The sequence below is a fragment of the Pigmentiphaga sp. YJ18 genome (assembly GCF_038066655.1).
GTDB lineage: Bacteria > Pseudomonadota > Gammaproteobacteria > Burkholderiales > Burkholderiaceae_B > Pigmentiphaga.
In genome coordinates, this window is sequence record NZ_JBBUKU010000001.1 from 1870508 (window position 1) to 2324500 (window position 453993).

At 67.2% G+C, this 453993-nt stretch carries 398 protein-coding genes, 6 tRNA genes, 1 other RNA gene, 3 pseudogenes and 1 riboswitch (2 of these 409 only partly in view); of the genes and pseudogenes, 207 read left to right on the top strand and 201 right to left on the bottom strand.

Annotation, left to right across the window (positions count from 1 at the left end):
• Together WKR98_RS09180 and WKR98_RS09185 are read left to right on the top strand one after the other, a co-directional pair.
• Positions 1-641, top strand: the 3' portion of a protein-coding gene (locus WKR98_RS09180) for a glycosyltransferase (protein ID WP_341432696.1). 409 nt of this gene lie to the left of the window's left edge; 641 of the gene's 1050 nt are visible here — the last part of the coding sequence; its start codon lies off the left edge, out of view; its stop codon occupies positions 639-641.
• A gap of 55 nt (positions 642-696) precedes the next feature.
• On the top strand, positions 697-1026 hold the full coding sequence (locus tag WKR98_RS09185; RefSeq protein ID WP_124687817.1) for a hypothetical protein: 330 nt from the start codon (positions 697-699) through the stop codon (positions 1024-1026).
• 16 nt (positions 1027-1042) lie between these two features.
• Here WKR98_RS09185 and WKR98_RS09190 read toward each other — a convergent pair whose 3' ends face one another.
• The 14 genes from WKR98_RS09190 to WKR98_RS09255 all read right to left on the bottom strand — a co-directional run bounded on the left by WKR98_RS09190 (position 1043) and on the right by WKR98_RS09255 (position 16897).
• The gene (locus tag WKR98_RS09190) at positions 1043-2152 is read right to left on the bottom strand and encodes a sensor histidine kinase (protein WP_341432697.1); all 1110 of its coding nucleotides are present in this window, start codon (positions 2150-2152) and stop codon (positions 1043-1045) included.
• 82 nt (positions 2153-2234) lie between these two features.
• A complete protein-coding gene (locus WKR98_RS09195) occupies positions 2235-3251 on the bottom strand; it encodes a UDP-glucuronic acid decarboxylase family protein (RefSeq protein WP_341432698.1) in 1017 nt (338 codons plus the stop codon).
• Complete coding sequence (locus WKR98_RS09200) at positions 3248-4249, bottom strand: glycosyltransferase family 4 protein (RefSeq protein WP_341432699.1); 1002 nt, start codon at positions 4247-4249, stop codon at positions 3248-3250. The genes WKR98_RS09195 and WKR98_RS09200 overlap by 4 nt, the downstream gene beginning before the upstream one ends.
• Complete coding sequence (locus WKR98_RS09205; RefSeq protein WP_124687821.1) at positions 4242-5327, bottom strand: glycosyltransferase family 9 protein; 1086 nt, start codon at positions 5325-5327, stop codon at positions 4242-4244. The genes WKR98_RS09200 and WKR98_RS09205 overlap by 8 nt, the downstream gene beginning before the upstream one ends.
• A complete protein-coding gene (locus WKR98_RS09210) occupies positions 5324-6313 on the bottom strand; it encodes a glycosyltransferase family 2 protein (RefSeq protein ID WP_341432700.1) in 990 nt (329 codons plus the stop codon). The genes WKR98_RS09205 and WKR98_RS09210 overlap by 4 nt, the downstream gene beginning before the upstream one ends.
• Positions 6310-8049: a carbamoyltransferase family protein gene (locus WKR98_RS09215; RefSeq protein WP_341432701.1), complete on the bottom strand. Its 1740-nt coding sequence runs from the start codon at positions 8047-8049 to the stop codon at positions 6310-6312. Before WKR98_RS09215 ends, WKR98_RS09210 begins: the two co-directional genes overlap by 4 nt.
• Positions 8050-8071: 22 nt before the next feature.
• On the bottom strand, positions 8072-9199 hold the full coding sequence (locus WKR98_RS09220; RefSeq protein ID WP_341432702.1) for a glycosyltransferase family 9 protein: 1128 nt from the start codon (positions 9197-9199) through the stop codon (positions 8072-8074).
• Positions 9196-9777, bottom strand: a complete 582-nt coding sequence (locus tag WKR98_RS09225; protein ID WP_124687825.1) for a D-glycero-alpha-D-manno-heptose-1,7-bisphosphate 7-phosphatase — start codon at positions 9775-9777, stop codon at positions 9196-9198. Before WKR98_RS09225 ends, WKR98_RS09220 begins: the two co-directional genes overlap by 4 nt.
• Positions 9768-10499 carry an SDR family oxidoreductase gene (locus WKR98_RS09230; protein ID WP_341432703.1) on the bottom strand — a complete coding sequence of 244 codons (732 nt, stop codon included), beginning with the start codon at positions 10497-10499 and terminating at the stop codon, positions 9768-9770. The genes WKR98_RS09225 and WKR98_RS09230 overlap by 10 nt, the downstream gene beginning before the upstream one ends.
• Before the next feature lie 16 nt (positions 10500-10515).
• The gene (locus tag WKR98_RS09235; protein WP_341433836.1) at positions 10516-11808 is read right to left on the bottom strand and encodes a glycosyltransferase; all 1293 of its coding nucleotides are present in this window, start codon (positions 11806-11808) and stop codon (positions 10516-10518) included.
• Positions 11809-11955: 147 nt separating this feature from the next.
• The gene (locus tag WKR98_RS09240; RefSeq protein ID WP_341432704.1) at positions 11956-12474 is read right to left on the bottom strand and encodes a hypothetical protein; all 519 of its coding nucleotides are present in this window, start codon (positions 12472-12474) and stop codon (positions 11956-11958) included.
• A 36-nt stretch (positions 12475-12510) separates the two neighbouring features.
• Positions 12511-15225, bottom strand: coding sequence for an ATP-binding cassette domain-containing protein (locus WKR98_RS09245; RefSeq protein WP_341432705.1), 2715 nt, complete (start codon positions 15223-15225; stop codon positions 12511-12513).
• Positions 15226-15306: 81 nt separating this feature from the next.
• Positions 15307-16236: a glycosyltransferase family 2 protein gene (locus WKR98_RS09250; protein WP_341432706.1), complete on the bottom strand. Its 930-nt coding sequence runs from the start codon at positions 16234-16236 to the stop codon at positions 15307-15309.
• A complete protein-coding gene (locus WKR98_RS09255) occupies positions 16223-16897 on the bottom strand; it encodes a PIG-L deacetylase family protein (protein ID WP_341432707.1) in 675 nt (224 codons plus the stop codon). The genes WKR98_RS09250 and WKR98_RS09255 overlap by 14 nt, the downstream gene beginning before the upstream one ends.
• A 109-nt stretch (positions 16898-17006) precedes the next feature.
• Between WKR98_RS09255 and WKR98_RS09260 the strand changes: the two genes are divergently transcribed.
• Complete coding sequence (locus WKR98_RS09260; RefSeq protein ID WP_124687830.1) at positions 17007-18374, top strand: UDP-glucose dehydrogenase family protein; 1368 nt, start codon at positions 17007-17009, stop codon at positions 18372-18374.
• On the opposite strand, the gene WKR98_RS09265 is transcribed toward WKR98_RS09260, so the two are convergent.
• Positions 18371-19249, bottom strand: coding sequence for a manganese catalase family protein (locus WKR98_RS09265; protein WP_341432708.1), 879 nt, complete (start codon positions 19247-19249; stop codon positions 18371-18373). The two genes, WKR98_RS09260 and WKR98_RS09265, sit on opposite strands and share 4 nt — an antisense overlap.
• A 215-nt stretch (positions 19250-19464) precedes the next feature.
• On the opposite strand from WKR98_RS09265, the gene WKR98_RS09270 reads away from it, so the two are divergent.
• The 6 genes from WKR98_RS09270 (at position 19465) to WKR98_RS09295 (ending at position 27388) form a co-directional block, all read left to right on the top strand.
• Complete coding sequence (locus WKR98_RS09270; RefSeq protein WP_341432709.1) at positions 19465-21498, top strand: methyl-accepting chemotaxis protein; 2034 nt, start codon at positions 19465-19467, stop codon at positions 21496-21498.
• 213 nt (positions 21499-21711) lie between these two features.
• On the top strand, positions 21712-22989 hold the full coding sequence (locus tag WKR98_RS09275; protein WP_124687833.1) for a putative Na+/H+ antiporter: 1278 nt from the start codon (positions 21712-21714) through the stop codon (positions 22987-22989).
• A 185-nt stretch (positions 22990-23174) separates the two neighbouring features.
• Entirely contained in the window at positions 23175-23522 is a 348-nt protein-coding gene (locus WKR98_RS09280; RefSeq protein WP_124687834.1) for an FmdB family zinc ribbon protein, read from the top strand.
• Positions 23523-23559: 37 nt separating this feature from the next.
• A complete protein-coding gene (locus WKR98_RS09285; protein WP_124687835.1) occupies positions 23560-24159 on the top strand; it encodes a DUF502 domain-containing protein in 600 nt (199 codons plus the stop codon).
• A gap of 74 nt (positions 24160-24233) precedes the next feature.
• Positions 24234-26033 (top strand): aspartate--tRNA ligase, encoded by a 1800-nt coding sequence (gene aspS / locus WKR98_RS09290; RefSeq protein ID WP_124687836.1) that lies wholly within the window; start codon positions 24234-24236, stop codon positions 26031-26033.
• Between the two features lie 191 nt (positions 26034-26224).
• On the top strand, positions 26225-27388 hold the full coding sequence (locus tag WKR98_RS09295) for a PDDEXK nuclease domain-containing protein (protein ID WP_124687837.1): 1164 nt from the start codon (positions 26225-26227) through the stop codon (positions 27386-27388).
• A gap of 34 nt (positions 27389-27422) precedes the next feature.
• Here WKR98_RS09295 and WKR98_RS09300 read toward each other — a convergent pair whose 3' ends face one another.
• A complete protein-coding gene (locus WKR98_RS09300) occupies positions 27423-28046 on the bottom strand; it encodes a helix-turn-helix transcriptional regulator (protein ID WP_124687838.1) in 624 nt (207 codons plus the stop codon).
• Between the two features lie 174 nt (positions 28047-28220).
• On the opposite strand from WKR98_RS09300, the gene WKR98_RS09305 reads away from it, so the two are divergent.
• The 4 genes from WKR98_RS09305 to WKR98_RS09320 are packed head-to-tail and all read left to right on the top strand — an operon-like array spanning position 28221 to position 35256.
• The gene (locus tag WKR98_RS09305; protein ID WP_124687839.1) at positions 28221-29327 is read left to right on the top strand and encodes an efflux RND transporter periplasmic adaptor subunit; all 1107 of its coding nucleotides are present in this window, start codon (positions 28221-28223) and stop codon (positions 29325-29327) included.
• A gap of 13 nt (positions 29328-29340) precedes the next feature.
• Positions 29341-32427 carry a MexW/MexI family multidrug efflux RND transporter permease subunit gene (locus tag WKR98_RS09310; protein WP_124687840.1) on the top strand — a complete coding sequence of 1029 codons (3087 nt, stop codon included), beginning with the start codon at positions 29341-29343 and terminating at the stop codon, positions 32425-32427.
• A gap of 10 nt (positions 32428-32437) precedes the next feature.
• Complete coding sequence (locus WKR98_RS09315) at positions 32438-33850, top strand: efflux transporter outer membrane subunit (RefSeq protein WP_341432710.1); 1413 nt, start codon at positions 32438-32440, stop codon at positions 33848-33850.
• Positions 33847-35256, top strand: coding sequence for an MFS transporter (locus tag WKR98_RS09320; RefSeq protein ID WP_341432711.1), 1410 nt, complete (start codon positions 33847-33849; stop codon positions 35254-35256). Before WKR98_RS09315 ends, WKR98_RS09320 begins: the two co-directional genes overlap by 4 nt.
• Before the next feature lie 10 nt (positions 35257-35266).
• Here the strand turns inward: WKR98_RS09320 and WKR98_RS09325 are convergent, their stop codons facing one another.
• On the bottom strand, positions 35267-35695 hold the full coding sequence (locus WKR98_RS09325) for a VOC family protein (protein WP_124687843.1): 429 nt from the start codon (positions 35693-35695) through the stop codon (positions 35267-35269).
• Between the two features lie 79 nt (positions 35696-35774).
• Entirely contained in the window at positions 35775-36656 is an 882-nt protein-coding gene (locus WKR98_RS09330) for a LysR family transcriptional regulator (RefSeq protein ID WP_341432712.1), read from the bottom strand.
• A gap of 126 nt (positions 36657-36782) precedes the next feature.
• On the opposite strand from WKR98_RS09330, the gene WKR98_RS09335 reads away from it, so the two are divergent.
• Together WKR98_RS09335 and WKR98_RS09340 are read left to right on the top strand one after the other, a co-directional pair.
• The gene (locus WKR98_RS09335; protein ID WP_124687844.1) at positions 36783-37205 is read left to right on the top strand and encodes a VOC family protein; all 423 of its coding nucleotides are present in this window, start codon (positions 36783-36785) and stop codon (positions 37203-37205) included.
• A 132-nt stretch (positions 37206-37337) separates the two neighbouring features.
• Positions 37338-37706, top strand: a complete 369-nt coding sequence (locus tag WKR98_RS09340; RefSeq protein ID WP_124687845.1) for a DUF423 domain-containing protein — start codon at positions 37338-37340, stop codon at positions 37704-37706.
• 139 nt (positions 37707-37845) lie between these two features.
• Here the strand turns inward: WKR98_RS09340 and WKR98_RS09345 are convergent, their stop codons facing one another.
• Positions 37846-38409 carry an NADPH-dependent FMN reductase gene (locus tag WKR98_RS09345; RefSeq protein ID WP_341432713.1) on the bottom strand — a complete coding sequence of 188 codons (564 nt, stop codon included), beginning with the start codon at positions 38407-38409 and terminating at the stop codon, positions 37846-37848.
• Between the two features lie 151 nt (positions 38410-38560).
• Between WKR98_RS09345 and WKR98_RS09350 the strand changes: the two genes are divergently transcribed.
• The gene (locus WKR98_RS09350; protein ID WP_124687847.1) at positions 38561-39433 is read left to right on the top strand and encodes an endonuclease/exonuclease/phosphatase family protein; all 873 of its coding nucleotides are present in this window, start codon (positions 38561-38563) and stop codon (positions 39431-39433) included.
• Here WKR98_RS09350 and WKR98_RS09355 read toward each other — a convergent pair.
• The gene (locus WKR98_RS09355) at positions 39425-40777 is read right to left on the bottom strand and encodes an MFS transporter (protein WP_341432714.1); all 1353 of its coding nucleotides are present in this window, start codon (positions 40775-40777) and stop codon (positions 39425-39427) included. The genes WKR98_RS09350 and WKR98_RS09355 overlap by 9 nt on opposite strands.
• Before the next feature lie 38 nt (positions 40778-40815).
• Positions 40816-41595, bottom strand: coding sequence for a M15 family metallopeptidase (locus WKR98_RS09360; protein ID WP_341432715.1), 780 nt, complete (start codon positions 41593-41595; stop codon positions 40816-40818).
• Positions 41596-41667: 72 nt separating this feature from the next.
• Positions 41668-41834, top strand: a riboswitch (yybP-ykoY riboswitch).
• A gap of 17 nt (positions 41835-41851) precedes the next feature.
• Here WKR98_RS09360 and WKR98_RS09365 point away from each other — a divergent pair.
• The 5 genes from WKR98_RS09365 to WKR98_RS09385 all read left to right on the top strand — a co-directional run bounded on the left by WKR98_RS09365 (position 41852) and on the right by WKR98_RS09385 (position 48833).
• Complete coding sequence (locus WKR98_RS09365; protein ID WP_124687850.1) at positions 41852-42412, top strand: TMEM165/GDT1 family protein; 561 nt, start codon at positions 41852-41854, stop codon at positions 42410-42412.
• Positions 42413-42470: 58 nt separating this feature from the next.
• Positions 42471-44465 carry a bifunctional metallophosphatase/5'-nucleotidase gene (locus WKR98_RS09370; RefSeq protein ID WP_445936078.1) on the top strand — a complete coding sequence of 665 codons (1995 nt, stop codon included), beginning with the start codon at positions 42471-42473 and terminating at the stop codon, positions 44463-44465.
• Positions 44466-44603: 138 nt separating this feature from the next.
• Positions 44604-47009 (top strand): 3-hydroxyacyl-CoA dehydrogenase/enoyl-CoA hydratase family protein, encoded by a 2406-nt coding sequence (locus WKR98_RS09375; protein ID WP_341432716.1) that lies wholly within the window; start codon positions 44604-44606, stop codon positions 47007-47009.
• A gap of 141 nt (positions 47010-47150) precedes the next feature.
• Entirely contained in the window at positions 47151-48350 is a 1200-nt protein-coding gene (locus WKR98_RS09380) for an acetyl-CoA C-acyltransferase (RefSeq protein WP_124687853.1), read from the top strand.
• A gap of 66 nt (positions 48351-48416) precedes the next feature.
• Positions 48417-48833: a putative signal transducing protein gene (locus WKR98_RS09385; RefSeq protein ID WP_124687854.1), complete on the top strand. Its 417-nt coding sequence runs from the start codon at positions 48417-48419 to the stop codon at positions 48831-48833.
• An 11-nt stretch (positions 48834-48844) separates the two neighbouring features.
• On the opposite strand, the gene WKR98_RS09390 is transcribed toward WKR98_RS09385, so the two are convergent.
• A complete protein-coding gene (locus WKR98_RS09390) occupies positions 48845-49336 on the bottom strand; it encodes a MarR family winged helix-turn-helix transcriptional regulator (RefSeq protein WP_161567694.1) in 492 nt (163 codons plus the stop codon).
• A 144-nt stretch (positions 49337-49480) separates the two neighbouring features.
• Between WKR98_RS09390 and WKR98_RS09395 the strand changes: the two genes are divergently transcribed.
• Genes WKR98_RS09395 through WKR98_RS09415 form a run of 5 tightly spaced genes read left to right on the top strand, consistent with a single transcriptional unit; the run spans position 49481 to position 53926 of the window.
• Complete coding sequence (locus tag WKR98_RS09395) at positions 49481-50911, top strand: sulfatase-like hydrolase/transferase (RefSeq protein WP_341432717.1); 1431 nt, start codon at positions 49481-49483, stop codon at positions 50909-50911.
• Positions 50912-50970: 59 nt separating this feature from the next.
• Positions 50971-51939 carry a Bug family tripartite tricarboxylate transporter substrate binding protein gene (locus WKR98_RS09400; protein ID WP_341432718.1) on the top strand — a complete coding sequence of 323 codons (969 nt, stop codon included), beginning with the start codon at positions 50971-50973 and terminating at the stop codon, positions 51937-51939.
• A 3-nt stretch (positions 51940-51942) separates the two neighbouring features.
• On the top strand, positions 51943-52317 hold the full coding sequence (locus WKR98_RS09405; protein WP_370282780.1) for a 4a-hydroxytetrahydrobiopterin dehydratase: 375 nt from the start codon (positions 51943-51945) through the stop codon (positions 52315-52317).
• Positions 52318-52326: 9 nt separating this feature from the next.
• On the top strand, positions 52327-53217 hold the full coding sequence (phhA, locus tag WKR98_RS09410; protein ID WP_124687859.1) for a phenylalanine 4-monooxygenase: 891 nt from the start codon (positions 52327-52329) through the stop codon (positions 53215-53217).
• Position 53218: 1 nt separating this feature from the next.
• Positions 53219-53926 carry an SDR family NAD(P)-dependent oxidoreductase gene (locus tag WKR98_RS09415; protein WP_341432719.1) on the top strand — a complete coding sequence of 236 codons (708 nt, stop codon included), beginning with the start codon at positions 53219-53221 and terminating at the stop codon, positions 53924-53926.
• 7 nt (positions 53927-53933) lie between these two features.
• Here WKR98_RS09415 and WKR98_RS09420 read toward each other — a convergent pair whose 3' ends face one another.
• From WKR98_RS09420 to WKR98_RS09430, 3 genes are all read right to left on the bottom strand, one after another.
• Positions 53934-54869 (bottom strand): TIGR03571 family LLM class oxidoreductase, encoded by a 936-nt coding sequence (locus tag WKR98_RS09420; protein ID WP_341432720.1) that lies wholly within the window; start codon positions 54867-54869, stop codon positions 53934-53936.
• 7 nt (positions 54870-54876) lie between these two features.
• Positions 54877-55566 (bottom strand): substrate-binding domain-containing protein, encoded by a 690-nt coding sequence (locus tag WKR98_RS09425; RefSeq protein ID WP_341432721.1) that lies wholly within the window; start codon positions 55564-55566, stop codon positions 54877-54879.
• A gap of 99 nt (positions 55567-55665) precedes the next feature.
• Complete coding sequence (locus WKR98_RS09430; RefSeq protein WP_124687863.1) at positions 55666-56019, bottom strand: VOC family protein; 354 nt, start codon at positions 56017-56019, stop codon at positions 55666-55668.
• Positions 56020-56186: 167 nt separating this feature from the next.
• Between WKR98_RS09430 and WKR98_RS09435 the strand changes: the two genes are divergently transcribed.
• Positions 56187-57431, top strand: a complete 1245-nt coding sequence (locus tag WKR98_RS09435; protein WP_341433840.1) for a DUF445 domain-containing protein — start codon at positions 56187-56189, stop codon at positions 57429-57431.
• Positions 57432-57453: 22 nt separating this feature from the next.
• On the opposite strand, the gene WKR98_RS09440 is transcribed toward WKR98_RS09435, so the two are convergent.
• From WKR98_RS09440 to WKR98_RS09460, 5 genes are all read right to left on the bottom strand, one after another.
• A complete protein-coding gene (locus tag WKR98_RS09440) occupies positions 57454-58998 on the bottom strand; it encodes an MFS transporter (protein ID WP_341432722.1) in 1545 nt (514 codons plus the stop codon).
• Between the two features lie 7 nt (positions 58999-59005).
• Complete coding sequence (locus WKR98_RS09445) at positions 59006-60286, bottom strand: RNA polymerase sigma factor (protein WP_341432723.1); 1281 nt, start codon at positions 60284-60286, stop codon at positions 59006-59008.
• A gap of 4 nt (positions 60287-60290) precedes the next feature.
• Positions 60291-60698, bottom strand: coding sequence for a VOC family protein (locus WKR98_RS09450; RefSeq protein ID WP_124687865.1), 408 nt, complete (start codon positions 60696-60698; stop codon positions 60291-60293).
• A gap of 36 nt (positions 60699-60734) precedes the next feature.
• The gene (locus WKR98_RS09455) at positions 60735-61148 is read right to left on the bottom strand and encodes a YciI family protein (protein WP_341432724.1); all 414 of its coding nucleotides are present in this window, start codon (positions 61146-61148) and stop codon (positions 60735-60737) included.
• A gap of 115 nt (positions 61149-61263) precedes the next feature.
• Positions 61264-61617 carry a YciI family protein gene (locus WKR98_RS09460; RefSeq protein WP_341432725.1) on the bottom strand — a complete coding sequence of 118 codons (354 nt, stop codon included), beginning with the start codon at positions 61615-61617 and terminating at the stop codon, positions 61264-61266.
• Between the two features lie 335 nt (positions 61618-61952).
• Between WKR98_RS09460 and WKR98_RS09465 the strand changes: the two genes are divergently transcribed.
• Complete coding sequence (locus tag WKR98_RS09465; protein ID WP_341432726.1) at positions 61953-62966, top strand: Bug family tripartite tricarboxylate transporter substrate binding protein; 1014 nt, start codon at positions 61953-61955, stop codon at positions 62964-62966.
• Positions 62967-62971: 5 nt separating this feature from the next.
• Positions 62972-64312 carry an amidohydrolase family protein gene (locus tag WKR98_RS09470; protein WP_341432727.1) on the top strand — a complete coding sequence of 447 codons (1341 nt, stop codon included), beginning with the start codon at positions 62972-62974 and terminating at the stop codon, positions 64310-64312.
• Between the two features lie 30 nt (positions 64313-64342).
• Here the strand turns inward: WKR98_RS09470 and WKR98_RS09475 are convergent, their stop codons facing one another.
• Both WKR98_RS09475 and WKR98_RS09480 read right to left on the bottom strand, forming a co-directional pair.
• Complete coding sequence (locus tag WKR98_RS09475; protein WP_124687870.1) at positions 64343-65251, bottom strand: LysR family transcriptional regulator; 909 nt, start codon at positions 65249-65251, stop codon at positions 64343-64345.
• Between the two features lie 80 nt (positions 65252-65331).
• Complete coding sequence (locus WKR98_RS09480) at positions 65332-65910, bottom strand: type 1 glutamine amidotransferase domain-containing protein (protein WP_341432728.1); 579 nt, start codon at positions 65908-65910, stop codon at positions 65332-65334.
• A gap of 177 nt (positions 65911-66087) precedes the next feature.
• Here WKR98_RS09480 and WKR98_RS09485 point away from each other — a divergent pair, with 177 nt between their 5' ends.
• Positions 66088-67527 carry an MFS transporter gene (locus WKR98_RS09485; protein ID WP_341432729.1) on the top strand — a complete coding sequence of 480 codons (1440 nt, stop codon included), beginning with the start codon at positions 66088-66090 and terminating at the stop codon, positions 67525-67527.
• Between the two features lie 27 nt (positions 67528-67554).
• On the opposite strand, the gene WKR98_RS09490 is transcribed toward WKR98_RS09485, so the two are convergent.
• Complete coding sequence (locus WKR98_RS09490; protein ID WP_341432730.1) at positions 67555-68160, bottom strand: CoxG family protein; 606 nt, start codon at positions 68158-68160, stop codon at positions 67555-67557.
• A gap of 138 nt (positions 68161-68298) precedes the next feature.
• On the bottom strand, positions 68299-68670 hold the full coding sequence (locus WKR98_RS09495) for an acyl-CoA thioesterase (RefSeq protein ID WP_124692212.1): 372 nt from the start codon (positions 68668-68670) through the stop codon (positions 68299-68301).
• Positions 68671-68846: 176 nt separating this feature from the next.
• On the opposite strand from WKR98_RS09495, the gene WKR98_RS09500 reads away from it, so the two are divergent.
• The 6 genes from WKR98_RS09500 to WKR98_RS09525 all read left to right on the top strand — a co-directional run bounded on the left by WKR98_RS09500 (position 68847) and on the right by WKR98_RS09525 (position 74800).
• On the top strand, positions 68847-69758 hold the full coding sequence (locus tag WKR98_RS09500) for a LysR family transcriptional regulator (RefSeq protein WP_124687874.1): 912 nt from the start codon (positions 68847-68849) through the stop codon (positions 69756-69758).
• 147 nt (positions 69759-69905) lie between these two features.
• On the top strand, positions 69906-71339 hold the full coding sequence (aspA, locus tag WKR98_RS09505) for an aspartate ammonia-lyase (protein ID WP_124687875.1): 1434 nt from the start codon (positions 69906-69908) through the stop codon (positions 71337-71339).
• A gap of 200 nt (positions 71340-71539) precedes the next feature.
• Positions 71540-72445 carry an amino acid ABC transporter substrate-binding protein gene (locus WKR98_RS09510; RefSeq protein ID WP_341432731.1) on the top strand — a complete coding sequence of 302 codons (906 nt, stop codon included), beginning with the start codon at positions 71540-71542 and terminating at the stop codon, positions 72443-72445.
• 131 nt (positions 72446-72576) lie between these two features.
• The gene (locus tag WKR98_RS09515) at positions 72577-73329 is read left to right on the top strand and encodes an amino acid ABC transporter permease (protein WP_124687877.1); all 753 of its coding nucleotides are present in this window, start codon (positions 72577-72579) and stop codon (positions 73327-73329) included.
• An 11-nt stretch (positions 73330-73340) separates the two neighbouring features.
• Complete coding sequence (locus tag WKR98_RS09520; RefSeq protein ID WP_341432732.1) at positions 73341-74033, top strand: amino acid ABC transporter permease; 693 nt, start codon at positions 73341-73343, stop codon at positions 74031-74033.
• 32 nt (positions 74034-74065) lie between these two features.
• Positions 74066-74800 (top strand): amino acid ABC transporter ATP-binding protein, encoded by a 735-nt coding sequence (locus tag WKR98_RS09525; protein WP_341432733.1) that lies wholly within the window; start codon positions 74066-74068, stop codon positions 74798-74800.
• A 38-nt stretch (positions 74801-74838) separates the two neighbouring features.
• Here WKR98_RS09525 and WKR98_RS09530 read toward each other — a convergent pair whose 3' ends face one another.
• Positions 74839-75759, bottom strand: a complete 921-nt coding sequence (locus WKR98_RS09530; RefSeq protein ID WP_124687880.1) for a LysR family transcriptional regulator — start codon at positions 75757-75759, stop codon at positions 74839-74841.
• Between the two features lie 141 nt (positions 75760-75900).
• Between WKR98_RS09530 and WKR98_RS09535 the strand changes: the two genes are divergently transcribed.
• Positions 75901-76968 (top strand): tartrate dehydrogenase, encoded by a 1068-nt coding sequence (locus WKR98_RS09535; RefSeq protein ID WP_341432734.1) that lies wholly within the window; start codon positions 75901-75903, stop codon positions 76966-76968.
• A gap of 8 nt (positions 76969-76976) precedes the next feature.
• Positions 76977-77876, top strand: coding sequence for an alpha/beta fold hydrolase (locus tag WKR98_RS09540; protein WP_341432735.1), 900 nt, complete (start codon positions 76977-76979; stop codon positions 77874-77876).
• Between the two features lie 3 nt (positions 77877-77879).
• On the opposite strand, the gene WKR98_RS09545 is transcribed toward WKR98_RS09540, so the two are convergent.
• The gene (locus WKR98_RS09545) at positions 77880-79139 is read right to left on the bottom strand and encodes a citrate synthase family protein (protein WP_341433842.1); all 1260 of its coding nucleotides are present in this window, start codon (positions 79137-79139) and stop codon (positions 77880-77882) included.
• 116 nt (positions 79140-79255) lie between these two features.
• Here WKR98_RS09545 and WKR98_RS09550 point away from each other — a divergent pair, with 116 nt between their 5' ends.
• Together WKR98_RS09550 and WKR98_RS09555 are read left to right on the top strand one after the other, a co-directional pair.
• Complete coding sequence (locus WKR98_RS09550) at positions 79256-79966, top strand: glutathione binding-like protein (RefSeq protein ID WP_341432736.1); 711 nt, start codon at positions 79256-79258, stop codon at positions 79964-79966.
• A gap of 144 nt (positions 79967-80110) precedes the next feature.
• Positions 80111-81394, top strand: a complete 1284-nt coding sequence (locus tag WKR98_RS09555; protein ID WP_124687884.1) for a glycerate kinase type-2 family protein — start codon at positions 80111-80113, stop codon at positions 81392-81394.
• Here WKR98_RS09555 and WKR98_RS09560 read toward each other — a convergent pair.
• A complete protein-coding gene (locus tag WKR98_RS09560; RefSeq protein ID WP_341432737.1) occupies positions 81360-82565 on the bottom strand; it encodes a M20 aminoacylase family protein in 1206 nt (401 codons plus the stop codon). The genes WKR98_RS09555 and WKR98_RS09560 overlap by 35 nt on opposite strands.
• A 172-nt stretch (positions 82566-82737) precedes the next feature.
• Between WKR98_RS09560 and WKR98_RS09565 the strand changes: the two genes are divergently transcribed.
• The 3 genes from WKR98_RS09565 (at position 82738) to WKR98_RS09575 (ending at position 87064) form a co-directional block, all read left to right on the top strand.
• Positions 82738-83901 (top strand): aminopeptidase, encoded by a 1164-nt coding sequence (locus tag WKR98_RS09565; RefSeq protein WP_341432738.1) that lies wholly within the window; start codon positions 82738-82740, stop codon positions 83899-83901.
• 43 nt (positions 83902-83944) lie between these two features.
• Positions 83945-85639, top strand: coding sequence for a long-chain-fatty-acid--CoA ligase (locus WKR98_RS09570; protein WP_341432739.1), 1695 nt, complete (start codon positions 83945-83947; stop codon positions 85637-85639).
• A 69-nt stretch (positions 85640-85708) separates the two neighbouring features.
• Positions 85709-87064, top strand: a complete 1356-nt coding sequence (locus WKR98_RS09575; RefSeq protein ID WP_238160286.1) for a phospholipase A — start codon at positions 85709-85711, stop codon at positions 87062-87064.
• 15 nt (positions 87065-87079) lie between these two features.
• On the opposite strand, the gene WKR98_RS09580 is transcribed toward WKR98_RS09575, so the two are convergent.
• Entirely contained in the window at positions 87080-87940 is an 861-nt protein-coding gene (locus WKR98_RS09580) for an inositol monophosphatase family protein (protein ID WP_124687888.1), read from the bottom strand.
• Positions 87941-88286: 346 nt separating this feature from the next.
• On the opposite strand from WKR98_RS09580, the gene mnmC reads away from it, so the two are divergent.
• Both mnmC and WKR98_RS09590 read left to right on the top strand, forming a co-directional pair.
• Positions 88287-90188: an FAD-dependent 5-carboxymethylaminomethyl-2-thiouridine(34) oxidoreductase MnmC gene (gene mnmC, locus WKR98_RS09585; protein ID WP_445936094.1), complete on the top strand. Its 1902-nt coding sequence runs from the start codon at positions 88287-88289 to the stop codon at positions 90186-90188.
• Positions 90189-90521: 333 nt separating this feature from the next.
• Positions 90522-92750 (top strand): glycoside hydrolase family 31 protein, encoded by a 2229-nt coding sequence (locus WKR98_RS09590; protein WP_124687890.1) that lies wholly within the window; start codon positions 90522-90524, stop codon positions 92748-92750.
• 255 nt (positions 92751-93005) lie between these two features.
• On the opposite strand, the gene WKR98_RS09595 is transcribed toward WKR98_RS09590, so the two are convergent.
• Complete coding sequence (locus WKR98_RS09595) at positions 93006-93824, bottom strand: copper resistance protein NlpE N-terminal domain-containing protein (RefSeq protein WP_341432741.1); 819 nt, start codon at positions 93822-93824, stop codon at positions 93006-93008.
• A gap of 66 nt (positions 93825-93890) precedes the next feature.
• On the opposite strand from WKR98_RS09595, the gene WKR98_RS09600 reads away from it, so the two are divergent.
• Together WKR98_RS09600 and coaE are read left to right on the top strand one after the other, a co-directional pair.
• Positions 93891-94871, top strand: a complete 981-nt coding sequence (locus WKR98_RS09600) for a prepilin peptidase (protein ID WP_445936079.1) — start codon at positions 93891-93893, stop codon at positions 94869-94871.
• Positions 94865-95509, top strand: coding sequence for a dephospho-CoA kinase (gene coaE, locus WKR98_RS09605; protein WP_124687892.1), 645 nt, complete (start codon positions 94865-94867; stop codon positions 95507-95509). Before WKR98_RS09600 ends, coaE begins: the two co-directional genes overlap by 7 nt.
• A gap of 15 nt (positions 95510-95524) precedes the next feature.
• Here coaE and WKR98_RS09610 read toward each other — a convergent pair whose 3' ends face one another.
• Positions 95525-96481 (bottom strand): Bug family tripartite tricarboxylate transporter substrate binding protein, encoded by a 957-nt coding sequence (locus WKR98_RS09610; protein WP_341432742.1) that lies wholly within the window; start codon positions 96479-96481, stop codon positions 95525-95527.
• A 125-nt stretch (positions 96482-96606) separates the two neighbouring features.
• Between WKR98_RS09610 and WKR98_RS09615 the strand changes: the two genes are divergently transcribed.
• The 3 genes from WKR98_RS09615 to WKR98_RS09625 all read left to right on the top strand — a co-directional run bounded on the left by WKR98_RS09615 (position 96607) and on the right by WKR98_RS09625 (position 98750).
• Positions 96607-97572: a LysR family transcriptional regulator gene (locus WKR98_RS09615; RefSeq protein ID WP_341432743.1), complete on the top strand. Its 966-nt coding sequence runs from the start codon at positions 96607-96609 to the stop codon at positions 97570-97572.
• A 168-nt stretch (positions 97573-97740) separates the two neighbouring features.
• Positions 97741-98496 (top strand): cell division protein ZapD, encoded by a 756-nt coding sequence (gene zapD / locus WKR98_RS09620; RefSeq protein ID WP_124687895.1) that lies wholly within the window; start codon positions 97741-97743, stop codon positions 98494-98496.
• Between the two features lie 38 nt (positions 98497-98534).
• Positions 98535-98750, top strand: coding sequence for a DNA gyrase inhibitor YacG (locus tag WKR98_RS09625; RefSeq protein ID WP_124687896.1), 216 nt, complete (start codon positions 98535-98537; stop codon positions 98748-98750).
• Between the two features lies 1 nt (position 98751).
• Here WKR98_RS09625 and WKR98_RS09630 read toward each other — a convergent pair whose 3' ends face one another.
• Complete coding sequence (locus tag WKR98_RS09630) at positions 98752-99660, bottom strand: LysR substrate-binding domain-containing protein (RefSeq protein WP_341432744.1); 909 nt, start codon at positions 99658-99660, stop codon at positions 98752-98754.
• Positions 99661-99779: 119 nt separating this feature from the next.
• Between WKR98_RS09630 and WKR98_RS09635 the strand changes: the two genes are divergently transcribed.
• Both WKR98_RS09635 and WKR98_RS09640 read left to right on the top strand, forming a co-directional pair.
• Positions 99780-100928 (top strand): FAD-dependent monooxygenase, encoded by a 1149-nt coding sequence (locus WKR98_RS09635; protein WP_341432745.1) that lies wholly within the window; start codon positions 99780-99782, stop codon positions 100926-100928.
• A gap of 64 nt (positions 100929-100992) precedes the next feature.
• The gene (locus WKR98_RS09640) at positions 100993-101955 is read left to right on the top strand and encodes a Bug family tripartite tricarboxylate transporter substrate binding protein (RefSeq protein WP_161567696.1); all 963 of its coding nucleotides are present in this window, start codon (positions 100993-100995) and stop codon (positions 101953-101955) included.
• Between the two features lie 49 nt (positions 101956-102004).
• Here WKR98_RS09640 and WKR98_RS09645 read toward each other — a convergent pair whose 3' ends face one another.
• The 8 genes from WKR98_RS09645 to thiD (WKR98_RS09680) form a co-directional block, all read right to left on the bottom strand.
• On the bottom strand, positions 102005-103114 hold the full coding sequence (locus tag WKR98_RS09645) for a thiamine phosphate synthase (RefSeq protein WP_341432746.1): 1110 nt from the start codon (positions 103112-103114) through the stop codon (positions 102005-102007).
• A 144-nt stretch (positions 103115-103258) separates the two neighbouring features.
• Positions 103259-104125: an ATP-binding protein gene (locus WKR98_RS09650; protein ID WP_445936095.1), complete on the bottom strand. Its 867-nt coding sequence runs from the start codon at positions 104123-104125 to the stop codon at positions 103259-103261.
• 132 nt (positions 104126-104257) lie between these two features.
• Positions 104258-105688: a type II toxin-antitoxin system HipA family toxin gene (locus WKR98_RS09655; protein ID WP_341432748.1), complete on the bottom strand. Its 1431-nt coding sequence runs from the start codon at positions 105686-105688 to the stop codon at positions 104258-104260.
• A gap of 9 nt (positions 105689-105697) precedes the next feature.
• On the bottom strand, positions 105698-106039 hold the full coding sequence (locus tag WKR98_RS09660) for a helix-turn-helix domain-containing protein (RefSeq protein ID WP_130357041.1): 342 nt from the start codon (positions 106037-106039) through the stop codon (positions 105698-105700).
• A gap of 265 nt (positions 106040-106304) precedes the next feature.
• Entirely contained in the window at positions 106305-107531 is a 1227-nt protein-coding gene (argJ, locus tag WKR98_RS09665) for a bifunctional glutamate N-acetyltransferase/amino-acid acetyltransferase ArgJ (RefSeq protein ID WP_341432749.1), read from the bottom strand.
• A gap of 55 nt (positions 107532-107586) precedes the next feature.
• Entirely contained in the window at positions 107587-108870 is a 1284-nt protein-coding gene (gene hemL, locus WKR98_RS09670) for a glutamate-1-semialdehyde 2,1-aminomutase (protein ID WP_341432750.1), read from the bottom strand.
• Positions 108871-108872: 2 nt separating this feature from the next.
• Complete coding sequence (thiE, locus tag WKR98_RS09675; RefSeq protein ID WP_341432751.1) at positions 108873-109556, bottom strand: thiamine phosphate synthase; 684 nt, start codon at positions 109554-109556, stop codon at positions 108873-108875.
• Entirely contained in the window at positions 109553-110443 is an 891-nt protein-coding gene (gene thiD / locus WKR98_RS09680) for a bifunctional hydroxymethylpyrimidine kinase/phosphomethylpyrimidine kinase (RefSeq protein WP_124687906.1), read from the bottom strand. The genes thiE and thiD (WKR98_RS09680) overlap by 4 nt, the downstream gene beginning before the upstream one ends.
• Positions 110444-110579: 136 nt before the next feature.
• Between thiD (WKR98_RS09680) and WKR98_RS09685 the strand changes: the two genes are divergently transcribed.
• The 9 genes from WKR98_RS09685 to WKR98_RS09725 all read left to right on the top strand — a co-directional run bounded on the left by WKR98_RS09685 (position 110580) and on the right by WKR98_RS09725 (position 115962).
• Positions 110580-110744: a rubredoxin gene (locus WKR98_RS09685; RefSeq protein ID WP_087780643.1), complete on the top strand. Its 165-nt coding sequence runs from the start codon at positions 110580-110582 to the stop codon at positions 110742-110744.
• Between the two features lie 29 nt (positions 110745-110773).
• Entirely contained in the window at positions 110774-111340 is a 567-nt protein-coding gene (locus WKR98_RS09690) for a YqgE/AlgH family protein (protein ID WP_124687907.1), read from the top strand.
• A complete protein-coding gene (ruvX, locus tag WKR98_RS09695; protein WP_124687908.1) occupies positions 111333-111743 on the top strand; it encodes a Holliday junction resolvase RuvX in 411 nt (136 codons plus the stop codon). The genes WKR98_RS09690 and ruvX overlap by 8 nt, the downstream gene beginning before the upstream one ends.
• 12 nt (positions 111744-111755) lie before the next feature.
• On the top strand, positions 111756-112295 hold the full coding sequence (gene pyrR / locus WKR98_RS09700; protein WP_341432752.1) for a bifunctional pyr operon transcriptional regulator/uracil phosphoribosyltransferase PyrR: 540 nt from the start codon (positions 111756-111758) through the stop codon (positions 112293-112295).
• Positions 112240-113235: an aspartate carbamoyltransferase catalytic subunit gene (locus WKR98_RS09705; RefSeq protein WP_124687910.1), complete on the top strand. Its 996-nt coding sequence runs from the start codon at positions 112240-112242 to the stop codon at positions 113233-113235. Before pyrR ends, WKR98_RS09705 begins: the two co-directional genes overlap by 56 nt.
• Before the next feature lie 4 nt (positions 113236-113239).
• Positions 113240-114532, top strand: a complete 1293-nt coding sequence (locus WKR98_RS09710) for a dihydroorotase (RefSeq protein WP_124687911.1) — start codon at positions 113240-113242, stop codon at positions 114530-114532.
• Positions 114533-114534: 2 nt separating this feature from the next.
• Complete coding sequence (locus WKR98_RS09715) at positions 114535-115305, top strand: lysophospholipid acyltransferase family protein (protein ID WP_341432753.1); 771 nt, start codon at positions 114535-114537, stop codon at positions 115303-115305.
• Positions 115306-115378: 73 nt separating this feature from the next.
• Positions 115379-115657: a YlcI/YnfO family protein gene (locus tag WKR98_RS09720; protein WP_124687912.1), complete on the top strand. Its 279-nt coding sequence runs from the start codon at positions 115379-115381 to the stop codon at positions 115655-115657.
• Positions 115654-115962, top strand: a complete 309-nt coding sequence (locus tag WKR98_RS09725) for a type II toxin-antitoxin system RelE/ParE family toxin (protein ID WP_124687913.1) — start codon at positions 115654-115656, stop codon at positions 115960-115962. Before WKR98_RS09720 ends, WKR98_RS09725 begins: the two co-directional genes overlap by 4 nt.
• On the opposite strand, the gene WKR98_RS09730 is transcribed toward WKR98_RS09725, so the two are convergent.
• From WKR98_RS09730 to WKR98_RS09745, 4 genes are all read right to left on the bottom strand, one after another.
• Positions 115956-116930 (bottom strand): LysR family transcriptional regulator, encoded by a 975-nt coding sequence (locus tag WKR98_RS09730; RefSeq protein WP_124687914.1) that lies wholly within the window; start codon positions 116928-116930, stop codon positions 115956-115958. The genes WKR98_RS09725 and WKR98_RS09730 overlap by 7 nt on opposite strands.
• Positions 116931-117023: 93 nt before the next feature.
• Positions 117024-118304: a c-type cytochrome gene (locus WKR98_RS09735; RefSeq protein ID WP_341432754.1), complete on the bottom strand. Its 1281-nt coding sequence runs from the start codon at positions 118302-118304 to the stop codon at positions 117024-117026.
• Between the two features lies 1 nt (position 118305).
• Positions 118306-118854 carry a (2Fe-2S)-binding protein gene (locus tag WKR98_RS09740; RefSeq protein ID WP_341432755.1) on the bottom strand — a complete coding sequence of 183 codons (549 nt, stop codon included), beginning with the start codon at positions 118852-118854 and terminating at the stop codon, positions 118306-118308.
• Entirely contained in the window at positions 118851-121637 is a 2787-nt protein-coding gene (locus tag WKR98_RS09745) for a xanthine dehydrogenase family protein molybdopterin-binding subunit (protein ID WP_341433846.1), read from the bottom strand. Before WKR98_RS09745 ends, WKR98_RS09740 begins: the two co-directional genes overlap by 4 nt.
• 293 nt (positions 121638-121930) lie before the next feature.
• Between WKR98_RS09745 and WKR98_RS09750 the strand changes: the two genes are divergently transcribed.
• The 10 genes from WKR98_RS09750 to WKR98_RS09795 all read left to right on the top strand — a co-directional run bounded on the left by WKR98_RS09750 (position 121931) and on the right by WKR98_RS09795 (position 133510).
• Positions 121931-124111 (top strand): indolepyruvate ferredoxin oxidoreductase subunit alpha, encoded by a 2181-nt coding sequence (locus WKR98_RS09750; protein WP_341432756.1) that lies wholly within the window; start codon positions 121931-121933, stop codon positions 124109-124111.
• On the top strand, positions 124108-125679 hold the full coding sequence (locus WKR98_RS09755; RefSeq protein ID WP_341432757.1) for an indolepyruvate oxidoreductase subunit beta family protein: 1572 nt from the start codon (positions 124108-124110) through the stop codon (positions 125677-125679). The genes WKR98_RS09750 and WKR98_RS09755 overlap by 4 nt, the downstream gene beginning before the upstream one ends.
• Positions 125680-125737: 58 nt before the next feature.
• Positions 125738-126730, top strand: coding sequence for a TRAP transporter substrate-binding protein DctP (gene dctP, locus WKR98_RS09760; protein ID WP_341432758.1), 993 nt, complete (start codon positions 125738-125740; stop codon positions 126728-126730).
• A complete protein-coding gene (locus WKR98_RS09765) occupies positions 126727-127257 on the top strand; it encodes a TRAP transporter small permease (RefSeq protein WP_341432759.1) in 531 nt (176 codons plus the stop codon). The genes dctP (WKR98_RS09760) and WKR98_RS09765 overlap by 4 nt, the downstream gene beginning before the upstream one ends.
• Positions 127254-128570, top strand: a complete 1317-nt coding sequence (locus WKR98_RS09770) for a TRAP transporter large permease (RefSeq protein WP_124687920.1) — start codon at positions 127254-127256, stop codon at positions 128568-128570. Before WKR98_RS09765 ends, WKR98_RS09770 begins: the two co-directional genes overlap by 4 nt.
• A 163-nt stretch (positions 128571-128733) precedes the next feature.
• The gene (locus WKR98_RS09775; RefSeq protein ID WP_124687921.1) at positions 128734-129987 is read left to right on the top strand and encodes an aromatic ring-hydroxylating oxygenase subunit alpha; all 1254 of its coding nucleotides are present in this window, start codon (positions 128734-128736) and stop codon (positions 129985-129987) included.
• 13 nt (positions 129988-130000) lie between these two features.
• Complete coding sequence (locus WKR98_RS09780) at positions 130001-130507, top strand: aromatic-ring-hydroxylating dioxygenase subunit beta (RefSeq protein WP_124687922.1); 507 nt, start codon at positions 130001-130003, stop codon at positions 130505-130507.
• A 31-nt stretch (positions 130508-130538) separates the two neighbouring features.
• Positions 130539-131513: a Bug family tripartite tricarboxylate transporter substrate binding protein gene (locus tag WKR98_RS09785; RefSeq protein ID WP_124687923.1), complete on the top strand. Its 975-nt coding sequence runs from the start codon at positions 130539-130541 to the stop codon at positions 131511-131513.
• 3 nt (positions 131514-131516) lie between these two features.
• On the top strand, positions 131517-132719 hold the full coding sequence (locus WKR98_RS09790; RefSeq protein ID WP_124687924.1) for a rhodanese-like domain-containing protein: 1203 nt from the start codon (positions 131517-131519) through the stop codon (positions 132717-132719).
• Positions 132719-133510 (top strand): alpha/beta fold hydrolase, encoded by a 792-nt coding sequence (locus WKR98_RS09795; RefSeq protein WP_124687925.1) that lies wholly within the window; start codon positions 132719-132721, stop codon positions 133508-133510. The genes WKR98_RS09790 and WKR98_RS09795 overlap by 1 nt, the downstream gene beginning before the upstream one ends.
• A gap of 7 nt (positions 133511-133517) precedes the next feature.
• On the opposite strand, the gene WKR98_RS09800 is transcribed toward WKR98_RS09795, so the two are convergent.
• Entirely contained in the window at positions 133518-134420 is a 903-nt protein-coding gene (locus tag WKR98_RS09800) for a LysR family transcriptional regulator (protein WP_124687926.1), read from the bottom strand.
• 93 nt (positions 134421-134513) lie between these two features.
• Between WKR98_RS09800 and WKR98_RS09805 the strand changes: the two genes are divergently transcribed.
• From WKR98_RS09805 to WKR98_RS09815, 3 genes are all read left to right on the top strand, one after another.
• Entirely contained in the window at positions 134514-136664 is a 2151-nt protein-coding gene (locus WKR98_RS09805) for a CHAT domain-containing protein (protein WP_238160290.1), read from the top strand.
• Between the two features lie 3 nt (positions 136665-136667).
• Positions 136668-138308 carry a ShlB/FhaC/HecB family hemolysin secretion/activation protein gene (locus tag WKR98_RS09810; RefSeq protein WP_341432760.1) on the top strand — a complete coding sequence of 547 codons (1641 nt, stop codon included), beginning with the start codon at positions 136668-136670 and terminating at the stop codon, positions 138306-138308.
• Positions 138309-138376: 68 nt separating this feature from the next.
• The gene (locus WKR98_RS09815; protein WP_341432761.1) at positions 138377-145564 is read left to right on the top strand and encodes a two-partner secretion domain-containing protein; all 7188 of its coding nucleotides are present in this window, start codon (positions 138377-138379) and stop codon (positions 145562-145564) included.
• 12 nt (positions 145565-145576) lie between these two features.
• On the opposite strand, the gene WKR98_RS09820 is transcribed toward WKR98_RS09815, so the two are convergent.
• Both WKR98_RS09820 and WKR98_RS09825 read right to left on the bottom strand, forming a co-directional pair.
• Positions 145577-147472 (bottom strand): hybrid sensor histidine kinase/response regulator, encoded by a 1896-nt coding sequence (locus WKR98_RS09820; protein ID WP_124687928.1) that lies wholly within the window; start codon positions 147470-147472, stop codon positions 145577-145579.
• Between the two features lie 7 nt (positions 147473-147479).
• On the bottom strand, positions 147480-148598 hold the full coding sequence (locus WKR98_RS09825) for an ABC transporter substrate-binding protein (RefSeq protein ID WP_238160291.1): 1119 nt from the start codon (positions 148596-148598) through the stop codon (positions 147480-147482).
• Positions 148599-148804: 206 nt separating this feature from the next.
• On the opposite strand from WKR98_RS09825, the gene WKR98_RS09830 reads away from it, so the two are divergent.
• Positions 148805-149413, top strand: coding sequence for an OmpA family protein (locus tag WKR98_RS09830; protein WP_161567698.1), 609 nt, complete (start codon positions 148805-148807; stop codon positions 149411-149413).
• Between the two features lie 38 nt (positions 149414-149451).
• Complete coding sequence (locus tag WKR98_RS09835) at positions 149452-149841, top strand: DUF4280 domain-containing protein (protein ID WP_124687930.1); 390 nt, start codon at positions 149452-149454, stop codon at positions 149839-149841.
• A 24-nt stretch (positions 149842-149865) separates the two neighbouring features.
• Here the strand turns inward: WKR98_RS09835 and WKR98_RS09840 are convergent, their stop codons facing one another.
• The 8 genes from WKR98_RS09840 to phnD all read right to left on the bottom strand — a co-directional run bounded on the left by WKR98_RS09840 (position 149866) and on the right by phnD (position 163705).
• Positions 149866-152079 carry a hypothetical protein gene (locus WKR98_RS09840; protein WP_341432762.1) on the bottom strand — a complete coding sequence of 738 codons (2214 nt, stop codon included), beginning with the start codon at positions 152077-152079 and terminating at the stop codon, positions 149866-149868.
• Positions 152080-152128: 49 nt separating this feature from the next.
• Positions 152129-152752: a PGRP and LysM peptidoglycan-binding domain-containing protein gene (locus WKR98_RS09845; RefSeq protein WP_341432763.1), complete on the bottom strand. Its 624-nt coding sequence runs from the start codon at positions 152750-152752 to the stop codon at positions 152129-152131.
• Positions 152753-152755: 3 nt separating this feature from the next.
• Complete coding sequence (gene tssI / locus WKR98_RS09850) at positions 152756-155026, bottom strand: type VI secretion system tip protein TssI/VgrG (RefSeq protein WP_341432764.1); 2271 nt, start codon at positions 155024-155026, stop codon at positions 152756-152758.
• Between the two features lie 5 nt (positions 155027-155031).
• Positions 155032-157683: a type VI secretion system ATPase TssH gene (gene tssH / locus WKR98_RS09855; protein ID WP_341432765.1), complete on the bottom strand. Its 2652-nt coding sequence runs from the start codon at positions 157681-157683 to the stop codon at positions 155032-155034.
• Positions 157674-158753, bottom strand: coding sequence for a type VI secretion system baseplate subunit TssG (tssG, locus tag WKR98_RS09860; RefSeq protein WP_341432766.1), 1080 nt, complete (start codon positions 158751-158753; stop codon positions 157674-157676). Before tssG ends, tssH begins: the two co-directional genes overlap by 10 nt.
• Positions 158754-158757: 4 nt before the next feature.
• Entirely contained in the window at positions 158758-160590 is a 1833-nt protein-coding gene (gene tssF / locus WKR98_RS09865) for a type VI secretion system baseplate subunit TssF (protein WP_124687936.1), read from the bottom strand.
• 110 nt (positions 160591-160700) lie between these two features.
• Entirely contained in the window at positions 160701-162566 is a 1866-nt protein-coding gene (gene mltA / locus WKR98_RS09870; RefSeq protein WP_341432767.1) for a murein transglycosylase A, read from the bottom strand.
• An 80-nt stretch (positions 162567-162646) separates the two neighbouring features.
• Positions 162647-163705, bottom strand: coding sequence for a phosphate/phosphite/phosphonate ABC transporter substrate-binding protein (phnD, locus tag WKR98_RS09875; RefSeq protein WP_341432768.1), 1059 nt, complete (start codon positions 163703-163705; stop codon positions 162647-162649).
• Positions 163706-163829: 124 nt separating this feature from the next.
• On the opposite strand from phnD, the gene WKR98_RS09880 reads away from it, so the two are divergent.
• Positions 163830-165719, top strand: a complete 1890-nt coding sequence (locus tag WKR98_RS09880) for an ATP-binding response regulator (protein ID WP_124687938.1) — start codon at positions 163830-163832, stop codon at positions 165717-165719.
• Here the strand turns inward: WKR98_RS09880 and tssE are convergent.
• Genes tssE through tssB form a run of 4 tightly spaced genes read right to left on the bottom strand, consistent with a single transcriptional unit; the run spans position 165704 to position 168731 of the window.
• Positions 165704-166135 carry a type VI secretion system baseplate subunit TssE gene (gene tssE / locus WKR98_RS09885; protein WP_087840934.1) on the bottom strand — a complete coding sequence of 144 codons (432 nt, stop codon included), beginning with the start codon at positions 166133-166135 and terminating at the stop codon, positions 165704-165706. The genes WKR98_RS09880 and tssE overlap by 16 nt on opposite strands.
• 46 nt (positions 166136-166181) lie before the next feature.
• On the bottom strand, positions 166182-166676 hold the full coding sequence (locus tag WKR98_RS09890; RefSeq protein WP_124687939.1) for an Hcp family type VI secretion system effector: 495 nt from the start codon (positions 166674-166676) through the stop codon (positions 166182-166184).
• 22 nt (positions 166677-166698) lie between these two features.
• Positions 166699-168186, bottom strand: a complete 1488-nt coding sequence (tssC, locus tag WKR98_RS09895; protein ID WP_124687940.1) for a type VI secretion system contractile sheath large subunit — start codon at positions 168184-168186, stop codon at positions 166699-166701.
• 26 nt (positions 168187-168212) lie between these two features.
• A complete protein-coding gene (gene tssB, locus WKR98_RS09900) occupies positions 168213-168731 on the bottom strand; it encodes a type VI secretion system contractile sheath small subunit (RefSeq protein ID WP_124687941.1) in 519 nt (172 codons plus the stop codon).
• Positions 168732-168979: 248 nt separating this feature from the next.
• Between tssB and WKR98_RS09905 the strand changes: the two genes are divergently transcribed.
• Both WKR98_RS09905 and WKR98_RS09910 read left to right on the top strand, forming a co-directional pair.
• Positions 168980-169339, top strand: a complete 360-nt coding sequence (locus tag WKR98_RS09905) for a type II toxin-antitoxin system RelE/ParE family toxin (RefSeq protein ID WP_341432769.1) — start codon at positions 168980-168982, stop codon at positions 169337-169339.
• 2 nt (positions 169340-169341) lie between these two features.
• The gene (locus WKR98_RS09910) at positions 169342-169674 is read left to right on the top strand and encodes a helix-turn-helix domain-containing protein (protein ID WP_124687943.1); all 333 of its coding nucleotides are present in this window, start codon (positions 169342-169344) and stop codon (positions 169672-169674) included.
• A 7-nt stretch (positions 169675-169681) separates the two neighbouring features.
• Here the strand turns inward: WKR98_RS09910 and tssA are convergent, their stop codons facing one another.
• The 5 genes from tssA to WKR98_RS09935 are packed head-to-tail and all read right to left on the bottom strand — an operon-like array spanning position 169682 to position 178174.
• Complete coding sequence (gene tssA, locus WKR98_RS09915) at positions 169682-170782, bottom strand: type VI secretion system protein TssA (protein ID WP_341432770.1); 1101 nt, start codon at positions 170780-170782, stop codon at positions 169682-169684.
• Positions 170783-170798: 16 nt separating this feature from the next.
• Positions 170799-174380, bottom strand: coding sequence for a type VI secretion protein IcmF/TssM N-terminal domain-containing protein (locus WKR98_RS09920; RefSeq protein ID WP_341432771.1), 3582 nt, complete (start codon positions 174378-174380; stop codon positions 170799-170801).
• Between the two features lie 4 nt (positions 174381-174384).
• Positions 174385-175722, bottom strand: coding sequence for a DotU family type IV/VI secretion system protein (locus WKR98_RS09925; protein ID WP_341432772.1), 1338 nt, complete (start codon positions 175720-175722; stop codon positions 174385-174387).
• A 27-nt stretch (positions 175723-175749) separates the two neighbouring features.
• A complete protein-coding gene (tssK, locus tag WKR98_RS09930; protein WP_341432773.1) occupies positions 175750-177171 on the bottom strand; it encodes a type VI secretion system baseplate subunit TssK in 1422 nt (473 codons plus the stop codon).
• 31 nt (positions 177172-177202) lie between these two features.
• Positions 177203-178174, bottom strand: a complete 972-nt coding sequence (locus WKR98_RS09935; RefSeq protein ID WP_341432774.1) for a TraB/GumN family protein — start codon at positions 178172-178174, stop codon at positions 177203-177205.
• 187 nt (positions 178175-178361) lie between these two features.
• Here WKR98_RS09935 and WKR98_RS09940 point away from each other — a divergent pair, with 187 nt between their 5' ends.
• The gene (locus tag WKR98_RS09940; RefSeq protein WP_341432775.1) at positions 178362-179027 is read left to right on the top strand and encodes a response regulator transcription factor; all 666 of its coding nucleotides are present in this window, start codon (positions 178362-178364) and stop codon (positions 179025-179027) included.
• Between the two features lie 3 nt (positions 179028-179030).
• Here WKR98_RS09940 and WKR98_RS09945 read toward each other — a convergent pair whose 3' ends face one another.
• The 3 genes from WKR98_RS09945 to WKR98_RS09955 form a co-directional block, all read right to left on the bottom strand.
• Positions 179031-180341, bottom strand: coding sequence for a HipA domain-containing protein (locus WKR98_RS09945; RefSeq protein ID WP_341432776.1), 1311 nt, complete (start codon positions 180339-180341; stop codon positions 179031-179033).
• Entirely contained in the window at positions 180338-180607 is a 270-nt protein-coding gene (locus WKR98_RS09950) for a helix-turn-helix domain-containing protein (RefSeq protein ID WP_445936096.1), read from the bottom strand. Before WKR98_RS09950 ends, WKR98_RS09945 begins: the two co-directional genes overlap by 4 nt.
• Positions 180608-180734: 127 nt before the next feature.
• Positions 180735-181424, bottom strand: coding sequence for a nitroreductase (locus tag WKR98_RS09955; protein ID WP_124687951.1), 690 nt, complete (start codon positions 181422-181424; stop codon positions 180735-180737).
• Positions 181425-181545: 121 nt separating this feature from the next.
• Here WKR98_RS09955 and WKR98_RS09960 point away from each other — a divergent pair, with 121 nt between their 5' ends.
• On the top strand, positions 181546-182520 hold the full coding sequence (locus WKR98_RS09960) for an Rpn family recombination-promoting nuclease/putative transposase (RefSeq protein WP_124687952.1): 975 nt from the start codon (positions 181546-181548) through the stop codon (positions 182518-182520).
• Positions 182521-182551: 31 nt separating this feature from the next.
• On the opposite strand, the gene rfbB is transcribed toward WKR98_RS09960, so the two are convergent.
• The 6 genes from rfbB to galU all read right to left on the bottom strand — a co-directional run bounded on the left by rfbB (position 182552) and on the right by galU (position 187931).
• Complete coding sequence (gene rfbB / locus WKR98_RS09965) at positions 182552-183556, bottom strand: dTDP-glucose 4,6-dehydratase (protein WP_124687953.1); 1005 nt, start codon at positions 183554-183556, stop codon at positions 182552-182554.
• Positions 183553-184434, bottom strand: coding sequence for a dTDP-4-dehydrorhamnose reductase (gene rfbD, locus WKR98_RS09970; protein WP_124687954.1), 882 nt, complete (start codon positions 184432-184434; stop codon positions 183553-183555). The genes rfbB and rfbD overlap by 4 nt, the downstream gene beginning before the upstream one ends.
• Complete coding sequence (gene rfbC / locus WKR98_RS09975) at positions 184431-185000, bottom strand: dTDP-4-dehydrorhamnose 3,5-epimerase (RefSeq protein ID WP_124687955.1); 570 nt, start codon at positions 184998-185000, stop codon at positions 184431-184433. Before rfbC ends, rfbD begins: the two co-directional genes overlap by 4 nt.
• A 21-nt stretch (positions 185001-185021) precedes the next feature.
• A complete protein-coding gene (locus WKR98_RS09980; protein WP_341432778.1) occupies positions 185022-185843 on the bottom strand; it encodes a symmetrical bis(5'-nucleosyl)-tetraphosphatase in 822 nt (273 codons plus the stop codon).
• Positions 185840-187018, bottom strand: coding sequence for an LPS export ABC transporter permease LptG (gene lptG, locus WKR98_RS09985; RefSeq protein WP_341432779.1), 1179 nt, complete (start codon positions 187016-187018; stop codon positions 185840-185842). Before lptG ends, WKR98_RS09980 begins: the two co-directional genes overlap by 4 nt.
• 70 nt (positions 187019-187088) lie before the next feature.
• On the bottom strand, positions 187089-187931 hold the full coding sequence (gene galU, locus WKR98_RS09990) for a UTP--glucose-1-phosphate uridylyltransferase GalU (RefSeq protein WP_341432780.1): 843 nt from the start codon (positions 187929-187931) through the stop codon (positions 187089-187091).
• Between the two features lie 339 nt (positions 187932-188270).
• On the opposite strand from galU, the gene WKR98_RS09995 reads away from it, so the two are divergent.
• From WKR98_RS09995 to WKR98_RS29250, 9 genes are all read left to right on the top strand, one after another.
• Positions 188271-189809, top strand: a complete 1539-nt coding sequence (locus tag WKR98_RS09995; RefSeq protein ID WP_341432781.1) for a capsule assembly Wzi family protein — start codon at positions 188271-188273, stop codon at positions 189807-189809.
• Positions 189810-189888: 79 nt separating this feature from the next.
• A complete protein-coding gene (locus tag WKR98_RS10000) occupies positions 189889-190344 on the top strand; it encodes an arsenate reductase/protein-tyrosine-phosphatase family protein (protein ID WP_341432782.1) in 456 nt (151 codons plus the stop codon).
• Between the two features lie 54 nt (positions 190345-190398).
• Entirely contained in the window at positions 190399-191553 is a 1155-nt protein-coding gene (locus WKR98_RS10005; protein WP_341432783.1) for a polysaccharide biosynthesis/export family protein, read from the top strand.
• 13 nt (positions 191554-191566) lie between these two features.
• Positions 191567-193816, top strand: a complete 2250-nt coding sequence (locus WKR98_RS10010; protein WP_341432784.1) for a polysaccharide biosynthesis tyrosine autokinase — start codon at positions 191567-191569, stop codon at positions 193814-193816.
• 361 nt (positions 193817-194177) lie between these two features.
• Positions 194178-196169, top strand: a complete 1992-nt coding sequence (locus WKR98_RS10015) for an alginate lyase family protein (RefSeq protein ID WP_341432785.1) — start codon at positions 194178-194180, stop codon at positions 196167-196169.
• 12 nt (positions 196170-196181) lie between these two features.
• Positions 196182-198377 (top strand): bi-domain-containing oxidoreductase, encoded by a 2196-nt coding sequence (locus WKR98_RS10020; RefSeq protein ID WP_341432786.1) that lies wholly within the window; start codon positions 196182-196184, stop codon positions 198375-198377.
• 40 nt (positions 198378-198417) lie between these two features.
• The gene (locus WKR98_RS10025; RefSeq protein ID WP_341432787.1) at positions 198418-199680 is read left to right on the top strand and encodes a hypothetical protein; all 1263 of its coding nucleotides are present in this window, start codon (positions 198418-198420) and stop codon (positions 199678-199680) included.
• 64 nt (positions 199681-199744) lie between these two features.
• A complete protein-coding gene (locus WKR98_RS10030; protein WP_341432788.1) occupies positions 199745-201073 on the top strand; it encodes a hypothetical protein in 1329 nt (442 codons plus the stop codon).
• A 1088-nt stretch (positions 201074-202161) separates the two neighbouring features.
• Positions 202162-202257 (top strand): hypothetical protein, encoded by a 96-nt coding sequence (locus tag WKR98_RS29250; RefSeq protein WP_445936080.1) that lies wholly within the window; start codon positions 202162-202164, stop codon positions 202255-202257.
• 148 nt (positions 202258-202405) lie between these two features.
• On the opposite strand, the gene WKR98_RS10035 is transcribed toward WKR98_RS29250, so the two are convergent.
• The 14 genes from WKR98_RS10035 to WKR98_RS10100 form a co-directional block, all read right to left on the bottom strand.
• A complete protein-coding gene (locus tag WKR98_RS10035; protein ID WP_341432789.1) occupies positions 202406-203539 on the bottom strand; it encodes a glycosyltransferase in 1134 nt (377 codons plus the stop codon).
• 105 nt (positions 203540-203644) lie between these two features.
• Positions 203645-205411 carry a right-handed parallel beta-helix repeat-containing protein gene (locus tag WKR98_RS10040; protein ID WP_341432790.1) on the bottom strand — a complete coding sequence of 589 codons (1767 nt, stop codon included), beginning with the start codon at positions 205409-205411 and terminating at the stop codon, positions 203645-203647.
• 117 nt (positions 205412-205528) lie between these two features.
• Positions 205529-206593: an acyltransferase family protein gene (locus tag WKR98_RS10045; protein WP_341432791.1), complete on the bottom strand. Its 1065-nt coding sequence runs from the start codon at positions 206591-206593 to the stop codon at positions 205529-205531.
• A gap of 11 nt (positions 206594-206604) precedes the next feature.
• A complete protein-coding gene (locus WKR98_RS10050; protein ID WP_341432792.1) occupies positions 206605-208461 on the bottom strand; it encodes an alginate lyase family protein in 1857 nt (618 codons plus the stop codon).
• Positions 208458-210593 carry a bi-domain-containing oxidoreductase gene (locus WKR98_RS10055; RefSeq protein WP_341432793.1) on the bottom strand — a complete coding sequence of 712 codons (2136 nt, stop codon included), beginning with the start codon at positions 210591-210593 and terminating at the stop codon, positions 208458-208460. The genes WKR98_RS10050 and WKR98_RS10055 overlap by 4 nt, the downstream gene beginning before the upstream one ends.
• 102 nt (positions 210594-210695) lie before the next feature.
• Entirely contained in the window at positions 210696-211976 is a 1281-nt protein-coding gene (gene wecC, locus WKR98_RS10060; RefSeq protein WP_341432794.1) for a UDP-N-acetyl-D-mannosamine dehydrogenase, read from the bottom strand.
• A 24-nt stretch (positions 211977-212000) separates the two neighbouring features.
• Positions 212001-213131, bottom strand: a complete 1131-nt coding sequence (gene wecB, locus WKR98_RS10065) for a non-hydrolyzing UDP-N-acetylglucosamine 2-epimerase (RefSeq protein ID WP_341432795.1) — start codon at positions 213129-213131, stop codon at positions 212001-212003.
• Positions 213128-214381: a glycosyltransferase family 4 protein gene (locus WKR98_RS10070; protein WP_341432796.1), complete on the bottom strand. Its 1254-nt coding sequence runs from the start codon at positions 214379-214381 to the stop codon at positions 213128-213130. Before WKR98_RS10070 ends, wecB begins: the two co-directional genes overlap by 4 nt.
• Positions 214382-214399: 18 nt before the next feature.
• The gene (locus tag WKR98_RS10075) at positions 214400-215578 is read right to left on the bottom strand and encodes a DegT/DnrJ/EryC1/StrS family aminotransferase (RefSeq protein WP_341432797.1); all 1179 of its coding nucleotides are present in this window, start codon (positions 215576-215578) and stop codon (positions 214400-214402) included.
• Entirely contained in the window at positions 215572-216213 is a 642-nt protein-coding gene (locus WKR98_RS10080) for an acetyltransferase (RefSeq protein ID WP_341432798.1), read from the bottom strand. The genes WKR98_RS10075 and WKR98_RS10080 overlap by 7 nt, the downstream gene beginning before the upstream one ends.
• A complete protein-coding gene (locus WKR98_RS10085) occupies positions 216210-216806 on the bottom strand; it encodes a sugar transferase (RefSeq protein ID WP_341432799.1) in 597 nt (198 codons plus the stop codon). Before WKR98_RS10085 ends, WKR98_RS10080 begins: the two co-directional genes overlap by 4 nt.
• Positions 216807-216865: 59 nt before the next feature.
• Positions 216866-218857: a polysaccharide biosynthesis protein gene (locus WKR98_RS10090; protein WP_341432800.1), complete on the bottom strand. Its 1992-nt coding sequence runs from the start codon at positions 218855-218857 to the stop codon at positions 216866-216868.
• A gap of 460 nt (positions 218858-219317) precedes the next feature.
• Entirely contained in the window at positions 219318-220661 is a 1344-nt protein-coding gene (gene glmM, locus WKR98_RS10095; protein ID WP_341432801.1) for a phosphoglucosamine mutase, read from the bottom strand.
• A gap of 366 nt (positions 220662-221027) precedes the next feature.
• Positions 221028-222125, bottom strand: a complete 1098-nt coding sequence (locus WKR98_RS10100) for an MraY family glycosyltransferase (protein ID WP_124687981.1) — start codon at positions 222123-222125, stop codon at positions 221028-221030.
• Positions 222126-222480: 355 nt separating this feature from the next.
• Between WKR98_RS10100 and WKR98_RS10105 the strand changes: the two genes are divergently transcribed.
• The 4 genes from WKR98_RS10105 to WKR98_RS10120 are packed head-to-tail and all read left to right on the top strand — an operon-like array spanning position 222481 to position 226222.
• Positions 222481-223887 (top strand): phosphomannomutase/phosphoglucomutase, encoded by a 1407-nt coding sequence (locus tag WKR98_RS10105; protein ID WP_341432802.1) that lies wholly within the window; start codon positions 222481-222483, stop codon positions 223885-223887.
• A gap of 12 nt (positions 223888-223899) precedes the next feature.
• Complete coding sequence (pgi, locus tag WKR98_RS10110) at positions 223900-225495, top strand: glucose-6-phosphate isomerase (protein ID WP_341432803.1); 1596 nt, start codon at positions 223900-223902, stop codon at positions 225493-225495.
• A gap of 53 nt (positions 225496-225548) precedes the next feature.
• Positions 225549-225839, top strand: a complete 291-nt coding sequence (locus tag WKR98_RS10115; RefSeq protein WP_087840889.1) for a nucleotidyltransferase family protein — start codon at positions 225549-225551, stop codon at positions 225837-225839.
• A complete protein-coding gene (locus WKR98_RS10120; protein WP_124687983.1) occupies positions 225836-226222 on the top strand; it encodes a HepT-like ribonuclease domain-containing protein in 387 nt (128 codons plus the stop codon). The genes WKR98_RS10115 and WKR98_RS10120 overlap by 4 nt, the downstream gene beginning before the upstream one ends.
• Positions 226223-226272: 50 nt before the next feature.
• On the opposite strand, the pseudogene WKR98_RS10125 reads toward WKR98_RS10120, so the two are convergent.
• The 4 genes and pseudogenes from WKR98_RS10125 to WKR98_RS10140 all read right to left on the bottom strand — a co-directional run bounded on the left by WKR98_RS10125 (position 226273) and on the right by WKR98_RS10140 (position 229905).
• A pseudogene (locus WKR98_RS10125) lies at positions 226273-227132 on the bottom strand (fumarylacetoacetate hydrolase family protein).
• 31 nt (positions 227133-227163) lie between these two features.
• Positions 227164-228150: a Bug family tripartite tricarboxylate transporter substrate binding protein gene (locus WKR98_RS10130; RefSeq protein WP_341432804.1), complete on the bottom strand. Its 987-nt coding sequence runs from the start codon at positions 228148-228150 to the stop codon at positions 227164-227166.
• A gap of 38 nt (positions 228151-228188) precedes the next feature.
• Entirely contained in the window at positions 228189-229091 is a 903-nt protein-coding gene (locus WKR98_RS10135) for a TauD/TfdA dioxygenase family protein (RefSeq protein ID WP_341432805.1), read from the bottom strand.
• 130 nt (positions 229092-229221) lie between these two features.
• Positions 229222-229905 carry a GntR family transcriptional regulator gene (locus tag WKR98_RS10140; protein WP_124687987.1) on the bottom strand — a complete coding sequence of 228 codons (684 nt, stop codon included), beginning with the start codon at positions 229903-229905 and terminating at the stop codon, positions 229222-229224.
• Positions 229906-230137: 232 nt separating this feature from the next.
• Between WKR98_RS10140 and waaC the strand changes: the two genes are divergently transcribed.
• Together waaC and WKR98_RS10150 are read left to right on the top strand one after the other, a co-directional pair.
• A complete protein-coding gene (gene waaC / locus WKR98_RS10145) occupies positions 230138-231073 on the top strand; it encodes a lipopolysaccharide heptosyltransferase I (RefSeq protein WP_124692226.1) in 936 nt (311 codons plus the stop codon).
• An 11-nt stretch (positions 231074-231084) separates the two neighbouring features.
• A complete protein-coding gene (locus WKR98_RS10150; protein ID WP_370283019.1) occupies positions 231085-232392 on the top strand; it encodes a 3-deoxy-D-manno-octulosonic acid transferase in 1308 nt (435 codons plus the stop codon).
• A 4-nt stretch (positions 232393-232396) separates the two neighbouring features.
• Here the strand turns inward: WKR98_RS10150 and WKR98_RS10155 are convergent, their stop codons facing one another.
• Together WKR98_RS10155 and WKR98_RS10160 are read right to left on the bottom strand one after the other, a co-directional pair.
• On the bottom strand, positions 232397-233332 hold the full coding sequence (locus tag WKR98_RS10155; RefSeq protein ID WP_341432806.1) for a LysR substrate-binding domain-containing protein: 936 nt from the start codon (positions 233330-233332) through the stop codon (positions 232397-232399).
• Positions 233333-233449: 117 nt separating this feature from the next.
• Positions 233450-234406: a LysR family transcriptional regulator gene (locus WKR98_RS10160; RefSeq protein WP_341432807.1), complete on the bottom strand. Its 957-nt coding sequence runs from the start codon at positions 234404-234406 to the stop codon at positions 233450-233452.
• A gap of 115 nt (positions 234407-234521) precedes the next feature.
• On the opposite strand from WKR98_RS10160, the gene WKR98_RS10165 reads away from it, so the two are divergent.
• Genes WKR98_RS10165 through WKR98_RS10175 form a run of 3 tightly spaced genes read left to right on the top strand, consistent with a single transcriptional unit; the run spans position 234522 to position 236776 of the window.
• Positions 234522-235487: a Bug family tripartite tricarboxylate transporter substrate binding protein gene (locus tag WKR98_RS10165; protein ID WP_341432808.1), complete on the top strand. Its 966-nt coding sequence runs from the start codon at positions 234522-234524 to the stop codon at positions 235485-235487.
• 21 nt (positions 235488-235508) lie between these two features.
• On the top strand, positions 235509-236258 hold the full coding sequence (locus WKR98_RS10170; RefSeq protein ID WP_341432809.1) for an alpha/beta fold hydrolase: 750 nt from the start codon (positions 235509-235511) through the stop codon (positions 236256-236258).
• Complete coding sequence (locus WKR98_RS10175; protein ID WP_124687993.1) at positions 236255-236776, top strand: cupin domain-containing protein; 522 nt, start codon at positions 236255-236257, stop codon at positions 236774-236776. The genes WKR98_RS10170 and WKR98_RS10175 overlap by 4 nt, the downstream gene beginning before the upstream one ends.
• Here WKR98_RS10175 and WKR98_RS10180 read toward each other — a convergent pair.
• From WKR98_RS10180 to WKR98_RS10200, 5 genes are all read right to left on the bottom strand, one after another.
• A complete protein-coding gene (locus tag WKR98_RS10180; RefSeq protein ID WP_341432810.1) occupies positions 236757-237653 on the bottom strand; it encodes a phosphate ABC transporter substrate-binding protein in 897 nt (298 codons plus the stop codon). The two genes, WKR98_RS10175 and WKR98_RS10180, sit on opposite strands and share 20 nt — an antisense overlap.
• Before the next feature lie 4 nt (positions 237654-237657).
• Positions 237658-238512 (bottom strand): amidohydrolase family protein, encoded by an 855-nt coding sequence (locus tag WKR98_RS10185; RefSeq protein WP_341432812.1) that lies wholly within the window; start codon positions 238510-238512, stop codon positions 237658-237660.
• 38 nt (positions 238513-238550) lie between these two features.
• Positions 238551-239537, bottom strand: coding sequence for an ABC transporter substrate-binding protein (locus tag WKR98_RS10190; RefSeq protein WP_341432814.1), 987 nt, complete (start codon positions 239535-239537; stop codon positions 238551-238553).
• Between the two features lie 124 nt (positions 239538-239661).
• A complete protein-coding gene (locus tag WKR98_RS10195; RefSeq protein ID WP_341432815.1) occupies positions 239662-240348 on the bottom strand; it encodes a 4-carboxy-4-hydroxy-2-oxoadipate aldolase/oxaloacetate decarboxylase in 687 nt (228 codons plus the stop codon).
• A gap of 11 nt (positions 240349-240359) precedes the next feature.
• The gene (locus WKR98_RS10200) at positions 240360-241349 is read right to left on the bottom strand and encodes a Bug family tripartite tricarboxylate transporter substrate binding protein (RefSeq protein WP_341432817.1); all 990 of its coding nucleotides are present in this window, start codon (positions 241347-241349) and stop codon (positions 240360-240362) included.
• A gap of 231 nt (positions 241350-241580) precedes the next feature.
• Between WKR98_RS10200 and WKR98_RS10205 the strand changes: the two genes are divergently transcribed.
• From WKR98_RS10205 to WKR98_RS10215, 3 genes are read left to right on the top strand one after another with little or no spacing between them, the layout of a single operon-like run.
• Positions 241581-242561 (top strand): Bug family tripartite tricarboxylate transporter substrate binding protein, encoded by a 981-nt coding sequence (locus tag WKR98_RS10205; protein WP_124687999.1) that lies wholly within the window; start codon positions 241581-241583, stop codon positions 242559-242561.
• Positions 242562-242604: 43 nt separating this feature from the next.
• Positions 242605-243507 (top strand): amidohydrolase family protein, encoded by a 903-nt coding sequence (locus WKR98_RS10210; protein ID WP_341432819.1) that lies wholly within the window; start codon positions 242605-242607, stop codon positions 243505-243507.
• On the top strand, positions 243504-244511 hold the full coding sequence (locus WKR98_RS10215; protein ID WP_124688001.1) for an amidohydrolase family protein: 1008 nt from the start codon (positions 243504-243506) through the stop codon (positions 244509-244511). The genes WKR98_RS10210 and WKR98_RS10215 overlap by 4 nt, the downstream gene beginning before the upstream one ends.
• A gap of 22 nt (positions 244512-244533) precedes the next feature.
• Here the strand turns inward: WKR98_RS10215 and WKR98_RS10220 are convergent, their stop codons facing one another.
• The 3 genes from WKR98_RS10220 to WKR98_RS10230 are packed head-to-tail and all read right to left on the bottom strand — an operon-like array spanning position 244534 to position 246893.
• A complete protein-coding gene (locus WKR98_RS10220) occupies positions 244534-245847 on the bottom strand; it encodes a TolC family outer membrane protein (protein ID WP_341432821.1) in 1314 nt (437 codons plus the stop codon).
• A 16-nt stretch (positions 245848-245863) separates the two neighbouring features.
• Complete coding sequence (locus WKR98_RS10225; RefSeq protein ID WP_124688003.1) at positions 245864-246544, bottom strand: protein-L-isoaspartate O-methyltransferase family protein; 681 nt, start codon at positions 246542-246544, stop codon at positions 245864-245866.
• Between the two features lie 49 nt (positions 246545-246593).
• Positions 246594-246893: an antibiotic biosynthesis monooxygenase family protein gene (locus tag WKR98_RS10230; protein WP_087840875.1), complete on the bottom strand. Its 300-nt coding sequence runs from the start codon at positions 246891-246893 to the stop codon at positions 246594-246596.
• Between the two features lie 116 nt (positions 246894-247009).
• Between WKR98_RS10230 and thiD (WKR98_RS10235) the strand changes: the two genes are divergently transcribed.
• Positions 247010-247834, top strand: a complete 825-nt coding sequence (gene thiD, locus WKR98_RS10235; RefSeq protein WP_124688004.1) for a bifunctional hydroxymethylpyrimidine kinase/phosphomethylpyrimidine kinase — start codon at positions 247010-247012, stop codon at positions 247832-247834.
• Between the two features lie 9 nt (positions 247835-247843).
• Here thiD (WKR98_RS10235) and WKR98_RS10240 read toward each other — a convergent pair whose 3' ends face one another.
• Positions 247844-248791, bottom strand: coding sequence for a LysR family transcriptional regulator (locus tag WKR98_RS10240; protein ID WP_341432826.1), 948 nt, complete (start codon positions 248789-248791; stop codon positions 247844-247846).
• A 235-nt stretch (positions 248792-249026) separates the two neighbouring features.
• Between WKR98_RS10240 and WKR98_RS10245 the strand changes: the two genes are divergently transcribed.
• The 7 genes from WKR98_RS10245 to WKR98_RS10275 are packed head-to-tail and all read left to right on the top strand — an operon-like array spanning position 249027 to position 258022.
• Positions 249027-250019, top strand: a complete 993-nt coding sequence (locus WKR98_RS10245; RefSeq protein WP_341432828.1) for a tripartite tricarboxylate transporter substrate binding protein — start codon at positions 249027-249029, stop codon at positions 250017-250019.
• Positions 250016-251173: a mandelate racemase/muconate lactonizing enzyme family protein gene (locus WKR98_RS10250; protein WP_341432830.1), complete on the top strand. Its 1158-nt coding sequence runs from the start codon at positions 250016-250018 to the stop codon at positions 251171-251173. The genes WKR98_RS10245 and WKR98_RS10250 overlap by 4 nt, the downstream gene beginning before the upstream one ends.
• A gap of 38 nt (positions 251174-251211) precedes the next feature.
• Positions 251212-252195: a tripartite tricarboxylate transporter substrate binding protein gene (locus tag WKR98_RS10255; protein WP_341432832.1), complete on the top strand. Its 984-nt coding sequence runs from the start codon at positions 251212-251214 to the stop codon at positions 252193-252195.
• A gap of 33 nt (positions 252196-252228) precedes the next feature.
• Complete coding sequence (locus WKR98_RS10260) at positions 252229-253665, top strand: UbiD family decarboxylase (protein ID WP_341432834.1); 1437 nt, start codon at positions 252229-252231, stop codon at positions 253663-253665.
• A gap of 19 nt (positions 253666-253684) precedes the next feature.
• Positions 253685-254899, top strand: a complete 1215-nt coding sequence (locus WKR98_RS10265; RefSeq protein WP_341432836.1) for an alpha-hydroxy acid oxidase — start codon at positions 253685-253687, stop codon at positions 254897-254899.
• Positions 254872-256323 (top strand): aldehyde dehydrogenase family protein, encoded by a 1452-nt coding sequence (locus tag WKR98_RS10270; RefSeq protein WP_341432838.1) that lies wholly within the window; start codon positions 254872-254874, stop codon positions 256321-256323. The genes WKR98_RS10265 and WKR98_RS10270 overlap by 28 nt, the downstream gene beginning before the upstream one ends.
• A 31-nt stretch (positions 256324-256354) precedes the next feature.
• Positions 256355-258022, top strand: coding sequence for a thiamine pyrophosphate-binding protein (locus WKR98_RS10275; RefSeq protein WP_341432839.1), 1668 nt, complete (start codon positions 256355-256357; stop codon positions 258020-258022).
• Positions 258023-258040: 18 nt separating this feature from the next.
• Here WKR98_RS10275 and WKR98_RS10280 read toward each other — a convergent pair whose 3' ends face one another.
• From WKR98_RS10280 to WKR98_RS10290, 3 genes are all read right to left on the bottom strand, one after another.
• Positions 258041-258826, bottom strand: a complete 786-nt coding sequence (locus WKR98_RS10280; RefSeq protein WP_341432841.1) for a thiazole synthase — start codon at positions 258824-258826, stop codon at positions 258041-258043.
• 377 nt (positions 258827-259203) lie between these two features.
• Positions 259204-261117: a phosphomethylpyrimidine synthase ThiC gene (gene thiC / locus WKR98_RS10285; protein WP_341432842.1), complete on the bottom strand. Its 1914-nt coding sequence runs from the start codon at positions 261115-261117 to the stop codon at positions 259204-259206.
• 290 nt (positions 261118-261407) lie between these two features.
• Complete coding sequence (locus WKR98_RS10290) at positions 261408-262133, bottom strand: GntR family transcriptional regulator (protein WP_341432844.1); 726 nt, start codon at positions 262131-262133, stop codon at positions 261408-261410.
• A 146-nt stretch (positions 262134-262279) separates the two neighbouring features.
• Between WKR98_RS10290 and WKR98_RS10295 the strand changes: the two genes are divergently transcribed.
• The 4 genes from WKR98_RS10295 (at position 262280) to WKR98_RS10310 (ending at position 266032) form a co-directional block, all read left to right on the top strand.
• Positions 262280-263251: a Bug family tripartite tricarboxylate transporter substrate binding protein gene (locus tag WKR98_RS10295; RefSeq protein ID WP_124688015.1), complete on the top strand. Its 972-nt coding sequence runs from the start codon at positions 262280-262282 to the stop codon at positions 263249-263251.
• Positions 263252-263282: 31 nt separating this feature from the next.
• Positions 263283-264185, top strand: coding sequence for a polysaccharide deacetylase family protein (locus tag WKR98_RS10300; protein WP_161567704.1), 903 nt, complete (start codon positions 263283-263285; stop codon positions 264183-264185).
• A 12-nt stretch (positions 264186-264197) separates the two neighbouring features.
• Positions 264198-264977: an SDR family oxidoreductase gene (locus WKR98_RS10305; RefSeq protein WP_124688017.1), complete on the top strand. Its 780-nt coding sequence runs from the start codon at positions 264198-264200 to the stop codon at positions 264975-264977.
• Between the two features lie 113 nt (positions 264978-265090).
• Entirely contained in the window at positions 265091-266032 is a 942-nt protein-coding gene (locus WKR98_RS10310; RefSeq protein WP_341432848.1) for a hypothetical protein, read from the top strand.
• A gap of 6 nt (positions 266033-266038) precedes the next feature.
• On the opposite strand, the gene WKR98_RS10315 is transcribed toward WKR98_RS10310, so the two are convergent.
• From WKR98_RS10315 to WKR98_RS10350, 8 genes are all read right to left on the bottom strand, one after another.
• Complete coding sequence (locus WKR98_RS10315) at positions 266039-267133, bottom strand: helix-turn-helix transcriptional regulator (RefSeq protein ID WP_341432849.1); 1095 nt, start codon at positions 267131-267133, stop codon at positions 266039-266041.
• Positions 267134-267260: 127 nt separating this feature from the next.
• Positions 267261-268190: a LysR family transcriptional regulator gene (locus WKR98_RS10320; protein ID WP_341432851.1), complete on the bottom strand. Its 930-nt coding sequence runs from the start codon at positions 268188-268190 to the stop codon at positions 267261-267263.
• A gap of 86 nt (positions 268191-268276) precedes the next feature.
• The gene (locus WKR98_RS10325) at positions 268277-269242 is read right to left on the bottom strand and encodes a Bug family tripartite tricarboxylate transporter substrate binding protein (protein ID WP_341432852.1); all 966 of its coding nucleotides are present in this window, start codon (positions 269240-269242) and stop codon (positions 268277-268279) included.
• 1 nt (position 269243) lies between these two features.
• The gene (locus tag WKR98_RS10330) at positions 269244-269897 is read right to left on the bottom strand and encodes an isochorismatase family protein (protein WP_341432853.1); all 654 of its coding nucleotides are present in this window, start codon (positions 269895-269897) and stop codon (positions 269244-269246) included.
• A gap of 130 nt (positions 269898-270027) precedes the next feature.
• Positions 270028-272130, bottom strand: a complete 2103-nt coding sequence (locus tag WKR98_RS10335) for a TonB-dependent siderophore receptor (RefSeq protein WP_341432855.1) — start codon at positions 272128-272130, stop codon at positions 270028-270030.
• A 184-nt stretch (positions 272131-272314) separates the two neighbouring features.
• The gene (locus tag WKR98_RS10340; protein WP_124688024.1) at positions 272315-273139 is read right to left on the bottom strand and encodes an extracellular solute-binding protein; all 825 of its coding nucleotides are present in this window, start codon (positions 273137-273139) and stop codon (positions 272315-272317) included.
• Entirely contained in the window at positions 273136-273924 is a 789-nt protein-coding gene (locus WKR98_RS10345; protein ID WP_341432856.1) for an ABC transporter ATP-binding protein, read from the bottom strand. Before WKR98_RS10345 ends, WKR98_RS10340 begins: the two co-directional genes overlap by 4 nt.
• A complete protein-coding gene (locus WKR98_RS10350) occupies positions 273921-274664 on the bottom strand; it encodes an ABC transporter permease (RefSeq protein ID WP_124688025.1) in 744 nt (247 codons plus the stop codon). The genes WKR98_RS10345 and WKR98_RS10350 overlap by 4 nt, the downstream gene beginning before the upstream one ends.
• 210 nt (positions 274665-274874) lie before the next feature.
• Here WKR98_RS10350 and WKR98_RS10355 point away from each other — a divergent pair, with 210 nt between their 5' ends.
• Positions 274875-275984 (top strand): helix-turn-helix transcriptional regulator, encoded by a 1110-nt coding sequence (locus WKR98_RS10355; RefSeq protein ID WP_124688026.1) that lies wholly within the window; start codon positions 274875-274877, stop codon positions 275982-275984.
• A gap of 10 nt (positions 275985-275994) precedes the next feature.
• Here WKR98_RS10355 and WKR98_RS10360 read toward each other — a convergent pair whose 3' ends face one another.
• From WKR98_RS10360 to apbC, 12 genes are all read right to left on the bottom strand, one after another.
• Positions 275995-276876 (bottom strand): formate dehydrogenase accessory sulfurtransferase FdhD, encoded by an 882-nt coding sequence (locus WKR98_RS10360; protein WP_341432858.1) that lies wholly within the window; start codon positions 276874-276876, stop codon positions 275995-275997.
• A complete protein-coding gene (locus WKR98_RS10365; RefSeq protein WP_124688028.1) occupies positions 276873-277247 on the bottom strand; it encodes a hypothetical protein in 375 nt (124 codons plus the stop codon). Before WKR98_RS10365 ends, WKR98_RS10360 begins: the two co-directional genes overlap by 4 nt.
• Positions 277248-277276: 29 nt before the next feature.
• On the bottom strand, positions 277277-278443 hold the full coding sequence (locus tag WKR98_RS10370) for a formate dehydrogenase subunit gamma (RefSeq protein WP_124688029.1): 1167 nt from the start codon (positions 278441-278443) through the stop codon (positions 277277-277279).
• A 12-nt stretch (positions 278444-278455) separates the two neighbouring features.
• Positions 278456-278689 (bottom strand): hypothetical protein, encoded by a 234-nt coding sequence (locus tag WKR98_RS10375; RefSeq protein ID WP_124688030.1) that lies wholly within the window; start codon positions 278687-278689, stop codon positions 278456-278458.
• Positions 278689-279333 (bottom strand): formate dehydrogenase FDH3 subunit beta, encoded by a 645-nt coding sequence (fdh3B, locus tag WKR98_RS10380; RefSeq protein ID WP_124688031.1) that lies wholly within the window; start codon positions 279331-279333, stop codon positions 278689-278691. The genes WKR98_RS10375 and fdh3B overlap by 1 nt, the downstream gene beginning before the upstream one ends.
• A gap of 10 nt (positions 279334-279343) precedes the next feature.
• On the bottom strand, positions 279344-282316 hold the full coding sequence (locus WKR98_RS10385; RefSeq protein ID WP_341432864.1) for a formate dehydrogenase subunit alpha: 2973 nt from the start codon (positions 282314-282316) through the stop codon (positions 279344-279346).
• Positions 282317-282331: 15 nt separating this feature from the next.
• The gene (locus WKR98_RS10390; protein ID WP_341432866.1) at positions 282332-282538 is read right to left on the bottom strand and encodes a twin-arginine translocation signal domain-containing protein; all 207 of its coding nucleotides are present in this window, start codon (positions 282536-282538) and stop codon (positions 282332-282334) included.
• A gap of 119 nt (positions 282539-282657) precedes the next feature.
• Positions 282658-283287, bottom strand: a complete 630-nt coding sequence (locus WKR98_RS10395; protein ID WP_124688034.1) for a TorD/DmsD family molecular chaperone — start codon at positions 283285-283287, stop codon at positions 282658-282660.
• A complete protein-coding gene (locus WKR98_RS10400) occupies positions 283284-285377 on the bottom strand; it encodes a 4Fe-4S dicluster domain-containing protein (protein WP_341432868.1) in 2094 nt (697 codons plus the stop codon). The genes WKR98_RS10395 and WKR98_RS10400 overlap by 4 nt, the downstream gene beginning before the upstream one ends.
• A 20-nt stretch (positions 285378-285397) precedes the next feature.
• Entirely contained in the window at positions 285398-286048 is a 651-nt protein-coding gene (locus WKR98_RS10405) for a DUF3306 domain-containing protein (protein WP_124688036.1), read from the bottom strand.
• Complete coding sequence (locus WKR98_RS10410; RefSeq protein WP_124688037.1) at positions 286045-286602, bottom strand: DUF3305 domain-containing protein; 558 nt, start codon at positions 286600-286602, stop codon at positions 286045-286047. The genes WKR98_RS10405 and WKR98_RS10410 overlap by 4 nt, the downstream gene beginning before the upstream one ends.
• A gap of 11 nt (positions 286603-286613) precedes the next feature.
• Positions 286614-287702, bottom strand: coding sequence for an iron-sulfur cluster carrier protein ApbC (apbC, locus tag WKR98_RS10415; protein ID WP_124688038.1), 1089 nt, complete (start codon positions 287700-287702; stop codon positions 286614-286616).
• Between the two features lie 113 nt (positions 287703-287815).
• On the opposite strand from apbC, the gene mobA reads away from it, so the two are divergent.
• The 3 genes from mobA to mobB are packed head-to-tail and all read left to right on the top strand — an operon-like array spanning position 287816 to position 290230.
• Positions 287816-288403: a molybdenum cofactor guanylyltransferase MobA gene (gene mobA, locus WKR98_RS10420; RefSeq protein ID WP_341432872.1), complete on the top strand. Its 588-nt coding sequence runs from the start codon at positions 287816-287818 to the stop codon at positions 288401-288403.
• A 4-nt stretch (positions 288404-288407) separates the two neighbouring features.
• Complete coding sequence (gene moeA / locus WKR98_RS10425) at positions 288408-289700, top strand: molybdopterin molybdotransferase MoeA (protein ID WP_341432873.1); 1293 nt, start codon at positions 288408-288410, stop codon at positions 289698-289700.
• On the top strand, positions 289700-290230 hold the full coding sequence (gene mobB, locus WKR98_RS10430) for a molybdopterin-guanine dinucleotide biosynthesis protein B (protein ID WP_341432875.1): 531 nt from the start codon (positions 289700-289702) through the stop codon (positions 290228-290230). Before moeA ends, mobB begins: the two co-directional genes overlap by 1 nt.
• Before the next feature lie 106 nt (positions 290231-290336).
• Here the strand turns inward: mobB and WKR98_RS10435 are convergent, their stop codons facing one another.
• The 3 genes from WKR98_RS10435 to WKR98_RS10445 all read right to left on the bottom strand — a co-directional run bounded on the left by WKR98_RS10435 (position 290337) and on the right by WKR98_RS10445 (position 293450).
• Positions 290337-291239, bottom strand: a complete 903-nt coding sequence (locus WKR98_RS10435) for an NAD(P)-dependent oxidoreductase (protein WP_341432876.1) — start codon at positions 291237-291239, stop codon at positions 290337-290339.
• Positions 291240-291470: 231 nt separating this feature from the next.
• The gene (locus WKR98_RS10440) at positions 291471-292973 is read right to left on the bottom strand and encodes a tripartite tricarboxylate transporter permease (RefSeq protein WP_124688043.1); all 1503 of its coding nucleotides are present in this window, start codon (positions 292971-292973) and stop codon (positions 291471-291473) included.
• A 12-nt stretch (positions 292974-292985) separates the two neighbouring features.
• Positions 292986-293450, bottom strand: a complete 465-nt coding sequence (locus WKR98_RS10445) for a tripartite tricarboxylate transporter TctB family protein (RefSeq protein WP_124688044.1) — start codon at positions 293448-293450, stop codon at positions 292986-292988.
• 312 nt (positions 293451-293762) lie between these two features.
• Between WKR98_RS10445 and WKR98_RS10450 the strand changes: the two are divergent.
• Positions 293763-293918, top strand: a pseudogene (locus WKR98_RS10450) (response regulator transcription factor); the annotation flags it as partial.
• Between the two features lie 134 nt (positions 293919-294052).
• Here the strand turns inward: WKR98_RS10450 and WKR98_RS10455 are convergent.
• The 3 genes from WKR98_RS10455 to WKR98_RS10465 form a co-directional block, all read right to left on the bottom strand.
• Entirely contained in the window at positions 294053-295048 is a 996-nt protein-coding gene (locus tag WKR98_RS10455; RefSeq protein ID WP_341432878.1) for a Bug family tripartite tricarboxylate transporter substrate binding protein, read from the bottom strand.
• A 13-nt stretch (positions 295049-295061) separates the two neighbouring features.
• The gene (gene msrA / locus WKR98_RS10460) at positions 295062-295607 is read right to left on the bottom strand and encodes a peptide-methionine (S)-S-oxide reductase MsrA (protein ID WP_124688047.1); all 546 of its coding nucleotides are present in this window, start codon (positions 295605-295607) and stop codon (positions 295062-295064) included.
• A gap of 92 nt (positions 295608-295699) precedes the next feature.
• Complete coding sequence (locus WKR98_RS10465; RefSeq protein ID WP_124688048.1) at positions 295700-296626, bottom strand: LysR family transcriptional regulator; 927 nt, start codon at positions 296624-296626, stop codon at positions 295700-295702.
• A gap of 92 nt (positions 296627-296718) precedes the next feature.
• Here WKR98_RS10465 and WKR98_RS10470 point away from each other — a divergent pair, with 92 nt between their 5' ends.
• The 3 genes from WKR98_RS10470 to WKR98_RS10480 are packed head-to-tail and all read left to right on the top strand — an operon-like array spanning position 296719 to position 299184.
• The gene (locus tag WKR98_RS10470; RefSeq protein ID WP_124688049.1) at positions 296719-297588 is read left to right on the top strand and encodes an alpha/beta fold hydrolase; all 870 of its coding nucleotides are present in this window, start codon (positions 296719-296721) and stop codon (positions 297586-297588) included.
• A complete protein-coding gene (locus tag WKR98_RS10475; protein WP_341432881.1) occupies positions 297585-298178 on the top strand; it encodes a VOC family protein in 594 nt (197 codons plus the stop codon). The genes WKR98_RS10470 and WKR98_RS10475 overlap by 4 nt, the downstream gene beginning before the upstream one ends.
• Positions 298179-298206: 28 nt before the next feature.
• A complete protein-coding gene (locus WKR98_RS10480) occupies positions 298207-299184 on the top strand; it encodes a Bug family tripartite tricarboxylate transporter substrate binding protein (protein WP_341432882.1) in 978 nt (325 codons plus the stop codon).
• A gap of 21 nt (positions 299185-299205) precedes the next feature.
• Here the strand turns inward: WKR98_RS10480 and WKR98_RS10485 are convergent, their stop codons facing one another.
• Positions 299206-299532, bottom strand: a complete 327-nt coding sequence (locus tag WKR98_RS10485) for a c-type cytochrome (protein ID WP_124688052.1) — start codon at positions 299530-299532, stop codon at positions 299206-299208.
• A gap of 206 nt (positions 299533-299738) precedes the next feature.
• On the opposite strand from WKR98_RS10485, the gene lgt reads away from it, so the two are divergent.
• A complete protein-coding gene (gene lgt / locus WKR98_RS10490) occupies positions 299739-300521 on the top strand; it encodes a prolipoprotein diacylglyceryl transferase (protein WP_124688053.1) in 783 nt (260 codons plus the stop codon).
• A gap of 31 nt (positions 300522-300552) precedes the next feature.
• On the opposite strand, the gene WKR98_RS10495 is transcribed toward lgt, so the two are convergent.
• From WKR98_RS10495 to WKR98_RS10530, 8 genes are all read right to left on the bottom strand, one after another.
• A complete protein-coding gene (locus WKR98_RS10495; RefSeq protein ID WP_238160294.1) occupies positions 300553-301293 on the bottom strand; it encodes an SIMPL domain-containing protein in 741 nt (246 codons plus the stop codon).
• A gap of 69 nt (positions 301294-301362) precedes the next feature.
• Positions 301363-302184, bottom strand: coding sequence for a sulfite exporter TauE/SafE family protein (locus WKR98_RS10500; RefSeq protein WP_341432885.1), 822 nt, complete (start codon positions 302182-302184; stop codon positions 301363-301365).
• Between the two features lie 251 nt (positions 302185-302435).
• Positions 302436-302616: non-coding RNA, 6S RNA (gene ssrS, locus WKR98_RS10505), on the bottom strand.
• A gap of 52 nt (positions 302617-302668) precedes the next feature.
• On the bottom strand, positions 302669-302971 hold the full coding sequence (locus tag WKR98_RS10510; RefSeq protein ID WP_087837239.1) for a cell division protein ZapA: 303 nt from the start codon (positions 302969-302971) through the stop codon (positions 302669-302671).
• On the bottom strand, positions 302958-303260 hold the full coding sequence (locus tag WKR98_RS10515; RefSeq protein ID WP_124688055.1) for a hypothetical protein: 303 nt from the start codon (positions 303258-303260) through the stop codon (positions 302958-302960). The genes WKR98_RS10510 and WKR98_RS10515 overlap by 14 nt, the downstream gene beginning before the upstream one ends.
• A gap of 125 nt (positions 303261-303385) precedes the next feature.
• The gene (gene panC, locus WKR98_RS10520) at positions 303386-304228 is read right to left on the bottom strand and encodes a pantoate--beta-alanine ligase (protein ID WP_341432887.1); all 843 of its coding nucleotides are present in this window, start codon (positions 304226-304228) and stop codon (positions 303386-303388) included.
• Between the two features lie 67 nt (positions 304229-304295).
• A complete protein-coding gene (locus WKR98_RS10525) occupies positions 304296-305177 on the bottom strand; it encodes a segregation and condensation protein A (protein WP_124688057.1) in 882 nt (293 codons plus the stop codon).
• An 11-nt stretch (positions 305178-305188) separates the two neighbouring features.
• Positions 305189-305380, bottom strand: coding sequence for a DUF3460 family protein (locus tag WKR98_RS10530; RefSeq protein ID WP_124688058.1), 192 nt, complete (start codon positions 305378-305380; stop codon positions 305189-305191).
• Positions 305381-305658: 278 nt separating this feature from the next.
• On the opposite strand from WKR98_RS10530, the gene WKR98_RS10535 reads away from it, so the two are divergent.
• Positions 305659-305913: a DUF6356 family protein gene (locus tag WKR98_RS10535; protein ID WP_124688059.1), complete on the top strand. Its 255-nt coding sequence runs from the start codon at positions 305659-305661 to the stop codon at positions 305911-305913.
• Positions 305914-305941: 28 nt separating this feature from the next.
• Here the strand turns inward: WKR98_RS10535 and metG are convergent, their stop codons facing one another.
• On the bottom strand, positions 305942-308005 hold the full coding sequence (gene metG / locus WKR98_RS10540) for a methionine--tRNA ligase (RefSeq protein ID WP_341432891.1): 2064 nt from the start codon (positions 308003-308005) through the stop codon (positions 305942-305944).
• Positions 308006-308137: 132 nt separating this feature from the next.
• On the opposite strand from metG, the gene WKR98_RS10545 reads away from it, so the two are divergent.
• A complete protein-coding gene (locus tag WKR98_RS10545) occupies positions 308138-308470 on the top strand; it encodes a thioredoxin family protein (protein ID WP_341432893.1) in 333 nt (110 codons plus the stop codon).
• An 11-nt stretch (positions 308471-308481) separates the two neighbouring features.
• Here the strand turns inward: WKR98_RS10545 and WKR98_RS10550 are convergent, their stop codons facing one another.
• Complete coding sequence (locus WKR98_RS10550; protein ID WP_124688062.1) at positions 308482-309390, bottom strand: LysR family transcriptional regulator; 909 nt, start codon at positions 309388-309390, stop codon at positions 308482-308484.
• A 60-nt stretch (positions 309391-309450) separates the two neighbouring features.
• On the opposite strand from WKR98_RS10550, the gene WKR98_RS10555 reads away from it, so the two are divergent.
• The 3 genes from WKR98_RS10555 (at position 309451) to WKR98_RS10565 (ending at position 312896) form a co-directional block, all read left to right on the top strand.
• A complete protein-coding gene (locus WKR98_RS10555) occupies positions 309451-310530 on the top strand; it encodes a 4-oxalomesaconate tautomerase (RefSeq protein ID WP_341432895.1) in 1080 nt (359 codons plus the stop codon).
• Between the two features lie 92 nt (positions 310531-310622).
• A complete protein-coding gene (locus tag WKR98_RS10560; RefSeq protein WP_124688064.1) occupies positions 310623-311603 on the top strand; it encodes a Bug family tripartite tricarboxylate transporter substrate binding protein in 981 nt (326 codons plus the stop codon).
• Positions 311604-311861: 258 nt separating this feature from the next.
• Positions 311862-312896 (top strand): esterase, encoded by a 1035-nt coding sequence (locus WKR98_RS10565; RefSeq protein ID WP_341432897.1) that lies wholly within the window; start codon positions 311862-311864, stop codon positions 312894-312896.
• Positions 312897-312938: 42 nt separating this feature from the next.
• On the opposite strand, the gene WKR98_RS10570 is transcribed toward WKR98_RS10565, so the two are convergent.
• Both WKR98_RS10570 and WKR98_RS10575 read right to left on the bottom strand, forming a co-directional pair.
• Positions 312939-313250: a hypothetical protein gene (locus WKR98_RS10570; RefSeq protein WP_124688066.1), complete on the bottom strand. Its 312-nt coding sequence runs from the start codon at positions 313248-313250 to the stop codon at positions 312939-312941.
• 128 nt (positions 313251-313378) lie between these two features.
• Entirely contained in the window at positions 313379-314692 is a 1314-nt protein-coding gene (locus WKR98_RS10575) for a hemolysin family protein (protein ID WP_341432899.1), read from the bottom strand.
• Positions 314693-314968: 276 nt separating this feature from the next.
• Here WKR98_RS10575 and WKR98_RS10580 point away from each other — a divergent pair, with 276 nt between their 5' ends.
• Genes WKR98_RS10580 through WKR98_RS10590 form a run of 3 tightly spaced genes read left to right on the top strand, consistent with a single transcriptional unit; the run spans position 314969 to position 321032 of the window.
• On the top strand, positions 314969-315091 hold the full coding sequence (locus WKR98_RS10580) for a hypothetical protein (protein WP_255465721.1): 123 nt from the start codon (positions 314969-314971) through the stop codon (positions 315089-315091).
• The gene (locus WKR98_RS10585; protein ID WP_124692230.1) at positions 315091-316932 is read left to right on the top strand and encodes an autotransporter assembly complex protein TamA; all 1842 of its coding nucleotides are present in this window, start codon (positions 315091-315093) and stop codon (positions 316930-316932) included. Before WKR98_RS10580 ends, WKR98_RS10585 begins: the two co-directional genes overlap by 1 nt.
• A complete protein-coding gene (locus WKR98_RS10590) occupies positions 316929-321032 on the top strand; it encodes a translocation/assembly module TamB domain-containing protein (protein ID WP_341432902.1) in 4104 nt (1367 codons plus the stop codon). Before WKR98_RS10585 ends, WKR98_RS10590 begins: the two co-directional genes overlap by 4 nt.
• A 37-nt stretch (positions 321033-321069) precedes the next feature.
• Here WKR98_RS10590 and fahA read toward each other — a convergent pair whose 3' ends face one another.
• From fahA to WKR98_RS10605, 3 genes are read right to left on the bottom strand one after another with little or no spacing between them, the layout of a single operon-like run.
• Positions 321070-322338 (bottom strand): fumarylacetoacetase, encoded by a 1269-nt coding sequence (gene fahA, locus WKR98_RS10595; RefSeq protein ID WP_341432904.1) that lies wholly within the window; start codon positions 322336-322338, stop codon positions 321070-321072.
• A gap of 7 nt (positions 322339-322345) precedes the next feature.
• Entirely contained in the window at positions 322346-323299 is a 954-nt protein-coding gene (locus WKR98_RS10600; protein WP_124688070.1) for a Bug family tripartite tricarboxylate transporter substrate binding protein, read from the bottom strand.
• 24 nt (positions 323300-323323) lie between these two features.
• Entirely contained in the window at positions 323324-323893 is a 570-nt protein-coding gene (locus tag WKR98_RS10605; protein ID WP_341432906.1) for a cupin domain-containing protein, read from the bottom strand.
• A 153-nt stretch (positions 323894-324046) separates the two neighbouring features.
• Between WKR98_RS10605 and WKR98_RS10610 the strand changes: the two genes are divergently transcribed.
• Positions 324047-324715, top strand: coding sequence for a TetR/AcrR family transcriptional regulator (locus WKR98_RS10610; RefSeq protein WP_341432908.1), 669 nt, complete (start codon positions 324047-324049; stop codon positions 324713-324715).
• A gap of 9 nt (positions 324716-324724) precedes the next feature.
• Here the strand turns inward: WKR98_RS10610 and WKR98_RS10615 are convergent, their stop codons facing one another.
• Positions 324725-325633 carry a LysR family transcriptional regulator gene (locus WKR98_RS10615; RefSeq protein WP_124688073.1) on the bottom strand — a complete coding sequence of 303 codons (909 nt, stop codon included), beginning with the start codon at positions 325631-325633 and terminating at the stop codon, positions 324725-324727.
• Between the two features lie 348 nt (positions 325634-325981).
• Between WKR98_RS10615 and WKR98_RS10620 the strand changes: the two genes are divergently transcribed.
• The 5 genes from WKR98_RS10620 to WKR98_RS10640 all read left to right on the top strand — a co-directional run bounded on the left by WKR98_RS10620 (position 325982) and on the right by WKR98_RS10640 (position 332984).
• Positions 325982-327472 carry a chlorohydrolase family protein gene (locus WKR98_RS10620; RefSeq protein ID WP_341432911.1) on the top strand — a complete coding sequence of 497 codons (1491 nt, stop codon included), beginning with the start codon at positions 325982-325984 and terminating at the stop codon, positions 327470-327472.
• 39 nt (positions 327473-327511) lie between these two features.
• Positions 327512-328519, top strand: a complete 1008-nt coding sequence (locus tag WKR98_RS10625) for a Bug family tripartite tricarboxylate transporter substrate binding protein (protein ID WP_341432913.1) — start codon at positions 327512-327514, stop codon at positions 328517-328519.
• A gap of 98 nt (positions 328520-328617) precedes the next feature.
• A complete protein-coding gene (gene dcd, locus WKR98_RS10630) occupies positions 328618-329181 on the top strand; it encodes a dCTP deaminase (RefSeq protein WP_124688076.1) in 564 nt (187 codons plus the stop codon).
• Between the two features lie 324 nt (positions 329182-329505).
• Positions 329506-331767: an arginine/lysine/ornithine decarboxylase gene (locus WKR98_RS10635; RefSeq protein ID WP_341432915.1), complete on the top strand. Its 2262-nt coding sequence runs from the start codon at positions 329506-329508 to the stop codon at positions 331765-331767.
• Positions 331767-332984, top strand: coding sequence for an NAD(P)/FAD-dependent oxidoreductase (locus WKR98_RS10640; protein ID WP_341432917.1), 1218 nt, complete (start codon positions 331767-331769; stop codon positions 332982-332984). Before WKR98_RS10635 ends, WKR98_RS10640 begins: the two co-directional genes overlap by 1 nt.
• Here WKR98_RS10640 and WKR98_RS10645 read toward each other — a convergent pair whose 3' ends face one another.
• Genes WKR98_RS10645 through WKR98_RS10660 form a run of 4 tightly spaced genes read right to left on the bottom strand, consistent with a single transcriptional unit; the run spans position 332985 to position 336450 of the window.
• A complete protein-coding gene (locus WKR98_RS10645; RefSeq protein WP_341432919.1) occupies positions 332985-333539 on the bottom strand; it encodes a hypothetical protein in 555 nt (184 codons plus the stop codon).
• Complete coding sequence (locus WKR98_RS10650; protein ID WP_341432920.1) at positions 333536-334810, bottom strand: aconitase family protein; 1275 nt, start codon at positions 334808-334810, stop codon at positions 333536-333538. Before WKR98_RS10650 ends, WKR98_RS10645 begins: the two co-directional genes overlap by 4 nt.
• Positions 334811-334822: 12 nt before the next feature.
• Positions 334823-335455, bottom strand: coding sequence for an RraA family protein (locus WKR98_RS10655; protein WP_341432922.1), 633 nt, complete (start codon positions 335453-335455; stop codon positions 334823-334825).
• A 2-nt stretch (positions 335456-335457) separates the two neighbouring features.
• The gene (locus WKR98_RS10660) at positions 335458-336450 is read right to left on the bottom strand and encodes a Bug family tripartite tricarboxylate transporter substrate binding protein (protein WP_124688082.1); all 993 of its coding nucleotides are present in this window, start codon (positions 336448-336450) and stop codon (positions 335458-335460) included.
• A 185-nt stretch (positions 336451-336635) separates the two neighbouring features.
• Here WKR98_RS10660 and WKR98_RS10665 point away from each other — a divergent pair, with 185 nt between their 5' ends.
• Positions 336636-337556, top strand: coding sequence for a LysR family transcriptional regulator (locus WKR98_RS10665; protein WP_341432924.1), 921 nt, complete (start codon positions 336636-336638; stop codon positions 337554-337556).
• Here the strand turns inward: WKR98_RS10665 and WKR98_RS10670 are convergent.
• Positions 337553-338551, bottom strand: a complete 999-nt coding sequence (locus WKR98_RS10670; RefSeq protein ID WP_341432926.1) for a Bug family tripartite tricarboxylate transporter substrate binding protein — start codon at positions 338549-338551, stop codon at positions 337553-337555. The genes WKR98_RS10665 and WKR98_RS10670 overlap by 4 nt on opposite strands.
• 254 nt (positions 338552-338805) lie before the next feature.
• Between WKR98_RS10670 and WKR98_RS10675 the strand changes: the two genes are divergently transcribed.
• The 4 genes from WKR98_RS10675 (at position 338806) to gcvP (ending at position 344230) form a co-directional block, all read left to right on the top strand.
• Positions 338806-339657, top strand: a complete 852-nt coding sequence (locus WKR98_RS10675; protein WP_124688085.1) for an SAM-dependent methyltransferase — start codon at positions 338806-338808, stop codon at positions 339655-339657.
• Positions 339658-339701: 44 nt separating this feature from the next.
• Positions 339702-340808: a glycine cleavage system aminomethyltransferase GcvT gene (gene gcvT / locus WKR98_RS10680; protein ID WP_124688086.1), complete on the top strand. Its 1107-nt coding sequence runs from the start codon at positions 339702-339704 to the stop codon at positions 340806-340808.
• 72 nt (positions 340809-340880) lie between these two features.
• Positions 340881-341261, top strand: a complete 381-nt coding sequence (gene gcvH, locus WKR98_RS10685) for a glycine cleavage system protein GcvH (RefSeq protein WP_341432929.1) — start codon at positions 340881-340883, stop codon at positions 341259-341261.
• A gap of 104 nt (positions 341262-341365) precedes the next feature.
• Complete coding sequence (gcvP, locus tag WKR98_RS10690) at positions 341366-344230, top strand: aminomethyl-transferring glycine dehydrogenase (protein WP_341432930.1); 2865 nt, start codon at positions 341366-341368, stop codon at positions 344228-344230.
• 12 nt (positions 344231-344242) lie between these two features.
• On the opposite strand, the gene WKR98_RS10695 is transcribed toward gcvP, so the two are convergent.
• Positions 344243-345730, bottom strand: a complete 1488-nt coding sequence (locus tag WKR98_RS10695; RefSeq protein ID WP_341433851.1) for a DHA2 family efflux MFS transporter permease subunit — start codon at positions 345728-345730, stop codon at positions 344243-344245.
• 148 nt (positions 345731-345878) lie between these two features.
• On the opposite strand from WKR98_RS10695, the gene WKR98_RS10700 reads away from it, so the two are divergent.
• The 8 genes from WKR98_RS10700 to WKR98_RS10735 all read left to right on the top strand — a co-directional run bounded on the left by WKR98_RS10700 (position 345879) and on the right by WKR98_RS10735 (position 355990).
• A complete protein-coding gene (locus WKR98_RS10700; protein ID WP_124688089.1) occupies positions 345879-346322 on the top strand; it encodes a MarR family winged helix-turn-helix transcriptional regulator in 444 nt (147 codons plus the stop codon).
• Positions 346323-346397: 75 nt separating this feature from the next.
• Positions 346398-346883 (top strand): hypothetical protein, encoded by a 486-nt coding sequence (locus WKR98_RS10705; RefSeq protein WP_124688090.1) that lies wholly within the window; start codon positions 346398-346400, stop codon positions 346881-346883.
• A 93-nt stretch (positions 346884-346976) separates the two neighbouring features.
• A complete protein-coding gene (locus tag WKR98_RS10710) occupies positions 346977-348218 on the top strand; it encodes a TolC family protein (RefSeq protein WP_124688091.1) in 1242 nt (413 codons plus the stop codon).
• On the top strand, positions 348215-349408 hold the full coding sequence (locus tag WKR98_RS10715; protein WP_124688092.1) for an efflux RND transporter periplasmic adaptor subunit: 1194 nt from the start codon (positions 348215-348217) through the stop codon (positions 349406-349408). Before WKR98_RS10710 ends, WKR98_RS10715 begins: the two co-directional genes overlap by 4 nt.
• Before the next feature lie 5 nt (positions 349409-349413).
• Positions 349414-352515, top strand: coding sequence for an efflux RND transporter permease subunit (locus tag WKR98_RS10720; protein ID WP_341432934.1), 3102 nt, complete (start codon positions 349414-349416; stop codon positions 352513-352515).
• A gap of 21 nt (positions 352516-352536) precedes the next feature.
• Positions 352537-352860, top strand: a complete 324-nt coding sequence (locus WKR98_RS10725) for a P-II family nitrogen regulator (RefSeq protein ID WP_124688094.1) — start codon at positions 352537-352539, stop codon at positions 352858-352860.
• Between the two features lie 281 nt (positions 352861-353141).
• Entirely contained in the window at positions 353142-355631 is a 2490-nt protein-coding gene (locus WKR98_RS10730) for a penicillin acylase family protein (protein ID WP_341432935.1), read from the top strand.
• An 11-nt stretch (positions 355632-355642) separates the two neighbouring features.
• Positions 355643-355990, top strand: coding sequence for a hypothetical protein (locus WKR98_RS10735; protein WP_341432937.1), 348 nt, complete (start codon positions 355643-355645; stop codon positions 355988-355990).
• A 10-nt stretch (positions 355991-356000) separates the two neighbouring features.
• On the opposite strand, the gene WKR98_RS10740 is transcribed toward WKR98_RS10735, so the two are convergent.
• Positions 356001-356492: a dihydrofolate reductase gene (locus WKR98_RS10740; protein WP_341432939.1), complete on the bottom strand. Its 492-nt coding sequence runs from the start codon at positions 356490-356492 to the stop codon at positions 356001-356003.
• A 190-nt stretch (positions 356493-356682) separates the two neighbouring features.
• Here WKR98_RS10740 and WKR98_RS10745 point away from each other — a divergent pair, with 190 nt between their 5' ends.
• On the top strand, positions 356683-357351 hold the full coding sequence (locus WKR98_RS10745) for a dienelactone hydrolase family protein (RefSeq protein WP_124688098.1): 669 nt from the start codon (positions 356683-356685) through the stop codon (positions 357349-357351).
• A 44-nt stretch (positions 357352-357395) separates the two neighbouring features.
• Here the strand turns inward: WKR98_RS10745 and WKR98_RS10750 are convergent, their stop codons facing one another.
• Positions 357396-358337, bottom strand: coding sequence for a LysR family transcriptional regulator (locus WKR98_RS10750; protein WP_341432941.1), 942 nt, complete (start codon positions 358335-358337; stop codon positions 357396-357398).
• A gap of 235 nt (positions 358338-358572) precedes the next feature.
• Between WKR98_RS10750 and WKR98_RS10755 the strand changes: the two genes are divergently transcribed.
• Genes WKR98_RS10755 through WKR98_RS10795 form a run of 9 tightly spaced genes read left to right on the top strand, consistent with a single transcriptional unit; the run spans position 358573 to position 368468 of the window.
• A complete protein-coding gene (locus WKR98_RS10755; RefSeq protein ID WP_341432943.1) occupies positions 358573-359592 on the top strand; it encodes a Bug family tripartite tricarboxylate transporter substrate binding protein in 1020 nt (339 codons plus the stop codon).
• A 17-nt stretch (positions 359593-359609) separates the two neighbouring features.
• Complete coding sequence (locus WKR98_RS10760; protein WP_341432944.1) at positions 359610-360401, top strand: enoyl-CoA hydratase/isomerase family protein; 792 nt, start codon at positions 359610-359612, stop codon at positions 360399-360401.
• Positions 360402-360434: 33 nt separating this feature from the next.
• Positions 360435-362240 (top strand): acetate--CoA ligase family protein, encoded by a 1806-nt coding sequence (locus WKR98_RS10765; protein ID WP_341432946.1) that lies wholly within the window; start codon positions 360435-360437, stop codon positions 362238-362240.
• Positions 362241-362242: 2 nt separating this feature from the next.
• Entirely contained in the window at positions 362243-363388 is a 1146-nt protein-coding gene (locus WKR98_RS10770) for a thiolase family protein (protein WP_341432948.1), read from the top strand.
• The gene (locus WKR98_RS10775; RefSeq protein ID WP_341432950.1) at positions 363385-363783 is read left to right on the top strand and encodes a Zn-ribbon domain-containing OB-fold protein; all 399 of its coding nucleotides are present in this window, start codon (positions 363385-363387) and stop codon (positions 363781-363783) included. Before WKR98_RS10770 ends, WKR98_RS10775 begins: the two co-directional genes overlap by 4 nt.
• A 1-nt stretch (position 363784) precedes the next feature.
• Positions 363785-364933: an acyl-CoA dehydrogenase family protein gene (locus tag WKR98_RS10780; protein ID WP_341432951.1), complete on the top strand. Its 1149-nt coding sequence runs from the start codon at positions 363785-363787 to the stop codon at positions 364931-364933.
• Positions 364930-366585, top strand: coding sequence for a class I adenylate-forming enzyme family protein (locus WKR98_RS10785; protein ID WP_341432952.1), 1656 nt, complete (start codon positions 364930-364932; stop codon positions 366583-366585). The genes WKR98_RS10780 and WKR98_RS10785 overlap by 4 nt, the downstream gene beginning before the upstream one ends.
• Before the next feature lie 18 nt (positions 366586-366603).
• The gene (locus tag WKR98_RS10790) at positions 366604-367434 is read left to right on the top strand and encodes an aspartate/glutamate racemase family protein (protein WP_341432953.1); all 831 of its coding nucleotides are present in this window, start codon (positions 366604-366606) and stop codon (positions 367432-367434) included.
• A 35-nt stretch (positions 367435-367469) separates the two neighbouring features.
• Entirely contained in the window at positions 367470-368468 is a 999-nt protein-coding gene (locus WKR98_RS10795; protein WP_341432954.1) for a Bug family tripartite tricarboxylate transporter substrate binding protein, read from the top strand.
• A gap of 7 nt (positions 368469-368475) precedes the next feature.
• Here the strand turns inward: WKR98_RS10795 and WKR98_RS10800 are convergent, their stop codons facing one another.
• Positions 368476-369447, bottom strand: a complete 972-nt coding sequence (locus WKR98_RS10800; RefSeq protein ID WP_124688099.1) for a thymidylate synthase — start codon at positions 369445-369447, stop codon at positions 368476-368478.
• A 186-nt stretch (positions 369448-369633) separates the two neighbouring features.
• On the opposite strand from WKR98_RS10800, the gene yccS reads away from it, so the two are divergent.
• Positions 369634-371847: a YccS family putative transporter gene (gene yccS, locus WKR98_RS10805; RefSeq protein WP_124688100.1), complete on the top strand. Its 2214-nt coding sequence runs from the start codon at positions 369634-369636 to the stop codon at positions 371845-371847.
• Between the two features lie 30 nt (positions 371848-371877).
• Here the strand turns inward: yccS and ggt are convergent, their stop codons facing one another.
• On the bottom strand, positions 371878-373464 hold the full coding sequence (gene ggt, locus WKR98_RS10810) for a gamma-glutamyltransferase (RefSeq protein ID WP_341432958.1): 1587 nt from the start codon (positions 373462-373464) through the stop codon (positions 371878-371880).
• A gap of 141 nt (positions 373465-373605) precedes the next feature.
• Here ggt and WKR98_RS10815 point away from each other — a divergent pair, with 141 nt between their 5' ends.
• Both WKR98_RS10815 and ettA read left to right on the top strand, forming a co-directional pair.
• Positions 373606-374574: a Bug family tripartite tricarboxylate transporter substrate binding protein gene (locus tag WKR98_RS10815; protein ID WP_124688102.1), complete on the top strand. Its 969-nt coding sequence runs from the start codon at positions 373606-373608 to the stop codon at positions 374572-374574.
• Between the two features lie 112 nt (positions 374575-374686).
• Positions 374687-376360: an energy-dependent translational throttle protein EttA gene (ettA, locus tag WKR98_RS10820; RefSeq protein WP_124688103.1), complete on the top strand. Its 1674-nt coding sequence runs from the start codon at positions 374687-374689 to the stop codon at positions 376358-376360.
• 55 nt (positions 376361-376415) lie between these two features.
• Here ettA and WKR98_RS10825 read toward each other — a convergent pair whose 3' ends face one another.
• Entirely contained in the window at positions 376416-377390 is a 975-nt protein-coding gene (locus tag WKR98_RS10825) for a hypothetical protein (RefSeq protein ID WP_152037105.1), read from the bottom strand.
• Positions 377391-377533: 143 nt separating this feature from the next.
• Positions 377534-378544, bottom strand: a complete 1011-nt coding sequence (locus WKR98_RS10830) for a hypothetical protein (RefSeq protein WP_124688105.1) — start codon at positions 378542-378544, stop codon at positions 377534-377536.
• A gap of 226 nt (positions 378545-378770) precedes the next feature.
• On the opposite strand from WKR98_RS10830, the gene WKR98_RS10835 reads away from it, so the two are divergent.
• The 4 genes from WKR98_RS10835 to WKR98_RS10850 are packed head-to-tail and all read left to right on the top strand — an operon-like array spanning position 378771 to position 383034.
• Positions 378771-379643 carry a fumarylacetoacetate hydrolase family protein gene (locus WKR98_RS10835; protein ID WP_341432964.1) on the top strand — a complete coding sequence of 291 codons (873 nt, stop codon included), beginning with the start codon at positions 378771-378773 and terminating at the stop codon, positions 379641-379643.
• Between the two features lie 32 nt (positions 379644-379675).
• Positions 379676-380734, top strand: coding sequence for a gentisate 1,2-dioxygenase (gene gtdA / locus WKR98_RS10840; protein ID WP_124688107.1), 1059 nt, complete (start codon positions 379676-379678; stop codon positions 380732-380734).
• Positions 380735-380780: 46 nt separating this feature from the next.
• On the top strand, positions 380781-381986 hold the full coding sequence (locus WKR98_RS10845; RefSeq protein ID WP_124688108.1) for an FAD-dependent oxidoreductase: 1206 nt from the start codon (positions 380781-380783) through the stop codon (positions 381984-381986).
• Positions 381987-382035: 49 nt separating this feature from the next.
• A complete protein-coding gene (locus WKR98_RS10850; protein ID WP_124688109.1) occupies positions 382036-383034 on the top strand; it encodes a Bug family tripartite tricarboxylate transporter substrate binding protein in 999 nt (332 codons plus the stop codon).
• Between the two features lie 111 nt (positions 383035-383145).
• On the opposite strand, the gene WKR98_RS10855 is transcribed toward WKR98_RS10850, so the two are convergent.
• The gene (locus WKR98_RS10855; protein ID WP_124688110.1) at positions 383146-383373 is read right to left on the bottom strand and encodes a glycine zipper 2TM domain-containing protein; all 228 of its coding nucleotides are present in this window, start codon (positions 383371-383373) and stop codon (positions 383146-383148) included.
• A gap of 245 nt (positions 383374-383618) precedes the next feature.
• Between WKR98_RS10855 and WKR98_RS10860 the strand changes: the two genes are divergently transcribed.
• Entirely contained in the window at positions 383619-384419 is an 801-nt protein-coding gene (locus tag WKR98_RS10860; RefSeq protein WP_124692232.1) for a ferritin-like domain-containing protein, read from the top strand.
• Here WKR98_RS10860 and WKR98_RS10865 read toward each other — a convergent pair.
• Together WKR98_RS10865 and WKR98_RS10870 are read right to left on the bottom strand one after the other, a co-directional pair.
• Positions 384411-384737, bottom strand: coding sequence for a hypothetical protein (locus WKR98_RS10865; protein WP_124688111.1), 327 nt, complete (start codon positions 384735-384737; stop codon positions 384411-384413). The two genes, WKR98_RS10860 and WKR98_RS10865, sit on opposite strands and share 9 nt — an antisense overlap.
• A gap of 47 nt (positions 384738-384784) precedes the next feature.
• Positions 384785-385081, bottom strand: a complete 297-nt coding sequence (locus WKR98_RS10870) for a PepSY domain-containing protein (protein ID WP_124688112.1) — start codon at positions 385079-385081, stop codon at positions 384785-384787.
• Between the two features lie 119 nt (positions 385082-385200).
• Between WKR98_RS10870 and WKR98_RS10875 the strand changes: the two genes are divergently transcribed.
• The 4 genes from WKR98_RS10875 to WKR98_RS10890 all read left to right on the top strand — a co-directional run bounded on the left by WKR98_RS10875 (position 385201) and on the right by WKR98_RS10890 (position 388625).
• On the top strand, positions 385201-385530 hold the full coding sequence (locus WKR98_RS10875; RefSeq protein ID WP_124688113.1) for a PepSY domain-containing protein: 330 nt from the start codon (positions 385201-385203) through the stop codon (positions 385528-385530).
• A 2-nt stretch (positions 385531-385532) separates the two neighbouring features.
• Complete coding sequence (locus WKR98_RS10880; RefSeq protein WP_341432972.1) at positions 385533-386198, top strand: response regulator transcription factor; 666 nt, start codon at positions 385533-385535, stop codon at positions 386196-386198.
• Positions 386195-387562 carry a HAMP domain-containing sensor histidine kinase gene (locus tag WKR98_RS10885; protein WP_341432973.1) on the top strand — a complete coding sequence of 456 codons (1368 nt, stop codon included), beginning with the start codon at positions 386195-386197 and terminating at the stop codon, positions 387560-387562. Before WKR98_RS10880 ends, WKR98_RS10885 begins: the two co-directional genes overlap by 4 nt.
• Positions 387563-387731: 169 nt before the next feature.
• Positions 387732-388625 carry a hypothetical protein gene (locus WKR98_RS10890; protein ID WP_124688116.1) on the top strand — a complete coding sequence of 298 codons (894 nt, stop codon included), beginning with the start codon at positions 387732-387734 and terminating at the stop codon, positions 388623-388625.
• Positions 388626-388648: 23 nt separating this feature from the next.
• Here WKR98_RS10890 and WKR98_RS10895 read toward each other — a convergent pair whose 3' ends face one another.
• Positions 388649-389818, bottom strand: a complete 1170-nt coding sequence (locus WKR98_RS10895) for a mandelate racemase/muconate lactonizing enzyme family protein (protein ID WP_124688117.1) — start codon at positions 389816-389818, stop codon at positions 388649-388651.
• A 114-nt stretch (positions 389819-389932) separates the two neighbouring features.
• On the opposite strand from WKR98_RS10895, the gene WKR98_RS10900 reads away from it, so the two are divergent.
• On the top strand, positions 389933-390886 hold the full coding sequence (locus WKR98_RS10900) for a LysR family transcriptional regulator (RefSeq protein ID WP_124688118.1): 954 nt from the start codon (positions 389933-389935) through the stop codon (positions 390884-390886).
• Here the strand turns inward: WKR98_RS10900 and minE are convergent.
• The 6 genes from minE to WKR98_RS10930 form a co-directional block, all read right to left on the bottom strand.
• A complete protein-coding gene (gene minE, locus WKR98_RS10905; RefSeq protein WP_124688119.1) occupies positions 390858-391118 on the bottom strand; it encodes a cell division topological specificity factor MinE in 261 nt (86 codons plus the stop codon). The two genes, WKR98_RS10900 and minE, sit on opposite strands and share 29 nt — an antisense overlap.
• A 3-nt stretch (positions 391119-391121) precedes the next feature.
• Positions 391122-391937, bottom strand: coding sequence for a septum site-determining protein MinD (minD, locus tag WKR98_RS10910; RefSeq protein ID WP_341432976.1), 816 nt, complete (start codon positions 391935-391937; stop codon positions 391122-391124).
• A 20-nt stretch (positions 391938-391957) separates the two neighbouring features.
• On the bottom strand, positions 391958-392746 hold the full coding sequence (gene minC, locus WKR98_RS10915) for a septum site-determining protein MinC (protein WP_341432977.1): 789 nt from the start codon (positions 392744-392746) through the stop codon (positions 391958-391960).
• Between the two features lie 414 nt (positions 392747-393160).
• Positions 393161-394924, bottom strand: a complete 1764-nt coding sequence (locus tag WKR98_RS10920) for a glutamine--tRNA ligase/YqeY domain fusion protein (protein ID WP_341432978.1) — start codon at positions 394922-394924, stop codon at positions 393161-393163.
• A 132-nt stretch (positions 394925-395056) separates the two neighbouring features.
• Entirely contained in the window at positions 395057-396562 is a 1506-nt protein-coding gene (locus WKR98_RS10925) for an ATP-binding protein (RefSeq protein ID WP_238160295.1), read from the bottom strand.
• On the bottom strand, positions 396559-397302 hold the full coding sequence (locus WKR98_RS10930) for a response regulator (RefSeq protein WP_124688123.1): 744 nt from the start codon (positions 397300-397302) through the stop codon (positions 396559-396561). Before WKR98_RS10930 ends, WKR98_RS10925 begins: the two co-directional genes overlap by 4 nt.
• 152 nt (positions 397303-397454) lie before the next feature.
• Here WKR98_RS10930 and WKR98_RS10935 point away from each other — a divergent pair, with 152 nt between their 5' ends.
• The 4 genes from WKR98_RS10935 (at position 397455) to recQ (ending at position 401757) form a co-directional block, all read left to right on the top strand.
• Positions 397455-398033: a Spy/CpxP family protein refolding chaperone gene (locus WKR98_RS10935; RefSeq protein WP_161567707.1), complete on the top strand. Its 579-nt coding sequence runs from the start codon at positions 397455-397457 to the stop codon at positions 398031-398033.
• A 123-nt stretch (positions 398034-398156) separates the two neighbouring features.
• A complete protein-coding gene (locus WKR98_RS10940; protein WP_124688125.1) occupies positions 398157-398663 on the top strand; it encodes a gluconokinase in 507 nt (168 codons plus the stop codon).
• Between the two features lie 102 nt (positions 398664-398765).
• On the top strand, positions 398766-399950 hold the full coding sequence (gene metC, locus WKR98_RS10945; RefSeq protein ID WP_238160296.1) for a cystathionine beta-lyase: 1185 nt from the start codon (positions 398766-398768) through the stop codon (positions 399948-399950).
• Positions 399943-401757, top strand: coding sequence for a DNA helicase RecQ (gene recQ, locus WKR98_RS10950; protein ID WP_124688127.1), 1815 nt, complete (start codon positions 399943-399945; stop codon positions 401755-401757). Before metC ends, recQ begins: the two co-directional genes overlap by 8 nt.
• 341 nt (positions 401758-402098) lie before the next feature.
• Here the strand turns inward: recQ and WKR98_RS10955 are convergent, their stop codons facing one another.
• The 3 genes from WKR98_RS10955 to WKR98_RS10965 all read right to left on the bottom strand — a co-directional run bounded on the left by WKR98_RS10955 (position 402099) and on the right by WKR98_RS10965 (position 405118).
• A complete protein-coding gene (locus tag WKR98_RS10955) occupies positions 402099-402650 on the bottom strand; it encodes an SAM-dependent methyltransferase (RefSeq protein WP_341432984.1) in 552 nt (183 codons plus the stop codon).
• 29 nt (positions 402651-402679) lie between these two features.
• Positions 402680-404068, bottom strand: coding sequence for an APC family permease (locus WKR98_RS10960; RefSeq protein ID WP_341432985.1), 1389 nt, complete (start codon positions 404066-404068; stop codon positions 402680-402682).
• Between the two features lie 126 nt (positions 404069-404194).
• Positions 404195-405118 (bottom strand): helix-turn-helix domain-containing protein, encoded by a 924-nt coding sequence (locus WKR98_RS10965; protein WP_341432987.1) that lies wholly within the window; start codon positions 405116-405118, stop codon positions 404195-404197.
• A 122-nt stretch (positions 405119-405240) separates the two neighbouring features.
• Between WKR98_RS10965 and pobA the strand changes: the two genes are divergently transcribed.
• Positions 405241-406410: a 4-hydroxybenzoate 3-monooxygenase gene (pobA, locus tag WKR98_RS10970; RefSeq protein WP_124688131.1), complete on the top strand. Its 1170-nt coding sequence runs from the start codon at positions 405241-405243 to the stop codon at positions 406408-406410.
• Positions 406411-406529: 119 nt separating this feature from the next.
• Here pobA and WKR98_RS10975 read toward each other — a convergent pair whose 3' ends face one another.
• Positions 406530-407129, bottom strand: a complete 600-nt coding sequence (locus WKR98_RS10975) for a UbiX family flavin prenyltransferase (protein WP_124688132.1) — start codon at positions 407127-407129, stop codon at positions 406530-406532.
• 101 nt (positions 407130-407230) lie between these two features.
• Here WKR98_RS10975 and WKR98_RS10980 point away from each other — a divergent pair, with 101 nt between their 5' ends.
• The gene (locus WKR98_RS10980) at positions 407231-408559 is read left to right on the top strand and encodes a carbohydrate porin (RefSeq protein ID WP_341432990.1); all 1329 of its coding nucleotides are present in this window, start codon (positions 407231-407233) and stop codon (positions 408557-408559) included.
• Positions 408560-408578: 19 nt separating this feature from the next.
• Here the strand turns inward: WKR98_RS10980 and WKR98_RS10985 are convergent, their stop codons facing one another.
• Both WKR98_RS10985 and WKR98_RS10990 read right to left on the bottom strand, forming a co-directional pair.
• Positions 408579-409571 carry a Bug family tripartite tricarboxylate transporter substrate binding protein gene (locus WKR98_RS10985; RefSeq protein WP_124688133.1) on the bottom strand — a complete coding sequence of 331 codons (993 nt, stop codon included), beginning with the start codon at positions 409569-409571 and terminating at the stop codon, positions 408579-408581.
• A gap of 12 nt (positions 409572-409583) precedes the next feature.
• Positions 409584-411251 (bottom strand): amidohydrolase, encoded by a 1668-nt coding sequence (locus WKR98_RS10990; protein ID WP_341432991.1) that lies wholly within the window; start codon positions 411249-411251, stop codon positions 409584-409586.
• A gap of 120 nt (positions 411252-411371) precedes the next feature.
• Between WKR98_RS10990 and WKR98_RS10995 the strand changes: the two genes are divergently transcribed.
• The 10 genes from WKR98_RS10995 (at position 411372) to WKR98_RS11040 (ending at position 426947) form a co-directional block, all read left to right on the top strand.
• On the top strand, positions 411372-412286 hold the full coding sequence (locus tag WKR98_RS10995; protein WP_341432993.1) for a LysR family transcriptional regulator: 915 nt from the start codon (positions 411372-411374) through the stop codon (positions 412284-412286).
• A 297-nt stretch (positions 412287-412583) separates the two neighbouring features.
• Positions 412584-416513 carry a YadA-like family protein gene (locus tag WKR98_RS11000; RefSeq protein ID WP_341432994.1) on the top strand — a complete coding sequence of 1310 codons (3930 nt, stop codon included), beginning with the start codon at positions 412584-412586 and terminating at the stop codon, positions 416511-416513.
• Positions 416514-416518: 5 nt separating this feature from the next.
• Positions 416519-417466, top strand: coding sequence for an OmpA family protein (locus tag WKR98_RS11005; RefSeq protein ID WP_341432995.1), 948 nt, complete (start codon positions 416519-416521; stop codon positions 417464-417466).
• Positions 417467-417640: 174 nt separating this feature from the next.
• On the top strand, positions 417641-417982 hold the full coding sequence (locus tag WKR98_RS11010) for a TIGR01244 family sulfur transferase (RefSeq protein ID WP_124688138.1): 342 nt from the start codon (positions 417641-417643) through the stop codon (positions 417980-417982).
• A 12-nt stretch (positions 417983-417994) separates the two neighbouring features.
• On the top strand, positions 417995-421687 hold the full coding sequence (locus WKR98_RS11015; RefSeq protein ID WP_341432996.1) for a DUF748 domain-containing protein: 3693 nt from the start codon (positions 417995-417997) through the stop codon (positions 421685-421687).
• A 194-nt stretch (positions 421688-421881) separates the two neighbouring features.
• Positions 421882-422361: a MarR family winged helix-turn-helix transcriptional regulator gene (locus WKR98_RS11020; protein WP_341432998.1), complete on the top strand. Its 480-nt coding sequence runs from the start codon at positions 421882-421884 to the stop codon at positions 422359-422361.
• A gap of 150 nt (positions 422362-422511) precedes the next feature.
• The gene (locus tag WKR98_RS11025) at positions 422512-423567 is read left to right on the top strand and encodes an amidohydrolase family protein (RefSeq protein WP_238160299.1); all 1056 of its coding nucleotides are present in this window, start codon (positions 422512-422514) and stop codon (positions 423565-423567) included.
• A complete protein-coding gene (locus tag WKR98_RS11030) occupies positions 423560-424558 on the top strand; it encodes a Bug family tripartite tricarboxylate transporter substrate binding protein (protein ID WP_124688141.1) in 999 nt (332 codons plus the stop codon). The genes WKR98_RS11025 and WKR98_RS11030 overlap by 8 nt, the downstream gene beginning before the upstream one ends.
• Positions 424559-424601: 43 nt before the next feature.
• Complete coding sequence (locus WKR98_RS11035; protein WP_341433002.1) at positions 424602-425567, top strand: glutathione S-transferase family protein; 966 nt, start codon at positions 424602-424604, stop codon at positions 425565-425567.
• A gap of 177 nt (positions 425568-425744) precedes the next feature.
• The gene (locus WKR98_RS11040) at positions 425745-426947 is read left to right on the top strand and encodes an MFS transporter (protein WP_341433004.1); all 1203 of its coding nucleotides are present in this window, start codon (positions 425745-425747) and stop codon (positions 426945-426947) included.
• Here WKR98_RS11040 and WKR98_RS11045 read toward each other — a convergent pair.
• Positions 426944-429685, bottom strand: a complete 2742-nt coding sequence (locus WKR98_RS11045; protein ID WP_124688144.1) for a bifunctional acetate--CoA ligase family protein/GNAT family N-acetyltransferase — start codon at positions 429683-429685, stop codon at positions 426944-426946. The two genes, WKR98_RS11040 and WKR98_RS11045, sit on opposite strands and share 4 nt — an antisense overlap.
• A gap of 146 nt (positions 429686-429831) precedes the next feature.
• On the opposite strand from WKR98_RS11045, the gene gltX reads away from it, so the two are divergent.
• The 9 genes from gltX to WKR98_RS11090 all read left to right on the top strand — a co-directional run bounded on the left by gltX (position 429832) and on the right by WKR98_RS11090 (position 432739).
• Positions 429832-431259, top strand: coding sequence for a glutamate--tRNA ligase (gene gltX, locus WKR98_RS11050; protein ID WP_124688145.1), 1428 nt, complete (start codon positions 429832-429834; stop codon positions 431257-431259).
• Positions 431260-431291: 32 nt separating this feature from the next.
• A tRNA-Ala gene (locus tag WKR98_RS11055) sits at positions 431292-431367 on the top strand.
• Positions 431368-431403: 36 nt separating this feature from the next.
• Positions 431404-431479: transfer RNA gene (locus WKR98_RS11060), tRNA-Glu, on the top strand.
• Positions 431480-431516: 37 nt separating this feature from the next.
• A tRNA-Asp gene (locus WKR98_RS11065) sits at positions 431517-431593 on the top strand.
• A 124-nt stretch (positions 431594-431717) separates the two neighbouring features.
• Positions 431718-431972, top strand: a complete 255-nt coding sequence (locus tag WKR98_RS11070; protein WP_124688146.1) for a type II toxin-antitoxin system HicA family toxin — start codon at positions 431718-431720, stop codon at positions 431970-431972.
• Complete coding sequence (locus WKR98_RS11075) at positions 431969-432307, top strand: type II toxin-antitoxin system HicB family antitoxin (RefSeq protein ID WP_124688147.1); 339 nt, start codon at positions 431969-431971, stop codon at positions 432305-432307. Before WKR98_RS11070 ends, WKR98_RS11075 begins: the two co-directional genes overlap by 4 nt.
• A gap of 130 nt (positions 432308-432437) precedes the next feature.
• Positions 432438-432513: transfer RNA gene (locus tag WKR98_RS11080), tRNA-Ala, on the top strand.
• A gap of 36 nt (positions 432514-432549) precedes the next feature.
• Positions 432550-432625 (top strand) — tRNA-Glu (locus tag WKR98_RS11085).
• Between the two features lie 37 nt (positions 432626-432662).
• A tRNA-Asp gene (locus tag WKR98_RS11090) sits at positions 432663-432739 on the top strand.
• A 38-nt stretch (positions 432740-432777) separates the two neighbouring features.
• On the opposite strand, the gene WKR98_RS11095 is transcribed toward WKR98_RS11090, so the two are convergent.
• The 3 genes and pseudogenes from WKR98_RS11095 to WKR98_RS11100 form a co-directional block, all read right to left on the bottom strand.
• Positions 432778-433086, bottom strand: a complete 309-nt coding sequence (locus WKR98_RS11095; protein ID WP_238160301.1) for a hypothetical protein — start codon at positions 433084-433086, stop codon at positions 432778-432780.
• A gap of 28 nt (positions 433087-433114) precedes the next feature.
• Positions 433115-433420 (bottom strand): annotated as a pseudogene (locus WKR98_RS29255) (recombinase zinc beta ribbon domain-containing protein); the annotation flags it as partial.
• Positions 433330-433656 carry a hypothetical protein gene (locus WKR98_RS11100; protein WP_341433010.1) on the bottom strand — a complete coding sequence of 109 codons (327 nt, stop codon included), beginning with the start codon at positions 433654-433656 and terminating at the stop codon, positions 433330-433332. The pseudogene WKR98_RS29255 and the gene WKR98_RS11100, both read right to left, overlap by 91 nt.
• Before the next feature lie 300 nt (positions 433657-433956).
• Between WKR98_RS11100 and WKR98_RS11105 the strand changes: the two genes are divergently transcribed.
• From WKR98_RS11105 to WKR98_RS11125, 5 genes are all read left to right on the top strand, one after another.
• Positions 433957-434538: a YdeI/OmpD-associated family protein gene (locus WKR98_RS11105; RefSeq protein ID WP_192901796.1), complete on the top strand. Its 582-nt coding sequence runs from the start codon at positions 433957-433959 to the stop codon at positions 434536-434538.
• A gap of 320 nt (positions 434539-434858) precedes the next feature.
• The gene (locus tag WKR98_RS11110; protein WP_124688150.1) at positions 434859-435302 is read left to right on the top strand and encodes a hypothetical protein; all 444 of its coding nucleotides are present in this window, start codon (positions 434859-434861) and stop codon (positions 435300-435302) included.
• Between the two features lie 216 nt (positions 435303-435518).
• Positions 435519-436550: a serine hydrolase gene (locus WKR98_RS11115; RefSeq protein WP_341433012.1), complete on the top strand. Its 1032-nt coding sequence runs from the start codon at positions 435519-435521 to the stop codon at positions 436548-436550.
• A 15-nt stretch (positions 436551-436565) separates the two neighbouring features.
• Entirely contained in the window at positions 436566-437486 is a 921-nt protein-coding gene (locus WKR98_RS11120) for a LytTR family transcriptional regulator DNA-binding domain-containing protein (protein WP_341433014.1), read from the top strand.
• An 81-nt stretch (positions 437487-437567) separates the two neighbouring features.
• On the top strand, positions 437568-437723 hold the full coding sequence (locus WKR98_RS11125) for a DUF3309 family protein (protein ID WP_124688152.1): 156 nt from the start codon (positions 437568-437570) through the stop codon (positions 437721-437723).
• A gap of 22 nt (positions 437724-437745) precedes the next feature.
• Here the strand turns inward: WKR98_RS11125 and WKR98_RS11130 are convergent, their stop codons facing one another.
• Positions 437746-438201 carry an ion channel gene (locus WKR98_RS11130; RefSeq protein WP_341433017.1) on the bottom strand — a complete coding sequence of 152 codons (456 nt, stop codon included), beginning with the start codon at positions 438199-438201 and terminating at the stop codon, positions 437746-437748.
• 130 nt (positions 438202-438331) lie between these two features.
• On the opposite strand from WKR98_RS11130, the gene WKR98_RS11135 reads away from it, so the two are divergent.
• A complete protein-coding gene (locus WKR98_RS11135; RefSeq protein ID WP_341433019.1) occupies positions 438332-439150 on the top strand; it encodes an META and DUF4377 domain-containing protein in 819 nt (272 codons plus the stop codon).
• A gap of 15 nt (positions 439151-439165) precedes the next feature.
• Here WKR98_RS11135 and WKR98_RS11140 read toward each other — a convergent pair whose 3' ends face one another.
• Positions 439166-440419 carry an Hsp70 family protein gene (locus WKR98_RS11140; RefSeq protein WP_124688155.1) on the bottom strand — a complete coding sequence of 418 codons (1254 nt, stop codon included), beginning with the start codon at positions 440417-440419 and terminating at the stop codon, positions 439166-439168.
• Positions 440420-440628: 209 nt separating this feature from the next.
• On the opposite strand from WKR98_RS11140, the gene WKR98_RS11145 reads away from it, so the two are divergent.
• Positions 440629-441444, top strand: a complete 816-nt coding sequence (locus WKR98_RS11145) for a class I SAM-dependent methyltransferase (RefSeq protein WP_341433021.1) — start codon at positions 440629-440631, stop codon at positions 441442-441444.
• Here WKR98_RS11145 and WKR98_RS11150 read toward each other — a convergent pair.
• The 7 genes from WKR98_RS11150 to dctP (WKR98_RS11180) form a co-directional block, all read right to left on the bottom strand.
• Positions 441441-441635 (bottom strand): zinc ribbon domain-containing protein, encoded by a 195-nt coding sequence (locus WKR98_RS11150; RefSeq protein WP_161567713.1) that lies wholly within the window; start codon positions 441633-441635, stop codon positions 441441-441443. The two genes, WKR98_RS11145 and WKR98_RS11150, sit on opposite strands and share 4 nt — an antisense overlap.
• 340 nt (positions 441636-441975) lie before the next feature.
• On the bottom strand, positions 441976-442407 hold the full coding sequence (locus WKR98_RS11155) for an acyl-CoA thioesterase (protein ID WP_124688157.1): 432 nt from the start codon (positions 442405-442407) through the stop codon (positions 441976-441978).
• A gap of 63 nt (positions 442408-442470) precedes the next feature.
• Entirely contained in the window at positions 442471-443991 is a 1521-nt protein-coding gene (locus tag WKR98_RS11160) for an indolepyruvate oxidoreductase subunit beta family protein (RefSeq protein ID WP_124688158.1), read from the bottom strand.
• Positions 443981-446167 (bottom strand): thiamine pyrophosphate-dependent enzyme, encoded by a 2187-nt coding sequence (locus tag WKR98_RS11165; RefSeq protein ID WP_124688159.1) that lies wholly within the window; start codon positions 446165-446167, stop codon positions 443981-443983. Before WKR98_RS11165 ends, WKR98_RS11160 begins: the two co-directional genes overlap by 11 nt.
• 109 nt (positions 446168-446276) lie before the next feature.
• Positions 446277-447587, bottom strand: coding sequence for a TRAP transporter large permease (locus WKR98_RS11170; RefSeq protein WP_124688160.1), 1311 nt, complete (start codon positions 447585-447587; stop codon positions 446277-446279).
• 9 nt (positions 447588-447596) lie between these two features.
• Positions 447597-448112 (bottom strand): TRAP transporter small permease, encoded by a 516-nt coding sequence (locus WKR98_RS11175; RefSeq protein WP_238160306.1) that lies wholly within the window; start codon positions 448110-448112, stop codon positions 447597-447599.
• 6 nt (positions 448113-448118) lie between these two features.
• Positions 448119-449123 carry a TRAP transporter substrate-binding protein DctP gene (gene dctP, locus WKR98_RS11180; RefSeq protein ID WP_124688161.1) on the bottom strand — a complete coding sequence of 335 codons (1005 nt, stop codon included), beginning with the start codon at positions 449121-449123 and terminating at the stop codon, positions 448119-448121.
• Between the two features lie 244 nt (positions 449124-449367).
• On the opposite strand from dctP (WKR98_RS11180), the gene WKR98_RS11185 reads away from it, so the two are divergent.
• Positions 449368-450312 (top strand): LysR family transcriptional regulator, encoded by a 945-nt coding sequence (locus tag WKR98_RS11185; protein ID WP_124688162.1) that lies wholly within the window; start codon positions 449368-449370, stop codon positions 450310-450312.
• 22 nt (positions 450313-450334) lie between these two features.
• Here the strand turns inward: WKR98_RS11185 and WKR98_RS11190 are convergent, their stop codons facing one another.
• Positions 450335-451153, bottom strand: coding sequence for a ChbG/HpnK family deacetylase (locus WKR98_RS11190; protein ID WP_341433030.1), 819 nt, complete (start codon positions 451151-451153; stop codon positions 450335-450337).
• 24 nt (positions 451154-451177) lie between these two features.
• On the opposite strand from WKR98_RS11190, the gene WKR98_RS11195 reads away from it, so the two are divergent.
• Entirely contained in the window at positions 451178-451573 is a 396-nt protein-coding gene (locus WKR98_RS11195; protein ID WP_341433031.1) for a GtrA family protein, read from the top strand.
• Here the strand turns inward: WKR98_RS11195 and WKR98_RS11200 are convergent.
• The gene (locus WKR98_RS11200; RefSeq protein WP_341433033.1) at positions 451527-453077 is read right to left on the bottom strand and encodes an ArnT family glycosyltransferase; all 1551 of its coding nucleotides are present in this window, start codon (positions 453075-453077) and stop codon (positions 451527-451529) included. The genes WKR98_RS11195 and WKR98_RS11200 overlap by 47 nt on opposite strands.
• A 77-nt stretch (positions 453078-453154) precedes the next feature.
• Positions 453155-453993 carry the 3' portion of a glycosyltransferase family 2 protein gene (locus WKR98_RS11205; protein WP_341433035.1) on the bottom strand. Its footprint extends 214 nt past the window's final position, so 839 of the gene's 1053 nt are visible here — the last part of the coding sequence; the start codon falls outside the window, past its right edge — the gene reads right to left on this strand; its stop codon occupies positions 453155-453157.

The following is a 453993-nucleotide window of genomic DNA, read 5'->3' on the forward strand; positions in this document are numbered from 1 at the left end:
TGCACGGCAAGGTCGAGGTGGTGCCGGCGGGCATCGAGGACCTTCCCGCGCGCGATCCCGAGGCCGTGTGGCGCTGGCGGCAGCGCATCGGCCAGCGTTTCTTCGTGTTCCTGGGCGGTCTGCGCGACTACAAGGGCCTGCACTATCTGCTGGATGCGCTGCAGGGACGCGATTACCCGCTCGCGGTCGCCGGGGACGGGCCCGAGCGGTCCGCGCTCGAGGCGCACGCCAAGGCGGCCGGCCTGCGCAACGTCCGTTTCCTGGGCCCGCTGGGCGAAGACGACAAGCACGACCTGCTGGCCGCGGCATACGGCTTCGTCCTGCCTTCGTGCCGCCGTGACGAGGCCTTCGGCCTGCCCCTGGTCGAGGCATCGGTGCACGGGGTACCCATGATCTCGTGCGAGGTGGGAACCGGCACGAGCTACGTCAACCGGCACGAGGAAACCGGCCTGGTGGTTCCGCCTTGCGACGCCCTGGCACTGGGGGGCGCCCTGGACCGTTTCTGGCGGGATCCCGCGCAGGCGCGGGCCTGGGGGGACGCGGCCCGCCGGCGGTACCTGGCGCGTTTCACCGACGAAGCCATGGTCGCGCGCCATGCCGCGTGCTACGAAGCGATACTGGGAAAGGGGAAGGCCGCCTGAGGCGGAGGCGGGCACGCGTATTGCTGAGTGCCCGCCAGACACGAAGGAGGCCACCATGCCCATCGATCCCAGGCGCGACAAACCCGAGGCGTCCACGCCCTCGAATCTTCCCGAAGCCGCGGTGGACGAGACCGGCAACGAAGATCCCGGTGCCGAGCTGACCGAACTGCCCGAGCACGAAAAGCAGGAGCACGCCGGTATCCCGCCCGACGAACGGGGTGGGCAGTCCGGCGGAGCCAAGCGCGAGCGCACCGTGGGCAACCATCCGGTGGATCCCAACAGCATGCCGTCTCGCATCGGGCTGCCTGTCGGGGTCGACCGCGAAACCGCCGCCGATCCGGGCCGGCAGACGCCCGAGGCTCCGGAGACGGACAACCGGAGCTGATCGCCGCTGGCGCCGGTCAGTCGGGGGACGGATCGTCGGGCAGCCACAAGGTGAAAGTGGTGCCCGATTCGGAGGACGCGACAGTCAGCGTGCCCTGGTGGGCCACCGCGATCTGCCGGGCGATGTAAAGGCCCAGCCCCAGGCCCGTGCGGCGCCGCTCGATGCCGTGGCGCGGCCCCCGCATCAGCGGGTCGAAGATCTGGTGCCGCATGTGGGGCGGGATGGGAGCCTCGTGGTTGTGGACTTCGGCGATCACGCCGTCCTCGCCCCGCCGCACCCGCAGCGCGACCGGGCGGTCGGCATAGCCGTGCTGGACCGCGTTGCCCAGCAGGTTGGCCAGCAACTGGGCGAGGCGGTTGGCGTCCCAGCGGCCGGCCAGCCGTCCCTGGCATTCCAGCACGAAGGTCTGTTCCGGATGCACGGCCCGGATCTCGTCCAGGGCTCGCGCGCAGATGTCTTCCAGGTCGCTGCGCGAGAGCGCCAGCGGAAGCGGACTGCCCAGGCGGGTGCGGGTGAAATCCAGCAGGTCGTCGATCATGCGCTGCATGCGCGAGCCGCTATGGCCGATCCGCGTGGCGGCCTCGCGGCAGCGGTCGGGAAGCTCGTCGGCCAGCATGAGGGCCTGGGCCGACATGGCGATGGCGCCCAGCGGGGTCCTGAGGTCATGGGCCAGGATGCCGACGAACAGGTCGCGTGCCCGTTCCAGGCCGGCCGAGTACCGGGAAATCGATTCCCTCAGGGCCTGGTCCAGCGCCTGGTTGAAGCGGACCAGGTCGTCGCAGGCCTCGGCGCCCATCTCGCCGGTTTCCCGCACCCAGCGCTCCAGGATGTTGGCGCGCAGGGCGCAGAACTCGGACACCATCTCGGTCAGCGTGAAGCCGGCTCGCAGCCGGTTGCGGGCATGGACGTGGGCCTGGCGAATGGCGCCGGCCGGACGTTCCCCGGGGGCGGAACCGTCGGAACCGGCTCGCAGGTCCGCGGCCAGTTGGCGCAGCAGCGAGCGGGCCGAGGTCTGCAGGGCATGCTCGGACACGGCCGAGCGCCGCAGGTCCAGTTGCCGGGCGAAATTGCGCCAGTCGCTCAGTAGCAGGTCCAGGTTCGCGTCGATGAAGTCGGCCAGTCTCATAGCCCCTCCCGGCATATATGGCCACGCGTGGGATAGCGCTGCACGGCAGGGCGCCGGCATGCTTGCCGGCGAATTGTAGATCCTAGGGCGGGCTGGCGGCCGCATGAGCAAGGCTGGTTACAAGCTGGGCGGCGGGGGGCGGCCGTTGCGGGAAGAATCGTTGCCGGAAATCGTCCAGAGTGAGCCGCAATCCTTCTTCCAGCGGCGTGCCCGGTTCCCAGCCCAGCATGCGGCGGGCAAGACCGATGTCGGGGCAGCGCCGCACCGGATCGTCCTGGGGCAGCGGCCGCCGTTCGATGTCCGACGCCGAGCCGGCCAGGCTCCGGATGGTGCGGGCGATGTCGAGCACCGTGGTCTCGTGCGTGTTGCCCAGGTTCACCGGACCGTGGAAATCGTCGGGGCTGTTCATCAGGCGCATCAGGCCGTCGATCAGGTCGTCCACGTAGCAGAACGAGCGGGTCTGGCTGCCGTCGCCGTAGAGGGTCATGGGTTCGCCCGCCAGCGCCTGCATGATCAGATTGGATACCACCCGGCCGTCGTCGGGCCGCATACGGGGGCCGTAGGTATTGAAGATGCGGGCGATCTTGACCTGCAGTCCATACTGGCGCTGGTAATCGGCGAACAGCGTTTCCGCGCAGCGCTTGCCTTCGTCGTAGCAGGCCCGTATCCCGTTGGGATTGACGTGGCCCCAGTAGTCCTCGCGCTGCGGATGGCGGTTCGGATCGCCGTAGACCTCGCTGGTCGAGGCCTGCAGGATGCGCGCGTTCAGCCGCTTGGCCAGGCCCAGCATGTTGATGGAGCCATGCACGCAGGTCTTGGTGGTTTGCACGGGATCGTGCTGGTAGTGCACCGGCGAGGCGGGGCAGGCGAGGTTGTAGATCTCGTCGGCCTCGATGTAGAGCGGGAAGGTGATGTCGTGGCGCAGCAGCTCGAAGGAAGGATGCCCGATCAGGTGGGCGATGTTGGCCTTGGTGCCGGTATAGAAGTTGTCGACGCACAGGACCTCGTGTCCGGCTTCGATCAGCCGCGTGCACAGGTGCGATCCCAGGAAGCCGGCACCGCCTGTGACGACGATGCGGCGTGGCAGAAGCGGGCTCATGATGGCATCTCCTCGGGTTGGGCGGCCAGGTCCGCGGTCGTGCGCGTCGCTTGCGCGAAGACGTCCATCCAGTCGCGCACGAAGCGGTCGATGCCGAAACGCTGCAAGGCCCTCAGGCGCGCCTCCTGGCCCCAGGCGCGGGCCAGTTCGGGGTCGGCCAGCAGCTCGTGCATGACATCGGCCAGGCAGTCCAGGCGGGTGTCCACATAGCCGTTGGCGCCGTTCTCGATCACGGTGCTCATCTCGGTGGTGGCCAGGCCGATGACGGGCACGCCCGCCATCATGGCCTCGATTACCGCCAGCCCCAGGCTGGTGTAGCGGATGGGGTTGAAGAAGAAGCGGTAGCGGGCCACGAGCGCGGGCAGCTCCAGGTTGGGCACCTCTCCCTGGCCGCCCAGCGACTGCGCGTCCATGCCGGCCAGGTCCAGCGGCACGCGGGCGCGCAGCGCGTCGTAGACATCGGCCCCCAGGCGCCGGCCGCGCCGCTTCAGGTGATTCACCACGACGATGCCGCGCGGTGTCGTGCCCTGATACTCGATGTCGGGGGGCAGCCGCACGCCATGCTCGACCACGCGCGCGGGCGTGCAACCGCTGTCCCACATCAGGGCGTTGAACGGGGTGACGTGGACCAGGGTGCCGCGAGGCTCCTGGAACCAGTGCACCGTGTTGGTGGGATGCAGCTGCGGCGGATCGTGTTCCAGATAGATCTGCGGCAGCTGGCGCTGCGCGGCCGACAGCAACTGCCCGCGATCCTCCAGGTAGGCCTGCTTGGATTGGTACAGCACGCAGTCGAAGCGCATGTCGCGTACCTTGCTTGCGGACACTTCGTGGACGTTGCGGCCCCAGGGCAGACCGTGTCCCAGCGGCGCGTAGCCCGGCCCGCCGCCCGGGCGCGTGACGACATGGAACTCGTGCGGCACCTGGGTGAGGTAATAAAGATAGTTGCCGTGTACGTGCCAGGTCAGGATGCGCAATGGTCGCGCGAGGGTGTCAGGCATGGCTGGGCTCCTTGCAAAGCATGCGTTCGGCCTGGCGGATCACGTCCGAGGCCTTGATCCCGAGGGCGCACGGATGGCCGATCGGGCAATCGGGGTAGGCGCAGGGCCGGCAGGCAACGTCATGCCAGAGCACCACGTGCCGCGCGTGGTCGGCCGGCGCCCAGCGGTGCACGTCGCTGCCGCTGGCGATCACCACGCTGGGGGTGCGCATCGCCGCCGCGACATGGGAGACGCCGGTGTCGTTGCAGATCAGCAGGCGGCATCGTTCGAGCATGGCCGCCAGCGCGCCCAGGTCCGTGCGGCCCGCCAGGTCGCGCAGCGGGGTACCGGCCAGGCGTCCGACCCGGCGCGTCAGCGCGCGTTCTTCGCCGCTTCCGGTCAACGCCACGTCGAAGCCCGCCCGGGCGACCGCCGAGGCCACGGCCGCGTAGCGTTCGGCCGGCCAGCGGCGCGAGGACAGGCGGGCGCCGGGATGGACCAGCACCGTGCGGTCCGGCCGGAGTCCTTCCCGCTCGGCCAACCGGGCAGCCGCCTGCCTGTCCTCGTCTGTCAGCGGAAACTCCAGCGCGGCGTCCGGGCAGGGTACGTCCAGGAAGCGCATCAAGGCCAGGTAGCGTTCGACCTCGGGCAGGTGGTCAGGCCAGGGCATCCACCACGCGTCGCGTTCCAGGCCGTGCTCTCGCTCGGGCTGGAAGCCGGCGATGCGCGCCGCGCCCAGGCGTCGCACGATGTCGTTGGTCAGACGGCCGCTGCCGTGCATTTGCAGGGCGACGTCGAAGCGCTGCGCCCGGGCCCAGTCGAAGAAGGCGGGCAGCGCGTCCGCGCGGGCGGGCTGTTCCGGCAGCCCGTCCAGTCCGGGAAAGACGGCCAGTTCGTCGACATGGCGGGCGAAGCGTTGCTGGAATCCCCGCGCGCCCGCCAGGCCGACCAGGGTGATCCGGGCTCGGGGAAAGCGTGCGCGCAAGGCTCGCAGCGCCGGTACGGCGCATAGCATGTCGCCCAGTTGCAGGGCGCGGAACACGGCGATGCTGCCGGGTTCGGGTTGCCACAGGGGATGGGAGCCCGGTGTGCCGGTCATAGGAATCTCGCCTTGAAGTGCCATGCACCGCGCAGCCTCCAGAACAGCGAAAGCGGGGGGATCAGCACCGATGTGACCAGCATCTCGACCACGTGCGACGGCGCGAGCGAGGCGCCGCGCAGCCGGGCAAGGAAGAAGTGCAGGGTCAGGGCCGACCAGACCGCCAGTCCGCACCATGCCAGCCATGGAAGATCGGCCGCGGCGCCCGCCACGGTGGCCAGCGCGGCGGCGACGATGGCGAAGTAGTTCCAGGGAGGGCGGCGGCGTATGCGGGCCCGGTACAGCAGCGGATGCTTCTTGTAGAGCAAGGCGTCGAAAAACACCTTGCGCTGCTGGCCCACGCTGACGCCGGCGGGCGCCGGCCTGACCGGATGCAGCACGATGGCGTCCTCGGCCCGCGCGATCCGGCGCCCGTGCGCCAGCAGCGTGAACTGCAGGTCGGAGTCCTCGCGCCAGGCCAGCGTGAACCGCTCGTCGAAGCCACCCACGGCGACCAGCGCCCGCTTGCGCACCAGGCAGTTGGCGGTGGCGAATTCCGCGTGCTCCAGTCCACCGGTATCCCGCTCATGGTCGCGCGGCCGGTCCGGCAGCGGCACGCGTATCCGGCCGACGACGGCATCGACGCCGTCGGTCATCGCGTCCAGGCCGCGGCGCAGCCACGACGGCGTGGGAATCGTGTCGTCGTCGGTGAAGGCGACGATGGGCGCCCGCGCCTCTTCCCAGCCCCGGTTGCGTGCGCCGGAGGGGCCTTGCGTGCCTTCGGCGTCGAGGTAGCGCATGCTCAACCCGCGCGCGGCATGTTCCCGGGCCAGCGTTTCGACCACGCGGCGGGTCTCGCGATCCGGGCCGTCATCGACCACCAGGAGCTCGAAGCGCCGGGGATCGACGTCCTGCCAGGTCAGCGCCCGCAGGCAGCGCCGCAGCATGCGCGGCCGGCGGTAGGTCGGCACGACCACCGAAACCAGCAGGGCCGGAGGGGTGCTCATGCCGATTTCTCCAACAGGAAGGAGCCGATGGCGAGTGCGTCGAGCGGGGACGTCCAGAAACATTCGATCGCGTCGCGCGGCGTGCACACGACGGGTTCGCCCCGCGTGTTGAAGGAGGTGTTCACCAGTACGGGTACGCCCGTGCGGCGCTCGAACGCGGCGAGCAGGTCGTAGTACATCGGGTGCTGGTCGCGGCGCACCGTCTGCACCCGCGCGGTGCCATCGGTGTGGCGCACGGCCGGGATGCGATCGGCCTTGTCCGCCAGCACGTCGAAGACGAACAGCATGAACGGGGCGACGATGGGGCCGGGGCGCGACGTGGCGAACCAGTCCCGGGCGCGTTCTTCCATGACGACCGGCGCCACCGGGCGGAAGTCCTCGCGGTCCTTGATCTCGTTGAGCCGGGACTGCATGCCCGGATCGATGGGCGAGGCCAGGATGGACCGTGCGCCCAGGGCGCGCGGCCCGAATTCCATGCGGCCCTGGAACCATCCCACGATCCTGTCCTGCGCCAGCAGTTCCGCCGTGGCCTCGGCGATGTCCGCCGGCCTGCGGTAGGCCAGCTTCGAACGTTGCAGGAAGGCCTCGATCTCGTCGTCGCCGAATTCCGGGCCCAGGAAGGCATGCTCCATGCTCCAGCGGCGCTCGTGCCCCGCGCGCTGCTGGCTGTCCACCCAGAGCGCCGCGCCCAACGAGGTGCCGGAGTCTCCTGCGGCCGGCTGCACCCAGACCTCGCGAAAGGGACCGCGCTCGCGCAGGCGCGCATTCATGACGCAGTTCAGCGCGACGCCGCCGGCCATGCAAAGATTGGGCGAACCCGTTTCGCGATGCAGCCAGCGCGCCATGCGCTCCACCGTCTGCTCCAGGGCGAACTGCAAGGACCGGGCGAGATCGTAGTGATGCTCTTCCAGCGGGCCGCCGCGGTGCCGTGCCGGGCCGAAGCGCTGCACAAGCGATAGCGGCGACACGGTATAGCCGCCATCGTCGCCCACGCGCATGATTTCCTCGAAGAAGTCCGCGTGGCGTGGTTCGCCGAAGGACGCCAGAGCCATCACCTTGTATTCGTCGGAGGAGTGCAGGAAGCCCAGGTGACGGGTGACTTCCTCGTACAGCAGGCCCAGCGAATGGGGAAGATCGATTTGCTTGATGCGCCGGTAGGCGCCGCCGGAATAGTGTCCGTAGCTGGTGGTGGCGCGCTCGCCCCGGCCGTCCATGGTCAGGACCGCGGCATCGTCGAAGGGGGCGGCCAGGAACGCGCTGGCTTCGTGCGCCAGGTGATGCTCGACGAAATGCCAGCGCCGCTGGATGTCGCTGGACGTAGCGCCGCGGAAGCGCTCCTGGAGATGATGCGGAGCGCCATCGGCCAATTGGCGGGGGGCGTTGACCACATACGACAGGAACAGCGGGTCCCAGGGCGAGGTCGTCGCCGTGGGGCTGCCGCCGCGCGAGGGCTCCAGCGGCAGCGTGATGTGCCCATCCACGGCCTGTTCCTGCAACAGCAGGGACGGGTCGTACGAATAGGCGAAGTGGTCGACCTGCGGGAGGTCGATGCCGGCCTGCGCCAGACAGTAGTCGATGGCGTGGAAAGGCAGTTGCCAGGTCGTGAACGGTACTGGCCGCTTGCCGTGCTTGACGTGGGTGAAACGCTCTTCTTCCGCCGCTGCCAGCACCACGCCGTCGCGTACCAGCGTCGCGGAGCAGTCGTGGTAGACCGCGTTGATTCCCAGTGTGTACATGGGCGGGCTCCTTGAGGGGTGTTCAGGCGGCCTGCGTGGCGGCGCACGCGCGGCGCCGCCAGGCCAGCAGTTCGTGCGCGGCCTGGACCACGACGGCGGGGTCGACGCCCGCCAGGCAGGCGTGGTGGCCTTCCGGGCAGACGCTGCGATAGCAGTACTTGCAGGGCACGTCGCGGTTCAGCAGCCGGTGTTCGACGCCCCAGGGCGCGTGCTGGGGATTGGTCAGCGCATACAGGTCGGCCACCGGCGTGCCGACGGCCGCCGCCAGGTGCACCGGCCCGCTGTTGTTCGAGACCAGCACAGCCGCGTCGGCCAGCAGCGCACCCAGTTCCCCCAGGCTCAATTCACCGGCCATGTCGGTCGCGCACCGGCCCGCCAGGACGTCGACGTGTTCGGCCAGCGGCCGTTCTCCGGCGTCTCCGGTCAGTACGACCGGCGCGGTGGCGGACAGCTCGCGGACCACGCGGGCGAACAGTTCGGGCGGATAGCGCCGGGACGGCGCGCTGGCGCCCGGGTGGACCACGATGCAGGAGGCCAAGTCGGCGATGCCGCGGGCGGCGAGTTTTCCCCGCATCGCTTCACGGTCGGCCGGCCGCACGGTGAACTCCAGTCCCTCGGCCGGCGGCCGGGCGCCGATCGACGCCACCAGGTCGAGCTGGCGCCGGGTCTCGTGGCGCCCGCCATCCATGGGAACATCGTCCTTCGTCCAGTCCGATAGCAACTGGTACGGGTTCTCGCGGGCATGGGCAAGCACGCGCGGGATGCCGGCCAGCCTGCACATCAGGGCGGCGGGCAAAGCGCTCTGGCTGTACACGGTGAAGATCGCCGCCGCATCGAAGCCGCCGGCGCGCAACTGCTCGATCATGGCCAGGTCCGGGGCCGGATCGGCCGTCCGCAGGTTCTTCACCCACGGCGCGTCGTAGGCGATCGCCGCGTCCACGCTGGGCAGGTGCGGAGCCAGGCGCGCGCCGGCCGGCGAGCACAGCAGCGTGATGCGCCGGCCGGCCGCCGAGTGCTTCAGCGCGCGCAGCGCCGGCGTGGTCATCAGCACGTCGCCCAGGTTGTCCAGCCTGACGCAGAGTATGTTCGTGGCGCGGTCCCAGCCCGAGGTCACGGGCGCGTCGTCCGGCCGCTGCGCGAGGGCACTCATGCCACCTCCCTGGCGCGCAGCGCCACCGCCACGATGGTGGCCGCCTGTTCGAAGCCATCCACGATGTAGTCGGGCTCGCGGAACGGACCCCGTACCCATTCGGTTTCATGGCCGTTGTTCAGCAGCACGGTGCGGCAGCCCGCGCGGCGGCCGGCCTCCACGTCGTCCAGGATGTCGCCGATGAACCAGGACCGCTCCAGGTCCAGGCCGAGGTCGCGCGCGGCCTGGCGCAGCAGTCCGGGCTGGGGCTTGCGACAGGTGCAGGGCAGGGCATAGGGACGGCGCACGCCACGCGCCAGGTGGGGGCAGTAGTAGAACCCGTGCAGCCTGGCATGGGCGCCCTCGAACATGCGCGCGAGTTGCAGGTGCACGCCTATCAGCGCTTCTTCCTCGAACAGTCCGAGCGCGACGCCGGGCTGGTTCGTGACGACGACCATGGGCGCGTTCGTGCCTCCCAGGCGCCGCAGGCCCGTTTCCACGCCCCGGTCGAAGCGCATCCGCGCCGGATCGACGTTGTAGGCGTCGTTCACCAGCAGGGTGCCGTCCTTGTCCAGGAATACCGCCGGTTTCAGGGCCATGACGTTTCTCGCATCGGCAGCACCATCACTTCGGGGATGACGGTCTCGTCGGGTTGCAGCAGGACGAAGCGCACGGTGCGCGCCACGTTGCCCGGGTCCTGGAGCGTGCCGGCATCGATGTCGGGAAAGCGGTCCAGCAGGAAGGGCGTGCGCATGCCGCCGGCCACGACCGCCGAGACCTTGATGCCGTGGGGGCGAAGTTCGGCGTGCAGGGCGTGCGACAGGCCCAGGAGGCCCCACTTGGTGGCGTGGTAGACGGCGGCGTTGGGCCAGGCGCGCTTGGAAGCGGTCGAGGCGATGTTGACGATGTGCCCGTGTCCGCGCTCCTTCATGTGGGCGCACGCATGCCGGGATATCAGGAAGGGGCCGGTCAGGTTGGTGCGCAGGATGCGGTCCCAGTCGGCCAGCCCCAGTTCGTCGATGGGCACGGTCAGGTCGATGGCGGCATTGTTGACGACGGCGTCCAGATGCCCGAAGCGCGAGATGGCGCGGTCGATGGCGGCCCGCACGTCGCTCTCGTTGCCCACGTCGAAGCCGATCGCATCGGTGTGCGCGCCGATGCGCCGGGCCATCGCATGCGCCTTGCCTTCGTCGATGTCGCCGATCAGAACGTGGGCACCATCGGCCGCCAATTCCTGGCAGATGGCCGCGCCCAGTCCCTGTCCGCCGCCTGTCACCAGTACCGTCCTGCCTGCCATGCTCGTGGGTGTCCGGGATGTCATGCTTTTCTCCTTGCTGTCATTTGGCGGCCAATGCGGCTTCGGCCATCGGCTCGCGCCGTGCGCGGCGGGGCTGGGCCGGCGCCTGGGTCAGGCCGGCATAGGCGCGCAGCATGTCGCGGGCGACGAAGTTCCAGGTGAACATCTTCTGCGCGCGCCGCAGGCCGTTGCGCCCCAGCCGTCTGGCCGTCTGCTCGTGCCGGGCCAGGAAGGCCAGGCGTTCGGCCAGCGCCTCGGGGTCGCGCGGCGGGACGAGATAGCCGGTCTTGCCATCGATCACGGTGGACCGTATGCCGCCCACCGCCGAGCCCACCACCGGCCTCGCGCAGGCCATGGCCTCGACCGGCGTGATGCCGAAGGGCTCGTACCAGGGCGTGGTGACGAATACATCGCAGGCGCCGTAGAACAGCGGCAGGCGATCGCGGTCGCATCGCCCGCAGAAGGACACCGCGTCGCGCACGCCCTCCTCGTCCACGATGCCGCGCAGCCGTCCCAGCTCCGGCGTGGCCAGGTCGTCGGGACGCACCGCGTCGCCGCCCACCACGCGCAGGACGGCATCCACGCCATGGCGGCGACGCAGGATGGCGAGCGCGCGTATGGCGTTGTCCACGCCCTTGCGCGGCACCATGCGGCCCAGCTGCAGCAGCGTGAATTTCCCCGGCTCCCACCCCAGCGACGTGCGGGCGGCGGCCCGGTCCATGGGCGCGAGTTCATCGGCGTCGAAACCGCAGGGAATGATGTCTATCTTCGTGGGGTCGGCGGCATAGTGCTCGACCAGGTCCTCGAGATCCTGCGGACATTCGGCGATCAGCTTCTCGGCCCGGCGCACGAGCTCCAGTTCGATGGCGTAGCGCTCCGCGGGAAACCGGTCCGCGCTGCCCTGGTGCTTGCGCCGCACCCGGTCCAGCGCGTGGAAGGTCATGACCAGCGGCACGCCGAACTCGCGCGTGACCGGCAGGGCAGCCAGGCCCGACATGAAGAAGTTGGCGTGGACGACGTCGTAGATCGGCCAGTTGTTGCGGAAGTAGTGGAGCAGGAACTCGGAAAAGTGCCCCATGTACGGCAGCAGCGACTCCTTGGGAATCGGGCGCGCGGGGCCGGCGGGAACATGGATGACCCGTACGCCGGGCTGCCAGGCCAGCGTGCGGGGCAGCGAAGGGTCGTCCAGGCGGGTGAAGACGTCGACCCGGTTGCCCTGGGCGGCAAGCTCGCGCGCCAGATGCGCGACATAGATGTTCTGGCCGCCGCTGTCCACGCTGCCGGGGGGCGCCAGCGGAGATGCATGTTCACTGACGAGGGCGATGGTGCGCATGGTGGTGTCCCTTTCGTTGATCAGCACAACTACGGGGGCAGACATCGCATCTTCCGTTCCCGGCCCCGGGAAGCGGCTCCAGTCTCCATGGGCTTTCCGGCCACACCAGTAAGGTCTACACGAGCGTGAACTTCTTGCCGACGGTTCCTACAGAACCAGTCCGCGGGACTCCGTCAGCGCCCGACCCTTGACGATCGCCCTCAGGCAGGCGGCGACGGTCATCGCGAAGGCCTCGTCGTACCAGGGATTGGCGCCGCTGGACGCAACCACGTAGCCGTCCAGGCACGCGGTACCCCACAGCGTGGAGTCGTTCTCCCGCAGCAGTTGCGGGTAGGCGGTCTGTACCAGGTGGCTCTCGATGCCCGTGCGCCAGCTGATCCGTGCCTTGCCGCGCGCGAAGGCGGCGTAGTCGGCGTCCCACTGCTGCGGGTCGCCCACGGCGTGCTCGTAGAGAATGGCCTCTTCGAACTGGTCCCGCCCGGGGGAGCTGGCCGGATCCATGATGACGAGATACAGGAAGCCGCTCTCGCCGACGCGGGGGTCGCGCATCGCGGCCTCGATCATCGGCAGCGCCATGCGGACCGCCTGCGCGGCCGCTTGTCTGTCCGCGTAGAAACTGGGCGCGGACACCGTGGGGGCCGAGGCAAGAAAGGGGTTGCCGTTCATGGGAAGACTCCTTGGTGGTGGGAATGCGGACAGGATTCAGGCGGCCGGGCCCGGCCCGGGCCGCGCGTGGTCGCGCACCAGCGTGGCGACCGTGGCGGCCAGTTCGTCGGGGTCCACCGGCTTGGCCAGGTGCACCTGGAAACCCGCCAGCAGCGCGCGCATGCGGTCCATGGGCTGGGTGCGGCCGGTCAGTGCGACGGCCGGCATGAGATCGGGCAGCGAGACCGAACGCCGGGATTCCAGGCTCCGGATCTCCTGCAGAACCTGGTGGCCGTCCTCGTCGCCCAGCGACAGGTCGCACAGCAGCACGTCCGGCCATTGCTCCGACGGCGTGCGTTCCAGGTAGGACAGGGCGGCATGGCCGGAGGCCATGGGCAGTACCTTCGCTCTATAGGTTTCCAGCACTGCGCCGATCTGTTCCAGGACTTCGGCCTGGTCGTCCACCGCCATCACGCGGATGCCGTCCAGCGACACCGCGCCCGCCTTGCCAGGCGCGGCGGGTGCTTCTTCGGCCACCGCGCGCAACGGCAGGCTGAGCACCCGCGTCTCGCCCCGCCCGGTGCGCACCGCGTGGGTTACCAGCTTGCCGCCCTGGCCCTCGACCACCGCCCGGATGTGCATGGGATCGAAGACCGCCGAACCGTCCGGCGACAGCGGGGGCGGCGCGGCGCCGTACTCCAGCGCGACGATGGCCTCGTCGTCGCGTCCGTCGGTGATGGACAAACGCGCGTTGCCGTCGGCCGTGTCCAGCCGCAGTTCCATGCGGCCGCCGGGCGGACTGACGGCGATGGCGTTCATGCAAAGTTCGGATACGACTTGCTGCAAAGTGCTGGGGTCCCCGGTGACCCGATAGGGATGCGAGCCCATGAATGTATAGAGCTCGATGGCGCGTTCCTCGATCAACGGCCGCAGGCCGTCCAGCACGCTGGCCACCAGCGCCACCATGTTGACGGGCTGCCGGCTGAGCTGGCGGCTGGTGCGCTCCAGTTCGCTCTGCTTGAGTTGCAGGTTCCACATCTGGGCGTACATGCCCTGGCTGGCCAGCAGGGCTTCGTGCGTGCCGCGTTCGACGATGCGGCCCTGGTCCAGGACCAGGATCTCGTCGGCATCGACCACGGTGGACAGCCGGTGCGCGATGATCAGCGTGGTCCGGTCGCGCGACAGTTGCGCGAGTTCGGTCTGGATGGCGCGCTCGGCCATGGTGTCCAGCGCCGAGGTGGCCTCGTCGAAGATGAGGATGGGCGGGTTCTTCAGGATCGCGCGGGCGATGGCGATGCGCTGGCGCTCGCCGCCGGACAGTTTCACGCCGCGTTCGCCCACCATCGTGTCGTACTGCGCGGGCAGGGCGTTGATGAATTCGTGGATGCGCGCCGCCCGCGCCGCCTCGATGATCTCCGCCATCGAGGCGCCGGGCTGACCATAGGCGATGTTGTATGCCACCGTCTCGTTGAATAGCGCCGTGTCCTGCGGCACCATGCCGATGTGGGCGCGCAGGCTCTTCTGGTCGATGGCGGCCAGGTCCTGGCCGTCGAGGGTGATGCGGCCGGCGTCGGGTTCGTAGAAGCGGAACAGCAGGCGGGCCAGCGTCGACTTGCCCGAGCCGCTGCCGCCCACCACCGCCACCGTAGCGCCGGGTTCGATCCGGAAGTCCACGTTCCAGAGTATCTGCCGGCCGGGCTCGTAGCCGAAATCGACCGACTCGAACCGGACCTCGCCCCGCTTGAAGTCCAGCGGCGTCGACTGGCGAGTCTCGTCCGTCTCGGGCGGGGTGTCGAGCAGCGCGAACAGGCGTTCGGCGTTGATGACGGCATCCTTGGATTGGCGGAACACCATGCCCAGCGTATTGAGCGGCAGGCTGATCTGAATGATGTAGGCATTGACCAGGACCAGGCTGCCCACGGTCATGTGGTCCAGGACCACTTCGCGTCCGGCCAGCAGCATGACCGAGGCCACGCCCATCGCGATGATGGCGCTCTGGCCGACGTGCAGTACCGACAGCGCCTGCTGGTTGGCCACGCCCGCTTCGCGCCACCGTTCCAGCAGTTTGCGAAAGCGCACCAGCTCGTAGCGTTCGTTGGTGTAGAACTTGACCGTCTCGTAGTTGAGCAGCGTATCGACCAGGCGTCCGCTGGTGGCGGAGTCCGCGACGTTCATCTCGCGTTGCAGCGCGGCCCGGCGCTCGGTCAGGGCGAAGGTGAAGATGCTGTAGCCCAGCAGCGCCAGTACCACGATGACGGTGAACCAGATGTCATAGCCGATTGCCAGGACGACGGCCACCACGCCGATCTCGAACAGTGTGGGCACGACGGTGAACAAGGTGGTGCCGAGCAGGAAGGTGATGCCGGCCGATCCACGGTCCACGTCGCGCGCCAGCGCGCCCGTCTGGCGGGCGACGTGGAAACGCGGACCCAGGCGGTGCAGGTGCGCGAAGGTGCGTTCGTTGAAGCCGGCCACGACCTCGTGCAGCACCGGCGAGAACACCACGTCGCGCAATTCATTGAACAGGGTGCCCAGGAAGCGCAGCAGCGCGTAGGCCAGCAGCAGGAAGACGGGCAATACCAGGGGATGGGTGGGTTGGCTCAGTTCGTCCACGACGTTCTTGAGCACCATGGGAACCGCCACCATGACCAGCTTGGCCAGGATGAGCAGCGCCAGCGCCGTCAGCACGCGCCGCCGCGCCGCCCAGATGGGCGGACCCAGCGTGCGGGCGAGTTGCTGGCTGAGCGGCTTGGCGTGCGGGTCCTGGGCCATGGACGACGGACTCCCGTGGCGGCGCGGTCGCGCCGGAACGCGGCCCACAGCAATATGCATACCCGGGACGGCGCAGGGGCGCTAGCGTTCGCGCGAGGATGGCGCAGAGCGCCGGCCGGGCAGCGGCACGGGGCCTCCGCCCGCCTTCATGCCGCGCGCCAGTGCCCGCCGCATGGCCAGCACCCGGGGCGGCACGACGCGGCGTTGGCCGGGAATCCACGGCAGTCCGCCCAGGGCCGATCCGGCGACGGCAAGCCGGTCCAAGCCGCGCAGTTCGCGCAGGATGCGCAGGGTTTCCCGGCCGGCCTCGGCCACGGGCAGGCGCAGCCAAGCCGTCCAGATCTCGTTGCGGGCCAGCAAGCGCCGCCGCAGCGGCGTGTCGCGCCTGGGCGAGGGGTGGTGGCGGGTGACGATGCGCGGGCAATAGACCATGCGCCAGCCCGCCGCGGCGAAGTCCAGGGCCATCAGCGCTTCTTCGGCGCCGATGAAGAAGGCCGGATGGTAGCCCCCGGCTTCCACGAAGGCACAGGCCCGCATGACAGCGGCCCCGGCCAGGAAACCGAGCAGGGCCTTGCCCGGCAGCCCGCGCGAAGGCAGGGGGCTGCGCGCCATGCGTTCGCACGCGGGATCGGGCCGCCCTTCGGTGCCCACCTGCACCTGCGCGCACAGCACGGCGACGTCGGGATGACGGTCCAGGATGTCCGCGGCCAGGTCCAGCGAGTGCGGCTGCCAGCAGGTATCGTCGTCGCAGAATGCCACATAGGGCGTGCGGGTCCATCGCACGCCCAGATTGCGGCCGGCGGCGCCCAGGTTGTCGCCCGTCTCTATCACGTGCAGATCCGGAAAGGCTGCGCGCAGCGCGTCCACGGTTCCGTCGCAACTGCCGTTGTCCACCACGCACAGCCGAATCCGGTCCGGCAGCGCGCTCAGCCCGCCGACCGTGCGCAGCACTTCGTCGCGCCGGTCATGGGTCAGGACCACGACGGTGATGCGGGGTTCAGCCGATATCATGGCGCGCCAGCCTCCATAGACGTTCGGGCAGCTCCGTGTCCTCATGGCCGCCTTCGCCGAAAGCGCGCAACTGGCTCGCGTAGGCGCGCACCGCGCGCGCTTTCAAGCCGCTCGCCGGCGGCGCGATGAGGGGCGTCAGCCGCCAGCCCGAGCGCAGCAGCGAGGCCAGGCGCTCCTGCAACAGGCCGGGAAGGCGGCGGTACAGCGCGTCTTCATAGCACAGCCAGTCCAGGCCGGGATGCCGCGCGTGCAGGCGCAGGCACGCCTCGTGGACCACGTGATGGTCGGAGTGGAACAGGCCCATCGGCGCGGCCACGATGCCGCCGCGCTGGCGCCCCAGGCAGGGAGCGAGTTGCCCTTCGACGTCTTGCGGGAGGTAGTCGCCCCCGTATTGGGCATCGAGCAGATCCAGCCACATCGGCTCGGCGCCCAGCATCGCGAGCGCCTCGGCATCCTCGGCCCGGCGGGCACGCATGGCTTGCCCCGCATCCTGGAAACCGCATTGGCGGTCCCAGTCGGTCAGGCTGGTGTCCGTGGGCGTTCCGGCGAAAACGGTGACGACCGTGGCGCCGGGCGTGCGCTCGAGCAGCGCGCCGCAACTGAAGACGGCGTCGTCCAGATGCGGGGACACGATGGTCAGGGCACGCTTTGAATGGCTCATGGCGATTACCTTGCCACCGGCCCGCAGGAACAGGTGTAACGAGATTGAGATCCGTGACAGGGGAACGGATCTTGCTGGGGTGGAGGACCGACATTCACAGGAGCAGGCCATGAATCTCGCCGTCATCGGTGCCGGCTACGTAGGGCTCGTGACCGGCGCATGCCTGGCCGACGTGGGCAACCGGGTGCACTGCGTCGACCGCGACGCCGCCCGGCTGCGCCAGCTCCGAGGCGGGCACCTGCCCATCTACGAGCCCGGACTCGATGCGCTGGCCGCGCGCAATGCCGCCTCCGGCCGGCTGCTGTTCACCGACGACCTGCCGGGCGCCGTGGCCGATGCCGACGCGGTGTTCATCGCGGTGGGCACGCCTTCGCGCGAGGACGGGGCGGCGGACATCGGCCAGGTGCTGCAGGCCGCCGCGGACATCGCGCGCTCGGCCACGCGCGACCTGCTGGTGGTGGTCAAGTCCACCGTGCCGGTGGGTACCTGCGATCGCGTGCGCGAAGTCGTCGAGGCGGAACTGGCGCGCCGCGGCGCGCCGTGCGAACTGCGGATAGCCTCCAATCCGGAGTTCCTGAAGGAAGGGCACGCGGTCGAGGATTTCCAGCGCCCCGACCGTATCGTCATCGGCACGTCCGACGACGATGATTGTGCCTTGCTGCGCACCCTCTATGCGCCCTACAACCGCAACCACGACCGGCTCATCTGCATGGACATCCGGTCGGCCGAGTTCACCAAGTACGCCTCGAACGCGATGCTGGCCGCCCGGATCTCGCTGATGAACGAACTGGCCTGCCTGGCCGAGAAAGTGGACGCCGACATCGAGTCGGTGCGCCGGGGCACCGGCGCGGATCCGCGCATCGGCTATGACTTCCTGTATGCCGGGGCGGGCTACGGCGGATCCTGCCTGCCCAAGGACGTGCGTGCGCTGATACGGCTGGCCGACGAGTACGGCGCGGCGGCCGACATACTGGGCAGCGTGCAGGCGGTGAACCTGCGCCAGCGGGCCTTGCTGTACGAGAAGATCGAGCGCTTCTTCCGCGGCCGGCTGGCCGGCCGCCGCATCGCGGTATGGGGCCTGGCCTTCAAGCCGGCCACCGACGACATTCGCGAGGCACCGTCCATCGACCTGGTCGGGCGCCTGCTGCGCGGCGGCGCCACGGTGCGCGGCTACGACCCCGTCGCCGGCGCCAACGCGCTGCGGGCCCTGGGGCGAGATGGCTTTTCCATCGCGGACGACGCCCGGGCCGCGTGCCAGGGGGCCGACGCGCTGGTGGTGATGACCGAGTGGCGCGAATTCAAGTCGCCGGATTTCCGGGGCCTGGCCCAGGTCCTGCGCGCGCGGGCCGTGTTCGATGCCCGCAATCTGTACGACCCCGGCTATGTGCGCGCCTGCGGCCTGCACTATGAAGGCGTGGGACGGGCCGGCGGCCATCCGGCCCACCGGCCTTCGCCCGTTCCGGCCGCCGTGCGCTAACGTCCGGTTTCCGCTCCCAGCTCGGCCCCGGTGGTGGGGTCGACGTCGGGGTCGGAGGCCGTGCGCACGGCAAGGTCTTCCAGCGCGGTTTCTTCGTCCGGATCCAGTGTTACCTGGGGCTGGCCGTCACCCCCATCCACCGCGCACTGCTCCTCGCGCTCGGACACGTAGGTGAAATGGCCGTCGCCGTTCCACGAGCCGCGCATGTCGCCTTCGCCCTGCGACATATTGAAATACACGTTGGCGAAGTGCGGGTCGCCCGGCAGCTTGCCGGGAGGGAAGTTGGGCGTGATGGCGTACAGGGCTTTCTCGAAGGACTGCTGGTGCGAGATTTCCCGAGTCATCAGGAATTGCAGCGCGTTCTTCACGCCGGCGTCGTCGGTCAGGTTGATCAGCCGTTCGTAGATGATCTTGGCGCGCGCCTCGGCGGCGATGTTCGACCGCAGGTCCGCCGTCGGTTCGCCTATGGAGTCGATGTAGCCCGCATGCCAGGGGGCGCCGCCCGAATTGACCAGGGCCGGGCCGCCGCCATAGAGCACCTGGGTCAGGTGCGAGTCGTTGCCCGCGCCGGTGATGGACCGGTAGAGCTCGGCGGTTTCCTCGGCTGCTTCGGCCAGCTTGCCCTTGGCCCCCTTGTTGAGCATGGCGACGATGGTGCCGATCACCTCCAGGTGGCTCAGTTCCTCGGTGGCGATGTCCAGCAGCATGTCCTTGCGGCCGGGGTCGTCCTCGGCCAGCCCCTGGGTGAAATAGCGACACGCGGCCGCGAGTTCCCCTTGCGGGCCGCCGAACTGTTCCAGCATCAGGTTGGCCAGCCCCGGGTTGCATTCCGAGACGCGGACGGTGTATTGCAGGCGTTTGTTGTGCGCGAACATGAAGATCTCCTTGTGGAACGAGCGCTTCGTCCCGCAGGAATCGTTCCCATGCCGCCTACCGGGATATCCCGGGTGCGCCGGTCCGCCATACTCCAGCAAAAAATGCTCAATTCCCGGCCTCCCCTGCCGTAAACACGGAAACGCCCGCCACGCGAAGGGAACGTGTGCGCACGAAACGACCGGCACGAGCCGGCAACAACGGTTTGGGGTAAACAATGGCTGTGTCTCTCGGCTTGGGTCAGCGCTCGCTGGCCAAACAGGTACTGGTGCTGGCGCTTTCCGTCAGCGCCGTCGTCTCGCTGGTGACTGCCGTCGTCGTGGCCTGGCAGGGCCTGCAAGCGGGCAAGCACGCGGTCGAACGCGAGATGATGGACGCGCTCGGCTCGATCAACTCGAGCCTCGTGTCCTCGTTCGAATCGTCCCGGGGGCGGGTCGAGCGCCAGTTGCTGGTGTTCCAGCGCATGCTGGGCGAGCTGCCGTCGCCGGACGGCACGATGACCGAAACCGGCGTCGCCGGCGAGGTCGTGACGGTGCGCGCGGGCGAGAACGTGCTGAACGGCAATTCGGCGATCCTGCAGCGCATGCGCAGCTACACCGGCGCCGAGCCCGAACTGGTCGTGCGCCACAACAACCAGTGGATCCGAGCCGCGACGCTGCTGCGCGGGCCCGACGGCTCGCCCATGACCGGCCAGCCCATCCCGGCCGGCGATTTCGTCGCGACCACCATGGATTCGCACCAGCCCGCCACCAACATCGTCTACCGCAACAAGCGCTGGTACGCGCTGCACGTGCGGCCGCTCAAGGACGACGCCGGCAAGATCTTCGGCGGCATCACCCTGCAGGTCGACCTGTCGGACGACGTCGGCAGCGCCCTGGAATTCATCGAGAAGACCCAGGTGGCGGGCTACGGCACCATGTTCGCGATGACGCCCAGGATGAACGGCACCTCCGAATTCCTGGTCCATCCGCTCTACAAGGGCAAGACGGTCGAAGAGGCCGCCGAGGCCGACCGCTCCTTCTACTATCACATGGTCGACCAGGACCGCGGCTTCCAGGAAGCCAAGCGCTCCACCGACGACTCCTCCATGCTGGTCGCCTTCCAGACCGTGCCCAACTGGGGCTGGACGCTGGTGGCGACCGGACCCAAGGCCGATTTCATGGCGGCGCAGTACCGGCAGATCGGGCTGATGGTGGCGCTGCTGGTCGTGGGCGGCATCCTGACCGGCCTCCTGATCTACTACCAGATGTCCACCGCGCTGCGGCCGGTGCGCGACGTGGTCGACGGGATAGGGCGCCTGGGCGACGGCGACCTGACGCGCGACGTGCCGGCGGGGCCGCGCGGTTCGCGCAACGAGATCCACATCATGGCCGATCGCATCAACGCCACGCGCGCCCGCATCGCCCATCTGGCCCAGCAGATGAATTCCACCGGATCGCAGGTCGCCACGGCCACGACCCAGACGCTGCAGGCCCTGCACCAGATCGGCAAGGGCACCGAGGTGCAGTCCGAAGCGGCCAGCGGCGTTGCGGCCGCGGTCGAGCAACTGACCGTGTCCATTTCCCAGATCGCCGACAACACCCGCGAAGCCAACAGCTTCTCGCGCACGTCCAGCACGGCGGCCGAGGAAGGCGCGGTGGTCGTGACCCAGACGGTGTCCGAGATCGAGAAGATGGCCAGCCAGGTCGCCAGCTCGGCCGAGGTGGTGCAGGAACTGGAAGCGTCGTCGCGCCAGATCTCGGCGGTGGTCAAGACCATCCAGGAGATCGCCGAGCAGACCAACCTGCTGGCGCTGAACGCCGCCATCGAAGCGGCCCGCGCCGGCGAGGAAGGGCGCGGCTTCTCGGTGGTGGCGGACGAGGTCCGGGGCCTGGCCGAGCGCACCAAGACATCGACCTCGCAGATCGCCCAGGTCATCGCCGCGGTGCAGAAGCAGACCGCGCTGGCCGCCGACGCCATGCGCCAGGTCAATGCCGACATGCAGCGTTCCGCCGAAGGCGCGCGCCAGGCCGGCGACGTGCTGGTCCGCATCCGCGAAGCCGCCGGCCGCACCGCCGAGGTCATCGCCGACATCTCGAACGCCGCCATGGAGCAGAAATCGGCGTCCGAGCAGATCGCCAGCCGGGTCGAGCAGATCGCCCAGTATTCCGAGGAGTCGGCGGCGGCGGTGCAGCAGTCGGTCGCATCGGCCGAATCGCTGCAGAACCAGGCGCAGGTCCTGGACGAGACCATCCGCACGCTAAGGACTTGAAGCCCCCCCTACGCGCTGACGCGCGCCCCCCAGGGGGCGATGCGGGTGGACCGGCGGAGCCGGATCCACCGCATCCTGGGTCTCCTCTTGGGGCCCGGCCCCCTTGGGGGGGCTGCCGCGTAGCGGCTGGGGGTCCACCATTCTGGGCCCCCGAAGGGCGTAGGGGGTGGGCTACACTCCACGGCACCCTGTCAGTCCGGACGCCCGCACGTAATGACTCTTGCCTCCGTCAGCGCGATCGAGCTGATCGCCACCGTCCTGTTCGCGATCGCGATCATCCACACCTTTTCGGTGCCCGCCTTCGCCGCGCTGGCGCACAAGGGCGGGCGGCACGCCGGGCTTTGGCACATGTTGTCCGAGGTCGAGGCCGTGTTCGGGTTCTGGGCCTTCGTGCTGTTGGTGGCCATGGCCGGCCTGTCGGGCGCCACGTCCGCCGTCGAATACATGGACACGCGCAATTTCACCGAGCCGCTGTTCGTGTTCGCCATCATGGTCATCGCCGCCAGCCGGCCTATCCTGAACCTGGTGACGCAACTGGTGGGCGCCGTCGCCGCGCTGGTGCCGGGCAGCCGGTCGGTCGCGGTCTATTTCCTGACCCTGTCGGTGGTGCCGCTGCTGGGCTCGTTCATCACCGAGCCGGCGGCCATGACGCTGGCCGCGGTCATGCTGCGCGACACCAGCTTCCACCGCATCGAGAACACCCGTTTCAAGTACTTCACCCTGGGCGTGCTGTTCGTCAACGTCTCGATCGGCGGGGTCCTGACCTCGTACGCGGCGCCGCCGGTGCTGATGGTGGCATCCACCTTCGGCTGGGACAGCGCCTACATGCTGGCCCATTTCGGCTGGCGCGCGGCATGCGCGGTGGTCCTGAACGCGCTGATCGTGACGCTCTGCTTCCACCGCCTGGTCCGGGCCCAGGCGCCCGCCGCCTCCGGCGAAGCGGGGCAGGAGCGCCGGGTACCCGTGACCGTGACGGCCGTGCATCTGGCTTTCCTGGCCGCCGTCGTGCTGTTCGCGCATCATCCGGCGGTATTCGCCGGCCTGTTCCTGCTGTTCATCGGCTATACCGAGGCCTACCGGAAATACCAGCGTCCGCTGATGATCAAGGAGGGCCTGATGGTGGGTTTCTTCCTGGCCGGGCTGGTGGTGCTGGGCGGCCTGCAGAAATGGTGGTTGCAGGACCTGCTGGCCGACATGTCGCCGCTGGTGCTGTACTGGGGCGCGACCGCGCTGACCGCCGTCACCGACAACGCGGCGCTGACCTACCTGGGATCGCTGGTGGACGGCACTTCGGAAGCCTGGCGCACCATGCTGGTGGCGGGCGCCGTCACCGGAGGCGGCTTGACGGTCATCGCCAACGCGCCCAATCCGGCCGGTTTCGCGGTCCTGAAGGGTTCCTTCCCGGGCGGGACCATCACGCCGCTCGCGCTGCTGCTGGGCGCCGCGCTGCCCACGGCGGTCGCGGCGGTCTTCTTCCTGCTGCCGGTCTAGGGGCGGGAATGTCCCGCCGGCGCCGTTTTTCCACCTTGTCGCGCTAAATACCCAAAAAATCGCTAAAATTCAAGGCTTTGATCAATTTCCCGAAGTCCGGCCCGCCGGTCCAGATAGCTTTGGCCGCTCTTTGAGTGTTCCCCGCGGACGCGGGGATGAACCGGTATGCCTGAGGAGTCTTGGCGATGCCTATCTACGCCTACAAGTGCAGTGCCTGCGGACACCAGCAGGATGTGTTGCAGAAGCTGTCCGATGCCCCGTTGACCGACTGCCCCCAATGCGGGCAGGCCGCGTTTTCCAAACAGCTGACCGCGGCTGGCTTCCAGCTCAAGGGATCGGGCTGGTACGTAACCGATTTCCGCAACAACGGCGGCGGCAAGTCTGGCGGTTCGGCCGCCGCGTCGTCGACGTCGTCCACGGAAGGCAGCTCGTCCACGGAAAACAGTTCGTCCACGGCAAGTGCTTCGTCCGGCTCGGATTCCGCGGCCGCGTCGCCGGCCGCGCCCGCGCCGAGCACGCCCGCCTCGACCTGACCCGGGCGCGGCGCCGTCCGCTCCTACTGGAACCTTCGTGTTCAAACGCTACTTCGTCACCGGATTGCTGATCTGGGTCCCACTGGTCATCACCTTGTGGGTCCTGGGCCTGGTCGTGTCGACGCTCGAGGCCGTCGTGCCGTCGGTGCTCACGTCGGAGTCGCTGTTCGGCACCCACATACCGGGCTTCGGCCTGGCGGTGGTGATCCTGGTGGTGCTGCTGACGGGCATGGGCGCGGCCAACCTGCTGGGGCGCAAGCTGCTCGAGGTCTGGGAAGGCCTGCTGGGCCGCATCCCGCTGGTGCGTTCCATCTACAACTCGGTCAAGCAGGTCAGCGACACGGTGCTGGCGCCCAACGGCCAGGCCTTCCGCAAGGCGGTGCTGGTGCAGTACCCGCGCGAGGGCTCGTGGACGCTGGCCTTCCTGACCGGGACGCCCGGCGGCGAGGTGGCCGAACACCTGCCCGCCGATTGCGTGAGCGTTTACGTGCCGACGACGCCGAATCCGACGTCGGGCTTCTTTTTGATGGTGCCGCGCGCCGATATCGTCGAGCTCGGCATGTCTGTGGATGCGGCCTTGAAGTACATCGTATCGATGGGGGTGGTGGCGCCGGGTTCTCCGGCGCGGGGCAATTGACGTCCCCGAGGACGTCCGGCGCGCGTGCGCGGCCCGGCCCTGCATCGATACACACCAATTTAGACGGAGATTCCATGCGTACCTGCTATACCGGCCAGGTCTCGACCGAGCACCTGGGACAAACCGTGACCCTGTTTGGCTGGGTGCACCGTCGCCGCGACCATGGCGGCGTCATCTTCATCGACCTGCGCGACCGCGAAGGCCTGGCCCAGGTCGTTTGCGATCCCGATCGCGCCGACACCTTCCAGATCGCCGAGCGCCTGCGCAACGAATTCTGCGTGCGCGTGACCGGCCTGGTCCGCAAGCGTCCCGAAGGCACGACCAATCCCGCGCTGAAGTCGGGCGAGATCGAAGTGCTGGCGCACGACATCGAGATCCTGAACGCGTCGGTGACGCCGCCGTTCCAGCTCGACGACGAAAATCTGTCGGAAACCACCCGCCTGACGCACCGCGTGCTGGACCTGCGCCGCCCGCAGATGCAGCAGAACCTGATGCTGCGCTATCGCGTGGCGATCGAGTCGCGCAAGTACCTGGACGGCCTGGGTTTCATCGACATCGAGACGCCCATGCTCACCAAGAGCACGCCCGAGGGCGCGCGCGACTACCTCGTGCCCTCGCGCGTCAACCCGGGCCATTTCTTCGCGCTGCCGCAATCGCCCCAGCTGTTCAAGCAGCTGCTGATGGTGTCGGGCTTCGACCGCTACTACCAGATCGTCAAGTGCTTCCGCGACGAGGACCTGCGCGCCGACCGCCAGCCCGAATTCACCCAGATCGATTGCGAGACCTCATTCCTGAACGAACAGGAAATCCGCGACATCTTCGAGAACATGATCCGTCACGTGTTCAAGGAAGTGAAGGGCGTCGAACTGGCCAACCCGTTCCCGGTCATGCCCTGGAGCGAGGCCATGGGCCGCTTCGGTTCCGACAAGCCGGACCTGCGCGTCCAGCTCGAGTTCACCGACCTGACCGACGTCATGAAGGACGTCGACTTCAAGGTCTTCGCCAGCGCGGCCAACAGCGCCGGCGGCCGCGTCGTGGCGCTGCGCGTGCCGGGCGGCGCGGAACTGAGCCGCAGCGAGATCGATGCCTATACCCAGTTCGTCGGCATCTACGGTGCCCGCGGCCTGGCGTGGATCAAGGTCAACGAACTGGCCAAGGGCCGCGAAGGCCTGCAGTCGCCCATCGTCAAGAACATCCACGATGCCGCGCTGACCGAGCTGCTCAAGCGCAGCGGCGCCCAGGACGGCGACATCCTGTTCTTCGGCGCCGACAAGGCCCGCATTGTCAATGACTCGATCGGCGCGCTGCGCGTGAAGATCGGCCATAGCGAGTTCGGCCGCAAGCAGGGCCTGCTCGAAGGCGACTGGAAGCCGCTGTGGGTAGTCGACTTCCCGATGTTCGAATACGACGAGGAAGAGCAGCGCTACACCGCCGCCCACCATCCCTTCACCTCGCCCAAGGACGGCCACGAGGACCTGCTGGAGACCGATCCCGGCGCCTGCCTGGCCAAGGCCTACGACATGGTGCTGAACGGCTGGGAGATCGGCGGCGGCTCGGTCCGTATCCACCGCGAGGAAGTGCAGAGCAAGGTGTTCCGCGCGCTGAAGATCGACGCCGAGGAAGCCCAGGTCAAGTTCGGCTTCCTGCTGGACGCGCTGCAGTACGGCGCGCCTCCGCACGGCGGCATCGCCTTCGGCCTGGACCGCATCGTCACGATGATGGCCGGCGCCGAGTCCATCCGCGACGTGATCGCCTTCCCCAAGACCCAGCGCGCCCAGTGCCTGCTGACGGGCGCGCCGTCGATGGTCGACGAGAAGCAACTGCGCGAGCTGCACGTCCGCCTGCGCGCGGCCGAGACGAAGACGGCGCAGTAAACCGCCGGTTTCGTTACGCGGCCATCCGGGCCCCGCTTCGCAAGAGGCGGGGCTTTGTTTTTCTGTAAGCTCTTCTGTAAGAACGTGCGAGCTTGTCGTCAAGCAGGACAAGATGCTCACAGTCCATGCGGCCATGGTGACGCGCACGCGCTATCTTCGTACCCGGGCGCAGTGCCCCAGGGGGACGTCGGATGAGCGGGGTGGAGTTTTCTACCGGCGGGAGAAAGGGCGCCGCCTTGCCGGTCGGCTATGCCGGTATCCATGGCGGTATCGTGGGGTTGCTCGATGCTGCACGCCATGCGGCGGCGCGTAGTGTCAATGCGCTGATGACCGCGAGTTACTGGGAGATTGGTCGACGGATCGTCGAAGCTGAACAGAAGGGCAGGCGGCGAGCCGGTTACGGCGAGCAGTTGATCGCAAGGCTTTCCCATGACCTGACCGCCAGATTCGGACGTGGGTTCAGCGTAGACAACCTCGAAAACATGCGACGGTTTTTTCTTGCGTATCCTCCGTCCTGCATTTCCGAGACATTGTCTCGGAAATCTGGAAATGAATGCCCTGCAGGAAGGCCTCAGCCAGCCTTTCGGATGTTCGATCTCTCCGAGCTGGCGCAGACTTTCACGTTGCCGTGGTCCGCCTATGTTCGGTTGCTATCGGTCAGCGATGTTCATGCCCGCCGGTTCTACGAAATCGAAGCGTTGCGAGGAGGATGGAGCGTACGTCAACTTGATCGGCAGATAGGTAGCCAGTTCTATGAACGCACCGCGTTGTCCAAGGACAAGGGCACGATGCTCGCAAGGGCAATGAGACCGAAGCCGGGGGACATCGTCACCCCGGACGATGCCATCAAGGACCCCTACATGCTGGAGTTTCTGGATCTCAAGGACGAGTATTCGGAGTCTGATCTCGAGGGGGCCTTGATCCAGCGGTTGGAAGACTTCCTACTCGAACTTGGCGAAGGATTCACCTTCGTGGGTCGACAGCGCCGGCTACGCATCGATCAGACCTGGCATCGGGTGGACCTGCTGTTTTTTCATCGCAGGTTGCGTTGTATCGTCATCATCGATTTGAAGCTAGGCAGCCTGACCCACGCGGACGTGGGCCAGATGCACATGTACTGCAACTATGCTGCGGAGCATTGGACCCTGCCCGGCGAGGGACCGCCGGTTGGCCTGATCCTATGTGCTGACAAGGGACACGCTCTGGCACGGTACGCGCTGGACGGATTGCCGACCAAAGTCATGGCAGCGAATTACCGGACGGTGTTGCCGGATGCCGAAGTGCTGCAAAAAGAGTTGGAAGGCGCACGGCGCATGTTGGAGTCCCGCGGGGCAGCTCGTCCCAAGGCTCGATAACGAATGGCAAGAGTGGCGTAGTGGCGCGCCGCTCCTACACCTTGTGGATGCGGTACACGCAGCGGCCGCCTCCCGCCAGCAGGTGCTGCTCGCGCGCCACCTGCGTGTCCTGACCCGCGATCTCCTGGAACAACTGCAGTTCCGAGCGGCAGAAGCCCTGGCAAGCCTGTGCCGCTGCGCAGATCGGACAGTGGTCTTCCACCAGCAGCCAGTCGGCGCCGTCGCGCTCCACCCGCGCCATGTAGCCCTCGTTGGAGCGGACCTGCGCCAACTGGCGCAGGCGTTCCTCCAGGCCCTCGCCATCGCAGGCCGCCGCATAGGCGACGCGGGCCTCGGCCTCGCGCTTGGCGATCAGGCGGTCCAGGCCTTCCTCGCCGAACAACTGCCGGATCGAATCGATCAGCTGCGTCGTCAACTGGGCGTGCGTGTCGGGAAAACGACGATTGCCCGCCTCGGTCAGGACCCAGTCCTGGCGGGGCCGGCCGGCGCCCGCCGCGGGTTGCTGGCGGCCTTCGACCAGGCCCGCCGCCACCAGCTTCTGCACCTGCTGGCGCGCGGCCTCGGAGGTCAGCTCCAGCTTGCGGGCGAGGGTGGCGGTGGAGACCGGCCCATGGGTCTTGATGAAGAACAGGATGCGATCGGCGGTAGGGAATACCATTCAATTATCCAAGGTTTTTCTTGCTTAAATAAAAGACGGTCTCTAATATGCAAGAAATTTCTTTGATAATAGGCCCTGCCGGTCCCGTTGTCGAGGAACCCGGGGTTTCCGTTGGCCTTTCCCGGTCCTCCGACCGGAGCCGAACGGGCCCCATCCTCCTTCAAGGTCCGCATCATGCGCAAGAAAATCCTGGTGGGCACGGCGATACTGGCCGCCGTCGTCCTGGCCGGCGTGCGCGTCGCCGCATCGGGCGGCGACGACGCTCCCCCCGCCGCCTCCTATCCCGCGCCCAAGGTGGCGGTCGCCAGCGTGCAGCGCGCCCGGCTGCCCCAGGTCTACGTGGGCGTCGGCGAACTGGAGGCGGTACGCCAGGTGCTCCTGGCCACCGAGGTGGGCGGGCGCATCACGCGCATCGCGTTCGAGTCGGGCCAGCGCGTCAAGGCCGGGCAGGTACTGGTGCAATTGAATGACGCGCCCGAACAGGCCGAGGCGCGGCGCCTGGAGGCGCAGCTGCGCAATGCCGAACTCCAGCACACCCGCGTGGCCCGGCTGCTGGACGAGGATGCCGCCACGCGCGAACAGCTCGACAACGCCCGCGCCGCGCGGGACATGGCGCAGGGGGAACTACAGCGGGTCCAGGCCCTGATCGCGCAGAAAACGGTCCGCGCGCCTTTCGATGGCGTGCTCGGCCTGCGCCGCGTCCACGCCGGGCAGTACCTGAACGCCGCCGACCCCATCGCGTCGCTGGTCGATGCCGCGTCGCTGCGGGCCAATTTCTCGCTGGACGAACAGGCCGTTCCGCGGCTGCGCGCCGGCCAGCCCGTGGACGTGCGGGTGGACGCCTATCCGGGCAGGCGCTTTCGGGCCACGATCAACGCGATCGATCCCATGATCTCGCGTTCGCGCACCGTGCGGGTCCAGGCCAGCCTGGCCAATCCGGAAGGCGCGCTGAAAGCGGGCATGTACGCCAGCGTCAGGGTCGAGCGCCAGGACGGCCCGGCCTCGGTGCTGGCGGTGCCCGAGACCGCGGTCACGTATACCGCCTATGGCGATACGGTGTTCGTCGTGCAGGACGCGCCGGGCAAGGGGTTGGTGGCCAAGCGGGTGGCGGTCAAGGTCGGTACGCGCCACGAAGGCCTGGTGGAAATCGAAGAAGGCCTGCGCGAGAACGACCGTGTGGTCACCTCGGGCCAGCTCAAGCTGAACGACGGCATGCCGGTGGAGCTGAGCGCGGGCGATACGCTGCGCGACGCCGCGCCCACGCGCGTCTCCGGCATCTGACCCGGGTGCCGCCATGACATTCACCGACGTCTTCGTCCGCCGCCCGGTCCTGGCCCTGGTGGTCAGCGCGCTCATCCTGCTGCTGGGCCTGCTGTCCCTGAGCCGGCTGCCCATCCGCCAGTATCCGCTGCTGGAAAGTTCCACCGTCACCATCACGACCGAGTATCCCGGCGCCTCCGCCGAGCTGATGCAGGGCTTCGTCACGCAGCCCATCGCCCAGGCCGTGTCCTCGGTGGAAGGCATCGACTATCTGTCCTCGTCCTCGGTACAGGGCCGCAGCATCGTGACGGTGCGCATGGAGTTGAACCGCGACTCCACGCAGGCCCTGGCCGAGGTCATGGCCAAGGTCAATCAGGTGCGCTACCGGCTGCCCGAGCAGGCCTACGATCCGGTGATCGAACGATCCGCCGGCGAGTCCACCGACGTCGCCTATGTCGGCTTCGCCAGCGACACGCTGTCGATGCCGGCCCTGAGCGACTATGTGCGCCGGGTGGTGGAGCCGAAGTTCTCCGGCATCGAGGGCGTCGCCAAGGTCTCGGTCTACGGCGGCCAGCGGCTGGCGATGCGGCTGTGGCTGGATCCCGACCGGCTGGCCGGGCGGGGGCTGACCGCGGCCGACGTGGCCGAGGCCGTGCGGCGCAACAACTACCAGGCGGCGCCGGGCAAGGTGAAGGGCATGTACGTGATCGCCAACGTGCGTGTTGATACCGATCTCATCAGTGTCGAGGAATTCCGCGACATGGTGGTCCACAGCGACGCCAACGGGCTGGTGCGGCTGCGCGACGTCGGCACGGTGGAACTGGGCGCGGCCTCGACCGAGAGCAGCGCCACCATGGACGGCACGCCGGCGATCTTCGTGGGCCTGGCCTCGACGCCGTCCGGCAATCCGCTGGTGATCGTGGATGGCATACGCAAGCAGTTGGCCGAGATCGACAAGACCCTGCCGCCTGGCGTGCACGCCAGGCTGGCGTTCGAGACCTCGCGCTTCATCAAGGCCTCCATCGACGAGGTCGTGCACACGCTGATCGAGGCGCTGGTCATCGTGGTGGCCGTGATCTTCCTGTGCCTGGGTTCGCTGCGCACGGTGCTGGTGCCGATCGCCACCATCCCGCTGTCCATGCTGGGCGCGGCGGCGCTGATGCTGGCGTTCGGGTTCAGCGTGAACCTGCTGACGCTGCTTGCCATGGTGCTGGCCATCGGGCTGGTGGTGGACGATGCCATCGTGGTGGTCGAGAACGTTCACCGCCACATCGAGGAAGGGCGCTCGCCCGCCGCGGCCGCCTTGATCGGCGCGCGCGAGGTGGCGGGCCCGGTCATCGCCATGACCTTGACCCTGGCGGCCGTGTACGCGCCCATCGGCCTGATGGGCGGGTTGACCGGCGCCCTGTTCAAGGAATTCGCGTTCACCCTGGCGGGTTCGGTGGTGGTGTCCGGCGTGATCGCGTTGACGCTGTCTCCGGTGATGAGTTCCTTCCTGCTGCCCGCGCAGCAGAACGAGGGGCGCATGGCGCGGCTGGCCGAGCGTTTCTTCGGCGGCCTGACGCGCGGCTACGCCTCGCTGCTGCAACGTTCGCTGCGGCACCGCTGGGTGACGGGCACGCTGGCGCTGGCGGTCTGCGTGAGCCTGCCGGTGCTGTACTCGATGCCCCAGCGTGAGCTGGCGCCGGTGGAGGACCAGGCCAGCGTGCTGACCGCCGTCAAGTCGCCGCAGTACGCCAACCTCGACTACGTCGAGCACTTCTCGCGCAAGCTGGACGACGTCTACAAGAGCCTGCCCGAGACCACGGGGCGCTGGATCATCAACGGCAGCGACGGGCTGGCCTCCAGCATAGGCGGCATCGACCTGTCCGCGTGGGACGAGCGCGACCGCTCGGGCGCCGAAGTCCAGTCGGCCCTGCAGGCGGCCGTGAACGACGTCGAGGGCAGCAGCATCTTCGCGTTCCAGCTGCCCGCGCTGCCGGGATCCACCGGCGGGCTGCCGGTGCAGATGGTGCTGCGCAGCTCGCTGGACTATCGCACCCTGTTCGACGTCATGGAGGACATCAAGCAGCGTGCCCGGCAGAGCGGCCTGTTCGTGGTGGTGGACAGCGACCTCGACTACAACAATCCCGTCGTGCAGGTGAAGGTGGATCGAGCCAAGGCGAACAGCCTGGGCATAGGCATGCGCGACATCGGCGAATCGCTGGCGGTGCTGGTGGGCGAGAATTACATCAACCGTTTCGGCCTGGACGGCCGCTCGTACGACGTGATCCCGCAAAGCACGCGCGAGCGGCGGCTCACGCCCGAGGTGTTGGCGCTCCAGTACGTGCGCACCGCCGACGGCGACCTCGTGCCGCTGTCGTCGGTGGTCGCGGTGTCGGTGCAGGTCGAACCCAACAAGCTGACGCAGTTCGACCAGCAGAACTCGGCCACCTTCCAGGCCATTCCCGCGCCCGGCGTGACGCTGGGCGATGCGGTGGCGTTCCTGGAGTCGGTGGCGGCGAGCCTGCCTGCCGATTTCAGCCACGACTGGCAATCGGATGCCCGCCAGTACAAGCAGGAGGGCAATGCGCTGGCGCTGGCCTTCGTCGCCGCGCTGGTCGTCATCTACCTGGTGCTGGCGGCCCAGTACGAGAGCCTGGTCGATCCGCTGGTCATCCTGATCACCGTGCCGCTGTCCATCTGCGGCGCGCTGGTGCCGCTCGCGCTGGGCGGGGCCACACTGAACATCTATACGCAGATCGGGTTGGTGACGCTGATCGGCCTGATCAGCAAGCACGGCATCCTGATGGTGGAGTTCGCCAACGAATTGCGCGCCGCCGAAGGGCTCACGCCCATCGAGGCGGTGCTGCGCGCCGCGCAGATCCGCCTGCGGCCCATCCTGATGACCACGGCCGCCATGGTGTTCGGGCTGCTGCCGCTGCTGGGGGCCTCGGGCGCGGGCGCGCAGAGCCGCTTCGGCCTGGGCATCGTCATCGTCTGCGGCATGGTGGTGGGCACGCTGTTCACCCTGTTCGTGCTGCCCACCGTCTATTCGCTGCTGGCCCGCGACCACGCCACCGGCGCGGCGCGCCGGCGCGAACTGGCCGAGGCCGGTGCCGCCGCGCCGCAGGCGCACTGAGGAGCATCGCATGTACAAGCAACCTGTCATGCCCGCCATGCTGGCGATGGCGGCACTGATCGCCGGATGCGCCGTCGGGCCCCGCTACGAGGCGCCGCCGGTCGCCACGATCACCCTGGCCAGCCCCGAGCAGGCCCGGTTCGCCGCCGAATCCTCCACGGCGCCCTGGTGGTCGTTCTTTGACGATCCCGCGCTGGAGCGCCTGATCGGCGCCGCGCTGGAACACAACCACGATGTCCGCCAGGCCTACGCCAGCCTGCAGGGCGCGCGGGCGATGTACGACGAACGCGAGCTGGATCGCTATCCCGCCGTGACCGCGCAGGCCGCCGGGCGCCGCGGCGTCCAGCAGCAGGCCATGGCCACGGGGGACCCGGCGCGCAAGCCCTTCGAGAGTTTCCGCGCGGGGTTCGACGCACAGTGGGAGATCGACCTGTTCGGCCGCCTGGCCCATCTGGCCGCCTCGGCCCAGGCCCAGGCCGAGGCGGCGCGGGCCGACCTGGATCGCGTGCGGCTGGCCATCGCCGCCGACGTCGCCCGCTATCACTACGAGTACCGGGGCTTGCAGCGACGCCTGGACGTGGCGCGGGCCCAGGCCGAGAGCTGGCGCCAGACGGTGCGGCTGGTGGACGCCAGCGTCCGCGCCGGCAGCGGACTGCGGGAGGACCTGGAGAACGCGCGCGCGAACCTGGCCCGCAGCGAGGCGGCCATCGCGCCGCTGTGGGCGGCCAGCCAAGAGGCCCGCTATCGGCTGGATGTGCTGCTGGGCCGGCGGCCGGGCGAGACGGCCGTACCGGCCGATGCCGGCGGGCAGGCCCCGCTGGTGGGCCGCCTGCCGCTGGGTGACGTTGACGCGCTGATCCGCAACCGGCCCGACGTGGTGCGCGCCGAAAGGCTGCTTGCCGCCAGCACCGAAAACGAGGGCGCGGCCACCGCCGATCTCTATCCGCGCGTGAGCCTGGGCGGCTTCATCGGCTTCTTCGCGCTGCGCGGCGGCGACCTCGGCGGCGCCGCGCGGGCGTTCGAGGTCGCGCCCACCGTCGACTGGCCGGCGTTCCGGCTGGGCAGCGCCCGCGCGCGGCTGCGCGCCGCGCAGGCGCAGTCGATCGGCGCGCAGGCCCGCTACGAGCAGACGCTGCTGCTGGCGCAGGAAGAGGTCGAGGGGGCGTTGACGCGGCTGGCCCACCAGCAGGAGCGCCTGGCGGCGCTGGCGCGGTCCGCGGCGCACGCGCGCTCGGGACTGGAGATCGCCACGCGGCGCTACCGGGCCGGCGCGGGGCCATACCTGGCCGTGCTGGAGAACCAGCGCAGTTACTACCAGATCAGCCAGGAGGCCACCGAAGCGGAGACCGCTTCCTACGTGAACGCGGTGGCCTTGTACAAGGCCCTGGGCTGGGGCGTGGGCGCGGCCGGAGAAAAATCATGAGTGCATCGACCTTGCCCGACGCTTCCTGGGGCGAGCTGCTCCACGGCCGCAACGCGCTGCGGTCCATCGCGCTGGCGGGCGGCGTCGCGCTGCATGCCATCAACGTCTACGTCGTGACCACCATCCTGCCCAGCATGATCGCCGACATAGGCGGGCTGGAGTACTACGCCTGGAACACCTCGCTGTTCGTCGTCGCGTCCATCGTCGGATCGGCGCTGTCGGCCCGCCTGCTGGAACTGCTGGGGCCCCGCGGTGCCTACCTGCTGGCGCTGGCGGCCTTCGCGGTGGGATCGTCGTGGTGCGCGCTGGCCCCTTCCATGCCCAGCCTGCTGGCCGCGAGAACCGTGCAGGGCTTCGGTGGCGGCGTGCTGCTCGCGCTGAGCTACGCGCTGATCCGCCAGGTATTCGAGGCGCGGCTGTGGCCCCGGGCGATGGGGCTGGTGTCGGGCATGTGGGGCGTGGCGACGCTGTGCGGCCCCGCGGTGGGCGGGCTGTTCGCCGGGGAAGGGCATTGGCGCTGGGCCTTCTGGTCGCTGATTCCGGTGGCCGCCGTGCTGGCCGCCATCGTGTCCGTCCAACTGCCGGGCCGGACGCGGTCCACGGGCGATACCGGCATGCGTCCGCCTTACGCGACGATAGGCCTCCTGGTCGTGTCGGTGCTGGCCGTGTCCCTGGGCAGCCTGACGTCGAGCGCGCTATGGAACCTGGCCGGAGTCGCGGTGGGCTGCCTCCTGGCCGCAGGCATCGCGGCGATCGACCGGCGCGCCGCCGCGCGGCTGCTGCCGACGGGCGCGTACTCGTTGTCGGCCCGCCTGGGCGTGCTGTACGCGTTGATGAGCCTGCTGGTGGTCGGCATCACGACCGAGATCTTCGTACCGTATTTCCTGCAGGTCATCCACGGCATGACGCCGCTTGCCGCCGGCTACCTGACCGCCGTCATGGCCGGCGGCTGGACGCTGGGTTCGGTGGGCAGCGCCGGCCGGCATGGCGCCGCGGCCGACCGGATGGTGCGCGCGGGGCCGTGGATCAGCCTGGCGGCACTGGTGGCGCTGGCGGTCCTGACGCCGCGCGCCGGATGGCTGGAAAGCGTGCCGGGCCTGATGCTGTACTGCCTGGCGCTGGCGGGCGTGGGCCTGGGCATAGGCGTGGGATGGCCGCATCTGCTGACCAGGTTGTTCGTCGCGGCGCCGCCCGGCGAGGAAACCCTGGCGTCGGCATCGATCACGACGGTGCAGTTGTATGCGATGTCGCTGGCCTCGGCGCTGGCGGGCATGGTGGCGAACGCGGCCGGGCTGGCCGACCCGGGCGGCCTGGCCGGCGCCCAGGGCGCCGCGCTGTGGCTGTTCGGCGCCTTTGCCGTGGCGCCCGCGCTGGCGGTGTTCCTGTCGCGCCGCGTGGCGGGCTGAAACCGAAGGGCTACGGAGGATTCAGCTCCGAGTCCTGCCACGGGTCGTAGCTGCCGAAGTGCCAGACGTAGCCTTCGGGATCCGCGAGCGTATAGCCCTTGCCGCCGTAGTCCTCCTCCTGGATCGGGCGAACGATGCGGGCGCCGGCCTTGATGGCGGTGGCATAGTGCGCCTCGGGATCGGCGACGACGACGTAGGGCGTCTGGGTCTGCCGGCCGCCGATGTCGGCTGGCAGGGCGGTCAGCTGGCGCATGAGTTCGCTCGTCCCGGAGCCCAGCATGATCATGCCGTCTCCCAGGGTGAGTTGCGCGTGCGCGATCGTATTGCCATCGCCCGGCACCACCAGGTGCTGGGCGAAGCCGAAGGCCTGGCAGAGCCAGTCGATGGCGGCGGGGGCGTCGCGATAGACCAGGCAGGGCATGATGGAGGTGCGTGTCATGAACGGTCTCCTGGAGCGGGGAAACGGGGGGCGTACGAAAACCGTAGCATGGCGTCCGTGGGGCGAACAAGGCGCCGCGTCAGGCCCGCGTTTCCAGCTCGACCGCCTGTTCCCGCATGTTCTCGATCAGTGCTGCCAGCACGGCTTCGTTGGCGTCGCGTGGATGCGCGACCACGCCGATCTCGCGGAAGAAGGGCGGACCGGGCAGCTCGATGATGCGCACCCGCCGGTCGGCGGCCGCGTCCACCAGCGTGCCGGGGATGACGGCACAGCCCAGCCCCTCGCGGACCATGCGCAGGATGACGGCCGGTTCGTCCAGTTCCATGAACTCGTCCACGCCGCTCGAGAGGCGGCGCAGGAACTGGTCCACCAGATGCCCGCCATGCGACTTGCGGTTGTAGCGGATGAACGGCAGCGCCGCCGCCACCGCCTGCCAGTCGCCCCGGGTCCCGCGAGGGGCGATGCCGACGTAGCGCTCGCGCATCAGCGTCGTCCACTTCAGGTGGCGCGGCAGGTTCAGGTTGGGCTTGATCAGCACGGCCAGGTCCAGTGCCTGCTCGTCCACCTGCGCCAGGAGTTGCGAGGACATGCCCGGCACCACGTTGACGTGCACGGCGGGCAGGGTCTGCCGGAAGCGCCGCAGCGCACCGGGCAGCAGCCCGGTCTGCGCCGTGGAGATCGCGCCCACCATGATCGCCACTGGCGCCGGCTGCCGGCTGGCGCCGCGCATGGCCTGGTAGCGCTGCACGATGTGCTCGGCCTCGGGCAGCAGCTGGCGTCCGCGCTCGCTCAGGCGGACCGACTTGCCCGCCCGCTCGAACAGCAGGCAGCCCAGGTCTTCCTCCAAGCGCTTGATCTGGGTGCTGACGGCCGACTGGGTCAGCCCCAGGCGCGCACCGGCGGCCGAAAAGGACGAGTCGCGGGCGGCGGCCAAGAAGGTTTGCAGGTAGCGGATCACCATGGGGGCGGCGCGGAACTAATAGAAAAAATCGATATCAAGGCCGGGAAATTTTCGTTTCGTATGGGAAGTTTCGTTCAATACAATCATAGCCCGGGCCCGGATGGCGGGCCTGCACCGGAGTTCCTCATGGCTGGCATCCCCCTTTTCCACCTGGCTTTCCCCGTCGACGATCTGGCGCAGGCGCGGGCCTTCTATGGCGACCTGCTCGGCTGTCCCGAGGGCCGCAGTTCCGACGCCTGGGTCGACTTCAACTTCCATGGCCACCAGATCGTGGCCCATCTGTCGCCCGGTGAAGCGGGCACGCGCCATACCAGCGCGGTCGACGGCGACGACGTTCCCGTGCGCCACTTCGGCGCCATCCTGCCCATGGACGAATGGGAGGCCCTGGCCGAGAAGCTGCGCCAGGCCGGCACCCGGTTCGTGATCGAACCCCATGTCCGTTTCAAGGGCGAGGTGGGTGAACAGGCTACTATGTTCTTTTTGGATCCTTCGGGCAACGCGCTCGAATTCAAGGCATTTGGCGATCTCGGCCAGGTGTTCGCGAAGTAGCCGGCAGGCGGCGCGACCCAGGCCCGACCGGTTTTTCGTCGCCGGGCCGCCCCTGGATGAAAAACGCCCCCTTGGGGGGGCAGCGCCGCCGCGAAGCGGCAAGCGTGGGGGCATTTTTCAAGGAAGCGCTGCATGTTGTTATCTTCTCGAGTCTTGCTGGGGTGTGCCGCACCGATGGGCGCCGCCGGCGTCATGCTGGCCGCCATGGCCACGCACCTGGCGGGCGGTGGCATCCTGTCCACCGCCGCGCTGTTCCTGCTGCTCCATGCCGCCGCCATCACCGGCCTGGCCGCCGTGGTGCCCCACGTCCAGCGCGGCCGCACCGCCCTGATCGGCGCCGCAGCCCTCATCATCGCCGGCACGCTGCTGTTCTCTGTCGACCTGGCCCTGCGCCAGCTGGCCGGCATGAAACTGCTGGGCGGCACCGCCCCCTTCGGCGGCGGCGCCATGATCGTAGGCTGGCTGGGCGTAGCCGTCGCCGCCCTCATGCCCAACCGCTGACCCCCCTGTCGTTAGCAGGACGCCGCGGATCCGGCTTTGCCGGTCCGCCAGCGTCGCCCCCTCGAGGGGGCGCCCGAAGGGTGTACGGGGTGGGCTTCCCTTCCGGTCCGCCAGTGCCGCCTCCTCGAGGGGGCGCCCCTCAGCGCGTAGGGGCGGGAAACTTCTCCACCCAGGCCACGTAGCGATCCACGAAGCCCTGGATGAACTTGGCGCTGGCTTCGTTGGTGATCTTGCCCTCGGCGTCCACCAGCCCACCCGTGTACTGCACGAAGATGCTGGGCTGAGGCAGCACGGGCACATCCAGCGCCGACAGCACCATGCGCAGGTGTTCCTGAGCCAGCGCGGTGCCGACCTGGCCGGGCGAGGCGCCCATGATGCCGGCGGGCGTGCCCGGCCACGAACTCTTGCCCCAGGGGCGCGAGCCCCAGTCCAGCGCGTTCTTGAGCACGCCGGAGTACGACCGGTTGTATTCCGGCGTGAAGAACAGCAGGCCGTCCGCGGATTCCACCTGCTGCTTGAACGTGACGACGGACGCCGGCAGGGCGGTATCGAGATCCTGGTTGTACAGGGGCAGATCGCCGATGGCGATTTCCTCGGTCTGGAAGTGTGACGGCAACAGCTTCGTCACCGCTTTTGCCAGCTGGCGGTTGAACGATTCCTTGCGGAGACTGCCGATGATCACGCCGATCTTGTAGGTGCTCATGAAGATTCCCGGATCTGGATGCGAAAAAGGGGATGCCGGAGCGCGGTGGCCACGCATGGCGGCCGGCCGCTCCGGAACGGGGGAACTGCCGATTCATGATAGCGCAGCGAATCCACTAGAATGAATCCCTTGTCACCCCTTGATGCTCACGATGTCTGTCGTTCGTATCGTCAGCTACAACATTCACAAGGGCATGTCCGCCCTGGGCAAGCGCGAGTCCGTGCAGGAACTGCGCCTTGGCCTGCACGGGTTGCGCGCGGATCTGGCTTTTCTCCAGGAAGTCCAGGGCCGCAACGACAGGTCCGGTACCTTGCACGAGCAGCACGAGATGCTGGCCGCGGCGCTGCGGCTGGAGGCCGCCTACGGGCGCAACGCCGTCTACCGGCACACCGACCACGGCAATGCGCTGCTGTCACGCTTTCCCATCCTGTCGCACCAGAACCAGGACATCTCCGATCACCGCATGGAGCAGCGCGGCCTGCTGCACGCGCGCGTGGGCATAGGCGGACACGAGGTGCATTGCTTCGTGGTCCATCTCGGGCTGTTCGCGGGCAGCCGCTCGCGCCAAGTCGGGGCGCTGGTGTCGCGCATCGAAGAGGTCGTGCCGGCTTCGGCCCCCATCCTGATCGCGGGCGACTTCAACGACTGGACCAACGTGTTGTCGGACATCCTGGTCGAACGCCTGGGCCTGCACGAGGTATTCGCGACCGCGCCACGGGGCAATAACGTGGAGCTTCCGCGCCTGCGCGATTCGGTCCGCATGCTGGGCCGCGTGCTGCGGGGCGGAGAGGCCTCGCCCTGGCGGCTGCGGGCAGGGTTCCAGGGGCCGCCCAAGCTGGGCCTGGGCAACGAGTTGATGGCGCCGCGCCCGCCCCGCACCTTCCCCGCCATCTTTCCGTGGCTGAGGCTGGACCGGATCTACCAGCGAGGTTTTTCGGTCAGGCAGGCCAGCGTGCTGTACGGCCGGCCCTGGACGCGCCTGTCCGACCACGCGCCGCTGCTGGCTGAACTCGAACTACCCTGACAGCTGCGTGCCGGGCCGGGCCGCGCTGACCGCGGAGGCCGCGGCCAGGAACACGGCGGCCAGCACGAGGCCGGTGGTGGGGCCATGCGAGGACGCTGCGGTGAAGGCCAGCGCCACCAGCGCCGCGCCCAGGGCCATGCCGAACTGGCGCGCGGTGGCCTGCAGTCCGCCGGCGCCGCCGCTGCGATGGCGCGGCGCCGCGGTCAGCATGACGCGGTTGTTGGGCGTCTGGAACATGCCGAAGCCCGTGCCGCAGACCACCATGCAGGCCATGATCCAGCCGTTGGGCGTGCCGGCGGGCAGCAGCGAGATGATGACGAGTCCGCCGGCAACCAGGCCGGCGCCTATCGAGCACAGGATCGAGGGCGCGACGGATTCCGACAGGCGCCCGGCCAAGGGCGCCGCGATGGCCACCGCCAGCGGCCAGGGCACCATCATCATGCCCATTTCCAGCTGGCTGCGGCCCAGGGTCTGCTGGAAGTAGAAGGGTAGCGAGATGTAGGAGATGGTCTGGCCCGAGAACGCGCAGACCGAGGCGCAGACCGAGAACGCGAACGGGCGGATGCGCAGCAGGTCGAGTGGCAGCAGCGGCGTCGCCTGGGTCAGTTCGCGCCGGACCAGCGCCAGTCCGCTGATCGCGCCGCAGGCCAGCAGCGCGAGCGCCGTCTTGAAGTCGTGCAGCAGCCGGTCCACGCCCACCACGATCAGGCCGAAGGTCAGGCCGCTAAGCGTGGCGCTGAGCGCATCGAAAGGGCGCTTGGCGAGTTCGGTCTCGGGCAGCATGCGGCTGCCGATGGACAGGATGAACAGGCCGATGGGAAGGTTGACCGCGAACAGCCAGGGCCACGAGGCGACCGACAGGATCAGCGAACCTATCATCGGTCCGGCGGCGGACGAGGTCGCGACGACCAGCGCGTTATAGCCGATGGCCCGGCCGAACTGTTTCTGCGAATAGATGAAGCGCAGCAGCGCCGGCGTGACGCTCATGACGGCCGCCGCGCCCAGGCCCTGGAACACGCGGAAGGAAATGAGCATCGTGAACGACTGCGACATCGCGCAGCCCGCCGAGGCGATCGTGAAAGCCGTCAGGCCCATGCCGAACACCCGCCGGTAGCCCAGGATCTCGCCCAGCGACGAGAAGGGCAGCAGGGCGACGACGATCGCGAGCTGGTAGGTGTTGACGATCCAGACGGCCTGCGCCGGGGACACGCCCAGGTCCCGCGCGATGGACGGCAGCGCGACGTTGGTGATGGTGGTTTCCAGGACGGTCATCGCCATCGCCAGCATCGTGGCTGCCAGGGCCCAGTACTTGCGCGGCGGGGTGAGTCCGTCCAGGGGATGCATCTTCTTGTTGTGCGTGCGCCGTGCGCGCGGCGCGCGGGTCAGCGTACGGGGAAATTGAAATAGGTGTCCGGATACGGTTCTTCGTCCAGAGTGTAGTGCCACCACTCTTCGGGCAGGTTGCGAAAACCGTGCCTGGCCATGAGTTCCTTGAGGAACCGGCGATTGTGTCGGACAGCCTCGGGTAAATCAGGATTGTCTGTATGCGACTTTACATCAAAAAGGTCGAAGGGAGTTCCCATGTCGACCTCGCCGCCGGCCAGCAGCGGCCCGCGGATGGGCAGGGCCGGGGCGGTTTCAGGCTCCAGCGCCGCCAGCGTCAGGTCTACCGTGCTGCCCCGGCTGTGGCCGGACCGCTCGGCGATATAGCCCAGTTCGAGCAGCGCGGCCTTGTCCACGCCGGGGAAGTATTCGGCCTTGGTCTTCTGGTCGGCGGTGTCGCGCGTCCAGGCCACGAAATCGGTCACCGCGCGCTGGGGCCGGTAGCAATCGAAGATCTTGAGCGTCAGGCCCTGGGGCCGGACCTCGCGCTGCACGGCCAGCAGGCGCCGCGCGGCGGGCTCGGTCAGGATGCAGGTGGGGGCGTCGTAGCCCGCCGCCGGCCGGCCCATGAAATTGGCGCTGCCGTGATAGCGGATGTCCAGCCGCACGGTCTGGGCGACGTCGGTCAGGTGGACGAAGCCGACGGGAATGGGAAGCGGGTCTTCCTGGGCGTGGGCGACCGGCGAGAGCAGCGCCGCGGCGGCGAGACAGGCGCCGGTGGCCTGCGCCAGCGAGCCGGCCGGGCTCCGGCCGTCCTGGTCGGAGGAGCGGTTCTTCATTCGGGCATTCCATCTTGAAGCAGCGCATATTATGCGGCGTACGGCGCGCGGCGGGCCAGTTGCGCTATACTTGCGCCCGTCATTGGGGAGTAGCCTCCTTGCCTTCGGGTGCAAGGGCCTGCGTCAACACACTTGCCTACGGGCATGGCGCAGGCGGTCCAGGACTTGGCAAGACCTTTGATCGTGCAGCTTCCGGTGGGCCGGGGCTGTTGCACGATCATTCGGTCAACCGTCCGGCCCGGAGCGCGTATCAAACATGGAAGCCTTCCTCGTCTCGACCGGCATCGTGGCCCTGGCCGAGATCGGCGACAAGACCCAACTGCTCGCCCTGTTCCTGGCTGCCCGCTGGCGGCGGCCCTGGCCCATCATCCTGGGCATCTTCACCGCGACCATCGTCAATCACGCCCTGGCCGGCGCCGTCGGCGCATGGCTGACGCAGGTCATCGGCCCCGACGCGCTGCGCTGGATACTGGGCGTGTCCTTCATCGCCATGGCGGCCTGGATGCTCGTTCCCGACAAGCTCGATGAAGCCGAGACCGGCAAGCTCAGGCTGGGCGTGTTCGGCACCACGGTGGTGGCGTTCTTCCTGGCGGAAATGGGCGACAAGACGCAGGTCGCGACCGTTGCGCTGGTCGCGCAGTTCCAGGCCTACTACGCCGTGGTGGCCGGCACCACCCTGGGCATGTTGATCGCCAACGTGCCGGCCGTGCTGCTGGGCGACAAGCTGGCCCATCGGCTGCCCGTGCGATTGGTGCACGGCATCGCGGCGCTGATCTTCGCCTGTCTGGGGTTGGCGGCATTGCTCGGCCTGTTCTAGGCGCACCGTGGCCGCGAATGCGGCTACGATGGCGATCAACCGCCGAGGGATGGGTTTCATGCAAGCTCCACGACCGTTTCATGACAGATCGCCCATCCCCTGGCTCGGACTGGCAGCGCTGCTGCTGGCGGCGGGATGTGCGCCGATGGGCGGCAAGGCTCCCGCTCCCGCCGGTTCGGCGCCGCGGCCGTTGGCTCTGACCATCCTGCACATCAACGATCACCATTCGCACCTGGATGCCACGCGGGCCACCCTGCGGTTGAAGACGGCCGACGGGTCGCGCCAGGCCGTGGCGGTATCGGCCGGCGGTTTTCCCCGGGTCAAGGCGGCGATCGACGAACTGGCCGCGCGGTCGCCTCATGTGTTGAAGCTGCACGCGGGCGACGCCCTGACCGGCACGCCCTATTTCACCCGCGCAGGCGAGATGAGCGAACCCGATGCCGCCATGATGAACACGGTGTGCTTCGATGCGTTCGCGCTCGGCAATCACGAGTTCGACAAGGGCGACAGCAGCCTGAAGCGCTTCATCGACCTGCTGCACGCGGGCCACTGCAAGACGCCTGTGCTGAGCGCCAACGTCCGCTTCGCCGCCGCTTCGGCGCTGCATCCCTCGCGCGCGCCGGACGTGGTGTCGCCGTCCACGGTCATCGTGCGCGACAGCCAGCGGATAGGCATCGTCGGCCTGACGATCGCCGCCAAGACCCAGGCTTCTTCCCGGCCGGACAGGGGGACGGTGTTCGAGGACGAGGCGGTGGCAGCCCAGCGCGAGATCGATGCGCTGCGCGGGCAGGGCATCGACAAGATCATCCTGCTCAGTCACACGGGCTATGGCTACGACAAGCAGATCGTCGCCCGGCTCGATGGCGTGGACGTGCTGGTGGGCGGGGATTCGCATAGCCTGCTGGGCCCCGATTCGATGGCTGGCACGTACGCGATGGGCGCGACGCCCGCTGGCCCCTATCCCACGCGTACGACCGACAAGCTGGGCAAGCCGGTGTGCCTGGTCCAGGCCTGGGAGTATGGCCGGGTGGTGGGGGAGTTGAACGTGGAGTTCGATGCCCGCGGCGAGGTCAGCAGGTGCGAAGGCACGCCCCATGTCCTGATCGGCGACGATTTCACCATCGGCGGCGCGGCGGTGGGGGCGCCGGACCGGGAGGCGATCCTGGCCGACGTGCGGGCCAGCGGTTTCCTGGCGGTCGTGGCACCCGACTCCGCGGCGGCGCGGCGGCTCCAGCCGTTCAAGCTGCGGGTGGATGCGTTCGACAAGACCGTCGTCGCGCAGGCGCCCGATGAGCTCTGCTCGCGCCGCGTCCCGGGCGGCTCGCCCACGCGGACCGCCGGCTGGAACGACTACGGCCGCTCCAACGCGGCCTGCAACGCGCTGGGCGACGTGACCCGGCGCGGCGGCGACATCCAGCAACTGGTGGCGCAGGCCTTCCTGGAAATCGCGCAGCAGGCCTACGGTGGCGCCGACCTGACGCTGCAGAGCGGAGGCGGCGTGCGGGTGCCTTTGCACGGCGACATCACCGCGGGCCGCGCGATCGAGGTGGTGCCCTTCGGCAACCCGATGTATCGCCTGGAGGTGACCGCGACGGAAATCAGGAATCTGCTGGAGGACGGAATCGAGGCGACCTATGGCGGTACCGGCGCCACGGGGCCCTATCCCTACACCGGCGGGCTGCGCTGGGACGTGGATGCGACCCGGCCCAAGGGCAGCCGCATCGCCAACATCGAACTGCGCGACAGCGTCACGGGGGCCTGGGCGCCGCTGGATCTGGGCAATGCCACCCGCACCTACAAGCTGTTCGTGCTGAGCTTCAACGCCAGCGGCGGCGACGGCTATGGCACGCTGGCGGCGGTGCCGGCATCGCGGCGAATGGACGTGGGCGCGCTGGATGCCGACGTGTTCCTGGAGTACATCACGGCGCAGCCCAAGGGAGCGAATGGCCTGCCGCAGTTGCGCAAGCTGGAACCGGCTCTCTATAGCACCAAGTCCCATCGAGATGTGTGGACCCCCCCTGCGTCCCCCAGGGCTTATAGCCTCAGGAGGTAGACTATGGGGGTAGGCAGTTGCCGCGATGATGCGTGGTGGCTGCGCGCGTCCTTAGTTCCGAATCGTCCGTGCGCGGCCGCTGCCGTGCATGCCCTAGATGGGGCCGGCCGCTCCGGCCCGTTTATCGCCAGGAAGACCATGTCGAATTTCCTCGTTCGCAAAGTCGCAGTGCTGGGTGCCGGAGTCATGGGCGCCCAGATTGCCGCGCACTGCGTCAATGCCAAGGTGCCGGTGGTGTTGTTCGACCTGCCCGCCAAGGAAGGCCCCAAGAACGGCATCGTGCAGAAGGCCATCGACAATCTGCGCAAGCTCAGCCCCGCCCCGCTGGCCGTGCCGGAACTGGCATCGCTGATCGAGCCCGCCAACTACGAAGACGACCTGGCCAAGCTCAAGGAATGCGACCTCGTGATCGAGGCCATCGCCGAACGCATGGACTGGAAGCACGACCTGTATGCCAAGGTCGCCTCGGCGATCGGTCCGCAAGCCATCTTCGCCACCAATACCTCCGGGCTGTCGATCACCGAGCTGTCCAAGGGCATGGCTCCCGCGCTGCTGCCGCGTTTCTGCGGCGTGCATTTCTTCAATCCGCCCCGCTACATGCACCTGGTGGAGCTGATTCCCACCGCGCATACCCAGCCCGCCATCCTGGACCATCTCGAGGCCTTCCTGACCACGGTGCTGGGCAAGGGCGTGGTGCGGGCCAAGGACACCCCCAACTTCATCGGCAACCGCGTGGGCGTGTTCGGGCTGCTGTCCGCCATGATCGAGGCCGAACGCTTCGGGCTGACCTACGACGTGGTGGATGACCTGACCGGCGCCAAGCTGGGGCGCGCCAGATCGGGTACCTTCCGCACCGGAGACGTGGTCGGCCTTGACACGCTGGCGCATGTCATCAAGACCATGGAGGACTACCTGCCCGACGATCCGTTCGCCGCGCACTACGGCACGCCGCCGGTGCTGGCCGGGCTGATCAAGCAGGGCGCGCTGGGGCAGAAGACCGGCGCGGGGTTCTTCCGCAAGCAGGGCAAGGCTATCCTGCGGCTGGATCCGGCCAAGGGCGAGTATGTGCCGGCCGAGGGCAAGGCCGACGACGCGGTCGCGCGCATCCTGAAGAACAAGGACGCCGGGCAGCGCCTGCAGGCGCTGCGCGACAGCGAGCATCCGCAGGCACAGTTCCTGTGGGCCATCCTGCGCGACACCTTCCAGTACATCGCCGTGCACCTGGCCGACATCGCCGGTACCGCGCGCGACGTGGATTTCGCCATGCGCTGGGGCTTCGGCCATGGCGTCGGGCCGTTCGAGCTGTGGCAGCAGGCGGGCTGGCTGCAAGTCGCGCAGTGGGTGCAAGCCGACATCGCCGCCGGCAAGACGCTGTCCAGCGCGCCGCTGCCGGCCTGGGTGACCAGCGGCCCGGTGGCCGAGCGCGGCGGCGTGCACACCCCGGAAGGGTCGTGGAATCCGGTGGCGGGCAGGTTCGAGCCGCGTTCCGGCCTGCCGGTCTATGCGCGCCAGATCTTCCGCGCGCCGCTGGCGGGCGAGGGCATCGTGCCGCTGGCGACCGGCAAGACCGTTTTCGAGGACGAGGCCGTGCGCCTGTGGACGCTGGACCGCAGCGGCATGGACGACGTGCTGATCGCCTCGTTCAAGACCAAGATGCACACCATCAGCCCCGCCGTGACGCTGGGGCTGCTGCGCGCCGTCGACCTGGCCGAGGAAAGCTATCGCGGGCTGGTGGTCTGGAATCCGGGCGAGCCGTTCTCGGCTGGCGCCGACCTGCAGGCCATCGTGCCGTTGTTCATGAGCGGCGGCGTGCAGGCCGTTGCGCCCGAGGAAGAGCGCCTGCAGCAGCTGATGCTGCGGCTGCGCTACGCCCAGGTGCCCACGGTGGCCGCGCTGGCGGGCATGGCGCTGGGCGGCGGCTGCGAGCTGTCGGTGTATTGCGCGCGCCGCGTCGCGCATATCGAGACCTATCTGGGCCTGGTCGAGGTGGGCGTGGGCCTGATCCCGGGTGGTGGCGGCCTGACCTACCTGGCCCGGCGTGCGGCGCAGGAGCGGGCGCTGGCGCCGGACATGCCGCTGATGGCCTTCCTGAAGAAGTATGCCTTCCAGGCCGCCACGGCGCAGGTCTCCAAGTCCGCGGTCGAGGCCCGGCGCATGGGTTATCTGCTGGACGACGACCCCATCGTCTTCAACGTGCACGAGGTGCTGTACGCCGCCATCCGCGAAGCGCAGTCGCTGCACGACACGGGCTGGCGCGCGCCGTGGAAGGAACCCTTCGCGGCCGCCGGCAGCGAGGGCATCGCCATGCTGAGCGCGCAACTGGTGAACATGCGCGACGGCGGCTTCATCTCGGACTACGACTACCGCCTGGGCCATGCCATTGCCGAGATCCTGTGCGGCGGCGAGATCGAGGCCGGATCGCTGGTGGACGAGCAATGGATCATGGCGCTGGAGCGCCAGACGTTCATGTCGCTGCTGGGCGAACCCAAGACGCAGGAGCGCCTGATGGGCATGATGCAGACCGGCAAGCCTATAAGGAATTGACCCCCCCTACGCGCTGACGCGCGCCCCCCAGGGGGCGATGCGGGTGGACCGGCGGAGCCGGATCCACCGCATCCTGGGTGGGGCGGGGATGTGGAATAACGGGGCGCCATTGCGCTACCAATAGGATTGAAGGAGATGGGGATGTCACGTCAGGTTCAGGATGCGTATGTCGTTGCCGCGTCGCGGACGCCTATCGGGAAGGCGCCGCGGGGGGCGTTGCGGACGGTGCGGCCGGATGATTTGTTGATCCATGCGCTGCGCGCGGCGCTGGCGCAGGTGCCGGGGCTGGATCCGCGGCGCATCCAGGATGCGATCATCGGCTGCGCGATGCCCGAGGGCGCGCAGGGGATGAACGTGGCCAGGATTTCGACCCTGCTTGCCGGCCTGCCGCAAGTCGTGGGCGGCGTCACGGTCAACCGTTTCTGCGCATCGGGGCTGACCGCCGTGGCGATGGCCGCCGACCGGATCCGCGTGGGCGAGGCCGACGTGATGATCGCCGGCGGCACCGAGTCGATGAGCATGGTGCCGATGATGGGCGTCAATCCGTCGCTGAACCCGCGGGTGTTCGAGGGCGACGAGAACATCGGCATCGCCTACGGCATGGGCCTGACCGCCGAGAAGGTGGCCGCCCAGTGGAAGGTGTCGCGGGAAGACCAGGACGCGTTCGCGCTGGCCTCGCACCAGAAGGCCCTGGCCGCCCAGCAGGCGGGCGAGTTCAAGGACGAGATCGCGCCCATCGAGGTGGTGACGCGCTTTCCCGACCTGGAGGCGGAGAAGGTGGCGGTGCGCAAGCGCATGATGTCGCTGGACGAGGGACCGCGCGCCGACACCAGCGCCGAGGCGCTGGGCCGCCTGCGGCCGGTGTTCGCGGCCAAGGGCAGCGTGACCGCGGGCAACAGTTCCCAGACCTCGGACGGCGCGGGGGCGCTGGTGCTGGTGTCCGAGAAGGCGCTGAAGGAATTCAACCTGGTGCCGCTGGCACGTTTCGTGACCGCGACGGTGCGGGGCGTGCCGCCCGAGATCATGGGCATCGGTCCCAAGGAAGCGGTGCCCGCCGCGCTGCGGCAGGCCGGCCTGTCGCTGGCGGATCTCGACTGGATCGAGCTCAACGAGGCGTTCGCCGCGCAGTCGCTGGCGGTGATCCGGGACCTGGGCCTGGATCCGTCCAAGGTCAATCCCATGGGCGGCGCCATAGCCCTGGGCCACCCGTTGGGGGCGACTGGCGCGATCCGTGCCTCCACCGTGGTGCATGCGCTGCGGCGCAGGAACCTGAAGTACGGCATGGTCACGATGTGCGTGGGCACGGGCATGGGCGCCGCGGGGATCTTCGAGCGAGTCTAGCGCAGGACGAGGCGCGGCGTTTCCCTTCCCGGGGGCGGCGCCGCGTGGCGACGGGAGGGACGTGAAATGGCCGAGTTCGTCACCCTGGAAGTCCATACCAACCCTTGGGATGCCCACATCACGCGCGGGCTGCTGGAAAGCGAAGGGATCCCGGTGCTGCTGCAGAACGAGCACCAGGTATGGGCCAACTGGCCCTTTTCGCTGGCCCTGGGCGGCGTGCAGGTGCAGGTTCCCGCATCGTCGCTGTCGCGCGCGCAGGCCGTGCTGGCGCGCCGCAACAGCGGGGAATATCAGCAGGAAGTGTTCGATCAGCCCATCGCCGCGCGGTGCGAGGCCTGCGGCGGCGCGCGGTTCGCGCGCGACGTGAACTGGCCGCAGGTGGCGCTGGCGCTGGTGACGCTGTGCTGGAGCAGCGTCATCTTTCCGCCCCGCCGGGGACCCATGAAGTGCATGGATTGCGGGACGCCGGCCGGCGAGGCCTGAACCGCGCCCGCCTACTGGCCCTTCACGCGATCGGCGTTCTCCTGCATCCGGCGCAGAAGTCCCAGCAAGCGCTCCACGTCGTCCCCGTCGAATCCTTCCAGCATCCTGGCCTGCCTGTCCATGGCCTGGGCGATCAGCGCCTGGCTGGTCTGCCGGCCCCGCGGCGTCACGCTGAAAATGGTGCGGCGAGCATCGGCGGGGTCGGGGATCGAGCTGACCAGTCCCGCCTGCGCCAGCTTGGCCAGCGTGCGGCTGACCCAGGCCTTGTCGATGTGCATGACCTGGCACAGCGGCGTGACGCCCATGTCGCCGCGCGTGGCCAGTACCACCAGGCAGCGGTACTCGGGCAGGGTAAGGCCGGCCACTTCCTGCGCATCCCGTTCGGCCAGGCCGCCCAGGCTGGATGACAGGCGGAAGATGACGAAGCCCAGCAGCGAGGTCAATTCGAAATCGACCGGCGCGGGCCCGCGCCGGCGGGACGAGGATCGGGAGGGGGCGGTCATGGGCATGGGCCGGGATGAGAGTAGGACGGACAGGCGCCATGTTGACAGATGCGCGCGCCGGCCGCCAATTTGTTGTCAAAACATCATTGACAACACAACAAAAAGCGCGCATCGTCTCTCCCGCACCGTTCAACGATCCGCTTCATGGCTTCCAATCTCCTGATCATCCTGTCGGACGAACACAGCCCCGGCGTCATGGGCTGCGCCGGCCATGGCGAGGTGTCGACCCCGCACCTGGACGCGCTGGCCGCGTCCGGCACGCGCTTCGCCAACGCGGTGTGCGCCAGCCCCATCTGTGTGCCGACCCGCGCCGCGCTGGCTACCGGGCGGGCCGTGCACGAGGCGGGGTATTGGGACAACGTCGACGCCTACGACGGCGCGGTGCCCGGCTGGCACCACGTGCTGCGCCAGCGCGGGCACGAGGTGGTGTCCATCGGCAAGCTCCATTACCGCGGCGCGCCGGGCGACGACTACGGTTTTTCCGAGAGCCTGCTGCCCATGCACATCCATGGCGGCCGGGGCGAGGTCAAGATGCTGCTGCGCAATCCGCCCGCCTCGCTGGGCGATGGCGCGAACATGCTGGCCTCGGCGCGCGCGGGCGAGTCGGACTACAACCGCTACGACGATCGCATCTGCGAGACGGCGGTCGAGTGGCTGCGGCGCAAGGCGGCGTCGCCCGCCCCGGACAAGCCCTGGGTGCTGATGGTGTCGCTGGTCGCGCCGCATTTTCCGCTGACCGTGCCGGCGCCCTTCTTCGACCGCTACGCCGGGCAGCCGCTGCGCTTGCCCAAGGCCTACCGGTTCGGCATCGACGACGAGGCCCATCCCTTCATCCGGCAATATGCGCGCGAGACCGGCTACAACGTCCATTTCCGCGACGAGTCGGACGTCAGGCGGGCGCTGGCCGGCTACTACGGCCTGGTCAGCTTCCTGGACGCCAAGGTCGGCGCGCTGCTCCAGGCGCTGAAGGCCGGCGGGCTGGACGACCGCACCCGCGTCATGTACTTGAGCGACCACGGCGACAACGTGGGCGCCCGGGGGCTGTGGGGCAAGAGCACCATGTACGCCGAATCGGCGGGCATACCGATGATCCTGTCCGGGGCGGGCATCGCGGCCGGGCGCGTCGAGCATACGCCCGTGGGCCAGACCGACGTCTACGACACGGTGCTGGACGCGGTGGGCGTGCCGGCCGATGCCGGACGGATATCGCCATCGGCCCGTTCGCTGTTGCGGGACCTGCCCGCCGGCCGCGCGGTGCTGTCCGAATACCATACCGTCGGCTCGCGCGCCGGTGTCTTCATGCTGCGCGATGCTCATACCAAGTACGTCCATTACTGCGACCATCCGCCCCAGTTGTTCGACCTGGACGACGATCCGGGCGAACTGCGAGACATCGCCGCGCAATCGCCGGGACGGGTGCAAGCCTGGCGCGAGCGCCTGGCCGAATTCTGCGATCCCGACGAGGTCGACCGCCGCGCCAAGGCCCGGCAGGCCGAACTGATCCGGCGCCATGGCGGAGACGCGGCGATCCGGGCGGGAGCGGGCATAGGGGGGTACACGCCGGTTTCGGCGTGAAGTGAATGTTTTGTGGCGCCTGGCGCCGCGTGATCGACAGAACAGGCAGGAGACATGACATGAAGTATCCCAAAGTCCTACGCGGATTGTTCGCGGCCATGCTGGCCGTCGCGGCCGGCACGGCGCAGGCGCAGCCGGCCGGCGTGCGCGTGCTGGTGGGCTATCCCGCCGGCGGGGCGCCCGATGCCGTGGCGCGTGTGTTCGCCGAGCACCTGCGGCAGGTATCCGGTGTGTCGGTGGTGGTGGAGAATCGCGCCGGCGCGACCGGCAAGCTGGCCATCGACGCCGTGCAGGCGGCGCCCGCCGACGGCCAGACGCTGATGGTGATGCCGGCCAGTTCGCTGCTGCTGACGCCCATGGTGCTGAAGTCCGCCAACTACGATGCCGTCCGGGATTTCGCACCGGTGTCGGCGCTGGCCGAATATGGCTTCGGCGTGGCGCTGGGGCCCGCCGCGCAGGGCGCCACCCTGGCGGAATTCATGGCCTGGGCCAAGAGCCATGCCGACCAGGCCAACTATGCGACCCCCGGCCTGGGCACGCCGCAGCACTTCCTGGGCGCGGAACTGGCCAAGCAGGCCGGCACGCCGCTTACGCACGTGCCCTACCGCGGGGGCGCCAATGCCGTCACCGACGTGCTGGGTGGGCAGGTCGCGGCGCTGATCACGACCGAGCAACTGCTCGTGCCCTACCACGCCCAGGGCAAGCTGCGCCCGGTGCTGATCACTTCGCCGCAGCGCAATGCCAAGCTGCCCGGCGTGCCGACCGCGCGCGAAGCGGGCTTGCCGCAGCTCGAGGCGGTCGATTGGTTCGGCCTGTTCGTCAAGGCGGGAACGCCGGCCGATCGGTTGGCGGAGTGGCAGGCGCGGGCCGATGCGGTAATGGCCAGCCTGGCCTACCGCAAGGCGATCGCCGACCTGGGCTACGCCTTGCCGGCCCGGCCCACGGCCGGGCTCGGGCCCAGGTTGGAGCGCGAGCGGGGGCAGTGGAGCGACCGGATGCGGGTTTCCGGTTTCAAGGCAACGGAATAAGATTTGCTGGGGAGAGCAGGCCGCGCGGATAGCCGGGGCGCGGCTGGCGGTGCGATCTCCCGGCGCGAGGAGCAGGCCATGCAGAAGTTGAGTGCGCAGGACATCGAGCAGGCGATGGCGCGGTTGCCCGAATGGCAACTGGACACGCAGCGGGGCGCCATCCGGCGCCGGTTCCAGTTCGAGGATTTCAGCCAGGCTTTCGCGTTCATGACGCGCATCGCCCTGTACGCGGAAAAGAACGATCACCATCCCGAGTGGTCCAACGTCTACAACCGGGTGGACGTCACGCTGACCACCCATGACGCGAACGGCCTGACGCAGCGCGACATCGACCTGGCGCGCCATGCCGACGAAGCCGCGCGGGCCCACTCCAGGTAAGAGGCCAGGATGAAGCAGCCATCCACCGCGCCCAAGCACGGTCTGGCCGCCGGCGACGGGAGCCGGCCGGAACGGGCGGACTGGACCGTCGACCAGGGCTGGGAACATTACACCCAGGAAGAACACGCGGTCTGGAAATTCCTGTTCGAACGGCAGTCCAGGCTGGTGCCGGGCCGCGCCTGCCGCGAATTCGAGGCGGGCATGCGCGACCTGCCCATAGGCGCGGACCAGATTCCCGATTTCCGGCGCCTGAGCGAGGTGCTGTCCCGGCGCACCGGCTGGCAGGTCGTGGCCGTGCCCGGCCTGGTGCCCGACGACGTGTTCTTCGAGCATCTGGCCAACCGGCGCTTTCCCGCCGGGCAGTTCATCCGCCGCGCCGACCAGCTCGACTACCTGGAAGAGCCCGACGTCTTCCACGATGTCTTCGGTCACGTGCCCATGCTGATGAATCCCATCCTGGCGGATTTCGTGCAGGCCTACGGCGAAGGCGGGCTGCGGGCCCAGCGCATGGGCGTCCTGCCCAACCTGGCGCGGGTGTACTGGTACACCGTGGAGTTCGGCCTGGTGCAGCAGGCCGAGGGCCTGCGCATCTATGGCTCGGGCATCATCTCGTCGTACGCGGAAAGCCTGTTCGCGCTGGACGACCCCTCGCCCAACCGGGTCCGCTTCGAACTGGAGCGCGTGATGCGGACGCACTATCGCATCGACGATTTCCAGGAGACCTATTTCGTGCTGCACGACCTGGAAGAACTGCTGGAGCTCGCGCGGGTCGATTTCGCGCCCATCTACCAGCGCATCCGCCAGCAGTCCGAACTGGAGCCCGGCATCCTGCTGCCGGAAGACGACATCATGACCCGGGGCATCGGCACCTACCATGCCGCGCGGGCGCAAGGGAACTGAGATGGCATCGACACACACGGGCCGGCGTACGGTGATGGTTACCGGCGCGGCCGGAACGCTGGGCGGCGCTGTTGCCGCGGCCTTCGCCGCCGAAGGCGCCAACCTGGTGCTGCTGGACCGCCGCGAGGCGCGGCCGCTGGCGGGGCTGGATGCGGCTTCGTGCCTGGCCCTGGCGGTGGACCTGCTGGACGCCGGCCAGGTCGAGGACGCCGCGGGCCGCGCGCGCGACCGCTACGGCGCGATCGACGTGCTGTGCAACATCGCGGGCGGTTTCCGCATGGGCGAGGCCGTGCACGAGACCAGCGATGCCACCTGGGATTTCCTGCTGGACCTGAACGCCCGCAGCATCATCCATACCGCGCGCGCCGTCGTGCCCGGCATGGTGGAGCGGGGCGAAGGCCGGATCGTCAACGTCGCCGCCCATGCCGCCCAGCGCGGGGTGGCCGGCATGGGCGCTTATTGCGCCTCGAAAAGCGCGGTCATGCGGCTGACCGAATCGATGGCCGCGGAGCTGCGCGAACGGGGCGTGAACGTCAATGGCGTCATGCCCACCATCATCGACACGCCGGAGAACCGGCGCGACATGCCGGATGCCGATCCCGCGCGCTGGGTGGCGCCGGCCGACCTGGCCGAAGTGATCCGCTTCCTGGCCTCGCCGGCGGCGCGCGCCATCCATGGCGCGGTGGTGCCGGTGACGGGCCTGTCCTGAGCGCTGTTCAGGACAATTCGGCGTTCAGCGGGGCCAGTTCGGCGATGACGTCCGGCAGCGGCCGGGCACCCGCGGGCAGGTTCAGGCTGACGTGATGCGTGCCGGCCTCGCGCATGCGCGCGAGGATGCCGGCCAGCGCCCGCACGCCGGTGCGGTAGCCCAGTTCGATGGTTTCGGCGGGCGCATCGGGGCGGTCCAGCAGTTCCACGCGCATGGCGACGCCGAAGGCGCGGAACTGGCCGGGCGCGGCGCGCGCCACCGCCTGGCGCCACATGGCGTGGCGGCCGCGCTGGACCTCCGGCGGGCGGTGGTAGGTGGTCCAGCCCACCGCATGGCGGGCGATCCAGTCCAGGCTCTGGCCGGCCGAGCCGACGGCCAGCATGGGCACGGGGGTAGCGGGGTGTGGCCGCAGGCTGAAGGCCACGGGCGGGTCGTCCTGCAAATCGGGCACGACGCGCGGCGGAGTGTCCAGCGCGGCCGACAACTGTTCCCAGCGAGCCCGGAAATCCTCGCGCCGGGTGGCGGAGTCCCGGCCGAACGCCAGGTATTCGGGCGGGCGGTCGCCCGATCCCAGTCCCAGCACGAAGCGCCCCGGCGCCAGCGCGGCGACCGAGACGGCGCCCTTGGCGACGTGCAGCGGATGGCGCAGCGTCATCACGATGGCGCCGGTCACGAGGTGGATGCGCCGGGTTCGCCCCGCCAGGGCGCCCAGCCATGTCCAGGGATCGAGATGGCCGATGGCTTCGGGATAGCCCGGATGGTTCAGCGGCACGTCGCGCACCCAGAGCGCGGCGAAGTCCGCCGCCTCGGCCTGTGCCGCGAGTTCCAGCTGGCGGGGGAAATCGACTTCGCGCTGGCCGGCATGTTCGGCGGCGTCGACCCAGGGCAGGGCCAGGCCCAGCGTCAGCCGGTCGGCCCGGAACAGGGGCGCTGCCGCGCTCATGGCCGCCCTATAGGGGTTCCATGCCGTTCTTGCGCTTGATCCCCGCGGCCTCGGCGCTGGCCATGAAGGCCAGCAGCTTGCGTACGGTGTCCGGCTGGGCGGACGTGGCCGCCACGCCGGCGGAGAACGTGGTCATGATCTGCAGGCCGGGAGGCAGGGGCCCCACGATGTCGATGCCCGGCACGTTCATCATCTCGCTCAGTTGCTGGAAGCCGAGATCGACTTCGCCCTTGGCGATCAGGGTGCCCACCGGGACGCCCGGCTGGGACTGGACGGTGCGGTCCTTGATCTGGTCGGCGATGCCCCAGCGCTCGAACAGCTTGGACAGGTAGACGCCGCTGGGGCCGGTGGAGTAGCCGATCGTGCCTCCATCCAGCACGGCCTGCTTGACCGCGGCCTCGGAGCCGAGGTCCGGCCGCGGCGCGCCGGCGCGCACGGCCACGTAGACGCCCGACTCGACCAGGTCCACGCGGCTGCCCGCCACGATGTGCCCGGCTTCGGTCATCTGGTCGATGACGTTGGCGGCCAGCACGATGGCGTCGAAGGCCTCGCCGGACTGCACGCGCCGGGCGGCATCGACGCCGCCGACCGACTCCACCAGGACGTCCTGGGCCTGCGCCTGGGGGTACTGGGCGACGAGATCGGCAAGCAGCTGCTTGGTTGCCATCGAGGAAAGGATGTGGATCTGGGATGCCATGGTTTGCTTCCTGTGAGTCGGCGGCCGGCACGGCCCTGCCCGCAGATTAGAACATAGGGGCGTTGGGCGACGAGGCGCCGCTCTTGCGCGAAAGGCCACTCACGAGCGATGCATCAGGATGTTGACCAGGTTGCCGAACGGATCGCGCACGTAGAAGCGCCGCACGCCCCAGGCTTCGTCGCAAGGTCCGTAGACGATCTCGGCCCCGTGCGCGCGGGCGCGCGCCAGCACTTCGTCCACATCGTCGACCTCGATGGACAGGGCCGGCACGGGCGTGCCCGAACCTCCCTCGCTGGCCACGCTGACCTGCGGTGTCTGGCTGCCGCCGGACGCGAAGGTCATGAGCCAGCCGTGGTCCATGACCACGTCCAGGCCCAGCAGCCTGCCGTAGAACTCCCGCGCGAGGGCAGGGTCGGGGGTGGTGAGGTTGGCGACGATGCGGCGAACGGTCATGGCGGTCGAGCTCCGGAAGCGAATCGTGACCGGAGATTTTATCGCCCGCGATGCCCGCGGCTGGAAGCGCGCGCCGCCCGTGGGTAAAGTGGAGGCTTGTCCATGCAAGCCTCGCCGTCTTGAATTCCGCTCCATCCGCCGATCCCCGCCTGGTCCGCCTGCGCCGCATGAAGCTGGGCGCGCTGGGGCTGCTTGCCGCGTCGCTGGCGGGCTTCGGGCTTAGCCATGCCATGGGCGGACAAGGCGCCTGGGCCTGGGTGCGGGCCTTCTGCGAGGCCGCCACGGTCGGCGCGCTGGCCGACTGGTTCGCCGTGGTGGCGCTGTTCAAGCGGCCCATGGGCCTGCCGATTCCCCATACCGCCATCGTTCCCGCCAACCAGGCGCGCCTGGGGGACAATCTGGCCGTGTTCGTGCGCGACCATTTCCTGGCGCCGGATGCCCTGCTGGCAAGACTCCAGGTGTTCGATCCCGCGGGCAGGCTGGGCGCATGGCTGAGCGAGCCGGCCCAGGCGCGCATGGCGGCGGGCATGGCGCGCACCTGGCTGTCCCAGGCGCTGGACCTGCTGGACGAGCGGGCCGTGCGCGAGGCCATCCAGTCCTTCGTCGTCGCGCGCCTGCGCGCCTGGGATGCGGGGGCGACGGCGGGCGAAGTGCTGGGATTGCTGACGCGCGACGGCCGCCACCATCAACTGCTGGACGAGGCCCTGCGGCGCCTGGGAGGCTACCTGGACGACGAGACCGTCAAGGAGCGAGTGTCGCACCTGATGGTGAAATACGCCCGCAAGGAATGGCCCAAGATTGTCGGGACCGTGAATCTGGTGAAGCCGGTCGACCGCATCGCGGACAATCTGGCGGATCGATTGGCCCGCGCGCTGCTGGACGAGCTGCACGAAGTCTTGTCGCGGCCGGAGCATCCGTTGCGCCAGGATTACGAGGCCTGGGTGGCGGACTACGTGGCGCGCCTGCGCGACGATGCGCAACTGCGCGAACAGATCGACGGCATCAAGGCAAGGCTGATCGATCATCCGTCGGTGCAGGAGTACGTGCAGGGCCTGTGGGTCGAGATCCACGCCGCCCTGCGCCGCAACCTGGACAGTCAGGACTCGCCGCTGGCCCGGCACCTGGAGCGGAGCCTGTCGGGGCTGGGGCGCCAGCTGGCCGCCAATCCGGCCTTGCGCGAGGCGATCAACGAGCACGTCATGACCGGCGCGCGCAGCCTGGCGGGCCGCCTGCGCGAGGGCGTCACCGAGCACATCGCGCAGACCGTCAAGGGGTGGGACGAAGGGCGGCTGGTGCAGGCGCTGGAGCTGAGCGTGGGGCCCGACCTGCAATACATCCGCTACAACGGCACGCTGGTGGGCGGACTGATCGGGATCGCGCTGCACGCGCTGGTGCTCGCTTTCGGCGGCTGAGCGGCGGGCGGACCCGGCCGCGCTACGCCGCGTCGTCGCGCAGCGCCTCGGCGCGGGCGGATCCGCCGCGCAGGATGCAGGCCGCGGCCAGGGCCGCGCACAGGGTCAGCACCGCGCCGACGGCGGCCGACAACTGCAGCGCATCGACGAACGCCGCGCGCGCCACCGCCAGCATGACGTCGGCTTGCGGCGTGGGCAGGGCAGGCGCCACCGCCACCGCCGCGCCCAGCGTCGACGAGGCGGTCTCGGCCACCTGCGCGGGGATGCCGTCCGGCATGCCCGCGGACAGGCCGGCGCGGTAGATCATCGTGCCCAGGCTGCCGAATATCGCGATGCCGAGCGAGCCGCTGAATTCGGCGCTGGTTTCGGAAATGGCGGAAGCCGAACCGGCCCGCTGCGGGGGCGCCGAGGTGATGATCATTTCGTTGCCGATGGTGAACACCGGCGCCATGCCCAGGCTCATCACGATCAGGCCCGCCATGATGGCCTCGAGTCCGTAGGGGCGGTCGGCCAGCAGCACCATCAGGAAGCCGGCGGTGGCCGCGAGCAGGCCGCCCACGAAGATGGACAGCGGCGGCACGCGCCGGGCCAGGCGCGGGGCGAGCAGCGAGCCCGCGACGAAGCCCAGCGCCCACGGCACGGTGACCAGGCCCGCCCGCAGCGGATCCAGGCCCAGCACCAGTTGCAGGTATTGCGTGATGAAGATGTAGACGCCGAACATGGCGAGGCAGGACAGCGCATAGGCGGCGATGGCCGCGCTGAAGGCCGGCCGCATGAACAGGTCCAGGTCCAGCAGCGGATAGGGCAGGCGCCGCTGCCGCCGCACGAAGGCCACGCCCACCGCGAACCCCGCCACGATGATGGCGCCGGCGGTCCATGACGCCCCGTGCTGGGCGATCTGCTTGAGGCCGTAGATCATGGCCAGCACGGCGAACAGGGACTGCGCCACGCTGGGCGGGTCGATGCGGCCCGCGTCCGGATCGCGGTATTCCGGCAGCAGCACCGGGCCGAGCGCCAGCAGGAGCAGCATCACCGGCACCGCGACCAGGAAGACCGATCCCCACCAGAAGAACTGCAGCAGCACCCCGCCCACCAGCGGCCCGATGGCGCTGCCGAGCGAGAAGCTGGCGATCCAGACGCCGATCGCGAACTGGCGCTCGTGCTCATCGTGGAACATGTTGCGGATCAGGGACATGGTCGATGGCGCCAGGGTGGCGCCCGCGATGCCCAGCAGGGCCCGCATGGCGATCAGCATGCCCGCGCTGTCGGAGAAGGCCGCGATGGTCGAAGCGACGCCAAACGCCGCGGCACCGATCAGCAGCAGCTTGCGCCGCCCGATGCGGTCGCCCAGGGTGCCCATGGTGATGAGCAGGCCCGCGACCAGGAATCCGTAGATGTCGATGATCCACAAGAGCTGCGAACTGGACGGGTTCAACTGCGCGCTGATGGCGGGCAGGGCCAGGTTGAGCACGGTCAGGTCCATCGCGTAGACCATGCAGGGCAGCGCGATGACGGCCAGTCCTATCCATTCCTTGCGAGTGGCTTTAAGAGACGGGGGGGATGTCATGGAAAAATCAGTGGGAGGGGAGGACTTGGGCAGCGCGTGCCAATAGAAGTTCCTGTTCGCGCAGGTTGCGGGTCATGGCGGCGGCGCGCAGGAATTCCTCGCGCGCCTCGGCGTGGCGTCCGAGCTTGTGCAGCAGGTCGCCGCGCACGCTGGGCAGCCAGTGATAGTTGTGCAGGGCCGGTTCCGAACGCAGCGCGTCCGCCAGCGCCAGCCCGGCGGCCGGACCGAACGCCATGCCGACCGCCACGGCGCGGTTCAGCTCGACCACGGGCGAGGGAGCGACCTGCGCCAGGGCATCGTACAAGGCCACGATGCGTTCCCAGTCGGTCTCGTCCGGCGTGCGGGCCCGGGCGTGGCAGGCGGCCAGCGCGGCCTGCAGCGCATAGGGGCCGTGGGCCCCGTCCAGGGCCTCGGCCCGGGCCAGGGCGGCCAGGCCGCGCCGTATCAGCAGCGGATCCCAGCGCGCGCGGTCCTGTTCCATCAGCAGCACGGGACGCCCGTCGGCGTCGGTGCGGGCCGGCAGGCGCGAGGCCTGGATCTCCAGCAGTGCGCACAGGCCATGGGCCTCGCCCTCGTCCGGCGCCAGCTCCGCCAGCACGCGCGCCAGCCGCAGCGCCTCGCCGCACAGGGCCGGCCGCATCCAGTCGTCGCCGGCCGTGGCCGAATAGCCTTCGTTGAAGATGAGGTAGATCACTTCCAGCACCGATTCGAGCCGGGCCTCGCGCTCTTGCGTGCGAGGCACCTCGAACGGCACCTTGGCCGCCGACAGCGAACGCTTGGCGCGCACGATGCGCTGGGCGATGGTGGCCTCGGGCACCAGGAAGGCGCGCGCGATCTCGCCGGCCGTCAGGCCGCCCAGCAGGCGCAGCGTCAGCGCGACGCGGGCGTCGGTGGACAGGACGGGATGGCAGGCGGTGAAGATCAGGCGCAGCAGGTCGTCGCCCACTTCGTCGTCGCGTGCCGCCTCGACCAGGGCTGCCGGGTCCGGCGCATGGCCGGCGCCCAGCACTTCGGTCTCGTGGCCGTACTCCTCGTGCTTGCGCGCATGCAGGGCGGCCTGGCGCAGGCGGTCCAGCGCCCGGTTCTTCGCGGTGGTCATCAGCCAGGCTCCGGGGTTGTCCGGCACGCCACCTTCGGGCCATCGTTCCAGCGCGGCCACCAGCGCGTCCTGCGCCAGTTCCTCGGCCAGGCCGACGTCGCGCACCAGCCGCGCGACGCCCGCGATGATGCGGGCCGATTCGATCCGCCAGACGGCTTCGATGGCACGGTGGGTGGCGGCCTGGGTCACAGGCTCAGCCCTGCTCGACCGTGGCCGGGTCCATGTAGAAGACCTCCCATGCATGGCCGTCCGGGTCGTCGAAGCCATGGCTGTACATGAAGCCGTGGTCCTGCGGAGGCCGCGGCGCCGTGCCGCCGGCGGCCAGGGCCTTGCGCACCATGTCGTCGACGGCTTCCCGGCTGTCGCAGGTCAGGGCCACCAGGACTTCGGTGCTTTGCCGGGCATCGCTGATCGGCTTGCTGGCGAAACCGCGGAAAAAATCCGTGGTGAGCAGCATGGCGTAGATGTTTTCGCCGATGACCATGCAGGCGGCCTTTTCGTTGGTGAACTGGGCGTTGAAGGTGAAGCCGAGCTGGCCGAAGAAGGCCTGGGTGCGCGGCAGGTCGGCGACGGGCAGGTTGACGAAGATCTGCTTGTGCATGACGGATTCCTTGGAAAGAGTTGGACGCGCGGTGGGTTATCGGCTGGCCGTTTCCAGCTTGCGGAAGCGGTCTACCGCTTCGCTCGGGCCGAGGTCATCCAGCTCGAAAAGCTCGCGCACCTCGATCTCGCCATCGGCCTCGGAGCCCATGGGCGACGGAAAGCGCCGGGCCCATTCCATGGCCTCCTCGCGCGAGCGCACCTGGATCAGCGTGTAGCCGGCGATCAGTTCCTTGGTCTCGGCGAACGGGCCGTCGATGACCGAGCCCTTGCCGGCGCGGTAGCGCACGCGCCAGCCCCGGGACGACGGCTTCAGGCCGTTGGCGTCCAGCAGCACGCCGGCCCGGGCCAGTTCCTCGTGGTAGGCGGTCATCGCGGCAAGCAGGGGTTCCTCGGGCATGACGCCGGCCTCGGTGTCGGCGGTGGCGCGGACGATGATCATGAATCGCATGGCGGTTTCTCCGGTGGTGGCAAGCCCGCACGTGGGCTTCTGTCCCTACGACGATCGGGACGGGCCGGAATCGACATGGCGGAGCCGGCCTAGGGAAACTACCTAACCGGGTGGCTCAGCGGTAGCAGGGCGCCACTTCCCGCACCTCGACCGTGCACCATTGCGCCGCCGGGCAGGTTTGCGCGATGGCCACGGCTTCCTCGCGCGTGGCGCAGTCCAGCAGGAAGAAGCCGCCTATCATTTCCTTGGCTTCGGCGAAGGGCCCGTCCACCAGGCGGGCGCGACCGTCCCGTTTCTGCACTCGCACGGCGCTTTCCTGCGAGGCCAGCGATTCGGAGGCCAGCAACAGGCCCCGCGTCTTCAGGTCGGCGCCGAAGGCGACCATGCGGTCGTAGAGGTCGCGGCCGGCCTCCTCGCTGCGCTCGGCGCGCTGGCCGGTGGGTTCGACGATGAGCAGCATGTAGGCCATGGGGACTCGCAAGAGAGGGCCGCGGGGCGCGGCCGGCGAAGGCGGAGCGCCCGATTCTTGCAGATTTTGAGTCTTTTTTCATCGCCGGGCCGCCCCAAGATGAAAAAGCGCCCCCTTGGGGGGCAGCGCAGCCCGCGAAGCGGGCAAGCGTGGGGGCATTTTTCATGACAGCGTGTAAGTGCGAGGACGGCTGCGATTCAGATGGGTAACTGATAGGACTACAACTTTTTCTCGTTTGCCTGTCCCGCCGGCCGCGGGTGAAATGCTTGCCATGTCGCCGCGGGGCATCGGAAGGCGGGCCTGCTTCCCGGGCCGTCCGGCGGGAAGGAGACGTGATGAGGCAAGGAAGTGCAGCGGTGGCCACGGGCCGCCGCCGGTGGCTGGCGGCATGCGTCGCGGCCGTGGGCGTCGCGGCCGCCGTGCCGGCGATGGGACAGCAGCCGGCCTGGCCGGCGCGGCCGGTGCGCATCGTGGTGCCCTATGCGCCCGGCGGCGGCGTGGACGTGATCGCCCGGGCCCTGGCCGAGCGCCTGGGGCAGAAATGGGGCCGTCCGGTCATCGTCGAGAACAAGCTGGGCGCGGCCTCCATCATCGGCGCCGACGCCGTCGCCAAGGCGGCGCCCGACGGCCATACCCTCTTGGTGACGAGCGAATCGACCATCACCAGCAATCCCTTCCTGTATGACAAGCTGCCCTACGACGCCGTGCGCGACCTGACGCCGATCTCGCAACTGGTCAGCCTGCCGCAGATGGTGCTGGCGCATCCCTCGGTGCAAGCCGGTTCGCTCGACGACCTGGTGGCGCTGGCCAAGGCCAGGCCCAACGAGCTGAACTACGCCTCGATGGGCTCGGGCAGCCTGCCCCACCTGCTGTTCGAGGGGCTGCGCCACAAGACGGGCATACAGATCACGCAGATACCCTACAAAGGCATCATGCCGGCCGTGACGGCGCTGATCGGCGGCGAGGTGCAGCTGGCCATGGTGGGCGCGGCCATCGCCGAGCCCCATATCCGCGCCGGCAAGATGAAGCCGCTGGCCATCGCGCGGGCCAGCCGGCTGTCGTCCGAGCCGAACGTGCCCACCCTGGCGGAAGCCGGCTATGCCGACATCGATCCGCGCGAATCCTGGTTCGGCCTTTTCGCCACCGGCGGCACGCCCGATGCCGTGATCCAGCGCATCCATGCCGACGTGAAGGCGATCGCCGCCGACCCGGAATTCCAGCAGCGCTTCGTGGCCGCGCGCGGCTTCGATCCGGTGTTCTCGTCGCCGGCGGCGTTCACCGCCGCGCTGCGCGACGAGATGCGTCACAAGGAAGGCCTGATCCGCCTGACCGGAGCCAAGGCCGACTAATGGGCATGCAGTCAGCAAGATGGCGCGAGGCGGCCGGACACGTGGCCGGCCTGCCCGCGAGCGAGGAGTTGGTGATACGGGGCGGCCATGTGATGACCATGGCCGACGGCATGGACGACCTGCCGGATGCCGACGTCCATGTCCGCGACGGGACGCTGGTGGCGATCGGCCGGGGGCTGAGCGTACCGGGCGCGCGGGAACTGGATGCGCGCGGCATGATCGTGATGCCGGGTTTCGTCGACACGCACTGGCACCTGTGGAACTGTTCGCTGCGCGCGCTGATCAGCGGCGACGACGCAGCGCGCGGCTATTTTCCGGTGACCTTGTCCATGGGGCCGCGATTCACGCCGGACGACTCCTATCACTCGGTGCGGCTGGGGCTGGCCGAGGGCCTGGCCAGCGGCATCACGACGGTGCACAACTGGTCGCACAACACCCGCACGCCCGACCACGCGCGCGCGGAACTGGCGGCCATGCGCAGCCTGGGCGTACGGGGCCGCCTGGCCTACGGCTGGGGACAGGACCTGCCGCTGGACCGCGCGATGGACCTGGCGGGTCTGGCGGAAGTCGCCCGGACCGAGAGCGGCGATCCCATGATCCACCTGGGCGCTGCGCTGCGGACGCCGGTATCCAATCCGCGCGGCACCGTGCCCATCGACGTCGTGCGCACCGAGTTCGCGGGCGTGCGGCGCCTGGGCCTGCCGATCACCATGCATGCGCGCCCCGGCGTGGTGTCGGTGCTGGACGCGCACGGCCTGCTGGGCCCCGACCTGCAACTGGTGCATCCCCAGGGCGTGTCGCCGCAGGAACAATCGCGGCTGGCCGCCTGCGGCGTCTCGTTTTCGTGTTCGCCGGTGATCGAGGTGTTGTACGCCCAGGCGTCGCGCGGCGTGATCCAGTTCCACGAGCTGGAGTGCGCCTGCGTGCGGCAAAGCCTGTCGGTGGACAGTTCGTCGGCCGCGGCCAACGCCGATTTCTTTTCCTGCATGCGCACCCTGCTGTGGTCGCATCGCCAGCGGTTCGGCGCCGAGGTCCCGCTCACGGCGCGCCGCCTGCTGCGGCTGGCCACGCTGGACGGCGCGCGCGATCTGGGCATCGCGGACCGCGTCGGTTCGCTCGAGGCGGGCAAGCGGGCCGACGTCATCCTGGTTCGCACCACCGACCTGAACATGGCGCCGGTGGTGGATCCGGCTTTCTCGCTGGTCTATTCGGCCCAGCCGGCCAACGTGGACACCGTCATCGTCGACGGGCGCGTATTGCGCCGGCACGGGCAATGGACCGCCTGCGACCCTGCGCAGATCGTGCGCGATGCGGCGCAGTCCGTGCGCGAACTGGCCGCCCGTTGAACGCGCGCCGGCCGCCGGGCCGGCGCGGCGTCAGCCCCGTTCCCCGAATTCCTTGCAATGGGCCGCAAGGTGGGTGCGGAAGGACGCGGCCGCCGGCGACAGCGAGCGGCCGGGCTGCGTGACCAGTTCGATCTTGCGATACACCATGGGGTCGTGCAGCACGCGAAAGCGCGCGCGCTTCGAGCGGGCCAGCAGCCCCGCGTAGGACGGCAGCACCGCGATGCCCAGGCCGGCCTCGACCAGGCCGATGGCCGACCACAGATAGTGCACCTCGAAGCGCGGCTCGGCCGCGATGCCCGACTGGTGCAGCACGCGGTCGATCTGCGGCAGCGAGCCGCTGGACTGCGGCACCACGATCATGGGCTGGCTGGCCAGGTCGGCCCACGCCAGGTCCCGCCGGCGGCGCGCCAGCGGCCACGCGCTGGGGATCATGGCGCCCAGCGGATGGCGCATCAGCAGGCTGCGGTCCAGTTCCACCTCGTTGCCGGTGAACACGCCCACGCCCAGGTCGACCTCGCCCTGCTGCACCTGCCGCAGGATGACGTCGACCGGCGCGTCGGACATGCGGACTTCGATGGCGGGATGGGCGGCCTGGAAAGCGGCGATGGCATCGGGCAGCAGCGTGGCCGCCATGACCGGCGTGGTCGCCACGGTGACGCGCCCGCGGCGCATCTGCACCAGGTCCTGCGTCCGGCGTATGGCTTGTTCCACTTCGCCCAGGATGCGTTCCGCATGCTGCAGGAATTCCGCGCCGGCCTCGGTGACCGCCAGCTTGCGCGTGGACCGGTCCAGCAACTGCAGGCTCAGCTGGCCTTCTAGCTCGCGCACCAGCAGGCTGGTGGCGGACTGGGTCAGGTGCAGCCGCCGCGAGGCCGCGGTGAAACCGCCGCAATGCACGACTTCGACGAACGCGCGCATCTGGCGCAGGGTCACATTCATAAGGCAACGCCACCTATTCCTGCCTGGTCGCGGCAAGTATAGGGGCTGGCGGCGGCCTCCGCGCCGGGCACATACCCGGATCAGGTGGGCTGCGCCCCCGAGGGCGTGTCGGCGCTCTCGACATTGGACAGGGCCGCGATCAGCTTCGCGTTGAACGCCGGCAGGTCGTCGGGCTTGCGGCTGGTGATCAGGTTGCCGTCCAGCACGACTTCTTCGTCCACCCACTGTCCGCCGGCGTTGCGGATGTCGTCCTGCAGCGATGGCCAACTGGTCAGTTGCCGGCCATCGACCATGCCGGCCGACACCAGCAGCCAGGGACCGTGGCAGATGACGGCCACCGGCTTGCCCGTGTCATGCAGCGCCTGCACGAAGCGCTGCGCGCCCTTGTCGGTGCGGATGACATCCGCGTTGAAGACGCCGCCGGGCACGACCACGCCGGCGTAGCGGGTGGGGTCGGCGTCGTTCCAGCTCGCCTCCACGTGGAAGCGGTCGGCCTTCTCGTCATGCTTCATGCCCCGGATCTCGCCGGCCTGGGCGGAAAGGATGTGCACAGTGGCGCCCGCGCGTTCCAGTGCTTCCTTCGGGCTCGTCAGTTCGACCTGTTCGAAATTGTCGGTTGCCACGATGGCAACGGTGAGTCCTTGCAATGGCTTGGCCATGTCGATCTCCATAGTGGGGCGCCGCGTGCGCAGCCGCATGTACCAGCAAGCGGCGTGCCCGTGGACGGCTTGATCCGGGATGCGGTTCCGGATGGGCGCACGCCGGTGCGCAGGGGGATCGGGCTTGGGGGTATACCCCGGGGCGCGGTATATGGCGCGGTATATGATTACGTGCAAATGTCCGAGAACCCGCCGCACCCGCCATCGCCGCCCGGGCACGCCAGCCCCCACCCGCCTTCCGACCTTGCTTCACCGGTAGAAGACCAGCGTCAGCTGATCCTGGCGCTGATCGGAATCTGCGCGGTCGTGATGCTGGTGGCGCTGGATTCGACCATCGTCGGCACCACGCTGCCGCGCGTGGTGGCCGAACTGGGCGGCATGCCCCTGTATGCCTGGGTCGGCACGGGGTATCTGCTGGCCTCGGCCATCGTCATTCCCATCTTCGGCCGCCTGGGCGACCTGTTCGGCCGCAAATATTTCATTCTCGTCTCGCTGGGCCTGGTGTCGCTGGGCTCGGTGCTGTGCGGCATCAGCCAGTCCATGCCGCAGCTGATCGCCGCCCGCACCCTGCAGGGCGTGGGCGGCGGCATGATGATCGCCACCGCCTTCGCGGCGCCCGCCGACCTGTTCCCCGACGCCATGCGGCGAGTACGCTGGCAGGCCCTGATCTCGACCTCGTTCGCGGTGGCCAGCGGCATCGGGCCGCTGCTGGGCGGGGCGATCACCGAGGCCTTCGGCTGGCGGGCGGCCTTCTTCGTCAGTCCGGTGATGGGTGTGGTCGCCTTCGTGATGCTGTGGCGGTATTTCCCGCCGCTCAAGCCCAGGCACGACACGCCGCCCCGCATCGACTGGCTGGGCGGGGGGCTGCTGGCGCTGGCCGTGGGCACGCCCATGGCGGCGCTCGAACTGGGCTTCTCCACCGATCCGCGTCCGGTGCTGGGCCTGGCGTTCCTGGCGGTGGCCGTCGTGTCGGTTTTCCTTCTGGTGCGGTACGAGCGCCGGCTGGAGCAGCCCATGTTTCCTCTGCGCGTGCTCGAGCGCAGGGAATCGCGCCTGTTGAACGTCGTCGGCGTGATGACCGGGGCGGTGATGTTCATCCTGATCTACTACGGCCCGTTGCTGTTGCAGGTGGAGGTGGGACTGAGCCCGACCCAGGCGGGCATGATCCTGGCGCCGCTGGTGGCCTGCATACCGATAGGCAGCGTCATCAACGGCCGCCTGTTTCCGCGCCAGAGCCAGCCTCAGCGGCTGATGGTGTTCGGCGCGCTGTTGCTGGCCGTGGGCTGCCTGGGGGTGATGTTCCTGGAGCGCGGGTCGTCCATGGCCTTCGCCGTCGTCTCGTTCGGCCTCGCCGGCGTGGGCATGGGTTTCATCATTCCCAACCTGACGCTGTTCATGCAGATGATCGCCGAGCGCCGCGACGTGGGCGTGGCCTCGGCGCTGATCCAGACCATGCGCACCCTGGGCAGCGCGGTGGGCACCGCGCTGGTGGGGCTGATCATCGCCCGCACGTCGGTCAATACCGGCATCGAGGCCGGCATGGTGATGGCCATCGTGTTCTGCGCCGTGATGATGGTCCTGTCCCAGCGCATCAAGATGAAGAACGTGCGCCGCTGAGCGTTGCGGCGCGCGGCGTTCCCGCGTTCAGTGCAGGAAGGTGTGGTAGACGACCAGCCCGGCGATGACCCCCGCCGCCACCAGCCACGACAGCCGGTTGACCCATTGCGTGGGCAGGTGCAGGGCATGCGCGCCGCCGCCCGCGGCCACCGGCCTGGCCATGCGCGGCGGCCGGGGCGCGGGGCGCTCCAGCGCCCGGCAAGCGCAGACCGAGAACAGCGCGAAGAAATTGTCCATCATCTTGCGCGCGATCTTCTCGGCCTGGTCGGTGCGCAGCTGGCTGAGCTTGCCTTCCAGGTCGGCATGGGCGGTATACGAGACGCGGGTGCCGTCGCCTTCGGGCGTCAGCCGGATGTCGGCGTGGCCCTTGGCCGATCCGGCCATGCCGCCTTCGCCCTCGAAGGTGAGGTGGTAGGAGTTCGGGGCCTGGATATCGGTCAGCTGCAGCCGCCCGTGGAAGCGGGCCGACAGGGGACCGACCTCGGCCCGCAGGTTGATCCGGTATTCGTTCTCGGAGAGGCGCTCGACTTTTTCGCATCCGCTGATACAGACCTTGAGGGTCTCGGGAGCGACGAGCTTGTTCCAGGTGTGTTCCTGGGACGCTGGAATCAGGCGCGAACCGGATATGTCCATGGTGAGTCTCCTTGGCCTTGGGGGCAGGGCCTGCGTGCCTGCCGTGTTGGCTGGCCGGCCGGTCTGTGCCGGCGGGGCTGGGGCGGTGACGTCCTTGTGGTCAATGTGCCACTAATCGCCATGGGTGTCCAGACGGGCTCAGCCGGTGCGCAGGTCCGGCAGGGTGCGGGGGCGCCGCTGATGGTCGGTTGCCACGTAGACCAGGGTGGCCTCGGTAACCTTGACGACTTCGGAGTTGAGCCGGATACGCTCGGCGTAGACCTCGACCGCGACCGTGATCGAAGTGCGGCCCGTCTTGACGATGTGGGCGTAGAAGCTGAGCAGGTCGCCCACGAACACCGGTTCCTTGAATACGAACGAGGTCACGGCCACGGTGGCGACGCGGCCGTTGGCGCGGCTCTGGGCGGGCACCGAGCCGGCCAGGTCGACCTGGGCCATGATCCAGCCGCCGAACACGTCGCCCGACGGGTTGGCGTCGGCTGGCATGGGAATGACGCGCAGCACCGGCATCTGGCCGGCGGGCAGCGAATCGGGGGCGGGGGGAGGATAAGGTAGCGAATCGGTCACGCAGGGCTCCAGGGAAAGATCACTCGGTGGCACGGGGGCCATGCGGGAAGTGTATGCCCGGCCGGGGCGGGGCACCGGCCCACGGTACAATTTCCGCCGGTTCCTCCACGGTTGCAAGCATGGAAGCCAAGTGGCTCGAAGATTTCATCGCGCTGGCCGAAACCCGTTCGTTTTCGCGGGCGGCCGAGCTGCGACACATCACGCAGCCTGCCTTCTCGCGCCGCATCCAGGCCCTGGAGGCCTGGGTCGGCACCGATCTGGTCGACCGCGCCGTCTATCCCACCCGCCTGACGCCCGCCGGCGAGACCTTCCGCGCCGAGGCCATCGCCATGCTGGCCAAGCTGGACGAGACCCGGGCCATGCTGCGCGGCATGCGTCCCGCCTCGCAGGCGGTGATCGATTTCGCCGTGCCCCATACCCTGTCGCTGACCTTCTTTCCGCGCTGGCTGAGCCGCATCCGGGCCGAAGCCGGCCTGCCGGACTTCACGGCCCGCCTGATGGCGCTGAACGTGCACGACGCCGCCATCAGCCTGGTCCAGGGCGGCAGCGACCTGGTCATGGTCTATTACCATCCCCGCCTGCCGGTCCAGCTCGATCCGCGCCACTACGACATGCTGGTACTGGGCAGCGAGGCGGTCTACCCCTATGCGCGCGGCAAGCCCGACGGCATGCCGGAGTACGTGCTGGGCGAGGGCGGCCCGGTGCCCTACCTGGCCTACGCGCCCAACGCCTACCTGGGCCGCATCGTCGACCTGATCCTGGCGCGCGCCCAGCCCCGGCCGCCGCTGGACGAGCGCTATGAAACCGACATGGCCGAGGGCCTGAAGGCCATGGCGCTCGAAGGCCACGGCGTGGCCTTCCTGCCCGAGAGCGCGGTCACCCGCGAGGTCGCCTCGGGCCGCCTGGCCTGCGCGGGCGAGGCCTATACCGAGACCATGGAGATCCGGCTCTACCGCGAGCGCGCGCCGGCCAGCGCCCCCGCCAAGCCGCTGGTCGACGCCCTGTGGGGCTACCTGTCGGGAACGCGCTAGGCTTTCCGCGCCCGGGCATTTTCCTGGCAATGCAAAAAAAACATTGGCCAATGCGAACACGGCATTGGCGCTATCGCGGAGCGCCTGCCTATAGTGTTTTCCATCGGGCGCCGCATGGTGCGGCGGCCTTTCCGATGGACATCGAACATGAGCAGCAATGCCGCTTCCGGCCTCTTCCGCATCGAACACGACCTGCTTGGCGAGCGCGAGATTCCCGCCAATGCCTACTGGGGCATCCATTCCCTGCGCGCCCGCGAGAATTTTCCGATTTCCGGCGCGACCATAGGCGGCCAGGCCGACCTGGTGCGGGCGCTGGCCTGCGTGAAGCTGGCGGCGGCCCGCGCCAACCAGGACCTGGGCGTGCTGCCCGCCGAACGGGCCGGGGTGATCGTCCAGGCCTGCCAGGAGATCATCGAGGGCGCGCTGCATGACCAGTTCATCGTCGATGTGATCCAGGGCGGGGCGGGCACCTCGACCAACATGAACGCCAACGAGGTGATCGCCAACCGCGCGCTGGAACTGCTGGGCGAGAAGAAGGGCCATTACGACGCCCTGCATCCGATCCAGGACGTGAACGCCTCGCAAAGCACGAACGACGTCTATCCCACCGCGCTGCGCATCGCCATGTGTTTCTCGTTGCAGCGCCTGCTGGTGGCGATGGCGGAGCTGCGCGGCGCCTTCGAGGCGAAGGCGCTGGAGTTCGACGACGTGCTGAAGATGGGCCGCACGCAGTTGCAGGACGCCGTGCCGATGACGCTGGGGCAGGAGTTCCTGACCTATGCCGTCATGCTGGGCGAGGACGAGGCGCGGCTGGGCGAGGCCCGCACGCTGATGGTGGAAGTGAACCTGGGCGCGACCGCGATCGGTACGGGCATCAATACCGATCCGGACTACAGTCCGCTGGCGGTGCAGTACCTGGCCGAGATCACGGGACTGCCGCTGGTGCGTGCGGCGAACATGATCGAGGCGACGCAGGACACGGGCGCGTTCGTGCAGTTGTCGGGCGTGCTGAAGCGGGTGGCCTGCAAGCTGTCCAAGACCTGCAACGACCTGCGCCTGTTGTCGTCGGGCCCGCAGTCGGGGCTGAACGAGATCAACCTGCCGGAGCGGGCGGCGGGCAGTTCGATCATGCCGGGGAAAGTGAATCCCATCATTCCGGAAGTCGTGAATCAGGTGGCGTTCGAGGTCATCGGCAACGACATGACGATCACGATGGCGTCCGAGAGCGGCCAACTGCAGTTGAACGCCTTCGAGCCCATCATCGCGTGGAGCCTGGTCAAGAGCATTTCCCACCTGGAAGCGGCATGCACCACGTTGACGCACAACTGCGTCAAGGGAATCACGGCGAACCGCGAGCGGCTGGCGCAGGCGGTCAAGCGCTCGGCGGGGCTGGCAACGGCCTTGAACCCGGTGCTGGGCTACGAGGCGGCGACGCGGATCGCGCGGGATGCCATGCGGACGGGGCGGCCGGTGGCCGACCTGGTGCTGGAAGCCGGGCTGCTGGATGCGGAAACCCTGGAGCAGGTGCTCAAGCCGGAGGTGTTGACGCGGCCCTACCGGTTCAAGAAGGTGGCGGTTTAGTTTCCGCATACCCGCGATCATCGCGTCAAAAGGAATTTCTCCGATTCAAGATAGTTGCCGCCGATCCAGGGCACAGCGGGTCCGGCTTCGCCGGTCCGCCAGTGCCGCCCCCGGGGGGGCACGCGAAGCGTGTAGGGGGGAGCCCCCATTTGTTGCTACACTCGGCCGACATTAGCTATTAGTTACGGAAGGGGGATTCCATGAAGAAGCTCGTGCTGCTCTCCGCCGCGCTGACCCTGGTCGCCGCGTCGTCTGTATCGGCGCAAGACCTGACTGGCCGGCTCAAGAAGATCAAGGACTCGGGGACGCTGACGCTCGGCTATCGCGATTCCTCCATTCCCTTTTCCTACCTGGACGACAACCAGAAGTCCATCGGCTACTCGATGGACATCTGCTACAAGATCGCCGATGCGGTCAAGAGCCACCTGAAGCTGCCCAAGCTCAACATCGCGCTTTCCCCGGTCACCTCGGCCACCCGCATCCCCCTCATCGCCAACGGCACGGTCGACCTCGAGTGCGGGTCCACCACCAACAACGCCGAGCGCCAGCAGCAGGTGTCGTTCGCGCCGACCACGTTCGTGACGGCCACGCGCTTCGTCGCCAAGAAAAGCGCGAAACTGAACGATCTTTCCGACTTCAAGGGCAAGACCGTCGTGTCGACGGCCGGCACCAGCAACCTGAAGTGGCTGACCGAGACCAACGGCAAGGAAAGCCTGGGCATGCAGATCATCCCGGCCAAGGACCATGCCGATGCCTTCCTGATGGTCGACAGCGGTCGCGCCGCGGCGTTCTTCATGGACGACATCCTGCTGTACGGACTGGTGGCCAATTCCAAGAGCCCGGACCAGTGGATGGTCAGCAGCAAGGCCTATACCGTCGAGCCCTATGGCATGATCGAGCCCAAGGACGACCCCGCGTTCAAGAAGGTGGTGGACGACGCGGTCGTGGCGTTGATGAAATCCGGCGAGGTCGAGAAGCTCTACCAGAAGTGGTTCAACTCGCCCATCCCGCCGCGCAACGTCAACCTGAAGGTGCCGATGAGCGACGCGCTCAAGAAGGTCATCGCCAACCCGACCGATTCGGGCGATCCAGCGGCCTATCGCTGATGCGGAGCCGGCCGGCCAGCCAGCCGGCCATGCGCCTCGGATGATCAAGCAGGACTCCAGGGGACCCGAGCGGTCCCCTGTTTCCATGGGGCCGGCGCTGTGCCGGGCCGGGTAAGCACGGCGGAGCCGCGATGAACTACAACTGGAACTGGAAGATATTCTGGGAACTGTCACCCGACGGCCAGGGTACCTACATGGATACGCTGCTGTCGGGCCTGCAATGGACGCTGGCCACGGCGCTGGCGGCATGGGTGATCGCCTTCGTGCTGGGCTCCATCGTCGGCGTGGTACGCACCACGCAGGTCAAGTGGGCCGTCCGCCTGGCCGGGGCCTATGTGGAGCTGTTCCGCAACATCCCGCTGCTGGTGCAGCTTTTCCTGTGGTATTTCGTGTTGCCTGAACTGCTGCCCGAGGCGCTGGGCAACGCCATCAAGCAGATCGCGCCGCCGTGGGGCGCGTACTGGCCGGCGGTGCTGTGCCTGGGGTTCTTCACCTCGTCGCGGGTGGCCGAGCAGGTGCGGGCCGGCATCGAGTCGCTGCCGCGCGGGCAGCGCATGGCGGCCACGGCGCTGGGGCTGCGCGGCACGCAGGTCTATCGCCATGTGCTGCTGCCCATCGCCTATCGGGTGATCCTGCCGCCGCTCACGTCCGAGTTCATGAACATCATCAAGAACTCGTCGGTCGCCATGACGATCGGCCTGCTGGAGTTGACGGGCCGTGCCCGGTCGATGCAGGAGTTCAGCTTCCAGGTGTTCGAAGCCTTCGCGGCGGCCACGGTGCTGTACCTGATCGTCAGCCTGGTGGTCGTCACCTTCATGCGCTGGGTCGAGCGGCGTGTGGCCGTGCCCGGGTTCATCGGGCCCGCGCGCGACGGCTCGCACTGAAGGGGGCGGACATGTTCGGCGATTTCGATTTCGACGTCATCTGGCGCACGGCGCCCTACCTGTTCAAGGAGGGCATGATCTTCACCCTGACGCTGACCGCGATGGCGACGGCGGGCGGCATCGTCTTCGGCACGTTGCTGGCGATGATGCGGCTGTCGCGCTTCGGCTGGCTGTCGGCCGTGGCGGGTACCTACGTGAACCTGATGCGTTCGCTGCCGCTCCTGCTGGTGATCTTCTGGTTCTATTTCCTCGTGCCCTACATCGGCGCGTGGATCATCGGGTCGTCCACGCCGATCAAGGTCGGCGCCTACTGGTCCTCGGTAATCACCTTCACGATGTTCGAGGCGGCCTTCTTCTGCGAGATCATGCGGGCCGGCATCCAGTCGATTTCGCGCGGGCAGACCTACGCCGCCTATGCGCTGGGCCTGAACTACTGGCAGGCCATGGGCAGCGTGATCCTGCCGCAGGCCTTCCGCAACATGATCCCTGTGTTGTTGACGCAGACGATCGTGCTGTTCCAGGACACGTCGCTGGTCTATGTGCTGTCGATCACGGATTTCCTGGGCGCGGCGTCGAAGGTGGCGCAGCGCGACGGGCGTCTGGTGGAGATGTATGTGTTCGCGGCGGTGGTGTATTTCATCATCTGCTTCGCCGCGTCGAGGCTGGTGCGGCGGTTGCAGCAGCGGGTGGCGATCGTCCGCTGACGGGGCCCGGAATACTTTCAGGAGAATCTCGAATGATCGAGATCAAGCATGTGAGCAAGTGGTACGGGTCTTTCCAGGTGCTGGCCGATTGCTCGACTTCGGTGGCGACGGGCGAGGTGGTGGTGGTGTGCGGGCCCTCGGGGTCGGGCAAGTCGACGTTGATCAAGACGGTCAATGCGCTGGAGCCGTTCCAGGAAGGGGAGATCGTGGTGGATGGCATTTCGGTGGGCGACGCGAAGACGGACCTGCCGAAGCTGCGATCGAAGGTGGGGATGGTGTTCCAGCATTTCGAGCTGTTTCCTCATCTGTCGGTCATGGACAATCTGACGCTGGCCCAGGTGAAGGTGTTGGGGCGGGGGAAGGATGAGGCGGTGGAACGGGCGCGCAAGCTGCTGGACCGGGTGGGGTTGAAGGCGCAGCAGGAGAAGTTTCCGGGGCAGTTGTCGGGAGGGCAGCAGCAGCGGGTGGCGATCGCGCGGGCGTTGTCGATGGATCCGGTCGCGATGCTGTTCGACGAGCCGACGTCGGCGCTGGATCCGGAGATGGTGAACGAGGTGCTGGATGTGATGGTGGATCTGGCCAAAGAGGGCATGACGATGATGGTGGTGACCCACGAGATGGGGTTCGCCAGGAAGGTGGCGCATCGGGTGGTGTTCATGGATGGCGGGAGGATCGTGGAGGACACTGACAAGGATGCGTTCTTCGATCCGTCGGCGCAGCGGTCCGAGCGGGCGCGCCATTTCCTGTCGAAGATCTTGCCGCATTGATTGGTAAGAGGGGAGGGCGACCTGTACGGCTGCTCCGCCTACCAGGACAATCCTTCTTCCCGCTCGCGCCGCCGGTGCGCGAAGCGTTCCGCCAGGAAGTCCACGAAGGCGGTGGTCTTGGCGGACAGGTTCTGGCGCTCGGGATACAGCGCGAAGATGTCGGCCGAGGGGGTGTGCCAGTCTTCCAGGACGGCCACCAGCCTGCCCGAGCGCAGGTAGGCGCCGACCTCCCACTCCGAACGCATGATGATGCCGTGGCCTTCCAGGGCCCAGTACAGGGCGCTTTCGCCGTCGTTGGCGCTGAGCGGGCCGCGGACCTTGACGGTTTCGGTGCGGGTGCCCGAGCGCAGGTGCCAGGTGCCGTAGGCGGTGTCGCTTTCGCGGATGACGATGCAGGGGTGGCGGGCCAGGTCGCGCGGGGATGCGGGTGGCGGGTGGCGCTTCAGGTAGATGGGCGAGGCACACAGCAGGCGGCGGTTGGAGGCGATCTTGCGGGCGGTCAGGCGGGCGTCGGGCAGGTCGCCGATGCGGATGCAGACGTCGAAGGATTCGTCCAGCAGGCTGGCGGGGCGGTCGGTCAGGTGGAGCTGGGCCTGGACGGCGGGGAAGCGCTTGAGGAAGTCGGAAAGGGCGGGGGCGATGTGGTGGCGGCCGAAGCCCAGGGTGGCGTTGATGCGCAGCAGGCCGCGGGGTTCGTCGCGGCTGCGGCCGACCGTGTGTTCGAGTTCCTCGACGTCGGCCAGGATGCGGTTGCCTTCGCGCAGGTAGAGTTCGCCCTCGTGAGTCAACGCGATGCGGCGGGTGGTGCGGTTGAGCAGGCGCACGCCCAGGCGCTGCTCCAGCCGCTGCAGGCGCTTGCTGACGGCGGGGGTGGACAGGCCCAGTTCGCGGGCGGCGGCCGACAGGCTGCCGTGGCGGATCAGGAGCGAGAAGAAAGCGAGGTCGGAGATGGTGTCCATCGTTAACTTCAGTTCAACAATGGTTTTTATCTCGTTCAATTATGAAGGGCAAGCGCGAGATACACTTGATCCATTCCATCCCGCGCCGGTTTCCGCGGCAGGCTTGCGTGCCGGCGCCACCACGACGAGGACGTTTCATCCATGGCCCACCGCATTGCAGTAATACCCGGCGACGGCATCGGCACCGAGGTCGTTCCAGAAGGCTTGCGTGTGCTGGAGGCGGCGGCGTCGCGCTTCGGCATCGGGCTGTCGTTCGACCGTTTCGACTTCGCCTCGTGCGCGTACTACGCCCGGCATGGCGCCATGCTGCCCGACGACTGGAAGGAGCAGATCGGCGGCCATGACGCGATCTTCTTCGGCGCGGTGGGCTGGCCGGCCACGGTGCCGGACCACGTCTCGCTGTGGGGCTCGCTGCTGAAGTTCCGCCGCGAGTTCGACCAGTACGTGAACCTGCGTCCCGTGCGGCTGATGCCCGGCGTGCCGTCGCCGCTGGCCAACCGCAAGCCGGGCGACATCGATTTCTACGTGGTGCGCGAGAACACCGAGGGCGAGTATTCCAGCGTGGGCGGCCGCATGTTCGAAGGCACCGAGCGCGAGGTCGTGCTGCAGGAAACGGTCATGACGCGCACCGGGGTCGACCGGGTGCTGAAGTTCGCCTTCGACCTGGCGGCGTCGCGGCCGCGCAAGCACCTGACCTCGGCCACCAAGTCCAACGGCATCGCCATCAGCATGCCGTACTGGGACGAGCGGGTGGAGGCGATGGCGGGCAAGTATGGCGACGTACGCGTGGACAAGTTCCACATCGACATCCTGACCGCCAATTTCGTGCTGCATCCCGACTGGTTCGATGTGGTGGTGGCCTCCAACCTGTTCGGCGACATCCTGTCGGACCTGGGCCCCGCCTGCACCGGCACGATAGGCATCGCGCCCTCGGCCAACCTGAATCCCGACCGCCGCTTCCCGTCGCTGTTCGAGCCGGTGCACGGCTCGGCGCCCGACATCGCCGGCAAGGGCGTGGCCAATCCCATCGCGCAGATCTGGTCGGGCGCGTTGATGCTGGAGTTCCTGGGCCACAAGGCGGCGCACGACGCCATCCTGTCGGCCATCGAGACCGTGCTGTCCGACGGTCCGCGCACGTCCGACATGGGCGGCAAGGCGGTCACGTCCGATGTCGGCAAGGCGGTGGCGGAACTCGTCGCGAAAAGCTAGGGGCCGCCATGTCCGAAATCTCGCTCTTCAACGACCGGCTGCAGCATTTCCACGTCAATGGCGTGGACATCGCCGCGCGCGTGGGCGGCACCGGGCCGGCGCTGCTGCTGATGCACGGACATCCCCAGTCCCACGCCATGTGGCACAAGCTGTGGGCCCGGCTGACCAACCGCTACACCTGCGTCGCCATCGACCTGCGCGGCTACGGCGACAGCGGCATGCCGGCGGACGAGCCGGCCGGGCACGAGGCCTTCTCCAAGCGGACGATGGCGGTGGACGCGGTGGAGGTGATGCGCTGCATCGGCTGCGAGACCTTCGGCGTGCTGGCCCACGATCGCGGGGCGCGCGTCGCGCACCGGCTGGCGCTGGACCATGCCGAGCGGATCGAGCGCATGATGCTGCTGGACATCGCGCCCACGCTGGACATGTACGAGGGCACCACGCGCGGTTTCGCGCAGGCCTACTACCACTGGTTCTGGCTGATCCAGCCGGCGCCTTTCCCCGAGCAGCTGATCGGTTCCGATCCGGCCTTCTACCTGCGTTCGGTCATGGGCGGGCGCCATGCGGGCCTGGCTCCCTTCACCGGCCACGCGATGGCCGAGTACGAACGCTGCGCGCGCCATCCGCACTGGGCGCACGCGATCTGCGAGGACTATCGCGCGGCTGCCACCATCGACCTGGAACACGACCGCGCCGACCGCGGCCAGGGCAATCGGGTGGATTGTCCGCTGCGGGTCCTGTGGGGCGGAAAAGGGGTGGTGGGGCGCTATTTCGACGTGCTGGACCTGTGGCGCAGGCAGGCCTCGCAGGTCGATGGCCGGGCGCTGGACTGCGGCCACTACATCGCCGAGGAAGCGCCGGACGCCCTGTGGGTCGAGATCGAGTCGTTCTGGCCGTCGGGCGACTAAGGCTCAGGGTTCGCCGGCGGCACCCACGAACTTGGCCCGGGGCCGCAGCAGCATGCCGCTCAGGCGCTGTTCCTGCACGTGGGCGACCCAGCCCGCCATGCGCGCCAGCGTGAACAGCGTGCCCACCGACTGGCGCGGCACGCCCATGGCCATGGCCAGGACGATGCCGCCCAGTTCATGTCGGGGGTGCAGGCCGAACTCGCCGCGCACGTCGTCGATGAAGCGATGGATCTGTTCGAGCGCCGCCTTCTGGCGCGGCCGCTTGCGCGCCAGTTCGATCAGCAGTTCGGCGCGCTCGTCGCCCTTGGGGTAGAGCGGGTGGCCGAAGCCCGGCACGCTGGCACCGCGTTCGTGCTGCGCGCGCGCCTGCCGCATGAGGCCGGCGGCGTCGTCGGCGCTGCGCAGGAAGTCCTCGATCCGGTCGTACATCCGGCCCAGGTGCACGCCGGCCGAACTGCAGATGGCCGAGGCGACGCAACTGTGCAGGGTCGACCCGCCCGAGGCCGCGACGCGCGCGGCGAAGGTGCTGGGGGACAGTTCGTGGTCGGCGAACAGCACCAGGAAGGCTTCCATGGCTTGCAGGTTGGCCGGGTTGGCGGGCAGGTCCAGGGCCGCCAGCAGGCCCTCGGCCATGGACGCGCCGTCAGCGATGGCATGGAAGCGGCGCCGGCGCGACACCAGGCCCATGCAGCCGGCCAGGGTCTTGATCAGTTGGCGGGCCGCTTCGTGCATGTGGCCGCCGCGCATGCGGTCCTCCACAGACCCGCGCGACATGCCCAGGCGCAGCGTGACGATGGCCATGATCTCCAGCAAACCGCTGTTGGACTTGGGCGGCGCGAGCGACTCCAGCAAGGTTTCCTGGAGCCGGGGCGTGATGCCGGTTTCCCAGCGGCGCGGGGCATCGTGCCAGACGCCGGTCCACAGCAGTTCGCACACCGCCTCGTAGCTGGCATGCCCGCGGGCCAGCCGCACCGCCGAATGGCCGCGGTAGTGCGGGCCGTCGGACCGGATCTCGGTGATCGAAGTGGGGATGATGGGTTCGCCCCAGTTCATGGCCGAGGCGGCCACCGCCCCGTGGCCCGAGCGGGCGCTGGAGCGAGCCTTGGCCCGCAGCACGTCCTCGTGCAGGTACAGACGCTGCCGCGTGTCCGGCTGCTTGACGCTGCGTATCCAGCCCTTGCTGACGTAGGCATACAGCGTCTGCATGCGTATGCCCAGCAGCTCCACGGCTTCCTTGGCGCTGAGATAGTCCTTGTGCGTCATGGTCTTCAAGGTTGATCGATCTTCATCAATATTCTACGTCCGGGCCCGGTGTATTGCCGCCATTCGCGGCTGGTATAGTCCGGCGGATCGACCCTTTCATCGAGCAAGGATTCCCCATGACGGACCTGTCCGCTTTCCCGATCACCCGCAAATGGCCCGCGCAGCATCCGGACCGCATCCAGCTCTATTCGCTGCCCACCCCCAACGGCGTGAAGGCCTCGATCATGCTCGAGGAAACCGGCCTGCCGTACGAGCCGCACCGGGTGGCGTTCGACAGCCAGGACCAGATGTCGCCGGAGTTCCTGTCGCTCAACCCCAACAACAAGATCCCCGCCATCCTCGATCCCGATGGCCCGGGCGGCAAGCCGCTGCCGCTGTTCGAGTCCGGCGCCATCCTGGTCTACCTGGCCGAGAAGTCGGGCAAGTTCATTCCCCAGGATCCCGCCGGCCGCTACCAGGCCATGCAGTGGGTGATGTTCCAGATGGGCGGCATCGGCCCGATGTTCGGCCAGGTGGGGTTCTTCCACAAATTCGCCGGCAAGGACTACGAGGACAAGCGTCCGCGCGACCGCTACGTGGCCGAGTCGCGCCGCCTGCTGGGGGTGCTGGAGCGCCATCTGGACGGCAAGGCCTGGATCCTGGGCGACGACTACGGCATTGCCGACATCGCCACCTTCCCGTGGGTGCGCAACCTGGTGGGCTTCTACGGCGCGGGCGAGCTGGTCGGGTTCGCCGACTTCCCCAACGTGAAGCGGGTGCTGGACGCCTTCGTGGCGCGTCCCGCGGTACAGCGGGGCCTGCTGATTCCAGCCGCGCCCACCGCCTGAGGGCGGTTGCAACAAGGTGCTACGCGGGGGAGTGGTGCATGCCGGGGCGATGGGTGGAATAGGGATTTCATCCAGCTAGCCAAGCCGTGGCGGGCCGCCATAATGGCTATCACCACGAAAAGAGACATCAGCCGTTCCCCGCGTATGCATCAGCTCCTCCTGGAATCGTTTCAAGCCGCCGTCGCCGCCGCCGACCCCCTTCACATCACCGCCCGCCACCTTCCGGCCCCCCCCAGGGGCCGCACGGTCGTCGTCGGCGCGGGCAAGGCCGCCGCCAGCATGGCCCGCGCCGTCGAGGATGCCTGGCCCGCCGACGCCCCCCTGGAAGGTTTGGTCGTGACCCGCTACGGGCACGGCATGCCGCTCGATCGCATCGCCTGCGTCGAGGCCGGGCATCCGGTGCCCGACGCGGCCGGCGAACGGGCCGCTGGCGACATCCTGCGACTGGCTTCGGAACTGGGCGACGACGACCTGCTGATCGTGCTCGTGTCCGGCGGCGGCTCCAGTTTGCTGTCGCTGCCGGTGCCGGCGGTGCCCATGGCCGCGCTGCGCGAAGTCACCCAGTCGCTGCTGCGCAGCGGCGCCCCCATCGAATCGATGAACGTGGTGCGCAAGCACCTGTCGCAATTGCAGGGCGGGCGCCTGGCCGCGTCGACGCGGGCCCGGGTCCTGGGCCTGATCGTGTCCGACGTCGCGGGCGACGATCCGTCCGCCATCGCCTCCGGCCCCACGGTGGCCGATCCCAGCACCTACGCCGACGCGCTCGACATCCTGCGCCGCCACGGCGTTCAGGCGCCGCCGCCGGTGCTCGACTGGCTCGAGGGCGGGGCCGCGGGACGCCACCCCGAAACCCCCAAGGCCGGCGACCCGGTGTTCGAGCGGGTAGAGAACCACGTCATCGCCACCGCCCAGCAAAGCCTGCAGGCCGGCGCGCGCGTCCTGCGGCGCGCGGGTATCCAGGCGGTGGTGCTGGGCGATACCGTCACGGGCGAAGCCCGCGAGGTGGCCAAGGTCTATGCCGCGCTGGCGCGCCAGGTCCTGCGGCATGGCGAGCCCTTCGATGCGCCGGTGGCGCTGGTGTCCGGGGGAGAATGCACGGTCACGGTGCGCGGCGGAGGCCGCGGCGGGCGCTGCACCGAGTTCCTGCTGTCGCTGGCCGCCGAGCTGTGCGGCGAAGCCAGGATCTCGGCCCTGGCCTGCGATACCGACGGCATCGACGGCAGCGAGGACAACGCCGGCGCCTGGTGGGACAGCGAACGCCTGCGCCGGGCGGCGGCCCGGGGCGTGACGCCCGGCCCGTGGCTGGACGCCAACGACGCCTGGGGTTATTTCCGCGAACTGGATACCCTGGTCACGACGGGCCCCACGCTGACCAACGTCAACGACTACCGCGTCATACTGATCGAGGCCGAGCGAACCAGTCGCTGACCAGCTTCACCCAGAAGCTGGCCCCCAGCGGCAGCAGGTCGTCGTTGAAGTCGTAGCTGCCGTTGTGCAGCGTGCACGGCCCCAGCCCGTGGCCGGCCTCGCGGTGCGCGCCGTCGCCATTGCCGATGAAGACGTAGCAGCCGGGCTTCTCCTGCAGCATGAAGGCGAAGTCCTCGGCGCCCATCGTGGGTTCGGTGGCGGCGTCCACCTGGCTCGGCCCGACCAGCGATTGCAGCACGCCGGTCACGAAGCGGGTCTCGTCGGGGTGGTTGATCAGCGGCGGATACTTGCGCTGGAAATCGACCTCGATCCGGGCGCCATGGGCCAGTTCCATGCCCTGGGCGATCTCGCGCATGCGCTGCTCGATCAGGTCCAGGACCTCGATGGTGAAGGTGCGCACCGTGCCCACCATCTCGGCCTCGTCCGGGACGATGTTGGTGGTCGTGCCCGCGTGGATCTGGGTGATGCTGAGCACCGCGGTGTCGATCGGCTTCTTGTTGCGGGTCAGGATGGTCTGCAAGGATTGCGCGAGCTGCACGGCGATCATGACCGGATCGACGCCCAGGTGGGGCAGGGCGGCATGGGTGCCCTTGCCCGTGACCACGATGCGGAAATCGTTGCTGGAGGCCATCATCGGCCCTGGCGTGACGGCGAAGCTGCCGACCGGGATGCCGGGCCAGTTGTGCATGCCGAACACGGCCTGCATGGGAAAGCGGGTGAACAGCCCGTCGTCGATCATGGCCTTGCCGCCGCCGCCACCTTCCTCGGCCGGCTGGAAGATCAGGTAGACGGTGCCGGGGAAGTCCCGATGCGCCGCCAGGTGGCGGGCGGCGCCCAGCAGCATGGCGCAGTGGCCGTCGTGGCCGCAGGCGTGCATCTTCCCGGCGTTGACGCTGGCGTGTTCGAAGGTGTTGAGTTCCTGCAGGGGCAGGGCGTCCATGTCGGCCCGCAGGCCGATGGCCGGGCCGTTCCTGTCCGTGCCTTCCAGGACGCCGACCAGGCCGGTGCCTCCCAGGCCGCGCACGACCGGGATGCCCCAGCCCTCCAGCAGGCGGGCGATGGTGTCCGACGTGCGGTGTTCCTCGTAGCACAGCTCGGGGTGGGCGTGGAGGTCGCGTCGGATCGTCTTCAGGTCGCTCTGGAAGGCGACGATGGGTTCGAGCAGATTCATGGGGAACTCCTGAATGTTGCCCCTCCGCGGGTGCGAGCGCGCCGCGCCTGGTCCAGGCGGTCGCGAAGGCGGAAAGGGCCGATGTGCCGCGCCGTATCCGGCGTCGCCGGCCGGGTGTCGTGTGCCCGAAGTCCGGCGGTTACCATAGCCATTATCTCCAATGAGCTTGTCTATGGCGAGTGTAACGACGAGGGGCCGGGCGGCCTGGGTTGCCCTGGTCCTGGCCGGGGCGCTGGCGGGATGCGCCGACCTGCGCTACTACGCGCAATCCATAGGTGGACATTCGTCGCTGCTGCAGGCGGCGCGGCCGGTGGACCAGGTGCTGGCCGATTCTTCCACGTCGCCCGATTTGCGCCAGCGCTTGCGCTACGCGCAGGACGCCCGCCACTATGCCAGCCAGGTGCTGGGCCTGCCCGACAACCGCAGCTACACCGAATACGCCGACGTGAAGCGTCCCTACGTCGTCTGGAACGTGTTCGCCACGCCGGAACTGTCCCTGCGGCTCAAGCAGTCCTGCTTCCCGGTGGTGGGATGCATAGACTACCGGGGCTACTACAGCGAGGCCGATGCGCGGCGGATGGCCGGTGAATTGAAGGCCCAGGGCTGGGACGTGCACGTGGGGGGCGTGCCGGCCTATTCCACGCTGGGCTGGTATCCGGATCCCTTCGTCAACACCTTCATCCGCCTGCCGCCGGCCGAGGTCGCGCGCCTGGTCTTCCACGAGCTGACCCACCAGGCGGTCTATGCCAGGAACGACACGGCGTTCAACGAGTCGCTGGCCACCGCGGTGGAGCAGATCGGCGTCGAGCGCTGGCTGCGGGAACCGCAGAACCAGTCGCTGCGGCCCGCCTACGAGGCCTTCGATGCGCGCCGGCGCGATTTCGTCGCGCTGCTGCTGGAGACGCGCCGGCAATTGGCGCAGGCCTACGGCGAGACCGGCGCCCGCCAGGGTCCGGCGCCCACCACGCCCGACCCGGCGGGCCTGGGGCCGGACGAGATCGAGCGGCGGCGTGCCCGCAAGGCCGAGATCATTGCCGACCTGCGGTCCCGCTACGAGCGGATGAAACGCGAGCGGTGGCACGGCTATGCCGGCTACGACGCCTGGTTCTCGCAGGCGCTGAACAACGCGCAATTCGCGGCCATGGGCGCGTATCACCAATGGGTGCCCGCGCTGCTGGCCATGGCGCGCCGCTGCGAGAGCTGCCGCGACGGCAGCCTGGCGCCGTTCCTGGACGAGGCGCGCGAGTTGGCGCGGCTGCCGTATGCCGAGCGCCGGCGGCGATTGATGGCGGAAACCGAACGCGCGCAGGCCGCTGGGCTATCATCGGCCCCATAGACCGACACCGAGCGGCGCAGACCAGACAGACCAGGAGACGTGCATGCAAAGACCGTGGCTGGCGTACTACCCGCCGGGCATTCCCGCCGACATCGACCCGGGGCGCTATCGGTCCCTGATCCAGTTGCTGGAGGAATCGTTCGAGCAGTACGCCGAACGCCCGGCCTTCGTCTGCATGGGCAAGACGCTTGCCTACGCCGACATCGACGCCATGTCGCGCAAGCTGGGGGCCTGGCTGCAATCGCGCGGACTGCCGCGCGGCGCGCGGGTGGCCCTGATGATGCCCAATGTCCTGCAGTACCCCGTGGCCATCGCGGCGGTATTGCGGGCCGGCTATACGGTGGTCAACGTCAATCCTCTATACACCGCCCCGGAACTGGAGCACCAGCTCAAGGACAGCGGCGCCGAGGCCATCGTCATCCTGGAGAACTTCGCCCACACCCTGCAGCAGGTACTGCCGGCCACGGCCATCCGGCACATCGTGGTGGCGTCCATGGGCGACCTGATGGACGGCATGAAGGGCGTCCTGGTCAATGCCGTGGTGCGCTACGTGAAGAAGCTCGTCCCGCCGTTCAGCCTGCCGGGCGCGGTCGGCTTCCGGCGCGCGCTGGCGCAAGGGGCGGCACGGGAACTGGCGCGCCCCGAGGTCGGGCCCGACGACGTCGCCTTCCTGCAGTACACCGGCGGCACGACGGGCGTGGCCAAGGGGGCCGTCCTGCTGCACCGGAACCTCGTCGCCAACGTGCTGCAGTGCGATGCCTGGCTGCTGACCGACGAACAGCCTGCCACGCAGGGCGGACCGCGCACCCAGCACATCTTCGTCTGCGCCCTGCCGCTGTATCACATCTTCGGCCTGACGGTGTGCGCCCTGCTCGGCATGCGGGCCGGCGGTCTCAACGTGATGGTGCCCAACCCGCGCGACATCCCCGACCTGGTCAGGACGCTGTCGGGCTACCGCTTCACGCTGTTCCCCGGCGTCAACACCCTGTTCAACGCCCTGCTGAACAACGAGAAGTTCCGGTCGCTGGACTTCTCCGGCCTGCGCGTGAGCGTGGGCGGCGGCATGGCGGTGCAGAAGGCGGTGGCCGACCGCTGGCGCGAGGTGACCCGGTCGCCCCTGTGCGAGGGCTACGGCCTGTCGGAGACGTCGCCGGTGGCCTGCTGCACGCCCATCAACATCAAGGAATACTCCGGCACCATCGGCATTCCGCTGCCCTCGACCGAGGCGGAGATCCTGGACGACGACGGCGCCGCGCTGCCCATCGGCGAGCGCGGCGAGATCGCGCTGCGGGGCCCGCAGGTCATGCCGGGCTACTGGAACATGCCGGACGAGACCGCCCGCGTCATGACGGCGGACGGATTCTTCAAGACCGGCGACATCGGCATCATGGACGAACGCGGCTACATCCGCATCGTCGACCGCAAGAAGGACATGATCCTGGTGTCGGGCTTCAACGTGTATCCCAACGAGGTCGAGGCCGTGGTGTCCCAGCATCCGGGCGTGCTGGAGTGCGCCGCCATCGGCGTGCCCGACGAGCATTCCGGCGAGGCGGTGAAGGTGGTCGTGGTCAAGCGCGACCCGGCGCTGACCGAGCAGGACCTGAAGGCCTTCTGCCGCGACCGCCTGACCGGCTACAAGCGGCCGCGCCACATCGAGTTCCGGTCGGAGCTGCCCAAGTCCAACGTGGGCAAGATCCTGCGGCGCGAACTGCGGGCAGGCACCGAGGCCGCCGCGTAAGGGGCGATCCCCGGCATGCCCCTACAATGGCGGCGTCTGCCCCATCGCGGGCATTGTCCGGGAGTCCACATGCTAGGTCGGATGGCTGGCCATCGTCCCCATGCGCCGCATGGCGCCGTGCGCCGCGCGCTCGTGCCCGCGAGCCTTTGCGCCCTGATGGCCGCCGCGCCGCTGCAGGCGGACGCGGGCGTGACCTTCAGGCTGGACCGCATCCAGGCCGGGCCCGGCGAGACCGTGCGCATCGAAGCCATGTTCTTCAACGACGGCAACGCCACGGCGACCTGGGATGCGCCGCGCGAACTGGTGCTGCAATGGCGCGACGCCGCCGGCAGCGTCGTGCGCGCGCCCGCGCGGCTCGACGGAGGCACCGCCGTGCTGCAGATACCCGTGGGCCAGTTCTCGCGCGCGAGCTGGTCGGCCGTGGTGCCCGAGCAGGCGCGCGGCCTGCAGGCCATTGCGATCGAAGGCGAGCCGGTGCTGCTGGCGCTGGACGCGACGCCGGCCGAGAAGGGCGTCATCGTGGGTTCGCGCGCGATCGGCCCCATCGTCGACCCGCGCGCGCCCGCCGCGGTGCCGCAGGTGCCGGACAATGGCGTGCTGGCCGCGGTCAGCGGCTTGTCGGCGGGCTCGGGGCTGGGCAGCACCGCGCTGTCGGGACCGGCGCCGGCGGAGGCCGCCGGCCCGGGCAACGACGAGCATGACGTGCTGAGCCGCTTCCGCAGCGCACTGTCGCCCTACGAACCCGTGTATTTCAGCTTCGGCGCCCGTCCCGACCTGAACGCGCGCTTCCAGGTCAGTCTGAAGTTCCGGCTGTTCCAGCCCCGCGACGGCGAGGAAACGGGCTTTCTCAACAACCTGTACCTGGGCTATAGCCAGACCTCGCTGTGGGACTTGGGCGAGAACTCGGCCCCGTTCCGCGACAGCAGCTATCGTCCCGCGGTCTTCTGGCTGTCGGACCGGGTCTGGGAATCGCAGGACCGCCGCAAGTCGCTGGGCTTCGACGGCGGCTTCGAGCACGAGTCCAACGGGCGCGACGGCGATACCTCGCGCGCCATCAATTCCCTGTATGCCCGGCCCACGCTGCGCTACCGCCTGGACGACGGCAGCACCCTGAGCTTCGGTCCCAAGATCAAGTACTACATGACCCGCGAGGGCAATCCGGACATCGCCAACTACCGGGGCCATGTCGACTACCAGTTGCGCTGGGCCAAGGACGACGGCCTGATGGTGTCGGCGCTGGTGCGCAAGGGCCACGAGAAGGGGTCGCTGCAACTGGACATGGCCTACCCGCTGCGCAAGCTGGGGCTGGGCCGCCTGAACGGCTTCCTGCACGTGCAGTACTTCAACGGCTACGGCGAGACCTTGCTGGACTACAACGTGCGCGCCAGGTCCCAGGTGCGCATCGGCCTGATGATCGTGCGCTGACCGGCCGTCGGGCCTTCAGGCCGCGCCGGCGGCCTTGAGATTGGGGCCGATCAGCTCGTGCAGGGCCTTGGCCACGCCGGGGCCGCCCGCGACGATGTTGCCCTGTTCGGGCCAGGGGGCCTGGCCGAACGGATCGAAGGCCTGTCCGCCGGCTTCACGCACCAGCAGCGTGCCGGCGGCGACGTCCCACGGCTTGAGCCGTAGTTCCCAGTAACCGTCGAAGCGTCCGCAGGCCACCCAGGCCAGGTCCAGCGCCGCGGCGCCGTTGCGCCGCACGCCGCGCGTGCCGTGCATGGCGTCGCGCAGCATGGGCAGGTAGCTTTCGGTGAACGACATGTCGCTGTAGGGGAAGCCCGTGGCCAGCAGGGCATCGGCCAGCGTTTCGGTGCGCGAGCAGTGGATGCGGTGGCTGTTGAGCCAGGCGCCCACGCCCCGGACCGAGGTGAACATCTCTTCGCGGCAGGGATCGTAGATCACGCCCACCACCGGTCCCGGCTCGCACCGGGCTTCCTCGAAGGCGATGCCGCAGCCCTCGTGGGCGACCAGCGCGATGGAGACGGCGTAGTGGGGAATGGCGTGGACGAAGTTGGTGGTGCCGTCCAGCGGGTCGATGTACCAGCTGGCGGGGCCCGAGGGCGATCCGCCCGTTTCCTCGGCCACGATGCCGTATTGCGGCGTGCGCGCGCGCAGGACTTCGATGATGGCGATCTCGGCCTCGCGGTCCGCCTGCGAGACCAGGTCGTTGCGGGCCTTCAGGTCGATCACCAGTTCCGAGCGCTTGTGCGCATAGGCCTGCAGGATCGCGGCGCCGGCATGCGCGGCGGTGACGGCGGCTTCGAGCGCCTTGAAGAGATCCAGCGGGACGGGTTTGTCCATGGTGGGAGCTGCGGAGATGCTCATAGAGGAAGTGTACCCCCCCTACGCGCTTACGCGCGCCCCCCAGGGGGCGAAACCGGCGGACTGGCAAAGCCAGATCCGCGGTTTCCTGGGTCTAGTACGCGCTTCTTGGATTGGATCACCGTTGCTACCGCTGGCAGCCAGCGATAGCACCCGTGCCAAACCCAAGATAACGGTACTAGACCCAGGATGCGGTGGATCCGGCTTTGCCGGTCCACCCGCATCGCCCCCTTGAGGGGGCCCGCGTAGCGGGTAGGGGGTGGGCTTCCCTTCCGGTCCGCTCGCATCGCCCCCTGGGGGCGCCCGAAGGGCGTAGGGGGGTATCATCCTCGCCGTGTTTATTCCTTTGACTCCTTCCCGGCCAGCCTTCGATCAGGATGGCCTGCCCTACAGCCCGCTCTACGGCGACATCTACCATGCCGCCCAGGGGGCGTTGGAGCAGGCTCGCCATGTGTTCCTGGCGGGCAACGGTTTGCCGGAGCGATGGCGCGGACGCGAGCGGTTCACCGTGTGCGAGACGGGATTCGGGCTGGGGTTGACCTTCCTGACGCTGTGGCGGGCCTGGCGCGACGATCCCCGGCGCAGCCGGCGGCTGCATGTGGTGTCCGTCGAGGCCCATCCGTTCACCCGCGAGGACCTGGCGGAACTGTTGCGCGCGCGGCTGCCCGCCGATTGGCAGGACATGGCCGCGCAGTTGCTGGCGCAATGGCCGCCGCTCCTGCCGGGGTTGCACCGGCTGGACCTGGATGGCGGGGCGGTGACGCTGACCCTGGCCTTCGGCCTGGCCGAACAGGTCGTGCCCCGGCTGGTCCTGCGCGCGGACGCCTTTTTCCTGGATGGCTTCAAGCCCACGCTGAATCCCGGCATGTGGTCCGAGCCGCTGATGCGCGCGCTGGCCAGGCTGGCCGCGCCGGGCGCCACGGCGGCGACCTGGGCGAGCGCCGGCGTGATGCGCCGGGCCTTGCAGACGGCGGGTTTCGAGGTGGAGCGCCGGGACGGCTTCGGCGGCAAGCTCCACATGACGGTGGCGCGCTACGCACCGCGTTTCGAGCGCCGCCACCCGCCGGCCGAACCACCGTCCTTCGCCGAGCGCCATGCCGTGGTGGTGGGGGCGGGCATCGCCGGGGCTGGTGTGGCGCATGCGCTGGCGCTGCGCGGCTGGCGCGTGTCCGTGTTCGACGCGGCGTGGGGAGCCCCGGCGCAGGGGGCCGGCCACCTGGCTGCCGCGCTGACGCCGCTGCTGGCCCGGGATGACAGCCCGCGCGCGCGCCTGAGCCGCGCCGGGGCCTTGCGCGCGGCCGCGCGCTGGACGCCGTGGATGGATGGCGGGATCGTCGCCCGCTGCGGCACCGTGCAGCAGGCCAAGTCGGACGACAAAGAGGCCGGCATGCATGCCATGCTGGAGGAACTGGGCTTTCCAGCCGACTGGGTGCGCCCGGTGACGAGGGATGAGGCCAGCGAACTGGCCGGCTGCCCGGCGGCGCGCGGCGGCGTGTATTTCCCCGGCGGACTGCGCGTACGCCCGCGCCTGCTGGGCGCTGCGCTGCTGTCCCGCCCTGGCATCGAAGTCCGGGCCGCCGGCGTAGCCCGCATCGAGCCGCTGCCGGCCGATGTGCCCGCGGGGCGGCGGTGGCGGGCGGTCGATGGGCAGGGCGCCACGCTGGCCGAGGCCGAGATCGTGGTGCTGGCCAATGCCGCCCAGGCTCCCCGGCTGCTGGCTGCCAGCGGCCTGGCGCCCACTGGCGGCGAACTGCCGGGCTTCTTCGGGCAAAAGGCCATAGCGGGGCAGATCACGCTGCTTCCGGCGCAAGATGCCGGCTGGCGCCCGCCGCACTGCGTGGTGGCGGGCGACGGCTATGTGCTGCCCGCCGTGGACGGCGCCTGCGTGGCCGGCAGCACCTATGTGCACGAGGCCGCGCAGGCCGTCGCCACGGCCGAGGGCCATGCGGTCAACCTGGAACGGGCCGCCCGGCTGCTGCCGGAACTGGCCGGTGCCGGCCTGGATCCCGGCGCGCTCACGGGCTGGGCCGGCTGGCGCGCCGTACTGCCCGGCAGGCTGCCGGTGATAGGCGAATCGCCCGTCCACGGCGGGCTTTGGGCCGCCTCGGGCTATGCCTCGCGCGGGCTCAGTTGGTCCGCCCTGGGGGGCGACATACTGGCCGCTTCCCTGGAGGGAGAACCCATGGTGCTGGAAGGGGATTTGCTGCGAATGATCGCCTGGCGCTGATCCTGGGCCGAATCGTGGGAAAATAGAAGGATTAACAGCAAAAAGACGTGCCCGAGGGCGCGCGGTGCCCGGCCCGTGCGTCCCGATCCGCCGCTTCCAGGGGCGAAGGATGGCCCCGGATACGGCCTTGCCGGGTCTCCCGTGGAGCCCCGCGAGGCGCGCTTGGACGGGAGAAGGCTGCTTCCACGGTTTATTTGCCTCTCCGAATCCGTCAAAATAGAGGTTTTGGCGAAAAAGTGCGGTCATCTGCCGCATTCGGGGCGGATAGCGGGGCCTCGCGAGGGGTTGCGTCTTTGCTATTGCCAATCTGTCGAAAGCGATCGAGGGAAACCTGTGCCACTTCAATTCGACTCCTCCCGCTACCAGCGTCTGGAATCCCTGTCTCTCAACACATCCAGCCCGGCTGCCGTCCGTTTCACGACAGACCAGGGCCAGGCGGTACTGGTCGAGGCCAGCGCGCCAGGTGTGTTCCGGTTGAGCATGGGCACGCCCGCCGCGACCGGCAAGCCGGCCTCCGGCTCGGCCACGCGCGCCGCGGCCCTGCATGACCTGTTGGCCCGGGACGAGGCCATAGGCGAGGCCGTGGTTGAACAGGCGGACGTGGCCGGCCAGTCAGGCTGGCGCATCGTCCAGGGCGACAACGTGCTCGAGATCGCCGCCAATCCCGTGCGGCTGGCCCTGTACCGCAAGGGGCAGCAGGTGCTGGTCTCGTCCGCCGACGAGGACCTGTGCCCGCTTGGCACCGAGGACGCCTCGGCCCCGGCGTCGTGGGCCCTGTGCTTCGACCTCGCGACCGGTGAAGCCGTCCACGGCCTGGGCGAAAGCCGCATCATGCTGGATCGCCGCGCCGAGCGCGTCGTCTCCGACGAGGCCGAGTCGCGCGCCTTGCCGCTGGCCTGGAGCCCGCGCGGCTGGGGCCTGTACGTCAATACGCTCGAATCCGTCGTGCACGACATCGGCCTGCCCGAATTCGCGCCCGACAGCTATGTGGTGACCGTCGCCGACGCCCAGCTGGACGTGTTCCTGTTCGTGGGCGAGCCGGCCGAGATCCTGAACCAGTACACCCAGCTGACCGGCCGCGCCGGGCAGCCCACGCTGTGGAGCATGGGCGCGTGGCTGCACCAGGCGGCCGGCACCGGCGCCGAACAGCTCGCGTCCGTGGCCGGCCAGATGCGCAGCCGCGGCGTGCCCGTCGACGCCGTGTCGTTCCGCCCGCCCGCGGCCTGGGAGATCCGCGCCAAGCTGAACCTGGAATGGGACGCCGCCCGCTTCCCGGATCCGCGCCAGGTGCTGAGCGAGTTCAAGGGCCTGGACCTGAAGGTGTGCGCACCGGGCTTTCCGGGCGTGCCCACTCAAAGCCCCATGTTCGCCGAGCTGGAGGACAAGGGCTGGCTGCTGACCGATGAGTCCGGCGCCGCCCAGGTGTTCGCGGGCGTGCCCGCCAGCGCCGGCGGCAGCTTCGGCCTGCTCGACCTGACCCATCGCGACGTGTGGACCTTCTGGCGCGACAAGATCCGCCAGGTCATGGACGAGGGCGTCGATGCGGTGTCCTGCGACATCCAGTTCGACATTCCCGACGGCGTCGAGGCGCGCAACGGCGATACCGGCGCACGGCTGCGCACGGCCTATCCCATGCTGGCCAAGCGCTGCCTGTTCGAGGCGGCGGCCTGGAACAAGACTCCGCCCGAAGGCGTGGTGTGGAGCCGCGATCTCTTCCCGACCGGCCAGCGCCTGCCCATGCAGGCGCCGGTGTCGGTGCCCAATACCTGGGAAGGCCTGGCCGAATCGCTGCGCGCCGCGCTGACCTCGGGCGCCAGCGGCCTGCCGGCCCATGCCCACGACATCGGTTCGCCCGAGCATCCGCTGGGAACCATGACGCCCGAGCTGTACCTGCGCTGGCTGGCGGCCGGCGTGTTTAGCTCGCACCTGCGCTTCCACGCGGTGCCGGGGCTGCTGCCCTGGGATTTCGGCGACGAAGCCTTCCAGCACGTGCAGACGCTGATGCAGTGGCGCTACCGGCTCATTCCCTACGTGCTGGGCGTGATCGAGGACGCGGCCCGCACCGGCCTGCCGGTGCAGCGTTCCATGGCGCTGTCCTTCCCGGATGATCCCGAGGCGCATGCCCACGAGCTGCAATACCTGCTCGGCCCGGCCCTGCTGGTCGTGCCCGCGGTGCAGCCGGGCAACCAGATCCGCGTCTATTTCCCCAAGGGGGAAGCCTGGTGGGATCTGAACACGGGCTGGCGCTACGAGGGCGGCACGAGCTGGACCTTCGAATGCGGACTGGACCGCCTGCCGGTCTTCGGCCGCGAAGGCCACATGCTGTGCCTGGGCCCCGCCGCCCAGCACACCGGCGAATTCAACTCCGCCCGCATCCTGGACGAGGTCTGGCTGTTCGGCATGCCCGTGCACAACCCCAGCGTGATGCGCAACAAGATCCGCGTCATGCAGATGCAGGGATCGAGCTACGCCAAGGGCCTGGAAGGCCTGAAGATCCTGCCGTCCGAAGGCCTGGAAGTGAAGCGCCGCGGCGCGGAAGTCCGGATCTCACGCGCTAGGTAGAGGAACCCCCCCTACGCGCTTACGCGCGCCCCCCAGGGGGCGAAACCGGCGGACTGGCAAAGCCAGATCCGCGGTTTCCTGGGTCTAGTACCTGTTTCTTGGCACGTCACACCGTAGCTACCGCTGGCAGCCAGCGATAGCACCCGTGCGACGTACCAAGATGGCCCCACAAGACCACGACATGGGGGATCCGGCTTCGCCGGTCCCCCGCCGTCGGCCCCCTGGGGGGCGCGCGTCAGCGCGTAGGGGGGGACCCTAGTCCTCGCAGGGGCTGTCCAGGGTGCCGCGGGCCAGTTTGTCCACGACCACCGACTCCACCGGGGGTTCGCCGTTGCGGGCGATGTGGCCGTCTATCCACATCAGGACCGGGGTGCCGGGCGCCACGCGCAGTTTGGCGTAGGCGTCGGCCAGTGCCTGGGCCTGGCCGGCGGAGGCTACCGGGTAGCGCTTGCCGGTGCTGCAGATGGCGAAGGTGGGTTGGCCGTCCTTGGGTACGACCTTGCCGCGCATCGTGAAGGTGTCGGTAATGAAATCCACCTCGAACTGCTGGGTCAGGGCGTAGTTCAGCGTGGACTGGATGGGTTCGCCATTCTGGTCCAGCATGCGCAGCGTGGTGGCGGAGATGAACTCGTAGAGTCCGCCTTCGTTGCGGTCGCCGATCAGGCGGATCTGGTCGGGCGAATCGAACAGGCGTTCCCAGCGGCCGGTGCTGACGAAGCTCAGTTCCTTGTTGTCGCGGGTGCCGAAATACACGCGGCGCATGCGCCAGGTCCAGTCGGGCAGCAGCGTGAGCGTGACGCGCTGGCCGGCGCAGTCGGCGCAGGGGATCACGCCGCGGAAGGTCTGGGGCTGGGCCAGGGGCACGCCCCGGTCCTGCCTGCCTCGTTCGGCCTGTTCCTGCTTCACGGCGGGCGGCGGCGGGATCACCGCGTCGGCGGCGGTCAGGGTGCCGGAGCGTTCGCGGTCGGGCAGGGGGATGGAGCACGCGCCCAGTCCGGCCGCCACGACCAGGACGGCGGCCAGGGTGGCAAGGCGGGAAGGTGCGGGGCGGGAAGAAAGGGGCGGGTTGATCATCACGGCTCCGGCTCTTGAGATTTACCGCAAGTCTAACCTGTTGCGTCTGCCGGCATGCGACGGGAAATGCGGCCGGCCGATGGATGCCGTGCCGCGGCGGTAGGACATTTATCGCAGCAACCGCTCCACGCGAGACCCGTGGGGCGGTTAAGCTTGCGGGGGGCCGCCGTGGCGGCGTTTTCATTCTTGCCTATGTCATTCGTGCAGATACTCGCGGCCACCCCGTGGCTGGCCCATACGGCCGCCGCCGTGCTGGGGCTGGTGGTGGGCAGCTTCCTCAACGTCGTGATCGCGCGGCTGCCGCAGATGATGCAGCGTGCCTGGCAGGAGCAGTGCGCCGAACTGCATGGCGACTCCCCGCCCGAACCGGCGCGCTTCGACCTGGCCTATCCCGCTTCGCACTGCCCGGCCTGCCGGCATCCCATTTCGTGGCGCCACAACATCCCGGTGCTGGGCTGGCTCGTGCTGCGCGGCCGCTGCGCTCATTGTGCCGCGCCCATCTCCTGGCAGTACCCGCTGGTGGAACTCGCGGCGGCGGCGTTGTTCGCGGCCTGCGTGGCCGTGTTCGGCGTGACGTGGAGCAGCCTGGCGGCCATGGCGTTCTGCGCGGTCTGCCTGGCGCTGGCCGTGATCGACCACCAGACCTCGCTGCTTCCGGATGACCTGACGCTGCCGCTGCTGTGGGCGGGCCTGTTCGTCAACCTGTGGGGCGGCTTCGCCTTCCTGCCCGACGCGGTCATCGGCGCGATGGCGGGCTACGGGGTGCTGTGGTCCGTGTACTGGCTGTTCCGCCTGCTGACGGGCAAGGAAGGCATGGGCTATGGCGACTTCAAGCTGCTGGCCGCGATCGGCGCCTGGCTGGGGTGGCAGAGCCTGCCGCTGGTCATGGTGGCGGCCTCGCTGGCAGGCGTGGCGGTGGCCGGAGTGCTGATGATCGCCGGCCGGGTGCGGCGCGGCCAGCCGCTGCCCTTCGGGCCGTACCTGGCGGCGGCGGGCGTGGCCGCGCTGTTCGCGGGCGATGCATGGATTAAGCTGCTGGCATGGTAGGCACACTTTCCTCTTCCCGCGTCCGGCCCCTGCGCGTGGGCCTGACGGGCGGCATCGGATCCGGCAAGACCGCCGTGGCGGATCTGCTGGAGGCGCAGGGCGCGGCCGTGATCGATACCGATGCCATCGCGCATGCGCTGACCGCCCCGGGCGGACTGGCCATCGAGCCCGTGCGGCGCGAATTCGGTCCGGACATGATCGGTCCAGACGGCGCGATGGATCGCCCCCGGATGCGGGCCCTGGTGTTCTCCGACGGCCAGGCCAAGGCGCGGCTGGAAGCGCTGATCCACCCGCTCATCGGCCAGGAGGTCGAGCGCGAGGCGGCCGGGCGCCAGGGGCTCTACCAGGTCTTCGTGGTGCCGCTGCTGGTGGAGTCCGGCCGCTGGCGGGACCGGGTGGACCGCATCTGCGTGGTCGACTGCGACGAGGCCACCCAGGTCCGGCGCGTCCAGCGCCGCAGCGGCCTGGCTCCCGAGATGGTGGCCCGCATCATGGCCGCCCAGGCCACGCGCGCCCAGCGCCTGGCGGTGGCCGACGACGTCATCGTCAACGACGGCGAGACCACGCCCGGGCAGTTGGCGCAACGCACCCTGGCCCAGCACCGCGTCTGGCTGGATCTGCCCGCACCGACCGGCTAGCGACCCGCCAAGGCTTTACTGGATGTCCAGCGTACGGATCAAGGCTTCCCAGCGCGTGCGCGTATCGTGCAGCCAGGCCGTGGTCCGCGCCGAGTCCGCCCAGAAGGGCGTTACTGCCATCTGATCCAGCTGGCGGCGCACCTCGGGGCTTTCCAGGATGTCGTGCAGCAGGCCTTCCCACGTCTTCACCACGGCCGCCGGCGTGCCCGCGGGGAACAGCACCACCTGGCTGAACTGCACGTCGAAGTCGGGCACGCCCTGTTCCTGGGCGGTGGGAACCTGCGGCAACTGGGGGTTGCGCGTGGCGGCGGACGTGGCCAGGGCCTGCAGCGCGCCGGAGCGCACATAGGGCAGCGTGTTGGACGAGGCCACGAAGGCCAGCGGCACGTGTCCCGCCACCACGTCGGACAGTGCCGGGGCATTGCCCTTGTAGGGCACGTGCGTGCCGCGTATGCCGGTCCGGGCCTTCAGCAGTTCGAAGGTCAGGTGCCCGGGCGAGGCCAGGCCGGCCGAGGCGTAGGTCAGGTCCTCTTTCCTGGCGCGCTCCAGGAAGTCGCGGAAGTCCTTCAACCCCAGCTTGGGATGGGCCACCAGCACCTGCGAGGTGGTGCCGAAGATGCCGGCCGGCACGAGGTCGCGGTAGGGATCCAGCCCCATGTTCTTGTAGACCGAGGGATTGATCGTCAGCAGGTGGTCGACGCTGACCAGCGCCGTATAGCCGTCCTTGGGCGAGCGGGCGACGTACTCGGCGCCGATGTTGCCGCCGGCGCCCGCGCGGTTCTCGACGATGACGGGCTGTTTCAGGCGCGATGCGGCCTGTTCGGCGATCAAGCGGGCGACCAGGTCCAGCGGTCCGCCGGCGGCGAAATTGACGACCAGCTTGACCGGGTGGTCGGGATAGCCGGCGGCCCGCGCCCAGGGGGCGGTGGCAACGAGGACGAGGGCGAGGAAAAGGCGCGCAAGCGGTTGCATGGGATGTCTCCGTGGAAGGGGGTGGGCTGGCTGAAGCCAGTCTGGTCGGCGCCGTGCCTGCATTATGGGAACGGAGAGGTATTTGGTTCCAATGATAAAGTTCGGTGCTGTCATATCTAAAATTCATGGCAATGGACTGGACCCGGCGACTGCGCATCCGGCAGCTCGAAGTGCTGAGCAGCCTGGCCGATACCTGCAATCTCAGCCACACCGCCGAACGCCTGTGCATGACGCAGCCGGCCCTGTCGAAGTGGCTGGCCGAGCTGGAGGCCGAACTGGGGGTGCCGCTGTTCGAGCGTCATTCGCGCGGCCTCGTGCCCACGCGCTTCGGCACGGCCATGGCCGAACACGCCCGCGTCATGCTGGCCGAAGTCGAGCGCGCCAGCCAGGCCATGGCGCTGATGGCCGAAGGCGCGGACGGCCAGTTGTCCATCGGGGTGACGGCCACGGTCTCGACCGGGCTCCTGCCCGACAGCGTGGCCCTGCTGCTGGCGCGGCGGCCCGAGACCCGTCTGTCCATTACCGAGTCGACCCTGGACCAGCTCCTGCCGCTGCTGCTGGAGCGCCGCCTGGACTTCGTGGTGACGCGCCTGGAAGGCGATGCCATCGACGGCCGCCTGCGCTGCACGCCGGTCTATAGCGAAAGCATCGCGGTGGCCGCGCCGCCGTCGCATCCGCTGGCCGGCCGCCGGGGGCTGGCCTGGGCGGACCTGGAGGGATGCGGCTGGGTGGTACCGCCCCAGGGCAATCCGCTGCGCCGCGAACTGGACGCCGAGTTCGCGCTGGCCGGCCTGCCCGCGCCCCGCTACCGGGTCGAGGCCGTCGGCATCCTGATGCTGGTGGCGATGATGCAGCGGGCCCATCTGCTGACCGCGCTGTCGCGCCGCGTGCTGCGCTATTTTCAGGCCGCCGGCCAACTGGTGGCGCTGGACCTGCCCACGCGCCGGCAGGGCATGGTGGGCATCCTGCGCCATCGCGATGCGCCCGACACCTCGCTGCATCGCGACTTCCACGAAGCCCTGCTGGAAGCGGCCGACGCGGCGGGCGTCACAACTCGAAACCGCATTGCGGGGCCGCCTGCTTCAAAGTAGGGGGTGATCGAGCTACGGTTGAGTGTTTTTCCCGTTGGCTCCGTACCTACAATGGAGGTGTTCCGAAGCGCCCGCGCAAGGCGCCGTTCGGAAGCGGGCAAGGCAAGTGTCGCCGTGTCCATGCCGTACAGGTATATTTCTACGAAATTCCGATTCCGGACGGTCTACGTGGTTCTTTACGAATACCCATTCAACGAGCGCGTCCGAACGCTGCTGCGTCTGGAAAGCCTCTTCGACAATCTGTTCTTCTTCGTGCGGCAACCGGATGCCCGCGGGCATCACGTCGCATTGACCACGCTGTTCGAAATCCTGGATGTGTCGGCGCGGGCCGATCTCAAGTCCGAACTGCTCCAGGACCTGGAGCGCTATCGCCAATCCCTGAGTTCGCTGCGCGAGCATCCCGGCGTCGATCGCCAGACCCTGGACGTCATGCTGTCCAGCATCGAGCAGGCCGCGGGCGCGCTCGTGGCCCAGGGCAAGACCGGCCAGCCGCTGCGGCAGAACGAATGGCTGACCAGCATACGCAGCCGCCTGGCGATCCCGGGCGGTGCCTGCGAATTCGACGTCCCGTCCTTCCACGCCTGGAAGCACAAGCCCGTCGAGCATCGCGTCCAGGACCTGGCCCAGTGGGTCGAACCCTTCCTGCCCATACGCGACGGCCTGGCCATCGTGCTGAAGATGCTGCGCGAATCGGGCCGGCAGGTCGCGGTGGTGGCCGAGGGCGGCGCCTTCCAGCAGATGCTGGGCGGCAAGGCCTACCAGCTGCTGCGCATCTATGTCGACGAGGCGCTGGGCGTGTTCCCCGAGGTCAGCGCCAACAAGTACATGGTGTCGGTGCGCTTCTCGTCCCAGGGAGGCGATCTGAAGCCGCAGCCGGTGGCGGCCGACGTGCCCTTCCAGCTGACGTTGTGCAACAGTTTCTGAGGGCGGCGCATCGCTCGTCCCCTGGCTACAATGCGGCCATGGTCAAGAAAGTCAAATGCCCCACCTGCGCCAGGCCGGCTCCATGGAGCCCCGACAACGCCTGGCGGCCCTTCTGCTCCGAACGCTGCCGCCAGATCGACCTGGGAGCGTGGGCGGCCGAGAAATTCGCCATACCCGGCGCGCCCCTGGAAACCGACGACCTGAGCGGGGATTCCTCGGGCCGGCTGTTTCCTTCGCCGCAGTCGATGAACTGAGCTAGGAGTTCTCCAGCAGCGTCCGGATGCCCAGCGACCGCAGCAGTTGCATGGTTTCCCGCGTCAACCGGGTCAGCGGCTGGAGCCGCGCCGTGCACATGATCAGGTTGTTGTGCATGGACGGCGAGTGCACGCGGGCCGTGGCCAGCGTGCCGGCGCGGCGCTGCGGCCCGATGGCGCTGGCCGACAGCAGCGCGTAGCCTTCCCCGCTTTCGGCCAGGGCCACCATGGTGTGCACCGCGTTGACCTCGGCGACGATGTCCAGCGCGATGCCGCGCCGGCGGCAGGCCGCATCCACCACCGCGCGGATGGTGTTGGGCTCGCAGGGCAGGATCAGCGGATAGTCCGCCAGCGCATCGACCGGCAGCGACTCCGGCAGGCGTTCGCCCGGACCGGGCACGCATCCCACCAGCATCAGTTCCTCCTGGAATACCGGCTCGTAGTCCAGCGTTTCGCCCGGGGCGGGGTCGTACAGCAGCGCGACGTCGACCCGGCCTTCGTGCAGCCACTCCCGCAGGCTGACGCTCAGTCCTTCGGTCACGGTCAGCGCGGCGCCGGGCAGGCGTTCGCGGAAGCCGCGCACCAGGCTGGGCGCCAGCAGGTGGGCGATGCGCGGCGGAAAGCCGACCACGATCTTGCCCCGCGGCACCGCCTTCAGTTCGTGGATTTCCTGGCGCGCGGTGGCCAGACGGGCCAGGACGACCCGGGCATGTTCCAGCAGGCGCCTGCCGGCCTCGGTCGGTTCCACGCCGCGGCCGTTGCGGTAGAGCAGGTGTTCGTGCAGCTCCACCTCCAGCAGGCGGATCTGCCGGCTCAGGGAAGGCTGGGTCATTTCGAGCACCATGGCGGCGCGTGTGAAGCTGCCGGCGTCGACGACCTGGACGAAGTACTCGAGTTGCTTGATATCCATGCCTGTCTCGCGTCACATAGAGAAGTTCTATAGCTGCTAGAGCTGTTCTGCAATTTACTCGATATGTCCCGGCTCCAATAATGGGCGCTTCCGCAATGGCGGACCCTTGGAGGAGTTTCATGACGAAGTCGGAGTTGCCGGTTGCGATCATCGGCGCGGGTATAGGCGGACTGGCGGCGGCGACCGCGCTGCGCGCGCAGGGCGTGGCCGTACAGGTCTACGAGCAGGCGCGGCAGTTCGCGCGCATCGGCGCGGGCATCCAGATGTCGCCCAATGCCATGCGGGTGCTCGATGGGCTGGGGCTGCGCCCGCAACTGGAAGAAATCGCTTTTTCGCCCAAGTCGTCGCTGAACCGGGCGCACGACACCGGCGCCGTGACGAACGAGTTCCCGCTGGCCGGGGCCGTCCTGGAGCGCTACGGCATGCCTTTCCTGGCCATGCACCGGGGCGACCTGCATGCGGCGCTGGCGGCACAGGTGCCGCAGGCGCAGATTTCGCTGGGCAAGAAGCTGGTGCATCTGGACCAGGGCGATCGCGAGGTCGCGCTGCGCTTCGAGGATGGCACCGAGGCCCGTGCCCGCGCGGTCATCGGCGCCGACGGCGTGCATTCCCTGGTGCGCGAGCTGCTGCTGGGCGAGGAGCAGCCCCGCTTCACCGGCCGCGTCGCCTACCGGACGACGTTCCCGGCCAGCCGGCTGGGCGCGCTCGATATCGGCCAGTCGCGCACGAAATGGTGGGGGCCGGACCGCCACATCGTCATCTACTACGTCACCCGGCGCCAGGACGAGATTTATTTCGTCACCAGCCAGCCCGAGGACGCGGGCTGGCTGACCCCCGAATCGTGGTCGGCCAAGGGCGACCTGGACGTGCTGCGTGCGGCCTACGCCGATTTCCATCCCGACGTGCGCGCGGTGCTGGCGGCCTGCCCCGACGTGCACAAATGGGCGATCTTCCAGCGTGATCCGCTGCCGAGCTGGGGACGGGGCAACATCGTGCTGATGGGCGACGCCTGCCATCCGATGACGCCCTACATGGCCCAGGGCGCGGCCATGGCGCTGGAGGACTCGGTCGTGCTGGCGCGCTGCGTGGCCGCCCACGGCAGCGATCTCGACGCGGCGTTCCGCTTGTTCGAGCAGGTACGCAAGCCCCGCACGTCGGCGGTGCAGGCCGGGTCGAGCGCCAACAACTGGATGCGCGAGTCCACCAACCCGGACTGGGTCTACGGCTACGACGCCTGGAACGTGCCGCTGGAAGCGAACGGACAATAAGCCTTTTCCGCCGGACGGGGCCGGGAGGCCGGCGCCCGTCCCGCACATGAAAACAGGAGACAGCATGAAGACACGCATCAAGACTCTTGCCGCGGCCATGGCGCTGGCGGCGATCCCGGCGCTGGCGGCGCATGCCGAGTATCCGGACCGGCCCATCAAGCTGGTGGTGCCGCACGGGCCCGGAGGCGTCGCCGACACGGTATCGCGCATCTTCGCCGATGCGCTGGCGCGCGAACTCAAGCAGCCGGTCATCGTGGAGAACAAGGCCGGCGCCAGCACCATGATAGGCGCCGACTACGTCGCCAAGGCCGCGCCGGACGGCTATACGCTGCTGATGGCGTCGGTGACCACGCTGTCGATCAACCCTTCCTTGTATCCCAACATCACCTACGATCCCAAGCGCGACTTCGCGCCGGTTTCCATGGTGGCGGCGCTGCCGTTCTACCTGATGGCCAGCCCCACGCTGGGCGTCAAGAACGTGAAGGAACTGGTCGCGCTGGCCAGGTCCCGGCCGGGCCAGCTCAACTACTCGTCGCCGGGGTCGGGCACGTCGCCGCATCTGGTGGGCGCGCTGTTCGCGTCCATGGCGGGAGTCGACACCCTGCACGTGCCGTACAAGTCCACCGCCTCGGCCGAGGTCGATCTGAACGCCGGCCGCATCCATTTCGCCTTCACCGGCTCGGGCATGGCGCCGATCCGGTCGGGCCGGGTGATCGGTCTGGGCGTGACCAGCGGCGAGCGCCTGGCCTCCATGCCCGAGCTGCCGACGCTGAAGGAACAGGGCCTGGACCTGGAGGCGACCGTCTGGAACGGCGTGGTCGCGCCCGCCGGCACGTCGCCCGAGATCGTCGGCAAGCTGGCCGCCGCATTCGCGCGGATCGCCCGGTCGCCGGACGTCAAGGAGAAGGTGCAGGCGCACGGCGGCATCACGGTGGGCAATACGCCCGCCGAGTTCAAGCGCCTGATCGATACCGAGGCCGCGCGCTGGGAGAAGGTGATCAAGGAGGCCAGCATCACCGTGCAGTGACGCGGCCGGGATGCCGAGGGGCCGGCCGCCGCCGGCCCGCTGTCCGGGATCAGCCGCCCCAGAAACCGCTGATGCCGGCGATGCCGTGCGCGCCGTGCGCCACGGCCGTCGCGCGCGTGTCCGCGGATTGTCCGCCCAGCGCGAGCACCGGCAGGCCGGCATGCAGCGCCAGCGTGCCGAAGGTTTCCCAGCCCAGGCCGGGCTGGCCGGGATGCGAGCGCGTGGGCAGCACCGGGGCCAGCACCGCGAAGTCGGCGTCCAGCTGGCGCGCCCGCTCCAGTTCCGCGGCGTCGTGGGCCGATACGCCCAGCATCGCGCCGGGTGGCAGCGCGGGGCGCTGGCCCGGGATGTCGGCGGCGCGCAGATGCACGCCGTCGGCATCGGCGATCCAGTCGCGTGGATGGGCACTGTTGAGCAGGACCCGCGCACCGGCCGACCGGGCGCGCGCCGCCACCTGCTTCAGCACCTGGCGCAGTCCTTCGCCGGCCGCGCCGCCGGGCCAGCCCGGTTCACGGAACTGGACCAGCTTCAGGCCCGATGCCAGCGCGGCGTCCAGGCGTTGCAGGAAGGCGTCGACCTTGTCGGGCGTGCCGATGTCGGTAATGGCATAGGTGTCGGGCACGTGCAGCCACCGCAGCGGCGGCAGCGTGGCCGGCAGCAGGGGGCCGATGCGCGGCTCCAGCGCCAGTCCCAGCGCATCCTCGGGCGCCTGCGCGCGCGCCTGGGCCGCTTCCAGGTCGGTCGGCTGTTCGCCCCCGGCGATGCGCGCTTCCAGCGCCTTCAACCGTTCCGCGTGATCGTGCCGCGCCGCCTGTATCTCGGCCGCGCCCGCATCCCGTATCCGCCCCCATTGCAGCGCCTGCGACTCCAGCCCCCGAGGCTCGCCTTCCCAGCGCGTGACGCGGCAGAAATACAGCCTGACGGTGGCGTGCGAGTAGGCGTGCACGTGCGTGACCCAGGTCGATGACTCCAGCACCGTCACGCCCAGCTCTTCCTTCAGCTCCCGCGCCAGGGCCTGCAAGATCGTCTCGCCCGGCTCCAGCTTGCCCCCGGGCAGCTCCCACCATCCCGCATAAGGCTTGCCTTCGGGCCGCTGGCCCAGCAGCAGGCTGCCGTCCGGCCGCAGCATCACCCCCACCGCGACATCGACGACTTTCACCCCAGAACCCAGAGACCCCATAATCCTTCCTAAAATGCAATCCACACAAGAACAATACCCAGGGCACAGCGGATCCGGCTCCGCCGGTCCGCCAGTGCCGCCCCCTGGGGGGCGCGCGCAAGCGCGTAGGGGGGAGCCCTCCTGTCAGCGCGTAGGGGGGGGGACATCCCTTGCGGCCCAGTCTTTCGCGAATTGCCAGGCGACCCGGCCGGAGCGCGAGCCGCGCTCCAGCGTCCATTGCAGCGCCGACGTGCGCGAGCGCGCGATGGACTCCTCGCTGCATCCCAGGTCGCGCAGCCAGTGCGCGACGATATCCAGGTAGTCATCCTGCTTGAACGGATAGAAGGACAGCCACAGGCCGAAGCGCTCGGACAGCGAGATCTTTTCCTCGACGGTTTCGCCCGGGTGGATCTCGCCGTCGCTCTGATGCTTGGCCTGCAGGTTCTCGTGCATGTATTCCGGCATCAGGTGGCGCCGGTTGGACGTGGCGTAGATCAGCACGTTCTGGGTCGAGGCGGCGATGGAGCCGTCCAGCACTGATTTGAGCGCCTTGTAGCCGGCCTCGCCTTCCTCGAACGACAGGTCGTCGGCGAAGACCAGGAAACGCTCCGGCCGCTCGGCCACGGTCTCGACGATCTCCTGCAGGTCGCCCAGGTCGCTCTTGTCGACCTCGATCAGCCGCAGCCCGCGGTCGCCATAGGTGGCCAGCATGGCCTTCACCAGTGAACTCTTGCCGGTGCCGCGGGCGCCGGTCATCAACACGTTGTTGGCCGGCTTGCCTTCCAGGAACTGCACCGTATTGCGGTCGATCACTTCTTTCTGGCGGTCGATGTGCTGCAGGTCGTCCATGTCGATGCGCGCGATGTGCCGCACCGGCTCCAGCCAGCCCCGCGTTCCGCGCTTGCGCCAGCGGAAGGCGTGGGAGTTCCAGTCCACGGGGGGCGGGGCGGGGGGCAACCAGGCTTCGAGCTGGGCGAGGACGCCCTCGGCGCGTTTCAGGAAAGAGGCCAGATCGACAGGTGGGGAGGACTCGTTCGGCACAGCGGCGTTCCTATCTTCGGCCGGCGCCGCGCGGGCCCCGGATCGTGTTCTTGAACGACGGATACCGGCCCGGGCGGGCAGGCCGCACGGGCCGGTATCCATCTACGGCATCGGGTATTGCACCATTTTTTTCGATGGCGCGCCCGGCGGGGCGGGCGGATGTCGTCGCAACTCGCGTTCCAATTCCGGGCTGGCGATGTCGCTCAAGGGGCGGATGGCCTGCTCCAGCGTGCGGATGAGCGAAGGTGTGGCACCGTGCGCTTCGAATACTTGCTTCCAACTGCGTACGGCACCCCATACGCGGCGGATCACGGCCAGCGCGGCGGGCTTGTCGGGAACGAAAGCCGCGAACTCGCTCATGGCGTTGTCCAGTGTGGCGAGCTTTCCTTGCAGGCCCACGCTCAGGTGCAGCCGGCGCTCTCGCGCGACCGTCGGACGCGGGACGACGTCATAGAGCGGACTCAGCCGCCAACCGGACAATTGGGCGTCATAGGAGAAGGCGTGATTGCGCAGATGGTCGTCATCGTTGTTGACGAAGATGTTCAGTGCCATCCTGGCGAACAATTCTTCGTTGTCGGCCGCGATGCAGGCAGGCGCCACCTGTTCGCGTATGGTCTGTGCAAGATCCCTGTAGCCTTTGGCCGCGGAGTCCATCTCCGGACATCCCATCATCGTCAGCGCGCTGGCTTGCGGGATACGCCCCTCGGTGAAACCGGCCTGGGGCCGGGAGTCATAGCCGCGAGAGCCGACCGGCAAGGGCTGGCCGGCCGGCGCCCAGTAGCGATCGAAGCGGCGCACCAGCAGCACGCGCTGGGCTCCGACGGCGAGGACTCGCAGCGGTGGCACAGTGAGGCCTGCCGCGCGAGCCAGGTCCAGGGCGCCGGCTTCGACGACGGCCATGTCGTAGGCGTCGTTTCGCGCGGGGAATTTGGCCAGCCACAGCACGCCGTCCTCGTCGCGCAAGGACGCCTTCGGGCGTGCCCCGCCCGCCGAGGGAGCGCCGCCCAGGTACGGAATGAGATGGCCGGGGACGGGCTCGCCCGCGTCCACGGCGGCAGCGGCTTGCAGCAGATACGGCAGGCTCGCCAGATTCCCGGCCGGATTTCGGGTCGGTGCATCCAGCGCTTCGCGTACGTCAAGCGCGCCCACGCGATCGCTGCCCGCTTCAAGCAGATAGGTGAACTCGTCCAGGCTGTTGGGCGCGGCGTTCAGCCGCGCTTCGATGACGCGCCGGCCCCAGGCGTCGGGGGCGGCGTCACGGATGCCGCCGAATTCATCCAGTCCGGCCGATGGATACCAGCGTGTACCGGGACGTTCCCGCGCTCGCGCCAGGCTCAACGCGCGAGGGTCGACATCGAAGGCCTCCGGGCGTTTTAGATAGCGCAAGCCGTAGGCGAAGCTCATGACCTGCTGGTCCGAAGCCGCGCGTTCCTTGTCCAGCAGCCCCGCAGGCACGAAATGGTGCCGGTGGTCGGCACGGTCGGCGATGTGGGCGAAGATCGCGACGCGGTCGTGGGAGCGACGGGGGGGCAAGGTCAGTCCTCAAAAGTCCAGGTCGCGCAGCTCGTTCCTGGTCGCGGCGCGCACGCGTTGCGGGAGCTTGCGCGCATGAAGGGCGATCAGGGCGGGCGCCTCGCCCGACAACAGGGCTAACAGCGAGACGTCCGGCGCCATCGCATGGATGTACCGCAGAACCTGTGCAAGGGTGCGGCCGGGGTCGCCTTTTTCGATCAGCACGGCGGTGGAGCGCGAGACGCCCGCGCGCGCGGCGACGTCGGCCTGGCGCAGCTTCAGCCCCTGGCGCAATTGGGTGATCCGTTCGCCCAGCAATCGTGCCTCGGTCACCCGGCCATCAGGCAGCAGCGGAGTTTCGTCGCGTTTCATGTCTGCAATATTAGTCCTAAAATAACTTAAGGACCGAGATTGCAGACATATTGTCAAAAATCAAAAAAGACCGCAATATCAGTCCTTATATCTATTAAGGACTGATATTACGGTCTTCTAATCCAGAATGCGGAGGATCCGGCTTTGCCGGTCCTCGCGCATTGCCCCCTTGAGGGGGCGCCCGAAGGGCGTAGGGGGTGGGGCTTTCCTTCCGGTCCTCGCGCATTGCCCCCTTGAGGGGGCGCCCGAGGGGCGTAGGGGGCCTCTACGACCTATAGTCGGCGTTGATGCTCACATACTCATGCGAGAAATCGCACGTATACACCGTCTCGGCCACCTTGCCTCGGCCCAGCGAGATGCGCACGGCGATCTCGGCCTGTTTCATCACGCGCTGGCCGTCCTCTTCCCGGTAGTCCGGGTTGCGGCCGCCGTTCTTGGCCACCCAGACGTCGTCCAGCCACAGGTTGACCCGGCCCACGTCCAGATCGTCGATGCCGGCATAGCCGATGGCCGCCAGGATGCGCCCCAGGTTGGGGTCCGAGGCGTAGAAGGCGGTCTTGACCAGCGGCGAATGCGCCACCGAATAGGCGACCTTGAGCGCCTCGTCCTGGCTGCCGGCGTCCTCGACCCGGATGGTCATGAATTTGGTCGCCCCTTCGGCGTCGCGCACGATCAATTGCGCCAGTTCGGTCGCGGCGGCCTTCAGCGTGGCCAGCAGCTCGGGATAGAGAGGGTCCGACTCGGACTCGACGCGCAGGCCGGCGCGGCCGGTCGCGGCGATGATGAAGGAGTCGTTGGTCGAGGTGTCGCCGTCCACCGTGATGCGGTTGAACGAGACGTCGGCGACCTGGCCCGCCATGCGCTTGAGCAGGGCCGGGGCGATGGCGGCGTCGGTGGCCAGGAAGCCCAGCATGGTCGCCATATTGGGCCGGATCATGCCGGCGCCCTTGCTGACGCCCGTCAAGGTGATCTGATGGCCGCCGATGTTGGCCTTGCTGGACACGATCTTGGGCAGCGTGTCGGTGGTCATGATGCCGTGCGCGGCCTCGGTCCAGTTGCCGGGCGCCAGCGCCTTGACGGCGGCCGGCAGGCCGGCCTCGATGCGGTCCACCGGCAGCGGTTCCAGGATCACGCCGGTCGAGAAGGGCAGGACCTGGCGCGGGTCCAGGCCCAGCAGCTTCGCCAGCGCGTCGCAGGTGGCGCGGGCGGCGGCCAGGCCGGGCTCGCCCGTGCCCGCGTTGGCGTTGCCGGTGTTGATGACCATGGCGCGGATGGGCAGCGACTGCGCCAGGTGTTCCTCGCAAACTTGCACCGGCGCGGCGCGGAAGCGGTTGCGCGTGAAGACGCCTGCCACGCTGGTGCCTTCGGCCAGCCTGAAGACGGTCAGGTCGCGGCGGTCGGCCTTGCGGATGCCGGCTTCGGTGACGCCGATTTCGACGCCGTCCACCGGAAAGACGAGTTCGGGAGCGGGAATGTGCAGATTGACGGCCATGGCTGTCCTCGCGGAGCGAAAAGGGCGGGGCGCGGCCTGCGCCCCGTGTGTCGGATCAGGGGTTGAGTTCGGCGAAGGCCTCGCCGGCGATGGCGACGGTACGGGCGATGACGTCGTCGTCGTGGGCGATCGAGACGAAGCCGGCCTCGAACGCCGACGGCGCGAAGCTCACGCCGCGCACCAGCGCGGCGTGGAAGAACTTGTTGAACGCGGCGGTATCCGAGGCTGAGACCTCGGCCAGCGAGGTCGGCACCGCGTCGCGGAAGTACAGGCCGAACATGCCGCCCACGTGATCGGCGCTGAAGGGCACGCCCGCGCTGGCGGCCGCCGCGCGCAGGCCTTGCACCAGCTTGCCGGTCTGAGCTTCCAGCTTCTCGTAGAAACCCGGCTCGGCCAGCAGGCGCAGGGTGGTCAGGCCCGCGGCCACGGCCACGGGGTTGCCCGACAGCGTGCCGGCCTGGTAGACCCCGCCCAGCGGGGCGATGTGGGCCATGATGTCGCGCCGCCCGCCGAAGGCGCCGATGGGCATGCCGCCGCCGATGACCTTGGCCAGGGTGGTCAGGTCGGGCACGATCCCGGTACGGCCCTGCACGCCCTGCGGGCCGACGCGAAAGCCGGTCATGACCTCGTCGAAGACCAGCACCGAGCCGTAGCGGGTGCACTGGTCGCGCAGCGCCTGCAGGAAGCCGGGCACGGGCTGGACCAGGTTCATGTTGCCCGCCACCGGCTCCACGATCACGCAGGCGATCTCGTCGCCGTACTGCTTGAACGCGGCTTCCACGCCGGCGATGTCGTTGTAGTCCAGCACCAGGGTGTGCGAGGTGAACTCGGGCGGCACGCCCGCCGAGGTCGGGTTGCCGAAGGTCAGCAGGCCCGAGCCGGCCTTCACCAGCAGGCTGTCGGCATGGCCGTGGTAGCAGCCCTCGAACTTGACGATCTTGGCCCGGCCGGTGTAGCCACGGGCCAGCCGGATCGCGCTCATGGTGGCCTCGGTGCCCGAACTGACCAGGCGCACCTGCTCGATCGAGGGCAGGCGGTGCACCAGCATCTCGGCCAGTTCGATCTCGGCCTCGGTGGGGGCGCCGAACGACAGGCCGTTGACGGCGGCCTCCTGCACGGCCCGGATCACGTCCGGATGGGCGTGGCCCAGGATGGCCGGGCCCCAGGAGCCCACGTAGTCGATGTACTGCTTCTTGTCGGCATCCCAGGTGTAGGGACCGGCGGCGCGTTCGATGAAGGGCGGGGTGCCGCCCACCGAGCGGAAGGCGCGCACCGGCGAATTGACGCCGCCGGGAATGGTGCGGCAGGCGCGTTCGAAGAGTTCTGCGTTGCGGATCATGGTCATGCCTTGGTGGGATTGCCGGCGGGGTCCTCGGCCCAGGCCTGGGCGAAGGCCCGCGCGGCGGCTTCGATGTCGTCGGCGCCGAATAGCGCGGTGATGACGGCCAGCGCGTCGGCGCCCGCCGCGACGGCCTGCCCGGCGTTGGCCGGCGTGATGCCGCCGATCGCGACGATGGCAGGGCGGCTGGCGTCGGGCCGCCGCAGGCTGCGCGCCTCGGTCAGGCAGGACAGCGGGGCGTGCACGGCCGCCGGCTTGGTGGGAGAGTCGAACACCGCGCCGAAGGCCACGTGGTCGGCGCCCGCGGCCAGCGCGGCGCGGGCGCGCCCGATGTCGTCGTAGCAGGAGGCGCCGATCAGCAGCGCCGGTCCGCCGGCCTGGCGGGCCTGGGCGATGTCGCCGTCCTCGCGCCCCAGGTGGACGCCGTCGGCGCCGGCCTCGATGGCCAGCCGCCAGTCGTCGTTGATGATCAGGAGCACGTCCAGGCGGTCGCAGGCGGCGCGCAAGGCGCGTGCCTGTTCCAGGCGCTTGGCCGGTTCGGCCAGCTTGCGGCGCAACTGCACGGCGCGCAGCCCGCCGCGGGCGGCCGTTTCCACGGCGGCCGCCAGCCGGGCGGTGTCGTCCCATTCGGGCGTGATGCCGTACAGGCCGCGCAGGGGGTGGGTCGGGACCGGATCGGGACTCATGGCGTGGGTTCCGTGGAGTCGGGCGGGGCCGCGTCGCCGGCCGCCGCCTGTTCGCCCTGCTTGGCCCAGAAGAAGCGGTCGGGCAGCAGCCGGCCCATGCCGGGCTGGAAGCCCGAGGCCAGCGCCTGCCACGTGTATTCCTGGGCCTCGGCCGTGGCGTCGCGCACGTCCATGCCGCTGGCCAGCAGGGCGGCCAGGCCGGCCGACAGGGTCGGGCCGGCGCCGCGGAAATTGCCGGGCAGCCGGGGCCAGCGGTATTCGCCGGCCGGTTCGGCGGCGGTGTCGCCGCCGCCGCGCAGCGTGTTGACCACGATGTCGCCGGGCTGATGCAGGCCGGTCGCCAGCACCCAGGCGGCGCCCCGGCGCAGCAGCGCCTGGGCCGCGGTTTCGTCGGCCGAATCCAGGTCCAGCAGCCCGTCCGCCACCAGTTGCTCCAGCCGCAGGCTGTCGGCCACGACCAGGGTCGCCTGGGGCACCAGCAGTTCGATGGTGGCGGCCATGATTTCCTCGGCCGAGTCCTCGGTTTCGGCGTCGTCCGCGTCCGGAGGGTCGGCCCCCAGGTGCAGCACGACCGGCACGGCCGAGTAGTCGGCCAGGATCTCGGCCACGGCCGCCACCGCCTCGGCCGAGAACAGCCCGCCGATCTTGAAGGCCCGCACCGGCATGTCCTCCAGCAGGCTGCGGGCCTGGTCGTCGATCCATTCGGGGGCGACGGCTTCGCCGTCCTCCAGGCCGGCCGAGTCCTGCACGGTATAGCCCGTCAGCACGGTCAGCGCATGGCATCCCATGCTGGCACAGGTCAGCAGGTCGGCCTGGATACCCCCGCCGGCGCTGGGGTCGGAGGGGGCGAAGGTCAGAACGAGGGGTGGCGTGGGAGCGGCTGGCAACGAAAAGTCTCGAAAGGCGGGGTCGTCCGGCGGGGATCCGGGCGTGGCCCACGGTGTTTCGGTAAGATGCGAGATTCTAATGGATGCCCGATGGTTCCCGGTTCGCGGGGGCGGGGCTTGGTAAGATTGAACGACGATGCGTACCTGGATGTGTCTGATTTGCGGCTGGATCTACGACGAAGCAGCCGGCCTGCCGGAAGAGGGTATTCCTCCCGGCACCAAGTGGGAAGACGTGCCGCCCAATTGGGTTTGTCCCGAATGCGGCGCCCGCAAGGAAGATTTTGAGATGGTCGAGATCTGACCCGCACCCTGGGCGTTTACAATTCAGGTATGAGCGAACGCGCCAATATCGATCTCACGAACCAGTTCCTGATCGCCATGCCCGCCATGGCCGATCCGAACTTTGCCGGCGCCGTCATCTACGTATGCGAACACACCGCCAAGGGGGCGCTGGGCCTGGTCATCAACCGGCCCACCGACCTGACCCTGGCGGGCCTGTTCGAACGAATCGAGCTGTCGCTGGACGATTCCCCGCAGGCGGAAACCCCGGTGTTCTTCGGCGGACCGGTCCAGACCGACCGCGGCTTCGTGCTGCATGCTCCGGTGGGCGACTACAACTCCTCCATCAAGGTCGGCGACCTGGCCCTGACCACCTCGCGCGACGTGCTGCAGGCGGTTTCCGACGGGCAGGGGCCGGGCAAGCTGCTGGTCACCCTGGGCTATGCGGGATGGGGCGCCGGCCAGCTCGAGGACGAGATCTCCGAGAACGCCTGGCTGAGTGTGTCGGCGTCGTCCGACGTCATCTTCAACGTTCCGCCTGCCGAGCGTTTCGACGCCGCGCTGGCGCTGCTGGGCATCGCCCCGATCATGCTGGCGGGCGAAGCCGGCCATGCCTGACGAAACGCTGCTCGCCTTCGACTACGGAACCCAGTTCATCGGCGTTGCCGTCGGCAATACGCTGACCGGCCACGCGCGCCCGCTGGAGGTCATCGCCAATACCACGCGCGAGGCGCGCTTCGGCCGCGTCGAGCAATTGCTGCGCGAATGGCAGCCGTCCCGCCTGGTGGTGGGCCTGGCACTGGATACCGACGGCGGCGAGCAGCCCATGACGGCCCTGTGCCGGCGCTTCGCCAACCAGTTGAACGGCCGCTACGGGCTGCCCGTGGAGCTGGTGGACGAGCGCGGCACCAGCCTGGCCGCCCAGTCCGAGATGGGGGCGGCCGGCCGCGGGCTGCGCGTGGACGCGGTGGCCGCCGCCATCATCCTGCAAAGCTACTTCGATACGCCCCGTTCTCCCTGATCCGAGACTGCCATGAATCCAACTCCTCCCCACCTCGACGCCGAGGCGCTGTATGCGCGGCTGCGCGACGCCGTGCGCAAGCTGCTGGACACGCTGCCCGCCGACCGCACCCACCTGGTCGGCATCCACTCCGGGGGATCGTGGATAGCCGAGCGGCTGCACCGCGACCTCGGCCTGCCCGAGGCGCCGGGCAAGCTGGACATCAGTTTCTACCGCGACGACTTCGCGCGCATCGGCCTGCATCCCCAGGTCAAGCCCTCGGACATCGCCTTCGACGTGGACGACAAGCACCTGGTCCTGATCGACGACGTGCTCTACACCGGTCGCACCATACGCGCCGCCATGAACGAACTGTTCGACTACGGGCGCCCGGCCTCCATCAGGCTGGCCGTGCTGGTGGACCGGGGCGGGCGCGAGCTGCCCGTGGCGGCCGACTTCGCCGCGGCCACCGTCGACCTGGCGCCGGGACAGAGCCTCGTGCTGTCGCGCGCCGGCGATGCCTTCAAGATCGATTTCGAAACCCTGCCGCCCCAGGAGCCGCACCATGCGTAACCCGCAGCTCAACAGCAACGGCGAACTCACCCACCTGTTGACCGTGGAGGGATTGCCGCGCGCGATCCTGAACCAGATCCTCGACACCGCGGAGTCGTTCGTGCCGCTGGCCGACCGCGAGATCAAGAAAGTGCCGCTGCTGCGCGGCAAGAGCGTGTTCAACCTGTTCTTCGAGAACTCCACGCGCACGCGCACAACGTTCGAGATCGCGGCCAAGCGCCTGTCGGCCGACGTCTACAACCTGAACATCAACGCCTCGTCGGCCAGCAAGGGCGAGTCGCTGCTGGACACCATCAACAACCTGTCGGCCATGCAGGCCGACCTGTTCGTGGTGCGGCATGCCTCCAGCGGCGCGCCGCACCTGATCGCCCAGCACGCGGCGCCCCACGTACACGTGATCAATGCCGGCGACGGCCGCCACGCGCACCCGACGCAGGGGCTGCTGGACATGTACACCATCCGCCACTACAAGAAGGACTTCACCAAGCTCACGGTGGCGATCGTCGGCGACATCCTGCATTCGCGCGTGGCCCGCTCCGACATCCACGCGCTGACCACGCTGGGCGTGCCCGAGGTGCGGGCCATCGGCCCGCTGACACTGCTGCCGTCCGGCCTCGAACAGATGGGCGTGCGCGTGTTCACCGACATGGCCGAAGGCCTCAAGGGCGTGGACGTGATCATCATGCTGCGCCTGCAGAACGAGCGCATGCGCGGCGCGCTGCTGCCCTCGGCGCAGGAATACTTCAAGCACTACGGCCTGACGCAGGAGAAGCTCGCGCTGGCCAAGCCCGATGCGATCGTCATGCATCCCGGACCGATGAACCGCGGCGTGGAGATCGACTCACCGGTGGCCGACGGCAAGCAGGCCGTCATCCTGAACCAGGTCACGTTCGGCATCGCGGTCCGCATGGCCGTCATGAGCATCGTCGCAGGAGCCTGACCCCATGAAAATCCATATCCAGGGCGGCCGCCTGATCGACCCGGCCAACGGCGTGGACGCCGTCAACGACATCTACATCGCCGCGGGGCGCGTGGTCGGCATCGGCCAGGCGCCGGCGGGCTTCGTGCCCAACCGCCTGGTCGACGCGCGGGGCCTGGCGGTCCTGCCCGGCCTGGTGGACCTGTCGGCCCGGCTGCGCGAGCCCGGCTTCGAGCATCGCGCCACGCTGGAGTCCGAATTGCAGGCGGCGCTGGCGGGCGGCGTGACCAGCCTGGTGCTGCCGCCCGACACCGATCCGGTGCTGGACGAGCCCGGCCTGGTCGAGATGCTCAAGCACCGCGCGCGCCAGCTGAACCAGTCGCACGTCTACCCGCTGGGCGCGATGACGGTCGGCCTGAAGGGCGAGATCATCACCGAGATGGCCGAGCTGACCGAGGCCGGCTGCGTGGCGTTCTCGCAGGCGGATGCGCACATCGCCGACACCAACGTGCTGCTGCGCGCCATGCAGTACGCCCGCACCTTCGACTACGCGATCTGGCTGCGCCCGGAAGACCCCTGGCTGGCCCGCGAGGGCGTGGCCGCCAGCGGCGCCATGGCTTCGCGCCTGGGCCTGGCCGGCATTCCCGAGCAGGCCGAGACCATCGCCCTGCATACGCTGTTCGAGCTGCAGCGCGCCACCCGCGCGCGCCTGCACCTGTGCCGCATCTCCAGCGCCGCCGGGATCGAGCTGGTGCGCCGCGCCCGCGCCGAGGGCCTGCCGGTGACCTGCGACGTCAGCGCTCACCACGTGCACCTGACCGACGTGGACATCGGCTACTTCGACGCGCACTGCCGGCTGACGCCGCCGCTGCGCGGGCAGCGCGACCGCGACGCCATCCAGGCCGCCCTGGCGGACGGCACCATCGACGCGATCTGCTCGGACCACACGCCGGTGGACGAGGACTACAAGCTGCTGCCCTTCGGCGAGGCCGAGCCCGGCGCCACGGGCCTGGAGCTGCTGCTGTCGCTGGCGCTGAAATGGGCCCGCGACGCCGACCTGCCGGTCTCGCGCGCGGTGGCGCGCGTCACCAGCGAGCCCGCCCGGGTCCTGGGCACCAAGGTGCTGGCCTCGTGCGGGCAGCTGGGCGCCGGGGCGCTGGCCGACCTCTGCCTGGTCGACCTGGACGCGCACTGGCTGGTCAGCGAGGACAGCCTGCAAAGCCAGGGCAAGCACACGCCGTTCCTGGGCATGGAGCTGCCCGGCAAGGTCCGCATGACCATCGTCGCGGGCCACGTCGCGTATGAGGCGGCTGTCTGATCGTGCGCGCCTGGTTTCGCCTGGCCGCGCACCTGCTGCGGTTCTCGCTGCGGTTCCTGCTCGTCACCCTGTGGGTGATATTCGGGCTGATCGTGCTGGCTACCGTGTTCCGGCGGTTCGACGTGGCGCGGCGTGACCGGATCAACTGCTGGTGGTCGCGCTGGCTGCTGCGGTGGTGCGGCGTCCGGGTCTACGTCAGCGGCCATCCGCCGGTCGAGGGGGCGGCGCTGCTGATCGCCAACCACGTATCGTGGCTGGACATCTACGCGCTCAGCAGCGTGCGCTGCACCATCTTCGTCGGCAAGCGCGAGCTGCGCGACTGGCCGGTGCTGGGCTGGCTGATCGCGGGCGTGGGTACGGTGTTCATCGAACGGGGCAACCGGCGCGCCCTGCACCACGTGGCCCAGGCCATGGGCGAGCGCTTCGCGCGTGGCCAGTTGATCGGACTCTTTCCCGAAGGCACGACCTCCGACGGCCTGGACGTGCTGCCTTTCCACGCCGGCTTGTTCGAGCCCGCCCGGCGTGCTGGCGTGCCGGTGCTGCCGGTGGCGCTGCGCTATCTCCACCATGGCACGCGCAGTACCTTGCCTTCCTATGTGGGCGAGGAGACGCTGATGGGCAATGCCTGGCGGGTGCTGGGCTCGACCGGCGTGGCGGTACAGGTCGTGTACCTGCCGCCCGCCGCGGCCGAGAACGGCGACGAGGACCATCGCCATGCGATGGCGGCGCGGGTGCGGGAAGCCATCCGGGCCGAGGTGCGCCAGGCGGATTGAATACGTCCCCTGGCTTGCCGATGGCCCTGCGTTGCGCTAATGTATTGCAAATGCGATGCATTTGGGAGTTGCCATGAAAACCGCCACGCTTCCTCCCCTGCGGGTAGAGCCGGAATTGCGCGAGGCTGCTGAAAGAGTCCTCGAAGCCGGTGAGAGTTTGTCCAGCTTCGTCGAGCAGGCTGTTCGTTCGGCTGTATCGCGCCGCGAGGCGCAGGCTGCTTTCCTGGCCCGGGCCTTGGCCTCGCGTGATCAGGCGCGGGAGTCGGGGGACTACGCATCGTCGCAAGCCGTATTGGACAAGCTGCAGCAGCGCCTGGAGACAGCGAAGGTCGACCGGCGCAAGCGGCCTTGATGTACCGCGTCCGTTTCACGCGGGAAGCCGAGCAGGACCTTCTGCGGCTCTATGATTTTGTCCTGGAGAGGGATCCCGATGATCCGGGCCTGGCCGCCCAGGCCTTGGTCGCAATCCGGGATGGCGTCGAGATTCTCGAGCGTTCGCCCTATACCTGCAGAAAAGCGACGCCGCATTCGCCCTACCTGCGCGAACTGCTGATTCCCTTCGGCCGTATGGGTTACGTAGCCCTGTTCGAGATCGATGGGCCTGATTCCGTCACCATCCTTGCCGTACGGCACCAGCGCGAAGACGACTATCACTGAGGCGCCGCCCGCCGCCGCGCGCGTTTGGCCGGAGCGGCGCCATCCTCGCCCGCCGCGGGCACCCGGAACAGCCTGTGCACCAGCGCCCGTACCCACTGCAGCGACGGATCGCGCGCGGTGCTGGCGTGCCATAGCAGGCGCACGTCGTAGGCGGGCGCATAGGGCAGGGTCCATACCTTGAATCCGTAGCGTGGCTGGGCGTTGCGCGCATACGTCGTAGGTACGATGGCCAGCATGCGCGAGTTCATGACCATTTCGGGCAGCGCGCCGAAGTGGCGCGCCCGCACGGCGATGCGATCGTCGAGCTTCAGGCGCGTGAGCATTTCGCTGACGCTGTCGTGGAAGGTCGCCGTGGGCGAGGCCACCAGCAGCGATGCGCTCGCCAATTCAGCGGGGCTCAGTGTCTTGCCCTTGTGCCTGGGCGTGGGCGTCCAGTGCGGCGAGGTGATGGCGACGTAGGGCTCGTGGAACAGCACGTCGGCCTGGATGCCGCGTTGCTTGGGATGCAGGATGCCCAGGCAGAAGTCGATCTCGCGCGCTTCCAGGGCGGCGGCGACGTCGTTGGCGGGCACGGAAATGTTGGTCAGCCGCGAGTGGGGGGCTTCGGTGTGCAGCGCCGCGGCCAGGGTGGGCAGGAAGGTCATTTCGCCCAGGTCCGACATGGAGACTCGCCATTCGACATGGCTGTGCTGGGGGTCGAAAGCCTCGCGCCCCGTTACCGCGGTTTCCAGGGCGCGCAATTCCGCCGCGACGGTCGGCGCGACCTGTTCGCAGATGCGGGTGGGGACCAGCCCCTGGGGGGTGCGCAGGAAGAGTTCGTCGTCGAAGAAGTAGCGCAGGCGGGCCAGGGCGTTGCTGGTGGCGGGCTGGGAAAGGGAGAGGAGTTTGCCGGCGGCGGTGACGGAGCGGGTTTGGTGGATGGCGACCAGGACGCGTAGGAGATTCAGGTCTAGTTGGCGGAAGTTCATGGGGGTTTCTGGTTCTTGAGACGGCTGTGTCCGGGGCCCTTATGAGGATTCTACGGAATATTCAGCAGGCAAATGAAGGGGGGTTGCCCCCCTTCATTTGCCCTCGCGCAGCTTCGCTACATCCGCGGCGGTGACCTGGCCTTCGCGGGCGCTCCAGGTGGTGCGCATGTAGTTGGTCAGTTGGGCGACCTCGTCGTCGGTCAGGCGATGAGCGAAGCCGGGCATGTCGCCGATGCTGGTGCCGTCGGGCAGGCGTTGGGCGGGCAGGCCGTCCAGGATGGAGAGCAGCAGGTTGCGCGGGCTTTCCAGGCGGACGGTGCTGTTGGCGGCCAGGGGGGGCATGCCGGGTGGGTGGCCTTCGCCGTCGACGCCGTGGCAGGCGGCGCAGGTGTTCAGGTAGACGCGGCGGCCGGGGGAGGGCGGGCCGGCGTCGGGCTTGGCCTGGGGGGCGGGGACGGGCTTGGGGGGCGAGTCGCCCAGCAGGAAGGTGGACATGGCCTTCAGGTCGTCGTCGTTCAGGTACTGGGTGCTGTGCAGGATGACGGGGTACATCTCGTCGGCGGCGATGCCCTGGGGCGCGAGACCGGTGCGCAGGAAGCGTTGCAGGTCTTCCGGCGTCCAGCCGCGTTCGGCCAGGGCCTGCGGGGTCAGGGACGGCGCCTCGAAGCGGTTCAGGGTATAGCCTTGCAGCCAGTCGTCGCGGTGCAGCTGACCCAGCTTGCCGCGCGGGGTGTGGCATTCGCCGCAGTGGCCCAGCACGTTGGTCAGGTAGCGTCCGCGCACCCATTGCTGCGATTCGCCCTGCGAGGCGGCGGGCAGCGGATCGTGGTCGAAGAACAGCAGGTTCCAGCCTGTCATCAGGATGCGCAGGTTGAGCGGGAAAGGAATTTCGGGCTTCTTGTTGGGCTGGGCGCTGGGCCGCACGTTCATCAGATAGGCGTAGATCAGGTCGGAATCGGCGCGCGGGATGTCGTGGTAGGCCGTGTACGGCATGGCGGGGTAGAGATTGCGGCCGTGCGGGGCCTTGCCTTCGGTCAGCGCACGGTGGAATTCGTCGGCGGTCCAGCGGCCGATGCCGTGGTCGGGGTCGGGCGTGATGTTGGTGCCGTACAGCGTGCCGAACGGCGTCTGCAAAGGGAAGCCGCCGGCATAGGCGGCGCCGTCGGCGACCTGGTGGCAGGCGGCGCAATCGGCGGCCCGGGCCAGGTAGCGGCCCAGCTGCAATTGTTCCTGCGTGGCCTGGACCTGCTGGGGCTCACGGTCGGGCGGCGCGTCGCGGTTGCCCAGGATCGCCGCGGCGACGGCGGCGACGATCAGGACCAGGACGACGAGGGCGACGATGGGACCGCGTCGCCAGGGGGACGGGCGGGCCATGTCATTTCTCCTTGGTAACCAGGCCGGGGGTGGCGAGGATCACGGCCTTGGCCGCCTCGAAGTAGCGCACGTAGCCGGTGCAGCGGCAGATGTGGCGGCCCAGGTGTTCGGTGATCGTGTCTTCCAGCTGGTCGGCGCGCACGGGATCGGCCTTGAGCCGCTCCATCAGCGCGGTCGCGCCGATCACGAAACCGGGCGTGCAGTAGCCGCACTGGAAGCTGTAGTGGTCCAGGTAGGCCTGCTGCACGGGGGTGATGGCGATGATTTTCTGCTGGCCGTCGCGCTCGGCCAGGCCTTCTATGGTCCGGATACGCTTGCCGTTGAAGTAATGCGCGCCGGTGATGCAGGTGCGGATCTCCTCGGCGCCGCCGGGACCGTCCAGCAGCACCGTACAGGCGTGGCAGACACCGATGCCGCAGCCGAAGCGCGAGCCGGTCAGTCCCAGGTACTCGTGCAGGAAATCGACCATCATCAAGGTGTCGGGCACGTCCATGGGCCCGACCTGCTTGCCGTTGATGGTCAGCGTCAGGGGCGAGGTCGTGATCGTCATGGTTCCAGGACCTCCCGTATTTTTTCCGGCGTGACCGGCAGGTCGGTGAAGCGGTGGCCGATGGCATGCGCGATGCCGTTCACGATGGCGGCGACGATGGGGATCATGACGACTTCCGCGATGCCCTTGGGGGGATCGGTGTCGGAGATGGGCGGCAGGATGTCGCCGGTCTGGCTCCAGACGGCCACGTCGTGCGCGCGCGGCAGATGGTAGCGGTCGAAGTTCCAGGTGCCGTTGCCGGGGCCGTCCTCGTACAGCGGCAGATACTCGTGCAGCGCGTGGCCGATGCCCATCGCGATGCCTCCCTGCAACTGGCCCGATACCAGTTCCTCGACCACCGGCTTGCCGCATTCCAGCACCGAGTGATGCGACAGCAGCCGCACCTTGCCGCTGGTCGGGTTGACGGCCAGCTCGGCCAGGGCGGCATTGGCGCTGTAGTAGGTGACGCCGGCGTTGTTGCGCTGGGCCGGTGGATAGAAGACGTTCGAGCGCTTGATGACGTCGTAGGGCTGGGGCGAGCGGCTGCCGTCGCCGTAGCGCACGGCCAGGCCGTCCAGCGGCCGCCGGACCTTCTGGCCGCCCACGTCGAAGTCGGCCTCGGCCCATTGCCAGCGGTTGAAGGTATGGCCCACCGCAGCGGTCACGAAGTTCGCTTCGTAGGCGGTCTTGACCAGGCGCTCCAGCGGCAGGGGCTCCAAGCCGTTCGCGGTCAGGCCGCGTTCGGTCCAGCGGGCGTCCTCGCGCCGCACGACCAGGGGCGCGGCCTGGCCGCCGCCGATGCCGCGAGTCCAGATCGCCATCGCGGCCGGCCACAGGCCGTGCTCGAACACGACGCGGGCGGTTTCCTTCGTGGCGTGCCCGAAGAAGTAGACCGAGTTGCTGGCGCTGGAGGGCGAGGCGTGGACCGGCGTCCACATCGGATCGGCGGCCAGCCGGTCCTGCTCCTCCTGCTTGACCGTGTAGGTATCGACGTTGCCGACCATGGGCAGGTCGGACCAGTCGGTGACCGCGGTGCGCACTTCGTCGGCGGGGCGGCCGAACCATTCGGCGCACATCACGGCCTGCGAAGTGCTCATGCCGGTGCCGATCTCGACGCCGGTATGGTGCAGCACGATGCGTCCTTCCGGTGTCAGCGCCACGCGGACGAAGGCGGCCTCGCCGCCGGTGCCGAAGTCCTTCTGCACACAGCCGAAGCCCACGCCATAGCGTTCGTTCGGATGCGCGGCCTCGTAGTCGCGCTTGCGCTGGGCGCGTTCGGTCCACAACGGATGGCGCCGCGCGCGCTCGAGCACCTCGTCCACCCGCAGCGCGCCGCCGGCGATGGCGCCCTGGGTGTTCTTCATGCCCGACAGCAGCGCGTTGCGGACGCGGAACTCGATCGGATCGATGCCGAGTTCCTCGGCCATCTCGTCGATCATCATCTCGGTGGCGGCCATGCTTTGCAGCGTGCCGTAGCCGCGCGCCGAGCCGGCGTCGATGGCCCGGGTGGCCTCGGCCACGGCGATCAGGTCGTTCTTGGGGAAGTAATAGACCGACTGCGCGGCGGTGGCGGCCACCATGACTACCGAGGGCGAGAAATTCGAACGCCCGCCGCCGTTGCCCGTGAACGTGCCCTGGAAGGACTGGAGCTTGCCCGTTTTGCGGTCCACCGCCATGGTGTACTGCATGTCGAAGGCATGGCGCTTGAGCGAGGTCTGGAAGTGCTCGAAGCGGTCCACCGCGAAGCGCACCGGATGGCCGTCGCCGTACAGCGCGGCGACCAGGCCGTAGAACGGCACGTTGCAGTGGTCCTTCGAGCCGTACCCGACCGTGTAGCAGGGATGCACGAACAGGTGTTCCAGCGGAAAGCCGCTGTCGGCCACCATCTTGGCGGCGGCCTCGGCCACTTCCTGCGGCGACTGCGTGGCCAGCACCATGTGCAGCGAACGGGTGGCCGGGTCGTACCAGCAGTTCGCGTTGTCCGGCTCGAGCGCGGCGGTGTCGATCGACTGCGTCGTGTAGCGGCGCTTCATGACCAGCCAGTCCGCGGGCGGCGCGGCCAGTTCCGCGCCGATCTGCTCGGCCGCGCGCATGCCCCGCGCGTCCAGGCTGTCCTCGGGCTTGGTCGAGGGCCAGATCAGGGTTTTCTTTTCCGTGGGGAAGAGGGGACTGTCTTTCAGGCTGGAGTAAGCATCCTCGTCGTCCGGCGATGCGCCGCCCACGCGGACGTACCGGAACACGCCCCAGGGTTCGCGGTCGAGCGGTCCGGTCGCCGCGCCGTAGCGGATGACGTCCCGGGCGGCGCGCAGCCGTCCGCGGGCGAGCTGGTAGCGCGCGAAATCGTGGAAGATCAGGATGGCGACCGCGTGCCCCAGGTAGGCGGGCGTCTTGCCCGCGGGCAGCAGCATGTCATCGCCATAGAAGCCGGGGAAGGCCAGCTTGTCGCGGGCCAGGTCCTCGGCCGTGACCACGCGGTCGGGCTTGAGGTCGTCCCCCAGCGACGCGAGGTCGAAGCCGGCGTAGGTCCGGTCGGCCTGCGTGGCGCGAAGGATGAGGGCATGGGACTGCTGCTTGGGCCAGTGCGGCATGTCGGCGGCGCGGATGTCGCGGGCGAAGACCTTGCCGCCCACCACTTTCTCGTGGCCGTCGATCCGGAAGCGGGTATGGCCGTCGGCCGGGTTCCACTGCGCGCCGCGCAGGATGCGTTCTTCGAACAGGGCGCCGAACGCGGCGCTGTACAAGGGGGCTATCCACACCGTGACGCCGCCCACCGCGATGGCCTTCAGGAAGCCACGGCGGGACATGCCGGCGCCCGTGGCGTCCGTGCGGGCCGTCTGGTTCCAGCCAGGATCTTGCTTCACAGCACGCTCCTTGCAGCAAAACCGCAAGTGCCATGCTGGCAGCAAAAGATGGATTTATCAATACCGGAAAAGAGTGGAAATCAAGGCGGACCCGACGACGCAGACATGGATTTTCCTTATAGGGATACTACGAGGTATTCACCAAACAAATGTGGAATATACGAATAAACCATTAGCCCGTGGCCGGGTGCTGGAGAAGAATGGTGCGCTGACACCAGGCAGAGGAGAACGGGACCATGGCGGAGCGTTCGTTCACGAACGAGGTCGGCAAGCTGAAGCTGGGCGAAGGCGAGGAGTTCCGCGGCGAGGGCATCCTGGCCGTGACCAAGGCCCTGCTGCAGTCCGGCGTGTCGTACGTGGCGGGATACCAGGGGGCGCCGATCTCGCACCTGATGGATGTGCTGACCGACGCGAACGACATCCTGGAAGAGCTGGGCGTCCACTTCGAGCACAGCGCCTCCGAGGCGACGGCCACCGCCACGCTGGCGGCCTCGGTCAACTATCCGCTGCGCGGCGCCGTCACCTTCAAGTCCACCGTGGGCACCAACGTGGCCTCGGATGCGCTGGCCAACCTGGCTTCCGGCGGCGTGACCGGCGGCGCGCTGTTGATCGTGGGCGAGGACTACGGCGAAGGCTCCAGCATCATGCAGGAGCGCTCGCATGCCTTCGCGATGAAGTCGCAGGTCTGGCTGCTGGATCCGCGGCCCAACCTGGAAAGCATGGTGGGCGCGGTCGAGCGCGGCTTCGAGTTGTCCGAGGCCAGCAATACGCCTGTCATGCTGCAACTGCGCATCCGCGCCTGCCACGTCCATGGCCGTTTCACGACGCGGGCCAACAAGCGCCCGGCGTTCACGCTCAAGGACGCCATCGAGCACCCCGCGCGCGACGTCAACCGCATCGTGCTGCCGCCGGCCTCCTACCTGCACGAGCAGGAAAAGGTGGCCAAGCGCTGGCCGGCGGCGGTGCGCTACATCACCCAGCACGGCATGAACGAATTCTTCGGCGCCGATGACCAGGACATCGGCATCGTCATGCAGGGCGGCATGTACAACGGCGTGCTGCGTGCGCTGGAGCTGCTGGGGCTGGCCGACGCCTTCGGCCAGTCGCGGATTCCGCTGTACGTGCTGAACGTGACCTATCCCCTGGTGGACGAGGAGTTCGTCCGCTTCTGCGCCGGCAAGCGCGGCATCCTGATCGTGGAAGAGGGGCAGCCCGACTACATCGAGCAGGCGGTCCACGCCATCCTGCGGCGAGCCGACCTGAATACGCGGGTCCACGGCAAGGACGTGCTGCCGATGGCGGGGGAATATACCGGCGGCGTGCTGCTCAAGGGACTGGCGGAATATGTGCGCCGCTACGAGCCCGGCCTGCTCGACGGGCGGACGCTGCCCCGCGCCGCGCGGCCGGCCACGCCCGCGCGCATGCCGGACAATCCCAAGGCCTTCGCCATCCAGCGGGCCGCCGACCAGGTCCAGGGCCGGCCGCCGTCGTTCTGTACCGGCTGCCCGGAACGCCCCATCTTCACCGCCATCAAGCTGGTCGAGCGCGAACTGGGCCAGCACCACATCAGTTGCGACATCGGCTGCCATCTGTTCTCGGTGCTGCCGCCCTTCAACCTGGGCGCCACGACCATGGGCTACGGCCTGGGGTGGGCCGGCGCCTCGGCGCTGAACACGCGCGAGACCTCCCGCCGCACCATCTCCATCATGGGCGACGGCGGGTTCTGGCACAACGGGCTGACCAGCGGCGTGGGCAATGCCGTGTTCAACGAGACCGACAACGTGCTGCTGGTGGTGGACAACGGCTATTCGGCCGCCACCGGCGGACAGGACGTGCTGTCGTCCAAGGCCGAGAACCCGATACGCAGCACCAACAACCCCATCGAGAACGCCGTGCGCGGGGTGGGTGTGAAATGGGTGCGGACGGTGACGCGCACCTATAGCGTGGCGCAGATGCGCGACACGCTGCGCGAGGCGCTGACCACGCGTGAGAAGGGTCCGAAGGTGGTGGTGGCGCAGAGCGAATGCATGCTGAACAAGCAGCGCCGCGTGCGCCCGCTGATGCGCAAGGCCATAGGCGAAGGCCGGCGCGTCGTGCGCGAACGCTTCGGCGTCGATCCCGACACGTGCACGGGCGATCACTCCTGTATCCGGTTGTCCGGCTGCCCCTCGCTGACCATACGGGACAACCCCGATCCGCTGCGCACCGATCCGGTGGCGGCGGTGGTGGACAGCTGCGTGGGCTGCGGGCTGTGCGGCGAGGTCTCGCACGCCGCCGTGCTGTGCCCGTCGTTCTACCGGGCCGAGATCATCAACAATCCGGGGCGCTGGGACAGGTTCAAGGCGCGGATCAGGAAGACCGTCATCGGCGCCTTGCAGCGCCGCATCGACCGTCGGCTGGAGGGGTTGGCGGCATGAACGCGACGCATACCAACGAGGCGGGCGCGCCGCGCGCGCTGACCATCGCGGTGCTGGCCATGGGCGGCGAGGGCGGTGGCGTGCTGGCCGACTGGCTGGTGGACCTGGCCGAGCACAACGGCTACCTGGCCCAGACCACCTCGGTGCCGGGGGTGGCCCAGCGCACCGGCGCCACGGTGTACTACATCGAGATGTTCCGCGAGGCGGACGTGCCGCCGGGCAAGGCGCCGGTCATGGCGCTGGGGCCGATGCCCGGCGAGGTCGACGTGGTCATCGCGTCCGAACTGATGGAAGCGGGCCGCGCCCTGCAGCGAGGCCTGGTCGCGGACGACCGCACCACGCTGATCGCGTCCACCCACCGCGTGTATTCCATGACCGAGCGCACGGCGATGGGCGACGACCGGGTCGACTCGATCGCGCTGCTGGAGGGGGGGCAGGTGGCGGCGCGGCGCTTCGTGGCGGCCGACTTCAGCCGCATGGCCGAGGACGCCGGCAGCCCCATCAGCCCGGCGCTGTATGGCGCGCTGGCGGCAACGGGCGCGCTGCCATTCGGGCGCGAGCTTTTCGAGGACGCGATCCGGCGCGGGGGCGTGGGCGTGAAGGCCAGCCTGCAAGCCTTCGCCGCGGGTTTCGCCGCGGCCGCCGGCCAGGATGCGCCGGTGCTGCGCGAGACCACCGTGCGGCGCGAGGCGGCGGCCGTTGCGCCGGCCGAGGCGCCCGCGTCCACGGGCAGCCTGCCGACCGCCGTCGGCCCCCGGTTGGCTGCCCTGGACGAACGCATGGCGCGCGAATTCCCGGCCGAGTGCCACGCCGTGCTGCGCGCCGGCCTGGTCCGCGCGGCGGACTACCAGGACGTGGCCTATGCCGGCGAATACCTGGACCGGCTCGCACCGCTGCTGGCGGCGCTGCCGGATCGCGGCACCGCCAGCGTGGAGGTCTTGTCCGAGACCGCGCGCCACCTGGCCCTGTGGATGACCTACGAGGACGTGGCGCGGGTGGCCGACCTGAAGACGCGCGGCGCGCGCTTCGCCCGCGTGGCCGCCGAGGTGCGGCTGTCGCCGGCGCAGCAACTGGATATCAACGAGTTCATGCACCCCCGGCTGGAGGAACTGGCCGACGCCATGCCCGCCTGGCTGGGGCGATGGATGATGCGCAGCGCCTTCGCGCGCGCCTGCATCGGGCCGTTCACGCGCAAGGGCAGGGTGGTGCGCACCAGTTCGCTGCGCGGCTTCCTGCTGCTGTACACGGTGGCGGGGCTGCGCGGCATCCGCCGGGGCTCGCTACGCTACCAGGTCGAACGCGAACGCATGGCGCGATGGATGGATACCATCGTCTCGCTGGCGGCGAGCCAGCCGGCGCTGGCGGTGGAAGTGGCGCGGGCGCAGCGGCTGATCAAGGGCTACGGCGACACCCACGTGCGCGGCTGGGGCAACTTCCAGCGCATCATGTCGGTGCTGCCGGCGCTGCGGCAGGCCGCCGACGGCCCCGTGCGCCTGCGGGCGCTGGTCAAGGCGGCGCTGTCGGACGACAGTGGCCGCGCGCTGGAGGAAAAACTCGCGACCGTCTAGGATAAGGCGGCGTCATCAAGCAGCACCTCGTTGGTACAAAAAAGACAGGAGACAACGCATGAAATTTCCGCTCATCAAGGCAGCCGCCGCGTTCCTGGCCTGCGCGGCCATGTCCGCCGGCCCCGCCCAGGCGCAGCAGACCACGCTGCGCCTGATCTCGGCCTTTCCCGAGAACGGCATCTACGTGCAGCACCTGCAGGCGTGGGTCAAGAAGTTCAACGAAGAAGGCAAGGGGGTGCTGCAGCTCAATTTCCTGGGCGGCCCCAAGACCATGCCCCCGTTCGAGGTGGGCAACGCGGTCAAGACCGGCGTGGTCGACATCGCGCTGAACACCGGGGCGTTCTACACCAACGTGCTGCCCGAGTCCGACTTCCTGAAGCTGAGCGACATCCCGGTCGCCGAGCAGCGCAAGAACGGCGCGTTCGAGGCCATCAACAAGGTCTGGAACGAGAAGGGCAACATGCAGTACCTGGCCCGGATGGTCGAACACCAGCCCTTCCATCTGTACATCAACAAGAAGATCGACAAGCCCGACCTGACGGGGATGAAGATCCGCATCACGCCGGTCTACCGCGAGTTCTTCCAGGCCCTGAACGCCAACGTCATCACCACGCCTCCGGGCGAGGTCTACACCGCGCTGGAGCGCGGCGTGGTGGACGGCTACGGCTGGCCCATAGGCGGCATCTTCGACCTGAACTGGCAGGAAAAGACCAAGTTCCGCGTGGACCCGGGCTTCTACGACGCCGAGGTCTCGCTGATCATGAACCTGCCGGCCTACAAGAAGCTGACCCCGCCGCAACTGGCCTACCTGAACAAGCAGTTGCTGGCCCTGGAAGCGCAGAACGGCTTCTGGGACCGCTACGCCGAAGAAGAAACGGCGCGGCAGGCCAAGGCCGGCATCCAGACCATCAAGTTCGACCAGGCCACCGCCCGGCGCTATCGCGACATGGCCTACGAGGTGGGCTGGGCCACCGCCGCCAAGCAGAGTCCCGAGGTGGCGGCGCGCTTCAAGTCGCTGCTGTCCCGTCCGGCCGCCGGCAGCCGCCCATGATCGCGCGCGTGTCCGCCGCCTACGGGCGGCTGCTGACGGCGCTCGCCGCCGTGGGATGCGCGTTGCTGCTGGCCATGATGCTCGTCATCGTGGCCGACGTGCTGCTGCGCAACCTCGCCATCGCCGGGCTGCCGCGCGGGTTGGCCTGGAGCAACGAGGTGTCCGAGGCCATGCTGTACCTGATCACGCTGTGCCTGGCGCCGTGGCTGCTGCGCCAGGGCCAGCACATCCGCGTCGACATCGTGCTGCAGGCCATTCCACGCCGGCTGGCCTGGGGGCTGGAATGGCTGAGCGACGCGCTGGGCCTGGGCTGCTGCCTGGCGATCGCCTGGTACGGCGCCCAGTCCGCCTGGGCCAGCTATCAGTCGGGCGCGATGAACATCAAGACACTGGTGACGCCGGAATGGTGGATGCTGGCGCCGCTGCCGGTGGTGTTCCTGCTGTTGGCGGTGGAAATGCTGTTCCGCATGCATCGCCTGCTGCATGCCGAGGCGGGTCCGCGCAATGAAGCGGTGAGCGCATCATGAGCTGGCAGATCGCGGCCTGGATCCTGCTGGGCGGATCCACGGTGCTGCTGTTCATCGGCATGCCCGTGGCGCTGACCTTCATCTCCATCAACATCATCGGTGCGTGGCTGTACATGGGGGGCGAGATCGGGCTGATGCAGCTCGCCCGCAACAGCGTCAGCTCGGTGGCGGCCTTCTCGCTCACGCCCATCCCGCTGTTCGTGCTGATGGGCGAGGTGTTGTTCCATACCGGCCTCGCGCTCAAGGTGATCGACGGCATCGAGCGCCTGATCACGCGCGTGCCCGGCCGCCTGGCCGTGGTCGCGGTGGTGGCCGGGACCGTGTTCTCGGCCATTTCCGGATCGACCATCGCCACCACCGCCATGCTGGGTTCGCTGATGCTGCCCGTCATGCTGTCGCGCGGCTACCACCCCCGCATCGCGACCGGACCCATCATGGCCATCGGCGCCGTGGACATGCTGATCCCGCCGTCGGCGCTGACCGTGCTGCTGGGCTCGCTGTCGGGCATCTCCATCTCCAAGCTGCTGATAGGCGGGGTGATGCCGGGCATCATCCTGTCGGTGGCCTTCGTGCTGTGGATCGTGGTGCGCGTGCGCATCACGCCGTCCTGGGCGCCGGCGTCCGACACGGGCGAGCGGCGCACCGGCTGGGCGCGGTGGCATCTGTTCGTGGCCTACGTGCTGCCCACGCTGTCCATCTTCGGCGTCGTGGTGGGGGCGCTGGCGGCCGGATGGGCCACGCCCACCGAATGCGCGGCGCTGGGTTCCTTCGCCACCATGCTGCTGGCCGCGCTCTACCGGCGCCTGACCTGGGAAGCGGTGGTCAAGTCGCTCAAGGGAACGGCCGCCATCTCGGGCATGATCCTGTTCATCATCCTGGGGGCCACGACCTTCGCCCAGATCCTGTCGTTCTCGGGCGCGAGCAATGGCCTGGTGGAACTGATCACCGGCCATGGGCTGTCCACCGGCCTGATCGTGCTGGGCATGATGCTGATGCTCATCTTCCTGGGCATCTTCGTCGACCAGATCAGCATGATGATGATCACGCTGCCCATCTTCATGCCCATCGTGGGTGTGCTGGGCATCGATCCGGTGTGGTTCGGCGTCATGTTCCTGATCTGCATGCAGCTGGGCCTGCTGCTGCCGCCGCACGGCCTGCTGCTGATGACCATGCGCGGCGTGGCGCCGCCGTCGGTCTCCATGGGGACGATTTTCATCGCGGTCGTGCCCTACGTGGTCATGAGCCTGCTGTTGCTGGGCGCGGTGTTCTTCCTGCCGGGCATCGCCACCTGGCTGCCGAAAATGATCGGCTAGCCTGGGGCGGGACGGCGGCCTGTCTCGCCGTCCCGCTCATAATTGATTGAGATTTGCGTCAAAAATGGGATGATGAGTTCCAGCCATGTGGCTATGCCCCGGCTGGGCAAATCCTTACCATCGTTCCGTCGCCCGAAGTTCGCGAGGCGTATTGGAGAAAACGATGGAGGCAGGAGAGGCGCTGGTCAGCTGGCCCAGCGAAGGCATCACGCGGGTGCCGTTCCAGGTCTTTTCCGACCGGGAGGTCTACGACAGGGAACAGCAGCGGATCTTCCGCGGTCCGGTCTGGCAGTTTCTTTGCATTGAACAGGATATTCCCGAGCCCGGCGACGTCGTCACGTCCTGGATGGGCGAGACGCCGGTGATCGTCGCGCGCGACCACGACGGCCAGGTCAACGGCATGGTCAACCGCTGCGCCCACAAGGGCGCGCTGGTCGCGTTGAAAAGCAAGGACACGGTCAAGAATCTGACCTGTGTCTACCATGCATGGTCGTACCGGCTGGATGGCCGGCTGCGGTCCATCGCCTTCCAGAACGGCGTCAACGGCAAGGGCGGCATGCCCGAGGACTTCGACGTCGAGGCGCACCGGCTGCAACCGGTGCGCGTGCAGGTTTTCTGCGGGCTGGTGTTCGGCACGCTGTCGGACGAAACCCCGCCGCTGGACGAGTTCCTGGGGCCGCGCATGAGCGCCTTCATCCAGCGCAACTTCGGCCGGCCGCTGAAGGTGCTGGGCCGGCACAGCCAGATCATCCACAACAACTGGAAGCTGTATGCCGAGAACGTGCGGGATTCCTATCACGCGACGCTGCTGCATACCTTCTACACCACCTTCAAGGTCAACCGGCTGGACATGGACGGCGGCATCATCCTGTCCGACCGCAAGTGGCACCACATCAGCTATTCCAAGCGCGCCACCTTCAACCTCGACAAGGAGTACCTGACGGCCGAGGTGCACTCCGCCAAGTACGGCGCCAAGCACGGCGAATCGGCGCTGGAAGGGCCCGAGCTGCTGGATGCCTGGGAGGAGTTCGACGACGGCATCACCCATAGCATCCAGACCGTGTTCCCCAACGTGGTGTTCCAGTTCACGCTCAATTCGCTGGCCATCCGCTTCTTCGTGCCCCAGGGCGTGGACAAGACCGAGCTGAAATGGATATTCCTGGGCTACGAGCGCGATACGCCCGAACAGTCGAGGATGCGCATCATGCAGTCCAACCTGACCGGCGCGGCCGGCCTGGTGGCGCTGGAGGATGGCTGCATCAACGAGTTCGTGCAGCGGGGCACGGTGGGGTCGGGGCGACGCGCGGCGTTCATCGAGATGGGCGGCCGCGTGGCCGAGTCGAACGAGTCGTCGCGCGCCACCGAGGCTTCCGTCAGGGGGTTCTGGCACGGCTATCGCGACATCATGGGATTCTGACGGAACGCTGATCATGCAGACCACCATTCGTACTTCTTCTTCTCCCGCCGTGGGCGAGGACGTCCAGGCCGCGATCGGCAGGCTGATGGCCGATTACGCCCACGCGCTGGACGATGATGACCTGGAGTCCTGGCCGGACTTCTTCACCGACGACGGCAGCTACCGGCTGACCACGCGCGAGAACGTGGCGGCCGGCCTGCCGGTGGGCATCATCCATTGCGAGGGACGCGGCATGCTGCGCGATCGCGTCGCGGCGCTGCGCACCGCCAACATCTTCGAGCCGCACTGCTACACGCACGTGCTGGGCCCGAGCCGCATCGCCGTGGTGGGCGACGGCAGCTGGCGCGTACGTTCCAATTTCAGCGTCTATCGTACGTTCGAGACCGGCGAGTCCCGGCTGTACGGGGTCGGCAAGTACCTGGACATCGTCCACGCCCAGGGCGACGGCCCGCGCCTGCGGGAACGCGTGGTCGTGCTGGACTCGCGCTGCGTCGACGTGCTGACCGTCATTCCACTATAAAGGGCGCGCTGCGCACCGGAGGAGACACACCATGAAGAAAAGCTTGAAGGCCGCCGGCCTGGCCGCCGCGGCATGGACCGCCTGTATCGCGCCGTCGCAGGCCGCCGACGACACGGATTGGCCGAAACATACCGTGCGGCTGATCGTGCCGTACGCCCCGGGCGGCATCGCCGACCAGATGGCACGCATCACGGCCGAGGCGTTGCAGGCCGCGTTCAAGCAGCCGTTCATCGTCGAGAACAAGCCCGGCGCCAGCGGCAGCCTGGCGACGTCCTACGTGGCCAAGAGCAAGCCCGACGGCTATACGCTGCTGGTGGGCCTGGCCGCGCCCCAGACCCTGAACCAGTTCATCTACAAGGTGGACTACCACGGACTGAACGACTTCGCGCCGGTGGCGCTGCTGAACACCAACCCGCTGATCCTGGCGGTGCATCCCACGCTGCCGGTCAAGACCGTGGGCGACGTGATCGCCTACGCGCGCAAGTATCCCGGCAAGCTGAATTTCGGCGGCGCGGGCGGGCTGACGCAGTTCGCCGGCGAAGTCTTCAAGTACGACACCAAGACCGACATGGTGCACGTGCGCTACCGTGGCGGCGCGCCGGCCGTCGCGGCAGCCGTGGCCGGCGACGTGCAGATGACCTTCGCCAACTACTCCGACGTGCAGCCCTGGATCGAGTCCGGCCGGCTGCGCGCGGTCGCCATCACCAGTCCCAAGCGCTACCCCCGCAATCCCGACCTGCCCACCATCGCCGAGTCGGGCGTGCCGGGTTTCGGCATGGACGGCTGGACGGGCCTGCTGGCACCGGCCGGGACACCTCCCGCCATTGTCCAGAAGATGGCGGTGGTGGTGCGCAAGGCCCTGAACGAGCCCGCGATGAAGGACAAGCTCGAGGCCATGGGCAGCCCGCCCGGAGATATGACGCCGGAGGAGTTCCGGGCTTTCGTGGCGAGCGAGATCAAGCGCTGGCAAGGCTTCGTGGCCGAGTCCGGGATCAAGGTGGAATAGGGCATGGCCAAGAAAGGTGAAACGGCCCCGATGCCGACCGGACCACTGATCTCCGCCTCCGACCTGGCCCGCTTGGCGGGCGGCGCGGGAGTGGCCATCCTGGACTGCACCAGCCACCTGCCCACGGAGCGGCGCGACGCGCGCCGCGAGTTCGAGGCGGCGCACATTCCGGGCGCGCGGTTCGTGGACCTGGCCGAGATCAGCGATCCGGCGTCCGGCCTGCCCACGATGCTGCCTTCGGCGGCGCAGTTCGAGGCCGTCATGCGCAAGCTGGGGATCCAGGCCGGGGATCTCGTCGTGGTGTACGACACCCATGGCATACGGACCGCGCCACGGCTATGGTGGATGTTCCGGGGCTATGGCCACGAGCGGGTGGCGGTACTGGACGGCGGCTTGCCCGCGTGGCGGGCGGCCGGCGGCGCGGTGGAGCAGGGCCAGGCGGCGCCCGCGCGGGAAGGGGACTGGAGCGCGATGCGCGAGCACGACGCGGTGGCCGATACCGCCGCGACACGGGCCGCCGCGGCGGACGTCTCGTCCCGGGTGGTGGACGCGCGCAGCGCCGAGCGCTTCCGGGGGCTGGCGCCCGAGCCGCGCCCGGGGCTGCGGGCCGGCCACATCCCGGGCAGCGTCAACCTGCCCTACGAACACCTGCTCGACCCGGTCTCGCATGCCTACCTGCCGGACGACCGGCTGGCCGAGGTCATGCGGGCGCATGGGCTCGGGCTGGGGAAGGACACGCGCTTCGTCTGTTCCTGCGGATCCGGCGTATCGGCCTGCGTGCTTGCGCTGGCATTGCACAAGCTGGGCGAACGCGACGTCAGGGTCTACGACGGGTCGTGGACGCAATGGGGCAGCGATGCGGCCCTGCCGGTCGAGACCGGCGATGGCCATGCCTATGCCTTGAAGACCTATGTGGCGGCGCCCGGCAAGTTCGCGGCCATGCGCGACCGTTTCCTGTCCTCGGCCGCGCCGCTGCTGGCCGAACAAGGGCTGCTGCTGGAACGGAGCTGGACGCCGCCCGAGGCGCCTGACACCTTCGTCTACCTGCTGAAATGGCGGTCGGGCGTGGATTTCGACCAGGCCTGGGACGCGTTCGCCCGGGATCCGCGCTGGCTGGACGTCAAGCGCCGCTCGGAAGCCCAGGGTCCCCTGATCGCGCGCCAGGAGTCTATGATGCTGGGTACTTCAATAGGGGAGAGGCGGTGATGAACGCGCAGGGCAGTTTCGATAAGGGATCGGGCCTTTACTACACGGCGCAGGGGCCGTCGACGGGCGAGGCGGTGCTGCTGGTCCATTCGATCATGTCCGATGGGGCCAGTTGGGCGCGGCAGTCTGCGTGGCTGGCACGCACGTACCGGGTGATCGCCATCGACCTGCCTGGCCACGGACAGGCGCCGATCGCCGGCGAGGTGACCCTGCCCGGCCTGGCCGATTCCGTTACCCGGCTGGCCGACACGCTGGGCTTCGCGCGCTTCCATTTCATGGGGGTATCGCTGGGTGCCATGATCGGTTTCGACCTGGCCACGCGCCATGCCGCGCGGCTGGCCAGCCTGGTGGCCTGCGATGCGCCGTCCAGCACGCCGGACAACTACGGGGCGCTGTGGGACGAGCGGATCGCGCGCGCCCGGCGCGAGGGCATGGCGGCGCTGGTGGACGAGACCCTGGCGCGGTGGTTCACGCCGCCGACACTGGCGGGAGAACCGGCCCTGGTCGCGCAGGTCCGCGAGCAGATCCTGAAGACGCCGGTCGAAGGCTACGCGCATTGCGCGCGGGCGATCAGCCGCTTCGACTATCGCGACGGGCTGGCGCGCAGCCCGGTCAGGGCAACGCTGACGGCGGGCGAGGCCGATGGGGTCATCGTGCCGGCCATGCGCGAGCAGGCGCGGGCGATGCCGCATGGCCAGTGGGTGGAGATACCCGGCGCCGGTCACCTGCCCCAGCTCGAGAACCCGGCCGCCTTCGAGGCGATGATGGCGGGGCACTTCGGCAAGGCGTGAACAGACCCTAGGCGTCCTGCGATTTGCGGATGGCGTCCGCCAGGTACTTGAGCATCGCCCGGGTGGCGCGGGGCACGCTGGTGCGCGAGACGATGTAGGCGTTGAGCGGCAGGCGGGGTTCCCACTCGGGCACGATGCGCTTGAGGCGCCCGCCGGGCACGTAGTCGCGGCCGAGTATCTCCGGGATCAACCCCACGCCGGTTCCGCAGGCCACCATCTCGCGCAGCAGGCGGATGCTGTTCACGCGCGCCCGCACCCGGCCCAGCGCGGAGCGGCCCGCGCCCGACGGCACGGTGTTCCACAGGCTTTGCCCGGATTGCAGCTCGGTCACCACCCAGTCGAGCGCGGGCAGCGTGGCCAGGGATATGGGCTGCGGCAGGCCGGCCTCATAGGTGGGGCTGCAATAGAGCCCGTAGCGGATCTCGCCCAGCTTGCGCACCGTCAGCCGCGACGGCTTGGGTTCGCCGAAGGCGATCAGGATGTCCACGCCTTCGCCGATCAGGTCGATGGGCCGCGTGGTGGTGTCGACGACGATCTGCAGATCGCTGTGTTCCAGCGCGAATTCCGAGATCGCCTGTCCCAGCCACGCGGTGCCGAATTCGATCGGCATCGCGACGTGGAGCGTGCCCGACATGCTGGTGGCGCTGCGGGCGATCTTGCGCGCGATGCTGTCGCGGGCACGCGCGATGTCGGCGCATTCCTGCAGCAGGTCGAGGCCCAGCGCGGTGGGCGAGACCTTGCGCGTATTGCGTTTGAGCAGCATCGCGCCGCAGCTTTTCTCCAGCGCGATCAGGCGGCGGCTGAGCGTGGCGCGCGGCACGCCCAGCTTGTGCGCGGCCGACGTGAGCGAGCCGCTTTCCACCACGGATTGGAACAGCATCAGATCGTCGAGATCGAGTGACAGCTGCATGACGCGGCCTTACCCCTTTAGCGCTATGTCCTATTGCGTATAGGCATGTTAGCGCACGCTACCTAGACTTCGTTCCTATATCCATGGCGGGAGATGCCCGCTGCGAACGTGGAGCACGAGAGCATGGGGCGGGCGATGCGGAAGGAGATGTTCTGGAGCGGCGCGCGCGGAACCGTTTGCGCGCTGGCGTTCGGACTGGCCTTTTCCGCGGCATGGGCCCAGGAGCCCGTGCCGGACGCCGAGGTGGGGCAGGTCGCGCAGGAGCGGCTGGCCGACGCCGATACCCTGCTGGCGCTGACCCAGGACGGCGCGATCCTGTACGCGCAGGATCCGGTCAAGCTCAGCGGCTATCAGTATTGCAGCCAGGCGGTGGCGCTGGCCGAGCAGGGCGAGTTCCGGCAGAGCGTGCGCGCCGCCAGCAAGGCGCTGCACCTGGCCCAGGCCACCAAGGATCCCAACCTGGCCGCGCTGGCCAATCGCGACCTGGCGATCGCCTATAGCTACGCGGGCCGGCTGGACAAGGCGGAGTCCTTCGCGCGCGAGGCGCTGCGGCATCCCCCCAAGGAGCCGGAGAAAGTCCTCGGTCCGGTGCACAAGGTGCTGGGCGACGTCGAGGTCCGGCGCGGCGACTATCCCGCGGCGATCAAGAGCTACGAAACCGCGCTGGCCAGCAGTTCGGAACGCTACGCTCCCCTTGTTCGGGTGTCGCTGGTCAACGCGCTGGCCGAGACCGGCGATGCGGCGCGGGCGCGGCAGATGCTGGACGCCACCGCTCAGCCGTCCGATCCGGCGCTGGCCACGCAATGGCAGCGTACGCGGGCGCGGGTCCTGCTGGCCGAGAACCGGCCGCGGGAGGCGGCGGACCTGTACCGTTCGCTCACGACGCGGCAGACCGGCACCGACAGCGGCTACTACCAGCTATGGGCCTGGGACGGCGTGGCGCGCAGCGAGATCGCACTGGGCAACAAGCCGGCGGCGGCCGATGCGCTGGGCAAGGCGCTCGACGGCGTGGACGCGGTGCGCGCGCGCTTTCGCAGCGACGAATTCAAAATGGGCCTATTCTCGGACATGCAATCCGTGTTCGAGCGCGCGATCGGCCTCTACAGCGACCTGGGCAATGCGCCGGCGGCGTTCGAGCTGAGCGAGCGCAGCCGCAGCCGCGCGCTGCTGGATGCGGTGCGCGGACGAGGCAGCGTGCCGGAGGCGGCCACGGCCACGCTGTCGCTGTCGGGCCTGCAGCAGTCACTGGCACCGGACGAACGCGTGATCCAGTTCCACGCCTTGCCCGAGCGCCTGCAGGCCTGGGTCGTGGGGCCGTCCGAACTGCGGGAAGTGTCCATCCCCATCGGGCGCGAGGACCTGGCCAAGCTGGTCGATGCCTTGCGCGACCTGATCGTCAACGGCAAGCGCGGCGCGGTCGATGGTGCGGCACGGGTGGGCGAACTGCTGATCGCGCCGCTGGGCATCGCGCCCGGGCAGCGGCTGATCGTCGTGCCGCACGGCCCGCTGCACTACCTGCCGTTCCAGGCGCTGCGCCTGAACGGCGCCTACCTGATAGAAAGCCACGCGATGTCGGTGGCGCCGTCGATGAGCATCGCCGTGCAGCTGGCGCGCAGGACGCCGCGCGTCTCGCCCGCCCTGACCGCGTTCGGCAATCCGCGCATCGAGGACCAGTACGACCTGCCGGGCGCGGAGCGCGAGGTGCAGGAACTGGCGCGGCTGTTCCCGCAGAAGAACGTCTACATGGGCAGCGCCGCCACCAAGACCCAGTTCAAGCAAGCCGCCGCCCGCGCGCCTCTGATCCACGTGGCCGCCCACGCGCAGGCCGATACCGTGGACCCGCTGTATTCACGCATCCTGCTGGCCAACGAAGACGGCCGGCAGAGCTTCCTGGAAGCGCGCGAGATCCTGGGGCTGGACATGAACCACACGGCCCTGGTCACGCTGTCGGCGTGCGAGTCGGGACTGGGCCGGATCGCGCAGGGCGACGAGGTGCTGGGGTTCACGCGGTCCTTCCTGTCCGCCGGGTCGTCCAGCCTGATCGCGTCGCTGTGGCCGGTGTCCGACGACGCCGCGGAACTGCTGATGAGCACCCTGTACGCCGAGCTGGCCAAGGGCAGCGACATCCAGCGGGCGATGCAGGCCGGCCAGCTTGCCGTTCTCAAGCGCAACAAGATGGCGCACCCGTTCTTCTGGGCGCCGTTCAACCTGATCGGGAACTGGCGCCTGACGGTGGAGGGCTGAAGCATGCGGGGTGCCGACAAGACATGGAATCGCCGGGGCATCGCCGCCGCGGCGATGGGGCTGGCGTGCTCGGCCGCGCTGGCCCAGACGCCCGGGCCGCTGGCGCAGGCGCCGTCGCAGCGCCTGCCCGAACCGCCCGCGCCCGCCGCGCAAGCGGGCTTCCGTTTGCAGCAGGTGACCTTCACCGGCGCCGCCGCCATACCCGCGGACGAATTGCAGGCGCTGGCGGCCGGGTATGTGGGCCGCGATGTCTCGCTGTCCGACCTGGAGGCACTGGCGCGGGAGGTGACCGAGCTGTATCGCAGCCGCGGCTACTTCCTGGCCCAGGCGCTGGTGCCGGTGCAGACCGTGCGCGACGGACGGGTCGAGATCAGCGTCGTCGAGGGACGGCTGGGCAAGGTGGACATCCAGGTCGCGCCGGATGCGCCGATCTCCGAGGGGCGCATCCGCGCCTACCTCGCGCCGCTGCAGCCGGGCCAGCCGGTCAGCGCGCAAAGCTACGAACGCGCCATGCTGCTGCTGTCGGATCTGCCCGGCATCAAGGTGTCGTCCGGCCTGCAGGAGGGCAGCGAGCCCGGCACGACGGACCTGGTGGTCGAAGTGACGCAGGCGCGGCGCGTGACCTTCGCCTTCGACGCGGACAACCACGGCACGCGCGAATCGGGCCGGGTCCGGGTGGGCGGCACCATGCGCGTGGCCAGTCCTCTGGGCCTGGGCGACAACCTGGACGCCCGGCTCATGATGTCCGAGGGCAATTCGCTGAACTTCGGGCGGCTGGGCTACGAGGTGCCGCTGGGCACGGACGGCCTGCGCCTGGGCGCGGGTGTCTCGCGCGTGCGCTATGAACTGGGCCAGCCCTGGTCGCAACTGGGCGCGAAGGGCCGGGCCACGGTGGCCGACCTGTCGTTGAACTATCCGGTCATCCGGCAGCGCGGCCAGAACCTGTTCCTGCGACTGGGCGTGGACCACAAGGAACTGCGCGACGATCTTTCCATGTTCTCGTATTCGGCGCGCAAGAACGTCGTCGGCGTGGGCCTGGGCTGGAGCTGGGAGCGGCGCGATGAACTGTTCGGCGGCGGCTACTGGGCCAGCACGGGCACGCTGTACCACGGGCGCCTGGACATCAAGGACGATCTGACGCGCGCGATGGACCAGGGGCCGGCGGGCCACCGCACGGACGGCGGCTTCACCAAGCTGACCTGGCAGGTGTCGCGCCTGCAATCCGTACTGCCGCGCCACAGCCTGTACGTGTCCCTGGGCGGGCAGCTGACCAACGGCAACCTGGACGCTTCCGAGAAGCTGGCGCTGGGCGGCGCGCGCGCCGTGCGGGCCTTCCCGTCCAGCGAACTGCTGGTGGACGAGGGCGTGCTGGGCGTGGTCGAGTGGCGCTGGTCCGCCACCGAGGACCTGACGCCCTATGTGTTCTACGACGTGGGCAAGGGCCGGATGTTCCATTCGCCCACCAGCCTGGACACCAACAATACCCGCAGCATGCAGGGCTTCGGTATCGGCGCCGTGTGGTCGCGGCCCGGCGATTTCATGGTGAACGTCTCGCTGGCGTGGCGCCGCAACACGGCCGCGCCGGTTACCGATGGCGGCGATCGCAAGCCCCGGATCTTCGTGCAATTCCAGAAAGTGTTTTGAGGGCCCGGGGCGGCCGGGGACCGGCGCCCAAGGCGGCGCGAACCGCGCTCCGGGACCAGGAGAACCACATGAGTGCAGCTACCCGTTCCTCGCGCAAGGCCCGCGGGCCCGCGTTCCCGGCGCCGGAGGCGCGCTGGAATCCCCGTCCGCTGGCGCTGGCCCTTGCCCTGGTGGGCACCAGCGCGGGCGCCCAGATGCCGACCGGATTCAATCCCGTGCAGGGCAGCGTGCTCACGCCCGTCACGAGCGGCAACACCATGTCCATCCAGCAGCAGAGCGACCGCGCCATCATCGAGTGGGGCTCGTTCTCGATCGGCGCGGGCAACGCGGTCCGCTTCCTGCAACCTGGCGCCTCCAGCATCGCGCTGAACCGGGTGCTGGGCGGAGACCTGTCCCGGATCTCGGGCGAGCTGTCGGCCAATGGCCGGATCTTCCTGATCAATCCCGCGGGCGTGCTGTTCGGCCAGGGATCGAAGGTGGAGACGGGCGGCCTGGTCGCCTCGACGCTCAACATCAGTAACGCCGATTTCATGGCGGGCCGCTTCCGGTTCGAGCGCGACGACGCCAACAACGCGTCCGTGACGAACCTGGGGACCCTGACCGCGCCGGGATCGACCATCGCGCTGATGGCCGCCACGGTGGTCAACGGCGGCGAAGGGAAGATCCTGGCCGACGGCGGCACCGTGGGGCTGGTATCGGCCCGCCAGGTGACGCTGGACTTCCAGGGCGACGGCCTGACCACGTTCCGCTTCGCGCCGGACGCCGGTGCCAGCATGGCCGCGGTCACCAACGAAAGCGGCGCGATGCTCCAGGCCAACGGCGGCCGGGTGGCGGTGCTGGCGGATTCGACCCAGGTCGCGCAGCGCGTGGTCAACCAGCAAGGCACGATACGCGCGCAATCGCTGACCGCGCGCAATGGCGAGATCATCCTGGGGGCGTCGGGCCAGGCCGACGTGGCCGTGGGCGGCATGCTGGACGTATCGGGCGCGGCGGGGGCGACAGGCGGCACCATCCACGTCGACGGCGGTGGTATCCGTACCCAGTCGGCCCGCATGGATGCATCGGGCGACGGCGGGGGTGGGCGCATCCAGCTGGAAGGCCGGCGCGCGGTCACGATGGACGAGGGCAGCAGGCTGCATGCGGATGCGCTGGGTTCCGGCCATGGCGGGACCATCGCCGTCGACGCCCCGGGGCTGCACGCGGCGGGCACCATGACGGCGAATGCCGCGGGCAGCGGCGCGGGCGGCGCCGTTACCACGTCGGGCGGCGTGGTCGAGATCGGGGCGGTCCACGTTTCGGCGGCCGGCGCGGGCAGCGGCGCGAACGGCAAGTGGACGATCGCCTCGCAGGGCGACGTGATCGTTGGCGCCGCGCCGGCGGCGCGGCCCGCCACCGAGGTGTCCGCGGCCAGCGATGACAGCCGGGTATCGGGCGGCGCCGTGGGCGAAGCGCTGGGGAACCGTACCGACGTGACCGTGGCCGCCACCGGCTTCGCGCTCGACGGCGGCCGGGGGCAGAGCGGCAACGTGGTGTTCGAGAGCGAGGCGAGCGTCGTCAAGACGCAGGGCGGCACGTCCACGCTGCGCGTGGATGCCATGCGCAACATCGACATGTGGGACGGATCGCGCATCGAGTCGCAGGCCGGCGCGCTGAATGTGGAGTTCAACGCCGATTCCTCGGGCAAGGCGGCGATGCGCCGGCTGGAGGGCGCCAGCGATTTCGTCGAGGAGAGCGGCGGCAGCATCGACCTGGAAGGCTCCACCATCACCACCCGGGGCGGGGATCTGCGCCTGTTCGGACAAAGCGATGTCGCCGGCGGCAAGGCGAGCGGCGGTACATCCTTCGTGAAAGGCCGGGCGCAGACCCGCCGCGACGGTATCTTCGTCGGCTGGAGCGACGTATCGCTGTGCGCCGACGACGCCTGCGCGGCGGGTGGCTCGCTGGCCGCGGCCGGGACCGGCATTACCACGGTCGATGCGACGTCCGGCCGGGGCGTGGAAGGGGGAGCAGGCGTCACCTTCAGCGGTACCGGCGTAGCGGCGGGCGGCGATATCTCGATCACCGGCCATGGCGGCGTGGCGGCCGCCGGCGTGCGGATAGACGGGCGCCGCGAAGGCGGCACGCAGCACTCGATGAGCGCCGCGGGCGACATCACCATCGTCGGCACGGCGGCGGCCGCCACGCTGGCCAACAATCTTCCGGCGAACACGCCGGAAGCCGGCGTGGCGATCCGCAACACGACCTTGTCGGCGGGTGGCGACGTGACGATCGACGGCAAGGGTTCCAACCTGGACGCGCTGACCCAGTCGCCCGACATCTTCGGCGTGCTGGGTTACGACACCATCGAGGCGGTCGATGGCGTGTCCCTGCTCGACGCCCGGGTGCTGGCCGGGCCCGGCCGCGACATCCTGATCACCGGGGCCGCGGGCGGCGACGGCTTGATCATCGAGAGCGACGGCGCCTCGGGGGCGACCTATACCCCCATCGCCGCGCGTGGCGTGCGCATCGAAAAAAGCGTGGAGGCCCTGGAGGCACCTGGCGGGGCCGCGCCCGACATCGCCACGGACGGCGGCCGCATCCGCATCGCCGGCCGCGACAGCGACGTCTGGCTGGCGGGCGAACCGACCAAGGTGGGCGCGACGCTGCAAGTGGATGCCAGCAGCGCGGACGGCCGGGGTGGCAGCATCGAGATCACCGGACGCAACGTGGGCGTGCTGGGCGCGACCGCGCTGCTGGCCGATGGCGCCACCGGCGGCGGCGACGTGACGGTGCAGGCCGAGGCCGTGGCGGCGGTGGATGATTTCGCGCGCGTGCAGGCGAACGCGACCGGCGCCAGCAGCGACGGCGGCAAGCTGCTGTTGACGGGGGATGATGGCTTGCGCGTCCATGGTTCGCTCCAGGCGCGGGGCACGGGCGCGGGGGCCGGCGGGCGGATCGAGACTTCCGGCGGCGGCGTGGATGCCAGCGGAGTCCGGATCGATGCCGGAACCGGCACCGGCGCGGCCGGAAACTGGATCGTCGATCCCTACGACGTCCGCATCGTCCACGGCATGGGGCCGGGGGCGCCGGTGGACACCCCGTTCGAGGCCGTGAGCGATACCACCATCCAGGACTTCAGCATCAACACCGCCCTGGATGCGGGCACCAGCGTGCGGATAGGGACCGGGGCCGGCAGCGGCACGGGCGGCGACATCACCCTAGACAGCGGCGTGGATATCCGCCGCACGACGGGCACGGCGCCCCTGGAGTTCGCGCTGGATGCCTACCGCGGCATACGCGGCGATTCGTTCAGCATCGTGTCCGAGGCCGGCGCGCTCGACCTGGCGTTCAACAGCAATGCCAGCGGCACCTTGTCGGGCGACCAGTCCATCGCCTTCCAGAATGCGACGCTGACCACCAACGGCGGATCGGTCATCCTGTATGGCCAGAGCGACCCGGTGGCCGGCAGCGCCAGTTCCAACCGCGGGCCGGCCATCCGCCTGGTGGACAGCTTCATCGACACGCGCGTCGGCCAGAGCGATGCCGGCGCCGGCGGGAACGTCGTGCTGCGGGGCGCGGGCGACGGGGTGGCCAGCGTGGACATCCAGGGCGGCCGCATCGACGCGGCCACCGGCAGCGTCACGGTGCGCGGCGTTTCCACCAACTACGGCGAGGGCGTGCAGATAACGTCGGGTGGCAGCGACGACGCCATCATCACGACCACGGCCGGCAACATCGACATCGTCGGCATCGGCGGCAGCGATTCGTCGGCGGGCGCGGAAGGCGTCAGGATGGAAGGAGCGCATCTGCAGTCCGCCAGCGGCGACGTGGACGTGCGCGGGTTGGCGCAGGGGGCCGGCACGACCGCCGCCGGTGTGATCCTGGAGGGTTCCTCGCTGGTCGCGCAGGCGGGCCGGGTACGGGTGGCGGGGCAGTCCGAAGGCAGCGGCCTGGGCATCGACCTGCAAGGCGGATCGTCAAGCCTGTCGTCGCACGCCATCGACGGTCAGCAAGGCGTCGTCCTGCGGGCCGACAACGACGGCAGCGCCGATGCGATCGCGCTCGAGGCCTCGGTCCGGTCGGGCGTGTCGATCAACCTGCGGCCGGGCGGCGTCGATGCCGCGGGGAACGCCACCGATCACGCCGCGACCCGGATTTCCGTGGGCGGGGCGGGCGGCAACGGGTTTTCATTGTCGGACGCCGACATGGGGAACCTGGACGCGCCCACCATCATCGTCGGCAGCAACACGCATGCCGCCGACATCTCGGTGGACGGCGCGGTAGCGACCTCCGGCAACCTGACCTTGCAGAATGAAGGAGGCGGGGCGATTGCGCTGGGTGGCAACGTGACGGCCGCCACGCTGGCGCTGCTGGCGGGCGGGAACGTGACCCAGTCGCCCGCCGCCGCGATCACCGCGAATGCGCTGGCGGCCCGGTCGGCCACGGGCGACGTCGTGCTGACCCACCCGGGCAATGCCGTGGCCACGGTTGCAGGCGGCGCGGCGGGCGACTTCCGCTACGTCGATGCCGACGGCATCACGATCGGCAACGTGCCGGCCCTGGGCATGGACGCCGCGACCAACGGCGTGCAGACCCGAGCGCTGGATGGCATTTCGGCCGACCGCGCCATCGTGCAGGCTCGTGCCGGGAACGTCACGGCCAATGCCGCGATTACCGCGCCGACGGCCATCACGCTGCAGGCGGACGCCGGCGCCGTCCAGGTCAACCGGACCCTGGACAGCGGATCGGTCGCCTTGCTGGCGGCCGGAGATGTCGGCCAGCAGGCGGGGGCCGCCATCACCGCCGGCACGCTGGTCGCCCGTTCGACCGGCGCGGGCGTGACGCTGACGGACGCGGGCAACCAGGCCGGGATCCTGGCGGGCAGCGCGGCCACCGATTTCCGGTATGCGGACGCCGACGGCCTGACCCTGGGGAATGCCGCCGTCGTGGGCCATGACACCGCGGGCAACGTGCAGACCGTTGCCGCGTCGGGGATCTCGGCCGATACGACGCAGATCGCGGCTCGCAAGGGCGATCTGGACGTCGCCGCCGCCGTCTCGGCCGCCGACCTGCTCAGCCTGCAGGCCGACACCGGGGCGATCGGCGTGGGTGCCGCGGTCCAGGGGCGCACGGTGGCGCTGCTGGCCAGCGGCGACATCACGCAAGCCGCCGCCGGCTCCATTGCAGGCGAAGCACTGCTGGCCCGGTCGAGCGCGGGCGACGTCCGACTGGCGGCCGGGAACAATGACGTGCGCACGTTGGCGGCATCCGCCGCGGGCGACCTGCGCTATCGCGGCAGCGGCGACCTGGCGGTGGCAACGGTGACGGCGGGGGCGCTGGACGCCAGCGGCACGCCGCAGACCGTTGCGGCTTCGGGCCTGACGGCCACCGATGCGATCGTCCAGGCGACCACGGGCAACCTGTCGGTCCAGGCGGCTTCGAACGCATCCAACGGGCTGACCTTGCAGGCGGACGCGGGAAGCGTGCAAGTCGGGCAATCGCTGCAGGCGCGAACCGTGGCCCTGCTGGCTCGCGGAGACATCGGCCAGCAAGCCGGCGCGGGCATCACGGCGGACACGCTGGCGGCCCGGTCGACGGCCGGTGCGGTGACGCTGACCGCCGCCGGCAATGACGCCGGCGTGTTCGCGGGCAGCGCGGCCACCGAATTGCGCTATGCCGATGCGAACGCGCTGACCGTCGGCGACGCCACCGTCGCCATCCAGGACACGGCGGGCGGGCTGTCGTCATCGACCGTGGCCGGTGCGCAGGCCGGCGTGGTGCGGATCGCGGCGCGCACGGGGAGCCTGACGGTTGCCTCGGACGTGACGGCCACCGACACCGCCAGCCTGCAAGCCGATGCCGGCGCCGTGGCCGTGGACGCCGCCGTGCGGGCCCGCGCCGTGGCGCTGCTTGCCGCGGGCGACGTCACCGAATTGACCTCCGCCGGGATCGCGGCGGAGACGCTGCTGGCGCGCTCGACAGGCGGCGACGTCCTGCTCGAAGGCGGCGGCAACGACGTGCGCGCGCTGGCGGGCAGCGCGGCCGGAAGCCTGAGTTATCGAGGCGCCGGCGACCTGGCCGTGGCGGCCGTGACGGCCAGCGCCCTCGATGCGGCGGGTGTGTCGCAGGCGGTCTCCGGGGCGGGCGTGACGGCCGACGATGCGTTCGTGCGGGCCACCTCGGGCAATCTGTCCGTTGCCGCCGCGTCGACCGCCGCGGGGGCCATGGTGCTCCAGGCGGACGCCGGCAACGTTGCGCTGGAGCAATCCGTGCAAGCCGCCACGGTCGCGCTGCTTGCGGGCGGCGACATCGGCCAAAGCGCATCGGGAACGATCACCGCCGACGCGCTGACGGCCCGCAGCACCGGCGGCAGCGTCGGCCTGGACCAGGCCTCGAACCACGTCGGGACGGTGGCGGGCGGGGCGCGCGCCGCGTTCGCCTATACCGATGCCGATGCCCTGCGCATAGGCGAGGTCACGCTGCCGACCCTGGGTTCGGGCGAGGGCCTGCTGGCGGGCTCCGAGCGCGGCATAAGCGCCGACACCTCGGTCGTGCGGACCCAGTCCGGCGACCTGACGCTGGATGCCGACGTGACCGGCGGCACCGCCGACCTGGTGGCGGCGGCGCGCTTCCAGAATCCGGCCGGCGCGCGCATCGATACCTCCGGGCGCTGGCGCGTGTGGGCCGACACCTGGGAAGGCGAGACACGCGGCGGCATGGCCGGTTCGGGTACGTTGCCCAACCTGTACGGCCGTACCTACGGCGCGTCCGTCGCCGACGCGGACAACCACTTCATCTACCGGCAACAGCCCACCGTGACCGTGACGCTGGACAGCGCGTCGCGGCCGGCCGGCATCGGCAACCCCGCCCTGGGCTATACGCTGGAGGGCCTGATCCTGGGCGATACCGGGGCGGGCATCAGCGGCACGGCCGGGTCGGCCGCCAATGCATCGAGCCCGGCCGGCACCTATGCCGTGACGGCGGCCACGCCCTTCGTCTCGGCCGAGGGATATCTGATCAACGTCGTGCCGGGCGTGCTGACCGTGAACAGCTATACCCTGCCCAGCGTGGACCTCCAGCGCGAGATACCGACCACCTACCTGTACGACCGGAACCTGGCGCCGGTGGCCATGTGTTTCGCCACCGGACCGATAGCCGGCGACCGGGTCGAGCAGGCGGGGGATGTGCTGGCCCGGGAATGGTCCCGGGTGCGGACGCGGCCGAACCTGAGCAACTGCGTGTCCACCGATCGCCGCAACGCCTGCTCGGATTTTTAGGGGGAACGGGACCTAGAGACTGGCCGACCGGGCGCCGCGCCCGGCCGGTGTCCAGCGTCCCAGCAGCGCGCGCAGCTTGGCGGGCGCGACCGGCTTGGTCAGCAGCGTGACCGAGGTTTCCCGTATCCGCTGCAGGATGTCCGGCGTGGTCGTGCCCGAGATCATGATGGCAGTGGCGCGCGGCCGCAGCTCCCGCGCCTGCAGCAGCAGCGCGAGCCCGTCGTCGCTGTCGCCCAGCTGCAGGTCGCACAGGATCACGTCGTAGCGCCGGCTGGCGTCGCGCAGCTTGCGCAGCGCGTCGTCGGCGGTGCGCGCCTGGTCCACGCGGCAGTGCCATTGCCGCAGCAGGTGGGCCGTCCCCTCCAGGATGGCCTCGTCGTCGTCGATCAGCAGACAGTCCAGGTCCAGCGAGGTCGTGCCGGCGGCATCGGGAGAAGCAGCCTGGGGCGCCACGGGCGGCGCATCGGTCGTGGGCAGCAGCAGCGAGAACGTACTGCCGCGGCGCAGCGCGGACCGTACGCGGATGTCGGTTTGCAGCAGGCGGGCGATGCGGGCGCAGATGGACAGTCCCAGGCCGAAGCCGTTGCGCCGGTCGCGCTGAGGGTTGGCGACCTGGTAGAACTCTTCGAAGATGCGCGACTGCTGGATGGGCGCGACGCCGATGCCGTTGTCGCGGACCTCGATCCGCGTGCCGGCGCCGTCGCGCCGCGCGGCGACCAGCACCCGGCCGCCCTCGCTGTGGCGCACGGCGTTGCGCACCAGGTTGTCCAGCACGCGCATGGCCAGGCCGGCATCGGTCATGACCGCGCGGCCCCGGTCGCGCCATACCAGCTCCACGCCCGCCTCGCGCGCGACCGCCCCATGCATGGCGTCGAGCTGCTCGAACAGGTCGCGCACGCGCACCGGGGCATAGGACGGCGACAGCACGTTGGCGTCGAGCCGGGAAATGTCCAGCAGCGCATCCAGCAGCGCGCTCATGACCTGGGTGCCCTCTTGCAGGCGCTGCATGGCGGGTAGCTGCGCCGGGCTGGCGGTGGGCAGCAGGCCGTCGATGAACAGCCCCATCGCATGCACCGGCTGACGCAGGTCGTGGCTGGCCGTGGCCAGGAAGCGCGTGCGCGAACGCGTGGCCTGCTCGGCCTGCGACAGCCGCGCGAGCGCTTCCCGGGTGGCGGCCTGGATGCGCGCTTCCTGCGACGAATAGGCGTCCTGCAGGCGCTGCGCCATGTGGTCGACGTCGCTGGCCAGGGCGGCGATTTCATTGCGGCCACAGGGACCGCAGCGGGCGTCCAGCTTGCCGCCTTGCAGCGATGAGACGGTCGCGGAGATCCGCTTCAGCGGCCGGGCGACGGCGCGCGCCATGTGGCGCGCCGACAGCCAGGCCAGCAGCAGGGCCGTTCCGCCTATCAGGCCGCCGGCCAGCATCGAGGCCGCGCGCGCGCTCCGGTGTTCGGCATCGTCCAGGAATACCCGCACCGTGCCGATGTCCAGCGCCGGTCCGCCGGGGCGGGGGTAGTCGGTCAGGCCGCGCGTGGCGCGCAGGCGCACCGGCTCGGCGAAGGGGCGGGCATGCTTGAGCTTCTCCGACTCGGGACCCGCCGCGATGGCGATGCCCGTTCCATTGCCGATCTCGACGCGCGAGGCGATGCCCTTGGCCACCATGTTCTCGGCCAGATCGCGCAGAGTCTCCACGTCGCCGGCATACAGGCTCAGGTCGCTGGCCACGGCCAGCTGCCGCGCGATCGCCGCGCCGTTGGCGCGGAACGCCTGTTCCAGCGCGTCCAGGCGCTCGTGGGTGAACCACAGCGTCAGCGCCACGGCGGCGGTGGCGCACGGCAGCACGCCCAATCGGATGAGGTCGCGTTGCAGGCTGTCCGATCGAAGCGCGGCGGGGAGCATGGGAGGCATGGCAGCCCTAGTCCCGGCGCGCCACGGCCGCCGTCAGGTCGTCGTCGGGCGGCAGGGCCAGCCCCAGCCGCCTGGCCACGTGCGGATTGGTGCGCACGGTCAGCCGCCGCGGGGCCTCGACCACCGGCGGGCCGGGAGGCGCCTGCCGGAGCCGCAAGGTCAGGGCATGAGCCTGTTCGGCCAGTTGCGCGTTGCCGGGTACCAGCGCCGCCAGGGCGCCTGCGCGCACCATGGCTTCGCTGGTGGCGAAGACCGGCAGGTTGGCCGTGGCCGCCGATTGCAGCAGCGCCAGGGCCGCGGCGGACGTCGACCCCACCGGGTCGGGCAGTACGAGCAGCGCGTCGCTGGCGGGCACGACGGTCTGCAAGGCGCCGGTCAGCGCGTGGGAATCGGGCGCGTCGGCGGCGGTGATGGCCCAGGGCCGGCCGCCGCGAGACGGATGCTGGGCCGGCCACGTCAGGGCCGCGCTGGCCAGTTCGCGCATCAGCGGTTCGGCCTGGGGTGCGGTCACGACACCTACCCGGCGCTTGCCGGGCAGCACGGCGTCGATCAGGCTGAGCTGTTCGGCCGCCGCCGGGTCGCGCAACAGCACGCCTATGGCGCGATCGGGGCGGCGCAGCGCGGGCAGCGCACGCAGCTCCTCGTACTCCAGGCGACCCAGCAGGGCCAGCAGCACCGGTTCGTTGCCGGCGCGCAGGACCACGGCCCGGGCCGCCCTGGGGCCCACGGCGACCAGCACGCCCGGCCCGCTGCCTTCGGCGCGGGCCGGCGGCGGGGAGGCCGAGGCCCCCGTGTCGGGCAGCATGGAGCCGCGCGCGCTGCGCGTGCGCACGCCGGCCAGGACGGAATCGCCGTCGTCGGGGCCGGAGCGCGGCGCGGCCGCCTGCTGCCCGTCGAGCTGGCGCAGCGAGTCCAGCGGCAGGATGTCGACCTTGCCCTGGGTCAGGCGGTGCGAGGCGGCGTTGACGCTGCGCATCTGCGCGGCGAACTCGCCGTACTGCTGGATCGTATCGTCCAGGATGAGCGTCATGTCGGCCGCCCAGGACGCGGCCAGCGGCGCGGCCAGCCATAGGAGGGCCAACCGGCGCAGAAGCAGCAACAGAGGCGGCGCGGAGTTTCGGAACACGTTGCGAGGATTCGTGGAAGCTGTATCCGCAATCTACGTAAGCCTGGCGCGCGCGGCGATAGGGCAGAGGGCCTATGCCGCCAGCCGCCGCGCCGCTGCAAGCGCCACGCCCGCGTGCGATGGGATAGGCCGCTTGGCATATCGATCCGGACCGGGGATTTGCGCACACTATGGCATCCGCCTGCCATCTTCCTGGAGTGCGCGCCATGAAAACCTCCGTCCGGCCCCGCGCCTTTCCCTCGGGTCCCCTTGCCGCCGCGGCCCTGGCCTGCGCGGCCGCCCTCGCGATTCCGCATCCGGGGCATGCCCAGTCCGGCAACTTCGGCACCGAGACGCCCTCGGTCAACCAGATCATCGACCAGCTCAAGACCGGCGGCGGCGACGATGCCACCGCCGGCGTGCGCACGCGCGCGCTGCGCCCCGGCGCCTCGTCCCAGGCCACCGCGATGCCCGAAGCGCCGGCACCGGCGGCGCCCGCCGCCATTTCCATGCAGATCCAGTTCGCGTTCGGTTCGGACCAGATCGCCGAAAGCTCGCGCCGGTCCATCGACAACCTGGCCGCGGCCCTGGCCTCGAGCGAGCTCAAGGGCCGCATGTTCACCGTCGCGGGCCATACCGACGGGGTGGGGTCGGCCGACTACAACATGCGCCTGTCGCAGCGGCGGGCCGCCTCGGTCAAGTCCTACCTGGTGGGCCATGGCGTCGACGCCGCGCGGCTGCGCACGGTGGGCAAGGGCCCGACCGAACTGCTGAACCCGGCCGACCCGCGTGCCGCCGAGAATCGGCGCGTGGAAATCATCGCCACCGGGTCTTAACCGCGCGCCGGATTCCGGCGCGCCGCGGGAGGACCGCCATGGCCATGCACGTCGTCAACGGGGCGCTGCTGCAATGCAGTTTCGGCGTGGCGCCCTCGTCCCTGGTGGTGCTGCCCGTCAACAAGATGATGTCCTCGAACCAGCCGGCGGCCAACATCATGGACCACAAGCCCATGGTCAACATCATGCCCTTCGGCATGTGCGCCAGCCTGGGCAACCCCTCGGTCGCCTCGGCGACTTCCGCCGCCCTGGGCGTGCTTACCCCCATGCCCTGCGTGCCCGCGACCAGCAGTCCCTGGGTGCCCGGATCGCCCACCGTCATGCTGGCCAACCAGCCGGTCCTGAACAACACCTCGACCTGCATGTGCAACTGGGGCGGGGTGATCACCATCACCATGCCGGGGCAGGTGACCGAACTCGTGCCTTGACGGGGCGGGCCGCCAGGCCCGGCGTCATGCCGCCTCGGTGCTCAGCACGACCTTGCCGACCTGATCGATGGCGGGCTTCTCGGGCCGGACGGCATCGCTGTCGTCCACCCGGATGTTGCTGAAGGGGGCATCGCCGGCGGGCGGCTTGTCCTCGTCGCCACCGCCAAGCAGCGACCTGGCCTTGTCTTCGTCCGCGCCCGTGGCCTTGTCCAGGACGTCCTGCACGCCGTCCTTGCGTGCCCGGTCGACGTTGCCGACCTTGTCCTTCATATCCTTGGCGCTGTTGGCCGGATCCAGGAAGTTGAACTTGTTGTCGCCCAGCTGGCTGACCGCATCGTCCATCTTCTTGCCGCTTTCCCTGGCCTGTTCCGTGGCTTCCAGGAGATTGTCCTTGGTGTGCTTGACGTCCTGCACCACGCCGGTGGCCTGCTTGATCTTGTCGCGCACCGGATTCCACACGGTCTGCCCCACGGTATCGCCCAGGCCGAAGGCATCGAGCAGCAGGTTGAACAGCGGAAACAGGGTGTTGCGCACCTGCAGGGCCAGCAGCATGGGTAGCCGGCCCAGCCAGATCTCCATGGTCCGGGCATCCTTGCTGAGCGCCTGCCCGCGCATCTTCTGCAATTCCCCGCTCAGTTCCTCGACGATGAAATCGATGATGACGTCCAGGTGGGCGGCATGCTTGGTCAGGAAATCGCGCAGCAGCTCCGCGCCCTTGTTGAGCAACTGCTGTTTGCCCATGCTGACCTTGCCCAGCTGGGTCTCGCCCTCGGCTTTCTTGTTGTCTCCTGGCGGCGGAAAACCCGCCAGCTTGAACACGAGGTCCACGATCAGCTTGCTCAGCGCTTCGCGCGTGGACAGCGCGGTCAGCACGCGAAGGTCGCCGTCCCCGGCGGCCAGGAGCAGATTGGTGTAGATGCGCTCGAGAATGGAGACCGAGACCTTGGCGATCTCCTGGACCACCGTGTCGACGAAGCCGGGCAGCGGCTGGATGCCAGTGCCCTCGGAGATCGCCCGTGCGATCAACGCCGGCGCGGGAACGATCTTGTTCAGGTTCTTGAGATCCGTGCGAGGTTCGTTCCAGCGCGATCCGCCCGAGAGGGTGGCGAAGGCCGCGGCCAGCGCATCGCTACCGGGGCGCGTGCGGGCGCCCGCCGTCTCCAGCCAGTCGGTCAGCGATTCCTGGGCGCCCTTGGCCTTCTCCTGCGCTTCCTCGACCTTGTCCTGGGCATCGTCGATGGCTTTTTCGGCCTTGCCCAGGGGGTTGTCGGCGTAGGTCTTGGGGGCTGCGGGCGAACCCGCGCCCTGTGCGTCCGGCGCTTCCTTCTCGAAGAACCAGATGCCGAAGGTGGGCTCGCGGCCGTCCCGTATCGCCGTGACGGAGAAGGCCCGGCAGGCTTCTTCGATGCCGGCTTCATATTCGGCGCGCGCCGCCTGGAACATGGCCTTGTAGGTGTCCTGGGCCTTGAACAGGTACTTGGGGATGTCGGCGATGAATCCGCCCACCCCGCCGACGGCCCCCAGCGGCCCGGGCAGGGGCAGCGACGGCAGCCCCGCGCCTCCGCCGGCTCCCGGCTTGAATGCCGAGGCGCACAGCACGGCAAAGTCGGCGCGCACCTGGTGCAGGTCCACGCCGGTCTGGTGCAGGGTCGGATAGTCGATCGATCCGACGTTCAGTTTGTCTCCGGCGGTCTGGATCTTGACCAGCAGCGGCAGGAATTGCTCGGGGCCGACCGCCGCGGATTTCTGGCCGCTGCCCAGCAGCGAGCCGACCGTTTCCATGGCGCCGCCGATCGCGCCTTGCATATTGGTTTCGAGTACGTGCTTGGCGGCGTCGACGAAGCTGAACAGCAGCATGGTCTCGCGCAGCAGGGCGTCGCGGCAGCCTATGCCGTGTCCTGGCGGCCCCTTGCCGGCGAAGGTGTCGTTCATGTCGCCATGGACCTTGCCGAAGTGAATGAACTCGATGGGCATCGGGCGGCTGCCGCGGTTCTCGTCGGAGGATTGGCTTTCCGAGCCTTGAGCGGTGGGCTTGAGGAAGAGTTTTTGCGGCTGGCCGAGTTTGTCGTTGAGCGGATCGCGGGCGTAGTAGTACGGCGTGCCATTGGGCACGCCGCCGGCGCCACCGCCCAGCTTGCCGGCGACGTCGTCGATCAGTCCACCTACGGTCGAGTCTTTTCCGGCGACGCTATCGGCCTTGTCCGCCGCTGTGCCGGCTGCGCTTTCGAGTAGTCCCATCGCTTATTTCTCCTCGGTCGTCGAGGCGCCGGCGTGGTGAAGGCATCTCCTAGACATGGAGCTCTTCCAGCTTGGCGCGCGTCGCATCGTCCGGCTCGCCGGTTGCTTCCAATCCATACTGGCTCTGGAAGCGCTTGAGTGCATCGCGGGTGGCGTCGCCGATGCTCCCGCTCTCGCCGCCGCAATCGAACCCCAGGTTCTCCAGCCTGCGCTGCACGCCCGCGTTGTCGCTGACCGGCCGCAACGCACCGATGGCGATGTCGTAGACCTCGGCGCCCTCGGACAGCGTCAGCGTGGCGCTGCGCGTCTCGCCCGGGATGGGGTGCTCCAGCTTGCCGTCGCCGTCGGTCACGCCATGGATCACCTTGTCGCCGAAGACCAGGGTATAGGCCTCCTTGGCGCGGGGCTCGTCCAGCACCGTCAGCCGCAGCTTGAGCTTGGTCGGTTCGCCCTTGCGCTTGAACGTGTGGCGGGCGTCCACCGGCTTGCTGACCGACTTCGTGCCCTTGTCGGGAATGAAGATCTCGTCGCCCGGCACGAGCTGGTTGGGATCCTTGCGCTTGGCGCGCAGGCCGGCGTTGCTGCCGTGCTCCCAGATCGTCTTCCACAGGAATCCGTGATCCTTGGCGATGCTGGCGATGCTGTCGTTCTCCGCCACCGTGTAGTTGGGCATGGCTTACTCCCAGGCCGAGTCGTCCAGGCCGGGGAAGCTGATCTCGCAGTTCCCCGGGTCGAGGCGGGCCACTCGCGCCACGCCTTCCTGGTCGGTGGAGCGGGTGGCGGTCTTGCCGTTGGGCAGCTTGAACTTCACGCGTTCCCCCGTCACGGGCTGGCCTTCCTCGTCCAGCAGCTGGACCTCGATGTAGTGCGTCTTGTCCTTGTTCTCGTCCGAGGTCTGGTCGTGCGTCGGCTCGTCGCCGTCCCCGCCGCCCTTGAATACCTGGCCGGGGTCGGCGTGCGTGGCCAGCGCGGCCTGCAGCACCTGCATGGGGGACACGAGCGAGGCCGCGCTGCCCGAGGCCGGGCCGCCGCCGCTGTTGATCATCACCATGGGCGCCTGGATGTAGATGCCGCCCGCCGAGATGTCGATGAAGCTGCCGCCGACCTTGAGCGACAGCTTGGCCCCGGCCTCCAGCACCACGTTCATGCCGGCCTTCAGGTAGTAGCTTTGCGAGACGGACTCGCTGTGGCTCTTGAAGGATTCGCCCACGCCGCCGTCCACCTTCACCGACTGCGATCCCGTGATGGCCACGGCCTGCATGCCGGTGATCTTCAGGTGATCGTCGCCGCCGATCTCCGCCACGCGATCCTGCTTGATCTTCTCGTGGCGGTGGCGCTTGATCTCGGTCAGCCGGTCGCGCTCGACCACCAGGTGGTCGTCGTTGCCGATGGCGGTGCGGCGGTCGTTCCCCACGCGCACGTCCATGTTCTTCTGGGCATTCACGAACAGCTGTTCCTCGCCCTTCTTGTCCTCGAAGCGGATCTCGTTGAAGCCCTCGCCGCCCTTGCTCGACATGGTCTTGATGGTGGACTTGGTCTGCTCCGCGGGCAGGGCGTAGGGCGGCATGTTGTCGGCGTTGTAGACGCTGCCCACCACGATGGGCCGGTCCGGATCGCCGTCCAGGAAGTCGACGATGACCTCCTGGCCGATACGGGGGATGAACATCGCGCCCCACTGCCTGCCGGCCCAGACCTGGGCCACGCGCAGCCAGCACGAGCTCTTCTCGTTGCGGTGGCTGCGGCGGTCCCAGAAGAAATGGACCTTGATGCGGCCGTACTCGTCGGTGTAGATCTCTTCGCTCTTGGGACCGGCGACCACGGCCGTCTGCGGTCCGTTCACGCGGCCGCGCGGCGTGCGCAGCGGCGCGCGGTACGTGACCCGGTGGGGAATCACCGACAGCCGGTTGCCGTAGGTGCTGGCTTCCTCGCCGCCCAGGTCGCCCAGGTTGTTGGTGCCGCTGTGCTCCACCGACACGACCAGGTATTCCTCGTTCATCGCGTCGATGGGGTGGTCTTCCAGCTCGAACACATAGCCCGGCGTCAGCGTGCGGACGTTGCTGGAACCCTCCAGCGTCTCGTACTCGACTTCCTCGGCCTCGATCTCCACCCGGGTCAACTGGTCGCCGTCGGCCAGTTCGGCGTAGCCGCCGGGATGGCGATAGCGTTCGAACTCGGCGTTGTTGCCCACGCGTATCAGGGAATTGATGGAGACCCGCATGTCGGTGCCGGGCTTGGTGAAGTCGTAGTCGTTGGACACGTAGCGGCCGGTGCGCGAGGCGAACCGGCGCGACAGCCACGAGATGCCGTCGCGTTCTTCCAGCAGGATCTGCTGGTGGAAGGGCAGCGTGGCCGTCTCCAGCTTGGGGTTGTTGTCCCGGTTGTCGGTCAGGACCATGATCTCGGCGTCTTCCTCGTGGCGGAAGAAGTAATGGATGCCCGCCCGTTCCAGCAGCCGCGAGATGAAGTTGAAGGTGGTCTCCCGGTACTGGGTGCAATAGACCAGGTCCGGGTAGTCCTCGGTCAGGTGCAGCTCGTAGTCCGAGAAGCTGAATTCCTTGAACAGGGCCTCGACGATCCGGGGGATGCTCAGGTTCTGGAAGATGCGCGAATCCTCGTGCAGCTGCAGGAACCAGAACCACGGCACCACGTCGCAGACGTAGCGCGTGCTGTGGTTGTCGCCGTCGTTCTGGCGCGGCTCGCCGGCACGCTCGAAGCTCGACACCCATCCGCTCCAGTGGCGTTCGCCGTCCTCGGTGTAGATGCGCAAGGTCACGCGCTGGCCCAGCAGGGCGGACGGCTTGATGTCCTCCTGTTCCGAGGCCAGCGTCAGGTGGAAGCGGAAGGGCTCGGACAGCCTTTCGTGCCCCTCGAAGCGTTCGACCAGCAAGGCATCGTCGCCCAGCGGGGTGGCGAGGTCGAACAGCCGTTCGGCGGTGGAGATAGCCATGGCCGTCAGCGGATGCTGTAGGCGAAGCCGCCGTCGGCCCCGATGCCGGCGCCTATGTGGGAGATCGCCTCGGCCGCCCCCATGCGGGCCAGCACCAGGTCGGCCACCTCGGGCAGCAGGGTGCCCGTCAGGATGTTGTCGATGTTGCGCGCGCCGGAATCGACTTCGGTGCAGCGCTGCGCGATCGCGTCCACCAGCGCCTCGTCGTATTCGAACGCCGCCGCGTGGTTGGCGCGTATGCGCCGGGCGATCTTGTCCAGCTTCAGGCGCACGATGCGTTTCATGTTCTCGTCGCGCAGCGGGTAGTAGGGCACGAGCGCGCAGCGGCCCAGGAACGCGGGCTTGAAGGCCTCCTGCAGGTCCGGGCGCAGCAGGTCCAGCAGCTGGTCCACGGGCGGCCGGGTGCGGCCGTTGTCGCTGGCCTGCATGATGACGTCGGTGCCGGCGTTCGAGGTCAGGATGATCAGCGTGTTGCGGAAGTCGATCTCGCGGCCTTCGCCGTCCTCCATGTTGCCCTTGTCGAACACCTGGAAGAACAGCTCCAGCACGTCGGGGTGGGCCTTCTCGATCTCGTCCAGCAGCACGACGCTGTAGGGCCGCCGGCGGACCGCCTCGGTCAGCACGCCGCCCTCGCCGTAGCCCACGTAGCCCGGCGGCGAGCCTTTCAGGCTGGAGACGGTGTGGGCCTCCTGGTACTCGGACATGTTGATGGTGATCATGTTGCGCTCGCCGCCGTACAGGATGTCGGCCAGCGCGATGGCGGTCTCGGTCTTGCCCACGCCGCTGGTGCCCACCAGCAGGAACACGCCCTTGGGCTTGTTCGGGTCCTCCAGGTTGGCGCGCGAGGTGCGCACGCGCTGGGCGATGGCCTGCAGGGCGTGGTCCTGGCCGATCACGCGTTCGGCCAGCAGCGCGTCCAGCCGGCGCACGGCGTCGATCTCGTCGGCCACCATGCGGCCCACCGGGATGCCGGTCCAGCCGGCGATCACTTCGGCCACGGCGCTGCCGTCCACCAGCGCATGGACCATGGGGGCATCGTCTTGCGCGGTGCGCAGTTCGGCGCGCAGCCGGTCGAGCTCCTGCGCGGCGCCGGCGCGCTCGGGGGCGTCGGCCGGCAGGCCGGCCAGGGCGTCCAGGCGGGTGCCGATCTCGGCCACCAGCTTGCGTTCGGTCTCCCATTTTTCCTTCAGGCGGTCCAGGTCGGACTGGACCTGGTCCGTGTCGGCCGCGATCTCCGCCAGGCGCGCCGTGTGATCCAGCCCGGTGGCGGCCTCGGATTCCAGCTGCGCGCGCTCGGTGGCCAGGGCCTCCAGCCTGCGCTGGGCATCCTCCACCGCGGCGGGCGTGGCGTGCTGGCCGACCGCGATCTTGGCGCAGGCCGTGTCCAGCACGCTGACGGCCTTGTCCGGCAACTGGCGCCCCGCCACGTAGCGGGACGACAGCTTCACGGCGTCGGCCACCGCCTCGTCCAGGATGCGCACGCGATGGTGTTTCGCCATGGCCGCCGCCACGCCGCGCAGCATGCCGACGGCCTTGGCGTCGGCGGGCTCTTCCACCTTGATCACCTGGAAGCGGCGGGTCAGGGCGGCGTCCTTCTCGAAGTATTTCTTGTATTCGCTCCAGGTGGTGGCGGCGATGGTGCGCATCTCGCCGCGCGCCAGGGCCGGCTTGAGCAGGTTGGCCGCGTCGTTCTGGCCGGCCGCGCCGCCCGCGCCGATCAGCGTATGAGCCTCGTCGATGAACATGACGATGGGCCTGGGGCTGCGCTTGACCTCGTCGATCACGCCCTTGAGCCGGTTCTCGAACTCGCCCTTGACGCTGGCGCCCGCCTGCAGCAGGCCCAGGTCCAGCGACAGCAGCGTCACGCCGCGCAGCACGGGCGGGACGTCGTCGGCCACGATGCGGGCCGCCAGGCCCTCGACCACGGCGGTCTTGCCCACGCCGGGCTCGCCGGTCAGGATGGGGTTGTTCTGGCGCCGCCGCGACAGCACGTCCACCATCAGCCGGATTTCCTCGTCGCGGCCCAGTACCGGGTCCAGGTGGCCCTCGCGCGCCCGCTGCGTCAGGTCGATGCAGAAGCGGTCCAGGTTGGGGGTCGCGCTGGGCTTGCCGCCGGTACCGTCGGCGGCTGGCGCCTGGTCGACCGGCGCGCCGGTGTCGCCCAGCGCCAGCGCGTCGCGCGCTTCGGCCGACGCCGCGGCGATGGCGTGGAAGTTCTGCTGCAGCGATTCCAGGTTGATGCCCTGCACCGACTTGATGGCGGGCGCCAGCAGGCGCTTGAGGTCGGCGTCGGCCAGCAGTGCGATCAACAGATGGCCGCTGCGTATCCTGGCCTCGCCGTATTCGACCGAGGCGAATACCCAGGCGCGTTCCAGCAGCAGCGGCAGGTGGGGCGACAGCGCCGGCGTGCGCGAGTTGCCGGTCTTGAACGTGTCCAGCGCGCGGTCGAGTTCCTTGCGCGCCTGGTCGGGGGGAATGTCGAACTGGCGCAGGATGCGCGTGACGTCCGTGTTCTCGGCCTCGAGCAGCTTGGACAGCAGATGCTCGATCTCGACGTCGTAGTGGGTGCGCGACAGGCACAGGCCTGCCGCGCCTTCCATGGCGCCTTTGCATACGCCGTTCAGACGTCCCACCAATGCCCGCAGGTTCACCGCCATGACTGGCCTCCCGTTGCGCTGAATTGAAATTCGCAGTCGTCCGCCGGCCGCGCGCCGCACCGTCCGCCCAGCCAGGTGTTCCAGCCCAGGCGGGCGGCGTCCGTGGCGGCGCCGCCCAGCCGCAGGGGCCGGACTTCGTCGGCGCGGACCGCCAGCCGGATGCGCAGGTCCAGCGCCAGTCCGGTCATGAACCGCGCCAGCTCCACCGTGCCGTCCAGCCAGCCCGCCCGCTTGTCCGGCGGCGGCAGCAGTTGTTCGAAATGGCGCCGCCGCATCGGTCCCACCCGCAGCCGCAGCGTGCTCTGCCGGTCCCAGAAGCGGCTGCCCAGCACGCACTGCCGCCCCAGCGCCGCGGCCTGCCGGCCCAGGCGCGTGCGGTCGCCGGCGGGCACGTCCTGCCAGGTGCCGACGCAGCTTTCCACCGTGACCGGCGCCCGCAGGTAGTCGCTCATGACCTGCGCCAGCGACCCGGCACCGTGCGGCCGTTGCGACAGCAGGCCGGCGTAATAGCCCAGCGCCGCGCCGGGCAGCGGGCGCTGCCGCGCCTGGGACCCGGTCGCGCGGCGCGGGAACAGGCTGCCGTACAGATGCGGCGTGCCCATGCCTATCAGGTCGTAGACGTGCCGGTGCACGCCCGATTCGGCGTCCGACTCCAGCGCCACCTCGGGACGGTGGCGGGCCCAGGCGCGCCAGAACAGTTCGATCAGCCGGTGGTTGAACAGGTCCAGGAAGTCCTGCGCGGCCGGGTCGCGCGCCTGGCGCAGCGCCATCAGCCACTCGGTGTAGTGGCGAGGCAGGACCCCGGAGGGGCCGGCCAGGCCCATGAAATTCACCCGCATCAGCTGCGGTCCGTCGGCCCCGGCCCATGCCGGCCGATCGATGGAGGCGATTTCGTTCGGCGGGAAGAACAGGCCCAGCGTGGTGCCGAAACGCAGCGTGGCGGGGGGAATCGCGCGCGTCCCGGCCGGCACGCCGGCACCGCGCAGCAGCAGTCGCACGGCCTGGAAGAACCCGTATCGCTCCGGGTGCGCTTGCAGCAGGGCCAGGTGGCTGTGGGCGGGGGCGGCCATGTCGCTACACCAGGTGCTGGTCGCCCGAGCGCGGGGCGAAAGTGGCCATGGCGGTCTCGCGCTGCAAGGTCCGCACCGTCAGCCGGGTCCAGGAGTTCGCGGTGCAGTACAGCCCGAAGAAGCGATCGAGCACGCAGGCCAGCAGGTACACGCCCGAGCCCACGTACTGGTTCTCGTCGAAGGTCAGGGTGATGTCGGTGCCGCGCACGAAGGCCTGGCGGGGCGCCGCGCCCACGCGCGCGACCGACGGCGCGCCGGCCACGTCGACGATGCCGGCGATCTGCTTGCGCAGGCTGGCCGAGTCGGTGAAGTTGTACAGGCTCAGGATCTCCAGCAGCGCCTCGCGCCCGCCTTCGACGATGGACAGGTGGTTCAGCGCCAGATGGGAGATCAGCCGCCACTGGTTGGCCAGCCGCATGGGCGCGCGCCAGGTGGCGGTGGGCTTCTTCAGCAGCCGCGCGCCTGACACGGCGCCGGCGTCCTCGAGCTGGAGGTTGCTGTCCTCGCCGCCGAAGGGCAGGAGCGCCGGCAGGTCGCGGTTGGTGCAGGTCAGCATGATGGACAGCGTGTCCACTGAAGGCACGCTGGGATCCATGTCCTTGTCGACCAGCGCGATGCGCATGTCCGTACCGTCGTCCGAGGGCTGCGCGGACGGGACGCGGCGGGCGATCCAGTAGGTGCCCGGCTCCTGTTCGAGGCCGTGCGCCACCGAGAAGAAGGGCAGGAACTCCCGCACGTGTTCCTGCGAGACGCCGCGGGTGTGCCGGCGCACGCCGTCCACCGAATAGACCTCGAGCCCCAGCGGGCGCCGCACGTCGGGAATCACGGGATACTCGTGCAGTTCGTGGGTCAGCCGCACCGGCTCGGCCGGCTGCGAGAAAAGATTGACGATGGGCGTGCAGTGCAGCTTGAAGGTATCGCGCCCCACCGTCTGTTCCAGCCGGCCCAGGCGTTCCTGGCGGCCGAAGGGCGCGATCAGGAAACGTATGTCGATGCCGCGCGCGAAGCGGCGCAGGTCCAGGCCGGCCAGGTCCACGAACAGGAACTTCTCCGGCAGGACGAAGTATTCCTGGATCAGCCGGTAGCCCAGGAACGAGCGCGGATCGTAGTCCAGCAACCCTTCGCTTTCGCCCAGGCCCACCGGGCGCAGGCAGGAGGCGGGCAGTTCCAGCGGCTCGACCGCGGGCTGTCCCTCGGCCGCCGCGATCTGCACGCGGCTGGTGCTGTTGAGCAGCAGTTCGTGCAGCGCGTGCACCAGCGGGCTTTCGCCATCCAGATAGAAGCGCAGCGTGTCGACGCCCAGCTTGGCGAAGCTGGCCTGGCCGCGGGTCTCCACGCGCACGCTGATGGTGGCGGCCGTTTCCGCGCCGCGCAGCGCGAAGGCCGAGCGTTCGATGGATTCACAGCGGGCGGCCGTGACCTCCAGCGGCCAGACCTCCACCGGCCAGGCATTGCGGTAGCGCACGGGCTCGCCCTGCACGGGACGCGTCAGCAGCGTGGTGCCGCGCTCGACGCGCTGCGCGCCGCTCAGCTCCGCGCCCGGCGCCAGCAGCAGCTGGGCGATGGACATCGAGGGCACCGGCCGCAGGAAATGCGGATACAGCACCGACAGGAAGGCCTCGGTGATCTGCGGAAAGTCGTCGTCCAGCTTCTTGTGGATGCGCGAGGCGATGAAGGCGAAGGACTCGATCAGGCGCTCGACGTGCGGGTCTTCGTAGACGTCGCCGTCCAGCAGCAGCCGCGCCGCGATCTTGGGATAGCGCGCGGCGAATTCCTTCGAGAGCTTGCGCAGGTGCGTGAGCTCGTCTTCGTAGTAGGGAAGGAGTTCCTCGAGCATGGGCGGGGCGATGCGGCGCGTTGGAGTATGCAGTCTAGGAGGGGACGGCGCCCCGGGCCATTCGCCGAATGGCCTATTACTCGTGGCTTCGGGGCGGGCGCCGCAGCGTCCTATTGCTCCACGCAGTTGTCCGGATCGGGCACCACGCATTCGGCCAGTACCGCGGGGCCGCCCAGCGAGCGGGTGCGCACCGCCGCCGTCATGGCCGAGGTCTGGAGATCGCGCGGTAGCAGCAGCCACATGCGGCCGGTTTCCTTCATGCGCGAGGCCCGGTCGCCGGCCGAGGGGCCGAAGCCCCAGAAGTAGTCGGCGCGTACCGTGCCGCGTATGGCGCCGCCGGTATCCTGCGCGAACATCAGCCGGTTGACGGTGCCCACCGTGGGCGACGGGTCGCCGGTGGAAACGAAGACCGGGTAGCCCAGGGGCGTGGTGCGCGGATCCACCGCGATCGAACGGCCCGCCGTCAGCGGCACGCCCAGCGCGCCCAGCGGACCTTGCGGGCCATCGGGAATCAGGCGGAAGAACACGTAGCTGGGGTCGGGGATGCCGGTTGCCTGTCCCGCTCCGCCCATGGCGGTGGGCGCCGCGGGGGAGACATCCCCGGAGGCGGCGGGCGTGGGCGCGGGACTCGCGGCGGGCCGGGCCGGAGCCTTTCCGCCCAGCGCGGCGATGATGGCCGCGACCTCGGGATCGGGGGCCGCGGGCCGGCTGGCGGCAGGGGCGGCCGTGGCCACGGGTGTCGCGGCGGCCGGCGCGGCCACGGCCGGACGCGCCGGCGTCGCGCTGCCGCGCCCCTGCAAGGCGGCGATGATGCGGGCCACGTCGGGATCGCGCTGGATGGCCGGGGCGGCGCGCGGGCTGGCCATCGGCTGCGCGGCCGACGAGGTGGCCGCGGCGCTGCTGGCGCCCAGCGCCAGGCCGCGGGTCTTGATCGCGGCGCCGACGGTGGCGGTGTCGGCGCTCGATGCCTGGGGCAGGAAAGGATGGCCGTTCTGTTCGCCATAGGCGACACGCAGGGTTTCGCCGCCCGCCAGCCGGATCTTGCCCGAGCCCTGGATCTGTAGCGAATACAGCGCGTAGGCGTCGTTCACCCAGGCCAGTACCTGCGCGTCCAGCGCGCGCCGTTCGATGTCCTGGCGCGACCAGTACGGCACGATGCGGCCGCCCTCGGCCCGCACGCGATAACGCTTGTCGCGGATGCCGGGCGTCAGGCCGCTCATGTCCACGTCGTACTGCCGCGCGCCGGGCGAACCGGGCGCGGCGGGCGTCAGGCGCCGGTCGTCCAGCCGCAACCACTGCCGCTTGCCCGCGGCCGCCACCTGCGCGTCCAGGAACAGCAGGTCGGCCGGTATGCCATGGACGGGGTAGGGATAGCGGGAGCTGCGCGTGCGGCTGCCTTCCAGCAGCGGTTCGTAGTAGCCGGTGATGACGCCTTCGTCGCTCTGGTCCGGGTTCTGCATGGAATAGGCGTGGAAGCGCTGCTCGAAGAAGCGGCGGATGCCGCCGTCGTCGCTGGCCTCGATGCGGCCGGCGGCCGTGCACAGCTCATCCCAGACCGGTTTCTTGCCCAGGGCCAGGCAACTCTGGCGAAAGGCGCTCAGGCTTTCGCGCGCCGAGTCCGCCGACCAGCCGGGCAGGGCCGAGAACGGCACCGGCTCGAAGCGGGCGTAGCGGGTGGCAAAGGGGGTACCCAGGTCGTCCGGCGGTACCAGCCCGGGAGCGGGTAGGCCGTTGTCCCGGGCAGGGGCGGCGGCTGGCACGGGGCGGGCGGCCCCCGAGGGCGCGGGCGGGCGCGGCGCCGATGGCGCAGGCGCGACCGTCGCGGCCGTGGGCACGGCGGGCGCCGGCTGCTGCGTGGTTGGCGCGGTGCAGGCGGCCAAGGCCAGCAGGCCGGCACCGGTGGCGGTCGTCATGGACAGCCGGCCTTGCGCGGCCCGTGGCGAGCCCGCTTGAACATGGCTGGTCTCGGGCGTCATGGCGCTTCTCCCGACAGGATCCTGGCCATGCAGTGTGACGCCTCGCCCGCGCCCGTTCCATACCACTTAGGGGATAGGGCCTAAGGCGCGGGTGCTGCCGCGAGCCGCTGCCGCTGGTCCTCGTATTCGGCCGCCAGGCGCGCCAGCCGGGATTGCCGCGCCTGTTCCGAAACCCACTGGCCCTGGAGGGCCTGGCGCTGCGAGAGCTGGTATTCCAATCGCAATACCTGCAGCAGCATGCGGTTGTCGGCGGGGGGGAAGCCGGCCAGGCCGTGCAGCCGGCTCAGCACCACGCGCTCGGTATCGCCGCGCGCGCCGGCGCCATGGCCATAGCCGCTCAGGAAGGCGCGCACCTTGTCGCGCATCGCCTCGGGAAAGCCCCGCTGCATGACGATGGCGCCATGAGGGATGAGATCCGACTCCCAGATGATCTTCAGGCGCGCGGCTTCCTGGGGAAAGTGGCTGCGGAAGCGGTCCAGGTCGGCGGTGTTGTTGGTGGCCACGTCCACGTCGCCATTGGCCACGGCCAGCGCCGTACCCTGGTGGCCGTCGACGAGTTCGCTCGGGAAATGGCGCTCGATCGCGATGCCGCGGGGCGCGAAAAGCTGCAGCTGGGGAATGACGTAGCCCGACATCGATTGCGTCTCGCCCATGCCCAGGCGCCACTTGCCGGGCTGGTTCAGGACATCGTCCAGCGACTGGATGGGGCCGTCCTTGCGCACGATCAGGACCGAGCGGTAGCCGGGCAGGCCATCGGGCCGCACGACCTGGTTCAGGACCACCATGCCGTATTGCAGCACCGCCTCGAGCGCGAGCTTGCCCGACACGAAGGCCAGGTCCACGCGGTTCTCCTGCATGGCCAGGCGCAGGCCTTCGTAGGACGTGAAGGACAGGGCGACGACGGGGCGGCCCACCGAGGCGCCCATGTCGTCCAGCAGCGGTTTCCAGTCCTGGCGCGATTCCAGCGCGCCGCCCAGGGGCAGCACCCCGAAGCGCAGCGCGGCTTCCTGCGCCCGCGAGACGCCCGGCAGGACGGCCAGCGCGGCACTGGCGAGCAGCAGCGCGAACGACATCCGGCGAACGAGAAGCTGGGCGAGCGTATGCACGATGGGGTAGCGTGGATCGGGGCACCGGATCATCGCATCAACCCGCGCGGACAGAAAGCGACGACATATTTGGCAACAGAATCTGCAAGAATCGAATTCGCTTGTCTTGGCGAACGCGGCTATCCACAATCACGAGACCGTCACTTTCCGTCTCCGCATGGCCGCGCCGCCGCGTCTCGCCGATCTTGCCCGCCGCTCCGTCGGCAGCGTGCCGCTTGCCGTGCGGCTGATGCTGCTCAGCCTGGTGCCGGCCGCGGTGGCCATCCTGCTGGCGATGTCGGTGCTGGCGCGCCATCACCTGACCGAGCTGACCGAACTGACCGAGAACAACGCGCGGGCGGTGGCCCGCCAGGTGGCGACCCTGTCGCGCACGTCGCTGATGCGCATGGACCGCCGCGCGATGCTCAACGCCGCCCGCGTCGGCAGCCAGCAGCCGGGTGTCAGGCAGGTGCAGATCCGCACCCTGGATGGCGAGATCGTCGCCCAGTCGGGTTTCTGGACCAAGCCTACCGATCCGCCGGGACTGGAGGTGCTCGAACCCATAGATAGCGAAGAATCGGCGCGCGCCGGCGAAGTCATGGTGGAGTTCGACCTGGACTCCATCGCCGCCGCGCGCCGCAACCTGTGGTCCACCCTGGCCGCGTTGCTGGGAGCCAGCCTGCTGGGCGTGGGCATCGCCGGCTGGTGGGCGGCGCGGCGCATCAGCGCGCCCATACGCAAGCTGGCCGAGGTCGTCGACCGGCTGGGCGAAGGCGAGGAGGTCGAAGTCGACACCGGCGCCACCGCCGAGGTCGGCCGTCTGCAGCACGGGTTCAAGGTGGCGGCCCAGGCGCTGGCGGACAGCCGCAGGACCATGAAGAGCCAGATCGTGCAGGCTACCCAGGAACTGGCCCTGAAGAACGCCCAGCTGGAGGCCGCCAACCAGGGCAAGACGCGTCTCCTGGCCGCGGCCAGCCATGACCTGCGCCAGCCGCTGCATGCGCTGACGCTGTTCGCCGATGCGCTGCGCTCGGACGAGACCGATCCGCCGCGCCTGGCCTGCATCGCCTCCATCCAGGAGTGCGTGCATTCGCTGGACAGGCTGTTCTCCGAACTGCTCAACCTGTCGCAGATCGACGCCGGCGCGGTGCGCGTGCAGCGCGCCGTATTCCCGCTGGACCACCTGTTCGACGACATCAGCCGCAACTTCCGTCCCCAGGCCGAGGAGCAGGGACTGCGGCTGGTCGTGCGCAAGACCGACGCGTGGGTCGATTGCGACTACGTCATGCTGTCGCGCATCCTGAACAACCTCGTCAGCAACGCGCTGCGCCACACCACGCAAGGCGGGGTGCTGGTTGGCGCCCGCCGGGACGCGGGAGGGATGCGCATCGGCGTCTGGGACACGGGCGTGGGCATCGCGCCGGAGCACCAGCACAAGGTGTTCGAAGAGTTCTACCAGGTCGACGCGTCCAGTTCGCGAGGCTCGCGGGGCCTGGGGCTGGGCCTGGCCACGGTGCGCCGCCTGTGCGACCTGCTGGACATGCCGCTGCGGCTGCAATCCCGCGTGGGCCGGGGAACCGTGGTGACCGTGGTCGCGCCTGCGGCGGCGCCGGCCGAGGTGCCGCCGTCCTGCCCGGCGCAGGGCGCCCAGGTCGATTTCACGGGCATGTTCATGCTCGTGGTCGACGACGAACCCAATATCCTCGAAGGGCTGTCGCTGGTGCTGCGCAACTGGGGTGCCGAGGTGGCCGTGGCCGAGAGCCGGGCGCAGGTCCTGGCCCTGGCCGGGCAGTGGGCGCGGCCGCCCGACGTGGTGATCACCGACCTGCTGCTGCGCGACGGCGAGAACGGGCTGGAGGTGCTGCGGGCGCTCGACGCCCATCCCGGCATGGGCGGCCGCCGGGCGGCGCGCCTGCTGGTCACGGGCGAGACCAAGCCGGACCGGCTGCGCGAGATCGCCGAGGCCGGTATCGCGGTGCTGCACAAGCCGGTCACCAGCGAAGTGCTCAGGCAGGCGCTGGCGGCGGTGCTGCGCGATGCGCGCGGCGACCGCTACTTGACGGCGTAGGCCTGCGTATTGAGCTGCAGCACCGCGTCGAACTGCACCTTCTCGCGGTCGGGACCCAGCGACAGCAGGGCGTCCACCTTGAAGCGCAGCACGCGCTCGTATTGGCGAGGAGGCTCCAGTCCCACCCTGACCCGCGACAGACGGCTTTCGTGCTGGCTGATGGCGGCCTCCAGCGCGCGCCGTATCCGGTCGCGGTCGTGCGGGCTGAGCAGGCTGTAGGACGAGAAATCGGGAATGCCGTAGGTCAGCGACGACTTGCGGCATTCGGCATAGGCCTGCGGAATCAGGCGCGCTCCTTCCGAGCGCGTGTTCAGCAAGGCCTCCAGGTCGCGCGAGACGGCCTCGCGCAGCGCGTAGATATCGGCGCGGCCACTGTCCGGCGACGCCGATTCCAGGCGTTCGATCAGGCTCTTCATAAGGGGAGCCCACCCCCTACCCGCGTAAGCGCGTAGGGGGGGACCTCTACACCTTCACGTTCTTCTTCAGGTCCCAGCCGGCGGACGCGTTACCGGACGATTTCCCGTCGATGCCGATCTTGCTGTAGGTCATCTCGATCTTGCCGAAGCCCAGCGCGACGGCTTCCAGCGGCACGTCCTGCGTATTGTCCGAGGAACCGTCGCGATTGACCGAGGTCACGATCACGTCGGTCAGCTTGTACTCCATGTACTTCTCTTTCTGCCCGCCGGCGCGGTTCAGGGTGATGGTCGCCTTGGGAATCGTGGCCCCGGTGCAGCAGTATTCGAACAGCTTGGGGCTGGCGATGTCCAGGTTGTGCAGGAAGCTGAAGTTCTTCACTTCGACCCGCGCCGACCCGAGGTTGCCCGACGACGATGCGGTGTTCGACTGGGGCTGGGCCGCGCCGAAGCCATAGTTCTGGATCTCTATCCAGTCCTTGTGCTTCTCGTCCGTGCTTTCTCCCTTGATCCCTTCAAGCTGGATGAATGCATCGAATGCCATGATTCAGACTCCTCGTGGTGAATTAGCGGGCCGATTGCGGAAGTTCGGCCACCAGGCGCAGCGAGACGCTCAGTTCGTCCAACTGGTAGTGCGGGCGCAGAAAGGCGGCGGCCTTGTAGGCGCCCGGCTTGCCGGGTATCTCGGCCACTTCGATACGGGCTTCGCGCAGCGGGAACTGAGCCTTGCGTTCCTGCGAGGCCATGTCGTCCAGCAGGACGTACTGCGCGACCCAGTTGTTCAGATAGGTCTCGACGCTTGCCTTCGAGGCGAAGCTGCCGATCTTGTCGCGCATCATCGTCTTCAGATAGTGCGCGATGCGGCTGACCGCGTAGATGTATTGCAACTGCGACGACAGCCGGGCGTTGGCGTTGGCGGCATCGGTGTTGTATTCCTTGGCCTTCTGCGCCGACTGGGTCGAGAAGAAGGCCGCGTAGTCCGTGCCCTTGCAGTGCACCAGCGGAATGAAGCCCAGATCGGCCAATTCCTTTTCGCGCCGATCGGTGATGGCGATCTCGGTCGGGCACTTCAGCGCGACCTCGCCGTCGTCGGTGGCGAAGGTATGGGTGGGCAGCCCCTCGACCAGGCCGCCGCCTTCCACTCCGCGGATCGCCGCGCACCAGCCGTAGCGGGCGAAGGCGTCGGTGATGCGCGCGCCCAGCGAGTACGCGGCGTTGCTCCACAGGTACTTGGAGTGGTCCTTGCCGGTCACGTCTTCCTGGTAATTGAAGGCCTCCACCGGCGCGGTGTCGGGGCCGTAGGGCAGGCGTCCCAGCACGTGCGGCATGGCCAGTCCGACGTAGCGCGAATCCTCCGACGCGCGGAAGGATTTCCACTTGGCGTACTCGACCGTATCGAAGATCTTGGCCAGGTCCCGGGGCCCCGACAGGTCGGTGAAGCTCTCGAACCCGAACAGCTCGGGCGAGGCGGCCGACAGGAAGGGCGCATGCGCCGAGGCGGCGATGTGCGACATCTCCTCCAGCAGATACATGTCCTCGGGATGGCGCGTGAACTCGTAGTCGCCGATCAGCGTCGCGAACGGCGCGCCGCCGAAGGTGCCGTATTCCTCTTCATAGACCTTCTTGAACAGCGCCGACTGGTCGAAATCCGAGGCGCTCTTCAGGTCCTTCACCAGTTCCTTCTTGCTGGCGTTGAACAGCTTGACCTTCAGCGTGGTGCTGGTTTCCGAGCTGTCGATCAGGTACTTCAGCCCGCGCCAGCTGCCTTCAAGCTGCTGGAACTCGGGCGCGTGCATCACGGCCGACAGCTGGTCGGACAGCACCGCGTCCAGTTGCGCGATGCGCGCGTCGATGGAGGCGATGGCGTCGCGCGAGATCGTGACCTCGCCGTCGGCGATCTGGCTGACCAGCTCGGCGATGAGGTCCCGCGCCCGTTCCTTCTCGGAATCGGAGCGGGCGATGCGGCTTTGCGACAGGATGGAGTCGAGCAGCGAAGCGGACTCGGCTTCGGCGGATGCGGCGGGCGCCGCGCCTTGTTGCTGGGTGTCGGCCATGGGCGTTCTCCGGTGGCTACGGTGCGTCAGGCTTCGGGGGTGTCGTCTTTCGCGACTTCTCGGGACAACTGGGCGATCTTGTCGGTGTTTTGCAGCACCTCGCTCAGCAATTCCTCGAACTTGTCGTTGCCCGCCATCTTGTTGCGCAGGTCGGCCAGCTTCTGGCGGGCCTCCAGCAACTTGCGCAGCGGATCGATCTGCTGCACGAGCTTCTCCGGCTCGAAGTCGGACAGGCTCTTGAAGTCCAGCGTCACGCCTATGCGCGAGCCGTCGTTGGAAAGCTTGTTGTCCACCTGGTATTGCAGGCGCGGCTTCATGCCCTTGAGCACGTCGTCGAAGTTGTCCTTGTCGACGTTGACGAACTTCCGGTCCTTCAACCGGGGCAGCGGCTCCTCGGGCTTGCCGCTGAAATCGCCCAGCACGCCGGCGACGAAGGGCAGTTCCTTCTTCTCGATGGCGTCGCCGATCTCCACGTCGTAGGTCAGCTGGACCCGCGGCGCACGGACGCGGTCGAGCTTGTGCTGGGTGCTTTCCTTCTTGGCCATGATCGCTCTCCTTGGCGTAGCCGGCGGTCGAACGGGAATGCGGTGCAGTCTAGAAAGCCGGGGCCGGCGGCGGTAGTAGCCAGACGGCCAGACGTGGAGATAGGCCGGAAGGGGTAGGGGGGAGGGGGTGAATGCCGCCTGCGAAGCAGGATGGAGTTGTCCAGCGTGGAGTGGGCGGCGACGTTGTTGATTCATATGATCGAACGGAGAGTGAGATCTCGTCGAATATCTACAAATAGGTATAATCAATGAGGCCGATCGAGTTGAAGCCGCTGCGATGGGTCGCATCTTCCAGAAAGGACCTTCGCGCGATGCCGGAAGCCGTGCAGGATGTGTTTGGCTATGCCCTCTACCTGGCCCAGGGCGGCCAGAAGCACCCGCAGGCGAAGCCGCTCAAAGGATTTGGCGGCTCCGGTGTGCTCGAGGTGGTCGAAGATTTCCTGGGCGACACCTACCGTGCTGTCTATACGATCCGTTATCGATCGGCCGTCTATGTACTACATTGTTTTCAGAAGAAGTCCGTGCGTGGCGTTGCCACGCCCAGACCGGACGTCGAACTGATCAGGGCCCGGTTGAAGAGTGTGGACGCATACGAGGCCAGAGCATGAGTATGAGTGACATCAAGGATTTTCCCGTTGAGCAAGGCACGGAAAGTGTCTACGCGGATCTGGGGTACCCGGACGCCTCGGACATGCAGGTCAAGGCCGAACTGGCCAGGGAAATCGCGCAGATCCTGATAGACCGCAGGTTGACCCAGCAACATGCCGCCACCATCCTGGGCATGCCGCAACCCAAGCTGTCCGAGATGTTGCGCGGTAAGTTCAGGGGCATCAGCCAAGCGAAGATGATCGAATGTCTGAACCGGCTGGGCCGCGACGTGGATATCGTCGTCAGGAAAGCCAAGCGTCAGGCGGAAGGACATACGCAGGTCGTCGTGGTCTGATGGCCCGTCACCCCCGCGGCACCCCTATCCGATCCCGTATCACCCCCAACACCGAATCGTCGTTCACGACCTCCGCCAGCCACTGATCCAGCGGCATGTCGGCCCAGCTCACCGCGCGTTCCAGCAGGAAGGACACGGGGCTGTGGGGCTCCACGCGCTTGAAGTGGGCGGCGATCTCGCCCAGGGTCCGCAAGAGTTCCGCGCGGGCCTGGAAGTCCACCATCACGCGCGGCACGGTCATCGCGGGCGCGGCCGCGGGCACGGCCTGCAACGCGGGCGCCGGCATCGCGGCGGGCACCGTGGGAACGACGGCCGCGGTTTCGCCGGCCTCCTGCCCCTGCCGGGGCGCGATCCCCAGGTTCTGTGCCGCCCGCCCCAGCACCTGGCGCGCACGCTTGAGCCCGTCGCCCAGGTCGGCCAGGCTGGGCGCCTGGCGGCCGAAGCGCTGGTCGACCAGCGCCTGCAAACGGTCGAAGGCGGCCTGCGCCGCGTCGGCGGCGGCCAGGGTCTCCGACACGAAACCCGGTCCGCTGCCTTCGATGGCCTTGTCCACCGATTCCCCGGTGGGCTTGCCCGCGTCCAGGGCCTCCTGGTAGGCGGCGGCGTTCTGGCGCGCCAGGTTGTCGACCTCGCGCGAGTCCTGCCAGTCGATCAGCGTGACATGGGGCGCGGAAGCGGTCAGCGGCGCCTTCTTCAAGGCCAGCCCGCCATAAGCATTGAACCAGGCCAGCTTGCTGGCGCGTTCCTCCAGGTCGTCGCCGTCGGGCCGTGGATGCAGGCCGTCCCAGTAGGTTTCGAGCAGACCGTGCAGCACGCCCATCGCGTCCGCCGCGCCAGCCAGTCCGTGGCGGGCGATCAGGGCCTCGCCCAGCCAGACGGCGGCCTGCAGGTCCTTGCTCTGGCTTTGCAGCACTTCGGCCGCCAGGTCGGCGGCGGCCCGCCAGTCGGCGGTCTTGAGTTCGGTCTGCCAGTCGCCCTGCGACAGCGACGGATCGTCCGCGCGGCGCGCTTCCCGGATACGGTCGTAGGTGTCCGAGAACGAGGCGTCCTCGCCGCAAGGGTCGCCCCCGGCGATGGGTTGCATCAGTTCGGCGATATCGATGGCCATGGGAGTCTCCAGGTCGTCATTCCAGGATGGAGGTCGGCAGCGCGGCGACCGGCTCGGTCCGGGCGTTCAGGAAGCGCAGCATCTCGTCGGACGGACGCACGTCCATGAAGACCCGGGCCTCGGTGAAGCCTTGCTGCGCCAGCCGGGCCGACAGCTCCTTCCACTGGATGGGACCGTACGAGGTGCGGAAGTCGGGCAGCCGGAAGGCGTGCGAGCCCGAACGGAAATCGGCGATCAGGGTGGCGAAGCCTTCGGCGCCCGGGTAGATCAGCGTCAGCCTCGGCCCCAGGGTGGGCGGGGGAGCGGCGGCAGGCACGGGCGCGGGAACGGCGCCGGGTATCGCGCCGGGCGCGGCGGCTGCGGGCGCCTCCGGCGGCGCGGGCAGCGAGATGTGCAGGCGCGCCTCGATGCAGCTGTCGGGCGACCAGAACACCTGGGCCGTGGCTTCGGCCAGCGATTCCGCGCGGGTCGATGCCAGGTAGGTGCGCTCGCGGCAGACCACTTCCAGCACCGTACCTTGCGGCCCTTCGCTGGCCGTACCCATGCGCGTGGGCTGCGAGAACTGGAAACTGCCGGCAAGAAAGGGCTTGTTGACCTGGGTCGACAGGATGCGCCGCTCGGCCGCGACCATGCCCTGGTAGGCGGGCGATAGCGGCAGGCCGATGCCGGCGACGCGCGTGGGGGTGCGTTCGCGCTCGGTAATGAAAGGCTGCAGCCAGTCCTTCACGAAGGCGGTCAGCCGGCCCTGTTCGCCGTACAGCGCGTCCACCTGTTCCTTGGGCGGCATGCCGCGCAGCGCGGCGACCACGCTCTCGTTCCATCGGGCCTGGACGAACTGGCCGGCGCGTTGCACGGTCAAGTACAGCAGCAGCCGCGACGGCCCCTGCACCACGGACCAGGCGGCCAGATCGTCGCCCTTGAAGACCGCGGCGAACTGTTCCCCCGGCTTGTCCACCGAGGACAGCAGGGCGGCATAGTCGGCCGCCGGCGGCTGCGGCGGCGCGCCCTTGGCACGGAACAGTTCGGCCGCGACGTCGTAGGCGTCCTGGCCGCTGGCGTCGGCGCGCAGGCGCAGGTAGGCGCGCGCGTAATCCGGGCGCTGGGGGCGCAGCACGCGTTCGGTGGTGTCGATCTTGGCCAGCAGCCAGGCGGGGGGCTGGATGGGTTCGGCGCCCCACCATCGGCCGAACATGCTCGTCATGGCATCGGCCAGGAATCCGCCCAGGGGCCGCCAGGCGCCCAGCCAATCGCTCTTGGCGCGGGCCCAGGCCCGGGTCCAGCGCGTGCCCAGGGGCAGCGCGAGGTCCAGCCCCTGCAGCTCGCGGTCGATGGCGGCGGCCAGCAGGACGTACGGGTCCTCGGCCGTTCCCGCGCGCTTGCCCATGACGTCGAGCTGGGGGCGCCACAACTTGGTGCCTTCGAAGAACCTGGCCTGGAAACGCCCCCATGCGCGAAAGTACTCGCTGAAGTACTGGGCTCGGAACGTTTCCAGGACAGGCTTGCGCTCGGGTACCGCATCCATGGCGGTGCGCAGCATGGGCGCCAGCACCTCCTGCCAGGCCTGGCGCGTGAAGGCGGCCGAGACCGCGGGCATGGCGGCCGCCTCCACGCCCACGACCCGGTCCGGCGGCAGCCAGAAGGCGGTCAGCGCGATCGGGTCGCGCCGCTGGTCGGCCCAGGCGCGGACGTCTTCCGGGCGCGGCGTATGGGCCGCCAGCAAGCGGGCCAGGAGCGCGCGCAGGCGCTGGGCTTCCGCGTCCAGCGTGGCCGATTGCTGCCAGCGCAGGTAGCCCATGTAGGTGGTGAGCAGGGCGGCGGCGTGTTCGCGATCGGCCCGCGCGTCCTGCTCACCCGAGACAAAAGGGCTGAACAGCCTCGCGTCCTGGTCGAAAGCCAGGTTGGTCGCCGCTTCCTGCTGGCATGCATCGCTCTGCCGGCGGCAGTGGTCCAGCATGCGCAGCCGCTGCGATACCGCCAGCAGGTGCTCCAGCCCAACCTGGTTGCGCGCCAGATCGGTCTCGATGATCTGGTCGTAGGGCGCCAGGATCAGGTTGGAGAAATCGCGCAGCACCTGTTCCTTCATCCGTTCGATGTCGGAGTCGGCCCGCCGCAGGCCGAAGCCCAGGCCGGTCCCGGCGCGCGCCACCTCCAGCTGCTCGATGGTCCGGCCGCAGCGGGCCAGCCAGCCTATGCGCGCGGCCGCCACCGCGTCGCTGGGTTCGCGGCAGGCCGTCTGCGTCTGCGCCAGCAGCTTGCCGTCGTCCTGCCGGGCGTTGACGAAGCCGTAGCTCAGCATGGCCGACAGGCCCAGCATCGCGCCCACGCCCACCGCCGCGATGGCCATCTTGCCGGCATTACCGCGCAAGCTGGGCGAGGCCAGGGGCTGGTCAGCGGGCAGAAAGCGGGTGAAGAGATCGTCCAGGAAGCCGCCGGCGGCGCCACTCTTGCCCGCGGCCGTCTCGGGCGGCGAGCCGGTCAGGAACAGGCCGCGCCAGCGGGGCGTGCGCTGGAAGGGGTTGTCTTCCAGCATCAGGCCGACCAGGGTTTCCAGGCCCGGCTCCAGCGCCCGCACGTGCTCGACGAATTCGTAGATGGCGCGGCGTCCGGCCGGCGTGCCCTGGCCGCGCAGCGCGGTGATGCGCAGCGCGTGCAGACGCTGCACGATGGGCGCGTAAAGTTCTTCGAGCCGGTTCCCGGTGGCCGCGCTGATCTCTTCCGTATCCGACAGCCGGTGCCCCACCGCCTGCGCCAGCGCCTGCTCCGGCACGGCGGCGGCGAAGGCGCCGTAGCCGGGCACCTGGTCCAGTCCGGTCACCACCAGGTACACGGGAAGCTGGACCTGCAGATGCTCCAGGGCCTCGTCCACCAGCCGCCGCAGCCGCATCGCCACCGGGCGCACGGCATCGGGCCCGGCCAGCAGCGTGCGCGCCCCCATGCACACGACGATGCCGTTCAGCGGCAGCTTGTCCCGCTCGGTGGACAGCAGCATCAGCGCCTGGTACCACAGCCCCCGCTCCACGCGGGCCGAGGCATCGCAGACCGCCGAGGGCGGCGTCTCGATCGCGATCATGGATTTGAAGAACCACCATCGCCAATAACCGTCGGGCTGGGGATCGGGAGGCGGAAACGGCGAAACCCGGTTGGCCGCGCGCAGCAGGCCGTCCACGCCGGCCTGCTCGTCGCCCACGAACAGCATCCAGGGGATGCGGTAGAGCGGATCGCGGCCCTTGCCGATCTCGGGCGAACGCTGGATGGCCTGGCGCGCCTGCGCGATGGCGGTGCGCATGCGCTCCAGCGCCACCTTCTCGTCCTCCGGATTGCCGGGACCCAGGTCGCCGATGCGCTTGCGCGCGAACCCCCGCCGCGAGAACCGCTTCGCGCCCGAGGCGAACCACCACAGCACGGCGAAGGCGACCAGGCACAGGGCCAGCACCTGCCAGAACCGGGCCGGCAGGAGCGGCAGCACCAGCGTGGCCACGAGCACGAGCAGCACGGCGATCACCAGCAGCAGGACCAGCGCGGCGGCCACGCGCACGGCCCGCTTCTTCATGCCGGGCAGGCGTTCCAGCGGCTGGGCGATACGGTCGAGGAAACTCATGGCGTCACCGCTTCGGTTCGGTTTGCAGGAACAGGAAATTCGCGGCCAGCTTGTCGTTGCCCCGGTGCGCGTCCAGGAACTCGCGCAGCTTGGGCAGGTAGGCCGAGGCCGGTTCGTACTCGGGCCGTTCCGCCGTGTACAGCGGCGATGGCGAACTGACCACGGTGATCAGTTCCTGGCCGAAGGGCGGCCCGACGATCCAGCCCTCGGGTATCTTCTCGCCCACGTTGAACTGTTCGCCCGCGCGTATCAGCCGGCCGTTCTCCGGCTCGCGCTTGTTGGGGTACAGATGGATGACCGAACCGTCCACCGTGTAGTAGTCCACGTACAGGTAGCCGTCGTAGTCGGCCTGGCCCAGCTTGACCGTGACGCGCTCGCCTTCGGTGAAGCGGTCCGAGTGGCCGGTGGTGGGCGTGACCTGCAGGCCGTGACGGCGATCGAGGTTGCGCGCGCGGTAAGGCTTGAGCAGCGACACCACCTCGCAATGCGGCCAGATGCGCACCTTGACGTCGAAGGTGGGCGACTTCACGCCCTTGATGCCGGCGATGTCGGCCTGCACCCGCGCGATGTCCTCGGGGCGCGAGACGTAGCCGCTTACCGCGGTCGCGCCGCCGTCGGCCACCTGCGCGCCCAGCTCCGAACACGCGTAGGTCTGCAATTGCCCCTGCACCAGGTCCGCCACCGAAGGACCGGTCTCGCGCGGGCCGGCCACCAGCAGCCACAGCAGATAGCCGACCGGGATCAGCAGCGCCACCGCCGCGCCGGCCTTCAGCAGCAGCTTGTCCCACTGCTTGGGATAGCGCGGTCCCGACGGATCCTTCATCAGGTAGGGCTGCGGCGTGATGGGTTCCTCGCGCAGCGTGTGCAGAGCCGCCGGCGGCACGGGAAGCTGGCGGCTGTGCAGTTCCTTGAGCTTGCCCAGTTCGCCGGTGTCGCCGGTCTCGAAGTAATACTGGCCGACGAACCCCAGCAGCAGCGCGTGGTAGTAGACCTCGCGCACTTCGTCCTCGTCCGACTTCAGGATGGACAGATGGTGGAAGAACTCGTTGCCGGCGTTGTTGGTGTTGAACAGCGCGACCTGCAGCGGCGTGACGCTGTTCCAGTACGCGGGATTGCGCGTGATGATCTCGTCGAACCAGGACACCACCGCGAAGCAGGCCGACTCCACGTGCTCGGGCCGCTTGCCGGCCGCCAGCGCCGCCGCCTTCGCCGAGGCGATCAGCTTGCGTGCGTGTTCCTGCACCTCGGCCGCCCCGTTGCCAGCGGTGCCGGCGGCGATCCGCTCGTCCAGCTCCAGTCCGAACGAGAAGACCGGTGAAAAGAAATCCAGCAGGCGTGCCATGGATGACTCCTGGTTGGGCGCTTGTTGCTATTCTTCTGCGCCGACGGGGAACAGCTTGATGACCGTCTCGTCTGCGGGGAGATCGGAAAAGATCGAGATGTTCCGCCTGTCCTTGATGAACTGCCAGAACTGGTGCCGCGTATCGATCAGGAAATACGTCGTGTTCGGCGTCTTCTGCGGCAACTCCTCCGGAGGTACCGGCAGCAGGTCGATCTTCAGGCCGAACAGCGCCGCCTGCAGCAGGCGCGGCATTTCCTCGCTCGAGGCGATCTTGCCGGTGCGCTGCAGGCGCTGGGCCAGCTCCATGCCCTGTACCGACGATTCGAAGGCCAGGTAGAAGCGGGTCTTGTCCGACGCGAACAGGCTGACCGGCAGGTCGGCCTTGTGGAAACGGCCGTCGTAGGCCAGCGTGATGCCGACCTCCGCGCCCACTGTCAGCGCCTTGATCAGGCTTTCCGCGCGCGCGAAGGCCAGCTTGAAACAGCGCCGCAGGTCGTCGTGGTCGTACACCGGCAGTTCGGTTTCCGCGGGGTTCGGTTGCAGCCCGCCGGCGTAGCCGATTTCCTCCGAGAACACCGAGAACTCCGCCACCAGCCGCCGCAGGTCCTGGTACAGCGGCCAGGGCGGCACCCTGCCCAGCCGCACGTGTTCCTGCAGCAGCGGGATGTAGCGCGCGAAGGTCTGCATCATCAGCACCCGCATCACTTCCTGCGCGCTGGTCGAGGCCGCGCGTATGCCGCGCTGGCGCTTGGCCGAGGCGAAGTCCTGGCCGCGCGACACCACCAGGTCGCGCAGCGCGCGCGTCCAGCGCGCCAGGTTCGGCGAGGCGTTCAGCGACACCATCGGCGGCACGTAGTCCTGCGACAGCTTGAAGCGGCCCGGGCCGTTGGGCAGGATTTCGGCGAACTTGCAGGATTCCGCGCTGCCCAGCACCGCCTCGGCATGCTCGTCCAGGCTGCACACGATCCGCGGCTGGCAGTCGACGAAATCCACGTCCACCGCGGGCGCCTGCGGATCGAAGGGGTCGGCCACGTGCTCGGTGCGCAGCGCATGCCGCGCCGGCAGCAGCGACTTCTGGTCCGGCCCCAGTCCCTGCACCGTGGGGTCGCGGGCCAGTACGAGATGCAGCGAGATCGGATCGTTGCCCGCCACCGCCATGTCCAGCAGGCTGCGTTCGGGAACCTGCGCATTGCCCGGCTGCGGCGCGCCGGCCGAGCCGCCGCCCACCCAGTGGCCGTCGGCCGTCAGCAGCGCGTAGCGCACGATCCGGACCACTCCGCCCGCCAGCGCCTGCTCGTCCAGCTCCAGCACCTCGAAGCCGAGCGGGTAGGGCGCGTGCAGGCCGTGCAGGGCCCAGCCGTAGGCCCGCGTCCATTCCTCGTGACATTGCAGATGCTGCGGGGCCAGGAATGCGCCCTGGCCCCAGAAAACCTGCTGTCGGTTCAACATTCCCGTGTCCTCCCCATGGCGTGCCGCCGCTTCACAGCGGTTCCGCCACGATCAGGAAGCCGCGCTGCCTCAGGCGTTCCAGCAGGCCGGCGGCTCCCGTCAGGTGAATGGCGCCCACGGCCACGAACATTCCGCCTCGTCTTAGCAGCTCGTCCAGCCTGGGCAGCCAGCGTTCGTTGCGCGCCTCGATCAGGCAGCGCCGCGCCCTGTCCTCGATGGGGCGGGCGCGCGCGTCCAGCCCCACCATCGCGTCGATCTCGTCCAGCCACGCCGCCAGGTTGCGGCTGCGGTAGTACTCCAGCACCCGGGCCGACTGCTCGCTGAACAGCCAGGGGGACTGCAGGCGCTGCTTCAACACCAGCGCCTGCTCGGCCGACGGCACGCAATCGAGTGCCGCCAACTGCTCGTCCAGCGTTTCCAGGTGCTCGGTGCGCAGCTGCATGTCCGCCGCCCAGCGCTCCAGCCGCCGGTCCAGCGTCTGCTCGCCCGCCACCTCGCCGCGCGCCTCCAGCAGCGCCAGCGCGGCCCAGGGTTTCAGGCGATGCAAGAGGGCCGGTGGCACCGCCGGCAGCAGCCGCTGCAGTTCGGCGTACGCCTGCTGGCCGATCAGGCCGGGCAGGCCGGCCTGATCGGCCAGCAGGCGGTAGCGTTCCTTCGAGGCGTCCCAGTGGGCGTCATTGGCCACCTCGTTGACCAGGATCCGGGTATGGCTCATCGCCTCCCGCATCACCCCGGTATCCAGCGCCAGTTCACCGGGATCGCCGAAATGGATGGTGCCGAAGATGAAATTGACCGATTCGGCCGCCGCGCCGTCCGGCGCGGCCGGTGTCGCTCCGGGCGCCTGCACCCGGAAGAGCACGCTGCGCCACTGGCGCCAGGCCTCCACCGGCGGTTCGTCCTCGCGCGGCGCCGCGCCCGGCGGCGCCGACGCGAACGCCGGCACCCCCGTGGCGCAGGCCAGCGCCAGCAACAACGACCGCAGCGCCGACCATAGACCTGGCATGGACCGGCACGGGGGGCGGGAGTGCAGTCCCATGGTCCGCGTCCTCGTAGAAAGTGAAGGCGATTCTTTCAGACGGGATATGTCCGGGCCATATTCCGAGCGGCCTATATCGTTGGTGCAAGCCACCGGTCCTTGCCTAGCGCGGACGGGCCGACTATCTTTACGGTGTCAGGGATATGGGGGGAATATGAAGATCCTGATTGCTGATGACCACAGGCTGGTCATCGAGGCCGTCAAGGTAAAGCTGGCCGAACTGGGGCCCGATGTCGAGTTCAGGATGGCGCTCAAGGTCGAGGACCTGCGGCACGAGGCCACCGACGACCTCGACCTGGCCCTGATCGACCTCACGATGCCCGGCGCCGAGGGCTACAGCCACATCGCCGAACTGCGCGAGCGCCTGCCCGCGCTGCCCATCATCGTGCTGTCCGGCGTCGAGGACCCCGACGTCATGCGCGCCGCCATCGACCTGGGCGCCCTGGGCTTCATTCCCAAGGCCTATTCGCCCGACGTCATGCTGTCGGCGGTACGGCTGGTGCTGGCCGGTGGCGTGTTCGTGCCGCAGATGATGCTGTCCGGCATGTCCCACCAGCCGGCCGGCGCGCCCCTGGCCGCCGCGGACGCCGCCGGTGGCGCCCGCTCCACCTCGCTGGACCAGCTGCGGGGCCTGCTGACCGAGCGGCAGATCGACGTGCTGCGCCTGCTGTCCCAGGGCAAGCCCAACAAACTCATCGCCCGCGACCTGGGCATCAGCGAAGGCACGGTCAAGATCCACCTGGCCGCCATCTTCCGCGCGCTGGACGTGCGCAACCGCACCGAGGCGGTGGTCGCGGCGCGCGGGCTGGCGGGGCTATAGCGTTCAGGCCAGGCGCTCAGCCATTTCCTTGATCACGTTGTAAACGATGGCGCGCAGGCAGCGAGCCTCGCCGGCGATTGTTGTTTGAAGCGCCGGTTGAGCGCGTGTTCGATCGTTCGCATCGGCCAGGAATGCCTCATACAGCAAGGCGGCCGAATTCACCACGCTACGCTGTTGAACATCCAGCAGTCTTGTCGACGTGTTTCGGTGAATGCCCAGCGCCGTGCCTGCCTCGATCATCAATGGCCGGTCGATTTCCGCGAATCTTCGAGCATTCAGCAGCGGCCAGGCCAACGGCGTCGCATCGGGCCAGTCTCGCCCGTCGAAGGCTGGCGTGTCGTAGACCGAGGTACTGACGAGGTCATAGCGCGGAGCCAACTGTACGCCGGAGGCCGACACGAAGAAGCTCAGGTTCTTCAGGTGTGCGTCGCCGTTCCCGGTCAGCATGTTGAAGACCAGCCATGAATAGAGCCGCGTACGCGTGATGGCGGAGCTTCGGCACGCATCGGCCAAGCGCGCGAGATTCTCGAGACTGCCCTGCGCGTACTTGAACGTACGATCCAGGCCCAGAAGCTGGCAAGCATCGATGACGTGGCGTCGTTCCCAGGCTTCGTTGATCGCCACGCGGTCGAACCGATCGATGATATAGACCGGTTCGGGGACGTAGCGCCGCCGTACAGTCGGTACGTCCAATCCCATCCTGGATGCCAATTGCATGACGAACCATTCATTGGCGACGGAGTGTGGGTAGGCCGGATCCACGTGTTCGGGTTTCAGGATCTGGAGCGAAGGTAGTGAACCCGATGGCTCATAGAGTTCGTCGTTGCGCAGTACGACGGCAAGCTTGTGCTGCGCTCCGGCCAGGGACATCCGTTTGCTCGACCCATGGGTCAGTGCGACGCGAGGCAACTGACGGATCCGGCGTGACAGCTCGCTGTCGGGCAGCGGCTTCAGCCCCTCGGGAATACCGGTGTCCGGTGCGACACCAGCTTCCAGCGTGACAGAGCCCGCGGATTCCGCACCGTAATAGCCTAGCAACCCGAACGCATCCGCTGCATCGATGTGTGCGTCGGCGGCCAACAAGACGCGCTGGCCTTCTTCCGGCAATAGATTGTCGAAATACCATTGCACCGGACGCTTGCTCGCGCCGTCGATCAACGGTGCACGCTGCAATGGAAGGTGGGGGCTCAATGGATAGCCGTTGCTGTCGGCGTACCAGGCCGCATCGTACTGGAAGGCCCACAGGCCATCCTGTTCCCAAAGTTCACCGATACGGCGACCGTTGATGCTGGCAATGAGCGTGCGTCTGCTCATGGTCTTTGGGCATCACTTCCGAACGAAGCAGGAAGACGGCCTGCGGTATCTTCCGGTAGATCGAGGATGATTCGGATCCCCAGTCCGTCGAGGACCTGGAAGAGCTTTCCCCACTGCGCGGTTTCGCCGCCGCGCTCGATCTTGCTCAGAAAATTCTCGCTTACACCCACACTTCCAGCGGCATCGTCCTGGCGGATGCCCTGAGCTTTGCGGACGGCACGTACTATCGGGCCAAGGCTGGTTGCGTCGGCGAGCGTAATTTTCATGAAATCCTCACGGTCAAAAGGATTCTTGATCAGTATGCCCAATTTGGCAACAAAATCCTCATGAACTTAAGGATTTTCTATGATGAACTCGGAATTACGGAAGAATCCTTAGGAACGTGAGGATTTTCTACTCCTCCATCCACCTGACAACGTCGTCCACCGCCGCCCGAGACGTGCGGAAGCCGTTGGCGGGGTGGCCCGGATCCGCGAAGCCGAACGAAATCCCGCAGACCACCTTGCGGCCCGGCGCGATGCCGAAATGATCGCGGATGAAGGACGAATATTCCGCCAGCGCGGCCTGCGCGATCGTCGCCACGCCCAGGCTGCGCGCCGCCAGCATGAAATTGCCCACGTAGGCGCCGCAATCCACGGCCCCGTACACGTCCAGCGCCTCGGGCGTGGTAATGATGGCCACGTGCGGCGCGCCGAAGAACCGGAAATTCTCCGCGCCCTGGCGGGCCGAGGCCTCGCGGTCGCCGCGCTGCACGCCCACGCTGTCGTACAACTGGAAGCCGCACTCCCGTCGCCGTTCCCGGTAGACGCCGGGGTACTCGCGCGGGAAGGGGAAATCGGAATGCGCCTGCGGCCGCGACATCACGTGGTCGAACAGGGCCCGCCGGAACCGCTCAGTGCCCGCGCCCGCCGTCACGATCACTTCCCAGGGCTGCGTGTTGCACCAGGAGGCCGTGCGCTGCGTCAGCGCCAGGATGCGCTGGATGGTGTCGCGGGGCAGTTGCTCGGGCAGGAAGCCGCGGCAGCTCCAGCGGTCGTTCAGCAGGCGGGTGAGCGAAGCGTAGTCGTCGGCGTGGTCAGTCATGAGAGCGTGTCTATCTTGGGGGGAGCGGCGCGAACGGAGGGACAAAACCGTCCTGGTTCCGGATGCTGGAGCCTAAGGCGATCGATAGAGTAGCGCTTCCTGACCTTGGATTGTTTTCGTCATGTCTCGTCACGATAGCGCGTACCGTAGCCTGTTTTCTCATTCGGCAATGATGGCCGAGTTGCTGCAGGGAGTTGTGCGCCAGGAGTGGATAGCACAAGTCGATTTCTCCACCCTCGAGCGAGTCAATGGTGAACATGTCGCACGCGGCGGCAAGCGTCGTGTCAGTGATATGGTCTGGCGTGTACGCGGGGCAGGCGATTGGGTTTACGTATATCTGCTGTTGGAGTTCCAATCCCGCAGCGACCCCGCCATGGCGCTACGCATGCTTACTTATCTGGGGTTGTTGTATGAAGAGATCCGGCGCCAGCAAAGGCCGCTGCTCAGCGGCCGCTTGCCGCCAGTGCTGCCCATCGTGTTGTACAACGGTCTGGCGCGCTGGAATGCGGTGCAGCAAGTATCGGAACTGATTGCGCCCGCTGTCGGGCTGGAAACCTACATTCCCGCGTTACGTTACCTGTTGTTGGATGAGGGGGCGCTGCTTGAGGGAGGCAGTCTCCCCGCCGGCAACTTGGCAACGCTATTGTTCCAGCTGGAGCACGCCGCTGACGAAGAGACGATGCGCCAGGCGGTGCAGGCTTTGATCATGCGGCTGCAAGGGACGGGGTTGGATGAGTTGGAACGTGCGTTTACCGCGTGGCTGGTGGAGATCCTTCTGCCGGAGCGGGCGCCGGGTGTTAGCATTCCTAGAGTAGGCAACCTGCAGGAGTTCAACGCCGTGATGACCGCAGAGAAAATCGATTGGAGCCTGCGCTGGAAGCAAGTGGGCCGGGAAGAAGGGCTTCAGGAGGGGCATGATCGTGGCCTGCACCAAGGCAAGGCACAGTTGTTGCAGCAATTGCTTATCCGGCGCTTCGGTCCGCTACCAGATGTCGTACGCCGGCGCCTTGCGGAAGCATCCGATGGCGAGCTGGAAACCTGGGCGTTGAACGTGCTGGATGCCCCCAGCCTTGAGGCCGTGTTCAGGCAATCATGAACTGACAGCAGACTGGGTGTTAGGGACTTCCTTACCTCGTCAGATACCAGGCCAGTGTCTTCCGTATCGCGCCGTCGAAGTCCTCGGCGGGCTCCCATCCCAGCTCCTCCCGCATCTTCCCCGCGTCGATCGCATACCGCCAATCATGCCCCGGCCGGTCCGCCACGAAGCTGATCAGCCGGCGATGCGGCGCGCCCTCGGGATGATGTTCATCCATCAGCGCGCACAGCTTCTCGGCCACCTGGATATTGTTCAGCTCGCAGCCGCCGCCGATGTTGTAGGTCTCGCCCGTGAGTCCGTCCCGCAGCACCCGGTCTATGCCCCGGCAATGATCATCCACGTACAGCCAGTCGCGCGAATTGCCGCCGGTGCCGAACACCGGTATGGGCTCGCCCGCCAGGCAGCAGCGGATGATGGTGGGAATGAACTTCTCGTCGTGCTGATAGGGGCCGTAGTTGTTCGAGCAATGCGTCGTCACTACCGGCAGCCCATAAGTGCGGTGATAGGCCCGCACCAGGTGGTCCGAGGCCGCCTTGCTGGCGGAGTAGGGCGAGTTCGGCGCGTAGGGCGAAGACTCGGTGAACGGCGCGTCGTCCGGCCCCAGCGAACCGTAGACCTCGTCCGTGGAAATGTGATGGAAACGCCGCCCCCGCGCGGAACGGCCCTCGGCCAGCCAGGCCTGCCGCGCCGCCTCCAGCAGCACGAAGGTCCCGTCCACGTTGGTCCGCACGAAATCGCCCGGCCCGCTGATGGACCGGTCCACGTGCGTCTCGGCGGCGAAGTGGACGATGGTATCGACGTCGTGATCGCGCAGCAGCCGATCGACCAGCGCCGCGTCGCAGATGTCGCCATGGACGAAGACATGGCGGCCGCTGGCATCGAAGCGCGGAAGGATGCCGGGATCCGCCGCGTAGGTCATCAGGTCGAGATTGACCACCCGCACGCCGGGATCGCCGGCCAGCAGACAGGCCACGAAGTTCGAGCCGATGAAGCCGGCGCCGCCCGTGACCAGGACATGCCGGGGAACATGATTCATGCCGCGTCCTTCCATGCGGACAATACCTCTCGCAATCCTGTGCGCCAGTCGGCCGGTTCCAGTCCCAGGACCTCACGGCCCCGCGTGCCGTCCAGCACCGAATGGCGTGGCCGCCGGGCCGGCGTCGCGTAGTCGCCGCTGTCGATGGCCCCGACCTCGGGTGTCGAATCCAGCAGACCCAATTCGTGCGCCTCGGCCAGGATGGCCTGGGCGAAGCCGTGCCACGTTGTCGCCGGGCCGCCTGGGTAGTGATAGGTGCCCCACGGCAGCTCTTCGCCGCCCTGGATGCGCGTGGCCAACTGCAACAAAGCCCCGGCAATGGCGCCCGCGTGCGTGGGCGTGCCCGTCTGGTCGGCCACCACGCGCAGCGGCCGGCCTTCGCCCGCCAGCCGCAGCATCGTACGGACGAAATTGTCGCCCTGCGCGCCGAACACCCACGATACCCGCAGCGTCAGATGGCGGGTCAGCGACGCGCGCAACAGCCGTTCCCCCTCCCACTTGCTGCGGCCGTACGCATTCAGCGGCCGGGGCTCGTCATCCTCGACGTAGGGAGCGCCTTTGGCCCCATCGAACACATAACAGGTCGACAGATGCAGCAGCGCAGCCCCCCGAGCCGCGCAAGCCCGGGCCAGATGGCCCACCCCTTCCCGGTTCACCGCCAGGGCGAGCGCAGGTTCACGCTCCGCCTTGTCCACCGCCGTATGGGCGGCTGCGTTGATGACGATCTGGGGGCGATGCCCGGCCATGATGCGGTCGGTCGCGGTGGGATCGGTCAGGTCCCACTGCCCGTGATCCAGCCCCACGACCCCAAGGGCCGCTCCTCGGGACACCAGTTCGCGCCCCAACTGTCCGCCTGCTCCCGCCACCAGGATGCTCATGGCGTGCCTGCATGGACCGGCAAACGGTCGCGCGGCAGCTCCGCCAGCAATGGCTGCGCTTCGTCCTTGGCCGACAGCGCGTAGGGCCCGACGTCGGGCCATGCAATGTCCAGCGCGGGATCGTTCCAGCGCACGCCGGTTTCGGCGGCTGGGTCGTAATAGGCCGTGCACTTGTAGACGACCTCGGCCTCGTCCGACAGCACGCAGAAGCCGTGTGCGAAGCCCGGAGGAATCCAGACCTGCCGGTGGGTATCGCCATCGATCTCCGTGCCCACCCAGGCCCCGAAACGCGGCGACCCCAAGCGCACGTCCACCGCCACGTCGAAAATCCGGCCCCGCGCCACCCGCAGCAGCTTGCCCTGCGCGCCCGGCCACTGGAAATGCAGCCCGCGCAGCACACCGCGCCGCGACAGCGATTGATTCTCCTGCACGAACTCCGCCTGGATGCCCGCCTGCTCCAGCCAGCTCGCCCGGAACGTTTCCACGAAATACCCGCGCGCATCGCGCCGCACCTCGGGCGCGAACACCAGCACTTCCGGCAGGCGGGTCTCCAGCACGTCCACGATTACCCCTTTTGCCGGCGGCGATCAGCCCGGTACCTGATACTGCTGGCAGGCCACCTGCACCAGCTTGTGGTCCTCCAGGCGCGCGGCCGTCAATTGCCCGCCCCAGACACAGCCCGTGTCCAGCGACAGCAGGCCCGGACGCTCCAGCAGCCCCAGCGTCGACCAATGCCCGAATACCACCGTGACCGACTCCGTGGCCCGGCCCGGCACATCGAACCAGGGCATGAACCCGTCCGGCGCATGTTTGGCATTGGCCTTGGCCGCGAACTCCATCGTGCCGTCCGCCGCGCAGAAACGCATCCGCGTCAACGCATTCACGATCACCCGCAGCCGATCCGCGCCTTGCAGCCCGTCATCCCAGGCCGCCGGCTGATTGCCGTACATCTGCGCCAGGAAATCCCGCCAGAGGGGCCCGCGCAGCGTTGCCTCCACCTCGCCGGCCAGCGCCAGCGTCTGCGCCGCTGTCCAGGCGGGCAGTACGCCCGCGTGAACCATCAGATGTCCCAACTGAAAATGCGCCAACGGCCGATGCCGCAGCCAGGCCAATATGTCGGCGGCATCCGGCGCATCCAGGACTTCCTGGATCGTGTCCGACTTGCCCACCTTGTGCAGCCCGGCCGCCACCGCCAGCAGATGCAAGTCATGATTGCCCAGCACCGCCACCGCCCGTTCGCCCAGCGACATCACCTTGCGCACCGTCGCCAGCGAGGCTGGCCCCCGGTTCACCAGATCACCCGCGAACCAGAACCGCGCATCGGCATCGCCCGCGATCTCCGGCCGCGCAAGCAGCGACTCCAGCGGTGCACAGCACCCCTGCAAGTCGCCGATCATCCAGATACTCATGTCGTCGCACCCGCCGCCTGACGCCACCGGGCGCGCAGCAGATTGCCGTACTCCATCCCCAACATCGCCAGCAGCGCGGCACCCAGCGCCAGCGCATTCGGCGCCACCGCCGTCACCCAGGCCGGCCATCGATTCAGCATGCCCACGTTCAGCGACAACTGATTCAACATGAAAAAGCCCACGCCCAGCAGGATGCCCAGGAAGATCTTCACCCCGACCCCGCCCCGCCGCGTCTGCATGAACCCTATGGGCGCGGCGATAGTAATCATCGCCAGAAGCGTGAACGGATAGATCAGTTTTCGCCAAATAGCAACGATCTGCCGGTCGGACGTCAGGTGATTCTTGTTCAGATACCCTACATAGTCCAGCAGATCCGTGAACGACATCCGCTCCGGCGTCAGCACCCTGGCCAGCAACAGTTCCGGCGTCAACGTCGTCGGCACTACACGCTCGGCTTCATGCGTGACCACCACCGGGGCCTCGGTGGCCCGCGCTCCCGCGTGCAGCGCGGACTCCAGCGTGGGGGAAACCGTCGTGATCGCCACGTCATGCAGACGCAGCTCATTCGTCCCGAAACTGCCCGTTTTTGCCTGTGTGATCGAGGCCAGCTGCCGCGACGACGTGAAGTCGTACAGCGTCACGTCCGTGGCGCTGCCGCCGGCCTGCATCGTGGCCACATTGATGATGCGTTCGCCGTTGGGGGCGTCTTCCTTGAACCAATAGCCGCTGCGCAGCACCCCCGACGACCGCCCGCCCGCGCTGCCCGTGATCGACAACCGCGTTTCGTTCAGCTTGATCTCGGCCGCCGGCGTCAACCACTCGGCCAGCACGATCGCCAGCATCATCACCGGCACCGACACCAGCCACAGCATGCCCAGCAACCGCATCCCGCTGACCCCGGATACCCGCAGGATCACCAACTCGTGCCGCTGCGCCAGCCCCGCCAGCGCCAGGATCGCCCCGATCAGCAGCCCGATGGGCAGGATGTCGTAGATCCGCGTCGGCAGCGCCAGCAGTTCCAGGAACAGCAGGTGATACAGCTTGAAGCCGCCACGACCCACCTGGTCCAGATCGTCCACCAGGGCGAAGAACGAGAACAACCCCACCAGCGCCATCAGGACGACGGAAGAGGAACGATAGATTTCTGTGGCCAGGTAGCGGCGGGCGGTGTTCACGGCGTATAGGGAAACGGGCAGGCCGTTAGTGTAAAGGATGGCCGCGGGGGAAGGCCGGCCCCGCCGCGGCTTACTTCACCTCGAAACCGTGATACTTCTTGCCCAGCGCGACCGTGGCTTCGAACAACCCCGTCTTGCTGCCGCAGTCGTAACGCTTGCCGTCGTAGCGATGCGCAAACACCTTGCGCTTGGCCTGCATCAGCGCCGCGATCCCGTCCGTCAACTGGATCTCGCCGCCCGCGCCCTTGCCCAACGTACGCAAGTGATCGAATATCTCGCCTTCCAGAACATAGCGGCCCACCACCGCCAGCGTGGACGGAGCGTCCTCCGGAGCGGGTTTTTCAACCATGTTGAACACCTGGGCGGTTTGCCCCGAAGCGTCCCGCGTGTCGACGATCCCGTACTTCGACGTATCCTGCCGGTCCACGTCCTGCACACCCAACACGCTGCCGCCGTTCGCCAAGGCGGCAGCGACAAGCTGCTTTGTAACAGGCACGTCGGCATCGATCAGATCGTCGGCCAGCAGTACCGCGAACGGCTCCTTGCCCACCACCGGCTCGGCGCACAGCACAGCGTGGCCCAGCCCCAGGGGAGCAGGCTGCCTAATATAGATACAGTTCACCGACGGCGGGATGATGTTCTTCACCGTGCGCAGCAGCTCGATCTTGTGCTTGGCCACCAGTTCGGCCTCCAGCTCGGGAATCGTGTCGAAGTGATCCTCGATTGCCCGCTTGTTGCGGCCGGTGATGAAGACCATAGTAGAGATCCCTGCCGCTACCGCTTCTTCGACGGCGTACTGGATCAGGGGCTTGTCGATGACGGGCAGCATCTCCTTCGGCATGGCTTTTGTTGCAGGAAGGAAACGCGTGCCCAGGCCGGCGACAGGAAAGACGGCGGTACGGATAGGTTTCATAGAAGCGACTCGAGAAGGGGTGAGAATGCTGTGTTGCTAGGCATGTTACTCGACTTGCTTCTCGTTCCGGGGGGGCTGGGGGGCGGAAATTTAGCTGGAGGAAAAAGGAAAAAGCGCCTGTTACCGTTGATCAAACTCTCGTAACGAGGGCTATCATGTCGACACGGGGAAAGCAACCTCGTCTCCGTGAAACCTGCCATCGTGGGATGGTCGCAAATTTGTTATAGAAATTAAGTGCGATATGGGGGCTTAGGGTTTCATGGTATGTTTGCTCGCCTTTCTCTCTTCCACGGAATCTAGGGTAAGCCCTATATTTCTGTCGTGGGTTGACCCTTTTTCTTGACGTCTATCGTGCACAAAAGTGGCCTGATTCGCTTGTGCGAGCCAACCGGCAAGCATGTCATCCGATCCATCGCTATTGGTCTGTTGAGCGCTGTAGCCCTTCTAGCAGGAGAGGGGGCATCTGCGCAAAATGCGGCGATGATCGAGGCGGGCAATCAGGAGTTACGAGACGACATCCAATGGTTGGTGGACAGAGGGATCATCGGCTACGTCTCTACATCCACTTGGCCCATCCCTGTTTCCGTGCTGGAAGCAGCTTTGGAAGCACGCAAGAGGAAGGGTTTAGCGCGAGCTGATGTGCACGCGATCTTGGCGGTGCGGCGCTATCTCGATGACCAGAAGAACTCTCGTTTCGGACTTGTCGCACAGGTCAATACTGACTCCTTACCGCAATTGGGGTTCGCTAGTCAGAGTCGGGCAGCTGCTTCAGGAGGCGTATACCTACAGGGGGGCGGGGATACCTTTGCGGGCAAACTTCAGGTTAATGGATTGCTCGATCCACTTACAAGTAAGCAGTCCAAGGTGAATCTGGAAGGCAGCTATGTGTCTGCACGATTTCTAGGCCAAGCACTCTATGTAGGGCAACTTGCCCACTACTGGGGGCCCGGGCTCGATGGTAGCTTGAATTGGGGAAATGCGGGAACAGCCATTCCCGGTATTGGGTTGCAACGTGCGAAGCAGACTGCGCCAGAAAGCAAGTGGCTGTCGTGGATGGGACCGTGGGGCTATGATTTTTTTCTTGGTCAGTTGCAGCATGATAATGCCGTGCCTCGTGCGAGAGTGATCAATATGCGCGTGTTTGTGCAACCCATAAAAGGTTTGGAATTAGGCGCGTCGCGGTTCATCGAGTGGGGGGGGCGCGGCCGCGATAATGGCCTTGGCGCACTTTGGGACGCTTTGCGGGGTAACTCAAACGATCAAGCGAGGGGAGAGGATCCAAGCAACGAACTGTCCGGCTTCGATCTACGCTATACCCTTAGTCTCTGGGGAAATCCGCTCACTTTCTATGGACAATTGGCGGGGGAAGATGAAGCTGGAGGGTTGCCTTCACATTACCTTTCCCAGTTTGGAATGCAATTTAAGCATGCTATAGGCGCTACTCGCGTCCAATGGCATGCGGAGGCTGCTGATACGACCGCCAGCCGAGTCTTTGGATTGGGTTCAGCTTTAGCTGGCACAGCTTATAGTCACGGCACATATAAAGATGGCTTGTATCACGATGGATTACCTATCGGACATCCAATCGGAGGGACTGGTCGAGCATTGTCGGCGGGAGTAGTACTTGTTCCAGATGATTTTAGATATTTTTCTCGCTATAGCGTCCGATTTATCCAAGCAGAGGTTAACGAAAAAAGCCAAGCTATTAACCAAGCTTTTCCCCGACAAGCTCGCTGGTATGGAGCTGAATTGGCATACAGCTGGCGTATTCGGCCTGCGACGTTTCGGGCTGGTGTCTCCATGCTGCGACGTACGTCGGGGAATATAGATAACGGATTCAGTTTGAATCTTTCTATGAATATACCCCTTGGTATGTAGCAATAGAAGATCGTGTACGTTTTTGTTCCTAATTTTATCCAATATGTCGTTAACGCCTCACGCTCCAGTACTGCTTGTAATGTGCACGGGAAATGTTTGCCGTAGTCCGATGGGAGAGGCCCTGGTGGCCCACTATGTAGATCTAATGGGCCTCGATGCAAACGTTATTTCCCGAGGCTTTGCTGCTCCTGTTGGGCGCTCACCGCATCCACATGCTTTATCGGTGGCTCAATCGCACGGAGTTCCCATCGCTGAAGAGAAAAGGGCGGCTGCCGTCAATAGCGCGGATATGGTCATGGCAACAGCCATATTTGTCATGGACGAAGGGCATCGTAGAGAAGTTCAACGACGTTATCCAACCGCATTAGGAAAAACATTTCTTCTGGGGCAATGGCAGGGGCAAGAAATAGCGGATCCAATAAATGATCCATTATCTGTCTTTGAAAGTGTTTGGGCTCAATGTGACGCTGGTGCTAAGGAGTGGGTGAAGCGGCTACAAGAAGCGGGAATGTTGCGGGTAAATGCTGTGGTATAGCCGCAAGAAGTGTATTCGACCCATAGCGAATAAAAGTTGGAGATCCCAATATCTATGAAGCCTATCGCCCCTCTTTCTCTTTCTTTCTCTCGTCAACGGCCCTTGTTCATAGCGGCTAGCGCTTTAATAATGGGGGGGTGCTCCCTAGTTCCAGGACAGTATCTGGGGGTGACACCAAAAGTTAACGAAACGGATGAACCGTATGTCTACGATGCTACCGGTACAGAATCAATAGAAGAAAGAGCAGATATTTTTTCTATCACACCCGGTGTGATCGCGAAACAGATTCAGCAGCGTGAAGCTGAAGAAGAGAAGCTCGCCAGTGCTAGGGCAGTGGCAACGACGGCACCGTCAAATTCATATAGCTATACCGTAGCTCCACAAGATGTGTTGCGGGTAACGGTATGGAATCATCCCGAATTAAACAATCCTTCAGGCGTTCTAAATGATTTGCAGGGGCGCGTTGTCAACAATGATGGCTTCTTTTTCTATCCTTACGCCGGACAGGTTAAGGCCGGTGGCCGAACGGTTAAAGAAATTCGTGACGAACTAGCCAAGAAACTGTCCGCAGTTCTTGTAGAGCCCCAGGTTGATGTTTCGGTTTTGACTTATCGCAGCCAGAGAGCATTTGTGATGGGGCAAGTGGAAAAACCTGGAGTTGTGCCTTTAACTGATGTCCCCTTGACCATAACGGATTTAATTTCCCAGGCTGGGGGACTAAAACCTGAAGCCGACTTGAGCAAAGCGACATTGATGCGGCAGGGAAAGTCTATAGCAGTAGATTTGTATGCATTGTATTATCAGGGCGATTTGTCGCAAAATCTACAGTTGCAAGCCGGCGATATCCTTACGGTCATTGAAAACCGCTATAACAAAGTTTTCGTACTGGGTGAGGTTACCAAACCTCAGTCTCTCGTTATGCCTCGGGGTAGGTTGAGTTTGGCAGAGGCTGTTTCCGATTCGGGTGGATTCAATCCATTGAGTGCCAACGCTGGTCAACTCTATGTAATACGTTCGGGAACTAATAATCGTCCTCAAATATGGCATTTGAATGCAGCGGCACCCGATGCGTTAGTGCTTGCAGATCGATTCGATTTACAGCCACGAGATATTGTTTATGTGGATCCCGCTGCGGTCGCGCGATTCGGCCGTATTATAAACAATATCATCCCGACGGCTTCGGTTATTCGCGCAACAGTGCAGAATTAAAAACGGTTTCAATATGACAGTACAAACCTCTCCTCTGATGCAAGATGCGACTATGGATTCAGTTGATCAGCTGAATCTATCGGGTCTTATTGATACCTTGTTGCAGCATCTATGGCTAATAGTCGGCTTTTTTGTAGCAGCGTTGATTGTTGGTGTGAGCTATGCTGTATTAGCTACGCCCATCTACAAAGCTGATGCGCTCGTACAAGTTGAAGATAAAAAACCGAGCGCTCTGGGCGGTTTGCAGGATATTGCAGATGCATTGGGTGCAAACTCCAGCCCAGTCAGCGGTGAGGTTGAAATTTTACGATCCCGCGAAGTAGTAATAAAAGCGATAGCTGCGACTCACGCAGATATAAAGATTAGGCCACATTATTTTCCCCTCATCGGCTCCTGGCTTGCACGCAGACATACTGCTGTTGAACTTGCTGATCCGGTTCTTGGGCTAAATAGCTATGCGTGGGGAGGGGAGTCCTTAGAGTTAGACGAATTCATTGTTCCTTCCTCGAGCTATGGAAAGTTTTTTACCATTCGCGCGACCGGCGACGGAAAATTTGAAATCGAAAATAGCGATGGTGATCTAGTTGGCGCCGGACGCGTGCATGAGCGGACAGAGTTCCTTGTCGATGGAAAATCTGCTCAGATTGTTGTTAAAGATCTGCGGGCCCATGTTGGCACACAATTCAACGTCAAACGAGAAGCCATCGTTGATGTTTATCGCGATATATTACAAGATTTATCGGTGGCGGAAGTCGGCCGCCAAAGTAGTGTGATCCGCGTGAGTTATGTGCATTCTAATGTGGATTTCGCGTTAGGCTTGGTTAATGCTATAGCGAAAACCTATCTCACTCAGAATGTGGAGCGCCGTAGCGCTGAGGCAGATCAAAGCTTGAAATTTCTCGAGCAGCAATTGCCTGAGGTTAAGCAAAGTGTTATTAAAGCAGAAGACGCTCTGAATGCATTTCGGACAAAGACCAACACCGTCAGTGTTGAAAAAACGACGGATAGTTTGCTCCAGCAGGCCGTAGAGACGGAGAAAGAACGACTGCAGCTCCAACTAAAACGTGACGAATTGCGCCAACGTTATCGACCAGAACACCCTGAGCTTCGCGCCGTAGAGTCGCAACTAGCCGCTCTGGAAAGAGAAGGTGGCCTCATTAACGATCAAGTCAATCGGCTGCCTGCCGCACAGCGTGACTTGCTTCGGTTGCAACGCGATGCTGAGGTTAGCAATGAACTATATGTGGCTCTTTTGAATAACGCTCAGCAATTAAAAGTCGCAAAGGCCGGTACCGTCGGTAATGTGCGAATTATCGATTTTGCAGTGCGAGATGATGAGCCAGTCGAACCGAAGAAGTTAAATGTTTTGTTCACCTCCGCGATGTTGGGGCTCTTGCTTGGTATTGTGGCTGCGTTCGTTGCGAGGTTGCTGAGACCGACGGTCCGAGATGTAACGGAAGTAGAGCGGGCAACTGGTCTTGTTTCTTTTGCGAGTGTTCCTGAAAGTGTTTCGCAGGAGAAACTGGATTCGAGTAAGCGAGATCAAAAGGGACGACAGGCCATCGTTGCGGGTAGAAGTCAACTCTTGGCCGTTCTTCAACCAGACGATCCGGCCATAGAAAGCCTTCGCTCTCTACGTACAGGACTATCTTTTGCCACACTCGGCGCTCAAAATAAGAACATCGTTATAACTGGTGCTACGTCTGCTCTTGGGAAAAGTTTTGTCTCCGCTAATTTGGGCGCGCTGCTTGCATCGGCAGGAAAAAAAGTCCTGCTGGTTGAAACCGATATGCGCCGCCCCCAATTAGGCACGTACTTCGGTTATGACATGAGACCAGGCTTGTCCAATCTGCTCGTGGAGCAGAACACGCTGGAAGATGTTTTATTGAAGAACGCTGCCTCTATTAATGGGCTGGATATTCTTCCTTCTGGACAAATTCCACCCAACCCAGGTGAGCTGTTACTTACGGAAAAATTCGCCAAACTGTTGGAAGAAGTTCAATCCAACTATGATCACATAGTGCTCGATTCTGCACCCATTCTACCTGTCGGCGATACATTGGCCGTCGCAAAACTTGCAGCAACGGTGTTTTTGGTTGTGCGTTCAGAGGTAAGTACGCTTGGTGAAGTGCGCGATGCAATACGTAAACTGGAATCAACGGGCGGTCACGTTAAAGGATTGATTTTTAACGGGATTAAGCGGAGGCGGGTCGGGTACGGATACGCTTATCGCTACTATTATGGGTATGGGACCAAGAACTGAGCGGATTCGCTTATAGACCTGTCTATATCCTTGCCTCTTGCCCCTGTGCAGGTAAGAGGCAATTTCGAAAATTACTTTCGATGTCAAATGCGCAGTATCGCACAGTAGAGCCATGTAGCGATTTCACGTTACCTCGACAATTGCTCCAGCCTGTGCCGATAAGACGTAGCGCGGTACTTTCAACTAACTGCGATTGCGCCCTACCTCCAAATGCTTCGTGCGAATATCGGCCCATTCGGCTCACTGGTGCCGTGAAAGCTTCGTATGAGTGTGCTGCTTAAGCTATGGGTTGCAGTTCGGCTCAACGACAAAATCTCCCTTTCAGGATGCCCTCGTACCCACAGCGAGGAGCGCAAAAGCAATGCATCGTCTAATTAAATTGTTCTTCGCGAAAGCGCAGCGGATTATTCAAAAGCCTATGCGTGTCATTATCTTTCGCCTATATCAATGGATGATGTTGGCTCTTTTTAGAAGAGTAAAAGGTTGGAGGGCGGTAGAGTGGCGCTCTCATCGTATATCTCTGCAGAAACAGTTAACGAAAAATACTGTTATTTTGAGAGATGCGAGTCCTACCCTCTCGTCCGAAGAAAAAGCACTGCTGTCTTTCTTGTCTGAAAACGTAATACGCTCAGACTTCAGTATTTTTTCCACAAAAGTTCCTGATCTAACCTCATACGATTATCAGAGCGATTGGAGATACGGGAAAAAATGGCCACCTCAGTACTATAAATCCTATGTCTTTTATGAGCAGAAAAATCGTCCATATGACGTGAAATTTCCTTGGGAACTTTCCCGCCTTCATTTCCTGATGCCGCTATTTGTAAACGCTGCCGGAAATTCAGATAAATATCTAGAAGGCCTCGAGTATGCCCAGGTGATGCTGGCTAGGTGGCGGTCCCTGAATCGTGTTGCTTACAGCGTGAACTGGTATCCGATGGAGGCTTCAATTCGTTTGATCAACCTTGTTTTGATGCGGGATCTGGTTGTTCAAGCGCTATCCACGGAGTCAGACGCAGGATCTGTCCTCGAAGATTTATATTCCTCTCTGTCTGCAATGATCTATGAACACGCGGTTTTTGTATGGATGAATCGTGAGTTTACCGACGTGCGAGGAAATCACTTTACCGCAAATCTGGTCGCGTTGCTTTGTGCATCTTATGCACTGAGTAAAAACGCTACCTCCAGAAAGTGGCGCCGTTATGCAATAAAATGGTTGAATATAGAAGTGTCGCTGCAATTTCTTCAAGATGGCGTGAATTTTGAGAAATCATGTGGCTATCACAAACTAGTTCTAGAGCTTTTTATTCTCGCGGCAATCTCGAGGGCAAAGCATGGCGAACCATTCGCTCAAGACGCACTAGTTCTTCTGGAGTTAGCAGCTAAATACAGCGAAGCCACTATGCGACCAGACGGAAGTTCCGCTGGTTTCGGAGACTCCGATGACGCTGTGATTTTACCATTCCTCTTCGATCGTCCGCGGGATCATGGTCCTATCGTGGCCCTAAGTCAAAGTTTTCTGGAGTATGACTCACCAAGTCCATTGGTGAAAAAAATTGACTATTTGGCGGCGAAATTTTTGACTGCTTCTAAAGGTATTCCAAGAATAAAATTGGTCAACGATAGCGAAGTTATGTACTTCCCGACAGGTGGATATGTGGTGGTTCGATCTATACAAAAAAATAGCCACCTCATGATCGATGTTGGAGAAGTAGGAATGAATGGGAGAGGTGGGCATGGACACAACGATTTGCTGTCATTCGAGTTCATGAGGGATGCTATTAGTCTCGTTAGAGATCCTGGATGTTCCGGGTATACCGCCGATTTATTAAAAAAAGACCACTATCGACGTACGCGTTCTCATTCGACTGTCTGCTTGTTTGATGAAGAAATGGCTCGTTTTTCGGGAAGTTGGGGGATAGAGAACGATGCACAACCGTATAACATTTCCGTAGTAAGAAAAGACGGTTCGGTAGAAGTGTGCGCGTCACATAACGGATATGAGAGGGTAAGTCAAGGAGCTTCAGTTTCACGAAAGTTTGAAATTAATTTGATTACCTTGGATTTTTTGTTAACAGACGAAATCGATTTTTGCAACGCCTCGGGATCTATCGAATGGAACTTCCCCGTTGGTGCATTGGAAGTGAACGTATCGTCGGATCGACGTTCTGCTGTCATCAAGGCGCAGGGAAAAACCTATTCAATTGAAATGAAGGGTGAGGCTCAGGTTTGTGTCCGCCCTGATATCTATAGCGAGGCATATGGGCATGAGTCGCCAGGAAATGTCTTGGTTGCCAGAATTAATAGAGCTACCGGAATTGTTAGACAGGTATTTGATTTCAAGAAGATAATTTAGGAAGGGTTTTGAATGAAACAGGTTTTTCTTTCAGGGCAAGGGCGCATTGAAGTGAATGAAGCTCCCGTCCCGGGTAAATTATACAAAGGGGTTCTTGTACAAAATGCCTTCTCCCTGATTAGCGCAGGTACAGAGGGCAGTGCAGTTACCAAGAATTCAGGACTCCGAGGTCTTTATGAAAAGGCGATGAATTCGAAAGACAAGTTTGGTCAAATTTGGGATATGGCCAAGTCGCAGGGGTTTCGCAATACGGCGGAAGCGCTGCAAAGTAAGCTGTCTGATATGACTGCTCTCGGGTATACATCAGCTGGTATTGTTCTGGAAATCGAGGAGAATGTTAAAGACTGCAAAGTCGGCCAACGTGTTGCATGCATGGGCGTGGGGTATGCAAGTCATGCGGAATTTGTAGTTGTGCCCGAACAGCTTACTGTTAACCTGCCTGATACCGTTAGCTTCGAAAGTGCAGCCTTCGGAGCGATTGCTTGTATAGCGATGCAGGGAATTCGACGGCTCGAGTTATCCCCTGGTGAACGGGTAGGAATTATTGGGCTTGGGCTTATCGGACAATTGGCCCTTCGGTTAGCCCAAGCGATGGGATATGAAGCTTATGGGTTTGATATTTCAGGGGAAAAAGTAGAGCACGCACGGCGTTATTGTCAGAGTTCAGGAGTAGTTAATTCAGCCCAAACTGATCCAGGGATGCAGGTTAATACTTGGACAGAGGGGGAGAGTCTCGATGGAATTGTTATTTGCGCGTCCAGTGATTCAGATGCCTTGATCAATTCTGCCTTCTCTCTTTGCAGAAGGAGGGGGCGTGTGTCCGTTGTGGGGGACGTGGGGCTCGGATTGGAGCGGGCGCGCATGTATGCAAAAGAGCTTGAATTGCGATTGTCATGCTCCTACGGACCCGGACGATACGATTCTAATTATGAATTGAGAGGAATCGATTATCCGATTGAGTTTGCTCGTTGGACCGAAAAAAGAAATTTGGAGTATTTCATTTCGCTTCTACACTCGGGACGGCTTAATGTCGATGATTTGATTACTGAGAAATTTCCCGTTGTTCGGGCGACAGAGGCCTATTCCAGAATAAAATCAGATCCATTGAGAACTTTCGGTGTGCTGTTGGATTATGCGCTGCCTAGCCCTCAAAATTGCGGGTTGCCTAAAGATGCTTTCAAGATTATAGCTAATCCGCAACCGCAAATTAGAACCGGAAGCGTCCATGTTGGCTTAATTGGGGTCGGCGGTTACGCGAAGAATGTGCATGTCCCGAACTTGGGGAAAATAAAAGCTGCGACAGTGTCGGCGGTTGCTAGCCGCTCCGGAGCTTCCGCCGCCGTGGTTGCAAAAAAAATCGGTGCGGCATATGCGACTTCTGATACAAATCAGATTTTATCGGATGATGACGTTCACGCCGTGGTAATTTCGACGAGACATGAGAGTCATGCGGAGTTAGTTTTGAGAGCATTGGCTAGCGGTAAGCACGTCTTTGTCGAGAAACCGATGGCCACAACAATCTTGGATTGCCTAAAAATTCTTCGCGAGGTGCAGAAAGGGGAGAGTATCCTCCGTGTAGGCTACAACCGGCGTTTCTCCCCTCAATTGAAAGTCATGAAATCAAATTTGGGAAATGGCCCTCGTGTGCTTAATGTACGAGTAAATGTTGGTGCCATGGGAAACCACTGGTCTAATACTGCTGAGGAGGGAGGGCGCCTGATGGGAGAAGGAGTTCACTTTTTTGACTTCGCAACCTGGATGCTGGATTCAAAGCCCCTTTCTGTTCAGGCTAGTTTTGTTGGAGAGGCGAGTGTGACCAATCCCGATGCCTCTATATCGATAGCGTATGAAAATGGATCGGTTGCTAACATCAATTATGTGACGATCGGAAGTACAAAGCGAGGCAAAGAATATTTTGAAGCCTTTGGGAACGGACGCTGTGTAGTTGTCGACGACTATAAGGGGGTCGAGATCTATGGTCAGTCGAAGAAAGTAGTTCGAGATGGAATGAACGACAAAGGCCAACTAGCTGCAATGACAGAATTTATCAATGCTATCCTTGGACAGGAGAGTGGTGGGGGCGCGGATGCAGTGGCGGGGTTATACGCTACGGCAATTGCGGAAGCTGCAGTACTCAGCGGAAGAGAGAAGGCTGTGATCAAACTGGATGAATATATCAAAGAAAAAGCGAGTGCTTTGAGTTCTTGATTCAGCCCAAAACTGCTGCCTATTGATTGTTCAGGGAAGAATGAAAATCTCTGCGAAAAGTCAAATTATTGTAAATGTTGGATTTGCATTAATTAAGAGTGCCTTCTTGATGTGGAGTATTCGACTAGCTGATCAGACGCTGACGCCTGTGGTTATGGGGGCGATCCTGCTCTTCCGTCGACAAGGTGTTTTTTATGGAAATCTGACACAGCTCGGATTTTCGCAGAGTATCATTAAATTTTGTGGAGTCGCTGACCGTAGTGCGAAGAGTAATCAACTAATCGCTAATATGGTTAAATTGGTCTTCGCACTAGCAACAATTTTGAGCGTTGGAGCATTTTTTTGGGGCGAAGCTCTTGGGAAGTTTGCGCTTGGAAATTCAGGCCCGCTCATGGCGTTTTGGCTAGTTGTTTATGCAACAGGAATAGCTTTTGGTTACTTGGCCGGCTCAGCTTGGCGATCCGAGTTGCACTTCTCAAAATATAATGTGGTGGATTGGTTAAATGGTAGCTTGATCTTTGTTCTCTGTTTGCTGGTTTTTCCTAGCGATGGGAGTTTAGAAGACCTGTCGATGACATTGGCGGTGGGTACCTTAGTATCATCTGTTGGGTTTCTTGGGTGGTTTTTAATTCATAAAGGATATATGTCCTCCTTATTGAAGCCGTCACTCGCCATTGATCGCAAGGTTTTACTTTTCGGGTTTTCCAGAGGTGTTGCTGCATTTGCGGATGCTGGCACGATAGTTATCGGCCCTTGGCTGCTACGAAATGATCCAGAGAAAAGCGGCTTTCTAATAATAAGTTATACATTAGTGCGGATTGCACAGGCGGTTGTTCTGCCAGTAGCACAGGTCTTCGCGCTCAGGGCGAATAGCAAAATCTTTAATACGCAAGACGAAGAGAAACGATTGGTGCAGTTCACGCTATTTTCTATAGTGGCTTCGATCTTGTTTTGTATTTTCTATTATGTCGCTGGATGGAAATTGTTGAGGTATTGGATTCCCGACTCGTGGCAGCAGGTCAATGAAATCCTCTTTTATATAATTATTTTTACGCCAGCTGTTTGTGGGTTTTATGCGCTTAGAAACCACGTTGATCTCAAGTATTCGAGCCCTATCAATTTATTTTTTCTGGCCCTTGCAGTAGGAATCTATATCGCTGTGGCCATTGGTATGGTAGCTATAGGGTTTGACTCGTTAAAAGCAGCGACTTATGCTTCTTGTGCGATGTTCTCTCTTTTCTATTTATATACTATCTACTTCATATGGGCTTTTGGAAAGAGAAGAAATGCACTGGTCCAATAGCACTTGTGGAATTTTGGTAAAGTCTTGATCGAAGCTCATTGCGGAAAATTTTTAGAGTCTTAAAATGACGCTTTTTTATGCTATTGCCTGGGCTGCTCTCTTGTGGATCGCGTTGCGTTCCAGAAGTCGATACTTGTTCTTCTTTGTGGTTTGTCAGTTTGTTTTTGTTGGCTTGGGACTAACGATTTTTCCGTTCTTTGGATTAGACAAACTAGCGGAATCATTTTCTACGTTTCGCGTGGAGTTACTTAGTGAAGGCGACTTCTATAAAGCAAACGCGATAGTATTAGTTGGAAGCTGGGTCGCTGTTATTCTTAATAGATTGTTGCGGCAACCAGATTTATCAACTATGAATGCACACCGACGGCAATTGGTCCTCCAATCTGGAGTACGGAGGCCGCTATATTTTGTATGCAGCTTCGTAGCCATCTCCGCATGTACTTTTTTTATCATACAAAATTTCTCTTCATATAAGAGTTTAATAACAGCGGCGAACCCAGATGCTCTTACTGATTTTGTGGAGCTTCGCTACGAAGCCATATCAAATTATTTGATAATTCTGATTGTCTATAATTTTGCCCCGGCAGTATCGATTGTTGCGTTATTGCGATATACGTCAGGAAAAACAAAGCTTTCTCTTATTTTTTTTGCGATATTTTTTGTCATTACCTCATTAGCGCTTATATTCACTTTCCAGAAGCGCCCGTTAATGGTCTATCTGGGCGGGTGCGCTATAGCGTGGGTACTCTATGAAAGATATCGCCGAGGTCATGAAATAAGAATAGATTATGCAAACTTATTGGCAAAAAAGTGGATATATTTGCCGGTGGCGTTGGGTGTTGTATTTTTCTTCTATTATTTTCAAACGGCCTATCGATTCTATATGAGTTTCTGGGACACAGTCCCGTTGTTGTTCGAAGTCATAGTTACGCGGGTGATCGGGCGATTGTCGTTGCCGGCTGCAATGTATGTCGATTATTTTCCTAGCGTGGCACCACATTATTGGTTGAGCAATGTTGGATTGTTTGGATCATTATTGGGATTCGATGTTTTTGAGGACTCCCGTGTTGTGTTTTCCTCATACGCTGTTGGAGCTCAGTCGGGAAGTGTTGCTGCCTCTGTGTTTATCGACGCATACGGACAGGGGGGGGTCATCGTAGCCATCCTCTATGGTGCGGTAGTGGCGTTAATAATAAGTTGGTTTGATGTAATGACAACAAGAGCTCCTCAAGGTATGTCACGAGTCTACGTGATGATCTTTGGTATGGTGTTCTTGTATTATCTCAGTCAAGCTAGTCTCTTTCGATCAGCATTGGGCTACGGAGGAGTATTTTATTTTTTGGTATGGCTGTTATGTTTTAAAAAGAAAATTCGGTATAGCGGGAATTTTTGATCAGGTGTGTGAAATTATTCATGCCTTTGATTGTTGAGATGGTGACATTCGCCGCCAGTGTCGAACTGTTTGTCGCCACATTCCTGAAGGGCTTGGTAGTTTTTTTAAATTTTCCAGGCATGAACTTTCAGAAGATGTGATTTGCGCGAAGTACTATAAGCATAACGATCAAGTAAGCAGCGTCTCGTAGACGTTCGAAATGACGATTACCCGGGGCATGAACTGCATCGGTTGATGCTGCCAGGCGCTTCATACAAGCAGTAGCCGTTGTAACCGACAAGCCAGCGGACTGTAGTGGCCTGGATCTATTCTAAGTTTGTGGAGAGACGGATTAGCTCGGTGAAAGCCTGCTCACTCTATCATCGAGGAAGCGACGTTGAGCATGAAGATGGAAGATGACGCGGGACAGCCAAGCGTATAAGCGCCTGGTGTTGGACCATACAAGGTGAGACCATGGTGGCGAGGCGAGCAGTTAGCACGACCGGTCGCCATTGGAGTCGAATCGTGGGTCGATAGCGGCAAGCAGGGTATGGCGAATTCCTCGTGAGCCAATCTCCAGGATGTGGGCGAGCACTACGAGCTGCCAGCTGAAAATTTCAAGAGGCGTACGGCGAAGCGATGCTGGCCTTGAGTGCCAGAAAAAATTGCGGTGCCCGTTGGGCGAGAACGAGAAGTGATCGAGGCGATCATCCAGGGACTGTAAGCCGAGAGAAGCTGAGCCGCCGGTTCGACGGGCTACACCGCACGGTCTACGAGAAGCCGGTGAAATTGGTACCGAAGGTTGATCCCAGACTCGCCACGTCGATTAAGGCGATGATTGAAGAGTCGCCATTGTTCGGGTGCCGGACGGCTGCCCATCTGCTGGGATTCAATAAGAACATAGTGCAACGTTGTTCCAATTGACGGTTGGCCAGTTCCACATGCGGCCAATCGGCTTCAGCCTTCAATCCAGAAATTACCGGTAACGGTCAGGCCCAACGAGCGTTGGTTGACGAACTTATGCTGAGTCTAGGTGTTGAGACGGTTGGCGCGGCGCGGTTCTTTACGCCGCCTTCGTGCGCAACTATAGCTTGTGCGAGGAGTTCATCATGCCACACTGCCCGCAGCAGAACGGCATGGTCGAACGCGTGATCCACACGTTGAAAGAACAAGTCGCGCATCAGCATCACTTCGAGACTGTCTAACACGCCAGTCGCGTGATCGGTGGCTGAATACGCTTCCACAACCACCGACGTCCGCATCAGGCGTTGGGCATGGCCGGTCGAGGCATATGCTTTAGCTGCGTCGTAACTTGAGCTGGTGCTTCTGGGTCAATACAGTTCCTCCTAGTTCTTATTGGGATAAGTCGAGATATATCTGTTTCAATCGAACGCTCTCACTTTCCCAATTGTAATCCTTTAGAACCGCCTCTCTTCCGGCCTGACCCATTTTTTGACGAATGTCAGGGTTCGCCATGAGGTAATCGAGTTTTTCGCTGAGATCTGCCGCGGAAGATGAATCAATCAATAATCCGCAGCCACTTGACTGCACAATCGGAGCCACTTCTACGGCAAAAGAGGGGCAGATGACGGCCATGCGAGCTGACATATAGTCAAACATCTTGTGTGGCATAGCGTAAACGTGATTTTGAATACCGGGTTGAAAAATGATTAATCCGATATGCGCTCGAGCGAGTATTTGAAATGCATCCTCAAATGGCATCCAATCATTTACGGTAATACGATCAATTAATCCAAGCTTCTGTGCTTCAGCGAGAAATTCATCTTTAGTGCCATCGTTGAATTCTCCTACAACTGTCAGATGTGGGGTTTTGTCACGCATTAAATGCAATGCGGATAAGAGTTGGGGCCAACCGCGCAACTTGTTGAAGAGTCCGAAATGAACGATAGTGACATTTGAGGATGATTTTGTCTCAGCCAATGCTTTATCTAAATTGAGACCTTTCAACGGGGTGAAGTTGCGAACCAATATCTTCTTATGCTCTGCGCATTTAAAATCATCGGCGACGGTTTCCTTAGCAAGGACAATTCTGGCAGTGAAGGGCGTAAGAAGGCGAAAGGTTTGGCGGATTACCCAAGCAACGGCTGGGCGTAACCAAGGGGGAAATCTGCTTTCAGAAAAAGTGCTTGGATAATGTTCATGAACATCAAATACACAGATTTTTCTTTGAAATATCCGTAAAGCAACTCCGATGATCCAAGAATCAACCTCGTTACAATGGTAGACATCTGCGTTGGTAGCCTTGGCTTTTTTATATAAATCAAAAAACTGCCTGAGTCTCCCCTTTATACCTTTAGGGCGAGGATAGGTGATAACGGTAACACCCTTAAAATTTCCATTTTCACGTTTTTCTCCCGGGCATAGATGTATTACCTCGTGTCCTTCTTGAGCTAAAGTCACCGCCTCCTTGTCAAAGACTCTTTTATCAAAAGGAGGATGCATGGAAGAAAGAAAACAAATTTTCACTAAATCTCCGTTGTCAAATTAAGTCGATTGGCCAATTGTTAATTACACTAGAAAAATGAATCTGAAAAGAAATTTAATGGATCTAGATATGAAATTTAATTTTTTCTACTGAGGTCCATAGGGAAGCCAACGCGCGTCATTCGTAGTGCCAATGCAAACCCAGCCTCCACGAATTCCTCTGGATTCTCTTCGAGCAACAACGTCACCGAATTCACATTTCAGGTTTGTCTGAGGTGCTGTCGCGGTTTCTCTGATTACTGTTGGCTTGGTACGCAACGCTCCAGTTTGAGATTGTAAATTTTGAGTTTTGCTATCGATAGATAGAATTCGATTTCCCGCTGTGGAGTCTGACGTAGACGATCCTGGGATCCAACGAACTTCACGAGAGCCGTAAGCTTCGTTATTTTCAGATGCTATTTGTACTTTTGGATCTTTGGTTGTAACAATATCAAGAGAAGAGGAAGTATTGGAGTCGGCCACGAGTAGATTATTGCTAACTCGAATTTGTGAAATGGCTCCAACAGCATCGATCAATTTTGACGATAAACCTAAAAATGTATTTTTGTCCAGCAAGACTCCATCGATAGCCCCGTCGTTTGTGTTTAAATTGATAAACGGAGGCGATTTTAGGGAGTTATTAATGACAATGTTTTCTTTTACTGCAAGATTAAGGCCTGTTCGGTTCTTTGAGCTGCGAATAATTATAGGGCTAGATGTTATATTAACATCTACTATGTTTTTTATGAATTCGATAGCAGATTGAGGTGATGATTTTAGATAGATGTCAAATGCAACTGTTCGACCGATGATCTGATTCCCCGAGAATAAGACGTTTTTTGCTGATTCTATTCCGGAGCCATTGAGAAGAATCGCTGCATGCCTGGACGCTAGTGATGAAGTCCACTCAATTTTGTTATCACGGATAATCGTTTTTTCAAATTTTCCTCTATAACCGAGGGAATGGGCCGCTATGGTTAGAGCTATAGCAGATGCCTGGCTGCCTCTTTGACCGAGGCCCACATTAACTAAATGGTTGGAATAGCAGTCTAAGCTCTCTATATTGCCGAGATAGATGCCCCCTCCGGGACAAGATTCAATGTTATTTGAATGCACGGTTGCATTGATATAGCATTGGCCGGGCTTCATTGCGCAGGTGCTGCTAGGAGCGATGATTTTTCCACGGGATTTTATTTCCTCCCAATTTCCGCCACATTCCTTAAATATATTTCCAGATACTTCACAATTGCGAGACGTAATTTTCGGAAATATCTCAAGTCCTATGACGCCTATTCTAGAGAAGGCATTGTTTCGCACTACAAGATCGTCACATGGAAGAGGCTTCGCGCCTTTTTCTGTATTCTCATATACTCCCAGTCCATAAAAAGAAGCTCCTGTAAAGGAGCAATTTTCGACACGAATTTTTTGGCTATTTTGTATGTCGACTAGATTGGATATTTTGCCCGTTTTCTTGTAGAGATGCTCATCTTGGAAATTTATTCCAAGAATTTCTAATCCTTGCCTAAAATTTCGGAAAATTATAGGGCGAGAATAGGTGAGCTGATCATCAAGGACGATTACTACTGTTCCAGGTTGTTCAGCCTTAAAAGAAAATGCTTGTGGCCCCCCCGGGTAGAGAATTGGGTGATTTAGACGGTATTTCCCAGGGGGGATGATCAATTGAGTTAGCTGCCCTTTAGACACATCCTGAGACGCAGCCGAAAATGCAAAGCTGTCATCTGAAATTCCGTCTCCTTTTGCTCCATAGTCTGTTATTTTTCTTTGGGTGCTTGATTTGGTTTGTGGATACCCGATGCGGGGAAGTAGTAAGCCGGGTAAGATGGCCGCAGCTTTTACTAAAGTTCGTCGTTGCATGGCAGATTTATCCCTAAAGTCATTGACAGATTTTGAAGGTCAATGTTTTAAAGTAGGCCAGAATTCCACCAAAAATATGTCTAATTGAAAACAATTGCAGCGACAAGTGTCTTGGTTTTATAAATTAAGAGAAGGTTTCACCGCATGTAGCGGATTACGCTTCAAGCGGAGCATTGGACGTTCAATAAGTAACCAGGAGAGAATGGCGCAAATGGCGGTGAGTGCCAATGCAAATGTAAAACCCTTGGCGCCGCCGAGCTTCAGAAAAATTAGCGTGTTGATAATTGGCATATGATAGATATATATACCGTAAGAGAAATCATTTGTGCGGAGCAGGCGACTGGAGATGTTGGGCCAGCTTACCGCCCATGAGACAACGGTGAATGCTAACAGTGTCGCCAAAACAGGATTGATTTCGTTTCCTGTTTTTAATGAGAAAAAATAGGTTGAAGAGAAAGAAAGCACGCAATATGTAAAGGTCCAGATAATCGCGTTTTTTTCTAGATATTTTTGAAGCGAAAGATAGTTGCGTTGTATAAGTATTCCAACCAGAAAAAGATAAAGATAGGTTGGCAATACTACTTGACTGATTTTTTGAAAAATTCGAGGGAGAGATTGCTGAAAAAAATCTCCGAGAATAAAAAAATTCAGAGCACCTAGTAAGATTGTCATAGTAATCAGTATGGCGTTTCGGGGATTTCCTGAAAGCCAGCGATATATCAATGGCAATGCAACATAAAACTGTAGTTCAACAGAGATTGTCCACAAGCTGCCATTTAACACGCCTACGCCGAAGCTACGTAGAAAATCGGGATTATAAAACTGTAAGAATGAAACTTGAGCTAGTAGCCATGGAATGAGTTCGATATTGTTGAATGCGACGTCACCAACCACGCTGGCAAGGAAAATTGAAAAGGCAAGGCAGGCCCATAAAGCCGGGAATATGCGCAATGCTCTATTGCGAAAATAGGAACGAAGATCAGGATTCCGCTCATAAGATGCTGAGATGAGAAATCCGCTAATAACAAAAAAAATCGGAACGCCGGGAAAATGGGACAGTATATTTTGTAGTGCCGGCTTTGAAAGGTTTAAGTGTTCAATGCCATGCATTACTAAAACTTGAGTTGCGGCAACAATTCTGAGTAAATCGAAATTGTTTACCTTCCACCTTGTAGAGTTCATGCGTCCCTCTTTCAGGATACGTCCGTTGTCCAGAAGTAGTCAGTTGTTATTTCGCAAGCTTGATCAACTTCTACCTCGAGCACCGGCACGGGTTCTTTTTTGCCGTAGTATCTTGATTCCCACCCTTGAACCAATTGAAATCTCTTTATTGGATACGCGCAGGTAATTTGAAGGCGATGTTGTCCGTCGCTCACGGCGTTGTGGATAATCGTCCAGTTTCTTGAGGGGTCCAGTCTCCAGCGTAAAACGGCTTTATGTTTGAAGTTAGAGATGGAGTCTTTAATTTGTAATCGATCGTCATTGAGAGATATCTTTCTACGATGAATTGCTCCTCGCCAGTCTTTATAGCCTGCTTCGAAAGCAACCTCTCTCTCATTTTTCTCAATCGCAGAAAGGTAATTCGTTTTTAACCACTCCCCAAACAGGAATCGGCTAATGCGTGGCATCTGCTCGCGAGAATCAAATTGGATGCTGTTGTGACTTGCAATACCAGGAAAATATGTGAGAGATTCGTCGTCGGTGTTATAGCTATAAGTTCCACCGTCTCGAAGTAAGTTATCTTTCCCTATCCAAAAATCAACATGGAGCGCGTCTGCGTGACTTGGTCGAAAACGGAACCTGGGGAATCTCAGCAGTGCCATTGCGCGGCCGAGCCGCAGTACTGCATATCCTCCATCCTTCAACAGTTTAGAGGGGGAAGGAGAGGGTGAGGTGCAACACGAAGAAGGCGGAGAGGTTCCAACCCAGGCCAACGGATCTTCAGTTTGTCCCGAAAAAGCAAGGGGCAGCTGAGAGCCAAAAAGCGCGGAGGCAATATAGACAGATGGACGGAAGTCTCTGTAGTCACTGTCAGTAATGGGAAAGAGGCGAGCCCCGTCATTCGCTCCTAAATTGGGGCCGTCGCCATTGCTAGAGACCGTGAGTGTGTGAAGCCACGCGCAGGCAGCTGAAAGGCGAGAATGTAAGTTCTTTGAAAACGAAGGAAGGCCTAACGAGCGGCGCCAAATTTCAGCCATGCTATACGTATCTAGCATTACCCTGTGATAGTTCAATGAGTACTGGCTGAACGAGCCGTCCTTTTCTATTAGCTTGCGTGCGCGATTTTCAAGCCATTTTCTTCCAAGCCGATCCCAGCGAGTGGCATCAGGATATCCATTTGCCCTAAGCCAACTGCCGCCAATGAAAAGGGCTGCAGCTTCAGAAGTGCCGTGATTGTTATCCTGCGCGATCGCATAAGTTATAGTAGGTACTATTCTCCTGAGGTGATGATAGATCAAATCGAGGAGAGAGGTGGAGGGAAGCTTAGCTTGTCGCAAGATGAGAGCAGCCATAGCCAAATGCATTACTCGTATCGAGGCTTCTTGACCACATTTCCAGTTTGAACCACGATACGGCGGATTTTTTTCACTCCAATCTTTTATCCAATTATTTAGACGAAGTAGAGCCGCGCTGTCACCAGATGAAGCCTGCTGCGCAAATGCAATTGCCCAGTCAAACCGGGATAGTTCCCAAACACCCTTAATATCGCCGACAGAAGGATCGAAGTCCGAAATTTTCCACCACAACAGCGACGAGTTGGCTCCAGCCTGGCCATTCAAAAGATTCAGGTGCCAGTCGGGAGGTGTGTCTGTTATGGGAAATGATATATGGCCGAATGCGATTCCTGTATTCTTCCACTGAGTGGGCGGAGTTAATGAGTGACATGCCTGCTGTGGAGCAAGGAAGTATGGGGTGCTGTTCTTGAATTGCCCGGTTAAACGTTTCGCAGGATTAAGCCCAATTTTTAATCCCAGCTTGTAGCGGATGGCTCGCGAAACGCTAATAGGGCCAAGGGCCAATGCAGTTCTGAGGTAGGAGAACGGCTTCATTGCTGACGTAGGATTTCAGCAGCCGTGATTGTGGCTTTTGCAACTTCAAATATTTGTTCGGCAGGAATTGCAGGTTTTCCATCTTGAATGCTGCGTAGGAATGCCGCTGCGCAATTGGTTTGGCCTTTATCTTGTTTCCACAAGTTCATTTTCTTAAAGCCGGGCCATCCGTATCCAACCAATTTTCGAAAGTTATCCAATTGCAGGACACGACCTGCCGTGAATACCTCTATCCGTTCTTTGGGGAAACTTGCTGAACCATTTGCCAAATAAAGGATCGTACCAAATGATCCATCAGCAAAACCTAAAGTAATACTGGCTTTATCTTCTGCTACTTCTATAGTGGTGGAGTTTCCCATCCGGCGCGCTTGGATAGAAACGATAGGACTACCGGCGAGGTACCGCATTAAATCTATAAAGTGGCAAGCCTCGCCTATAATCCGCCCACCGCCAACGGTGTTATCCTGTGTCCAATGGTTGGCTGGGATCGAGCCGGCATTCATTGTCATAATGAACGACTTCGGTTCTTTGATTGGTTCTAGAAGCGATCGAATTTTTTGAACATGCGGAGAGAAACGCCGATTAAATCCAACCAGTAGCTGTGGGCCCGAACCAGAATCATGAGCTGTGCTATACGCGGATTGGATTTTTTGCAACTCATCATGATTAAGAGCTAATGGTTTCTCTACGAAAACGTTCTTTTTGGCATTGAGTGCTTTCTCAACCATGCTTGCATGGGTGTCATGTCTGGTAACAATTAGGACTGTATTAATTTCTGGTTGAGCAAGCATCGCTTCTATGTCGGTAGACGCCTGCGCAAAGCCTGCTTTTTTCCCATGTATAACGCCATTGACGCCACCAGAAGTGACTATGGTATGAAACTGCGCTCCTGCGGCTTTAAACGCAGGAATTAGCATTCGCGACGCGTAATTCCCAGCTCCTATGCAGCCGACAACCGGAGTTGCGGTGTCATATTGTGTGGATGCCCTTAGTTCTACGCTTTTAACTAAGCGAGTCGAGGGGTCGGAATTGTATTGCAACAAAATACCCAGTCCACTTTTATCGTTGGTGAGTACTTCGTAAGCTTGAGGAGCATCTTCGAACAGGAACCGATGAGTTATGAGCGGTTTTGCATTAAGTTGACCACTCGAGAACATATCGAGAATCGCTTCGAAATTTCGCTTTTCCGTCCACCGCACGAAACCAAATGGATAATCGTATCCCTTGTCTTCATAGAGGGGGTCATATCGTCCAGGCCCATAAGAGCAGGAAACTTGAAATGTGAGTTCCTTCTCGTAAAAATCAGCTCGGTTTAGTTCAAGACCCGTTACCCCAACAAGAACTATTCGACCACGTTTTCGGCTCATTCTGGCCGCTTGTGTGACTGGGTCGGATGTGCTGGTAGAGGCGGTGATAATTACACCATCCACTCCGTTTCCCCGACTAAATGCAATACCTGCCGCAATCGGGTCTTCGCCTTTCCCTGGATTGCATATTTCAGCTCCAAAATTTCTCGCAAGCTGCAGCTTTCCGTCGTCAAAGTCGATTGCGAGAACTCGGCAGCCGTGAGCTCGCAAGAGTTGAACCGTTAGCAAACCAATGAGGCCGACACCGGTTACGACGAAAGTTTCGCCGAGTGTAGGGCGAGCGAGACGGATACCTTGCAATCCAATACTTGCGACGACGGTAAAAGATGCGGATTCGTCATCAACATTATCCGGGATACGGGCGCAAAGATTCTTCGCAACGCGTACTACATCGGCATGAGCTCCGTTCGAAACTACGCGATCTCCAATTTTGAACTCTTCGGCCCCGGCACCAACTACGGTTACCTTACCGACATTGCAATAACCTAAAGGAAGGGGTTGAGCAAGTTTGGAGCGCACGGCGTCGATAGTCGTCATCAGGCCGTCGGTCCGAACTTTCTCCAGAACCATTTTTACTTTGTCTGGTTGCTGTTTAGCTTTCTCGAGATAGGATGCTTTTCCGAATCCCACTAGCATGCGCTCTGTACCGGCAGAAATGAGAGACAGCTGAGTAGCAATTAAGAGGCTCTCGCGGGAAATTGCAGGGGCGGGAGCCATCGTCACTGTGGTGCCCCCGTTGGCCATGTCCTGGAGAACTTGTTTCATTAACTATCCTTAAGAAAGCGCAATTTAATACGTGAGTCTGAAAGCAGTAGTCCCGGGCATGTTTTTTGCCCGGGACTCGATTTTTATCAGGAAACAGTTCTCTCAGCGAGAAACCTGGCTTGTCCATACTCCACGGGTGTCTACGAATTTCTTGCCGTGAAGTACTTCTCTTGGGATCGCCTTAAATTGCTTGTGGTCTACTAGAAGAACGATAATGTCAGCTTCTAGAAGAGCTGTTTGCGTATCGAGGAGAGTGAGTGATTCGCGGAGCTTGGCTGGAAGCTCGTGGACATTTGGTTCTACAGCCACGGTACGCCCAACATGCAGAGACGCGAGTTCGCGGCAGATCTCCACTGCCGGGCTTTCTCGCAAATCATCAATGTCCGGTTTGAATGCTAGTCCAAGGCATGCGACGGTAACGTCCTTAATGGCTTTGGCTGGGTTGTCCTGAAGATGTTCTGCAATGGCGATCTTGACTTTATCTAAGACCCAAACAGGCTTGGAGTCGTTGACTTGCCGGGCTGTCCGGATGAGGCGAGCTTCGTCGGGCGATGTGCTAACAATGAACCAAGGGTCTACTGCAATGCAGTGTCCCCCGACTCCAGGGCCCGGTTGTAAGATATTCACTCGGGGGTGCCGATTGGCGAGTCGAATTAGTTCCCAGACATTAATTCCAAGCTCTTCGCAAATTATGGAGAGTTCGTTGGCAAACGCTATATTAACGTCTCTAAAGCTATTCTCTGTTAGTTTGCACATTTCGGCAGTGCGTGCATCCGTTATAATGCAGTCGCCGTTTACAAAAATTTTATATAAATCGCAGGCGGCTGTTGAGCATGCGGGGGTCATCCCACCGATGACTCGATCATTAGACACTAGCTCTCGAAGCACTTGCCCGGGCAGAACGCGCTCGGGACAATGTGCAATTCGTATGTCAGATTGTTCCCCGTGGGTTTGGGGAAAAGTTAGGTCGGCGCGAGCTTCAGCCAGCCAGACCGCCATTTTCTCAGTTGCTCCAACCGGAGAGGTGGATTCTAGAACAACAAGATCCCCTTTTTTGAGCACGGGGGCAATAGCTTTGCTAGCAGCCTCGATATATGCTAGGTCTGGTTGATGATTTTCTTTAAATGGGGTCGGGACCGCAATTAGAAATGCGTCGGCGGGTTGCGGGCTGATGGTCGCTTTAAGAAACCCGTCCGAAACAGCCGCGCGGACCACTATGTCTAGGTCGGGCTCGACAATATGAATTTCGCCGCGATTAATTGTTTCAACAGCTTTTTGATTCACATCAACGCCAATGACTTTCTTCTTGCGAGAGGCAAAGACGGCGGCAGTAGGAAGGCCGATGTAACCCAAGCCTACAACGGAAATGGTGTCAAAGGGCATAATTCTCTCCACGGTACACAGTATTCAAAGTTTTCCGATTTGTTCAATAAGAGCTTCCGCTATACGAGAGCATGCTTGCCCATCTCCGTAGGGGTTGTGTGCGTATGCCATGCAGTCATAAGCTCGTTGATCGGTCAGGAGTTCACTAACGTGGTGAACTATATTGTCCGAGTTTGTCCCAACGAGTCGGACGGTGCCAGCTGTGACGGCTTCTGGTCGTTCAGTAGTGTCACGCATCACTAAAACGGGTTTGCCTAAGGATGGGGCTTCTTCTTGAATTCCGCCAGAATCAGTTAGGATGAGCGTTGCACGATGCATCAGGTAGACAAACGGCAGGTACTCCAACGGCTCTATCAGATGTACGTTAGAGATTCCGGAAAGAAGTCTATTGACTGGTTCCCGGACATTTGGATTGAGGTGAACGGGATAAACAATGCCGACGTCGGGGAAGGTGGTTGCTATTTGCACCAATGCTGTGCAGATTCGCTCAAAGCCGTCGCCAAAGCTCTCGCGACGATGACCTGTAACCAGGACGAGGCGGGAGCACGTGTCAAGAAAAGAAAATTGATCACTGAATTTGCGTTGCAGGGCGTCGTCCTGCTTCAGTTTTTCTACGACCTCAAGCAGAGCATCGATTACTGTGTTTCCAGTGACGTAGATATTGGATTTATCTATTCCCTCGCGCAGGAGGTTTTTTTGTGACGTTTCGGTCGGTGCGAAATGAAAACGTGCTAGTGCACCAGTGATCTTTCTGTTTCCTTCCTCTGGCCAAGGGGAATAGAGATTACCTGTGCGAAGACCGGCTTCGACATGGCCCACAGGTGTTTGTTGATAATATGACGCCAAGCTTGTCGCGAGGGTTGTGGCTGTGTCACCGTGGACCAACACCACATCAGGTTTGAACGTAGAAAGGACTTCCTTCATTCCCTGAAGAATTGATGTGCTTACATCGGTGAGATCTTGCCCGGCTTTCATGATATTGAGATCGAAATCGGGAGTAATTTGAAATAGTTCCAAAACCTGATCAAGCATTTGGCGGTGCTGGCCGGTAACGCAGACCTTAGAATCAAAACGAGGGTCTTTTGCTAGCGTTTGGACTAATGGAGCCATTTTGATGGCTTCGGGGCGCGTGCCAAAAACGCATAATGCTTTCATTTTATAAGCTCCTTGCTAGTGTTGGCATCGCAGTAGTTTCCGTTTTCGAGCCATTCTACGAATTGATCGCTTAAATGCTTTCTACTGAATTGGGTTTTGGCTAACGTCAGGGCTCTTTCCCCCATTCGGTGAAGCTCCACCCGATCAGAGGTGGCTTGTTCCAGCGCGTTGGCAAATGCGTGCGGATTGTCCGGTAGTACGGCAAATCCACAGTGATGTTCGCTGATGACTTCTGCCAGCCAACCAGGATAGTTGTTCAGCACTGGCCGCCCGGCCGCCAAGTAATCGAAAAATTTGTTGGGCGACGTGCCGTAATAGAATGCTGGGATGTTGGCCAGGGTCTGGAGGCCGATATCCGTAGCAGCCATCAGGCCCGCCAGTCGGGTCTTGTTGACGGGGTCATGGAATATGACGTTGTTCAACTGGAGCGATGCGGCTCTTTGCATCAAGCTTTGCTTCGTCGCTCCTTGACCCACGAGCAGGATCTTGATGTCTTGCCGCCCGCGCCGCTGCAACTCGGCGGCGGCATCCAGTACAGCGTCCAGGCCGTTGGCCTTGCCGTGCGTGCCGGCGAATACCGCCAGCAGGTCGGTATCGGCAATCCCTTCGGGACGCCATGGCTCGGGATTCGCACCGAAGATATCGATGTCGCATCCGTTCGGAATCAGGGCAATGCTGGATCGAGGCACGCCCCGATGAGCAATGCCGTCCACGATGCCTGGTGAAAGTCCGATCAGCCGGTGTGCCGATTTGTAGCTTGCCCATTCGAGTACGGACATGCCAAACAGGACGGCCGGATTGCGGATTACTCCCATGGCTTTGGGCAGCTCGGGCCATAGGTCGCGTACTTCGAACACGAACGGCTTGCCGCGCAACCAACGCGCGAAGATGCCGGGAATCCCCGCGGTAAGCGGCGTGGTCGTGGCAAAGACCAGGTCGTAGCGCTCGGTCAGGGCGATGGCCACGCTTCGCAACGCAAAGCGCAGGAACGTGGCGGTGCGCTTGATGAATCCGTCCGAGTTGCCGTAAGAAAGGTCGAACTCGACCACCTCCAGGCCGGGCTGGATCGTGCCTCGGCGCTTGCCGCGCACGAACGGCCCCGTCAGGCCGGTTGTGCCGCCCTTATAGCTGCCGCAGACCATGCAGACTTCATGGCCACGCTCGACCAGGCGCTTGGCCATTTCGTACGAGCGTATTCCGGCTGCTCCCTTCGGGGTGGAAAAATGCTGGTGGAAATAAAGAACTTTCATCGGGTGCCGGTTTGCGGGTTAAGAGCGAGTAGCCTGCCGCAGCGTTTCGGATAGCGCGGCGCAGGTACGTTCGATTTCCGCGGGCGTAAGCGTCGGATGGACCAGGAACATCAGACTGGTTTCCCCCAGTTCCACGGCATGAGGCAGCCGGCGCGCCGGGCGATAGTCCGTTCCGTCGAAGGCTTTTTCCAGATAAACCTCCGAGCAGGAACCTTGGTAGCAGGGAACGCCTTTTTCGGTCAAGGCTTGGACGATGGCGTCGCGTGTCCATCCATCCGCCAGTTGCTCCGGGTTGACGAACAGGTAGTGTTTATACGCTGCGTGGTCGACGTGGTCCGGCACCTGGGGGATGCGCACGCAAGCGTAGGGGCGGGCTGCCGTGTTGATTTGCGCGGCGTAAGCCTGGCGCTGTTTGCTCCAATCGGCCAGCCGGCGCAGCTGGATCCGGCCGATGGCCCCTTGCATTTCGATCATTCGCCAATTGGTGCCGAAGGAGTCGTGCACCCACCGGAATCCCGGGGGATGTTGCCGTTCGTACACCGCTTCCCACGATTTGCCGTGGTCCTTGTATGCCCACATCCTGGACCACAGCGCGCGGTCGTTGGTCGTGACCATGCCGCCTTCGCCGCCCGTGGTCATGATCTTGTCCTGGCAAAACGACCAGGCTCCGATGTGGCCGATGCTACCGACCGGGCGGCCTTTGTACTTGGCTCCGTGGGCCTGCGCGCAATCCTCGATCACGAAGAAGCCTTTTTCCTCGGCCAGGGCCATGATCGGGTCCATCTCGCACGGCCAGCCTGCCAGGTGCACGCAAATCACGGCGCGGGTATTGGGAGTCAGGACTTCGCGGATGCTTTCAGCGGTGATGTTCTGGCTGTCCAGGTCGACGTCGGCGAATATCGGGCGCGCGCCGGCGCTGACGATGCTCGAGGCCGAAGCCAGGAAGGTGCGCGGGGTGACGATTACATCGTCGCCAGGGCCGATATCCAGCGCTTTCAAGGCCAGATCCAGCGCTACGGTTCCGTTGGCCAGCGCAATGGCATGCTCCGTATGGCACCACGCCGCGAATTCCTTTTCGAATTCCCGGCATTCCTGCCCGGTCCAGTAATTGACCTTGTTGGACAGCAGCACCCGCTTGACGGCTTCCGCCTCTTCTTCGGTGAAGGAAGGCCAGGGGGAGAAGGGGGTATTCAGCATGTTGGCGTGGTCCTGTTCAAATCTTTGGCCGGGTTGCCCGCTGCGGTGATTCCGTCCGGCTGGGGGCTGACGACGACGGCGCCCACGCCTATCACGGCATGGGCGCCTATGGATATTTGCTGGCGGATGCCGGCGTTGGCGCCTATCCAGCTGCAGGCGCCCACGGTAACGCCGCCCGCCAGATTGGCACCGGGGCTGATGTGGACGCCGTCGGCTACCTGGCAGTCATGGTCCACGGTGGCGGCGGTGTTGACGATGCAGGCTTGCCCGATCCGGGCGCCTATGTTGACCACGGCACCGGCGAACACGACGCTGCCCGGGCCCACGCTAGCATGGCGGCTGATTGTGGCGCGCGGATGAATGACGGTGGCCAGGTTGGCGCCCGCGGCGGCCAGCGTGTCTGTATTGGACAGCCGCACGCGGTTGGCACCTATGCCGACCACGACGCCGTCGAATTCCCGGCACTGCTGGAGCAGGGCCGCCAGGTTTCCCACGATGGCCCAGGGTCCGCTACTTTTCCGCTCCGGCCAGGCGTCGTCGAAGAAGACGATTTCCTGCCATTCACCGCCGGCCTCGGCCGCATCCGCCACCACGCGGCCATGGCCACCCGCGCCCAAGATGGCGAGTCGTTTCATGGGTTGTTGCCTCGAAAGCGTTCCATCGTGGCTTGACCATCGGCGCTGATGCCTTCGCGCACCAGCACCTTGCGCACGGTCATCCACAGGATCTTCACGTCCAGCCACAGCGAGCGGTTGTCCACGTACCAGACGTCCAGCTCGAATTTCTGCGGCCACGACAGGGCGTTGCGGCCGTTCACCTGAGCCCAGCCGGTCACGCCGGGGCGGACTTCATGGCGGCGCTGCTGGCGTTGGTCATACAAGGGCAGATATTCCATCAGCAGCGGGCGGGGGCCGACCAGGCTCATGTCGCCGCGCAAGACGTTCCAGAGCTCGGGCAGTTCATCTAGGCTGGTGCTGCGCAGGCGTTTGCCGAACGGGGTCAGGCGCTGATCGTCCGGCAGCGGCTGGCCATCGGGACCCGTCGCATCGCGCATGGAGCGGAACTTGATCATCTGGAAGGGCTTGCCGTTCAGGCCTGGGCGGACCTGGCGGAAGAATACCGGCGAGCCCAGCTTCCGCCGGATCGCGACGCACAACACCAGGATGACCGGGCTGAGAATAAGTAGGGCGATTGTCGCCAGGATGATGTCGAATGCGCGTTTTGCCATGAAAAAGGGCCTTCGGAACGAAGGCTTGTGGGTACGGTTACGGTTCAGTATAGAGAGGCTTACGCCGGATGGCCGACGGCGACGTCTCGTTCGCCCTTGTACGAGGCCAGTGGGGTCCGCGCGGCTTTGCCCTCTCGCTCGCCGAGGAGGCTGGCGGGCTCGTTTTGGCCGGCTGGCCTATCGCTCAGCAGCGAATAGGGCGTGTATTCGGGCACCAGCTTCTGCAAGGCCATGCGGATGTCCAGGGCGGATCCACTCTTGCAGGCGGTGTGCAAGCCCTCCAGCAGGGATTCCAGTTGGCCCAGCGTCAGGTAGTGTTCGCGCGAGCACAGGATGCGAGGATGGTCGCTGGGAATGGTGTCCCCGCCTATCAGCAGTTCCTCGTACAGCTTTTCCCCCGGCCGCAGGCCTACCACCTTGATTTCGATATGGCCGTTGGGGCTGTCCGCGTTTTTCTCGGTCAGGCCCGACATCTGGATCATGGTTCGGGCGAGATCGATGATCTTGACGGGTTCGCCCATGTCCAGCACGAAGACTTCGCCGCCGCGCGCCATGGCACCGGCCTGGATGACGAGCTGGGCCGCTTCCGGGATCAGCATGAAGTAGCGGGTGACGTCGGCATGGGTGACGGTGATGGGGCCGCCGCGCTGGATCTGGTTGCGGAACAGCGGGACCACCGAGCCGGACGAGCCCAGCACGTTGCCGAAGCGCACCATGCTGAATACAGTGCGGTTGTTGGGCCGCAGGGCGAAGGCCTGGAAGATCAGTTCGGCGCAGCGCTTGCTGGCGCCCATGACGTTGGGCGGGCGCACCGCCTTGTCGGTGGAGATCAGGACGCAGGTCTCGATGTTGTTCTGGGCGGCGGCCATGGCCACGGACCAGGTGCCCAGCACGTTGTTGCGTATCCCGGCCGCCATGTTGTTTTCCACCAGCGGCACGTGCTTGTAGGCGGCGGCATGGTAGATGGTGTCGACACGGTGTTCGCGCACGATGCGGCTGACCAGTTCGGTGTCGCATACGCTGCCCATGTAGGCTGACAGCTGGGTGGCGGGGAAGCGCTCGCGCAGCTCGTGCTCGATGGCGTACAGCGCGTATTCGGAATGGTCCAGGATGACGAGGTGGGCGGGCTTCTGCGACTCGATCTGGCGGCACAGCTCGCTGCCTATGGATCCGCCGGCGCCTGTTACCAGCACCGATTTGCCGGTTACGCATTTGGAGAACAGATCGCGCCGGGGGGGGACCGGCTTGCGGCCCAGCAGGTCTTCGACCTGGATTTCGCGGATGGCGCTTTCCAGTACCTTGCCTTCCACCATTTCCGCCATGGTGGGCAGGGTGCGGACGGGAATGCCCAGGCTGGACAGACGGCTGACGATGGTGCGCCGGCGTTCGGGCGATGCCGACGGAATCGCCAGGATGATCTGCTGGAGTTCGTGCTTGCGGACGATATCGTTGAGCCGGCTCAGCGGGTAGACGCGCAGGCCGCCCACGTGCCGGTTGGCCAGGCGCTTGTCGTCGTCGAAGAAGCAGATGGGCGTGTAGGCGTGGCTGGTGCGCATGGCGACAGCCAGTTGGAAGCCAGCCTCCCCGGCGCCATAAATGGCGACACGGGGCGCCACGATGTGCTGGCGCAGCGGCGTGCGCAGCAGATGGCGCGCGCCGAAGCGGGAAATGACGACGTACGAGAAGGCGATGAACCAGTAGATCAGCAGCGTGCTGCGCGGCGGCGCCGGCATATTGAACAGTACGCATGCGATATAGGTGCCGACAGCCAAGGCAGCCAGGCCGATACCCGTGGAGCGCAGCATGGAAATATCCATGTAGCGCACCACGTTGCGATACAGGCCGCACAGGTAGAAAACGGGAATCGTGGCCAGCGCCATGATAATCGGTGCGCTGATGCCGTATCGCTGCAGGGTGACCGCATCGCCCAGCCGAAGATAGAACGCCGCGATCAGGCTGGCCGGAAGGGCGATGGCGTCCGCGATCACCATGACCGCGATCTTTTGCGGCCGGGAAAGGGAAAGAAGAAAGTCGCGTAGTTTCGTCTGCATGATTACCTTGTACCAATCCGATCGCGGGTGACGAATCTGGCCCCCGGGGGATACACACCCCTTCGTGACTCATTCCCCATCGACTGCCCGGCAGGAAGACAGTTGGCACTCGGTAGTGCGGCGGCGGTATTCTGGTTGGCGCGCCGAATTGCGGCAATCCCCGATTTGAGGGATTGCGGAAAGCCGGAGCACGGTCTTTCCAGCGAATTCAGGACGGTCTGAAAGATTAGCATGTCGCGATGCGCCTATCGTAAAAGCTTGCAAAAAGATTGCATCAGTTTGTGCATGCGCGAAATAGGCAATCTCATTTTTGAGAAATGCAAAACGTAGCGATCATTTGCCGGTTGCCGTGATTGCTCCGCCGATTTCCTGCTCCTCTCGTTATAGGCCGCGCGGTTGGGCGAGCCCGGATTCGTAATATCTATGCATATATTGCGAATCCCAGGCGTTGGAATGACGATCAAGCCAGGCTGGTGGCCAGCCGGTCCACGCATCGGACCGCCAGCATTTCTTCGTCCGCCTCCACCATCAGGCGCAGCTTGGGCTCGGTGCCGGAAGGGCGGATCAGGACCCGGCCGCGGCCTTGCAGCGTGGCGGAAACCTCCCGGTAGGCCGCGGCCAGGCCGGGATGGGATTCCCATTCCAGGTCGGGTTGCAGCTTCACGTTCACGAGTTTCTGCGGCAGCAGGTGCAGTTCCGAGGTCAGGGCCGGCAGGCCCTTGCCGCTGCGGCGTATGGCGGCCATGACCTGGAGGGCGGCGATGACGCCGTCGCCGGTTGAGTGGCGGTCCAGGCACAGGATGTGGCCGGAGCTTTCGCCGCCGAACAGCCAGCCCTTGTCCTGCAGGGCTTGCATCACGTTTTTGTCGCCAACCGGGGTGCGGACGAAGGGAACGTCCAGGTCGGCCATGCGTCGTTCGAACGCGTAGTTGGTCATGACGGTGCCGGCCACGCCGGCCACCGGGCCTTGCGTCATGCGGTCGCGCACGATCACATAGAGCAGTTCGTCGCCGTTGTACATGCGGCCGCTGGCATCGACCATTTGCAGCCGGTCGGCGTCGCCGTCCAGGGCCACGCCCAGATCCGCGCGGTGTTCCTTGACCTTTTCGGCCAGGGTTTCCGGATGGGTGGCGCCCACTTTTTCATTGATGTTGAAGCCGTTGGGCTCGCAACCGATGGTGATGACCGTGGCGCCCAGTTCCCGGAAGACGTTGGGCGCGATGTGGTAGGCGGCGCCGTGGGCGGCGTCGACCACGATCCGCAGGCCGCTCAGGTCCATTTCCGGGGGGAAGCTGGCCTTGCAGAATTCGATGTAGCGGCCGGCGGCGTCGTCCAGGCGCTTGACCCGGCCCAGTCCTTCGGAGGGCGTGCAGCCCATGGGCTGGTCCAGCGCGGCTTCGATGGCCTGTTCGGTTTGGTCGGGGAATTTGCTGCCCTGGGCCGAGAAGAACTTGATGCCGTTGTCGTCGAAGGGGTTGTGCGAGGCGCTGATGACGATGCCGGCGGACAGGCGCAGCGCGCGGGTCAGGTAGGCGACGGCCGGGGTGGGAATGGGGCCGGCCAGGACGACGTCCACACCGGCGGCGGAAAGGCCGGCTTCCAGGGCGGATTCGAGCATGTAGCCGGAAATGCGGGTGTCCTTGCCGATCAGGACGGACGGACGATGTCCGCGCGGGGCCTGGGCCAGGAGGACCTGGCCGGCGGCGTGGCCCAGGCGCAGGGCGAAGGCGGGATTGATGACCGCTCCGCCTACTTTGCCCCGGATGCCGTCGGTGCCGAAATATTTAACTTGTGTTGCAGCCATGATTTCTTCCGTGCGTTCTTATTGCCTCATGCTTCTTTGCTTGTTCGACGAGGAAAGCGACGCCTGGCGTTCCTTTTTATCGGAGCACCGGTAGAGACAGGCCGCCATGATTCCCCACTACGGCTTTTATGGAAATCTGCCGTTTAGCCAACGCAAGCCACACGGACGACAGCATAGGCGGGGAAGTGTGACACTCCACTTCCGCTATGTAACAAAATACGGGAGATGGTCCCTAGAATGGGGTAATGCCCAGGGGGTCGCGCACCGGGCCCCCAGGTATCGCAGCGCTTACAATTTGTTACGCTGTTTAACTAATGTTCGAAGTTTTGCGGTCTTTGCCCATCTGGGAAAGTCCTGATGCTGGAGTCATTCCCTGGATCGGTGCAGGACCAGCCAGCGGGGGGTGCGAAAGCGCACGATCGCTGTATACAGCCAAGTATAGACAGCGATGAAGATCGTGAGACATAGCATTAACACTAGGCCTCGATCCCAGAACACGGTGGCCGGGACGATGGCGACCAGGCTGAGTGCCCACAGGTAGGGGGACGTGACGGCGTTGCGCTGGGTCAGCAGCCGCGCGTTGCGGGTGCCGATGGCCCACCGGATCACCCGCTTGTAGATCAGCATGTGCAGATGGACCCCATCCGGCATGCTGGGGGACATGCCTCGGAGATATTTCTTTCGATATATGGAGAATAGCGTTTCGAAGATGGGATAGATGAACAGCAGCGCGGGATACCAGGCCGAGACCACGGGATTGCGGACCACCAGCAGGATGCCCAGTTCGGCCAGCATGAAGCCCAGGAAATAGGCGCCGCCGTCGCCCAGGAAAATCAGGCCGTAGGGATAGTTCCAGACCAGAAAGCCCAGGATGGCGCCGATCATCAGGAGCGAGCCGCCCAGGATCAGGGGATCACCGACCTTGAAGGCGACGTAGCCCAGCGAGGCGAACATGGCCAGGGCCGCGGCGGCGGCCAGGCCATTGAAGCCGTCGATGATGTTGACCGCGTTGACCATCGCGCCCACGCACAGGATCGCGGCCAGGCCGCCGACCACCGGGATGGCCAGCCAGGCATCGGCCATGGGGATGTCGATGCGGGTGACGGTGGCCTGCAGCAAGACGGCGGCCAGGGCGGCGCCGGCGAACGCGCAAAGCAGGCGGACGGTGGGGCTGATGCGCTTGGTGAAGTCTTCCGCCAGTCCGATTCCGAACACCACGGCCGAACACAGCAGCAGCAAGGCAAGGTCGATGGCCAGGGGGAAGTCGCGCGAGGTCAGGGCGGCGACCGCCACCGTACAGCCCCCGACGATGCCCAGGCCGCCGATCCGGGGCACGGGCCGGACGTGGAATTTCTGGACGCCGTCCAGGTCGTGGTCCGCCGCGGCGCTGTCGCGGTTGGCGAAGCGCACGATAAGCATGGTCACGAGTAGGGAAACAATGAAACTGATCGTCAGATTGAGCATGCATGCTCGCCGCGGGTGAACGCCGGTCCGTTGCCGGCGCAAAGGATTGTTTAGCCTGTTATTTGTATATCCGACAGCCCGGGCGTGTCACGCGACTCCAGGTATCGCCTGGTATCGCATAATTATCGTCCCGTTACGCCGGGTTACGTCATACAAGAAAACAGGGTTTTCGTGCCTCAACTTCATCTATAGTCCCAGTGAACTTTCCGGGATATGCACCGGACTATATCGCCTGGAAGGGCGGTGCATGGACATCAAAATAAGTAAGTGAGTGCTGATTGCTCGGTTCGCCCATGGCTGGCGGGCGCATCGCACCACTACGGCCCATCAAACGAATCTGAATCAGGAGCATCCCGTGGGGACCAACGTCTCATCTTCACCCGCCGACATCGCCGCTTCCGCCTTCAAGGCCTATGACATCCGTGGCGTGGTCCCGTCGCCGCTCAGCCCGGAATTCGCCCGCCGCCTGGGCGCGGCGCTGGCGCTGGAAGCGCACCGGGCCGGCGTGCGGCAGGTGGTGGTCGGCCGCGACGGCCGGCTGAGCGGGCCGGATCTGGCGCAGGCGCTGCAGGCCGGCCTGATGGCGGGCGGCATCGACGTGCTGGACGTGGGCATGGTGCCGACGCCGCTGGTCTATTACGCGGCCAACGTCAGCGGCACGGGGTCGGGCGTGGCGATTACCGGCAGCCACAATCCGCCGCAGTACAACGGGTTCAAGATGATGATGGCGGGCACGACGCTGTACGGCGATGCCATTACCGCGCTGCGCGAGCCCATGGTGAAGAATGCCGGCGGGGATGCGGCCACGACCGGTTCCCGCAAGGAATGGGATGCCGTGCCGGAGTACCTGCAGCGCATCGTGGGCGACGTGAAGCTGGCCCGCAAGATGAAGATCGCGGTGGATGCGGGCAACGGCGTGGCCGGCCCGGTGGCGGTGCAGTTGTTCAAGGCGCTGGGCTGCGAGGTGGTGGAGCTGTATTGCGACGTGGACGGGACCTTCCCCAACCACCATCCGGATCCCGCCGATCCGCACAATCTGGAAGACCTGGTCCGCTGCCTGGCCGAGACCGATTGCGAGATCGGCCTGGCCTTCGACGGCGACGGCGACCGCCTGGGCGTGGTGACGAAGTCGGGGCAGATCATCTGGCCCGATCGGCAGCTGATCCTGTTCGCGCGCGACGTGCTGTCGCGCAATCCGGGCGCCGAGATCATCTATGACGTCAAGTGCAGCCGCTACGTGGCCCAGGAAGTGAAGGCCGCGGGCGGCAAGCCGCTGATGTGGAAGACCGGGCATTCGCTGGTCAAGGCCAAGCTGAAGGAGACCGGCGCGCCGCTGGCGGGCGAGATGAGCGGGCATATCTTCTTCAAGGAACGCTGGTACGGTTTCGACGATGGCCTGTATACCGGCGCGCGGCTGCTGGAGATCGTGTCGCGCTCGGACAACCCTTCGGCGGTGCTGGAAGCCCTGCCGCAGGCCAAGTCCACGCCCGAACTGAAGATGGAGACCGCCGAGGGCGAGCAGTTCGAGGTGGTCAAGCGCCTGCAGGAGCAAGGGCAGTTCACCGGTGCGCGCGAGGTGATCACGATTGATGGCGTGCGGGTGGAATACGCGGACGGCTTCGGGCTGGCCCGCGCCTCGAACACGACGCCGGTGGTGGTGCTGCGTTTCGAGGCGGACGACGATGCCGCGCTGGCGCGCATCCAGCAGGATTTCCGTACGCAGTTGCTGCGCGTCGCTCCCGACGCCAAGCTGCCGTTCTAAGGAGGAGAGGGCATGCAGGAAGGGGTTCCCGCCTATCTGGCGTCCGTTGCGCCGTTGGCCGAGACGGCCGAATGGCGCGCCTTCGTCGAGGCCGCCCATCGGGCGGATCGCCGGGCGGGCACGCTGCGGGTGGTGGAGGCGGCCGGTCTGTCGGTGGACCTGAGTACCCAGGCGCAGTCCGACGAACTGTCGGCCGCGGGCGCATCGCTGCTGGCCGCCCGTGATTTCGAGGCCTCGCGGGCGCGCCTGCTGGAAGGCGGCATCGCCAATTGCACGGAAAACCGCGCCGCCTGGCATACCGCCCTGCGCGCGGAAGAGCCGCCCGGGCGGGTGGCGGGCCGGGTGCTGGCCGAGCGCGACCGTGTGCGGGCCTTCGTGCGCCATGTGGATGCGGAAGGGCGCTATGACAGCGTGGTGCATATCGGCATAGGCGGCAGCGACTGGGGCCCCAAGCTGGTGGTGGCCGCGCTGGGCTATGCGGGTACGCGCAGGCAGATGCGCTTCGTCTCCAACATCGATGGGCATGCCATCGAGGCGGGCCTGATCGGGCTGGACCCCAGGCGCACGCTGGTGGTGGTGTCGTCCAAGTCGTTCGGCACGACCGAAACCCTGCACAACGCCGATTGCGCGCTGCGCTGGCTGCGCGAGGCAGGCATCGCCGACCCATGGTCGCAGGTGGTGGCCGTGACGGCCAATCCCGACGCGGCGCGGGACATGGGCGTGGCGCCCGAGCGCATCTTCACGTTCTGGGACTGGGCCGGGGGCCGTTATTCGGTCTGGTCGGCCATCGGCTTGCCGATCGCGCTGGCCTTGGGCGCCGAGGCGCTGGACGGGCTGCTGCAGGGGGCGGCCGCGATGGACGTCCATTTCTCGACCGCGCCGCTGGCCGCGAATGCGCCGGTGCAGCTGGCCCTGGCGGGGCTGGCCAATCGCAACGCGTTCGGCTATGCCTCGCTGAACATCGCGCCCTACGACGCGCGGCTGGTCCATCTCGTGCCCTATCTGCAGCAATTGGAGATGGAGTCGCTGGGCAAGTCGGTCGACCTCGGGGGCCGGCCGGTCACGGTGCCGACCGGGCCCGTGGTCTGGGGCATGCCGGGCACCGACGGCCAGCACACGTTCTTCCAGTGGCTGCACCAGGGGCCGGAAGGCGCTCCGGTGGATTTCATCATCTGCCGCGAGGCGGACCACCCCTACCCGGAACACCACCGGCTGCTGGTGGCCAATTGCCTGGCCCAGCGCGAGGCGCTGCTGCGCGGCAAGTCCGCGCCCGTGCTCGAGGCGGAGCTGGCGGCGAAGGAAAGCGACCCGGCGCGCGCGGCCTGGCTGGCGCGGCACAAGATGCATCCCGGCGGCCGGCCATCCACGCTGATCGTGTTGCCGCGCCTGAGCGCGCATGCGCTGGGGGCGTTGCTGGCGCTGTACGAACACAAGGTGTTCGTGCAGGGGCTGGTGTGGGGCATCAACCCCTACGATCAGTGGGGCGTCGAATACGGCAAGGTCCTGGCCACGGGCATCGCCCGGGAATTGGCCGGCAAGGGAGCAGCGGACGGACACGATGCGTCGACCGCGTATTGGGTGGCGCAGTGGGGCAACGGCGGGATGTAGGCAAGGCGCGCGCTTTTCGGCTATCGTGAAACCATTGTGTTGCGGGAGAGCGTATGAAACCCTCCGAAGCCCTGGCCTTGAACCGCGTCGCGATACGGCGTGTGGTCGAGTCTCATCGCGCCCGCAATGCTCGTGTATTCGGCTCCGTACTGCGCGGTAAGGATACGGATAGCAGCGACCTGGACATCCTCATCGATCCGACGCCGGAGACGACCCTATTTGACATCGGTGCGATCCGACACGAGTTGGGCAAGCTGTTGGGGGTGCCAGTGGATGTTCTCACTCCCAACGCGCTGCCAGATCGTTTCCGGGCCAAGGTGCTCGCGGAGGCTCGCCCGGTATGACTCTTGACCAGCAACGCTTGGTCGACTATCTCACGCATATCGTAGAAGCCATCGAACGCATCAACTACTACACCGGCGGCATGGACGAGGGCACGTTCCTGCGCGACCAACTCGTGCAGGATGCGGTGATTCGCAATTTCGAGATCATCGGCGAGGCCAGTAACAACATCGAGAAGCGCTATCCCGAATTTGCAGCGGCGCATCCGGAACTGCCTTTGTCGTTCGCCTACCAGATGCGCAACGCTCTTGCCCACGGCTATTTCAAGGTCGATTTTGAGATCGTCTGGAAGACGATCCAGCGCAGTCTTCCTGGGTTATTCGTTCAAGTTCGGGAGGCCTTGGCCAGTATCACTGGCCCGGACATTGAAGGGATGGGGTCATGACCGCCCAGGTGGATCGCGTCCTTCTTGCCAGTTAAAACCCCTCCTTCCCCTCAATCCAGCAGCGCGGGATCCCAGGCGTGGACGACCTGTCGCTGTTCGCCCAGGCCGGGAATGCCCAGCGTGACGACGTCGCCCGCCTTGAGGTAGACCGGGGGCTTCTGTCCCAGCCCGACGCCGGGCGGCGTGCCCGTGGCGATCAGGTCGCCGGGTTCGAGCGTGGTGAAGCGGCTGATGTAGCTGACCAGGAAATCCACGCCGAAGACCATGTTGCGCGTGCTGCCGTCCTGGCGGCGTTTGCCGTTCACGTCCAGCCATAGGCGCAAGTCCTGCGGGTCCGGGACTTCGTCGGCCGTTACCAGCCACGGGCCGATCGGGCCGAAGGTGTCGCAGCCTTTGCCCTTGTCCCACTGGCCGCAGCGTTCGAGTTGGTATTCGCGTTCCGAGACGTCGTTGATGACGCAGAAGCCTGCGATATGCCGGCGGGCGTCCGCGGGTTCGACGTAGCGGGCGCGCGTGCCGATGACGATGCCCAATTCGATTTCCCAATCGGTCTTGGTGGAGTCGCGTGGCATGACGATGGGGTCGTCGGGACCCTGGATGCAGCTATTCCATTTGGCGAACAGCACTGGTTCCTGGGGAACGGGCTGGTTGGACTCGGCCGCGTGATCGCTGTAGTTCAGCCCGACGCAGATGAATTTCCCCGTGCCGAGGTAGGGCGCGCCCAGTCGCGTTCCGGTCGGAACGATGGGCAGATGCTCGGTGTCCAGCGCACGCAGGCGGTCGAGCTCGGCGGGGGACAGGGTGGCGTGGGTGATGTCGTCCAGGTGCGAGGACAGGTCGCGCATCGCGCCGCGCGCATCCACGAGGCCGGGTTTTTGTGGCCCTTGGGGCCATGGCGTAGAAGTTTCATGGGTGATGGATGATGGGTTGTGCCGGTGCCGTCAAAGCGAGACGCGCGGGATATGGGCCTGTTCGATGACACCTGCCCATTTGCGGATTTCCTGGCGCGTCTTGTCTTCCAGTTCCTGTGGCGTGGAACTGGCGGCGATGGCGCCTTGCGCGTTCAGCTTTTCCTTGACGGCGGTATCCGCCAGGGCAAGAGCGGTTTCGCGGGCGAGGCGATCGATGATGGCTCGCGGCAGGCCCGCGGGACCTACCAGGGCGGTCCAGGTGTAGGCCTCGAAGCCGGCCATGCCCGATTCGACGAAGGTGGGGACGTCGGGAAGCGACGACAGCCGCTGGTCGGCGCCGACCGCAAGCGCACGGATCTTGCCGCTCTTGATGTGCTGGTAGGAGGCGAGCGCATTGTCGAACATCACGGAAACCTGTCCGCTGATCAGGTCGGCCAAGGCCAGGCTGCTGCCCTTGTACGGGACATGCACGATGTCCAGGCCCTGCTGGCTCTTGAGCAGTTCCATCGTCAGGTTGGGCGGGGAGCCCACGCCGGGCGACGCGTAGTTCAGCTTGCCCGGGTTGGCCTTTACCCATCGTATGAACTCCGCCAGGTTTCTGGCGGGAACCGAGGGATGTACGTTCAACACCAGCGGCAGGATGGACGTGAGCGAGATCTGCGCGAAATCCTTCAGCGGATCGTAGGGCATGCGTTCGAACAGACTGATGTTGACCGCATGCGGGCCGTTGCCCGTCAGAAGCAGGGTATAGCCGTCCGCGGGCGCCCGGGCCGCGGCTTCCTGGCCGATGATGCCCGAAGCGCCGGCCCGGTTGTCGACGATGAAGCTCTGGCCCAGTGACGCGGACAGCCGGTCGGCCAGGATGCGGGCGATGATGTCGGTCGCGCCGCCGGCGGGGAAGGGGACGATCATGCGTACCGGCCGGTTGGGCCAGTTGTCTTCCTTGGCGTGCGCGGCTTGCATGGCGGGGGCGATGGCCGCGGCAGCCGTCAGCCCGAGCAGAGTTCGGCGTTTCATGATGGCGGTTTCCTTGGTGGTTCCGGCGCGGGTCCGCGTCAGTGCCCGGCAGGGCGGTAGAACGGCGCATCGCCCTGGATCGTCGTACGCCGCATCAGCCGGCGATAGGTATTGTCGAAGTCGGTGGCCCGATGCATGGTCGACCGGTTGTCCCAGAAGACGAGATCGCCCGGCTGCCATTTGTGGCGATACACGAAGGCGGGTTGGGTGGCGAAGTCGCTCAGCTCCACGACCAGGCGCCGGCCGGCATCGTCGTCCATGCCTTCGATGCTGCGGGTCAGGCCTTCGCCGACGTACAGCGCCTGCCGGCCCGTGGAGGGATGGGTGCGTACCAGCGGATGCGCGACGGGCGGCGTCTTGGCTTCTTCGGCCGGCGTGAGCGGCGTGCGGTGGGACAGATAGGTGCGGTAGTGCCAGGGGTAGTCGTGGACGCCGCGCAGCCCGGCCAGCCGCTGCCGCTCTTCGGCGGGAAGGGCGTCGTGGGCGGCGAACATGCTGGCGAACTCCGTATCCGCGCCTTGCGGCGGGCATTCCACCCCGTACAGCAGCGAGCCCATGCTTGGACGGGGCAGGAACGACATGTCGGAATGCCAGAGCATGCCCGCGCGGTCGGCGCCGATCTTCTCCCCTTTCTCGTTGGTGATGTTGGAAAGAATGGTGACTTCCGGGCAATCGGCCATGTTGAAGCGATTGACCACGTGGCCGATCAGCGGACCGAAGTGCGCGCTGAAGTCGCGGTGAGCGACGGGGGGCAGGTCCTGGTCCCGGAAGATCACCACGCCGTGCTGCTCCCAGGCGTCGCGGATGTCCGCGACGGCGTCGGCGGGGATCGGCCGGGAAAGATCGACGCCCTCGATCTGGGCGCCGATGTGCTCGGTGAGCTTGCGGACGGTAAGGCCGCTGGCGGTGCGATAGCTGTCTGCAAGAGTCGTCTGATCCATCATGTCTCCTCGTTTTGTTTAATTGTCGACAATAGATGACCGTGATGTCAATTCAGGGGTTTTTACTGATAAAAATACATTCTGATTCGTTATGGTGTCTTGTCGACAGCGAGTCCGGCGTACAGCGCCGTCAGGTGGCGAGCACGTTCAACGCATAGGCCAGGTTGTCCTGGACCAGTTTCTGGCCGCAAAGATTGGCGCCGGCATGGTCTTGCCTGCGCAGCGCTTCGAGCAACCCGCGCCAGTTGTCCAGCGACTGTTCGCGGCGAGTGGCGGAGGACAGGCCGAGATTGGTGTAGCGGGCGATCTGCAGCGACATTTGGTTCAGCATGCTGGCCAGTTTCCTGTTGCCGCAGTGTTCGCAGATCAGCCGGGCCATGCTGGCGGACAGCGCGGCGTGCTCCAGCGCGCGCGCCTGTTCGTCGGCGCCTTCGAGCGTGGACATGCGGGCCAGCGTATCGTCCAGGCGGCGCAGGTGGGCCTCGGTGCGGGACCGGGCGAAAAGATCGCACGCGACGCCCAGCAGCGCGGCACGGATCTGGTAGATCTCGACCATTTCATCGTGGCTGAGCGCGGTGACCTTGGCGCCGTGGCGGGGCTGGATGGACACCACGCCGTCGCGTTCAAGGATGCGGAACGCTTCGCGCACGCTGCTGCGGCTGACCCCGAAATAACCCGCGAGCGGGATTTCGCGCAGGCTGGCGCCGGGCGCGATCTCGTTCTTCATGATCGCTTCGGCGATGGCTTCGGCGACCTGTTCAGGCAGGCTCGTGAGATTGGGGGGAGACCGTAGCAGCAGGGAGTCGAGAGCCATGAAGCGGTTGCTTGTTGGAGAAGAAGGTGGGCAGACTGTGCGGGCAGTCTGCCTGGGTATTGTCCAATAAATCGGCACCGGCGTGGCCGGCCGAAGCTGTGGTTCCTATTCGAGTCGACCCCGGCAATTGAGTGCCGGTCCTTCCCTCCGGTTAAAATCCGCCCTTTCCACGCAGCCGGTTTCTCGCCGGCTTCCGTCCGTGCCCCGTATTCTCCTCGTCAAGACCTCGTCCATGGGCGACATCGTCCATGCGCTGCCCGCCGTCTCCGATATCGTCCGCCACATGCCGGACGCGCAGATCGACTGGGTGGCCGAAGAGGCATTCGCCGCCATCCCCGCGCTGCATCCGCGGCTGAACGCCGTCATTCCCGTGGCGCTGCGCCGTTGGCGCAAGGCCTGGTGGTCGGCGTCGGTAAGGGCCGAGCGGGCGGCCTTTCGCAAGCGGCTGCTCGAGCATCGGTATGACGCCGTGATCGACATGCAGGGGCTCTGGAAATCGGCGATGGTGGCGCGCATGGCGAACGGGCCGCTGCATGGTTGCGACCTGCGCTCGGCGCGCGATCCCTTCGCGTCTTTTTTCTATCAGTATCGCTACCGGGTGGTGTTCGAGCAGTCGGCGGTGGTGCGCATGCGGGAACTGGCCGCCTTTGCGCTGGGATACGAGCTGGCTGGGCCGCCGGATTTCGGTATCCGCGCCGAGCCGCCCACGGGCCTGCCCGCGCGCTACGCCGCGATCATGCCGTCGGCCAGCCGGCCGACCAAGCTGTGGGCCGAGACGTCGTGGCGTACGGTGCTGGAGCGGCTGGCGGTGGCGGGGCAGGCGCCGCTGGTGTTTGCCGGTACCGAAGACGAGGCGGCCCGGGCGCAGCGCCTGATCGCCGGTATTCCCGGTGCCCGGGCGCTGCCGCGCATGGGGCTGGCCGAGGTGGCCGGCGTACTGGCGGGCGCATCGGTGGTGGTGGGGCTGGACAGCGGGCTGACGCACCTGGCCGGCGCGCTGGGGCGGCCCACCATTGGCATCTACGCCGACTACGATCCGGCGCTGGCGCCGGTGACCGGCTCGGCCTATACGGCCAGCCTGGGCGGGCGGGGGACGCCGCCTTCGTGCGAACAGGTGCTGGCGGCCATCGGGCAGGCGCTGCCGGCCGTGCCGGGAGTGGCGCGTTGATGCGGGGCGCGGTGCTGCAGGCCGTGTATTCGTCGTTGTGGCGGCTGGCCACGCCTTTCCTGCTGTGGCGCATCTGGCGCCGGGCGCGGCGCGAGCCGGTGTACGGCGTCCATCCGGCCCAGCGTTTCGGTTTCTATGGCAGCGGCCGGCATGCGCCGGCGCGCGGCGGTTTCCGCGCCGCGCCGGTCTGGGTGCATGCGGTCAGCCTGGGCGAGACGCGCGCGGCGCAGCCGCTGGTCCGGGCGCTGCTGGACCGTGGCCTGCCGGTGCTGCTGACCCACATGACGGCCACCGGCCGCACCGAGGGGGCGCGCCTGTTCGAGCAGGACATCGTGCAGGGCCGGTTGCGGCAGGTCTGGCTGCCCTATGACATGCCGGGGGCCGTGCACCGCTTCTACCGGTATTTCGCGCCGCGCTGCGGTCTGCTGGTCGAGACCGAGGTCTGGCCCAACCTGGTAGCCGGCGCGCGGCGCTACGCGGTGCCGATCGCCCTGGTCAGCGCGCGGTTGTCGGCTTCGTCGGCGCGCAAGACGCTGCGGGTGGCCAGCCTGGCGCGCCGCACCTACGGCCGCCTGGATGCCGTGTTGGCGCAGACCCGGGCCGACGCCGAGCGGCTGCGCCAGGTGGGCGCGCGCGATCCGCAGGTGGTGGGCAATCTGAAGTTCGACCTGCAACTGCCCTACGACCTGATGCAGGCCGGCGCCGCCTGGCGCCAGCGCCTGGGCCGGCCCGTCATCGCCTGGGCCAGCACGCGCGAGGGCGAGGAAGAGGCCATCCTGGCGGCCCTGCGCGACATGCCCCGCACGCAGGGAGGGCTGGCGCCGCTGGCCGTGCTGATCCCCCGGCATCCCCAGCGGTTCGACGAGGTGGCCGCCATGGTGCTGGCCTCGGGGCTGTCCATGCGGCGCCGTTCGTCCATGTCCGGCATGCCGTTCGGTTCGGTCGACCCGGACACCGCGGTGCTGCTGGGCGACAGCCTGGGCGAGATGCCTTTCTATTACACCGCCGCCGACGTGGCCATCGTGGGGGGCAGCTTCGCGCCGCTGGGCGGGCAGAACCTGATCGAAGCCGCCGCCTGTGGCGTGCCGGTCATCGTCGGTCCGCATACCTTCAATTTCGCACAAGCTTCCGAAGATGCGATCGAGGCCGGCGCCGCGTTGCGCGCGGACAGCGCCCAGGCGGCCTGGCGGCTCGCGCAGGAACTGATCGACGACGAGGACCGCCGCGCTGGCATGCGCGCCGCCGCGGGCCGGTTCAGCGCCACGCACACCGGCGCGACGCAGCGGGTGATGCGGGCGGTGGGGCCCTGGCTGGGGTGAGCGCCTAGCGGCTTTGCAGTCCCGCCGCCGCCTCTTCCAGGCACGCGATCATCAGTTCCGCCCCGGGCGTCAGCCCCCGGTTCCGATTCCACAGCACACCGCGCGGCCGCATCAGGTGCGGGAAGCTTAGCGGCAGCACCGTCAGCGGCTCCGACGCGTCGGCCGCGACGGCCCCGGCCATGACGGCGATCGCGTCGGTGACGTGCAGGTAGGCGCGCGCCAGGTGCGTGGACAGGGTCTCGACGTAGTTGTTCGGCAGCGTCATGCCGTGTTCCTCCAGCGTGCGTTCCAGCGGCGCGCGCAGGATGCTGCCCGCCGGCGGCAGGATCCACGGGTAGGGTTGCAGGTCGGACCATTTCAGGCGCCGGCGCCGGGCCAGCGGGTGCTGGTGCCGCGTCATGAGCTGCACGGGGTCCTCCAGCAGTTCCCTTTCCTCGAAGCCGTCGGCGGCGCTGCGCAAGGGCAGCCGGCCGACCACGAGGTCGACGCGGCCCTGCCAGAGTTCGGGCAGCAGGGTCTGGGCGGTGCCTTCGGTGACCAGCACGTTGGTGTGGGGCGAGCGCTGCTTGAGGATGGCGATGGCCTGAGGAAGCAGCATGGAGGTGGCGGCGGGGAAGGCGCCGATGTGGATCTTGCCCACCGCGCCCGAGCTGAGCGAGTTCAGTTCGTCGCGTGCCTGGTGCAGTTCGGTCAGCAGGGTGCGGGCATGGCGCACCAGGCATTCGCCGTAGGCCGTGGGACGCAGGCCCTGGGCGGTGCGGGTGAACAGTTCCAGGCCCAGGCCCTTTTCCAGTTCGGCCAGGGCCTTGGAGACCGCGGGCACGGTGACGTGCGAGCTTTCGGCCACCTGCTTGAGATTGCCGTGGTCGTGCAGCGCGGTGATGAGTCGGAGGTGGCGTGCCTTCAAGTTGATCTGGAGATACCAGTCGATCTGCGTCATGCCGCCTCCAGGGGAAAGGTCTGTTGCCGGTTGTTCGAGCCGGGCGATTTTACTCAACCGGCCCGCGCGTGCCGCTCAGGCTCGGCCTAACCGGAAGTTAAGGAAAAGTTGGCGCGGCTACCGGCGTTGCCGCCGCCCGGGAGCCCCGAACGAAGCCTGCCCCTTGATGTCGGCCGCCACGGCTTCCACGTGGCGCACGAGCGCTGCGGCCTCGGGCGAGAGGGGGCGCAGCGCCGAGTAGTACACCTCGGTCCAGAGCACGATGCGGGGCCGGAAGGGGCGCAGCACGATGTCCGAGAAGATGCCACCCGCGAGCAGCAGGGGGTTGATCAGGGCGATGCCGACCTGTTCGCGCACCAGGGCGCACGCCGCCAGCGAGTTCCTGGCCAGCACCGGTGCGCGCACGCGCACGCCGGATTCGTTGAGCGTGGCCTCGACCAGGATCGTGGTGGGCGAGTCGTCGGGCAGGGCGATCAGCGTTTCTCCCTGGAGATCGTCGGGCCGGACGAGCGCCCGGCCGGCCAGCCGGTGGCCGGGCGGCAGCGCCGCCACCAGGAGATCCTCGGATATCGTCCGCCGCTCGCATAGTTCGAGGTTGCTGGCCGACTGCGGCAGCGGCTGGTTGGTAACGCCCACGTCGATTTCCTGGTGGGCGACCAGTTCCAGCGTGTCGTGCGGCGTCTCGACCCGCAGGTCCACCTCCACGTCGGGCATCTCGCGCCGCAGCCTGCTGATGGCCTGGGGCACGATCGCGATCAGCGGCGGGGCGTGCGCGGCGATGGTCACCCGGCGCTGTTTTCCGCGCTCGAGTTCATAGGCCATGTCCAGGGCGAAATCCAGTTGCTGGGCCGCGCGGTTGGCATGGGGCAGCCATTGCCTGGCGGCGGCCGTGGGCCGCAGGCGCCCGCCGGAGCGGTCGAACAAGGCCACGCCCGTCTCGCGTTCCAGGAGCCGGAGGATCTTGCTGACCGCGGGCTCGGACACTCCGAGTTTGAGGGCGGCCTCGGACAGGCTGCGGCTTTTCATGACCGCCGCGAATACGCGCAGGTGGCGGCTGGTCAGGACGCGGGGCATGGAAGTTCGCCTTAACTGAAAGTTAAGTAAATGTAGGCAAAACCAGGCGGGGCGGCAACCTACACTGGCTTTCCCCCTACGCCCCGCGGCACCGGCCGCTGAACCAGGAGTCGCCATGCCCGCCCGACTGTTCGGCTTGTTCTTGCTCTGTATGTCCTTTTCCCTGGCCGCCCAGCCCTCGGCCTTTCCCAACCGACCGCTGAGCATCGTGGTCACGACGGCGGCCGGCGGATCGGTGGATGCCATTGCCCGGGCCATCGCCGCGGATCTGGGCAAGACGCTCGGACAGCCGGTCGTGGTCGAGAACCGGCCCGGCGCCAACGGCAACATCGCCGCCCAGCATGTGAAGACCTCGGCACCCGACGGCCATACGCTGCTGATGCTGAGTTCCAGCACGTTCACCCTCAATCCGTTCGTCCTGGAGCGCGTTCCCTTCAATCCCGAGAAGGACTTCGTTCCGGTGGCGATGACGGCCGGGCTCAACATGGTGCTGGTGGTCGCGCCCGGCGCCAAGGCGGCCACGCTCAAGGAACTGGTTGCAGCCATGAAGGCGCGGCCCGGGGAACTGAATTACGGGTCGTCCGGCAATGGGTCGCTGCCTCAGGTCGCGGCGGAACTGCTGGCCATACGGACCGGCACCCGCGCGACCCACGTTCCCTACAAGGGCATCGCGCCGGCCTTGAACGACCTGCTGGCGGGCCAGATCGATTTCATGTTCGACTCCGGTACCGCGATGTCCCACATCCAGGCCGGCAAGCTGCGCGCGCTGGCCGTGATCGGCCCCAACCGGCTGCCTATTTTCCCGGACGTGCCGACGTTCAAGGAAGCCGGCGTCGACGGCATGGAGGTGGCCGCCGGCTGGCACGGCATCTTCGCGCCGGCCGGCACGGATGCGGCCATCGTCGATCAGCTCAATGCCGAGATCAACAAGAGCCTGCGATCGGCCGCCATGCGGGAAAGAATGAACGGCATGGGGTTCGAGAGCGTCGCGTTGCCGGCCGCCGAACTCGGGCGCGCGCTGCGCCAGGACTTGCAACGCCTGGGACCGATCGTGAAACAGGCCGGCATCACCGCCTATTGAGCCGGAACGGAACGCTTCACCATGAATCGCGACGCCCGCGCCCCGTTGGTGCTCATTCCCGGCCTGCTCTGCAACGAGGTGCTGTGGGAGCCGCAGCGGATCGGCCTGCGCGGCCGCGCCGACATCTGGATCCCTGACCTGTCGCGTGACGCCAGCCTGCCCGAGGCGGTGGAGCGGATGCTGGCCGACGTCCCGTTCGAGCGGTTCGCGCTGGCCGGGCTGTCGATGGGCGGCTACCTGGCGGCGCTTGCCGCCTTGCAGGCTCCCCATCGCGTCCAGCGGCTGGCCCTGTTGAACACGCGTGCCCATGCCCAGGAGACCGAAGCGGGGCGCCTGCGCCGTACCGCCCAGATCGAACTGGCCCGCCGGGACTTCGCGGCGCTGGTGGAGCAACTGCTGCCGGCCTTGCTGCGCCCGCAAGCCCTGCGGGACGAAACCCTGGCGCAGGTCGTCCGCGACATGTCCCTGTCATTGGGCGCCGAGGTGTTCATCCGCCAGCAGGAGGCCAACATGAACCGGCCGCCCATTGCCCACAGGCTGGCGCACATCGCCTGCCCGACCTGGGTCATCGGTGGCGACCAGGATGCCATTGCACCGCAGGAAAGCCAGCATGCCCTGGCCCGGGCCATCGCGGGTTCCCATCCGTGCATGCTGCGCGACTGCGGGCATCTGTCCACGCTGGAGCACCCCGGTGTGGTTACCCGATTGCTTGGGCAGTGGCTCGACAGCCCGAGCCTTCCCTCTCGACTCTACCAAGGAGCAACACCATGACGTCCCTTTCCCCGGCGCCTGCGGCCGACCTGAGCATCGAACAGATCGGCCAGCGCCAGGTGGCGCGTTTCCGCGACCGCAAGCCCGACTGGGAAGCGTTCGAGGACGCGAAGCTCGACGGCTTCCGGCGCGCCCAGCATCGCTTCATCGGGGCGGGCGGATCCGCCAAGCATGGCGATCCCAGCGCCATTCCGCCGCTGGGCTTCACCCTGAGCGTCATGTTCGTGCCGCCCGGCCAGGGCAATGCCGCCCATACCCACGAAGTGGAAGAAGTGTTCTTCGTGCTGCAGGGCTTTCTGGACGTCTTCCTGGAGGACGAGGCCGGCAACCGGTTCGAGACCCGCCTGGGGCCGTGGGAGTGCGTTTCCTGCCCGCCGGGCGTCATGCACGGCTATCTGAACGCAAGCCTGGAGCCGGTCTATTTCCAGGTGATGCTGGGCAAGTCCCGCCCCGGCGCGCTGAACTACCAGGATGAAGCCCTGCGCGCCGCGGTGGCGGTCAATCCAGCGCGCCGGTGACGTCGTCGAACAATTCGTCCACCGCGAACCGGCGCGGAATGATCTTCTGCTCGTACGACCACTCGATGGCCATCTCCAGGCCCTTGCGGTTGGCCTCCAGGCCCAGCGGGGGCAGGGTCTCGAGCGCGGCGGCGGGAGCGAGCGCGCGGCTTTCACGGATCATCCGATAGATCTCGCGCACGGCCTCGGGATGCCGGCGCGTGACGTCCTGGTGGACGGCGAAGACGTGGTTGATGGGCACGACGCCTTCGCGCTGGTACCAGGCGCGGGCGGCGGCGATGGGTTCGGGCACCAGGGTCTGCACGCGCGGATCCTTGGGCATGTCGTTGCCGAGGATGGCGGCGGCCAGTTCGCCGTTCAGCATCATGTCGGGAATCGAGGAACCCTTGGGCAGCATGTGGCAGTTGGGCGGGTCGCGGTACTCGGCCAGGTGGGATTCGTCCACGGTGTACCACTCGACCTTGTCGGGATCGACGCCGTATTCGTGCTGCAGGATGCCGCGCACCCACAGGCCGGTGGTCTGCGCATAGGTGCGCACACCCACCTTCTTTCCCTCGATGTCCTTGGGGTCGAGGTGGCCGAATTCCTTGTTGAAGCCTATGCAATGGTGCTGGAAGCGGCCGACCATGGGCGCGGGCAGGATCACGAACGGCTTGCCGTAGGCCTTGGCCTGGAGATAGGTGACGATGGCCAGTTCGCCAGCGTCGAAGGCGTTGTCGCGGATCATCGGCTTGAAGCCGTCGTGCGCGGTCTTGGGGCCGCAGAAATCGAGCTGGACGATGTCCGAGGCGACGCGGCCGTCCTTCATGGCCGCGGCCACGGGGGAGTCGGCCAGGTTGGTCTTCAGCGTGACGCGCGTGGCGGGTGTGGTGGGCATGGAGTCAGTCCTTCAGCACGGGGTAGAGCTTCTGCGCGGTGCCGGCCATGATCCAGTGCTGGTCGGCGGCGGGCAGGAAGGCGATGTAGTCCTTGAGCGCCTTGACGATGTCGGCCAGGCTGTCTTCGGCGGCGGGGAAGTTGGAGCCCCAGGCGATGCGGTCGGCGCCGAATTCCTGGACCACGCGGCCGAAGAAGGTCTCGGGCGTGGCCTTGCCGGCGTACGCGGACTCGGTGTTGCGGCTGCTGAGCTTGAGGTAGAGGTTCTTGAAGCGGGCCAGGTCGAACAGGTGCTGGGCGCCGGCATAGGGCGGGCCGCTGCTGATGTCCGGCTTCATCATGTGGTCGACGATGGCCAGGGTCTGGGGGAAGGCGGTCAGCAGCTTCTCCAGCGCCGGGATGGCGGCCTTGGTGATCTGCACGCACACGGGGATGCCCAGTTCGCCCGCCAGGCTCCAGGCGGGATGCAGGGCGGGGTCTTCCAGGGTAGGCGCCTGGCCCGGCATGGTGCTGCCGGTGGTGAAGATGCGCAGGCCCGCCAGGCCGCGTCCGGTCCAGTAGCGGATCTTCTGCGTGGCGTCGGGAGCCAGCATGTCGACCGAGTAGACGCCGGCAAAGCGCTTGGGCTGCGCGGCGATGGAATCGGCCACGTAGGAATTGTCGAAGCCGTAGGTGGTCGAGGAATGGACGATGGCGGCCTTGTCGATGCCGACGGCGTCCATGGCGGCGGCGTATTGTTCGAAGGTGGCCGGCCGCGTGGCGGACCAGCCCGAGCGTTCGCCGCCCAGCGGATCGAGCGGGTAGCGGGCGGTGTCGGGCGAGATGATGTGCGGATGAATGTCGATCAGGCGTGTGGTCATGGCGGTGTCGCGGAAATGATGGGTATGGAAGGGCCGGCTCAGGCGCCGACGTCGATGAACATGTCGTCGACGGCGTAGCGCTTCTTGAGCAGGCCCTGCTGGTGGCAGTAATTCATCATGGCCTCGATGGACGGCCGGTTGGCCTCGATGCCGTAGGGCAGGGGATCGCCCACGATGCGGCCCATGGCGCGGTAGTGATCGTCCTTGTCCGACACCGATTCGCCGGCGGCGAGCTGGCGCAGGTAAATGTTCTTCGAGGCCAGGAAGGCGTCGTACAGGGCCTTGCCCAGCCACGGATGCCGGGCCAGCACTTCGTCCTTGACGGTGATCAGGCCATGCACGGGATAGATGCCGGTCTTGCGGTACCACTCGGCTTCGAGCCGGTCGGCATCGGGGAACATCTCGAGGTATTCGGGCGGCTTGATGCGGCCGCCCGCCTGCCAGCCGTCGGCCGGCGCGCCGGCGCGGCCGATGCCGGCGTTGTCGGTGAACGCGGCGGAAAGGTAGCCGCTGGCCATCAGGTCCACCAGCGACTTGCCGTCCCTGGCCTGTTCGACGTTGGGCGGCAACTGCAGCGAGGAGACGTGTTCCTCGTCGTCCACCACCCAGGTGATGCGCGAGTTGTCGACGCCGTAGTCGTTGGTCAGGATGCCGCGCGTCCAGATGCCGGTGGTGACCGAGTAGGCGCGCACGCCCGCGCGCTTGCCTTCGAGGTCGCGCGGTTCGCGGATGCCGGCGTCGTCGCGGTAGACCAGGCCGGCATGGTGGAAGCGGCGGAAGATGAAGACGGGCAGCGCCTTGAACGGGGCGCCGGCTTCGCGGGCGATCATGTAGGTGGCGGGGGCCATTTCGCAGACGTCGAACTCGACGTCGCGCACCATGCGGCGGAAGGCCGCGATGATGGGTTTGATCTCGACGAAGTCCGGCTGGACGCCTTCGATGGGCACGTCGCCGCGCTTGAGCGCCGCGGTGTGGCCGTAGGTGGCGATGGCGATCTTCAGGGGGAGGGGTTGCTTGGATGTCATGGCTGCTGATTGGAGAGAAAACGGGAACGGTGCGGTGTGTCGGTTACCCCCAGGACGCCGCGGATCCGGCTTCGCCGGTCCGCCAGCGTCGCCCCCTGGGGGGCGCCCGAAGGGCGTAGGGGGGTCATATCTCGCTGTCGACGTAGACCAGGCCGGCGGCTTCGAGGCCCTGGCGCATGTTGGCCACGTCCAGCGACAGCTCGCCGGCCAGGTAGCGCTGGCGCGACTTTTCTTCCTTGGCGGTGCGCTGGCGCGCCAGTTCCAGCGTGCGGGCGATCTCCAGGCGCGGCACGACCACCACGCCGTCGTCGTCCGCCACGATGGCGTCGCCCGGGTTCACGTTCATGCCGGCGCACACCACCGGGAGGTTGACGTGGCCCAGCGTGGCCTTGACCGTGCCGCGCGCGGAGATGGCGCGCGACCAGACGGGAAAGCGCATTTCGGTCAGGGTGCGCACGTCCCGGCAGCCGGCGTCGATGACCACGCCCTGGATGCCGCGCGTCTTGAGCGAGGTGCAGATCAGGTCGCCGATCATGCCGTCGGTGTTCTCGCACATGACGCCGACCACCAGGATGTCGCCGGGCCGGCATTGTTCGATGGCCACGTGCAGCATCCAGTTGTCGCCCGGCGCGACCAGCGCGGTCACGGCGGACCCGGCGATGCTGGCGCCGGCATAGATGGGGCGCAGGTACGGCGCCATCAGGCCGGCGCGTCCCATGGCCTCGTGCACGGTGGCCACGCCGTGCGTGGCCAGCTCGGCGATAAGATCCTGCGGCCCGCGCGGGATGTTGCGTACGACGACGTTCTTCATGGTGCTCTCGTTCAGTTGATGGGGATGTTCGCCTTCTCGATCACCGCCTTCCATTTGGCGATGTCGGCCTTCATCAGGGCGCGCGATTCGTCCACGCCCAGGGCGTAGGGTTCGGAGTTCATTTCGCGCAGCTTCTGCGCGACTTCGGGCGAGTTGACGGCGGCCACGAAGGCCTGGTTCAGCTTGTCGATGATGGCGCGCGGCGTGCCCTGGCGGATCGACACGCCGTTCCACGACGCGACCACGTAACCGTCCAGGCCGCTTTCGGCGGTGGTCGGCACGTCCGGCAGGTTGGGGTTGCGGCTGTCGGCCGAGATGGCCAGCGCGCGCACCGCGCCGCTCTTGATCGACGACAGCACGGGCGGCACGAAGTCGAAGCCCACGTCGATGTCGCCTGATCGCACGCCGGTCAGCAGCGCGGCGCTGGTCTTGTACGGAATGGTCTCGGCCTGGATGCCCGCCACCGACTTGAACAGCTCGGCGCCCAGGTGCTGGCTCGACCCGACGTTGGTGGTCCCCAGGCTCAGCTTGCCGGGGTTGGCCTTGGCGTAGGCGATGAGCTCGGTCAGGTTGTGGAAACGCGAATCGGGCTTGACCGTCAGGATCAGGTTGAACCTGGACAGCGTGGCGACCTGGGTGAAGTCGTCCACGATGCTGTAGGGCAGGTCCTTGACCAGCGTCTGGGTGATGGCCGTGCCGTTGCCGCCCTGCACGAGCGTGTAGCCGTCGGCGGGGGCCTGCAGGCCGGCCTGGAACGATTGCACGCCGCCCGCGCTGGGCTTGTTGTCGATCACGATCTGCTGGCCCAGGATCTCGCTGACCTTCTGCGTGACCACGCGCGCGGTCAGGTCGCCGATGCCGCCCGGGCCGTAGGGCAGGTACATCCGGATCGGCCGTTCCGGATAGTCGGCCGCGGCGGCCGGAGGGGGAATGCCGGCCGACAGCGCGGCGGCGAACAGCACAACGGGGTACTTCAGAATTCGCAATGCGGGCAATATCACGGCTCGTCTCCTTGTCCCGGCGTCCTGGGCTGCGCCGATGTCGTACTGGCAAGGATGGTTGCATGCGAGGCGCCGCGGGGTCTATTGAGTAAAACTTCCTCGGGGTTGAGCGTTTCCTCAAGTCACCGGAAGCATTACTCAATGGATGCGTGCGCCTTGCCGCCGGCAGAATGCGGAATGCCTGCGCGGGCCTCGAGCCGGTGCGCAAGCCCACAAGATCCAGGAGACGCCATGTACCCCAGGAATGTTTTTGCCCGAACGGCCGGCGCGACCGTGCTTGCGCTGGCCGCGGCAGGCGCGTGTGCCCAGGGCCAGCCCTATCCTTCCAAGCCGATCACCATCGTCGTGGCCTTCGGCCCAGGAGGCGCCGGCGATCTCGTCACGCGCAAGGTCGCGCAGGCCATGTCGGCGCGCATAGGGCAGCCGGTGGTGGTCGAGAACAAGCCCGGCGCAGGCGCGGCGGCCGCGGCCGTGGCGGTGGCCCAGGCCCGTCCCGATGGCTATACGGCGCTGTTGACCGGCAACGGCACGGCCATCAGCTCCGTGCTGTTCAAGAGCCTGCCGTACAGCCTGTCGCGCGACTTCCGGCACGTCTCGTCCGTTGCCTCGTTCGACCTGGCTCTGATCACCGATGGCCATTCGCGCTTCAAGTCGGTGGCCGACGTCATCGCCTACGCCAAGGCGAATCCGGGCAAGCTCAACATCGGGACCTCGCGCATCGGCAGTACGCAGCATCTGGCGGCCGAGCTGTTCAAGTCCATGGCCGGCATCGACGCCGTCAGCATTCCGTACAAGACGACGGGCGACATGATCGCGGCCGTGCGCGCGGGCGACGTGCAGGTGGCGTTCGAAGTGCTGTCGCCCATCCTGGGCCAGTTGTCGGCCGGCAGCGTCAAGGCCATAGGCGTGACGTCCGCCCGGCGCTTCCCGGGGCTGCCGGACGTGCCTACGGTGGCGGAGGGGGGCGTACCCGGTTTCGATGCGTCGTCCTGGGCCGGCATCAGCGTGCCGGCGGCCACGCCCACGCCGGTGGTCGAGCGCCTGGCGCGCGAGATCCGCGCGGCGGTGGAGTCGCCCGAAGTCCAGTCCTCGCTGCAAGCCATGGGCTATGTGGCCAGTGCCAGCACGCCGGCCGAGATGACCGCGCGCATCGAGCGCGATGCCGCGAAGTGGAAGGCGGTGATCGAGACCGCCGAGATCCCGCTGCAATAGACCGAGACCCCGATTCCCATACGCCATCCAGGACAGGCACCGCATGAAGCGCAGAGTCGTAGACATCCATCCGCACGTCATCAGCACCGATACCCGCGCCTACCCGCGCGATCCGCTGTGGGGCCGGCCATCGGCGTGGTCGCAGGAGCGGCCCGCCAGCACGGAACAATTGCTGCAGGCCATGGACGAGGCGGGCGTGCCCAAGGCCGCCATCGTGCAGGCCTCGACCTGCTACGGCTACGACAACAGTTATGTGGCCGATGCGGTGGCGGCGCATCCCGATCGTTTCACCGGTGTCTTCTCCGTGGACATGCTGGCGCCCGATGCGCCCGCGCGCATGCGGCACTGGGTGGCCCGGGGGTTGACGGGGCTGCGCCTGTTCACCGCGGGCAGCACCGTGGAGGGGCAGGTTCCCGGCCTGGACGATCCGCGCAGCTTTGGCGCGTGGGATTGCGCCGCCGATCTGGGCCTGCCGGTGTGCGTGCAGATGCGCATCGCCGGCGTGCCGCAACTGCGCGTGCTGCTGGCGCGCTATCCGCGCGTGCCCATCGTGCTCGACCATTTCTTTGCGCTGCCGCTGGACGAAGGGCCGCCGTACGCGTCGGCGCAGGAGCTGTTCCGCCTGGCCGCGCATCCGAACATCCATCTGAAGCTGACCCCGGTCATCCTGGCCAAGGCGTATCTGGGCCAGGCCAGCCCGCAATCCTTCTTCGGGCGCGCGCTGGCCGAGTTCGGCGCCTCGCGCATCGCCTGGGGCTCGAATTTCCCCGCCACCGCGGGATCGCTGAAAACCCTCCTGGACGAGGCGCAACAGGCGCTGGCCTGGGCGGGCGACGACGATCTCGACTGGATCTTCCACCGGACGGCTGAACGCCTGTATCCGGCATTGCGGGCCGATGCCGGCCCGGCCACGACTCACGACGACAGGAGCAAGGAGTCCACATGATCATCGATTGCCATGGGCACTACACGACCGCGCCCGAAGCCTTGAACGAGTACCGGCGCCTGCAGGTGTCGGCCTGCGAGTGCGGCAAGTGCGAGATCTTCCCGCGCCCCGTCATCTCGGACGACCAGATACGCGAAAGCCTGGAAACCAAGCAGTTGCGCATCCAGCGCGAACGCGGCACCGACCTGACGATCTTTTCGCCGCGCGCGGTCGGCATGGGCCACCACATCGGCGACCTGCAGACCAGCAATGAATGGGCCATCGTCTGCAACGACCTCATCCATCGCGCCTGCCAGCTGTACCCGGAGAACTTCGCGGGGGTCTGCCAGTTGCCGCAGAGCCCGGGCGTGGCGCCGGCCAAGTGCATACCCGAGCTCGAGCGCTGCGTGAAGGAGCTGGGTTTCATCGGCTGCAACCTGAACCCCGATCCCACGGGCGGCTACTGGAAGGATCCGCCGCTGCACGACAAGTGGTGGTATCCGCTGTACGAGAAGATGGTCGAGCTGGACGTGCCCGCCATGATCCACGTAAGCGGTTCCTGCAACCCGCATTTCCATGCGACCGGCGCGCACTACATCAACGGCGACACGACCGCCTTCATGCAGTTCCTGACATCCTCGCTGTTCAAGGACTTCCCCACGCTGAAGTTCATCATCCCGCACGGCGGCGGCGCGGTGCCCTATCACTGGGGGCGCTATCGCGGACTGGCGCAGGACATGGGCCTGCCGCCGCTCAAGGAACTGCTGCTGCAGAACGTGTTCTTCGATACCTGCGTCTACCACCAGCCGGGCATAGACCTGCTGCTGAAGGTGATTCCGCCGGAGAACATCCTGTTCGCGTCCGAGACCGTGGGCGCTGTGCGGGGCGTGGACCCCGAGACCGGCCACTACTTCGACGACACGCGCCGCTATATCGACGCCGCCACGCTGGGCGACGGCGACAAGGCGAAGATCTTCTCGGGGAATGCCTACCGCGTGTTCGGCCGGCTGAAGGGCCGCGGCTAGCGCGTACCGCTGCTGCGCGATGCTAGCGCAGCAGCGCGTTGACCTGGCGCACGTCGTCTTCCGTCAGGATGCCGGACGCGGCCTTCAGCCGCAGGCCCGACAGCAGCGCGTCGTAGCGTGCCTTGGCCAGGTCGCGTTCGGTGGAATAGAGCTGCTGCTGGGCGTTCAGCACGTCGATGTTGATGCGCACGCCCACTTCGTAGCCGGTCTTGTTGGCGTCGAGCGCGCTGCGGCTGGACACTTCCGCCGCTTCCAGCGCCCGGACCTGGGCCAGGCCCGCGTTCACGCCCTGGAACGCGATCCGCGTGTTCTGCACGGCGGCCCGGCGTGCGACCTCCAGGTCGTTGCGGGCCTTCTCGGACAGCGCGACGGCCTCGTCCACCTTGGAGGTGGTGCCGAAGCCGGCGAAGATGGGCACGGAAACCTGCACGCCCACCGAGCGCGTGGTGTAGAAATCGTTGACCACCGTCTGCCCGACCAGGCCCCGCGTGCGTCCCACGTTGGCGGCCAGGTCGACCGAGGGGTAGTGGCCGCTCTTGGCGATTTCTATGCCGCGCTGGGCGATCTCGCTGTTCAGCGTGGCCTGGGCGACCGCCAGGTTGTTGGCGGCGGCCTGTTCGGTCCAGGCGTCGATCCGGGCCGGCTGCGGCGCCGGCACGTTGACCGTGGGCGGCAGCTTGGCCAGGTCGCCCGCGGGCGTGCCGATGATCTGCTGCAGCGCGCCGATGCGGACCGCGAGGTCGGACTCGGCCTGGATCTCCTGGGCCTGGGCCAGGTCGTAGCGCGCCTGGGCCTCGTAGGTGTCGGTGATGGTGGCCGTGCCGATCTCGAAATTGCGCTTGGCCGATTCGAGCTGTTCCGAGATGGCGATTTTCTGGGCGCCGATGAAGGCCAGGTTGTCCTGCGCCGCCAGCACGTCGAAATAGGCCTGCGCCACGCGCAGGATCAGGTCCTGGCGCCCCTGGGCGAGCTGGGCTTCGCCCACGGCGAGCTGCAGCTTGGATTGTTCGTAGGCGTGCCAGCCCGACCAGCGGAACAGCGGCTGGATCAGTTGCAGCGTATAGGTCTCGTTCGTGTAGGTCACGCCCGGCAGGCGGGTCGTGGAGGCGTTGGCGCGGGTGCCCGCAAGCGAGATGGTGGGCAGCAGCGCGGCGCGCGCCTGGGGCAGCTTTTCAAGCGTGGCCGTATAGGCCGAGCGCACCGACGCGAAGGTCGCGTCGTTGGCCAGCGCCGACTGGTAGGCTTGCTCCAGGTCCAGTGCCGCGACCGCAGGAACGAAAGCGCAGGCGCCGAACAGCGCGCACAGCGTCTGGACGTAGTACGGCCTGGCGCGCATGGGCACGAAGCTCCGCTTAGAACTTGAACTTGGAAACGGTGGTGCCGCGCAGGGGCTTGACCAGGGTTTCGAACAGCGAGGTGGTCTCGAAGCTGGCGGCGGTGGTGCGGGTGATGAGCAGGGAGGTCATGACCGGGGCCTGGCCGACGATGATGGCCAGCCGGCCGCCCACGCGCAGCTGGTACTTCAGGCTGTCGGGCACTTCGGGTACCGAGCCGGTGACGAGGATGGCGTCGTACTCGGTCGAGCCCCAGCCCTTGCTGCCGTCGCCCACCTGCACGGTGGCGTTGGCGATGCCGGCGCGCTTCAGGTTGGCCTGGGCGAAGGCGGCCAGCTTGGGCAGGATCTCGACCGAGGTGACCGTCTGGGCCTGGCTGGCCAGCAGCGCCGTCTGGTAGCCCGAGCCGGTGCCGATCTCGAGCACGCTGTCGGTGGGCTTGAGCGCGAGTTCCTGCAGCAGGCGCGCTTCGACCTTGGGCGCCAGCATGCATTCGCCGCTGTCGTAGTCGTCGAGCCGCAGCGGGATCTCGGTATCGGCGAAGGCGAGGGTGCGCAGCGCGGGCGGCACGAACTCCTCCCGCTTCACCTTGAACAGCAGTTCCAGCACCTTGGGGTCGAGGACGTCCCAGGGGCGGATCTGCTGCTCCACCATATTGAAGCGGGCGTGTTCGACGTCGGGAAGGGAAGCAGCGTTCATGGCAGGACTTGAGCAGGAAAACGTAACAAAACGAACCATTCTAACCGGGTCAGAACGGCTTGGCGACCGTGGTGGCGTGACGGACCTCGGGCGGCTTGGCGAAGTAGCTGCCCACCAGAGCGCGCCAGGCCTTGAAGTCTTCCGAGCCCCGGAAGTGCACGGTGTGGTCTTCCAGCGTTTCCCACTGGACCACGAGCAGGTAGGCGTTGGGATCCTCCAACGTCTGGTGCAGTTCCATGCCGTGGCAGCCCTTGGCCCGCTGGAACAGGGGGGCGGCTTCCTGGACGCCGGCCTCGAATTTTTCCTGGGTGCCGGGCTGGATTTCGATGTGCGCGAGTTCGTAGATCATGGTTGGCCTTCCACAGAACGGCCTGCCATGTTACCCGCGTTCGCGCGCGGCCGGCGGACTATACTGGCGGCGTGCGTCGCCCGCGGGGCGGCGCGTTTCGTTTCCAGAGGATCGCCATGTCTGCCGTTCGTCCCATTCCCAAGGCCCTGACCATCGCGGGCGTGGATCCCTCGGGCGGCGCCGGGGTGCTGGCCGACGTCAAGGCCATGAGCGCGCTGGGCGCGTACGCCTGCGGCGTCATCGCGGCGCTGACCGCGCAGAACACCCAGGGCGTGACGGGCGTGCTGCCCGTCGATCCCGCCTTCGTCGCGCAGCAGATCGACACCTTGTTCGCCGACGTGCCGGCCGACGCGGTCAAGATCGGCATGCTGGGCAGCCGGCCCGTCACCCAGGTCGTGGGCGAGCGGCTCGCGCACTGGAAGCCGCCGCACGTGGTGCTCGACCCCGTCATGATCGCCAAGAGCGGCGACGCCCTGCTGGCGCGCGACGCCATCGGCGCATTGCGCGAAGTGCTGATGCCGCAGGTGACGATGATCACGCCCAACCTGCCGGAGGCCGGCGTGCTGCTCGAGCAGCGGCCAGTGGAAACCGTCAAGGAAATGCGGCGCGTGGCCGAGCGGCTGCGCGAACAGCTGGCCCACAACGGCCATCGCTGGGTGTTCCTGAAAGGGGGGCACCTGCCGGGCGACATGGCCATCGACCTGCTGCACGACGGCGACCAGATGATCGAGCTGGCCGCGCCGCGCATCGATACCCGCAACACCCACGGCACGGGCTGCACCCTGTCGGCCGCGCTGGCGGCGCTGCTGCCCCAGGCGCAGGACGTGCCCGATGCGGCCCGCCGGGCCAAGCACTACCTGACCGAGGCCATCCGCCACGCCGACCGGCTGGGCGTGGGCTCGGGCAACGGGCCGGTGCATCACTTCCACGGATGGTGGTAGAGGTCCCGGTCACGTCGCGGGGGCGGCTGGCGCCGCGTCCACGCCGGGCGCCTGTTCCTGCGCCCGAAGCCGGATCTGCCGGGTAAGCATCGCCATGAAGGCCGCCGCGGCCGGATTCAGCGGCCGGCGCGGATGCACCACCGACACCACCTGCCGTATCAGTCGTGGCGAGACGATGGCGTGCGCCTGCAGGATCCCGGCCCGCAGCCGGTCGTGCACGGCGATGCGCGGCAGGATCGTCGCCAGCTGGTTCTGCTCGACCAGCTTGACCACGGTGACCAGGGAATCGACTTCCAGCGAGGGGGCCAGTTCGACGTTGTCGTGCTGGGCGAAGCTGTCGATGATGTGGCGCAGGCCGTGGCGCCGCGTGGTCAGCACCAGCGACAGGTTCTGCGACGCGATCTGGCCGAGCGTGAGCCGCGCGGGCAGGTTGCCGGCATGCCGCGTGCCGGTGATCAGCACCAGTTCTTCGTCCACGATGTGGTCCACGCTCAGCGCCAGCGGCCGGCGTGGCTTGTTGATGATGGCGGCGTCGAGCTGTCCGCCCGCCACCCAGTCGCTGAGCGTGGCGCTGTAGCCGTCGGCCACGGTGACCGAGACCTTGGGATGGCTGGCCGAAAACTTGGTCATGGTCTCGGCCAGCACGCCTTCGGTGATGGAGGCGATCAGGCCGATGTTGACGTGGCCCGCGATTTCTCCGTCGTTGCACAGCACTTCGTCGCGGGCCTGCGAGAAGTCGCGCATGATGGGCAGGAACAGCCGGTACATGTGCCGCGCCGTGGCGGTGGGCAGCATGCCCTGGGGGCTGCGTTCGAACAGCCGCTGCCCGACTTCCTGTTCGAGCTTCGAGATCTGCATGCTGAGCGCGGGCTGGACGATGTTCAGCCGGCGCGCGGCCTTCGTGACCGTGCCTTCCTCGAACAGGCAGATGAAGTATTGGATTTGCCGGAATTCCATGTCGCGTCCAGGTGTTCAGTTTTTCTGATGGAGATCATAAAAAGCCATGAACGAATGGCCGATGGTCGAGATCTCTGTCTGGTGAATTATCACTGCTCTGCCGAAGGAGGAAAGCACCTTTATCCTGTCTTTATATTCAGAAAAATTGATATAGACAATAATTAAATATTAATTGAACTGATTATGCCGCGATCTTAGACTTCCGCTCCACAAGAAAGAGAAGTGGAGACGCGACATGACCCTTTCCCCTTTGGGCCCGCGAGCCCTGGCGGCGTTGGCCGCGGCCGGCCTGGCGGTGGTGCTGCCCGGGACCGCCCTGGCGGCAGCCGATACCTATCCCTCCAAGCCCTTGCGCATCGTCGTGCCCTATCCGACCGGTGGCTTCAACGACACGCTGGGGCGGCTGGTGGCGGCCAAGCTGCACGAGGCCTGGGGCCAGCCGGTCATCGTCGAGAACAAGCCGGGCGCGGGCACGCAGATCGGTTCGGCGGCCGTGGCGCGGGCGCCGGCGGACGGCTACACCCTGCTGGTCGTGCAGTTTCCGTTCGCCGCGAATCCCTGGCTGTACAAGAAGCTGCCCTACGACACGGTCAAGGATTTCACGCCCGTGATACTGGCAGGGCGGTCGCCCATGCTGCTGGTCGTGAACGCCGAATCCAGCCTGCGTTCCGTGGCCGACGTGCTGGCGGCGGCGCGGGCCCGGCCCGGCAGCCTGAACTACGGCACATCCGGCGATGGTTCCTCCAACCACCTGGCGATGGAGCGCTTCTCCGGCATGACCGGCGCGAAGATGACGCCGGTGCCGTACAAGGGAAGCACGCCGCTGTTGACGGACCTGGCCGGCGGCCAGGTCGGCCTGGCCTTCGATGCCTTTCCCCATGTGCTGCCCTTCATCCAGTCGGGCAAGGTCAAGCCGCTGGCGATCGCCGATGCGCGGCGGTCGGCGCTCATGCCGGAACTGCCCACCGTTTCCGAGGCGGGCGTGCCCGGCTACGAAGTGTCGTCCTGGCACGGATTCGTGGTGCCGGCCGGCACGCCCCGTCCCGTGGTCGACAAGCTCAATGCCCAGCTCGAGGCGATTCTGGCCATGGAGGACGTGCGCAAGGTCTTCCGCCAGCAGGGCGTGGTGCCCGATGGCGGAAGCCCGGAGGCGTTCCGTACCTTCATCGCCGGGCAGATGGACCTCTGGAAGCAGGTGGTCCGGCAGGCCGGGATCGTGCCGCAATGAAGGCGGCCGCTCCGCTGGTGGTGCGCGACGTGCAGGCCTACGCCACCTCGTTCCCGGTTCCCGCTTTCAGCAGCGTGACGCTGGGCGTCGGGCGGGTGATCAAGCGCGATGCCGTGGTGGTCAAGGTGACGACCGAATGCGGACTGGTGGGATACGGCGAATCGCATCACGGGCGCGCCCACACCACCATCGCCCATTTCGTGAACAGCGCGCTGCGGCCGTTCGTGGTGGGCCGGGACGCGGCCGACGTGAACGGGATCTGGCATCACATCTACATGCGCCAGCTGGCCAGCCACGGCCTGGGCACCGCCTGCGCGATGGCCATGAGCGGCATCGACATGGCGCTTTGGGACATTCGCGGCAAGGCTGTCGGCTGGCCGCTGCACAGGCTGCTGGGCGGCGCCGCGCGGGCGGTTCCCGCCTATGCCGGGGGGGTCGCACTGGGGTGGCAGGATCCCGCCGCCCTGGTGGAGGAGGCGCGCCGCCACATCGAGGCCGGATACCGCGCGGTGAAGCTGCGGCTGGGGGACAGCGTGGCGCGCGACCTGGCCCGCGTGCGCGCCGTGCGGGAGGCGTTCGGCGGCGAGCTGGTCATCCTGGCCGATGCCAATACCGCCTATGGGGTGGACGAGGCGCGCGCCGTGATGCCGAGGCTGGACGAACTGGGGGTGGGCTGGCTGGAAGAGCCGTTCCCCCCGCACGATCATCGCAGCTATGCGCAGGCCCGGACCTTCGGGCGGGTGCCGCTGGCGGCGGGCGAGAACCACTACACCCGCTACGAGTTCAACCGGCTGGTGGACGACGGCGTGGTCACCGTATTGCAGCCCGACCTGTCCAAGGCGGGCGGCATCACCGAGACGCTGCGCATTGCCGCGATGGCGTCGGCCCACAAGCTGTGGGTGCATCTGCATTCGTCGATGACGGGCATCAACCTGGCCGCCTCCGTCCACGTGCTGGCGGCGCTGGACAACGGCGGGTATTTCGAGGCGGATGTCTCGCGCATGAATCTGTTTCGCGATCGCCTGACGAGCACGCCGTTCGAGATCGGCGACGACGGTTGTGTCCGGCCGCTGGAGGGGCCGGGCCTGGGCGTGGAGGTGGACGAGGACTTCCTGCGCGCCCATCCGGCCATCGAAGGGCCGGCCTACGCATGACGCAGCAATCCATCAAACAGACAAACGGAGACAGGAACATGCACTTCACGACGTGGATCAAGATCGCCGCGGGCGCGGCCGCCCTGGCGGCCACCGCGCCCGCCCTGGCGGACCGGGTGGCCGACGCCTACCCGGAAAAACCCATACGCATCATCGTTCCCTATACGCCGGCGGGCTTCAACGATGCCATGGCGCGGGTGTTCGCGCGCAAGCTGCAGGAAAGCTGGCACCAGCCGGTCATCGTCGAGAACAAGCCGGGCGCGGGCACCATCATCGGCACCGAGCAGGGCGTCCGCGCCGAGCCCGACGGCTACACGCTGGTGGTGGTGGGCTTCCCGCTGGTGGCCAACCAGTTCCTGTACAAGAAGCTGCCCTACGACTCGGTCAAGGATGTGGCGCCGGTGATCCTGGGCGCGCGTTCGCCCAACCTGCTGGTGGTCAGCGCGAACTCGAGCATACGCAGCGTGCAGGACCTCGTGGCCGAGGCGCGGCGCCGCCCGGGCAAGCTCAACTACGCGACCGCCGGCAACGGCACCTCGAACCACCTGACCATGGAGTACTTCAAGAGCGTGGCGGGCATCGATCTCATACAGGTGCCCTACAAGGGCAGCGCGCCCATGGTGACCGACCTGCTGGGCGGCCAGGTGGACGTGATGTTCGACAACATGCCGCACGTGCTGCCCCACGTGCGCGCGGGCAAGATGCGCGCGCTCGGCATCACCGGCGCGAAGCGCTCGCCGCTGGCGCCCGATCTGCCCACCATCGCCGAGCAGGGCTATCCCGGCTTCGAGGTCGCCGTCTGGTATGGCCTGGCCGCCCCGGCCCGGACGCCGCCCGCCATCCTGGCCAAGCTGAACCGGGAACTGAACCGGATCCTGGCCACCGACGAGGTCAGGAAGACCTTCGCCGACCAGGGCGTGGAGCCGCTGGGCGGATCGCTGGAGGATTTCTCGGCCTATTTCAAGGAACAGTCCCAGCGCTGGTCCAAGGTCGTGCATGACGCCAAGGTGTCCCTGGAGTAGGGGAGACCGGCGCAATTGACGAGGAAAGGAATCATGACAGGCAAGAACAGGCCCCGGGACATGCGGCAGTGGCTGGCGCACCTGGCGAAGACGGACAGGCTCGCGGTCCTGCGCGAGGGCGTGCCGCTCAAGCACACGCTGGCGGCCATGGCCAAGCTGCTGGACGGCCGCCAGGCCGCCTACTTCCCTCGGCCTGGCGGCCATGCCATGCCCGTCGTGTCGGGCTTCATGGCGCAGCGCGCCTGGATCGCCGAGGCACTGGGGGTGGATTCGGCCGGGTTGCTGGAGGCCTTCCGGACGGCGGCCGAGGCGCCGCTGCCGTGGCGCGAGGTAGCGTCCGTTTCGGCGCCCTGCCAGGAAGTCGTGCTGCGCGACGTCGACCTGTTGGCGCAACTGCCCATTCCCACCCACAGCGAGTTCGACAGCGGTCCGTACATCACGGCAGGCATGGTGATCGCGCGCAATCCCGTCACGGGCGTGCAGAACGTCTCGATCAACCGCATCCAGGTCCATGCCCGCGATCGCATGGCCATCCTGATGCTGCCGCGCCATCTGCACGCGTTCTACCAGGAGGCGGAGGCGCACGGCCTGGAATTGCCGGTGGCGGTGGTGATCGGCGCCGATCCGCTGACGCTGCTGGCTTCGCAGGCCATCACGCCCATCGACTACGACGAGCTGGAGATCGCCGGCGCCCTGCACGGCGAACCGCTCGAAGTCGTCAAGTGCCTGACCAACGACGTGCGCGTGCCGGCCCGCGCCGAGATCGTGATCGAGGGGCGGCTGCTGCCGGGCGTGCGGGAAGAGGAAGGGCCGTTCGGCGAATTTCCGCGCTACTACAGCGCCAAGGAAAAGCGCGAGGTGATCGCGGTCGATGCCATCACGCACCGGCGCGGTCCCATCTTCCACACCATCGTGCCGGCCGAACTCGAGCACCTGCTGCTCGGGTCCATCCCGCGCGAGGCCACGCTGCTGTCGCACCTGCAACGCAGCTTTCCCGGCGTGCTGGACGTGCACCTGAGCATGGGCGGGGTGGGGCGCTACCACCTGTTCGTCAAGTTCAGGAAGCGCCGCGAGGGCGAACCCAAGAACGTGCTGCTGTGCGCGCTGGGGGCGCACTACGACATCAAGCAGGTGATCGTGGTGGACGACGACGTCGACGTGCACGACCCCAAGCAGGTCGAGTGGGCCGTGGCCACGCGCTTCCAGGCCGACCGCGACCTGGTGGTGATCAGCGGCGCCCAGGGATCGGTGCTCGACCCGTCCACCACCGTGGGCGTGGACGACATCGAGAATCTGCCGCCGGCCCTGCAGGGCATCGGCGCCAAGATGGGGCTGGACGCCACGCGGCCGCTGGCCTATGCGGGCCACATCTTCACCAAGGTCAGGATCCCGGGCGAGGCGGAGATAGACATCGCCGCGCAGATCATGCCCAATGCCGTGGTCGACTGGGAAACCGGCGCGGTCGGTTAGCGGCGCACGAGGAACAACGATGACCCTGGCTTCCATCCTGTCCACCGGCGACCTGGAGCAGGCCGCGCGGCGGCGCCTGCCGCCCAGCGTGTACGGCTATGTCTCGGGCGGCTCGGAAACCGAAAGCGCGCTGCGGGGCAATCGCCAGGCTTTCGATGCCTGGCGGTTCGTGCCGCGCTTCCTGGTGGACGTGTCGCGCCGGTCCCAGGCCAGGAGCCTGTTCGGCACGCACTACGCCGCGCCGTTCGGCATCGCGCCCATGGGCGTGGCCGGCATCTGCGGCTTCGACGGCGACCTCGCGCTGGCGCGCGCGGCGGCCGAGGCCCAGGTGCCCTTCGTGTTGAGCGGCGCGTCGACCACGCCCATGGAGCGCGTGCTGCAACAGGCGCCGGGAAGCTGGTTCCAGGCCTATGTCCCGTCCAACCGTGAACTGATTGGTGCCTTGCTGGCGCGTGCCGAGCGGGCGGGCGTACCGGTGCTGGTGGTGACGGTGGACGTGCCGATCGCCTCGACGCGCGAGGTGGAGCTGCGCAACGGCTTCAGCCTGCCGCTGCGGCTCACGCCGCGGCTGGTGGCCGGCGGCCTGGCGCGGCCCGGCTGGCTGGCGCGGACCTTCCTGCAAACGCTGCTGCGCCAGGGCATCCCCCGGTTCGAGAATTTTTCCGCGGCGCGTGGCAACCGCATCATCACGGCGGCATCCGGCGACCACCGCGCGGGGCGGGCCGCGCTATCGTGGGACGACCTGGCCTGGGTGCGCGACCGCTGGCGCGGCCGGCTGGTGATCAAGGGCCTGCTGCATCCGGAGGATGCCGGGCGCGCCCAGGCCATCGGCGCCGACGGCGTCATCGTCTCCAATCACGGCGGCCGGCAGCTCGACGGCGCGCAGGCGCCGATCGATGCCTTGCCCGCCATCGCGGCCGCGGCGCCGCGGCTGGCGATCATGGTCGACAGCGGTTTTCGCCGCGGTACCGACATCCTGAAGGCCCTGGCGCTGGGCGCCGATTTCGTCTTCATCGGCCGCCCCGCCATGTACGGCCTGGCCGTGGGCGGACAGGCCGGCGTCGCCCACGTGCTGGCCCTGCTCAAGCGCGAGATCGATGTCGACCTCGCCCTGCTGGGATGCGCCGACGTCGCCGGCCTGGACAGCCGGTACCTGGCCCGGCCAGGCCCGCCATCCGAATTCCGCATCCCTTCCGGAGAATGCTCATGCACTTGCTCGACGCCCGCCATCTGATCGATGGACATTGGCTGCCTTCCGCCGACGGCCGCACGGCCGCCAGCATCGACCCCGCCACGGGCCAGGCCATCGGCACGCTGGCCGACGGCGGCCGCGCGGAGGCGCAGGCGGCCATCGCCGCCGCCCGCCGCGCCTTCGACACGACGCCCTGGCCGCAAAGCCCGCGCGCGCGGCAGAACGTCCTGCTGCAATGGGCCGACCGGCTCGAACGCCGTACCGATCTGGCGGCGCTGCTGACGCGCGAGAACGGCAAGGTGCTGCGCGAGGCGCGCGGCGAGATGGCCGGCGCCATTTCCGAGATCCGCTATTACGCCGGGCTGGCGCGCCACATGCCCGGGCATTTCATGGAAGTGGAGCCCGGAGCCTTCGCGGCCACGCTGCGCGAGCCGGCCGGGGTGGCGGCGCTGATCATTCCCTGGAACGCCCCGGTCGTGCTGCTGATCCGGGCGCTCGCGCCGGCGTTGGCGGCCGGATGCACCGTCATCGTCAAGCCGGCGATGCAGACCGCGCAGATCACGGCGGCGGTGCTGCGGGAACTGACGCAGGTGCCCGGCCTGCCTTCCGGCGTGCTGAACCTGGTGTGCGAGACCGGCAGCGACGCGGCCAGGGAACTGGTCGCGTCGCCCGACGTGGACGTGCTGAGCTTCACCGGCTCCAACCTGGTCGGCCAGCACATCATGGCGGCGGCCGCACCCACCATGAAGAAGCTGTCGCTGGAGTTGGGCGGCAAGTCGTGCTGCCTGGTTTTTCCCGATGCGGACATCGAGGCGACCGCGTGCCGGCTGGCCGCGGCGGCCACCATCATTTCCGGACAGCAGTGCACGGCCGCGCGGCGTGTGCTGGTCCATGCGTCGCGTCTGGACGAGATGAAGCGTGCCCTGGCCTTGGCCCTGTCGGCCATCGTGGTCGGTCCCGGTGCGGACGAAGCCTCGGGCATGGGGCCGTTGATCGACGAGCAGGCGGTACGGACCGTGGACGAGGCCGCACGCCGCGCGCTGGACGAATGCGACGAGGTCCTGCTGCGCGGTGGCCGGCCGCAGGGGGCGCTGGCCGGCGGCAGCTATCTGACGCCCACGCTGGTCGCGCATCGCGACAGCTCGGCCTTCTTCTGCCAGGAAGAAATCTTCGGCCCCTTCGTGGTGCTGGAATCCTTCGACGACGAACGCGAGGCGGTGCAGCGCGCCAATCACACGGTGTACGGGCTGTCCGCGAGCGTCTGGACCGCCGACGGCGACCGCGCATTGCGCGTCGCGCGCGCCCTGCGCAACGGCACGGTCTGGATCAACGACCACAACCGTCTGTTCGCCGAAGCCGAAACCGGCGGCTACCGCCAGAGCGGGCTGGGCCGGCTGCACGGCTACGAGGGGCTGGGCGATTTCCTGGAAACCAAGCACATCTATCGCAGCGCCGGCGTGGTCTGAGACACGCCCAACGAGATTTCAAGGAACCGACATGAGTGGAACATCCGAGGCGCGCAGCGGCGGCCGGATCCTGGTGGACGCGCTGCGGACGCACGGCGTGGATACCGCCTTCTGCGTCCCGGGCGAAAGCTTCCTGGCCGTGCTGGACGCGCTGTACGAGGCGCGCGACGCGATCCGGCTGGTGGTATGCCGCCAGGAGGGCGGGGCGGCGCACATGGCCGAAGCCTATGGCAAGCTGACCGGTGAACCCGGGATCTGCTTCGTGACGCGCGGGCCTGGCGCGACCAATGCCAGCATCGGCATTCATACCGCGCGGCAGGATTCGACGCCGCTGATCGTGTTCGTCGGCCAGGTGGCGCGCGGCGACATGGGACGCGAGGCCTGGCAGGAAATCGACTTTCGCCACATGTTCGGCACCCAGGCCAAGTGGGTGGACCAGATCGACGATGCGCGCCGCATTCCCGAGTACGTCAGCCGTGCCTTCCATGTGGCGACCTCGGGCCGCCCCGGCCCGGTGGTGCTGGCGCTGCCAGAGGACATGCTGGCGGAGATGGCGGTGGCGGACGACGCCCCGCGCTACCGGCGCATCGCGCAGGCGCCGGCGGCGCGGGACATGGCGGATCTGGCGGCCCTGCTGGCCGAGGCAAGTCGGCCCATGATGCTGCTGGGCGGAGGCGGATGGTCGCGCGCGGCTTGCCAGGACATCGAGCGCTTCGCGCGCGCCTTCGACCTGCCCGTGGCCTGCACCTTCCGGCGTCAGGACCTGTTCGACAACCGCAACGATCTTTATGTGGGCGAGTCGGGCCTGGGCATGGACCCGCGCCTGGCCGCCCGCATCGGGCAAGCCGACCTGATCGTCGCGGTCGGGCCCCGCCTGGGCGAGACCTCCACCAACGGCTACGCGCTGCTGGACGTCCCCCGGCCACGCCAGAAGCTGGCGCACGTCCACCTGGACGCGGGCGAACTGGGGCGCGTCTACAGCGCCGACGTCGCCATCAACGCCGACATGGCGTCTTTCGCCGCGGCGGCCGTGCAACTGGCGCCCGCCGCGCCGCCCGCCTGGGCCGACTGGACCGCGCAGGCCCGCGCGGACTACCTCGACAACCTGCGGCACGCGCCCATGCCCGGCCCCGTGGACCTGGGCGAGGTCATGGCCCACGTGCGCGACGTGCTGCCGCCCGAGTCCATCATCACCAATGGGGCCGGCAACTACACGCTATGGGTGCAGCGCTTCTACCAGTACCGCGGCTGGCGCACGCAGCTCGCGCCCACCAGCGGGACCATGGGCTACGGCGTGCCGGCGGCCATCGCCGCCAAGCTCGTCCATCCCGACCGGCCCGCCGTCTGCTTCGCGGGGGATGGCTGCTTCCTGATGAATTCGCAGGAAATGGCGACGGCGGTCCAGTACGGCGCGAATGCCGTGTTCATCGTGGTGGACAACGGGATGTACGGCAGCATACGCATGCACCAGGAGCGGCACTACCCGGGCCGGGTGCATGGCACCGACCTGCGCAATCCCGATTTCGTCGCGCTGGCGGCGGCCTATGGGCTGCACGCCGAGCAGGTCCTGGCGACCGCCGATTTCCCCGCCGCGTTCGCCCGGGCGCTGGAGGCGGGCCGGCCGGCCCTGCTGGCGCTGAAGACCGACCCCGACGTGATCTCGCCGCGGGCGACGATCACCAAGTTGCGGCAAGGGTGACGGGGCAGCGGCGCGGTCTTACGACTGAATCAGCCCCGTCGTCGGCGAACTGGGCGATCCGCTGTACAGTTTCTTGGGCATGCGGCCCGCCAGGAAGGCCTCGCGCCCGGCTTCCACGCCTTTCTTCATCGCGCTGGCCATCAGGATGGGATCCTGGGCCGCGGCGATGGCGGTGTTCATCAGCACGCCGTCGCAGCCCAGCTCCATGGCGATCGCCGCATCCGAGGCCGTGCCCACGCCCGCATCGACGATGATGGGTACGTTGGCCTGGTCGATGATCAGCCGCAGGTTCCACGGATTCAGGATGCCCATGCCCGAGCCGATCAGCGAGGCCAGCGGCATGACGGCGATGCAGCCGATCTCTTCCAGCATGCGCGCCTGGATGGGATCGTCGGTGCAATACACCATCACCTTGAAACCGTCCTTGACCAGCGTTTCCGCGGCCTTCAGGGTTTCAGGCATGTTCGGGAACAGGGTGTGCGAGTCGCCCAGCACTTCCAGCTTCACCAGATCGTGTCCATCCAGCAGTTCGCGCGCCAGGCGCAGCGTGCGCACGGCGTCGTCGGCGGTGTAGCAGCCGGCGGTATTGGGCAGGATGGTGTATTCGCTGGGCGGCAGGTAATCCAGCAGGCTGGGCTCGCCCGCGTTCTGGCCGATGTTGGTGCGGCGGATGGCCACCGTCACGATATTGGCGCCGCTGGCGTCGATGGCCGCCTTGGTCTCGTCGAAGTCCTTGTACTTGCCGGTGCCCACCAACAGGCGGGAGGAGTAGGTCTTGCCGGCAAGGGTGAATGTGTCTGTCATGATGAAATCCTGAAAGCTTGCGTGTTCATAGCGGCATCTGGGGCGCATGCGGCGGTCATAGGCCGCGGCGGCGCCGGGCGGGCCGGCTGGCGTGGCGACGGTCCAGGTCCCGGCTGCGCCGGGACTTCCCGGGTCCGGAGACGAAATCGGGGCGGGCGAAAAACTCGCGCGGGGACAGTCCCCCGGACTGTCCCTAAGGCCGCGCTCAAACAGTTCCGCCCTTGCTTCCCCGATTTCGTCTCCGGACCCGGCTGGCCCAACGCCACGCCAGCCGGCCCGCCCGGCGCCGCCGCGGCCTATGCCCGCCGGAGCGTCTACCTGTGTAGCGGGCCGGCGCACATGCCATCCGGCCAGTGTATCAAGCGGCCCTGGATCGCTCAGGAGCGGTGATAGATCTCCGCCCCCTTCTTCACGAACTCCACCGCCTTCTCCTGCATTCCCTTGTTCAAGGCCTCGGCTTCGCTCAAACCCTGCTGCTCGGCGTACTCGCGCACGTCCTGCGTGATCTTCATGCTGCAGAAGTGCGGTCCGCACATCGAGCAGAAATGGGCGACCTTCATCGAGTCCTTGGGCAGGGTCTCGTCGTGGAATTCCTTGGCGGTGTCCGGGTCCAGGCCGAGGTTGAACTGGTCGTCCCAGCGGAACTCGAAGCGCGCCTTGGACAGCGCGTTGTCGCGGATCTGCGCGCCGGGGTGGCCCTTGGCGAGGTCGGCGGCGTGGGCGGCGATCTTGTAGGTGATGATGCCGTCCTTGACGTCCTTCTTGTTGGGCAGGCCCAGGTGTTCCTTGGGCGTGACGTAACAGAGCATGGCCGTGCCGTACCAGCCGATCTGCGCCGCGCCTATGCCCGAGGTGATGTGGTCGTAGCCGGGGGCGATGTCGGTGGTCAGGGGGCCGAGCGTGTAGAAGGGCGCTTCATGGCAGTGCTCGAGCTGCAGGTCCATGTTTTCCTTGATCATGTGCATGGGCACGTGGCCGGGGCCTTCGATCATGACCTGCACGTCGTGCTTCCAGGCGACCTGGGTCAGTTCGCCCAGGGTACGCAGCTCGGACAACTGCGCCTCGTCGTTGGCGTCGTAGATCGAGCCGGGACGCAGGCCGTCACCCAGCGAGAAGCTGACGTCGTAGGCCTTCATGATGTCGCAGATTTCCTCGAAGCGCTCGTACAGGAAGCTGTCCTTGTGGTGGGCCAGGCACCACTTGGCCATGATGGAGCCGCCGCGCGAGACGATGCCCGTCATGCGCTTGGCGGTCATGGGCACGAAGGGCAGGCGCACGCCGGCGTGGATGGTGAAGTAGTCGACGCCTTGTTCGGCCTGTTCGATCAGCGTGTCGCGGAAGATTTCCCAGGTCAGTTCCTCGGCCTTGCCGTCGACTTTTTCCAGCGCCTGGTAGATGGGTACGGTGCCGATGGGCACGGGCGAGTTGCGGATGATCCACTCGCGCGTTTCGTGGATGTGCTTGCCGGTGGACAGGTCCATGACCGTGTCGCCGCCCCAGCGGATGGACCAGGTCATTTTTTCCACTTCCTCGGCGATGGAGGAAGAGACGGCCGAGTTGCCGATGTTGGCGTTGATCTTGACCAGGAAATTGCGGCCGATGGCCATCGGTTCGATTTCCGGGTGGTTGATGTTGGCCGGGATGATGGCGCGGCCGCGGGCGATTTCGTCGCGCACGAACTCGGGCGTGATGCGGGCCGGAATGGACGCGCCGAAGGATTGCCCCGGGTGCTGGCGGCCCAGCAGTTCGGCCAGGCGCTGGCCCTGCGGGCCGCTGGTGCGCAGCGATTCGATGTACTGCTCGCGGCGCAGGTTCTCGCGGATGGCCACGTATTCCATCTCGGGCGTGACGATGCCACGGCGCGCGTAGTGCATCTGCGTCACGTTGGCGCCGGCCCTGGCGCGGCGCGGGGCGCGGTGCAGGTTGAAGCGCAGCTCGGCCAGCTTGGCGTCGGCCAGGCGTTCGCGGCCGTAGGCGCTGCTGGGGCCGTCGAGCTGTTCCGTGTCGCCGCGTTCGGCGATCCAGTTCTCGCGCAGCGGCGCCAGGCCCGAGCGGATGTCGATCTGGACGTCCGGATCGGTGTAGGGGCCGCTGGTGTCGTAGACGGTGATGGGCGGGTTCTGTTCGCCGCCGAACATGGTGGGCGTGTCGGCCTGTTCGATCTGGCGGAAGGGCACGCGGATGTCGGGGCGCGAGCCTTGCTCGTAGATCTTGCGCGACCGGGGCAGCGGCTGGATGGCGGCCTGGTCGACCTGGGCCGTGGCGGCGATGAACTTGGGATTGGCGTTCATGGGAGCTCCAAGAAAAGGTTTCCGGAGCCGAACGAAGGAAGGAATTTTCCGGGTGACCCCCGGTGATGTCCGTGAGCGGACAGGGGGAACGGCTGTGGGGCCGCATGCCGGGAACGCGAGGTTCCGCCGGAAAACGCTCCCTGCATCGGCATTATCCGTACAGGTGCTGAGGGTGTCATCTCAACCCACGCCGAACCGGCGATGAGTACCCCTGCGTCACGGGCGTAAGTATAGGCTGGCGGCGGCCAATGTCCAACGCGCATCGCTTGCGCGTTGCAGCATGAGGCGCGTCAGGATCGCAGGCCCGGCCTGGCCGATTCGGCCAGCAAGCGTTCCTGCACGCGCTGGGCGGTTTCCATGACGTGCTTGCGCATGAGGCGCGCGGCTTCGTCGGCTTGCAGGGACACCGCCGCCTGGAACAGTTTTTCGTGTTCGTTCTCGCGGCCCTTGCGGTACTCGGCCGTGATGCGGGAGTAGCGGCGGTAGTAGGTGGAGGCCTCGAACATCTGGTTGCAGTAGTCGATCATCCAGCGCGACCGGCAGCCGGCGATGAGCGCGGTGTGGAAATCCCGATGCGCGGCTTCCCATTCGGGATTCTCGCGGGGGCCAGCCGCGCCTTCCAGGTAGCGGTCCAGCCGCGTCAGGCGGTGATACGCCTGGACCAGTCCCTGCACCCAGGTCTGGTCCGCGTAGTCGATGGAGGCCCGCAGCGCGATGTCGTTGAGCCAGGCCCGGGTGCGCGAGAGCTCTTCCAGATGCGCGCCGCCGAAGTTGGGCACCGCGAAGCCGCGCCGGTCGTGCTGGACCACCAGGCCTTCGCGTGACAGGCGCGTCAGCGCTTCCCGCAGCGGAGCGAGGCCGACCTCGTAGCGCTGGCTCAACTGGCGGGTGCCCAGCTTCTGGCCGGGAGCGTAGTGGGCATCGACGATGTCGCGCCGCAGACGCTCGTAGGTCTGAGAGGCCAGGGTGGCGGGCACGGCGCGGCCGGCGGAAAGGGAGTCGTTGGATTCCAGCATGATGGTCGGATTTTATCGATAAATCATACACAGGCCGGGACGCGTGCTGGGGCGAAGCATGTACGGGTTTCTCCGTGGTTTTGCTTTTCTTCGGTGATCGATAAAAATAAAAAAGAAATATTTTTTATCGATAAAAAGGAGAGACTATGAAAACGATCCGATGGTGGGGGCTGGCGGTGATGGTGGCGCTGGGCCCGCTCGCGCACGGGCAGGCGCCCTATCCGTCGCATCCGATCCGGCTGGTCGTCCCGTTCGGGGCGGGCGGGACGCCCGACACCGTGGCCCGCCAACTGGCCGCCGAGATGGACAGGCGGCTGAAGACCCGCGTGGTGGTGGACAACAAGCCCGGCGCCAACGGCGTCATCGGGGCGGCCGACGTGGCCAAGGCCGCGCCCGACGGCTATACCCTGCTGCACGTGACGACCTCGTTCGTCATCAATCCCCATGTCTACAAGAAGCTGCCCTACGACATCGGCAAGGATTTCGTGCCGGTGGCGAACGTGGCGACGGGCACGGGCTACCTGCTGATGGTCAATCCCGCGCTGCCGGTGCGCACGGTGGCGGAGCTGGTGGCCTATGGCCGCAAGGCCGCCAAGCCGATCACGTATTCGTCGCCGGGCATAGGGAACACCCTGCACCTGGCGGGCGAGCTGTTCGCCGCGCGGGCCGGCATGAGCATGCTGCACGTGCCGTACAAGAGCGCATCGCAGGCGCTGAACGCGGTGGCCGCGGGCGACGTGGACCTCATGTTCATTCCGCCGACGATCGCGCTGCCCTATGTCCAGTCGGGCAAGGTGCGCCCGCTGGGCTTCACCGGCGAGCGGCGCACGCCCGAGTATCCGGATGCGCCGACCATGGCGCAGGCGGGCATCGCAGACTTCGTGCTGCCGGCTTCCTGGCAGGGCCTGTTCGCGCCGGCCGGCACGCCGCAGGCGGCAATCGACACGATAGCCGCCACGGTACGCGACATCGTCGCCCAGCCGGCGTTTGCCAAGATGCTGCGGGACGGCGGCTATGAACCCGACCCGCGCACCGGCCAGGCATTCGCCGAACTGGTGCGCGCCGATTCCGTCCGCTATGCGGAAGCCGTCAAGCGCGCCGGCATCGAAGCCCAATGATCCGATGACCATGACCGAACGAGGAGCCAACATGGATGTATTGAACCTGCACGCCGGCGCGACCGAGATCCACCCGCCCGCCGGCTTCCTGCTGCCCGGCGGCAAGCGCATCGGCGTGGTGTTCCGCATGGCCTACGAGTGGTGGTCGGACGGGGCGTGGCCCGGCATCGGTCCCATGGGCAATCCGCTCAAGGGCGGCATTCCCGACCTGAACGCGGTCGGCTGGGCCGAGTACGGCCATCGGCGCGGCGTGCACCGCGTGCTCGAGGCGCTGGCCCGCAACGGCGTCAGCGCCTCGATCCTGGTGAGCGGCATCATGGCCGAACGCTATCCGGAAGAGGTCAAGGGCATCGCCCAGGCCGGCCACGACATCGTCGCGCATTCGTACGCGATGGACGTGATCCCCGCTTATCTGGACGAGGCGCAGGAGCGCGACAACATCCGCCGCACGACCGATCTGATCGCGGCGGCGACGGGCCGGATGCCGCCGGGATGGATCAGCCCGCGCGGCACGCCCAGCCATCGCACGGCGCGCCTGTTGGCCCAGGCCGGCTATCTCTGGCATGGCGACACGCTGAACGACGACATGCCCTATCTGGTCGACTTCGGCGACCACGCGATCGTGGCCGTGCCCGGCACCATGGAGGTGAACGACCTGCCGCTGGTGATGCGTCACGGCCAGCCGCCCAGCGCCATGGTGGACATCTTCGAGGACTGGCTCGACTACGTTCGCAAGTGGGAGCGCACCCCGCAGAAGATCGATCCCACGGTGCATGCCCACGTATGCGGACGCCCGGCGGGAATGGCGGCGTTTCAGCGGCTGCTGGAGATCGCCACGGCGGCGGACGACGTCTGGATAGGCACGCGCGCCGAGCTTGCGCGGCATCTGATGCAGTCCATCGGCCGGCCGGTGCCGGCCCATCAACAGGCCTAGGCGGGGAGACTCATGGATCTGCAGATTCGCGGCCGCAAGGCCATCGTGTGCGCGTCCACCCGCGGGCTGGGACGGGCCTGCGCCACCTCGCTGGCACGCGAGGGCGTGCATGTCGTGATCAACGGGCGCTCGCCGGACACGGCCGCCGCGGCCGCCCGGGAACTGGCCGCCGAGACCGGCGGCGTCGTGCGCGCGGTCGCGGCGGACATCAATACCGACGCGGGCCGCGCGGCGCTGGTGTCGGCGTGCCCGGACGCCGACATCCTGGTGACGAACAACGAGGGGCCGGCGCCCGGGCGCTTCGTCGATTGGGAACGCGAAGACTACCTGCGGGCGATCGAGGCCAACATGCTGGCGCCCGCGCTGTTGATACGCGCGGTGCTGCCCGGCATGCGGGCCAGGGGGTTCGGCCGCATCGTCAACATCACTTCCGCCATGGTGAAGTCGCCCAGCCCGGCCATGGGCTTGTCGACGTCCGCGCGCACCGGCCTGACGGCGCTGTGCAAGGCCATCTCGCGCGAAGTGGTCGCCGACAACGTCACCATCAACAACCTGCTGCCCGAGCGCTTCGACACCGACCGCCAGCGCTTCATGGCCGAGCGCATGGTGCGCGAGCAAGGGCTGAGCTATGAGGACGCGAGGCAGCGCATCGTCGATACCATCGCGGCCGGCAGGTTGGGGCAGCCGCGGGAGTTCGGCGATGCCTGCGCCTTCCTGTGCAGCGCGCAGGCGGGCTATCTGTCGGGGCAGAACCTGCAACTGGATGGAGGATCGTATCGCGGCGTGTTCTGACCAGGGCCGCCAGCAGGGGCCGCCCGGTTTTCTTCACTGGATCCTGTGATGCGCCGGGCGCTGCGATTTTCGAGAATGCCGACATTGCCTATTCATTCAGTAAGGAGTCGAGCATGTCGAAATCGTTGACCGCACTTTGCGCCGCCTTGATGGCGGCATCGCTGGCCGCCTGTGGGGGAGGCGGCGGCGACGATTCGGGTGGTGGCGGCGGAGGTGGAGGCGGCGGGGGCGGCGGCGATGGCAAGACGCTTAGCGAGAAGCAGATCTGGTACGGCCACGAGACGGCGTTCTCGGCCGTGTCCCTGCACCAGGCGTTCGAGCCCATGCTCGAGAACGGGATCGTCATCGGCCGGGACGGCACGCCCGAGTGCCTGGACGGCGGGACGGTCTCGGGCATCTGGACCGATGCGGACGACAGCGGCACCCTGTCGGCTGGGGACTCGGTGGCGTTGACCATGAACGACTGTCGCGTGTCCGACAACGGCATTCCGTTCACGGGCACGGCGACGGTCGATTTCGACGAGGTGGAGGGCGACCTGCTGGAAGAGGAGTCGGACTGGACGCTGGGCGCCAGGGTCACGCTGGGTGAGGGCGCATCCTTCGACGGGACGTCCGCGGCGGGAACGGCATCGGTGAAGGCGTCCAACGACGTGAGTTCGGCCGAACCGAAGGGGCAGCGCGCCGAGTTCGATATTCCCGCGATCGTCCTGACCGAGGATGGCGGTGCCGTGACGATGAATTTCAAGGATTACGCCGTGGCCGTGGCCTACGATCCCACGACGGATGCCGATACCTATTCGCGCATCTCGTTCTCGGTCAGCGGCTCGGATCCGGTGCTCGGCCCCGACTATGCCTACGACGCGAGCATGACCGAGACGGTCCTCTTCTCGCATGAGGCGGGCGGTTTCCTGACGGGTGCGTTTGCCACGAAGACCGCGGCCGAAACGATCACCACCCGCTTCCAGGCGAATGGCAACGCGCCGGGCACCGTCACCTTCTCGTCCAGCCTGGGCGGTAGCAAGACGATGACCTACGGGGAATTCGACGACCTGTAATCGCGATCAGTCCCCCGGCGTCAGCAGGCCCAGGTGTCCCATCAGCCGCACCAGGTCTGCCTGCCGCCGGGTCTGGGTCTTGTCGAAGATCGATCGCAGCTGCGTACGCAGTGTGTTGAGCGAAACGTTCAGGGTTTCGGCAACGGTGGGCAGCGGATCGTCGTGCCGGGCCAGGTGATGGGCCAGGCGGATTTCCGCCGGCGTCAGCCGGAACAGGGTACGCAGCAGCGTGCCCCGCGGGGTGGGACGCCATTGCGGCCCCTGCGCGGCAAGCAGCGCCAGGGCGTCGCCGCCGCGCAGGTCCTGGGTGAGCGGACATGGCAGGACGATGAGCCGGCCGCCGTCCGGTAGCGCGAGCGAGCCGGCTGAGGGGGCCTCGGCGCCGTGGCCGCAGGCCCTGTCCAGCAGCCGGCGGATGGGTTGGGGCACGGCGGAGGCGCGCACGCCCAGGGGGCAGTCGGGCTGTTGCCGCCAGATGTCGCCCAGGTGGTTGGACTGCACGATGCGGCCGCGCGCGGAACAGACCAGCAGCGGGAAGCCGAGCCGGTCCAGCATGTGCCGCAGAAGCAGCGATTCGGCTTGTTGCTGGCGGAATCGAAGTTGCAGGTGCAAGGCGGTGCGCAGATGGGGCAACACGGCATGCATCAGCCGGGTCTCATCGTCGTCCAGCGGCGGACGGCCGTTTTCCCTTTGCACGGAAAAGGTGTACATGCGCTCTTCGTCCTGTCCCAGCGGGAGCAGGGCATAGGTGCCCAGGCCGTTCGGTTTCAGGAATTCCTGGTAGAAGGGTTCGCGCTGCAGGCGCGCCTGGCCATGGAATTCGTAGTCCACGTAGATGCGGCCCGCGGCAAGCAGCGGCGATGCCGCGCGGCCCGGGTCCAGGTCCTGCATCTCGTCGAAATGCGCGACCATCTTGGGCGGCATGCCGATGAGTTCATCGAGTTCCAGCGAGTCGGTGGGCGTATGGAGGGCCACCTGACCGGCGCTGGCCGCGCCGAGCGACAGGCTGATGTCCCGCAGCGACTGCCGCCATTGGTCCTCCGAAAGGACGCCGTCATAGAGCCGCTCCAGCAAGTGGAGTGCAGTCCCTTTCGTATCCATCGGTATATCTATTCTGTGTCCGGGGTGGACCGCCGCGGCCGCAGATGCCTGGCGGAATTCCCGGGATGTGTCGAAGGGTAACAGTCACCATAGCCGCAAACGAGAGGCAAGCGCAACTCGTGCGGTTCTACACCGGGCTGCCCAGTTCCCCCAGCCGCCCCGCGATCATGTCCACGCAGGCCCGGACGATGGGATCGGTCTGGTCGACATATTGGAGGCTGGCTTCGTCCGGCGCCTGCCGGCGAACGATGAACAGCGTGATGTGCATGCCCGGATCGGTGATGGGGCGCGCGACGACCTCGCCCCGTTCCAGTTCGCGGACGATGGCGCCCAGGGGCATGACGGCCGCCGCGGCGCCGCGCAGCACCAGGTCGCGCTGGCTGGTGATGGAGTGCGTCTCGCACTGGATGCGGGGCTGCGCGCCTTTCTCGAAGGCGCTGGCCTCGACCAGCCGGCGCGCGACGTCGCGTTCGTTGCCCAGCACCAGCTCGTGCGCCAATACTTCGTCCATGGTGACGGGGCCGCAGGAAGGCGCCAGATCGGCCCGGACCGTCAGAAGCAGCCGTTCCTTCAGCACCGGGGTCGTGGACAAGCCGGGGTGGGGCGATACGGAATAGGCCAGCGCGGCATCGATGTCCTTGCGCTCGAGCGCGTCCACCAGCAGGAAGCTCGGGTTCTCGTACAGCTGCAGGTCGATATGGGGGTACCGGCGCTTCAGGGTCAGCAGCAGGTCCGAGCCGATCAGCAGCATGATGCTGGAGGTCAGCCCCACGTTGAAGCGGACCGGCGCGGCCTGGTCGGCGCGCCGCACGTCATCCTGGGTCCGTGCGACCAGCTCGAAGATCTGGCGCGACCGTTCCAGCAGCAGGCTGCCGGCCGGCGTCGGGTCCACGCCGCGCGAATGCCGCGACAGCAGGGGCACGCCCAGGGCCGCTTCGAGTTCGCGCATGTGCGTGCCCAGGGCCGGCTGGGCGATGTGGAGCTGTTCGGCGGCGCGGGTGATGTTTCTCGTCTCCACGACCTTGGCGAAGTACTCGAGTCGCTTCAGCGTGATCATAGGCGGCAGGCATGGGAGAGGCTCCGCCCTATAGTAGGACGATTCCGCCGTGGCCGGCACCACGGCGGAGGGCGTCCGGCCGGAAACTACTGGGTCCCGGCCAGGCCCGCGCGCCGGACCATGCCGCCGAACCGGTCGATCTCGCGCCGCATGTAGTCCCCGTATTCGGCCAGGACGCGGCCGTCGGGAACGATGCCCAGGTCGGCCAGCTTGCGCCGCACGTCGGGCTGGGCCACGGCGTGGCGGGCGGCATCGGCCAGCTTGCGCAGGTGCCCGGGCGGCGTCCCGCGGGGCGCGAGCAGGCCGATGTCGGCGGTGAAGACATAGCCGGGCAGGCCGCTTTCCTCCAGCGTCGGCACGTCGGGCAACTGCGCGACGCGCGCCTTGCTGGTCACGCCCAGCAGACGCAGCCGGCCCGCGCGCACCAGGCCTTCTATCGAAGGCAGGCCGGCCAGCAGCATGTCGGCCGTTCCCGCCGCGACGGGGGCGGAAGGTTGTTCGCGGAACGGCACGTGCATGATGTCGATGCCGGCCGAGCGCCGGATTTCCTCGAACATGACGTGGTGCAGCGAACCTATGCCTATGGTGCCGTAGGTGAGCTTGCCCGGAGCGGCCTTGGCCTGCGCCACCATCTCCTGGAACGAGTTGGCCTTCAGCGAGGGGCCGGCCGTCAGGAACAGCTGGGCGGCGCCCAGGAAGGCGATGGGCTCGAAACTGTCCATGCCCTGGTAGGGCAGCTTCTTGTACAGCGTGGGATTGATGGTGAGCGGACTGGAATCGGCCACCAGCAGGGTGTAGCCGTCGGGATTGGCCTTGGCCACCGATTCCAGCGCGATGATGCTGCCCGCGCCGGTCTTGTTCTCGACGGCGATGGGCTGCCCCAGCGAAGCCGACATGTGCTGGCCCACCAGGCGCGCGATGACGTCGGGCACGCCGCCGGTGGGCGCGGCCACCACCATCTTGATCGGACGGCTGGGAAACCCGGCGTCGGTATGGCCCGCGGCGGGGGACAACGCCAGCAGCACGGCGGCGAAAAGGGCTGGCTTTTTCATGTCAGGCCTCCACCGGCTGGGTGGCGCGGGAAAGATGGGCGAGGACTTCTTCCAGCGGGACGACGTCGCCGTACTTCGCATCCATGTCGAGCAGGCTCTGGCGGTGGGCCGCGCCGGACCGGTCGCCCACGGCCTCGGGCGCGACGATGGGCCGGAAGCCGCTCTGCACCGCGTCCACCACCGTTGCCCGGACGCAGCCGCTGGTGGTGCAGCCGGTCACGATCACGGTGTCCACGCCTTGCGAGACCAGGCGCGCGGCCAGATCCGTGCCGGCGAAGCAGCTCGCGTATTTCTTGGACATGATCGAGTCGCCGTCCACCGTATCCAGGCGCGGATCGAGCCGGACGTTGTCGCTGCCTTCCATCAGGCTGGCCATGCCGCCCATCTTGCGCTGCCAGACGCCGGCGTCCGACAGGTCGGCCCGGTAGCCTACCGTGAAGAAATGGATGGGCGCGCCGATCCGGCGGCACGCGGCGACGAGACGGTTGGTGGCGAGCACCGCCTGCCCCAGGTCGGCGCCCAGGGGCTGCGCCGGGTCCGTGAAGCCGCGGATCATGTCGACGACGACCAGCGCGCAGTGGCGCCCGAAACCGATGCGGCGACCGAAGCCCTTTTCCTTGAACAAGGGGTCGTCGATCTGCAAGTCCTGGTCCATTTCTCCTCCGTGGAATGTGAACGGCCACTCGGTGGCTCTGGAGGAGAATTGGACCGCGCCGGAGGCGGCCCTGTCCAAGACGGGTTTCGGCTGGAAGCCATACGCCAAGGGTATGGCTGGCGCCGGCGGGCTAGAACTTGTAGGTGGCGCTGGCGATGATGCTGCGGCGCGCGCCGTACCAGCAGTCCCCGCGCGACAGGCACGTCGCGACGTAGGTCTTGTCGGTCAGGTTGTTCAGGTTGAGCGCGTAGCGCCAGTGGTCGGTCTCGTACGAGACCATGGCGTCGAACAGCGTGACCGAGGGCGTGGTGGGAGCCACGCCGTCGCGGAAGGAACTCATCCAGCGTACCCCGGCGCCCAGCGCGAAGCCGTTCACGTCGCCCACGGCGAAGCGCCATTTGCCCCACGCCGCGGCCTGGTGGCGCGGCATGCCTTCGAGCGACTTGTCCAGGTCGATATAGTTGTAGTGCGCGATCAGGTCGAACGTGCGGGTAATCGCGCCGCGGTATTCGAGTTCCAGGCCCTTGGTCTTGGTCGCGCCCACCTGGACGGAATAGAGCGGATTGGTCGGGTCGCCCGCCAACTGGTTCTTTTCCTTGAGCTGGTAGACCGAAGCGGTGGCCATCCGCCGGCCGTCGGCCGACTGGTGCTTGACGCCCACTTCCCACTGTTCGCCGCGCAGGGGCTTGAAGCGCGCGCCGTCCTTGTCGGTGCCGGGCACGGGCGTGAAGGATTCGCTGTAGTTGATGTAGGGCGCCAGGCCGTTGTCGGCCACGTACATCACGCCCAGGCGCTTGGTCGTGGCGTTGTCTTTTTCGTCGGCGCTGCCGGCCAGTCCGGCGGTGGCGCGGTCGTGGCGGATGCCGGCGGCCACGATCCAGTGCTTGCCTATCTTCATCTGGTCCTGCAGGTACAGGCCTGCCTGGCGCAGCGTGTAGCGCGGCTCGTCGGTCAGCTCGGGCGGCGTGTAGTTGCCGTAGACCGGATCGTAGGCGTCGATGGTGCCGCCGTCGGCGGTGCCGCTGCGGCGGTCGCGGCGGTAGCGGGTCCAGTCGAAACCCAGCAGGACCTGGTGCTGCACGATGCCGGTCTGCAGCTTGCCGGTCAGGTGCTGGTCCAGCGTGTCGATGCGCACCTTGGTGAAGGCGTCGTCCGCATAGCGGCCGATGCGGCGCTGGTTGACCGGGTCGGCGGCCCAGCCGCCGGGCTCGGTGAACGAGTCCGCGTAATGCGTCAGGTAGTCCACCTTGTTGTTGGCATGGCGAAAGCCCTGGCTGAAGGACCACTGGTCGTTGAAGCGGTGCTCGAACAGCCAGCCGAACGAGGTGCGGCGCGAATCGTAGCGGTCGTGGCCGGGTTCGCCGATGAAGCGGCTGGTGGGTATCCTGCCGTTGGGATTGTCGGTGCGCATGCCCGACCAGGGCATGAACTGCGCGGTCGAGCCGCTTTCATCCTTCTGCCACAGGCCTTGCAGCGTGAGCGAGGTCGACGCGCTGGGGCGCCACGTCAGCGAGGGCATGACCAGGCTGCGGTTGTCCTTCACATGATCGACCTGGGTGTCGGCATCGCGCTTGAGCGCGACGAGCCGGTACAGCCACTGTCCGTCGGCCGTCAGCGGGCCGGTCAGGTCCACCTGGGCCTGCTTGCGGCCGCGGTTGCCCAGCTGTATGCCCGCTTCGCCCTGGAACTCGGCCTGCGGGCGCTTGCTGACCATGTTGATGATGCCGCCCGTGCTGCCCTGGCCGTACAGCATGGCCGCCGGTCCGCGCAGGACCTCCAGGCGCTCCAGCGTATAGGGCTCGGTGCGGGTCGTGCTGGTGTAGTAGTCGTAGTGCTGGCGCAGCCCGTCCAGGTACAGCGTGGGTTCGGTGCCGCGTATGCGGACCGAGTCGGCGCGCGAGTCGATGCCGTAGGCGTCGGACCGCACGCCGGCCGCGTAGCCGAGCGCGTCCTGCAGGTTGGTGGCCCCCTGGTCCGTCAACTGGTCGCGCGTGACCACGGTGACCGACTGCGGCGTTTCGTGCAATGGCGTGTCCGTCTTGGTGGCGGTGGCCGAGCGCTTGGCGGCGTAGCCGTAGACGGGACCGGTGGCGGTCTCGCGCTCGGGGGTGGCTTGGACGCGGATTTCCTGCAGGGTGGCCGGTTCGGTGGTCTGCGCGGGCAGGGCGGCGGGAAGCGCGCCCAGCGCGGCGGCCAGGCCCGCGCGGCACAGCGGAGTGGAGAAGGGTGGCATGGGAACGATGTCCGACGTGGGTGGGAAATAAATCTTTTAATGATAATTATTATCAATTCTATTTCAACAATGAAGTTGTAAGAGTCGGATCGTCCGGGGCAGCTTGCGGAGGGCGAAAAAAAGCGGCCTGGAAGGCCGCCCGGAAGAGCGCTTGGCAAGGCCCGGCGCGAGGCCGGGCCGGCCGTCACGGCTTGGCGTTGGGGAAGAACAGCTGCTGGCCGTCGATCTTGTAGCTGGCGATGGTCTGCTGGCCGGCCGGCGAAATGACCCAGTCCACGAACTTCTGGGCGGCCGCGACCTTGACGTGCGGATGCTTGGCCGGATTGACCACCATCACCCCATACTGGTTGAACAGGCGCTCGTCCCCTTCCACGAGCACGGTCAGCTTGCCCCGGTTCTTGAAGCTGAGCCAGGTGCCGCGGTCCGACAGCACGTAGGCGCCGGTGGACGACGCCATGTTCAGCGCGGGTCCCATGCCGCAGCCGCAGGCCTTATAGCCGTTGCCCTTCTTGTCGTCCAGGCCGGCTGCCTTCCAGTAGCGAAGCTCGGCCGAATGCGTGCCGCTCTTGTCGCCGCGGGAGATGAATTCGGCATTCGCCGCCGACAGTTTCTTCAGTGCCTGGACGATGTCCTTGCCCTTGACGCCGGCGGGGTCGGCGGCGGGACCGATCAGCACGAAATCGTTGTACATGACCGGATAGCGTTTCACGCCGTAGCCCTCGGCGATGAATTTCTCCTCGGCGGCCTGGTCGTGCACGAACAGCACGTCGGCATCCCCGCGCCGGCCAGTGTCCAGCGCCTGGCCCGTACCCTGCGCGACCACCTTGATGTCGATGCCGCTGGCCTTCTTGAAGGCGGGCAGCAGGTGGGCGAACAGGCCAGATTGCTCGGTGGACGTGGTCGAGGCCATGACGATGGTCTCGGCGGCGGCGGGCAGGCTGGCCAGGGCGGCGGCCGCGGGCAGCAGACAGCCCAGGACCAGGGGACGCAGGCGGTGGAAGAGCTTCATATTTTTTCTCCTTTGACGAAAAGACCGGCTTCGTCGGGCAGCGGCCCGTTGAAGAAGGCGTGGACGGGAAGGTCCGCCAGGACGCGCCCCCGCTCCAGATAGACCACGCGGCTGGCCAGGCGCTTGACCTGTCCCAGGTTGTGGCTGCTGAACACCATGGTCATCGTGCGTCCCGAGCGGGGCTGCGCGAATTCCTGCATCAAGGCTTCCACCTCGCGCTTGGCGTGTGGGTCGAGATTGGCGGTGGGTTCGTCCAGCAGCAGGGCATCCGCGTCCATGGCCCAGGCCTGGGCCAGCGCCACGCGCTGCTGCTGTCCGCCGGACAGCGCCTTGGCGTTGCGGCCGGCCAGTTCGGCCATGTCGACGCGCGCCAGCGCGTCCACGGCGGACTGGCGCGCCTGGCGCCAGCCCACGCCCCGTAGCCACAGCCCCAGCGCGACATTGTTCCGTACCGAGGTACGCAGCATGTGCGGCCGCTGGAACACCAGGGCTTGCCGGTTGCGCGGCAGACAGGAGACGGTGCCCGAGGTGGGGGCGAGCAGGCCGTGCAGCACGCGCAGCAGCGTGCTCTTGCCGCTGCCGTTCGTGCCGACCAGGGCGACGCGTTCGCCCGCGTGGATGGACAGGTCGACCCCGTGCAGCGCGCGCACCTGCCCGTAGTGCAGATCGACGTCGCGCAGCGAGAACAGGGCCGGAGCAGGGGCCGGCTCCCGTACGTCCGCCGTGGCCGGAAGGGCGAGAGCCGGGTCGGCGTCCAGGGGCATGATCGAGGCCGCGCGCTTCATGCGGCCGGGTCCGGCATGCGCAGCCACGCGGACAGGCCCGCGTCGCGCCGTTCGCGCCAGCGGCGCACCAGCGAGATCAGCGTGTTCAGCAACAGCACCACGGCCAGCAGCACCATGCCCAGCGCCACGGCCAGGGGCAGGTCGCCCTTGCTGGTCTCGAGCGCGATGGCCGTCGTCATGACCCGCGTGTAGCCTTCGATGTTGCCGCCGACGACCATCACGGCGCCTACTTCCGAGACCGCACGGCCGAATGCCGCGATGAGGATGGTCAGCAGCGCGAAGCGTTCATCCCAGGTCAGCAGCAGTCCGCGCATGAAGGTGCCCGCGCCCAGCGAACGCAGTTGCTCGCCATGGCTGCGGTCGGCATCCTCGACCACTTGCCGCGTCAACGCCATGACCACCGGCAGCACCAGGATGGACTGCGCCACCACCATGGCCTGGAACGAAAACATCCAGCCGAGAAAGCCCAGCGGCCCCGAACGCGACAGCAGCAGATAGACCAGCAGCCCCACCACGACGGAGGGCAGGGCGAGCATGGTATTGAGCAGCGTCAGCACGGCCCCCCGTCCCGGGAACCGAGCCACCCCCAGCCATGCTCCCAGCAGCAGCCCCGCGGCGCAGGCCAGCAGGCAGGCACAGGCGCTGACCGCCAGCGACAGCCGGACGATGTCGAGCAGGACGGGATCGAGAGAGGTGATGAGGCGCAGCGCTGTGACCGCGCTTTCCGCAAGAGTGTTCATGCCGTCTTCAAATGTGCCGCCCCAGCGTAACGGAGTGAGACAGACGAGGCGATATGAAGTAGTTTGCATAGGCGCCGGACACACCCAGGAAACCGCGGATCTGGCTTTGCCAGTCCGCCGGTTTCGCCCCCTTGAGGGGGCCCGCGCAAGCGGGTAGGGGCTGGGCTTCCCTTGCGCGCGTCAGCGCGTAGGGGGGGCTATACTCCCCCCGTGCATCAAATCGAGATCTCCTACACCTTCGGCGTGCCGCGCGCCAACGCCGCCTCCATCCGCAATCCGCTGATGGACCTGCTGCACGCCATTCGCGAACAAGGTTCGATCTCGGCCGCCGCCAAGGCCCTGGACTTGTCCTACCGCCATGTCTGGGGCGAACTCAAGCGCTGGGAGAAAAACCTCGGGCACGCGCTGGTGATCTGGGACAAGGGTCAGCCGGCCCGGCTGACCGAGTTCGGCAACAAGCTGCTGTGGGCCGAGCGGCAGGCGCAGGCGCGGCTGGCGCCGCAGATCGGCGCCCTGTATGCCGACCTGGAGCGGGCCTTCGCGGTCGCCTTCGACGACGCGGCCCACGTGGTCGCCCTGCACGCCAGCCACGACGACGCGCTGGCCTCGCTGCGCGAGCACGCCGTGGCCAGCGACAAGCTGCACCTGGACATTCGCTTCACCGGTAGTGTCGACGCGATCAAGGCCTTGAACGAAGGCCGGTGCGTGATGGCGGGTTTCCACGTTCCCGCAGATTCCCCGCCGGGCTCGCTGGCCGAGCGCACGTACAAGCCGCTGCTCGAACCCGGCCAGCACAAGATCATCGGCTTCGCTCGCCGCAGCCAGGGGCTGATGGTGGCGCGGGGCAACCCGCTGGGCATTGCCTCGCTGGCCGATCTCGCGCGGCCCGACGTGCGTTTCGTGAATCGTCCGCTGGGCACGGGCACGCGCGTGCTGCTGGACGAATTGCTGGCCAGGCAGGCCTTGTCGCCGTCGGCCATCCAGGGCTATGCCCATACCGAGCCGTCGCACGCGGCGGTGGCGCACGCGGTGGCCTCGGGCGCCGCGGATGCGGGCCTGGGCATCGAGGTCGCGGCCCGGACCAGCCGGCTGGACTTCATTCCGCTGGTGTCCGAGAACTATTTCCTGGTCTGCCTGAAGTCCACGCTGGAGCTGCCGTCCACGCAAGCCTTGCTGGGTATCCTGCGCAGCGAGGCCTGGCAGCGCAAGCTGGCGGCGATGCCGGGGTACCAGCCGCAGCAAAGCGGCGAGGTGCTGTCGATGCGGCGCGTGCTGCCTTGGTGGAATTTCCGTACGCCCAAGCCCGGCAAGCGCGGCTGAGGCGGTCCGGTCAGGCGCCCTGCGGCGCGGTTCGAACGGGGCGGGGCGCCGCGGCCAGCTCGGGCTGCAAGGCCAGGCGCCAGGGCGCCGTGTAGCAGAGGAAATGCTTGTTGGTGGCGCGGCCGATCGCGCACAGGCCCAGGCGTTCCGCCAGTTCGAAGCCCATCTGCGTAATGCCGCTGCGCGAGACGACGATGGGGATGCCCATCTGCGCCGCCTTGATGATCATTTCGCTGGTAAGGCGGCCCGTGGTGTAGAACACCTTGTCGTGGCCCGCCATCCGGGCCGGGTCCTGCAGCCACATCCATCCGGCGATAGTGTCGATGGCGTTGTGGCGCCCGACGTCCTCGACGAACATCAGCATGCGCTCGCCCTGGAACAACGCGCACCCGTGCACGGAGCCGGCGGACTTGTAGGTGGTCTCCTGCAGCCGGATGGCATCGAGCAGGCCGTAGAGCTGGGCCTGGGTGAGGCGGGCGTTTTCGGGCAGGCGGATGTCGTCGATCTCGTCCATCAACCCGCCGAAGACGCTGCCCTGGCCACAGCCGGTGGTGACCACGCGCTGGGAAGTGCGAGCGTCGAGGTCCTGGATGCCATGGCGTGTCTGCACCGCCGCCGCCTGGACTTCCCAATCGACGGTGACCGCCTCGACCTCGTCGATGGAGCGCACCAGGCGCTGGTTGCGCAGATAGCCCAGCACCAGCAGTTCGGGCAAGGCGCCCAGGGTCATCAGCGTGACCAGTTCGCGCTTGTCGACGTAGACGGTCAGCGACCGCTCGGCCGGGATGGAAACCGTGTCGCTCAGGCCATGTTCGTTGACGACGGTGATCTCGCGCGTCAGTGGCGCACGGGCGTCGGTCAGGAAAGGACGGTGGCGGGGCGCTGCGGTCACTGTTTGGGCGTGGCGGCGTCGGGCGCGGCGGTGTTGTGCGGCGCCTTGGCCGTTTCCGAAGGAGAATGCGCGCCGGCCGCTTCCAGCGGCTTGGCCTCGGGCGGCGTGTAGGCGAACGGGCCCGGATCGGCGCAAGGCGGCATGGACGCGGGCTCGTGCACGGACTTGCCGGCGGCGCGCGCGCTGGCGAAGTAGACGGACGCGGTCTTGTTCTGGGCCTGGCAGAGCTTGTAGCCGTCGACCTTGGCGGTCCAGGCGGTACGGGCGGCGGCCTCGGCCGCCTTGGCCTGGGCCTCGGGGCTGGGCGGAGGCAGCTTGGCCAGGGCCGCGGTGGAGAAGACGGCCAGCAGCAGCGCGAGGGCGGTTTTCATGCGGGATCTCCTGGTCGAGGCCGGCGGGTTCAGGCGTTCGCCGGCCGGGTGTCCGGCTTCTTCTGCGCAGGCTGGGTGCGCTGGGCGGGGATCTTGCCCGCCTGGATGTCGTTGTACCAGAGTTCGTGGTGCTCGCGGGCCCAGGCCTCGTCCACGTAGCCGGTCTTCATGGCCTTGTAGGCGCCTTTCATGCCTAGGGTGCCCAGGTAGATGTGGCCCAGGAACATGCACATCATCAGGATGGTCGCCACGGCGTGGACCATGTGGGCGATCTGCATGGTGCCGCGGGTGTAGACCAGACCGGGAATGACCCGGTCCAGCACCAGCCCGGACCCGATGACGATGAAGCCCAGGAACAGCACGCCGCCCCAGAACACGAGCTTTTCCCCGGCGTTGAAGCGGCCGGTGGGAACGTGCTGGCCGTTGAACAGGCCGCCGCCCTTGCGCAGCCAGACCATGTCGTCGCGCGTGGGCAGGTTGTCGCGGATGAAGGTAAGGAAGACCACCACCAGCGAGACCGCGAACAGCGGGCCCACGAAGTTGTGGCCGGTCTTGAGCACCCAGGTCATCCAGCCGAACAGGGCGCTGCCCATGATGGGCAGCAGGAAGAACTTGCCGAAGGCCATGATCAGACCCGAGATCGCCAGGATCACGAATGCGATGGCATTGACCCAGTGAGCCGCCCGTTCGAAATACGTGAAGCGTTCGATCTTGCGGCCGGTTTCGGCGCCGTGGACCGTAAGAGGCCCCTTGGTGAAGTAGAACAGCGCGATGGCGACCAGCACGATCAGCAGCAGCGAACCGCCATAGGGGATCAGCCAGTTGTTGCGCACCTGCCGCCAGGCTTCGCCGGCCGAGGTGTATTTCGAGCCCGGGTACTGCACGAAGCGCTGGATCAGCACGCCGGCTTCCGGGGCCTCGCTGCGCGGCAGGCTGCTATAGCCGGGCTGGCCGGAATTGACCAGGCGCCAGTTCGGCGCGTTGTTGCCCGGCTGGACCTTGGCGCGTTCGGCGTTGGTCTGGTCGGCATAGCCCGGGTCCTGGCTGGCGTCGGGCTTGACCTCGAAGATGTTGGCGCTCTGGATGGCACCCATCGAGGTGCCGGCGGGGGGCTGCGCGGCATCCGCCGCCAGGGTGGCGGGGGATGCCAGCATGGCGCCGAACAGGGCGAGCGCGGCAAGTAGCGACCGTATCATGGCGACCTCCGGTCAGTTCACCCGGTTGTATTCGTTCTGGCCTTGCTGGGTCCGGGACTTGAGTTCCTGTGCCCAGCTGTTCCGGTCGCCCGGCGTCCAGCCCGGCGCGGTGAAGGCCGAGACGCCGGTGCCCTTGTACGCGGGCTCGCCGTTCTGGACCTTGCCCTGGTAGAGCGACTGCTCCCGTTCGGTGCAGGCGGCGGTGCCGAAAACGAGCAGGATGGCGAGAAAGACGCTGGCTTTCATCACTTGCCTCCGGTGGTTGTACCGCCCGGCTGGGGATTCTGCGGCGGCTGGCCGGCCTGCTTGGAGCCGTAGGCGGTGCCCCAGCCCCAGACTTCGGCGCCCTTGCCGCGCGCGACGACGCGGGTGCGGAAGATGTCGGCGATCACGTCGCCGTCGCCGCCCAGCAGCGCCTTGGTCGAGCACATCTCGGCACAGGCGGGCAGTTTGCCCTCGGCCAGCCGGTTGCGGCCGTATTTTTCGAACTCGGCCTCGCTGCCATGGGCCTCGGGACCGCCGGCGCAGAAGGTGCACTTGTCCATCTTGCCGCGCACGCCGAAGGTGCCCTGCGAGGGGAACTGCGGGGCACCGAACGGACAGGCGTACGAGCAATAGCCGCAGCCTATGCAGGTGTCCTTGTTGTGCAGCACCACGCCTTCGTCGGTGTGGTAGAAGCAGTTGACCGGGCAGACCGCCATGCACGGCGCGTCACTGCAGTGCATGCAGGCCACCGAGATGGATTTCTCGCCCGGCACGCCGTCGTTCAGCGTGACCACGCGCCGGCGGTTCACGCCCCACGGCACTTCGTGCTCGTTCTTGCAGGCGGTGACGCAGGCATTGCATTCGATGCAGCGCTCCGCATCGCAGATAAACTTCATTCTGGCCATGGCGCGCTCCTTATGCCTTCTCGATGTTGCAGATGGTGGTCTTGGTTTCCTGCATCATGGTGACGCTGTCGTAGCCGTAGGTGGTACCGGTGTTGACCGCTTCGCCGCGCACGACGGGGGCCGCGCCCTCGGGGTAGTAGGCCAGGAGGTCCTTGCCTTGCCAGCGGCCGGCGAAATGGAAGGGCATGAAGGCGGTGTCGGGCCCGACCCGTTCGGTGACCAGGGCCTGCACGTTGAGCCGCGCGCCGGTGGGCGTGACCACCCAGCAGCGTGAGCCGTTGGTGATGCCGCGTTCGGCGGCCGCCTTCGGGTTGATTTCGACGAAGCTTTCCTGCTGCAGCTCGGCCAGCCAGGGGTTGGACCGGGTCTCGTCGCCGCCGCCCTCGTATTCGGTCAGGCGGCCGGAGGTCAGGATGATGGGGAATTTCTCGTACAGCTTGTCCTCGACGTTCTTCTGCTGCAGCGACTTGTACAGCGTCGGCAGGCGCCAGAAGGTCTTCATGTCGTCGTGGGTGGGGTACTTGGCGACGAGGTCGGGGCGCGTGCCGTAGATCGGTTCGCGGTGCTGCGGGATGGGGTCGGGGAAGTTCCAGACCACCGCGCGTGCCTTGGCGTTGCCGAAGGGGTAGCAGCCGTGGTTCTTCATCACCACGCGGATGATGCCGCCGGACAGGTCGGTCTTCCAGTTCTTGCCCTCGGCCGCGGCCTTCTCGGCATCGGTCAGTTCGTCCCACCAGCCGAGCTTCTTCATCAGCACGTGGTCGAATTCCGGATAGCCGGTGGGGATGTCGGCGCCCTTGGAGTGCGAGCCGTCTTCGGCCAGCAGGTTGACGCCGTTGCGTTCCACGCCGAAGTTCGCGCGGAAGTTGCCGCCGCCGTCCATGACGTGGCGGGAGGTGTCGTACAGGTTGGGCGAACCGGGGTGCTTGAGCTCGGGCGTGCCGAAGCAGGGCCAGGGCAGGCCGAAGTAGTCGCCCTGGATGTCGTAGCCGGTTTCCTTGTCGACCACGCTGCCCTTGGCGCGCAGGGTCTTGACGTCGAAGGCGTGCATCAGCCGCATGTGGGCCTTGAGCCGTTCCGGGCTCTGGCCGGTGTAGCCGATGGTCCAGTTGCTGCGGTTGATTTCGCGCAGGATGTCCTCGATCACCGGCTCGTCCAGGCCCTTGACCTTCTGCATCTTGTAGTTCTTGCACAGCTCGGCGCCGAAGCCGAGTTTCTGCGCGAGCTGGTACATGATCATGTGGTCGGTGCGGCTGTCCCACAGCGGATCGATGACCTTCTCGCGCCATTGCAGCGAGCGGTTCGAGGCGGTACAGGAGCCGCTGGTCTCGAACTGCGTGGCCGCCGGCAGCAGGTAGACGGCGCGGTTGGGATTCAGGTCTTCGCTCTTGCCGGGCATGGCCGCCATGGCGGCGGTGGCCGACGGGTACGGATCGACCACGACCAGCAGGTCGAGCTTGTCCATGGCCCGCTTCATTTCCAGGCCGCGCGTCTGCGAGTTGGGCGCGTGGCCCCAGTAGAAGACGGCGCGAAGGTTGGAGTCCTGGTCGATGACGTCGTTCTTTTCCAGCACGCCGTCTATCCAGCGCGAGACGGTGATGCCCGACTTGGTCATCATCGCGGGCGAGGCGTAGCGGCCCTTGATCCAGTCGTAGTCGACGTCCCAGACCTTGGCGTAGTGGCGCCACGAGCCCTCGGCCAGGCCGTAGTAGCCGGGCAGCGAATCGGGGTTGGGGCCGATGTCGGTCGCGCCTTGCACGTTGTCATGGCCGCGGAAGATGTTGGCGCCGCCACCGGAGACGCCGACGTTGCCCAGCGCGAGCTGCACGATGCAGGAGGCGCGCACCATGGCGTTGCCGATGCTGTGCTGGGTCTGGCCCATGCACCACACCAGCGTGCTGGGGCGGTTCTCGGCCATGGTCTTGGCGACGTTGTAGCAGGTGGCCTCGTCCACGCCGCAGGCATCCAGGACCTTGTCCGGCGTCCACTTGGCCAGGACGTCGGCCTTGACCTGGTCCATGCCGTAGACGCGGTCGTTGATGTACTTCTTGTCTTCCCAGCCGTTCTTGAAGATGTGGTACAGCACGCCGAACAGGAAGGGAATGTCGGTGCCGGACCGGATGCGGACGTAGTGGTCGGCCTTGGCGGCCGTGCGGGTGAAGCGGGGGTCGGCGACGATGACCTTGCAGCCCTTTTCCTTGGCGTGCAGCAGGTGCAGCATGGACACCGGGTGGGCCTCGGCGGCGTTCGAGCCGATGTACAACGCAGCCTTCGAGTTCTGCATGTCGTTGTACGAGTTGGTCATGGCCCCGTAGCCCCAGGTATTGGCTACGCCGGCGACCGTGGTCGAGTGGCAGATGCGCGCCTGGTGGTCGCAGTTGTTGCTGCCCCAGAAGCTCATGAACTTGCGCAGCAGGTAGGACTGCTCGTTGTTGTGCTTGGACGAGCCGATCACGTAGACCGAGTCCGGGCCGGTTTCCTTGCGCAACTGCAGCATGCGGGCCGAGATTTCCTCCAGCGCGGTATCCCAGCTGATACGCTGGTACTTGCCGTCGACCAGCTTCATCGGATAGCGCAGGCGGTGCTCGCCGTGGCCGTGCTCGCGCACCGAGGCGCCCTTGGCGCAGTGCGCGCCCAGGTTGATGGGCGAATCGAACACCGGTTCCTGGCGGACCCAGACGCCGTTCTCGACCACGGCGTCGATCGAACAGCCCACCGAACAGTGCGTACAGACGGTGCGCCTGACTTCGACCTTGCCCTTGCCCATGCCGGCCTTCTGGTCGCCGTCGGCCGCGCCGGCCTTCCTGACCAGGCCGAGCTGCGTGGCGGCGAGCCCCGCGCCGACGCCCAGGCCCGAGCGGCGCAGGAAGGTGCGGCGGTCCATGGTGGGCAGCGCGTGGGCCATGCCGCGGCGCAGGCTGTGGACGAACGAGGATGAAGATGCGCCGGAGTCGCCGGCGCCCGTTTTCTTGGTCAGCAACATGCCGTGCTCCGGTGGTTAGACCAGCGTGGACTTGTAGTAGCGCTTGACGTGATCGGTCACGCTGTAGCCGCCGCCCCGTTCGGGGGCGGGCCTGGCGTCGGCCTGCGGGGCCGGGTCGGGGCGCAGCGAGGGCGCGACGGCGGCGCCGACGGCAGCGGCGCCCGCTGTGGCGGCACCTACGAAGAAACCCCGGCGGGATAGGTTGGCGGCGGTCTTGGGCATCTCTGTCTCCGTTGGGGCTGGCAGATATGAAGTGCTGTGCATACTGTACCCCCGGTAACCGGTTACAGGCAATGCCGCGGGCCGTTCCGGGCCTCGGGTATACCCTCGACCGTGGCGCGTCAGGGCAGCATGTCGAAGCCCTGTGCTTCCACGCTGGCGAAGGCCCGCGTGAATTCGCCCAGCGCCGCGTAGAAGCGGGCGCGCGGGTGGGCCGACAGGGCGTCGCACATGGCGGGCACCCACGGCAGCAGATGGTCGCCGAAGAATTTCCGCTGGTTGGCCAGGTGGCATTGGCCGGCGTCGTCTCCGGCGATCAGGTAGCGCATGACCTCGCACAGGTAGGCGATGTGATCCTCGGTCTCGGGCATGGCCGGATCCCGCGCCAGGCCCAGGGCGGCGAGGTCGTTCCTCAGCCCGATCAGCGATTTCTCGTTCAGGAAGCCGTTCAGGTAGTGCGACCCGTACAGGTAGACCTCGGGCTTGCCCAGGCCGCCGAACAAGGTTTCGTACTCGTCGCGCAGCGCCGTGTCGTCGGCGGCCTGGGCGGCGGCCACGAGATCGCGCCACGGGGTTTCCAGGAAGGCGCCCGCCATCGGGGCGTCGGTGGCGGCCGCGCGCAGGCTGGCCGCGAAGGCGGCGTCGGGCGGCGCGTAGAACAGGCGCGCCAGCACGCCGTAGAGTTCGGCCCGGGCGATCTCTTCGTCGAGCGAGGCCGAGCCGATGTCGGCGGGGGAAATGGATGCGTTCATAGGTCCGTGATGCGCGCCTGGCTGGCGCCCGAGTACAGGTCGATCACGCGGCAGTCGCCGCACATCTTCAGTCGTTCCTGGCCCGCGCCCTGGAACATCGGGTGGCTGCCCAGCCGGTCCAGCATGGCCTCGATGGCCTTCTGCGTGCCGAAGGCCTTGCCGCAGCGCACGCAGTGATAGGGGGTGGTCTCGTTCAGCACGCGGGTCCGGGCGCGCTCGGGCGTGGGCAGCAGGCGCGGCACGAGGGCCAGCGCATCCTCGGGGCAGGTCTCGACGCACAGGCCGCACTGCACGCAGTTTTTTTCCAGGAAGCGCAGTTGGGGCGCGTCCGGGTTGTCGAGCAGCGCGCTGGGCGGACAGGCTCCCACGCAGCTCATGCACAGCGTACAGGCGTCCTTGTCGATGGCCAGGCTGCCGATGGGCGAGCCGCTGCCCGGCGGGCCGCCGGGCAGCGCGATCTCGTCCCGCGCGGCCGGGGCGTGGGCGATCAGGTGGTCCAGCGCGAGGTCCAGCGTGCTGCGTTTCTCGCGCACCATGGCGAAGCGCGCCGGCGCGGCCGGTACGCCGGGGCGGCGCGCCGCCAGTTCGCGCAGCGCCGCATCCAGCGCCTGCGGCGTATCGGGGCGCAGCAGGTGCAGGTGCGGTCCCGGATAGCCCAGGCCGTCGAGGATGGCCTGGCCCAGCGCGAGTTGCGCGGCCAGATTGTCCAGGTACTGCGGCGCTTCCTCGGCCGTGGCCAGGATCGCGATCTGCGAGGCGCCCAGCGCGACGGCGCCCAGCCACGCTTCCAGGCCGAGGCTGGCGGTATGCCAGACGCCCAGCGGGATGACATTGGCGGGCAGGCCCTGGGCCCTGCCCAGGCTGGCGTCGCGGCCCAGGCGCTCGATCAGCGCGCGGCCGGCCTCCTGGCTGTGCACCAGCACGACGGGGGCCTGGCCGCCGGCGCGTGTGTAGGTGGACAGTAGCGTGCGCAGCACCGTGCCCTGGTCCGTCATGCGCGGATAGGCATAGGTGATCGCGCCGGTCGGACACGCGGTGGTACAGGCGCCGCAGCCCACGCACAGGTTGGGATTGACCTTGATCTGCTGGCGCGCCTTGTCGCTCTCGATGGCGCGGGCCGAGCAGATGTCGATACAGGCGCGGCAGCCGACCGTGTCGTTGCGGCTGTGCGCGCATAGCGACTGCTTGTAGTCGAAGAACTTGGGCTTCTCGAATTCGCCGACCAGCTCGCGCAAGCGCAGGAGCGGCATCGGGTCCGCGCCGTTCCAGGCGAAATAGCCCTGCGGCGGCGCGTGCTGCTCGAACAGCGTGCGGCCACCCAGCTCCAGGACCAGGTCGAAGCGCGCTTCCTGCCGTTCCGGGGAGCGGGCGAAGTCGATCGCGCCCGCGGTCGTACAGGATGCCACGCAGGCGCGATGGTCGCGGCAGCGGTCACGGTCGATCTGGTAGTCGAGGCCGATCGCGCCTTCGGGACACGCGGCAAGACAGGCATTGCAGCGCGTGCACAGGTCGAGGTCGATGGGGTTGTCCTGCACCCAGGCCAGGTCGAATGCGCCCAGCCAGCCTTGCAGCGATTCCACGCGGCCCGCCAGCACGGGATGGCGCCGTTCCTGGTTCGCGCCCGCCGCGCCGGGGCCGCGCGCGAAGATCGTGACCTCGAGCGTGTCGTCCAGCATGGCCGCGGCGCGTTCGGCTTCGTCCAGCGGGCCGACGATGAGCAGGCGGCCCGCGCTGCGATAGCTGACCGTGGGGACCGGTTCGGGATCCGGCAGCCGAGCGGCCGCCAGCAGCGCGGCAAGCTTGGGCATGGCCTGCGAGGCGTCGCGGCTCCAGCCTCCGGTTTCACGGATGTTGACGAAGCGCACCGGGGCGACGGCGGCCTCGGTGTGTTCGCCGATCTGGGCGAACAGGCGCTTTTCCTGGGTACAGGCGACGGTGACGGGCGCGCTGCCGGTCACGGCCTGCTGGAAGGCGCCGGCTTCGTGGCGGCAGAGCGTGGAGTGCAGAACCAGCTTTTCGTCCAGGGCCGTGCCGAGCGCATCGGCGTCCAGGGGCATGGTCTTGTTGCAGTCGCAGATCAGTGTAGGCATGGGCGCTCTGGAGAGCCCGGCTACCTGGAGGGGTCGGGCTCGGGAAAGTCGAAATGCGTCTGGCCGTCGCTGGGCGTATGGCCTGTGGATGCGCCAGACTCTAGCACGGAACCCTGCGCGTCATCATCGGCCGGCGCTTCGCTGGCGGGGTCGTGGCCGGGTGCCGGATCGCCGGAAGGCGGGGCGGGATCGTCCTGGACCAGGGCCAGCACGCGCGCGCTGACCATTTGCCTGAGCGTGGATTCGGGCAGCTTTTCGGGCGAGGAGTAATCGTCGATGTAGACGTCCAGCCCGTCCATGACGTTGTAGTGCGGATCGGAGAAAAGTTTCTTGAGCGCGGCCAGCTTGACGTCGGGTTCGACCGCCGCCTGCATGAAGGGCGAGAAGTCGGAGTCGTGCGTCAGCGCCGCCAGGTCTTCCCGCGTCGGCGCGGGCGGGGGCTGGTCGGCGGTGTCCGGCGCATGCGCCGCGCCCGGGCCGGGGGCCGGGGTTTCGTCGGCGGGGCGCGCATGCGTGGACGACATGGCGGGCACGCCTGGCGCGGCATCGCGCGGATCAGGCCCGGCCTCGGGCGCGGGTCCGGCATCGGCGGCCCGTTCGTCCGTGCTTGTCCGGGATTGAGCCTTGCGCCGCGACCAGCGGCCCAGGAAGCCTGCGCCGTCGTCGTTCATGGCTCTTCGGTGTTCTTGCGCCTGCCGGTACTGACCGACGCCGGGTTGCCGAAGCGGTCCTGCAGCGGCACGAAGCTGACCGGGCGCCGCTTGCGCTTGGGCTCGGCCACATAGTGCTCCGCCACGAAGCCGCGCAGCCACCCCACGATGTCGGCGGGGGCGGGCACTTGTTCAACGGTTTCCTGCGCGTCCAGCAGGCGGCCCGCGTGATAGTAGCTGAGCGTGACCAGCTCCGGCCGCGCCAGCGGTTCGTCGTCCAGGCCGGGGGCTTCTTCCATCCGCCACATCACGAACCAGCAGGGCGCCTCGGTCGTGGCGTTCAGGTAGTAGCCCTCGGCGTCGTCCTTGAACAGCTCGACCGCGAAGCCGGGATGCAGCCAGAGCTCGCCTTGAGCGTCCTTGCGCAGCCGGTGGGGCGCGCCGCCGAACGCCGGCTCGTCGGCCACCACGTCCGCCAGCGTCCATCGCCAGGGCTGCCACCGGCTCATCGGGCCGTGGACGCGCTCCTTGCGCATGATCACGGCGACGTCGATGCGGGGAGCCTGGCTGGTCATGGCGGCCTCGGTCAGGAGTCGGCGCTGATGGAGATGGTGGGGAACTTGGACGAGAAGTCCTTGTTCCGGGCGGCGATGGCTACGGCTACCTGGCGCGCGACGGTCTTGTACAGGCCGGCGATCTCGCCGTCGGGGTCGGCCACCACGGAGGGCTTGCCGCTGTCGGCCTGCAGCCGGATGTTGATGTCCAGCGGCAGCGCCCCCAGGTAGGGCGTGTCGTATTCGGCCGCCATCTTCTTGCCGCCCTCGGCGCCGAAGATGTGTTCGACATGCCCGCACTGGCTGCACACGTGCACGGCCATGTTCTCGACCACGCCCAGGATGGGCACGCCCACCTTCTCGAACATCTTGATGCCCTTGCGGGCGTCCAGCAGCGCGATGTCCTGCGGCGTGGTGACGATGACGGCGCCGGTCATGGGCACGCGCTGGCTGAGCGTGAGCTGGATGTCGCCCGTCCCGGGGGGCATGTCGACGATCAGATAGTCGAGATCCTTCCAGTTGGTTTGCCGCAGCAGCTGCTCGAGCGCCTGCACCGCCATGGGGCCGCGCCAGATCATCGCTTCGTCGTGGGCCACCAGGAAGCCGATGGACATGACCTGCACGCCGTAGTTCTCGAGCGGCTCCATGGTCTTGCCGTCGTCGCTGACGGGGCGCGCATCGATGCCCATCATGAGCGGCTGGCTGGGGCCGTAGATGTCGGCGTCGAGCAGGCCGACGCGCGCGCCTTCGGCCGCCAGCGCCAGGGCCAGGTTGACCGCCGTGGTGCTCTTGCCCACGCCGCCCTTGCCCGAGGCGACGGCGACGATGTTCTTGACGCCCTGGAGCAGCGGCACGCCGCGCTGGACCGCGTGGGCGATGATCTCGCTGCGCACGTTGGCGCTGACGTTGGCGACGCCGGGCACGGCACGGGCCGCCGCGATCAGCGCGCTGCGCAGGGCGGGGACCTGGCTCTTGGCGGGGTAGCCGAGCAGGACGTCGAAGGAGACGTCGCCGCCGTTGATCTCGATGTTCCTGATGCTGCGCGTCGAGACGAAATCCTTGCCGGTATTGGGATCGACGACGGTTTGCAGGGCCTGGAGCAGGGTTTCGGAAGTGGCCATGGGAAGGGGGCGGACTCGTAAGTGGGACGCTGCGTGTCGCAGGCCGATGAGGGATATTAGACCACCAGCCCGCGGGCGGCGAAATCCGTGGCGCCTCGTCTATACTCAGCCGCATGATCGACAAGGACTCCATTACCGGCTTGATCCTGGCTGGCGGGCGCGGCAGCCGCATGGGCGGCGTCGACAAGGGCCTGCAGAACTACCAGGGCATTCCGATGGCCATGCATGCGCTGCTCAGGCTGGGGCCCCAGGTGGGACAGGTGCTGGTCAACGCCAACCGCAACCTGGCGGCCTACGAATCCATGGGCGTGCCGGTGTGGCCCGATGCGCTGCCCGACTACGCGGGGCCGCTGGCCGGATTCCTGACCGGGCTCGAGCATTGCGAGACCGACTACCTGGTCACCGTGCCTTGCGATACCCCCAAGTTTCCCGAGGACCTCGTCGCCCGCCTGGCCGGCGAGTTGTCCGGGGCCGGCGCCGAGATCGCCATGGTGGCCACCCGCCAGGACGGCGCCGTGCGCACCCAGCCCGTGTTCTGCATGCTGCGGGCGGAGCTGCTGGACAGCCTCGTGGCGTTCACCGCCACGGGGGGGCGCAAGATCGACAAGTGGACCGCCACCCATCGTTGTGTCGAGGTCCTTTTCGACGACCCCGCGGCCTTCGCGGGCGCCAATACGATCGCCGAATTGCAGCAGCTCTGATGCCATGAACGACAAGCCCGCTCCCTCGCTAGAAGAAATTTCGTCCTGTGTCAGCGGCTACGACCCGAACGCGCTGCCGGTCGAGCAGGCCCGCGAATTCATCGCCCGGCTCGTGCCGCGCGTGGAGGGCGTGGAGATGCTGGCGCTGCGCTCGGCCATGGGGCGCGTGCTGGCGCGCGACATCGTGTCCGACATCGACGTGCCGGCCCATGACAACTCGGCCATGGACGGCTACGCGTTCTATGGTTCCGACCTGGCCGCCGGCGGCGACACGGCCTTGCAGGTCGTGGGCAGCGGCCTGGCCGGCAACGGCTACACGGGCAGCGTCGCGCCCGGGCAGTGCGTGCGGATCATGACCGGCGCCACCATGCCCGACGGGCTCGATACCGTGATTCCGCAGGAATTCGTCCGGCAGGATGGCGACCGTATCGTCGTGCCCGCCGGCGCGGTCAAGGCCGGCGAGAATCGCCGGCTGGCGGGCGAGGACCTGGCCCGGGGCGACGTGGCCCTGTCCGCCGGCCGCGTGCTGCGCCCGGCGGACCTGGGCATGCTGGCCTCGCTCGGCCGCGCCGAGGTGCCGGTCTGGCGCCGCCTGCGCGTGGCGTTCTTCTCCACCGGCAGCGAGCTGCGCTCGATCGGCGAGACGCTCGATCCGGGCTGCGTGTACGACAGCAACCGCTACACGCTGTGGGGCATGCTCCAGCGGCTGGGCGTCGACGTGCTCGACATGGGCGTGGTGCGCGACGATCCACAGGCGCTCGAGTCCGCGTTCCGCGATGCGGCCGCGCAGGCCGACGTGGTCATCACGTCGGGCGGCGTGAGCGTGGGCGAGGCCGACTACACCAAGGCCATCATGGCGAAGCTGGGCGACGTGCTGTTCTGGCGCATCGCCATGCGGCCGGGCCGCCCCATGGCCATCGGCCGCATCGCCACCGGCGGACGCAGCGCCATCCTGTTCGGCCTGCCCGGCAACCCGGTGGCCGTGATGGTGACGTTCTACGCGCTGGTGCGCGACGCCCTCCTGGCCATGGCCGGCGCGCCGGCCCAGCCGCTGCCCATGCTGCGCGCGGCCAGCGCGAGTGCCATCCGCAAGAAGCCGGGGCGGACCGAATACCAGCGAGGCATCGTCACGCCCGCCGCGGGCGGCGGCTGGGAAGTGCGCATCACCGGTTCGCAGGGGTCGGGCATCCTGCGCAGCATGAGCCAGGCCAATGGCCTGGTCGTGCTGGGGCACGAGCAGGGCAACGTGGCGGCCGGCGAACCGGTCGACGTCCTGCCTTTCGACGGATTGATCTGATGACGCGCGTCCTGGGGCTGGCCGGCTGGAGCGGAGCCGGCAAAACCACATTGTTGACGAGGCTGATCCCCGCGTTGCGGGAGAAGGGCTATAGCGTATCGACGCTCAAGCATGCGCACCATTCGTTCGACATCGACAAGCCGGGCAAGGATTCCCATCGCCACCGCGAGGCCGGCGCCGGGGAAGTGCTGGTCGCCTCGGGCAGCCGCTGGGCGCTGATGCACGAGCTGCGCGGCCAGGCCGAGCCCCGCCTGGGCGAGCTGTTGAACAAGTTTTCGCCCGTCGACTTCATCCTGGTCGAGGGTTTCAAGCGCGATCCGCACGTCAAGATCGAGATCCACCGCGCCGCCAACGGCAAGCCGTGGCTGTATCCCGACGACGCCAGCATAGGCGCCGTCGCCAGCGACGTGCCGCCCGCGGGCCAGGCATCGCTGCCCTTCGTCGACCTGGACGACCTGCCCGGCATCGCCAACCTGGTCGTGGACCTGGCCTGGCCGCTAGATCGAACCCTGGCCGCTCTGAGCGCTTAACAGACCCCATTCATCAGCCTGTTGGTTGCCGGGGCACCGCGGATCCGGCTTTGCCGGTCCGCTGGTGCCGCCCCCTGGGGGGGCGCGTAAGCGCGTAGGGGGGGACCTACCCTAACCGTTTAATCAGGGACGAGGTGTCCCAGCGGCTGCCGCCCATCTGCTGCACGTCGGCATAGAACTGGTCGACCAGCGCCGTGACGGGCAGCCGCGCGCCGTTGCTGCGGCTTTCGTCCAGCACCAGGCCTAGGTCCTTGCGCATCCAGTCCACCGCGAAGCCGAAGTCGAACTGGCCGTCCACCATGGTCGCGCCGCGGTTCTCCATCTGCCAGCTTTGCGCCGCTCCCTTGGAGATCACGTCCAGGACGAGCTGCATGTCCAGCCCGGCCTTCTGCCCGAACGCGATGCCCTCGGACAGCCCCTGCACCAGTCCGGCGATGCAGATCTGGTTGACCATCTTGGCCAACTGGCCGGCGCCGGATTCGCCGATCAGGGTGACCGCCCGCGAATAGGCCAGCGCCACGGGTTTCATGCGTTCGAAGGCCTCGGCGTCGCCGCCGCACATCACCGTGAGCACGCCGTTGACCGCGCCGGCCTGGCCGCCCGAGACGGGCGCGTCGATGAAGGCGACTTCCTGGTCCCGGGCCGCGGCGTGCAGCTCGCGCGCGACCTTGGCCGAGGCCGTGGTGTGGTCCACCAGCAGCGCGCCGGCCTTCATGCCGGCCAGGGCGCCGTCGGCGCCCAGCACGACGCTGCGCAGGTCGTCGTCGTTGCCGACGCACAGGAAGACCATGTCGGCGTCCTGGGCAGCTTCGCGCGGGGTCGGCGCGTGGCTGCCGCCGAATTCCTGCACCCAGTCGCGAGCCTTGGACGGGGTGCGGTTGTAGACCCGGACCGCATGCCCGGCCTGGGCCAGGTGGCCGGCCATGGGAAAGCCCATGACGCCCAGGCCGATGAAGCTGACGTTGAGCGGGGAGGTGCTGTCGTAGGTCTTGGTGCCAATCGATGCCATGCTGATTCTCCATTGCCAGAGGCAAGTGTATAGCGTCCCGGATGCCGGTTTCCGGCGGATGCGAAGGGAGCGATGTCCGAGCCGCGCGCAAGAAAAAAGACCCCCACGCTTGCCGCTTCGCCGCGGCGCTGCCCCCCAAGGGGGCGCTTTTTCATCTTGGGGCGGCCCGGCAATGAAAAAAGGCGCCCGGAGGCGCCTTTTTTCTTGCAGCCGCTGTAGCGGCTGGTGTCGTCAGTCTTCGACGAAGGTTTCTTCGCGCTTCCTGCGGATCGTGGGAGAGGCCACGATCAGCACCAGGATGACGGCGATGACCAGCAGGGTCGCCGACAGCGGGCGGGTCACGAAGGTCGTGAAGTCACCACGCGACAGGAGCAGGGCGCGGCGGAAGTTCTCTTCCATCATGGGACCCAGCACCAGGCCCAGCAGCAGGGGAGCACCTTCGCACTTCAGCTTGGACCAGGTGTAGCCGATCAGACCGAAGGCTGCCGTCATCCAGATGTCGAACACGTTGTAGTTCAGCGTGTAGACACCGATCGAGCAGATCAGCAGGATGGCCGGGAACAGGATGGGGTAGGGAACCTTCAGCAGCTTGACCCAGATACCGATCAGCGGCAGGTTCAGGATCACCAGCATCAGGTTGCCGATCCACATCGACACGATCAGGCCCCAGAACAGGTCCGGGTTGCTGGTCATGACCTGGGGACCAGGCTGGATGTTGTGGATGGTCATGGCGCCGACCATCAGCGCCATGATCGCGTTACCCGGGATACCCAGCGTCAGCAGCGGGATGAAGGAGGTCTGCGAGCCGGCGTTGTTGGCCGATTCCGGACCCGCCACGCCGCGGATGTTGCCCTTGCCGAAGCTGGAGGGATCCTTGGCGAGCTTCTTTTCCACCGTGTACGAGGCGAACGAAGACATCACCGCGCCGCCGCCGGGCAGGATGCCCAGGGACGAACCGATGGCCGTGCCGCGGATGATGGCGGGCGCGGCTTCCTTCAGGTCGCTCCAGGTCGGGTACAGGTGGCCGATCTTGTCCAGGAAGACTTCGCGCTCTTCCTTCTGCTCGACGTTGTTGATGATTTCCGAGAAGCCGAACACACCCATGGCGACCGCGGCGAAGTCGATGCCGTCGGTCAGTTCGGGGATGCCGAAGGAGAAGCGGGCCACGCCCGAGTTCACGTCCGTGCCGACCATGCCGATCAGCAGGCCCAGCAAGATCATGCAGATGGCCTTGACCAGCGAACCCGACGCCAGCACGACCGCGCCGACCAGGCCCAGGCACATCAGCGAGAAGTATTCCGCGGGACCGAACTGGAACGCCACTTCGGCCAGCGGGGGCGCGAAGGCGGCGATCAGCAGCGTACCCACGCAGCCGGCGAAGAATGATCCGATGGCCGCGATGGCCAGCGCCTGTCCGGCGCGGCCGTTCCGCGCCATCTGGTAGCCGTCCAGGCAGGTCACCACCGCGGAGGTTTCACCCGGCAGGTTGACCAGGATGGCGGTGGTCGAACCGCCGTACTGGGCGCCGTAGTAGATACCGGCCAGCATGATCAGGCCGGCCACCGGGGGCAGCGCATAGGTGATGGGCAGCAGCATCGCGATGGTCGGAACGGGACCCAAGCCGGGCAGCACGCCCACCAAGGTCCCGATCAGGCAACCGAGAAATGCGTAGATGATGTTCTGAAACGAAAGCGCCGTTTCAAAACCTAGGGCCAAGTGCTCTAACACTTCCATGGATGGCTTTCCTTAGTTCAAACCGAGAAACGAAGGCCACAGCGGGAAGATCAGACCCAGGCCCACAATGAAGATGAGGTGGACGGCAATCACCAGGCAGATGCCGTTGATGATGGCCGTTTTCCACTTGAATTCGTGGCTGGCCATGCTGGACAGCAGCACGAGCAGGAATGCCGACACATACACGCCCAGGGGACGCAGCAGGATGCCGAACAGCACCACGTTGCCCAGGATGATGCCCGTGGTCTTGAGATTGAATTTCGCGATCTCGGTGGGTTCAGCCTTGGGCGACAGGGCGGAGATGCCGATGATCGCGCCGAGGATCGCCAGGATCACGCCCAGCCAGAACGGGAAGTAGCCCGGCCCCATCTTGGCTGCCGTCCCCATCTGGTACTCGACGGCGAACCCGGCAAAAAATAGCCCGAGGCAGACGAACATCACCCCGGACCAGAAATTTTGTTTTGACTGAATGCGCATTGGAAGTGGGCTCCTATCTGACTTCACTTGCAAGGCCGGCATGTTAGCTCACGCGAAGCAAGCGTGAATAACGAAATTGCTCGCAATGAGTCGGGGTTTTCCCGAAAAATGATGGATCGGCACAACTTTGTGCCAAATTGATCAATAGGATGTTCAGACTCCTGTCAGCCTTGACAGCTTTTTCGCATCGGAAGTGTCGTGCCAGACTTCCCCCGGGGCGCGCAAGACCCCACCCATGACAAGCTTATCAATGAAGGGGGGAGCACGATGAAGTCGATGTACGGGTGGCAGGATGGCGGGGAACGCGGCAAGTCCCTGACGCCACGGGAACGCGAAGTCATGGACCTGCTGGTCGAGGGGCGTGCCAACAAGGTGATCGCCGACCGGCTGGGCATCTCCATCCGGACCGTGGAGGTCCATCGCGCGCGGGTGCTGGCCAAGCTGGGCGTGCGCAACGCGGTCGAACTGGTCTGGCGGATGCACACGCACAAAATGGCGGTGGTGGCCGAGATGCAGGGCCTGCGGGTGGCCGAGGGCGGCGCGGGTGACTGCGATCTCCACGCCGATTGAGCAGGGGGCCGGACCTGCATCCGGCCTCCCGCTCAGTTCAGCCTGGCGCCCGAGATCCTGACGATCTCGGCGTACTTGCGCAGGTCGGACTGCACCAGCGCGGCCAGCGACGCGGGCGTGCCGGGCGCGGCGTCCGAGCCCATGCCGGCCAGGCGCTGGCGCATGTCGGGGCTGCCGAGCGCCTGCGCGTATTCATGATGGAGTTTTTGCACCACGTTTTCAGGCGTGTGCGCCGGCGCGAAGATCCCGAACCACGTTCCCAGGTCGAAGTCCGGCACGCCGGTCTGCATCATGGTCGGCACCTCGGGCAGCAGGCGCGACCGGGCCGCCGTGGTGACCGCCAGGGCCTTGAGCTTGCCCGCGGCGATCAGCGGCGAGGCGGCGGCGAGGTTGTCGAACATGAAGTCGGTCTGCCCGCTCATCAGCGCCACCTGCGCTGGTGTGGCGCCGGCGTAGGGGATGTGCGCGGCAAATACGCCGGCGCGGGTCTTCAGGAGTTCCCCCGCCAGGTGCCCGGCACTGCCGTTGCCGCCCGAACCCATGTTGAGCTTGCCCGGGTTGCGCCGCGCGTAGCCGATCAGGTCCTGCACGGTCTGGATGCCCAGCCTGGCGGACGTGGCGGGGTTCATCACCAGGACGTTGGGTACCGACGCCACGAGCACGATGGGCGCGAAGTCCTTGACCGGATCGTAGGGGATGGAAGGGAAGAGCGCCGGGTTGATCGCATGCGTGGCGACTGCCCCCATCACCAGCGTGTAGCCGTCCGGCGCGGACTTGGCGACGAGGTCGGCGCCGATGTTGCCGCCGGCGCCCGGCTTGTTTTCGACGACCACGGGCTGGCCCAGCGCGGGGCGGACTTTTTCGGCCAGCGCGCGCGCCATGATGTCCAGCGGGCCGCCGGGGGGATACGGCACGACGAAGCGGACGGGATGCGTGGGGTAGGCGGCGTCCTGCGCGGCGGCCGGCCCGGACAGGCTGGCCGCCGCGACCATCGCGCCGCAGGCGAGCAAGATCCGGCGTCGGTTCATGAGGGATGTTCCTTCAGGATTGCTTGAGCTTGTGGGCGAAGTTCTTGCGCATCTTGGCCACCTTGGGCGCGACCACGAAGGCGCAATAACCCTGGCCGGGATTGCGCAGGAAATAGTCGCGATGGTAGTCCTCCGCCGGCCAGACCGTGGCGGGCGGCAGCAGCTGGGTCACGATGGGCGACCCGAACACCTGGCGCGCCTCCAGGTCGGCGATGACTTCGCGCGCCGCCTCTTCCTGGGCCGGGGACTGCCAGAAAATGGCCGAGCGGTATTGCGGCCCGACGTCGTTGCCCTGGCGATCCACGGTGGTCGGGTCGTGCGAGGCGAAGAAGATTTCCAGCAGTTCGTGATAGGTGACCGCCGCGGGATCGTAGGTCACGGTCACGACCTCGATGTGGCCGGTATCGCCGTCGCAGACCTGCTCGTACGTGGGGCCGTCCACATGCCCCCCGGCATAGCCGGAATCGGCGCGCAGCACGCCCTCGATCTGCTGGAACACGGCTTCGATACACCAGAAGCAGCCACCGCCGAACACGGCTGTCTCGACTTGTGCGGGCATGATCGTCCTCTTGAAGAGAGCCGGCGCCAGGGGCGCCCATGACGATAGTGTATGCGCTCCGGACAGGACGCCGGAGTGGCTTGCCCCGGCGTTCAGGCCGCGGCGCGCGTCCGTCGGAACAGCTCGACGAACAGGTTCCTCAGCCAGATATTGGCGGCGTCGTGGTGCGCGCGTTCGTGCCAGAACATCCGGATCTCGTACGAAGGCAGCGGCACGGGAGGCGGCAGGATGCGCAGCGGCATGGTCCCCGCCAGTTGGTCGGCCAGCCCGCCGGGCATGGTGACGACCAGGTCGGACGACGGGATGACGAAGGGAAGGGCGATGAATTCCGGGGCTTCCAGTCCGATGCGGCGGACGATGCCGTGCCGGCGCAGCGCCTCTTCGACGACACGGTGGGCCATCGCGCTGGTACCGGTCACGGCGTGGCGAGCCTCGCGGAAGGCGGTTTCCGTCATGCCCGCGCCGAAGCGCGGATGGTCCGGGGAAACGGCGCACACATAGTGTTCGTGGAACAGCAGCCGCTGGTGGAAACCCGCGCTCAGGGCGGTGATGTGGCCGACGGCCAGGTCGACCTCGCCGCTTTCCAGCCGCGTGCCGGGCTGGTGGTCCGGCAGCGTGCCTATCTTCAGCGCGATGCCCGGGGCGTGCTGGCGCAGGTGGTCGAGCAGCCTGGGCAGCATGACCATCTGCCCCACCTCATTCATGTAGACGCGGAATATCCGCTCGGTCGTGGCCGGGTCGAAGCTGCCGGCGTCGCGCAGGGCTTCGTCCAGCGTGGCCAGGGCCGAGCGGGCGGCGTCCGCGATACGGGCGCCGCGGGGCGTGGGCACCATGCCGCCGGGTGTCCGGACGAACAGCGGATCGCCCAGGATCCGTCGCAGCCGGGCCAGGGAATGACTGGCCGCCGATTGGGTCAGGCCCAGCGCGTCGGCCGCGCGCGAGACGCTGCCTCCTGCGCGCAGCGCGTCGAGCAGCCGCAACTGTGCGAACTCCAACTGGGATATATGCACAGGATTCATGAGGGGAATGACAGTTGTGACATCGACAGCATGGGCGCCATTCTAGATCATGGCGTGGCGAATTCCCCTGTCTTCTTTCGGAGCCTCGTCCCATGCTTGCCCCTCACCTCCAGTCCCGCTGTCCTTCGGGGGACGTCGAGCTGGCATACCGTCTCTTCGGCGCCCGATCGGCGCCGGGCCAGGCCACGCCCGTGGTGTTCATCCACGGCCTGTCGTACTTCTCGTACGACTGGGTCGATTTCGGCGCGCGGCTGTGCGGCCAGGAGCGCGCCGGCTGCGCCATGGACATGCGCGGTTTCGGCGATTCGTCGTTCAGCCCGCAGAAGGACTATTCCATCCCGGTGATGGCGCAGGACATCGAGAACCTGCTCGACCACCTGGCCTGGCCGCGCGCCATCCTGGTCGCCCATTCGATGGGGGGGCGCAGCGCGACCTTGCTGGCCGCGCGCCGCCCCGAGCACGTGGCGGCGCTGGTCCTGGTCGACTGGTCACCCCAGAACGCGCCCGCGGGAAGCCGGCGCGTGGCGACGACCGTGGCGGGTACGCCGGACAGCTTCCCGTCGGTGGAGGCCGCCATGCGCCATTTCGGCGCCGATCCCGACACGCCGGCCGCCAGCCGGATGCGTCCGCGGTTCGAGGCCTATCTGCGCGAAGTGCCGGGCGGCTATGCGCTCAAGCGCGATCCCTATTTCCGCGACCAGTTCCGCCGCCAATTGGAAACGGGCGAGAAGCCGCGGCACGGAGTGGACCTGTGGCACGCGCTGGGCGAGGTCGCCGTGCCGACGCTGGTCCTGCGCGGAACGCGGTCGGACCTGTTCGCGGCCGAGACACTGCCGGCCGTGCGGGCCTGCAATCCCCGCCTGCGTGCCCGCGAAATCGAGGGCGGCCATCACATTGCCGGCGAGAACCCCGACGGGGTGCTCGAGGCCATCCAGACCTTTCTTTCCCAGGAGTCCCTATGAAACCCGCCGCCCCCAGCCCCGCGCCGATGCGCGGGATCGACCATCTGGCATTCGTCACCGACGACCTGCCCTCCACCATGGATTTCTATACCCGCGTGATGCAGATGCGCCTCGTGCACGTGCGGCGCGTGCCCTTCGAGCAGGACCGGGGCCAGCCGCCCTACGACAACCTGCGCCACTATTTCTTCGACATGGGGCACGACCAGTTGCTGGCGTTCTTCGAATATCCCGCGGGGCTGGCGCGCCAGGACCGCGACCTGCCCGGCGGGATGCAGCACGTCGCCTTCCACGTCGAGCCCGAGCGGTTCGACGCGCTGCTGGCCCACGTGCGGGCGGCGGGCATCGAGGTCATCGGGCCGGTGGCGCTGGGGGGACGTTTCTGGTCGGCCTATTTCTACGATCCCAACGGCATCAGGCTGGAGTTCGCGACCAGCCGCGGGCCGCGACAGGCCGGTGTGGTGGAGTCGGTCCTGCAGTCCGAGGACGAAGCCCGCGCCGAGCTGAGCACGTTGTTCGCGGATCCGGAGCAGGTGGTGTTCTGGCTGGGCCAGATGCCCCTGCGCGACCACGCGGACGCGCACCAGGGCTAGGCCCCCGATGACCAGGAAGGAGGAGACCATGGACCACTGTTTCCCTGCAAGGCGGCGGCTGCTGGCCGCCGCGACGGTTGCCACGGCTGCCGTGGGCATGCCCTGGCGCGCATCCCGGGCCCAGCACGTCGTCCGCCTGTTGGTGGGGTTCCCGCCGGGCGGGGCGATTGACGTGACCGCCCGGGTCTACGCCGAGGCCATGCGCGGCGTGGGGACCTTCGTCGTCGAGAATCGCGCCGGCGCGGCCGGCAACATCGCGGCGACGGCGCTGGCCCAGAGCCGGCCGGATGCCGCGACGGTGATGCTGGCCCCGCTGAACGTGTATTGCATATCGACGGCGCTGTATCGCAGCCTGTCGTTCGATCCGGCCAGGGATTTCGCGCCGGTCGGCGTGGTCGCCACGTTCCCGTGGGTGCTGGCGGTGCATCCGGATGTTCCGGTCCGGTCGGTGGCCGAGTTCATCGCCTGGGCCCGCGCCCGGCCCGAGCAATCCCTGTGCGGCATGGCGGCAGTCGGCAGCGAAGGCCATCTGATGGCCTTCGGCTTCAGCCAGAATGAACGGTGCCCGCTGACCTTCGTGCCCTACAAGGGCGGCGCGCCGATGGCGCAGGATCTCATGGCCGGCCACATCCCTGCCGTGTTCGATCCCATCGTCAACCTGGCGCCGGCCCACAAGGCGGGCAAGGTGCGGATACTGGCGGTGACCAGTGCGGCAAGGTCGGCGCTCCTGCCCGAGGTGCCGACCTTCACGGAGCTGGGCTATCCGTCGGCGGCGGGCGAAACCTGGATAGGCGCGAGCATGAGGCAGGGCGTTCCGGCCCCGGCCGTGCGGGATCTGTCGGCGGCCTTGCTTGCAGCGGGCCGGACGGCCGCGGTGAAGGACAAGCTGGCCGCCATCGGCCTGGCGGCCAGTGCGCAGGGGCCCGAGGCGATGGTGGCGACGATGGCCGCCGATACGCAGCGATACACCGGGCTGGTGCGCGCCCTGGGCCTGAAATTGGATTGACGCGCGCCAGTCCCGGGGGCGTCAGTTCTTCAGCGTCAGGATCCACTGCGCCAGCTTGCGCGCTTCGTCGTCGTTGACGGCGTTCTGGGCGGGCATGGGAATGGCGCCCCACTTGCGGAAGCTGCCCTTGCGGATGGAGGCGACCAGCTTGTCGGCCGCTTCGGAGTCCGAGGCATAGCGCTGCGCCACGCTTTGATAGGACGGGCCGACGAGCTTGGCGTCGACGCTGTGACAGGCCATGCAGTTCTTGGCCTTGGCGAGATCGAGTCCGGTGGTCTGCGCTCCGGCGGTCGTGTGCAGGGCGGCCAGGGCCACCAATGCGCTCAGGCTGAGGGAACGAATGGACATGAAGCTTCTCCGTTGAATGCGGCGCGATGCGCGTATTTTTCGACCGGGCAGAGTATATACAACCGATTCCGGTGTACACCGGATTCGGGACCGCCTGCGTCGATCTGTCACAGGGGCCCGGGACAAGGGGCGTTATCATCGCCAGTGTTCGACAGACACCGTGGCCGGGCAGGTGCCCGGCCTTTCCTTGAAAGGCGCGCGCAAACATGTTGGTTCACCCGCAGTTTTCTCCCATCGCGTTCGAGATCGGACCCCTGGCGGTGCGTTGGTATGGCCTCATGTACCTGGTCGCGTTCCTCCTCGCCTGGACCCTGGGCCGCTGGCGCATCCGCCATGGCAAGACCGCGCTGACGACGCGCGACCTGGACGACCTCCTGTTCTACAGCGTGCTGGGTGTGGTGCTGGGCGGGCGCCTGGGCTATGTGCTGTTCTACAAGCCGGCCTACTACCTGGCGCATCCGCTGGAGATCCTCGCGGTCTGGCATGGGGGCATGTCGTTCCACGGCGGGCTGCTGGGCGTGCTGCTGGTCATGGCGTTGTTCGCGCGGCGCCGTGGCTTTCGTTTCCTGCAGGTGGGCGACTTCGTCGCGACGCTGGTGCCGCTGGGACTGGCGGCCGGGCGCCTGGGCAATTTCATCAACGGCGAATTGTGGGGCCGGGCGACCACCGTGCCCTGGGGCATGGTGTTCCCGCAAGCGGGTGACGGTGTCGCGCGCCATCCTTCGCAGTTGTACGAGGTCGGCCTGGAGGGCCTGGCCCTGTTCGCGTTGGTCTGGCTGTTCGCCAGCAAGCCCCGGCCGGTGGGGCAGGTCAGCGGCGTGTTCCTGATGGGCTACGGATTCTTCCGCTTCATGGTGGAGTACACCCGGGAACCGGACAGCTTCCTGGGCATCCTGGCGGGAGGGCTGAGCATGGGGCAGTGGCTGTCGCTGCCCATGGTGCTGGCGGGGCTGGCCCTGTTCGTCTGGGCGCGCCGGCCGGCGGCCTGAGCCGCGCGGCCGGCAGGCGAGGCCTGGCGGCCTATTGCAGGTAGACTGTGCCGCGCACCGATACCGACACCGACGACTTGCCGCCTTCCAGGGGCAGGTCGGCCGCCTTGGCTTCCATGGCGGGAGCCGCCATCGCGTAGGCGCGCGGCATGGGCGTGACCGTGCCGCTGCCGCTCAGGTCGAGCTGCTTGACCGCATAGCCCGAGAATCCGAATGCCTTGGCGGCCTGGGTCGCCCGCGTGGTGAAGGCCTTGGCCGCTTCGGCCAGCAGGCGCTGTTCCTCGGCCTCGCGCGCCTCGCGCGACAGCGAGAACGACACGTTCGAGACCGCCATCTGGCGGCTCAGTTCGCCGGCCAGCTTGGAGGCGGCGCCGAAGTCCTTGGACTCCAGGATCAGTTCCGCGCGTCCGCGCCACGTGGTGATGCGGCCGTTGCGGTCGGTGTTGGCCCAGACGTTGTAGTTGCCGCTGCGCGCGGTGACCGCGGTGTTGCGCTTGGCCTCGGCCAGCGTGGCCTCGAGCAGCTGATTGAGCTGCTGCGACAGCTTGGCCTGGTCATTGCCCTCGATCTCGTTGGCGAGCGTGATGGTCACCTTGTCCTGCGCCACTTCCGAGGTGGCGGCGGCCGACAGCGACAGCGTCGGCCGGTCGGGCTTGGCGGTGTCCGGCGCGGCCTGGGCGACGGCGATGGACGACATCGCGGCCGAGACGGCCAGTGCCGCGCCGCACAGGGCGCGGCGCATCGTGGGAGCGAGGGTGGGGCGGTAAGCCATGGTGTGAGTCCTTGTTCTGATTGATGGAAGGGCTGACCATTTGCACCGCGACCCGGACCGCGGCGCCTGTCAGGCCCCCGTCAGCGCGGCGACGGCCTTGTATAGCATATAGGCCGCCAGCAGCATCAACAGGTAGGCGAAGATGCGTTTCAGCGAACGTACCGGCAGCTTGTGCGCGGTATGGGCACCCACCGGCGCCAGCAGCACGCTGGAAACGATCAATACGATCAGCCCCGGCCAATAGACATACCCGAGCATGCCAGGTTGCCCGCTGGGGTGCTGCATGCCTGACCAGATGTAACCCGCGGTATTGGCCAGCGCGATGGGAAAACCCAGCGCGGCCGAGGTGGCCACGGCGTTGTGCAACGGGACGTTGCACCAGGTCATGAAAGGGACGGAAACAAAGCCGCCGCCGGCACCGACCAGTCCGGACAGGAAGCCGATGCCGGTTCCCGCCGCCGAGGTACCCAGCGTGCCCGGCATCTGGCGGCTGGGCTTGGGTTTCTTGTCCAGCAGCATCTGGACGGCCGAATACCCCACGAACACCGCGAACACCAGCGCCAGCCAGCCGGTCTTCAGCGTCGAGAACACGGCCCCGCCCGCCAGCAGCCCGCCGATCACCAGCCCCGGCGCGAAGCGCGCCACGATCTCCCACCGCACCGCGCCGCGCTTGTGATGCGCGCGCACGCTGGAAATCGAGGTGAACAGAATGGACGCCATCGACGTCGCGATCGCCGCATGCACCACCAGTTCGGGCGGCAGGCGCTGCCAGGTGAACAGCATGGTCAGGAAGGGCACCATGATCATGCCCCCGCCTATGCCGAGCAGCCCCGCGGCAAAGCCGGTGCAGGCCCCAAGTACGAGCAATGCGACGATGAATAAGGGATCCATGTTGATGAAGTCTTGTCGATAGTTGGTAAATCGGTGGACGCGTCTCTTCTCCCCAAGACCCGCCCTTCGTTCTAGTTCTAGCACCGAAAAAAACTACCTCGGCAACTCCCCCGCCCATCCAGGGCACAGCGGATCCGGCTCCGCCGGTCCGCCAGTGCCGCCCCCTGGGGGGCGCGCGAAGCGCGTAGGGGGGGCAAAATCCCCGGGGGCAAAAAAAACCCGGAGCATAACGTATATGCTCCGGGTCGGATAGGATCCCCGCCTGTGTCGCTAGGCCGGCATCTTGAACCGGGGTTCAAGGTGGTCGCGGTCAGCCGCGCTTCGGGTTCGTCTGACGGAGAGACGATCACACCCGCGGGCAATTTCCACAACCTCATGCCATAAGCATGGGTCCAAGAAATATAAGGCCAAACACGAGCACGGCAGGGAAGACTGATCATACGCGTTTGTGCCGCACAGAAAAGTACCGCACAAACATCAAAACTTAAAACAACTTTTCTTGGGCCCCCAGGGCTGCATCGACCATGCGATGCATGTCTTCAATTTTACGCTTGTAGTCGCCGACTGCAAGTCGGGAGTCGGGAGAATTCGCATTCATCAACTCGGCGGCCAATTGCAGCGCCGCCATCACCGCGATGCGCTCGGTGCCCGCTACCTTGCCGCCGGCCTTGATGCGCTGCATGGCCCGATCGACCATGGTGGCCGCGGTCAGCAGCGCTTCCTTTTCCGAGGGTTCGCAGGCCAGCGGATAATCCTTGCCGAGGATCGTGACGTCAAGACGTTCCATAGAGACTCCGAGCGCCCGGGTCGGCGCCTTCTGATCCAGGGGAGGAAGCGTTGTCCGGCGCATCGGCGTCGCCCTCGACTTCTTCGGCAGGCTGTTCGCCGCCGGGCAGGCGCGCCAGCACGCCCTCGACCCGCGACTGCGCGGCGGCCAGCGTATCGCGCAGCACGCGGATGTGCGAATCGCGTTGCGCGAGGCTCTTGCCCAGCGCCACGTTTTCGTCGCGCAGGCTTTGCGTCAGTTCGGTGAGCTGGCGTATGCGGCTGGCGAGAAGGTCGAGATCTTCGATCATGGGCGTATCGTAAACCATCCAGTGCCGGGAATTGTAGCGAACGGCACGCGGCCGGGAACCCGGCCGCGTGCCGCTGTATCAATTGCTTGCAAGCCTCGCAACCGAGGCCGGATGGCGTGGCCCGCCTACAGCTCCAGGTTGTCGATCAGCCGGGTCGTGCCGAGCTTGGCGGCGGCCAGCGCCACCAGCGGCTCGCCCCCTTCGACTTCCTCGCGCGCGGGTGGCAGCAGGTCGCGCTGGCGCCGCACCGAAATGTAGTCCACCTTCCAGCCGCGTCCATCCAGCGTGGCGACGGCCCCGCGCTCGAGCGCGGCGACGTCGTGGTTGCCGCCGCGCAGGTCGGCCTGCACGCGGCGCAGCGTGGCGTACAACTGCGGCGCCTCGGCGCGCTGGTCCGTGCTGAGGTAGCCGTTGCGCGAGGACAGGGCCAGGCCGTCGTCCGCGCGTATCGTTTCCTGCGGCACGATTTCGATCGGCAACTGGAACTGCCGGCACATGGCCCGCACCACCATCAACTGCTGGTAGTCCTTCTTCCCGAACACGGCCACGCGCGGCTGCACACAGGACAGCAGCTTGAGTACGACGGTCGAGACGCCCGCGAAGAAGCCGGGGCGGAACTCGCCTTCCAGGATGCCGCCCAGGTCGTCGGGCGGCTGCACGCGGAAATTCTGCGGCTCGGGGTACATCTCGCGCTCGTCGGGCGCGAACAGCACGTAGACGTTGCGGTCGCGCTCGAGCTTCTCGATGTCGGCGGGCAGCGTGCGCGGGTAGCGGTCGAAATCCTCGTTGGGCCCGAATTGCAGGCGATTGACGAAGATGCTCGCGACGACCGGGTCGCCATGCTGGCGCGCCGTCTTCATCAAGGCAAGATGGCCTTCGTGCAGGTTGCCCATCGTGGGGACGAAAGAGACCCGGAGCTGGCCGCGCAACTGATCGCGCAATTCTTCGATGGAGTGAACGACCTTCATGGCGTTGGATTCGGTAAGGTGGACTTGGAGGCCGAGGAGGCGGGCGGCCGGGCCGCGCGCCGGGACCTCAGTGGGTATGGACGGAAGTGAAGGCCAGGCGCACGTAGATCGGCGCGTACGGCTCGGCCTGGGTGATCTCGAGCAGCGACTCGCGGGCCAGTTCCAGCATGGCGATGAAGTGCACGACGATCACCGGCACGCCGGCGCCGTCCTGCACGCGCTCCATGAAGAGTTCGGTGAACTCCATGTAGCGCACGTTCTGCAGCCGGCGCAGGATCTGGCTCATGTGATCGCGCACGGACAGCTCCTCGCGCGAGATGTGATGGTGCGCATTGAGCTTGGCGCGCTTGACGATGTCGGCCCACGCGTCGCGCAGTTCCTCGACGTTGACGTCGGGCAGCCGGCGCACGGTGGTCTGTTCCAGCAACACCTGGGCCCGCACGAAGTCGCGGCCCAACTGCGGCAAGCGGTCCAGCCTCTGCGCCGCCAGCTTCATCTGCTCGTATTCGAGCAGGCGCCGGACGAGTTCGGCGCGGGGATCCTCGACTTCCTCGTCGGTATCCGCCTTGCGCACGGGCAGCAGCATGCGCGACTTGATCTCGATCAGCAGCGCCGCCATGAGCAGGTACTCGGCGGCCAGCTCGAGGTTGTGCTTGCGTATCTGGTCGACGTACGACAGGTACTGGCGCGTGACTTCCGCCATCGGAATGTCGAGCACGTTGAAGTTCTGCTTGCGGATCAGGTAGAGCAGCAGGTCGAGCGGCCCCTCGAAGGTCTCGAGGAAAACCTCGAGCGCATCGGGGGGGATGTACAGGTCCTGGGGCAGCGCGAACAGCGGCTCGCCGTAGAGCCGGGCGATGGCAACGCCGTCGACGACGTCGGGCGTGCTGTCGACCGGGGGTTCAGCCAATGCTGCCAGCCCGTCGTTGGGGGGCGGGGAAGAGCCCATGCGGGAGATGATCAGTCTTCAGTCTGATAGACATAGGGCTTCTGCGGCACCGTCCCGGCCTTGAAACCTTCGACGAGTTCCGGATCGATGGTCTTGTCCCACAGGCGCGCGCGGCCCTGCTTCTGCTCGCTTTCGAGATTGGGGCGCTGCTGCTTCAGGTCCTGCAGGAACTGGGTGATTTCGGATTCGTAACTCTTGGCCATGACTAACCTTTGTTCTGGCATGCCGTGCCGCCGGCGCGTGGGGCCGTCGGTCGGGACGTCTTCTGTGCACCCGGGAGTTTACTGCACGCCGGGCGGTGGGCGCCGTCCGGCCGGCGCCTTGAACGGGCTGTCCGGCATGGTGGGGGAATTTTTCTTTTTTCTACAGAAAATGGGGAATAATTTTTATATTTCTGCGCGATCTGGACGGAAATTTGCAGTAATTTTGCGGGGTCCTGTTGATAAAGTATCTCCAGTTTCCCTAACCTTCCGGCATTCCCATGAGCAAATGGTCGTTCACTTCGCATCCCGCCTCCGTGGGTGAGACGTACTTCGAACATCTCGCCGCGTCGTGGGGGTTCGCTTTCCGCATGCTGATGGGAGGTCTGGCGGCCCTGGTCCACGGCCTGTTTCCATTCCTGTGCGTGCGCACCGGTTCATCCATCATCAAGAACCTGAACGACAAGATGGTGGTGAACCGGGTCAAGGCCGGCCACGTGCCGGCAGCGCAAGCATCGCAAGCCCGGGCACGCTAGGGGCGGCGGGCGCTGCCCGCCGCGCTGCCTACCGTACGCGCATGCCTGGCTGGGCGCCCGCCACGGGCTCCAGCACATAGATGCCGGGCTGCGCTTTTTCATCGGCGTGGCTCGCGGCCAGCACCATGCCCTCGGATACACCGAACTTCATCTTGCGCGGCGCGAGGTTGGCCACCAGCACGGTCAGCTTGCCGATCAGGTCTTCCGGCTTGTAGGACGACTTGATGCCGGAGAACACATTGCGGGTGCGGCCTTCGCCGGCATCCAGCGTCAGCCGCAGCAGCTTGTCCGAGCCTTCCACGTATTCGCAATTGACGATACGGGCGATGCGCAGGTCGATCTTGGCGAAGTCGTCGATGGTGATGACGGGCGCGATCTCCTCGCCGCCGGGCGCGGGCGCGGCGGGCGCCGGCGCGGCCGGCGCTTCCAGCAGCGCGTCGAGCAGCTTGGGATCGACCCGCTGCGCGAGGTGCTTGTAGGGCGCGATGCGCTGCGGCGGCACGACCACGTCGCGCCATTCGAAATCGCGTCCCAGGCCGAACAGTTCGTGCGCCACCCGCCGCGTCAGCTCGGGCAGGACCGGCGCCAGCATGACCGACAGGGCCTTGAAGCCGATCATGGTGCGCGAGCAGACCTCGTGCAGTTCGCGCTTCCTGTCCGCGTCGTCCAGCTGCTTGGCCAGTACCCAGGGCTGGGCCGCGTCGAAGGCCTGGTTGATGCGGTCGGCGGTAGCCATGATCTCGCGGATGGCCTTGCCGAACTCGCGCGCCTCGAAGGCGTTGCGCACCAGGGTGGCCGAGGCGTTGAGCTCGTTCTCGAGTTCGATGGGGGTCCCGCCGTCAAAGCAGAGCTGTCCGTCGAAATGCTTGATCAGGAAGTTCGAGGCGCGGCTGGCGATGTTGACATACTTGCCGACCAGGTCGCTGTTGACGCGCGCGATGAAGTCCTCGGGGTTGAAGTCCATGTCCTCGACGTGGGCGTTGAGCTTGGCGGCGATGTAGTAGCGCAGCCACTCCGGGTTCATGCCGAGGTCGAGGTAGCGCAGCGGCGAGATGCCGGTGCCGCGGCTCTTGGACATCTTCTCGCCGCTGACGGTGATGAAGCCGTGGACGTGCAGGCCGTCGGGCGTCTTGCGCTGGGCGAAGTGCAGCATCGCCGGCCAGAACAGGGCATGGAAATAGACAATGTCCTTGCCGATGAAGTGGTACTGCTCGGTGTCGGACTGCGGGTCGAGCAGCGCGTCGAAGTCCAGGCCCGTCTTCTTGCAATAGGCCTTCAGCGAGGCCAGGTAGCCCACCGGCGCGTCCAGCCAGACGTAGAAATACTTGCCCGGCGCGTCGGGAATCTCGATGCCGAAGTACGGCGCGTCGCGCGAGATGTCCCAGTCCGCCAGCTTGCCTGCCTCGCCCAGCCATTCACGGGTCTTGGCATAGACCTCGGGTTGCAGGCGCGGCGTGCCGTTGCCGTTGACGCTGCCGGTCCATTCCTGCAGGAAGGCGTAGCAGCGCGGGTCGGACAGCTTGAAGAAGAAGTGTTCCGAGCTTTTCAGGACGGGCGTGGCGCCGGTCAGGGTGGAGTAGGGGTTGCGCAGGTCGGTGGGGGCGTAGACGGCCCCGCACACTTCGCAGGAGTCACCGTACTGGTCCTTGGCGCCGCACTTGGGGCATTCGCCCTTGATGTAGCGATCGGCCAGGAACATGCCCTTGACCGGGTCGTAGAACTGCTCGATGGTGCGGGTCTCGATCAGGCCGGCCTCGCGCAGCTTCAGGTAGATCTGGCGCGACAGCTCGGTGTTCTCGTCCGTGTCGGTGGAGTGCCAGTGATCGAACGCGACGTGAAAGCCCTGGAGGTACTTCGGGCGTTCCGCGGCGATGCGGGCGACGAGTTCGCGCGGCGTGATGCCTTCGCTTTCCGCCTTGAGCATGATGGGCGCGCCATGAGCGTCGTCGGCGCACACGAAGTGGACCGTATGGCCTTGCATGCGCATGTTGCGGACCCAGATGTCGGCCTGGATGTACTCCATGATGTGGCCGATGTGGAAGGATCCGTTGGCGTAGGGCAGGGCGGTGGTGACGAAGAGTGTGCGCGACATGGGGCGGAAACGAGGGGGCGATGAAAGTATCGAATGGGGGATTTTAGCCGGTGGGAGGGTGGATGCCGGGCACGGCGCTTGCGCGCGCCGCCTGGCCGCCGTTTTTGCCATACTGAGCGTAAGGAGGCAGCCATGTCCATGAACACCGTTTACGCGACCCGGGAACCCGCCCGGGACGAGATCGACGCCCTGGGCGAGCCCACGGTGCTGGAATTCGGCGCGCCCTGGTGCGGGCATTGCCTGGCGGCCCAGCCGCTGATCGAGGCCGCCTTCGAGGGGCACGCGAAGGTGCGGCACCTCAAGGTCGAGGACGGCAAGGGCCGGCCGCTGGGGCGCTCGTTCGGGGTGAAGCTGTGGCCCACGCTCGTGTTCCTGGACCGGGGACGCGAAGTGGCCCGCCTGGTGCGCCCTGGCCAGGCGGGGCAGATACGCGAGGCGCTGGCCCTGATCGACCCGCCCGCCTGAGGCGGGCGCCGTCAGGCGCGCGCTGCGCGTCCGGCGTTGCGAAGCATGTCGTAGAGCAGGTTGGCGGCCGGGGAAAGCGCCCGCCCGTGCTTGGAGATCAGGCCCAGGGTGCGGCTGACGCGGGGTTGCGACAGCGGTATGCCGACCAGGGTCGCATGCGTGGTCAGCGGCAGCGCCAGCTGCGGGACGGCGGCGACGCCCAGGCCGGCCTCCACCATGCCCAGCAGGGTCAGGATGTGGCTGACCTCGATGGCGGTCTGCGACCGCTTGCCGCTCTTGGCCAGCGCGGCCTCGATCAGGAGGCGGTTGCCGCTGCCCTTGTCGACGGTCATGACGCGTTCCCGGGTCAGGTCTTCCCAGGTGACCGACTTGCGACGGGCCAGGGGATGGTCCTTGCGTGCGGCCAGCACGAAGTTTTCCTTGAAGATGGCCCTGAAATCGACCTCGGCTTCCTGGGTGCCGATGAAGTTCACGCCGAAGTCGGCCCGGCCGGAGATGACGGCGTTCAGGACGGTGTTGGCGCCTTCGTCGATGACGCGCACCCGGATGCGAGGGTGCTTGGCGGTGAAGTCGCGCAGCACCGAGGGCAGGAAGTAGTAGGCCACCGACGGCACGCAGGCCACCGTGACGAGGCCGCTCAACTGCGCCGCGAGGTCGCTTACGCCCAGCATGGCGCTTTCCAGCTCGTCCAGCGCGGCGCGCGACCGTTCCAGGAATACGCGCCCCACATTGGTGAGCGATACGTGCCGAGTGGTGCGGTCGAGCAGGCGCGCGCCCAGGATGGCCTCGAGCTTCTCGATGCGCCGGCTGAGCGCGGGCTGGGAAAGGTGCAGGTCGTCCGCGGCCGCGCGGAAGCTGGAGCGCTCTGCCACCGCGACGAAAGCCTGCAATTCCTGGAGGTCGAAACTAATGCGTGCCATGCATCAAATTATATAAAAAATGCAATTTACTAATGCACAGCCTCGGTGCATTATTTCGTCATGCAAAAAGCCATACCTTGTGTACTGATGCGGGGCGGTACGTCCCGCGGCCCCTATTTTCGCGCCGAATGGCTGCCACAGGACGTCGCCAAGCGTGACCAGGTGCTGCTGGCCGCCATGGGCTCGCCGCACGAACTCCAGATCGACGGGCTGGGCGGCGCGAACACGCTGACCAGCAAGGTCGCCATCGTGTCGCCCTCGACGCGCCCCGGCTGCGATGTCGACTACCTGTTCGCGCAGGTGTCGGTCGACCGCGCCCTGGTGGATACCCGCCCCAACTGCGGCAACATGCTGTCGGGCGTCGCGCCCTTCGCCATCGACCAGGGCATGGTCGCCGCCAGCGACGGCGAGACCCGCGTGCGGATCTACAATGTCAACACGAATTCGACCATCGACGCCGTGGTGCAGACGCCGGGCGGCAAGACCGAATACGAGGGCGACGCCCGCATCGACGGCGTGCCGGGCACCGGCGCGCCGATCCGGCTGAATTTCCTCGACGCCTGGGGTTCGGTCACGGGCAAGGTGTTTCCCACGGGCAACACGCAGGACGTCATCGACGGCGTATCCGTCACGTGCATCGATGCGGCCATGCCGCTGATGATCGTGCGCGCGTCGCAGTTGGGCGTGAAGGGCGACGAAACGGCGGTCGAGCTGGATGCCAACAAGGCCATGCTCGAGCGGCTGGAGGCCTTGCGCCTGGAGGCCGGCAGGCGCATGGGGCTGGGCGACGTCACGGACAGCGTCATCCCCAAGCCGGTGCTGGTCAGCGCGTCGGCGGATGCGGATACGGTGGTGTCGCGGTATTTCACGCCGCACAAGTGCCATCGCTCGCATGCCGTCACCGGCGCAATCGGTGTGGCAACCGCCTTCGTGACTCCGGGCACGGTGGCGTTCGAGCTGGGCGCGCCTCGCGCGGCCGGCATGCATCGCATCGCCGTGGCGCATCCCTCGGGACGCATCGAGGTCGATGTCGAATTGCGCGGCACGGCGCCTTCGATCGAAGTGTGCGGTGCCGGCCTGATTCGCACAGCCCGGAAAATCATGGAAGGGCAGCTTTACATACCTGCCCGCTTTTTTTAGGACCGCGTCATCCGCCATCGGGCGCCTTCATCGCGCCCGGCGGAAGCCGCTTATGCTTCGGTAGATCCGAAGAACCAAACGGAGACCTTTTCATGCAAGCCTCGTTCCGAGTGCCGGCGATCGCCGCCTTTGTCACTGCCTTCACCCTGTCCCTGGGCGCCGTCAGCGTCCAGGCCGCCTGGCCCGAGCGCCCCATCACCATCGTCGTTCCCACCGCTCCCGGTGGCGGCAACGATGCGTTCGCGCGCGTCATCGCCCAGAAAATGGGCGAGAGCCTCAAGCAGAGCGTCGTGGTCGTCAACAAGGCCGGCGCGCAGGGCGCCATCGGCAGCGAATACGTCGCTCGTGCGCCGGCGGATGGCTACACCATCCTGTTCGGCTACATCGCCACGCACGGCATCAACCCCGCGCTGCAGAAGCTGCGCTACGACCCGGTCAAGGACTTCAAGCCCATCGGCCTGCTGGCCAGCTCGCCCACGCTGCTGGTGGTGTCCTCGGCCTCCGGCATTACCTCGGTCAAGGACCTGGTCGAAAAATCCAAGAAAGATCCCAAGGGCCTGAGCTACGCCTCGGCCGGTGCCGGTACCGCGCCGCACGTCACGGCCGAGCTGTTCAAGATGGTGACGGGCGCCAACATGCTGCACGTGCCGTACAAGGGTTCGGCGCCGGCGATGACCGACACGCTGGCCGGCACGACGCAAGTCATGTTCCCCAGCCTGTTCAGCGCCTATCCCCACCTGGCTTCTGGCCGGATCAAGGCTCTGGCCCTGGCCGGCGACAAGCGGTCCGACGTCCTGAAGGACGTGCCGACGCTGGAAGAGCTGGGCGTCAAGGGCGTCAGCGTGCCCCAGTGGTATGCGCTGTTCGCGCCGGCCGGCACCGACGACGCCATCGTCGATCGCCTGAACAAGGAACTCAACGCCGCGCTGCATGACCCCGAGGTGATCGCCAAGTTCAAGGAGCAGGGCGCCGAGACGAAGAGCAGCACGCCGCAGGAACTGGGCGCATTCGTGAAGGCCGAAGTGGCTCGCTGGAAGAAGGTCGTGGAGGCGGCGAAGCTCACGACTGAATAGGAGTAGTCCCTACGCGCTTCGCGCGCCCAGAATGGTGGGCCCCCAGCCGCTACGCGGCAGCCCCCCAAGGGGGCCGGGACCCGCCTTGGGGCGGCCCGGCGCCGGGTCCCGTGGGCGATGCGGGTGGACCGACGGAGCCGGATCCACCGCATCCTGGGGAATGAGATTGTGGCTGGCCTTGGGTATGTCCTTGCGGGGCATCCGGGAATGGCGTGGAAGGCGGTGCTTGCACCGCCTTTTTCTTTATCAGGAGGAGATATGAAGAGGACAGTTGCGGCGGTCGCGGTGGTGGTGTCGGCTTGGGCGGGGGCGGCGGTGGCGCAGCCTATCGTGCTGCGCGACATGGGGTCGTTCCATATCGGCGGCGAGCCTTTCGTGGTGTCGGGCGAGCCGGTGAAGGAAGTGAAGTTCACCGCCAACGGCGTGCCGCTGAAAATCGATCCCAACGGTACCTACATGGTCGGGCAGATGTACGTGCAGTACTTCATCCCCGAGTCCCGCAAGGGCGCGGTGCCGCTGCTGATGTGGCATGGCGGCGGCTTGTCGGGGGTAACGTACGAGACGACGCCGGACGGCCGGCCCGGATGGCTGAACGATTTCCTGCGCAAGGGGTGGGCGGTCTACAACTCGGATGCGGTCGAGCGCGGCCGTTCGGGATGGCCGGCCACGGCCAAGCCGGTATGGAAGGGCGATCCGGTCCTGGTCACCGCGGCCAATGCCTATGAACGCTTCCGCATCGGCGGGGCGGGGTCGTGGAGCGAGGATCCGGCGCAGCGCAAGCTCCTGCCCGGCAACCAGTTCCCGGCCGACCAGATCTGGCAGTTCTCACGGCAATTCGTGCCTCGCTGGATCACCACGGACGAACCCACGTTGAAAGCCTATCTGCAATTGGTGGACAAGGTATGCCCCTGCGTGCTTCTGGTGCACAGCCAGGCCGGCAAATTCGGCTTCCAGGCCGCGCAGGCACGCCCGGACAAGATCCGCGCCGTGGTGGCCGTCGAACCCGCCGAGGTCGGTGACGCGGACAAGGAAAAAATCGCCGCGCTCAAGTCGGTGCCCGCTCTGATGGTCTACGGCGACTACATCGAACAGGATTCGCGCTGGCCGGCCATCCGCGCCAAGGGCGCGCGCTTTGCTCAGGCGGTCAGGGAGGCCGGCGGCCAGGTGGACGAGGTCGATCTGCCCAAAGTGGGTATCAAGGGCAATTCGCACATGGTGATGATGGACAAGAACAACCTGGAAGTGTCCGCCTTGATCAACGAATGGCTGACCAAGCGCGGACTGTACCGGTAGCTTGAAGGGAAGCGGCCAAGGGCCGCATGGGGAGGGCTGCCCTCAGGACAGCTCTCTTACCTCGACGTCGACGATGTCGCTGCGCTTCATGCGGTTGGCATAGCCGCTCGTGGGGCGGGAGGGGGCCGCCGCGGCGGTGGCGCCCTCGGCGTTGCCGCCGAAGCCCCAGCGGGTCTGGGAGCGTTTCCAGTACGTATTGGCGACGAACGGCTTGCCGCGCAGCTTGGCCACGACGTAGACGATGGCCAGGGCGACGGCGGTCGAGGCGAGGAGGATGGCCGCCATGATCATGCCGACCAGGGCGATGCCCGCCACGAAGGCGGTGCGTAGCAATTTGGCGATGGTGTCAGTCATAGGTGGTGCGTCGGGGCGGGCGTCGCCCGGGAGCGGGCAGTCAAAGCGTTTGGGCGGCCGCGGGGTTGGAAAAGTTCCCGATTATTTCTTGGGGCTTGCCCTGCAAATGGGGATGCCCGCGGCCAGGTTCAATAGGGTTCTTCCGGAGTTTCGGCGGGTTCGATGCGGGTGGCGATGACCTTGTCGATGCGTTTGCCATCCATATCGACCACTTCGAAGTTCCAGCCGGCCCAGTCGACCTGCTCGCCGGTGTGCGGGATGCGGCCCAGCAGCAGCATCAGCATGCCGGACAGCGTATGGTAAGTGCCCGAATCCCCTTCGGGTAGATGCTGTAAACCCAGCATATCCTCCATCTCGTGTACGTCGAGCAGGCCATCGAGCAGCCAGGAGCCGTCCTCGCGCTGGACGGCCGAGGATTCCTCGGGCGCCGTGGATGTGTGGAATTCGCCCACGATGGCCTCGAGCACGTCGCGCAGGGTCACCAGGCCCTGCACGTCGCCGTATTCGTCCACGACCAGCGCGGTCTGGGTGTGCGAGTCGCGGAAGTTCTGGACCAGTTCGGTGCCGGTCAGTGTCTCGGGCACGTACAGCACCGGGCTCAGCTTGCTGGCGAGGTCGAGCGGCTCGCCCGCCATGAGCTGGGCCAGCAGGTCCTTGGCCCGCACGAAGCCGATCACGTCCGACAGGTCTTCCCGCACGACGGGGAAGCGGGAGTGGTGAGAGCTTTCTATCTTCGCCCGCGAGACCTCGAGCGGCGCGTTGACGTCGAGGTAGGTGATGTCCGAGCGCGGCACCATGAGCGAGGACAGGCGCCGTTCGTCCAGCCGGAAGACGTTGCGCACCATCAGTTGCTCGGCCTGCTCGAAGATGCCCGCCGTGGCGCCCTGGGCCATCAGCACCTGGATTTCTTCCTCGGTGACGAGCTGGTCGCTGTTTTCCTTGGCGCCCATGAGCTTGAGCACCGTGTCGGTGGCCAGCGACAGCAGCTTGACGAAGGGCGTGGCGACCCACGACAGCAGGCGCATGGGCGCGGCGATCAGGCCGGCGATGGTTTCCGCATGCATCTGGCCCAGCCGCTTGGGGACCAGTTCGCCGATGATGATGGAAAGCAGGGTGATGACGATGACCACCAGCGTCAGCGCGATGGCGCTGGCCGCGTCCGCCAGTGCCGGGAAGTGGAGGCGGATGGTTTCGGCCAGCGGCTTGGCCAGGGCGCCCTCGCCGACGATACCGGTCAGGATGCCGATCGAGGTGATGCCGATCTGGACAGTGGAAAGGAATCGCGTGGGGTGTTCGGCCAGTTCGAGCGCGGCGCGGGCCTTGGCATCGCCTTCGTCGGCGCGCTGTTGCAGGCGGGATTTGCGGGCGGTGACAACGGCGATCTCGCTCATGGCGAAAATGCCGTTGGCGATGAACAAAATCAGAAGTAAGCCAATTTCCATTTTTTCAGGCGGGTTGGTCAGGCGGGCATTCCCCTTTTGTTTGGAAAACGCTTGTAACGCCAGCGAAACCGGTCTTATTTGACCGAATTTCCCCCACCTACTGTTATGAAGACCCCGTAGCATAGCCGAGGATGGCCGTATTCCAAATGAGCAATGCTACTTATCGGACGTGTCGAGCCCGTAAACACCTGGAAACAATCGCCGCCACGCGATCGCGGATCGCGCGCGCGATCCGCTATGCTTGGGGTTGAAAACAATCAATACAGCGGAAGCGTCATGAGTTTGTCAGTCGAACGGGCCTGCGTGGCCGTGCACACCATGATCGATCCACTCTCGGGCGCCTGCGGGGCGGGCGCCGCGGTCGCGAACGGAAACGTACTGCCTGTCGCGCGGACGTGATGCGCCTGCCTTTCGCGCCCGTCCTCCTGTGCACCTTGCTGGTCCAGCCCGCGTTCGCGGCGCGGCCCGAGATCACCATCGACCCCGGGGGGCTGTCCGCCAGCGCGCTGGAGGCCGTCACGCTGGCCGTGGACAGCATGGCCGACATGGCCGACGACCAGGACGGCGGCGAGGGCATACGGCTGCGCCGCCGCGCCCGCGAAGCCACGCTGGACGCCCTGGCCACCGAAGGCTATTTCTCGCCCCAGGTCCAGCTCGAGGCCGGGACCGACGTGGCCGGCGCCACTTGGGACATCGTCATCGTTCCGGGCGAGCGCACCATCGTCGAGTCCGTGGACATCTCCTTTCTGGGCGCCATATCCGGTCCGGAGTTCGAGGAGCGCGTCGCCAAGCTGCGGCAGGACTGGGACTTGAAGGAAGGCAGCCCCTTCCGCAACGAGGAATGGGAGACCGCCAAGCGCAACCTGCTGGACACGGCGTCCGAGCGCGATTTCCCGGTGGCCCGCCTGGTCGATACGGCGGCCGACGTGGACGCCGACCGGGCCCGGGCGGCCCTGCACATCAAGCTCGACAGCGGCCCGGCCGTGCGCCTGTCGGGCGTCGAGGTCCGGGGCCTGAAACGCGTGCCCCAGGGGACGGTCGAGCGCTATGTCCGCATCCGCCCGGGCGAGCCCTACGACCGCGACCGCATGGTGGACTGGCAGCAGACGCTCCAGTCCTCGCCGTTCTTCTCGGGCGCCAAGCTCGACATCGACCGCCAGGGCATCGCGCCCAACCATGAAGAGGATCCGGCCCTGATGCCCGAGGGGCTGGAGCCGGACCAGACGCGCACCGAGCGGGCCTACCAGGGACCCAGCCACCTGACGCTGCCGGTGCTGGCCGACGTGGTCGAATCGCGCCCGCGCCGCATGAGCGTCGCGCTGGGCGTGGACGACGAGGCCGGGCCGCGCATCGAGACGGTCTACCGGCAGAACGTGGTGCTGGGCCAGCCGGTGGAACTGGAGACGGGGCTGCGGCTGGACCGCCTGCGCAAGCTCGGCTATGCCGACATCCATCTCGCGCCCAACGAGAACGGTTTTCGCGACAGCTTCGGCGTGCTGGCGCAGGACTCGGACGTGCAGGGCCTGCACGTGCGGCGGCTGGCGGTGGGTGCCATCCGCGCCAAGACCTATCCCGCCGGTTTCCAGAGCCGCGTCGAGTACGAGACCCGCTACGGCGCGCGGGTCGCGCACGAAATGACCGACATCGACGGCTACAACTCCTTCACCACCAACACGGCCACGGCCACCGCCGAGGTCATCCGCCGCGACGTCAACGACAAGTACGATCCGCGCGAAGGCACGCTGTTCGCGCTGGGCGCCGGCGCGGGCACCGCGCTCGACGCCAGCAACCATTTCCACCGGCTGACCGCGCGCGGCCAGTTCTGGTGGTCGCCCACCAAGCGCGACGTCATCACGGTGCGCGGTGAGGTCGGGCGCCTGTGGGCGCAGGATCTCAACCGCGTGCCGGACGATTTCTCGTTCCGCACCGGTGGCGCGCGGTCGGTGCGCGGGTACCGCTACCTGGGCCTGGGGCGCCAGGTGGGCAACGCGGTGCTGGGCGATGCCGTGCTGTTCGTCGCCAGCGTGGAAGCCACGCGTTACTTCGATGACCGGCTGGGCGGGGCGATTTTCGTCGATACCGGCAACGTCGCCTCGCGCTTCTCGGACATGAAGCTGGCCACCGGCGTGGGCGCGGGCCTGCGGGTCCGCACGCCGGCGGGGCCGCTGAGCGTGGACCTGGCCTACGCGCTGCGCGACAAGAACATCCGCCTGCACTTTTCCCTGGGGATCGCATTTTGAACGGGCCCGCCACTCCTCCCGCCAAGCCCGCCCCGCGCCGCCGCCGCTGGCCCTGGGCCGTGGCGGGCGTCCTCGTGCTGGGCGTGGCCGCGGTGGCCGGCGCGGGCGCATGGATCGCGTCCTCGGCCAGCGGCGCGGCCTGGGCCGTGCGCACCGGCGTGCAACTGGCGGGCGGGTCCGTGCGGCTGGAAGGCGTGCGCGGCTCGCTGCTGGGCGGATTGAACGTCGACACGCTGGAGCTGCGGCTGCCGACGACGGATGCGGACCTGGAGCAGGTGCGTCTGGACGTCCGCTGGCGTGCGCTGCGCGGCGCACGGCTGCATGTTTCCGAATTGTCGGCGCGACGGGCCAGGCTGAACCTGCGGCCGTCCGACGAGCCCAGCACGCCGCTGGCCTCGCTGCGGCTGCCGCTTGCGATCGACGTGGACAAGCTGGGGCTCGGCACGCTGGACATCGAGATGGACGGCGAGCGGCTGCCCGCCAGCTTCGACGCCATCGACCTGCGCGCGACCTCATCGGGCGCCGAACACCGGATCCTGCTGGCCAATCTGCACGTGGCGGCGCCGCAGGCCGAGGCGACGCTGCGGGGCGAGGCCAGCGTGGGCGCCGATGCGCCGTTCCCCGTGAAGCTGGCGCTGCACGCCACGGGCCGCCAGGCGGCGCACGCCTTCGACCTGGGCACCTCGGCCACCGGATCGCTGGAGCGCCTGGCCTTCGCCGTGAAGGGCGATGGCGCGGGCGTGGACGTGAATGCCGAGGGGCAGGCGGCGCTGCTGGAAGGGTTTCCGCTGCGCGGACTCAAGCTGGCGCTGCGCGGCATCGATCCCTCGGCCTGGGTGCCCGGCGCGCCGTCCGCCAACCTGGGCCTGACCGCCGACCTGGCGGTGGCCGCGGGCTCCGGACCGGCGCTGCTGCAAGGCCCGTTCGCGCTGACCAATTCCACGCCGCGCCCCTTGGACAAGGACGGCGTGCCCGTGGCTGCCGTTTCGGGGCAACTGAGCGCGCCGGTCGAGACCTTCGACGCGCTGGATGTGGCCGGGCTCGTGATCGAGTTCGCGGGGGGCGGGCGCCTGTCGGGCCAGATGGACTGGCGCCGCGACGCCTCGGCCGGCGACGCGGGACGGGTGCAGGGCCGGCTGCAGGCCAACGGTATCGACGCGTCGCGGCTGCATGGCGCCGCGCTGCCGACCAAGCTGGCGGGGACGCTGGCTTTCTCGGCCGACGCGGCCACCCAGTCGCTGACCGCGGACCTGTCCGACCGGTCGCGCAAGGTGCCGCTGGCCCTCAAGCTCGAGGCCGGCGTGCGCGACGAAGTCGTGCGCGTGCCGCAGTTCGCGCTGACCGCCGGCGAGGCGCGCGCGAACGGCAAGGGCGAACTGCAACTGGCCGAGCCGCGCCGCTTCGCCGCCGAGCTGCGGCTGGATCGTTTCGATCCCAGCCACTGGGTGCGCAGCGAAGCCCTGCCGCCGGCCCAGGTTTCGGCGCGGGCCGAGGTGAAGGGGGCCTTGCTGCCGGAGCTGGGCGGGACGGCGCAACTGCGCATCGAGGACGGCAGCCGCTGGAACGGACAACCGCTGGGCGGACATGGCGAACTGGTCTTCGCCGGCATGCGCGTCACGCGCGCCGACGCGGCGCTGAATGCCGGCAACAACCGGCTGACGGCCAAGGGCGCGTTCGGCCGACCGGGCGACAAGCTCGATTTCGACCTGGACGCACCGCGCTTGCAGACGTTGTCATCGCTGTTGAACGGCCGCCTGTCCGCGCGCGGCTCGCTGGGTGAAACGCTGGATGCGCCGGTGCTGGACATGACGCTGGACGCGGGCGACCTGCAAATGCCCGGCGGCGTACGCGTCGGCAAGGTCCAGGGACGAACGAACCTGGGCGGCTCGCCGGTGAACGGCAAGCGCCCGCAGGGCGGGTTCGCGGCCGCGCCCGCCGACATCGATCTGCGTATCGAGAACATGTCCGTGTCCAGCGCGCCGCAGGCCACCATGAGCCACGGGACCTTGCGCCTGCAAGGCACGATGGCGCGGCACGAAGGGGTGGTGGACGCCGAGTTCGCGCCGGCCGACCGGTCGGCGCCGGCCACGCTGGCAGTCCGCTTCGACGGCGGCTGGGGGGCGGGCCCGGGGCGCGGCGCGCTGCCCGGATGGCGGGGCAAGGTGGGGCAGTTCGAACTGGCCCGCGCGCCGCTGGGCATGTCGCTCGAGGCGCCGGTGGAACTGAGCTACGTGCCGGCCGCCGCGGCGCCGCAATGGCAGTGGGAGGTCGGCCCCGCGGGCATCGCCCTGCGCCTGCCGGGCGGGCAGACCGGCAAGCTGGTCAACGAGGGGGCACGCGGCGGCGATGGCCGTTGGGAATCGCGCGGCCGCGCCGAGGGGCTGGCGTGGGCGCCGGAGATCCTGCTGGAGGCCCTGGGCGGCAAACCCATACCGCGCGAGCGCATCATCGTGCTGGACGCCGAGTGGGACATGCGTTTCGCCGGTTCGCTGCAAGGGGCGGCGAACATCCGCCGCCGCAGCGGCGACTTGTGGGTGCCCGGCACGCCGCCGCTGGCGCTGGGCCTGCGCACGCTGGATGCGAGCGTGCGCGCGACGCCGGACGGCAATGCCGGCCATAGCCGAGTCGTCCTGCAAGCCCTGGTCGAGGGCGAGCGCGTGGGCAGCGTGCGGGTGGATGGCGAAGCCGGCGTCGTCGCCCGCGACGGCGCGATCGGCCTGGATCGCGACCGCCCGGCCCAGCTCGAGGCCCAGGTCGACCTGAAGGACCTGAGCTGGGTCAGCCTGTTCGTCGGCGACAGCGTCGAGGTGGGCGGCAAGGTGGCGGGCTCGGCGCGCGTGACCCAGTCCGGCGGCCAGTGGCACGCCACCGGCGGCTTGCAGGGCGAAGGCATCCGGATCGTGCGGCTGGACGATGGGCTGAGACTGCTGGACGGCAAGCTCAAAGCGACGCTGGAGGATGACCGCATCGTGCTGGAGTCCCTGCGCTTTCCCAGCGTGATCCGCGTCAACCCGCGCGATTCGCGTGTGCAGCAGTGGATCAAGAACGAGAGTCAGGGCGGCTGGATGGAGATCAGCGCCGATTGGCGGATGTCGCAGGCCTCGGGTCACGCGACCCTCAAGGCCGAGCGTTTCCCCGCCATCCAGCGCGCCGATCGCTTCGTGGCCGGATCGGGGCGGGTGGACATGGACATCATCCCGGACCGCATGCGTATCGCCGGCCTGTTCGAGGCCGACACCGGCTGGGTCGACATGGGCACCCAGGCGCCCGCCAAGCTGTCGGACGACGTGTACGTGCGCCGCACCGGCGAGGAAAGGCAGAAGAAGACGCTGGGCATCGCCATCGACGTGGGCGCCAAGCTGGGCGAGCGCTTCTACCTGCGGGGCTATGGCCTGGATACCGGCATCACGGGCGATCTGCGCATCGTCGGTATGGTGGGAGCCTTGTCGTCGAGCGGCTCGGTGCGCACGCGCGGCGGCCGCTTCGATGCCTATGGCCAGACGCTGACGGTGCGCCGCGGCGTGCTGACCTTCCAGGGACCGATCGACGATCCCTTGCTCGACGTCGTGGCGGTGCGCGTCGGCCCGCGCGTGGAGGCGGGCGTGCGTATCAGCGGCACGGCGCGCCGGCCCCGCATCGCGCTGGTTTCCACGCCCGAGGTCAGCGACGTGGAAAAGCTCTCGTGGCTGCTGTTGGGCCGGGGCCCCGACGAAGGCGGGGGCGGCGCCGACGCCACGCTGCTGCTGAGCGCGGCGACCTCGCTGCTGGGGCCGCAGGGCAGCGAGCCGATCTCGCGCCAACTGGGCCTGGACGAGATAGGCGTGCGCTCGGGCAACGTGGGCAGCAGCCGTGGCCTGTTGCCGGACCGCACGGTGGCGGGCGACAGTACCTCGTCGGCCTACAACCTGTCGAACAACCAGTTCCTGGTGGTGGGCAAGCGCCTGTCCGACCGGATCTACGCCAGCTTCGAGCAGGCGCTGTCCGGCCGCGACGGCGTGGTCAAGCTCAGCTACCGCCTGAGCAACCGCCTGTCGGCGGTGGCCAAGGGCGGCACCCTGAACGGCCTGGACCTGCTCTATTTCGTGCTGTTCGACGACTGACGAAAGCGCGGGGGCCCGTTGCCGGGCCCCGCGTCGTTCAGGGAATGGCCGGCAGCACCCGTCCCCGCACGCTGCCGAATCCCACGCGCAGCGCGCCGCGGCGGGCATGGCCGCGAATCACGACCTCGTCGCCGTCTTGCAGGAAGTCGCGCGTGGCGCCATCGGACAGGGCCAGCGGCCGCCTGCCGTTCTCGGTCAGTTCCAGCAGGCAGCCCCGCGCCTCGGGAGTCGGTCCGCTGATGGTGCCCGAGCCCATCAGGTCGCCGGTGCGCAGATTGCAGCCGCTGCTGGTGTGGTGCGCAAGCTGCTGCGCCATGGTCCAGTACAGGTGACGGAAGTTGCTGCGCGCGATGGCCGTGGACACGCCGTTTGGCGTGCCGAGTTCGACCGACAGCTCGATGTCGTAGGCGTGGCGATCGCCTTCGCGCAGATAGGACAGCGGTAGCGGATCCTGCGGTGGCGCATCGACGCGGAAGGGCTGGAGCGCATCCAGCGTGACCACCCACGGCGAGATCGACGTGGCGAACGCCTTGGCCTGGAAGGGGCCCAGAGGAACGTATTCCCAGCGCTGGACGTCGCGGGCGCTCCAGTCGTTCATCAACACCATTCCGAAGATGCGTGCGACGGCGGCATCGGGCGCCAGCCGGCTGCCCAGCGCCGTGCCCGGTCCCACGAAGAAGGCCGTTTCCAGCTCGAAGTCCAGCTGGCGGCATGGCCCCCACTCGGGCGCGCCGCCCGCGACCGGCAGTTGTCCCATGGGGCGGTGCACGTCGTGACCGGACGGCACGACCGAACTGGCGCGGCCGTTGTAGCCGATGGGCAGGTGCTTCCAGTTGGGCGTGAGCGCGTTGGCCGGATCGCGGAATAGCTTGCCGACGTTGGTGGCGTGGTCCTCCGACGAATAGAAGTCGGTATAGGAGGCGACCTCGAACGGCAGGTGCAGCGTGCACGCCTCCATGGGCACCAGGGCGCGGGCGCGCAGTTGGGCATCGTCGCGCAGGCGGGCGTCGGAACCGGACAGCAGGGCCGCCAGCCGGGCCCGCACCGCGTTCCACGCCGGCCGGCCGGCGGCGGCGAAGGCGTTCAGGCTGGCCTGGCCGAACAGCGACGGCCCCGAGGGCGTGGGCAGGAGCCCGGCGCGCTCGAGCGCCTGCAGGTCGACCACCCACGAGCCCAGCGCGGTGCCGGCCCGGATCCCGCCGTCGGGCGTGGAGAAGATGCCGTAGGGCAGGTTCTGGATGGGGAAGTCGCTGTCGGGCTCGACGTCGACGAAAGCGCGCAGCGACGCATCGATGATCTCGTACATGGCGCGCTCAGTTGCCGGTCTTGAGCAGGCCGAGCGACTGGATCAGCGCGCGGTTGGTCTCGTTGTCGCTGGCGAGCCGGCTGGCGAAGGTGGCGCTGTCCAGGTAGTTGACCTGCTGGTAGAGCTGGCCGGCGGCTTTCTGGAACTCGCCCTTTTCCGTGGCGGCGTGGCATGCCTGCTGCAGCTTGTCGCGCGCGGCCTGCGGGACGCCCTGGCTGACGTACAGGCCGTTGCGGGCGATGACCGCGTGCTTGATGCCGAACTCGGTGATGGCGGGGACCTCGGGCAGGCCGGGCAGGCGCTTGTCGCCGTACACCGCCAGGATGCGCAGGTCCTTGCCCACCACCGACGAGACGCCCAGCGCGCCGAAGTCGATGTGGCCGCCCAGCAACTGGGGGATGACCTGGGCGTCGCCGCGGAAGGCGATCTCGTTGAAGCTCACGCCCGAGGACTTGGCCAGGTTGGCCGTGGCCAGGTGCGGCACCGAGCCGGGCCCGGCATGGCCATAGGACAGCTTGCCCGGCTGCTGGCGCGCCTGGTCCAGCAGTTCCTTGATGCTGTGGATGGGCGAGTCCTTGCGCACGGCGATGACGAACGGGTTCTCGAAGATCTGGCAGATCGGTGTGATGCTGTCGGGCTGGTAGGGCAGGCGACCCATCAGGAAGGGCGCCTGGGTCAGCGGCGACGAGGGCGAGAACAGCACCGTGTAGCCGTCGGGACGCGCCGAGGCCACGGCGGCCACGCCTATGGTGCCGCCCGCGCCGTCGCGGTTGTTGATGACGACCTGGGTGGACAGGATCTCGGACAGTTCACGGCCGAAGGCGCGCGCCATGACGTCCACGCTGCCGCCCGCCGAGTACGGGACGATGAGTTCGACCGGACGCGACGGATAGGTCTGGGCGGCGGCCGAACCGCACAGGGCGGCCAGGAACGGAACGAACAGGATCTTCTTGAACGACATGCTTGGTCTCCTCTTGGAGTGGGGTTACTGCTGCGGGAGGGCGGGGTCGAACTTGCCGTCGACCAGGACGAACAGCACGCGTGCCGCCTCGTCCGTGCGGTTGGTCCAGGCGTGATTGGTGCCGCGCTGGATCAGGACTTCGCCGGCCTTGAGGGTGACTTCGGACTCATCCAGCAGCATGGTGATCTCGCCCGACAGCACGATGGCGTAATCGATGGTTTCGGTGCGGTGCATGAAGGGATGGCGTTGCTTGCCGGCGCCGTGGCCGGTCAAGGCATGCTGGCCGCCGAACATCGAGAACGCCTGCCTGGCGGCATCGGCGTCCACGTCGCGCAGCTCCAGGCCCGCCGGCGGGAATTCGATGATGCGCACGACCGTGCCCAGTTCGGGCGGCGCCAGCGATACCGGTCCCAGGGTCGGGTCGGCGCCGTTGTCGATGGGGGCGGGGGCCGTGGGCGTCAGCCACAGTTGGGTCAGGTAGTAGCCCGGACGGCTGGCGTCGTGGCGGACGTTGGGCGCGTAGCCGTCTTCCAGCACGATGGCGCGGCCCTGCTCGTCATGGCCGGTTACGACGCGGCGGATCTTTCCGTTCATGGGGTTCCTCATGCGGTGCGCCGGATGGCGCGTCAGGATCCATCATAGGAAGTCCCGGCGATTCGGTCAAACGAATGATTCAATCAATCGACTGAAACAATAATCGGGGCTTTGCGGGTAACATAGACTCCCCACCGCTTTCCGGACGTGTCCATGCCCACCCCCGCCGTCGATCCCGTCGAATCCGCTTCCACCCGCGACCGTATCGTGGACGTGGCCGAGCGGCTGTTCGCCGAGCATGGCTACAACGGCGTGTCGCTGCGCACGATCACCGCCACCGCGGGCGTCAACATGGCCGCCGTGCACTATTACTTCCGGACCAAGGAAGGGTTGCTGCGAGCGATCTTCGAGGCGCGGGTGGGACGGATGAACGACGAGCGCCACGCGCTGCTTCAAGCCTGCGTGCCGGCCGAGCCGGCGGCGCGCCCCGAGGTGCGTGCCGTGCTCGAGGCCTTCATCGGGCCGGGCATGCGCGTGGGGCAGACCGAGGAGGGCGCCCGCTTCAACCGGCTGTCGGCCATCTGTTCGGTCGAGCCCGATCCGGCGGTCAAGAACATCGTGTTCGGCGTCCACGACGACGTCGGCCGCCTGTTCGTCGACATCCTGGCGCGCGCCTGTCCCCACCTGACGCGGGACGAGCTGTACCTGCGGCTGCAATGCGTGTTCGGCAGCATGATGTACATCCGCGCCGACAACGGCCGCGTCGCCCGGCTCATGCCGGACGTGCGCGCCACGCCGGTGTCCGCGGCCAGCGTCGACCTGACCCTGGCGCGCCTGCTGGATTTCCTGGCGGCCGGCCTGGCGGCGCCGGCCGCCGGCTAGCGCCGCGCGTCACAATTCCCGGCAGACCTCGAGGATCAATTCCCGCAGCCAGCGCTGGGACTGGCTGGGATGGGTCCGTTCGTGCCAGAGCTGCGAGACGACGAATTCGCCCAGTGGCAGCGGATGAGGCGCCATGCGCAGGGGATAGAGGCCGCAGAAGGCCCGGGCGATGCGGCGCGTGACGGTGGCGATCAGGTCGGTGCAGGCCAGCGTGGGGGCGATGGCCAGCATGTGGGGAACCTGGGCGGCGACGTCCCGCGAGATGCCGTGCTGCTGCATCGCGTCCTGCAGCACCCGTTCTCGCGCGCCGTTCTGGCGCGGCATGGCGACGTGCCGCGCCGAGGCGAACTGCTGGGGGCCGAGCGCCTGGCCATCCAGGGGATGGCCGATGCGGTGCAGGCAGACGTAGTCGTCCCTGAACAGTTCCTGCCGGTAGATGGGGTAGGTGGCGGTGGCCACCGGCGACAGCACCAGGTCGACCTTGCCCAGCAGCAGCAATTCCTCGGGCATCAGGGGCTCGATCGGATGGATGGCCACCGATACCGAGGGTGCCTCCGAGGCCAGGCGCCGCATGAGCGCGGGCAGCAGGGTGAAGGTGACGTAGTCCGTGGCCGCGATGTTGAAGTGCATGCGCGCGGCATGCGGCGCGAAGGGCTCGGACGGCGAGGCCAGTCCGTTCAGGGCGAGGATGGCGTGGCGCACGCCGGTGGCCATCTCCATGGCCTTGTGGGTGGGCACGACGCCGCGCCCGTTCCGCAGGAACAGCGGGTCGTGGAAGATCTCCCGCAACTGCGCCAGCCCCTTGCTGACGGCGGACTGACTGATGTCGATGCGGTCGGCGGCGCGGGTCACGTTGCCTTCGGCCAGCACCGCATCGAAGATCATCAGGAGATGCAGGTCGACGTGCTTGATGTCCATGGGTCGGGGCTTCATCGGGGCCGGCGGGCGGCCGTCATAATCAAATATTCCACAACGGAATCGAGATAGCCATTCTTGGCCGGAAGGCACGGCCCGGCCAGATCCTCGCTATGGGGCCGCGAGCCCTCGATCCCGCTTCTGCCTTCATCACACACGTTCTTCATCGATCTCGCGCATTTTCGCGTGACGCCCGTTCTCGCTGCACGGCATGGGCGAGCCGCGTTCCTGGCTTCCGGCGGCCGGTCCACCGCGTTGACAGTCCCGGCAATTGCTCAGCATGCTGAGAACCTGGCATCGGCAGTGCATCGCAGGATCAATATTGGCAGAACGCGGAGGAAAAAGACCAGCATGAAAACCAGGATCAACGGCGACTGGGTGGTGGGGTTCCAGGATGGCGGGCATGTGCTTTACCGGCATGCCTGCGTCGTCTACGAAGGAGACCGCATCGTCTACGCGGGGGACGATTACCGGGGCGAGGCGGACCGCGTCATCGAGGCGCCGGGCTGCCTGCTGTCACCCGGCTTCATCGACACGCACGTGCACTCGGGGCACCGCGCGCTGCACAAGCTGCTGACGGACCACGGCCGGCCGGACCTGTTCGGCCAGCCTTACATGGACGTCACCATCGCCCGGTCGGGCACGCGCATACAGGGCTATCCCAACTACCTGACCAAGGAACAGGCGCAGGTGGATCCCGGCATCGCCCTGCATGCGGCGTTCACGGTCAGCGAACTGCTGCGCAACGGCGTGACGACCTTCGTCGAGCTGGGCGGGCATGTGATCGTCCAGGAGGCGTTGTGGAGGCAGTGCGAGGCGCTGGGGGTGCGGGGCTACCTGGGGCCGGGCTATGACAGCGGCCGCTGGGCATCGGACGACGACGGCAACCTGACCCGCGTGCCCTATCCCGACGGTGGCCTGCACCTGTTCAACGACGCGGTGGCGTTCGTCGAGCGGGCCGAGCGCGACCCGAGCGACCTGGTCCATGGAATCCTGGTGCCGCGCGAGGTCGAGAACTGCAGCGTCGACATCCTGCGCCGGACCGTGGCGGCCGCGCGCGACCTGGGCGTGCCGATGGCGACGCACGCGGGCTACAACGTCATCGAGTTCTACGAGACCGTGCGCGAGCATCGCAAGACGCCCATCGAACTGCTGGACAGCGTGGAAATGCTGAGCCCGGCGCTGAACATCGGGCATGCCAACTTCATCTCCGACAGTCCGCGCCTGAACTACTCGGGCGGCAGCGACCTCAAGCGCATGGGGACGAACCAGGTCTCGGTGTCCCATTGCCCGATCAACATCGTGCGCCGTGCCCGCGTGCTGGATTCGTGGAAGTCGTACCGCGAGGCCGGGGTGAACATGACGATAGGCAGCGATACCTATCCGCGCGACATGATCATGAACATGCGCACGGCCTCTTATCACGGCAAGGTCATGAGCCATGACCTGACGGCGGCCAGCGCGGAACAGGTGTTCGAGGCGGCCACGCTGGGCGGCGCCCGCTCGCTGGACCGCGAGGACCTGGGCCGGCTGGCGCCCGGCGCCCGCGCGGATATCGTCGCCATCAACCTGGGGCGCAAGGACGTGCTGCGCTACGGGCCGATCTGGGACCCGATATGCAGTCTGGTCGAGTGCGGCGTGGGCGACGACGTGGACCTGGTCGTCACCGGCGGGGAGATCCGCATGCGCGACGGCCGCATCCCCGACGTCGACCTGGGCGGCCTGCGGGCCGAGGCCCAGGCGTTCGCGGAAAGGGTGTGGGGCCAGGTCCAGGACTGGGACCCGCTGCGGCGTACCGCCCGCATGATGTGCCCGCCTTCGTTTTGCCCCGATTGCGAATAGCCCGGCGCGCCGGATCCGATCGTTTCCAAGGATATGTCCATGAAGATCTCACGCTTTTCCCTTGCCCGGGCGAACTTCCTGCGGGCGGCCGTCTGCGCGGTGGCGGCCGGCCTGGCCGCGCCGGCATTCGCCCAGGACCATGCCGCCGATGCCTACCCCGAGCGCCCGGTCCGCATCGTCGTGCCCTACGGCGCGGGCGGCGCGGCCGACCTGCTGGCGCGCGTCCTGGCGGAACGCCTCGCGCAGGATTGGGGCCAGCCCGTCATCGTCGAGAACAAGCCCGGCGGAGTGGGGACCATAGGCATCTCGGCCGTGGTGAAGGCCGCGCCCGATGGCTATACGCTGGTGTCCGTGCCGGTGTCGGACCTGGCGGTCAACCCGCACCTCTACCGCAAGCGCCCGTTCGACATCGCCCGCGACCTGGCGCCCGTCGCCCAGGTGGGGGCGGTGCCCAACGTGCTGGTGGTGTCGAACACGCTGGGCGTGGCGGATGCCAGGGCGCTGATCGCCAAGGCCAAGGCCGGGCGCCTGAGCTATTCGTCGCCGGGCATAGGCAGCCAGGCGCACCTGGCCGCCGAGATCTTCGCCGGGCGCGCGGGCGTCAGCCTGCTGCATGTGCCCTACAACAGCGTGTCGGCGGCGCTGGCGGACGTGGCGGGCGGCCAGATCGACATGATGATCGCGCAATTGCCGGCGGCGCTGCCGTTCATCCGCGGCGGGCGGGTCAAGGCGCTGGGTGTGGTCGCCGAGCAACGCTCGCCGCTGGTGCCCGAGATGCCGACGCTGAAGGAAACCACCGGCCTTTCTTTCGGCGACGCGATTTCGTGGTCGGGGCTGATGGCGCCGGCCGCCACGCCCCTGGCGCTGCGGGAGAAAATCGCCCTGGCGGTTACCCGGGCGATGCGGTCGCCCCAGGCCCAGGAACTGTTGGTGCGCCAGGGCACGGTGGGGCTGGGGGGCACGCCGGACGATCTTTCCAGGGCCATCGCCGAGGATTCCCGCAGGTACGGCAAGGTGATCAAGGCGCTCGACATCCGGCTGGACTGAGCCGAAAGGGGGAGGGGACGGCGGGGGGTATTGGGGGTATCCCCAGTCCAGCTACAATTCCCCCTTTCACGTAGACGTCCCCTGACGAGACCCCGTCCATGAGCATCAAAAGCGACCGCTGGATCCGCCGTGTGGCGGCCGAAGGCATGATCGAGCCATTCGAGCCCGGCCAGGTCCGGGCGCACGACGGCCAGCGCATCGTCAGCTACGGCACGAGCAGCTACGGCTACGACGTGCGCTGCGCCGACGAATTCAAGATCTTCACCAACATCAATTCGACCATCGTCGATCCCAAGGCCTTCGACGAGAAGTCCTTCGTGGACTTCAAGGGCGAGGTCTGCATCATCCCGCCCAACTCCTTCGCGCTGGCGCGCACGGTCGAATACTTCCGCATTCCGCGCAGCGTCTTGACCATTTGCCTGGGCAAGAGCACCTACGCGCGCTGCGGGATCATCGTCAACGTCACGCCCCTGGAACCCGAATGGGAGGGCCACGTGACGCTGGAGTTCTCGAACACCACGCCGCTGCCCGCGAAGATCTACGCCGGCGAGGGCTGCGCCCAGATGCTGTTCCTGGAAAGCGACGAAATCTGCGAGACCTCGTACCGGGACCGCGGCGGCAAGTACCAGGGCCAGCAGGGCGTGACGCTGCCTAGGACGTAGCCCCCCCCTACGCGCTGACGCGCGCCCCCCAGGGGGCCGACGGCGGGGGACCGGCGGAGCCGGATCCCCCGTGTCGTGGTCTGGGGGGCATTGGCTGGGGCGAGGGTGGTCCTCAAACCGACACTGAATTGTTTTACGCTAGTCGTTGTTTATTTTTACGCCCGGAGGCGTCATGCGAGGTAACTCGCGCGCGGCCGGCCGTTTTTCAACCGATTTCCCTGCCGCCACGTGCCCTGCCAGGGCACAGCGGATCTGGTCCGCCAGTCCGCCAGTGCCGCCCCCTGGGGGGCGCGCGTCAGCGCGTAGGGGGGGGCTTCAACCTCAATGAAATTCCGTTTCCCCATCGTCATCATCGACGAAGATTTTCGTTCCGAGAATGCATCCGGTCTGGGCGTGCGCGCGCTGGCCGCGGCCATCGAGGCCGAGGGCATGGAGGTGCTGGGCGTTACCAGCTACGGCGACCTGTCGTCCTTCGCGCAGCAGCAGAGCCGCGCCAGCGCGTTCATCCTGTCGATCGACGATGAGGAATTCGGCGAGGGCATGCCCGAGGACGTGGCCAATGCCGTCAGCAAGCTGCGCGCCTTCATCGGTGAACTGCGCTTCCGCAACGCCGAGATCCCCATCTACCTGTACGGCGAGACCCGCACCTCGCGGCACATTCCGAACGACATCCTGCGCGAGCTGCACGGCTTCATCCACATGTTCGAGGACACGCCGGAGTTCGTGGCCCGCCACATCATCCGTGAAGCCAAGAGCTACCTGGAATCGCTGCCGCCGCCGTTCTTCCGTGAGCTGGTCAAGTACGCGCAGGATGGTTCGTATTCCTGGCACTGTCCCGGCCACTCGGGCGGCGTGGCGTTCCTGAAGAGCCCGGTGGGGCAGATGTTCCACCAGTTCTTCGGCGAGAACATGCTGCGCGCCGACGTCTGCAACGCGGTGGACGAACTGGGACAGCTGCTGGACCACACCGGCCCCGTCGCGGCCTCCGAGCGCAACGCGGCGCGCATCTTCAACGCCGATCACTGTTTCTTCGTGACCAACGGCACGTCCACGTCCAACAAGATCGTCTGGCATGCCAACGTGGCGCCCGGCGACGTGGTGGTGGTGGACCGCAACTGCCACAAGTCCATCCTGCACGCCATCATCATGACGGGCGCCGTGCCGGTGTTCCTGCGGCCCACGCGCAACCACTTGGGCATCATCGGGCCGATTCCGCTGGAGGAGTTCCGTCCCGAGAACATCCAGAAGAAGATCGACGCCAATCCCTTCGCCAAGGACAACGCCGGCCGCAAGCCCCGCATCCTGACCATCACGCAGAGCACCTACGATGGCGTGGTCTACAACGTCGAGATGATCAAGGAACTGCTGGGCAGCAGCATCGACACCCTGCATTTCGACGAGGCCTGGCTGCCGCACGCGGCGTTCCACGACTTCTACCGGAACATGCACGCCATCGGCAAGGACCGTCCGCGCAGCACCGAGGCGGTGGTGTACGCGACCCACTCCACGCACAAGCTGCTGGCCGGCATCTCGCAGGCCTCGCAGATCATCGTGCAGGAGTCCGAGACCCGCAAGCTGGACCGCTACGTATTCAACGAGGCCTACCTGATGCACACGTCGACCTCGCCGCAGTACGCGATCATCGCGTCCTGCGACGTGGCGGCGGCGATGATGGAGCCGCCGGGCGGCACGGCGCTGGTCGAGGAAAGCATCCTCGAGGCGCTGGACTTCCGCCGCGCCATGCGCAAGGTGGAAGCCGAGTTCGGCGCCAGCGACTGGTGGTTCAAGGTCTGGGGTCCGGACAACCTGGTGGCCGACGGCATCGGCGAGCGCGATGACTGGCTGCTGGAAACCGATGCCAACTGGCACGGGTTCGGCGCCCTGGCGCCCGGCTTCAACATGCTGGATCCGATCAAGGCGACCATCGTCACGCCGGGCCTGGACGTGTCGGGCACCTTCGGCCAGACCGGCATTCCCGCGTCCATCGTCACCAAGTTCCTGGCCGAACACGGCGTGATCGTCGAGAAGGCCGGCCTGTACTCGTTCTTCATCATGTTCACCATCGGCATTACCAAGGGCCGCTGGAACACGCTGCTGACTGCGTTGCAGCAGTTCAAGGACGACTACGACAGGAACCAGCCCATGTGGCGCATCCTGCCCGAGTTCTGCCACGACTACCCGCAGTACGAGCAGGTGGGGCTGCGCGACCTGTGCACCCGCATCCACGAGATGTACCGGGCCCACGACGTGGCGCGCCTGACCACCGAGATGTACCTGAGCGACATGGTCCCGGCCATGAAACCGTCCGAGGCCTTCGCCAAGATGGCGCACCGCGAGATCGAGCGGGTCGACATCGATGCGCTGGAAGGGCGCGTGACCAGCGTGCTGCTGACGCCGTACCCGCCGGGCATTCCGCTGCTGATCCCGGGTGAACGCTTCAACAGCACCATCGTCAAGTACCTGCAGTTCGCCCGCAAGTTCAATGCCCAGTTCCCGGGCTTCGACACCGACATCCATGGGCTGGTGGAGGAAGTGCTGCCCAACGGCGACGTGCGCTTCTACGTGGATTGCGTCAAGGACGCCTGATGGCGGCGGACGGGCCGCGCGGCGCGGCCTTCGACGTGGCGGTGATAGGCGCGGGCGCAGCCGGCATGATGTGCGCGGCGGTGGCCGGGCAGCGCGGCCGGCGCGTGGTGCTGATCGACCACGCCCGGCGGCTGGCCGAGAAGATCCGCATCTCCGGCGGCGGGCGGTGCAATTTCACCAACCGCGATGCCGGACCCGCCAATTTCATTTCCGGCAATCCCCACTTCTGCCGCTCGGCGCTGTCGCGCTACACGCCGGGCGATTTCCTGGCGCTGATGGCGCGCCACCGCATCGCCTGGCACGAGAAGCACCGGGGCCAGCTATTCTGCGACGAATCCAGCGAGGACATCATCCGCATGCTGCGCGCCGAGTGCGACGCGGGCGGCGTGGCGTGGCGCATGCCCTGCACGGTCGAATCGGTGGAGCAGGGCGAGGCGGGTTTCATGCTTCGTACCTCGTCCGGCGCCATCCGCGCCGCACGCGTGGTCGTCGCGACCGGCGGATTGCCCGTCGCGCAGATCGGCGCCTCGGATTTCGGCCTGCGCATCGCGCGGCAGTTCGGCCTGAAGATCGTCGAGCCCCGGCCGGCGCTGGTGCCGCTGACCTTCGACGCCGCGTCGTGGAAACCCTTCGTGCCCCTGGCCGGCGTCGCGCTGGAGGTCGGCATCCGCACCGGCACGGGCCGGGGCGCCGCCTCGTTCCGCGAGGACCTGCTGTTCACCCACCGGGGCCTGTCCGGTCCGGCGGTGCTGCAGATATCGAGCTATTGGCAGCCGGGCGAGCCCATCGTGATCGATCTCGCGCCGGGCGTGGACCTGATGGCGGACCTGTTGGCCGCCAAGGCCGGCGGCCGCCAGCACCTGGCCAACGTGCTGGCCGGCATGGTGCCGCGCCGGCTGGCCGAACAGTGGCTGGCCGCGGCCCATCCCGGCCTGGGCGAGCAGCGTATCGCAGACCTGCCCGACAAGGCGCTGCGCCAGGTGGCCGAGGGCATGAAGCGCTGGACCCTGACGCCGTCGGGTACCGAGGGGTACAGGAAGGCCGAGGTCATGCGCGGCGGCGTCGATACCCGTGGCCTGGACCAGCAAACCATGGAAGCCAAGGCCGTCCCCGGCCTGCATTTCATCGGCGAAGTGGTGGACGTGACGGGATGGCTGGGGGGCTACAACTTCCAGTGGGCCTGGGCGTCCGGCGCGGCCTGCGGCCAGTCGGTCTGATCATGCGCGTGGCGCCTGGGCGGGCAGGCGCATGTCCGGGTGGGTCTCCAGCCAGGCGGCCAGCGTGCCGCGGGTGCCACCGCGCTGGACGACGTCCGCCAGCAACGGCGACAAGGGGGGGGCGTCGATGCGCCGCCCCGTATCCAGGTTGATGATCGTCCCCCGGCTGAAATCGACGTCCAGCCGGTGGCCGGTGCGCAGGGCCGGATCGATGCCGGGCAGGCCGGCCAGCACCGGAACGCCTTTGGAGATCGCGCCGCGCAGCGTCTTGTAGGGCATCGACACGCACAGCACCGACAGGCCCAGCGCCGCCATTGCGATGAAGCCCTGGAAGTGAGGCTTGCCGCAGCCGAAGTTGGCGCCGGCCACGATGATGTCTCCCGGTTCCACCCGGTCGGGGAAGGCCGGGTCCACCATCCGGAGCAATTCGGGCCGCAACAACTGCGGATCGTCGATCCGGCGTATCGCCATCTCGAAGGGGATGAAACCGTCGTCCAGGGGAATGTCGTCGCCGAATACGTGGCAGCGCCCAACGCGTCGCATCGTGCCGGTCATGGGGTTCGCTCCCGTTGTTGCGTCAGCGCGCGCGGATCGGCAATGCAGCCGGCCAGGGCCGATGCCGCCACCGTCAGCGGGCTGCCCAGGTAGGCCTGGGCCGTCTTCGCGCCGAAGCGGCCGGCATGGTTGGTCGCCGCCGTGGAAATGGACGTTTCGCCGTCGGCCAGGGGGCCCATCACGCCGCCCGCGCAGGGGCCGCATCCGGGGGGGAGCAGCATCGCCCCGGCTTCCTGGAACACTTCCGCGAGCCCGTCGCGGGCCATGCGCAGCGAGGTCTCGACCGTGCCCGGGACGATGAACATGCGCACGTGGCCCGCGATCCGGCGGCCGCGCAGCAGGGCCGCGGCCGCGGCGAAATCCTCGTACATGCCGGATCCGCACGACCCGATGTAGGCGTGGTCCACGTGCCGCCCGGCCACCTTGTCCACGTCCACGCCCCGATGCGGGCCGCCGGGCAGGGCGACCTGCGGGGCGAGGCCGGCAAGGTCGATCTGGACGTCGGCCTCGACCGGCGCGTCGGCGTCGCCGGCGTGAACGGAGCCGTCGCCGGCCGGGGTGAACCAGACGTTGGCGACGCCGATCTCGGTCAGCGAGTTGCAAAGGGCGATGCGTTCCGACAGCGGTAGCCCGGCCGTGTAGCCGCCGGCGAACTCGATCATCCGGTTGTCGTACGCGGGCAGCCGGCCGTCGGCGAAGAGGCGGGTGACATGGAAGCCGACGTCGCGCGCGGTCAGCGCCGGCCCCGTGGCACCTTGCAGGCGCACGCGCACGGTCGCAGGCACTTGTTCCCAGACCGCGCCGGTCGCCAGCACCGAGACGATCTCCGGGCCGGGTGCGCAGGCCACCGCACCGACCGCGCCGAAGTTCGTGGCATGCATGTCGTAGCAGGACAGGAACATGCCCGCCCGGACCAGGCCAGCCTCGATGGGGAAGAGGTGTCCGTGGCCGCCGCGGCCGGCGTCGAAGAAGCGGCCCACGTTCCATTCCCGGGCGATCTGGCGGATGCGGCGGGCGCGCAGGGCCGAGGCCGGGCTGGCGTAGGCCACTTCATGGTCGGTGACGAACATCACGCGTTCGGGGTGGGCGATGCGGCGGTACCCGAGGCTCGACAGCTCGTTGTAGGCGGACTCCACGTATCCGTCGTGGATGATGACCAGTTCGGGAATTGGCGAAACGATGTCGCCGGGGCGGACGCAGGGCTTGCCGCTGGCGCGCGCGAGGATTTTCTCGGCGCCCGTCTGCGGGATCCTGGATGCGGTGCGATTCATGGCGGGACCGTGTCAGGCGGGCTTGCGGGCCATGACATCGGCATAGCGGCCACCTCTATCGACGATGTCGGCGGCCTCGCGTTCGAAGTCCAGGCGTGCCCGCAGCCTTGTCAGGAAGGGGGCCGCGCCGGCACGCGGAATGACGACGATGCCATCGTCGTCGGCGCAGAGCATGTCGCCGGCTTCGACCAGCCGGCCGCCCACCGACACCGGCACGCCTGTCTCGCCCCGGCGTCCGCCCGACCAGCCGGTGGCGACCGCGCCGCGGGCGAACACGGGAAAGCGTGCGCGGCGTATCTCGGCCAGGTCGCGGACCCGGCCGTTGCTGACCACGCCCGAGACGCCGCGCCGCTGGGCGACGGCCGTTCCCGTGCCGCCCCAGGTGCAGGCATCCGGAGCGGGGCCGACGTCGATCACGATGACCGAGCCCGGCGGTGCTTCGTCGGCCGCGCGCACGATCTCGTCGCCGTAGCCGGCGGGGGCACGCACGGTGTACGCCGGCCCGGTGCACAGCAGGCCGGCCACGAGGGCTGACAGCGTGGGCGACATGTGCCCCCCGCGCTCCATGGCTTCGTAGGCCGCCGCCGCGGAGGCCTGTCGCAGCAGGGCGCACAGCGCGGCGACATCGTCGGTGTCTGGGGGCATGGTCATTCCTGCGGAATCCGGGCGGCGGTCACGATGTCCTTCCAGCGCTGCGCGTCCTTGCGCAGGAACTGCGAGAACTCTTGCGGCGTATTGGCCGCGGCGGTGGCGATGTTGGCCTTGGCCAGCCGCTCGCGCATGCCGGGCGAGGTCAGGACCGCCACGATCTCGCGGTTCAGGCGCTGCGTAATGGCGGCCGGCGTTTCGCGGGGGGCCAGCAGGCCGACCCAGCCTTCGATCTCGAAGTCCTTGAGTTCCGGGACGGCGGACTGCGCGGCCGCCGGCACGCCCGGCATCTGCGCGATGGGCGCCAGGCTGGCCACGGCCAGCGGCTTGAGCCGTCCGGAATCCACGTGGGGCTTGCCCGACAGCACGGCGTCGAACATGAACTGCACCTGGCCGCCGATGAGGTCGGTCAGCGCCTGGGGACTGCCCTTGTAAGGCACGCCCAGCACGTCGGTCTTCAGCCGGGACAGGAAGGCGGCGATGGCCAGATGCTGGATCGTCCCGGTGCCCGCGGTGGCGTAGGTATAGCGTTCGGGGTGGCTGCGGAGCTGCGCCACGAAATCCTCCAGGCTGGCATACGGCGCATCGGCGCGGACCAGCAGCACCATGGGCGCCACGGCGACCCGCACGATGGGCGCGAAGTCGCCCAGGATGTCGAACGGGATGGATTTGTAGATGGCGGGGCTGATGGTGGCCGAGGTGGAGGTCATCAGCAGCGTGTAGCCGTCGGGGTCGGCCTTGGCCACGTAGGCCGCGCCCACTTGGCCGGAGGCGCCGACCTTGTTCTCGACCACCACCGGCTGCCCGAGCCGGGCGGCCAGTTGTTCTCCCAGGAAGCGCGCGGCGACGTCGGACGAATTCCCGGGCGGGAAGGGAGCGATGATGCGGATGGGCTTGGCGGGATAGCCGTCCTGGCCGGCGGCCGGCGCGGCCGCGAGCAAGGCCGCGGCCAGCGCGGACAGCAGGAGTCCCAGGGGTCGTGAACGGTTCATGGCTTGTCTCCAGAGGGCCCGGGCCCGGATGGCCCGGCCGCATCGTGCCAGCCGGTCGCGGGCATCGTGCGGTTTCCATGCCGTGCAGTGTAGGAATCGCCCGGTGGAACGACAATCGCGATTATTGTTAGGATTGAGAAGATTTTCCGTACAATCTTTTCGTCCGCGAAACCAGGCGAGCTTCCATGGCCAGACCCGGCGGTCCGATTTCCTCGGTCAACCTGAAACTGCTGCACACCTTCATGCTGGTGGGCGAGAGCCGGAGCTTTCGTACCGCCGCCGGGCGCGCCCACCGGTCCGGTTCGGCGGTCAGCGGCCAGATCCGCCGCCTGGAAGAACAATTGGGGGTGCCGCTGTTCCATCGCACCACGCGCCAGGTCACGCTGACGCGCGAGGGCGAGCAACTGCTCCAGTGCGTTCGCCGCGCCCTGCAGGAAGTGGAAGGCGGACTGCAGGCGATCCAGGAAGCCGCCGACGTCCAGCGCGGGCGCATCGCGCTGGCCTGCGCGCCCACCATCGCCGGCGCCTACCTGGGCGACGTGCTGGCGGCTTTCCAGGGCCGGTATCCCGGCATCCAGGTCTTCGTGCGCGAGATCACCGCGGCGGCGCTGTTCGAAAGCGTCAGGCAGCGGGAAGTGGATTTCGGCATCAGCGTGATGACCGGTTCGCCCGAGTTCCGCTTCGAGCCCCTGCTGACCGACGAACTGGTCGCGCTGGTGCCGCGCACGCTGCTGGATGGCGACCGCAAGACCATCTCGCTCAAGGCGCTGGCGGCCATGCCGCTGCTGGTGCTCGAACAGGGCACCGCGCTGCGCGCCATCGTCGAGGAAGCGATGGCCGCGCAGGGGCTGCAGCTAGCCACGCGCTTCCAGTTCATGCATTCTCAGACGCTGATCTCGATGGCGACGGCTGGCCTGGGCGCGGCCATCCTGCCGGCCACCGCGCTGCCGCGCACGCTCGGCGCGGGCGTCCAGAAACTGCGCATCGTCCGTCCCACCCTGGTCCGCAGCATGGCGATCGTGACGCTGCCCGGCCACGCGTTGTCGCCGGCGGCGCTGAAACTCGTGGACATGCTGCGCAGCATCCTGGCCCAGGCCCGGGCCTAGTCCAAGGAAATGTTCAGGCGCTTGATGATCTGCCCATACCGGCGCGAATCGGCATCGAGCTGGGCCTGGAACTGCTCGGGCGTCATCGCCAGCGGTTCGTAGGCCAGCTGCATGTAGCGCTCCCGCAGTTCCGGGTCCTGCAGCGCCGTGGCGATGTCGCGTCGGATCCTGGCCGCGATGGCATCGGGAACGCCTCGAGGCGCCAGGATGCCCACCCAGGCGCTGAGTTCGAAACCCTGCGGTCCGCCGGCTTCGCCCATGGTGGGGACCGATTCGAACCCCCGCACCCGCGCCGGCGCCGCGGCCGCCAGCAACCTGAGCTTGCCTCCCTTGTAGAGCGCGTTCATGCTGCCTATCGTGCCGAACGCCCACGGTACCTGGCTGCTCGCCACGGCCGTGTAGAGCTGGGACATTTCCTTGTACGCGATGTGCGTCATGGACGTGCCCGCCGCCTGGTCGAGCATGGCGCCTCCCAGGTGCCCGGGGCTGCCCACGAACCATGACCCGTAGTTGATGTTCCCCGGAGCCGCCTTGGCGTCGGCGATCAGCTCGCCCACGCTGCGGTAGCGGCTGTCCGCGGGCACGGCCAGGAAGAAGTAGTTCCGGAACAAGGTCGTGACGGGCGTGAAGTCACGCTTCAGGTCGTAGGGGAGCTTGCTGAACAGATAGGGCTGCGCGGCCATCTGCGCACTGTCCAGTTGCAGCAGGGTATAGCCGTCGGCCGGCGCGCGCCTGGCCGCTTCGATGGCGATGAAGCCCGCGGCGCCCGGCTTGTTCTCGACCAGCACGGGCTTGCCCCAGGCCTTGGACAGGCGTTCGGTGACCATGCGCAGGTTCACGTCGACGCCGCTGCCGACCGGGAAAGGCATGACGATGCGCACGGGCCGGTCGGGATACTGCGCCGCCGCCTGCGGCATGCCGCAGACCGCCATCAGGGCAACCTGGCACAGGACGGCCAGCGGCCGCCAGCCAAGGGGAAAAGGGAATGCGGTCATGACTGTCTCCTGGCATCTTTCATGTGGGAATCGTGCCGCGTCCTGGCACGCAAGGCGCAGGCGGTCGCCAACGCAACGACGCCCTGTCGCCGGCGACTATGTCACCCGCTTCGAAGACGGGTCAAACACCCGTCTCGTTCATTGAGAATCCCCTGGTGGCCAGGCCTGCTTTCGCGCCGACATCGAGTCAGGCACAATCGAATCCGACACACCCACGTCCCGCTTAACTCGTTCACCAGAAAAGGGGAAACCCCATGATGCTCGCGTTGTTGGGTAGTTCGTCGCAGTCGAAAGCGTTGCGCCGGTGCGCGCGAGGGATGGCCGTCCTGGCCGTCTGCGCGCTGCCGGCCCTGGCCGCCGTCCAGGCGGCGGAAAAGCCGGATTCGTCGTATGTGCCCGACGTCGGCCAGGAAGGCAAGGACGTGGTGTGGGTGCCGACGCCCCAGACCCTGGTCGACAAGATGATAGACATGGCCAAGGCCGCGCCGGGCGATACCCTGATCGACCTGGGCTCGGGCGACGGACGGCTGGTGATCACCGCGGCCCGGCGCGGCATCAAGGCCCACGGCATCGAATACAACCCCGAGATGGTGGAGCTGGCGCGCCGCAATGCCCAGGCGGCGGGCGTGTCCGGCCGCGCCACGTTCGCCAAGGCGGACCTGTTCGAAACCGATCTTTCCGGCGCCACCGTCATCACGCTGTTCCTGCTGCCCACCATCAACGAGAAGCTGCGGCCGCACCTGCTGAACCTCAAGCCCGGCACCCGCGTCGTGTCCAACACCTTCCCCATGGGCGACTGGCGGCCCGACGAGCAGGCCACGGTTACCGAGCAATGCCAGACCTGGTGCTCGGCGCTGCTGTGGATCGTGCCGGCCAAGGTCGAAGGCGCCTGGAAGCTCGACGGCCGCGAACTGAAGCTGGCCCAGCAGTTCCAGCGGCTGAGCGGCACCCTGGATGCCAGGCCCATCGACGACGCCACCCTGCGCGGCGACGACATCTCGTTCTCGGTGAATGGGGTGCGCTATCGCGGCAAGGTGAACGGCAACACCATGCAAGGCACGCGCGCAGGGGGTTCGCCGGCTTCGTGGACCGCCGTGCGCGGCTGAGGTCCGTTCCTCCGCTGTCCGTTCATCTGCTTCCTGGAATCCGTATGACCGCGCCTCTTCCCCTGAAACAGACCCCGCTCTTCGCCGAGCATCTGGCCCTGTCCGGCAAGATGATCGACTTCGGCGGCTGGTCCATGCCCGTCTCGTACGGATCGCAAATCGACGAGCACCACGCCGTCCGGCGCGGCGCGGGCATGTTCGACGTCTCGCACATGCTCAACGTGGACGTGGTGGGCAGCCAGGCGCGGCCCTACCTGCGGCATCTGCTGGCCAACGACGTCGATCGCCTGGCCGAACCGGGCCGGGCGCTGTATTCCTGCATGCTCAATCCGCAGGCGGGGGTGGTCGACGACCTGATCGTCTACCTGCTGACGCCGGAGCACTACCGGCTGGTGGTCAACGCCGCCTCGGCCGACAAGGACCTGGTATGGATGGCGCGCGTCGCCCAGGCCGGCGGGTACGACGTGACGATCGAGCCGCGCCGCGAACTGGCGATGATCGCGGTCCAGGGGCCACAGGCCCGGGACCGGCTGGCGCAGGCGAGGCCGGCGCTGGGCCGCCTGGCGCGCGGCCTGGCGCCGTTCACGGCCGAAGGCACCGAGGGCGTGCTGGTCGCGCGCACGGGCTACACCGGCGAGGACGGCGTGGAAGTGGTGCTGCCCGGCGCCGAGGCGCCTGCCCTGTGGCGAGACCTGCTGGCGGCGGGCGTCGCGCCCTGCGGCCTGGGGGCGCGCGACACCCTCCGGGTCGAGGCCGGCCTGAACCTGTACGGGCAGGACATGGACGAACTGACCCAGCCGGCCGAGGCCGGCCTGGCCTGGACGGTATCCGACCACGATCCGCAGCGCGACTTCGTCGGGCGCGCGGCGCTGGCCTACGGCCTGAAGTGGCAATTGCTGGGGCTCAAGCTGCTGGACCGGGGCGTGATGCGCGCCCAGATGGCGGTTCACACGGCCGAAGGCGCCGGCATGGTCACCAGCGGCACCATGTCGCCCACCGTGGGTACGTCGATCGGCTTCGCCCGCCTGCCGGACAGCGTGTCGCCCGGCGACGCCGCCGAAGTGGAGATTCGCGGCCGCCGCGTGCCGGCGGTGGTCTGCCGGCTGGCTTTCGTGCGGCGCGGCAAGGTGCTCGACAGCGGCGAGCCCTGATCCGCGTCCGCCGCCGCCAAGGTTCACTACAATTCCCTCAGACTCCACCGACCCATTACCAGGATCCGCTCCATGAATCTTCCTTCCGAACTCAAGTACGCCAAGACCCACGAATGGATCCGCGCCGACGGCGATCTGCTGGTGGTGGGCATTACCGATCATGCGCAGGACCAGCTGGGCGACCTGGTCTACGTCGGCGACGTCAAGGTGGGCGCCAGGCTCCAGGCCGGCCAGACCGCGGGCGTGGTGGAGTCGGTCAAGGCCGCCTCCGACATCTATGCCCCCGTGGCGGGTGAAATCGTGGCCTTCAATGAAGACCTCTCGGCCAGCCCCGAGCAACTGAACCAGGAACCCTATACCGCCTGGATCTTCAAGCTCCGGCCCGACAACATGGCCGATACCGCCGGCCTGCTCGACGCGGCGGGCTACCAGGCCTCGGTCGACGCCGGGTAACGCTACCGCCGCGGCCCGCCAGGGCCGCTGTCGACACCCGCCCGGCGAAGCGGGTGCGCGCGCTTTCGCCATTCCATCGCAGGCCCACGACAGGACAGGTTCCCATGCTCAAGGCGCTTGAAGACGATGCGGTATTCACGGCCCGCCATATCGGGCCTTCCGATTCCGACCAGGCGGCGATGCTGGCCGTGGTCGGGGCCGACAGCCTGGATGATCTCGTGCGCCGCGTGGTGCCGGCCGCCATCCTGGAAACCGCCCCCCTGGACCTGCCGGGCCCGAAGACCGAGGCCGGCGTACTGGCGGAACTCGAGGCCCTGGCCGGGCGCAACACGCTTTTCCGCAGCTATATCGGCCAGGGCTACTACGGCACGCACACGCCGCCGGTCATCCAGCGCAACATCCTGGAGAATCCGGCCTGGTACACCGCCTATACGCCCTATCAGCCCGAGATCTCCCAGGGCCGGCTGCAGGCGCTGCTGGTGTTCCAGACCATGGTGTGCGAGCTGACCGGCCTGGACATCGCCAATGCGTCGCTGCTGGACGAGGGCACCGCGGCGGCCGAGGCCATGACCTTGACGCGGCGCGGCTCCGCCAGCGACAGCCGGGTATTCTTCGTGTCCTCGGGCTGCCATCCGCAGACCATCGAGGTGCTGCGCACCCGGGCCTCGGCGCTGGACATCGAGGTCGTGGTCGGCGACGAGGCGGCGGGCGTGCCCGCATGCTTCGGCATCCTGTTGCAATACCCGTGCAGCACCGGCGAAGTGCGGCGCTACGCGCGGGTGGCGGCCGAAGTGAAGGCGGCGGGCGGCGTGGTCGCGTGCGCGACCGACCTGCTGGCGCTGGCGCTGCTCCAGCCGCCGGGCGCATGGGGCGCCGACATCGCCGTCGGCTCGTCGCAGCGCTTCGGCATTCCGCCCGGATACGGCGGCCCGCACGCGGCCTTCATGGCATGCCGCGACGAGCTCAAGCGCAACCTGCCCGGACGGCTGGTGGGCGTGTCGCGCGATGCGTCGGGCCGGCCGGCGCTGCGGCTGGCGCTGCAAACGCGCGAGCAGCACATCCGCCGCGAAAAGGCCACTTCCAACATCTGCACCTCGCAGGTGCTGCTGGCCGTCATGGCCGCGATGTACGCGGTCTGGCACGGCCCCGACGGACTCGCGCGGATGGCGGCCCGCGTGCACCGCCAGACGGTGGCGCTGCGCGACGCGCTGGCCCGCCTCGGGATCGAGGCCCGGCACGAATCCTTCTTCGACACGCTGCACCTGCGCACGGGCGGCCACACCGCCGCCATCGTGCGCGCGGCCGAGGCGGCCGGCATCAACCTGCGCAAGCTCGACGCCGCGCACCTGGGGGTATCGCTGGACGAGACCGTGACCGACGCCGACCTGGGGGCCCTGCTGGCAGTGTTCGCCCAAGGCTGCGGCAGGAAGGGGAACGAGGACCCGGCCGGCGCGGCCGGTCCCGGGGCGATCCCGCCGGACCTGGCGCGCGATACTCCCGTGCTGTCGCATGCCGTGTTCCGCTCCATCCGCTCGGAAACCGAGATGCTGCGCTGGCTGCGGCGGCTGTCGGACATGGACCTCGCGCTGGATCGCACCATGATCCCGCTCGGTTCATGCACGATGAAACTGAACGCCACCGCCGAGATGATGCCGGTCACCTGGCCCCGCTTCGCCGCGCTGCACCCGTACGCGCCGGCGTGGCAGGCCGAGGGCTATCGCGAACTGGTCGCGGGGCTGTCGCGCGCGCTGTGCGAGATCACGGGCTACGACGCCATCAGTTTCCAGCCCAACTCCGGGGCGCAGGGCGAGTACGCCGGCCTGATGGCGGTGCGTGCCTACCACGCGGCGCGCGGCGAATCGGCGCGCGACATCTGCCTGATCCCGGCCTCGGCCCACGGCACCAATCCCGCCTCCGCCCAACTGGCCGGCATGCGGGTCGTGGTGGTCGCCTGCGACCGGCAGGGCAACGTCGACGTCGAGGACCTGCGCCGCAAGGCGGCCGAGGCGGGGCGGGGCCTGGCGGCCTTGATGGTGACCTATCCGTCGACCCATGGCGTGTTCGAGGACGCCATCGGCGAGATCTGCCGCATCGTCCATGACCACGGCGGACAGGTCTATCTGGATGGCGCCAACATGAACGCGCTGGTCGGCCTGGTCAAGCCCGGCCGCATCGGCGCCGATGTGTCCCACCTGAACCTGCACAAGACCTTCTGCATTCCGCATGGCGGCGGCGGGCCGGGCGTGGGGCCGGTGGCGGTGCGGGCGCACCTGGCGCCCTATCTGCCCGGCGTGGTGGGCGAGGACGGCCGGCTGCCGGACGGCACGCCGTGCGGCCCCGTGGCCGCCGCGCCGCTGGGCTCGGCGGGCATCCTGCCCATTCCCGCGGCCTACGTGGCGCTGATGGGCGCCGAGGGGCTGCGCAAGGCAACCCAGGTCGCCATCCTGAACGCCAACTACGTGGCCCGCCGGCTGGCCGATCACTACCCGGTGCTGTACACCGGCCGTGGCAGCCACGTGGCGCACGAATGCATACTCGACCTGCGGCCCATCAAGCAGCGCTGCGGCATCGATGCCGAGGACGTGGCCAAGCGCCTGATCGACTACGGTTTCCATGCGCCCACGATGAGCTTTCCGGTGGCGGGCACGCTGATGGTGGAGCCGACCGAATCCGAGAGCCGCGCCGAACTGGACCGCTTCATCGAGGCGATGATCGCCATTCGCGCCGAGATCGCCGAGATCGAGGCGGGGAAGCAGGACCGCGGCGACAACCTGCTCAAGAACGCGCCGCACACCGCCGAGACGCTGCTGGCGCCGGACTGGCCGCATTCCTATGCGCGCGAGCGCGCGGCCTATCCGCTGGCGTCGCTGCGCGAGCACAAATACTGGCCGCCGGTGGGGCGGGTGGACAACCTGTACGGCGACCGCAACCTGGCCTGCGCGTGCCCGCCCATGAGCGACTACGTCTAGGCCTGGCCCGCGTCAATCCATGGCCACGTGCGGCGCGTCCTCGCCCGCCGCCCGCCGGCGCGACCGCACGATGGCCAGCAGCGGCACCACGCACAGGGTGGCGACGAACATCAGCTTGAACGCGTCGACGTAGGCGATCATCGAGGCCTGCTGCGTCACCATCCGGTTCAGCGACTCCAGCGTCGAGGGCGAGCCCAGGTCGTAGTTCTGCATCAGCGCGGCGTTGGCCGGATTCATGTGCTCGACCAGCGAAGCGTGCACGACCTGTGTGTTGCGCGTGACCTGCGCCTGGATCACCGAGATGCCTATGCTGCTGCCGATGTTGCGCATCAGGCTGAAGATGGCCGTGCCATCGGCTCGCAGCTCGGGGGCCAGCGTGGCGAAGGTGACCGCGCTCAGCGGAACGAACACGAATCCCAGGCCCACGCCCTGGATGACGCCCGGCCAGACGATGTCGCTTTGGGACAGGACCAGCGTATAGCCCATCATCTGGTAGAGCGCGACCGCCGACACCAGGAAACCGGCCAGCAGCATCATGCGCACGTCCATGCGCCCGACCAGCCGCCCCGCGATCAGCATGGCCACCATGGTGCCCACGCCGCTGGGGGCGGTGACCAGGCCGGTGGTGGCCACCGGATAGCCCATCAGCGCCTCCAGCATGGGGGGCAGCAGGGCGCGCGTCGCGTACATCACCGCGCCGATCACGAAGATGAAACAGGTGCCGGTGACGAAGTTGCTGTCCTTCAGCAATTCATAGCGGAAGAAGGATCCCTTGCCCGCCGTGGCCGTGTGCAGCGCGAAGAAGACGAAGCTGACCAGCGCGACGGCGGCCTCGATGCGTATCTCCAGCGAGCCGAACCAGTCCAGCTGCTGGCCGCGGTCCAGCATGGCCTGGAGGGCGCCGATGGCCAGCGACAGGGTGATGAATCCGAAGAAGTCCAGCGCCTGCCGCGCCGAGGGCTTGGAGCGGGGCAGGTAGGTCAGCACGCCGAACAGCGCGAAGGCGCCGATGGGCAGGTTGATCAGGAACACCCACCGCCAGTTGTAGCTGTCCGTCAGCCAGCCGCCCAGGGTGGGGCCCAGTATCGGCCCCACCATCACGCCCACGCCCCAGATCGCCATGGCCTGCGGCTGCTTGTCGCGCGGATTGATGTCCAGCAGGATGGACTGGGACAGGGGCACCAGCGCCGCGCCGAACAGGCCTTGCAGCAGCCGGGCGCCGACGATCTGGGCCAGGGTCTCGGACAGGCCGCACAGCAGCGAGGCCACGGTGAAGCCGCTGACCGCGATCGCCAGCAGGCGCTTGACGCCCAGGCGGGCGGCCAGCCAGCCGGTCAGCGGCGTGGCGATGGCGGCGGCCACGATGTAGGAGGTCAGGACCCAGCTGATCTCGTCCTGGGAGGCGGACAGCGTACCCTGCATGTGGGGCAGCGCGACGTTGGCGATGGTGCTGTCCAGCGTCTGCATCAGCGTGGCCAGCATGATGGACAGCGTGATCATGCGCCGGTTGAGCGGCGCGGCGGAGGTTTGCACGGCAGGTGCCCGGCGGGTCTGGAATGATATGCAGGTATATCATATGCTTGCTTACATATTCCCGAACGCGCGGCGATGGGCGACAATATCGCGCGTTCCTCTTCCGGTCCTCCCCATGGCGACTCCCTACGACAAGCGCTTCGGTTTCCTGGTGTCCGACATCGGCCGGCTGATGAGCACCGAATTCGACCGCCGGGCGCGCGGGCGCCTCGAACTCAGCCGCGCGCAGTGCCGCCTGGCGCTGTACCTGTCCTTCCTGGGGCCGATGACGCAGGCGCAACTGGCCGAGACGCTGGATGTCACGCCCATGACCGTTGCCCGCATGCTGGACCGGATGCAGGAGGGCGGCTGGGTCACGCGCATGCCGGTGCCCGGCGACAGGCGGGCGCTCCGCGTCGAGGCCACGGCCAGGGCCGAGTCCATGCTGGCAGAGGCGCTGAACGTGGGCGACGAGCTGGCCGATTTCGCGCTGCGCGGCCTGACCGAGGCCGAGCAAAGCCAGTTGATAGGTTTGTTGCAACGCGTTCGCAACAACATGGCCGCCCCGGAAGGGGGCTGATCTTCCTGGGGGCCGCGCCGCCGCGTAGTCAGGGCGAAATGAGAGTGAATTGCAAAAACCGTCGCAGCGCTTAAAATGCTGCACATGCGACATTGGTACGTGTTTCTCGTATTGCTGTTCCTGCCCCTGCAATGGGTGTGGGCGGAGTCCGCCGCGTGCCAGCTCAAGGCGCACGTGGTGGCCGGCTACCAGCACGCCCGTGTCGCGGCCCACCTGCCCGTGACGGCCGGCCATGAACTGGGCGAGGCGCCCCTGGCCGGCACCGCCGTCCAGATCGACATGCCGCGCTGGGAGTTCGAGGTGGACGAGGAATTCGACATCGTCGAGCAGATTTCCGAGCCCGACTGGGGCGACGTCGCGGTGGACGACCTGGTTTGCCGGCCGCCGGCCAACGACAATTCCTACGGGGGCGCTCCGCTCGATCCCCACGAGTTCGACCTTCCCCTGTGCGTCGCGATCGCCGCGCCCGCCCTGGGCGATTCGCTGTTCATCGCTTCGCAGCATCCTCCCGCGCCGGCCCCGGTGTTCCGGGCCTACCGGCCGCCGTTACCGACGGTCTGATCCGCGTCACCCCTGTCTGCGGCGGCAGCTAGCCGCCGCACACGCCTTGCCGGCGGCCTCGGGCCGCCGCGCGTGTCCGTTCCTACGATCATCATGAAGCCCATCACACTCGTTTTGTCAGTGTGGCTGGCGGGCATGTGTACCCATGCGGCTGCGGCGCAGCCCTACACGCTCGACCAGCTATTGTCCCTTGCCCTGCGGGGCAACAAGGGCGTCGAGGCCGCTTCGGCCGGCGTCGACGTCGCACGGGCCGGCCTGACCACCGCCCGGGCCTATCCCAACCCCGAGGTGGAGTTCACCACCGGCCGCGTCTCCGCACGCCAGCCCGGCGCCGCCACCGGGGTGGGGCAGACGCTGTCCATCACCCAGCGCATCGACCTGCCCAATCAGCGGCGGCTGCGCTACGAGGTCGCCACGGGAACGCTGCGGGCCACCACCGCGAGCCACGAGTCGTTCGTCGTGGACCTCGTGGCCAAGGTCAAGCGCGGGTTCTACGAGACGCTTCGGCGCGAGGCCGAATTCTCGGCGGCCCAGGAAGACCTCGCCCTGACCCAGCAGTTGTACAACCGTGCCCAGATCCGGGTCGACGTGGGCGATGCGCCCAAGTACGAGGCCATACGGGTCGGAGCCGAGCTGCTCAATGCCCAGAAGAACAACCAGAGCGCGTTGCTGCGCGTGAACCAGGCCAAGTCGTTCCTGCGCCAGCAGGTGGGCGAGATCCTGCCGGCCGGCTTCGCGCTGCAGGGAAGGCTGGGGCGGACGTGGTCGCTGGAGCCGCTTGCCAAGCTGCGCGAGACGATGCTGGCGGGCAATGCCGAGCTGACCGAGTACCGGGCCGCCTTGCAGCGGGCCCGGGCGTCGGTGGACTACGAGCGTTCGCTGCGCCTGCCGTCGGTGGCGCTCAAGGCCACGTCCAGCCGCGATCCCGACGTGCGCGACACGCAGTTCGGCGTGGTGGTCAGCGTGCCGCTCTGGGATCGCCGGGAAGGTCCGGTCAACGAGGCCGCCGCCGGTGTCATCCGTGCGCGCAGCCAGCTCGAGGCGCGGGAGTTCGAACTGACCCAGCAACTGGACTCCGCCTATCAGCAATTCCAGATCGCCGCCTCGCAGGTCGAGGCGCTCGAGTCGGGCATCGTGCGCCAGGCCGAGGCCGCGCTGAACGTGGCCGAGGCCGCGTATCGCTACGGCGAGCGCGGGATCATCGACTATCTCGATGCGCAGCGCGTGCTGCGCACCGCGCGCAACGACCTCATCGCCGCCCAATTCGATCTGCAGATGGCTGCCGTGGAAATCGAGCGGCTGCTGGCCAATTCCTTCGCAGGTGAACCCTCATGATTCCGCGTTCTTTCCGCAAGACTTCCCACGGCGCGCGCCGGGTCCAGCCCGCCGCCGGACGGTGGAGCCTCCTGGCCGCGTTCTGCCTCGTCCTGGCCGCCTGCGGCGACAAGCCCGCGGCCGAGGCCGAGCCGGCCGAAATGCTCGACCCCAGCATCGTGGTGGCGAGCGAGGCCATGCAGGCCCGCATCAAGGTTGCCCCGATCACCACGGAACCGTTCAGCGACGTGCTGCGCGTGGCGGGCCGCATCGATTTCGATCGCCAGCGCATGGCCCGGATCGGCGCTCCCGTGACGGGGCGCGTTACCGACATCAACACCACGCTGGGCGCGGCGGTCAAGCCGGGCGACGTGCTGGCGCGCCTGCACAGCACCGAGCTGGGCAGCGCGCAACTGGCCTACCTGAAGGCCAAGGCCCAGTCTGAACTGCAGCAGAACGCCCGCGAACGGGCGCGGCTGCTGTTCGCCGCCGACGTGATCGGCAAGGCCGAACTGCAGCGGCGCGAGAACGAGTACGCGGTGGCCGCGGCCGAGCTGCGCGCCGCGTACGACCAGTTGAGCGTGCTGGGCATGTCGCCGTCGGTGATCTCGCGCATGGGGCAATCGGGCGAGATCAGTTCGTTCTCGCCGGTGGTATCCACGCTGCGCGGGTCCGTGGTCGAGTTCAAGGTATCGCCGGGACAGGTGGTCCAGCCCGCCGATGCGCTGTTCACGGTGGCCGACCTGTCGCGCGTGTGGGCCGTGGCCGAGGTCCCCGAGCAGCAGGCCGACCTGGTGGCGGCGGGCCAGACCGTCGACATCGAGGTGCCGGCGCTGGGCAACCGCAAGATCTCGGGCGAGCTGATCTTCGTCGGCCAGGTGGTCGATCCGGTCACGCGCACCGTGCCGGTCAGGACCTCCATCGACAACGCCGACGGCCGGCTCAAGCCGGCGATGCTGGCGACCATGCTGATCGCCAGCCGGCCGACCGAACAGCTCGTGATTCCCGCCTCGGCCGTGGTGCGTTTCGAGAACGAGGACCTGGTCTACGTCGAGATCGAACCGGGCCGCTTTCGCGCGACGCACGTGCAGATGGGCGCCTCGTACAACGGCAAGCGCTCGGTGGCCTCGGGCCTGAAGGCCGGTGACCGCGTCGTCGTCGAAGGGGCTTTCCACCTCAACAACCAGCGCACTGGCGTCGATCCGGAGTAACCATCATGCTCGAGAAAATCGTCCGCGCTGCCCTGCAGCAGCGGCTGATCATCGTCGTGCTGGCGGTGGTGGCCCTCGTGGCCGGCCTGGACGCCATGCGCAAGCTGTCGGTGGATGCCTTCCCGGACGTGACCAACGTCCAGGTGCAGATCGCGACCGACGCCACCGGCCGTTCGCCGGAGGAGGTCGAACGCTTCGTGACCGTGCCCATCGAGATCGCGATGACCGGCCTGCCCGGGTTGGAGGAAATGCGTTCGCTGAACAAGCCGGGGCTGTCGCTGATCACCCTGGTCTTCACCGACGCGACCGACGTCTATTTCGCGCGCCAGTTGGCGATGGAGCGGCTGATCGAGATCGGTTCGCGCATGCCTACCGGCGTGACGCCCGTGCTCGGGCCCGTCTCCACGGGCCTGGGCGAGGTCTACCAGTACACCCTGGACCGGCCCGACGACGGCGACCGGGAACTGACGCAGAAGGAACTGACGGAGCGGCGTATCGTCCAGGACTGGGTGGTGCGTCCGCTGCTGCGGTCGATCCCGCAGGTGGCGGAAATCAACTCGCAGGGCGGCTACGTCAAGCAGTACCAGGTGCGGGTCAACCCCGACCGCATGAGCCACTACGGCATCACGCTGCATCAGGTCTACGAGGGGCTGGCGCGCAACAACGCCAATTCGGGCGGGGGCATCCTGCCGCACTACGCCGAACAGTACCTGATACGCGGCGTGGGCCTGATCGAGAACCTGCAGGACATCGCCAACATCGTGCTGGCCGAATCCAACGGCACACCGGTCTACGTGCGGGACGTGGCCGAGGTCGGCATGGGGCACGAGGTCCGCTACGGCGCCGTGGTCAAGAACGGCGTGACCGAGTCCGTGGGCGGCATCGTCATGATGATGCGGGGCGGGAACGCCAAGGAAGTGGTGGCGCGCATCAAGCAGCGGGTGGCCGAGATCAACAGTCAGGGCATGTTGCCCGACGGGCTGCAGATCGTGCCCTACTACGACCGCAGCGAACTGGTCGACGCGGCCCTGTGGACCGTGGCCAAGGTGCTGCTGGAGGGCGTCCTGCTGGTCGTCGTCATCCTGTTCCTGTTCCTGGGCGACGTGCGGTCTTCGCTGATCGTCGTCGCGACCCTGGTGCTGACGCCGCTGCTGACCTTCTTCGCGATGAACCGGCTGGGCATCTCGGCCAACCTGATGTCGCTGGGAGGGCTGGCGGTCGCCATCGGCCTGATGGTGGACGGTTCCGTGGTCGTGGTCGAGAACGCCTTCGCCCACCTGGGCCATGCCAAGGACAGCGGCGAGAGCAAGATCCGCATCATCCTCAAGGCGGTGGCCGAGGTGGCGACGCCGGTGGTGTTCGGCATCGGCATCATCATCCTGGTGTTCCTGCCGCTGATGACGCTGCAGGGCATGGAAGGCAAGATGTTCGCGCCGCTGGCCTACACCATCGCCATTGCGCTGGCGATCTCGCTGGTTCTGTCGCTGACGCTGTCGCCCGTGCTGTCGTCCTACCTGCTCAAGGGCGGGGCCGAGCACGACACGCGCATGATCGCCTTCATGAAGCGGCACTACCTGCGCATGCTGGACTGGGTGCTGCGCAACACGAAGAAGACGGTCGTGATGGCGGTGCTGGCCTTCTGCGCGTCGGTCGCCGTGCTGCCTTTCCTGGGCACCTCTTTCATTCCGGAGATGAAGGAAGGATCGATCGTGCCGGGCATCAACCGCGTGCCCAATATCTCGCTCGAGGAGTCGATCGCGCTGGAACGCCAGGCCATGAAGATCATCATGGGCGTGCCCGGCGTGAAATCGGCGATCTCCGGGGTGGGCCGCGGCGAGAGTCCCGCCGATCCACAGGCGCAGAACGAATCCACGCCCATCGTCAGCCTCAAGCCGCAGGACGAATGGCCGGAAGGCTGGACCCAGGACACTATCGCCGCGGAGATCCGCAAGCGCCTGGAAGTGATCCCCAGCGCTCAGATCATCATGGCGCAGCCGATTTCCGACCGCGTCGATGAAATGGTTACCGGTGTGCGCTCGGACGTGGCCGTCAAGGTATTCGGCGAGGACCTGGACCGGCTGCTGCAGAAGGCCCAGGAGATCGCGCGGGTGGCCGAGACGGTACAGGGCGCGCGCGACGTGCGGGTGGACCGGGTCAGCGGGCAGCAGTACCTGTCCATCAACATCGACCGCCAGGCCATCGCCCGCTACGGGCTGAACGTGTCGGACGTGCACGACGTGATCGAAGTGGCCATCGCCGGCAAGACCGCTACCGAGATCTATGAAGGCGAGCGCCGGTTCTCGGCGGCCGTGCGCCTGCCAGAGGACTTCCGCGGCAGCGTGCAGTCCATCCGCCAGATCCTGCTGACCACGCCGCACGGCGTGCGCGTGCCGCTGGAAAGCCTGGCCGCCATCGAGGTGCGCGACGGGCCGGCGCAGATCAGCCGCGAGGGGGGCAAGCGGCGCGTGGTGATCGCCATCAACGTGCAGGACCGCGACCTGGGCGGCTTCGTGGCGGAGTTGCAACAGACGGTACGGGGCAAGGTGCAGTTGCCGACCGGCTACTACCTGGAATGGGGCGGACAGTTCCAGAACATGGAGCGCGCGCTGGGCCACCTGTCCATCATCGTGCCCGCGACCGTGGCTGCCATCTTCTTCCTCCTGTTCCTGCTGTTCAACTCGGTGCGCTACGCGACGCTGATCATCACCGTGCTGCCGTTCGCCTCCATCGGCGGCATCATCGCCCTGTTCGTGACGGGCGAATACCTGTCGGTGCCGGCGTCGGTGGGTTTCATCGCGCTATGGGGCATCGCCGTGCTGAACGGGGTGGTGATGGTGTCCTACATACGCAAGCTGCGCATGGAGGGCATGCCGCTGGCCAAGGCGGTGGTGGAAGGGGCGACCATGCGGTTCCGGCCGGTCATGATGACGGCCACGGTGGCGATGCTGGGCCTGGTGCCTTTCCTGTTCGCGACGGGGCCCGGGTCCGAAGTGCAGAAACCCCTGGCGGTGGTGGTGATCGGGGGATTGATCACGTGCACGGCATTGACGCTGTTGGTGCTGCCGATGCTTTACCGGTGGTTCGACGAAGAGTCGCCCGAGGCATAGACGAACGCAAGGAGAAATCGAATGAAGGAAATCAAGGCGATCATCCGGCCGGTGCGCCTGGACGACGTACGCGAGGCGCTGATGCGCACGCCGGGCTTTCCGGGCATGACCGTTACCCATGTGGAAGGGTGCAGCGCGCCCGGGCGGCACCAGCCGCAGAACCTCAAGGAAGAACTGCTGGATTTCTCGCCCAAGGTGCGCATCGAGATGGTGGCGGCGGACGAACACGCCGATACCTTGTACGAGGCCCTGAAGCAGGCGGCCACGACCGGCCACGTCGGCGATGGCCTGGTGTGGATGAGCGAGGTGGCCCGCTGCGACTATCTCTGGCAGCCCGGGGGCTGATCCCGGGCCCGCCGGCCAGTGCGGTTATCCAGACAGTTTTTTCGTTGTTTTTCTGAAATATGGCAATACCGGCCCCCACCAGGGCCGGTTTCCATATGTGCGCGGCCCGTGCCCGATGGCATGGATATTGCACGGTCCGCCTGCCGTCCGGTCCGGAAGGCGACGGCGGTTCATCTGCACGAAGAAAGAGGGGAAGAAAGGCGCGTGGCGTAGTGCAGCCCGCCGCATCGGTGCGGTGGCCTGCGATGACTGATGTGTCGCAAAGAAAACCGGAGACAGACATGGACAGGTACGGACGAATCCGATGGTCGTCGTTGGCGGCGGCCGCCTTGTTGCTGGCCGCCTGTGGCGGAGGCGATGGCGACAGCGGCGGAGGCTCGAATCCCCCGCCGGGTCCGGGCACCCAGGTGCCGGGCGTCAAGGAGCAAGTGGAAATCGTACGGGACCGCCATGGCGTGTCCCATATTTTTGCCCAGAACCAGCGCGACCTGTTCTTTGCCCAAGGCTACAACGCCGCGCGTGATCGCCTCTGGCAACTGGATCAGTGGCGGCGGCGGGGCGAAGGCAAGATGGCCGAACAGTTCGGGGCCCGCTTCGTGCCGGCCGACCGCGCGGCGCGCAAGTTCCTGTTCCGCGGCGATGCCGAGGCGGAGTTCGCCAGCTATCACCCGCAGGGCAAGGAAATCCTGACCGCGTTCTCCGACGGCATCAACGCCTACGTCGACGAGGTCAAGGCCGATCCCGCCAAGCTCCCCATCGAGTTTCGCCTGACCGGCACCGAGCCCGGCCGCTGGTCGCCCACATCGTCGCTGATCCGCATCTACGGCATCACGCGCAACGTCAGCACCGAGATTTCCATGGCGCGCCGCATCGCGGCCGTCGGGCTGTCGACCACGCAGGAACTGACCGACCAGCAACCGCCCAGAACCCTGCAAGTGCCGGCGGGGCTGGACGTCGGGACCCTGACCACGGCTATCCTGGCCGAATACCAGCTCGCGCGCGGCGGCATGGCCTTCGAGGCCGGCGATTTCCCCCGCAGCCCGCTTTCACCGGTCGACCGCGAGCGCCTGGCCTCGTCCCTGTCGGCCAGCGGTGGCACGGCCAAGCGCGAGCCCGAGGAACTGCTGGCTCTCCAGCACGAGAGCAACAACTGGACCGTGTCCGGCGACCGCACCGCCTCCGGCAAACCCATCCTGGCGGGGGATCCGCACCGCGCGATCAGCATGCCCTCGCTGCGCTACATGGTTCACCTGCACGCGCCGGGCTGGAACGTGATCGGCGCCGGCGAACCCGCGCTGCCCGGCGTGTCGATGGGACACAACGAACGCATCGCGTTCGGCCTGACCATCTTCGCCTACGGCGACGAGGAAGACCTGTACGTCTACGAGACCAATCCCGCCAATCCCGCCCAGTACCGCTACAAGGGAGCGTGGGAAACCATGACGACGGTGGAGGAGAAAGTGCCGGTGCGCGGCCAGGCCGAGCAGACGGTGACGCTCAAGTTCACGCGCCATGGTCCGGTGGTGTACGAGGATGCCGGTGCCAACAAGGCCTACGCGGTGCGCGCCGCCTACCTGGAGTTCCCGGGTACCGCGGCCTACCTGGCCAGCCTGCGGCTGAACCAGGCGAACAACTGGACCGAGTTCAGCGAAGGCATGGCACGCCATTTCACGCCGGGCGAGAACATGGTCTATGCCGACGTGGACGGCAACATCGGCTGGTTCGGCGGCTCGCTGGTGCCCATCCGGCCCAATCCGGACTGGACGGGACTGCTGCCGGTGCCGGGCGACGGGCGCTACGAATGGGCGGGCTATCTGTCCGGCTCATTGCTGCCGCGCATCCTGAATCCCCGCGAGGGCTACTTCGCCACGGCCAACCAGTTCAACGTGCCCGACGACTACGCCTACCGCGACCTGACCAACACCATGGGCTGGGCCGAACCCTATCGCTACAACCGCATCGTCGAGGTGCTCAAGACCGCCACACGGCACACCGTGCAGGATTCGGCCAAGCTCCAGATCGACGAGCTGTCGATCCCGGCGCGCACGCTGGTGCCCATGCTGGCCGGCCTGAATTCCGGCGACGCGGACGTGGCCGAGGCCTTGCAGCGCCTGCGCGCCTGGGACTACGTGGCCAGCGTCGATTCGGTGGCCGCCACCATCTTCGAGGCCTGGCTGCCCAAGGTGAGCGCGCAGGTCACCAGCCTTGTCGTGCCCCCGGCGGGACGTTCGTTGTTCGGGACGCTGTCCAAGCCCGTGGTGTTCGCGCGGCTCGCGGCGCCCGACTCGGTGTTCGGCGCGGATCCGGTGGCGGGGCGCAACGCGCTGCTGCTGGACACGCTGAAGACGGCCATGGGGGACCTGAAGACGCGGCTGGGCGGCGACGTCTCGGCGTGGAAGTGGGGATCGCTGCACCACATCAAGTTCGACCATGAACTGGCGGCCTTCCTGGATGCCGGCACGGCCGGCGATCTGGCCACCCAGCGTTTCGCGGTCGGGGGCACCGGCGATACCGTCCACCGGGCCTCGTACCGGACGTCGGACTACCGCGTGTCCAGCGGCGCTTCCTATCGGCAGATCATCGACGTGGCCGATTGGGACAAGTCGCTGGCGATCAACGTGCCGGGGCAGTCCGCCGATCCGGAAAGTCCGTACTACGACAACCTGCTGGAGGCCTGGTCCAAGGGCGACTACTTCCCGATGGTCTATACCCGCGGCGCGATCGACGCCGTGAAGGCCGACTCGTGGACCTTGCGTCCCGTGGCGCGCTGAGGGAGGCGGCGATGCGCAAACCGATCGTGATCGCATCGGTGCTGGTGGTGCTGGCGGCGGCGCTCGCCGCCGGCCTGGCCGCGGGCAGCCGCGTCACGCTGCTGGTGCTGGACGTGCCGGACCGGCAGGCCACGCTGCTGGTCAAGCGCAGCGCGACGCTGGGCATGGGATGGCTGGAGTCCGAGGCTACCCTGTGCAAGCGCCAGCAGCCCGGCTCGCCCCTGCACTCGGTGATGCTGGCGCCGGAGTTCTGTCCGCTCGCCCTGGCGGCGGGCCAGGAAACACGGGGGGAGCGCGTCCTGCTGACCCTGCCGTTCCTGGCCTGGCTGCATGGGCTGGCCGGGCGGACGCTGTCCTAGGGCCGGTGGCCTACGCCCGTACCCGGTCGTAGGTCACGAAGTCGTAGCCCAGGCCGTCCTCGGGCGGCTGGGGCTCGCGCGAGGACTCGCGCCACTGGCCGGCGGGCAGCGGCGGGAACCAGGCATCGCCCGGCACGTCCGCGTGCACCTCGGTCGCGATCAGCATGTCCGCGCGGTCCAGCGCCACGGCATAGATCTGCGCGCCGCCGATGACGAACACCCGGGCGGCGTCGCCCGCCGCGGCCAGGGCATCTTCCAGCGTGTGCACTATCGTCGCGCCCTCGGCCGCATAGGCCGGGTCGCGGGTGATGACGATGTTCTGGCGGCCCGGCAGCGGCCGGCCCAGCGATTCCCAGGTCTTGCGTCCCATCACGATGGGATGGCCGAGCGTGGTGCGCTTGAAGTGCGCCAGGTCGCCGCGCAGGCGCCAGGGCAGGGCATTGTCGCGTCCGATGACGCGGTTGCTGGCATAGGCGACGACAAGGATGAGCTGGGCGGGCATGGCGGGGAAGAATCCGGGGTATCCAGCCCGCAATCTAGCATGAACGCCCAGGGCGCCCATTGACTCGCCGGTTGAGACGGATGGCTGCCACGCCGCGGGATTTCTGATACAACGCAAGGCTGTGGGTCCGGTTCGCGCCGCGGCTGGACCGCATCACGACAACCATCCATCACCAATCGACAAGGGAATCATGGGAACGCAGATCGAATTGACCGCCTCCGACGGTGCCACCATTTCCGCCTATCGCGCCGACCCCGCCGGCAAGCCGCGCGGCGGCCTGATCGTGTGCCAGGAAATCTTCGGCGTCAACGTCCATGTCCGCGGCGTGTGCGACCGCTATGCCCAGGAAGGCTACCTGGCCATCGCCCCCGCGTTCTTCGACCGTGTCCAGCCGGGCGTGGAACTGGGCTATGAGCCCGACGACATCGCCAAGGGCCGCGAACTGATGCAGAAGGTCTCCATCGACAACGCCCTGAAGGACGTCGCCGCCGCACTGGCCATCGCCAGCGAGGCGGGCAAGGTCGGCATCGTCGGCTATTGCTGGGGCGGCACCGTGGCCTGGGCCGCGGCCGGGCGCCTGGACGGCCTGTCGGCCGCCATCCCCTACTATGGCGGCGGCATCGCCGGCATGGCCGACAAGAAGCCCCGCATCCCGACCATGGCGCATTTCGGCGAAAAGGACCACGCCATTCCGATGACCGACGTCGAGAAGATCCGCGCCGCCCAGCCCGACGTGATCGTCCACACGTATGCGGCCGGCCATGGTTTCAACTGCGAGATGCGGGGTTCGTACGACAAGCCCAGCGCCGACCTGGCGCTGTCGCGCTCGCTGGAGTTCCTGCGCCAGCACGTGGGCTGACGCGGCATGCCCGTCCGGCCGCGGGCCCCAGGGGGAAACAGACCCTAGGCCGGCGTGCCGGATGCGGCGGCTTCCTCCAGGCATTCGATCAGCAGTGTCGTGCTGGGGGACATGGTCCGGTTGCGGTTCCATGTGATGCCCAATGGGCGCATCAGTTTCGGGAAGTTGAAGGGCAGCACCGACACCAGGCCCTGGCGCCGGTAGTGGTGGGCGATGTCGCGCGTCATGGTGGCGATGGCATCGGTTTCCTGGAGATAGGTCAGCACGAACTGCACCGACAGAGCCTCGACGAAATCGGCCGGCATCGGGAAACCGTGCTGTTCGAAGGTGCGCTCCAGCGGCTCGTGCAGCAGTCCCTCGGACGACGGCAGCACCCAGGGGCAATGCATGATGTCGGCCCATTCCAGGCGCTTGCGCCGCGCCAGCGGATGGCCGGGGCGGGCGATCAGCACCACCGGCTCCTGCGATAGCACCTTGCCGCCCAGTTCGGGCAAGGCGTGCTTCTCGGCCAGTCGCCCGACGATCAGGTCGAGTTCGCCCTGCAGCAATTGCGGCAGCAGCCGCTCCATCGTGCCCTCGCGCAACAGGACGTTGGTTCGGGGTGCGCGCTGCTTGAGCAGCGCGACGCTGCGCGGCAGCAGCGCGGGCACGACGTTCGACAGGACGCCGACGCGGATGCGGCCCGTATCGCCGTCCAGCAGTCCCTTGAGTTCGTCCCGCGCCTGGGAAAAATCGTTCAACAGCCGGCGCGCGTGGCGGATCAGGCATTCCCCGTAAAGCGTCGGCGTCACGCCCTTGGGCGTGCGCTCGAACAGCTTCAGGTCCAGCCCCTTTTCCATCTCGCCCAGCATCTTGGAGACGGCCGGCTGCGTGACGTTGATGTGCGCGGCGACCTTGCCGATGTGACGCAGCTCGTCCAGCGCCACCAGCAAACGCAGGTGCCGGGGCCGCAATTCGTTCCGTATGTACCAGTCGAGCTGCGTCATGCCTGCTTCCGTCGCACGAAGTGCGGGCGATCTTAGCACCGGCGCGGCCGGCGCCGTATCTGGGTGCGGTGCAGCATTACCCCGGGGTAATGAATCCCTCCACATTCTTCATTGGACGCTCTCCGGGGCCGATTCCACAATGGCCGCCGATCAACATCCGGCCGCGCGAAGCACGCAGCCGGGAGACTTCCGCCCGTCCGGGCGCCGCGGCCTGCCGCCGCACGAGGAGACAAACATGGGTCCGCTGCGTCCGTCGTCGATGTCCGTTCATCCTTTCTTGCGGCGCGCGGTGCTCGCGGCCGCCGCGGCGCTGGTGCCGCTGCTGTTCGCTCAACCGTGCCTGGCCCAGGGAAGCGAGCCGTTCCCGTCCAAGCCGTTGCGGCTGGTCGTGCCCTTCGCGCCCGGCGGCGCGGCGGACGTGATCGGCCGTTCGGTGGCCGAGCAGTTGCAGCGCGAGCTGGGCCAGTCGGTGGTGGTGGTCAACCGCGACGGGGCCGGCACCATCGTCGGGGTGAACTATGTGGCGAAAGCGCCGGGCGACGGCTACACGCTGCTGCTGAGCGGCGACGCCGCCACCATCAACACGGCCAGTGGCCGCACGCTGCCCTACGACTTCCTGCGCGAGCTGACGCCGGTCTCGGTGCTATTCTCCGGTGCCCAGATCCTGCTGGTCAGCAAGGACAGTCCCTTCAAGACCTTGCAGGACATGGTGTCCTACGCGCGTGCCCATCCGGGCAAGCTGCGCTACGGCAGCTCGGGCATCGGCACGTCCATCCACTTGTCCGAGGCCTCGTTCAACGCCGCGGCCGACATCGAGGCGCTGCACGTGCCCTACCGGGGCGTGGCGCCGGCCATCACCGATCTCATCGGCGGCCAGGTGGACTACGTGATCGCCGGTTCGTCGCTGGCCACGCCGGCCATCCAGAGCGGCCAACTGCGGGCCCTCGCCATCACCACGGCCAAGCGGTCGCCGATGCTGCCCGACATTCCGACCGCCAGGGAGCAGGGCGTGGATGTCGAGACGATGGGGTGGTATGGGCTGTTCGTGCCGGCCACCACGCCGCCGGCGGTCATCGCCAGGCTGAATGCCGCCACGCTGGCGGCGCTCAAGACGCCCGAGTTGTCCGAGCGCTTCAAGTCCATAGGCGGCGAAGCGCGCGGGACCTCGCCGGAAGAGGCGGCCGTTTTCGTCAAGGCCGAGATCCGCAAGTTCTCCGAACTGATGCGCCGGCTCAACATCAAGCTCGACAACTGACCGAGCAGGACATGCCCATGAATCGATCCGCTTGCGAACCGGCCGCCGATACGGTGCTCGTGCGCCGCGAGGGCGCGGTGATGCACGTGTCGCTGAACCGGCCCGATGCCCGCAATGCCCTCAACACGCCGGTGCGCCAGGCGCTGGCCGCTGCGTTCCGGCAGGCCGAGGCCGACGCCGGCGTGAGGGCGGTACTGGTGACCGGAGAAGGACGCCATTTCTGCGCCGGCGCGGACATCCGCGAACTGCGGGCGCGGACCATGCTGGAAGCCGGGTGGGCGCCCGAGCGCCTGGACACGATGGTCGAGGCCTTGTCCAAGCCCGTGGTCGGCGCGCTGCACGGGTACGTGCTGGGAGGCGGACTGGAGCTGGCGCTGGCGTTCACCGTGCGGCTGGCGTCCGAGGATTTCCGGGGCGGCTTTCCCGAGGTGAAGCTGGGCATCTTCCCCGCGCTGGGCGGTACGCAGCGCCTGCCGCGGCTGGTGGGGGAAGGGCGGGCGCTGGAGTTGATGCTGCGCGGCCGCATCGTCGATGCCCGGGAAGCGCTGGACGCGGGCCTGGTGACCGAGATCGCGCCGGCCGATGAACTGCGCCAGCGCGGCCTGGCACTGGCGCAGGAGCTGGCGGCGGGGCCGCCGGTGGCGATGCGGGCCATCATGGAGTGCGTCCGCCGCGCGGGCGACCTGGGGCGGGCCGATGGGCTCGACTACGAGCGGCGGTTGTTCGGCATCGTCTGCGGCACCGAGGACAAGGCGGAGGGCGTAGAGGCCTGGCTGGAGAAGCGGCCCCCGCGCTTTTCGGGCCGGTAGCCGCGCATCGCGCCAGGACGGAGAAACCTAGTCATGAATCTGCAAGGCTTGCTGGAGCCGCGTTCCATCGCCATCGCGGGGGCGTCGGCCGATCCCTCGAAGCTGTCCGGGATGATCCTGGGCTTTCTGTCGCGCAGCGGTTTCGAGGGCCGCGTCTACCCCATCAACCCCCGCTACGCGACCGTCGCGGACATGCCGTGCTATCCGTCGGTCGAGGCCTTGCCCGAGCCGGTCGACCTGCTGGTGTGCGTGGTCCCCATCGCAGCCGCCTTCGAGTCGATCGAGGCGGCTGCGCGGCGCGGCGTCCAGTTCTGCGTGCTGATGACGGGCGGCTTCGGCGAAGGCCGCAGCGGCGACGAGGGGCGGGCCCGCCTGGCACGCCTGCAACGCCTGTGCCGCGAGACCGGCATGCACGTGGTCGGGCCCAACACCGTCGGCATGGTCAATTTCCGCAAGCGGCTGCCGCTGACCTTCGCCGATTGGTACGGCCGGGACACCGGCCAGCGCGGCGGCGTGGCCATCGTCACGCACAGCGGCAGCGTGGGCGGCCTGATCTTCTCGTCGCTCCAGCTCAACCGCATAGGCGTGGACTACTGGGTAGGCCTGGGCAACGAAGCCACGCTGGAGACGGCCGATTTTATCGCCCACTTCAGCGCCGACCCGGACATCCACACCATCATCTGCTACATGGAGGGGATCCGGGACGGGCGCAAGTTCATCGCCGCCGCCGAGGCGGCGCGGCGCACCGGCAAGCGCATCGTCGTGCTCAAGGCCGGCGAGTATCCCGATTCGGTACGGTCCACGATCGCGCATACCGCCCGCCATCCCACCGACCGCGACGTGTATGCGGGCGTCTTCCGCCAACTGGGGGTGATCCAGGTGGTATCGCTGTCGGAGCTGAGCTATGTGATGACGCTGCTTACCAGCGTGGGCGACCGGCTGGGGCCGCGCGTGGGCATCATCTCCGCCTCGGGCGGCGCCTGCTCGGTCATCGCCGATCACGTGATCCAGGCGGGCCTGGAGCTGCCGGAGCTGCCACCCGCGATTCAGCAGGCGTTGGACCGCGGCATTCCGGTCTACGGGTCGTCCAGCAATCCGGTCGACCTGTCGGCGGACGTGGTGGCGCGCGGGGAAATCCTCGGACACACGCTGGCGACGCTGCGCGAGGACGACAGCATCAATGTCTGGATGCTGTTCGGGCGGCCCATCATCGATCGCTACTACCCCATGCTGATCGAGTTCGTGAATGCCACGGGCAAGGCCATGGTGGTGTGCTGCGGCGTACCGCTGGCGCCGGAGGTCCACGCGGCCCTGGCCGAGCACGGCATTGCCGTGCTGCTCGATCCCGAACTGTGCCTGCGCGCGCTGGCGCGGATCGCGTGCCGTCCTGCCGAGGAGCCCGTACCCGCGCCGCCGCTGCCGGCGCGCGCGGCGGATGGCCGGACAGTCCGGGGCCGGCAGGCGGGCGAGCTGCTGGCGCGGCATGGACTGGGTCTCTCGGCGTCGTCCGTGCCCTGGCTGCGGGTGGAGATCGCATCGGACAGGGACTTCGGCCCGGTGGTCATGGCCAACTGGCTGCCGGCCTACCGGGTCGGCACGCACCGCGTGGTGCGCGCGCTGCCCGCCTCCGCCGCGGATCTGCTGGCCCTGGTGGACGACCTGGGCGAGCAGTTGCAGGAATGGCCGGCCGAGCCGGGCGACATCGAGGAAGCGCTGGCGACCGTGGTGCGGGCCTACGAGCAGTCCCCCGGCGTGCATGGACTGGGCGTCGAGTTCGGCAGCGCGAACGGGCGGGTGGCGGTCTGCGCGGCGGTCGACCGCGAGACGCAGGCCGGCTGACCATGGACGAAGCCTACATCGCCGGCGTGGGGGAGCTGCCGCAAGGCCGGTCGCCCTTGCCGGACACCATGGCGCTGCACGTGGAGCTGGCCCGCCGCGCGCTCGAGGACGCGGGCATGGACCTGGCGCAGGTCGACGCGGTGCTGACCGTCCCGCCCCGCACCGACCCCTATCTGATCCACGCCGCCGCCCTGGCCGAACACCTGGGCATCGAGCCCGCCGTGGCCTGGACCCTGGAGGCCGGCGGCGCGGCGCCCATGGCGATGGTGGAGGCCGCGCGCGGCCTGATCCGCGGCGGCGGCGCGACCACGGTCCTGATCGTGGCCGCCGACATGCCCCTGGGCGCGGTGTCGCGGAATGCCTATGTGAAGACCCTGGCCGAGGCGGGGCCGGTGCATCCGGAATGGGAAGTGCCCTACGGCCCCAGCGTTCCCGCGATGTTCGCCCTGGTGGCCCGCGCCTACGCGCAGCGCTGGGGCGACATCGGCGAAGGCCTGGCGGCCGTGGCGGTGCACGACCGGCGGGCCGCGGCCGTGCATCCCAACGCGCACCATCGGGAAGCCATCGATGCGGCGGCCCACCGTGCCAGCCGCCTGATCGCCGATCCGCTGCGTCTGCTGGACTGCGCGCCGGTGTCCGACGGCGGTGGTGCCCTGGTGGTGACCGCGACGCCGGGCGCGCGCCGGGTGCCGGTTCGGGGTACGGGTTTCGCCACCAGCCACATGCATCTGTCGGCGGCCGCGTCGCTGACGGCGTTCTCGGCCGGCAGGGCGCTCGACGCGGCATTGCGGCAGGCGGGAGCGGACCGGGGCGATATCGATCTGGCGCTGGTCTACGACTGCTTCACGATCGCCATGCTGGTGAACCTGGAGGACCTGGGGTTGGCCGAGCCGGGACACGCGGGCAAGAGTTTCCTGGACGGCCGTTTCGGCCCGGCGGGCGCGCTGCCCGTGAACACCCACGGCGGCCTGTTGTCGCATGGACATCCCGCCCGGGCCGGGGGCATGGGCAACGTGGTCGAGGCGGTCGTGCAACTGCGCGGTGAAGCCGGCGCGCGCCAGGCCGGCAAGAGGCGGCTGGCGCTCGCGCATGGCATGGGCGGCGTGTTCGCCACGCATGGCGTCCTGCTGCTGGGAGCGCCGCGATGAGGCCCGCTTCTTCCCCGGGACCGCTGGCACCGTATCGCGAGGCGGCCGGGCGGGGTGTGCTGCTCCTGCCCCGCTGCGGCGATTGCGGCGCGTGGCAGTGGCCGCCCCGGGCCGTCTGCCGGGGGTGCGGCGGCGCGCTGGACTGGCGCCCGGCCAGCGGCGGCGGACGCCTGTCGACCTGGAGCGTGGTGACCCGGGCGCCGCGCCCGGAACTCCAGGCCGATGTGCCCTACGTCGTGGCCTTCATCGAACTGGACGAAGGCGTGCGCCTGTTCACCCGTATCGTCGGCACCGAGGCCGGTGCGCTGCGGGCGGGCCTGCGGGTGCGCTGCCGCTTCGATCCGTCGCCCGATCCCGCTGTATCGATTCCCGTATTCGTCGTTGCAGAAGGTTGACATGGATTACCTGATACCCGCGGAGTTCGTGCAGTTCGCCGATCTGGCGCGCCAGTTCGTGCAGAAGGAGTTGTGGCCCCACGAAGAAAAGGTGGAGCGCGCCGACCGCGTGCCGCCCGAGCTGGCCCGCGGCCTGCGGGCGAAGGCGGTGGAGCTGGGCCTGTTCGGCTTCAACATGCCGGAAGAGGCTGGCGGCCCCGGGTTGCCCTATCTGGCGCAGGTCCTGATACGCGAACAACTGGGGCAGGCCAGCGTGGCGCTGGCCGACATGGCGGGCCGTCCGCCCAAGGCCCTGCTGGCCTGCCGCGGCGAGCAGCGCGAACGCCTGCTGGCGCCGGCCGTACGCGGCGAAGAGGTCTGGGCCTTCGCCCTGACCGAGCCCGGCGCGGGGTCGGACGCCGCGGCCATCCGTACCCGCGCGGCTCGCGTGGAAGGAGGCTGGCGGCTGAGCGGCACCAAGCACTTCATTTCGCACGGCAACCATGCCGACCGGATCATCGTGATCGCCAAGGCGCGGCATGACGACGGCGACGTGCCGGCCGCATTCGTGGTGGAACAAGGCGCGCCGGGATTCTCCGTGGGCCGGGTCCATCGCAAGATGGGATGGCGCGGCTATCCGGTGTGCGAGCTGGTGTTCGACGAGGTGTTCGTGGCCGATGCGAACGTGCTGGGCGAGATCGGCGGCGGCCTGCGGCTGGGGCTGGCCAATATCCTGGAGTCGCGCATAGGCGTGGCGGCCCACTGCGTGGGCATGGCGCAGCGCGCCTACGACTACGCGACCGAGCACCTGCGAGTGCGCCGACAGTTCGGGCGGGCGCTGGGCAGCTTCCAGGGCCTGCAATGGATGGTGGCCGAGATGGCGGTGGACATCGAGCAGTCGCGCGCCCTGCTCTATGCGGCGGCGCGCGAGATGGACCGGGGGGCGGACGCCCGCGCGGCCGTTTCCATGGCCAAGCTGTCGGCCACCGAGATGGCGGGCAGGGTGGCGGACCGCGCGCTGCAACTGCTGGGCGGCGCGGGCTACATGGCCGAATCGCCGGTGGAGATGATCTATCGCGATGTCCGCGCCTTCCGCATAGGCGAGGGCACGAGCGAGATCCAGAAGAACCAGATCGCGCGGGCGTGCCTGGGCCGGGAGATGTTCGCATGACGTCGGCGTCGAACGGGCCGCTGGCCGAGGTGGACGGCTGGACCCTGGGGCGCTTCGCCGACGAGATCGGCGCGCGCTTCGGCGATGGCGAGGCCCTGGTGGCCAGCGATCGCCAGCACGGCCCCGGCCTTCGTCGCTGGACCTACGCGGAACTGGCGCGCGACGCGTGCGCGCTGCAATGGGCGCTGATGCGGCAAGGCATCCGGCCGGGCGACCGGGTCGGCGTGATGCTGTCGAGCTTTCCGGAGTGGGTGCTGTATCTGTTCGCCGTCACGCGGCTGGGGGCGGTGCTCGTTCCGGTCAATCCGCGGTTCCGCAGCCGCGAGCTGCGGCACGTGCTGGGCCATTCCGGCGCCCGCGCGTTGATCGCCATGGGCAGCTATCTGGGCCACGACTACGCGGGCCAGATCGCCGAGGCCCGCGCGGAGGCGGCGCTGCCGGCGCTGGAAACCGTGATCGGCGTGCATACGGCGCCCGCCGCGGATGCGCGGGATACGGCGGACCTGGTCGAGTCGGGCCGGCGGTATCTGGACGAGCATGGCGCGCCGCCCCGCGCGGACGACGCCGAGACCGTCGCGGTGCTGTTCTATACCTCGGGCACGACATCGTTTCCCAAGGGCGTGCCGCTGACGCATGCGAACCTGCTGCCGCATTCGGTGCGCGGCGGCCGCTGGCTGGAGCTGGAGCCGGGCGAGGGCGTGCTGACCCTGTATCCGTTCTTCGGCATCTCGGGTGGCGCGAACAAGGTCCTGTCCACCCTGGGCGCCGGCGCGCGGCTGGTCTTCCAGGACAGCTACCGGCCGGACGAAGCGGCCGAGCTGCTGCGCGCGCAGCGGTGCACCGTGATCCACGGCGTGGACGTGCAGATCCGTGAACTGATGGTGGCGTGCCGGCGCAATCCCTCGGGCGACGAGCCCGAACGCCGGGCCACCATCGCCTTCACCGCCGGCCTGGACGAGGCGCTGGCACGCGAGATGGGACCCGGGCTGGGCATCCATCGTTTCATCCATGCCTACGGCATGACCGAGACCAATCCCATGATTCTGTACAACCGCCTGGACGATGCGTTCGAGGTGAGCGTGAAGGCGGGCGGACGCGTGGCCGAAGGCGCCGAGGTGCGAGTCGTGGATCCCGAATCCGGCCTGGACCGGCCGGCCGGGCAGGAAGGCGAGATCGTCGTGCGCGGGCCCACGGTCATGCGGGGGTACTACAACGATCCCGAATCCACCGCCGCGGCGCTTCGCGACGGCTGGTTCCATACCGGCGACCTGGGCGTGCGGACCGGAGACGGCTTCCTGTTCTACGTGGGCCGGCTCAAGGACATGCTGAAGGTGGGCGGTTTCAACGTCGCGCCGCAGGAGGTCGAAGGGCTGCTGCGGACCCACGAGGCGATCGCCGACGTCGCGGTCGCGGCGGGCAGCGATCCGCGGCTGGGCGAGGTGCCCGTGGCCTTCGTCCGGCTGCGTCCGGGCATGTCGGCGGACGCGGACGAACTGATCGCCTGGTGCCGCGCGCGCATCGCCAATTTCAAGACGCCGCGGGCCGTCTATTTCGTCGACGAGCTGCCCTACCATACGGCGGCCAACGGTTCCAAGCTGCAGCGCCACGTCCTGCGCGAGTGGGCGCGCCAGCGCGAAGCCTCTATCCCCTGACCCCCCGGAGCAACCATCATGCGCATCTGGCACCAGAGCTTTACCGTACTGCAGGACCTGCCGGCCTATGCCGAGGCGCTCAAGCTGCGCATAGGCGAGGTCGTGCGGCCCGACACCGAGGTCGTGCTGCACGGGCAGATACCCGGCACCTACACCAGCGACTACCCGGGCTCGGACCTGGCCTACGGCGTGCTGTACTGGATGCACGGCCTGCAATGGCTGGCCGCCGCGCGTGAGGCGCAGAAACAGGGCTTCGACGCGATGGTGCTGGCCAGCATCGCCGGCCCGATGGCGCGCGAAATCCGGACCATCGTCGACATACCCGTGGTCGGCTACGGCGAAGCCGCGTTCAATCTCGCGGGCCTGTACGGCCGGCGCGCCGGCATGCTGTTCTTCATCAAGGAGCGGCTGGATTTCTGGCCCGAGCAATTGCGCCACTGGGGACTGGAGAACCGCTTCGCCGGCATCGAGCACGCCGGCGTGTCGTTCCAGGACGTGCTGGCCGGGCACATGGACCCGTCGCGGCGCGACGCCGTGGTGGCCCGCATCGTCGAGCAGGGCGAGAAGCTGGTGCGCGAGACCGGCGCCGATGTGATCGTGCCAGGAGAGATGCCGATGAACCTGCTGCTGTCGAAAGCGGGCGTCGATCGGATAGGTGGCGCCACCGTGGTCGACGGGCTGGCCGTCTCGTTCAAGATGGCCGAGATGATGGTGGACTTGCGCCGCCTGAGCGGCATGCGGCCCAGCGACCACGGCTATTTCCACCAGTCGCCGGATCCGCGCCGCTTCGAGCAGGTGTTGCAGTTCTACGGCGTGTCGGAACTCGGCTCCCGGATTCCCGAGTGCTGAACGCCGGACCCGAATAACGATAAAGGAGACCTGTCATGTCGATCGATCCCGCGCGCCCCGCTGGGCGTCGTCCGCCGCGCCGGCCATGGGTGGCGCTGGCCGCCGGGCTGCTGACTGCCGGCGGCGCCCTGGCCCAGTCCTACCCGGCCCGTCCGGTCACCGTCATCAACCCCTGGACGCCAGGCGGCCCGGCCGATGCCGTGGCGCGCCCCATCCTGCAGAAATTGTCCGAGCGCCTGGGGCAGCAGTTCGTGGTCGAGAACCGCGCCGGTGCCAATGGCGTGATCGGCTCGGCCATGGTCGCCCGGGCCCGGCCGGACGGCTACACCCTGCTGTTCTCGCACGTCGGGCCCATCACCATCAGCCCGGCCCTGCAACGCGACATGCCCTACGACCCGGTGAAGGACCTCGCGCCCATCACCCAGGTCGTGTCGGCGCCGCTGGTGCTGGTGGTCCGGCCGCAGCTTCCCATCCATGATCTGGGCGAACTCATCGCCTATGCCAAGGCGCATCCCGGCAAGCTGTCCTACGGGTCGGTGGGGCCGGGCAGCACGACGCACCTGGCGGGGGCGATCCTGGGCAAGAAGGCGGGCGTGGAGCTGCTGCACGTGCCCTACAAGGGCGCGGCCCCGGTCATTACCGACATGCTGGGCGGGCAGATCGACATGGCGTTCCTGAACATCTCGGGGGCGGTGGCGTATCTGAAAAGCGGGCAGTTGCGCGGCATCGCGGTCAGCACGCGCCAGCGGTCGACGCTGCAGCCGGAGCTGCCGGCCATTGCCGAGCGGTTTTCGGACTACGAGATCAATTCCTGGTACGGGATGATGGCGCCGGCCGGGACGCCGCAGGCGATCGTCGACAAGCTGCAGGGCGAGATCGCGGCCATCGTGAAGCTGCCGGACGTCGCGCGGCAACTGGAGGGGCTGGGCCTGGCACCGGAAGGCACGACGCCCCGGCGCTATGCCGAGCAGATCCAGGCGGACCTGGCCCGGTGGCGCGAGGGCGTGAAGGCGGCCGGGCTGGCGCCCGAGTGAGTCGGCCCTAGACAGCCATGGGCGCCGTGAGCGGCGCGTGGTGTTCGTATCCGACCAGCGAGAAGTCGCCCGGCTCCACGCGTTCCAGCCATTCCGGCTCGTACTTGCCGGTGACGGCGTAGTCGGGGATGCGGTCGGACAGGGCCAGCTGCGGCGCGGGGAAGGGCGTGCGGGTCAGTTGCTCCCGCAGCATGGGGAGATGGTTCTCGTAGATGTGGGCATCGCCCATGAAATAGCTGAACCAGCGCGGCTGGTAGCCGGTCAGCCGACCGACCAGATGCAGCAGCGCGGCGCCCTCGGTCAGGTTGAAGGGCGTGCCCAGGCCGATGTCGTTCGACCGGATGTACAGGCACAGCGAGATCTCGCGCGTGGTCGCGTTGGGCAGGAACTGGTAGAGCAGGTGGCAGGGCGGCAGCGCCATTTCCTCGATCTGCGCCCAGTTCCAGCCATGGAAAAGGATGCGGCGGTCGCCGGGGTTGTCGTGGATGGTGTCCAGGCACTGGCGCAACTGGTCGACTGCCTTGTAGAGCAGCACCTTGCGCGCGCCGTCTTCGTCGAACTCGGCCACGCGGGCGTAGCCGCGGCCCAGCGCGTCCTGCAGCTGGGCGGCGCGCGATGCGTCCAGCACCTTGTAGGCCGGCCACTTGCGCCATTGGACGCCGTAGACCGGGCCCAGGTCATCGTCGCCTTCGCGATAGGGGTTGGCCAGCCATTGCGCGTTCTCGTTCGCGTTCTGGTCCCAGACCTTGCAGCCCAGTTCGCGGAATTCCGCGGCGTTGCGCGAGGCGCGCAGGAAGCCCACCAGTTCGCCGATGGCGGATTTGAACGCCAGCCTTTTGGTGGTGACGGCCGGGAACCCCTGCCGCAGGTCGAACCGCAGCGCGGCGCCGGGCAGGCTGAGGGTGCGGATGCCCGTTCTGTTCACTTGCCACGAGCCGTTGTCGAGGACGGATTGGACGAGGTCGAGGTATTGTTTCATGGGCCTGGGCTGCACAGATGCGATGGCCGGGCGCGGAAAAGCACCCGCCGGCCCTGATTATCGCATGTCCCCGGGCGCGGCCAGGTGGCGCGAAGTCCGCGTATCCGGGCCGGCCACCGTGCGCCGGAGACCCTGGCACGAGTCCTGCATGCGATAGTTACGTCTGCCTGTTCCCCTGCCGCATCGATGCGTCCCGCTTCCATTCCCGATACCCTGCGCCGCCTCTGGGCGCACGACACCTTCGTCTACAGCCTGCGCGTGTTCATCGCCCTGGCCAGCGTCATGGCGCTGTGCGGGTGGTACGACAGGATGGACCTGGTCATTCCGGCTTTCCTGGGCGTCATCGCCTGCGCACTGGCCGAGACCGACGACAACTGGCGCGGCCGGCTGCTGGCCCAGGTCGTCACGCTGGCCTGCTTCGCCGTGGCGGCCGTCGCCGTCAAGGCGCTGTTTCCCTATCCGTGGCTGTTCCTGGCGGGAATGGTGCTGTCCACGTTCTGCCTGACCATGCTGGGGGCTATCGGCGAGCGCTACCGCGCCATCGGATACGCGACCCTGACTCTGGCCATCTACACCACCATAGGGGTGGAGCAGGGCCGCGGCGGCGGCTTCTGGCACGAGCCGGCGCTGCTGATGGCCGGAGCGGCCTGGTACGGCCTGCTGTCGGTGCTGTGGGCGGCGCTGTTCGTGCACCAGCCGGTGCAGCAGCGGCTGGCGCGGCTGTACGCCGTGCTGGGGGACTACCTGCTGCTGAAGGCCTCGCTGTTCGAGCCCGTGCGCGGCATCGACCTGGAGGCGCGCCGGCTGGAATTGGCGCAGCTCAACGGCAAGGTGGTGATGGCACTGAACGCGGCCAAGGAAAGCATTTTCAGCCGCCTGGGGCAGAGCCGGCCGGGCCGCAAGACGGCCCGCTATCTGCGGCTGTATTTCATCGCGCAGGACGTGCACGAGCGCGCCAGTTCCTCGCACTATCCCTATGACGAACTGGCCGACGCCTTCTTCCACAGCGACATCATGTTCCGCTGCCAGCGGCTGCTGGGCCTGCAAGGGCAGGCCTGCCGCCGGCTGGCGCGGGCGATCCGGATGCGCCAGCCCTTCGATGCGGGCGACGAGGCGCGGCAGGCCCGGGCCGACCTGGATGCCTCGCTGGACTATCTGCGCCGGCAGGGCCGTCCGGAGTGGGCGCGGCTGCTGCGGTCGGTGGGAGCGCTGTCGGCCAACCTGGCGGAACTGGACCGGCGGCTGGGCAGCGCGAGCAATCCCGACAAGCTGGACGAGCAGCAGCAGGACAACAGCCTGCTGGATCGTTCGCCGCAGTCGGTGGGCGAGGCCTTCGACCGGGTGCGGCTGCAATTGACGCCGGGGGCGCCGGTGTTCCGTTATGCCGTGCGGCTGACGCTGGCGATGGCGGCGGGCTACGGGATGCTGCATCTGGTCCATCCGCAGCAGGGCTACTGGATCGTGCTGACGACGCTGTTCGTCTGCGCGCCCAGCTATGGCGCCACGCGTACCCGGCTGGTGCAGCGGGTGCTGGGGACGGTGCTGGGACTGCTGGTGGGGTGGGTGCTGTTCACGCTGTTCTCCAGCCTGCTGGTGCAGGCGCTGTTCGCGGTCGTGGCGGGGGTGGCGTTCTTCGCGACGCGGTCCACGCGCTACATGATCGGCACGGCGGCGATCACGGTGCTGGTATTGCTGTGTTTCAACCAGATCGGCAACGGCTACGACCTGTTCGTGCCGCGCCTGGTGGATACGCTGATCGGCGCGGGGATCGCGGGGCTGGCTGTGCTGGTGGTGTTGCCGGACTGGCAGGGGCGCCGGCTGACGCAGGTGGCGGCCAATGCACTGGCCGCGAACAGCCGTTACCTGCGCGAGATCATGATCCAGTACGAGACGGGCAAGCGCGACGACCTGGCCTATCGGCTGGCCCGGCGCAACGCGCATAACGCGGATGCGGCCCTGTCGATGGCGATGTCGAACATGCTGGCCGAGCCGGGCCATTTCCGGCGCGACGCGGACGCGGGGCTGCGGTTCCTGACGTTGTCGCACACCTTGCTGAACTACCTGTCGGGGCTGGGAGCGCATCGGGAAAGTCTGTCGGACCATGCCAGCGATGCGCAGATCGCGCGGATGACGATGGGGGTGATCGATGCGCTGGACGGGATCGCGGCGGGGATGGCCGGAAAGGGGGGCCTGGCGGCCAGCAGCGAGGAGGAGGGGGCCTTGGCGCGGGCGCTGGAGCAGTTGCCCGAGGATGATGCCGATGACGGGCATCGGCTGGTGTTGACGCAGTTGGGGTTGATCGGGGGGCTGCTGGGGCCGTTGCGGAAGGTGGGGAGTCGGGTGGCGAGGTTGGAGTCCCGGGAGGTGGAGGAGTCGGCGGACCCGCCCGCACCGGTGTAGGCCGGGCGCCGACTCGTTGGCGCGGGTGCGCTAATAGCCGACGGCCTGGCCGTCGCGGCGGGAGTCGGAGGCGGCGATGTAGCCTTCGTCGCTGCGGTAGATCAGTTGGGCGGTGCCGAAGTCCAGGCTATGGCGTTCCGAGACTTCGACGGTGTGGCCCAGCTTGCGCAGGCCGTCGACCACCGCGGCGGGGGTGTGGGCTTCCAGGCGGACTTCGCCGGGCTCCACGCGGAAACGCGGGGCGTCGCTCATGGCTTGCGGGTTCTGGCCGAAGGCGCCCAGGCGTACCAGCATCTGCATGTGGCCCTGGGCCTGCATCGAGCCACCCATGACGCCGAAGGCCATGACGGGCTGGCCGTTGCGGGTGACGAAGCCGGGGATGATGGTGTGCATCGGTTTCTTGGAGGGGGCGACGCAGTTGACGTGGCCGGGGCGCAGGTTGAAGCCGATGCCGCGGTTGTGCAGCGAGATGCCGGTGCCGGGGACCACGACGCCCGAGCCGAAGCCCTGGAAGTTGGACTGGATGAACGAGACCATGGTGCCGTCCGCGTCGGCGGCGGCCAGGTAGACGGTGCCACCCAGCTTGGGGGTGCCGGCGGTGGGGGTGCTGGCGCGGGCGGGGTCGATCAGGGCGGCGCGCTGCGCGAGGTAGGCCGGGTCCAGCAGATCGGCCAGGCCCATGCGCATGGCGGCGGGGTCGGCGATGTGTTCATGCAGGTCGGAGAAGGCCAGTTTCATGGCCTCGATCATGGCGTGGTACATGGCGGGGCTGTCCAGGCCCATGCCTTCGAGGTCCAGGCGGTCCAGCATGCCCAGCGCGGCCAGGGCGGCGATGCCTTGGCCGCTGGGGGGGATTTCGTGCAGGGTGTAGCCGCGGAAGTCCTGGCGCAGGGGTTCGACCCACTGCACTTCGTGGGCGGCCAGGTCGGCCAGGGTCATCGCGCCGCCGGTGCGTTGCGCGAAGTCGACGATTTTCTGCGCCAGCGCGCCGCGGTAGAAGCTGTCGCCGCCGGTCCGGGCGATGTCGGCCAGGGTGTCGGCCTGTTCGGGGAAGCGCCAGCGGTCGCCGGCCTGGGGCGTGCGGCCGTCGCGGAAGAAGGCCTCGGCGAAGCCGGGTTCCCTGGCCAGGTTGGGGGCCTGGCGGGCCCACAGGCGGGCGATCTGCGGCGTGACCTGGAAGCCTTCCCTGGCGTAGTGCAGCGCGGGCTGGACCAGTTGTTCGAAAGGCAGCTTGCCGAAGCGTTCGGACAGCGCGCGCCAGCCGGCGACCTGGCCGGGCACCGTGACGGCGTCCCAGCCGGTGACGGGCATGGTCGCGCGGCCGCGGAAGTGGTCCAGGGTCCAGGCGGCGGGCGAGCGGCCGCTGGCGTTGATGCCGTGCAGGCGCCCCTCGTGCCAGATGATGGCGAACAGGTCGCCGCCTATGCCGTTCATGACCGGCTCGACCACGGTCAGCACCATGGCGGCCGCCAGCGCGGCATCGACGGCGTTGCCGCCTTCGTACAGCATGCGCAGGCCGGCCTGCGAGGCCAGCGGCTGGCTGGTGCTGACGGCGTTGGCCGCCAGCAGCGGCATCTTCTGCGAGGGATAGGGGAAGTTCCAGTCGAAGGGCAGCATGGCGTCGCTTGCGGGTAGTCGTCCTGGGACACAGCATACCAAGGGCCGGGGCGCGGCACTCCACTACAATGGACCCCGTCCGCCGGGCCGCGCCGGCGCGTCATCCGGGGCTTTCGTCGCGGCCGCTTCCTTGCCACCACCATGAACCGTATCCTGCTTCCCTTGTGCGCCGGCGTGCTGGCGCTGGCCGGCACCGCCGCCACGGCCCAGACCTGGCCGGCCAAGCCCGTGCGCATCATCGTCGCCTATCCGCCGGGCGGAATCAGCGACATCGTCTCGCGCGCGCTGGCGGACAAGCTGAGCGGCCAGCTCGGCACGACCGTCATCGTCGAGAACAAGGCGGGTGCGGGCGGCACGCTGGGCATGGACGCGGTCGCCAAGGCGGCGCCCGACGGCTATACCGTCGGCTTTTCCTCGATCAGCCCGCTGTCCCTGAATCCGCTGCTGGGCCGGGTCAACTACGATCCGTTCAAGGACATCGCGCCGGTCGCCAGCGTGATGTATTCGCCGGTCGTGCTGCTGGGCACGCCGGCATTCCAGGGCAAGAGCCTGGCCGACGTGGTCGGGCAGGCGCGCAGCCGTCCGGGCGCGCTGCGCTGGGGCACCTCGGGCCTGGCCACGGTCGGCCACATCACGCTGGAGCAGTTCAAGCGCGCGGCCGGCGTGGACATCACCCACATTCCCTACAAGGGCGGCGGCCAGCAGCAGAACGATGCGCTGGGCGGCCAGTTCGAGCTGCTGTCCACCAACCTCGGCCCGGTGCTGAACGGCCACATCAAGGCCGGCAAGCTGCGGCCGCTGGCCGTGGGGGCGCCCGAGCGGATCGATTCGCTGCCCGACGTGCCGACCTTCGCCGAGGCCGGTTTCCCCAAGGCCAACCTGATGTCGGTGTTCGGCGTTTTCGCGCCGGCGGGCACGCCCGAGGCGGTGCTGAACCGGCTGAACGCCGAGATCAACAAGGCTTTGGCGCTGCCGGACCTGCGCGCGCGGCTGGTGGACAGCGACAACGTGCCCACCGGCGGCAGCGCGGAGGCGTTCGCGCGCCTGATCCGCGCCGAGTACGACAACAACCGCGACATCATCCGGCAGGCCGGCATCAAGCTGGAATAGCGCCGGCCCCGGTTCGCCTTTCCCGCGCGAACCGGCCTACACTGTCTGCTTCGTCATGGCGGGGCCGGCCAAGCCGGCCCCGCGCCCATTTTTCCTTTTCGTTCGTCCATCCATGGCCCAATACGTCTTCACCATGAATCGCGTCGGCAAGATCGTGCCGCCCAAGCGGCAGATCCTGCGCGACATCTCGCTGTCGTTCTTCCCGGGCGCCAAGATCGGCGTGCTGGGCCTGAACGGTTCCGGCAAGTCCACGCTGCTCAAGATCATGGCCGGCGTGGACCAGGACATCGAGGGCGAAGCCCGCCCGATGGCCAACCTGAGCATCGGCTACCTGCCGCAGGAACCCCAGCTGGATCCCGCGCACTCCGTGCGCGAAGCGGTCGAGACGGGACTGGGCGGCGTGTTCACCGCCAAGAAGCGGCTGGACGAGGTTTACGCGGCCTATGCCGAGCCCGATGCCGACTTCGACGCGCTGGCCTCCGAGCAGGCCGAGCTCGAGGCCATCATCGCGGCGGGCAGCGGCAGCGGCAACGACGACATCGAGCACCAGCTCGAGATCGCCGCCGATGCCCTGCGGCTGCCGCCCTGGGACGCGGTGGTGGGCCACCTGTCGGGCGGCGAGAAGCGCCGCGTCGCGCTGTGCCGCCTGCTGCTGTCCAAGCCCGACATGCTGCTGCTGGACGAGCCCACCAACCACCTGGACGCAGAAAGCGTGGACTGGCTGGAACTGTTCCTGCAGAAGTTCCCGGGTACCGTGGTCGCGGTGACCCACGACCGCTACTTCCTGGACAACGCCGCCGAATGGATCCTGGAGCTGGACCGCGGCCACGGCATTCCATGGAAGGGCAACTACAGCTCCTGGCTGGAACAGAAGGAAGACCGCCTCAAGCAGGAAGAGGCCAACGAGTCCGCCCGCCAGAAGACCATCAAGAAGGAACTGGAGTGGGTGCGCCAGAACCCCAAGGCGCGCCAGGCCAAGTCCAAGGCGCGTATCGCCCGCTTCGAGGAACTCAGCTCGCACGAATACCAGAAGCGCAACGAGACCTCCGAGATCTTCATCCCCGTGGCCGAGCGCCTGGGCAATGAGGTCATCGAGTTCAAGAACGTCAGCAAAGGCTATGGCGACCGCCTGCTGATCGACGATCTCAGCTTCAAGGTGCCGGCCGGCGCCATCGTCGGCATCATCGGCCCCAACGGCGCCGGCAAGTCGACGTTGTTCCGCATGATCGCCGGCAAGGAGCAGCCCGACAGCGGCGAGGTCGTGCGCGGCGGCACCGTCAAGCTGGCCTATGTCGAGCAGACGCGCGACGCGCTGGAAGACGGCAAGACCGTGTTCGACGCCGTGGCCGACGGTGCCGACATCCTGACGGTGGGGCGCTTCGAGATGTCGTCGCGCGCCTACCTGGGCCGTTTCAACTTCAAGGGCGGCGACCAGAACAAGACCGTCGGCAACCTGTCGGGCGGTGAACGCGGCCGGCTCCACCTGGCCAAGACCCTGCTGGCCGGCGGCAACCTGCTGCTGCTGGACGAACCGTCCAACGACCTGGACGTGGAAACCCTGCGCGCGCTCGAGGACGCCTTGCTGGAGTTCGCCGGCAGCGTCATGGTGATCAGCCACGACCGGTGGTTCCTGGACCGGATCGCCACCCACATCCTGGCCTTCGAGGGCGACTCGCAGGTGGTGTTCTTCGACGGCAACTACCAGGAGTACGAGGCCGACAAGAAACGCCGCCTGGGCGAGGAAGGGGCCAAGCCCAAGCGGGTGCGGTTCAAGCCGCTGAAGTAGCGGATACCCCGGCCTGCGTCGCAGGCCGGGCCTCGCCGTTTTCGGCGCCTGACGCTCAGAGACCGCCCTCGTCGTCGGACGAGCCGCTCCAGCTCACGCCCGAGGAGGACTCGATCCGGACGCCGCTGGTGCCCGCTGCCGGGCTGCTGAAGGTCGTCGTGATCGTTTCGCCGCGCGTCTCCACGGTGTAGCGGCCGGCTATCGAGCCCGGGGTGCTGCCGTCCTTGTCATAGACGGTGACCAGCGGGTCGACCAGCGCCATGCGGTAGTCGAAGGCGCCCAGGGTGGCGCCTTGTCCGCGATGGGCGAACCGCAGGGCGGTGTAGCGCTCCGTGCCGGTCGCGTACAGGAAGTGCGACGTGCTGTCGTACCCGCTGATGGCCTGCTCATAGTCCTTGCCGTCTTCCGTGTAGCGCAGCTTGAAATCGCCGCCGGATTGGCTGACTTCCACGGTTTCCTCGACGTCTTCGAGCTTGGCCGAGGCCTCGGGGACGTCGTGGGTGGTCTGCTCGAACCGGACCTGCAGCGTGCCCGACATGGATTCGCTGGCCGACAGCTTCAGCTCCGGGACTTCCAGGGTGAAAACGCCCACAGTGTTGAACGCGTTCAGGATGTCGCCCTGTATTTCATTCACCGCGATCCTGATCCGCCCGTTCAGCGCGTCGCCCAGGCCGCGCGTGGCGCAATTGGTCATGTCTATCGTCAACGAATCCCCGGCGCTGATCTTGCCGTCGCGATCGGCGTCGGCGTAGACCGGCGTGCGGGTGCCTTGCCCGTCCGCGCACGGCAGCGGACCTTCAGGCATGCCGTCGCCGACGTGGTCGAACAGACTGTTGATGGCGCCCATTGCGAAGTAGGGCAGGAACAGGCCCGTTTCGTAGGCTCCGCCGGCGAACGAGCGTATTTCGGCCTGGCTCATCGGCACAGGAGTGCCGCCGCCGTCCTTGCCTGCGTCTCCGTCGCCCCCTCCGCATGCGCTCAACAGCGTGATCAGCGCCAGCGCGCCGGCGGACTTCAGTCCTGGTTTCATCATGCCCCCGATGGAAATAATTGGGGGCATCTTGCCAGCGCAGGCGACGGCGTGCATTGGACTAAAGTCCCGCTTCCAGCGAAAAGCGGCCCGGAGGAAACCGGGCCGCTAGCAGGAGAAGCGGGAAGGCCCGCGAGGCAGGCTCAGAGGTCGTCGAAGGCGGCGAAATCCATCTTCGAAGACAGGCCGGAGGTCGATTTGATTTCGACCAGGTCCTCGGTTTCCGTCAAGACGATCGTCGTCGTGATGGTTTCACCAGGGGTTTTCGTCTCGAACGCTCCCGTATCGGGTGAACCGTCGCCCAGGTCACGCCAATAGACGAGGGGCGTGGTCATCTTGACGGTGTGGTTGAACGCGCCCAGTAGCGGGTCCGTTCCGCTGGTGCGATAGCCGATGGCCGAGAATGTGTACAGCCTGGTTTCGCGCGCATAGGTGTAGTCGCTGGAATAGTCTTCGATGCGCGTGGCGTAGCTCTTGCCGTCCTGGGAGTAGCCGATGTCCAGTTGCTCGACCGTGGTCTGGACCGACAGTGTGTCGTCGCTGTCGTCCACCGTATCCTTGGTGTCGCGTGCGTAGTCGATGACGACCGTTCCGTTCAGGGTCTCGCTGCCGTCCAGCTTGAAGTCCGCCAGCGGGATGGTCATGGTGGCGCCGGAAGATGCCGATTCGTCCAGGAGGTCGCCGGTCACGTCGCTGTACGTGATGGTGACCGTGCCATCGACCAGCTCATCCCCGACCGGGCCACGGCAGTTGACGAGCTTGAAGGTGACCTTGTCGCCGTTGTCGATCTTGTGGTTGCCATTGCCATCGGTGAACGTGGCGGTAACCGTGCCGGGCGAGTCGCCGTCGCATTCTTCCGAGTCCGTCGTGATGTCGTGCGTGACGGCATAGCGGACGAAACCCAGGCTGGCCTGGGCAATCATGCCCGGGATCTGGGTGACGCCCACCGCGGTGTAGAAGCTTTCATGGCCGGCCCATTCCATCTGCGCCTTGGTGTACAGGGAAGCCGGCGTGTCGCCGCCGCCACTTCCACCCCCGCTCCCGCTCCCGCCGCCGCTTCCACCCGAACTGCTCGAGCTCCCGTCGCCACCGCCACAGGCGGCGAGAATGGACAAGGCAAGAATGGACCCAGCCGTCTTGATGTGCTTCTTCATGTCAGGTTCCCCCCTGAAATCGCGCGGTTCCGCCGCGCATGTTGTGGATAGGCGGAGTATGGGGTTGCGGTGCTTGCCGGGGCATCCCCCAACTAGGGGATGCGCAAAAGCCCGGGATTTGCCAGCTGTCCGGAATCAGCCGCCTTGACTATCGTCCGCCGCTTTCCATAAAATTGAACGTGCTCAAAATTTTGAAAGGCCGCCGCCCGGCGGCACCGGAGACCAGATGAAGATTTGCCGCTACGACGAAGGCCGGATCGGCCTCGTGGAAGGAGACACCGTCTACGACGTGTCGTCCGTGAAAGACCGACTGCCCGCGCTGGCCTGGCCCGTGCCGCCCGGCGATCTGTTCATCGAACGGCTGGGCGAACTGATTCCCGCCATCCAGGCCGCCAAGGCCGGCGCCGCCACGCGCCGCCTGGCCGACGTCCGCCTGCTGAGCCCGATCGCCACGCCGTCCAAGGTCATCGCCGCGCCGCTGAACTACCATGCCCACGTGGATGAATCGCTGGCCGATTCCCAGATCCACAACAACGTGCACATCGCGCACTACGAGGGCTTCAAGAGCCCCGTCGCCAAATTCGGGGTGTTCCTGAAATCGGCGCAGTCGGTCGTGGGCGCGAGCCAGGGCGTGCGCATCGCCTTCCCCGGCCGCCGCAACGACCACGAGGTGGAGCTGGCGGTGGTGATCGGCAAGCAGGGCAAGGACATTCCCGCCGCCGACGCCATGGCCTACGTGACCGGCTATTGCATCGGCCTGGACATGACGGTGCGCGGCACCGAGGACCGCAGCTATCGCAAGTCGGCCGACAGCTACACCGTGCTGGGCCCCTGGCTGGTGACGGCGGACGAGATCGCCGATCCGGGCAACCTGGATTTCTCGATCGAGGTCAACGGCGAGCCGCGCCAGCGCGCCAACACGCGCGACCTGATCACGGGTATCGCCGAGCTGATCGAGGTGGCTTCGCACGTCTACACCCTGTACCCGGGCGACGTCATCATGACCGGCACCCCCGAGGGCGTGAACACGGTGCAGCCGGGCGACGTCATGCATGCCCGCATCGAGGGCCTGGGCGAGATGGACGTGGCGGTGCGCTGAACGGCCACGATGCCGCAGGGCGGAGGAGACACATGAACGATCCCAGGCAAGAACCGGCAGCCGCGGCGACGCGGGCGGAGCGCGAAGCGTTCTACGCCCGCATCGGCGCCGACAATCTCGCGCCGCTGTGGGAACAGCTGCACAACCTGGTCACGCGGACGCCGCGTTCCGATTGCCAGCCGGCCCATTGGTCGTACGGCAAGGTGCGGCCCTACCTGACCGAGGCGACCTCGCTCATCACGGCCGAGGAGGCCGAGCGCCGGGTGCTCATCCTCGAGAACCCCGGGCTGCGGGGCAAGGCCGCCATCACGACCTCGCTGTACGCCGGCCTGCAGGCCATCCTGCCGGGCGAGGTGGCGCGCGCCCATCGGCACAGCCAGGCCGCGATGCGCCTGATCCTGGAGGGTAGCGGCGCCTATACCTCGGTCGAGGGCGAGAAGACCATCATGCGGCGCGGCGATTTCGTCACCACGCCGTCATGGACCTGGCATGACCATGGCAACGACAGCGACGCCCCGATGATCTGGCTCGACGGCCTGGACGTGCAACTGGTCGCCATGCTGGACGCCAGCTTCGCCGAGGCTTCGTCCGAGGATCGCCAGGAGCTGCGGCGTCCGGTGGGCGACAGCCTGCTGCGCTACGGCAACGGGCTCGCGCCCGTGGACTGGACGCCGCCGGCCAACCGGGCCTCTCCGCTGTTCTGCTACCCGTACGAGCGCACGCGCGAGTCGCTGCTGGGCATGCAGGCCGCGGGCGCGCCCGATCCGCACCTTGGCTACAAGCTGCGCTACGTGGATCCGCTGACCGGCGGTTCGCCCATGCCGACCATGGGCGCCTACGCGCAGTTGCTGCCCAGGGATTTCTCCACGGCATCCTATCGCTGCTCGTCGGGCACGGTGTTCACGGTGCTCGAAGGCCGGGTCGAGGTCGTCCTGGACGACCGCGTCTTCGTGGCCGAGCCCAACGACGTCTTCGTCATTCCCAGTTGGACCGCGCATCGGCTGGTGGCGCGGGAACCGTCGGTCCTGTTCAGTTTCTCGGACCGTCCGGTCCAGGAACTGCTGGGCCTGTGGCGCGAAAGCCGGGACTGACCGGCGCCCCGTATTCGAATCATTCCAGTCATCGTAGAACCGAATCATGCAACAGCATCCTGTCGTCATTTCCGGCGCCGGCCCCGTGGGGCTGGTGGCCGCCCTGTCCCTCGCGCAGAAGGGCGTGGACGTCGTCGTCCTTGAAAGCGAGGACCATATTCCCCAGGACCTGCGGGCCGGCACTTTCCATCCGCCCACGGTCGAGATGCTCGACACGCTGGGCATAGGCGAGACCCTGCGCTCGCGCGCGCTGCGCGTGCCCGAATGGCAGATACGTGATCGCAAGGACGGCCTGGTGGCCCAGTTCGACCTGGGCATGATCGCCGACCTGACGCCCTATCCGTTCCGCCTGCACGTGGAGCAGCACAAGCTGTCGGCCATCGTGGCCGAAGCGCTGCGCGGGCACCGCAACGCGCGCCTGCTGTTCGCGCACGAGTGCGCCGGCTATGAGCAGGACGCCGACGGCGTGACCGTGCAGGTCGCCGGGCCCGACGGACGGCAGGAGATCCGCGCCAGCTACCTGATCGGCGCGGACGGCGCGCGCAGCATCGTGCGCAAGACCATGGACACCGAGTTCGAGGGCTTCACCTGGCCGGAACGCTTCCTGGTGTTCGCCACGCGCTACGACCTGCGCCAGCAGGGCTATACCGGCAATGCGTACATCGCCGATCCGGACGAATGGAGCGCGATCTTCATCCAGCCTCACGACGGACCGCCGCCGATCTGGCGCATCGCCTTCCCCATCGCCCCGGGCATGGACGAAGCCGAGGTGCTGGCGCCGGATTTCGTGCAGGGCAAGATCAAGGGGTTTCTTTCTCCTGACCAGGACTATGACATTCCCTACAAGAGCGTCTATCGCGTCCACCAGCGGGTCGCCAAGGATTTCCGCGACCGCCGGGTGTTCCTGGCCGGCGACGCCGCCCACGTGAACAATCCGCTGGGCGGCATGGGACTGAACAGCGGCATCCACGATGCGATGAACCTGACCGGCAAGCTGGCCGAGGTCATGCTGCACGGCGCGCCCGACGACCTGCTCGACCGCTACCACCGCCAGCGGCGCACGGTGAACGTCGAATACGTGCAGGCCATCACCATACGCAACAAGCGGCTGCTGGAAGAGCGCGACCCGCAAGTGCGGCGCGAGCGCCTGGACGAGTTGCGGGCCACCGTGGCCGACGCCCAGGCCCATCGCCAGTACCTGATCAATTCGTCCATGATCGCCAGCGTGCGGCGGGCCAACGAAATCCAATAGCCGGCGGCTACCGGCGCCACGACCCCGAACAGAGAACGAGGAGACAAGCATGCAGGATTCCGCAACCCTTTCCGGACGCCGGGCGTTCGTTGCCACGCTGGCGGCGGGCGCATTCGTGCCGGGCCGCCTGATCGCCGCGGGAGACGACCTGGGCCTGGCGGACAAGACCGTGCAGGTGGTGGTGCCCTTCACACCGGGCACCACCCCCGACCTGTGCGCGCGATTGTTCTCGCCCCGGCTGGCCGAGCAGACCGGCCGCACCTTCGTGGTGGAGAACAAGCCCGGCGCTTCCGGCATCATCGGCCTGGGGGCGGTCGCCAAGGCCGCGCCCGACGGCCACACGATCGCGTTCAGCACGAACACGGCGCTTACGCTGCCGCTGGTGTATGCCTCGGTGCCGTTCGACGTCATCGACAGCTTCACGCCCATCGCCATGCTGGGCTCGACCAACTTCGCGCTGTGCGTGCATCCCTCGCTGGGCGTGACGACCCTGGCGCAGTTCATCGAGCATGTCCGGCGGCATCCCGGCACGGTCAACTACGGCTCGCCGGGCAAGGGCACCTTCCATCACCTGTGCATGGAAATGCTGGTTTCCCAGCTCGGGCTGAACATGGTGCACGTCCCTTACAAGGGCTCGGCCGGCGCCACGACCGACCTCCTGGCGGGCCACATCAAGGCCATGTTCCAGCCCATGCACGTCGCCGTGCCCATGCAGCAGGAGAAGCGCCTGGTCATCCTGGGCGCGTCCCGGCGCGAGCAGGATCCCGCCTACCCCGCGGTTCCCCCGCTGGCGACGGTGGGGCTGCCGCGCTACGACGCGGACGCGTGGTATGCGGTCTGGGGCCCCAAGGGCATGAAGGGCGAGCTGGTCGCGCGTTACAACGGCGCCTTCAACCGGCTGCTCGAGAACGACGAGGTGCGGCGCACCCTGCTCAAGCAAGGCATGACCCCGCGCCCCATGACCGCGCCGGCGCTGGGCGACCTGTCGAAGGCGGAACTGGCCAAGTGGCGCGAAGTGGTCAAGGCGGCCAACATCCTGCCGGAATAGGCGCCACGCCACTCTGATACACCTTGTCGTAAAAAAGCAACAGCCCCGGATCTCCGAGAGGAGCCGGGGCTGTCGTGCCTTGGGACGGGCCGGCCCAGGGCCGGCCTGGGGTCAGCGGCGCTTGCCGACCTGGTCGCCGACCACGCCGCCTATGGCGGCGCCGCCCACGGTGCCCAGGATGCCGCCGCCGGTCAGGGCCGCACCGGCCACGCCGCCGACGCCCGCACCGACCACGGTGCTCTTCTGACGGCCGGACATGCTGTCCCAACTGGCACATCCCGCTGCCGAGACAGTCAGGGCAGCACCGATCATCAGCTTGGCAATGAGATTCTTGTTCATGAGTGACTCCCTATAGTACGTAGTCGTGTACTGGCGGCATCGACCGTCGCGCCGCAGCTTGGATTAACAGTGACAGATTCGCCCCAGGCTGTCTGTGAACGAACTCGACAAGCATTACACAAAGTAACCCCGGGCGGATGCATCCGGAAGCCTGTCGGGACTCGAATCAAGGGCCGATTGGGCTTATGCTGCAAGGATGAACTGCGCACTTCGGAGATTTTTCGGTGGACGCTGTTGCAACGGAAATGCCTTGGCGGCTCGAGGATATCGACTTGAACCGCATCGAACGGAGCCTGGTCCGGGACGATGAAACGCTGTTCTACCTCTTGTGCAGCGCCTCGTTCATAGAAAGCGGTTCCGATCTCTACACTCGCAACCTGGTGAATTATTACCAGGACGACCAGGATGTGGCGGGCTGGCTGGGCCAGCACTGGGAACAGGAAGAACTGCAGCATGGCCGCGCGCTGCGCGCCTATATCGAACACGTCTGGCCGGAGTTCGACTGGCAGGCCGCGTTCGACAGTTTCTTCGCGGAATATTCCCGGCGCTGCACGCTGGATGAGTTCGAACCCACGCGGGCGCTCGAGCTGGCTGCCCGCTGCGTGGTCGAGATGGGTACCGCCACGCTTTATCGCAGCCTGGCGGACTACGCGGCCGAACCCGTGCTGCGCGAACTCACCACGAACATACGGACGGACGAGGTCCGCCACTACAAGTACTTCTATCTTTATTTCAACCGCTACAACACGCTGGAAGGCAATGGACGCGTGAAGGTGCTGGGCGCGCTGGTCCGGCGCTTGCTGGAAATCCGCAACGACGACGCCGAATGCGCCATCCGCCATGTGTTGAACCATCGCCATCCCGAGCATGCGAACGACAAGGCATGGATCGAGCGCATCAATACCGATTCCCGGCGCCTGGTCCAGCGCAATGTCAGCGCCGACATGAGCGTGAAGATGTTCCTCAAGCCGCTGAACCTGCCTGCCCGCGTGCTGAACGGCATCGAGCCGCCGCTGGCGCGCATGGTGCACTACGCCTTACGCTGAGCGCCGCTGCGCGGGCCGCCCCAGGGTCTCGGCGTGGCGGCCGTGCAGGTAGTTCAGGATTTCACCGGCCCGCTCGGCGGGCCAGTTCCAGATGTCCGTCCACGGCACGTACGAGGGGATGGCGAAGTCCCGCTTCAGGCCCGCCACCACCGCGCCATAGGCAGCGTAGCCGAAGCATTCCTCGCGGGCCCGGCCGAGGTCGGCCAGCGCCGATTCGATGCGGCCGCGCAGGCCGGCGTCGGCGCCGATGGTTCCCGGGGCATGATGGGTGTCGAACAGGCTGGGTTCGCTGTCATCGGAGAACGCGGGCTGGTTCACGGCATCTTTCCTCGGGGCTAGAGTGCGGCAAAGCGTCTGGGAGGCCATCATTTGCGGCTCCTGCCCGGCAGCCAGTCCGAGGGCTTGACCACTTCGCCGTTGGCCGGATCCAGGTACAGTTTGATCTTGGCGCCGTTCTTGTCGAAGCCTTCGACTTCCCAGCAGCCGTCGTCCCGCTCGACCTCGCGCACCTCGTAGCCCAGCGATTCGGCCTTGCGTATGGCCTGGTCGATAGGAATCCAGCGGTCGTGGGGAACGTAGGCGCACTTGTCGGCGGCCTGGGCGGCGGTGGCGTAGGAAGCGGTGGCGGCAAGGGCGATGATCAGGGTGGGCAGCAGGCGCATGGCGGTCCTCGTTCGTGGGGGTTGGTGATCCATGGCTGGCAGAATAGCCACCATGCGCCCCGCCTTCCTGACCGCCGATGTCAGCGTTTTATCAGCCAGCGACTGTTAGTGTGCCGTCCATGTCTGCAAGCCTCATCCGTTTTCCCCGCCTGTCCGCCATCCTGCTCGCCGCGGCGCTTGCCTGTGCGGCGTCGCCGGCCCTGGCCCGCGACGACCGTTGCAGGCGGGACCAGGACTGCGCGCGCGAGGCGCTGGTGCACGGCGAGATCCGTCCATTGTCCGAGGTGCTGGGCGTGGTGCGCGACAAGGTGCCGGGCGATATCATTGAGATCGAACTCGATCGCGAAGACGGCATCTGGGTCTACGAAGTCAAGGTGTTGCCGCCCAGCGGCCGGCGCAAGAAGCTCGAGATCGATGCCCGCACCCTGGAAATCCTGAAGATCAAGTAGACATGCGCATACTGGTAGTCGAAGACGAGCCGCGCATCGCGGCCGATATCCGCACTGGACTGGAGCGCGCGCACTATGCCGTGGACGAGGCCGCCGACGGCGAAACCGCGTGGTTCCGGGCCGGCACGGAGGACTACGACGCCATCGTGCTCGACCTGGGCCTGCCCAAGCTGGACGGACTGACGGTCCTGAAGCGGCTGCGCGCGGCGGACATCGCCACTCCCGTCCTGATCCTGACCGCGCGCGACGGTTGGCGCGACAAGGTCGAGGGCATCGATGCCGGCGCCGACGACTACCTGGCCAAGCCCTTCCAGATGGAGGAAATGCTGGCCCGGCTGCGCGCGATCACCCGGCGCGCGGCGGGGCAGTCGTCGGCCATCCTGCGTGCCGGGCCGGTGGAAATCGACACCCGCACCCGGCTGGTCACGGTGCAGGGGGCCGCGATGACGCTGTCGTCGCTGGAGTACCGGCTGCTGGCCTATTTCCTGCACCATCCGGGGCGCGTGCTGTCGCAGAGCGAACTGATCGAGCACATCTACGAAACCGGCAGCGACCGCGACACCAATGCCATCGAGGCGCTGGTCGCCCGGCTGCGCCGCAAGCTGGGGGTGGACCTGATCGAGACCCGGCGGGGCCACGGCTACCTGATTCCCGACGACGCGCGATGAGCCGCCGGTCGCTGCTCGTCCGGCTGGGTTGCGCCGCGGCGCTGATGATCCTGCTGGCGCTGGCGGCGGGGGGCGTGGGGCTTACGCTGATCTTCGATCGCCAGATGGAGCGGCGCGCGGTCGCCGAACTGGCCCTGTACCTGAAGGCGCTGGCCGCGGAGGTCCGCCTGGATGCCGATGGAACGATGGGGCTGGAAGCCACGCCCAGCGACCCGCGCTTCGAGCAGCCCTATGGCGGCCTGTACTGGCAGATCGACGGCCCCAGGCGCCAGCAGCTGCGTTCGCGCTCGCTCTGGGACGAGGCGCTGCCCACCATCGATACCCCGCCGGGGCGGCCGTTGCGGGCACGCTGGATCGACGGCCCGGAGCATGCCCGCCTGTTGTCGGTGGAGCGCACCATCGTCCTGGACGATACCGCCACCGATACGAAGGTCCACCTGCTGGTGGCGCTCGACCGCGCCGACCTGCAGGCCGAACGCCGCTCGTTCCTGAGCCTGCTCGTTCCCTCGCTGATCGGGCTGGGCCTGCTTCTCATCATCGCCATGGCGGGGTTCATCCATCTGGCGCTGCGCCCCTTCCGCGATCTCCAGGCCCACTTGCAGGCGGTGCGCAGCGGACATGGCCGCGAGCTGCCGCGCGGCGTGCCCGATGAAGTCCAACCGGTGGTGGACGAACTGAACCGGCTGCTTGCCTTCCACGATGCCTCGCTCGAACGCGCGCGCACCCAGGCCGGCGACCTGGCGCATGGCCTGAAGACGCCGCTGGCCGTCATGGGCGCGGCGGCACGGCGGGCCCGCGACGGCGGCCAGGGTGCGCTGGCGGACGAGATCGACGAGCAGGTTGGCGCCATGCGGCGCCAGGTCGACCGGACGCTTGCCCGCGCCCGCGCCGGCATGGCGGCCGCCCTCGGCTATGGCTCAACGCCGGTGGGCGACGCCGTGAACAAGACCCTGCGCGCGCTGCAAACGCTGCCGGGCGCGCAGTTGCTGGATTGGGATGCCGACGTTGCCCAGGGGCTCCGCTTCGCGGGAGACGAGGGCGACCTGATGGAGATACTCGGCAACCTGCTGGACAACGCGCGCAAGTGGGCGCATAGCCAGATCCGGCTGGTGGCCCGCGAGGCCGGCGAGCGGGACTGGACGCTGGTCATTGATGACGACGGCCCCGGGTTGCCCGAGGACGAGGCCTTGCGCATCGAGCGGGGCCGCCGCTGGGACGAGTCCCGTCCGGGTACGGGTTTCGGCCTGGCGATCGCCCGGGATCTGGTCGAGGCCTATCGGGGCGTGATCGGCTTCTCGCGCTCGTCGGATCTGGGCGGGCTTCGTGTTTCCATCACCTTACCAGGCCAACAACGAAAGGAGTAAGTGTTCGCTTTAATCAATATTCCCGCTATCTGGACTTCATGGATTTCATAGTCAAGAACCCTCTGATCGACGAGAAATCCTCAATTTGAAGGATTGCCGTCGGGAAGCACGCCTCCTAGGATGCAGGTGGCCATCGAGCCATTCCAAGAAAACACAAGGGGGAATCCAGATGCACCATGTCCTGAAAACCACCGGCGCCGCTGTCGCGCTGGCCCTGCTGGCCGCCTGTGGCGGCAGCGACGATCCCGCCAAGCCCACCTATTCCGAGAAGCAGCTCCAGGAGCTCGCCTTCGATATGATAGGTATCAGCCTGGGCGTGCCGCAGGTCACGATGTCCGCGGCCGGCCAGGCGCTCAGCTTCCTGGACGATGGCGCGCCGAGCGGTCCCCAGCCGTGTGACGACGGCGGCACCTATACGGCCACGCTTACTCGGGCCGGCAGCGGCCCCATCCCGGGCAACGGCGACAAGGTCGACATCCAGTTCGACCGGTGCGATGACGATGACGTGGTGCTGACAGGCAAGACGACCGTCACGTTCAGCGACGTCAGCGGCGACATCTTCGATACCGACGAGCCGGCCGCGGCGACGATGACGTTTCCGTTCCGCGGCATGAAAGTGGACGACGACACCACGCTGGACGGCGATTTCGTGCTGAAGGCGGCCACCACGCCCGGTGGCGCTCCGGATACCGACGACGGCACGAGCACCCTGAAGATCTCGGGCGCGGTCAAGCTGACCGAGAGCGGCGTGTCGATGGAGATCAGCGAGTATGCCTCCGAGTTCAGCACCGACCATGCCACGGATACCGACACGATGACCAAGGTCGACTACCGGGCCAAGGGTTCCCGCTCGCCGCTGGGCGAGTTCGACTACCGGGTGTCGATGACTTCGCCCGTCGTGGCCCGGATCGCTTTCGGCGAGCTGATCAGCGGCGGCCTGCGCGCCAAGACCGACGCCGAGACCGTCGATACGACCATCGCCACTTCGGACAAGGGCGTCACGACGATCTCCGTCAAGTCTTCCTCGGGCAAGAGCACGTCGATCACTGAGGGCGATCTGTAAACGCAAGGAGCGGACTGGCGGATCTATTCCGCCAGTTGCCGCATTTCCGCGTACAGGTCGCGCTTGCCCTCGAAGCCGATGCCCGCCAGCTCGGGCATGACGATGTGCCCGTCCTGGACCCGCACGCCGTCGGGGAAGCCGCCGTAGGGCTGGAACAGGTCCGGATAGCTTTCGTTGCCCCCCAGGCCCAGTCCCGCCGCGATGTTCAGCGACATCTGGTGCCCGCCATGGGGAATGCAGCGCCGCGGCGACCAGCCGTGCGTGCGCAGCACCTGCAGGGTGCGCTCGTATTCGACCAGGCCGTAGGACAGCGCGCAATCGAACTGCAGCCAGTCGCGGTCGGGCCGCATGCCGCCGTAGCGGATCAGGTTGCGGGCGTCCTGGTGGCTGAACAGGTTCTCGCCGGTGGCCATGGGGCCCGGATAGTACTCGGCCAGCGCGGCCTGCAAGGCATAGTCCAGCGGATCGCCGGCTTCCTCGTACCAGAACAGGGGGTAGTCGCGCAGCATCTTCGCGTAGGCGATGGCGGTGTCCAGGTCGAAGCGGCCGTTGGCGTCCACCGCCAATTGCCCGCGTCCCTCGATCTCGGCCAACACGGCCTCGATGCGCCGGCGGTCCTCGTCGAGGGACGCGCCGCCTATCTTCATCTTGACCACGTTGTAGCCGCGGTCCAGGTACGAACGCATCTCGGCGCGCAGGGCCGACAAATCCTTGCCCGGATAGTAGTAGCCGCCGGCGGCGTAGACGAACACGCGCGGATCGGCGGTCACGCCATGACGTTCGGCCAGCAGGCGGAACAGGGGCTTGCCTTCGATCTTGGCCACGGCATCCCAGACCGCCATGTCTATCGTGCCCACGGCCACCGAGCGTTCGCCGTGGCCGCCGGGTTTTTCGTTGGCCATCGCGGCGGCCCAGACGCGGTGCGGATCCAGGTTGGTGCCGGCATCGTTCAGCAGCGACTTCGGGTCGGCCTCGAGAATGCGCGGCGCGAAGCGTTCGCGGATCAGTCCGCCCTGGCCGTAGCGGCCATTGGAGTTGAAACCGTAGCCGATCACCCGCTTGCCGTCGCGCACCGCGTCGGTGACCACGGCCACGAGGCTGCTGGTCATCTTGGAGAAGTCGATGTAGGCGTTGCGGATGGGCGAGGAAATGGGCTTGGTGACTTCGCGGATTTCAAGGATGCGGACGGACATGGAAACTCCAGAGGAGCCGGGCGGATGTCCGGCTGCGTGGACGTATCATGCCGTTTGCCGCACGGGGCGGCCAATGCTAGTTTTCTCTTTTTCCATGCTCTGTAAGCATCGGCCATGAACCTGATCTGGCTGGAAGATTTCCTGGTCCTTGCCGAGTGCGGCAACTTCTCGCGCGCGGCCGAGCTGCGGCATATGACCCAGCCCGCGTTCAGCCGCCGCATACGCATGCTGGAGGAGTGGCTGGGCGTGACCCTGTTCGACCGGGCCACGCATCCGGTCACCCTGACGGAAACGGGCCTGTGGTTCCGGACCACGGCCCAGGACATGCTGGCGCGCGTGGAGCGCATTCCCGACGAGGCGCGCCGGGTGGCGCAGGCCAGCTCGGCCACGCTGCGCTTCGCGGCCACGCATGCCTTGTCGCTGACCTTCCTGCCCGATTGGCTGCGCGGCCTGGAGTCCGGCCTGAGCCTGGGGCCGATCCAGCTGGTGTCGGACGTGGCCCAGCAGTGCGAGGCGCTGATGACCCAGGGGCGGGCGCAGTTCTTCCTGTGCCATGCGCACGAGCAGGCACCGGCGCGGCTGGACCCATCGGCCTATCCGTCGGTCAAGGTGGGCGACGACGTGCTGGTGCCCGTCTGCGCGCCGGACCGTCAAGGGCGGCCGCGTTTTCTGCTGGGCGGGGCGTCGGGCAGGCGCGTGCCCATTCTTGCGTACAGCGCGGAGTCGGGCCTGGGGCGCATCGTCCGGGCCGTGCACGGAGCGGCGCTGGCGCGGCTGCGGGCCGATGTGGCGGTAACGGCGCATCTGGCGACGGTGTTGCAGTCGATGGCGCGCAGCGGCCGCGGCGTTGCCTGGCTGCCGGCCAGCCTGGTGCAGGACGAACTGGATCAGGGAGGATTGATGGAGGCGGGGGAGGCGTCCTGGCGCATCGCGCTGGACATCCGCCTGTACCGCCGCGGCGAGGCCGAGCCTGCCGCGGCCGAGGCGTTCTGGCGGGCCGCCGGCGCGGGAGCGCCGGGGCCGCGCGCAAGCGGCGGTGTCAGGTCGCCGAAGGCATCTCGATCTTGACTTCCAGCACTTCCAGGGTGTCCTGGCGCTCCAGGTTCACCTTGATGTCGTCCGGATTGATCTTGACGTACTTCGAGATGACGGCCACCAGTTCCTTCTGCAACTGCGGCAGGTAGTCGGCCGAGGCGCCGGCGCCCGATCGTTCGTGGGCAAGAATGATCTGCAACCGTTCCTTGGCGACGCCGGCCGTCGAAGGCTTTTTCTGTCCGAGGAAAAAGGAGAGCAGCGACATCGATTATTTCCCTCCGAACAGACGCTTGAACAGGCCGGGCTTCTCGTAGTCGATGAAACGCAGCGGCTTGTCTTCACCCAGGTAGCGGTCGACGACGTCCTGGTAGGCCTCGGCCACCGAGGTGCCCTTCAGGTGGATGGCGGGCAGGCCCTGGTTCGAGGCTTGCAGCACGTCTTCGGATTCGGGAATGACGCCGATCAGCTTGATGCGCAGGATGTCCTCGACGTCCTTGAGCGACAGCATTTCGCCGTCGGCCACGCGCTTGGCGTTGTAGCGCGTCAGCAGCAGGTGCTCCTTGACGGGTTCCTCGCTGTTGATGGCGCGGCGCGACTTGGCCGACAGGATGCCCAGGATGCGGTCCGAGTCGCGCACCGACGAGACTTCCGGATTGGTCACGACCAGCGCGTCGTCGGCGAAGTAGGCCGCCATCAGCGCGCCGGATTCGATGCCGGCGGGCGAGTCGCAGACGATGTATTCGAAGTCCATCTCTTTCAGGCCTTCCATGACCTTTTCCACGCCTTCCTGCGTCAGCGCGTCCTTGTCGCGCGTTTGCGAGGCTGGGAGGATGTAGAGATTGTCGAGCTGCTTGTCGCGGATCAGGGCCTGGTTCAAGGTGGCTTCGCCCTGGACGACGTTGATCAGGTCGTAGACCACGCGGCGTTCGCAACCCATGATCAGGTCGAGATTGCGCAGGCCGACGTCGAAATCGATCACGGCGGTCTTGTGGCCGCGCAGTGCCAGTCCTGCCGAGAAGGCGGCGCTGGAGGTGGTCTTGCCGACGCCGCCTTTGCCTGAAGTCACGACAACGATACGTGCCATGGGGAGTGGATCCTTATGAGTTAGATGGGCAACGGTTCGACCAGCAGTTTCTCGCCGTCGAGGCGGATCAATGCCGGTTTGTCCTGGATGTCGGGGGAAAGGGCCGTGGCCAGCGTCCGGTAGACGCCGGCCACGGCGACCAGCTCGGCCTCGAGCCGGGTGGTGTAGATGCGTGCCTTGGTGTCGCCGCGGGCGCCGGCCATGGCCTTGCCGCGCAGCGGCCCGTAGACATGGATGTTGCCGTCGGCGATGACTTCGGCGCCGTGGCTGACCACGCCCATGACGATCAGGTCGGCATGGCGGGCGTAGATCCGCTGGCCTGAGCGCAGGGGCTTGTCGATGACCATGGTCGGCACCGCGTGCGGCGCTGCGGGAGCCTGCTCGGCCACGGTTTCGGTGGCGGGTGGGGTTTCGGGCGGCAGCGGAGCGGGCGCCGGCGCTGCCTGGGCGGCAGGCGCCGGTTCGGCGGCGGGCTCGGACTCGGGCGCGGGCGATCGGACCGGCGCGGCGGGCAGCGACAACAGGGCCAGGCCGGCCTCGCGGGCCGACTCGGCCAGCTCCGCCGGGGCCATGATGCCTATGGTCGGCAGGCCGTGCCGTTTCAGGGCCTCGGCCAATTGGTTCCAGTCGAGCGGTTCGGCCAGCCGCGACGCGTCGATGACCACCGGCTCGTCTTCGAAGAAACCGGCGGCTTCCTCCATCCGCTGGTCCAGCGCGGCCAGCACGGCCTGCAGGTCGGAAGAATGCAACACCACGCGAATGGCGTAGAGCGAGGTGCTCTTGATATCAAGTACGGGACTGGCTTCCATGGGCGGCGCCGGAGGGCGCAAATGCGCAAAATGCAGATTCTACCGGTAGGCGCCCCGGCGTGGGCGTTAGCGGTTGTGTCGGTGGGGGAGGGGAAGCCCACCCCCTACCCGCTGACGCGGGCCCCCTCAAGGGGGCTACGCTGGCGGACCGGAGGGAAAGCCCCACCCCACGCGGCCTATGGCCGCTCCCCTCAAGGGGCGACGCTGGCGGACCGGCAAAGCCGGATCCGCGGCGCCCAGGGTCTAGTGCCTGTTTCTTGGTACGCCACACCGTTGCTACCGCGGGCAGCCAGCGATAGCAACCGTGCTTCAGTCCAAGATACTTTCTCTAGACGCAGGAAACCGCGGATCTGGCTTTGCCAGTCCGCCGGTTTCGCCCCCTGGGGGGCGCCCGAAGGGCGTAGGGGGGGACGACTACTTCCAGGTATCGCGGAGAGTCGTCGTGCGGTTGAAGACCGGGGCCAGGGTGGACGAGTCTTCGCGGTCGGCGACGAAGTAGCCGAAGCGTTCGAACTGGTACGAGGTGCCCGGCGTGCCGTCGGTGCCGGGTTCCAGGTAGCCCTGGATGGTCTCGACCGAGTTGGGGTTCAGGTACTCGATGAAGTCCTTGCCGCCGGCGCTGGGATTGGCCTCGGTGAACAGGCGGTCGTACAGGCGGATCTCGGCGGGCACGGCGGTGGGGGCGTGCAGCCAGGTGATGTTGCCCTTGACCTTGACGCTGTCCGCGCCGGGCGTGCCGCTCCTGGTGTCCGGCAGGTACTCGGCCTGGACCTCGACCACCTTGCCGGCCTCGTCCTTGACGAAGCCGGTGCACTTGACCACGTAGCCGTACTTGAGCCGCACCATGTTGCCGGGGAACAGGCGGAAGAAGCCCTTGGGCGGGGTTTCCTCGAAGTCTTCCTGCTCGATCCACAGTTCGCGCCCGAACGGGAAGGTCCGCCTGCCCATTTCCGGGTGGTGGGGATGGCGGGGGGCCGAGCATTCCTCGGTCTGGCCTTCCGGGTAGTTGGTGATGACCAGCTTGAGCGGCCGCAGCACCGCCACGGTACGCGGCGCCTTGGGGTCCAGGTCGTCGCGCAGGGCTTGTTCCAGCAGCGAATAATCGATCCAGGAGTCCGACTTCGAGGCACCGGTGCGCTCGCACAGCAACTGGATGGCCTCGGGCGTGTAGCCGCGGCGGCGCAGGCCCAGGATGGTGGGCATGCGGGGGTCGTCCCAGCCGTTGACGTGGCCGTCGTTGACCAGTTGCAGCAGCTTGCGCTTGCTGGTGATGATGTAGGTCAGGTTCAGCCGCGCGAATTCGTGCTGGTGGGGCAGGGGCGCCTCCAGCAGGCCCAGCTCGCGCAGGTGGTTCAGCAGCCAGTCGTAGAACGGCCGCTGGTCTTCGAATTCCAGCGTGCAGATGCTGTGGGTGATGCCTTCCAGCGCATCCTCGATGGGATGGGCATAGGTATACATCGGATAGATGCACCACTTGTCGCCGGTGCGATGGTGCGTGGCATGGCGGATCCGGTACAGCACCGGGTCGCGCAGGTTCATGTTGGGCGAGGCCATGTCGATCTTCGCCCGCAGCGCCATCGAGCCGTCCGGGTGCTTGCCGTCGCGCATCTCGCGCAGGCGGGCCACGGATTCCTCGGGCGGGCGGGCGCGCCAGGGCGAATCCGTGCCGGCTTCGGTCAGCGTGCCGCGCATGGCGCGGATTTCCTCGGGGCTCTGTTCGTCCACGTAGGCGTAGCCGGCCATGATCAGGGCTTCGGCCGCCTCGTACATGAAGTCGAAGTAGTCGCTGGCGTGGTAGTAGTGTTCGGTGCCGAACGCCGTCCAGTCGTAGCCCAGCCAGCGCACGGCGTCGACGATGGCGTCGACGTAGCGCTGCTCTTCCTTTTCGGGGTTGGTGTCGTCCAGCCGCAGGTGGCAGACGCCGCCGTAGTCGCGGGCAAGGCCGAAGTTCAGCGCGATGCTCTTGGCATGGCCGATGTGCAGGTAGCCGTTGGGCTCGGGCGGAAAGCGCGTGCGGATGCGGGCCGGATCCAGCGCGGCCTCGGCCAGCTCCGACGCCGATCCGGGATGGCCGGCCCAGTGCTTCTCGGCATACCGCCCGGCGGCCAGGTCGGCCTCGACGATATTGCGCAGGAAATTGGTGGCTGGAGCGGGAGCAGGTTTATTCGGTGTGGTCATCGTGTATGGGTTGGACGAAGAGTCCTTCCTTCGATTTTGCCATAACGAGGCCCCCCTACGCGCTTGCACTGGCGGACCGGCGGAGCCGGATCCGCCGTGCCCTGGGAGGGAGATCCGGGTGGCGGGGTGGGGTCAGGGGGGGAGGGGGATGGCCGCGATGACCCGCAGGCCGCCGCCTGCCGGGGTTTCCAGGATGATCCGGCCGCCGTGGGCGCGGGCGATGGCGTCGACCAGGGCCAGGCCCAGGCCGACGTTGCCGGTGCGGCTGCGGGCGGGATCCAGGCGGGAGAAGGGGCGCAGGGCGTCTTCGTAGCGGTCGGGGCTGATGCCGGGGCCGTGGTCGCGCACACCCAGGCGGGCCTCGCCGCCCCGCGCTTCCAGGGTGATCTCCAGGGGCGGGGCGCCGTGCTGCATGGCGTTCTGGATCAGGTTGTCGACCAGCCGCGCCAGGGCCACGGCATCGGCGTTGACCACGATTTCGTCGCCGGGGGGCGATGGGTAGTCGATCGGGCTGCCGGTGCCCTGCCAAGCGTGGATGCGTTCGCGCAGCCAGTCGCCCAGGTCGATGGGCGTGAAATGGTAGGTGGCGCGGTCGGTGCCACGCACGAAGCCGATGAACTGGTCGACGATGTGCTGCATGTCCTCGGCGTCCTGCCGCAAACCGTCCTTGAGCGCCGGGTCGTCGACCATCTCGGTGCGCAGGCGCATCCTGGACAGCGGGCCCTTGAGGTCGTGCGGCAGGCCGGCCAGCAGCGTGCGGCGTACCTTGTCGGACTCGTTCAGCGCATCGAGCATGGCGTTGAAGCGTTCGCCCAGGACCTGCGTCTCGTGCGGACCGGCCGGTTCCACCCGTTCGGGCTTGCCGGCCGCGAGGCGGTCGGCGGCATGGGCGAGCGAGGTGATGGGGCGGGTGATGTGCCAGGAAAACCAGGCGGCCAGCAGCAGGATCGCGCCCACCCCGCCCAGCCACATGACGATCAGGGGCGTCTTGACGGGCGGGCTGATGCGTTCGAGCGAGATCACCAGCCAGGACCGCATCAGCGGTTCCTCGTCGTTGCCCAGGCCGGGCGTGAGCGAAATGAACAGGGCGGGTTCGGGGCCGCGCGACAAGGCCACCCGCGAGCCGTCCGCCAACTGGGTGTTCAGGCGCTGGATCAGGCCGCGCATGGCGTGGCGGGGATCGTCGTCGGCCCAGCGCGGGGCCTCGCGGGGGCCGCGGCGCTCGGGGCCGAAGCGGAATTCGCCGGACCGGTAGTCGGGCGGCATGCGGCCCCCCGGCAGGGGCTCGAAGCGGGGATGGGGCGGATGACCCTCGCGCCGGGGGCGTTCCCCGCCTGGCCGGGGCCGGGGCGGGATGGGCCGGGAAACCAGCCGCCATTCGCCCTGGGAGGCCGCCGCGACGAAGGCGGCGCGCTCGCTTTCGTCGATCTGCGCGATGGAGGCGCGCAGGGTGCGGATGGTGGTCGCCATGAGGTCCGGCGTGACGTTCTCGAGGACGTTGCGGCGGTAGTGCTCGATGGCCAGGAAGGTCGTCGCCTGCGCGACCAGCACCGCGCCCAGGATCAGCAGGACGAGGCGTGCGCGCAGCGAGCGCGGCATCAGCCGGCTCGCCCAGCCACGGGGCGCGGGGCTGTTCATGGCAGCGACGGCGAGGCCGGTGCCGGGTCGTCCGGCGTCAGGGGCGAGAAGCGGTAGCCGATGCCCCAGACGGTCTGGATCCACTTCGGCTGCTTGGGGTCGTCTTCGATGGCGCGGCGCAGCCGCAGGATGGCAATGTCGATGGCGCGGTCGTTGCGCTCGCCGGCCTCGTCGTCGCGCGCCAGGGCCAGCAGCCGTTCGCGCGACAGCGGCTTGCCCGCATTGCGCAGCAGGGCTTCCAGCAGGTTGAATTCGCCGCCGGTCAGGCGCACCTGTTCGGTACCGCGATGCAGCGTGCGGGCCTTGGCGTCGAAGATGAAGGGGCCGAACGAGACCGGTGCATCCTTGACCAGCGCCGACGGGCCGCTCTTGCGCCGCAGCACCGCCTCGATGCGGGCGAGCAGTTCACGCGGGTCGAAGGGCTTGCCCAGATAGTCGTCGGCGCCGGATTCCAGGCCGATGATGCGGTCCACCGTTTCGTCGCGGGCGGTCAGCAGGATCACCGGCAGGTCCTCGCCGCGCTCGCGCAGCCGCCGGCAGGCGTCCGCGCCGTCGCCGCCCGGCAGCATGCGGTCCAGCACCAGCAGGGCGGGGGCGTAGCGGGTGATGCGCGCTTCCAGGTCGGTGGCGTCCGGGGCCAGCAGCGTGTCGTAGCCCTGTTTGTTCAGGTAGTCGGCCAGGAGCTGGCGCAGGGCCGGGTCGTCATCGACCACGAGCAGTTTGAGGGCGGATTTTTCCATGGGGGAATGTTCGCGTGGCGGGGCCGGACCCGCAAGCAGCCTGAAATCGGTTGAAACAGATGGGCCCCGCCTCGCAACCGGTCCGAAACGGGTCTGGAACAAGAATGCCCTCACCGCCGCAGTCCGATGCGGTGTCGACAAGGAGTAACGCAATGACCAAGAACGCCCTTCGTACGATCGCGCTGTCGCTGGCCCTGGCTACCGGGGGCGCCGGCGTGCTGCAGGCCGCCCATGCCCAGGCCGCGGGCGACAATACCACGCAGGCCGAACAGAAGCCCGCGCCGGAACGCCATCGTGGCCACATGGGCCATCATGGGTCCAAGGGACATCATTTCCGGGGTGGCATGGAGCAGTCGCCGCTGGCCATGCTGGGGCACCTGAAATCCAGGCTGAACCTGACCGACTCGCAGCAGAAGCTCTGGGACACGGCGCAGAACGCCAGCCGTGAAGCCGGACAGGCCATGCGGGCCCAGCGCGAGGAAGGCATCAAGACGCTGCGCACGCAGGTCGCCGCCGGCCCCCTGGACCTGCGCGCCCTGAGCGCCCGGCACGACGCCGAGCGCGCGGCCGCCAAGCCCAAGCTGGATGCCGCCCGCGACGCCTGGCTGGCCGCCTACGATTCGCTGGACGGCAAGCAGAAGCAGGTCGTGACCGACGCGGTCAAGAAGCGCCTGGAGCGGGGTGACCGCATGCGCGAGCATCGCCGCCCGGACGCGCCGTCCAAGGGCTGATCCCCCGGCACGCGGTAAAACCGGCGCAGCGATGCGCCGGTTTTTTTTCGCCGCGACGAGGTACGTTTCTTGCGAGGGACGGGTTTTCCGGCCGCCCGTGGACGGCCACGACGGGAGACGGGCATGGTGGTGATCATCATGGGGGTATCGGGCAGCGGCAAGACGACCATAGGCAAGCTGCTGGCCGCCCGTCTGCGCTGCGGCTATTCGGACGCGGACGAGTTCCATCCCGAGGCCAACATCGAAAAAATGTCTCGTGGCGTGGCGCTGGGCGACGCCGACCGGGAACCCTGGCTGCGGGCCATGCGCGCGGCGATCCAGACCGTCCTGGCCGGCGGCCGCACCCACGTGTTCAGTTGTTCCGCCCTGCGGGAGCGCTATCGCGACGCGCTGGCCCGGCCCGGCGAGGACGTCGTGTTCGTCCACCTGGACGTTTCCTACGAGACGGTCATGCAGCGGCTGGCGCGCCGCCGGGGGCATTTCTTCGATCCCGCCCTGGCGCGCAGCCAGTTCCAGACGCTGGAGATCCCCCGGCGGGGCATCGTGGTCGATGCCGAGCGCACGCCCGGGGAGATCGTCGACCGGATCGTCGAGAGCCTGGCCCAGGGCGGTGAATCGACCGTAGAGTGAGCCCTTCTTGTCCCGGTTCGGGCCGGCTCGGCTTCGGTGCCCGGCCGACTTCGCTAAAATCCCCCTTGATCGGCGATCCGCCCGAACCTGCCAGAGATGTCCATGCCCAAGCCCGATACGCTGTTGGCGCATGCCGGACGCGCTCCCGAAGCCTATGCCGGCATGGTCAACACGCCCGTCTTCCGTACTTCCACCGTCATCCATCCCACGATCGAGTCGTACGAGGCGCCGCGCGACCTGACCAGGAAACCGGTCAGCTACGGCCGCCACGGCACGCCCACGACCTTCGCCTTCGAAGAGGCCGTGGCCAGGCTCGAGGGCGCGCACCAGGCGGTGGCCACGCCCAACGGGCTGTCGGCCATCGTCGTGGCTCTGCTGGCGGTGCTCAAGCCGGGCCAGCACCTGCTGGTGGCCGATTCGGCCTATTCGCCGGCGCGCGGCTTCTGCGACCGCAGGCTGGCGCCCCTGGGCATCGAGGTCGAATACTACGATCCCCTCGTCGGCGCCGGCATCGCCGGCCTGCTGCGCGAGAATACCGGCGCGGTGTTCTGCGAATCGCCGGGCTCGCTCACCTTCGAAATGCAGGATATCCCCGCCATCGCGGCGGCGGCCCACGCCCGCGACATCCCGGTGCTGGCCGACAATACCTGGGTCACGCCGTATTTCGCGTCGCCGTTCGAACTGGGCGTCGACATCTCCATCCACGCGGGCACCAAGTACATCGGCGGCCATTCCGACCTGATGATAGGCGTGGTCGCCACCAACGAGCGCTATTGGAAGCCGGTGCGCCAGACGGTGTACGACTACGCCTACAGCGTCAGCCCCGACGACTGCTACCAGGCCCTGCGCGGCCTGCGCACGCTGGGCGTGCGCCTGCGCCAGCACGAGCGCAACGCGCTGCAGGTGGCGCGCTGGCTCGAAGCCCAGCCCGAGGTATCGCGGGTGCTGTATCCGGCGCTGGAAAGCGACCCCGGCCATGCGCTGTGGAAGCGCGACTACCGGGGCGCCTCGGGCCTGTTCTCGGTAGTGCTCAAGCCGGTCGACGACGCCGCGCTGGCGCGCTTCGCCGACGGCCTGAAGCTGTTCGGCATCGGTTCGAGCTGGGGCGGTTTCGAAAGCCTGATCACCGTCGTGCACGCCGCGGCCTATCGCACGGCCACCCGCTGGCAGCCCGAGGGGCCCGCCGTGCGGCTGCACATCGGCCTGGAGGATCCGGCCGACCTGATCGCCGACCTGCGCCAGGGCCTGGACCTGCTGCAAGACGGCAAGGCCGCGGCGCATGGCTGATGGCAGCGCGCTGGAGGTCCTGAGCCGGGTTTTCGGCTACGACCAGTTCCGCGGACCGCAGCAGGAGATCGTCGAGCACGTGATAAGCGGCGGCGATGCCCTGGTGCTGATGCCCACCGGCGCGGGCAAGTCCCTGTGCTACCAGGTGCCGGCGCTGGTCCGCAGCGGCACGGGGGTGGTCGTCTCGCCCCTGATCGCGCTGATGCAGGACCAGGTCGACGCCCTGACCGAACTGGGCGTGCGGGCGGCCTTCCTCAATTCCACGCAGGACTTCGCCCGCGTGCGCGAAGTCGAACGCGCCTTCGTGGACGGCGAACTCGACCTGCTGTACGTGGCGCCCGAGCGCCTGCTGACCGACCGCTGCCTGTCCCTGCTCGAGCGGGGCCGCATCGCGCTGTTCGCGATCGACGAGGCCCATTGCGTCTCGCAGTGGGGCCACGACTTCCGTCCCGAATACCTGGGCCTGTCCGCGCTGCACGAACGTTGGCCCGACGTGCCCCGCATCGCGCTCACCGCCACAGCCACCCAGGCGACGCGGGTCGAGATCGCCCAGCGGCTGGCACTGGAGGACGCGCAGCATTTCGTCTCCAGCTTCGACCGCCCCAACATCCGCTATCGCATCGTCGAAAAGAACGACCCGCGCCGCCAGTTGCTCGATTTCCTGAAGCAGGAGCACGCGGGCGATTCCGGCATCGTCTACTGCCTGTCGCGGGCCAAGGTCGAGGAAACGGCCGAGGCCCTGCGGGCCCAGGGCATCGATGCCATGCCGTACCACGCCGGCCTGGAGGCCGCCACGCGGGCAGCCAACCAGGCGCGCTTCCTGCGCGAGGATGGCGTGGTCATGGTGGCCACCATTGCCTTCGGCATGGGTATCGACAAGCCCGACGTGCGCTTCGTGGCCCACCTGGACCTGCCCAAGTCGGTCGAGGGCTACTACCAGGAAACCGGCCGTGCCGGCCGCGATGGCCTGCCGGCCACGGCCTGGATGGCCTATGGCTTGCAGGACGTGGTGCAGCAGCGCCGCATGATCGACGAGTCGACCGGCGACGAGGCCTACAAGCGCCGCCTGGCGTCCATGCTGGAAGCGATGCTGGGGCTGTGCGAGACCGTGGAGTGCCGGCGCGTGCGGCTGTTGCAGTATTTCGGCCAGGCCTCGCAGGCCTGCGGCAATTGCGACACCTGCCTCGAACCGCCCCAGGCCTGGGACGGCACCGAGGCGGCGCAGAAGATCCTGTCGGCGGTCTACCGGCTGTGGAAAGAGCGCGGCCAGCGCTTCGGCGCCGGGCACGTGATCGACATCCTGCGCGGCAAGCGCAACGAGAAGGTCGAGCAGCACCGGCACGACGAACTCAGCGTGTTCGGCATCGGCGCGGACCTGAGCGAGAAGGACTGGCGCAACGTGCTGCGCCAGTTGATCGCGCAAAGCCTGTTGACGGTGGACCACGAGGCCTTCGGCACGCTGGCCCTGACCGAGGGCAGCCGCAGCGTGCTCAAGGGCGAGCGCACGCTGATGCTGCGGCGCGAGCCCGCCAAGCCGGCCCGCGCGCGCGAAAGTTCACGGGCCCGTTCGGCGGTTACCCTGCCGCCCGAGGCCGAGGCGCTGTTCACCGCGCTGCGCACCTGGCGCGGCGAAGTGGCACGCAGCCACGGCGTGCCGGCCTATGTCATCTTCCATGACGCGACCCTGCGGGAAATCGCCCTGGCGCGGCCTGAGTCGCTGACCGAACTGGGGGCGATCAGCGGGGTGGGGGCGCGCAAGCTCGAGGCCTATGGGCAGGAGATATTGGAGCGGGTCGAGAGGTTCTGATCCGTCGCTAGCCCCAGGCTGAGTTCTTGACCCGGTCTTGTCCGGGGCGCCGGGGCCGGGCGGGCGCGGAGGCGCAGCGAAGCCGGTCCCGCTGCGCGGGACTACCCGGAGTTGGCACGGTTGGCGGGGCGGGCGTGAACTCGCGCGGGAATAGCCCCCCGGGCTATTCCTACTGCCGCGCTCAAACATGCACGCCCTTGCTTCCCCGCCAACCGCGCCAACTCCGGCGGCTCCGAATGCGCCTCCGCGCCCGCCCGGCCCCGGCGCCCCGGACAAGACCTGCACCGCTGGGCACGCAGATCCATGGACTTCAATTTGGATGCCATGAATGTCGATTCAGCCTAGCGAGCCGGTACGGTCCAGAAGAAGATCCGCTTGCTGTCCACCGTCAGGGTCTGCTCCGGTTCCCAGTCGCCCATGTCGAACGCGTGCGAGACGATGCGCGTGCCGGGCTTGAGCGCGAGCAGGGTGGGCCGCAGCTTGAGGTTGAGATTGGGCAGCAGGTAGAGCGTGATGACGGTCGCGGGGCTCAGGTCCTGTTCGAACAGATCGCCCTGGATGAAACGGACCTTGTCGGTGACCTGCTGGCGGCGCGCGTTGGCGTTGGCCTCGCCGATGCGCTGCGGGTCCAGGTCTATGCCCACGCCGCGCGTGCCGAAGCGCTTGGCCGCCGTGACCGGGATGCGGCCGTCGCCCGAGCCCAGGTCGTACAGGATGTCGTCGGGACCGACCTTGGCCACCTGCAGCATGGCGTCGACCACCGGCTGGGGCGTGGGCACGAAGATCACGTCGGGCGTCCGGGGCAGGGGCTTGGCGGTGCCGAAGGACTGGGCCCAGGCGGGGGCGGCCGCCGCGGCGGCCAGGGTGGTCAGGCAGAACTGGCGGCGTTTCATGGCTGCAAGGCTCCTGGAGATTGGACGGATCAGGATGCGGGCGGAGTGCCGCTGCGGGGCTGGGCCAGCATCAGCAGCGCGCCGACGCCCAGCACGGCCACGCCTACCAGGGCGCCGACGCCGGTGTGGCGCAGGCTGGCATAGAACAGATAGCCGCTGGTCGCGATGAACAGCAGCGGCGTCAGCGGGTAGAGCGGCACGCGGAAGGGCCGATGGGCGCCGGGATCCTTGCGCCGCAGCACGAACAGCGCCACGCCGCTCAGCACGAAGAACAGCCAGAACACCGGCGCGGTGTATTCGACCATGGTGGCGAAGCCGCTGCGGGTGAAGGCTCCCAGCGCGACCAGCGCCAGCGAGATGGCCGCCTGGACCCACAGCGCGTTGACCGGCGTGTTCCACTGCGGATGCCATTTGGCCAGCATCGAGAAGGCGGGCGTGTCCTGGCCGAAGGCGTAGGTGGTGCGCGCGGCGGTCAGGATGGTGGCGTTGGCCGAGGTCAGCGCCGAGATCGCGATCAGCAGCGCGATCAATTGCGCGCCCGGTTCGCCCAGCGCCCGCCGCATCATGTCGGCGGCGACGGCCGACGAGGCGCCCATGCCGTCCTGGCCCAGCACGTTCAGGTAGGCCAGGTTGACCAGCAGGTACAGCACGGTGATCAGCGCCAGGCTCCAGAACAGCGCCCGGGGCAGGGTCCGTCCCGGACCCGAGGCTTCGGCCGAGATGTAGGCCGCCTCGTTCCATCCGCCGTAGGTCAGCATCACGAAGATCAGGACCAGGCCCCAGTTGGCGGCGCCCGAGGCGGGGGCGGCCGGCGCGGCCGGCGCGGCCGGCGCGGCCTCGGGCGCGAACAGCAGGCCCACCGCGATGATCAGGACCACCCCGCCCACTTCCAGGGCCGTCAGCAGGTTCTGCGTCCACTTGCCGGTGCTCAGGCCCGCCACGTTCACGAGGGTCAGCACGACGATGATCGCGGCGGCATAGATGGCCGGCGAAGCCGGTCCGAGATTGACGATCTGCGAGGCATAGTCGCCGAAGATGTAGCCGAGCAGGGCGATCGAACCGGTGGGGATGACGGTCAGGCGGGCCCACGCGAACAGGAAGGACAGCCGGGCGCCGAAGGCCCGCCGCAGGTAGTGATAGTCGCCGCCGGCATGCGGGTAGGTGCTGGCCAGTTCCGCGTAGCACAGCGCGCCGGCGACGGAGATCATGCCGCCCACGATCCAGGCCATCATCATCGCGGCCGGGGATCCGGCATGCATCGCCACCAGCGACGGCGCGCTGAAGATGCCGGCCCCGATGACGATGCCCACGACCAGCGCCATGATGTCCAGCGTGCCGAGCAGCGGGCGGCTGGCGGGCCTGGCGGCGGCATCCGGGGTGGACGCACGCGGGGGCGATGCGGGGAACGCGTTGCTCATGACGGGAGGGTCCTCGGTGCAGGGCAGGGGTGCGTGATCGTCCAGCGGCGGCAAGCGGCGCGCCCGGCCGGAGCTCGAGCGGCAAGCTTACAAGTTCCTGAAAGTACCGGCGAAAGCCGAAGGCGGTCAAGCCCCCGGAGGGGGGGGCGCGGCGCGGTTGCGGTCGAGCTGGTCGCGCACCATGGTGCGGAAGTCGCTGGGCGATGCGCCGGCGTGCTTGGTGAAGAAGCGCGAGAAATAGCCGGGGTCGGAAAAACCCAGCGTAAGGGCGATTTCCTTCACGCTCAGCGACGAATAGGCGAGGTCGCGGCGCGCCTCGGTCAGCAGGCGGTCGTTGATGACGCCCAGGGCCGACAGGCCCAGCTCGTCGCGGCAGATCCGGTTCAACTGCGTGGGTGTGATGCCCAGGCGCCCGGCGTAATAGGCGATGTCGCGTTGTTCGCGGAAGCTGCGGTTCAGCAGGGTCTTGAAACGGTGCAGGTGCATGACGCCGCGCGAGCTGCGCCGGCCGGGCCGGGGGCCGGCCAGCGTGGCGACCTTGCGCGCCAGCAGGACCAGCACGGTGCCCAGCAGCGATTCGAGCAGGGCCAGCCGCCACGCGTGGGCCTCGTCGTACTCGGCCAGCAGCAGTTCGATCGATTGCGCGAAGGGCGCATAGGCCGCTTCCCCGGGGTCGAACGGGACGTGGCGCGGCGCCTGGAAATGGGGAAGGAGGTCCGCGTGCTGCGCCAGCAGGCTTTCCATCTGCTGCGTGACGATGGTGATGACCGCGCCGTCTATGTCCTCGGAAAAGCGGAAGCCGTGCGCGTGCAGGGCGGGAACGAACAGGGCGCAGGGACCGTGGACCGTGAATCGGCGGTCGTCGAACTGGATGTCGGCCGTGCCTGAGCGTATGTACAGAATTTGCACGAACAGGTCATGGCGGTGCAGCTTGATCTCCCAGTCGTACAGGCGGCTGCGCTGCGGGATGGATTCGCAATGCAGGCTTTCCGGGACGAGGTTCTTGCCGTGTTCCCCATAAAGGGCATAGGTGGGGACGATGCTTTTCATGGCCACGGTTCCTGGTGCGGAATATGTTCGGATTATCCATGAAGATGTCTCCATAATCTATCGCGCGCCGCCGACCCGGCTCTTAAGATTCCTGGAAGTCAGAACTATGCAGGAGACACGCCATGCGGGTCCAAGTCGCAATCATCGGGTCCGGTCCGGCCGGGCTCTTCCTCGGGCAGATCCTTTCCCGGGCCGGCATCGAGACGCTCGTCATCGAGCAGCGCAGCAAGGAATACGTGCTCGGCCGCATCCGCGCGGGCGTCCTGGAGCAGGGCACGGTCGATCTGCTGGACGAGATCGGAGTCGGTCGCCGCATGCACGAGCAGGGCCTGGTGCACGGCGGGATCGAACTGTGCTTCGACGGCCAGCGCCACCGCATCGACCTGAAGACGCTATCGGGCGGCAAGAGCGTCATGGTCTACGGCCAGACCGAAGTCACCCACGACCTGATGGACGCGCGCGAGGCGGCCGGCTACGCGTCGGTCTACGAGGCCGAGCAGGTCCGCGTGCACGACTTCGACACCGATCATCCCCGGGTCACGTATCGCAAGGACGGCGTCGAGCACGTGGTGGAGTGCGACTTCATCGCGGGCTGCGACGGTTTCCACGGCGTGAGCCGGGCCAGCGTGCCGGCCTCGGCCATCAAGACCTACGAGAAGATCTATCCCTTCGGCTGGCTGGGCATCCTGTCCGAGACGCCGCCGGTGTCGGACGAGCTTATCTATTCGAACCACGAACGCGGTTTCGCGCTGTGCAGCATGCGGTCGCACACGCGCAGCCGCTACTACGTGCAATGCCCGCTGGACGACAAGGTCGAGAACTGGTCCGACGAACGGTTCTGGGATGAACTGCGCAGCCGGCTGGACGCCGAGGCGGCCGCGTCGCTGGTGACCGGCCCGTCCATCGAGAAAAGCATCGCGCCGCTGCGCAGCTTCGTGGCCGAGCCCATGCGTTTCGGCCGGCTGTTCCTGGCCGGCGACGCGGCCCATATCGTCCCGCCCACGGGCGCCAAGGGCCTGAACCTGGCGGTCTCGGACGTGCGCTATCTGTCCGATGCCATCATCCGCTACTACGGCGGCGAGCAGCAGGGCATCGATACTTACTCAGAACGTTGCCTGGACCGGGTCTGGAAGGCCGTGCGCTTCTCGTGGTGGATGACCTCGCTGATGCACAAGTTCCCGGAGAACGGCGACTTCGGCCAGAAGATCCAGCATGCCGAACTGGGCTACCTGGTCGGTTCTCAAGCCGCCTCCACAGCCCTGGCGGAAAACTACGTCGGCTTACGGTATTGAGATCCCCCCTACGCGCTGACGCGCGCCCCCCAGGGGGCGATGCGGGCGGACCGGCGGAGCCGGATCCACCGCATCCTGGGTCTAGCGGGGTTGTCTCGGTGCGGAGCACCGCGTTCGGGCTAGCGGCCGCCCAGGCCCTTCCAGCGCTTGAGGCGGTCGGAGTGGATGCCGAAGAGGTCCAGGGTGCGCAGCACGGTGTGGTTGACGATGTCGTCGACGCTCTGGGCGCCTGAGTAGAAGGCGGGGACGGGGGGGAAGACGACGCCGCCCATTTCGGTGACGGCGACCATGTTGCGCAGGTGGGCGAGGTTCAGCGGGGCTTCGCGGGTCAGGAGGACCAGGCGGCGGCGTTCTTTCAGGACGACGTCGGCGGCGCGGGTGATCAGGTTGTCGGCGTAGGCGTGGGCCACGGCCGCGAGGGTCTTCATGGAGGTGGGGGCGATGACCATGCCGGCGGTCAGGAACGAGCCGCTGGCGATGGCGGCGCCGACGTCGCCGGGGTGGTAGACCACGTCGGCCAGCGAGGCCAGGTCCTTGCGGCCGAGTCCGTGTTCGTGCATGGTATTGAGCACGCCGGCCTCGGACACGACCAGATGGCTTTCCCAGTCGGGCAGTTCGCGCAGCGCCTCGAGCAGGCGCAGGCCGTAGATGGAGCCGCTGGCTCCGGTAATGGCGATGATCAGGCGTTGGCGCGGACGATCGGCCGGCGGTGGGGTCATGGGGTCGGGTCTCCTCGTTGTTTGGGGCCCCGCGTCACCGCTGTGTCACGCGGGGCCAGCATGATTGTACGTTGGGTGATTGCGTCGCGAGTACGAGAAGAATGATGGTCGTGTTCCGCCGGCTGCGGGCGTGTGGGCTCCTGCTGGCCGGTATCTTGGCCGTGCCGGCCAGGGCGCAGGAATCCCCGCCGGTCGAGGCGGAGGACTTCGCCATTCATGCCCAATCGACGTATGTCTGGCAGCGCAAACCCTCGTTCGCGTCCCCGTACCAGGGGGAGAACTCGCTGTCGGGGGCTCGCGCCACGAGTTATTCGCTGACCGCCACCGTGGACCTGGGCGCCCGGCTGTGGGAAGGGGCCGAGGTCCACTTCAACGGCGAGGGCGCGCAGGGCCTCGCGTTCTCGGGCCTGCATGGCCTGGGCGGCCTGACCAACGGCGAACTGGCCAAGACCGCGGGCTCGGACATGGTCTTCTACCGCGCCCGCGCCTTTCTGCGGCAGACCTGGGGCCTGGGCGGCGGACGCGAGGCGGTCGAGCCGGACATGAACCAGCTCGCGGGCTTCGCCGACAAGCGGCGCATCGTGCTGACGGCGGGCAACATCTCGGTGCTGGACGTGTTCGACGCGGTGTCGGTCAGCCATGATCCGCGCACGCAGTTCATGAACTGGGCCTTCATGGCGCATGGCAGCTACGACTATGCCGCCGATGCCCGGGGCTATACCTGGGGCGCGGTGCTGGAATATATCGATGACGGCTGGGCGGTGCGCGCCGGCCGCTTCATGCAGCCCCGGGAGTCCAACGGCCTGCCGCTGGACCGGCGGCTGGGGCGCCACCATGGCGACCAGATCGAGTTCGAGAAGTCCTACGCCGTGCTGGACAGGCCCGGCACCCTGCGCGTGCTGGCTTTCCGCAACAAGGCGAACATGGGGAGCTACGACGACGCGCTGGTGGCGGCGCGGGGCGGGGCGCCGGACCTGGCGGCGGTGCGCAAGGAGCGGACCAAGCTGGGAATGGGGGTAAGCCTGGAGCAGGCCCTGACCGACAGCGCGACGGCCTTTCTCCGCCTGAACTGGGCCGATGGCAAGACCGAAACCTATGCCTTTACCGAGATCGATCGTTCGGTCTCGGGCGGCGTGGCGTTCGACGGCGCGGCCTGGGGGCGGTCGGGCGACAGCGCGGGCGTGGCGGCCGCGGTCAATGCGCTCAGCGCCTCCCACCGCGAATACCTGCGTCGCGGCGGGGTCGGCGCCTTCCTCGGTGACGGCACGCTGAACTACGGACCCGAGCAGATCGCCGAGGCCTATTACAGCTGGCGCCCCTTGAAGCGGCTGTGGATCACCGCGGACGCGCAATACATCCGCCATCCCGGCTACAACCGCGACCGGGGCCCGGCCAAGGTGTTCGCGCTGCGCCTGCACACCGAGTTCTGAGGCGCGGCGCGGAGTCCCTTTATTCAGGCTGGATGTGGGCCTTGTCGATCACGGCCTTCCAGGCCTGCGCCTCCTGCCTGATGCGCGCGGCGAACTCCGCCGGGGTGCTGCCTATGGGCGTGACGCCGATGTCGGTGTATTGCTTGCGGATGGCGGGATCCTTCAGGACCTCGCGCAGCGCGCGCGAGAACTTGTCGATGATCTGCGGATCGGTGCCCACCGGCGCGGCCAGTCCCCACCAGTTGCCCGTGACGAGTCCCGGCAGACCCTGCTCGGCCGTGGTCGGCACCGACGGCAGCATGGCCAGGCGTTCGCCGTCGGCCACGGCGATGGCGCGCAGCCTGCCGCTGGCCACGTGGCCGGCCACCGAGCTGAGCGCGGTCACGTAGAGCTGGATCTCGCCCGCCATCAGCGCCTGGACGGCGGGCGGCGAGCCCCGGTAGGGAACGTGGGTCAGCTGTACGTTGGCGAGCTGGCTGTACAGTTCGGCCGCGAGGTGGGGCGGGGTGCCGTTGCCGGGCGAGCCGAAGTTCAGCTTGCCGGGGTTCTTCTTCGCCTCGGCGGTCAGGTCGGACAGGGTGCGGATGTCGGACGAGCCGTTGACCACCAGCACGGACGGGCCGTTGCTGAGCAGGGACACGGGCACCAGGTCCTTGGTCGGATCGAAGCGCATGCCCTTGAACAGGTACTGGTTGGTGACGAAGTTGTTGGTCGCTCCCAGCAGGAAGGTGTAGCCGTCCGGGGTGGCGCGCACCACTTCGTCGGCGCCGATGTTGCCGGAGGCCCCGCTCTTGTTGTCGATCAGGATGCGCACGCCGAATTGCTTTTCCAGTTGCAGCTGGACGAAGCGCAGGGTGATGTCGCCGGTATTGCCGGGCGCGTAGGGAACCACCACGCGTATCGGGCGCGAGGGCCAGGCATCGGCCGCCACGGCGGCGGTCGAGGCGAAGACGCAGGCGGCGGCGAGGCTGGCGACCGCCAGTCGGCGAGCCGGGAAGGGAACGGATTTCATGGGCAATCTCCTTCAGGGGGTGGGGGCGACGATGTGGCCGTCGACCACCGTCAACAGGGAATGCAGCGTGGCGATCTCGTCCTCGGCGCAGGTCAGCGGATCGGCGTTCAGCACCGTCAGGTCGGCCAGCTTGCCGGGTTCGATCGAACCTCGGATGTCTTCGTCGAATGTCAGGTAGGCGCCGCCCCGCGTGGCGATGTCCAGCGCCTCCTGCCGGCTCAGTGCCTGGCCGGGGGCCACGGGGCCGCCGCCGCGGCTGCGGCGCGCGACCGCGTGCCAGATGGGACCGAACAGCGAAACGGGCAGGTTGTCGCTGCCGAACGCCACCGCCACGCCGGCGTCGCGCAGGCGGCGCAGCGGCACGATGTCGTCCTGGCCGGCGGCGCCGCGGCGCTGCATCCAGAGATCGCCGTCCTTGTATATATGGCGGTTGGTGTGCGTGGTCAGCACGAGGCCGAGGTCGCGTATCCGGGCCTGGGTGTCCGCATCGATCACCGGCTGGTGGCCGAGCACCCAGCGCTGGTCGTCGATGGGGTGCTGGCGGTGGGCCTGTTCGAACAGGGGCAGCAGGTCGGGCCAGATACCCGCGACGCGGATGCCGGCGCGGGCGGCCTCGGCCAGCAGCGGTGCCAGTGCGTCGGCATCCAGGGCCGCTCCCGCCTGGAAGCCGGCCCAGCCGGTACAGGGGTGGTTGCCGGCCCGCAGCCTATTGTTCAGTGGATCCTTGTCGATCTCGGCGTACAGGCCCTGCACCCGCAGCATGTCGTCGCCCCGGCCGCGGCGTGCCAGCCAGGCGCTCCATTCGCGCAGCAGCTCCAGCGCCTGTCCTTCGCCCCGAGGCCCCCAATAGGGGCTCAGGACCAGGGTGGACCGCACGGTCGACGCGCCTTGGCCATGGACCGTCTCGTAGGCGTCGATGACTTCGCCGGCCACGCCGTGCCCTTCGAACACGGCCGTGGTGCCGTAGCGGTTGTACTCGGCCATCGCGTGCCGCAGGCCGCTGGCGCGCTGTTCGGCGGTGAAGCCCGGGGCCGCGCGCATCAGGGTGTGTTCGACGATGGGCACCAGCGTGCGCTCGACGAAGCGGCCGGTGGGGCGTCCGGCGGCATCGCGCTCGATGTCGACGTCGGGCGAGGGCGAGGCCGTGGCCGGCGTCACGCCCGCCAGCGCCAGGGCGCGGCTGTTGGCCACCGAGACCAGCGGCGCGCGGTTGCGCCAGTATCCCCAGATGGGCCGGATGTAGACGGGATGGTCGGGGCTGACCCGGTCCAGGTCGTCGCGGGTGGGGTAGGGGCCGCCGGCCAGTGCGTCGTCGGGCTCGGGGTACTCGGGAGGCTGGCCGACGGGCTGGGTCACGATCCAGGTTCCCGGCGGCGCCTTGGCGGCCTCGGCGGCGATGATGTCCAGGATGTCGTCGCGCGTGCGCGCGCCGGCCAGGCTGGGCAGGTGGCGCCGCAGGCCTTCGCGGTCCATGTGGGCGTGGCCGTCGGTCAGCCCCGGCAGCACCGACTTGCCGCCCAGGTCCACCCGCCGCGCATCCGGGCCGGCCAGGGCCAGCACCTCGTCGTCGCTGCCCACGGCGGCGATGTGGCGGCCACGGACCGCGACGGCCGAGGCGACGTCGCCGCGGTCGTTGCAGGTGATGATCTTGCCTCGGTGGAGGACCAGGGTGGACGGCACGGCCGGATGGCTCCTGCGGTAAGCGTTCCGGCAAATCTAGCAGAGTCGACTAATTGTAAAAATTGAAATATTCATATAGATTCATAGTGATTTCCAATACTTCACCGGTGGATCCGCACGATGTCGATCTCCCTGCGCCAACTCGAGGCCTTCGTCGCGGTATGCAACGAAGGCAACTTCAGCAAGGCGGCCCAGCGCATCCATATTTCCCAGTCGGGCCTGAGCATCCTGATCCGGGAGCTGGAGCAGAGCCTGGAATGCCGCCTGTTCGACCGCAGCACGCGCCAGGTCAGCCTGACCGACGCCGGGCGCGAGTTCCGGGTGCCGGCGGCCCGCCTGCTGGCCGACCTGTCGACGGCGGTCGGCAACGTCAAGGGGCTGGCCTCGCGCCAGCATGGCCACGTGACGGTGGCCGCGCCGCCGTTGCTGATGTCGCGCCTGGTGGTGGGCATCGCCGCTCGGTTCCGCGGCGCCTATCCCCACATCGCACTGACGCTGCGCGACATTCCCTCGGAAGCCATTCCCGCGGGCATCGCGTCGGCCGACATCGACCTGGGCCTGGGCATGCTGCCGGCGGATCGCGACGAATACCTGACCGAAGCGCTGGTCGAAGGACCGCTGGTGGCGCTGCTGCCCCGCGACCATCTGCTGGCGCGCCGCCGCCATCTGAAGTGGGCGGACCTGGCGGCGACGCCGCTGGTCGCGCTCACGCCGGAAAATTCCTTCCGCCAGTTCCTGGACGGATGCTTCGCGCGCCTGGACCTGCAGCCGGGAATCGCCGTCGAGGTCGTCCAGCTGAGCACCGTCATCAGCCTGGTGGAGGCCGGGTTTGGCGCCGCCATCATGCCGCCCTACGGCGCGCTGGTCCCGGGCGAGGGCAATTCGGTGGTCCGGCCGCTGCGCGATCCCGTGGTCCGCTCCGAGATCGCGTTGATCCGCGACCGCTTCCGCTCGCCTTCGGCCGCGGCGGCGGCCTTCATCGAGGTGGCGCGCGATGTCGTCGCGGGACGTTCCCGGCCCCTGCGCGTTACGTAACGCCCCTGCGTATGGTACGTAACGTTTCGGCTCCGGCGCCTGGCCGAGGGACCGGGAATCGGTGTGACTATCGCACCGAAGGAACATCTCCGGATTGCCGATATCCCGTTTGTTTTCAACGTTTCCGCCGTTTCGCCAGCCTTCGTTTCGAGCTTCGCGAACGCCCGTGCCGCATGGGTCCGAGGCTGATGGCATAGCTTTTGCTCGAAGCTCCCGCAAACGTGTTTTCCAGCAGCGACCGATTCTCCATCCGGCGGATTGCGGCACTGGTGGGATACCTATCCGTGGGGGCTGAAATTGAACAAGACCTATCGCACCGTGTGGAGCCAGAGGCTCGGATGTTGGGTGGCGGTTGCCGAAACCGCGCGTGCCAGGGGTAAGGGCGGCGCCGCCAAGGCTGGCGCGCTTGCCGTGGCGCTGGTGGCGGGCGCCTGGACGGCGCCGGCGGCGGCCGACGGCATGCACGGCGTGCCGGGGCTGTCGAGCGCGCGGCTGACCGATGGCGCCGCGGTGGGCGTGATGAGCCAGATGCTGCAGGCCACGACCAATGCGGCGCCCAGCGTCGCTCCCGTGGCGTCGGCCATGCAGCAGGGGGTCTCGCAGACGGCGGCGGCACTGGCCGGCATCAGCTCGTCCATCCTGCCGCCGGCCTCGGCATTGCAGCAGGTACCCCTTTCCGAGGCCGTGCCGTCGCTGCCCGTGGTCAGCGAGGTGCTGGCCGCCACGCCGGTTCCCGCCGCCGTCCAGGCTATCGCCGCCGCGCCCACCGCGGTGACGAAGAAGGTCGCCTCGGCGCTGCCCGGCAAGGTCGGCAGCGCAGTCGAGGCGGTCCCCGCCAAGCTGGCCGAGGTGCTGGCTTCGGCGCCGGTCGACAAGAGCCGCAATACCGCGTCGCCCGTCGATGGCGCCGTCGCTTCGGCGGCGTCGCTGGGGTCGGTCGCCACGCTGTCCAACAGCGTGCCGGCCTCGCCCATGTCGCCGCTGAGCGGCAATGGCACGCTGGGCATTCTGCCGACCGGCGGTTCGTTGTTCCCCAGCAGTTCCAATCGCCAGACCATGGCGGTTGCCGCCTCGTCCGGCTCGGAGCCGCCTCCGCTCAATCCGCCCGCGCCCACCGGCCTGGTGATCGGCACGGCCGGCCTGCTGGGCGGCGTCGGGCAGGGCCTGCAGCCGCTGACGATGAGCCTGTTCGGCCAGAAGGAAGCCTGGCTGCGGTCCGGCGCGTTGAGCGTGAACCGCGAGAACATCAACGCCCGCTTCAGCGTGGTCAACGTGCTGGGCATTCCCATCCTGGACCTGGCGCCGGTGACGGGCACGCTGCAAGGCACCCTGGGCGGCTCGCTGCCCGAGCAGAAACTCACCCTGCTGGGCGGCGTGACTTCGGGCAACTACATCACCAACATCAATTCCGGCCTGACCTACAACAACGGCCTGCTGCTGCCCGGCACGCAGCCACCGTCGTGGGTGGACCAGAACAACTGCCTGAACGTCCTGGGCCTGGCCGGCGCCACCTGCTGGGACGTCCCCGCTGCGCAGAACAACCAGGTGCTGATCGGCGACGGCGCTTCGGCCAACGGATCGCAGGAAGTCGTGATCGGCACCAATGCCAAGCACATCCTGCCCAACGAGGACGCCGGGACGATCTTCACCGATCCCAACATGCCCGGCGTGCCCGACACCAACTATGCGGCGCGCAAGGGCCACTCGGTCCTGATCGGCGACAGCACCTACGGCAACGCCAACGGCCAGACCATCGTCGGCGCCAGCGCGTCGTCGACCGTGGCGGGCGGCGTCGCGCTGGGCTTCCAGTCCGTGTCGGACCGTGAAGGCGGCGGGCAGGAGGTGTTCTCCAACGTCGCGGTGCCGGTGCGCGGCGCGGTCTCCGTGGGTTCCGCGGGCAACGAGCGGCAGATCATCAACGTGGCGGGCGGCACGGCGGATACCGATGCCGTCAACGTGCGCCAGCTCAAGGCGGTGTCCGACCAGATCGACAACGTCGACGTCAACTCGGTCAAGTACGACGACGCCACCCGCGGCAAGGTGACGCTGGCCGGCGCGGGCGGCACGGTGGTGACCAACGTCAAGGCCGGCGCCGTGAACGCGACCAGCACCGACGCGGTGAACGGTTCGCAGTTGAACGACACCAACACCAACATCACCAACGTCGATAATCGCGTGACGAACGTGGACAACCGCGTCACCAACATCGACAACAGCGGCACCAAGTACTTCAAGGCGAACTCCACCTTGGCGGCCGCCTCGGCCACCGGCGCGGACAGCGTGGCGGCCGGCGGCGCGTCCGTCGCTTCCGCCGCCAATGCCGTGGCGCTGGGCAGCGGCGCCAATGCCAGCATGGCCAACAGCGTCGCGCTGGGGGCCGGCTCGACCACGACCGTGGGCGCGCAGGCCGACTATATGGCCTATGCGTTGACCGCGCGGCAAGCGTCGGCGGGCGAGGTCTCGGTGGGCAGCGCAGGCGCCACGCGCCGCATCACCAACGTCTCGGCGGGCAGCGCCGACAACGACGCGGCCAACATCGCGCAACTGAAGGCGGTGGACAGCCGCATCGGCGACGTGGACAAGCTGGCGGTCAAGTACGACGACGACACCAAGACCAAGATCACGCTGAATCCGGGCGGCACCGGCACGGTGATCTCGAACGTGGCCAAGGGCGCGGTCACCTCGACCAGCACCGAGGCGATCAACGGTTCGCAGCTGTGGGGATGGACTCAGGACGAGACCAACGTCATGAGCAACCTGAGCCTGTACAAGCGCATCAACGACATCAGCGTCGACACCAAGTACTTCAAGGCCAATTCGACCCTGGACGGGGCGCAGGCCGTCGGCGCCAACAGCGTCGCGGCGGGTCCGGCCGCGGTGGCCAACGGCGCCAACAGCGTGGCGGTCGGCAATGGCGCGACCACGGCCGCCGACAACAGCGTGGCCATGGGCGGCGCCTCGACGGCCTCCGGGGCGGCTTCGACGGCGGTGGGCTCCGATGCCAAGGCCACCGGCGCGCAGTCGACGGCGATGGGTTCCGGCTCGGCCGCCAGCGGCGCCAACGCGACCGCGGTGGGCTCGGGCTCGAAGGCCACCGGCACGGATTCGACCGCCATCGGCGCCAATTCCGAGGCCAAGGCGAACAACAGCGTCGCGCTGGGAGCGGGCTCGGTGGCCGACCGCGACAACACCGTATCGGTGGGCGCCGCGGGCAAGGAGCGCCAGATCACCAACGTGGCGCGCGGCACGGAGGATACCGATGCCGTCAACTACGCGCAGTTGAAGGAAGTCTCGGGCGACGTCACCAACATCAAGAAGGACGTGACGAACATCCAGGAAGGCAAGGACGGGATGTTCCAGATCGAGAACTCGCTCGCGCGGGACAAGCCCAAGCCCACCGGCAAGGATTCGGTGGCCGGCGGCGCCGGCGCGGTGGCGGAGGGCGCGGCGGCGACGGCGGTCGGCAACGCGTCCATCGCCAAGGGCGAGAACGCGACGGCGGTCGGCAATTCGGCGCAGGCCCTGGGTGCCAACTCGACGGTGGTGGGCAATTCCGCCCTGGCGTCCGGCGCCAACGCCTCGGCTTTCGGCACCGGCGCCAAGGCCGAGGGCAGCGGCAGCATGGCCATGGGCAACGGCGCGCAGACGGGCGCGGCGGCCACCAACTCGGTCGCGATCGGCAACCAGGCCAACGCCGCCCAGAGCAACACCGTCGCGCTGGGCAACAACGCCCAGGCCACGGTGGCCAACAGCATGGCGCTGGGCACCGGGGCGCAGGCCAGCGGCGCCAACAGCGTGGCCCTGGGCACGAACTCGGTGGCGAACCGGCCCAACGTGGTGTCGGTGGGCGCGGCGGGCCAGGAGCGGCAGATCGTCAACGTGGGCGATGGCACCGCGGACACGGATGCCGTCAACCTGCGGCAGTTGCGCAGCGCCACCTCGGACTTCACCAGCAGCATCAGCAGCGTGCGCGACGACCTGCGCAAGGTCGAACGCAACGCCAACGCCGGCGCGGCCTCGGCCATGGCGGTGGCGGGCCTGCCGCAGGCGTACACCCCGGGACGCAGCATGGCCTCGGCGGCCGCCAGCCATTATCTCGGCCAGTCCGCCATCGCCGTGGGGCTGTCCACCATCTCCGAGAATGGCCGCTGGGTCTACAAGATTGCCGGCAACGTCAATTCGCAGGGCAAGGTGGGCGCCGTCATCGGCGCGGGTTACCAGTGGTAGCGCGCATGAACGAATCATCGGAGGTCAGGATGCAAGAAAAGAACCCCCATGCCCGCCGCGCCGGCCAGGCCGGCAGGCGCCTCGCGCTGCTGACCGCATGCGTGGCTTCGCTGGCCGTGATGAGCGGCTGCTCGATGTTCCGCAGTTCGAAGGCGCCCGCTTCGCCGGCGCCGTCCTCGGCGGCCGCAGCGACCGGCTCGAGTCCGCCCGCGGTGGAGTTCCCGGCCCGCGAGTCGGCGTCGCTGAAGGAAGGTACTTTCGTCAACCTGGACAATCTCAGGCAGATGATCCCGGGCATGACCAAGCCCCAGGTCTACGACCTGCTCGGCCCTCCGCACTTCAGCGAGGGCGTGTTCGGCGTGCGCACCTGGAACTACATCTTCAACTTCCGCACCGGCAACGGCAACGAGTTCATCACTTGCCAGTACCAGCTGCGTTTCAACAAGGACATGCAGACCGAGGCCGGCAACTGGAACCGGCGCGAGTGCGCGGACTTCGTGTTCCCGCGCCCGGTGGCCGCTCCGCCGCCGCCGCCTCCACCCGCGCCCGTGCCGGTCAAGCCGGCTCCCAGGCAGATCACGCTGGGCGCCGACGCGCTGTTCGCGTTCGACAAGTCCGACCTGGCCAGCATTTCGCCCGAGGGACGCCGCCGCCTGGACGAGATCGGCAAGGAACTGCGCAGCGTGAACGTCGAGCGGGTACGCGTGATCGGCCACGCCGACCGGCTGGGCAGCGCGAGCTACAACGACAGGCTGTCGCGCCAGCGGGCCGCCACGGTGGTGACCTACCTGGTCAATTCCGGCGTGCCGTCCAATCTGATCAGTTCGGACGGACGAGGCTCGCGCGAGCCGGTAGTGCAGTGCGACCAGCGCAACCGCAGCGAATTGATTGCCTGCCTGGCGCCGAACCGCCGGGTCGTCATCGAGATCCAGGGCAAGGCCGGTTCGTCGTGAGTTTTTCCGCGCCGCCTCCGGGCGGCGCGGAACCTTGACGTACGGTGCGCATTTCGTTTGTCTGGCGGACGTCTCCGAGTTAGGATTACCCCTTATCGATCTCCTGCAACGCGCGGCCCGCAAGGCGCTTCCGGGGGCGCGCGCGGCGCGTGGGGGATCCTTCCGGAGACACGCATGTCCGCATTCACTTCCCTTACCGAAAACTTCGCCGTGGCGCCCCAGCTGGCTCCCGGAGACATGGCCGCCGTCGCGGCGGCCGGTTTCAAGAGCGTCATCAACAACCGGCCCGACTTCGAAGGCGGCCCGGCCCAGCCCTCCAGCGAACAGATGGAAGCCGCGGCCCAGGCGGCGGGGCTGAACTACGTCCACCAGCCGGTCAATGGCGCGAACATCCAGCCGGGCGACGTTTCCACCTTCGCGTCCCTGCTCAAGACGCTGCCGGGGCCGGTCCTGGCCTTCTGCCGCAGCGGGGCGCGATCGACCAAGCTGTTCATGTCCGCCAGCAACTCCCTCTGACCGGACCGCGACGTGGCGTTCACGCTGGCGGGTGCGGTCGACGGCATCAAGCGGCGGCGCAAGCTGCTGGTGCGTATTCTCATCGTCCTGCTGGCGCTGTGGCTGTTGTTCCTGGCCCTGACCGCCTGGGGCATTCCCCGGCTGGTCCGCAGCGTGGCGCTGGCGCAGGTGCCGGAGGCCCTGGGCCGCACGGCCCGCATGGGCGAGGTCTCGTTCAATCCCTTCAAGCTGCGCCTGCGCGTCCATGATTTCGCCATCCTCGACCAGGCGGGCGCCAAGCCGGACTTCTCGGTGGAGCAGGTCGAGGTCAATGCCTCGATCTCGTCGCTGTTCCGGCTCGCGCCGGTGGTGGACGGGCTGGCGATCACCGCGCCGCGCGTCTCGCTGGTCCGCGAGGGGCCGCAACGCTTCAACATCAGCGACATCCTCGACCGGCTGGCCGCCAAACCCTCGGAAGACGGGCCGCCGCCCCGGTTCTCGCTGAACAACGTCAAGCTGGACGGGGGCGAGATCACCGTCGACGACAAGGTCACGGGCCGCCAGCATACGGTGCGCGACCTGCAGGTGGGCATTCCCTTCCTGTCCACGCTGGCCTATGCCACCGACATCGACGTGCAGCCCAGGCTGTCGGCGCTGGTCAACGGCAGTCCGTTCAACCTGGAAGGGACCGCGCGGCCCTTCGATACGCCGCGCACGTCTTCGCTGCACCTCAAGATCGATGACCTGGGGCTCGACGCGCTGGCCGATGCCGTGCCGGGCGCGATGCCGGTGGCGCTCAAGCACGCGCGGCTCGACAGCGATGCCCAGCTGGTGTTCGAGGAAGGGGGCTCGGCGGCGCCGAAGATTCGCCTCGAGGGCCAGGCCACGGTACGCGAGGTGGACGTACGCGACCAGGGCGATGCCGCGCTGCTGGCGTTCAAGAGCCTGGCGCTGGAGAAATTCGCGCTGGAGCCGCTGGCGCGCCGTTTCCAGGCCGAACGCATCGTGCTGGCCGGCCCCTCGATCCATGCCAGCCGCTCGGCCGACGGGCGCGTGAACCTGGCCGAGGTGGCCGCCCGTTTCCAGCAGCCGGCGGCGCCCGCGCCTGCCGCGCCGGCGCCCGCGTCCGCGTCCGTCGCGCCCGCACAGGCCGATGCCTGGCACGTGTCGGTGGGAACCGTGGCATTGCAGGACGGTGAACTCGCCTGGCACGATGAACAGGACCGCTTCGATTACCGCATCTCGGAGTTCGCGGCCGAGCTGCGCGACCTGAAGCTGCCAGCCGCCCAGGACCAGGCCGTGCCCCTGACCGTGGCCGCGCGCGTGGGCGAGGCGGGGCGCCTGGACGTGAGCGGTCCGATCCGCCTCCAGCCTTTCTCGGCGGACCTCGACCTCAAGCTGGATTCGCTGGCGCTGCCCGCGCTGGCGCCGCTCTGGAAACCGTACCTGGCGCTGCGCATCGACGACGGCTCGCTGGGAGCGGCGGCCAAGCTGCACGTGGAGCAGGGCGATTCCCTGGCGGTGCGCTGGAGCGATGGCAGCGTCGCGCTGCGCAAGCTGGCTGCGGCACCCGTCTCGGACAAGGCCTCCAGCTTGAAGCTGGAATCGCTGGAGGTGGGCGGGCTGGCTGGGGATCTGGCGGGGCGCACGGCCCGGATCGAGCGTATCGCCATCGACGGCCTGGCATTGGCGGCCACCCGGTCGGCCTCGTCGGCCGTGAGCTGGGCGGACATCGTGGTACCGGCCGCGCCCGGTGCCCGGTCCGCCGGCAAGCCGGCCCCGGCTCCTGCCGGGCATGCCCCGGCCGCGTGGAAGGTGACCGCGGGCACGCTGTCGGTCGCCAAGAGCTCGCTCAGGCTGACTGACGAGTCCGTGTCGCCCCGCGTGGCGCTGCGCCTGGACGGTTTGCAGATGGAAGCGCGCAATGTCGGTTCCGACCTGCGCGCGCCCGTCGATTTCTCGCTGCGTTCGTCCGTCCAGGGCCGCGGCACCGCCGACATCAAGGGCACGGTCGTGCCCGAGCCGCTGTCGGTCAAGGCCCAGGTGCGCGCCAGCCGGCTCGACCTGGCGGCGCTTGCCCCCTATCTGGCCGAGCGGCTCAACGCCACCGTGAAGAGCGTGGTGGCGGGCGCCAACGGCAGGCTGGAGTTCGCGGCCGCCACCGGCAGGCAGCCGCAGCGCGCGGCCTGGACCGGCGCCGCCGAGATCACCAACCTGGACCTGATCGACAAGCTCAACTCGGCGGATTTCCTGAAATGGAAGCGGCTGGCGTTCAAGCGGCTGAACGTGGTCAGCGCGGGCGAGACGCTCAAGGCCGATCTGGGCGACATCTCGCTGGAAGACTTCTTCGCGCGGGTGATCCTGAGCGAGCAGGGGCGGTTGAACCTGTCGCAGCTGATCGTCCAGCCGGGCGAGGAAGCGGGGTCCATCACGGCCGAAAAGTCGGCGGAGCCGGCCGCGAAGGGGGAAAACAAGCCCCCGGCCGCCGCGCAGGATACCAAGGAGGCCAGTGCTGCTGCCCCCGAGGCGGGCGGCATGCCGCGCGACATCCGCGTGGGCGCGGTGCAGCTGGCGCGGGGCCACATCAATTTCACCGACAACTTCGTCAAACCCAATTACCGCGCCAATCTGACCGATATCGCCGGCAGCATCTCGGCCGTATCGTCGGCGGACAGCCAGCCGGCCGACGTGCAGGTCACAGCCAAGGTGGACGGCGACGCGCCGGTGGACATCACCGGCAAGCTCCATCCCTTCGGGCCGAGGCTGTATACGGACATCCATGCCAGCGCCAAGGGCGTGGAGCTGCCGGCGCTGACGCCCTATGCGGCCAAGTACGCCGGCTACGCCATCGAGCGCGGCAAGCTGTCCATGGACGTGCACTACCTGATCCAGGACGGCAAGCTCCAGGCCACCAACAAGATCTTCCTCGACCAGCTTACCTTCGGCGAACGCGTCGACAGTCCCGACGCCCTGAAGCTGCCGGTGCAACTGGCGGTGTCGCTGCTCAAGAACAGCCGCGGCGAGATCGACATCGAACTGCCGATCTCGGGCTCGCTGGACGATCCACAGTTCTCGGTCGGCGGCATCATCTTCCGCGCCCTGATCAACCTGATCACGCGTGCCGTGACGGCGCCGTTCTCGCTGCTGGCCTCGGCCTTCGGCTCGGGCGAGGAGCTGTCCCACATCGATTTCGCCCCGGGCAGCGCCAGGCTGGATGACGGCGCGCGCAAGCGCATCGACACGCTGGTCAAGGCCTTGAACGATCGTCCCGGCCTGCGCCTGGACGTGGCCGGCCGGGCCAATTCCACCGTGGATACGGACGGGCTGCGCAAGGCGGGCGTGGAAGCGATGATCCGCGCCCAGCAGCGCGAGGACTTGCGCAAGCGCGGCGACGAGGCCGGCGACAAGGACCTGCCGCCGCTTGATGCCGCGCAGCGGGCGCGCTATCTGGAAAGCGCATACAAGGCCGCAAAGATCGACAAGCCGCGCAACATGATCGGGCTGGCCAAATCCATCCCGGACTCCGAGATGGAATCGTTGCTGGCCGCCAGTGTGAACGTAGGGCCCGACCAGTTGCGCGCCTTGGCCGTACGCCGGGCACAGGCCGTGATGGTGCCGCTGCGCGAGGCCAAGCTGGGCGAGAGGGCCTTCGTGGTGGCCCCCAGGGTCGAGGCCAAGGCCGCCGAGGGGGGCGTGCAGGCGGGCGTGGATTTCAGTCTGAAGTAGAGGCTTTCCCCCTGCGGGCTTCGCGCGTGCCCCAGGAAAGACGTCTTTGCATCATGGCGTCCGAGCGAAACGGGCCATGGGGTCTTAGACTGTCGCTTTCACCACGACAGACAGTCTCTTCCATGGTTTCCAGCAGCACTCCTCCTTCCTCAGGGCGGCGCGAGCGTTACGGGTCGGATCGCTCACTCGGCTATTTGCTCAATCGCACGGCCGACATCGTCTCGACGGCCTTCATCGAGATCCTGCGCAACGAATCCATCAGCTTGCCGGAATGGCGAGTGCTCACCGTGCTTACCGACCGCGACCAACAAACGCTCAGTGAACTGGCGGCGCATGTCGGCACGGAGCTGTCCTACCTGTCGCGCATCGTCGCTCACGCGGAGCAGCGAGGCTTGGTGGTCCGCTTGGCGAGTCCAGCCGACAAACGCTCGACCTGCGTGTCCATTACCGATGCGGGCCGGGCGATGGTGCGGCTATTCATGCCGCAGGCACGGGCCCTGGAGGCGACCTGGCTGCGAGGCATTCCTCCCGGCGACGTGGAGGTACTGCGCCGGACCTTGCAGGCCCTCTACAGCAACGTGCTGGATGCATCCACCTCGGCGCCGTCCTCGGGCCGCAAGCTCAAAGTGGCGCAGCGCGCCCGCAACCGCCGCGACGGTCCCGCGGAGAAGTAGCAGACGGAGCACTGAACGCGGCGCGGGTCGTACACCGCGCCTGCGGGTTTTCTCTATGTGCGCCACATTTAAAAGGTAGTTTAAGCTACCTTTTAAATGTGGCGCACACGGCTGCCGATCCGTCGGCGCCGATAAAAGAAGGAGATACCCGTGGCGACTTATGATGGTCCGATCCTGGACGCATTCACCCATTTCCTGCCCCCCGAGTACATGGAGCAGGTCGTGCGCCGCTCCACCAATCGCGACCTGGCCAAACGGCTGACAGCCATTCCCATGCTGTTCGACCTGGAGCGCCGCCTGGCCATGATGGAGCGCTGGCCTCGGTACGCCCAGGTGCTGACCCTGTCGCAGCCGTCGGCGGACAGCGTCTGCGCCGCCGACGAGTCCCCCGCGCTGGCCCGCCTGGGCAACGACGGGCTGGCGGCCGTCGTCGACCGGCACCGGGATCGTTTTCCCGCTTTCGTTGCCAGCCTGCCGTTGAACAACCTGCCCGCGGCAGTGGAAGAGTTCGACCGCGCCGTGCGCCAGTGCGGCGCCGCTGGTGTGCAGATCGACACCAACGTGCAAGGCCTGCCGCTCGATGATCCCCGCTTCTTCCCCTTGTTCGAAAAGGCCGTTGAACTGGACGTGCCGATCTGGTTGCATCCCTACCGCGGCAGCCGGCCCGCCGACTACCCAGGCGAGGAGAAATCGAAGTATGAGATCTGGCAGGTGCTCGGCTGGCCCTACGAGACCAGTGTCGCCATGGCGCGGCTGGTCTTCTCGGGCGTGCTCAAACGCCTGCCCGCGCTCAAGATCATCACCCATCACCTGGGGGCGATGATCCCGTTTTTCGAAGGCCGTATCGGTTCTCTGTGGGATCAGCTGGGCACGCGCTCCGCCGACGAAGACCTCAGCCACGTCAAGGAGATGCTGGGCCGCCGGCCAGTCGAGTACTTCCGCATGTTTTACGGCGATACGGCTATCGGCAGTTCGCCGGCAGCCATTCGTTGCGGCCTGGAGTTCTTCGGCGAAGACCAGGTGGTGTTCGCCAGCGATTGCCCCTTCGACCCCGAAGGTGGCGTGGGTTTCATCCGCGACGGGATCGCGGCCATCCGCCAGCTCGATCTGCCGCTGGCCACGCAACAGAAAATTTTCTACGGCAATACCGCGCGCCTGCTCAAGCTCGGCCAGGCGCCCCTCGCTCGGGAGGCGAACCATGCGTAAATCCCTCTGTCTCGCGCTTGGCGGCTCGATGTTCGCGTGCACCGCCATGCTTTCCCCGTTCGCCTGGGCGCAGGCCCCCTCGACGCCGCCAGCCTCGTTTCCGACGCGGGCGATCACCATGATCGTGCCCTATACGCCCGGCAGCGGTGCCGACATCCTGGCACGTGCGATCGGTCCGATCATGTCGCGCGAGCTCGGCCAGCCGGTCGTCGTCGAGAACCGCGCCGGAGCGAGCGGAACGATCGGCACCACCGCGGTTGTCCGGGCGGCGCCGGACGGCCACACGCTTCTGATGTCGGCCGATACCATCACCATTACCCCCAGCCTTTACCGCAAACTGCCCTTTTCTCCCCAGAAGGATCTGGCGCCGGTCGGCCGGGCTGCGCAAGGAACGCTCGTCCTGGTGGCGAATCCGGAAGTGCCGGCCCAATCCGTGGCCGAGCTGGTGGCCCTGGCCAAGCAGCGGCCCGGCCAGGTTTCCTATGCGTCGCCGGGCAGCGGCACGCCGCAGCATGTTCTGATGGAGCTTTTCAAGCAGTCGACGGGGACCGACATGCAGCACGTTCCCTACAAGGGCATGGCTGGAGCCTTGACGGACCTGATCGGCGGACAGGTGCAGGTAGGGGTGATGTCCGTGCAGGTAGCCATGAACCAGGTCACGACAGGCAGGCTGCGGCTGTTGGGGGTGGGCGATTATCAGCGCCTGGCGGCGGCGCCCGACGTGCCTACTTTCCAGGAAATGGGCTATCCCGAGATGTCGCACCCCAACTGGTTCGGGCTGTTCGCGCCGGCGCACACCCCGCCGGCTGTCGTCGACAAGCTGAACGCCGCCATGCTGGACGCCCTGAAGCGGAAGGAAGTGCAGGAGACCCTGAACAAGCAGGGGATGAGAGTGGCGTCCGGTACTCCGGCCGAACTGGCCAGGCAGGTCGAGCAGGACATGTCGCGCTGGAGCACGGTCATCTCCAAAGCCGGCATCACGGCCGATTGACCAACCAGGGCGTTAACACGCCCTAACCCGGAGCAAGCCATTCATGCGCGATCTCGAAGCAATGGTCGGCGGCGCCCGCCGGCAACTCGGACGCCCTCCTGAACCGATCGGATCGTCCGCGGGCGATGGCCCGCCCCGATTCGAGCTTTTCCATGCCGCCAACTCGATCTGTTCGCAGAAGGTGCGGGTGGTGCTGGCGCACCACGGCATGCCGTACCTCTCGAATGCAATGCACATCGGCGCGGGGGAAACCTATCTGCCGGAGTATGTGCGCCTGCGCATGGCGGCATGCGACCTCGCGGACCTGCCGTTGGTCTCGGCGCACTCCGGCAGCACTGCGGTGCGTACCGGGGGCTGCGATCCCGCCGTCGTGCCCACGCTGGTGGACTGGCAGACACGGCAGGTCATCATCGATTCGAAACGCATCTGCATCTACCTCGACCAGGCTGCCCCGGGCGGGGCGCGGCTGCGGTCCGACGAGCTTGCCCGGCTCGTCGATGAGGAACTGGACGTGGTCGATGGCCTGCCCAACTATCAGATGCTCGTGGGCAACGCTCCCGAGGCCGGGCGCCAGGCGTCATCGCCGCATGCCGGAACGGGTGTCGCCTTCGCGATGAGCAAGGTGGAACGCTGCAATCGCTATATCGAGGAGCATGGCCACGACGAAATCCTGCAGCGGGCCTATCGAGCCAAACGTACCAAGGAGCTCGACGCGGCCGAGCGGCTGTTCGCACCGGCATCGATGCAGACGGCCTACGGCCAGGCCGAGGCGGCCTGCGAGCGGCTCGAGCGCAAGCTGGCAACGAGTCCTGCCGCGTGGCTTTTCGGAGACAGTCTCTCGATGGCGGATCTCTTCTGGGGCATCGAATTGCTGCGCATGCAAAATCTCGGCGCGGACAGGTTCTGGAGCGGTGGCGCGCGGCCGCGCGTGGCGCAGTTCGTTCGCCGATGCGAGGCCGAGGCGGCCATTCGTTCGGCGGTGCTCGACTGGCCGGGGGCGCTCTATTAACTAGGCCGGCCTTGCCCGGCCAGCCCCGGCTGCCGCCGATCGAGCCGCTCATGGCCCGTCCTGGTGTTTCCCGCCTTCCATCCTTCGCTGGCCGCGGTTGGGGTTTGTTTTGTTTTTAATCTGGATATAAAATATCTAGATTGAGGCGTTGCCTCGCTTCTTGTCGAGTTCTTCATCATGACGCGCAGCTCTTCTTCGTCTGCCGGTGCCTTGCCGGCGCAGGGTCTGGGGTCCGTTGCCATACTTGCTCTCGGGACGTTCGCGGTCGGGACGGATGCGTTCATCGTGTCGGGGTTCCTGCCTTCGATCGCGCAGTCGTTGCAGGCGTCGAACTCGATGACGGGGCTGTCGGTCACGGTGTTCGCGGGGACGTATGCGTTGTTGGCGCCGGTGCTGGCGACGGTCACGGCGCCGTGGTCGCGTAATCGGGTGTTGGTGGGGGCGCTGGTGGTGCTGGCGGTGGCCAATCTGCTGTCGGCGCTGGCGCCGGATATCTGGACGCTGCTGGCGAGCCGTGCGCTGGCTGCCGTGGGGGCCGCCGCCTATACGCCCACGGCCACGGCGGCGGGTGGGGCGCTGGTGCGGCCGGAGTTGCGGGCGCGGGCGTTTTCGCTGGTCACGGGCGGGTTGACCGTGGCGACGGCACTGGGCGTGCCGTTGGGCAATCTGGTCAGCCAGTGGTTCGGATGGCGCACCGCGTTGGGCATGGTGGCCGCGCTGGCGGCGCTGGCCTGCGTGGGGGTGGCGCTGATCATGCCATCCCTGCCGGGGCAGGCGCGTTCGTCGCTGCGCGCGCGCCTGGCGGTGCTGCGCCGGCCGGCGGTGGCCTGGGTGCTGCCACTCACGGTCGCGGGCATGACGGCCTGCTACATCGTCTATGCCTACAGCGTGCCCGCGCTCCAGGCCCTGGGCATCGCCGACGGGCACATCGGCATGATGCTGCTCTGCTATGGCGTCGGGGCGGTGCTGGGCAATCTGCTTGCCGGATACGCGACCGATCGCTGGGGCCCCACGCCGGTGTCGGTCACCGCCTATGTGGCCATGGCGGCGTCATTCGGGATCATGGCGTGGCTGGCCGTGGCCGGTGCCGGGCACGATGTGGCGGTGGGGCTGCTGGTGCTGGTCTGGGGCATGAGCAGCTGGGGGCAGACGCCGCCGCAGCAACTGCGCCTGACCAACGCCGCGCCGCAGGAAGCGCCGCTGGTGGTGGCGCTGAACGCTTCCTGCATCTACCTGGGCATCGCCCTGGGGACCGCGCTGGGCGCGGGCCTGCTGGCGCATGGCGCGGTGCTGGGGTTTGCCGTGTCGGCGCTGGCTGCCCTGGCCGCGCTGGGGTTCGTTGCCGGCCTGGCCTGGCAGGAGCGCGCCCGCCCGAGCTAGCCTGCCGTGCCTGCGTCCGTGGCCGGGTCGTCGTTTCTCAGGCGCAGCCACACCCGCCGCATGCTGAAGTCGTCGGGGTCCACGTCGATGTGGAACCCCAGCCTGCCCATCAGCGTCAGCATCGGCCGATTGTTGCCCAGCACCACGCCCTCGATCACGGCCAGCCCCTGCCTGCGCGCCGCGTCCACCAGCGTCGTCATGAGCTGGATGCCCAGTCCGCGGCGCTGCCACGCGTCGCCGATGACCAGCGCGTACTCGGCGCTTTCGCCGTCGGCGTTCAGCAGGTAGCGCGCCACGCCGATGACGGTCTCGCGCAGTTCGCCGGAATGGTCGGGGTCGGTTTCCCAGATCGTGGCCACCAGGGCAAGTTCGCGGTGGTAGTCGACCTGGGTGTAGCGCGCCAGCGTCCGCGGCGAGAGTTCGCGCATGAACGAGATGAAGCGCATGTAGCGCGTGTGTTCGGACAGCTGGCGGGTGAAATCCTGCAGCGGTGCCGCGTCTTCCGGCCGGATGGGGCGGATGGTGTAGGGCGAGCCGTCCTTGAATTGCAGGTGCCGGACCAGGCGGGCGGGGTAGGGGTGGATGGCCATGTGGGCGTAGCCGCCCAGGCCCGCGTCGGCGTCGCCCGCGGTCTCGCGCGTGAGCGTGATGCGGGTGTCGGCCGCCACGACCCGGTCGCCGTCGATCATGACGGGGTCGATGTCGATGGTCTCGATGTCGGGCAGCGCGCAGACGATCTCGGAAATCCGGACCAGCACGTCCTCGAGCGCGTCGACGGCGCGCGGCGAGAGCTGGCCCGCCAGCGTGTAGCGCCAGACCGGCGAGCGTTCCATCAGGCGGCGTGCCAGGAAGCCGTTGAGCGGCGGCAGCTCCAGGCTGCGGTTGGAGGGGCTTTCGCTGCGCGAGCGCGCGGATCCGAAGCGGATAACCGGCCCGAACAGGGTGTCGCGCGCCACGCCCATGGAGACCTTGGCCGATCCGGGCGGGCCGGCCATGGCTTCCACCGTGATGCCTTCGATGTAGGCTTGCGGCGCCGCGGCGTGGGCATTCGCCAGCATGCGCTGGTACGCGGTGACGAGTTCGGTGCTGTTGCGGATGTCCAGGTGCACGCCCCGCACCGCCGACTTGCGCACCACGTCGGGCGAATCGATCTTGATGGCCACGGGAAAGCCGATCTGCTGTGCGGCGATCACCGCCTCGGCCGGCGTGCGGGCAAGCAGGACCTGGACCACCGGGATGTGGAAAGCCGCCAGCAGCGCCTTGCTCTCGGGCTCGGTCAGGGTCAGCCGGCCCTCCCGGCGCGCGCCGTCGAGCAGGATGCGCGCGCCGGCCAGGTCGGGTTCCTGGCCGGGCGGCTCGGGCGGCGGTGTCTGCAACAGCAGTTGCTGGTTGTAGTGATAGGTGGCCAGGTTGCCGAAGGCGTCCACCGCCGCTTCAGGCGTGCGGAAGGAGGGCGAGCCGGCATCGTCCAGGATGCGGCGCAGCGGGCGCATGGCGGCATCGCCCATGAAGCAGGTGATGACCGGTTTCGGGGCCTTGGGGGCGCTGGCGGCCAGGGCCTGCGCCACCGCGCGCATGTCGGCCTCGGGGTCGGGCGACAGCACGGCCAGCACGCCGTCCACGCCGGCGTCGGCGACGATGGCCTGGACGGCCTGCGCGCAGGCCTGGGGATCGGGCGCCGAGAATTCGACCACGGGATTGTCGGTCCAGGCATTGGCGCTGAGGGTGTCCGCCAACTGCCGGCGCGTGTCCTCGCTCAGTTCTGCGCGCATGACCGGCCGGCCCGGCCCCAACTGGTCGAGCGCCAACTGCGCCGGACCGCTGCCATTGGCCAGCACCGCGATGCGCCGGCCGCTGGGCAGCTTGGCGAAGCCCAGCGCCTTGACCGCCGAGAACAGTTGCACGAAATAGCGGACCCGCACCGCGCCGGCGCGCCGCAGCGCGGCGTCGAACACCATGTCTGACGGGACGGTGGGCGGTCCTGGCGGCAAGGCGGAGGCCGCTTCGTCCGCGGCCAGCGGCCGCACGCTGGTGCGCCCGCGGCCGGCGTGCCCGGCCTTGAGCACCACCACCGGCTTGACGCTGGCGGCGGCGCGGATCGCGCTCATGAACTCGCGGGCGTCGCGCACGTCCTCCAGGTAGAGCGCGATGCTGTCGGTGCGCGCGTCGGCCACCAGGAAGTCCAGCACGCGGGGGACGTCCAGCGCCGCTTCGCTGCCCAGGGACACGACGGTCGAGAAGCCGGTCCGGTTGTCGTCGGCCCAGTCCATGACCACCGCCATGATGGAGCGCGATTGCGTGACCAGGGCGACGCGGCCCGAGCGCCCCAGCGAGGGATGCACGCTGGCGTTGAGGCCGGCGTGCGGCCGTTGCAGCCCGAAGCTGTGCGGCCCCAGCAGCACGCAGTCGTGGTCCGAGGCCCAGGCGCGGCAGAAGTCGTTGTCCTCGAGCGAAGGCTCGTGCGTAAGCACCGCCACCGCCCGCGGCCGGGCCGGCGCCAGGGTCTCCAGCGTGGTCCGCAGCGCCGCGCGGGGGACGGACACCACCGCCAGATCGGGCCGTTCGGCCGCCTGCGCCAGTTCCGCGGGCAGGACGCAGGCCTGCCGCTCGTCCAGCCGCAGTTCGGTGGTGCGGGCGCGCAGCGCGGCGGGCAGGGAGGCCATCAGCGGCAGCGGGCGGTCGCTGACGGCGATCAGCGAGCGGGGATCGAACAGCGGGGACAAGGCGTGCTGGGACATGGCCCTCCTTTCTGGATGAGGACGCGGCGGTGCGCGGCGACCCCGGGGGCCGCGCGGATTTGCTGCAATACAATACTACCCCGGTCAGTCGACCGTCGCGCGCTTGGCGCGCCCAGTATTCACCTCAGCACGAGAGCCGTTTTCCTATGAGCACCGATTCCTCGTCGTCCGGCCGCAATCCCGCGGTCCGTACCCGCTTCGCGCCGTCGCCCACCGGCTTCCTGCACCTGGGCGGCGCACGCACCGCGCTGTTCTCGTGGGCGTTCGCGCGCCACCATGGCGGCACCTTCGTGCTGCGGATCGAGGACACCGACCTGGAGCGTTCCACCCCCGAAGCGGTGCAGGCCATCCTGGACGGCATGGCGTGGCTGGCGCTCGAGCACGACGAAGGTCCCTTCTACCAGATGCGGCGCATGGACCGCTATCGCGAGGTGCTGGCAGGCATGCTGGCCGCCGGCTCGGCCTACTACTGTTATTGCTCGCCCGACGAACTCGAGGCCATGCGCGAGCGTGCCCGCGCCGAAGGGCGCAAGCCGCGCTACGACGGCACATGGCGGCCCGAGCCGGGCAAGGTCCTGCCACCGGTGCCCGAGGGCCGCAAGCCGGTCGTGCGCTTCCGCAACCCGCTGGACGGCGACGTCACCTGGAACGACCTGGTCAAGGGCCCCATCACCATCGCCAACGCCGAGCTGGACGACCTCATCATCGCCCGGCCGGACGGCACGCCCACCTACAACTTCTGTGTGGTGGTGGACGACTGGGACATGGGCATCACCCACGTCATCCGCGGCGACGACCACGTCAACAACACGCCGCGCCAGGTCAACATCCTGAAGGCCCTGGGCGCCACGCTGCCGGAATACGGCCACGTGCCCATGATCCTGGGACCGGACGGCGAGAAACTGTCCAAGCGCCATGGCGCGGTCAGCGTCATGCAGTACGACGACCAGGGCTACCTGCCGGAAGCCATGATCAACTACCTCGCGCGCCTGGGCTGGAGCCACGGCGACGACGAGATCTTCACGCGCGAGCAACTGGTCGAGTGGTTCGATACCCGCAGCCTGTCGAAGTCCGCGGCGCAATGGGACCCGAAGAAACTCAACTGGGTCAATGCCCACTACATCAAGCAGAGCGGCAACGAAGACCTGGCCGCGCGCGTCGTGCCGCGCATCGCCAAGCGGGGCGGGGCGGTCGACGGCGTGGACCTGCCGGCCATCATGGCGCTGCTCAAGGAGCGGGCCGAAACCCTCGAGCAACTGGCCGACGACGCGATGCTGTTCTGCGGCGAATTCGATGCCGCCGCCACGCCGCCGGAACTGGTCGCGCAGCACCTGACCGATGCCGCGCGCGCGATCCTGCGCGACTTCGCGCAAGAGGCCGGCTCGATCGAATGGACCCGCGAGCAGATCTCGGCGCTGATGAAGGCCACCCTGGCCAAGCATGGCGTCAAGATGCCGGCGCTCGGGATACCGCTGCGGGTGGCTGTGACGGGGCGGGCGCAGACGCCGGCCATCGATGCGGTCCTGTCATTGCTCGGTCGCGAGAAAGTGCTGGCCCGCTTGCACGCGGTTTAAAAACCGTGCATAATCTCGCTTCTTCGCAGGACGGGGGTATAGCTCAGCTGGGAGAGCGCTTGCATGGCATGCAAGAGGTCAGCGGTTCGATCCCGCTTACCTCCACCAGTCCAGGAAGAAGTTGTTGCAGTACTGTAGTTCCGGGTCCCCTTCGTCTAGAGGCCTAGGACATCACCCTTTCACGGTGAGTACAGGGGTTCGAATCCCCTAGGGGACGCCAGCCGAACAGGTTGGCAGCAGTAAGAAAATGCCGCTGCGGAGCGGTAGTTCAGTTGGTTAGAATACCGGCCTGTCACGCCGGGGGTCGCGGGTTCGAGTCCCGTCCGCTCCGCCAAGAATCAGAAAGCCCTGCTAAATCCCGTATTTAGCGGGGCTTTTGCTTTTCTGCTCCGGCATCGTGGAGCCAATCAAGCTTTCGAGTCTTGGAGAATGGTACCAAAATGTGGTACTTTTCACAAATGAAAGCCAAGCATCAGCGCACGCTGGAACTGATCTTCTCCCGTCCGACCCCAGGCGGAGTGAAGTGGTCGGCCATAGTGGGGCTGTTTCATGAGCTTGGAGCGGAGTTTGTCGAACGAGAGGGATCCCGGGTCGCAGTCGTTTTTCGGGATCAGGTAATGGTCCTACATCGCCCTCATCCGACTCCCGACGTAGACAAAGGCGCTGTTGCTTCTATCCGCAAATGGCTCGAAGAATCAGGAGTCAAGCCATGAAGAATGTGATGAACATCGACGGCTATCAAGCAGTTATCCAATTTGACCCGGAAATCCAGATGTTCCGGGGAGAGTTCGTCGGACTCAATGGTGGGGCCGACTTCTACGCGTCGGATGTTCCCGGCCTCGTTCGCGAAGGGAAGGCATCGCTCAAGGTCTTTCTCGATATATGTGAGGAGCGTGGCATTGAGCCGCGCAAGCACTTTTCAGGGAAGTTCAATCTGCGTGTTTCCTCGAAGGTACACGAAGCCGCGAGCATTGCCGCGGCGGCGGAAGGCGAAAGCCTCAATCAATGGATTGCGAAGACCATTGAAGAGGCGGTGTCCACGCATTGAGAACATGGGTGAGATGCTTGGGTTCAAGTGCCGCCCTGCGTGGACTCGCAAGCAGAAATATGGCTATAATCCAGGTCCCGCTTGAAAAGCGTTTCTGCGGGCATCCACCCAGATGGATGGCAGTAACCGTGGGGGTATAGCTCAGCTGGGAGAGCGCTTGCATGGCATGCAAGAGGTCAGCGGTTCGATCCCGCTTACCTCCACCAGTCCAGGAAGAAGTTGTTGCAGTACTGTAGTTCCGGGTCCCCTTCGTCTAGAGGCCTAGGACATCACCCTTTCACGGTGAGTACAGGGGTTCGAATCCCCTAGGGGACGCCAGCCGAACAGGTTGGCAGCAGTAAGAAAATGCCGCTGCGGAGCGGTAGTTCAGTTGGTTAGAATACCGGCCTGTCACGCCGGGGGTCGCGGGTTCGAGTCCCGTCCGCTCCGCCACTTCGGAACAACAGTGGGCACTCCGCCCGCCGCCGTTCCTACGCCGTTAGCGGTGAGCACGCGTAGCAGGTTGTTCTTTGAGCCCATGATCCGGACTTCCTCGCGATCGACCTCCACCCGCTGCGCGATCGCGCGCAGACGATCGCGTCATAGAGCCGCTTCAAGCGCAGCTCCGTTTCCGCTGCGCGCCGGTTCAGTTCGGCGATGTGATCGCGACGCCGGTCGGATCGCTCCTGCCGGCGATCCAGAACTTCGGACAACACGTCTTCCAGACGATCTGGGTCGAGCAGCCTTTCTTCCAGATGACTGGCGACAAGATCGTCCAGCCGTTCCATCGCGACGGTCATGCCCTCGCACGCGGTTGCCCCCCTGCCGCGCCTTCATCGAGCAGGTGTAGTAGCGGTAGCGCCCGCCCTTGCCGGTGCGGATCGTCATCGCGCCGCCGCATTTACCGCAATGGATCAGCCCCGTTAGCAGCGTCGGACCGCCGACGACTCGCGGGTGCGCGACCTTGGGGCTGCGTGACTTGAGGTGCGCCTGCACTGCGTCGAACGTCGCTTGCTCGATGATTGGCGGAACCTCAACCGCAATCACCTCGGCGGTCGCCCGACACACCGCCGCCCGGCGTCGAACGGCCAAGCCGCCAACTCGGCGTTTCGGACGGCGACGGTGCAGTCCCACAGATCATAAGCGTCGGCGCCCAGCCTATCATCATCGTCGCCGATGGCCTTGATATCGTCGAGCAGTTGGGCTTCCTCGGCGAGGATCTCTTGGGCGTACGCGATCGAATAGTCCCGCATGTCGATATAGTCGCGGTTCAGGAGAATCCCGTCTTTGGCGTCGGCATTTTCGAACGGGCCAATCGCGGCAGGGTCAAGTTCCCGCACGATCTCCACGTCAACGCTTTCCCGCAGCATTCGACTCCCCATTGTCCCTTCCACACACGCGAAATGTGCGAGACTGGGGAGCATCGTTGGGCCATGGTCGCGGTGAGACCACAACGTTTATCGTAGTGCTATAGCGTAGACATAGTCTCATCTTCATCGGTGTGCCCCGCCATTCCGCCATTTGCCGCCGTTTCGACTTTTGAGCCGTCGCCGCTATGCTCGGCTGCTGAATGATGGCTCGTGGGACTTGGCCTAAGGCAGCCCGACGCAGACATCTGCCGTTGCCCCACGAGGCAGGCGTAATATGATCCCCACCTAATGGAGATGGAAATGGAGATCCGGGCGGGCCTTCCAATAATCGGCTTTGAGGACGCCGCCGCCTTCGGCACTTGGCTGGCGGCGGAACCGAGGACTTCGAGGGGGGTGTGGCTAAAACTCGCCAAAAAAGGCGCGGCGGTTACCAGTCTCTCGAAAGCGGAAGCAATCGACACGGCGCTTTGCCATGGCTGGATCGACGGCCAGCTCGACAAGTATGACGAGGAGAGCTGGCTAGTTCGCTTCACGCCGCGCAAGCGCGCAAGCAAATGGTCCGAGGTCAATCGGACCCGCGCTGTGGAGTTGATCAAGCAGGGTCAGATGCAGTCCACTGGCTTGGCCGAGGTGCAGGCCGCCAAGGCGGACGGTCGGTGGGATGCTGCTTATGCGCCCGCGAGCTCGGCGCAAGTGCCGCCCGATCTGCAGGCCGCGCTCGATGCCGCGCCCCGGGCCGCAGAGTTCTTCGCGACTTTGAAAGGTGCGAACCGCTACGCGATCCTCTATCGCGTCAGCACGGCGAAAAGGTCCGAAACGCGCGCCAAGCGTATCGCTGATTTCGTTGAGATGCTCCAACGCGGCGAGACGGTTCATGGCTAGTCCAGTACCCCTCGTTCGATTGGCGTATGTTCTGGACAGCCTTGCCACCTGGACAGACGGCAGGTAGTAGGTCGGCAAAGGCATCACTCGACGGCGTAAACTGGGGCCGGAAGGCCTCCGTCTGCTATCGTAGCGCTACAGCGTAGGTATAGTGCTCATCTTCATCGGGCGTAGCCCGCCAAGGAATTCCAAGGGTTAGTGCGCTAGCAGCCACTAGCCTTTTTTGTTTGGGCGTTGGTCATGGCTGTTGCCGCCTCGCGGAGCCGGGCATGCGATTTGCGGGAATCCCGCTCCCTACCCCAAGACCAAGAGGTGATGCCATGAAATGCTCGAGTTCCACTCGCAACACGCTGCTCGCCGTCCTGCTGGCGGCCGCCACGCCACTCGCCATCGCGCAGACCAGCTCGCCCAACCAGACGAGCCAGGATGCCAGGACCGACATGGGCCCATCCACCGGCTCGTCCGGCAAGCCCCTGCCCGCGGGCCAGGGGAAAAACAGTCCGCAGCCCGAGTCCACGAAGCGGACCGGGCCCGTCGAGCACGGAAGCCGCAGCGACATGGGGCCGTCCAGCGGAGCCTCGGGTAAGCCCTTGCCCGCCGGCCGCGGCGGCTCGGACGCGGCTCAGCCTTCCGGCGACCGCACCCGGCCCGGCGGCAACGACCGGGACTCCCGGACCGACATGGGGCCGTCCTCGGGCGCGTCGGGCAAGCCGGTTCCTTCGCCCGACAACGGCTCGTCGTCGGGGGGCTCGATGCGGCGATGAGTAGCGGAAATCGGCGCCCGCCTTAGCTGGCGGGCGCCGGCTTGCCGCGGGACGGCATGTCGATTCGTCGGTGAATAATGTCGATTGGTCATTCCTGATTGACAATTCCAGCACCCACTTCCAATATCCGCCACGTCCATGCGTGCTCCGCATGACGGCTGCCGGTGCGGTGGGCCGCGCGGGAGCGGGCGTCAACCAGCGGAGTGTTCCCCGACCATGCTATTCCCCCTCGACCCGGCCGACCTGCAGCGCCGCAGGCTTTTCAAGTTCACCGCGTCGGCGCTGGCCGTGCAGGCGGTTGCCGCCTGCGGGGGCGACGCCAACGCCGCCGATGGCAATGCCGACGACGCGGTACGCAAGGCGGTAGCCGACTTCGGCGCGCTGGCGCCCGAGGGCACGCACTGCCTGGTGCGGGCCGACGTTCCCGAGGCGTCCTGGAGCGCAAGCTACAACCCGGATCGGCAACTGTTCATCGGCAGCGCGATCAAGACCTTCATCCTGGGGCAGTTCGTGATCGACGCGGAAACGTCGTACAACGGCACTTCCGGGAACATGCCGCAGACCATCGGCGACGAGGTCCGCTCGCCCGGCAGCCCCGTATTCGTCGACCTGAACGGCACGCTGCCCGCCAAGTACGCGCTGGAGGCGATGATCGCCCACAGCGACAACACCGCCACCGACATGGCCTATGCCGCCGTGGGGGCGGACCGGGTGCGGCAGCTGATAGCCCGGGCAGGGCTCACGCATACGCGGATCCCGGATTCGACGCGCCGCCTGTTCTCGTACCTGGCCGGGGCGCCCGATGGCGTGGACCTGGGCTGGGAAGCCTTGATGGCGGAACTGGCGAAGCCTTCGCTGCCGAACGCGCGGCCGGCGATCAACGACAGGCAATCGATGCTCAGCACGGCCACCGAACTGGTGGCGTGGTACCGGCAGTCGCTGTCGGGCAAGTTCTTCACCCAGCCGGCGACCCTGACGGAGTACAAACGGATATTGGCGATGGCCGACGCCATTTCGCTGGTGGTGCCAGCGGACATCATCGCCTATGGCAAGGGCGGCAGCATCGACTGGCTGGATTTCCACACCATCAGCTTCCCGGGCCAGATGATCGTCGACCAGGTGCCGGTCACGTTCTGCTTCACCTACAACTGGCGCGGCGCGGAAACCAGCACGGGCGCGCCTTTCCAGGCGTTCGTGAAGGCCGTCCGACCGGTATTGCAGGCGTGCGTGGACGCCATACGCAAATAGCGCAAGAGGCCAGTCATGGACAGCGAGCCGCCCTTCGAGAACCTGGAGCGCGGCCAGTGCGCGCCGGCGCCCTTGCTGGCGGGCTGGGTCCACCAGGTTGCCCTGGCGCTGATGAGCCGGCCCCAGGACGAGGCCATCTTCCTTGCGTTGCAGGCGCTGGGAACGCTGGCGCAGGTCGATCGAGCATGGATGTTCGAATACGATGCGCGGGCCCTGCGCTTTCGCAATACCCATGAATGGTGCCGGTCCGGCATTACGTCGCATGTGAGCGACCTGCAGGACGCGCCGGTCACGATGATCGCCTGGCTGCATCGAGCCCTGAACCAGCAGCGCGCCGTCATGGTCCACGACGTGGCGCGGATGCCGCGCGCGGCAAGGTCGGTGCAGGCGGAAATGCTGCGCCAGCAGGATCGCAGCGTGCTGAGCGTGCCCGTTTTCCACGAAGGCCGCCTGCGCGCGTGCATAGGCTTCGACGCGACGCGCGCGCCGGTGCGCTGGCAGCCGGCGCAGGCGCTGGGCCTGTTCCTGTGCGCGGACCTGATCGCGCAGGCCCGCTATGGCGGCACGGAAACCGAGCGTGGCCGGGCGCGGGCGCAGCTCTACGAGCCCCTGCTTTACCTGCGGCTGGGGCACGGAACACGCGGGCTGGCCCCGGCGGACATCCTGGGCGTACGCTCGGCGCGCGACTATTCGCTGATCTGGCTGGCGGGCGGCGACTCGGTCAAGGACATGCGGCCCTTGTCCGCCTGGGCGGAGCTGCTGCCGCAAGAAAGCTTCATGCGCATCCACCGCACCGCGCTGATCAACCTGGGGCACGTCAAGGCGCTGGAACGCAGTGCCTCGATGCCGTGGACCGTCCAGTTGCGCGGCCTGGGCCGGCCCTGGTCGGTGTCGCGGCCCTATCGCCAGGCGCTGCGCGCCAGGCTGGGGGTTTGACGCCGGAGGGCGGGCGCGCATCTTGCTGAGGAGCAGGCAGGCCTTGCCAAGGCCGCTTCCTTCGCTATCGAGGAGAACGCCATGCTCACCACAATAATTCTGATCATCCTGCTGCTGGCGCTGGTCGGCGCCTTTCCCGCGTGGCCCCATGCCGCCAACTGGGGATACGGGCCCTCGGGCATTATCGGGGTGATCCTGGTCGTGCTGATCGTCCTGCTGTTGATGGGAAGGATATAGGCCCCGGGCGGCGGGGAGACGCTCAGCGGCGGTCCTCGCCGCCCTGGCGCTCGCGCCAGTTGCGCCGCATGAGAATGAATGTGAACGAGGTGGACCAGCCGATCAGGATCAGGCCCACCAGGGGTTCCACCGAGGCCAGCAGGCGCAGCGGCCCGGTGGGAAAGATGTCGCCCAGGCTCTGGGTGGTAAAGGTTTCCAGTCCGAAATAGATGTAGGCCAGGGGGCCCGCGCTGGCCGCGCCGGTCAGGCGCCCCAGGCCCAGCCATTCCGCGCCTATCCAGTAGCCGGCGCCGAACAGCATGCCTTCCAGGCAATGGGCGGCGATGATGGCGCAGATCAGCACGCCTATGTTCGCCCGCCCGCTCCAGCGCCGCGGATGGAAGGAGGAAATGAAGCGCAAGGCTTCGTAGTGCAGGGCGACGGTGCCGATGGAGAAGACCACGGTCAGGCCGATGGCCAGGAAATAGTGCGCCGGCATCGTTTCTTTGTCAGGACTTGTTGCGGGTGGGGGACGATTATTGCAGTTGTAGCACTCGCCGGACGGTGGCCGCATGCGGGGGCGCCGCGCAATGCTACGCTTGATGGCCCCAAGAAGAAGGAGAACGTCCATGAAACGGACCTGGAAAATCCTGCTCACGGCGGTCGTGGTGCAGGGACTGGCGGCCTGCGCCCAGCAGGGCGGCGCGGCGGGCGGCCCCGGCGGCAACGCGGATACCTCGATCCTGACGGCCTACCACTGGCGCCTGCAGCAGGCGCTGAACGCGACCGGCGCGCCCCAGCCCGACGCGGTGAACACCCACGGCGGCCAGGCGCTGCAACTGACCTTCGCCGGCGAGCGCGTTGCCGTGGCGGGCCTGTGCAACACGCTGGGCGGGGGCTACCGTGTCGATGGCGCGCGAATGGCCATCACGCAAATGGTCGGCACCCTGCGCATGTGCCCCGACCAGGCCTTGATGAAATACGAGCGGGACGTGGCCGAGCGGCTGCCGACGGTCTCGGGCTGGGAGATATCGGGTGGCACCGCGCGACCTGACGCGGGGGCGCAGCCGGCCCTGAAGCTGACCTTCGCCGACGGCAGCCAATGGCGGCTGGCCGGCACGCCCACCGACCAGACGCGCTACGGCTCGGCGGGCGAGACCATGTTCCTGGAGGTGGCCCCCGACCTGGTGCCGTGCAGCCATCCCCTGATTCCCAACATGAAGTGCATGCGGGTCCGCACGGTCAGCTACGACGGCGCCGGCATCAAGCAGGGCTATGGCGATTGGGAGGCCTTCTACGGCAACATCCAGGGCTATACCCATACCGCCGGCGTACGCAACGTGCTGCGGATCAAGCGCTATACCGTCGCCAACCCGCCGGCCGACGCTTCCCGCTATGCCTACGTGCTCGACATGACCGTGGAAAGCGAGCAGGTGTCGGGGCGCTGAGCCCCGGCCGGCGTTTCACCCCAGGCGCCGCGCGGCGTCCAGGGCCAGGCCCGTTCCTATGCTGCCGAACGTGTCTCCCTGGACCGCGCGCGCCGCGGGCAGCAGCGAGGCGACCTGGTTGCGCAGCAGGGGCACGCTGCTCGATCCTCCCGTGAAGAACACCGTATCGACCGCCCGCGCGGCAACGCCGGCGGTGTCCAGCAGCCCCGCGATCGTCCCGCCTATGCGGTCCACCAGATGTTCGATGGCGGCATCCAGGTCGGCGCGCGTCGCCACCTGGACCAAGCCGGGCTCGACGCGGCCCAGGTCCATCCGGGCCTCGGGCTCGGCGGCCAGCGCGATCTTCGCTTCCTCGACCTGGAAGGCCACCCAGTGGCCCGCGCGTTCCTTGACCAGTTCCAACAGCCGGGCGAGCTTGTCCTTCTCGGCCGATTCGTGGAACAGCTCGGCCAGCATGGTGGCCGACTTGCGGGCATAGACCTGATTGATGGTGTGCCACGACGCCAGGTTGAAGTAGGGCGTCGAAGGCATCTCCTTGCCGCTGGCCAGGCGGCTGCCCAGCCCCAGCAGCGGCATCACGGTGCGCAGGCTCAGGTACTTGTCGAAGTCGGTGCCGCCGATGTGGACCCCGCCGTTGGCCAGGATGTCGTCGCGCCGGTCGGCGGCGGCCGCGCGCGCGGGGTTCAGGCGTATCAGCGTGAAGTCCGACGTGCCGCCGCCGATGTCCACCACCAGCACCAGTTCCTCGCCGGTGATCTGCGATTCATAGTCGAAGGCGGCCGCCATCGGTTCGTACTGGAATTCGACGTGGCGAAAGCCCACTTCGCGGGCGATCTCGGCCAGCGTCTCCTGGGCCTTGGCATCCGCGCGCGGATCGTCGTCGATGAAGAAGACGGGGCGGCCGAACACCGCCTGGTCGAAAGTCCTGCCGGCCGCGCGCTCGGCGCGCCGCTTGAGCTCGCCGATGAAGCGGGAGAGCAGCAGGCGGAACGGCAGCGCCCGGCCCTGGACCTCGGTGTGGCCTTCCATCAGCGGCGTGCCCAGCAGGCTTTTCAGCGCCCGCATCAGCCGGCCGTCATAGCCTTCAAGGTAGTCCCGGACCGCCGCGCGGCCGAAGCTGGTCTCGATGTCCTCGGCGTGGAAGAAGACCGCCGAGGGAAAGGTGGGCTGGCCGTCTTCCAGCGGCAGAAGCGAGGGGGCGGCGGGCCGGTGCCAGCCGACGGTGGAGTTGGACGTCCCGAAATCGACGCCGCATGCGTTTGAGATCATGAAGGGAAAGGAAAAAGGCGCCGCGGCCCCGGAGGGGACTGCTTTTCGGTCGCGGAGTGGGGCCGCGACGGAAAACGCAGATCGATATGCGGTCTTGGCATGGTCCGCCTGGGCGGGCCGGTGTTAAAACGTGGAACGACGTCATTGTATGCGCAGCCACCGACCGTGCCACGTCCCGTGCATGGTCCTCGTCCAAAGGAGCCTTACGCATGTCATTCAAAGCCTTAGCCGCGGTCGTTGGCGTGTCGCTGGCCGGCATGGGGTGCGCCGTCGCGCCCGTCGGCGAAGACGCCGCGCTGAAGCAGGCCATCGCCAGCCCGGCGCGCACGCCGGCGTTCGTCGCCCGCGATGCCGCCCGCAAGCCTTACGAAGTGCTGCGTTTCCTCGAACTGAAGCCGGACGCCACCGTGGTCGAGATCTCGCCCGGGGCCGGCTACTGGACCGAGATCCTCGCGCCGTACCTGAGGCCGCGCGGGACCTACTACGCGGCCCAGTATCCCCAGGACGGCGGCGGCCGTGCCTATTACCAGGAGTACTACCGGAATTTCCGCGCCAAGCTGGACGCCAATCCGGCCCTGTACGACCAGGTCCGGGTGACGGCCTTCGGCAAGGGCCGCTACGATATCGCGCCGCCGGGCAGCGCCGACATCGTGCTGACCTTCCGCAACCTGCACAACTGGATGAACGACGGCTATGCGGAGGAAGTGCTGGCCGCCTTCTACCGCGCCCTCAAGCCGGGCGGCATCCTGGGCATCGAGGCCCATCGCGGCCGGACCGACAAGCCCCAGGACCCGCGCGCGGCCGACGGCTACGTGCGGCAGGACTACGCGATACGGCTCGCGCAGCAGGCGGGCTTCGTCTTCGCAGGCAGTTCGGAGGCGCTGGCCAATCCCAGGGATACCAAGGATCATCCGGCGGGAGTCTGGACGCTGCCGCCTACCTTCCGGCTGGGCGACAAGGATCGCGAACGCTACGCCGCGATCGGGGAGGCCGACGGGTTCCTGCTGAAGTTCCGCAAACCCTAGGTCTTGGACGCCGGCAGCCGGGCGTAGCAGTGCTTGCAGATGGCCGCGGCGGGATGCACGTACTTGCCGCAACTCGGGCACTGCTTGCCGTGCTTTTCACGGGCGATTTCGCGCGCCTTCGCCCGTTGGCGAGCCTTGAACACGAAGACCCCTACGCAGATGGCAGCGATGATGGCAATGAAAACAATCATGCTCTTCCCGTTGAATTTGCGCGAACGAGTATAGGGGGGATGTGTTATCGGAAGTTTGCAGGATGTCTCAATTGTTATAAAGAGCGCAGGGTTTTTTTCTGCGAAAGACGCACTGCGCGGGCCGGAAAAATTGCCTCGCGAGCAACAGGGTCGCCTGAACAGTGGCTGAAAGCGCGATTGCGCCCCAGGGGAATCCCGGGGCGAAGGCCGCATGGCCATGGAAAGAAGGCCCGTCTGCTAGCGAACGGATACACATGGCTGGACCATGGCCGGTCATGATGGCCAAGTTACATTTTTCGGCAACCCTATCGGGAAATCGGTAACGGCGAAGCCGGGGTGTTCAGGCCTGCCAGTAGCCGCCGGCCTCGATGGCGCGGCGGACATCCTCGGGCACCTCGATGGGCCGCATGGTGTGCATGTCGATGAATACCAGGACCAGCGCGGCGCGCAGGCGTACCGGCTGGCCGTCGCCGGCGCGGCTCAGTTCGATGGAGATCTTCAGCGAGGTGCGTCCGACGCCGTCGATCCGCAGCGCCGAGGCGATGTCTTCGCCCAGCCGGCTGGGGGCCAGGAAATCGACCTGCAGGTTGACGATGGGGATGGCGATGTGCCGCTCGCCATGCAGCGCGGCGAAGCCGGTGCCCAGGCCGTGCCGGAGCCAGTGCTCGACGGTGTCGTTCAAGATCTCGACATAGCGCGGATAGAACACGATGCCGGCGGGATCGCAGTGCTTGAAGCCGATCTCGACCGGCATGACATGGATGGTTCCCATGCGGTTTCCTCGATGGATGGAACGGGCGGGCGCGGGAGGGAGGCCGCGGCCCTCAATTAGACCTCATGCCCGGGCCTCTGGCGCGGCCGGCACGATGCCCGAGAGCTGCCGGGCGAGCCGTTCGCCGCTGTCGTCGGCCAGCGCGGCCTCGCGCAGGCTGGCCACGGTGCGCGCGGCGTCGGGCCGGCCGCGCAGGGCGGGCAGCACGGCCATGATCTTGCGGTAGCTGCCCAGGCCGCGCGCGTGGGTGTCGCCGTAGCCCTTGATCAGGCGTGGGCATTCGGCGATTTCGCAGGCCAGGCCGTAGTCCGCGGGCGCGAGCCGCATGACGCGGTCCAGCCAGTCCTGTATGCCGGCCGTCTCGCGCTCTTGCCGCAGCGACCGTAGCCGCAGCCGCTTGAAGGCCGTGACGCCGTACAGCAGCAGGAATCCGCGCAGGCTGGACGTGCGCACGACGCGGCCGCTACGGGTGGCGCGCGCCAGCAGCGGGCCGGCCCAGCGCGAGGCCAGCAGCCACCGCCCGAGGCCAGCCGGCAGCATGTCGGCGATCTCTTCCGGGCGAGGGTGGAAGAATTCGTTGATGCGCAGCATCTGCCCGGCGCGGGCCCCGTGCTGCTGCCGGACGCGGTCGAAGCGGGTCGCGCGGATCTTCAGTTCGGCGACGCGCACCGTGTCCTCGTAGGTCATCCACAGGGCGAGATAGCGCGCGGTCTCGCGCAGCAGGCGGCCGGCCCGGTCGATGTTACGGACGGCGTCCACCAGGGGCCGCAGCCGGTCCAGGTACAGGGCGGCGTAGGCCGGGTCCTGGTAGTCGGCGGCGCGGACGATGCCCGCCCGGAGGATCTCCTTGAGCGGGGCGGGAAACTCCCGGTCGATGCGGGCGTCCAGCGGCGCGAGCCGGGCGTCGATGGCCGTGTCGGCCGTCGGCGGCGCCGAGGACGGCGGGGGGGCGTCGACATGGGCGCGAAAGCCCGCGTCGAACGCCTGCAGGCTGGCAGCCACGCCTATCCCGCCGCGCTCGATGGCGGCTTCGAAGGCTTGCCGGTCCCAGGGCAGCGTCCCCGTGGCGGCCAGCGCACCGAACAGGGTCGCGCTGATGACGCTGCCGCTGCGTTCGGCCAGGGCTGAATAGTCGCGGCAGACGAATTCGCGGGCGGCCGCGCGTCCCGCCTCGTACAGCGATGCATAGTCCTTGCGCCCGTCGCCCATGGCCATCTTCTCGGGCAGGGCATAGACGCGGTTGGACGAGGCGATCAGCACGGTCCTGTCCGGGGTTACGAGTCCTCGCTGCACCGCCCGGGCCGCCTCCATCAGTTCGGAGGCGATCACCACATCCACGTCGCCGGGAACGGGCATCAGACCGAGCACGGGCGTGCGTGTTCGGTCGCGGGGGCTGGGCAGGACCTCCACGTAGTAGATGGTGGCGCCGGTGCGCTGCGCGACGCCGGGGACGGACGTGGACTGGGCGTGGAAGCCCGCGTGTTCGGCCGTGGCCACGATCCAGTCGGCCAGCACCCCGCCGCCTTCCCCGCCCATGGCGAGGATGGCGATCTTGATCGGGCGCGCGGTTGCCTCAAGCGGCATGGCGATACTCCTGCTTGGCAAGGCGGCGCTGCAGGAAGCCGATGATTTTTCCGGCCAGGCGCGCGCCCAGGGTTTCGAGGCGGGTGGGATTGGTCACGACGTCGGCCCGGTAGAACGACGGACACAGCACGGCGGCGTGCGAGACCTCCCCGCACAGGCCGCAGCCCACGCAGCTGGGCAGCACGGTGGCGACCGGGTCGCGGCGCAGCGGGTCGGGGTTGTCCTTGATCGACAGCGAGGGGCAGCCGGACAGGCGTATGCAGGAGTGGTCGCCGGTGCAGGTGTCGTGGTCGATGCCGAACTGCTCCTTGACGACCCGCCGGCCTTCCTTGGCCATCCGGCGCTGTTGGGGCTTGATCCGCCGCTGCTTGTTCAGCATGCATTCGGACTGGGCGATCACGACCTTGGGGCCGGGCTCGTCGGACGTCAGCGCCTCGTCCAGGACCGACTGCATCTGCTGGAGGTCGTAGGTATGGGTGACGGTGCGGACCCACTCGACGCCCACGCCCCGCACCGCGGCCTCGATGCCGTGGCGGGTCGAGCGGGTGGGAGCGTCGGCGGCGGACGAGAGGATGTCCTGGCCGCCGGTCGCCGCCGAATAGCCGTTGTCGACGATGACCGTGACGTTGTTGCTGCGGTTGAAGACCGCGTTGCCGATGCCGGAGGTCAGGCCGTTGTGCCAGAAACCGCCGTCGCCCATGATGCTGATGGTGCGCCGGCCGGTCTCGCCGGTGTTCAGGGCCGCCGCGCCGGCGGCGCCCAGCCCGTAGCCCATCGAGGTCGCGCCGATGTTGAACGGGGCGAGCGCGGCGAACTGGTGACAGCCGATGTCGGCGCTGACGTAGTGCTTGCCGATGCGGCGCTCGACCATCTTCATCGCGGTGAAGATGGGACGTTCCGGACAGCCGGTGCAGAAGGAAGGCGGTCGCGGCAGCACTTCGTCCACCTTTTCCAGTGCGACGCCGGGCATGGACGGCACGATGGGCGGGATCCTGGGTTCCAGCATCCGGGCCACGCCCTCGGGCAGGGGCTGCCGCCCGGCCAGCCCGGGCGCGTGGCGCTCGAGGAAGCGACGCAGTCCCTTCATCACGACCCGGGGCGTGTATTCCCCGGCGCGCGGCAGGATGTCCTTGCCGTGCAGCACGGTCGCGACGTCGGCGCGGCGCAGGATGGTGTGCAGCGCCTGTTCGATGAACTCGGGCTGGCCTTCCTCCAGCATCAGCACCGCGTCCTTGCCCCGGCAGAAATCCAGCACCTCGTCTTCCACGACCGGATAGACGACGTTCATGACATAGATGGGTATGTCGGTATCGCCGTAGATGTTGGCCAGCCCCATCAGCTCCAGCACCCGCATCAGAGTGTTGTACAGGCCGCCCTGGACGATGATGCCGACATGGCCGGCCTCGCCGTCGAAGCATTCGTTCAGGCCGTGCTCGCGCACGAAATCCTCGGCCGCCTTCCAGCGCTGCGTGATCTTCTCGTGCTCGTGCACGAAGGTGGCGGGAGCCAGGGCCATGCGTTCCACGTCGCGCCGCGGCTGCTCGATGGCATCCTTCAGCGAGAACGCGGGGCGCTTGTTGTCGGTGGCCGCGAAGCGGCCGTGGGCGTGGCAGGCGCGGATGCGCAGCGTCAGCATGACGGGCGTGTTGCTGGCCTCGGACAGGTCGAAGCTCTGCTGCACGGCGCGCACCAGCGAAGGCAGGTTAGGGCGGGGGTCCAGCAGCCACATCTGCGACTTCATCGCGAAGGCATGGGAGCGTTCCTGGATGATGCTCGATCCTTCCCCGTAGTCTTCGCCCAGGATGATGAGCGCGCCGCCGGTCACGCCGCCCGAGGCGAGATTGGACAGCGCGTCCGAGGCCACGTTGGTGCCGACGGTGGACTTGAAGGTGATGGCGCCGCGCAGCGGGTAGTGGACCGAGGCCCCCAGCATGGCGGCCGCCGTCGCCTCGCTGGCGCTGCTTTCGAAGTGCACGCCCAGTTCGTCCAGGATCTCGCTGGCATCGGCCAGGACGTCCATCAGATGGGAGACGGGCGAGCCCTGGTAGCCGCCGACGTACGAGACGCCGGACTGCAGCAGGGCCTTGGTCACGGCCAGGATGCCTTCGCCTTCGAACTCCTGGCCCGCGCCCAGGCGCAGCTTCGTGACTTCCTGCTTGAATGATCGCTCTGCCATAAGCGTTCCGGAAAAAAGGTGAAAGGGACCCCGGCGGCCATCGACGGACGGCCACCATGGGGGAAGAAGGATCGGGGGACGCGCGCGGCGCGCGGGGAATGTCTCTTCCCTAGAACCTCGCGGGCAGCCAGGTCGCGATCGCGGGCCAGAAGAAGATCGCCACCAGCAGCAGCATCGTCATCGCCACGTAGGGCGTGACCGCCTTGAAGATGTCGGTCATCCTGACCTCGGCCGGCGCCACGCCGCGCATCGTCATCAGCAGCATGCCGTGCGGGGGCAGCAGCAGGCCCAGCTGCATGCAGATCAGGTACATGATGCCGAACCAGACCGTGTCGATGCCCAACTGGTTGACGATGGGCATGAACACCGGCAGCGTGATCATCATCATGGAGATCTGTTCGACGAACAGGCCCAGGAAGATCAGCAGCGCCAGCATGCCCGCGACGATGGCCAGCGGGGACAGCCCCGTGCTTGTCACCGTCTGCACCAGGCCGTTGGTGGCGCCCGAGAAGCTCAGGATCTGGGAGAAGGTGGTGGCGCCCAGGATGATGAACAGGATCATGGCCGAGATCACCAGCGTGCCCTTGAGCGCGGCGAACAGCCGGGCCGGCGTCAGCGCCCGGTAGCACGCGGTGACCAGGATGGTCGCCATCGAGCCCAGGGCGGCCGATTCCGTGGGCGTCGCCCAGCCGGCGATCATCGAGCCGACCACCACGCCGAAGATCGTCGCCAGCGGCAGCACGTAGATCAGGAAGGGCCGCACGCGCTCCCAGCCCCGGTGTTCGTCCAGCGGGCCGTTCGGCGCGATGGCGGGCCGCAGGCTGGCGCGGACCACGATGTAGGCGATGAACGACAGGCTCAGGATGAAGCCGGGCGTCACGCCTCCCACAAGCAGCTTGGAGATCGAGATGCCGGACAGCGAACCGAGCAGCACGGTGATGGCCGAGGGCGGGATCAGCATGTCGACCGCGCCGATGGCCATGATGGGGCCGCAGGCCATGGTGGGGTGATAGCCGCGCTGCAGCATGAGCGGCAGCATCAGGCTGCCCAGCATCGCCGTGGTCGCGATGGTGGAGCCCGAGATGGCCGAGAAAATCGTGCCGGCCACCACCGCCACCACCGCCAGCCGGGCGGGCATGCGCCGGATCAGGCGTTCGATGCCGTCGATCACCTTGAGCGCCACGCCCGTGTGGAACAGGACCTCGCCCATCAGGACGAACAGCGGGATGGGCGTGAGCGAGAAGCTGGTGATGGAGGCCGAACCGTTGCGCACCAGTTGGCCCAGGCCGGGTTCGCCGCCCAGGAACAGCAGCGCCCCGGCCAGGTTGATGACCAGGAAGGAGAAGGCCACGGGCAGGCCGAGGAACAGCAGGGCGGTGGAGCCGCCGAACAGCAGCAGCGAGGCTTGTTGCCAGGTCATGGGCGCCTCCTAGCTGGCCGACACGGCGTCGTGCCGCGGCCGGTGTTCGGCCTTGCGCAGCCGGTCCATGCGGAACAGGAACTCGACCGACAGCAGGGAGAAGCTCAGTACCCAGGGGGCGGTCCCCCACCACTCCGGCGTCACCAGCGTCTTGGTGATCATGCCGCCGCCCAGGTAGCTTTCATGGGTGACCAGCCAGCCGTGCCAGGCCAGGGCGACGCTGCAGGCGAAGCCGAGCAGGTCGGACGCCCACTCGCAGGCCCAGCCGGCGCGCGCCGGCAGGGCCTGCAGCAGGATGTCGACCCGGATGTGCTGGCCCTGGCGCAGCAGCCAGGGCGCGGCCAGCATGGTCATGGCGGACAGCATCGTTTCCGAGATCTCGTTGCTCCAGGACAGGTCGGCCAGGCCGGTGTTGCGGGTGAACACGTCGGCGCAGATCATGACGGTCATCGCCAGCAGGATCAGGCAGGCCAGGGAGAAGCAGAGATAGAGCAACTGTCCGTAGGCGCGTGAAATCGTCTGCATGGCGGATCACGGGCGCGAGAACAGCGACTTCAGCTTGGCCGCGTGCGCGGGGCTGACCTCGGCCATCCGCTTCCAGGCGGCGTCATGGGCGGCGTCCAGCAGCTTGCGGCTGTCTTCCGGCGACAAGGCGATGGTTTTGACGCCCGCTTCGGCCTGCCGCCTGGTCTCGGCCGCGACTTCGTCCTGGTACGTGGCGTTCTGTTCTTCGGCCCACGCGAATTGCTTCTGCAGGAACTCGCGCTGGGCCTGCGTCAGGTTCTTCCAGGACGACAGGTTCATCAGGATGCCGTTCTCCGAGCCGTAGAAGCCGGGGTCCACGCGGTACTTGGTCTTCTCCTGCCAGCCCAGGTCGAAGATGCCGGCGATCGGCCAGCCGTAGCCGTCCACCACGCCGCGTTCCAGCGCGGTGTAAAGCTCGCCCGGCGCGGTCTGCACCACCGTGCTGCCCAGGCCCAGGAACAGATCCCGGTAGACCGGCGTGATGCGCATCTTCTGGCCCTTGAGGTCACCGGTGAAGCCCTTGTTGGTGTAGATGTGATAGGGCACGCCGTCGCTCAGCCGGGCGAGGTAGGTCAGGCCCTTGGGCGCCAGCAGAGTGTTCATGTAGTCGATGGCGCCGTTCTCGCGCAGCTGCCGGGTCGTCAGGTCGGTGTAGGACATGGCGATGGCCTCGGGCACGATGTTGGTGTAGAACACCCCGGTCACGTTGGCGAGATCGACCACCTTGTTGCGCACGGCGTTGCCCACCTCGAATGGCGGGATGGCCTTGGGGCCGCCGATGTAGTTGATCTGCACCAGGCCCTTGCCTTCCCGGTTGACCTTCTCGACGAAGCGTTCGAAGTGGCGGGAGAAGAAGGTCTTTTCGTCGAAGGAACTGACGGCGCGCAGGGTGACCTGCTGCGCCTGGCCCAGGGCCGGCGCGGCCAGACAGGCGAGCGCGGCGGCCGCGAGGATGGCGCGGCGCTTGCCTTGCAGGGAGCGGGAACCGGCGTTGACGAGGGACCTGAGCATGTTGTCTCCATTGCCGGCTTCTTTCGCGAGGCACGGGCCCGCGAAGGCGGCGATAAGGGTTGGATGGATGGGATGGCGAGGCGGACCGAGGTTAGAGGGCGGCCGCGAGGCCCGTCAACGCGATTTCCTGCGGCATGCGATGAATTCTTTTCATGCACGGCGGGGGCGCGCCTGCGGGGCGTGATCGGTGCCAAAATGCCGGTGCGCGCCACGCGCTTTCCCGTACGACTCTCGCGATACCGCCATGGAATTGAAGCAACTCAGAGCGCTGCAGGCCATCGCCGACACCGGCAGTTTCGGCGAGGCGGCGGCCCAGCTCGGCCTAACCCAGTCGGCGCTCAGCCACCAGGTGCGCCATCTCGAGGCCGAACTGGACGAGACCCTGCTGATACGGGCCCGGCCCAAGGTCTATCCGTCTCCGGCGGGACTGGCGGTGCTGGCTTCGGCGCAGAAGATACGCGCCGAGATCATGGCGCTGGAAGCGCGCTTCGAGCGCTCCAAGACCGGGCCGGTCACCGGCACGCTGCGCATCGCGGCCACCACGCTGTCCATCGTCTACGTCCTGGGCGACCTGTGCGAGGCCTTCATCGAGAAGTACCCGGGGATCGAACTGATCTTCACCGCCACCGAAAGCGCCGAGGCCGCCGTCAGGCGGGTGCAGGTCGGGACGGCCGACGTGGCGTTCGGACCGCTGGGCGAAGGCAGCAGCCAGATGGTCAGGGTGGCGCTGGGCAGCACCGAGCATGCGTTCATCGTCCGCAGCGGCCATCCGCTGGCCAAGCGGGGAACCGTCTCGCTGGACCAACTGCGGGAGTTTCCGTTCGTCCTGTTCCAGCAGGGCAGCGGTACGCGGGCCATCACAGACGAACTGTTCATGCCCGATGGCGGCTATCCGTCCATCCTGACCGAGTCCAACGACGCCCAGTTCATCAAGCGCATCGTCTCGATCAGTTCCGGCGTCGCGCTCATGCCGGTCTATGCGCTGGCCGACGAGGTGGCCAGCCGCAGGCTGAGCCTGCTGCGCTGCGCGGGGCGGCCCATCCTGGTCGACATCGGCATCGTCCACAAGAAGAACGTGCTGATGAATTCGATCGAGCTGTTCAAGTCGCTATGCCTGGACCAGCGTGGGCCGTCGCCCATCGGCATCACCATCGAGAACGCGCGCAGCCTGCCGTTCGCCAGGCGCTGAACCCGCAGGCGCGCGCGCCGGCTCAGGCCAGCGGCCCCACGCGCAGGCCTTCCTCGTCCAGCCAGCGGGAAAGGGCCGGGCCGGCCAGCACCCGGTATTCGGCCACGCGCTGCCCGCCGGGAGGGTCGTCGGGCACGGGGGCGACGGCCGGGTGGCACATCAGCACGTCCCGGTCGCCCGCGTGCCGCAGCCAGTTGCGCACCAGCGCGGCATAGTGCTGTTCCCCGCCTTCAAAGCCGTACACGCCCAGCAGGCGGGCGTTGGTCCGCATGCCGTGGCCGTGTGCCAGACGGGCCAGCCCGGCGGCGCCCAGCGCGGCGATCACGCGGGCCTTCAGGCGAGGCGGGCGCGGCATGCCGGGCAGGGGCGCGGGGCGCGTGGAGCGCAGCCACGGCAGGGCATGGGCATAGCGCCGCGCCAGCAGCGCGACCAGGCGGGTACGTATGCGGGGCAGCTGATGCACGTGCTGGTGGCCGTCGACGTAGGCGGGCGGGCGGCCGAAGGCCTGTTCGAAGGCGTCGAACTGCCGGGCCAGCCGTGCATCGATCCAGGCCTCGTCAAGCAGGCCCGCATAGCTGCGGGCGATGAGCGCGGACAGGGACGGGCGCTCGGCGGGCGTGTCGAAGAAAGCGGTGAAGTCCACGTGCAGGCCGGTCTCGATGCCCGTGTCGGCCAGCAGCCGGGCGTAGGTGCCGAAGCTGGGGCCGAGCGTCATGCAGCTGGCGGCGCTGACGCGCTTGCGGGCGGCCAGGGTAAGGATGGCCAGGTCGACCGACGCGTCCATGCCGAAGTCGTCCGCACACACGACGATGCGCCTGCCGGATAATGGCGTTCCGTTCACCACGTTTCCGTTGGATGTCCATCCATGCGCCTGCTTGCCGGACAGATCCTTCGCTTCGTCGCCGTCGGCTGCCTGGCCGCCGCCACCCACTGGGTCGTAGCCGTGGCCTGCGTCGAGATGCTGCGCGTCGTGCCCCTGTGGGCCAACGTGGTGGGCTGGCTGGCCGCCTTCTGCGTATCGTTCGCGGGCCATCTGCTGTTCACGTTCAGGCACCCGCTGCATGCGTGGCAGCAGGCCGCGGCGAGATTTTTTCTCGTATCCGCCGGCGGCTTCGCGGTCAACGAAATGGCCTATGCCTGGCTGCTCCATGTGTCCTCGGTGCGTTATGACGTCTTGCTGGCAGCGGTGTTGGTGGGGATTGCCGTGGGTACCTTCATTGCAAGCCGGCTATGGGCGTTTGGCCGCACGCCCGGCGCATGAGCCCGTCGCCGGCCTCGATCAGCCACACGCGGCTGCGGCCTTCGCTCAGCACGGGCTGCCGGTTCGCCAGCAGTGGCTTGCGCGTGGCGTCGTCGGCGCCGCCCCAGATCCAGTAGCGTTCCCCGGCGGGGGCCGCGCACAGGCGTTCGTGCAGCAGCCGGTCCGACAGCAGCACCTGCTGGCCCTGTATCGGGTCGAAATGCGCGGCGTCGTACAGTTCCTTGCGCCAGTTGTCGCGCAAGGGAATCTGCGGGTCCAGCCAGTCGTCCACGACCCAGATGGGGGAGCGGGAGCGGGAATACAGTTGCAACTGGAAGGGGTACTCGTGCAGCGCCACCAGCGTGTCGCCGGGCCGCAGCCGCGCGCCGATGTCGAGGGCCAGGGACTTGGGAGCCTGGTGCGAGTAGGCGGCGGCCGCGGCCATCGCCGCGCCGCACAGCGTGGCGGCGCCGATGACCGACAGCGGAAACAGGCGCCGCCAGCGCAAGCTGCGGCCGCTGCGCCGGACCGACATGACGACCTCGGCCAGCAGGAAGGCGAAGGCGGGCAGCGCCGGCACGATGTAGCCGATGAGCTTGGAGCTGGGTAGGGAGAAGAAGGCCAGGATCACGGCCAGCCAGATCAGCATCAGCCGCCGCAGTTCGCCGTGGGGCGCGGTCCAGAAGCGCTTGTCGAGCAGGCCGGCGGCCCACGCCGACCAGGGCAGCGCCAGCCCGGCCAGCACGGGCAGGTAGAACCAGGCCGGCTGCACGTTGTTGAATCCGCCGGCGGAGAATCGCTCGAACTGCTGGTAGATGAAGAAGTAGTGGAAGAACTCCGGGTAGCGCAGCTGCATCAGCCAGAACCACGGCACCGCCACCAGCAGGAAGGCGCCGATGGCCGGCGGCCACAGCAGGACGAGCAGGTCTTTCCAGCGGCGCGCCGACGCTACCCAGATCACCAGCACGACGGCCGGCAGCGCGACGCCTATCAGGCCTTTGGCCAGCACGGCCAGGCCGGCCAGCACCGCGCACGTCAGCATCATGCCGCGGGGCGAGGCGCCTTCGCGGGCGCGCAGCAGCGCCTCGGCACCCGCCAGGATGCACAGCGAGATCAGGCTGGCCACCAGCATGTCCAGGTTGGCGAACTGCGCGGCGCCGTAGAAGAAAGGCAGGGTGACCAGGATCAGCGTGGCGACCGTGGCGGTGCCGCCGTCGCGCCACCTGCGCACGAACAGGTACAGGCCCGCCGCCGCCAGCCAGGCCGCCAGGACCGAGGGCAGGCGGGCGGCGAACTCGTTCAGCCCGAACACCGAGAACGAGGCCTCGGCCAGCCAGTAGAACAGCGGCGGCTTGTGGAAATAAGGCATGCCGTTCAACAGCGGCACGGCATGGGAGTGGCCGCGCAGCATTTCCCAGGCGACGCCGGCGTAGCGGCCCTCGTCGGGCAGCATCAGCGGCCGCACCCAGGACAGCATGGCGAGCCACGCCGCGATGGCGGCAAAGAACAGGCTGGTTCTTTTCATCGCCGGGCCGCCCCAAGATGAAAACGCCCCCTTGGGGGGCAGCGCAGCCGCGCAGCGGCAAGCGTGGGGGCCATTTTTCATCGCATGCCTGCGCGGCGGCTGCGCGTCCCCGTGCCGCGGCGAGCACGGACCACGTACAGCGGCCGGCCCTTGACCTCGTCGAAGATGCGGGCGACGTACTCGCCCACGATGCCCAGCGAGATCAGGTTCAGGCCGGCGAAGAACAGCAGGGCGGCCACGATGGTGGTCCAGCCCGCGACGATGTTGCCCTTGACCAGGTATTCGCCCACCACGTAGCAGCCATAGGCGAACGACAGCGCGGCGAAGAGTCCGCCCACGAGGCTCGCCATGCGCAGCGGCCAGGTCGTGAACGCCGTAAGCCCGTCCAGGGCCAGGCGTCCCAGTTGCAGCGGCCGGAAGTGGCTGCTGCCGTGGGCACGGTCGGCGGGGACGTAAGGCAGCGGTTCGGCCTTGAACCCTACCCAGGCGTACAGGCCCTTCATGAAGCGCGTGCGTTCGGGCAGGGCGATCAAGGCGTCGACGACGCGGCGATCCATCAATCGGAAATCGCCGGCATGCGCCGGGACGTCGACGCGGCCATGCGAGCTGAGCAGCCGGTAGAACAGGCGCGAGCCCAGGCGCTTGAGCGCTGGCTCGTCGTCGCGGTGGCTGCGCACGGCATAGACCATGTCCGCGCCGGCGCTCCAGCGGGCGAGCATCCGGTCGATCAGGTCGGGCGAGTGCTGCAGGTCGGCGTCCATGCTGATGACGACGTCGCCGTCCGCGGCTTCCAGGCCGGCGCTGAGCGCGGCTTCCTTGCCGAAGTTGCGCGACAGCTGTAGATAGCGGAAACCCGGAACCTGGCTCCAGCGGGCCATGAGCTCGGAGGTCTCGTCGGTGCTGCCATCGTCCACCA

Bases quoted from the DNA above. Each gene is read 5' to 3' on its own strand.
- WKR98_RS09185 (WP_124687817.1), top strand. From the start codon at position 697: ATGCCCATCGATCCCAGGCGCGACAAACCCGAGGCGTCCACGCCCTCG.
- WKR98_RS09190 (WP_341432697.1), bottom strand. From the start codon at position 2,152: ATGAGACTGGCCGACTTCATCGACGCGAACCTGGACCTGCTACTGAGC.
- WKR98_RS09195 (WP_341432698.1), bottom strand. From the start codon at position 3,251: ATGAGCCCGCTTCTGCCACGCCGCATCGTCGTCACAGGCGGTGCCGGC.
- WKR98_RS09200 (WP_341432699.1), bottom strand. From the start codon at position 4,249: ATGCCTGACACCCTCGCGCGACCATTGCGCATCCTGACCTGGCACGTA.
- WKR98_RS09205 (WP_124687821.1), bottom strand. From the start codon at position 5,327: ATGACCGGCACACCGGGCTCCCATCCCCTGTGGCAACCCGAACCCGGC.
- WKR98_RS09210 (WP_341432700.1), bottom strand. From the start codon at position 6,313: ATGAGCACCCCTCCGGCCCTGCTGGTTTCGGTGGTCGTGCCGACCTAC.
- WKR98_RS09215 (WP_341432701.1), bottom strand. From the start codon at position 8,049: ATGTACACACTGGGAATCAACGCGGTCTACCACGACTGCTCCGCGACG.
- WKR98_RS09220 (WP_341432702.1), bottom strand. From the start codon at position 9,199: ATGAGTGCCCTCGCGCAGCGGCCGGACGACGCGCCCGTGACCTCGGGC.
- WKR98_RS09225 (WP_124687825.1), bottom strand. From the start codon at position 9,777: ATGGCCCTGAAACCGGCGGTATTCCTGGACAAGGACGGCACCCTGCTG.
- WKR98_RS09230 (WP_341432703.1), bottom strand. From the start codon at position 10,499: ATGACATCCCGGACACCCACGAGCATGGCAGGCAGGACGGTACTGGTG.
- WKR98_RS09235 (WP_341433836.1), bottom strand. From the start codon at position 11,808: ATGCGCACCATCGCCCTCGTCAGTGAACATGCATCTCCGCTGGCGCCC.
- WKR98_RS09240 (WP_341432704.1), bottom strand. From the start codon at position 12,474: ATGAACGGCAACCCCTTTCTTGCCTCGGCCCCCACGGTGTCCGCGCCC.
- WKR98_RS09245 (WP_341432705.1), bottom strand. From the start codon at position 15,225: ATGGCCCAGGACCCGCACGCCAAGCCGCTCAGCCAGCAACTCGCCCGC.
- WKR98_RS09250 (WP_341432706.1), bottom strand. From the start codon at position 16,236: ATGATATCGGCTGAACCCCGCATCACCGTCGTGGTCCTGACCCATGAC.
- WKR98_RS09255 (WP_341432707.1), bottom strand. From the start codon at position 16,897: ATGAGCCATTCAAAGCGTGCCCTGACCATCGTGTCCCCGCATCTGGAC.
- WKR98_RS09260 (WP_124687830.1), top strand. From the start codon at position 17,007: ATGAATCTCGCCGTCATCGGTGCCGGCTACGTAGGGCTCGTGACCGGC.
- WKR98_RS09265 (WP_341432708.1), bottom strand. From the start codon at position 19,249: ATGTTCGCGCACAACAAACGCCTGCAATACACCGTCCGCGTCTCGGAA.
- WKR98_RS09270 (WP_341432709.1), top strand. From the start codon at position 19,465: ATGGCTGTGTCTCTCGGCTTGGGTCAGCGCTCGCTGGCCAAACAGGTA.
- WKR98_RS09275 (WP_124687833.1), top strand. From the start codon at position 21,712: ATGACTCTTGCCTCCGTCAGCGCGATCGAGCTGATCGCCACCGTCCTG.
- WKR98_RS09280 (WP_124687834.1), top strand. From the start codon at position 23,175: ATGCCTATCTACGCCTACAAGTGCAGTGCCTGCGGACACCAGCAGGAT.
- aspS (WP_124687836.1), top strand. From the start codon at position 24,234: ATGCGTACCTGCTATACCGGCCAGGTCTCGACCGAGCACCTGGGACAA.
- WKR98_RS09295 (WP_124687837.1), top strand. From the start codon at position 26,225: ATGAGCGGGGTGGAGTTTTCTACCGGCGGGAGAAAGGGCGCCGCCTTG.
- WKR98_RS09300 (WP_124687838.1), bottom strand. From the start codon at position 28,046: ATGGTATTCCCTACCGCCGATCGCATCCTGTTCTTCATCAAGACCCAT.
- WKR98_RS09305 (WP_124687839.1), top strand. From the start codon at position 28,221: ATGCGCAAGAAAATCCTGGTGGGCACGGCGATACTGGCCGCCGTCGTC.
- WKR98_RS09310 (WP_124687840.1), top strand. From the start codon at position 29,341: ATGACATTCACCGACGTCTTCGTCCGCCGCCCGGTCCTGGCCCTGGTG.
- WKR98_RS09315 (WP_341432710.1), top strand. From the start codon at position 32,438: ATGTACAAGCAACCTGTCATGCCCGCCATGCTGGCGATGGCGGCACTG.
- WKR98_RS09320 (WP_341432711.1), top strand. From the start codon at position 33,847: ATGAGTGCATCGACCTTGCCCGACGCTTCCTGGGGCGAGCTGCTCCAC.
- WKR98_RS09325 (WP_124687843.1), bottom strand. From the start codon at position 35,695: ATGACACGCACCTCCATCATGCCCTGCCTGGTCTATCGCGACGCCCCC.
- WKR98_RS09330 (WP_341432712.1), bottom strand. From the start codon at position 36,656: ATGGTGATCCGCTACCTGCAAACCTTCTTGGCCGCCGCCCGCGACTCG.
- WKR98_RS09335 (WP_124687844.1), top strand. From the start codon at position 36,783: ATGGCTGGCATCCCCCTTTTCCACCTGGCTTTCCCCGTCGACGATCTG.
- WKR98_RS09340 (WP_124687845.1), top strand. From the start codon at position 37,338: ATGTTGTTATCTTCTCGAGTCTTGCTGGGGTGTGCCGCACCGATGGGC.
- WKR98_RS09345 (WP_341432713.1), bottom strand. From the start codon at position 38,409: ATGAGCACCTACAAGATCGGCGTGATCATCGGCAGTCTCCGCAAGGAA.
- WKR98_RS09350 (WP_124687847.1), top strand. From the start codon at position 38,561: ATGTCTGTCGTTCGTATCGTCAGCTACAACATTCACAAGGGCATGTCC.
- WKR98_RS09355 (WP_341432714.1), bottom strand. From the start codon at position 40,777: ATGCATCCCCTGGACGGACTCACCCCGCCGCGCAAGTACTGGGCCCTG.
- WKR98_RS09360 (WP_341432715.1), bottom strand. From the start codon at position 41,595: ATGAAGAACCGCTCCTCCGACCAGGACGGCCGGAGCCCGGCCGGCTCG.
- WKR98_RS09365 (WP_124687850.1), top strand. From the start codon at position 41,852: ATGGAAGCCTTCCTCGTCTCGACCGGCATCGTGGCCCTGGCCGAGATC.
- WKR98_RS09370 (WP_445936078.1), top strand. From the start codon at position 42,471: ATGCAAGCTCCACGACCGTTTCATGACAGATCGCCCATCCCCTGGCTC.
- WKR98_RS09375 (WP_341432716.1), top strand. From the start codon at position 44,604: ATGTCGAATTTCCTCGTTCGCAAAGTCGCAGTGCTGGGTGCCGGAGTC.
- WKR98_RS09380 (WP_124687853.1), top strand. From the start codon at position 47,151: ATGTCACGTCAGGTTCAGGATGCGTATGTCGTTGCCGCGTCGCGGACG.
- WKR98_RS09385 (WP_124687854.1), top strand. From the start codon at position 48,417: ATGGCCGAGTTCGTCACCCTGGAAGTCCATACCAACCCTTGGGATGCC.
- WKR98_RS09390 (WP_161567694.1), bottom strand. From the start codon at position 49,336: ATGACCGCCCCCTCCCGATCCTCGTCCCGCCGGCGCGGGCCCGCGCCG.
- WKR98_RS09395 (WP_341432717.1), top strand. From the start codon at position 49,481: ATGGCTTCCAATCTCCTGATCATCCTGTCGGACGAACACAGCCCCGGC.
- WKR98_RS09400 (WP_341432718.1), top strand. From the start codon at position 50,971: ATGAAGTATCCCAAAGTCCTACGCGGATTGTTCGCGGCCATGCTGGCC.
- phhA (WP_124687859.1), top strand. From the start codon at position 52,327: ATGAAGCAGCCATCCACCGCGCCCAAGCACGGTCTGGCCGCCGGCGAC.
- WKR98_RS09415 (WP_341432719.1), top strand. From the start codon at position 53,219: ATGGCATCGACACACACGGGCCGGCGTACGGTGATGGTTACCGGCGCG.
- WKR98_RS09420 (WP_341432720.1), bottom strand. From the start codon at position 54,869: ATGAGCGCGGCAGCGCCCCTGTTCCGGGCCGACCGGCTGACGCTGGGC.
- WKR98_RS09425 (WP_341432721.1), bottom strand. From the start codon at position 55,566: ATGGCATCCCAGATCCACATCCTTTCCTCGATGGCAACCAAGCAGCTG.
- WKR98_RS09430 (WP_124687863.1), bottom strand. From the start codon at position 56,019: ATGACCGTTCGCCGCATCGTCGCCAACCTCACCACCCCCGACCCTGCC.
- WKR98_RS09435 (WP_341433840.1), top strand. From the start codon at position 56,187: ATGAAGCTGGGCGCGCTGGGGCTGCTTGCCGCGTCGCTGGCGGGCTTC.
- WKR98_RS09440 (WP_341432722.1), bottom strand. From the start codon at position 58,998: ATGACATCCCCCCCGTCTCTTAAAGCCACTCGCAAGGAATGGATAGGA.
- WKR98_RS09450 (WP_124687865.1), bottom strand. From the start codon at position 60,698: ATGCACAAGCAGATCTTCGTCAACCTGCCCGTCGCCGACCTGCCGCGC.
- WKR98_RS09455 (WP_341432724.1), bottom strand. From the start codon at position 61,148: ATGCGATTCATGATCATCGTCCGCGCCACCGCCGACACCGAGGCCGGC.
- WKR98_RS09460 (WP_341432725.1), bottom strand. From the start codon at position 61,617: ATGGCCTACATGCTGCTCATCGTCGAACCCACCGGCCAGCGCGCCGAG.
- WKR98_RS09465 (WP_341432726.1), top strand. From the start codon at position 61,953: ATGAGGCAAGGAAGTGCAGCGGTGGCCACGGGCCGCCGCCGGTGGCTG.
- WKR98_RS09470 (WP_341432727.1), top strand. From the start codon at position 62,972: ATGCAGTCAGCAAGATGGCGCGAGGCGGCCGGACACGTGGCCGGCCTG.
- WKR98_RS09475 (WP_124687870.1), bottom strand. From the start codon at position 65,251: ATGAATGTGACCCTGCGCCAGATGCGCGCGTTCGTCGAAGTCGTGCAT.
- WKR98_RS09480 (WP_341432728.1), bottom strand. From the start codon at position 65,910: ATGGCCAAGCCATTGCAAGGACTCACCGTTGCCATCGTGGCAACCGAC.
- WKR98_RS09485 (WP_341432729.1), top strand. From the start codon at position 66,088: ATGTCCGAGAACCCGCCGCACCCGCCATCGCCGCCCGGGCACGCCAGC.
- WKR98_RS09490 (WP_341432730.1), bottom strand. From the start codon at position 68,160: ATGGACATATCCGGTTCGCGCCTGATTCCAGCGTCCCAGGAACACACC.
- WKR98_RS09495 (WP_124692212.1), bottom strand. From the start codon at position 68,670: ATGCCGGTGCTGCGCGTCATTCCCATGCCAGCCGACGCCAACCCGTCG.
- WKR98_RS09500 (WP_124687874.1), top strand. From the start codon at position 68,847: ATGGAAGCCAAGTGGCTCGAAGATTTCATCGCGCTGGCCGAAACCCGT.
- aspA (WP_124687875.1), top strand. From the start codon at position 69,906: ATGAGCAGCAATGCCGCTTCCGGCCTCTTCCGCATCGAACACGACCTG.
- WKR98_RS09510 (WP_341432731.1), top strand. From the start codon at position 71,540: ATGAAGAAGCTCGTGCTGCTCTCCGCCGCGCTGACCCTGGTCGCCGCG.
- WKR98_RS09515 (WP_124687877.1), top strand. From the start codon at position 72,577: ATGAACTACAACTGGAACTGGAAGATATTCTGGGAACTGTCACCCGAC.
- WKR98_RS09520 (WP_341432732.1), top strand. From the start codon at position 73,341: ATGTTCGGCGATTTCGATTTCGACGTCATCTGGCGCACGGCGCCCTAC.
- WKR98_RS09525 (WP_341432733.1), top strand. From the start codon at position 74,066: ATGATCGAGATCAAGCATGTGAGCAAGTGGTACGGGTCTTTCCAGGTG.
- WKR98_RS09530 (WP_124687880.1), bottom strand. From the start codon at position 75,759: ATGGACACCATCTCCGACCTCGCTTTCTTCTCGCTCCTGATCCGCCAC.
- WKR98_RS09535 (WP_341432734.1), top strand. From the start codon at position 75,901: ATGGCCCACCGCATTGCAGTAATACCCGGCGACGGCATCGGCACCGAG.
- WKR98_RS09540 (WP_341432735.1), top strand. From the start codon at position 76,977: ATGTCCGAAATCTCGCTCTTCAACGACCGGCTGCAGCATTTCCACGTC.
- WKR98_RS09545 (WP_341433842.1), bottom strand. From the start codon at position 79,139: ATGACGCACAAGGACTATCTCAGCGCCAAGGAAGCCGTGGAGCTGCTG.
- WKR98_RS09550 (WP_341432736.1), top strand. From the start codon at position 79,256: ATGACGGACCTGTCCGCTTTCCCGATCACCCGCAAATGGCCCGCGCAG.
- WKR98_RS09555 (WP_124687884.1), top strand. From the start codon at position 80,111: ATGCATCAGCTCCTCCTGGAATCGTTTCAAGCCGCCGTCGCCGCCGCC.
- WKR98_RS09560 (WP_341432737.1), bottom strand. From the start codon at position 82,565: ATGAATCTGCTCGAACCCATCGTCGCCTTCCAGAGCGACCTGAAGACG.
- WKR98_RS09565 (WP_341432738.1), top strand. From the start codon at position 82,738: ATGGCGAGTGTAACGACGAGGGGCCGGGCGGCCTGGGTTGCCCTGGTC.
- WKR98_RS09570 (WP_341432739.1), top strand. From the start codon at position 83,945: ATGCAAAGACCGTGGCTGGCGTACTACCCGCCGGGCATTCCCGCCGAC.
- WKR98_RS09575 (WP_238160286.1), top strand. From the start codon at position 85,709: ATGCTAGGTCGGATGGCTGGCCATCGTCCCCATGCGCCGCATGGCGCC.
- WKR98_RS09580 (WP_124687888.1), bottom strand. From the start codon at position 87,940: ATGGACAAACCCGTCCCGCTGGATCTCTTCAAGGCGCTCGAAGCCGCC.
- WKR98_RS09595 (WP_341432741.1), bottom strand. From the start codon at position 93,824: ATGATCAACCCGCCCCTTTCTTCCCGCCCCGCACCTTCCCGCCTTGCC.
- WKR98_RS09600 (WP_445936079.1), top strand. From the start codon at position 93,891: ATGCGGCCGGCCGATGGATGCCGTGCCGCGGCGGTAGGACATTTATCG.
- coaE (WP_124687892.1), top strand. From the start codon at position 94,865: ATGGTAGGCACACTTTCCTCTTCCCGCGTCCGGCCCCTGCGCGTGGGC.
- WKR98_RS09610 (WP_341432742.1), bottom strand. From the start codon at position 96,481: ATGCAACCGCTTGCGCGCCTTTTCCTCGCCCTCGTCCTCGTTGCCACC.
- WKR98_RS09615 (WP_341432743.1), top strand. From the start codon at position 96,607: ATGGCAATGGACTGGACCCGGCGACTGCGCATCCGGCAGCTCGAAGTG.
- WKR98_RS09625 (WP_124687896.1), top strand. From the start codon at position 98,535: ATGGTCAAGAAAGTCAAATGCCCCACCTGCGCCAGGCCGGCTCCATGG.
- WKR98_RS09630 (WP_341432744.1), bottom strand. From the start codon at position 99,660: ATGGATATCAAGCAACTCGAGTACTTCGTCCAGGTCGTCGACGCCGGC.
- WKR98_RS09635 (WP_341432745.1), top strand. From the start codon at position 99,780: ATGACGAAGTCGGAGTTGCCGGTTGCGATCATCGGCGCGGGTATAGGC.
- WKR98_RS09640 (WP_161567696.1), top strand. From the start codon at position 100,993: ATGAAGACACGCATCAAGACTCTTGCCGCGGCCATGGCGCTGGCGGCG.
- WKR98_RS09660 (WP_130357041.1), bottom strand. From the start codon at position 106,039: ATGAAACGCGACGAAACTCCGCTGCTGCCTGATGGCCGGGTGACCGAG.
- argJ (WP_341432749.1), bottom strand. From the start codon at position 107,531: ATGGCCGTCAATCTGCACATTCCCGCTCCCGAACTCGTCTTTCCGGTG.
- hemL (WP_341432750.1), bottom strand. From the start codon at position 108,870: ATGATCCGCAACGCAGAACTCTTCGAACGCGCCTGCCGCACCATTCCC.
- thiE (WP_341432751.1), bottom strand. From the start codon at position 109,556: ATGAGTCCCGATCCGGTCCCGACCCACCCCCTGCGCGGCCTGTACGGC.
- WKR98_RS09685 (WP_087780643.1), top strand. From the start codon at position 110,580: ATGCGTACCTGGATGTGTCTGATTTGCGGCTGGATCTACGACGAAGCA.
- WKR98_RS09690 (WP_124687907.1), top strand. From the start codon at position 110,774: ATGAGCGAACGCGCCAATATCGATCTCACGAACCAGTTCCTGATCGCC.
- ruvX (WP_124687908.1), top strand. From the start codon at position 111,333: ATGCCTGACGAAACGCTGCTCGCCTTCGACTACGGAACCCAGTTCATC.
- pyrR (WP_341432752.1), top strand. From the start codon at position 111,756: ATGAATCCAACTCCTCCCCACCTCGACGCCGAGGCGCTGTATGCGCGG.
- WKR98_RS09705 (WP_124687910.1), top strand. From the start codon at position 112,240: ATGCCTTCAAGATCGATTTCGAAACCCTGCCGCCCCAGGAGCCGCACC.
- WKR98_RS09710 (WP_124687911.1), top strand. From the start codon at position 113,240: ATGAAAATCCATATCCAGGGCGGCCGCCTGATCGACCCGGCCAACGGC.
- WKR98_RS09720 (WP_124687912.1), top strand. From the start codon at position 115,379: ATGAAAACCGCCACGCTTCCTCCCCTGCGGGTAGAGCCGGAATTGCGC.
- WKR98_RS09730 (WP_124687914.1), bottom strand. From the start codon at position 116,930: ATGAACTTCCGCCAACTAGACCTGAATCTCCTACGCGTCCTGGTCGCC.
- WKR98_RS09735 (WP_341432754.1), bottom strand. From the start codon at position 118,304: ATGGCCCGCCCGTCCCCCTGGCGACGCGGTCCCATCGTCGCCCTCGTC.
- WKR98_RS09740 (WP_341432755.1), bottom strand. From the start codon at position 118,854: ATGACGATCACGACCTCGCCCCTGACGCTGACCATCAACGGCAAGCAG.
- WKR98_RS09745 (WP_341433846.1), bottom strand. From the start codon at position 121,637: ATGTCCCGCCGTGGCTTCCTGAAGGCCATCGCGGTGGGCGGCGTCACG.
- WKR98_RS09750 (WP_341432756.1), top strand. From the start codon at position 121,931: ATGGCGGAGCGTTCGTTCACGAACGAGGTCGGCAAGCTGAAGCTGGGC.
- WKR98_RS09755 (WP_341432757.1), top strand. From the start codon at position 124,108: ATGAACGCGACGCATACCAACGAGGCGGGCGCGCCGCGCGCGCTGACC.
- dctP (WP_341432758.1), top strand. From the start codon at position 125,738: ATGAAATTTCCGCTCATCAAGGCAGCCGCCGCGTTCCTGGCCTGCGCG.
- WKR98_RS09765 (WP_341432759.1), top strand. From the start codon at position 126,727: ATGATCGCGCGCGTGTCCGCCGCCTACGGGCGGCTGCTGACGGCGCTC.
- WKR98_RS09770 (WP_124687920.1), top strand. From the start codon at position 127,254: ATGAGCTGGCAGATCGCGGCCTGGATCCTGCTGGGCGGATCCACGGTG.
- WKR98_RS09775 (WP_124687921.1), top strand. From the start codon at position 128,734: ATGGAGGCAGGAGAGGCGCTGGTCAGCTGGCCCAGCGAAGGCATCACG.
- WKR98_RS09780 (WP_124687922.1), top strand. From the start codon at position 130,001: ATGCAGACCACCATTCGTACTTCTTCTTCTCCCGCCGTGGGCGAGGAC.
- WKR98_RS09785 (WP_124687923.1), top strand. From the start codon at position 130,539: ATGAAGAAAAGCTTGAAGGCCGCCGGCCTGGCCGCCGCGGCATGGACC.
- WKR98_RS09790 (WP_124687924.1), top strand. From the start codon at position 131,517: ATGGCCAAGAAAGGTGAAACGGCCCCGATGCCGACCGGACCACTGATC.
- WKR98_RS09795 (WP_124687925.1), top strand. From the start codon at position 132,719: ATGAACGCGCAGGGCAGTTTCGATAAGGGATCGGGCCTTTACTACACG.
- WKR98_RS09800 (WP_124687926.1), bottom strand. From the start codon at position 134,420: ATGCAGCTGTCACTCGATCTCGACGATCTGATGCTGTTCCAATCCGTG.
- WKR98_RS09805 (WP_238160290.1), top strand. From the start codon at position 134,514: ATGCCCGCTGCGAACGTGGAGCACGAGAGCATGGGGCGGGCGATGCGG.
- WKR98_RS09810 (WP_341432760.1), top strand. From the start codon at position 136,668: ATGCGGGGTGCCGACAAGACATGGAATCGCCGGGGCATCGCCGCCGCG.
- WKR98_RS09815 (WP_341432761.1), top strand. From the start codon at position 138,377: ATGAGTGCAGCTACCCGTTCCTCGCGCAAGGCCCGCGGGCCCGCGTTC.
- WKR98_RS09820 (WP_124687928.1), bottom strand. From the start codon at position 147,472: ATGCCTCCCATGCTCCCCGCCGCGCTTCGATCGGACAGCCTGCAACGC.
- WKR98_RS09830 (WP_161567698.1), top strand. From the start codon at position 148,805: ATGAAAACCTCCGTCCGGCCCCGCGCCTTTCCCTCGGGTCCCCTTGCC.
- WKR98_RS09835 (WP_124687930.1), top strand. From the start codon at position 149,452: ATGGCCATGCACGTCGTCAACGGGGCGCTGCTGCAATGCAGTTTCGGC.
- WKR98_RS09840 (WP_341432762.1), bottom strand. From the start codon at position 152,079: ATGGGACTACTCGAAAGCGCAGCCGGCACAGCGGCGGACAAGGCCGAT.
- WKR98_RS09845 (WP_341432763.1), bottom strand. From the start codon at position 152,752: ATGCCCAACTACACGGTGGCGGAGAACGACAGCATCGCCAGCATCGCC.
- tssI (WP_341432764.1), bottom strand. From the start codon at position 155,026: ATGGCTATCTCCACCGCCGAACGGCTGTTCGACCTCGCCACCCCGCTG.
- tssH (WP_341432765.1), bottom strand. From the start codon at position 157,683: ATGGCGGTGAACCTGCGGGCATTGGTGGGACGTCTGAACGGCGTATGC.
- tssG (WP_341432766.1), bottom strand. From the start codon at position 158,753: ATGGCCGCCCCCGCCCACAGCCACCTGGCCCTGCTGCAAGCGCACCCG.
- tssF (WP_124687936.1), bottom strand. From the start codon at position 160,590: ATGCTCGAGGAACTCCTTCCCTACTACGAAGACGAGCTCACGCACCTG.
- mltA (WP_341432767.1), bottom strand. From the start codon at position 162,566: ATGACGCCCGAGACCAGCCATGTTCAAGCGGGCTCGCCACGGGCCGCG.
- phnD (WP_341432768.1), bottom strand. From the start codon at position 163,705: ATGATCCGGTGCCCCGATCCACGCTACCCCATCGTGCATACGCTCGCC.
- WKR98_RS09880 (WP_124687938.1), top strand. From the start codon at position 163,830: ATGGCCGCGCCGCCGCGTCTCGCCGATCTTGCCCGCCGCTCCGTCGGC.
- tssE (WP_087840934.1), bottom strand. From the start codon at position 166,135: ATGAAGAGCCTGATCGAACGCCTGGAATCGGCGTCGCCGGACAGTGGC.
- WKR98_RS09890 (WP_124687939.1), bottom strand. From the start codon at position 166,676: ATGGCATTCGATGCATTCATCCAGCTTGAAGGGATCAAGGGAGAAAGC.
- tssC (WP_124687940.1), bottom strand. From the start codon at position 168,186: ATGGCCGACACCCAGCAACAAGGCGCGGCGCCCGCCGCATCCGCCGAA.
- tssB (WP_124687941.1), bottom strand. From the start codon at position 168,731: ATGGCCAAGAAGGAAAGCACCCAGCACAAGCTCGACCGCGTCCGTGCG.
- WKR98_RS09905 (WP_341432769.1), top strand. From the start codon at position 168,980: ATGAGGCCGATCGAGTTGAAGCCGCTGCGATGGGTCGCATCTTCCAGA.
- WKR98_RS09910 (WP_124687943.1), top strand. From the start codon at position 169,342: ATGAGTGACATCAAGGATTTTCCCGTTGAGCAAGGCACGGAAAGTGTC.
- tssA (WP_341432770.1), bottom strand. From the start codon at position 170,782: ATGGCCATCGATATCGCCGAACTGATGCAACCCATCGCCGGGGGCGAC.
- WKR98_RS09920 (WP_341432771.1), bottom strand. From the start codon at position 174,380: ATGAGTTTCCTCGACCGTATCGCCCAGCCGCTGGAACGCCTGCCCGGC.
- WKR98_RS09925 (WP_341432772.1), bottom strand. From the start codon at position 175,722: ATGGCACGCCTGCTGGATTTCTTTTCACCGGTCTTCTCGTTCGGACTG.
- tssK (WP_341432773.1), bottom strand. From the start codon at position 177,171: ATGTTGAACCGACAGCAGGTTTTCTGGGGCCAGGGCGCATTCCTGGCC.
- WKR98_RS09935 (WP_341432774.1), bottom strand. From the start codon at position 178,174: ATGCCAGGTCTATGGTCGGCGCTGCGGTCGTTGTTGCTGGCGCTGGCC.
- WKR98_RS09940 (WP_341432775.1), top strand. From the start codon at position 178,362: ATGAAGATCCTGATTGCTGATGACCACAGGCTGGTCATCGAGGCCGTC.
- WKR98_RS09945 (WP_341432776.1), bottom strand. From the start codon at position 180,341: ATGAGCAGACGCACGCTCATTGCCAGCATCAACGGTCGCCGTATCGGT.
- WKR98_RS09950 (WP_445936096.1), bottom strand. From the start codon at position 180,607: ATGAAAATTACGCTCGCCGACGCAACCAGCCTTGGCCCGATAGTACGT.
- WKR98_RS09955 (WP_124687951.1), bottom strand. From the start codon at position 181,424: ATGACTGACCACGCCGACGACTACGCTTCGCTCACCCGCCTGCTGAAC.
- WKR98_RS09960 (WP_124687952.1), top strand. From the start codon at position 181,546: ATGTCTCGTCACGATAGCGCGTACCGTAGCCTGTTTTCTCATTCGGCA.
- rfbB (WP_124687953.1), bottom strand. From the start codon at position 183,556: ATGAATCATGTTCCCCGGCATGTCCTGGTCACGGGCGGCGCCGGCTTC.
- rfbD (WP_124687954.1), bottom strand. From the start codon at position 184,434: ATGAGCATCCTGGTGGCGGGAGCAGGCGGACAGTTGGGGCGCGAACTG.
- WKR98_RS09980 (WP_341432778.1), bottom strand. From the start codon at position 185,843: ATGAGTATCTGGATGATCGGCGACTTGCAGGGGTGCTGTGCACCGCTG.
- galU (WP_341432780.1), bottom strand. From the start codon at position 187,931: ATGAAACCTATCCGTACCGCCGTCTTTCCTGTCGCCGGCCTGGGCACG.
- WKR98_RS10000 (WP_341432782.1), top strand. From the start codon at position 189,889: ATGTGCACGGGAAATGTTTGCCGTAGTCCGATGGGAGAGGCCCTGGTG.
- WKR98_RS10005 (WP_341432783.1), top strand. From the start codon at position 190,399: ATGAAGCCTATCGCCCCTCTTTCTCTTTCTTTCTCTCGTCAACGGCCC.
- WKR98_RS10010 (WP_341432784.1), top strand. From the start codon at position 191,567: ATGACAGTACAAACCTCTCCTCTGATGCAAGATGCGACTATGGATTCA.
- WKR98_RS10015 (WP_341432785.1), top strand. From the start codon at position 194,178: ATGCATCGTCTAATTAAATTGTTCTTCGCGAAAGCGCAGCGGATTATT.
- WKR98_RS10020 (WP_341432786.1), top strand. From the start codon at position 196,182: ATGAAACAGGTTTTTCTTTCAGGGCAAGGGCGCATTGAAGTGAATGAA.
- WKR98_RS10025 (WP_341432787.1), top strand. From the start codon at position 198,418: ATGAAAATCTCTGCGAAAAGTCAAATTATTGTAAATGTTGGATTTGCA.
- WKR98_RS10030 (WP_341432788.1), top strand. From the start codon at position 199,745: ATGACGCTTTTTTATGCTATTGCCTGGGCTGCTCTCTTGTGGATCGCG.
- WKR98_RS29250 (WP_445936080.1), top strand. From the start codon at position 202,162: ATGCCACACTGCCCGCAGCAGAACGGCATGGTCGAACGCGTGATCCAC.
- WKR98_RS10040 (WP_341432790.1), bottom strand. From the start codon at position 205,411: ATGCAACGACGAACTTTAGTAAAAGCTGCGGCCATCTTACCCGGCTTA.
- WKR98_RS10045 (WP_341432791.1), bottom strand. From the start codon at position 206,593: ATGAACTCTACAAGGTGGAAGGTAAACAATTTCGATTTACTCAGAATT.
- WKR98_RS10050 (WP_341432792.1), bottom strand. From the start codon at position 208,461: ATGAAGCCGTTCTCCTACCTCAGAACTGCATTGGCCCTTGGCCCTATT.
- WKR98_RS10055 (WP_341432793.1), bottom strand. From the start codon at position 210,593: ATGAAACAAGTTCTCCAGGACATGGCCAACGGGGGCACCACAGTGACG.
- wecC (WP_341432794.1), bottom strand. From the start codon at position 211,976: ATGCCCTTTGACACCATTTCCGTTGTAGGCTTGGGTTACATCGGCCTT.
- wecB (WP_341432795.1), bottom strand. From the start codon at position 213,131: ATGAAAGCATTATGCGTTTTTGGCACGCGCCCCGAAGCCATCAAAATG.
- WKR98_RS10070 (WP_341432796.1), bottom strand. From the start codon at position 214,381: ATGAAAGTTCTTTATTTCCACCAGCATTTTTCCACCCCGAAGGGAGCA.
- WKR98_RS10075 (WP_341432797.1), bottom strand. From the start codon at position 215,578: ATGCTGAATACCCCCTTCTCCCCCTGGCCTTCCTTCACCGAAGAAGAG.
- WKR98_RS10080 (WP_341432798.1), bottom strand. From the start codon at position 216,213: ATGAAACGACTCGCCATCTTGGGCGCGGGTGGCCATGGCCGCGTGGTG.
- WKR98_RS10085 (WP_341432799.1), bottom strand. From the start codon at position 216,806: ATGGCAAAACGCGCATTCGACATCATCCTGGCGACAATCGCCCTACTT.
- WKR98_RS10090 (WP_341432800.1), bottom strand. From the start codon at position 218,857: ATGCAGACGAAACTACGCGACTTTCTTCTTTCCCTTTCCCGGCCGCAA.
- glmM (WP_341432801.1), bottom strand. From the start codon at position 220,661: ATGGCTGCAACACAAGTTAAATATTTCGGCACCGACGGCATCCGGGGC.
- WKR98_RS10100 (WP_124687981.1), bottom strand. From the start codon at position 222,125: ATGCTCAATCTGACGATCAGTTTCATTGTTTCCCTACTCGTGACCATG.
- pgi (WP_341432803.1), top strand. From the start codon at position 223,900: ATGCAGGAAGGGGTTCCCGCCTATCTGGCGTCCGTTGCGCCGTTGGCC.
- WKR98_RS10115 (WP_087840889.1), top strand. From the start codon at position 225,549: ATGAAACCCTCCGAAGCCCTGGCCTTGAACCGCGTCGCGATACGGCGT.
- WKR98_RS10120 (WP_124687983.1), top strand. From the start codon at position 225,836: ATGACTCTTGACCAGCAACGCTTGGTCGACTATCTCACGCATATCGTA.
- WKR98_RS10130 (WP_341432804.1), bottom strand. From the start codon at position 228,150: ATGAAACGCCGAACTCTGCTCGGGCTGACGGCTGCCGCGGCCATCGCC.
- WKR98_RS10135 (WP_341432805.1), bottom strand. From the start codon at position 229,091: ATGGATCAGACGACTCTTGCAGACAGCTATCGCACCGCCAGCGGCCTT.
- WKR98_RS10140 (WP_124687987.1), bottom strand. From the start codon at position 229,905: ATGGCTCTCGACTCCCTGCTGCTACGGTCTCCCCCCAATCTCACGAGC.
- waaC (WP_124692226.1), top strand. From the start codon at position 230,138: ATGGGCGACATCGTCCATGCGCTGCCCGCCGTCTCCGATATCGTCCGC.
- WKR98_RS10155 (WP_341432806.1), bottom strand. From the start codon at position 233,332: ATGACGCAGATCGACTGGTATCTCCAGATCAACTTGAAGGCACGCCAC.
- WKR98_RS10160 (WP_341432807.1), bottom strand. From the start codon at position 234,406: ATGCCCCGCGTCCTGACCAGCCGCCACCTGCGCGTATTCGCGGCGGTC.
- WKR98_RS10165 (WP_341432808.1), top strand. From the start codon at position 234,522: ATGCCCGCCCGACTGTTCGGCTTGTTCTTGCTCTGTATGTCCTTTTCC.
- WKR98_RS10170 (WP_341432809.1), top strand. From the start codon at position 235,509: ATGAATCGCGACGCCCGCGCCCCGTTGGTGCTCATTCCCGGCCTGCTC.
- WKR98_RS10175 (WP_124687993.1), top strand. From the start codon at position 236,255: ATGACGTCCCTTTCCCCGGCGCCTGCGGCCGACCTGAGCATCGAACAG.
- WKR98_RS10180 (WP_341432810.1), bottom strand. From the start codon at position 237,653: ATGCCCACCACACCCGCCACGCGCGTCACGCTGAAGACCAACCTGGCC.
- WKR98_RS10185 (WP_341432812.1), bottom strand. From the start codon at position 238,512: ATGACCACACGCCTGATCGACATTCATCCGCACATCATCTCGCCCGAC.
- WKR98_RS10190 (WP_341432814.1), bottom strand. From the start codon at position 239,537: ATGACATCCAAGCAACCCCTCCCCCTGAAGATCGCCATCGCCACCTAC.
- WKR98_RS10195 (WP_341432815.1), bottom strand. From the start codon at position 240,348: ATGAAGAACGTCGTCGTACGCAACATCCCGCGCGGGCCGCAGGATCTT.
- WKR98_RS10205 (WP_124687999.1), top strand. From the start codon at position 241,581: ATGTACCCCAGGAATGTTTTTGCCCGAACGGCCGGCGCGACCGTGCTT.
- WKR98_RS10210 (WP_341432819.1), top strand. From the start codon at position 242,605: ATGAAGCGCAGAGTCGTAGACATCCATCCGCACGTCATCAGCACCGAT.
- WKR98_RS10215 (WP_124688001.1), top strand. From the start codon at position 243,504: ATGATCATCGATTGCCATGGGCACTACACGACCGCGCCCGAAGCCTTG.
- WKR98_RS10220 (WP_341432821.1), bottom strand. From the start codon at position 245,847: ATGCGCGCCAGGCCGTACTACGTCCAGACGCTGTGCGCGCTGTTCGGC.
- WKR98_RS10225 (WP_124688003.1), bottom strand. From the start codon at position 246,544: ATGAACGCTGCTTCCCTTCCCGACGTCGAACACGCCCGCTTCAATATG.
- WKR98_RS10230 (WP_087840875.1), bottom strand. From the start codon at position 246,893: ATGATCTACGAACTCGCGCACATCGAAATCCAGCCCGGCACCCAGGAA.
- thiD (WP_124688004.1), top strand. From the start codon at position 247,010: ATGTCTGCCGTTCGTCCCATTCCCAAGGCCCTGACCATCGCGGGCGTG.
- WKR98_RS10240 (WP_341432826.1), bottom strand. From the start codon at position 248,791: ATGGAATTCCGGCAAATCCAATACTTCATCTGCCTGTTCGAGGAAGGC.
- WKR98_RS10245 (WP_341432828.1), top strand. From the start codon at position 249,027: ATGACCCTTTCCCCTTTGGGCCCGCGAGCCCTGGCGGCGTTGGCCGCG.
- WKR98_RS10250 (WP_341432830.1), top strand. From the start codon at position 250,016: ATGAAGGCGGCCGCTCCGCTGGTGGTGCGCGACGTGCAGGCCTACGCC.
- WKR98_RS10255 (WP_341432832.1), top strand. From the start codon at position 251,212: ATGCACTTCACGACGTGGATCAAGATCGCCGCGGGCGCGGCCGCCCTG.
- WKR98_RS10260 (WP_341432834.1), top strand. From the start codon at position 252,229: ATGACAGGCAAGAACAGGCCCCGGGACATGCGGCAGTGGCTGGCGCAC.
- WKR98_RS10265 (WP_341432836.1), top strand. From the start codon at position 253,685: ATGACCCTGGCTTCCATCCTGTCCACCGGCGACCTGGAGCAGGCCGCG.
- WKR98_RS10270 (WP_341432838.1), top strand. From the start codon at position 254,872: ATGCACTTGCTCGACGCCCGCCATCTGATCGATGGACATTGGCTGCCT.
- WKR98_RS10275 (WP_341432839.1), top strand. From the start codon at position 256,355: ATGAGTGGAACATCCGAGGCGCGCAGCGGCGGCCGGATCCTGGTGGAC.
- WKR98_RS10280 (WP_341432841.1), bottom strand. From the start codon at position 258,826: ATGACAGACACATTCACCCTTGCCGGCAAGACCTACTCCTCCCGCCTG.
- thiC (WP_341432842.1), bottom strand. From the start codon at position 261,117: ATGAACGCCAATCCCAAGTTCATCGCCGCCACGGCCCAGGTCGACCAG.
- WKR98_RS10290 (WP_341432844.1), bottom strand. From the start codon at position 262,133: ATGCTGGAATCCAACGACTCCCTTTCCGCCGGCCGCGCCGTGCCCGCC.
- WKR98_RS10295 (WP_124688015.1), top strand. From the start codon at position 262,280: ATGAAAACGATCCGATGGTGGGGGCTGGCGGTGATGGTGGCGCTGGGC.
- WKR98_RS10300 (WP_161567704.1), top strand. From the start codon at position 263,283: ATGGATGTATTGAACCTGCACGCCGGCGCGACCGAGATCCACCCGCCC.
- WKR98_RS10305 (WP_124688017.1), top strand. From the start codon at position 264,198: ATGGATCTGCAGATTCGCGGCCGCAAGGCCATCGTGTGCGCGTCCACC.
- WKR98_RS10310 (WP_341432848.1), top strand. From the start codon at position 265,091: ATGTCGAAATCGTTGACCGCACTTTGCGCCGCCTTGATGGCGGCATCG.
- WKR98_RS10315 (WP_341432849.1), bottom strand. From the start codon at position 267,133: ATGGATACGAAAGGGACTGCACTCCACTTGCTGGAGCGGCTCTATGAC.
- WKR98_RS10320 (WP_341432851.1), bottom strand. From the start codon at position 268,190: ATGATCACGCTGAAGCGACTCGAGTACTTCGCCAAGGTCGTGGAGACG.
- WKR98_RS10325 (WP_341432852.1), bottom strand. From the start codon at position 269,242: ATGAAAAAGCCAGCCCTTTTCGCCGCCGTGCTGCTGGCGTTGTCCCCC.
- WKR98_RS10330 (WP_341432853.1), bottom strand. From the start codon at position 269,897: ATGGACCAGGACTTGCAGATCGACGACCCCTTGTTCAAGGAAAAGGGC.
- WKR98_RS10335 (WP_341432855.1), bottom strand. From the start codon at position 272,130: ATGCCACCCTTCTCCACTCCGCTGTGCCGCGCGGGCCTGGCCGCCGCG.
- WKR98_RS10340 (WP_124688024.1), bottom strand. From the start codon at position 273,139: ATGAAGCTCTTCCACCGCCTGCGTCCCCTGGTCCTGGGCTGTCTGCTG.
- WKR98_RS10345 (WP_341432856.1), bottom strand. From the start codon at position 273,924: ATGAAGCGCGCGGCCTCGATCATGCCCCTGGACGCCGACCCGGCTCTC.
- WKR98_RS10350 (WP_124688025.1), bottom strand. From the start codon at position 274,664: ATGAACACTCTTGCGGAAAGCGCGGTCACAGCGCTGCGCCTCATCACC.
- WKR98_RS10365 (WP_124688028.1), bottom strand. From the start codon at position 277,247: ATGAAAACCGCCCTCGCGCTGCTGCTGGCCGTCTTCTCCACCGCGGCC.
- WKR98_RS10370 (WP_124688029.1), bottom strand. From the start codon at position 278,443: ATGATACGGTCGCTACTTGCCGCGCTCGCCCTGTTCGGCGCCATGCTG.
- WKR98_RS10375 (WP_124688030.1), bottom strand. From the start codon at position 278,689: ATGAAAGCCAGCGTCTTTCTCGCCATCCTGCTCGTTTTCGGCACCGCC.
- fdh3B (WP_124688031.1), bottom strand. From the start codon at position 279,333: ATGGCCAGAATGAAGTTTATCTGCGATGCGGAGCGCTGCATCGAATGC.
- WKR98_RS10385 (WP_341432864.1), bottom strand. From the start codon at position 282,316: ATGTTGCTGACCAAGAAAACGGGCGCCGGCGACTCCGGCGCATCTTCA.
- WKR98_RS10390 (WP_341432866.1), bottom strand. From the start codon at position 282,538: ATGCCCAAGACCGCCGCCAACCTATCCCGCCGGGGTTTCTTCGTAGGT.
- WKR98_RS10395 (WP_124688034.1), bottom strand. From the start codon at position 283,287: ATGAACGCATCCATTTCCCCCGCCGACATCGGCTCGGCCTCGCTCGAC.
- WKR98_RS10400 (WP_341432868.1), bottom strand. From the start codon at position 285,377: ATGCCTACACTGATCTGCGACTGCAACAAGACCATGCCCCTGGACGCC.
- WKR98_RS10405 (WP_124688036.1), bottom strand. From the start codon at position 286,048: ATGAACGACGACGGCGCAGGCTTCCTGGGCCGCTGGTCGCGGCGCAAG.
- WKR98_RS10410 (WP_124688037.1), bottom strand. From the start codon at position 286,602: ATGACCAGCCAGGCTCCCCGCATCGACGTCGCCGTGATCATGCGCAAG.
- apbC (WP_124688038.1), bottom strand. From the start codon at position 287,702: ATGGCCACTTCCGAAACCCTGCTCCAGGCCCTGCAAACCGTCGTCGAT.
- mobA (WP_341432872.1), top strand. From the start codon at position 287,816: ATGATCGACAAGGACTCCATTACCGGCTTGATCCTGGCTGGCGGGCGC.
- moeA (WP_341432873.1), top strand. From the start codon at position 288,408: ATGAACGACAAGCCCGCTCCCTCGCTAGAAGAAATTTCGTCCTGTGTC.
- mobB (WP_341432875.1), top strand. From the start codon at position 289,700: ATGACGCGCGTCCTGGGGCTGGCCGGCTGGAGCGGAGCCGGCAAAACC.
- WKR98_RS10435 (WP_341432876.1), bottom strand. From the start codon at position 291,239: ATGGCATCGATTGGCACCAAGACCTACGACAGCACCTCCCCGCTCAAC.
- WKR98_RS10440 (WP_124688043.1), bottom strand. From the start codon at position 292,973: ATGGAAGTGTTAGAGCACTTGGCCCTAGGTTTTGAAACGGCGCTTTCG.
- WKR98_RS10445 (WP_124688044.1), bottom strand. From the start codon at position 293,450: ATGCGCATTCAGTCAAAACAAAATTTCTGGTCCGGGGTGATGTTCGTC.
- WKR98_RS10455 (WP_341432878.1), bottom strand. From the start codon at position 295,048: ATGAACCGACGCCGGATCTTGCTCGCCTGCGGCGCGATGGTCGCGGCG.
- msrA (WP_124688047.1), bottom strand. From the start codon at position 295,607: ATGCCCGCACAAGTCGAGACAGCCGTGTTCGGCGGTGGCTGCTTCTGG.
- WKR98_RS10465 (WP_124688048.1), bottom strand. From the start codon at position 296,626: ATGAATCCTGTGCATATATCCCAGTTGGAGTTCGCACAGTTGCGGCTG.
- WKR98_RS10470 (WP_124688049.1), top strand. From the start codon at position 296,719: ATGCTTGCCCCTCACCTCCAGTCCCGCTGTCCTTCGGGGGACGTCGAG.
- WKR98_RS10475 (WP_341432881.1), top strand. From the start codon at position 297,585: ATGAAACCCGCCGCCCCCAGCCCCGCGCCGATGCGCGGGATCGACCAT.
- WKR98_RS10480 (WP_341432882.1), top strand. From the start codon at position 298,207: ATGGACCACTGTTTCCCTGCAAGGCGGCGGCTGCTGGCCGCCGCGACG.
- WKR98_RS10485 (WP_124688052.1), bottom strand. From the start codon at position 299,532: ATGTCCATTCGTTCCCTCAGCCTGAGCGCATTGGTGGCCCTGGCCGCC.
- lgt (WP_124688053.1), top strand. From the start codon at position 299,739: ATGTTGGTTCACCCGCAGTTTTCTCCCATCGCGTTCGAGATCGGACCC.
- WKR98_RS10495 (WP_238160294.1), bottom strand. From the start codon at position 301,293: ATGGCTTACCGCCCCACCCTCGCTCCCACGATGCGCCGCGCCCTGTGC.
- WKR98_RS10500 (WP_341432885.1), bottom strand. From the start codon at position 302,184: ATGGATCCCTTATTCATCGTCGCATTGCTCGTACTTGGGGCCTGCACC.
- WKR98_RS10510 (WP_087837239.1), bottom strand. From the start codon at position 302,971: ATGGAACGTCTTGACGTCACGATCCTCGGCAAGGATTATCCGCTGGCC.
- WKR98_RS10515 (WP_124688055.1), bottom strand. From the start codon at position 303,260: ATGATCGAAGATCTCGACCTTCTCGCCAGCCGCATACGCCAGCTCACC.
- panC (WP_341432887.1), bottom strand. From the start codon at position 304,228: ATGAAGGTCGTTCACTCCATCGAAGAATTGCGCGATCAGTTGCGCGGC.
- WKR98_RS10525 (WP_124688057.1), bottom strand. From the start codon at position 305,177: ATGGGCTCTTCCCCGCCCCCCAACGACGGGCTGGCAGCATTGGCTGAA.
- WKR98_RS10530 (WP_124688058.1), bottom strand. From the start codon at position 305,380: ATGGCCAAGAGTTACGAATCCGAAATCACCCAGTTCCTGCAGGACCTG.
- WKR98_RS10535 (WP_124688059.1), top strand. From the start codon at position 305,659: ATGAGCAAATGGTCGTTCACTTCGCATCCCGCCTCCGTGGGTGAGACG.
- metG (WP_341432891.1), bottom strand. From the start codon at position 308,005: ATGTCGCGCACACTCTTCGTCACCACCGCCCTGCCCTACGCCAACGGA.
- WKR98_RS10545 (WP_341432893.1), top strand. From the start codon at position 308,138: ATGTCCATGAACACCGTTTACGCGACCCGGGAACCCGCCCGGGACGAG.
- WKR98_RS10550 (WP_124688062.1), bottom strand. From the start codon at position 309,390: ATGGCACGCATTAGTTTCGACCTCCAGGAATTGCAGGCTTTCGTCGCG.
- WKR98_RS10555 (WP_341432895.1), top strand. From the start codon at position 309,451: ATGCAAAAAGCCATACCTTGTGTACTGATGCGGGGCGGTACGTCCCGC.
- WKR98_RS10560 (WP_124688064.1), top strand. From the start codon at position 310,623: ATGCAAGCCTCGTTCCGAGTGCCGGCGATCGCCGCCTTTGTCACTGCC.
- WKR98_RS10565 (WP_341432897.1), top strand. From the start codon at position 311,862: ATGAAGAGGACAGTTGCGGCGGTCGCGGTGGTGGTGTCGGCTTGGGCG.
- WKR98_RS10570 (WP_124688066.1), bottom strand. From the start codon at position 313,250: ATGACTGACACCATCGCCAAATTGCTACGCACCGCCTTCGTGGCGGGC.
- WKR98_RS10575 (WP_341432899.1), bottom strand. From the start codon at position 314,692: ATGGAAATTGGCTTACTTCTGATTTTGTTCATCGCCAACGGCATTTTC.
- WKR98_RS10580 (WP_255465721.1), top strand. From the start codon at position 314,969: ATGAGTTTGTCAGTCGAACGGGCCTGCGTGGCCGTGCACACCATGATC.
- WKR98_RS10585 (WP_124692230.1), top strand. From the start codon at position 315,091: ATGCGCCTGCCTTTCGCGCCCGTCCTCCTGTGCACCTTGCTGGTCCAG.
- fahA (WP_341432904.1), bottom strand. From the start codon at position 322,338: ATGTACGAGATCATCGATGCGTCGCTGCGCGCTTTCGTCGACGTCGAG.
- WKR98_RS10600 (WP_124688070.1), bottom strand. From the start codon at position 323,299: ATGTCGTTCAAGAAGATCCTGTTCGTTCCGTTCCTGGCCGCCCTGTGC.
- WKR98_RS10605 (WP_341432906.1), bottom strand. From the start codon at position 323,893: ATGAACGGAAAGATCCGCCGCGTCGTAACCGGCCATGACGAGCAGGGC.
- WKR98_RS10610 (WP_341432908.1), top strand. From the start codon at position 324,047: ATGCCCACCCCCGCCGTCGATCCCGTCGAATCCGCTTCCACCCGCGAC.
- WKR98_RS10615 (WP_124688073.1), bottom strand. From the start codon at position 325,633: ATGGACATCAAGCACGTCGACCTGCATCTCCTGATGATCTTCGATGCG.
- WKR98_RS10620 (WP_341432911.1), top strand. From the start codon at position 325,982: ATGAAAACCAGGATCAACGGCGACTGGGTGGTGGGGTTCCAGGATGGC.
- WKR98_RS10625 (WP_341432913.1), top strand. From the start codon at position 327,512: ATGAAGATCTCACGCTTTTCCCTTGCCCGGGCGAACTTCCTGCGGGCG.
- dcd (WP_124688076.1), top strand. From the start codon at position 328,618: ATGAGCATCAAAAGCGACCGCTGGATCCGCCGTGTGGCGGCCGAAGGC.
- WKR98_RS10635 (WP_341432915.1), top strand. From the start codon at position 329,506: ATGAAATTCCGTTTCCCCATCGTCATCATCGACGAAGATTTTCGTTCC.
- WKR98_RS10640 (WP_341432917.1), top strand. From the start codon at position 331,767: ATGGCGGCGGACGGGCCGCGCGGCGCGGCCTTCGACGTGGCGGTGATA.
- WKR98_RS10645 (WP_341432919.1), bottom strand. From the start codon at position 333,539: ATGACCGGCACGATGCGACGCGTTGGGCGCTGCCACGTATTCGGCGAC.
- WKR98_RS10650 (WP_341432920.1), bottom strand. From the start codon at position 334,810: ATGAATCGCACCGCATCCAGGATCCCGCAGACGGGCGCCGAGAAAATC.
- WKR98_RS10655 (WP_341432922.1), bottom strand. From the start codon at position 335,455: ATGCCCCCAGACACCGACGATGTCGCCGCGCTGTGCGCCCTGCTGCGA.
- WKR98_RS10660 (WP_124688082.1), bottom strand. From the start codon at position 336,450: ATGAACCGTTCACGACCCCTGGGACTCCTGCTGTCCGCGCTGGCCGCG.
- WKR98_RS10665 (WP_341432924.1), top strand. From the start codon at position 336,636: ATGGCCAGACCCGGCGGTCCGATTTCCTCGGTCAACCTGAAACTGCTG.
- WKR98_RS10670 (WP_341432926.1), bottom strand. From the start codon at position 338,551: ATGACCGCATTCCCTTTTCCCCTTGGCTGGCGGCCGCTGGCCGTCCTG.
- WKR98_RS10675 (WP_124688085.1), top strand. From the start codon at position 338,806: ATGATGCTCGCGTTGTTGGGTAGTTCGTCGCAGTCGAAAGCGTTGCGC.
- gcvT (WP_124688086.1), top strand. From the start codon at position 339,702: ATGACCGCGCCTCTTCCCCTGAAACAGACCCCGCTCTTCGCCGAGCAT.
- gcvH (WP_341432929.1), top strand. From the start codon at position 340,881: ATGAATCTTCCTTCCGAACTCAAGTACGCCAAGACCCACGAATGGATC.
- gcvP (WP_341432930.1), top strand. From the start codon at position 341,366: ATGCTCAAGGCGCTTGAAGACGATGCGGTATTCACGGCCCGCCATATC.
- WKR98_RS10695 (WP_341433851.1), bottom strand. From the start codon at position 345,730: ATGATCACGCTGTCCATCATGCTGGCCACGCTGATGCAGACGCTGGAC.
- WKR98_RS10700 (WP_124688089.1), top strand. From the start codon at position 345,879: ATGGCGACTCCCTACGACAAGCGCTTCGGTTTCCTGGTGTCCGACATC.
- WKR98_RS10705 (WP_124688090.1), top strand. From the start codon at position 346,398: ATGCTGCACATGCGACATTGGTACGTGTTTCTCGTATTGCTGTTCCTG.
- WKR98_RS10710 (WP_124688091.1), top strand. From the start codon at position 346,977: ATGAAGCCCATCACACTCGTTTTGTCAGTGTGGCTGGCGGGCATGTGT.
- WKR98_RS10715 (WP_124688092.1), top strand. From the start codon at position 348,215: ATGATTCCGCGTTCTTTCCGCAAGACTTCCCACGGCGCGCGCCGGGTC.
- WKR98_RS10720 (WP_341432934.1), top strand. From the start codon at position 349,414: ATGCTCGAGAAAATCGTCCGCGCTGCCCTGCAGCAGCGGCTGATCATC.
- WKR98_RS10725 (WP_124688094.1), top strand. From the start codon at position 352,537: ATGAAGGAAATCAAGGCGATCATCCGGCCGGTGCGCCTGGACGACGTA.
- WKR98_RS10730 (WP_341432935.1), top strand. From the start codon at position 353,142: ATGGACAGGTACGGACGAATCCGATGGTCGTCGTTGGCGGCGGCCGCC.
- WKR98_RS10735 (WP_341432937.1), top strand. From the start codon at position 355,643: ATGCGCAAACCGATCGTGATCGCATCGGTGCTGGTGGTGCTGGCGGCG.
- WKR98_RS10740 (WP_341432939.1), bottom strand. From the start codon at position 356,492: ATGCCCGCCCAGCTCATCCTTGTCGTCGCCTATGCCAGCAACCGCGTC.
- WKR98_RS10745 (WP_124688098.1), top strand. From the start codon at position 356,683: ATGGGAACGCAGATCGAATTGACCGCCTCCGACGGTGCCACCATTTCC.
- WKR98_RS10750 (WP_341432941.1), bottom strand. From the start codon at position 358,337: ATGACGCAGCTCGACTGGTACATACGGAACGAATTGCGGCCCCGGCAC.
- WKR98_RS10755 (WP_341432943.1), top strand. From the start codon at position 358,573: ATGGGTCCGCTGCGTCCGTCGTCGATGTCCGTTCATCCTTTCTTGCGG.
- WKR98_RS10760 (WP_341432944.1), top strand. From the start codon at position 359,610: ATGAATCGATCCGCTTGCGAACCGGCCGCCGATACGGTGCTCGTGCGC.
- WKR98_RS10765 (WP_341432946.1), top strand. From the start codon at position 360,435: ATGAATCTGCAAGGCTTGCTGGAGCCGCGTTCCATCGCCATCGCGGGG.
- WKR98_RS10770 (WP_341432948.1), top strand. From the start codon at position 362,243: ATGGACGAAGCCTACATCGCCGGCGTGGGGGAGCTGCCGCAAGGCCGG.
- WKR98_RS10775 (WP_341432950.1), top strand. From the start codon at position 363,385: ATGAGGCCCGCTTCTTCCCCGGGACCGCTGGCACCGTATCGCGAGGCG.
- WKR98_RS10780 (WP_341432951.1), top strand. From the start codon at position 363,785: ATGGATTACCTGATACCCGCGGAGTTCGTGCAGTTCGCCGATCTGGCG.
- WKR98_RS10785 (WP_341432952.1), top strand. From the start codon at position 364,930: ATGACGTCGGCGTCGAACGGGCCGCTGGCCGAGGTGGACGGCTGGACC.
- WKR98_RS10790 (WP_341432953.1), top strand. From the start codon at position 366,604: ATGCGCATCTGGCACCAGAGCTTTACCGTACTGCAGGACCTGCCGGCC.
- WKR98_RS10795 (WP_341432954.1), top strand. From the start codon at position 367,470: ATGTCGATCGATCCCGCGCGCCCCGCTGGGCGTCGTCCGCCGCGCCGG.
- WKR98_RS10800 (WP_124688099.1), bottom strand. From the start codon at position 369,447: ATGAAACAATACCTCGACCTCGTCCAATCCGTCCTCGACAACGGCTCG.
- yccS (WP_124688100.1), top strand. From the start codon at position 369,634: ATGCGTCCCGCTTCCATTCCCGATACCCTGCGCCGCCTCTGGGCGCAC.
- ggt (WP_341432958.1), bottom strand. From the start codon at position 373,464: ATGCTGCCCTTCGACTGGAACTTCCCCTATCCCTCGCAGAAGATGCCG.
- WKR98_RS10815 (WP_124688102.1), top strand. From the start codon at position 373,606: ATGAACCGTATCCTGCTTCCCTTGTGCGCCGGCGTGCTGGCGCTGGCC.
- ettA (WP_124688103.1), top strand. From the start codon at position 374,687: ATGGCCCAATACGTCTTCACCATGAATCGCGTCGGCAAGATCGTGCCG.
- WKR98_RS10825 (WP_152037105.1), bottom strand. From the start codon at position 377,390: ATGAAACCAGGACTGAAGTCCGCCGGCGCGCTGGCGCTGATCACGCTG.
- WKR98_RS10830 (WP_124688105.1), bottom strand. From the start codon at position 378,544: ATGAAGAAGCACATCAAGACGGCTGGGTCCATTCTTGCCTTGTCCATT.
- WKR98_RS10835 (WP_341432964.1), top strand. From the start codon at position 378,771: ATGAAGATTTGCCGCTACGACGAAGGCCGGATCGGCCTCGTGGAAGGA.
- gtdA (WP_124688107.1), top strand. From the start codon at position 379,676: ATGAACGATCCCAGGCAAGAACCGGCAGCCGCGGCGACGCGGGCGGAG.
- WKR98_RS10845 (WP_124688108.1), top strand. From the start codon at position 380,781: ATGCAACAGCATCCTGTCGTCATTTCCGGCGCCGGCCCCGTGGGGCTG.
- WKR98_RS10850 (WP_124688109.1), top strand. From the start codon at position 382,036: ATGCAGGATTCCGCAACCCTTTCCGGACGCCGGGCGTTCGTTGCCACG.
- WKR98_RS10855 (WP_124688110.1), bottom strand. From the start codon at position 383,373: ATGAACAAGAATCTCATTGCCAAGCTGATGATCGGTGCTGCCCTGACT.
- WKR98_RS10860 (WP_124692232.1), top strand. From the start codon at position 383,619: ATGCCTTGGCGGCTCGAGGATATCGACTTGAACCGCATCGAACGGAGC.
- WKR98_RS10870 (WP_124688112.1), bottom strand. From the start codon at position 385,081: ATGCGCCTGCTGCCCACCCTGATCATCGCCCTTGCCGCCACCGCTTCC.
- WKR98_RS10875 (WP_124688113.1), top strand. From the start codon at position 385,201: ATGTCTGCAAGCCTCATCCGTTTTCCCCGCCTGTCCGCCATCCTGCTC.
- WKR98_RS10880 (WP_341432972.1), top strand. From the start codon at position 385,533: ATGCGCATACTGGTAGTCGAAGACGAGCCGCGCATCGCGGCCGATATC.
- WKR98_RS10885 (WP_341432973.1), top strand. From the start codon at position 386,195: ATGAGCCGCCGGTCGCTGCTCGTCCGGCTGGGTTGCGCCGCGGCGCTG.
- WKR98_RS10890 (WP_124688116.1), top strand. From the start codon at position 387,732: ATGCACCATGTCCTGAAAACCACCGGCGCCGCTGTCGCGCTGGCCCTG.
- WKR98_RS10895 (WP_124688117.1), bottom strand. From the start codon at position 389,818: ATGTCCGTCCGCATCCTTGAAATCCGCGAAGTCACCAAGCCCATTTCC.
- WKR98_RS10900 (WP_124688118.1), top strand. From the start codon at position 389,933: ATGAACCTGATCTGGCTGGAAGATTTCCTGGTCCTTGCCGAGTGCGGC.
- minE (WP_124688119.1), bottom strand. From the start codon at position 391,118: ATGTCGCTGCTCTCCTTTTTCCTCGGACAGAAAAAGCCTTCGACGGCC.
- minD (WP_341432976.1), bottom strand. From the start codon at position 391,937: ATGGCACGTATCGTTGTCGTGACTTCAGGCAAAGGCGGCGTCGGCAAG.
- minC (WP_341432977.1), bottom strand. From the start codon at position 392,746: ATGGAAGCCAGTCCCGTACTTGATATCAAGAGCACCTCGCTCTACGCC.
- WKR98_RS10920 (WP_341432978.1), bottom strand. From the start codon at position 394,924: ATGACCACACCGAATAAACCTGCTCCCGCTCCAGCCACCAATTTCCTG.
- WKR98_RS10925 (WP_238160295.1), bottom strand. From the start codon at position 396,562: ATGAACAGCCCCGCGCCCCGTGGCTGGGCGAGCCGGCTGATGCCGCGC.
- WKR98_RS10930 (WP_124688123.1), bottom strand. From the start codon at position 397,302: ATGGAAAAATCCGCCCTCAAACTGCTCGTGGTCGATGACGACCCGGCC.
- WKR98_RS10935 (WP_161567707.1), top strand. From the start codon at position 397,455: ATGACCAAGAACGCCCTTCGTACGATCGCGCTGTCGCTGGCCCTGGCT.
- WKR98_RS10940 (WP_124688125.1), top strand. From the start codon at position 398,157: ATGGTGGTGATCATCATGGGGGTATCGGGCAGCGGCAAGACGACCATA.
- metC (WP_238160296.1), top strand. From the start codon at position 398,766: ATGCCCAAGCCCGATACGCTGTTGGCGCATGCCGGACGCGCTCCCGAA.
- recQ (WP_124688127.1), top strand. From the start codon at position 399,943: ATGGCTGATGGCAGCGCGCTGGAGGTCCTGAGCCGGGTTTTCGGCTAC.
- WKR98_RS10955 (WP_341432984.1), bottom strand. From the start codon at position 402,650: ATGAAACGCCGCCAGTTCTGCCTGACCACCCTGGCCGCCGCGGCGGCC.
- WKR98_RS10960 (WP_341432985.1), bottom strand. From the start codon at position 404,068: ATGAGCAACGCGTTCCCCGCATCGCCCCCGCGTGCGTCCACCCCGGAT.
- WKR98_RS10965 (WP_341432987.1), bottom strand. From the start codon at position 405,118: ATGAAAAGCATCGTCCCCACCTATGCCCTTTATGGGGAACACGGCAAG.
- pobA (WP_124688131.1), top strand. From the start codon at position 405,241: ATGCGGGTCCAAGTCGCAATCATCGGGTCCGGTCCGGCCGGGCTCTTC.
- WKR98_RS10975 (WP_124688132.1), bottom strand. From the start codon at position 407,129: ATGACCCCACCGCCGGCCGATCGTCCGCGCCAACGCCTGATCATCGCC.
- WKR98_RS10980 (WP_341432990.1), top strand. From the start codon at position 407,231: ATGATGGTCGTGTTCCGCCGGCTGCGGGCGTGTGGGCTCCTGCTGGCC.
- WKR98_RS10985 (WP_124688133.1), bottom strand. From the start codon at position 409,571: ATGAAATCCGTTCCCTTCCCGGCTCGCCGACTGGCGGTCGCCAGCCTC.
- WKR98_RS10995 (WP_341432993.1), top strand. From the start codon at position 411,372: ATGTCGATCTCCCTGCGCCAACTCGAGGCCTTCGTCGCGGTATGCAAC.
- WKR98_RS11005 (WP_341432995.1), top strand. From the start codon at position 416,519: ATGAACGAATCATCGGAGGTCAGGATGCAAGAAAAGAACCCCCATGCC.
- WKR98_RS11010 (WP_124688138.1), top strand. From the start codon at position 417,641: ATGTCCGCATTCACTTCCCTTACCGAAAACTTCGCCGTGGCGCCCCAG.
- WKR98_RS11030 (WP_124688141.1), top strand. From the start codon at position 423,560: ATGCGTAAATCCCTCTGTCTCGCGCTTGGCGGCTCGATGTTCGCGTGC.
- WKR98_RS11035 (WP_341433002.1), top strand. From the start codon at position 424,602: ATGCGCGATCTCGAAGCAATGGTCGGCGGCGCCCGCCGGCAACTCGGA.
- WKR98_RS11040 (WP_341433004.1), top strand. From the start codon at position 425,745: ATGACGCGCAGCTCTTCTTCGTCTGCCGGTGCCTTGCCGGCGCAGGGT.
- WKR98_RS11045 (WP_124688144.1), bottom strand. From the start codon at position 429,685: ATGTCCCAGCACGCCTTGTCCCCGCTGTTCGATCCCCGCTCGCTGATC.
- gltX (WP_124688145.1), top strand. From the start codon at position 429,832: ATGAGCACCGATTCCTCGTCGTCCGGCCGCAATCCCGCGGTCCGTACC.
- WKR98_RS11070 (WP_124688146.1), top strand. From the start codon at position 431,718: ATGAAAGCCAAGCATCAGCGCACGCTGGAACTGATCTTCTCCCGTCCG.
- WKR98_RS11075 (WP_124688147.1), top strand. From the start codon at position 431,969: ATGAAGAATGTGATGAACATCGACGGCTATCAAGCAGTTATCCAATTT.
- WKR98_RS11095 (WP_238160301.1), bottom strand. From the start codon at position 433,086: ATGACCGTCGCGATGGAACGGCTGGACGATCTTGTCGCCAGTCATCTG.
- WKR98_RS11100 (WP_341433010.1), bottom strand. From the start codon at position 433,656: ATGCTGCGGGAAAGCGTTGACGTGGAGATCGTGCGGGAACTTGACCCT.
- WKR98_RS11105 (WP_192901796.1), top strand. From the start codon at position 433,957: ATGGAGATCCGGGCGGGCCTTCCAATAATCGGCTTTGAGGACGCCGCC.
- WKR98_RS11110 (WP_124688150.1), top strand. From the start codon at position 434,859: ATGAAATGCTCGAGTTCCACTCGCAACACGCTGCTCGCCGTCCTGCTG.
- WKR98_RS11115 (WP_341433012.1), top strand. From the start codon at position 435,519: ATGCTATTCCCCCTCGACCCGGCCGACCTGCAGCGCCGCAGGCTTTTC.
- WKR98_RS11120 (WP_341433014.1), top strand. From the start codon at position 436,566: ATGGACAGCGAGCCGCCCTTCGAGAACCTGGAGCGCGGCCAGTGCGCG.
- WKR98_RS11125 (WP_124688152.1), top strand. From the start codon at position 437,568: ATGCTCACCACAATAATTCTGATCATCCTGCTGCTGGCGCTGGTCGGC.
- WKR98_RS11130 (WP_341433017.1), bottom strand. From the start codon at position 438,201: ATGCCGGCGCACTATTTCCTGGCCATCGGCCTGACCGTGGTCTTCTCC.
- WKR98_RS11135 (WP_341433019.1), top strand. From the start codon at position 438,332: ATGAAACGGACCTGGAAAATCCTGCTCACGGCGGTCGTGGTGCAGGGA.
- WKR98_RS11140 (WP_124688155.1), bottom strand. From the start codon at position 440,419: ATGATCTCAAACGCATGCGGCGTCGATTTCGGGACGTCCAACTCCACC.
- WKR98_RS11145 (WP_341433021.1), top strand. From the start codon at position 440,629: ATGTCATTCAAAGCCTTAGCCGCGGTCGTTGGCGTGTCGCTGGCCGGC.
- WKR98_RS11150 (WP_161567713.1), bottom strand. From the start codon at position 441,635: ATGATTGTTTTCATTGCCATCATCGCTGCCATCTGCGTAGGGGTCTTC.
- WKR98_RS11155 (WP_124688157.1), bottom strand. From the start codon at position 442,407: ATGGGAACCATCCATGTCATGCCGGTCGAGATCGGCTTCAAGCACTGC.
- WKR98_RS11160 (WP_124688158.1), bottom strand. From the start codon at position 443,991: ATGCCGCTTGAGGCAACCGCGCGCCCGATCAAGATCGCCATCCTCGCC.
- WKR98_RS11165 (WP_124688159.1), bottom strand. From the start codon at position 446,167: ATGGCAGAGCGATCATTCAAGCAGGAAGTCACGAAGCTGCGCCTGGGC.
- WKR98_RS11170 (WP_124688160.1), bottom strand. From the start codon at position 447,587: ATGACCTGGCAACAAGCCTCGCTGCTGCTGTTCGGCGGCTCCACCGCC.
- WKR98_RS11175 (WP_238160306.1), bottom strand. From the start codon at position 448,112: ATGCAGACGATTTCACGCGCCTACGGACAGTTGCTCTATCTCTGCTTC.
- dctP (WP_124688161.1), bottom strand. From the start codon at position 449,123: ATGCTCAGGTCCCTCGTCAACGCCGGTTCCCGCTCCCTGCAAGGCAAG.
- WKR98_RS11185 (WP_124688162.1), top strand. From the start codon at position 449,368: ATGGAATTGAAGCAACTCAGAGCGCTGCAGGCCATCGCCGACACCGGC.
- WKR98_RS11195 (WP_341433031.1), top strand. From the start codon at position 451,178: ATGCGCCTGCTTGCCGGACAGATCCTTCGCTTCGTCGCCGTCGGCTGC.
- WKR98_RS11200 (WP_341433033.1), bottom strand. From the start codon at position 453,077: ATGAAAAGAACCAGCCTGTTCTTTGCCGCCATCGCGGCGTGGCTCGCC.